This window comes from Sorangium sp. So ce406 (assembly GCF_051474675.1).
GTDB lineage: Bacteria > Myxococcota_A > Polyangia > Polyangiales > Polyangiaceae > Sorangium > Sorangium cellulosum_G.
This window is the reverse complement of the sequence record NZ_CP150340.1, coordinates 6,838,181-7,299,553: the sequence shown is the minus strand read 5'-3', so window position 1 is coordinate 7,299,553 and position 461,373 is coordinate 6,838,181. Positions and strand designations below refer to the sequence as shown.

General features: G+C 71.0%; 345 protein-coding genes, 1 tRNA gene and 4 pseudogenes (1 of these 350 running past the window's edge). 201 read left to right on the top strand and 149 right to left on the bottom strand.

The window, feature by feature from the left end; translation table 11 throughout:
- Window positions 1–123: 123 nt before the first annotated feature.
- Together WME96_RS27010 and WME96_RS27005 are read left to right on the top strand one after the other, a co-directional pair.
- A complete protein-coding gene (locus WME96_RS27010; protein WP_437284469.1) occupies window positions 124–3,006 on the top strand; it encodes a TonB-dependent receptor domain-containing protein in 2,883 nt (960 codons plus the stop codon).
- A gap of 82 nt (window positions 3,007–3,088) precedes the next feature.
- Window positions 3,089–4,510 carry a hypothetical protein gene (locus WME96_RS27005; RefSeq protein WP_437284468.1) on the top strand — a complete coding sequence of 474 codons (1,422 nt, stop codon included), beginning with the start codon at window positions 3,089–3,091 and terminating at the stop codon, window positions 4,508–4,510.
- A gap of 141 nt (window positions 4,511–4,651) precedes the next feature.
- Here WME96_RS27005 and WME96_RS27000 read toward each other — a convergent pair whose 3' ends face one another.
- On the bottom strand, window positions 4,652–5,467 hold the full coding sequence (locus WME96_RS27000; RefSeq protein ID WP_437284467.1) for a hypothetical protein: 816 nt from the start codon (window positions 5,465–5,467) through the stop codon (window positions 4,652–4,654).
- Between the two features lie 38 nt (window positions 5,468–5,505).
- Between WME96_RS27000 and WME96_RS26995 the strand changes: the two genes are divergently transcribed.
- Together WME96_RS26995 and WME96_RS26990 are read left to right on the top strand one after the other, a co-directional pair.
- A complete protein-coding gene (locus WME96_RS26995) occupies window positions 5,506–6,900 on the top strand; it encodes a sigma 54-interacting transcriptional regulator (protein WP_437284466.1) in 1,395 nt (464 codons plus the stop codon).
- Window positions 6,901–7,932: 1,032 nt separating this feature from the next.
- A complete protein-coding gene (locus tag WME96_RS26990; RefSeq protein ID WP_437284465.1) occupies window positions 7,933–9,249 on the top strand; it encodes a GRAS family protein in 1,317 nt (438 codons plus the stop codon).
- A 46-nt stretch (window positions 9,250–9,295) separates the two neighbouring features.
- Here the strand turns inward: WME96_RS26990 and WME96_RS26985 are convergent, their stop codons facing one another.
- From WME96_RS26985 to gltB, 4 genes are all read right to left on the bottom strand, one after another.
- Window positions 9,296–9,706: a hypothetical protein gene (locus tag WME96_RS26985; RefSeq protein WP_437284464.1), complete on the bottom strand. Its 411-nt coding sequence runs from the start codon at window positions 9,704–9,706 to the stop codon at window positions 9,296–9,298.
- A 583-nt stretch (window positions 9,707–10,289) separates the two neighbouring features.
- The gene (locus tag WME96_RS26980; protein ID WP_437284463.1) at window positions 10,290–11,285 is read right to left on the bottom strand and encodes an MDR/zinc-dependent alcohol dehydrogenase-like family protein; all 996 of its coding nucleotides are present in this window, start codon (window positions 11,283–11,285) and stop codon (window positions 10,290–10,292) included.
- A 9-nt stretch (window positions 11,286–11,294) separates the two neighbouring features.
- Window positions 11,295–12,734: a glutamate synthase subunit beta gene (locus tag WME96_RS26975; RefSeq protein WP_437284462.1), complete on the bottom strand. Its 1,440-nt coding sequence runs from the start codon at window positions 12,732–12,734 to the stop codon at window positions 11,295–11,297.
- Complete coding sequence (gltB, locus tag WME96_RS26970; RefSeq protein ID WP_437284461.1) at window positions 12,727–17,331, bottom strand: glutamate synthase large subunit; 4,605 nt, start codon at window positions 17,329–17,331, stop codon at window positions 12,727–12,729. The genes WME96_RS26975 and gltB overlap by 8 nt, the downstream gene beginning before the upstream one ends.
- 254 nt (window positions 17,332–17,585) lie before the next feature.
- Between gltB and WME96_RS26965 the strand changes: the two genes are divergently transcribed.
- Window positions 17,586–18,425, top strand: a complete 840-nt coding sequence (locus WME96_RS26965) for a metallophosphoesterase family protein (RefSeq protein ID WP_437284460.1) — start codon at window positions 17,586–17,588, stop codon at window positions 18,423–18,425.
- Window positions 18,426–19,166, top strand: a complete 741-nt coding sequence (locus WME96_RS26960) for a 4'-phosphopantetheinyl transferase family protein (RefSeq protein WP_437284459.1) — start codon at window positions 18,426–18,428, stop codon at window positions 19,164–19,166. It abuts the gene before it with no gap.
- Window positions 19,167–19,243: 77 nt separating this feature from the next.
- Here the strand turns inward: WME96_RS26960 and WME96_RS26955 are convergent, their stop codons facing one another.
- Window positions 19,244–20,860 carry a metallophosphoesterase gene (locus WME96_RS26955; protein WP_437284458.1) on the bottom strand — a complete coding sequence of 539 codons (1,617 nt, stop codon included), beginning with the start codon at window positions 20,858–20,860 and terminating at the stop codon, window positions 19,244–19,246.
- 278 nt (window positions 20,861–21,138) lie between these two features.
- On the opposite strand from WME96_RS26955, the gene WME96_RS26950 reads away from it, so the two are divergent.
- The 5 genes from WME96_RS26950 to WME96_RS26930 all read left to right on the top strand — a co-directional run bounded on the left by WME96_RS26950 (window position 21,139) and on the right by WME96_RS26930 (window position 27,286).
- A complete protein-coding gene (locus WME96_RS26950) occupies window positions 21,139–22,374 on the top strand; it encodes a YncE family protein (protein ID WP_437284457.1) in 1,236 nt (411 codons plus the stop codon).
- The gene (locus WME96_RS26945; protein WP_437284456.1) at window positions 22,371–23,126 is read left to right on the top strand and encodes a c-type cytochrome; all 756 of its coding nucleotides are present in this window, start codon (window positions 22,371–22,373) and stop codon (window positions 23,124–23,126) included. Before WME96_RS26950 ends, WME96_RS26945 begins: the two co-directional genes overlap by 4 nt.
- A 6-nt stretch (window positions 23,127–23,132) precedes the next feature.
- The gene (gene nth, locus WME96_RS26940; protein ID WP_437284455.1) at window positions 23,133–23,762 is read left to right on the top strand and encodes an endonuclease III; all 630 of its coding nucleotides are present in this window, start codon (window positions 23,133–23,135) and stop codon (window positions 23,760–23,762) included.
- A gap of 264 nt (window positions 23,763–24,026) precedes the next feature.
- Window positions 24,027–25,079, top strand: coding sequence for a 3-oxoacyl-ACP synthase III family protein (locus WME96_RS26935; protein WP_437292363.1), 1,053 nt, complete (start codon window positions 24,027–24,029; stop codon window positions 25,077–25,079).
- A 518-nt stretch (window positions 25,080–25,597) separates the two neighbouring features.
- Window positions 25,598–27,286: a protein kinase domain-containing protein gene (locus tag WME96_RS26930; protein WP_437284454.1), complete on the top strand. Its 1,689-nt coding sequence runs from the start codon at window positions 25,598–25,600 to the stop codon at window positions 27,284–27,286.
- Window positions 27,287–27,325: 39 nt separating this feature from the next.
- On the opposite strand, the gene WME96_RS26925 is transcribed toward WME96_RS26930, so the two are convergent.
- Window positions 27,326–28,306 (bottom strand): BON domain-containing protein, encoded by a 981-nt coding sequence (locus WME96_RS26925; protein WP_437284453.1) that lies wholly within the window; start codon window positions 28,304–28,306, stop codon window positions 27,326–27,328.
- A 205-nt stretch (window positions 28,307–28,511) separates the two neighbouring features.
- Here WME96_RS26925 and WME96_RS26920 point away from each other — a divergent pair, with 205 nt between their 5' ends.
- Window positions 28,512–30,209 (top strand): MutS-related protein, encoded by a 1,698-nt coding sequence (locus WME96_RS26920; RefSeq protein WP_437284452.1) that lies wholly within the window; start codon window positions 28,512–28,514, stop codon window positions 30,207–30,209.
- A gap of 54 nt (window positions 30,210–30,263) precedes the next feature.
- The gene (locus tag WME96_RS26915; protein ID WP_437284451.1) at window positions 30,264–31,247 is read left to right on the top strand and encodes an aldo/keto reductase; all 984 of its coding nucleotides are present in this window, start codon (window positions 30,264–30,266) and stop codon (window positions 31,245–31,247) included.
- A gap of 277 nt (window positions 31,248–31,524) precedes the next feature.
- Here the strand turns inward: WME96_RS26915 and WME96_RS26910 are convergent, their stop codons facing one another.
- Together WME96_RS26910 and argG are read right to left on the bottom strand one after the other, a co-directional pair.
- Window positions 31,525–31,884 carry a phage holin family protein gene (locus tag WME96_RS26910; protein WP_437284450.1) on the bottom strand — a complete coding sequence of 120 codons (360 nt, stop codon included), beginning with the start codon at window positions 31,882–31,884 and terminating at the stop codon, window positions 31,525–31,527.
- A 133-nt stretch (window positions 31,885–32,017) separates the two neighbouring features.
- The gene (gene argG, locus WME96_RS26905) at window positions 32,018–33,370 is read right to left on the bottom strand and encodes an argininosuccinate synthase (RefSeq protein ID WP_437284449.1); all 1,353 of its coding nucleotides are present in this window, start codon (window positions 33,368–33,370) and stop codon (window positions 32,018–32,020) included.
- 196 nt (window positions 33,371–33,566) lie between these two features.
- On the opposite strand from argG, the gene WME96_RS26900 reads away from it, so the two are divergent.
- Entirely contained in the window at window positions 33,567–34,394 is an 828-nt protein-coding gene (locus WME96_RS26900) for a GNAT family N-acetyltransferase (protein ID WP_437284448.1), read from the top strand.
- A 357-nt stretch (window positions 34,395–34,751) separates the two neighbouring features.
- Here the strand turns inward: WME96_RS26900 and WME96_RS26895 are convergent, their stop codons facing one another.
- The 3 genes from WME96_RS26895 to WME96_RS26885 form a co-directional block, all read right to left on the bottom strand.
- Window positions 34,752–36,905 (bottom strand): anthranilate synthase component I, encoded by a 2,154-nt coding sequence (locus tag WME96_RS26895; protein WP_437284447.1) that lies wholly within the window; start codon window positions 36,903–36,905, stop codon window positions 34,752–34,754.
- Window positions 36,906–36,996: 91 nt separating this feature from the next.
- On the bottom strand, window positions 36,997–39,150 hold the full coding sequence (pabB, locus tag WME96_RS26890) for an aminodeoxychorismate synthase component I (RefSeq protein ID WP_437284446.1): 2,154 nt from the start codon (window positions 39,148–39,150) through the stop codon (window positions 36,997–36,999).
- A gap of 97 nt (window positions 39,151–39,247) precedes the next feature.
- On the bottom strand, window positions 39,248–40,528 hold the full coding sequence (locus WME96_RS26885) for an isochorismate synthase (protein ID WP_437284445.1): 1,281 nt from the start codon (window positions 40,526–40,528) through the stop codon (window positions 39,248–39,250).
- Between the two features lie 738 nt (window positions 40,529–41,266).
- Between WME96_RS26885 and WME96_RS26880 the strand changes: the two genes are divergently transcribed.
- The 3 genes from WME96_RS26880 (at window position 41,267) to WME96_RS26870 (ending at window position 44,595) form a co-directional block, all read left to right on the top strand.
- A complete protein-coding gene (locus tag WME96_RS26880; protein ID WP_437284444.1) occupies window positions 41,267–42,673 on the top strand; it encodes an ABC transporter substrate-binding protein in 1,407 nt (468 codons plus the stop codon).
- A 103-nt stretch (window positions 42,674–42,776) separates the two neighbouring features.
- Window positions 42,777–43,709 carry a carbohydrate ABC transporter permease gene (locus WME96_RS26875; RefSeq protein WP_437284443.1) on the top strand — a complete coding sequence of 311 codons (933 nt, stop codon included), beginning with the start codon at window positions 42,777–42,779 and terminating at the stop codon, window positions 43,707–43,709.
- Window position 43,710: 1 nt separating this feature from the next.
- Window positions 43,711–44,595 carry a carbohydrate ABC transporter permease gene (locus tag WME96_RS26870; protein ID WP_437284442.1) on the top strand — a complete coding sequence of 295 codons (885 nt, stop codon included), beginning with the start codon at window positions 43,711–43,713 and terminating at the stop codon, window positions 44,593–44,595.
- 106 nt (window positions 44,596–44,701) lie between these two features.
- On the opposite strand, the gene WME96_RS26865 is transcribed toward WME96_RS26870, so the two are convergent.
- The 3 genes from WME96_RS26865 to WME96_RS26855 all read right to left on the bottom strand — a co-directional run bounded on the left by WME96_RS26865 (window position 44,702) and on the right by WME96_RS26855 (window position 46,363).
- The gene (locus WME96_RS26865; protein ID WP_437284441.1) at window positions 44,702–45,238 is read right to left on the bottom strand and encodes a hypothetical protein; all 537 of its coding nucleotides are present in this window, start codon (window positions 45,236–45,238) and stop codon (window positions 44,702–44,704) included.
- Window positions 45,235–45,894, bottom strand: a complete 660-nt coding sequence (locus WME96_RS26860) for a DUF4166 domain-containing protein (RefSeq protein ID WP_437284440.1) — start codon at window positions 45,892–45,894, stop codon at window positions 45,235–45,237. The genes WME96_RS26865 and WME96_RS26860 overlap by 4 nt, the downstream gene beginning before the upstream one ends.
- Before the next feature lie 91 nt (window positions 45,895–45,985).
- On the bottom strand, window positions 45,986–46,363 hold the full coding sequence (locus tag WME96_RS26855) for a hypothetical protein (protein WP_437284439.1): 378 nt from the start codon (window positions 46,361–46,363) through the stop codon (window positions 45,986–45,988).
- Between the two features lie 207 nt (window positions 46,364–46,570).
- On the opposite strand from WME96_RS26855, the gene WME96_RS26850 reads away from it, so the two are divergent.
- The 7 genes from WME96_RS26850 (at window position 46,571) to WME96_RS26820 (ending at window position 57,589) form a co-directional block, all read left to right on the top strand.
- Window positions 46,571–47,728 (top strand): hypothetical protein, encoded by a 1,158-nt coding sequence (locus WME96_RS26850; RefSeq protein ID WP_437284438.1) that lies wholly within the window; start codon window positions 46,571–46,573, stop codon window positions 47,726–47,728.
- 80 nt (window positions 47,729–47,808) lie between these two features.
- The gene (locus tag WME96_RS26845) at window positions 47,809–48,492 is read left to right on the top strand and encodes an RNA polymerase sigma factor (RefSeq protein ID WP_437284437.1); all 684 of its coding nucleotides are present in this window, start codon (window positions 47,809–47,811) and stop codon (window positions 48,490–48,492) included.
- The gene (locus WME96_RS26840; protein ID WP_437284436.1) at window positions 48,489–49,703 is read left to right on the top strand and encodes a hypothetical protein; all 1,215 of its coding nucleotides are present in this window, start codon (window positions 48,489–48,491) and stop codon (window positions 49,701–49,703) included. Before WME96_RS26845 ends, WME96_RS26840 begins: the two co-directional genes overlap by 4 nt.
- Before the next feature lie 310 nt (window positions 49,704–50,013).
- Complete coding sequence (locus WME96_RS26835; RefSeq protein ID WP_437284435.1) at window positions 50,014–51,960, top strand: hypothetical protein; 1,947 nt, start codon at window positions 50,014–50,016, stop codon at window positions 51,958–51,960.
- Window positions 51,961–52,129: 169 nt separating this feature from the next.
- Entirely contained in the window at window positions 52,130–54,103 is a 1,974-nt protein-coding gene (locus WME96_RS26830; RefSeq protein ID WP_437284434.1) for a hypothetical protein, read from the top strand.
- Between the two features lie 179 nt (window positions 54,104–54,282).
- Window positions 54,283–56,376, top strand: coding sequence for a hypothetical protein (locus WME96_RS26825; RefSeq protein WP_437284433.1), 2,094 nt, complete (start codon window positions 54,283–54,285; stop codon window positions 56,374–56,376).
- A 454-nt stretch (window positions 56,377–56,830) separates the two neighbouring features.
- The gene (locus WME96_RS26820) at window positions 56,831–57,589 is read left to right on the top strand and encodes a hypothetical protein (protein ID WP_437284432.1); all 759 of its coding nucleotides are present in this window, start codon (window positions 56,831–56,833) and stop codon (window positions 57,587–57,589) included.
- 85 nt (window positions 57,590–57,674) lie between these two features.
- On the opposite strand, the gene WME96_RS26815 is transcribed toward WME96_RS26820, so the two are convergent.
- From WME96_RS26815 to WME96_RS26805, 3 genes are all read right to left on the bottom strand, one after another.
- Window positions 57,675–62,618 (bottom strand): translocation/assembly module TamB domain-containing protein, encoded by a 4,944-nt coding sequence (locus WME96_RS26815; RefSeq protein WP_437284431.1) that lies wholly within the window; start codon window positions 62,616–62,618, stop codon window positions 57,675–57,677.
- A 237-nt stretch (window positions 62,619–62,855) separates the two neighbouring features.
- Complete coding sequence (locus tag WME96_RS26810) at window positions 62,856–63,131, bottom strand: hypothetical protein (protein ID WP_437284430.1); 276 nt, start codon at window positions 63,129–63,131, stop codon at window positions 62,856–62,858.
- A 33-nt stretch (window positions 63,132–63,164) separates the two neighbouring features.
- A complete protein-coding gene (locus WME96_RS26805; RefSeq protein WP_081426868.1) occupies window positions 63,165–63,329 on the bottom strand; it encodes a DUF1328 family protein in 165 nt (54 codons plus the stop codon).
- A 373-nt stretch (window positions 63,330–63,702) separates the two neighbouring features.
- Here WME96_RS26805 and WME96_RS26800 point away from each other — a divergent pair, with 373 nt between their 5' ends.
- Both WME96_RS26800 and WME96_RS26795 read left to right on the top strand, forming a co-directional pair.
- Window positions 63,703–65,010, top strand: a complete 1,308-nt coding sequence (locus tag WME96_RS26800; RefSeq protein ID WP_437284429.1) for a DUF362 domain-containing protein — start codon at window positions 63,703–63,705, stop codon at window positions 65,008–65,010.
- A 422-nt stretch (window positions 65,011–65,432) separates the two neighbouring features.
- A complete protein-coding gene (locus tag WME96_RS26795; protein ID WP_437284428.1) occupies window positions 65,433–65,795 on the top strand; it encodes a VOC family protein in 363 nt (120 codons plus the stop codon).
- A gap of 63 nt (window positions 65,796–65,858) precedes the next feature.
- On the opposite strand, the gene WME96_RS26790 is transcribed toward WME96_RS26795, so the two are convergent.
- Window positions 65,859–66,443: a Uma2 family endonuclease gene (locus tag WME96_RS26790; RefSeq protein WP_437284427.1), complete on the bottom strand. Its 585-nt coding sequence runs from the start codon at window positions 66,441–66,443 to the stop codon at window positions 65,859–65,861.
- Between the two features lie 175 nt (window positions 66,444–66,618).
- Window positions 66,619–68,670: a B12-binding domain-containing radical SAM protein gene (locus WME96_RS26785; protein WP_437284426.1), complete on the bottom strand. Its 2,052-nt coding sequence runs from the start codon at window positions 68,668–68,670 to the stop codon at window positions 66,619–66,621.
- 109 nt (window positions 68,671–68,779) lie between these two features.
- On the opposite strand from WME96_RS26785, the gene WME96_RS26780 reads away from it, so the two are divergent.
- A complete protein-coding gene (locus WME96_RS26780) occupies window positions 68,780–69,811 on the top strand; it encodes a synaptic vesicle VAT-1 family membrane protein (protein WP_437284425.1) in 1,032 nt (343 codons plus the stop codon).
- A 616-nt stretch (window positions 69,812–70,427) separates the two neighbouring features.
- On the top strand, window positions 70,428–71,369 hold the full coding sequence (locus WME96_RS26775) for a hypothetical protein (RefSeq protein ID WP_437284424.1): 942 nt from the start codon (window positions 70,428–70,430) through the stop codon (window positions 71,367–71,369).
- A gap of 59 nt (window positions 71,370–71,428) precedes the next feature.
- On the opposite strand, the gene WME96_RS26770 is transcribed toward WME96_RS26775, so the two are convergent.
- The 3 genes from WME96_RS26770 to WME96_RS26760 form a co-directional block, all read right to left on the bottom strand.
- Window positions 71,429–71,917, bottom strand: coding sequence for a DUF6036 family nucleotidyltransferase (locus WME96_RS26770; RefSeq protein ID WP_437284423.1), 489 nt, complete (start codon window positions 71,915–71,917; stop codon window positions 71,429–71,431).
- A gap of 228 nt (window positions 71,918–72,145) precedes the next feature.
- Complete coding sequence (locus WME96_RS26765) at window positions 72,146–72,880, bottom strand: sigma-70 family RNA polymerase sigma factor (RefSeq protein WP_437284422.1); 735 nt, start codon at window positions 72,878–72,880, stop codon at window positions 72,146–72,148.
- A complete protein-coding gene (locus WME96_RS26760) occupies window positions 72,877–73,185 on the bottom strand; it encodes a hypothetical protein (RefSeq protein ID WP_437284421.1) in 309 nt (102 codons plus the stop codon). Before WME96_RS26760 ends, WME96_RS26765 begins: the two co-directional genes overlap by 4 nt.
- A gap of 156 nt (window positions 73,186–73,341) precedes the next feature.
- Here WME96_RS26760 and WME96_RS26755 point away from each other — a divergent pair, with 156 nt between their 5' ends.
- Window positions 73,342–74,691, top strand: a complete 1,350-nt coding sequence (locus tag WME96_RS26755) for a serine/threonine-protein kinase (RefSeq protein WP_437284420.1) — start codon at window positions 73,342–73,344, stop codon at window positions 74,689–74,691.
- Here the strand turns inward: WME96_RS26755 and WME96_RS26750 are convergent.
- From WME96_RS26750 to WME96_RS26735, 4 genes are all read right to left on the bottom strand, one after another.
- Window positions 74,592–75,254: a hypothetical protein gene (locus WME96_RS26750; RefSeq protein WP_437284419.1), complete on the bottom strand. Its 663-nt coding sequence runs from the start codon at window positions 75,252–75,254 to the stop codon at window positions 74,592–74,594. The two genes, WME96_RS26755 and WME96_RS26750, sit on opposite strands and share 100 nt — an antisense overlap.
- A gap of 417 nt (window positions 75,255–75,671) precedes the next feature.
- Window positions 75,672–75,746: transfer RNA gene (locus tag WME96_RS26745), tRNA-Thr, on the bottom strand.
- Window positions 75,747–75,804: 58 nt separating this feature from the next.
- Window positions 75,805–76,770, bottom strand: coding sequence for an alpha/beta fold hydrolase (locus WME96_RS26740; protein ID WP_437284418.1), 966 nt, complete (start codon window positions 76,768–76,770; stop codon window positions 75,805–75,807).
- Between the two features lie 133 nt (window positions 76,771–76,903).
- Window positions 76,904–77,662 (bottom strand): peroxiredoxin, encoded by a 759-nt coding sequence (locus WME96_RS26735; RefSeq protein WP_437284417.1) that lies wholly within the window; start codon window positions 77,660–77,662, stop codon window positions 76,904–76,906.
- 78 nt (window positions 77,663–77,740) lie between these two features.
- Here WME96_RS26735 and deoC point away from each other — a divergent pair, with 78 nt between their 5' ends.
- From deoC to WME96_RS26720, 3 genes are all read left to right on the top strand, one after another.
- Window positions 77,741–78,694, top strand: a complete 954-nt coding sequence (gene deoC, locus WME96_RS26730; protein WP_437284416.1) for a deoxyribose-phosphate aldolase — start codon at window positions 77,741–77,743, stop codon at window positions 78,692–78,694.
- Window positions 78,695–78,787: 93 nt separating this feature from the next.
- The gene (locus tag WME96_RS26725; protein ID WP_437284415.1) at window positions 78,788–80,344 is read left to right on the top strand and encodes an aldehyde dehydrogenase family protein; all 1,557 of its coding nucleotides are present in this window, start codon (window positions 78,788–78,790) and stop codon (window positions 80,342–80,344) included.
- A 125-nt stretch (window positions 80,345–80,469) separates the two neighbouring features.
- Window positions 80,470–81,309, top strand: coding sequence for an aldehyde dehydrogenase family protein (locus tag WME96_RS26720; RefSeq protein WP_437292362.1), 840 nt, complete (start codon window positions 80,470–80,472; stop codon window positions 81,307–81,309).
- 34 nt (window positions 81,310–81,343) lie between these two features.
- Here WME96_RS26720 and fmt read toward each other — a convergent pair whose 3' ends face one another.
- Both fmt and WME96_RS26710 read right to left on the bottom strand, forming a co-directional pair.
- Entirely contained in the window at window positions 81,344–82,279 is a 936-nt protein-coding gene (fmt, locus tag WME96_RS26715; protein ID WP_437284414.1) for a methionyl-tRNA formyltransferase, read from the bottom strand.
- 73 nt (window positions 82,280–82,352) lie between these two features.
- Entirely contained in the window at window positions 82,353–83,186 is an 834-nt protein-coding gene (locus tag WME96_RS26710; RefSeq protein WP_437284413.1) for a formylglycine-generating enzyme family protein, read from the bottom strand.
- A gap of 341 nt (window positions 83,187–83,527) precedes the next feature.
- Between WME96_RS26710 and lon the strand changes: the two genes are divergently transcribed.
- Both lon and WME96_RS26700 read left to right on the top strand, forming a co-directional pair.
- Window positions 83,528–85,981, top strand: a complete 2,454-nt coding sequence (gene lon, locus WME96_RS26705; RefSeq protein ID WP_437284412.1) for an endopeptidase La — start codon at window positions 83,528–83,530, stop codon at window positions 85,979–85,981.
- 773 nt (window positions 85,982–86,754) lie between these two features.
- The gene (locus WME96_RS26700) at window positions 86,755–87,462 is read left to right on the top strand and encodes an FHA domain-containing protein (protein ID WP_437284411.1); all 708 of its coding nucleotides are present in this window, start codon (window positions 86,755–86,757) and stop codon (window positions 87,460–87,462) included.
- A 199-nt stretch (window positions 87,463–87,661) separates the two neighbouring features.
- Here the strand turns inward: WME96_RS26700 and WME96_RS26695 are convergent, their stop codons facing one another.
- Window positions 87,662–88,726: a hypothetical protein gene (locus WME96_RS26695; protein ID WP_437284410.1), complete on the bottom strand. Its 1,065-nt coding sequence runs from the start codon at window positions 88,724–88,726 to the stop codon at window positions 87,662–87,664.
- A 101-nt stretch (window positions 88,727–88,827) separates the two neighbouring features.
- Window positions 88,828–89,535, bottom strand: a complete 708-nt coding sequence (locus WME96_RS26690; protein WP_437284409.1) for a hypothetical protein — start codon at window positions 89,533–89,535, stop codon at window positions 88,828–88,830.
- A gap of 147 nt (window positions 89,536–89,682) precedes the next feature.
- On the opposite strand from WME96_RS26690, the gene WME96_RS26685 reads away from it, so the two are divergent.
- Window positions 89,683–90,390 (top strand): hypothetical protein, encoded by a 708-nt coding sequence (locus WME96_RS26685; protein ID WP_437284408.1) that lies wholly within the window; start codon window positions 89,683–89,685, stop codon window positions 90,388–90,390.
- A 131-nt stretch (window positions 90,391–90,521) separates the two neighbouring features.
- On the opposite strand, the gene tssG is transcribed toward WME96_RS26685, so the two are convergent.
- The 5 genes from tssG to WME96_RS26660 all read right to left on the bottom strand — a co-directional run bounded on the left by tssG (window position 90,522) and on the right by WME96_RS26660 (window position 95,057).
- On the bottom strand, window positions 90,522–91,655 hold the full coding sequence (gene tssG / locus WME96_RS26680) for a type VI secretion system baseplate subunit TssG (RefSeq protein WP_437284407.1): 1,134 nt from the start codon (window positions 91,653–91,655) through the stop codon (window positions 90,522–90,524).
- Window positions 91,619–93,388, bottom strand: coding sequence for a type VI secretion system baseplate subunit TssF (gene tssF, locus WME96_RS26675; RefSeq protein WP_437284406.1), 1,770 nt, complete (start codon window positions 93,386–93,388; stop codon window positions 91,619–91,621). The genes tssG and tssF overlap by 37 nt, the downstream gene beginning before the upstream one ends.
- A 73-nt stretch (window positions 93,389–93,461) precedes the next feature.
- Entirely contained in the window at window positions 93,462–93,881 is a 420-nt protein-coding gene (gene tssE, locus WME96_RS26670) for a type VI secretion system baseplate subunit TssE (RefSeq protein WP_437284405.1), read from the bottom strand.
- A gap of 46 nt (window positions 93,882–93,927) precedes the next feature.
- Window positions 93,928–94,413, bottom strand: a complete 486-nt coding sequence (gene tssD, locus WME96_RS26665; RefSeq protein ID WP_437284404.1) for a type VI secretion system tube protein TssD — start codon at window positions 94,411–94,413, stop codon at window positions 93,928–93,930.
- Between the two features lie 134 nt (window positions 94,414–94,547).
- Window positions 94,548–95,057 (bottom strand): Hcp family type VI secretion system effector, encoded by a 510-nt coding sequence (locus tag WME96_RS26660; RefSeq protein ID WP_437284403.1) that lies wholly within the window; start codon window positions 95,055–95,057, stop codon window positions 94,548–94,550.
- A 589-nt stretch (window positions 95,058–95,646) separates the two neighbouring features.
- On the opposite strand from WME96_RS26660, the gene WME96_RS26655 reads away from it, so the two are divergent.
- Window positions 95,647–96,564, top strand: coding sequence for a hypothetical protein (locus tag WME96_RS26655; RefSeq protein WP_437284402.1), 918 nt, complete (start codon window positions 95,647–95,649; stop codon window positions 96,562–96,564).
- Between the two features lie 307 nt (window positions 96,565–96,871).
- On the opposite strand, the gene WME96_RS26650 is transcribed toward WME96_RS26655, so the two are convergent.
- Complete coding sequence (locus WME96_RS26650) at window positions 96,872–97,615, bottom strand: hypothetical protein (protein WP_433926675.1); 744 nt, start codon at window positions 97,613–97,615, stop codon at window positions 96,872–96,874.
- A 39-nt stretch (window positions 97,616–97,654) separates the two neighbouring features.
- Window positions 97,655–98,953, bottom strand: a complete 1,299-nt coding sequence (locus WME96_RS26645) for a type VI secretion system-associated FHA domain protein (protein WP_433926674.1) — start codon at window positions 98,951–98,953, stop codon at window positions 97,655–97,657.
- A 189-nt stretch (window positions 98,954–99,142) separates the two neighbouring features.
- Between WME96_RS26645 and WME96_RS26640 the strand changes: the two genes are divergently transcribed.
- The 18 genes from WME96_RS26640 to WME96_RS26555 all read left to right on the top strand — a co-directional run bounded on the left by WME96_RS26640 (window position 99,143) and on the right by WME96_RS26555 (window position 126,062).
- Window positions 99,143–100,981: a transglycosylase SLT domain-containing protein gene (locus WME96_RS26640; RefSeq protein ID WP_437284401.1), complete on the top strand. Its 1,839-nt coding sequence runs from the start codon at window positions 99,143–99,145 to the stop codon at window positions 100,979–100,981.
- A 37-nt stretch (window positions 100,982–101,018) separates the two neighbouring features.
- Complete coding sequence (gene tssH, locus WME96_RS26635; RefSeq protein WP_437284400.1) at window positions 101,019–103,724, top strand: type VI secretion system ATPase TssH; 2,706 nt, start codon at window positions 101,019–101,021, stop codon at window positions 103,722–103,724.
- 240 nt (window positions 103,725–103,964) lie between these two features.
- On the top strand, window positions 103,965–104,585 hold the full coding sequence (gene tssJ, locus WME96_RS26630; protein WP_437284399.1) for a type VI secretion system lipoprotein TssJ: 621 nt from the start codon (window positions 103,965–103,967) through the stop codon (window positions 104,583–104,585).
- Between the two features lie 144 nt (window positions 104,586–104,729).
- A complete protein-coding gene (gene tssK / locus WME96_RS26625) occupies window positions 104,730–106,091 on the top strand; it encodes a type VI secretion system baseplate subunit TssK (protein WP_437284398.1) in 1,362 nt (453 codons plus the stop codon).
- 34 nt (window positions 106,092–106,125) lie between these two features.
- Entirely contained in the window at window positions 106,126–106,803 is a 678-nt protein-coding gene (locus tag WME96_RS26620) for a DotU family type IV/VI secretion system protein (protein WP_061619824.1), read from the top strand.
- A 42-nt stretch (window positions 106,804–106,845) separates the two neighbouring features.
- Entirely contained in the window at window positions 106,846–110,562 is a 3,717-nt protein-coding gene (tssM, locus tag WME96_RS26615; RefSeq protein ID WP_437284397.1) for a type VI secretion system membrane subunit TssM, read from the top strand.
- Between the two features lie 631 nt (window positions 110,563–111,193).
- The gene (gene tagF / locus WME96_RS26610) at window positions 111,194–112,189 is read left to right on the top strand and encodes a type VI secretion system-associated protein TagF (RefSeq protein WP_437284396.1); all 996 of its coding nucleotides are present in this window, start codon (window positions 111,194–111,196) and stop codon (window positions 112,187–112,189) included.
- Window positions 112,190–112,336: 147 nt separating this feature from the next.
- Complete coding sequence (gene tssA / locus WME96_RS26605) at window positions 112,337–114,019, top strand: type VI secretion system protein TssA (RefSeq protein ID WP_437284395.1); 1,683 nt, start codon at window positions 112,337–112,339, stop codon at window positions 114,017–114,019.
- A 124-nt stretch (window positions 114,020–114,143) separates the two neighbouring features.
- A complete protein-coding gene (tssB, locus tag WME96_RS26600; protein WP_012237614.1) occupies window positions 114,144–114,635 on the top strand; it encodes a type VI secretion system contractile sheath small subunit in 492 nt (163 codons plus the stop codon).
- A 3-nt stretch (window positions 114,636–114,638) separates the two neighbouring features.
- On the top strand, window positions 114,639–116,123 hold the full coding sequence (tssC, locus tag WME96_RS26595; RefSeq protein ID WP_433926666.1) for a type VI secretion system contractile sheath large subunit: 1,485 nt from the start codon (window positions 114,639–114,641) through the stop codon (window positions 116,121–116,123).
- 172 nt (window positions 116,124–116,295) lie between these two features.
- Entirely contained in the window at window positions 116,296–116,886 is a 591-nt protein-coding gene (locus tag WME96_RS26590) for a TIGR00730 family Rossman fold protein (RefSeq protein WP_437284394.1), read from the top strand.
- Between the two features lie 159 nt (window positions 116,887–117,045).
- On the top strand, window positions 117,046–117,243 hold the full coding sequence (locus tag WME96_RS26585; protein ID WP_437284393.1) for a hypothetical protein: 198 nt from the start codon (window positions 117,046–117,048) through the stop codon (window positions 117,241–117,243).
- Window positions 117,244–117,315: 72 nt separating this feature from the next.
- A complete protein-coding gene (locus WME96_RS26580) occupies window positions 117,316–118,470 on the top strand; it encodes a glycosyltransferase family 1 protein (protein ID WP_437284392.1) in 1,155 nt (384 codons plus the stop codon).
- Window positions 118,455–119,579 (top strand): UDP-galactopyranose mutase, encoded by a 1,125-nt coding sequence (glf, locus tag WME96_RS26575; RefSeq protein WP_437284391.1) that lies wholly within the window; start codon window positions 118,455–118,457, stop codon window positions 119,577–119,579. The genes WME96_RS26580 and glf overlap by 16 nt, the downstream gene beginning before the upstream one ends.
- 7 nt (window positions 119,580–119,586) lie before the next feature.
- Window positions 119,587–121,536, top strand: a complete 1,950-nt coding sequence (locus WME96_RS26570) for a glycoside hydrolase family 2 protein (protein ID WP_437284390.1) — start codon at window positions 119,587–119,589, stop codon at window positions 121,534–121,536.
- Window positions 121,533–122,663: a galactokinase gene (galK, locus tag WME96_RS26565; RefSeq protein WP_437284389.1), complete on the top strand. Its 1,131-nt coding sequence runs from the start codon at window positions 121,533–121,535 to the stop codon at window positions 122,661–122,663. The genes WME96_RS26570 and galK overlap by 4 nt, the downstream gene beginning before the upstream one ends.
- Window positions 122,660–124,840 (top strand): family 1 glycosylhydrolase, encoded by a 2,181-nt coding sequence (locus WME96_RS26560; protein WP_437284388.1) that lies wholly within the window; start codon window positions 122,660–122,662, stop codon window positions 124,838–124,840. Before galK ends, WME96_RS26560 begins: the two co-directional genes overlap by 4 nt.
- Window positions 124,841–125,087: 247 nt before the next feature.
- On the top strand, window positions 125,088–126,062 hold the full coding sequence (locus WME96_RS26555; RefSeq protein WP_437284387.1) for a hypothetical protein: 975 nt from the start codon (window positions 125,088–125,090) through the stop codon (window positions 126,060–126,062).
- A 70-nt stretch (window positions 126,063–126,132) separates the two neighbouring features.
- Here the strand turns inward: WME96_RS26555 and WME96_RS26550 are convergent, their stop codons facing one another.
- Window positions 126,133–126,693: a helix-turn-helix domain-containing protein gene (locus WME96_RS26550; RefSeq protein WP_437284386.1), complete on the bottom strand. Its 561-nt coding sequence runs from the start codon at window positions 126,691–126,693 to the stop codon at window positions 126,133–126,135.
- A 90-nt stretch (window positions 126,694–126,783) separates the two neighbouring features.
- On the opposite strand from WME96_RS26550, the gene WME96_RS26545 reads away from it, so the two are divergent.
- On the top strand, window positions 126,784–127,596 hold the full coding sequence (locus WME96_RS26545) for an SDR family NAD(P)-dependent oxidoreductase (protein ID WP_437284385.1): 813 nt from the start codon (window positions 126,784–126,786) through the stop codon (window positions 127,594–127,596).
- A gap of 54 nt (window positions 127,597–127,650) precedes the next feature.
- Here the strand turns inward: WME96_RS26545 and WME96_RS26540 are convergent, their stop codons facing one another.
- Window positions 127,651–128,547 (bottom strand): hypothetical protein, encoded by an 897-nt coding sequence (locus WME96_RS26540; RefSeq protein ID WP_437284384.1) that lies wholly within the window; start codon window positions 128,545–128,547, stop codon window positions 127,651–127,653.
- 122 nt (window positions 128,548–128,669) lie between these two features.
- Window positions 128,670–129,866 carry a trypsin-like serine peptidase gene (locus WME96_RS26535; RefSeq protein WP_437284383.1) on the bottom strand — a complete coding sequence of 399 codons (1,197 nt, stop codon included), beginning with the start codon at window positions 129,864–129,866 and terminating at the stop codon, window positions 128,670–128,672.
- A gap of 399 nt (window positions 129,867–130,265) precedes the next feature.
- On the opposite strand from WME96_RS26535, the gene WME96_RS26530 reads away from it, so the two are divergent.
- Window positions 130,266–131,291, top strand: a complete 1,026-nt coding sequence (locus WME96_RS26530) for an S-adenosylmethionine:tRNA ribosyltransferase-isomerase (RefSeq protein WP_437292361.1) — start codon at window positions 130,266–130,268, stop codon at window positions 131,289–131,291.
- Between the two features lie 51 nt (window positions 131,292–131,342).
- Here WME96_RS26530 and WME96_RS26525 read toward each other — a convergent pair whose 3' ends face one another.
- Both WME96_RS26525 and WME96_RS26520 read right to left on the bottom strand, forming a co-directional pair.
- Window positions 131,343–132,026 carry an O-methyltransferase gene (locus WME96_RS26525; RefSeq protein WP_437284382.1) on the bottom strand — a complete coding sequence of 228 codons (684 nt, stop codon included), beginning with the start codon at window positions 132,024–132,026 and terminating at the stop codon, window positions 131,343–131,345.
- A gap of 93 nt (window positions 132,027–132,119) precedes the next feature.
- Window positions 132,120–132,365 carry a hypothetical protein gene (locus WME96_RS26520; protein ID WP_437284381.1) on the bottom strand — a complete coding sequence of 82 codons (246 nt, stop codon included), beginning with the start codon at window positions 132,363–132,365 and terminating at the stop codon, window positions 132,120–132,122.
- Window positions 132,366–132,643: 278 nt separating this feature from the next.
- Between WME96_RS26520 and WME96_RS26515 the strand changes: the two genes are divergently transcribed.
- From WME96_RS26515 to WME96_RS26500, 4 genes are read left to right on the top strand one after another with little or no spacing between them, the layout of a single operon-like run.
- Window positions 132,644–133,300 carry a thermostable hemolysin gene (locus WME96_RS26515; protein ID WP_437284380.1) on the top strand — a complete coding sequence of 219 codons (657 nt, stop codon included), beginning with the start codon at window positions 132,644–132,646 and terminating at the stop codon, window positions 133,298–133,300.
- Complete coding sequence (locus WME96_RS26510) at window positions 133,287–134,861, top strand: AMP-binding protein (protein ID WP_437284379.1); 1,575 nt, start codon at window positions 133,287–133,289, stop codon at window positions 134,859–134,861. The genes WME96_RS26515 and WME96_RS26510 overlap by 14 nt, the downstream gene beginning before the upstream one ends.
- Window positions 134,849–135,766: a TauD/TfdA family dioxygenase gene (locus WME96_RS26505; protein ID WP_437284378.1), complete on the top strand. Its 918-nt coding sequence runs from the start codon at window positions 134,849–134,851 to the stop codon at window positions 135,764–135,766. The genes WME96_RS26510 and WME96_RS26505 overlap by 13 nt, the downstream gene beginning before the upstream one ends.
- A gap of 5 nt (window positions 135,767–135,771) precedes the next feature.
- Window positions 135,772–136,668, top strand: coding sequence for a diiron oxygenase (locus WME96_RS26500; protein ID WP_437284377.1), 897 nt, complete (start codon window positions 135,772–135,774; stop codon window positions 136,666–136,668).
- A gap of 31 nt (window positions 136,669–136,699) precedes the next feature.
- Here the strand turns inward: WME96_RS26500 and WME96_RS26495 are convergent, their stop codons facing one another.
- Entirely contained in the window at window positions 136,700–137,338 is a 639-nt protein-coding gene (locus WME96_RS26495; RefSeq protein ID WP_437292360.1) for an NADPH-dependent F420 reductase, read from the bottom strand.
- 29 nt (window positions 137,339–137,367) lie between these two features.
- The gene (locus tag WME96_RS26490; protein WP_437284376.1) at window positions 137,368–138,222 is read right to left on the bottom strand and encodes an inositol monophosphatase family protein; all 855 of its coding nucleotides are present in this window, start codon (window positions 138,220–138,222) and stop codon (window positions 137,368–137,370) included.
- Window positions 138,223–138,336: 114 nt separating this feature from the next.
- On the opposite strand from WME96_RS26490, the gene WME96_RS26485 reads away from it, so the two are divergent.
- Both WME96_RS26485 and WME96_RS26480 read left to right on the top strand, forming a co-directional pair.
- Window positions 138,337–139,239, top strand: a complete 903-nt coding sequence (locus WME96_RS26485; RefSeq protein ID WP_437284375.1) for a LysR family transcriptional regulator — start codon at window positions 138,337–138,339, stop codon at window positions 139,237–139,239.
- 161 nt (window positions 139,240–139,400) lie between these two features.
- A complete protein-coding gene (locus tag WME96_RS26480) occupies window positions 139,401–140,021 on the top strand; it encodes a glutathione S-transferase family protein (RefSeq protein WP_437284374.1) in 621 nt (206 codons plus the stop codon).
- On the opposite strand, the gene WME96_RS26475 is transcribed toward WME96_RS26480, so the two are convergent.
- Entirely contained in the window at window positions 140,011–140,949 is a 939-nt protein-coding gene (locus WME96_RS26475) for an NAD-dependent epimerase/dehydratase family protein (RefSeq protein ID WP_437284373.1), read from the bottom strand. The genes WME96_RS26480 and WME96_RS26475 overlap by 11 nt on opposite strands.
- A 94-nt stretch (window positions 140,950–141,043) precedes the next feature.
- Between WME96_RS26475 and WME96_RS26470 the strand changes: the two genes are divergently transcribed.
- Window positions 141,044–141,976, top strand: a complete 933-nt coding sequence (locus WME96_RS26470; RefSeq protein WP_437284372.1) for an AraC family transcriptional regulator — start codon at window positions 141,044–141,046, stop codon at window positions 141,974–141,976.
- A 30-nt stretch (window positions 141,977–142,006) separates the two neighbouring features.
- Here WME96_RS26470 and WME96_RS26465 read toward each other — a convergent pair whose 3' ends face one another.
- Window positions 142,007–142,984 carry a DUF4423 domain-containing protein gene (locus tag WME96_RS26465; protein WP_437284371.1) on the bottom strand — a complete coding sequence of 326 codons (978 nt, stop codon included), beginning with the start codon at window positions 142,982–142,984 and terminating at the stop codon, window positions 142,007–142,009.
- Window positions 142,985–143,091: 107 nt separating this feature from the next.
- Here WME96_RS26465 and WME96_RS26460 point away from each other — a divergent pair, with 107 nt between their 5' ends.
- Window positions 143,092–143,718: a hypothetical protein gene (locus WME96_RS26460; RefSeq protein WP_437284370.1), complete on the top strand. Its 627-nt coding sequence runs from the start codon at window positions 143,092–143,094 to the stop codon at window positions 143,716–143,718.
- A 44-nt stretch (window positions 143,719–143,762) separates the two neighbouring features.
- Here WME96_RS26460 and WME96_RS26455 read toward each other — a convergent pair whose 3' ends face one another.
- Window positions 143,763–145,115 carry a hypothetical protein gene (locus WME96_RS26455; RefSeq protein WP_437284369.1) on the bottom strand — a complete coding sequence of 451 codons (1,353 nt, stop codon included), beginning with the start codon at window positions 145,113–145,115 and terminating at the stop codon, window positions 143,763–143,765.
- 89 nt (window positions 145,116–145,204) lie between these two features.
- Between WME96_RS26455 and WME96_RS26450 the strand changes: the two genes are divergently transcribed.
- A complete protein-coding gene (locus tag WME96_RS26450) occupies window positions 145,205–146,200 on the top strand; it encodes a TetR/AcrR family transcriptional regulator (protein ID WP_437284368.1) in 996 nt (331 codons plus the stop codon).
- A gap of 64 nt (window positions 146,201–146,264) precedes the next feature.
- Here WME96_RS26450 and WME96_RS26445 read toward each other — a convergent pair whose 3' ends face one another.
- On the bottom strand, window positions 146,265–147,227 hold the full coding sequence (locus tag WME96_RS26445; protein WP_437284367.1) for a PAS domain S-box protein: 963 nt from the start codon (window positions 147,225–147,227) through the stop codon (window positions 146,265–146,267).
- A 499-nt stretch (window positions 147,228–147,726) separates the two neighbouring features.
- Between WME96_RS26445 and WME96_RS26440 the strand changes: the two genes are divergently transcribed.
- Genes WME96_RS26440 through WME96_RS26430 form a run of 3 tightly spaced genes read left to right on the top strand, consistent with a single transcriptional unit; the run spans window position 147,727 to window position 149,461 of the window.
- Window positions 147,727–148,425 (top strand): hypothetical protein, encoded by a 699-nt coding sequence (locus WME96_RS26440; protein ID WP_437284366.1) that lies wholly within the window; start codon window positions 147,727–147,729, stop codon window positions 148,423–148,425.
- An 18-nt stretch (window positions 148,426–148,443) separates the two neighbouring features.
- On the top strand, window positions 148,444–148,959 hold the full coding sequence (locus WME96_RS26435; RefSeq protein WP_437284365.1) for a hypothetical protein: 516 nt from the start codon (window positions 148,444–148,446) through the stop codon (window positions 148,957–148,959).
- Window positions 148,960–148,990: 31 nt separating this feature from the next.
- Window positions 148,991–149,461 carry a hypothetical protein gene (locus WME96_RS26430; RefSeq protein WP_437284364.1) on the top strand — a complete coding sequence of 157 codons (471 nt, stop codon included), beginning with the start codon at window positions 148,991–148,993 and terminating at the stop codon, window positions 149,459–149,461.
- Between the two features lie 148 nt (window positions 149,462–149,609).
- On the opposite strand, the gene WME96_RS26425 is transcribed toward WME96_RS26430, so the two are convergent.
- The gene (locus WME96_RS26425) at window positions 149,610–150,764 is read right to left on the bottom strand and encodes a hypothetical protein (RefSeq protein WP_437284363.1); all 1,155 of its coding nucleotides are present in this window, start codon (window positions 150,762–150,764) and stop codon (window positions 149,610–149,612) included.
- Window positions 150,765–150,961: 197 nt separating this feature from the next.
- Between WME96_RS26425 and WME96_RS26420 the strand changes: the two genes are divergently transcribed.
- Window positions 150,962–151,087, top strand: a complete 126-nt coding sequence (locus WME96_RS26420) for a hypothetical protein (protein WP_437284362.1) — start codon at window positions 150,962–150,964, stop codon at window positions 151,085–151,087.
- A complete protein-coding gene (locus WME96_RS26415) occupies window positions 151,081–151,641 on the top strand; it encodes a hypothetical protein (protein ID WP_437284361.1) in 561 nt (186 codons plus the stop codon). The genes WME96_RS26420 and WME96_RS26415 overlap by 7 nt, the downstream gene beginning before the upstream one ends.
- A 65-nt stretch (window positions 151,642–151,706) precedes the next feature.
- Here WME96_RS26415 and WME96_RS26410 read toward each other — a convergent pair whose 3' ends face one another.
- From WME96_RS26410 to WME96_RS26395, 4 genes are all read right to left on the bottom strand, one after another.
- A complete protein-coding gene (locus WME96_RS26410) occupies window positions 151,707–152,471 on the bottom strand; it encodes a CAP domain-containing protein (RefSeq protein WP_437284360.1) in 765 nt (254 codons plus the stop codon).
- Between the two features lie 731 nt (window positions 152,472–153,202).
- Window positions 153,203–153,838 carry a hypothetical protein gene (locus tag WME96_RS26405; RefSeq protein WP_437284359.1) on the bottom strand — a complete coding sequence of 212 codons (636 nt, stop codon included), beginning with the start codon at window positions 153,836–153,838 and terminating at the stop codon, window positions 153,203–153,205.
- The gene (locus WME96_RS26400; RefSeq protein ID WP_437284358.1) at window positions 153,835–156,258 is read right to left on the bottom strand and encodes a hypothetical protein; all 2,424 of its coding nucleotides are present in this window, start codon (window positions 156,256–156,258) and stop codon (window positions 153,835–153,837) included. Before WME96_RS26400 ends, WME96_RS26405 begins: the two co-directional genes overlap by 4 nt.
- A 134-nt stretch (window positions 156,259–156,392) precedes the next feature.
- Window positions 156,393–157,247, bottom strand: coding sequence for an AraC family transcriptional regulator (locus tag WME96_RS26395; RefSeq protein WP_437284357.1), 855 nt, complete (start codon window positions 157,245–157,247; stop codon window positions 156,393–156,395).
- A 162-nt stretch (window positions 157,248–157,409) separates the two neighbouring features.
- On the opposite strand from WME96_RS26395, the gene WME96_RS26390 reads away from it, so the two are divergent.
- Window positions 157,410–157,907: a hypothetical protein gene (locus WME96_RS26390; protein WP_437284356.1), complete on the top strand. Its 498-nt coding sequence runs from the start codon at window positions 157,410–157,412 to the stop codon at window positions 157,905–157,907.
- A gap of 50 nt (window positions 157,908–157,957) precedes the next feature.
- Here the strand turns inward: WME96_RS26390 and WME96_RS26385 are convergent, their stop codons facing one another.
- On the bottom strand, window positions 157,958–159,073 hold the full coding sequence (locus WME96_RS26385) for a glucuronyl esterase domain-containing protein (protein ID WP_437284355.1): 1,116 nt from the start codon (window positions 159,071–159,073) through the stop codon (window positions 157,958–157,960).
- A 1,203-nt stretch (window positions 159,074–160,276) separates the two neighbouring features.
- On the opposite strand from WME96_RS26385, the gene WME96_RS26380 reads away from it, so the two are divergent.
- Window positions 160,277–161,167 (top strand): hypothetical protein, encoded by an 891-nt coding sequence (locus WME96_RS26380; RefSeq protein ID WP_437284354.1) that lies wholly within the window; start codon window positions 160,277–160,279, stop codon window positions 161,165–161,167.
- A 20-nt stretch (window positions 161,168–161,187) separates the two neighbouring features.
- Here WME96_RS26380 and WME96_RS26375 read toward each other — a convergent pair whose 3' ends face one another.
- Window positions 161,188–161,811: a hypothetical protein gene (locus tag WME96_RS26375; RefSeq protein ID WP_437284353.1), complete on the bottom strand. Its 624-nt coding sequence runs from the start codon at window positions 161,809–161,811 to the stop codon at window positions 161,188–161,190.
- A 92-nt stretch (window positions 161,812–161,903) separates the two neighbouring features.
- On the opposite strand from WME96_RS26375, the gene WME96_RS26370 reads away from it, so the two are divergent.
- The 4 genes from WME96_RS26370 (at window position 161,904) to WME96_RS26355 (ending at window position 166,651) form a co-directional block, all read left to right on the top strand.
- On the top strand, window positions 161,904–162,731 hold the full coding sequence (locus WME96_RS26370; protein WP_437284352.1) for a class I SAM-dependent methyltransferase: 828 nt from the start codon (window positions 161,904–161,906) through the stop codon (window positions 162,729–162,731).
- 332 nt (window positions 162,732–163,063) lie between these two features.
- Window positions 163,064–164,527, top strand: a complete 1,464-nt coding sequence (locus WME96_RS26365) for an FAD-dependent monooxygenase (RefSeq protein ID WP_437284351.1) — start codon at window positions 163,064–163,066, stop codon at window positions 164,525–164,527.
- A gap of 520 nt (window positions 164,528–165,047) precedes the next feature.
- Window positions 165,048–166,046: a fatty acid desaturase family protein gene (locus tag WME96_RS26360; RefSeq protein WP_437284350.1), complete on the top strand. Its 999-nt coding sequence runs from the start codon at window positions 165,048–165,050 to the stop codon at window positions 166,044–166,046.
- Window positions 166,019–166,651, top strand: a complete 633-nt coding sequence (locus WME96_RS26355) for a LysE/ArgO family amino acid transporter (protein WP_437284349.1) — start codon at window positions 166,019–166,021, stop codon at window positions 166,649–166,651. Before WME96_RS26360 ends, WME96_RS26355 begins: the two co-directional genes overlap by 28 nt.
- Before the next feature lie 144 nt (window positions 166,652–166,795).
- Here the strand turns inward: WME96_RS26355 and WME96_RS26350 are convergent, their stop codons facing one another.
- Window positions 166,796–167,797, bottom strand: coding sequence for a hypothetical protein (locus tag WME96_RS26350; RefSeq protein WP_437284348.1), 1,002 nt, complete (start codon window positions 167,795–167,797; stop codon window positions 166,796–166,798).
- Window positions 167,798–167,843: 46 nt separating this feature from the next.
- On the opposite strand from WME96_RS26350, the gene WME96_RS26345 reads away from it, so the two are divergent.
- The 4 genes from WME96_RS26345 to WME96_RS26330 all read left to right on the top strand — a co-directional run bounded on the left by WME96_RS26345 (window position 167,844) and on the right by WME96_RS26330 (window position 169,299).
- The gene (locus WME96_RS26345; protein WP_437284347.1) at window positions 167,844–168,419 is read left to right on the top strand and encodes an exonuclease domain-containing protein; all 576 of its coding nucleotides are present in this window, start codon (window positions 167,844–167,846) and stop codon (window positions 168,417–168,419) included.
- Window positions 168,420–168,466: 47 nt separating this feature from the next.
- Window positions 168,467–168,709, top strand: coding sequence for an addiction module protein (locus WME96_RS26340; RefSeq protein ID WP_061607704.1), 243 nt, complete (start codon window positions 168,467–168,469; stop codon window positions 168,707–168,709).
- Between the two features lie 126 nt (window positions 168,710–168,835).
- Window positions 168,836–169,048: a hypothetical protein gene (locus tag WME96_RS26335; RefSeq protein WP_437284346.1), complete on the top strand. Its 213-nt coding sequence runs from the start codon at window positions 168,836–168,838 to the stop codon at window positions 169,046–169,048.
- Entirely contained in the window at window positions 169,045–169,299 is a 255-nt protein-coding gene (locus tag WME96_RS26330) for a hypothetical protein (protein ID WP_437284345.1), read from the top strand. Before WME96_RS26335 ends, WME96_RS26330 begins: the two co-directional genes overlap by 4 nt.
- Window positions 169,300–169,391: 92 nt before the next feature.
- Here the strand turns inward: WME96_RS26330 and WME96_RS26325 are convergent, their stop codons facing one another.
- The 4 genes from WME96_RS26325 to WME96_RS26310 all read right to left on the bottom strand — a co-directional run bounded on the left by WME96_RS26325 (window position 169,392) and on the right by WME96_RS26310 (window position 171,862).
- Window positions 169,392–169,814 (bottom strand): HNH endonuclease, encoded by a 423-nt coding sequence (locus WME96_RS26325; RefSeq protein ID WP_437284344.1) that lies wholly within the window; start codon window positions 169,812–169,814, stop codon window positions 169,392–169,394.
- 32 nt (window positions 169,815–169,846) lie between these two features.
- Window positions 169,847–170,251, bottom strand: a complete 405-nt coding sequence (locus WME96_RS26320) for a hypothetical protein (protein WP_437284343.1) — start codon at window positions 170,249–170,251, stop codon at window positions 169,847–169,849.
- A 187-nt stretch (window positions 170,252–170,438) separates the two neighbouring features.
- Entirely contained in the window at window positions 170,439–171,065 is a 627-nt protein-coding gene (locus WME96_RS26315; protein ID WP_437292359.1) for a JAB domain-containing protein, read from the bottom strand.
- Between the two features lie 374 nt (window positions 171,066–171,439).
- Window positions 171,440–171,862: an HNH endonuclease gene (locus WME96_RS26310; RefSeq protein ID WP_437284342.1), complete on the bottom strand. Its 423-nt coding sequence runs from the start codon at window positions 171,860–171,862 to the stop codon at window positions 171,440–171,442.
- A gap of 516 nt (window positions 171,863–172,378) precedes the next feature.
- Here WME96_RS26310 and WME96_RS26305 point away from each other — a divergent pair.
- Window positions 172,379–173,458 (top strand): WYL domain-containing protein, encoded by a 1,080-nt coding sequence (locus tag WME96_RS26305; protein ID WP_437292358.1) that lies wholly within the window; start codon window positions 172,379–172,381, stop codon window positions 173,456–173,458.
- Between the two features lie 307 nt (window positions 173,459–173,765).
- On the opposite strand, the gene WME96_RS26300 is transcribed toward WME96_RS26305, so the two are convergent.
- Window positions 173,766–174,392 carry a JAB domain-containing protein gene (locus WME96_RS26300; protein WP_437292357.1) on the bottom strand — a complete coding sequence of 209 codons (627 nt, stop codon included), beginning with the start codon at window positions 174,390–174,392 and terminating at the stop codon, window positions 173,766–173,768.
- On the bottom strand, window positions 174,389–175,051 hold the full coding sequence (locus tag WME96_RS26295) for an RNA polymerase sigma factor (protein ID WP_437284341.1): 663 nt from the start codon (window positions 175,049–175,051) through the stop codon (window positions 174,389–174,391). The genes WME96_RS26300 and WME96_RS26295 overlap by 4 nt, the downstream gene beginning before the upstream one ends.
- 161 nt (window positions 175,052–175,212) lie before the next feature.
- Between WME96_RS26295 and WME96_RS26290 the strand changes: the two genes are divergently transcribed.
- A complete protein-coding gene (locus tag WME96_RS26290) occupies window positions 175,213–175,491 on the top strand; it encodes a helix-turn-helix domain-containing protein (RefSeq protein WP_020464947.1) in 279 nt (92 codons plus the stop codon).
- A 365-nt stretch (window positions 175,492–175,856) separates the two neighbouring features.
- Here WME96_RS26290 and WME96_RS26285 read toward each other — a convergent pair whose 3' ends face one another.
- Entirely contained in the window at window positions 175,857–176,807 is a 951-nt protein-coding gene (locus WME96_RS26285) for an integron integrase (protein ID WP_437284340.1), read from the bottom strand.
- Between the two features lie 517 nt (window positions 176,808–177,324).
- Between WME96_RS26285 and WME96_RS26280 the strand changes: the two genes are divergently transcribed.
- The 3 genes from WME96_RS26280 to WME96_RS26270 all read left to right on the top strand — a co-directional run bounded on the left by WME96_RS26280 (window position 177,325) and on the right by WME96_RS26270 (window position 182,265).
- Window positions 177,325–178,773 carry a hypothetical protein gene (locus WME96_RS26280; protein ID WP_437284339.1) on the top strand — a complete coding sequence of 483 codons (1,449 nt, stop codon included), beginning with the start codon at window positions 177,325–177,327 and terminating at the stop codon, window positions 178,771–178,773.
- Window positions 178,774–179,078: 305 nt separating this feature from the next.
- Window positions 179,079–180,869 carry an AAA family ATPase gene (locus WME96_RS26275; RefSeq protein ID WP_437284338.1) on the top strand — a complete coding sequence of 597 codons (1,791 nt, stop codon included), beginning with the start codon at window positions 179,079–179,081 and terminating at the stop codon, window positions 180,867–180,869.
- A gap of 187 nt (window positions 180,870–181,056) precedes the next feature.
- Window positions 181,057–182,265: a phospholipase D family protein gene (locus WME96_RS26270; RefSeq protein WP_437284337.1), complete on the top strand. Its 1,209-nt coding sequence runs from the start codon at window positions 181,057–181,059 to the stop codon at window positions 182,263–182,265.
- A 186-nt stretch (window positions 182,266–182,451) separates the two neighbouring features.
- Here WME96_RS26270 and WME96_RS26265 read toward each other — a convergent pair whose 3' ends face one another.
- Window positions 182,452–182,823, bottom strand: a complete 372-nt coding sequence (locus tag WME96_RS26265) for a hypothetical protein (protein ID WP_437284336.1) — start codon at window positions 182,821–182,823, stop codon at window positions 182,452–182,454.
- A 94-nt stretch (window positions 182,824–182,917) separates the two neighbouring features.
- On the opposite strand from WME96_RS26265, the gene WME96_RS26260 reads away from it, so the two are divergent.
- The 5 genes from WME96_RS26260 to WME96_RS26240 all read left to right on the top strand — a co-directional run bounded on the left by WME96_RS26260 (window position 182,918) and on the right by WME96_RS26240 (window position 186,706).
- Window positions 182,918–183,865, top strand: coding sequence for an AraC family transcriptional regulator (locus tag WME96_RS26260; protein ID WP_437284335.1), 948 nt, complete (start codon window positions 182,918–182,920; stop codon window positions 183,863–183,865).
- A gap of 149 nt (window positions 183,866–184,014) precedes the next feature.
- Window positions 184,015–184,446, top strand: a complete 432-nt coding sequence (locus tag WME96_RS26255; protein ID WP_437284334.1) for a hypothetical protein — start codon at window positions 184,015–184,017, stop codon at window positions 184,444–184,446.
- Between the two features lie 18 nt (window positions 184,447–184,464).
- On the top strand, window positions 184,465–185,262 hold the full coding sequence (locus WME96_RS26250; RefSeq protein WP_437284333.1) for a hypothetical protein: 798 nt from the start codon (window positions 184,465–184,467) through the stop codon (window positions 185,260–185,262).
- 28 nt (window positions 185,263–185,290) lie between these two features.
- Window positions 185,291–185,497 carry a hypothetical protein gene (locus WME96_RS26245; RefSeq protein ID WP_437284332.1) on the top strand — a complete coding sequence of 69 codons (207 nt, stop codon included), beginning with the start codon at window positions 185,291–185,293 and terminating at the stop codon, window positions 185,495–185,497.
- Window positions 185,498–185,947: 450 nt separating this feature from the next.
- Window positions 185,948–186,706 (top strand): DUF5131 family protein, encoded by a 759-nt coding sequence (locus tag WME96_RS26240; RefSeq protein WP_437284331.1) that lies wholly within the window; start codon window positions 185,948–185,950, stop codon window positions 186,704–186,706.
- On the opposite strand, the gene WME96_RS26235 is transcribed toward WME96_RS26240, so the two are convergent.
- Window positions 186,693–187,865: a three-Cys-motif partner protein TcmP gene (locus WME96_RS26235; RefSeq protein ID WP_437284330.1), complete on the bottom strand. Its 1,173-nt coding sequence runs from the start codon at window positions 187,863–187,865 to the stop codon at window positions 186,693–186,695. The two genes, WME96_RS26240 and WME96_RS26235, sit on opposite strands and share 14 nt — an antisense overlap.
- A gap of 585 nt (window positions 187,866–188,450) precedes the next feature.
- The gene (locus tag WME96_RS26230; RefSeq protein WP_437284329.1) at window positions 188,451–189,704 is read right to left on the bottom strand and encodes a hypothetical protein; all 1,254 of its coding nucleotides are present in this window, start codon (window positions 189,702–189,704) and stop codon (window positions 188,451–188,453) included.
- A 593-nt stretch (window positions 189,705–190,297) separates the two neighbouring features.
- On the opposite strand from WME96_RS26230, the gene WME96_RS26225 reads away from it, so the two are divergent.
- Together WME96_RS26225 and WME96_RS26220 are read left to right on the top strand one after the other, a co-directional pair.
- Window positions 190,298–191,227 (top strand): hypothetical protein, encoded by a 930-nt coding sequence (locus tag WME96_RS26225; RefSeq protein WP_437284328.1) that lies wholly within the window; start codon window positions 190,298–190,300, stop codon window positions 191,225–191,227.
- A pseudogene (locus WME96_RS26220) lies at window positions 191,149–191,361 on the top strand (addiction module protein); the annotation flags it as partial. The gene WME96_RS26225 and the pseudogene WME96_RS26220, both read left to right, overlap by 79 nt.
- 152 nt (window positions 191,362–191,513) lie before the next feature.
- Here WME96_RS26220 and WME96_RS26215 read toward each other — a convergent pair.
- Window positions 191,514–191,786, bottom strand: coding sequence for a hypothetical protein (locus WME96_RS26215; protein ID WP_437292356.1), 273 nt, complete (start codon window positions 191,784–191,786; stop codon window positions 191,514–191,516).
- On the opposite strand from WME96_RS26215, the gene WME96_RS26210 reads away from it, so the two are divergent.
- Window positions 191,785–194,271 carry a hypothetical protein gene (locus WME96_RS26210; protein WP_437292441.1) on the top strand — a complete coding sequence of 829 codons (2,487 nt, stop codon included), beginning with the start codon at window positions 191,785–191,787 and terminating at the stop codon, window positions 194,269–194,271. The genes WME96_RS26215 and WME96_RS26210 overlap by 2 nt on opposite strands.
- Window positions 194,272–194,775: 504 nt before the next feature.
- On the opposite strand, the gene WME96_RS26205 is transcribed toward WME96_RS26210, so the two are convergent.
- The 3 genes from WME96_RS26205 to WME96_RS26195 form a co-directional block, all read right to left on the bottom strand.
- The gene (locus tag WME96_RS26205) at window positions 194,776–197,295 is read right to left on the bottom strand and encodes an AAA family ATPase (RefSeq protein ID WP_437284327.1); all 2,520 of its coding nucleotides are present in this window, start codon (window positions 197,293–197,295) and stop codon (window positions 194,776–194,778) included.
- A 35-nt stretch (window positions 197,296–197,330) separates the two neighbouring features.
- Entirely contained in the window at window positions 197,331–201,179 is a 3,849-nt protein-coding gene (locus WME96_RS26200) for an RHS repeat-associated core domain-containing protein (RefSeq protein WP_437284326.1), read from the bottom strand.
- A gap of 255 nt (window positions 201,180–201,434) precedes the next feature.
- On the bottom strand, window positions 201,435–201,848 hold the full coding sequence (locus WME96_RS26195) for an LIC_13387 family protein (RefSeq protein ID WP_437284325.1): 414 nt from the start codon (window positions 201,846–201,848) through the stop codon (window positions 201,435–201,437).
- 1,146 nt (window positions 201,849–202,994) lie between these two features.
- Between WME96_RS26195 and WME96_RS26190 the strand changes: the two genes are divergently transcribed.
- On the top strand, window positions 202,995–203,207 hold the full coding sequence (locus WME96_RS26190; RefSeq protein ID WP_437284324.1) for a hypothetical protein: 213 nt from the start codon (window positions 202,995–202,997) through the stop codon (window positions 203,205–203,207).
- Entirely contained in the window at window positions 203,204–204,028 is an 825-nt protein-coding gene (locus tag WME96_RS26185) for a hypothetical protein (RefSeq protein WP_437284323.1), read from the top strand. The genes WME96_RS26190 and WME96_RS26185 overlap by 4 nt, the downstream gene beginning before the upstream one ends.
- A gap of 160 nt (window positions 204,029–204,188) precedes the next feature.
- Here the strand turns inward: WME96_RS26185 and WME96_RS26180 are convergent, their stop codons facing one another.
- Window positions 204,189–205,016, bottom strand: a complete 828-nt coding sequence (locus WME96_RS26180) for an NAD-dependent epimerase/dehydratase family protein (RefSeq protein WP_437284322.1) — start codon at window positions 205,014–205,016, stop codon at window positions 204,189–204,191.
- A gap of 50 nt (window positions 205,017–205,066) precedes the next feature.
- On the opposite strand from WME96_RS26180, the gene WME96_RS26175 reads away from it, so the two are divergent.
- The 7 genes from WME96_RS26175 to WME96_RS26145 all read left to right on the top strand — a co-directional run bounded on the left by WME96_RS26175 (window position 205,067) and on the right by WME96_RS26145 (window position 209,417).
- A complete protein-coding gene (locus WME96_RS26175; RefSeq protein WP_437284321.1) occupies window positions 205,067–205,258 on the top strand; it encodes a DUF433 domain-containing protein in 192 nt (63 codons plus the stop codon).
- 136 nt (window positions 205,259–205,394) lie between these two features.
- Window positions 205,395–205,865, top strand: coding sequence for a type II toxin-antitoxin system VapC family toxin (locus tag WME96_RS26170; protein WP_437292355.1), 471 nt, complete (start codon window positions 205,395–205,397; stop codon window positions 205,863–205,865).
- 4 nt (window positions 205,866–205,869) lie between these two features.
- The gene (locus tag WME96_RS26165; RefSeq protein ID WP_437284320.1) at window positions 205,870–206,049 is read left to right on the top strand and encodes a hypothetical protein; all 180 of its coding nucleotides are present in this window, start codon (window positions 205,870–205,872) and stop codon (window positions 206,047–206,049) included.
- A 251-nt stretch (window positions 206,050–206,300) separates the two neighbouring features.
- Entirely contained in the window at window positions 206,301–206,756 is a 456-nt protein-coding gene (locus WME96_RS26160) for a hypothetical protein (RefSeq protein ID WP_437284319.1), read from the top strand.
- Window positions 206,757–207,067: 311 nt separating this feature from the next.
- Window positions 207,068–207,307: a hypothetical protein gene (locus WME96_RS26155; RefSeq protein ID WP_437284318.1), complete on the top strand. Its 240-nt coding sequence runs from the start codon at window positions 207,068–207,070 to the stop codon at window positions 207,305–207,307.
- On the top strand, window positions 207,304–207,525 hold the full coding sequence (locus tag WME96_RS26150) for a hypothetical protein (RefSeq protein ID WP_437284317.1): 222 nt from the start codon (window positions 207,304–207,306) through the stop codon (window positions 207,523–207,525). Before WME96_RS26155 ends, WME96_RS26150 begins: the two co-directional genes overlap by 4 nt.
- A 305-nt stretch (window positions 207,526–207,830) precedes the next feature.
- Window positions 207,831–209,417, top strand: coding sequence for an SNF2-related protein (locus WME96_RS26145; RefSeq protein ID WP_437284316.1), 1,587 nt, complete (start codon window positions 207,831–207,833; stop codon window positions 209,415–209,417).
- 329 nt (window positions 209,418–209,746) lie between these two features.
- On the opposite strand, the gene WME96_RS26140 is transcribed toward WME96_RS26145, so the two are convergent.
- On the bottom strand, window positions 209,747–211,798 hold the full coding sequence (locus WME96_RS26140; RefSeq protein ID WP_437284315.1) for a serine hydrolase domain-containing protein: 2,052 nt from the start codon (window positions 211,796–211,798) through the stop codon (window positions 209,747–209,749).
- 160 nt (window positions 211,799–211,958) lie between these two features.
- Entirely contained in the window at window positions 211,959–213,698 is a 1,740-nt protein-coding gene (locus WME96_RS26135) for a glycosyl hydrolase family 28-related protein (RefSeq protein ID WP_437284314.1), read from the bottom strand.
- A gap of 457 nt (window positions 213,699–214,155) precedes the next feature.
- On the opposite strand from WME96_RS26135, the gene WME96_RS26130 reads away from it, so the two are divergent.
- Window positions 214,156–215,466, top strand: a complete 1,311-nt coding sequence (locus tag WME96_RS26130; RefSeq protein ID WP_437284313.1) for a cytochrome P450 — start codon at window positions 214,156–214,158, stop codon at window positions 215,464–215,466.
- Window positions 215,467–215,572: 106 nt separating this feature from the next.
- Here the strand turns inward: WME96_RS26130 and WME96_RS26125 are convergent, their stop codons facing one another.
- Both WME96_RS26125 and WME96_RS26120 read right to left on the bottom strand, forming a co-directional pair.
- The gene (locus WME96_RS26125; RefSeq protein ID WP_437284312.1) at window positions 215,573–216,748 is read right to left on the bottom strand and encodes a WD40/YVTN/BNR-like repeat-containing protein; all 1,176 of its coding nucleotides are present in this window, start codon (window positions 216,746–216,748) and stop codon (window positions 215,573–215,575) included.
- 1 nt (window position 216,749) lies between these two features.
- The gene (locus tag WME96_RS26120; RefSeq protein ID WP_433926580.1) at window positions 216,750–217,028 is read right to left on the bottom strand and encodes a MoaD/ThiS family protein; all 279 of its coding nucleotides are present in this window, start codon (window positions 217,026–217,028) and stop codon (window positions 216,750–216,752) included.
- A 275-nt stretch (window positions 217,029–217,303) separates the two neighbouring features.
- Between WME96_RS26120 and WME96_RS26115 the strand changes: the two are divergent.
- From WME96_RS26115 to WME96_RS26105, 3 genes and pseudogenes are all read left to right on the top strand, one after another.
- A pseudogene (locus WME96_RS26115) lies at window positions 217,304–217,804 on the top strand (DUF1587 domain-containing protein); the annotation flags it as partial.
- An 85-nt stretch (window positions 217,805–217,889) separates the two neighbouring features.
- Window positions 217,890–219,236: a DUF1552 domain-containing protein gene (locus WME96_RS26110; RefSeq protein ID WP_437284311.1), complete on the top strand. Its 1,347-nt coding sequence runs from the start codon at window positions 217,890–217,892 to the stop codon at window positions 219,234–219,236.
- Window positions 219,237–219,458: 222 nt separating this feature from the next.
- Window positions 219,459–220,484: an aldo/keto reductase gene (locus WME96_RS26105; RefSeq protein WP_437284310.1), complete on the top strand. Its 1,026-nt coding sequence runs from the start codon at window positions 219,459–219,461 to the stop codon at window positions 220,482–220,484.
- Window positions 220,485–220,573: 89 nt separating this feature from the next.
- On the opposite strand, the gene gstA is transcribed toward WME96_RS26105, so the two are convergent.
- Complete coding sequence (gstA, locus tag WME96_RS26100) at window positions 220,574–221,194, bottom strand: glutathione transferase GstA (protein WP_437284309.1); 621 nt, start codon at window positions 221,192–221,194, stop codon at window positions 220,574–220,576.
- A 281-nt stretch (window positions 221,195–221,475) separates the two neighbouring features.
- Between gstA and WME96_RS26095 the strand changes: the two genes are divergently transcribed.
- The gene (locus WME96_RS26095) at window positions 221,476–221,889 is read left to right on the top strand and encodes a winged helix-turn-helix transcriptional regulator (RefSeq protein WP_437284308.1); all 414 of its coding nucleotides are present in this window, start codon (window positions 221,476–221,478) and stop codon (window positions 221,887–221,889) included.
- A gap of 815 nt (window positions 221,890–222,704) precedes the next feature.
- Window positions 222,705–222,911, top strand: coding sequence for a hypothetical protein (locus WME96_RS26090; protein ID WP_437284307.1), 207 nt, complete (start codon window positions 222,705–222,707; stop codon window positions 222,909–222,911).
- A 344-nt stretch (window positions 222,912–223,255) separates the two neighbouring features.
- Here WME96_RS26090 and WME96_RS26085 read toward each other — a convergent pair whose 3' ends face one another.
- A complete protein-coding gene (locus WME96_RS26085; RefSeq protein ID WP_437284306.1) occupies window positions 223,256–225,154 on the bottom strand; it encodes a TonB-dependent receptor domain-containing protein in 1,899 nt (632 codons plus the stop codon).
- 444 nt (window positions 225,155–225,598) lie between these two features.
- Between WME96_RS26085 and WME96_RS26080 the strand changes: the two genes are divergently transcribed.
- Window positions 225,599–228,238 carry a hypothetical protein gene (locus tag WME96_RS26080; RefSeq protein WP_437284305.1) on the top strand — a complete coding sequence of 880 codons (2,640 nt, stop codon included), beginning with the start codon at window positions 225,599–225,601 and terminating at the stop codon, window positions 228,236–228,238.
- On the opposite strand, the gene WME96_RS26075 is transcribed toward WME96_RS26080, so the two are convergent.
- From WME96_RS26075 to WME96_RS26065, 3 genes are all read right to left on the bottom strand, one after another.
- Complete coding sequence (locus WME96_RS26075; RefSeq protein WP_437284304.1) at window positions 228,226–228,807, bottom strand: hypothetical protein; 582 nt, start codon at window positions 228,805–228,807, stop codon at window positions 228,226–228,228. The genes WME96_RS26080 and WME96_RS26075 overlap by 13 nt on opposite strands.
- A 367-nt stretch (window positions 228,808–229,174) precedes the next feature.
- Window positions 229,175–229,963 (bottom strand): formylglycine-generating enzyme family protein, encoded by a 789-nt coding sequence (locus tag WME96_RS26070; protein WP_437292354.1) that lies wholly within the window; start codon window positions 229,961–229,963, stop codon window positions 229,175–229,177.
- A 362-nt stretch (window positions 229,964–230,325) separates the two neighbouring features.
- On the bottom strand, window positions 230,326–230,853 hold the full coding sequence (locus tag WME96_RS26065; RefSeq protein ID WP_437284303.1) for a hypothetical protein: 528 nt from the start codon (window positions 230,851–230,853) through the stop codon (window positions 230,326–230,328).
- Between the two features lie 872 nt (window positions 230,854–231,725).
- Between WME96_RS26065 and WME96_RS26060 the strand changes: the two genes are divergently transcribed.
- The 4 genes from WME96_RS26060 (at window position 231,726) to WME96_RS26045 (ending at window position 236,248) form a co-directional block, all read left to right on the top strand.
- Window positions 231,726–232,724 carry a hypothetical protein gene (locus WME96_RS26060; protein ID WP_437284302.1) on the top strand — a complete coding sequence of 333 codons (999 nt, stop codon included), beginning with the start codon at window positions 231,726–231,728 and terminating at the stop codon, window positions 232,722–232,724.
- 1 nt (window position 232,725) lies between these two features.
- Window positions 232,726–233,898, top strand: coding sequence for an alpha/beta hydrolase family esterase (locus tag WME96_RS26055; protein ID WP_437284301.1), 1,173 nt, complete (start codon window positions 232,726–232,728; stop codon window positions 233,896–233,898).
- Window positions 233,899–234,034: 136 nt separating this feature from the next.
- Window positions 234,035–234,838, top strand: a complete 804-nt coding sequence (locus WME96_RS26050; RefSeq protein ID WP_437284300.1) for an SDR family NAD(P)-dependent oxidoreductase — start codon at window positions 234,035–234,037, stop codon at window positions 234,836–234,838.
- A 480-nt stretch (window positions 234,839–235,318) separates the two neighbouring features.
- Entirely contained in the window at window positions 235,319–236,248 is a 930-nt protein-coding gene (locus WME96_RS26045) for a hypothetical protein (protein ID WP_437284299.1), read from the top strand.
- An 81-nt stretch (window positions 236,249–236,329) separates the two neighbouring features.
- Here WME96_RS26045 and WME96_RS26040 read toward each other — a convergent pair whose 3' ends face one another.
- Window positions 236,330–237,163, bottom strand: a complete 834-nt coding sequence (locus tag WME96_RS26040; protein WP_437284298.1) for an alpha/beta hydrolase family esterase — start codon at window positions 237,161–237,163, stop codon at window positions 236,330–236,332.
- 632 nt (window positions 237,164–237,795) lie between these two features.
- The gene (locus WME96_RS26035; RefSeq protein WP_437284297.1) at window positions 237,796–243,498 is read right to left on the bottom strand and encodes an nSTAND1 domain-containing NTPase; all 5,703 of its coding nucleotides are present in this window, start codon (window positions 243,496–243,498) and stop codon (window positions 237,796–237,798) included.
- 697 nt (window positions 243,499–244,195) lie between these two features.
- On the opposite strand from WME96_RS26035, the gene WME96_RS26030 reads away from it, so the two are divergent.
- The 5 genes from WME96_RS26030 to WME96_RS26010 all read left to right on the top strand — a co-directional run bounded on the left by WME96_RS26030 (window position 244,196) and on the right by WME96_RS26010 (window position 250,465).
- Window positions 244,196–244,894, top strand: a complete 699-nt coding sequence (locus WME96_RS26030) for a sensor histidine kinase (protein ID WP_437284296.1) — start codon at window positions 244,196–244,198, stop codon at window positions 244,892–244,894.
- 147 nt (window positions 244,895–245,041) lie between these two features.
- The gene (locus WME96_RS26025) at window positions 245,042–246,916 is read left to right on the top strand and encodes a sigma 54-interacting transcriptional regulator (RefSeq protein ID WP_437284295.1); all 1,875 of its coding nucleotides are present in this window, start codon (window positions 245,042–245,044) and stop codon (window positions 246,914–246,916) included.
- Between the two features lie 381 nt (window positions 246,917–247,297).
- On the top strand, window positions 247,298–247,699 hold the full coding sequence (locus WME96_RS26020) for a group II truncated hemoglobin (RefSeq protein WP_437284294.1): 402 nt from the start codon (window positions 247,298–247,300) through the stop codon (window positions 247,697–247,699).
- A gap of 447 nt (window positions 247,700–248,146) precedes the next feature.
- Complete coding sequence (locus tag WME96_RS26015) at window positions 248,147–250,165, top strand: hypothetical protein (protein WP_437284293.1); 2,019 nt, start codon at window positions 248,147–248,149, stop codon at window positions 250,163–250,165.
- Window positions 250,166–250,234: 69 nt separating this feature from the next.
- Complete coding sequence (locus WME96_RS26010; protein ID WP_437284292.1) at window positions 250,235–250,465, top strand: hypothetical protein; 231 nt, start codon at window positions 250,235–250,237, stop codon at window positions 250,463–250,465.
- Window positions 250,466–250,471: 6 nt separating this feature from the next.
- Here the strand turns inward: WME96_RS26010 and WME96_RS26005 are convergent, their stop codons facing one another.
- Together WME96_RS26005 and WME96_RS26000 are read right to left on the bottom strand one after the other, a co-directional pair.
- Window positions 250,472–251,737: a dicarboxylate/amino acid:cation symporter gene (locus WME96_RS26005; protein ID WP_437284291.1), complete on the bottom strand. Its 1,266-nt coding sequence runs from the start codon at window positions 251,735–251,737 to the stop codon at window positions 250,472–250,474.
- 136 nt (window positions 251,738–251,873) lie between these two features.
- On the bottom strand, window positions 251,874–253,037 hold the full coding sequence (locus WME96_RS26000; protein WP_437284290.1) for a M20 metallopeptidase family protein: 1,164 nt from the start codon (window positions 253,035–253,037) through the stop codon (window positions 251,874–251,876).
- Window positions 253,038–253,337: 300 nt separating this feature from the next.
- On the opposite strand from WME96_RS26000, the gene WME96_RS25995 reads away from it, so the two are divergent.
- The 4 genes from WME96_RS25995 (at window position 253,338) to argC (ending at window position 256,824) form a co-directional block, all read left to right on the top strand.
- A complete protein-coding gene (locus WME96_RS25995; RefSeq protein ID WP_437284289.1) occupies window positions 253,338–253,937 on the top strand; it encodes an RNA polymerase sigma factor in 600 nt (199 codons plus the stop codon).
- A 5-nt stretch (window positions 253,938–253,942) separates the two neighbouring features.
- Window positions 253,943–254,224: a hypothetical protein gene (locus WME96_RS25990; RefSeq protein WP_437284288.1), complete on the top strand. Its 282-nt coding sequence runs from the start codon at window positions 253,943–253,945 to the stop codon at window positions 254,222–254,224.
- Window positions 254,225–254,254: 30 nt separating this feature from the next.
- Window positions 254,255–255,799, top strand: a complete 1,545-nt coding sequence (locus WME96_RS25985; protein ID WP_437284287.1) for an IMP dehydrogenase — start codon at window positions 254,255–254,257, stop codon at window positions 255,797–255,799.
- 71 nt (window positions 255,800–255,870) lie between these two features.
- A complete protein-coding gene (gene argC, locus WME96_RS25980) occupies window positions 255,871–256,824 on the top strand; it encodes an N-acetyl-gamma-glutamyl-phosphate reductase (protein WP_437292353.1) in 954 nt (317 codons plus the stop codon).
- A 54-nt stretch (window positions 256,825–256,878) separates the two neighbouring features.
- On the opposite strand, the gene WME96_RS25975 is transcribed toward argC, so the two are convergent.
- Both WME96_RS25975 and WME96_RS25970 read right to left on the bottom strand, forming a co-directional pair.
- Window positions 256,879–258,957: a sulfatase-like hydrolase/transferase gene (locus tag WME96_RS25975; protein WP_437284286.1), complete on the bottom strand. Its 2,079-nt coding sequence runs from the start codon at window positions 258,955–258,957 to the stop codon at window positions 256,879–256,881.
- Between the two features lie 260 nt (window positions 258,958–259,217).
- Window positions 259,218–260,378, bottom strand: a complete 1,161-nt coding sequence (locus WME96_RS25970) for a CehA/McbA family metallohydrolase (protein ID WP_437284285.1) — start codon at window positions 260,376–260,378, stop codon at window positions 259,218–259,220.
- A 329-nt stretch (window positions 260,379–260,707) separates the two neighbouring features.
- Between WME96_RS25970 and WME96_RS25965 the strand changes: the two genes are divergently transcribed.
- Both WME96_RS25965 and WME96_RS25960 read left to right on the top strand, forming a co-directional pair.
- Window positions 260,708–261,139 carry a CBS domain-containing protein gene (locus WME96_RS25965; RefSeq protein WP_437284284.1) on the top strand — a complete coding sequence of 144 codons (432 nt, stop codon included), beginning with the start codon at window positions 260,708–260,710 and terminating at the stop codon, window positions 261,137–261,139.
- Window positions 261,140–261,253: 114 nt separating this feature from the next.
- The gene (locus WME96_RS25960; protein WP_437284283.1) at window positions 261,254–262,195 is read left to right on the top strand and encodes a LysR family transcriptional regulator; all 942 of its coding nucleotides are present in this window, start codon (window positions 261,254–261,256) and stop codon (window positions 262,193–262,195) included.
- Here the strand turns inward: WME96_RS25960 and WME96_RS25955 are convergent.
- Both WME96_RS25955 and WME96_RS25950 read right to left on the bottom strand, forming a co-directional pair.
- Window positions 262,153–263,358: an L-dopachrome tautomerase-related protein gene (locus WME96_RS25955; protein ID WP_437284282.1), complete on the bottom strand. Its 1,206-nt coding sequence runs from the start codon at window positions 263,356–263,358 to the stop codon at window positions 262,153–262,155. The genes WME96_RS25960 and WME96_RS25955 overlap by 43 nt on opposite strands.
- A 144-nt stretch (window positions 263,359–263,502) precedes the next feature.
- Window positions 263,503–265,008 carry a carboxypeptidase-like regulatory domain-containing protein gene (locus WME96_RS25950; protein WP_437284281.1) on the bottom strand — a complete coding sequence of 502 codons (1,506 nt, stop codon included), beginning with the start codon at window positions 265,006–265,008 and terminating at the stop codon, window positions 263,503–263,505.
- Window positions 265,009–265,226: 218 nt separating this feature from the next.
- Between WME96_RS25950 and WME96_RS25945 the strand changes: the two genes are divergently transcribed.
- On the top strand, window positions 265,227–266,057 hold the full coding sequence (locus WME96_RS25945) for an EI24 domain-containing protein (protein ID WP_437284280.1): 831 nt from the start codon (window positions 265,227–265,229) through the stop codon (window positions 266,055–266,057).
- 50 nt (window positions 266,058–266,107) lie between these two features.
- On the opposite strand, the gene WME96_RS25940 is transcribed toward WME96_RS25945, so the two are convergent.
- Both WME96_RS25940 and WME96_RS25935 read right to left on the bottom strand, forming a co-directional pair.
- Window positions 266,108–266,536 (bottom strand): YciI family protein, encoded by a 429-nt coding sequence (locus WME96_RS25940; RefSeq protein WP_437284279.1) that lies wholly within the window; start codon window positions 266,534–266,536, stop codon window positions 266,108–266,110.
- Between the two features lie 165 nt (window positions 266,537–266,701).
- Window positions 266,702–267,670, bottom strand: a complete 969-nt coding sequence (locus WME96_RS25935; RefSeq protein ID WP_437284278.1) for a LysR family transcriptional regulator — start codon at window positions 267,668–267,670, stop codon at window positions 266,702–266,704.
- Window positions 267,671–267,749: 79 nt separating this feature from the next.
- On the opposite strand from WME96_RS25935, the gene WME96_RS25930 reads away from it, so the two are divergent.
- Together WME96_RS25930 and WME96_RS25925 are read left to right on the top strand one after the other, a co-directional pair.
- Window positions 267,750–268,421, top strand: a complete 672-nt coding sequence (locus WME96_RS25930) for a glutathione binding-like protein (protein WP_437284277.1) — start codon at window positions 267,750–267,752, stop codon at window positions 268,419–268,421.
- Between the two features lie 191 nt (window positions 268,422–268,612).
- Window positions 268,613–269,737, top strand: coding sequence for a hypothetical protein (locus WME96_RS25925; protein ID WP_437284276.1), 1,125 nt, complete (start codon window positions 268,613–268,615; stop codon window positions 269,735–269,737).
- A 69-nt stretch (window positions 269,738–269,806) separates the two neighbouring features.
- On the opposite strand, the gene WME96_RS25920 is transcribed toward WME96_RS25925, so the two are convergent.
- Window positions 269,807–270,604, bottom strand: coding sequence for a hypothetical protein (locus tag WME96_RS25920; protein WP_437284275.1), 798 nt, complete (start codon window positions 270,602–270,604; stop codon window positions 269,807–269,809).
- A gap of 141 nt (window positions 270,605–270,745) precedes the next feature.
- Window positions 270,746–271,495 (bottom strand): transcriptional regulator, encoded by a 750-nt coding sequence (locus WME96_RS25915; protein WP_437284274.1) that lies wholly within the window; start codon window positions 271,493–271,495, stop codon window positions 270,746–270,748.
- Window positions 271,496–271,836: 341 nt separating this feature from the next.
- On the opposite strand from WME96_RS25915, the gene WME96_RS25910 reads away from it, so the two are divergent.
- The 3 genes from WME96_RS25910 to WME96_RS25900 are packed head-to-tail and all read left to right on the top strand — an operon-like array spanning window position 271,837 to window position 274,420.
- Window positions 271,837–272,364: a hypothetical protein gene (locus WME96_RS25910; RefSeq protein ID WP_437284273.1), complete on the top strand. Its 528-nt coding sequence runs from the start codon at window positions 271,837–271,839 to the stop codon at window positions 272,362–272,364.
- Window positions 272,364–273,086, top strand: a complete 723-nt coding sequence (locus tag WME96_RS25905; RefSeq protein WP_437284272.1) for a hypothetical protein — start codon at window positions 272,364–272,366, stop codon at window positions 273,084–273,086. Before WME96_RS25910 ends, WME96_RS25905 begins: the two co-directional genes overlap by 1 nt.
- Entirely contained in the window at window positions 273,083–274,420 is a 1,338-nt protein-coding gene (locus tag WME96_RS25900; protein ID WP_437284271.1) for an SLC13 family permease, read from the top strand. Before WME96_RS25905 ends, WME96_RS25900 begins: the two co-directional genes overlap by 4 nt.
- Window positions 274,421–274,429: 9 nt before the next feature.
- Here WME96_RS25900 and WME96_RS25895 read toward each other — a convergent pair whose 3' ends face one another.
- The 3 genes from WME96_RS25895 to WME96_RS25885 all read right to left on the bottom strand — a co-directional run bounded on the left by WME96_RS25895 (window position 274,430) and on the right by WME96_RS25885 (window position 276,788).
- Complete coding sequence (locus WME96_RS25895; protein WP_437284270.1) at window positions 274,430–275,284, bottom strand: hypothetical protein; 855 nt, start codon at window positions 275,282–275,284, stop codon at window positions 274,430–274,432.
- Between the two features lie 175 nt (window positions 275,285–275,459).
- A complete protein-coding gene (locus WME96_RS25890; RefSeq protein ID WP_437284269.1) occupies window positions 275,460–275,852 on the bottom strand; it encodes a hypothetical protein in 393 nt (130 codons plus the stop codon).
- 138 nt (window positions 275,853–275,990) lie between these two features.
- Window positions 275,991–276,788, bottom strand: coding sequence for a phosphotransferase enzyme family protein (locus WME96_RS25885; protein WP_437284268.1), 798 nt, complete (start codon window positions 276,786–276,788; stop codon window positions 275,991–275,993).
- Window positions 276,789–276,964: 176 nt separating this feature from the next.
- Here WME96_RS25885 and WME96_RS25880 point away from each other — a divergent pair, with 176 nt between their 5' ends.
- A complete protein-coding gene (locus tag WME96_RS25880; protein WP_437284267.1) occupies window positions 276,965–277,696 on the top strand; it encodes a class I SAM-dependent methyltransferase in 732 nt (243 codons plus the stop codon).
- 214 nt (window positions 277,697–277,910) lie between these two features.
- Here the strand turns inward: WME96_RS25880 and WME96_RS25875 are convergent, their stop codons facing one another.
- Window positions 277,911–283,475, bottom strand: a complete 5,565-nt coding sequence (locus WME96_RS25875; RefSeq protein ID WP_437284266.1) for a DUF4215 domain-containing protein — start codon at window positions 283,473–283,475, stop codon at window positions 277,911–277,913.
- A 590-nt stretch (window positions 283,476–284,065) separates the two neighbouring features.
- Window positions 284,066–284,878, bottom strand: a complete 813-nt coding sequence (locus WME96_RS25870) for a CAP domain-containing protein (RefSeq protein WP_437284265.1) — start codon at window positions 284,876–284,878, stop codon at window positions 284,066–284,068.
- A 501-nt stretch (window positions 284,879–285,379) separates the two neighbouring features.
- Between WME96_RS25870 and WME96_RS25865 the strand changes: the two genes are divergently transcribed.
- The 4 genes from WME96_RS25865 (at window position 285,380) to WME96_RS25850 (ending at window position 291,543) form a co-directional block, all read left to right on the top strand.
- The gene (locus WME96_RS25865) at window positions 285,380–286,573 is read left to right on the top strand and encodes an alpha/beta hydrolase (protein ID WP_437284264.1); all 1,194 of its coding nucleotides are present in this window, start codon (window positions 285,380–285,382) and stop codon (window positions 286,571–286,573) included.
- Between the two features lie 417 nt (window positions 286,574–286,990).
- Complete coding sequence (locus WME96_RS25860; protein WP_437284263.1) at window positions 286,991–288,646, top strand: DUF1592 domain-containing protein; 1,656 nt, start codon at window positions 286,991–286,993, stop codon at window positions 288,644–288,646.
- Window positions 288,647–288,655: 9 nt separating this feature from the next.
- Complete coding sequence (locus tag WME96_RS25855; RefSeq protein WP_437284262.1) at window positions 288,656–289,960, top strand: DUF1552 domain-containing protein; 1,305 nt, start codon at window positions 288,656–288,658, stop codon at window positions 289,958–289,960.
- Window positions 289,961–290,568: 608 nt separating this feature from the next.
- Window positions 290,569–291,543, top strand: coding sequence for an SGNH/GDSL hydrolase family protein (locus WME96_RS25850; RefSeq protein WP_437284261.1), 975 nt, complete (start codon window positions 290,569–290,571; stop codon window positions 291,541–291,543).
- A 229-nt stretch (window positions 291,544–291,772) separates the two neighbouring features.
- Here the strand turns inward: WME96_RS25850 and WME96_RS25845 are convergent.
- Window positions 291,773–291,978: pseudogene (locus WME96_RS25845) on the bottom strand (transposase domain-containing protein); the annotation flags it as partial.
- Window positions 291,979–292,240: 262 nt separating this feature from the next.
- Here WME96_RS25845 and WME96_RS25840 point away from each other — a divergent pair.
- A complete protein-coding gene (locus tag WME96_RS25840; RefSeq protein ID WP_437284260.1) occupies window positions 292,241–292,723 on the top strand; it encodes a hypothetical protein in 483 nt (160 codons plus the stop codon).
- 404 nt (window positions 292,724–293,127) lie between these two features.
- Here WME96_RS25840 and WME96_RS25835 read toward each other — a convergent pair whose 3' ends face one another.
- The gene (locus WME96_RS25835; RefSeq protein WP_437284259.1) at window positions 293,128–294,462 is read right to left on the bottom strand and encodes a cellulose binding domain-containing protein; all 1,335 of its coding nucleotides are present in this window, start codon (window positions 294,460–294,462) and stop codon (window positions 293,128–293,130) included.
- A gap of 498 nt (window positions 294,463–294,960) precedes the next feature.
- On the opposite strand from WME96_RS25835, the gene WME96_RS25830 reads away from it, so the two are divergent.
- The gene (locus WME96_RS25830; RefSeq protein ID WP_437284258.1) at window positions 294,961–296,073 is read left to right on the top strand and encodes an ABC transporter substrate-binding protein; all 1,113 of its coding nucleotides are present in this window, start codon (window positions 294,961–294,963) and stop codon (window positions 296,071–296,073) included.
- Between the two features lie 112 nt (window positions 296,074–296,185).
- Here the strand turns inward: WME96_RS25830 and WME96_RS25825 are convergent, their stop codons facing one another.
- Window positions 296,186–296,800, bottom strand: coding sequence for a TetR/AcrR family transcriptional regulator (locus tag WME96_RS25825; RefSeq protein WP_437284257.1), 615 nt, complete (start codon window positions 296,798–296,800; stop codon window positions 296,186–296,188).
- A 68-nt stretch (window positions 296,801–296,868) separates the two neighbouring features.
- Here WME96_RS25825 and WME96_RS25820 point away from each other — a divergent pair, with 68 nt between their 5' ends.
- Window positions 296,869–298,305, top strand: a complete 1,437-nt coding sequence (locus WME96_RS25820; RefSeq protein WP_437284256.1) for an FAD-dependent monooxygenase — start codon at window positions 296,869–296,871, stop codon at window positions 298,303–298,305.
- Between the two features lie 28 nt (window positions 298,306–298,333).
- Here WME96_RS25820 and WME96_RS25815 read toward each other — a convergent pair whose 3' ends face one another.
- Window positions 298,334–298,861 carry a TetR-like C-terminal domain-containing protein gene (locus tag WME96_RS25815; RefSeq protein WP_437292352.1) on the bottom strand — a complete coding sequence of 176 codons (528 nt, stop codon included), beginning with the start codon at window positions 298,859–298,861 and terminating at the stop codon, window positions 298,334–298,336.
- Between the two features lie 204 nt (window positions 298,862–299,065).
- On the opposite strand from WME96_RS25815, the gene WME96_RS25810 reads away from it, so the two are divergent.
- The 3 genes from WME96_RS25810 (at window position 299,066) to WME96_RS25800 (ending at window position 301,548) form a co-directional block, all read left to right on the top strand.
- Window positions 299,066–300,574: an FAD-dependent oxidoreductase gene (locus tag WME96_RS25810; RefSeq protein ID WP_437292351.1), complete on the top strand. Its 1,509-nt coding sequence runs from the start codon at window positions 299,066–299,068 to the stop codon at window positions 300,572–300,574.
- A gap of 106 nt (window positions 300,575–300,680) precedes the next feature.
- Entirely contained in the window at window positions 300,681–301,037 is a 357-nt protein-coding gene (locus tag WME96_RS25805; RefSeq protein WP_437284255.1) for an ArsR/SmtB family transcription factor, read from the top strand.
- The gene (locus WME96_RS25800) at window positions 301,024–301,548 is read left to right on the top strand and encodes an SRPBCC family protein (protein ID WP_437284254.1); all 525 of its coding nucleotides are present in this window, start codon (window positions 301,024–301,026) and stop codon (window positions 301,546–301,548) included. The genes WME96_RS25805 and WME96_RS25800 overlap by 14 nt, the downstream gene beginning before the upstream one ends.
- A gap of 203 nt (window positions 301,549–301,751) precedes the next feature.
- On the opposite strand, the gene WME96_RS25795 is transcribed toward WME96_RS25800, so the two are convergent.
- Together WME96_RS25795 and WME96_RS25790 are read right to left on the bottom strand one after the other, a co-directional pair.
- Complete coding sequence (locus tag WME96_RS25795; RefSeq protein ID WP_437284253.1) at window positions 301,752–302,750, bottom strand: VOC family protein; 999 nt, start codon at window positions 302,748–302,750, stop codon at window positions 301,752–301,754.
- Window positions 302,751–302,756: 6 nt separating this feature from the next.
- Window positions 302,757–303,344, bottom strand: coding sequence for a pyridoxamine 5'-phosphate oxidase family protein (locus tag WME96_RS25790; RefSeq protein ID WP_437284252.1), 588 nt, complete (start codon window positions 303,342–303,344; stop codon window positions 302,757–302,759).
- A gap of 773 nt (window positions 303,345–304,117) precedes the next feature.
- Between WME96_RS25790 and WME96_RS25785 the strand changes: the two genes are divergently transcribed.
- From WME96_RS25785 to WME96_RS25770, 4 genes are all read left to right on the top strand, one after another.
- Window positions 304,118–305,320 (top strand): glucuronyl esterase domain-containing protein, encoded by a 1,203-nt coding sequence (locus tag WME96_RS25785; RefSeq protein WP_437284251.1) that lies wholly within the window; start codon window positions 304,118–304,120, stop codon window positions 305,318–305,320.
- 202 nt (window positions 305,321–305,522) lie between these two features.
- A complete protein-coding gene (locus WME96_RS25780; protein ID WP_437284250.1) occupies window positions 305,523–305,975 on the top strand; it encodes a DUF3565 domain-containing protein in 453 nt (150 codons plus the stop codon).
- A 554-nt stretch (window positions 305,976–306,529) separates the two neighbouring features.
- A complete protein-coding gene (locus tag WME96_RS25775; RefSeq protein ID WP_437284249.1) occupies window positions 306,530–308,314 on the top strand; it encodes a glucuronyl esterase domain-containing protein in 1,785 nt (594 codons plus the stop codon).
- A 290-nt stretch (window positions 308,315–308,604) separates the two neighbouring features.
- Entirely contained in the window at window positions 308,605–309,264 is a 660-nt protein-coding gene (locus tag WME96_RS25770; protein ID WP_437284248.1) for a hypothetical protein, read from the top strand.
- Window positions 309,265–309,447: 183 nt separating this feature from the next.
- On the opposite strand, the gene WME96_RS25765 is transcribed toward WME96_RS25770, so the two are convergent.
- Window positions 309,448–309,603 carry a hypothetical protein gene (locus WME96_RS25765; RefSeq protein ID WP_437284247.1) on the bottom strand — a complete coding sequence of 52 codons (156 nt, stop codon included), beginning with the start codon at window positions 309,601–309,603 and terminating at the stop codon, window positions 309,448–309,450.
- 697 nt (window positions 309,604–310,300) lie between these two features.
- Here WME96_RS25765 and WME96_RS25760 point away from each other — a divergent pair.
- Window positions 310,301–312,199, top strand: coding sequence for a CotH kinase family protein (locus WME96_RS25760; protein ID WP_437284246.1), 1,899 nt, complete (start codon window positions 310,301–310,303; stop codon window positions 312,197–312,199).
- A 97-nt stretch (window positions 312,200–312,296) separates the two neighbouring features.
- Here the strand turns inward: WME96_RS25760 and lspA are convergent, their stop codons facing one another.
- Window positions 312,297–312,773: a signal peptidase II gene (gene lspA, locus WME96_RS25755; RefSeq protein WP_437284245.1), complete on the bottom strand. Its 477-nt coding sequence runs from the start codon at window positions 312,771–312,773 to the stop codon at window positions 312,297–312,299.
- 86 nt (window positions 312,774–312,859) lie between these two features.
- The gene (locus WME96_RS25750) at window positions 312,860–313,351 is read right to left on the bottom strand and encodes a hypothetical protein (protein ID WP_437284244.1); all 492 of its coding nucleotides are present in this window, start codon (window positions 313,349–313,351) and stop codon (window positions 312,860–312,862) included.
- Window positions 313,352–313,459: 108 nt separating this feature from the next.
- Here WME96_RS25750 and WME96_RS25745 point away from each other — a divergent pair, with 108 nt between their 5' ends.
- Entirely contained in the window at window positions 313,460–314,539 is a 1,080-nt protein-coding gene (locus WME96_RS25745) for a matrixin family metalloprotease (protein ID WP_437284243.1), read from the top strand.
- A 63-nt stretch (window positions 314,540–314,602) separates the two neighbouring features.
- Here the strand turns inward: WME96_RS25745 and WME96_RS25740 are convergent, their stop codons facing one another.
- Window positions 314,603–315,700 carry an SDR family oxidoreductase gene (locus WME96_RS25740; protein ID WP_437284242.1) on the bottom strand — a complete coding sequence of 366 codons (1,098 nt, stop codon included), beginning with the start codon at window positions 315,698–315,700 and terminating at the stop codon, window positions 314,603–314,605.
- Between the two features lie 57 nt (window positions 315,701–315,757).
- On the opposite strand from WME96_RS25740, the gene WME96_RS25735 reads away from it, so the two are divergent.
- Window positions 315,758–316,711 (top strand): LysR family transcriptional regulator, encoded by a 954-nt coding sequence (locus WME96_RS25735; protein WP_437284241.1) that lies wholly within the window; start codon window positions 315,758–315,760, stop codon window positions 316,709–316,711.
- A gap of 419 nt (window positions 316,712–317,130) precedes the next feature.
- Entirely contained in the window at window positions 317,131–323,445 is a 6,315-nt protein-coding gene (locus WME96_RS25730) for a pentapeptide repeat-containing protein (protein ID WP_437284240.1), read from the top strand.
- Between the two features lie 30 nt (window positions 323,446–323,475).
- On the opposite strand, the gene WME96_RS25725 is transcribed toward WME96_RS25730, so the two are convergent.
- Window positions 323,476–324,471: a saccharopine dehydrogenase NADP-binding domain-containing protein gene (locus WME96_RS25725; RefSeq protein WP_437284239.1), complete on the bottom strand. Its 996-nt coding sequence runs from the start codon at window positions 324,469–324,471 to the stop codon at window positions 323,476–323,478.
- A gap of 175 nt (window positions 324,472–324,646) precedes the next feature.
- On the opposite strand from WME96_RS25725, the gene WME96_RS25720 reads away from it, so the two are divergent.
- Both WME96_RS25720 and asnB read left to right on the top strand, forming a co-directional pair.
- The gene (locus tag WME96_RS25720; protein ID WP_437284238.1) at window positions 324,647–325,237 is read left to right on the top strand and encodes a TetR/AcrR family transcriptional regulator; all 591 of its coding nucleotides are present in this window, start codon (window positions 324,647–324,649) and stop codon (window positions 325,235–325,237) included.
- A gap of 198 nt (window positions 325,238–325,435) precedes the next feature.
- On the top strand, window positions 325,436–327,286 hold the full coding sequence (gene asnB, locus WME96_RS25715) for an asparagine synthase (glutamine-hydrolyzing) (RefSeq protein ID WP_437284237.1): 1,851 nt from the start codon (window positions 325,436–325,438) through the stop codon (window positions 327,284–327,286).
- 76 nt (window positions 327,287–327,362) lie between these two features.
- Here asnB and WME96_RS25710 read toward each other — a convergent pair whose 3' ends face one another.
- Window positions 327,363–327,788 (bottom strand): VOC family protein, encoded by a 426-nt coding sequence (locus tag WME96_RS25710; RefSeq protein ID WP_437284236.1) that lies wholly within the window; start codon window positions 327,786–327,788, stop codon window positions 327,363–327,365.
- A gap of 116 nt (window positions 327,789–327,904) precedes the next feature.
- Window positions 327,905–328,981, bottom strand: a complete 1,077-nt coding sequence (locus tag WME96_RS25705) for a sigma-70 family RNA polymerase sigma factor (protein WP_437284235.1) — start codon at window positions 328,979–328,981, stop codon at window positions 327,905–327,907.
- A 174-nt stretch (window positions 328,982–329,155) separates the two neighbouring features.
- On the opposite strand from WME96_RS25705, the pseudogene WME96_RS25700 reads away from it, so the two are divergent.
- Window positions 329,156–329,512 (top strand): annotated as a pseudogene (locus tag WME96_RS25700) (pectate lyase); the annotation flags it as partial.
- A 48-nt stretch (window positions 329,513–329,560) separates the two neighbouring features.
- Here the strand turns inward: WME96_RS25700 and WME96_RS25695 are convergent.
- On the bottom strand, window positions 329,561–330,997 hold the full coding sequence (locus tag WME96_RS25695) for an amidase (RefSeq protein ID WP_437284234.1): 1,437 nt from the start codon (window positions 330,995–330,997) through the stop codon (window positions 329,561–329,563).
- A 579-nt stretch (window positions 330,998–331,576) separates the two neighbouring features.
- Here WME96_RS25695 and WME96_RS25690 point away from each other — a divergent pair.
- The 5 genes from WME96_RS25690 (at window position 331,577) to WME96_RS25670 (ending at window position 339,769) form a co-directional block, all read left to right on the top strand.
- Window positions 331,577–332,653 carry a hypothetical protein gene (locus WME96_RS25690; protein WP_437284233.1) on the top strand — a complete coding sequence of 359 codons (1,077 nt, stop codon included), beginning with the start codon at window positions 331,577–331,579 and terminating at the stop codon, window positions 332,651–332,653.
- Window positions 332,654–332,660: 7 nt separating this feature from the next.
- The gene (locus WME96_RS25685) at window positions 332,661–334,097 is read left to right on the top strand and encodes a hypothetical protein (RefSeq protein ID WP_437284232.1); all 1,437 of its coding nucleotides are present in this window, start codon (window positions 332,661–332,663) and stop codon (window positions 334,095–334,097) included.
- A gap of 10 nt (window positions 334,098–334,107) precedes the next feature.
- Window positions 334,108–335,604 carry a hypothetical protein gene (locus tag WME96_RS25680; protein WP_437284231.1) on the top strand — a complete coding sequence of 499 codons (1,497 nt, stop codon included), beginning with the start codon at window positions 334,108–334,110 and terminating at the stop codon, window positions 335,602–335,604.
- The gene (locus tag WME96_RS25675; protein WP_437284230.1) at window positions 335,601–336,203 is read left to right on the top strand and encodes a glutathione S-transferase N-terminal domain-containing protein; all 603 of its coding nucleotides are present in this window, start codon (window positions 335,601–335,603) and stop codon (window positions 336,201–336,203) included. Before WME96_RS25680 ends, WME96_RS25675 begins: the two co-directional genes overlap by 4 nt.
- Window positions 336,204–336,505: 302 nt before the next feature.
- Window positions 336,506–339,769: a hypothetical protein gene (locus tag WME96_RS25670; protein ID WP_437284229.1), complete on the top strand. Its 3,264-nt coding sequence runs from the start codon at window positions 336,506–336,508 to the stop codon at window positions 339,767–339,769.
- Here WME96_RS25670 and WME96_RS25665 read toward each other — a convergent pair.
- Window positions 339,726–341,330 (bottom strand): CotH kinase family protein, encoded by a 1,605-nt coding sequence (locus WME96_RS25665; protein ID WP_437284228.1) that lies wholly within the window; start codon window positions 341,328–341,330, stop codon window positions 339,726–339,728. The genes WME96_RS25670 and WME96_RS25665 overlap by 44 nt on opposite strands.
- A gap of 708 nt (window positions 341,331–342,038) precedes the next feature.
- Entirely contained in the window at window positions 342,039–342,275 is a 237-nt protein-coding gene (locus WME96_RS25660) for a hypothetical protein (protein ID WP_437284227.1), read from the bottom strand.
- Window positions 342,276–343,367: 1,092 nt separating this feature from the next.
- Here WME96_RS25660 and WME96_RS25655 point away from each other — a divergent pair.
- From WME96_RS25655 to WME96_RS25645, 3 genes are read left to right on the top strand one after another with little or no spacing between them, the layout of a single operon-like run.
- Window positions 343,368–344,252, top strand: a complete 885-nt coding sequence (locus tag WME96_RS25655) for a hypothetical protein (protein WP_437284226.1) — start codon at window positions 343,368–343,370, stop codon at window positions 344,250–344,252.
- A gap of 8 nt (window positions 344,253–344,260) precedes the next feature.
- Window positions 344,261–348,316, top strand: a complete 4,056-nt coding sequence (locus WME96_RS25650) for a protein kinase domain-containing protein (RefSeq protein WP_437284225.1) — start codon at window positions 344,261–344,263, stop codon at window positions 348,314–348,316.
- Window positions 348,313–348,816 (top strand): DUF1801 domain-containing protein, encoded by a 504-nt coding sequence (locus WME96_RS25645; protein WP_437284224.1) that lies wholly within the window; start codon window positions 348,313–348,315, stop codon window positions 348,814–348,816. The genes WME96_RS25650 and WME96_RS25645 overlap by 4 nt, the downstream gene beginning before the upstream one ends.
- Window positions 348,817–348,949: 133 nt before the next feature.
- Here the strand turns inward: WME96_RS25645 and WME96_RS25640 are convergent, their stop codons facing one another.
- The 8 genes from WME96_RS25640 to WME96_RS25605 all read right to left on the bottom strand — a co-directional run bounded on the left by WME96_RS25640 (window position 348,950) and on the right by WME96_RS25605 (window position 362,845).
- A complete protein-coding gene (locus WME96_RS25640; protein WP_437284223.1) occupies window positions 348,950–349,351 on the bottom strand; it encodes a YciI family protein in 402 nt (133 codons plus the stop codon).
- A gap of 197 nt (window positions 349,352–349,548) precedes the next feature.
- Entirely contained in the window at window positions 349,549–353,508 is a 3,960-nt protein-coding gene (locus WME96_RS25635; RefSeq protein ID WP_437284222.1) for a protein kinase domain-containing protein, read from the bottom strand.
- 182 nt (window positions 353,509–353,690) lie between these two features.
- The gene (locus WME96_RS25630; protein ID WP_437284221.1) at window positions 353,691–354,893 is read right to left on the bottom strand and encodes a cytochrome P450 family protein; all 1,203 of its coding nucleotides are present in this window, start codon (window positions 354,891–354,893) and stop codon (window positions 353,691–353,693) included.
- A gap of 267 nt (window positions 354,894–355,160) precedes the next feature.
- Complete coding sequence (locus tag WME96_RS25625) at window positions 355,161–355,811, bottom strand: response regulator (protein WP_437284220.1); 651 nt, start codon at window positions 355,809–355,811, stop codon at window positions 355,161–355,163.
- 174 nt (window positions 355,812–355,985) lie between these two features.
- Window positions 355,986–357,599 carry an amino acid permease gene (locus tag WME96_RS25620; protein WP_437284219.1) on the bottom strand — a complete coding sequence of 538 codons (1,614 nt, stop codon included), beginning with the start codon at window positions 357,597–357,599 and terminating at the stop codon, window positions 355,986–355,988.
- The gene (gene uca, locus WME96_RS25615; protein ID WP_437284218.1) at window positions 357,592–361,320 is read right to left on the bottom strand and encodes an urea carboxylase; all 3,729 of its coding nucleotides are present in this window, start codon (window positions 361,318–361,320) and stop codon (window positions 357,592–357,594) included. Before uca ends, WME96_RS25620 begins: the two co-directional genes overlap by 8 nt.
- Window positions 361,317–362,000 (bottom strand): urea amidolyase associated protein UAAP2, encoded by a 684-nt coding sequence (locus WME96_RS25610; RefSeq protein ID WP_437284217.1) that lies wholly within the window; start codon window positions 361,998–362,000, stop codon window positions 361,317–361,319. The genes uca and WME96_RS25610 overlap by 4 nt, the downstream gene beginning before the upstream one ends.
- Window positions 361,997–362,845, bottom strand: a complete 849-nt coding sequence (locus WME96_RS25605; RefSeq protein WP_437284216.1) for an urea amidolyase associated protein UAAP1 — start codon at window positions 362,843–362,845, stop codon at window positions 361,997–361,999. Before WME96_RS25605 ends, WME96_RS25610 begins: the two co-directional genes overlap by 4 nt.
- Before the next feature lie 358 nt (window positions 362,846–363,203).
- On the opposite strand from WME96_RS25605, the gene WME96_RS25600 reads away from it, so the two are divergent.
- From WME96_RS25600 to WME96_RS25580, 5 genes are all read left to right on the top strand, one after another.
- On the top strand, window positions 363,204–364,019 hold the full coding sequence (locus WME96_RS25600) for a TetR/AcrR family transcriptional regulator (protein ID WP_437284215.1): 816 nt from the start codon (window positions 363,204–363,206) through the stop codon (window positions 364,017–364,019).
- A gap of 256 nt (window positions 364,020–364,275) precedes the next feature.
- Window positions 364,276–364,521: a hypothetical protein gene (locus tag WME96_RS25595; RefSeq protein WP_437284214.1), complete on the top strand. Its 246-nt coding sequence runs from the start codon at window positions 364,276–364,278 to the stop codon at window positions 364,519–364,521.
- Window positions 364,518–364,919 carry a PIN domain-containing protein gene (locus tag WME96_RS25590; protein WP_437284213.1) on the top strand — a complete coding sequence of 134 codons (402 nt, stop codon included), beginning with the start codon at window positions 364,518–364,520 and terminating at the stop codon, window positions 364,917–364,919. Before WME96_RS25595 ends, WME96_RS25590 begins: the two co-directional genes overlap by 4 nt.
- 419 nt (window positions 364,920–365,338) lie before the next feature.
- Entirely contained in the window at window positions 365,339–366,418 is a 1,080-nt protein-coding gene (locus WME96_RS25585; protein WP_437284212.1) for a glycosyl hydrolase 53 family protein, read from the top strand.
- A 307-nt stretch (window positions 366,419–366,725) separates the two neighbouring features.
- Window positions 366,726–369,884, top strand: coding sequence for a hybrid sensor histidine kinase/response regulator (locus WME96_RS25580; RefSeq protein WP_437284211.1), 3,159 nt, complete (start codon window positions 366,726–366,728; stop codon window positions 369,882–369,884).
- Between the two features lie 24 nt (window positions 369,885–369,908).
- Here the strand turns inward: WME96_RS25580 and WME96_RS25575 are convergent, their stop codons facing one another.
- Window positions 369,909–372,035, bottom strand: a complete 2,127-nt coding sequence (locus tag WME96_RS25575) for a cytochrome-c peroxidase (protein WP_437284210.1) — start codon at window positions 372,033–372,035, stop codon at window positions 369,909–369,911.
- Between the two features lie 679 nt (window positions 372,036–372,714).
- Window positions 372,715–373,326 (bottom strand): peroxiredoxin-like family protein, encoded by a 612-nt coding sequence (locus WME96_RS25570; protein WP_437284209.1) that lies wholly within the window; start codon window positions 373,324–373,326, stop codon window positions 372,715–372,717.
- Between the two features lie 56 nt (window positions 373,327–373,382).
- Between WME96_RS25570 and WME96_RS25565 the strand changes: the two genes are divergently transcribed.
- Window positions 373,383–374,033, top strand: coding sequence for a TetR/AcrR family transcriptional regulator (locus tag WME96_RS25565; RefSeq protein WP_437284208.1), 651 nt, complete (start codon window positions 373,383–373,385; stop codon window positions 374,031–374,033).
- Between the two features lie 63 nt (window positions 374,034–374,096).
- Here the strand turns inward: WME96_RS25565 and WME96_RS25560 are convergent, their stop codons facing one another.
- Window positions 374,097–375,398 (bottom strand): cation:proton antiporter, encoded by a 1,302-nt coding sequence (locus tag WME96_RS25560; RefSeq protein WP_437284207.1) that lies wholly within the window; start codon window positions 375,396–375,398, stop codon window positions 374,097–374,099.
- Between the two features lie 351 nt (window positions 375,399–375,749).
- Between WME96_RS25560 and WME96_RS25555 the strand changes: the two genes are divergently transcribed.
- A complete protein-coding gene (locus WME96_RS25555; protein WP_437284206.1) occupies window positions 375,750–376,184 on the top strand; it encodes a YciI family protein in 435 nt (144 codons plus the stop codon).
- A 30-nt stretch (window positions 376,185–376,214) separates the two neighbouring features.
- Here the strand turns inward: WME96_RS25555 and WME96_RS25550 are convergent, their stop codons facing one another.
- From WME96_RS25550 to WME96_RS25540, 3 genes are all read right to left on the bottom strand, one after another.
- Window positions 376,215–378,833, bottom strand: coding sequence for an ADYC domain-containing protein (locus tag WME96_RS25550; RefSeq protein ID WP_437284205.1), 2,619 nt, complete (start codon window positions 378,831–378,833; stop codon window positions 376,215–376,217).
- 350 nt (window positions 378,834–379,183) lie between these two features.
- Complete coding sequence (locus WME96_RS25545; RefSeq protein WP_437284204.1) at window positions 379,184–383,422, bottom strand: nSTAND1 domain-containing NTPase; 4,239 nt, start codon at window positions 383,420–383,422, stop codon at window positions 379,184–379,186.
- Window positions 383,419–385,278, bottom strand: coding sequence for a sigma 54-interacting transcriptional regulator (locus WME96_RS25540; RefSeq protein WP_437284203.1), 1,860 nt, complete (start codon window positions 385,276–385,278; stop codon window positions 383,419–383,421). Before WME96_RS25540 ends, WME96_RS25545 begins: the two co-directional genes overlap by 4 nt.
- A 343-nt stretch (window positions 385,279–385,621) precedes the next feature.
- Here WME96_RS25540 and WME96_RS25535 point away from each other — a divergent pair, with 343 nt between their 5' ends.
- A complete protein-coding gene (locus WME96_RS25535) occupies window positions 385,622–388,438 on the top strand; it encodes a hypothetical protein (protein WP_437284202.1) in 2,817 nt (938 codons plus the stop codon).
- Window positions 388,439–388,449: 11 nt separating this feature from the next.
- Here WME96_RS25535 and WME96_RS25530 read toward each other — a convergent pair whose 3' ends face one another.
- Entirely contained in the window at window positions 388,450–389,313 is an 864-nt protein-coding gene (locus WME96_RS25530; RefSeq protein WP_437284201.1) for a DUF6209 family protein, read from the bottom strand.
- A gap of 255 nt (window positions 389,314–389,568) precedes the next feature.
- Here WME96_RS25530 and WME96_RS25525 point away from each other — a divergent pair, with 255 nt between their 5' ends.
- Window positions 389,569–390,630, top strand: coding sequence for an acyltransferase family protein (locus tag WME96_RS25525; protein ID WP_437284200.1), 1,062 nt, complete (start codon window positions 389,569–389,571; stop codon window positions 390,628–390,630).
- Window positions 390,631–390,652: 22 nt separating this feature from the next.
- On the opposite strand, the gene WME96_RS25520 is transcribed toward WME96_RS25525, so the two are convergent.
- Both WME96_RS25520 and WME96_RS25515 read right to left on the bottom strand, forming a co-directional pair.
- Window positions 390,653–390,853, bottom strand: coding sequence for a hypothetical protein (locus WME96_RS25520; protein WP_433926458.1), 201 nt, complete (start codon window positions 390,851–390,853; stop codon window positions 390,653–390,655).
- Window positions 390,850–391,824 carry a GAF domain-containing protein gene (locus WME96_RS25515; RefSeq protein ID WP_437284199.1) on the bottom strand — a complete coding sequence of 325 codons (975 nt, stop codon included), beginning with the start codon at window positions 391,822–391,824 and terminating at the stop codon, window positions 390,850–390,852. The genes WME96_RS25520 and WME96_RS25515 overlap by 4 nt, the downstream gene beginning before the upstream one ends.
- 266 nt (window positions 391,825–392,090) lie before the next feature.
- Here WME96_RS25515 and WME96_RS25510 point away from each other — a divergent pair, with 266 nt between their 5' ends.
- Complete coding sequence (locus WME96_RS25510) at window positions 392,091–392,618, top strand: methanogen output domain 1-containing protein (RefSeq protein WP_437284198.1); 528 nt, start codon at window positions 392,091–392,093, stop codon at window positions 392,616–392,618.
- 9 nt (window positions 392,619–392,627) lie between these two features.
- On the top strand, window positions 392,628–394,586 hold the full coding sequence (locus tag WME96_RS25505; protein WP_437284197.1) for an ATP-binding protein: 1,959 nt from the start codon (window positions 392,628–392,630) through the stop codon (window positions 394,584–394,586).
- Between the two features lie 362 nt (window positions 394,587–394,948).
- On the opposite strand, the gene WME96_RS25500 is transcribed toward WME96_RS25505, so the two are convergent.
- Together WME96_RS25500 and WME96_RS25495 are read right to left on the bottom strand one after the other, a co-directional pair.
- Entirely contained in the window at window positions 394,949–395,884 is a 936-nt protein-coding gene (locus WME96_RS25500) for a phosphotransferase (protein ID WP_437284196.1), read from the bottom strand.
- The gene (locus WME96_RS25495; RefSeq protein WP_437284195.1) at window positions 395,881–396,423 is read right to left on the bottom strand and encodes a hypothetical protein; all 543 of its coding nucleotides are present in this window, start codon (window positions 396,421–396,423) and stop codon (window positions 395,881–395,883) included. Before WME96_RS25495 ends, WME96_RS25500 begins: the two co-directional genes overlap by 4 nt.
- Window positions 396,424–397,366: 943 nt before the next feature.
- Here WME96_RS25495 and WME96_RS25490 point away from each other — a divergent pair.
- The 6 genes from WME96_RS25490 to WME96_RS25465 all read left to right on the top strand — a co-directional run bounded on the left by WME96_RS25490 (window position 397,367) and on the right by WME96_RS25465 (window position 402,732).
- The gene (locus WME96_RS25490; RefSeq protein WP_437284194.1) at window positions 397,367–398,437 is read left to right on the top strand and encodes a hypothetical protein; all 1,071 of its coding nucleotides are present in this window, start codon (window positions 397,367–397,369) and stop codon (window positions 398,435–398,437) included.
- A gap of 358 nt (window positions 398,438–398,795) precedes the next feature.
- On the top strand, window positions 398,796–398,939 hold the full coding sequence (locus WME96_RS25485) for a hypothetical protein (RefSeq protein ID WP_437284193.1): 144 nt from the start codon (window positions 398,796–398,798) through the stop codon (window positions 398,937–398,939).
- 275 nt (window positions 398,940–399,214) lie between these two features.
- Window positions 399,215–400,474, top strand: a complete 1,260-nt coding sequence (locus WME96_RS25480; RefSeq protein ID WP_437284192.1) for a DUF2169 family type VI secretion system accessory protein — start codon at window positions 399,215–399,217, stop codon at window positions 400,472–400,474.
- 20 nt (window positions 400,475–400,494) lie between these two features.
- Window positions 400,495–400,848, top strand: a complete 354-nt coding sequence (locus WME96_RS25475; RefSeq protein ID WP_437284191.1) for a DUF4150 domain-containing protein — start codon at window positions 400,495–400,497, stop codon at window positions 400,846–400,848.
- 4 nt (window positions 400,849–400,852) lie between these two features.
- Window positions 400,853–401,710: a hypothetical protein gene (locus WME96_RS25470; protein WP_437284190.1), complete on the top strand. Its 858-nt coding sequence runs from the start codon at window positions 400,853–400,855 to the stop codon at window positions 401,708–401,710.
- 26 nt (window positions 401,711–401,736) lie between these two features.
- On the top strand, window positions 401,737–402,732 hold the full coding sequence (locus tag WME96_RS25465) for a hypothetical protein (protein ID WP_437284189.1): 996 nt from the start codon (window positions 401,737–401,739) through the stop codon (window positions 402,730–402,732).
- A 158-nt stretch (window positions 402,733–402,890) separates the two neighbouring features.
- On the opposite strand, the gene WME96_RS25460 is transcribed toward WME96_RS25465, so the two are convergent.
- Together WME96_RS25460 and WME96_RS25455 are read right to left on the bottom strand one after the other, a co-directional pair.
- Window positions 402,891–403,406, bottom strand: coding sequence for a hypothetical protein (locus WME96_RS25460; RefSeq protein WP_437284188.1), 516 nt, complete (start codon window positions 403,404–403,406; stop codon window positions 402,891–402,893).
- A 278-nt stretch (window positions 403,407–403,684) separates the two neighbouring features.
- Window positions 403,685–404,458 carry a glutathione S-transferase family protein gene (locus tag WME96_RS25455; RefSeq protein ID WP_437284187.1) on the bottom strand — a complete coding sequence of 258 codons (774 nt, stop codon included), beginning with the start codon at window positions 404,456–404,458 and terminating at the stop codon, window positions 403,685–403,687.
- Window positions 404,459–405,505: 1,047 nt separating this feature from the next.
- Between WME96_RS25455 and WME96_RS25450 the strand changes: the two genes are divergently transcribed.
- Window positions 405,506–406,705: a glycoside hydrolase family 11 protein gene (locus WME96_RS25450; RefSeq protein ID WP_437284186.1), complete on the top strand. Its 1,200-nt coding sequence runs from the start codon at window positions 405,506–405,508 to the stop codon at window positions 406,703–406,705.
- A gap of 473 nt (window positions 406,706–407,178) precedes the next feature.
- Here WME96_RS25450 and WME96_RS25445 read toward each other — a convergent pair whose 3' ends face one another.
- The gene (locus WME96_RS25445; RefSeq protein WP_437284185.1) at window positions 407,179–408,690 is read right to left on the bottom strand and encodes a hypothetical protein; all 1,512 of its coding nucleotides are present in this window, start codon (window positions 408,688–408,690) and stop codon (window positions 407,179–407,181) included.
- Between the two features lie 431 nt (window positions 408,691–409,121).
- Window positions 409,122–410,042 (bottom strand): glycoside hydrolase family 11 protein, encoded by a 921-nt coding sequence (locus WME96_RS25440; protein ID WP_437284184.1) that lies wholly within the window; start codon window positions 410,040–410,042, stop codon window positions 409,122–409,124.
- A gap of 303 nt (window positions 410,043–410,345) precedes the next feature.
- On the opposite strand from WME96_RS25440, the gene WME96_RS25435 reads away from it, so the two are divergent.
- The 4 genes from WME96_RS25435 (at window position 410,346) to smpB (ending at window position 413,175) form a co-directional block, all read left to right on the top strand.
- Complete coding sequence (locus WME96_RS25435) at window positions 410,346–410,804, top strand: hypothetical protein (protein ID WP_437292440.1); 459 nt, start codon at window positions 410,346–410,348, stop codon at window positions 410,802–410,804.
- Window positions 410,737–410,991: a glucuronyl esterase domain-containing protein gene (locus WME96_RS25430; RefSeq protein ID WP_437284183.1), complete on the top strand. Its 255-nt coding sequence runs from the start codon at window positions 410,737–410,739 to the stop codon at window positions 410,989–410,991. Before WME96_RS25435 ends, WME96_RS25430 begins: the two co-directional genes overlap by 68 nt.
- Before the next feature lie 773 nt (window positions 410,992–411,764).
- The gene (locus WME96_RS25425) at window positions 411,765–412,529 is read left to right on the top strand and encodes a hypothetical protein (protein WP_437284182.1); all 765 of its coding nucleotides are present in this window, start codon (window positions 411,765–411,767) and stop codon (window positions 412,527–412,529) included.
- Window positions 412,530–412,686: 157 nt separating this feature from the next.
- Complete coding sequence (smpB, locus tag WME96_RS25420) at window positions 412,687–413,175, top strand: SsrA-binding protein SmpB (protein ID WP_437284181.1); 489 nt, start codon at window positions 412,687–412,689, stop codon at window positions 413,173–413,175.
- Window positions 413,176–413,265: 90 nt separating this feature from the next.
- Here the strand turns inward: smpB and WME96_RS25415 are convergent, their stop codons facing one another.
- Window positions 413,266–414,273: an SGNH/GDSL hydrolase family protein gene (locus tag WME96_RS25415; protein ID WP_437284180.1), complete on the bottom strand. Its 1,008-nt coding sequence runs from the start codon at window positions 414,271–414,273 to the stop codon at window positions 413,266–413,268.
- A gap of 314 nt (window positions 414,274–414,587) precedes the next feature.
- Between WME96_RS25415 and WME96_RS25410 the strand changes: the two genes are divergently transcribed.
- From WME96_RS25410 to WME96_RS25390, 5 genes are all read left to right on the top strand, one after another.
- Window positions 414,588–415,463, top strand: a complete 876-nt coding sequence (locus WME96_RS25410) for a helix-turn-helix domain-containing protein (RefSeq protein ID WP_437284179.1) — start codon at window positions 414,588–414,590, stop codon at window positions 415,461–415,463.
- Window positions 415,464–415,793: 330 nt separating this feature from the next.
- On the top strand, window positions 415,794–417,617 hold the full coding sequence (locus WME96_RS25405) for a hypothetical protein (RefSeq protein WP_437284178.1): 1,824 nt from the start codon (window positions 415,794–415,796) through the stop codon (window positions 417,615–417,617).
- A 26-nt stretch (window positions 417,618–417,643) separates the two neighbouring features.
- Window positions 417,644–418,774, top strand: coding sequence for a hypothetical protein (locus tag WME96_RS25400; RefSeq protein ID WP_437284177.1), 1,131 nt, complete (start codon window positions 417,644–417,646; stop codon window positions 418,772–418,774).
- 29 nt (window positions 418,775–418,803) lie between these two features.
- The gene (locus tag WME96_RS25395; protein WP_437284176.1) at window positions 418,804–419,889 is read left to right on the top strand and encodes a catalase family protein; all 1,086 of its coding nucleotides are present in this window, start codon (window positions 418,804–418,806) and stop codon (window positions 419,887–419,889) included.
- Between the two features lie 241 nt (window positions 419,890–420,130).
- Entirely contained in the window at window positions 420,131–421,651 is a 1,521-nt protein-coding gene (locus WME96_RS25390) for a sigma 54-interacting transcriptional regulator (protein WP_437284175.1), read from the top strand.
- A 15-nt stretch (window positions 421,652–421,666) separates the two neighbouring features.
- Here WME96_RS25390 and WME96_RS25385 read toward each other — a convergent pair whose 3' ends face one another.
- Window positions 421,667–422,101, bottom strand: coding sequence for a globin domain-containing protein (locus WME96_RS25385; RefSeq protein WP_437284174.1), 435 nt, complete (start codon window positions 422,099–422,101; stop codon window positions 421,667–421,669).
- Between the two features lie 335 nt (window positions 422,102–422,436).
- Here WME96_RS25385 and WME96_RS25380 point away from each other — a divergent pair, with 335 nt between their 5' ends.
- From WME96_RS25380 to WME96_RS25370, 3 genes are read left to right on the top strand one after another with little or no spacing between them, the layout of a single operon-like run.
- Window positions 422,437–426,429, top strand: coding sequence for a serine/threonine-protein kinase (locus tag WME96_RS25380; protein ID WP_437284173.1), 3,993 nt, complete (start codon window positions 422,437–422,439; stop codon window positions 426,427–426,429).
- A gap of 54 nt (window positions 426,430–426,483) precedes the next feature.
- On the top strand, window positions 426,484–427,203 hold the full coding sequence (locus WME96_RS25375; protein ID WP_437284172.1) for a response regulator transcription factor: 720 nt from the start codon (window positions 426,484–426,486) through the stop codon (window positions 427,201–427,203).
- 3 nt (window positions 427,204–427,206) lie between these two features.
- Window positions 427,207–428,559, top strand: coding sequence for a HAMP domain-containing sensor histidine kinase (locus WME96_RS25370; RefSeq protein ID WP_437284171.1), 1,353 nt, complete (start codon window positions 427,207–427,209; stop codon window positions 428,557–428,559).
- A 39-nt stretch (window positions 428,560–428,598) separates the two neighbouring features.
- Here the strand turns inward: WME96_RS25370 and WME96_RS25365 are convergent, their stop codons facing one another.
- The 7 genes from WME96_RS25365 to WME96_RS25335 all read right to left on the bottom strand — a co-directional run bounded on the left by WME96_RS25365 (window position 428,599) and on the right by WME96_RS25335 (window position 439,363).
- Window positions 428,599–429,606, bottom strand: a complete 1,008-nt coding sequence (locus WME96_RS25365) for an anion permease (protein ID WP_437284170.1) — start codon at window positions 429,604–429,606, stop codon at window positions 428,599–428,601.
- Complete coding sequence (locus tag WME96_RS25360; RefSeq protein WP_061615518.1) at window positions 429,603–430,220, bottom strand: DUF47 domain-containing protein; 618 nt, start codon at window positions 430,218–430,220, stop codon at window positions 429,603–429,605. The genes WME96_RS25365 and WME96_RS25360 overlap by 4 nt, the downstream gene beginning before the upstream one ends.
- A gap of 347 nt (window positions 430,221–430,567) precedes the next feature.
- Window positions 430,568–432,664 (bottom strand): HlyD family secretion protein, encoded by a 2,097-nt coding sequence (locus tag WME96_RS25355; RefSeq protein ID WP_437284169.1) that lies wholly within the window; start codon window positions 432,662–432,664, stop codon window positions 430,568–430,570.
- Window positions 432,665–432,926: 262 nt separating this feature from the next.
- Window positions 432,927–433,610: a DUF4956 domain-containing protein gene (locus WME96_RS25350; RefSeq protein ID WP_437284168.1), complete on the bottom strand. Its 684-nt coding sequence runs from the start codon at window positions 433,608–433,610 to the stop codon at window positions 432,927–432,929.
- A gap of 44 nt (window positions 433,611–433,654) precedes the next feature.
- On the bottom strand, window positions 433,655–435,286 hold the full coding sequence (locus tag WME96_RS25345; RefSeq protein ID WP_437284167.1) for a CotH kinase family protein: 1,632 nt from the start codon (window positions 435,284–435,286) through the stop codon (window positions 433,655–433,657).
- A 959-nt stretch (window positions 435,287–436,245) separates the two neighbouring features.
- Window positions 436,246–438,612, bottom strand: a complete 2,367-nt coding sequence (locus WME96_RS25340; protein ID WP_437284166.1) for a trypsin-like serine peptidase — start codon at window positions 438,610–438,612, stop codon at window positions 436,246–436,248.
- A 322-nt stretch (window positions 438,613–438,934) separates the two neighbouring features.
- Complete coding sequence (locus WME96_RS25335; protein ID WP_437284165.1) at window positions 438,935–439,363, bottom strand: hypothetical protein; 429 nt, start codon at window positions 439,361–439,363, stop codon at window positions 438,935–438,937.
- Between the two features lie 651 nt (window positions 439,364–440,014).
- On the opposite strand from WME96_RS25335, the gene WME96_RS25330 reads away from it, so the two are divergent.
- From WME96_RS25330 to WME96_RS25320, 3 genes are read left to right on the top strand one after another with little or no spacing between them, the layout of a single operon-like run.
- Complete coding sequence (locus tag WME96_RS25330; protein WP_437284164.1) at window positions 440,015–443,863, top strand: C-type lectin domain-containing protein; 3,849 nt, start codon at window positions 440,015–440,017, stop codon at window positions 443,861–443,863.
- On the top strand, window positions 443,809–445,773 hold the full coding sequence (locus WME96_RS25325) for a HEAT repeat domain-containing protein (protein WP_437284163.1): 1,965 nt from the start codon (window positions 443,809–443,811) through the stop codon (window positions 445,771–445,773). Before WME96_RS25330 ends, WME96_RS25325 begins: the two co-directional genes overlap by 55 nt.
- Window positions 445,774–445,786: 13 nt before the next feature.
- Window positions 445,787–446,254, top strand: coding sequence for a hypothetical protein (locus WME96_RS25320; protein WP_437284162.1), 468 nt, complete (start codon window positions 445,787–445,789; stop codon window positions 446,252–446,254).
- Between the two features lie 30 nt (window positions 446,255–446,284).
- Here WME96_RS25320 and WME96_RS25315 read toward each other — a convergent pair whose 3' ends face one another.
- Window positions 446,285–447,436 carry a hypothetical protein gene (locus WME96_RS25315; RefSeq protein WP_437284161.1) on the bottom strand — a complete coding sequence of 384 codons (1,152 nt, stop codon included), beginning with the start codon at window positions 447,434–447,436 and terminating at the stop codon, window positions 446,285–446,287.
- A 187-nt stretch (window positions 447,437–447,623) separates the two neighbouring features.
- Between WME96_RS25315 and WME96_RS25310 the strand changes: the two genes are divergently transcribed.
- The 7 genes from WME96_RS25310 to WME96_RS25280 all read left to right on the top strand — a co-directional run bounded on the left by WME96_RS25310 (window position 447,624) and on the right by WME96_RS25280 (window position 457,052).
- On the top strand, window positions 447,624–448,421 hold the full coding sequence (locus tag WME96_RS25310; protein ID WP_437284160.1) for an N-formylglutamate amidohydrolase: 798 nt from the start codon (window positions 447,624–447,626) through the stop codon (window positions 448,419–448,421).
- Between the two features lie 196 nt (window positions 448,422–448,617).
- Window positions 448,618–451,056, top strand: a complete 2,439-nt coding sequence (locus WME96_RS25305) for a type VI secretion system Vgr family protein (RefSeq protein WP_437284159.1) — start codon at window positions 448,618–448,620, stop codon at window positions 451,054–451,056.
- A gap of 6 nt (window positions 451,057–451,062) precedes the next feature.
- Entirely contained in the window at window positions 451,063–453,732 is a 2,670-nt protein-coding gene (locus tag WME96_RS25300) for a DUF2169 family type VI secretion system accessory protein (RefSeq protein WP_437284158.1), read from the top strand.
- Window positions 453,729–454,802: a pentapeptide repeat-containing protein gene (locus WME96_RS25295; protein ID WP_437284157.1), complete on the top strand. Its 1,074-nt coding sequence runs from the start codon at window positions 453,729–453,731 to the stop codon at window positions 454,800–454,802. The genes WME96_RS25300 and WME96_RS25295 overlap by 4 nt, the downstream gene beginning before the upstream one ends.
- A gap of 87 nt (window positions 454,803–454,889) precedes the next feature.
- Entirely contained in the window at window positions 454,890–455,609 is a 720-nt protein-coding gene (locus WME96_RS25290; RefSeq protein ID WP_437284156.1) for a DUF3540 domain-containing protein, read from the top strand.
- Between the two features lie 52 nt (window positions 455,610–455,661).
- Window positions 455,662–456,054, top strand: a complete 393-nt coding sequence (locus WME96_RS25285) for a DUF4150 domain-containing protein (protein ID WP_437284155.1) — start codon at window positions 455,662–455,664, stop codon at window positions 456,052–456,054.
- Entirely contained in the window at window positions 456,051–457,052 is a 1,002-nt protein-coding gene (locus WME96_RS25280; RefSeq protein WP_437284154.1) for a hypothetical protein, read from the top strand. The genes WME96_RS25285 and WME96_RS25280 overlap by 4 nt, the downstream gene beginning before the upstream one ends.
- A gap of 79 nt (window positions 457,053–457,131) precedes the next feature.
- On the opposite strand, the gene WME96_RS25275 is transcribed toward WME96_RS25280, so the two are convergent.
- Together WME96_RS25275 and WME96_RS25270 are read right to left on the bottom strand one after the other, a co-directional pair.
- Window positions 457,132–457,719, bottom strand: coding sequence for a superoxide dismutase (locus WME96_RS25275; RefSeq protein WP_437284153.1), 588 nt, complete (start codon window positions 457,717–457,719; stop codon window positions 457,132–457,134).
- A 199-nt stretch (window positions 457,720–457,918) separates the two neighbouring features.
- Window positions 457,919–458,488 (bottom strand): MarR family winged helix-turn-helix transcriptional regulator, encoded by a 570-nt coding sequence (locus WME96_RS25270; protein WP_437284152.1) that lies wholly within the window; start codon window positions 458,486–458,488, stop codon window positions 457,919–457,921.
- A 423-nt stretch (window positions 458,489–458,911) separates the two neighbouring features.
- Between WME96_RS25270 and WME96_RS25265 the strand changes: the two genes are divergently transcribed.
- Window positions 458,912–461,373 carry the start of an SDR family NAD(P)-dependent oxidoreductase gene (locus WME96_RS25265; RefSeq protein WP_437284151.1) on the top strand. It continues 4,354 nt past the right edge of the window, so only the first 2,462 of its 6,816 coding nucleotides appear in the window; its start codon is at window positions 458,912–458,914; its stop codon lies off the right edge, out of view.

The window sequence follows — 461,373 nt, the reverse complement described above, 5'->3', positions numbered from 1 at the left end:
CGCTCTCCTCATCGAAGGGCGCAGGTGCGCCCAACCATCGGATCGACAGGCGCGCCCGATCTCGGGGCGTGAAGGGACAGGTGCATGATTCGCAGAAGGATCTCGGGGGTAGTCGCAGCGCTCGTGGCACCGCTGTGCTGGGGGGCCACGGCCCTCGCCCAGGGCGAGCCCGGCGCGGCCGCGCCGCCGCCTGGAGGCGCGGGGACCCCGGCCGACGCCTCGGCGGCAGAGAACGCCGCCGGGCTCGACGAGCCGAGCCCGTCGCGCCCTCCCTCCGCCGGGAAAGGCGTCGTGTGGGGCGTCGCCACGGACTCCGCCACGAAGGAGCCCGTCTTCGACGCCCAGGTGTCCGTCATCGGGACGAAGCTCAAGGTCATCGCGGATCTCGACGGACGGTATCGCCTGGAGCTCCCGCCAGGGAGCTACCAGCTGCGGGTCTGGTACGAGGCGTACAAGCCCCAGCGCGTGCAGGACGTGCGGGTGACCGCCGGGCAGGTGGTCCAGGTCGACGTCGGCCTCGATCCGGATCAGCAGGTCGAGGAGGTCGTCGAGGTCGAGTTCGAGCCGGAGCGGGCGAGCGTCGCGGCGCAGCTGCTCCTCCGGAAGAACGCGCCCCACGTCGGCGACGCGGTCGGCGCGAAGGAGATCGCGAAGACCCCCGACCGCAACGCCGCGGAGGCCGCGAAGCGCATCGTCGGCGCGACCGTGGTCGACGGCAAGTACGTCTACGTGCGCGGCCTCGGCGACCGCTACACGAACGCGCTCCTGAACGGCGCCCCGTTGCCGAGCCCCGAGCCCGACCGGCAGGCCGTCCCGCTCGACCTGTTCCCGTCGCTGGTGCTCAGCGACATCACCGTCGTCAAGACGTTCACGCCGGACATCCCCGGCGATTTTGCCGGCGGCTCGGTTCAGATCAACACGCGCGAGCTCCCCACGAGCTTCCTCTTCCAGGCGTCGGTGTCGCTCGCGGCGAACACCCAGAGCACGTTCCGAGATCGCCTGACCTACGACGGATCGAGCACGGACTGGCTCGGGATCGACGACGGCACGCGGGCGTTGCCCAGGGAGATCCCCGAGCACAAGGTGGCCCGCGGGATCCGCCGGCCGGACGGCACGCTGATCACGAGGGACGACATCGCGGCCTACGGGAGGGCGATCAACTCGTCGATGGCGACCCGCCGGTCGTTCACCCCGCCGAACGGGAGCGGCAGCGTCGTGGTCGGCGACACCCTGAAGCTCCGCGGCGAGCAGCGCCTCGGCTACCTCGCCACGCTGAGCTATGGTCGGAAGTTCTCCCCGCGCGCCGACGAGATCAGCCGGAGCTTCGCGTTCGACGCCACGCGCGAGAGCGGCCTGAGGCAGACCAGCGAATCCACGGTGGATAGCATCCGCGATCAGGTGTCCTGGGGGAGCTTCGCCAGCGTCACCTACACGCCCGATCGGGATCACAAGGTGATGCTCACCGGGCTCCACAGCCGCTCATCGGACGACGTGGCGCTCCAGTCGAGGGAGGTCGGCGAGGAGAGCGGGGCGGTGTACCGCGACACGCTGCAGCGCTTCGTCTCGCGGGCGCTCACCCTCGGCCAGCTCTCGGGGGAGCATCGCATCGCGGCGCTCGGGAACGGCACGCTCGACTGGAAGGCGTCCATCTCCCGCGCGACGTCGGACGAGCCCGACGCGAGGGAGAACGTCTATGCCAGGGACGACACGAGCGGCGCCTGGTCGTGGGACGACGGCACGCTGAGCGGCTCGCATGTCTTCCTCGATCTGGCGGACACGAACTACGGCGGGCAGCTCTCTTACGCGCTGCCGCTCGTCCGTGGAGACGCCCCGACCCGCCTGAAGCTGGGCGGCCTGGTGAACTTCCGGACGCGTGAGTTCGACGCGCGCCGCTTCCGGTTCAAGGCGCTCCGGCGCGACGACACGACCGTGCTGCGGCAGGAGCCCGGCCCGCTGTTCTCGGACGAGAACATCGGCACCATCTTCGAGCTGGAGGAGACCACGCGCAACACGGACGACTACACGGCCGGCACCGATCTCTACGCAGGCTACGTGATGACCGACACCCACATCACGCGGTGGCTCCGGGCGATCCTCGGCGCCCGGGTCGAGGCCTCCATGCTGTCGATGGATGTCCCGAAGGATCCCGAGAAGAACGTCGAGAACGACGATGTGGATCTCTTGCCCGCGGCCAGCCTCGTGCTCAAGACGAGCCCGAAGTCGAACCTCAGGTTCAGCGTGACCAGGACGCTCGCGCGACCCCAGCTCATCGAGCTCAGCCCGGCGCTGTCCCAGCCGGGGTACAGCGCGCGGGAGGTGGAAGGCAACCCAGAGCTCGAAAGGACGAGCGTGGTGAACGGCGATCTCCGGTTCGAGCTCTTCCCGACGACCGGCGAGGTGATGGCGGCCAGCGTCTTCTACAAGCGCTTCGAGGATCCGATCGAGGAGATCATCAAGCCGAGCAGCGGCAAGGGGAGGCTGAGCTGGACGAACGGGGACAGCGGCTATGTCGCGGGCGTCGAGCTCGAGATGAGGAAGAGCCTGGGCCTCATCAGCCCGCTCCTGCGGGAGATCACCGTGCTTGGCAACGTCACGCTCGCGACCTCGGAGGTCCGGATCAACCCCGAGCCGAAGGAGGGAGGGGTCGCGATCCAGAGCACCGCGACTCACCCGCTCCAGGGGCAATCCCCCTTCGTCGTCAACCTGGGGCTCGACTACAGCGGCGAGTCGACCGGCACGAGCGCCCGGCTCCTCTACAACGTGTTCGGCGCCAGGCTCAGGACGGTGGGGAAGAACATGCCGGACGAGTACGAGCAGCCGCGGCACCAGATCGATCTCACGGTCGCGCAGCGACTCGGCGAGCACGTCGAGCTGAAGCTGGCCGGCGAGAACCTCATCGACGCTCCCGTCCTCGTCACGCAGGGTAGAGAGAGCACAGAAGAGAACATCGCGCTTAAGTACCACGTTGGTACGACCGTGACATTGAGCGCGGCGCTGACCTATTGACGGTATTGCCATTGAATCGTCACATGGCGATATTCGCGATGTCGCCAGTGCGGACTACTTTCGCCCTGGAGGTAAGAAGACCATGAGGATATCGAGAACTGCCTTGGTTTGCTCGTCGGCGCTCGCCGTCGCGATGGTTGCCGCTTGCGGCGGTGACGAGAGCGGGCCGAGCCCGGTCAGCACGTCGTCGACGACCAGCGGCGGCGGCGACGGCGGTGGCGGCGACGGCGGCAATGGCGGTGGCGGCGACGGCGGCAACGGCGGTGGCGGCGCTGGCCCTGACTGCGCCAAGCCGGTGGAGGTGACCGAGGCGATCGAGGCGAACACGACGTGGAGCGCCGATGGCTGCTACCTCATGAAGGGCACCATCTTCGTCGAGGAAGGCGCCACCCTCACCATCGAGCCCGGCACGACCATCATGGGCGACAAGGAGAGCCTCGCGACGCTCGTCGTGAAGCCCGGCGCCAGGATCAACGCCAAGGGCACCGCCGACAAGCCCATCGTGTTCACGAGCCAGAGCCCGAAGGGCGAGCGCTCCGCGGGCGACTGGGGCGGCGTCATGCTGCTCGGCAACGCCCCCATCAACGTCCCTGGCGGCAAGGCGGAAGTCGAGGGCATCGTCGGCGTCGAGTACGGCGGTGATGTGGAGGACGACGACAGCGGTGTCCTCGAGTACGTCCGCATCGAGTACAGCGGGATCCTGCTCTCTCAGGACAACGAGGTGAACGGCCTCACGTTCGCCGGCGTGGGCTCCGGGACGACGGTCGACCACGTGATGGTGCATCACACGCTCGACGACTGCTTCGAGTTCTTCGGCGGCACCGTCAATGCGAAGCACCTCCTCTGCGCGCAGAACGGCGACGACGGCTTCGATTGGGACTTCGGCTACACCGGGAAGCTCCAGTTCCTCGCCCTCCAGCAGGACGCCACGGTCGCCGACGAGACGAACGGCTTCGAGGGCGACAACGACGGTGATGGGTCCGACAACACGCCCGTCAGCGAGCCGACAATCTACAACGTGACCCTGTGCGGCAAGAACAAGGACGTCGACAAGCAGCAGTACGGCATGCTGCTCCGCCGCGGGACCAAGGCCCATATCTTCAACACGATCGTGACCGGCTTCGAGGCGGGCCTGGATCTCAGGAACGAATCGACCGAAGTGGAGCTCGCCAGCTCGATCTTCTTCGGCAACCTCAAGGCGAACATCGCTTACGAGGAGGCCGACGTGAACAAGTCCACCGAGTCGACGCTCGACGACGATGACGACGGCGGCGTGGACGAGGTCGCGTGGTTCGAGGGCGAGGCGACCAACAGCGCCGAGGATCCGCAGCTCGCCGACTGCTTCGCGGCCACGCCGGACTTCCGCCCGGCGGCCACGCTCACCGAGGGCGCGGCGACCCCGCCCGACGACGGCTTCTTTGACGCCGACGCGGCCTATATCGGCGCCTTCAAGGCCGATGATAGCTGGGCGACCGGCGCCTGGGTCTCGTTCGACGTCGAGTGAGGCGACGTCGAGTGAGGCAGCGCCGTCCGCCCCGGCTCGCGGTCGCTCGGGGCGGACCGGATCTGCTTCACGCAAAATGAGGAAGGCCGGCTCTTCAGCCGGCCTTCGCCGTCTCCAGCATCGCGGCTCCGCCGCAAACGCTCAGCGCACCCGCGGCGTGAATCCGGACACGTGGCTCCGGTGCTCGCCGCACACGCCGCGCGCGTCCGGGCTGTCCTTGAATGACACCCTCCCGCACACCTCACAGATGCAGAGGTGTGCGCGATAGAACTCGCGATCGAGCAGGATGTCGGCAGCGAGCAAGCTGAGCACAATGTCACCGAGGAAGTCGATCTCGCGGGGCGAGGCGACCCAGACGGGACGGCCGCCCACCGCGGCCCGGCGGACCCTGCCGCCGTAGATCGCCGCGTTCAGGAACCGATCGTCGGCGACGGGCGCGATGAGCCCCCGCAGGGCCGTGATGACGCGGCCGCGTGCCTTGTAGATCAGCTCCTCGAGGTTGCTGCCGCCGTCGGCGCGCGGATCGAGCATGACGGGCGTCGCGCCGGGCTCGCGCACGATCTGCGGGCGCTTCATCAGGCCCGGGGTCACGAGATGGTCGACGAACCAGTCCTGAAGGTCCTTGATCGTCCACTCGGACGCCGGCCATTCCAGGAACTCGAGCGCGCCGCGCAGGCCGGTGATGCTCTGAAGGCCGGGGTGGGTGGGGAAGCTCGGCAGGGTGCGGGATGTGTGCAGGCGCCGGGGTGATCGGCGACCAGCCTCGTCGATGTTACGGCCGGAACCCATGTTCACCTCGAGGGCAGACCCCCGGTCCCGATGGATGCGAGCTCGTGCAGAGGCCACCATACCGAGGAAACAAGCACAACTTGTGCCGAAGCTGGCGAACGGGGCGAGCGGGATTTTCCGGGACTTGTACCCCCGGAAACCAGGGGCGTCGCGTAAGTGGCCGGCCACTGGCCGGCCAGGTTCTTGAACGGGTAAGATAGCTCCTGATGGACCACTCCACTGTCCGCGTCTCGGTTCCCCCCGAGCCCTCGGTTGCCGAGCCCGTTCCCGGCATCGTGCTGATTTTCTCGGGGAATCAGCCCCGATGCGCGCCGATCCCGCTGGACGGCGGCGCCGTCGTGCTCGGCCGCGGGGGCGTGGGCGGCGTGCCCCTCATGGACGACTCGCTCATGTCGCGGCGGCACGCCCGCATCGCGTACGACGGGGCCGCGTGGACCGTGGAGGACCTCGGCAGCACCAACGGCACCTCGGTCAACGGCGAGCCCATCCGCGGCGAGGTCCGGCGGGAGGCGATCCAGGTCGTCGGCGCGGGGACGTCGGTGTTCCTCGCGCTGCCGGACATCCGGTGCTTCGCGCGCGGGGGTGTGCGCATCGAGAAGGAGAGCGTCCTCGGGCCCAGGCTACAGCAGACCTACGACACCATCACGCGCGCGGCGGCCGCGGGGGACAGCCTCCTCGTGACGGGCGAGAGCGGCACGGGCAAGGAGCTCGCGGCGCGCGCCTACCACGAGGCGGGGCCGCAGGCGCGCGGCCCGTTCGTGGCCGTCAACTGCGCGGCCATCCCGGAGGGGCTGGCCGAGCGGCTCCTGTTCGGCGCCCGCCGCGGCGCCTACTCCGGCGCGACGCACGACACCGAGGGCTACGTGCAGGCCGCCCACGGAGGCACGCTCTTCCTCGACGAGGTGGCCGAGCTCGACGCGGCGGTCCAGGCGAAGCTGCTGCGCACGATCGACACGCGGCAGGTGCTCGAGCTCGGCGCGGTCGCGCCTCACCCGGTGCAGATCCGGATCTGCGCAGCGACGCACGACCTGCGCGCCCGCGTCGCCCAGGGCCGCTTCCGTGACGACCTCTACTACCGCATTGGTCGTCCCGAGGTCCGGCTCCCGCCGCTCCGCGAGCGGATCGAGGAGATCCCCTGGCTGCTCGCGCAATGCGCGAAGGCGGTCGGAGCGACGTTGCACGGATCGCCGCCGACGATTCACCATTCGCTGATCATCGCGTGCGCGCTGCGCCGCTGGCCAGGGAATCTGCGCGAGTTCGTGGGCGAGGCGCGGCGCGCGGTGACGCGCGCGCTCGACGAGGGGCGCCACGCGGTCGAGGCCAAGGATCTCGACCCGCTCGCGGGCGTCGGGCTGGGCCCGGAGGCGCTCGACGCGCACGCCCGGCAGACAGCGAGCGATCTTCGACCGGCGCCGGCGCGCGCGAGCCAGGCGCCGCCTGAAGATGAGATCGCCGAGGCGCTTCGCCTCGAGCGAGGCAATGTGTCTCGCGCGGCCAGCAGGCTCGGCGTGCACAGGAATCGAATTCGTCGCTGGCTGGAGAAGAATGGCGTGGATCGCTCGCATTTCGCCGAAGGAGGCGAGCTGCCCGATAACGACTGAGCCCCGCCCGGCGACGTATGCACAGGCACAGGAGCGGGTCAATGTCGGCGTCGCCTCGCGGACAGCGGTTGTCCGCCTCGCTGCGGTCCGATGACGACGTCACGCCAGGCGTAGGCGGCTGAGCCCGACAGGGCGGCCGTTCCATACATTGCCTCCAGCGAGCGCTGAGTCCCTCCACGGCATTGGCGCTCGACGTGACGGCGCGCTCTCTCGGCGATGACGAGCCCGGTCGTCGCAGGGTTGCCTCCATCCGGCGACGCGGCGCCGGCCCGATTCGACCGTACGGCCATGTACAGGGTCTTTACAGACCCCGTTATGCAGGATGTAATATGGTGTGTAAGCCCCGTCCCCGGCGACGGTGCTGTCACGACGACGGTCAAGTCAACACGTCCGGCGCGCGCGGCGCGCCAGGTCGAAGCGCGCGGTGCGCCATCGCGACGCGCCATCAAGAGAGCTGCGGTGATGTGCCCGGTATGCTGCGCCTCGCGCTCGGTCCGTGTGTTCGAGTCCACGCGCGCGTCGCGCGGCCGGTGCGTTCGAGTCGGCGCGCGCGACACGCGCGGCCTGCGTGCTCGAGACCGCGCGTGTCGCGCGGCGGGGGATATCCACCTGCCGCGGGGCCGCGGCGCCCTCGTCGGACGCCCACGAGCGCCTACGTCTGCCGCCAGGAGGCTCGCCTGGCGCGAGGGACACGAGGAAGGCAGCGCCACGCAACATGACCATCTTGGGCTTGACCAAGCGGGCGGCTTCATCGATGAACAGGTACAGGGAGTTGCTTGTCGGGCCCTCGTGCGAGCTTCATCCGATCGCGTCATGGGCGGGCGCCGCGCCTCGCGGCCTCGCCGCGTGCGCTCTGCAGCGGAGCGCCTGCTCCCCTGCTCGCCGTCGGGCTCTCCCGCAGCGACGTCAGCGAACATTGAAACCCCCGGCTCCTGCGAGGTGGTCGACCTCATGCGTTCGCGCTTGAAATCGGCAGATCGCGGAGAGCCCAGCCAGGACGGTGGGCCTCCTGGCTGAACAGCCCTGGACACCATGACCGCGATCCGTAGATACGCATCGTCCGAAGAGGCGCCTGTCGGCCTGGGAGCGCACATCGAGGGGCCCGCGAGCGGCGCCGCCTCGGGACCTGGGGCAGGGCAGCAGCCGAGCTCGGGAACCCGGCAGACGCACTCCCGACGTCGGCCGTTCCTGAGCCGCCTCCTGGCGGCGGGTGAGGCGATCGACGCGGGAGATCGCGAGCGCGCGCGGGCCCTCGTGGAGGGCATCCTGCGGGCAGAGCCCGATACGGGGGATGCCTCGGAGCGCATCTCGGGTGTGTTCGGCCGGGCGCTGCTCGCCCGCCTGGACGGAGATCGCTCCGGCGATGGCAACCTGTACCTTCGCAGCGCCGGTCCGCGGGACATGCTCGCGGCGTTTCAGCTCCTCGTGCACGCGACGCCGCTCATCCGGTTCGGCTACCTCAGCGCCAACGCGGCCATCGTCGAGGCGTTCCAGGGGGAGGATGAGGTCCATGTCATCGACATCGGCGTCGGTGGCGGGACGCAGTGGCCATTCCTGCTACATCGGCTGGCTTCGCGGCCTGGCGGCCCGCCGCGGGTCCGCCTCACCGGGATCGACCTGCCGTGCCGGGGCCCTGATCCCGAGCAGCGGCTGCGCTGGGCGGGGGCGTTCATCGGGGGCTGGGCGGAGCGGCTGAACGTCCCCTTCGAGTTCCACGGCGTCGCTTCCTCGGTGGAGCGCGTCGACTGGGCCCGTATCGCGGCGCGCTCCGCGGCGCCGATCGCCGTGAATGCCGCCTTCGCATTGCACCACGTGCCCGACGCGTCGGTGCACCCCACCGCGAACCGCGACACCATTCTCACCAGGATCCGCGCGCTGTCGCCGCGCGTGCTGACGCTGGTCGAGCCGGACGTGGAGCACAACGCGCTCCAGTTCCTCCCGCGGCTGTCCGAGGCGATCGGCCATTACTATGCGGTATTCCAGGCGCTCGAGGCGCTGCTCCCGCCGCATATCGCCGCGCGCGAGACCATCGAGCAGGTCTTCTTCGGGCAGGAGGTGATGAACGTGGTGGTGGGGGAGGGGGGGGCGCGGGTCGAGCGGCACGAGCGCCGGGGCGCCTGGCAGCGCCGCCTCCGCATGAACGGCTTCGAGCCGCTGCGCGTCTCGCCGCACGAGCCGCTGGTGCGCGGAGGGCTCCGCCTGAACCAGGGGTTCGATGTCCGGGCGGACGAGCCGGCGATCCTGCTCATGCGCAACGGGGTGTCCATCGTGGCCGCGTCGGCGTGGCGGCCGCGGCAGGTCCCGCCGCCTTCGCGGTTCATCTCCGGGCTGTTCCGCCGGGCCGGCTGAGCGCTCCCCTGCCGGGAAACGCGGGCGACGCGTGCGGCGCTGGCCCTCAAGGCCTCAGGATTGCGAGCGCCGCCCAGAGCATCAGCGCGCCGATCGCGACGGCCGCAAGGACGAGCCACGAGGCGCGGCGCCTGCGCGAGAGCATGGCGCCTGCGCCCGGCAGGAGCTCCGGCGTGCGACCGACGAGGCCCTCGGGCTCGACGTCGCGCGGAGGGAGCGGGCTCAGGCCATGAAGCCTGACCATATCGAAGAGCACAGAGCCGCGCGCCTGCGCTCGCGCGAGCCGCTCCAGCATCTCACGACGGCAATGGAGACAGAACATCGACGCATCGCCCTCGCCGTCATCGAGGCCGAACTCCCGTAGCTTCTGCTGCTCCCAGCTCTCCCTTGCTTGCCGGGCCTCGCGCAGATCGTCCGCTCGACGGCCGTGGTGGTGTGGGCTGTCCTTGGCGCTCATCGCTGCTCCTGATCCCTGCCGCAACGTGCGACTCCTACCAGGATCTATTCCTGTTGGCTGCGTGAAATTCTCCTGCGGCGCGCGCCGGGGGGCCTCCCGCATCCGGCGCGCAGAGCCGAGCAGGCGCCTTGCGGGAGAGGCCTGCGGCTCCTCACGGCTGCTCGGGGCGGCTCACAGGACTTACGGCTGCCGGAGAATTTCGTCACGAAAGACACGGAGGTTCTCTGCGTCTGGTTCGATTGTTTCATGTCGCGACGTCGCAGCCAGCGATCTGTGGCGGCGTCCGTTCCCCTGGGCGCTGGGCAACTCCGTCGTTGTGCGGACGCACGTCGTGGATGCATGGCGTGCATGAGAGGGCGCTGCCGTGCTGCACGGAACTCATGCGTGGTGGCGCCAGAGCGAGCGGGCGAGCACATGAGGCGGGTGCTCCTACGGGAGGATAGAAATGAAGAAGATGTGGCGGTCGATGAGGTGAAGAACACGGGGGGCGACGTCGAGCGACAGCCGACCTCGCCCAGGGCGAAGGACGCGCCGCGCTGGCCGCCCTGCCCAGGTTTAGGTTGCCGGAGAGCGCGGCCCGAGCTCAGCGCGTGACGAGCACCTTGAGGGCGCCTGGCGCCGCCGCGGCCTGCAGCGCCTCCGCGGCGCGTTCGAGCGGGAGCCGGGCAGACACAAGGGAGCGGACGTCGATGCTGCGGTCCTCGAGGGCGCGCAGCGCCGGCTCGAACAGCCCGCAGCGAGACCCGACGACCGTGATCTCATGCACGACGAGCTCGGCGAGGTGGACGCTGGAGAGCCCGGCCACCGTGCTCTTCAGCACGAGCGTGCCGCGCGGCCGGGTCGCGCGGACCGCCCTCGCGAACCCCTCGGCCGTGCCCGTGGCCTCGACCACGAGCTCGGCCGGCTCGCCTGCCCACGCGCCCTGGCGAGACGCGGCGCCGGCGTCTGCCTCGCCCGTGGCCTCGGGGCGAAGGATCTCGGTCGCGACGCCCCGCGCGCGCAGCAAGGCGAGCTTCTCCTCATGCTTGCCGACCGCGAGGACGCGGGCGCCCGCTTGCTGCAGCACCTGCGCGATCAGCAGGCCGAGCTTGCCGTCGCCGAACACGAGCGCCGACGTGCCCGGCGCCACGCGCACCTGCTCCAGGATCGCGAACGCCGCCGCGAGCGGCTCCGTGAACACCGCCTCCTCGTCGTCCACGCGGTCGTCGACCGCGTGGAGGTTCGCGACGGGCACCGCGACGCGCTCCGCCAGCGCGCCGTCCGCGCCGACGATGCCCATCACCGTGCGCGCCGGGCAGTGCCGCCCCAGCCCGCGCGCGCAGGTGCCGCAGCGGCCGCAGGCGAAGTTGATCTCCCCCACCACGCGGCGACCCCGCCACGCGGCAGGCCCGTCCACGACGTCGCCGACGAACTCGTGCCCGAGCGTGCCCCGGAAGCCCATGTACCCCCGGACAATCTCGAGATCCGTGTTGCAGATGCCCGCGCACCGCACCTCGACCACGGCCATGCCGGCCGTGGTCGAGGGGGGCTCGCGGTCGACGACGCGCGCGATCGTGCCGTCCCAGACCAGCGCGCGCACGGGCGGGCTCTAGCTCGCCGCCAGCGCCAGCCGGCGCCTCGCCGGTTGCATCAGGTACGCGTCGACCGCCTCCGCGGCCTTGCGCCCCTCCGCGATCGCCCAGACGACGAGGCTCTGGCCGCGCGACATGTCGCCCGCGGCGAAGATGCCCTCCACGCTCGTGCGCCCGCCCGGGGCCTTCACGTTGCCGCGCTGGTCCATCTCCACGCCGAGCTGCTCGATCAGGCCCTCCCGCTCGGAGCCGACGAAGCCCATCGCGAGCAGGACGAGCTCGCACGGGATCTCGAAGTCGCTCCCCGGGACGGGCACGAACCTCCCGCCCTCCAGGCTCACCCGCGTCGCCTTGAGCGCGCGGACGTGCCCGCGCTCGTCCCCGAGGAACGCCGTCGTCGACACCGACCAGTCCCGCTCGCCGCCCTCCTCGTGCGAGGACGACGTGCGGAGGATGAGCGGCCATGCCGGCCACGGGTTCGTCAGGGAGCGCTGCTCCGGCGGGCGCGGCAGGAGCTCGAGCTGCGTGACGTGCGCGGCGCGGTGGCGGTGGCTCGTGCCGAGGCAGTCCGAGCCGGTGTCGCCGCCGCCGATGACGACCACGCGCTTGCCCGTCGCGAGGATCGCCTCGCTGTCGGGGATCACGTCGCCGGCGACCCGCTTGTTCTGCTGGGTCAGGAAATCCATCGCGAAATGGACGCCCTTCAGCTCCCGGCCCGGCACCGGCAGGTCGCGCGGCCGGCGCGCCCCGCCGCAGAGCACGATGGCCTCGTACTGCTCGCGCAGCGCGTCGCCGGTGATGTCGACCCCGCAGTTCACGCCTGTGCGGAAGGTCACCCCCTCGGCCTGCATCTGCTCCATGCGCCGGTCGATGAGGTGCTTCTCCATCTTGAAGTCGGGGATGCCGTACCGGAGCAGGCCGCCGATGCGGTCGTCGCGCTCGAACAGGGTCACGTCGTGCCCCTTGCGCGCGAGCTGCTGCGCGGCCGCGAGGCCGGCGGGCCCCGACCCGATCACCGCGACCTTCTTGCCCGTGCGCTGCTTCGCGACGACCGGCACGATCAGGTTCCGCTCGAACGCGCGATCGGCGACGCCGCGCTCGACGTTCTTGATCGTGACCGGCGTGCCCTCGATGTTCAGCACGCACGCCGCCTCGCACGGCGCCGGGCACACGCGCCCGGTGAACTCGGGGAAGTTGTTCGTCGCGTCGAGCGCCGCGATCGCCTCGGGGAGGCGCTCGCGGAACATGTGATCGTTCCAGTCGGGGATCAGGTTCCCGAGCGGGCAGCCGTCGTGACAGAACGGGATGCCGCAGTCCATGCACCGCGCTGCCTGATCGCGCAGCTCGGTGTCAGGGATCGGGAGCTCGAACTCCTGCCAGTCGTTCAAACGCTCGGAGACGGGCCGCTTCTTGATGTCGACCCGCTGGATCTCGAGGAAGCCTCGTACCTTACCCATGGGCGGCCGACCTCTCTCCCGTGCTCGCGGGACCCGCGTTGGCGGGGATGTAACGTCCAGTGGAAACGTAGGGGGTGGAGGGTGAAAGGAGCGACACGATCCCGCTGGTCGCGTCCGCCCCGTTGGTCGCGGGCGCGGAAGCGGCCTCGAGGGCGCGCCGGTACTCGCTCGGGACGACCTTCACGAACTTCGGCAGGACGGCCTGCCAGGAGTCGAGCAGCTCGGTCGCCTTGCGGCTGCCCGTCCGCCGCACGTGCTCCTCGAGCAGCGCCCGCACCGACTCGGCGTCGGCCGCGGTCATCGTCTCGAGCGCCACCATCTCCTTGTTGCAGCGCGCCTCGAACAGCGCGTCCTCGTCGAAGACGTAGGCGAGCCCGCCGCTCATGCCGGCGCCGAAGTTGCGGCCGGTGGTGCCGAGGATGATCACGGTGCCGCCCGTCATGTACTCGCAGCCGTGGTCGCCCACGCCCTCGACGACGGTGGTGGCCCCGCTGTTCCGGACCGCGAAGCGCTCGCCGGCGCGGCCGTTGAAGAACGCGCGGCCGCCCGTCGCGCCGTAGAGCACGACGTTGCCGACGATGACCTGATCGTCCGCCTTGAACGGCGCCTCGCGCGGCGGGCGCACCGCCACCACGCCGCCCGAGAGGCCCTTGCCGACGTAGTCGTTCGCGTCGCCCTCGAGCTCGATCGTCATGCCGCGCGAGGCGAAGGCGCCGAAGCTCTGGCCGGCGCTGCCGGCGCACTTCACGACGATGCTGTCCTCGGGCAGCCCGGCGCCGCCGTGGCGGCGCGCGATCTCGCCGCTCAGCATGGCGCCGAGCGTCCGATCCGAGTTCCGCACGCGGGTCTCGATGACGACCGGCGGGCCGCCGTCGATGGTCGCGCGCGCCTGCTCGATCAGCTTGAGATCGAGCACCCGATCGATCTTGTGATCCTGCAGCTCGACGCAGTGGGTCGGGCTCGTGAGCGCCTCCTTCGGGCGGTAGAGCACCTCGGAGCAGTCGATCTTCCTCGCCTTCGCGTGGAGCCCGGTGCGCCGCTGCACGATGCAGTCGGAGCGCCCGACCATCTCGGTCAGCGTGCGGAAGCCCAGGCTCGCCATGATCTGCCGGAGCTCCTCCGCCACGTAGAAGAAGAAGTTGATGACGTGCTCCGGCGCACCCGTGAACTTCTTGCGGAGCTCCGGGTCCTGCGTGGCGATGCCGACCGGGCAGGTGTTGAGGTGGCACTTGCGCATCATGATGCAGCCCGCCGCGACGAGCGGCGCCGTGGAGAAGCCGAACTCCTCGGCGCCGAGCAGGGCGGCGAACGCCACGTCCCGGCCGGTCATCAGCTTGCCGTCGGTCTGCACGATGGCGCGGCCGCGGAGCCCGTTCATCACGAGCACCTGGTGCGCCTCGGCCAGCCCGAGCTCCCACGGCACGCCCGCGTGGTGGATCGACGTGAGCGGGGAGGCGCCGGTGCCGCCCGAGTCGCCGCTGATCAGCACGACGTCGGCGTGCGCCTTGACGACGCCCGCGGCGATGGTGCCGACGCCGGCCTCGGCGACGAGCTTCACGCTGATGCGCGCCTTCGAGTTGATGTTCTTCAGGTCGAAGATGAGCTGCGCGAGGTCCTCGATCGAGTAGATGTCGTGGTGCGGCGGCGGCGAGATCAGCGTCACGCCGGGCGTGGAGTGGCGCACCTTCGCGATCACCGCGTCGACCTTGTGGCCGGGGAGCTGGCCGCCCTCGCCGGGCTTGGCCCCCTGCGCCATCTTGATCTGCAGCTCGTCGGCGTTGACGAGGTACTCGGCGGTGACGCCGAACCGCCCCGAGGCGACCTGCTTCACCGAGCTCCGCTTGGAGTCGCCGTTCGAGAGCCGGATGAAGCGCGACGGGTCCTCGCCGCCCTCGCCCGTGTTCGACCGCGCGCCGATGCGGTTCATCGCGACGGCGAGCGTCTCGTGCGCCTCCGCCGAGATGCTCCCGAAGGACATCGCGCCGGTGGCGAAGCGCTTGACCAGCGAGGCGGCGGGCTCGACCTCCTCGATCGGCACCGGCGGGCCCGCGGGCCTGAAGTCCCACAGGCCGCGGAGCGACATCGGGTGCTCCTGCTGCTCGTTGATGACCGCCGCGTACTCGCCGTAGCTCTTCGCGTCGTTGAGGCGGACCGCCCGCTGGAGCGTCGAGATCGACTGCGGCGTCCAGAGGTGCCGCTCGCCGAACACGCGGAAGTGGTGGTGGCCGCCGACGTCGAGGTGCGCGCGCGCCCGCTCGCCGTACGCCGCCTGGTGGCGCGCGAGGGTCTCCTCGGCGATCTCGCGCAGCCCGACGCCGCGGACGCGCGACGCCGTGCCGGTGAAGTACGCGTCGATGACGAGCTGATCGATGCCGATCGCCTCGAAGATCTGCGCGCCCTGGTAGCTGGAGAGCGCGCTGATCCCCATCTTCGACATGATCTTGAGGATGCCCTTCTTGAGCGCCTTCACGTACCGCGAGCTCGCCGCGGACGGCGAGAGGTCGCCGAGGGTCTTGTCGCGGCACATCGCCGCGATCGACTCGAACGCCATGTACGGGTTCACCGCGCCCGCGCCGTAGCCGATGAGCAGCGCCATGTGACCGACCTCGCGCGCCTCGCCGGTCTCCACGATGATGCCGGCGCGCGTGCGCGTCCCCTCGTTGATGAGGTGGTGGTGCACGGCGCCCATCGCGAGCAGGCTCGGGATCGGGGCGAGCGTCTCGTCGATGCCGCGGTCGCTGAGGATGAGGATGCTCGCGCCGTCGGCGATCGCGCGGCTCGCGTCCTTGCACAGCTTCGCGAGCGCGGTGCGCAGGTTGTCCTCCGGGTCACCGTCGACCGGGAAGTACATCGGCAGGGTCGCCGCCCGGAAGTCGGGGAAGACGTTCTTGCGCAGCTTGGACAGATCGTCCTGGGTGAGGATCGGGTGCGGCAGCTCGAGCATCCGGCACTGGCGGGGCGTCTCCTCGAGGAGGTTGCCCTCGCCGCCGACGCAGCTCACGAGCGACATCACGATCTCCTCGCGGAGCGGGTCGACCGGCGGGTTCGTGACCTGGGCGAAGAGCTGCTTGAAGTAGCGGAAGAGGAGCTGGGGCTTCTCGGAGAGGACGGCGAGCGGGATGTCGATGCCCATCGACCCCACCGGCTCCTCGCCGAGCGTGGCCATGGACGCGAGGATCATCCGCAGGTCCTCCTCGGTGTAGCCGAAGGCCTGCTGCAGGGTCCGGAGCTCCGCGTGCGGGACGGTGTAGAGGCTCGGCACGTCCTCGAGGGCGCGCAGGTCGATCTTGTTCTCGGCGACCCACGCCGCGTACGGCTTCTGCGTCGCGACGCGGCGCTTGATCTCGTCGTCGCTGACGACGCGGCCCTCGCTCGTGTCGACGAGGAACATCTTGCCCGGCTGGAGGCGCCCCTTCTGGATGACGCGCGCCGGCTCGATGTCGAGCACGCCGAACTCGCTCGCGAGCACGACGAGCCCGTCGCTCGTCACGACGTACTTCGCGGGGCGCAGCCCGTTGCGGTCGAGCGTCGCGCCGATCAGCCGCCCGTCGGTGAAGCACAGCGCCGCGGGGCCGTCCCAGGGCTCGATCAGGCAGCCGTGGTACTCGTAGAAGGCCTTCTTCTCGGCCGACATGTCCGGGTCGAGCGCCCAGGCCTCGGGCACGAGCATCATCATCACGTGCGGGAGCGACCGGCCGCTCGCGAGCAGGAAGTCGACGACGTTGTCGAGCGCGGCCGAGTCGGACCCGCCGGGGCGGATGATCGGCTTGAAGTCCTCGATCGCGTTCGCGAACACATCGCTCTTGAGCAGCGCCTCGCGGGCGCTCATCCACGCGGTGTTGCCGCGGACGGTGTTGATCTCGCCGTTGTGCGCGATGACCCGGTACGGGTGCGCGCGCTCCCACGTGGGGAAGGTGTTCGTGGAGAAGCGCGAGTGCACCATCGCGAGCCGCGACACGGTGCGCTTGTCGGAGAGGTCGGGGTAGAACGCCGAGACCTGCTCCGCGAGCATCAGGCCCTTGTAGACGACCGTGCGCGACGAGCAGGAGGCGATGTAGAAGTCGTCGGCGTGCGCCGTGCGGCCCGCGCGCTTGCGGATCGCATAGAGGACCTGCTCGAAGGACTGGCGAGGCGCGACCCTGCCGATGAAGAGCTGGCGGATCGCGGGGCGCGAGTCGCGCGCGACCGGGCCGATCGCCGCGTCGTCGATGGGGACATCGCGCCAGCCGAGGACGCGCTGGCCGTGGTGCACGACGGCGGCCTCGAGGATCGCCTCGCACTGGCGGCGGCGGGCCGGGCTCTGCGAGAAGAACACCGTCGCGACCGCGTAGTCGCCGGGTGCAGGCAGCGCGATGCCCAGGGCCGCGAGAGACGCGGCGAACAGCTCGTGCGGGATCTGGAGGAGGACGCCCGCGCCGTCGCCGGTGCAGGGGTCGCAGCCAGCGGCGCCGCGATGGGTTAGATTTTCGAGGATCTCGAGCGCTTGGCGAACGACCTCGTGCGTCGCTTCACGGCGGAGCGTGGCGACGAATCCGAGACCGCATGCGTCGTGTTCGAAAGCCGGATCGTAAAGACCTTGTCGTTGGGGCAGAGGCATGGTGCTGACTTCACACGCGCGTAGCACAGGTGGCACAAGGATTGGAGCCCTAGTTAATGCGCCGCGCCAGCTCCGGAGGAATCAGGCGTAAATCGGGCGTAAAATTGAGCGTGGCTCGGGGGGCGCGGTCCGCCTCTCCGGGGCCGGATGGGGGGAGGGCGGCGGCGCTCGGCAGTGGACGCCCGTCGTCGCCCGTGGTCTGTGGGTGGGGCTGGCCGGCCTGCTGGCCCGGCCGCCGGCGACGTGTCATTAGGATGAAGCTCTTCGCACTCAGTGATCTCCACGTCGGCTATGCGGAGAACCGGTGGGCCATCGAGCGCGTCACGCCGCGGCCGAACGACTGGCTCATCCTCGCTGGGGACCTCGGGGAGACGGAGCAGCACCTGCTCTACGTGCTCGACACGCTGGGCCCGCGGTTCAAGCAGCTCGTGTGGACGCCGGGCAACCACGAGCTCTATACGATGCCGAGTGAGCGCGGCGGGCCGCGCGGGCAGGCTCGGTACGATCGGCTGGTCGAGCTGTGCCGGAGCCGCGGCGTGATTACGCCGGAGGACCCCTACGTGGTTTGGGACGGCGAGGGCGGGCCGCACGTCCTCGCGCCGATGTTCCTGCTCTATGACTACAGCTTCCGGCCGGCCGACGTGCCCGAGCGCGACGCGGTGGCGTGGGCGGTGGAGAGCGGCATCCTCTGCAGGGACGAGGAGCTGCTCGACCCGGCCCCGTACGAGAGCCGGCCGGCGTGGTGCCGGGCACGCCTCGCGCAGACGGAGGCTCGACTCGCCGCGATCGGAGGGCGCCCCACGGTGCTCATCAACCACTTCCCGCTGCGGGAGGAGCTCGTGCGCTTGCGGCACATCCCGCGCTTCTCGATCTGGTGCGGGACGCGGCGCACGCACGATTGGCACACGAGGTTCCGCGCGCGCGTGGTCGTGTCGGGCCACCTCCACATCCCGCGCACCGACTGGATCGATGGTGTTCGTTTCGAGGAGGTATCGTTTGGTTATCCGCGCCAGCGCCCCATCGACCGCACCGCCGACAGTTGCCTGAGGGAGATCCTGCCGGGGCCGGCGGCCGCGGCGCAGCCGGGGGCGTAGATGCTCGAGATCGGTCCTGGCGTCGCGCACCTCTGGTACGTCTTCTCCGACGCGGTCCGCGACGAGGCCCTGCTCGCGGCGTACCACCGGCTGATGGCGCCGGACGAGGCGACCCAGCAGGCGCGCTTCCTGTTCGCCGACAACCGGCACGAGTACCTGCTGACGCGGGCGCTCGTGCGCACGGTCCTCTCGAAGTACGCGGACGTCGCGCCCGAGGCGTGGACGTTCGTCCGGAACGAATTTGGCCGGCCCGCGATCGCGGGCCCGCCGGGCGTGCCGCCGCTCCGGTTCAACCTGTCGAACACGCAGGGGCTCATCGCCTGCCTGGTGGCGCTGGACCGTGACGTGGGGGTCGACGTCGAGGACACCGAGCGCGCGAGCAGCGCGACGGAGATCGCCGACCGGTTCTTCTCGCCCGCCGAGGTGCGCGCGCTGCGCGCGCAGCCGCCGGAGCGGCAGCGGGCGCGCTTCTTCGAGTACTGGACGCTCAAGGAGTCGTACATCAAGGCGCGCGGGATGGGGCTCGCGATCCCGCTCGACCGCTTCTCGTTCCACCTGGACGACGGCCCGACGATCGGCATCTCGTTCGATCCGCGGCTCGACGACGACCGCGCGGCCTGGCAGTTCGCGCTCTACCGGCCGTCGGCGCGCCACACGATGGCCGTCGCCCTCCGCCGGGGAAGCGACCCGCCGCTGTCGATCGAGCTGAAGGAGACGGTGCCGCTGCGCGACCGGGGATGAGCCGCGGCGGGCGTCGCCCAGCGTGAGGCGCGCGGCCTCGACGTGCGCTCGCTGTCAGCGCCGCGCGCGGCTCGCCGTCAGTCCGGCCGCTCGATCGAGAGCTCGACGTTGCGCCATGAGGGATCGCCGCTGCCGTCGCGGCCGAAGCCGGAGGTTACGTCCACGACGGCGCGACGGCGTCCCTCGGCGGCGACAGGGTCGTCGTCGACGGCGTAGTCGAGGGCGACGCCGCGGATGGCGAGGAAGCCGTTGTCCTCGTCCCAGATCTCGATCACGCGGACCTGGTGCGGGTAGTCGGAGAGCGCGGAGGTCTCGACCTCCCAGTAGGCGTGCCCGCCGCCCGGCCTCACCTCCGTGACGCGGTGCACGTGCGTGTGGCCGGCGAGGTGGAGCAGCACGTTGTCGTAGCCGCCCACGAACGCCTGCCATGCGTCGGGGGTGAGCGCGCCAGGCACGGTGGGCGCGCCTGTGCCCGCGAACGAGCCGTCGCCGAGCAGGCGCGACGCATGGTGGGAGGCGAGGATGACCCACCTGCCGTCGTGCTGCGCTCGGTCGAGCGCCGGTCGGATGAACCGATCGACGTCGTCCTGGACGATCACGCCGCCCGGCCCGCCGGTCTCGGCGGCCGTGTCGAGCACGACGACGCGCAGGGGGGTGTCCTCCACGTCGAACTCGTAGAACGCCTTGCCGTACGCGCGCGTGTCCGGCCCGATCCCGTGCCCGTCGCCGGACGCCGCGAGCCGATCGAGCAGGGCGGGCCGGCTCAGGAAGGCCCTCTGCGGGTCGGGGATGACCTCGCCGGTGACCACCGGGCCGCCGGGGAGCGACCAGTCGCGCGTCCCGCCGTCCGACGTGCTCCCGATCGCGAGCTCGGCGCGGGTGTCCACCGGGAAGTTCCCCTGGTGCAGGATGTCGTGGTTGCCGGTCACCCAGCGCCACGGCACGAGCAGCCCCTCGGCGAAGAACGGGTCCTTGGGATCGTTGTCCGGGCCCTGCACCGGATCGTCGTCGGCGCCCGAGTCGCACTCGACGCGCTCGGCGCCGTCGAGGATGGCCGTGAACCACGAGATCTCGTTCGTCTGCGCGCTGTCGGCGTTGTCGCCGCCGAGCAGGACGAAGTCGATCGGCGTGCTCCGGTGGAGCGCGTTGATCGTGCGGACGGCGGCGTTGAGGATCCGGCACTCGTGCCCTTCCTGCGGGCGGAACGCCGACGCGAAGGGGCCGGGCCCGTCGAAGATCGCGAGCCGGGCGGGCGACTCGTCGTCGGCGAGCTGGGTGTCGGCGAGGTGGACGAAGCGCGTGAGGAGCTTCGGCCGCGGGCCCTGCGGCGGCGGCACGGCGTCGTCGAGCGTGGCCGGCGCGAGCGGCTGCCCCGGCCCGACCTCGACCTCGCCGTAGCCCTCCGCGAGCAGCGCCTCGATCACCGCCGGCACCGCGGGGTTCCTCTCCGGCGGATCGAGCACCGCGGCGCGCGGCATCAAGGTGCGATCGGTCGTCAGCGGCGGCGCGCCGCGGAGCGCCGGCAGCGGCTCCGGCGCAGGGAGGGGCACGGGCGCGACGGACTCCTCCGACGCGCAGGCCGCGAGCGCGAGCGCAAGGAAGAAGAACACCGCGGGGCGGCCCCGGCGCGCGCGCGGGGCGAGCGGCCTGCCGTGCTCTGCCGCGCCGGTGCCCACAGCTCGTGTCTGGCTCATCGCTTCCTTACATGACAACACGACAGCGCCCGATCAACCTGATCGAGAAATGTTCATCCTGGCGGTAAGAGCGTTGTCGACAGCGGGCGTCGATCGAGGGCACGAGGCGTGTCCCGATCGGGCGTGGTGCATCTCACGTCATGCGGCAGGACGTCGCAGGGCGTCATGCGGATGCGCACGAGCGAGCTGAGCCATGGTAGGGCGATGTCGCGGCCCTCGCGCCGGCGGCTGCTAGGATGCGGCGCGTCGGGGCTCCGGGCTCCCTCTCGAGGTCATCCATGGTCCTTTCGCGATTCCTGGGCTGCGCGCTCGCGGCGGCGACGCTGGCGAGCTGCGGCGAGCCCGATCCCATCATCGAGACCCATTATGATGCGTACGAGGGGGACGCCTATCCGAACCGGCGCCCCAGGATCGAGGTCCCCGAGGGGGGAATGGGGGTGGTGAGCGATAGCCTCTCTGACACGATCTCCCTCGTCTCGCTCGCGACGGGAGAGCGGTTCGGCGTTCACCCCGTGGGCCGCGATCCCGTGACGATCGACGGGCCGCATCACGTTGCCGTGGACCCTTCGGGGGACGCCGTCTATGTCGCGCTCTCGTATCCTTCCCTCGCGGGCACGATCGGCCCCCACGCGACCCACGGCGGGAGCGTGATGTCAGGCTATGTCCAGAAGCTCGCGCTCGACGACATGCGCGTCCTCGGGCAGGTGCGCGTCGAGGCCAACCCGGGTGATCTCGTGATCTCCGAGGACGGCAGCCGCCTCGTCGTCTCTCATTTCGATCTCAAGCGCGTGCTCGACAACCCCGGCGACATCGAGGCGCAGCGCTCGTCTCTCGCGGTGATCGATCCCCAGAAGATCCTCCTCTCGGGGTCTGCCGAGCCGGTGCTCATCCCTGTCTGCAGGGCCGCCCACGGGATCGTCCTCTCGCGCCCTGACGCCGCGCGCGCCTACGTCGCTTGCTATAGCGAGGACGTCCTCGCGATCGTCGACCTGACGGACCCCACCGCCGAGGTGAAGCGCGTGCCCGTGGGGCCGAGCCCGTCCCGCAGCCCCGACCCGTCCTACGGGCCTTACGCCGCCGCGATGTCGCCCGATCAGAAGACCATCGCCGTGAGCAACACGAAGAGCAGGGACGTGCGCTTCTTCGATGTCGCGTCGGAGACGTTCGACGATTCCCTGACGATGCCCTTCTTCGGCGCGCCCTACTTCGTCGCGTGGACCCCCGACGGGAGCCGCATCTACGTGCCGACGCAGGTGCCCGACGCGATCTCGCTGGTCGGCGTGGACCCGGAGCACAGCGACGCCATCTCCCGGCAGCTCTCCGGGGAATGCTTCAGGCCGCACCTCGCGGACCTCGACGAGGAGAACGGGCTCTTCGTCGTCTGCGAGGGAGATCAGACCACCACCCCCGGCCGGGTGCTCCGGCTCGACCCGGAGACGCTGGAGACGCGCAGCGACACCCAGGTGGGCCTCTATCCCGACGCGTTCGCGCGCGTCGCGGCGGAGGCGCCGTGAGGGCGCCCGGAGGCCTCGCGGCCGCGCTCGCCTGCGCGGCGCTCGTCGGCGGCGTCTGCGGATGTCCGGGCGATCCCGAGACGAAGATCGTCGACGCGACCGCCGTCGAGCACGGCGCGGCGCTCTTCCGCGACCCGTCCATCGCGGAGACGAGCTTCAACCGCTATTCCTGCGCGACCTGTCATGAAGCCATCCCCGGCGACGCGGGGGACGCCATGCTCCCCGGCGCCCCGCTCGCCGGCGCGGTGAATCGCCCGCATTACTGGGGCGGGCAGGAGGTCGATCTCCTCGCCGCGATCAACCATTGCCTCTATTACTTCATGACGAAGGACCTGCCCTGGACGGCCGACGACGAGGCCGCCCAGGCCATGTACGCCTACCTGGAGTCGCTGCCCGGCGACGGCGCGGCGGCCGAGGCCGCCCCCTTCACGCCGGTCTTCGCGCTGGGCCAGCCGCCGCCCGGGGACCCGAAGAAGGGCGCGCTCATCCACGAGCGCGCCTGCGCCTCGTGTCACGGCCGCGCTCACTCGGGGGAGGGGAGGCTCGTCGAGCGCGCTCCGGCGCTGCCAGACCAGACGCTCGACGAGCACCCGCTCGGCGAGTACACGGAGGCCGACCGGCTGCTGGTCTTCGTCGAGAAGGTCCGGCACGGCGGGTTCCTCGGGTACGGCGGGCAGATGCCGCCTTTCTCTCTCGAGGTCCTCTCCGACGAGGAGTTCGGTGATCTCCTCTCGTTCTACGAGCTGCCCTGACACGCCGTGAAGCGCGCCGACAAAGCCGCGAGGATCGGCGAGGTCCTCGATCGATTGTACCCGCAGCCCGCCATTCCGCTCGTCCACGAGGATCCGTATTCGCTGCTCGTCGCGGTGATGCTCAGCGCCCAGACGACGGACAAGATGGTCAACGCGGTGACGCCGGCGCTCCTCGCGCGCGCCCGGACGCCCGCGGAGATGGCGGAGGTGCCCGTCGAGGAGATCGCCCGGCTCATCCGGACGGTCGGGCTCGCGCCCACCAAGGCGAAGAACCTGAAGGCGCTGAGCGAGCGGATCGCGCGCGAGCACGGCGGCGTGGTCCCCGCCTCGTTCGAGGCCCTGGAGGCTCTGCCGGGGGTCGGCCACAAGACGGCCTCGGTGGTCATGGCCCAGGCCTTCGGCCACCCCGCCTTCCCTGTCGACACCCACATTCACCGGCTCGCGTTCCGCTGGGGGCTGTCGTCCGGAAAGAACGTGGTCGAGACGGAGCGCGACCTCAAGCGCACGTTCCCCCCGGAGCAGTGGAACAAGCTCCACCTGCAGCTCATCTACTTCGGTCGCGAGCACTGCCCGGCGCTGCGCCACGACCTGGCGAGTTGCCCCATCTGTAGCTGGGCCGCGCGCCGACGGCGCTGAGCGCGGCGCCTCGGCGGCCCAGCGGGCAGCCGGCGTACGCCGCGGCTGGCACACGCACCCCGCCGCCGAGAAGGGCGCCAGGCTACCCGGAGCGCCGGCGGCCGTCAAGCAGGCCGCACCGCGCCGGCGAGGTCAGGAACGCGGGCGCGAGCGCGTTCCGCCGGCCGTTCGCCGCGCCGCGGCGTCGCCCGTTTCGCGCGTGCTCCGGTGCGGATCCCCGTCGCCGCGGGCGTGCGCTTCGAGTAAGGCATCCCGGTGGCAAAGATGGGATTTGAGATCATCGGGACGGGGCACTACGTGCCCGGCGAACCTGTCACCAACGACGACCTCGCGCGGGTAATCACCACCTCCGACGAGTGGATCTACCAGCGCTCCGGCATCCGCCAGCGGCATTACGCGCCGGACGGTGTGGGGGTGAGCGACCTGGCGTGCGAGGCGGCGAAGCGCGCCATCGAGTCCGCCCGCATTTCACCGTCGGAGATCGACTACATCCTCTTTGCCACGATGACGCCGGACTACATCTTCCCCGGCTCGGGGGCGCTGCTCGGCGCCAAGCTGGGGATTCCCGGCGTTCCGGCGCTCGACATCCGGCAGCAGTGCGCCGCCATGCTGTTCGGCCTCCAGACGGTCGACGGGCTCATCCAGACCGGGGCCGCGAAGACCGTCCTGTTCGTGGGCGCGGAGGCGCACGCCGGCTTCATGCCCTGGGAGGACTGGGGAGCGCTCGATCCGAAGAACGGCAGGTCCGCGACGCCGGAAGCGCGGGAGCGCGCCGACCGCCACCGGAACCTCGCGGTCCTGTTCGGGGACGGGTCCGGCGCGCTCGTGCTCCGCGCGACCGACCGGGACGCGGGGCTTCGCGCCAACAAGATCTGCTCCGACGGGCGTTTCGCGGAGCTCCTCTTCGTTCCGGGCGGCGGCTTCCGCTCGCGCCCCTACTGGAAGCAGGGATCGTTCGAGGACGACGCGCACATCCCCCGCATGGACGGCCGCGAGCTCTTCAAGTTCGCGGTGACCAAGCTCCCGGCGACCGCGCGGGAGCTCTGTGCCTCCCAGGGCGTCACGATCGACGACATCGACGTGTTCCTGGCGCACCAGGCGAACGGCCGCATCAACGAGCACATCCGCAAGGATCTCGGCGTGCCCGTCGAGAAGCTCCCGAGCAACATCGACCGGTTCGGCAACACGAGCGGCGCCACGGTGCCCATCCTCCTCGACGAGGAGATGCGCGCTGGCCGGGTGAAGAAGGGGCAGCTCGCCATGGTGCTCGCGCTCGGCACCGGCGTGCACTGGGGCTGCGCGCTCTGGAAGCTGTGAGCGGCTGAGCTTCCGCAGGCGCGCCGCCCGCCTGACCCTGCTGCTGAGTCCGGCGCCGAACGCGCTCTGCCACCGGACCGAGCCAGAAGTAGAAGCCGTGGAAGCCGTGGAACGTGCAAGGCCGCACGATTTTCCATGGGAACCGCCGGTGGCGGATTGCACGCGGCGTAGCCTTTGTTACCTTTCATTCACCGCCCGCAGCGAACCCGCGTCCGCAGCGCCGTCGACCTGACGCCGGCCTGCGCGGCGCCTCTCCGGCAGATCCGGCCACACGCGCAGCGGTGACACGAGCAGCGGTGGTATGAGCGCGCGCCCGCGCCGCCCAGCACGCGGCGCTGCGCAGTCAACCGCCGAACACCGCGTGAGCGGCTGTGCTCGGATGTCGTTTCATCTCGTTCCTGTGCGCACGATTTCCGGCCCTTCATGCCAGTGGGGCATGTTGCCTCAGCGACAACAACCGAAACTCTTCGTATTGAGTATTGACTTGGACGCGCAATTATTGAATTTTGCATACTGAGGTGGGTGTGACCGGAGAACACGGAGCGTCGATCTTGAGGGACACGCCGACTCAGCTTGGGCTCGGCCGATATCGCCCCATTGCGAAGCTCGGCCGCGGCGGAATGGCCGACGTCTTCCTCGCGATGGCGCACGGGCCGGCTTCCGTGAACAAGCTGGTCGTCGTCAAGCGGCTTCGCAGCTTCGCCGACGAAGAGGATCGACACGTCCTCATGTTCATGGACGAGGCGAAGCTCTCGGCGCGCATGAACCACCCGAACGTCGTCCAGACCTACGAGGTCGGCAGCGATCAGGACGGGTACTTCATCGTCATGGAGTACCTCGATGGGCAGCCGCTCAAGCGCGTCATGAAATCGGCCGCCGACCGGGAGCCGGGCACGGGCGGGCTGGTGCGCGCCACATGGCTCCGGATCGTCGCCGAGGTGCTGCGCGGGCTGCATTACGCGCACGAGCTCTGCGATTTCGACGGCAAGCCGCTCGGCATCGTCCATCGCGACGTCTCCCCGCACAACATCTTCGTCACGTACGACGGCGCGGTGAAGCTCGTCGATTTCGGCGTGGCCAAGGCGGCGGTCAACTCCTCCCGCACCGAGAGCGGGACCTTCAAGGGCAAGCTGACCTATATGGCGCCCGAGCAGGTCACGGCGGGCAAGTCGGTGGATCGCCGGGCGGACATCTTCGCGGTGGGCGTCGTGCTGTGGGAGCTCCTCGCCGGGCGACGCCTGTTCGAGGGCGACCAGATCAGCGTGATGCACCAGCTCCTCCTGGGGAAGCTGCCGCGGCTGTCGACCGTGGTCCCGGGGATCCCGATCGCGCTCGACCAGATCGCCGCGAAGGCCCTCGAGCGCGAGCCGTCGAAGCGCTTCTCGACCGCGCAGGAGATGTGCGACGTGATCGAGAGCTACCTGCAATGGTCGGGCGAGGACGTCCGCGGCGAGTTCCTCGGCGCGTGCATGCGGGGGATCTACGCGGAGAGCAGGGCGACGATTCGCCACCAGATCAAGGCGCAGATCGAGCGGGTGGCCAAGGCGTCGGGCCTGAGCGAGCCCTCCAGCCCGGTGACGCTCAGCGGCATCGGCCTCGCGATGGGGCCGTCGAGCTCGCGCTCGGGGTCGGGCTCGGCGAGCAAGCTCCCCTATCTCGGCGAGCCGAGCCACCCGGGCATCGAGCCCTATTCGGGCGTCGAGCGGTATTCCGGCCTCTCGCGCCATTCGGGCGTCGAGCGGCCGAGGACGCCCGTGAGCGATTCGGTGAGCCTGCGCGCGACCGCGATGCCGGCGCCCCCCTCGCGGCGCGGCTTCCTGGTCGGAGCGTCCGGCCTGGTCGCGCTGGCCGCGGTGGCCGGGGGCGCGCTCTATGCCGCGAGCCAGCGCGCGCCCATCGCCGCGCCCGCCGCGGCCGCCGCGGCCGCCGCGGCGTCCCAGGCGGCGGCCGTGGAGGTTGTCGAGAAGAAGCCCGAGGAAGCTCCCAAGGCGAGCGTGGCGATCGCGAGCGACCCGCCGGACGCGATCGTGAGCTGGAAGGGCAAGACGCTCGGCAAGACGCCGCTCAAGACCGAGCTGCCCGTGGGGACACAGGTCGTGGTCGTGTCGAGGTCGGACTGCTTCGATGAGACGATCATGCTGACGCTCGCGCCCGCGGAGACCGTCGAGCGCTCCGTCAAGCTGCGGCCCACGAACTACGCGAAGTAGCCCTGTACGGGCGAACGCCGCCTCGACCGCCGGCGGTCATCAGTCGTGGCGGATATAGGAGATCACCTTGGTGACGCCGTCGGCGTCCATGGCCTCCTTCACCGCCTCGGTCGCCTCCTTCATGCTGGCGACGCTGCCCTGCAGCGTGACGACCCCGTTGTGCACGGTCACGCTGAGCTTCTTCACCGCCTCGTGATCGCTGCTCGCGAGCTTGCCGCCCACGGTGTTGCGGAGCGCCTCGTCGGGCGGCCGCTTGTCAGAGCCCTTGGCCTCCTTGGTGGCGACGACGGAGCCGTCGCGGTTGAAGCTGACCTGATAGTCGTCGTCCTTCGCCGCCTGCGTCCAGGCGTCGCGCTCACTCGCCGCGGCGTTCCCGGGCTGCCCCTTGTCCCTGGCGCCGCCGGCCTGACCGTGCTGCGCCTCCTTTCCTTGCTGGCCACCTTGCTGCGGCGTGGCCTGCTCCCTGGGCGCCGCGGGCTGCCCGGCCTGCGCGCGCCCGGCCTGGCCGTGGTCGTCCTTGAGCGCGCCGGTCTGCGCGCGCCCGGCCTGGCCGTGGTCGTCCTTGAGCGTGCCGGTCTGCTCGCGCCCACCCTGGGCACGGTCGTTCTTGAGCGCGCCGGTCTGCTCGTGCCCGCCCTGGGCACGCTCGTTCTTGAGCGCGCCGGTCTGCTCGCCGACGCGGTTCATCTGGTTGCTGACCTCGCTGCCCACCTCGCGCCCTCGCTCGGCGAGCTGCTCGGCCTTCTCACCCACCTTGTCCGCTTGCTCGCGCGCCTCCTTGCCGAGCTCCTGGCCCTCCCGGGCGAGCTGCTCGGCCTTGTCGCCCAGCCGCTCGGCCTGATCGCGCCCGTCTTTTCCGGGCGACTGGCGCTGGTGATCGGGCGGTGCGGCCCTGTCGCCGGTCTGGTCCGCTGGCTCGCGGACCGCTCCTTCGGCTCTCTCGCTCTCGCTCCTGCAGGCGGTGCCGACGAGGGCGAGCGCGAGGAGGGTGGGGCCGGAGAACCAGCGTATTCTGCTCATCGTGCAGCGGTAACTCATGGTGCCTCTCCGGCCGTCCACCCAGGCAGACGTCGTGCCATGAACGCGGTCGCCCTCGGCCGTTCGGGAACAACCGCGCGGCGCGCGTGTCGGCACGGCCATGCCGAGAACTCCCCTGGCCACCGCGCGGCGGCGGCAACGGACACCGGACGAGCGCTCCGGCCCGACGCATCGTAGGCTCGAGGCCGTGAGCGCGGCGTCGCCGGAACCCGTCCTGCTCGACGCCCTGCCCGGGCAGCGCGCGGCGCCGGATCTGCTCTCGCACCGGCCCGCGCTCCGGGTCGACGCGCGCGCGGTCAAGGAGTCGCTGACGTTCGCGTTCGCGGGCGGCGCCCCCGCGGGCGCGTTCGACCGGCACATCGAGTCGGCGTCGCTGCCCGCGTCGACGTGGGACCCGGCGCGCTTCGCGCAGCACGTCTTCCTGCAAGAGCTCATCGTGGGCTGCCTTCACTTCACGAGCGACGGGCGCACGTACATCCCGAGCCCAGCGCTGCTCGGCCGCGCGCTCTCCCGGCCGCCGAGCGACCGCGACACCGTCGAGCTCCGGCGCGACATCTTCCGGGAGCTCGCCGGGTCGGAGGCGCTGCGCCGCGATCTCGGCCGCGCGTACGCGGCGCTCCGCCGCTGGGTGGGCCAGCTCGAGACGATCTCGATCTCCCGCCGGGAGGGCAGCCGGCGCCGGCTGGACATCCTCGTGGCCGCGAAGGAGGCGCTCGACGCGCTCGCGGACGGGTTCGCGGGCGCCCGATCCGGCCTCGCGCGGCTCCCCGCGTTCGGCGCCGCGGTGCGCGAGACGGAGGCGTACCGCCGCCTCGCGGACCTGCTCGCGTACGACGAGGAGCTCGCGACGCTGGACGTCCGGATCCGCGTCGGCTCCGACGGCCACGTGCGCGATCTCCGCGCGCTGTCGATCCGCGAGAACGACGGGAACCGCTTCTACCAGTCGCCGATCGGGCGCGTCGTCACGAAGCTCGTGATGCTGTGGCGAGGGTACCGGTTCAGCGACGACGAGCTGCTCACCCGCTACGTCAACAGCGTGTTCGAGGGCGTCGAGGACGAGCTCGTCGCGCTCGTCCAGCTCCTCGGAGATCTCGAGTTCTACCTCGCGGGCCTCGCGCTGCGCGATCGCGCCCGCGCGGCCGGGCTCTCCGTCTGCCTGCCCGAGCTCGCCTGGCCAGGCGGCGCGCGCGGCGAGGCCCCGGCGCGCGAGCTCAGGGGGCTGTTCAACCCGCTCCTCCTCGCGAGCGCGGCGAGCATCGTGCCGTGCGACCTCGCGACCGAGCGCCACGACGCGACGGTGATCGTGACCGGGCCGAACTCCGGGGGGAAGACGCGGCTGCTCGAGGCGCTGTCGCTCGCGCAGATGCTGGGGCAGGCGGGCTTCTTCGTGCCGGCCGCGGAGGCCCGCCTCTCGCCGTGTCACGGGCTGTTCGTGTCGCTGATCGAGCAGGCACAGGCCGACCAGAGCGAGGGGCGGCTCGGGATGGAGCTCCTGCGCATCCGCTCGCTGTTCGAGGCGATGCAGGTCGGCGACATGGTGGTGCTCGACGAGCTCTGCTCCGGCACGAACCCGTCCGAGGGGGAGGAGATCTTCCAGCTCGTGATCTCGCTGCTCGGGGAGCTCCGCCCTCAGGCGTTCATCACGACGCATTTCCTGGAGCTCGCGGCGCGGCTCGAGCGGGAGCGGCCGGTCGATGGGCTCGTGTTCCTGCAGGTCGAGCTCGACGCGCAGCAGTGGCCGACGTACCAGTTCGTCCGCGGGGTGGCGCGGACCTCGCTCGCGCAGCGGACCGCGGCGCGGCTCGGGGTCACGCGCGAGGAGCTCGTCGCGCTGGTCGAGCGCAGCAAGCGAGCGCACCGCCGCCGCGAGGTCGAGCCCGACTGATCGCCGGCACGGCGCGCTCGCCGTGAGCGGAAAAATCTGGTTGTATGCGCCGCCATGGAATATCGACCTCTTGGCAGAACGGGCTTCCGCGTCTCCACGGTGAGCTTCGGCGCCTGGGCGATCGGCGGCACCTGGGGCGACGTCGACGACAAGGAGTCGCTCGCCGCGCTGCACCGGGCCATCGAGCGCGGCGTGAACTTCTTCGACACCGCGGACGTGTACGGCGACGGCCGGAGCGAGCGGCTGCTCGCGCGGCTCCGGAGGGAGCGGCGCGAGGAGATCGTCATCGCGACGAAGGCGGGCCGGCGGCTGAGCCCCCACAACGCGGCCAGCTACACCGCGGAGAACCTCACGGCCTTCGTCGAGCGCAGCCTGAAGAACCTCGAGACGGAGGCGCTCGACCTGATGCAGCTGCACTGTCCGCCGACGGACGTCTATTATCGGCCCGAGGTGTTCGATGCCCTCGATCGGCTGGTGAAGGCGGGCAAGATCCGTTTTTACGGCGTCAGCGTCGAGCGGGTGGAAGAGGCGCTGAAGGCGATCGAGTACCCGGGCGTGCAGTCGGTGCAGATCATCTACAACGTGCTCCGGCAGCGCCCGGCCGAGCTGTTCTTCCCGGAGGCGAAGCGCCGGCAGGTCGGGATCCTGGCGCGACTGCCGCTCTCCTCGGGGCTGCTCACCGGGAAGATGAGCGCCGCGACGACGTTCGCCGCCGACGATCACCGCAACTTCAACCGCGAGGGCGCCGCGTTCGACAAGGGCGAGACGTTCTCGGGGGTCGACTACAATCTGGGCCTCGAGGTCGTCGAGGAGCTCCGCCCGCTCGTGCCCCCCGGCGTGAGCATGGGGGCGTGGACGATGCGGTGGATCCTCATGCAGGACGCGGTGACGTGCGTCATCCCCGGCGCGAAGCGGCCTGAACAGGTGGACCAGAACGCGAGCGCCGCGGACCTGCCCGCGCTGCCGCAGGAGACGATGGCGAAGATCCGGGAGATCTACGACCGCCGGCTCCGGCCGGCGATTCACCAGCGCTGGTAGGGTTCGACGAGGGCGCGCCGCGGCCGGCCGGGGCCGCGGCGCGTCCCCGCGCGCGTGGCGCCGAGCGCGCGCCGCGCGATCAGAAGGCGCCCAACCACCGTGATGCCCTCGCCTGACACCCTGACTGACCACGATGTCCGTGGAGGCTGAGCAGCGCACGAGCGACGTCGGCAGGTGCGCTGTGACAGGACGGACGAGGTGAGAAGTCCGCCGTGGTCGGCGTGGTGAGGATGGGCGCCTGAGCGCTCTACTCCCGGCCGGCGGAGCTCCGTGGAGCTCAGAGGATGCGCGGCAGGAGCCACCCGGCGAAGGAGATGAGGGCGGCCGTGCCGAAGAGCGAGCCGAACCCGCGGATCTCGAAATCGTCGATCAGCTTGTCCGTCGCCCAGAGCAGCACGGAGTTCACGAGGAGGCCGAAGAAGAGGTAGGCCAGGCCGAGCGTGACGACGGCGGCGGGCAGGAGCGCCACGGCGACCAGGAACTTCACGAGCCATCCGAGCAGGAGGTTGAGGAGCGTGAACACCGCGGCGACGACGAGCGTCGTCCCTGTCCTGCGGATGCGCACGCCGGGCATGAGCTTCGTTCCGACGAGGACCGCGAGGCCCGCGGCGAGTGCCTGGATGATGAGCGTCTTCATGACCACCTCCCTGGGCCGGCACCGCAGGGGCGGGCCGGAGTTCGCCCGTTCTTGGTGACCCAGGCGCGGGCCGGGCGCAACCTCGCCGGTCAGGGAGGGGCTCGCCCCGGACGCTCCTCTGCAGGTTGCAGGTTCAGCTCTTCGGCTTGTCGCCGCCGAGCAGCTCGCCGATGGCGGGGGCGCCGCCCGGGCCGAGGGCCTGCGTGCTCTCGATGAGGTGGATCAGGAACTGGCGGTTGTCCGTCACCGAGAGGTTCTGGAGCTCGAGCGCGCCGATGCGGTCCTCGGGGGTGAAGTAGGCCTCCTCGACCTTCTCCATCGAGAGCTTGTCCGGCGCATAGGCCATGTAGTCGGCGCGCGTGTTGGTGATGCTGTAATCGTCGCCGCGGCGCAGCTCGAGCGTCACCTCGCCGGTCACGCCGGGCGCGATCCAGCGCGAGAGCGCGTCCTTCAGCATCATGGCCTCGGGGTCGTACCACTTGCCCTCGTAGAGCAGGCGCCCGAGGCGACGGCCCTGGGTGAAGTACACGTCGAGGGTGTTCTCGTTGTGGATCGCGGACAGGAGCCGCTCGTACACGGCGTGGAGGAGGGCCATGCCGGGCGCCTCGTAGATGCCGCGGCTCTTCGCGTCGATGACCCGGTTCTCGATCTGGTCGCTCATGCCGAGCCCGTGGCGCCCGCCGATCCGGTTGCACTCGACGAACAGCTCGAACAGCGAGCCGAAGCGCTTGCCGTTGATGGTGGTCGGGACGCCGCGCTCGAACCCGAGGGTCACCGTCTCGGCCTCGATGGCGACCTCCGGCCGGAAGGACGCGACGCCCATGATCGGGTGGACGATCTTGATCCCGGTGTCCAGGCGCTCGAGGTCCTTTGCCTCGTGCGTCGCGCCGAGCACGTTGGCGTCGGTGCTGTAGGCCTTCTCCGTCCCCATGCGGTAGGGCAGCCCGTGACGCACGAGGTACTCGCTCATCTCCTTGCGCCCGCCGAGCTCACCCACGAATTTCGGGTCGAGCCAGGGCTTGTAGATCTGGAGCGAGGGGTCGACGAAGATGCCATAGCGATAGAACCGCTGGATGTCGTTGCCCTTGTGCGTGCTGCCGTCGCCGAAGACGTGGACGTCGTCGTCGCGCATCGCGCGCACGATCGCGGTCGTGGTCACCGCGCGGCCGAGCGGCGTGGTGTTGAAGTACTTCTTGCCACCCGTCGAGAGGTGGAAGGCGCCGCACTGGATGGCGAGGATGCCCTCGCGGACGAGCGCCTCGCGGCAGTCCACCAGCTTCGCGGAGACCGCGCCGTGCTGCAGGGCGATCGGCGGGATGTCGCCGGGGGAGTCCTCGTCCGGCTGCGCCAGATCGGCGGTGTACGCATGCACCTTGAGCCCGTTGCGCGTCAGCCACGCCACCGCGCAGCGCGTGTCGAGCCCGCCCGAGAACGCGATGCCGAGATGGGTGCCGGCCGGGGGAAGGGAACGGAAGATCCTGCTCATGGCGGCGCAGCATAGTCACATCGCCCGCGCACACGCGAGCGTAGATCGCGCGGCGCGGGGGCCCCGGACGGCGGCCGCGGAGCGCGTCGCCCGGTCGCCGCCGGCGCGCGCGTGCTCGCACGCACGGAGCGGGGCGCGTCGGACTAGGATGGAGGGCGCCTTCTCACGCAACCCTGCCCGCCGACGAGGTGCACCCATGCCGAAGCTGTCGTACGCCGAGATTGCCCGGATCGAGGAGCGCCGGCTGGCGCTCGGCACCGCCGCCGTGGTCGCCTGCGCGGAGCCCATCGCGGGCGGGTGGATGGCCTTTGATGGCGAGGGCTCCTGGGGCAACTTCGCTGTGGGGCTCGGGCTCGACGGGCCCGTCTCCAGCGAGGAGCTCGATCGGCTCGTCGCGTTCTACACGACGCGCGGCGCGGAGCCGCAGATCCAGGTCTGTCCCTTCGCGCACGAGTCGCTGGTGCGCGGCCTCGCCGAGCGGGGGTTCGTGCTGCGCGAGTTCGAGAACGTGCTGGCGCGCGAGATCGCGCCGGACGAGGACCTCCGCGCGCTGCTGACGCACGGCGGCCCCGACGGGCTCGAGATCGTGCGCGTCGACCCCGCGGACGAAGCGCAGGTCCGGGTGTTCATCGAGGTCTCGACGAGCGGCTTCCGCCCCGAGGGCGAGCCGATCACGCCGGCGCTCTTCGACGTCACCCGCCGCCTGGTCGCGCACCCCGGGTGCGACTCGTACCTGGCGCTTGTCCACGGCGAGCCCGCCGGCGGCGGCTGCGTGGAGGTCTCCGGCGAGGGCGCCGCGCTCTTCGGCGCCTCGGTGCTCCCCCGCTTCCGCGAGCGCGGCATCCAGCTGGCGCTCATCGTCCGCCGGCTGGAGCGGGTGCGCGAGCGGGGTTGTCCCCTGGCGTGTATCAGCGCGAGCCCTGGCATTCCCACGGAACGCAACGCCATGCGGCTCGGGTTCTTCATGGCGTACAGCAAGGGTGTCTTCATGCGGCGGAGCGAGAATTCGCAGGAGTCCACCTGAGCGCTCCCCGGGCGTCGCGGATCCGCGCACTTGCAGGAGTGCAGCTCCGTCCTTGCAGAAGCGAAACAATCGCCCCGGACATCCATGCGAAATGCCCGGCAATGACAGAGACGTGCCGTGGCATGTCCGGTGCTTAAGACCAATGCAGCGTCGCTGGCGCGGCCTCTCCCCCCCCCCGAGGCCCCGGCGGCGCTTTTTCATTTTGTGGCCTGAGCCGGTCGCGCGCTTCCGTGTTGAGCTACGCGCTCCCCGTGTTGAGCGCGTGATCAAAGCTCCACGGTAGGCTCCGAGAGAGGGAGTCCGGCGCGCGGCGGACTCCCTCTCTCGGAGCCGGGCGACTCGGATCCCCCTCGCGCGTCACCCCCCGCCAGCCCGCCGCAGCTCGGTCACCGCGTTCCGCACGAGCCGGAGCCCCACGTTGTCGTCCTGCGACAGGATCGACTCCGGGTGGAACTGCACCGCCGCGATCGGCAGCTCCGCATGCTCGATCGCCATCACGACCCCGTCCTCGGTCTCCGCCGTGATCTTCAGAGAGGGCGGCAGCGCGTCCCGCAGCGCGTAGAGCGAGTGGTAGCGCCCCGCGTGGAACTCGCGCGGCAGCCCCTCGAAGAGCCGCCCGCCGAGCACGCGCACCTTCGAGGCCTTGCCGTGCATCGGGTAGTCGAGGATGCCCAGCTTGCCGCCGAAATGCTCGACCATCCCCTGCAGGCCGAGGCACACCCCGAAGACGGGCAGCCGCCGCTCTAGCAGCGCCGACAGCGTCCCCGAGAGATCGAAATCGCTCGGCGACCCCGGCCCGGGAGAGAGCACCACGAGGTCCGGCGCATAGCTGTCGAGCTCGCCGTGAGGGAAGCCGGCGCGGAGCGTCACCACCTCGGCGCCCGTCTGCCGGAAGTAGTTCGCCAGCGTGTGCACGAACGAGTCCTGATGATCGACGAGCAGCACCTTGAGGCCGGCCCCCGGCGCCGTGCCGGCCGTCGCCGGCGCCTGCGCGGGGACGCCGCGAGGCCGCCGGATCGCGTCGAGCAGCGCCGACGCCTTCACGTGCGTCTCGCGCTCCTCCTCGTCGGGATCGGAGTCGTAGAGCAGCGTCGCGCCCACCCGGACCTGCGCCACGCCGTCCTTGACCCGGATCGTGCGCAGCGTGAGCCCCGTGTTCATGCTGCCGTCGAAGCCGACGATCCCGACCGCAGCCCCGTACCAGGCGCGCGGCGAGCGCTCGTGATCCTCGATGAACTGCATGGCCCAGGCCTTCGGCGCCCCGGTGACCGTGACCGCCCAGGTGTGCGCCAGGAACGCGTCGAGCGCGTCGAACCCCTCGCGCAGGCGGCCCTCGATGTGATCGACCGTGTGGATCAGCCGCGAGTACATCTCGATCTGCCGGCGCCCGATCACGCGGACGCTCCCCGGCACGCAGATGCGGGACTTGTCGTTGCGATCGACGTCCGTGCACATCGTCAGCTCCGACTCGTCCTTCGCGGACGCGAGCAGGCGCGCGATCTGCGCCGCGTCGGCGATCGGGTCGCTGCCGCGCGGGATCGTGCCCGAGATCGGGCACGTCTCGACGCGATCGCCCTCGACCCGCACGTACATCTCCGGCGAGGCGCCGACGAGGTACTCGGACTCGCCGAGGTTCATCAGGAAGCCGTAGGGCGCCGGGTTGCGCTCGCGCAGCCGGTAGAAGAGCTCGGTGGGAGGCACCGGGCAGGGCTCGAAGAGCGTCTGGCCCGGGACGACCTCGAAGAGATCGCCCCGCTTGAACGACTCGCGCGCGACCCGGACGAGGTCGGCGTACTCGCCCGGCGCGTACTCGTTCTGCGGCGCGCGATCGGCGCCGACGTAGGCGCGCGCCGCGCCCTCGCGCGGCAGCCCCTCGGTCGAGCGATCGCCGCACGTGAGCTCGTAGCGCGTGCGCGTCGCGCGCTCGCGGCGGTGATCGACGGCGACGATCTCGTCGGGCAGGTAGAGCACGAGATCCCGCTGATCCGCCGGGCGCTCGAGGCGGAGCCGGATCGGCTCGAACTGGAAGGCGAGATCGTACGCGAACGCGCCGTACAGCCCGAAGAGCGGATCGCCCGGGGTGCTGAACAGCTCGATGAGCCGCCGCAGCACCGAGAAGATGGACGGCTGGCGGCTGCGCAGCTCCTCGGGCACCCGCTCGCCCGGCGGCCGGACCGCGCCGACCACCTCGTCCCCGCGGCGCTCGACGGCCGCGACCGCATCGAGATCCCGGAGCGCCTCGTCGATGGCCGGGAGGATCACGCGACCGCGCTCGTTCAGCGCGGTGAACCGGAAGTCGCGGCCCCGGGAGACGAGCACGAGCGGCGGATCGATGAAGCCGATGTCCCATCGCGTGTACCGGCCGGGAACCTCGTAGCTGGACGCCAGGACCACGCCGAGGTGGCTGTCGAGCGCCTCCACGATGGGCTGGATCGCGCCGTCGACGGCGAGCTCCTCGACCACCCGCCGCACCGCGACTCCCTTCCGCGTAACGTTGCTCTCTCGTTTCAAGACCGCGTCTCCTCCTGCGCGGCGAGTATATGCGGTGCGGCATGCGCTCGGCACCGGCTTCTTCGCCGCGGGCACGTGTTCGTCGGGCACGTCATCTGCGCGACGCCCTCGGCGGACGCGGGCGATGCGCGCCGCGCGCGGGCGCTCGATCGGCGTCCGCGGCGCGCTCGGCGAGGTAGACGGCGCGGAGCAGCGGGAAGCTTTTGACGAGGACCTCCTCGTACTCGGCCTCGGGGCTCGACTCCGCGACGACCGCGCCGCCGCTGCCGAAGCTGACCCCCTCGGCGTCGGCGACGAGGGTCCGGATGGCGATGTTCATGTCCATGGGGCCCTCGAAGGCGAGGTACCCGATGGCGCCCGTGTACACGCCGCGCGTGCGCCGCTCGAGCGCGTCGATGATCGAGGTGGTCCGGTGCTTCGGCGCCCCCGTGATCGAGCCGCCGGGGAAGCACGCCTCGAGCGCGTCGAGCGCGGCGCGCCCCTCGCGCAGCGCGCCCGTGATCACCGAGGAGAGCTGGAGCAGGGTCGCGTGCTCGGTGATCCGCATCAGCTCCTCGACCTCGATCGAGCCCATCGCGCACACCCGGCTGAGGTCGTTGCGGACCAGGTCGATGATCATGAGCAGCTCGGAGCGGTCCTTGTCGCTCGTCGCGAGATCGCGGCGCTGGGCCTGCGTCTCTTCGTCGGTGGCGCCCCTCGGCCGCGTCCCCTTGATCGGCTCGCTGCGCACGCGCCGCGCCCGATCGACCGAGAGGAACCGCTCCGGCGACGACGACAGCACCGCGCCTCCCGGCAGCCTGAGGTAGGCCGAGAACGGCGCGGGGTTCGTGCGGCGCAGGACGCGGTAGAGGGCGAACGGGTCGAGCGAGGTCCGCACGTGGAACTCGTTGGTGAGGCACACCTCGTACGTCTCGCCCTCGTGGATCTCGGCGAGGATCGACCGGACGGCGTCGAGGTGCTCCCTGCGCGAGAGGCGCTGCGACAGCGCGAGGCCGTCGGCGAAGCCCTCCGGGACGGGCGGGAGCGCCGGCTCGGCGAGATCCGGGAGGCCCTGGAGCCGCGCCGCGACTTCGTCGAGCCACGCGTCGCACGGGGGCGGCGGCGCGGCGATCGGCGGCGGCTCGCCCGCGTCGATCGCGCACGCGTACACGGCGCGCTCGACGTGGTCGAAGGCCAGGAGCCGCCGCGCGATCATCATCGCGCTGTCCGGGAGCGCGCGGCGCGGGTGGGCGGACGCGCCGAAGCCGAGGTGCTCCTTGAGCTCGTAGCCGAGATAGCCGACGAGCCCGCCCGTGAAATGGAACGGAAGGCCGCTCGGCTCGAGCGACACGGACGCGAGCTCCCGCCGGAACGCCGCGAACGGGCTCCCCTCGGACAGGGCCGGGGTGAGCAGGCCCCCCGGGCCGCCGGCGGTCCAGCGCGTCACGGCGGCGCCGTGGCTCTCGATCGCCTCGGTCGCGCTCCCCATGAACGAGAAGCGGCCGTCGCTCCCGGTCGCGCTCGAGTCGAGCCAGAACGCGTACGGCGCCGCGGCGAACAGCCGGGCGAACGCCCGCTCGGGATCGACCCAGGGGAGCCGGACGTGACGCACGCGGCCGCGCCCCCCCGCGCGCGCCAGACCGGCAGCCGCGGCCCCAGGCGCCGCCGCTGCTCCCCTTGCGCGCGCGGTGATCTCACGGAAATTGCTGATGATTTTTCTGCCGTGCTCGGTGCCGATCGACTCGGGGTGGAACTGCACGCCGTAGAACGGCCGGTCCTTGATCTTGAGGGCCATGATGAGCCCGTCGCCGCGCGTCCGCGCGGTCACCTCAATGTCGGCCGGGAGGTCGTCGTCGCCGACGATCAGCGAGTGGTAGCGCACCACCTTGAACGGGCTGGGCACGCCCTCGAACAGCCCGGCGCCGTCGTGCTCGACCTCCGCGACCTTGCCGTGCATCACCCGCGGCGCGTGCCGGACGCGCCCGCCGAAGCGCGCCGCGAGCCCCTGGTGGCCGAGGCAGACGCCGAGGATCGGCGTGCCGGAGAGCGCCTCGATCACGTCCGCGCAGACGCCGAAATCGGCCCGGCGCTCCGGGCGGCCGGGGCCGGGGGAGATGACGATGTTGTCGACCTCGAGGTCCCTGATCTCGGCGAGCGAGAGGCTGTCGTTCCTGACGATGATCGGCTTCTCGCCGTTCACCTCCCAGAGGTACTGCCCGAGGATGTGGGTGTACGAGTCGTAGTTGTCGATGAGGAGTGTCTTCACGGCGAAGCTCCCCTGGGGGCCCTCGCGGGGGCCGTCAACGCGGGCGCGCCGGCGCGGGGACCGGCGTGGAGGAGGCGCCAGGGCGGCGGCCCCGGCATCAGGGGCGGATGAGGGCCGCGAGCATGGCCTGCAGCTTGAGCTGCGTCTCCACGAGCTCGGCCTCCGGGCTCGAGCCCGCGACGACCCCGACGCCAGCGACCATCCGCGCGCGGGCGCCGTCGACGGTGGCGCTGCGGATGCCGATGAACCAGTCGCCGTCGCCGCGCGCGTCGACCCAGCCCACGATCCCGGCGTAGAGCCCGCGCCGGATGCCCTCGTGCGCGCCGAGCCACGCCTCCGCCGCGTCGCGCGGCGTGCCGCACACGGCCGGCGTCGGGTGCAGCCGCGCGGCGAGCGTGAGCGCGTCCGGCGCCGCCTCCTTGAGCTCGCCGTGGATCGACGTGCCGAGGTGCATCACGTTGCGGAGGCTCAGGATCGACGGCTCGCTGGGCACGTCGAGCGACGCGCACTCCGGCCGGAGCGCGGCTGCCACGGCCTCGACCACGAAGCGGTGCTCGCGCTGGTCCTTGGCCGACCTCCGGAGGACCTCGGAGAACCGGCGGTCGGCGTCGACGTCGGCGGAGACCGCGTAGGTGCCGGCGAGCGGGTGCGACGAGACGGCGCGCGCGCGGCGCGAGAGCAGGAGCTCCGGGCTCGCGCCGAGGAAGCCGTCGACGTGGAAGATCGCGCACGAGGGGTACAGCGCGGTCAGGCGGCGCAAGACCTCCTCGACGACGATGGGCCGGTTCGCCTCGACGTCGACCGCGCGCGCGACGACGACCTTGGACAGGTCCCCGCGCTGGATGTCGGCCACGGCGTGCGCGATGCGCCCGCACCACTCGTCGTGCGGGACCGCGGACTTCAGCGTGAAGCTGTCGGGCGAGCGCCGGTGGCCCTCGGCCCGCTCGAGGTGCGGCGCGGGCGCGGCGCCCTCGCCGATGGTGGTGACCCACGCGGTCCCGTCGGGGGCCGCGCCGACGAGCTGGGCGGGGATGACGAGCGCGGCCGGCTCCGTCCGGCCGAAGGGCAGGGCTCCGAGCGCCACCGGGCCGCTGCCCGGGCGGCCCACGGCGTCGGCCGTGCCGATCGACGAGAGCACCTCCTGGATCCACGCGACGCCGCCCTCGATGCCGTGCGGCAGCTCCAGGCGGGCGGCGACCCCGTGCGCGATGAGCTGCGCGCTGGGGTGCATCCAGACGCGCGCGCTGTCCCCGGCGAGCGCGGAGATGCCGCCGGGCATCCTCGCGAGCGTGTCAGCGTCGAGCCGGACGGTGCGGGCGACCAGCCGTGCCGCCTGGCGGGGGGCATCGGCCGAAGAGGAGAGCGTCAGGGGGGTCATGCACAGCCTGCGCAGGCCGGTTCGGGCTCGTCCTGCTCGGCAGGAGCAGTCAGGCGCCAGCGGGCCGTGCGCCCGCGGCACCATGCCGGATCGCGAGCGCCGGCCGCACAGCGTCGGCTCTACCGCCTCCGGATGGGCTCCGCAAGCGCAAAGCAGCCCGCGCCCCGTGCGCGTGAGACGGCGATTCACCGCGAAAATTGCGCGATCCGGCGCGCATCCGCCGTTCGCGCAACGCGTGCGCGCGCTGGTGTGCGATGCGCGACGTGCGATGCGCGACGTGCGCGCGTCGTACCTCGCGCGACCGGCTCACTTCGTCGTCGCGCAACGCGCGTGCGCACCGCCTTCGTGCAACCCCGCTCGCGCTCCGTTGCGAGTCCGCCACGCGCGCGCAACGCACACGCGGTTCGCCTCCGCCTCGTGCATGCGCGTCCGCGTCGCGCATGCGCGTCCGCGTCGCGCATGCGCAGCGCGCCTCGTCGTGCGTCTCGTGCCCGCTTCGCTGCGGCGTGGCGCGTCGAGCAGAGCCGTAGGCTTCATCCCTAGCTGTGTTCAGGTACCTCCCGACCGTAAATCCGCCGCGGACAGGCGGCGCGATCGCTTGCCCCGGAGCGCGTATCTGTTCGATGCTGCCGCGGGGCCTCATCCTTCGCGGCGCTCGTGAGCGGCGCGTCTCGACAGCACCGAGGGGCCCTCGGAACCGTGAAACTCCCTGGCACTGAGCTCAGAAAGGATCCTGCGATGGACCTCACTCGGCAGCATGACCTCCGCGCATGGCGCCCCACGGCGCTGCTCCTCCTCGTCGTCGGTCTGGGCGCCTGCCGCGGCGGCGACAAGAGCCCGCCTGCCGGCGAGAGCCGCCCTGGCGCCGCCGCCACGACCGCGGCCGCGGTCGCGGAGGCGCCGGGCGAGAAGGCGATCAAGGCGCAGCCGCCCGCGGTGCCGAACGCCGCCGAGGCGAAGAAATACGCGGGGGCCAAGCTCAAGTATTACGGCGAGTCCGTGGGCGTCGGCGCCGAGCTCGACAAGACGATGATCCAGCAGTTCCAGCAGGACACCGGCATCCAGGTGACCATCATCCCCCGGCCGAAGGGCGCGACCGAGACCTACTCCGTCTACCAGCGCCTGTTCCAGGCGCAGTCGGGCGACGTCGACGTGATGATGCTGGACGTCATCTGGCCCGGCGCCTTCGCGCAGAACCTCGCCGATCTGACCGGGAAGCTCGGTGAAGCAGCGAAGCAGCATGTCGAGAGCATCGTCCAGAACAACACGGTCGACGGCAAGCTCGTGGCGATGCCGTGGTTCACCGACTTCGGGCTGCTCTACTACCGCACCGACCTGCTGACGAAGCACGGCTACTCGAAGCCGCCGGAGACGTGGGACGAACTCGAGCAGATGGCGAAGAAGATCCAGGAAGGGGAGCGGGCGCAGAACCCGAACTTCCTCGGCTACGTGTGGCAGGGCAAGGCGTACGAGGGGCTGACCTGCAATGCGCTGGAGTGGATCGCCTCGCACGGCGGCGGCGCCATCATCGAGAACGGCAAGATCACGGTGAACAACCCGAACGCGCAGAAGGCGCTCGCGCGCGCCAGGGGCTGGGTGGGCTCGATCTCGTCCGCCGGCGTGACGAGCTACGAGGAGGAGGACGCCCGGAACACGTTCCAGAGCGGGAACGCCGCGTTCATGCGCAACTGGCCCTACGCGTACGCCGCGGGCAACGCCGAGAAGTCGCCGATCAAGGGCAAGTTCGCGGTGGCCCCGCTGCCGCACGAGCCCGGCCAGAAGAGCGCCGCCGCCGTCGGCGGCTGGCAGCTCGCCGTCTCGAAGTTCTCGCAGCAGCAGGACGCGGCGATCGAGCTCGTTCGCTACCTGGCGAGCCCGGAAGGGCAGAAGTTCCGCGCGCTCGCGGCCTCGCTCATCCCGACGGTCCGATCGGCGCTCGAGGATCCGGAGGTGGTGAAGGCGATGCCCTTCCTGGAGAGCGCCAAGGACCTCTGGCTGGTGCCGCGCCCCTCGAACAGCACCGGCCCGCGCTACAACGAGGCGTCGATCGCCTTCTTCCAGGGGGTGAGCGAGGTCCTGCAGGGCAAGGATCCAAAGGCGGTGCTCGGCCAGGTGGAGCAGCGCCTCACGCGCACGCTCAGGTAACCGCCGCGGAGGTCGCGCCTCCGGCGGCCGCGCGCTCCCCCGCCGCCGCGGCGCCGCTGGCGCGACCTTCCGGCCACACCGCCTCTCGAGAACGGAGCTTCGCATGAGCACGCCGGCTGACCCGAAGGCCACGATCGAGGCGACCCCCGCGCGCGGCGCGTCGCTCGAGAGGCGGCGGACCACGATCGCCTGGCTCTTTCTCCTGCCGACGCTGGTGGTCGTCGGCTTCATCGCCCTCTACCCGCTCGTCCAGACGTTCTACCTGAGCTTCACGAACACGCGGCTCGGCACCGGGGCGCCGGCGGCGTTCGTCGGGGCGCAGAACTACGTCGATCTCGCGCAGGACAGCTACTTTCACGACGCGGTCCTGCTCACGGTCCTCTTCACGGTCGTCACCGTGCTGAGCGAGCTCGCCCTCGGCCTCGCCATCGCGCTCATCGTCAACTCGCAGTTCAAGGGGCGCTCCACGGTGCGCGCGGCCATGCTCATCCCCTGGGCGATACCGACCGTCATCTCGGCGCAGATGTGGAAGTGGATGTACAGCGACGTCTACGGCGTCTTCAACGACATCCTCGTGAACCGCCTGCACATCGTGGATCGGAACATCGCGTTCCTCGCCGATCCGGACGTGTCGTTCTGGGCGGTGGCGCTCATCGATATCTGGAAGACGACGCCGTTCATGGCGCTCCTCCTGCTCGCCGGGCTGCAGCTCGTGCCCGGCGACCTCTACGAGGCCGCCCGGGTGGACGGCGCGACGGCGCTCCAGCAGTTCACCCGCATCACCCTGCCGCTCCTCAAGCCGTCGCTCCTCGTGGCGCTCATCTTCCGCACGCTCGACGCGCTCCGGGTCTTCGACGTCTTCTACGTCATGTTCGGCAACCGGCCGGACATGCAGACGATGGCCACGTATGCCCAGCAGACGCTGGTCAGCATCTCCGACATCGGGTACGGCTCGGCCATCTCCGTCGCGCTGTTCCTGGTCATCGCCGTGTTCATCATGATCTATCTCGCGGTGTTCCGCGCGGAGGAGGCTTGAGATGGATGGCTCTCCCGGAGCTCCGGGCGGCGGGCACCGTCGGCGCGGCGGGCAGGTCGCCCTGCGCGTCCTGTTCTACCTGCTCGTCGCCGCGGTCGTCGTGTTCACCGTCTTCCCGTTCGTCTGGGCGTTCGTCTCCTCGATCAAGCCGGACAGCGAGCTGTTCACGACCCCGGTCCGCTACTGGCCCGATCGCGTCACGCTCGACAACTACCGCGCCGTGCTGGAGGACGGCCAGTTCCAGACGGCGCTCCTGAACAGCGTGATCGTCGCCGTCTCGGTCACGGCGCTCTCGCTCGCGGTCGGCTCGCTCGCCGCCTACTCCCTCGGCAGGTTCCGGTTCCGCGGGCGCAGCGTCGTGCTCTACGCGGTCCTGGCGATGACCATCTTCCCGCAGATCGCCGTGCTCGGCGCCCTGTTCGAGATGATCAACTTCCTCAAGCTCTACAACCAGCTCCCCGCGCTGATCCTGACATACCTCATCTTCACGCTCCCGTTCACGGTCTGGGTGCTCACCGGCTTCCTGAAGGCGATCCCGCGCGAGGTCGAGGAGGCGGCGTACGTCGACGGCGCGACGCCCTGGCAGGTGTTCACGAAGATCATGCTGCCGCTCGCGGTCCCGGGGATGGCGACGACCGGCATCCTCGCGTTCATCGCCGCCTGGAACGAGTTCCTGTTCGCGCTCTCGTTCACCCAGACGCCGGACAAGCGCACGGTGACGTACGCGATCCAGGCGTTCTCGACCGCCACCAGCGGGCTCTATGAGATCCCCTGGGGGCAGACCATGGCGGCCTCCGTCGTGGTGACCGTGCCGCTGGTGGTGCTGACGCTGGTCTTCCAGCGGCGCATCCTCGCGGGGCTCACGGCGGGCGCGGTGAAGGGCTAGCGCGCGCTCGCTGCAGGCGGCCAGGGGCCGTCACGCGTCCCGTCTCGCGCGAGCTCTCCCCGCCTTCACGGCCGACGCCGCGCCGGGCTGACGCGCGAGGTAGCCGTCACGCGCGCCCCCAGGGGAAGCGGAGCCAGCGAGGGCCGTAGACGGCGCCGAGATCGCGCAGCCCCGAGAGCAGCACGCCCGCGGCCATCGCCGGCAGGAGCACGCGGAGGGCGAGGGGCGCTTCCCAGCGGGAGAAGCCGGTGGGGGCGAGCGCCCAGCGCCAGAGCTCGGGGAGGAGGTGCGCGAGGGCGGCGCCGTAGATGATGCCCATCACGGCGTGCATCACCCGCTCTCCCGGGTAGACGCCGCCGAGCGGCCGCCGGACCGTGTCCTCGACGACGAAATCGCGGAGCGTGATCGCGATCTCTGCGAGCAGGAGCGCCGCGAGCGCCCACGCGGCGAGCCCCTCCCAGCGCACGAACGGCAGCGTGGCGAAGAGCACCGCGTACACGAGGTCGCGGACGGCGTGCAGGACGAGCTCGGGCGCGGTGCCGGGCACGCCGCCGGGCAGGCGCGCGCGCCACTCGTGGTAGTAGAGCGTGTCGAACGCGCCGAGCGCGCCCTGAACGGCGAACAGGACGAGCGCGGTGATCACGCGCTCGACCCGCGCGCCGGCGCGCCGGCGCTCGCGGAGGCGGCCTCGCCGGCGCTCACGGAGGCGGCCTCGCCGGCGCGCGCGGAGGTTGGCTCGCGGGCGGGCGCCGAGGCCGCCTCGTCCTCTCCGCCGCGCGTCACGCGCCCCTCGTACGCGACGAGCAGCCCGGCGACGGGCGCGAAGATCCGCACGTCGACCTGGACCTCGTCGCGCAGCGCCTCGGCGCGGCCCTCGACCCGCGGGGCGAGCCACCTGGGCAGCGGCAGCCCGAAGCTGCGCAGCCCGATCGTCGACCGCACCTGCTCGAACACGAGCGCGCCGCCCTCAGCGCGTAGCCGGAACCAGCACTGGACGAGGCCGAGCGCCTCCACCAGCAGATCGCCCGAGCGCCACTGCGTCGAGCGGAGCAGGCGAGTTCCGAAGGTGCGGATCCACCGCTCGCCGTCGGCCCGCGGCTCGACCGCGAGCGTGACGGCGACGTCCTCCGCTGCCTCCGGCATGCGCAGCAGGGCGGCGATCAGGCGCGCCGCGAGCGCGCGGCCGCGGCGCACGCGGAAGCGACCGCGAGCGCGCGCGCCGCCCGCGTGGAGGCGCTGGACCGGCGGCGCGAGCGCAGACCACGCGGCGCCGAGGAGGGAAGGGTAGAGGGAGGGCATCGGAGCAGCGCGCGTCGCGCCCGCTTCCACGTGCGCCGCGGCCGCGCGGGCGCGGCTCGCGCGCACGCGCGGCGCGTCGGCGGGGCCGGCGTCAGCCGTCCTCCGGGAGCATCTCGCGCGGCAGCGCGGGGCTCCTCGCGGCGACGGCCGCGTCGGCGAGGTCCCGGATCTTGACGAGGATCGGCTGCTCCGCGTCGCTCTCCGCCTCCTCGCAGAGCGACCGGATCTGCCAGAGCAGCTTGCGCGTGCGCCGCAGCTCGAAGACGAGCCACCGGCTCTCCGGCCGCGCCTGCAGCGGGTGGCGCTCCAGCTCGACCTCGATCTCGCGGATGCGCTCCTCGATCTGCTCGCCGGTCGGAAAGATGCGGCCGTTCCCGTTACAGTCCTTGCACAGGTAGGGTCCGGAGTCCGTGTTGATCTCGCCTTCGCCGTAGCAGCTCGCGCACGTGATCAGATCGTAGGAGTTCATGCTGGGCACTCTATCCGATCCTGCGGCGCACCGGAGAGCGCGGTGCGGCCCGGCGGCGCAGCAGCATCCCGACCTCGCGGGCCCGCCGGGGGCGGAGCGGTCGGCCGCGCCGGCCCCGCGATCGCCGCGCGGCGGCCCAAGCTGGCCGGCATCCGCGCGTCCTAACTTCGCTTGCCCCGCTCCTTGCGATAATTGGGAGGCCTCCCCGTGACCTGCCCTCGTTCCTCGCTTCGGGGCGCGCTCTGCGTCCTCGCCCTGTGCGTCCTTTCTCTCGGCTCGCTGCGCGTCGCCGCGGCGGCCCCGCAGCGCCCGCGGCTCGCCGTTCACCGGGCGCCGTCGGCGGCTGACTGCCCCGACGCGCCGTCGCTGGCCGCAGCGGTCGAGCGCGTGATGAAGCAGCCCGCCCTCGACCCGGTCAGCACACCGGCGGCCGCGGACGGCGCCCCGGCGGCCGCCGCTCCCGCGCCGTCGCTCGCCGGGGATGCCCCGTCGACCGCCGGGGCCGCTGCTCCGGGCGCCGGCACCCCGCCGGGCGCCGGCGACGTGCCCGAGTACGAGGTCCACTTTCTCCGGACCGAGACCACCTACACCGCCGTCCTCCAGGCCGGAGGCCGCGCCCGGCAGCTCTCGTCCGAGGCGGGGGCGACCTGCGGCGAGCTCGTCGAGGCGCTGGCCCTGACCATCGCCATCCTGCTCGACAGCGAGCCAGCGCCCGCGCCGCCCCCTCCGGTCGCGCCCGCGCCGCCCCCTGCCGCGCCCGCGCCGGTCGTGCCCGCGCGCAGGCCCGCGCCGCCGCCCTCTGCGCGTCAGCCGCCGTCCTGGGACGTCTCGGCGGAGCTCGGCGCCGCGGGGACCGTGGGCATGCTCGACCCGTTCCGGGCGGCCGCCACGGGCGGCGTCTCGCTGCGGCGCCGCGCGTGGTCGGCCGGGCTCGGCGCGGTGTGGCTGCCGCGCCAGGACATCGACATCGAGCCGGGCGTCGCCTCCATCGGGCTCGTCGCGGCGACGGCGCGCGGCTGCGCCACGATCGCCGGCGAGCTCGACGAGGTCCGGCTCTCGGCCTGCGCGGCGTCGATGCTCGGCGCCGTCCACGGCGCGGGCAGGGGGTTCAGCCCGAACCGCGAGGACTCCGCGCTCTGGTTCGCCGTGGGCGGCTCGGCCATCGCCGAGGGGCCGCTGTTCGGTACCCGCGCGCTGGGCTGGTCCGCGCGCGCGACGCTCCTCGCGCCGGTCGCGCGGGCGCGCTTCACGGTCGACCGCCGCGCGGGCAGCGACGCCGGCGCGCCGGTCACGACGGACGCCGTGCTCGACCCCTCCCCGGTGGGGTTGCTCGTGGGGCTGGGGGCCCGCGTGTCGATTTTCTGATCCGACGTGTCGATTCCCTGATGGCGGACCAGGCGACCTTCCACTGAGGGGGCGAGCATGACCAGAAGCGGCAGGCCACGATGACCTTCGGAGAGGTCTATGCGCAGCATTTTCGGTTCGTGTGGCGTTCGCTGCGCCGGCTCGGCGTGCCCGAGAGCGACGCCGCCGATGCGGTCCAGGACGTGTTCCTGGTCGTCCACCGCCGGCTTCCCGAGTTCGAGGGTCGGTCAAAGATCACGACCTGGCTGTACAGCATCTGCTTTCACGTCGCCCGCGACCGGCGCAAGCTCGCGCACATGAGACGGCGCGCCCACGACGACGAGCCGCTGCTCGACTGCGCCGACGACCGCGCCGACGTCGGCGCGCAGGCGGAGCGACGGCAGGCGATCGAGCTGCTCGAGGCCATCCTCGACGAGCTGCCCCTCGAGCAGCGCGCCGTGTTCACGCTGTTCGAGCTCGACGGCATGGGCGGCGAGGAGGTCGCGGAGCTGCTCGACGTCCCGCTGGGGACGGTCTACTCGCGCCTCCGCCTCGCGCGCGACGCGTTCCGCCGCGCGGTGGCGCGCCTGAACGCGCGCGACCAGTTCCGCGTGGGCGGGCCGACGGTCACGAAGTCGCAGCCCGTGCTGAAGGCAGCGGCCGTCGACGCCGGGATCTCGGCCGCGGAGCGCTCGCCGGCCGCGCGGGCACCGGCGTCGAACGTTCTTCCCTTGCCGGGGGTCGAGCGGCAACCCGTCTGGAAGCACGCGGGAGGGGAGCGATGAGCGATCCGATGCGCTGGATCGACGCCGACGGGAGCGCGCTCGAGGTGGAGCGCGAGCTCCTCCGCGCGGCGCCGCCGGTGGACCCGCCCGACGGGGAGCAAGAGCGGGTGTGGGCCGCGATGGCCGCGCAGCTCGGCCTCGCCGCCGGGGCCGCCACGCTCGGCGGGGCTCAGGGCGCCGGGGGAGGCGCGCTCTCGGCCCAGGCGGGCAGCGCGGCGAGCGCGGGCAGCCTTGGGACAGGCGGCGCGGGCCAGGCCGCCGCCGCCGCGTCGGCGGGCAAGGTCGCGGTCGCCGCGCCTGCGGCCAAGGTCGCGGTCGCCGCGTCGGCGGCGGGCAAGGTGGCGGCTGCGGCCGCGGGCGGCGGCGGTCTCGCCGGCGCTGCCGGCGCGGCGGGCGCCGCCGGTGCGGCGGCCGTGGCGGGCACCGCGGGCATCGTGAAGTCGATGCTGCTCGGCGCCGCCTGCGGGGGCCTGTTCCTCGCAGGCTATGCGGTCGCGGTCCCGACGGCCGTCGCGCCGCGGGCGCAGGTCGTCGAGGTCGCGCCGGCCGTCGCGCCGCGGGCCGCCGCGCCGGCGGCGCTGCCGGCGAGCCGGAGGCCGGCGGCGCCCGCCGAGGCGGCGGAGGCCGAGGCGGCGGAGGCCGAGGCGGCAGAGGCCGAGGCGGCGGCGCGGGTCGCGACGCCTGCGCGGGTCGCGACGCCTGCGCGGGTCGCGACGCCTGCGCGGGTCGCGACGCCTGCGCGCGCCGAGGCGGCGGCGCCGGCCGCCATCCCGACCGCGCCCCGCGCGGCCGCGGCGCCTCCGAAGCCGGCAGCACCGCGGCCCGAGCCCGCCGCGAGCCAGCCGCCCGCAATCGAGGCAGAAGTCACAAGGGCCGCACCCGCGCCGGACGCCGCAGACGCCGTCCTCGGCGCGGACGGCGCGTCCACCCCGGCGGCGCTGCGGGAGAGCCGGCTGCGCGAGGAGCTGACGCTCCTCGGCGACGCGCGCGCGGCGCTCCGGCGCGGCGACGCCGCCGGCGCGCTGGTGATCGTCGAGCAAGCGCGGCTCCGCTTCCCTGGCGGCGCGCTCGCGCAGGAGCGTGAGGCGCTCACCATCGAGGCGCTCTGGGACAGCGGCCAGCGCGCCGCAGCCGCGCAGCGCGCATCGGCATTCCTCCTCGCCTACCCCTCGAGCCCCCACGTCTCTCGCCTCCAAGCCTTCACCCGCTAGAGCGGGGCGCTCCCGCTTCGGATACGGGCCCATCTCGGCGTTTTCGGTGCTCGGCGTACTGGAGTACGCCTCCGCGCCGAAAACGCCGATCTGGGCCCGTCTCCTGTGCGGGAGCGCCCCGCTCTGAGGCCGCAGAGGAGGATCCGTGAAGGGGGGGAGCGGGGGAGAGAGAGCGCTGTGTCGACTCGGGGAGCACGGATTTGTTGGGCGGAGGTGCTTTTTGAAATGGGGGGCGGGGGGAGCGCCCCTTCATGCTCGTCAGTGCCGGTGGTCGGCGGGGCCGCTCGGCTCCGCTCAAGGAGAAGCCATCATGCCGAAACTCTCACGGTCCTTGTCGTCCTGTGTCGTCCTGGGCGCCATCGCACTCGCAGGATGTCAGGTGGAGGTGTCGCTCGGCGGGATAGACGCCAGCGCGAGCTCGGGGGGAGGTGGCAGCGGCACCACCACGGGCACGGGCACGGGCACGGGCACGGGCGCAGGAGGCTGGGACGCGCCGCAGTTCACGCCGGACAAGGTCGATCTGCTGTTCGTGGTCGACAACTCCGGGTCGATGTCGGACAAGCAAGAAGTGCTGCGCCTGGCGCTCGCCGACGTCGTCAGCGGCATGACCAACCCGCCTTGCCTCGAGCCGAGCGGACGTCCAGCGAGCGCGCAGCCCGCGAGCGGGTTGAGCCCGTGCCCGATAGGCACCTCGCGCGCGCGCACGCCCGTGAACGACATGCACATCGGCGTCATCAGCAGCAGCCTCGGCGGACATGGGTCGGGCGCCTGCCCTCAGCTGACGTCCGTTTCCAACGACGACAGGGCCCACCTCCTCGCGCGCTCGCATCCGCAGTCGGTGGAGAACGATCTGCCAACCTACCTCGACAGAGGCTTTCTCGTGTGGGACCCGGCCGGGAACCACGGCCCCGCAGGAGACTCCGATCCGGTCGAGCTCGCCACCAAGCTCGGCGCTATCGTGGAAGGGGTCGGGCAGGAGGGGTGCGGCTTCGAGGCGCCGCTGGAGAGCTTCTATCGCTTCCTCGTCGACCCCGAGCCGTACGTCACACTAGAGCTCCAGGGAGATGTCGCCGTGCCCACGGGGATCGACCAGACCGTGCTGCAGCAGCGCAGGGACTTCCTCCGGCCAGACTCGCTGCTGCTCATCGTGATGCTGTCCGACGAGAACGACTGCTCGATCAGGGACGAAGGCAGGAACTACCTCGTCGCCGAGACGAGGAATGGCTTCAGATTGTGGCGGCCGCGGAGCGAGTGCGCCTCCAACCCGAACGACCCGTGCTGCAAGTCCTGCAGCCAGGCCGCGGACGGCTGCCCCGCGGACCCGACCTGCGTGGGCGATGATGGTTTCCCCGCCAGGCTCTCTGCAGCGGAAGATCCGGTGAACCTGCGGTGCTGGGACCACAAGCGCCGCTTCGGATTCGATTTCCTCTATCCGATCGATCGCTATATCGAGGCGCTCACGTCGCCCACCGTGCCGGCGCGGAACGGAGACCTCGTGCCGAACCCGATCTTCGCGGATCTGGACCCCGAGGACGGCAACACGCGGACCCGCGGGCCGCAGCACATCGTCTTCACGGGCATCGTCGGGGTGCCGTGGCAGGACCTCGCGCGCCAGAACGCGGACGGGATCCCCGATCTCATGCACGGCCTCGACGCGGAAGGCAACCCGGTCGGCGGGCTCAAGGACGCCGCCGAGCTCGACGCCCCGGTGCCCGGCGGCTTCAGCAGCACGTGGCAGATCGTCCTCGGCGATCCGGCGAACCACGTGCCGCCCGCGGACCCGTTCATGATCGAGTCGCAGGCCCCCCGCTCGGGCACAAACCCGCTCACCCTCGATCAGCTCGTCCACCCGGACGCCACGGGGTGGAACGCGATCAACGGCCGGGAGTACACGATCCCGCCGGGGGGCACGGGAGACCTCCAGTACGCCTGCATCTTCAACCTCCTCACCGAGCGCTCCTGCGATGGGAGCTCCCAGAGCTGCGACTGCCGCGAGAGCGTGAGCGGGGCGAACGACAGCCCGCTGTGCAAGCCGGAAGGCACCAACGGCCTGGAAGATCCCGGCAACCGGGAGACGACGCAGGAGCGGGCCAAGGCGTATCCGGGCCTCCGCGAGCTGCAGCTCCTCCAGCGCCTCGGGGAGCAGGGCGTCGCGGGATCCATCTGCCCGGCGCAGCTCTCGGACGCCTCGTCGCCCGACTACGGCTACCGGCCGATCATGAACGCGGTGCTCGACCGGCTCTCCTCCGCGCTCTGACCACGGCGAAAGGACGACGCCGCCCGGCCGCAGAGGGCGGCGCGCCGGTCCTCCGGACCTTCGTCGAACGAAGATGATTTTTTGAAATGGAAAGCCGCGCGTGCCTCCCTTCACGCTCTGCCACAGCGAATCTTCCGCGGCGCCTCCCGGCGCCGCTCAAGGAGAGATCATGTCATCGAAGCTCTCGCGACGCCTGCCACCCTGCCTTGTCCTGGGCGCCATCGCGCTCGCAGCATGTCAGGTGGATCTGTCGCTCGGCGGGGCAGACGCGAGCTCGGGCGTCGGGGGCGAAGGCGGGGGCAGCGGCGGGACGGGCGGCCTCGACAGCCCCGTCTCCAGCACCAGCGTCAGCACCACCACGGGCACAGGGGGCTGGGATCCCCCGGAGTTCACGCCGGACAAGGTCGATGTCCTGTTCGTGGTCGACAACTCCGGCTCGATGGCAGACAAGCAAGCGGTCCTGCGCCTCGCCCTCGCCGACTTCGTCTCCGGCATCACCAACCCACCCTGCGTGGACCCGGACGGCTCGGTGCGCGCTCAACCCGGGAGCGGGCTGAGCGCGTGCCCGGAAGGCTCAGCGCGCGTGCATACACCCGTGTACGACATGCACATCGGCGTCATCAGCAGCAGCCTCGGCGGCCACGGGGCGAGCGTGTGCTCGAGGAGCATTTCCCCCTCCAACGCCGACATGGCTCACCTCCTCGCCCGCTCCGATCCGAGCGTGACGGGGAACGATCTGCCGACCTACCAGGACAGGGGATTCCTCGTGTGGGACGCGAACGGGAGCCATGACCCCGTAGGGGACTCCGACCCGATCACGCTCACCACCAAGCTCGGCAACATGGTGCAGGGGGTCGGAGAGGCGGGGTGCGGCTTCGAGGCGCCGCTGGAGAGCTTCTACCGGTTCCTCGTCGACCCCGAGCCGTACCAGACGATGGCCATCGAGACCGAGACCGCGGTGCCGGCAGGGATCGACCATACGGTGCTGCAGCAGCGCAAGGAATTCCTCCGGCCGGACTCGCTCCTGCTCATCGTGATGCTGTCCGACGAGAACGACTGCTCGATCAAGGACGGAGGCAGGAACTACCTCGTCGCCGAGACGAGGAATAACTTCAGGGTGTGGCGGCCGCGGAGCGAGTGCGCCACCAACCCGAACGACCCGTGCTGCAGATCGTGCTCCCAGAATCAGGACGGCTGCCCCGCGGACCCGACCTGCGCGGGCCCGGACGGCAATCCTGCCAGGCTCTCTGCGGACGAAGACCCGGTGAACCTGCGGTGCTGGGACCAGAAGCGCCGCTTCGGGTTCGACTTCCTCTACCCGGTCGAGCGGTACACCGAGGCGCTCACGTCACCCACCGTGCCGGCGCGGAACGGCGACCTCGTGCCGAACCCGATCTTCTCGGATCTGGATCCCGAGGACGACAACACGCGAACTCGAGGGCCGCAGCACGTCCTGTTCACGGGCATCGTCGGGGTGCCGTGGCAGGACCTCGCGCGCCGGAACGCGAACGGGGTCCCCGATCTCGTGGACGGCCGCGACGCGGACGGCAACCCGGTCGGCGGGCTCAAGGACGCCGGCGAGCTCGGCGCCCCGGTGGACGGCGGCTTCAGCAGCACCTGGGAGATCATCCTCGGCGATCCGGCGAACCACGTCGCGCCCAAGGATCCGTTCATGATCGAGTCGCGGGCGCCCCGCGCGGGCACAAACCCGATCACCGGCGATCAGCTCGTCCACCCGGACGCCACGGGGTGGAACGCGATCAACGGTCGCGAGTACACGGTCTCGCCGGGGAGCACGGGAGACCTCCAGTACGCCTGCATGTTCGACCTCCCCAACGAGCGCTCCTGCGAGGGGAACGTCCCGAGCTGCGACTGCCGCGAGAGCGTGACCGGGGTGAACGACAGCCCGTTGTGCAAGCCGGAAGGCACCAACGGCCTGGAAGATCCCGGCGACCGGGATTCGATACAGCAGCGGGCCAAGGCGTACCCGGGCCTCCGTGAGCTGCAGCTCCTCCGGAGCCTCGGGGATCAGGGCGTCGCGGGATCCATCTGCCCGGCGCAGCTCTCGGACGCCTCGCGGCCCGACTACGGCTATCAGCCGGTCATGAGGGCGGTGCTCGACCGGCTCTCCTCGGCGCTCTGACCCCTGCGATCACGGGGACCCTCCGGCGCAGCGAGGCCTCACGCCGTCGCGCCGGTCCTCCGGAACCTCGTCAAACCAACAAGCTCTCTTTTTGAAATGGGAAGCCGCCCGTGCGTCCCTTCATGCCCTGTCACGATCGGTCTTCGGCGGCGCCTCCGGGCCCCGCACAAGGAGGAACCATGTCATTGAAGATGTCACGAACCGTGTTGCCCTTTCTCGTCCTGGGCGCCGCCTCGGTCGCCGGATGTCAGCTCGAGGTCTCGCTCGACGGACTCGACCCCACCACCACCGTCTCGAGCTCGGTCGTCGGCAGCAGCTCCAGCGTCGGCAGCGGCGGCAGCGTCACCAGCGTCGGCAGCGGCGTCTTCGTCGGCAGCAGCACCAGCGTCGGCAGCGTCACCAGCGTCGGGAGCGGCGTCTTCGGCGAGGGCGGCGGCGGCTTCGGCGGTGATGGCGGCAGTGGCGGCCTCGGTGGTGATGGCGGCAGCGGTGGCGGCTGGGATCCGCCGCAGTTCACGCCGGACAAGGTCGATCTCCTGTTCGTGGTCGACAACTCCGGATCGATGGCGGACAAGCAGCAGATGTTGCGGTCGGCGGCCGCCGACCTCGTGTTCGACATCGCCAACCCGCGTTGCGTGGACGGCGCGGGCCACCCGGTGGCGGCGACGGAGCAGCCCGCGAGCGGGCTCGAGCCATGCCCGGAAGGCACCTCGCGCGCCCGCACGCCCGTGAACGACATGCACATCGGCGTGATCAGCACCAGCCTCGGCGGCCACGGGGCGAGCACCTGCGCTCCGACGACGTCCGCTTCCAACACGGACATGGCCCACCTCCTCGCGCGCTCCGATCCGGGGGTGGTGGGGAACGACCTCCCCACCTACCTGGACAAGGGCTTTCTCGTGTGGGACGCGGCCGGGAGCCGCACCCCCGCGGGGGACTCCGACCCGGCCGCGCTCGCCGGCAAGCTCGGCAACATCATTCAAGGGGTCGGGCAGGCGGGGTGCGGCTTCGAGGCGCCGCTGGAGAGCTTCTACCGCTTCCTCGTCGATCCGGAGCCGTACCAGACGATCACCCTGGATGACGACTCCGCCGTGCCCGCCGGGATCGACGTCACGGTTCTGCAGCAACGGAAGGACTTCCTCCGGTCGGACTCGCTCCTGGTCATCGTGATGCTGTCCGACGAGAACGACTGCTCGATCAGGGACGGTGGCAGGAACTACCTGGTCGCCGAGACGAGGAACAACTTCAGGTTGTGGCGGCCGCGGAGCGAGTGCGCCACCAACCCGAACGACCCGTGCTGCAGGTCGTGCGCGCAGAGTCAGGACGGCTGCCCCGCGGACCCGACCTGCACGGGCCCGGACGGCAATCCTGCCAGGCTCTCTGCGGCGGAAGACCCGGTGAACCTGCGGTGCTGGGACCAGAAGCGCCGCTTCGGGTACGACTTCCTCTACCCGATCGAGCGGTACACCGAGGCGCTCACGTCGCCCACCGTGTGGACGCGGAACGGAGACGTCGTGCCGAACCCGATCTTCTCGGATCTGGATCCCGAGGACGGCAACACGCGGACCCGCGGGCCGCAGCACGTCGTGTTCACGGGCATCGTCGGGGTGCCGTGGCAGGACCTCGCGCGCCAGAACGCGAACGGCGTCCCCGATCTCGTGGGCGGCCTCGATGGGGAAGGCAACCCGATCGGCGGGCTCAAGGACGCCGGCGAGCTCGGCGGTCCGGTGTCCGGCGGCTTCGACAGCACCTGGGAGGTCGTCCTCGGCGATCCGGCGAACCACGTCGCGCCCGCGGACCCGTTCATGATCGAGTCGAGGGCGCCCCGAGCGGGTGCGAACCCGATCACCGGTGATGGAATCGTTCAGCCTCATCAGACGGGGTGGAACGCGATCAACGGTCGCGAGTACACGATCCCGTCGGGGAGCAGTGGCGATCTCCAGTACGCCTGCATCTTCGATGTCGAGGAGCGCTCCTGCGAGGGAACCACCGCGAGCTGCGAATGCAGGATGTTTGCAGGCAATGTCATCGACAACCCGGTGTGCATGCCCGAGGGCACGAACGACCCGGCGGAGCCCCTCCCGCGCACGACGACGCAGTACAAGGGCAAGGCGTACCCGGGCCTCCGCGAGCTGCAGCTCCTCCAGAGCCTCGGGACGCAAGCGGTCGCGGGCTCGATCTGCCCGGCGCAGACGGCGGACACCTCATCGCCTGACTACGGCTACTTGCCGGTCATGCGGGCGGTGCTCGACCGGCTCGACGCGGCGCTCTGACGCAGGCGGCGGTCGATCGTCGCGACCTCGTGCGCAGGCGGCGCGCGGAGCGCATGTGCCGCCCCGTCGCACAAGGGGAGAGGTCCTCCGCCCGGGGGGCTGGCTCACCCTGCGGCCAGGCCGTTGGCACAGATGAGACACTGCTGAGACACAGCGAGACATCTCGATCGCGCGGTGAGCGCCTCGGATAGGGCGAATCTCCGCGCGAAATGCGGCGCGTTCCAGCGGCACCGAAGCTGCTGGAAGTGGCACCGAAGCTGCTTGAAGCGGACGCCAGGATGGGAAGTCGTCCCGGAGGACGCCCTGCGGGCGAGCGCAGACCACAGCATTCCTGCTGGCGGTCTGGCGGTCGCCGGGGGCGTTCTCCGCGGCGGCGCCCGCACGCCAGGGTTGTCGCGCGGTCATCGTCTGGAGGCCGCAGCGGGGTTCGGACAGGCACAACGCGGAGGTTCTGATGCGCCACAAGGGACTGGCTTTCTTGCTCATCGTGATCGGACTCGTGGGCTGCGCGAAGGAGGACGACGGCGATACAGGTGAAACGCAGGATCCGCAGGAAACGGAGTCGTGCGGAGGGTTCCTTGGGACGAGCTGTCCAGAGGGCCTGGCGTGCGTGGACGACCCGAGCGACGACTGCGACCCGGCGCACGGCGGGGCCGACTGCCCAGGCGTGTGCGTCGACGAGCCGGCGCCGCAGGTGTGCGGGGGCTTCGCGGGGCTGCCGTGCCCCGACGGGCTGGAGTGCGTGGACGACCCGAGCGACGACTGCGACCCGGCGCACGGCGGCGCGGACTGCATCGGCGTCTGTGTCGAGCCGAAGCCCACCGCGACGATGTGCGGAGGCTTCGCGGGGTTGCCGTGCCCCGACGGTCTGGAGTGCGTGGACGACCCGAGCGACGACTGCGACCCGGAGCACGGCGGCGCGGACTGCGGCGGGATCTGCGTCGAGCCGAAGCCCACGATGTGCGGCGGGATCGCTGGGTTCCCGTGCCCCGAGGGGCTGGAGTGCGTGGACGACCCGGGCGACGACTGCGATCCGAGGCACGGCGGCGCGGACTGCGCCGGCATCTGCGTGGTGGCCGAGCCCGCGCCGACCATGTGCGGCGGCATCGCGTCGATCCCGTGCCCCGAGGGGCTCGTGTGCGTCGACGATCCGCGCGACGACTGCAGCCCGCCGATCGGCGCGGACTGCGGCGGCATCTGCGTGAAGGGCTGAGCCGGCGCCGCTCAGGAGGCGCGCCGTCCCGAGGGACGAGGGCGCGCCCTGCGCGGCGGGCGCTCGAGCCCTGCGCGGCGGGCGCTCAGTACCGGTGCTTCCAGAGCAGATCCAGGGTCGTCCCCGGGTTCTCGCCCGTGGCCATCCCGGCCCGCACCGACCAGTCGCGGCGGAAGCGCCACTCGAGGCTCACCTCGGTGCGGGCCTGAGCGCTGTTGGCGGTGCCGCCGCGCGCCGTCCCCGTCCCCGTTCCTTGCCCCGTCGAGCCTGCCTCGTAGCTCGCGCTCGCGGTCACCCGCTGCCCGAGCTGGTAGCCCACGGTCGTCTTCAGCGCGCCCTGGTCGGTCGTGTCGAGCTGCGTCTCGAAGTTCTGGAGCGGCCCGATGCTCTGGAGGATCATGTTGATCTGCGCGGACGCGAGCCCGGTGCCCACGCCGGCCGCGACCCCGCCGGCGGCGCTGCTGCCGCCGCCGGAGCCGGGCTCCTCGGTGGACGTGCCGCCCGCCAGCGTCCCCTCCGCGTACTGCTTGCCGAGCAGGAGCTCCGCGATGACCTCGTTCTCCGGGCGCGGGGGCTCCGAGCGGAAGGTGATCTTCTCCTCGGTGATCGGGTTCAGCTCGCCCACGTAGTCGATGTAGATGCGGGTCCCCTCCGGCGTGTCGTGGAACGCCTTCACGTTCAGGTACGGGTTCGAGGGATCCCCCTGCAGCGCGACGACGCCCGGCTCGATCTCGAACTCCTTGCCGATCACCTCGAGCTTCCCCGAGACGATGTTCACGTTGCCCTCGATCTTCGTCTCCCCCCCGACCGTGATGCGGAGCGGGTGCGCGCGATCGCCGGCCAGCGAGGCCTGCACCATGTCGCCCTCGATGCCGATCCCGCCCAGGTGGACCTCCATGACGAGCGGCGTGCCGCCCGCGTCCTGCTTCGGCGCGCCGTCCGGCGGCTCGGCCGGCGCGCGCCGCGCCTCGTACTCCGCCTGGCTGAGCGGCGCCGAGGTGACGATGTCCTCGTTCTCGTCGAGCGGCTGGACGCTCCGCCCGATCGTCGGCGGCAGCGTCAGGTTGAGCGTGGGCACGTCGACGCGGACGGCGATCTGATCGTCCCGCTGCTGCGCCGCGAGCACCACCTTGCCGCGCACGTCGCCCATCGGGACGCCCTCCAGCGCGATCGGGAGGTCCCGGCCCTCCGGGATCTCGAGCTCGGCGCGGGCGCTCTTGAAGGCGAACCCTTGCATCTGGAGCGTCGCTCCGCCGCGGACCAGGCCGCTGCCGGCCTCGGCGCGGATGTCCTCGATGCGCAGCTCGCCCGAGGGGCTCGCGGTGACGCGGAACGAGGCGTTCTCGAACGGCTGGCCGATCGTGGCCACGTGGACGAGGCCCTTGGTCAGGCGCATCTGGCCGGTGAAGCCCGCGTGCTCGCCGAGCCCGAGCCGCACGTCGCCGTCGAGGGTGCCGTCGAGCCGGTTCACCGAGCCCTGAACGAACGGCTCCACCGCCGCGAGCCGGAAGCGGTCGACCGACAGCGACACCTCGGCGTTCTGATCGTCCGTGAGCGTCGGGATCGCGTTCGCCTCCCACATCACGGGCGCCTCCGCCTTCGCCTCGAGCCGGCCGCCGTCGCGCGCGACGAGCCGCACGTCGGCCACGGCCGCGGTGCGCCCGCCGTCGCCCGGCGGCGGGATGTCGAGCGACACCTCGGCGGTCTCGTACTGCGCGTCGGGGCCGAGCTTGAGGCCCGGGAACTGGAGGCGCGCCGCGACCTCGGGAGCCGCCCCGAAGAGGCCGCGCACCGTGACCTCGCCGCGCGCCTGGCCGCTGACCTGCATGTCCGCGAGGACAGGGATCTCGGCGAGCGGCAGGTCCGCGATCTTCGCCTCGAGGTTGCCGTCGCTGAAGAGCGGGGCGCCCGGGGCGCCGCCCATGAGGGCGGCGGCGTTCGCGCCGAGCTTCGCCTTCGCGGTCATGTACGTGCGCGGGCCGCGGAACGCGTACGCGTCGAGCGCGGCGTCGCGCCCGTCATAGACGAGCAGCGTGTCGAGCCGGAGCTTGCCGAGCGGCGAGGGGCCGCCCATGCCGCCCACGTTCGCCGCCGTCGCGCGGGCCACGAGCCTGGGCTCGGCGATCGTCCCCGCGAAGTACACGTCGACCCCCGCGGCGCCCGACAGCACCGGGGTCCGCTTCCCGAAGGCGGCCAGCTCGGCGAGATCGTTGAGCTTTCGGCGCGGCACCTGGAAGTGCGCCGCGATCGGCATCCGCGGGAGCGCCGCCGCCGGATCGGCCAGGAGCGCCGGGAGGTCGGCGTCGAACGCGGCCGAGAGCTCCGCCACGAGCCGGTGATCGAACACCGAGAGCGTGACGTGCGCGTCGCCCGACTTCGCGTCGAGGTCGCCGGCGAGCCGCGCGTCGAGCTTCCTCGACACCCACGCAGGCACGCCCGTCTTCTCGTCGAGGGGCCCGGCCGCGCGCAGGCCCTCGGTGCGGATCAAGAGGCTCCGCACCGACGGGAGCCGCTCTCCGGCCTCGCGCACCACCGCGAGGCGCGCGGTGAGCCGGCCCGCGAGCTCGCTCAGGGCGACCGGGACCGGCGACGCCTGGGCCAGGCAACCGAGCTGCCACGCGTCGGCTTCCATCCGCGCTGAGCCCGTGACCGTCTGCCAGGTGCGCTCCGACAGGAGCGAGCCGCGCAGGTTCGCCGCGCTCCCGTCGACGAGGACGCGCGCGATCGCGCCGCGGCACACCGGCGGCGGCGGCGCCTTCGGGCGCTCCGCGAGGTCGCCGAGCGTGGCCGACGGCTTGCCGGGCGTCGCGCCCTGCCGGTGGGCCTCCCGGGACTGCGCGGGCGGGGGCTCGGGCGGGGCAATCAGGCGGACCAGGCCGTCCGCCTTCAGCGCCTCGCCCTCGATGCGCGCGGTCATGTTCATCGAGAGCCGCGGCGCCACGCCCGGCACCGATCCGTCCTCGAGCTCGACCAGCACGTGCCCGGCGCGGCGCTTCCCGCGGCCGCGCATCGACACGTCGAGGTTGGCGAGGCCGCCGACCCCGAGCGGCACGCCGGCGACGTCCGCGATGCGCTGGAGGTCGATCGCCGTGCCGCGGAGCTCGCCCTCGAGCTCGTCCCCGACGAGCGACAGGCTGCCCTGGAGATCTCCCACGCCGTCGCCGCGCAGGGCGAGGTCGCGGACGGCGATCCCGCGGTCCCACGCGACGCGGGCCGCCTGCGCGACCATCTCGTCCTCGCCGCGCGCCACCTCGACGCGGATCCGCCGCGCCTGGCTGCCCGGGATGTCGAGGTCGGCGGAGGCGGCGATGCGGCGCTCCGCGCTGGCCAGCGACACCCGCACGCGCGGCGCGGTGACCGGGCCCGCGGCGCTCGCGGCGACGCTGTCGAACGCGTACTGCTGCGCGCGGAGGTCCGCCCCCCGGAACGCGCCGTCGATCGTGAGCTTGTCGAGGGGACCGGCGGCCTTGGCCCTGATCTCGCCGCGCCCGAGCTGCAGATCGGACCCGACGCGGAGCCCGGCGACGCGCACGGTCGCCCTGGCGTCGAGCGCGTCGTTCTTGAGCGCGCCCTCGACGTGCAGCGCGGCGCTGCCGTGGATGCCGCTCGGGACGTGCTGCACCGCGCTGAGCGACGGGATCTCGCTCCGCGCCTCGAACTGGATCTCGCCCTCCTTCGAGAGGGCGACGCTCGCCTCGATGGGCGCGCCGGGCTCGTGGATCGTCGCGTCCGCCCGCAGCGCGCCGCGCTCGAAGGTCGCGCGCGCCTCGGTCGCCGGCACGCGCTGCCCCACGACGAGGAACGGCTCCGTCTTCGCCTCGGCGACGATGCGCGGCCCGCCCTCCTCGTCGAGGGTGATGTCGCCGCGCGCCTCCGCGCTCACCCGCGCGGCCGGCGCCGCCGCCCCGACGAAGGCGCGAGGGTCGAGCTCGGTGATCCGGACCTCGGCCGTGATGCGCTTCGGATCGAGCGCGTCGAGGCGCGCGCGGGCGGTGATCTCGCCGGTCACGGCGTCGTCGGTGACCAGCGGATCGAGGACCGCGACGCGCGCGGTGACCGAGAGATCCGAGAGCTCCCCGTCGGCGGTGACAAGGACCGAGAGCGGCCGCGCGAGCGGCACGCTGGGGTCGATCGCGAGCGCCGCCTCGGGCGTCACGCGCGCCGACGAGACCCGCGCCGAGAGGCGCTCGTCCTTCAGCGTCCCCTCGGCCGTGATCGGGATCGCGCCGACGCTCCCCTCGACCCGCGCGGTGAGCTCCATCGGCGCGTCCGCGGGGACGCTCACGTTCCCGGCGATGCTGGTCGCCTCGACCGGCACCGGCAGGAGGCGCCGCTCGGTGATGCGCACGCGCTCGATCGCGTACCGGCTCTGGTCCGCGACGACGATCGCGCCGGCGAGGTTCTCGATGGTCGCGTCGATGGGGCTCTCGGGGGCGACCGTGCCGTGGACCGCGGCGTGGTCGAGGATGACGCGCGAGAGCTCGAGGCGGAGCGGCCGCCCGTCCTCGGCGGGCGGCTCCTCCGACGGCTTCGGCGTGAACGCCTGCGCGAGGGTGAGCGCGCCCTGCTCGTCCTGCTCGAGCAGGGCGTCCACGTCGCCGACCCGGACGAGCGGGATGGTGATGGCGAGGTCCCCGTCGCCGAGGAGGAGCTCCTTCACGATCGCGAGCGCGTTGAAGTCGGCGTGGACGCCGCTGACGCGCAGGAGCTCCGTCCCGCTGGGGTGGCGCACGGTGACCGTGGAGACGTCGGCGGTGAAGAGGCCGAGACGGTCGATGTGCGCGATCTCGATCTGCCCCTCCAGGCTGGATCGCAGGATGTCGTTGACGAGCTGCCTTGTGAGGTTGCGCGTCGAGGCGACGTTCAGGTGAACGACCGCGCCCACGGCCGTGGCCGCGACGAACACGCCTCCCAGGCCGATCACGCTGGCCGACACGGCGGCCGCGCGGGCGAGCGCCCGGCGGAAGCGGCCCTGCCGGTGCGGGACGGCTGCGCTGGACACGGGAGGGAGGGTGGGATCTTCGGGCATGGTGATCAGCTAGGGATAGAGGTCAGCATCGCAGCTCCGCGAGACCAGCCAACCAACAAATCCGGGGAGACCCGACGGCCTCTTGCAGATCTCCCTGAGGGCCCGGCAGGCGGCCGCGCGCCGTCCGACGCGAAGCTGGAGCCCACGGCACGAGCGCGCCCGCCGTTCTGCTGGACGGCGGGCGCGGTCGATGTCGTGCCCCGGGTGCGGCGCTCCGGTCGCTCGCCTTCCGTGGGGTCACGCGCGCGGGAAGTCGTGGCGCGGGACCTCGTACGGCGACGGATCGGGGATCTCGTGCGTGTGCGCCGGCGCCGGCACCTCCGGTTGGTGCTTCTCCGGAGCCCCTCCGGGCGTGGGCTGCTCCGTCGTGCCCGGGAGATGGATCTCGCGGTCCGGCGACGTGCGCCCGGGCGAGCCTGGGGTCTCCGGCTGTTCGCCGGGGGGGCTCATGATCGGCTGCGGCACGCCGGGCCGCCAGGGCTCTCCGTTCGGCGGTTGGGTTGCGTTGCTCATGGCTTCACCCAGTCCTTTTGCGCGTGCCGTGCGTCACGAAGGGACGCGGCGCCCGAGCGCGAGCGAGATCACGGCGAGCACCAGGAAGGCGACGAACAGGATCTTCGCGATGCCCGCGGCGCTCGCGGCGATACCGCCGAAACCGAAGATGGCGGCGATGATTGCGATGATGAAGAAGGTGACAGTCCAACCGAGCATGATGTCCTCCAAGTGGTCTCAGGGCGTCGATCCGTTGTCTTCGTGAAGACGACCTCAACGCGAGTTCTGAGTGCCGGATTGCACCCCCCGTGCCGAAGCGTGGCAGAGGCTGGCGGCCGCCGCGGGCCGCGGCCTTCCGGGCCGGACGCGGCCGCAGGGCGACGAGCTCGGCGCCGCCGCTTCCGTCCGGGCACGCGAGCGGCGCCCTTTTTGTGGGGCATGATGCCCCGATCGTGACAGGGTGGACCTGTGCGGGCGCCGGGCGCGGCCGCGCGGCGCTGCGCGGTGTGGGCCCCGCTGCACGAAGGCTGCACGCGGACGCCCCACAACTTCCCGGATCGGGCGACTCCGGACGGGCTATAAGGTCCTGGCCATGCCGAAATCGAAGGTTGCTGTCATCCGCACGTCCCCCGCGACGGTGCTCTCGGACTACCACCGGCTGATGAACCTGGCCGGCTACCAGGATGTGGTCGCCAAGGACGCCGACACGGCGCTCAAGGTGAACATCTCCTGGCACTTCTTCTACCCGAGCTCATCCACGACGCCCTGGCAGCTGGAGGGTGTCATCCGGGCGATGACGCAGGACGGGTACTCGAAGGACCTGATCCACGCGTGCCACAACCGCACGGTCGTCATCGACGCCCACCTGGGTGAGCGCGAGAACAAGCAGGTCGACGTCGTGCAGGCGCACGGCCTGCGCAACGTGCACCTCTACGAGGGGGAGGAGTGGATCCCGATCGGCGATGCGGTCGGCGATCTGCGGAAGAAGTTCCTCTGTCTGAACGAGGTGTACCCGAAGGGGTTCTCGATCCCGAAGCGCTTCATCGGCGAGAACATCATCCACCTGCCGACGGTGAAGACGCACATCTTCACGACGACGACGGGCGCGATGAAGAACGCCTTCGGCGGCCTGCTCAACGAGCACCGGCACTGGACGCACCCGGTCATCCACGAGACGCTCGTGGATCTCCTGATGATCCAGAAGAAGATCCACCGCGGGGTGTTCGCGGTGATGGACGGCACCTTCGCGGGCGACGGCCCGGGGCCGCGGTGCATGGTGCCGCACGTGAAGAACGTCCTGCTCGCGTCGGCGGACCAGGTGGCGATCGACGCGGTGGCGGCGAAGCTGATGGGGTTCGACCCGATGCGCGACTGCAAGTTCGTGCGCCTCGCGCACGACCTCGGCCTCGGGACGGGCGACGTGCGCGACATCGAGCTCGTGGGCGACGTGGACGCCGCGAACGAGAACTGGAACTTCGAAGGGCCGTTCAAGGAGATGACGTTCGCCTCGCGCAACCAGCACCGCATCTACTGGGGTCCGCTCAAGAAGCCGGTCGAGTGGTCGCTCAAGACCTGGCTTGCGCCCTGGGCCTACGTGGCGTCGGTCACGTACCACGACATGTTCTGGTACCCGCGCTACGCGAAGGAGAAGATGGCGCCCGTGCTCGAGAGCCCGTGGGGCCGGCTGTTCGCGAACTGGGGCAAGGTGCAGCCCGACGCCGAGGGGCGAGGGTACCCCGACGTGGGGACGGCGAGCCCGGATCTGGTCCGCACCGGGGTAAGGCACTTCCTGGAGGGCATGCGCCTCGTCGGGATGGCCGTCGCGGAGTCGCCGGAGATCCAGGTCCGCAAGCGGGCGCGCGCGCAGGCGGCCGGCGGGAGCGGGGCGCCGGCGGTGTAGCCGTTGCGGCGAGCCGGCTCCGGAGCGCGGTGCGCGCGGGGACGGTGCCGCTCCTCCACCAGTGAGGAGCCCAGGGCCCAGCGCCGGCAGACGCCGGTGCTGGGCTTTCGCGCATCATGGGCCGGAACCCGTGGGGGGCGCTGCTTGACGCGCCCGTCACCATGCGCTTTCATTGACGACACGTCGAAAAAGGCGGACCGGTTCGGTGAGCCCCGGTCACTTCCGCAAGGAAGCTCTGTCCGACGCACCAGCGCCAGGACCCACGACGAGCAGGGCGCAGTCTGTGCTGCGCCTTGGTCGGGCGGTCCATGGGCGAGCACATCCATCACCAGCATCGTGCGAGAGCGCGCGCCGGCACACGTCGGCACCGGAGCGTTCGCGCATGGCGGGCCCGACCTTTCATCCACCTGAAAGGACCCGACATGCACCTCAATCATCTCGATCTCTGCGTATCCAACGTCCGGGAGACCAGCGAGTTCTTCGAGCGGTTCTTCGGCTTTCGCTGCCAGCGGGAGAAGGGGCGCGACGCCCTCGCCATCCTGCAGGACGAGGCCGGCTTCACGCTCGTCATCAGCCGGCTGCGCGCCGACGATCCGATCAGCTACCCGGCCCAGTTCCACGTGGGCTTCCTGCTCGAGAGCGAGGCCGCGGTCCACGAGGCCCATGAGCGGATGACGGCGGCCAGCGCCGGCATCGTCTCCCCGCTGCGGGACGTCCGCGGCGGGCCGGCCTTCTACACGCGCGCTCCCGGCGGCGTGCTCGTCGAGGTCAGCCACCGTCGCTGACAGCGCCGGGGCGGCGCGTAGACCGCGAGCGCCTCGCCAGGCAGGCGCGTCGCGCGGCGTCGCTCAGGCGTCCGCGGGCCGGGCGAAGACCTTGAGATAGAGCTCGTCGACCGCCAGATCGCATCCGATGGAGGCGAGCTGAAGCTGCTCGCCCGGGCCGAGCACCCGGAGGAGCCAGGTCCCGTCCGGCTGACGGCAGAAATGCTCGATCTCCACATGCAACTGGGAGAGAAGGACGTAATCGGTGATCGAAGGGATTCCCCGATACAGGGCGAACTTGTCGCCGCGGTCGTAGCGCTCCGAAGACTCGGAGAGGACCTCGAAGACGGCCGTGGGGTTGAGGAGCGTGTCGCGGCGTTCGTCCTCGAACAGGGGTTGACCGCAGACGACCGACGCGTCCGGGTAGACGTAGCGGTTGGCCGTCACGCTCTTGATCCGCAGGTCGGACGCGTGCGCCTCGCACGGGTGCGCCCGCAGCGCGCTCCGGAGCTCACCCACCACGTTGGCCGCGATGAGGCTGTGCTCGCGCGTGCCGCCTGACATCGCGAACACCTCCCCGTCAGCGTACTCGTGCTTCAGCTCGGAGGAGCGCTCGATCGCCAGGTACTCCTCCGGGGAGAGCTTCGCTTCGGGTGCCTTCTGGGCCATGCGGCATCGTAGCATCCAGCCCCGAACACCGGCGCCGCGCTCCTTGATCTGCCCGCTCAGCAGGATGGCGCGGCGGGAACCTGGGAAGGAGGCCGCCTGGTGCCGACGCTGGACGGCGCGCTGCCGACCGAGACCGCCCGTGCCGACAGCTCCTCCGGCGGCGCTCGTCGCGTGCTCAGCGCGCCGCGCTCGTGGCGTGCGACGGCCGTCGCCCCGACGTCACCGTCGGCGCGGCGCCCGCGACGAACCTGACGCGCACCGGCCTCGGTCGGAGCGGCGGCAACGACCGCGCGAGCGCCTCGTAGGCGTCGCGCCCCACGCGCCGCGCCTCGTGCACGAGCGTCGCCCAGATCTCGGCCTCGCGCGCCTCGGCGTGCTCGGCCGCGCGCGGATCGAAGCGCAGCCCGCGCTCGATGGCCTCTGAGCCGGGCACGCCCTCGGCGGGACGTTGCGCCGCGCGGTCGCGGAAGACGCCGGGCCCGAAGCGGTCGTACTGGAGGATCGTGTGCGCGGTCGACACGGCGCCGGCCCAGGGATAGGTGCGCAGGGTCCAGCCGCGGGACAGGTCGGCGAGCCGCTCGTCGACGTCGGCGCGCTCGGCGTCGGTCTTCCACGGCTCGCGCGGGACGAAGAACAGGCCCAGCCCGAGCTCGTCGCCCTCGAGCTCGAACACCTCGTCGATCCCGAACCGCTCCGGCGTCTGCGCGACGAGCGACCCGTGCGTGAGCCCGAACTCGCCGACGATGTACACAGCGAGCGCCTCGCGCCGCGCGCGCAGGAAGTCGAGCGTCGCGACGGCCTCGGCGTGCGTCTCGGTGGGGAAGTCCGTGAAGCACATCGCCTCGGCGGCCACGCCCGCGGACGCGAGGTGGTCGATCACGTCGGCGACGACCTCGACGGGCGCGCCCTTGTCGATGAGGCCGAGGACGCGCGGCGACGCGGACTCGACGCCGAGCGCGCACGCGACGGCGCCCGCGCGGCGCAGCACGTCCGCGCGCTCCTGCGTGAGGTACTTCTCCGGCTTGAGGTCGGTCGCCCACCGGACGTCGAGGCCGGCGTCGAGGATCGCCTGCGACATCTTCACGAGCGTCTTCGGCGCGACCGAGTCCTGCGACAGGTAGAAGTGGCGCGTGCCGTGCCGCGCCGCGAGCGCCCCGAGGTGCGCGACGATGGTCTCGACCGCGCGCTCGCGGTACGCCGCGGTGCCGACCTCGGCGAGGCCGTAGTGGCAGAAGGTGCACTTGCCCCAGTAGCAGCCCCGCGTCGGGTCGTACGGGAGCACGAGCGCCGGCGCGAGGTAGGCGTGGAGCGGGAGCCCGTCGAAGTCGGGCGCGGGGAGCGCCTTCAGGTCCTCCATGCCGTGCCCCGATAGCCACCGCGCGCCCAGCAGGCGGTCGCGCACGACGACGTTCGGCACGTCGCGCAGCGGCCGCCCTTCATCGAGCGCGCGGGCGAGCGCGAGGAGGGTGTGCTCGCCCTCGAAGAGGCACGCCGAGTCGAACGGGCCGAGCGCGCGCGCGAGCCGCTCGCCCGACAGCCGGAGGAGCATCTGCGTGACGCCGGGGCCGCCGCACGTGACGTGCACGCCGGGCAGCGCCTGCTTGATCTTGTGGGCGAACGCGTACGCGGGCTGGAGCTGGCCCGGGAAGCAGACGGAGAGGCCCACGACGTCGGCGCGCGCGTCGCGGAGCCGGGGCACGAGCGTCTGCTGCACCCAGCCGTCGAACGGGTCGTGCTCCGGCCGGCTCGACCGGGCGATCTCGTCCATCGAGAGCAGGCCGAACGGGGTCCGGTACGCCGTGAAGTCGAGCTTGAGCGGGTGGTGCGTGGCGGAGACGACGCCGAGCGCCGCCTCGACCGTCGCGACCGCGCTGGCGTAGGCGTCGGGGTCGTAGAAGCCGTCGCCGGAGCGCAGCGTGGCCTTGGCGTGGTCGATCGCGGCGGGGACGGCGTGCGCGTCGCCGCGCGCGCGGGCGAGCGCGAGGTATTCGAGCTGATCGGCGTGCGGCAGCGCGGGGCGACGGTCGAGCTCGCCGAGGCGCGCCTCGAGGCGGTCGCAGAGGCCGGCCATGGGCTCGGGCGAGAGGAGCGCGTCGAAGGCCTCGACGTTCGCGTCGACGGGCAGCACCTCCACGCCGTTCGCGCGCAGGAAGCCGGTCAGCATCGGCACCGCGAGGTACGGCGCGGTGGGGTCACAGGTCGGCGGGTAGACGAGCGCGATGCGCATTCGGGCGGCGGTCTAGCACGGGGCGGGGTTAGCGTCCGGGCCGGTCGTGAAGCAGGGAATCTCCTTGTGCCGTTGCAGCGGTGAGCGACAGTCTCCAGGGGAGGTGACCATGCGCAAGATCGTCGTTCACGAGCCCGGCGGCCACGACAAGCTCCGCGTCGAGGAGCACCCCGACCCGAGCCCTGCGCGCGGCGAGGTGCTCGTCGACGTGCAGGCAGCGGGCGTCAACTACGCCGATTGCGTCGTTCGCATGGGCCTCTACGAGTCGGCGAAGAAGTACGTCGGCTGGCCGATCACGCCCGGTTTCGAGGTCGCCGGCACGGTCGCCGCGCTGGGCGAGGGCGCGTCCGATCTCGCGCCGGGGTCGCCGGTCTTCGCCGTGACCCGCTTCGGCGGCTACGCCTCGCGGGTCGCCGTCCCGCGCCACCAGGTCTACCCGCGGCCGGCGCGCCTCACGCCGGAGCAGGCGGCCGGCTTCCCGGCGGTCTTCATGACGGCGTACTACGCGCTGTACGAGCTCCTGCGGCTGCGGCCGGGCATGGTGGTGCTGGTGCACTCGGCCGCCGGCGGCGTGGGCGGCGCGCTCGTGCAGCTCGGCAAGATCGCCGGCTGCCGGGTGGTGGGCGTCGTGGGCGCCGCGCACAAGGTCGAGGCGGCGCAGCGCCTCGGCGCGGACGCGGTGATCGACAAGAGCCGCGAGCCGCTCTGGTCCGCGGCCGAGCGGCTCGCGCCCGAGGGCTACGACGTGGTCCTCGACGCGAACGGGGTCGAGACGCTGCGGCAGAGCTATCGGCACCTCGGGCCGGCGGGGAAGCTTGTCGTGTACGGCTTCCACACGATGCTGCCGCGGCAGGGCGGCCGCCCGAACTACGCGAAGCTCGCGCTCGATTTCGTGCGGATGCCGCGCTTCAACCCGCTCGACCTCTGCAACGACAACAAGAGCGTGCTGGCGTTCAACCTCTCGTACCTGTTCCACAAGACGGAGATCCTGCGCGAGGCCATGGAGCGACTCGTGGGCTGGCTGGAGGAGGGGCGCATCGCGGCGCCGCCGGTGACGACGTACCCGCTGGAGCGGGCAGGGGAGGCGCACCGGGCGCTGGAGTCGGGGACCACGGTGGGCAAGCTGGTGCTGACGATGTAGCGCGCCGGCGGGCCGCCTGAGCGCTGCTGGCGCGCGCGGCGTCGTGATGTTGCTCACGCCGGCGGGCCGCGCTCACCGGATAACAGACGCCGGACAGCACGAAATCGCCACGGCCGGCGTTCGTTCTTCCCCCTTGTTCCCCGGGGGGTCGAGAGGCTCCGGGGAGAATTGAAATTCAACCCGGAGGCTGTCGGGAGGCTCCGGGGAGAATTGAAATTCAACCCGGAGGCTGTCGGAAGCCACGGGGAGAATTGAAATTCAACCCGGAGGCTGTCGGAAGCCACGGGGAGAATTGAAATTCAGAGTGGAGGCTGTCGAGCGCCCCCCAGGACAGTTATTTCTCGTCCCGGCGGGATCGCCCGGCCGTGCAGGTCCGCGCAGAACAAGAAAACGACGGGGCGCCCGGTCGATTTTCGTGACCCGATCGGTGCCGCGCTCCCGATTTACCCCTGTGACGGGACAGAGCGACGTCGGGCGGTGATCCCCTTCGCGCGGCGCGCTCCGTCCCGCTGGCCCCGGTCCATCGTGCGCTCGCGCTGCCGCGCAGCGAGGCGATGGGCCGGGCCGTGCTGAAACCAACAGCCTCCCTGTTCGAGGAGACTTCAGGAGGAGAGACATGCCTGCTGTGAAGAAGACGAAGAAGCGCTCCCTGACCGCCACCTCCGGAGAGCCGTCGTATGCCCCGCCCATCTACGATCCCGCGGCCGGGAAGAAGGCCATCGAGGCGCTCGCCCCGCAGCTCGACGGCCTCTCCGACGCCGAGCTCGTCACCGTGAGGATGGACGTCGAGGCGGCCACGTACGCGGCGCTCGGCGTCGTCGGCTTCGTGTCATCGCCCGACGTGCGCGCGCGCTTCGCGCGGCTGCCTCGGGAGGAGTTCGACATCACCCACCTCGACGAGCTCGGGCTCGCGTGCTTCGCCACGCTCCACGCGCTCGCGGAGGCGCGGGCCGCCGGCGCGCTCGAGACGGACGCGCGGCTGCCGGAGGCGCTCGTCACCGAGGCGATGGAGGTCGAGGGGCGCATGCAGGCGCTCTGCGAGTACCAGCTCGCGGACGATCCCGCGATCAAGCCGGAGCTCGACCGGCTGCGGCCGGGCACCGGGCACCGCGACCTCGCGAACGACCTGCTCGGGTACGCGCGGATCTACGAGCTGCGCGTCGACGTGGTGAAGGCGGACCGGAAACACTACCGGGCCGGCGACGCTGCGCGGGCGCGGGAGCTGGCCGGGGCGATGATCCAGAAGCTCTCGGCGGCGCTGACGCCGAAGGCCCGGGAGGCCTACGACCGGTACGTGCGGGTCTGGACGCTGCTCTGCCAGCGCTATGACGAGGTGCGGGCGGCGGCGCTGTGGCTCTGGCGGAGGAACGCGCGCATGCAGGAGCGGTTCCCGTCGCTGTTCGCGGCGGGCCGGCCGAACGTGGGCCGCTCGAGGAAGGAGGCGCCGAAGGGGAGCGAGGGGCCCGGGAAGGGCGGCAGCGGCGGTGGCGGGACCGGCGGCGGGGAAGACCCGGAGCTGACGCCCGTCCCGGATCTCGTGACCGAGAGCCCCGGCTGAGCGAGGTGATGGTGCCGCCCTGCGCGCGCTGGTTCGGGCGCAGGGCGGCAGCGAAGCGCTCACTTCTCTGGCGTTTGCCCCCTGGCACGCTCGAGGGCAGCGATATCGGCGAGATCCTGGGGTCTCCCCGCTGCGCGCTTGTTTTGCAGCAGATCGGCGAGTCCGAGGAACGGGCAGAGGAGGTCCGGCGCGATGGCGACCTCGACGCGGTTGGGCCACGCCGCCTCGAAGCGGAGCCCGCTCGTCTGGGTCAGAATGTCGATGCGCTGGGGCGGAACGCCGATCTGCAGACCGAGCCCCGGCACTTCGAAGTCGCTCTCAACGAGACCTTGGAGTGGAGCTCCGAAGGCTCGGAGCGCCCTCATGACACGCGGGGCGTTCTCGCTGGTCGCATCGACCCAGACGTCGAGGTCCTTCGTCGCGCGCGGACGGCCGTGGAGTGCAACCGCGTAGCCACCCACGATGAGGAAGCGCGTCTCAGCCGCGGATAACTCGTACAACAGATCGCGAAAGTCCGGGCTCAGCGGCGGGAGCATCGGGGTGGGCAAGGGCGTGCATCTCCTGACTCAGCGCCCACGCGGCGAGGACGCGTTCGGCCGGCGACATACGCGCCCAGAAGCGCGCGTCCGCGTCTGCTTCGCCTTGCGGGTCGTCACGGAAGATCCGAGTTTCCCAGCTCGCCCGCGCCCTTCGCCGTGCCTGGGCGTCATCCATGGACCAAGCGTACCGTGCTCACGTTCAGCGTGCGAGCGATCGGCTCGCAGGTGGCCGCCGGCTCATCCGGACGTCGCGCCGGAGAGCCCCACCCGCTCCGGCGCGGACGTGCCCCCCTGCGCGCGCTCCCGGTCCGCGCGCAGCGCGGCGGCGAAGCGCTTCCGGGCCGCGGCGCCGCGCCGCTTGGCGGTGCTCTCCGAGCAGCCGAGCGCGTCGCCGATCGCCTGCCAGGTCCGCTCCTCGACGTGATGGAGCAGGAGGACGCGCCGCTCTTCCTCCGTGAGCCGCGCCAGCGCGTCCTCCGCCGCGCGGATCGCGCGGTCGTACGTGGCGCGGAGCCGCTCGCCCTCCTCGCCCGGCGCCGCGAGCGCGCGCCCCACGAGGCCGAGCACCGCCGCCGCGGCGACCTGGTCGCCCATCTCGTCGACGTGCGCGGTCGTCTCGGCGTCGCCGTCGGCGAGGAGGTCGCTCGCGTCGTCCACCGCCTCGGCGGCGTCGTAGCCGTCCTCGCGGGCGGCGCGCCAGTGCTTCGACTCCTGCCGCAGCGTGTCCGAGAGCGCGCCGTCGATGCGCCGCCACGCGTAGACCGCGAAGGGGACGCCGCGGGCGGGGTCGTATCCGAGCGCGGCCTCGTGGAGCGCCTGGAGCGCGGCGGAGCGGAGATCGTCGGCCACGTAGCGCGCGTGCGTGCGCCGGAGGAACTGGTCGCAGAGCTTCTCTGCGAGCGGCACGGCCTGCGCGACGAGCGCCTGCTGGTCGGGGCTCAGCGGCCTCTGCGCCCGGTCGCCCGGGCTCATCGGGGGCCCCCTCGGCCGCGTCCCTGGTTTGCGCTCGACCTGGCCGCGAGCCGCTGCGCCGCTTCGGCCAGCGCCGCCGGATCTCGCCGGTCGACCTCGCCGCTCGAGGTTGGCGGCGTGCGCGGGCGGAGCCGATCGACGAGCGGGGCGGCGACGGGGTGCGTCGCGAGGAAGCGCGCCGTCAGCGCGCGCAGCGCCTCGAGATCCTGCGCGGGCAGGAGATCGGCGTAGGGCGCGACGGCGTGGTCGACGCGCGCCTCGAGGGTCGGATCGACGTCGTCGGGTTCGGGGCGCTGGCTCGACATGGGGGCTCCGGGGGCGCGCTGCTCGCCGGCGCTGCGTGCGTGGAGCGCGCGATGGGCACCCGAAGCTACCTTTCCCCGGGAGGGTCAACAAGGGTAGAGAAGCGATGATGGCCAGGGTGTTGCGGCGTGGCGCGCTGCGAGGTTGGGGGTCGCGAGGTGACGAGCGTCGATGATCTGCCGGGCCCCGGAGCGCTGTTCCAGGGGCGCTTCCTGATCGACCGCCTCCTCGGGCGCGGCGGGATGGGCGAGGTCTGGGCTGCGTTCGACACGACGCTCGAGCGGCCGGTGGCGATCAAGAGCATCCACCGCGCGCTCGCGGGGGAGGCGCGCTACGCCGACCGCTTCCTCCGGGAGATGAAGCTCGTCGCGCGGGTCGCGCACCCGAGCATCGTGCGCCTGTACGACGCCGGCGCGACGGCGGACGGGCGGCTCTTCATGGTGATGGAGCGCGTCTTCGGCGTCTCGCTCCGGGAGATGATCGCCGGCGGCACGCGGCTCGACGTGGTGCGCGCGCTCCACTACGCGATCCAGATCGCGGACGCGCTTTCGACGGCTCACGCGGCCGGGCTGGTGCACCGAGACGTGAAGCCCGAGAACATCCTGGTGAGCAACGGCGTGCATGCGCGGCTGCTCGACTTCGGCGTGGCGAAGGACGCGCGCGGCCTCGGGCTGACGCGGCAGGGGAGCGTGATCGGGACGTCACGCTACATGGCGCCGGAGCAGGTCGCCGGGAGCGCCGTGGACGCGCGCGCGGATGTGTATGCGCTCGGCGTGGTCCTGTACGAGATGCTGGCGGGGGTGCACCCGTATGCGGTGCTTGACGAGGCCTCGGGCATCGGGGAGACCGAGATCCAGGCGGCGCACGTGCACCTGGAGGCGACGCCGCTGCCGGAGGTGCTGCCGGGATGCCCGGAGGCGCTGTGGCGGGCGGTGGCCACGTGCCTCGCGAAGAGACCGGAAGAGCGGTTCGAGCGGGCGGCGGAGCTCGTGGAGGCGCTGCGTGAGGTGGCGCGGACGGTGGTGCTGGCCGAGGTGGCGCCGGAGGACGCGAGCGCGCGGCAGCTCGTGAGCGAGGCGGCGGATGCGGCGCGGGAGAGGGCGATCCGGGGGCTCGCGGGCGCGCCGCGCGGGGAGGCGGCGAGGCCAGTGGAGGCGCTGCCAGTTGGGCGAGCGCCGAGCGTCGCGACGGCGCGGGACGTGCCAGCGCGCAGCGCGGTCGCGGGAGCTGCGGAGGGAAGGGCGGATGGGGCGGACACGCGGGGCAGGCTGGGAATGGCGCAGAGGTTCAAGGTGGATCCGGCCTACGGGCTGCGAGAGGTGGTAGCGCCGCCACCGGGAGATCGGTTGACGAAGACGGAATCTTGGGAGCCGACGAGGGCTGGCGCGGTGAGTACGGGCGCGGCGTCTCAGCGGTGGCGGTGGGGACTGGTCGTTCTCGGGACGCTGCTGCTGGGCTTGGCGGCGGCGCTTCTTGCTGCTGTGATGGTCGGGCTCACGCGGTGCTGAGGCACGATCGAGGTTCGGCGTGCGCCCTCCCGGAGAACCTTTGCCACCGCGGCCTCACCGAGGATTGTTCTGCTTCCAGCCAAGCCGTACCATGCCAGCGGTCCTCGCCGCACCTGTCCGGCGGCGCTCTGTTGCTCGGTGTCCCCCTGCACGGCCATGTCGGCGCGCAGGCGCTTGAAGATGCGGACCATGCGCTTGAACCGCCTGTTGGTCGCCTCGTTCTTCGCGATACCGCGGTCGTAGTGCTGTTCCGGCCAGTTGATGATGCGCTCCGCGGGCGCGTTGCGCGGTCGCAGCTCGACGCCATCGATGTACTCCCACGCCCCGGTCGCGGTCTTCTTGCCGGTATAGCGGCGGTGTTTCAGGAACACCGCCACTTCGGCGTCGAGCCGAGCACCGGACGCGCGGACGTCGAACGCCTTTCCCTTCTGCTCGAGCTTCGGCGCGCCGCGAATCGCCTGCTGGATCGCCTCGCGAGCGCTCCTGACCCGCTCCTCGTCGGTGGCGTTGATCGTCTCGCCCAGTCCTTGAGCGTCTGATCCCAGTTCCTCGACATGGTTCACCTCATCCCGGATGCGCGCGGGCCAGCATGCAGAGCGCCTGTCGCTTCGGCAGAGGTCCAGGCCCATCGCATCCGACCGGGCTCTTCAGCACCTGTCGTGCCGGCTCGATCAGGGGGTGAAATCCGAAGGAATACTCGTCCTGGAGGGGGCTGGAGGCTGATCGCGATCACGCGGCGAGCTGTCCGCGATCAGCCAGGCGCAGAGGGCGCGATGGCGACGCGGATACCCCTCGAGCCGTCGCGGAATCGAGGTGGAGCGTCCGGGGCCGCTCCGGCGATGACCTTGTGAGCTCCCCCTGCGCCGCGCATCAAGTCCCCAAGCTCCCCGGGAACCGAGCTCGCCGCGCGCTCTGCGCGAACCACCCACGTCAGCGGTCTCCTGCTCACCCGGCGGTGAGCGAACACGCTGACACTGTCCTGGAGCCACCTTCGGGACTTGAACCCGAGACCTACGGTTTACGAAACCGTTGCTCTACCACTGAGCTAAGGTGGCACGCCTCGCGTTGAGGAGGCGCGCAGATTACCCACTCGTCCTGCCAAGTCAAGCGCTTTTATTCTCGCCCCCGGGCAGCCCCACCTTCCCCGTCACGTTCCCCGGCTTTCCCCGGTGCGCGCTCCCGCGGCTCCGAGCCTGCGCCCGCGTCTGCGCTCCCTCTGCCGAAGAACTCCCCCAGCCGCTCCGCCAGCTCGCCCGCCGCCGACCAGTGCATCATGTGCCCGGCCTCGGGCAGCTCGACGTGCTCCGCGCGCGGGAGCCGCGCCGCCCGCTCCGCCTCGTCCGGCGGGTGCCACCCGTGCGGCCCGCCGCTCACGAGCAGCGTGGGGCACGCGATGCGCTCCAGGAACGCCTTGAACGCGTCCACCTGGAACATCAACGGCGATGTCGTCCGGTGCATCGGATCGTACGCCCACGCGAGCCCTCCGTCCGGCTCCTCGCGCGTGAGCAGCGGTGCGCGCGTCGCCAGCACCTCGCGCGGCACGCGCGGGTGGTTCGCCACGAGCCGCGCGATCGCGTCCTGCATCGACGAGAGCCGCCGCGGCGCCCGATCCATCCCCTTCATCTCGCGCAGCCACGTCTCCATCCGCGTGACCGCCAGCTCGGGCGCGTTCGCCGGCGGCCCCATGCCCTCGAGGAGCGCCAGGCGCTCGACGCGCTCGGGGCACGCGCCGGCGTAGTACACCGCGACCGCGCCGCCCATCGAATGACCCACGACGCCGAGCCGCGCCGGCGCGAGCGCGTCGACGAGCGCCGCGACGTCCGCGATGTAGTCGGGGAAGTAGTAGTAGCTGCCTGCGCCCACGCGCGCGCTCCGGCCGAAGCCGCGCAGGTCGGGCGCGACCACGTCGTGCCCTGACCGCGCGAGCGGCTCGGCCACGAGGTCCCACGTGCTCCCGGCGTCGAGGAAGCCGTGGAGCAGCAGCAACGTCAGGCCGGTCGGCTGCGCGCCCTCGTCGCGGAAGCGATGGACGCACAGCTCCAGCCCGTTGACCTTCCAGGTGTCCGACGACCTACGCACCACGCGCGTGCTCGCCCGTGCGGAGGCTCCCGTCAACCCCCCGCGCGCACCGCGCTCGCCGCCCGGTGCGCGCCCCTCTGCTCCGCGTCGCGCGGCGTCCATCCCGCGTCGCGTGCGCGCGGCGCGCGCGTCGTCACCGCTTCGCCGGCGTCGGCGCCGCAGGGGCCGCGGGGGGCAGTATGGCCCCGGTCGCCACCGGCACCGGTGTGCCCGTCGCCGCTCCCGCAGGCGCCGCGCTCGCAGCGCCCGGAGCCGCGCTCGCAGCGCCCGGCGCCGCGCCGTCCGACGCGGCCGGCGCGGCGCTGCCAGGGGCCGCGGGCGCCACCGGGAGCGCCGCGCCCGTGAGCTGCGCGGCGTCCTTCAGCACGTCCTCGGCGTGCACCCCCGGATCCACGTCCGGATACACCTTGGCGATCTTGCCGTCGGGATCGATCAGGAAGGTCACGCGCGCCATCGTCCCGAGCCGCAGGGGCACGCCGAACGCGGTGGCCCACGTGTGATCGGTGTCGACCAGGATCGGGAACGGCAGCCTGTGCTCGGTCGCGAACGCCTCGTGCGACTCGCGCGTGTCGGACGACACGCCGAAGACCTGGACGTTGGCCTGCTTGAAGCGATCCCACGCGTCGCGGAACGCGCACGCCTCCTCCGTGCAGCCCGGCGTCCCGTCCTTCGGATAGAAGTACACGACCACGGCCCGACCCCGCTGGTCCGACAGGCGCTGGATCGCACCGTGCTGATCGGCGGCGAACACGTCGGGCGCGGGCGCGCCGACCGGGAGCAGCCCTTGTCCACCATCGGGGCGCTCGGCCGCGCCGCACCCGAGCAGCGAGACAAAGGCAAAGACGACAGCAACAACGACGAAAACGAGGGCAGTCGGGAAGCGTCTCTTCATTAGAGCGCCACGTTAGCACGCACTCGGTAGGATCGATCCGACGCTTCTGATACGTTGCGCCGACAGGAGACGAGACCGATGGCGATCTTGGGGAGCGAGCGCGGCGCCACCGACGGTGCGGTGCGCCAGGGCAGGGGAATCACCTACCCCGATTTCTCTTCGCCCACCGTGGATAAGGTCATGGTCGAAGAGCGCGCAGGCGGGCTCGGCAAAAGGAGCATCAAGGGCCCGGCCAAGGTCGCCGGCCTCAAGCTCGCCATCTCCATGATGGACCTCACCACCCTCGAAGGGAAAGATTCGCCGGGAAAGGTCCAACAGCTCTGCCAGAAGGCGCTTCGGCCCCACGAGCGCGCGGACATCCCTTCCTGTGCGGCGGTGTGCGTTTATCCCAAGCTCGTGCCGGTCGCCAGGCGAGCGGTCGAGGGCTCGTCCGTCAAGGTGGCGAGTGTGGCGACCGCGTTCCCGAGCGGCCTGTCGACGCTCGAGGTCAAGCTCGCCGACGTGCGCCAGGCGGTCGAGCTCGGCGCGGACGAGATCGACATGGTGATCGACCGCGGCGCCATGCTCTCCGGCGAGTACGCCGCGGTGTACGACGAGATCGCCGCCACCAAGGAGGCGTGCGGGCACGCGCACCTCAAGGTGATCCTGGAGACAGGCGAGCTCGGGAGCTACGACCGCGTCCGCAAGGCGAGCCGCATCGCGATGCTCGCGGGCGCCGACTTCATCAAGACCTCGACCGGGAAGATCACCCCGGCGGCGACGCCCCCGGTGACGCTGGTGATGCTGGAGGCGATCCGCGATCACGCGCATGCGACCGGCCGGCGCGTCGGGATGAAGCCGGCCGGCGGCATCCGCACGGCGAAGCAGGCGCTCCACTACCTCGTCATGGTCAAGGAGACCCTCGGCGACGCCTGGCTCACCAGCGACCTGTTCCGCTTCGGCGCGTCGACGCTCCTCAACGACGTGCTCATGCAGCTCGAGAAGGAGCGGACGGGCGCCTACCAGAGCGGCGACTATTTCAGCAAGGACTGACCCGGCGCGGCCGCCGCGCGCGATCCGGCCTGCCGCGCGCGGCCACGCCCGCTCCGATGTTCAACCAGCGGCCGCGGGCGTAGAGTGCGCGCCATGAGCGACAAGAGCACCGCCGCCGCAGGCGGCGACGGGGGCGCGCCCCGGGAGACGATCGCCGCTCGGGACGCGGGCCCCGCGCGCGACGCCGCCGCGGACGCGGCCATCGTGTTCGGCGACGCCTGGCGCTACGCGCCGGCGCCCGAGGGGCGCGACCATGTGAAGATCGCGCCGCGGTACGACCTCTTCATCGGCGGCGCGTGGCGCGCTCCGGAGTCGGGCCGCTACCTCGACAGCATCAACCCGTCGACCGAGGAGAAGCTCTGCGAGTTCGCCGAGGCCTCCGAGCGGGACGTCGACCTCGCCGTGCAGGCGGCCCGGGCCGCGTACGAGAAGCACTGGTCGCGCCTGCGCCCGCTCGATCGCGGCAAGTACATCTACCGCATCGCCCGCGCCCTCCAGGAGAAGGCGCGCGAGCTCGCGGTCGTCGAGTCGCTCGACGGCGGCAAGCCCATCAAGGAGTCCCGCGACGTCGATCTCCCGCTCGCGGCCGCGCACTTCTTCTACTACGCGGGCTGGGCCGACAAGCTCGACCACGCCTTCCCGGGGCGCGACCCGCGCCCGCTCGGCGTCGCAGGCCAGGTGATCCCGTGGAACTTCCCGCTCCTCATGGCGGCGTGGAAGCTCGCCCCGGCCCTCGCGGCGGGGAACACCTGCGTCCTCAAGCCCGCCGAGACGACGCCGCTCACCTCGCTCCTGCTCGCGAAGATCATCGAGGAGGCCGACCTCCCGCCCGGCGTCGTCAACGTGGTCACGGGCGCGGGCGCGACGGGCGCCGCGGTCGTCGGCCACCCCGGCGTCGACAAGGTCGCGTTCACCGGCTCGACCGAGGTCGGCAAGCGCATCCAGCGCGCGCTCGCCGGCACGGGCAAGAAGCTCACCCTCGAGCTCGGCGGCAAGGCCGCCAACATCGTCTTCGAGGACGCGCCGCTCGACCAGGCCGTCGAGGGGATCATCGGCGGCATCTTCTTCAACCAGGGGCACGTCTGCTGCGCGGGCTCGCGCCTCCTCGTCGAGGAGAGCATCCACGACGCGCTCCTCCTCAAGCTGCGCGAGCGCATGGCGACCCTGCGCGTGGGCGACCCGCTCGACAAGAACACGGACGTCGGCGCCATCAACTCGCGGGCGCAGCTCGAGAAGATCCAGGAGCTCGTGGCGGCGGGGGAGCGCGAGGGGGCAGCGCGCTTCTCGGTGAGCTGCGCGCTGCCGCAGCGGGGCTACTGGTTCGCGCCGACGCTCTTCACGGGCGTCGCGCAGTCGCACCGGATCGCGCGCGAGGAGATCTTCGGCCCGGTGCTCTCCATCCTGACCTTCCGCACGCCCGACGAGGCGATCGAGAAGGCGAACAACACGATGTACGGGCTGTCGGCCGGCGTCTGGACCGGCAAGGGATCGAAGAGCTTCTGGGTCGCGCAGCGCCTGCGCGCCGGCGTCGTCTGGGCGAACACCTTCAACAAGTTCGACCCGAGCTCCCCGTTCGGCGGCTACAAGGAGAGCGGCTTTGGCCGCGAGGGCGGGCGCCAGGGGCTGCTCGCCTACCTCGAGGTGGACTGATGGCGCTCGGCAACCAGGACAGCAGCGGCAACGAGGGACGCGCGTCGACGGGCGATGGCGCCGGCGCGGCCGACGCCACGACGGGCGAGGCGGGCGCGCGGGTCGGCGTGCGCAAGGCGTACAAGATGTTCGTGGGCGGGGCGTTCGTGCGCTCGGAATCCGGGAGGTACACGCAGGTGCGCGATCATGGCGGCGCGGGCGCGGTCGAGAACATCCCGCGCGCGTCCCGCAAGGACGGGCGCGACGCGGTGCTCGCGGCCGCCGGCGCGCTCGGCGGCTGGTCGTCGCGGTCGGCCTTCAACCGCGGGCAGATCCTCTACCGCCTCGCCGAGATGCTCGAGGCGCGGCGCGCGGAGCTCGCGGCCTCGCTCGAGCGCGGCGGGCTCGACGCCGGCGCTGCGCAGCGCGAGGTCCTGGCGACGATCGATCGCGCGGTCGCCTACGCGGGCTGGGCCGACAAGTACCAGAGCCTCTTCTCCAGCCTGAACCCGGTCGCCGGTCCGCACTTCACCTTCACGGTGCCCGAGCCGATGGGGGTCGTCGTCATCGCGGCGCCGCCGCGCCCGGCGCTCCTCGGCCTCGCGGGCGCTCTCTTGCCGGTGATCACCGCTGGCAACACCTGCGTCGTGCTCGCGAGCGAGGCGGATCCGCGCACGGCCCTCGTCTTCAGCGAGGCGCTCGCCACGAGCGATCTCCCGGCCGGCGTCGTCAACATCCTCACCGGCCAGCTCGCGGAGGTGCTGCCGCACCTCGCCGCGCACATGGAGGTCGCGGCGCTCGATCTGCACGGCGTGGACGCGGCCCTGCAAAGGCGCCTCGAGGACGCGGCCGCCGCCACGGTCAAGCGGGTGCGCGCCCGCGCGCTCGACGAGGCGGCGTGGTTCGACGACAGGGCGGCGACGTCGCCCCGGTGGATCGAGCGGTTCGTCGAGATGAAGACGATATGGCACCCGGCAGGGCCGTGACGCCGGAGCGCCGGAGGCGCGCCGCGCCCACGGCTCAGCGACCGAGCACCATCCCCGTCTGCAGCGTCCGCCCGGCCACGAGATCCGCTGCCGCGAGCGGCTTCCGTCCCTCGGCCTGCGCCCGCAGGATCTGGATCGCGCCCGATCCGCAGGCGACGATCACGACGCCGCGGGCGGCCATCACCACGGTCCCCGGCGGCGCCTCGCCGTGCGCCGCCTCGCTCTCGACGCGCGCCGCCAGCACCTTGAGCGCCTTGCCCTCGATCGTCGTGAAGGCGCCTGGCCACGAGGTCATCCCGCGGATGTGATCGTGGATCTGCCGTGCGCTCCGATCCCACCGGATGCGCCCGTCCTCCTTCTTCAGGAGCGGCGCGTGCGTCGCCGCCGCGTGGTCCTGCGGCGTCAGCGCGAGCTCCCCGTCGACCGCGCGGCGGAGGTCCTCGCGCACGACGCGCGCCGCGAGCGCGCCGAGCTCGGCCGCGAGCTCATCGGCGGTCGTATCCGGGCCGATCGGCGTGCGGTGCACCGCGTAGACCGGCCCCGTGTCCATGCCCTCGTCCATCTGCATCAGCGCGATGCCCGTCTCCGCCTCGCCTCCGACGATCGCCCACGTGATCGGCGCGGCGCCGCGGTAGCGCGGCAAGATCGACGCGTGCAGGTTCATGCAGCCGCGCCGCGGCGCCTCGAGCACCGCCCTCGGCAGGATGCGCCCGTAGGCGATCACCAGCGCGACGTCGGCCTCGGCGTCCCGCACCCACGCGGCGAACTCGGGCGTGCGGATCTTCTCGGGCTGCACCACCGGGATGCCGAGCTCCCCCGCCTTCACCTTGACCGGCGGTGCCTTCAGATCGAGCCCGCGCCCGGCCGGCCGATCCGGCTGGCAGACGACGGCGACGACGTCGGCGATCGACGCGAGCGCCTCGAGCGAGGGTACGGCGATGGCTGGGGTTCCGAAGAAGAGCGCGCGCACGCCGTAGCTCTAGCAGGAGCTGCGCGCTTTCTGGCCGTCTTCTTCGCGGTGCGCCGCCGCGCGCGGCGCGGCGTCAGGGCCGCGTCGCCGGAAGACCGTCGCGCTCGTCCTCGCCGCCGCGCCCCGCCGCGCTCGTCTTCGCCGCCGTCGGGCGCGGGTCCGCGCAGCACCGGAAGCCCGTCTCGTAGAACACGAACTTCGGGTCGTGCGCGTCGTTCGTACCGCGGCACCCCGTCCACGGCTTGGCCCAGAAGCCGCCCATGAGCGCGCCCGGCCACCGGCGCCCGCGGCGCGACGCGACCCACTCCTCGACGTTGCCCATCATGTCGAAGATGCCGAAGGCCGACGCGCACCCCGGGTAGGAGCCGCTCGGGGCGCCCTGCCAGAGCCGCTCCACCTCGCGCTGCGCGACCTCGCCGGAGGCGCCGAGCTTCCGCTCGTCGACCTGCCGCCAGGCCTTGCCGCTGTTGCAGACCGCCCTGTCGACGCGCCAGCCATAGACGAGCGGACGCCGCTCGGGGCCCTCGCACGCGAGCTCCCACTCCTGCTCGGCGCACACGCGCTTGCCGCGCGCCGCGCACCAGGCGGTCGCCATCTCGAACGACTGCATCACGAGCGGCTTCGCGCCCCGCTGGTTCGGCGCCTCGAACTGGTCCATGCACACCGAGATCTCGGTCGTCGGCCCCTCCTCGGCGGTGATGCCTTCCCAGTAGGCGAAGCAGTGGGTCGCCTTGCCGCTCTTGACCGGCTCGACGCAGACATGCTGCACGTCGTCGTGGTGCGTCCCGGTGACGAGCCGCATGTCCGCCGGGCACGCCGCGCTGGGCCCGGGATCGAGGGAGGGCGCCGCTGGCAGGCTGAGCATCGCGAGCGCGAGCGCGCCGAGGCCGAGCAGGGGATCGATCATCGTTCAGCGAGGGCTCCGGCGATCGGTCCTCTCCGCTGCGGATCCGCCGTGGAGGATCCTGCGCCGCGTCGACCAACGGGCGAGCGCTGCAGGTCGGAGCTGACCGCAGCGTATCCTCATTCAAAAAAATGGCCAGGGCTGTGGCACGCGGCATGCGCCGTGTCTATGGTGAGCTCCCGTAGCCTCGCGGGCTGTCTTCACGCCAGCAGGCTCCGCGTCGCACGATTCTCATCCGTCTGGATGCAAGCCAAGATGACCGGGGCGCGCGTCGACCGCGCGGCCCGGCCGCAGGTTCATGAAGGGGTTTACCTCCCCCGGTCGGGTGCCTAGAGGAGATCGCCATGTCCGAGAAAAAGAACCCGCCGATGCCGCCGCGCTCCGAAGAAGAGGTCGTCTTCGGCGACGAGCTGCCGGTCCTGCCGATTCGCAATGCGGTCCTGTTCCCGGGCGCCGTTGCGCCCTTCGATGTCGGCCGCGAGAAGTCGGTCGCGCTCGTCGAGGATGTCGACAACCTCCCCGGCCCGGTCATCGCGATCTTTGCCCAGCGCGATCCGTCGACCGACGATCCCGGGGCTGAAGACCTGTACCCCATGGGCTGCGCCGCCCGCGTGCTGAAGGCGCTCAAGCACAGCTCCGGCAACTACTCGCTGATCCTGCAGGGCCTCACGCGGATCCGGCTCGACAGCGTCACCGCGCACACGCCGTACCTGCGCGCGAAGATCCGCCGCATGGACGAGCCGGCGACGGAGGACGTCGAGGCCGAGGCGCTCGCGATGAGCCTGCGCGACATCGCGAAGCAGGTCATCCAGCTCATGCCCGAGCTGCCGCGCGAGGCGGGCTCGCTCATCGACTCCATCCAGGCGCCCGGCGCGCTCGCCGATCTCGTCGCGGCCAACCTGGACGCCCCGGTCGAGGAAAAGGCGCAGCTCATCGAGACGATCGACGTCAAGGAGCGCATCCGCAAGGTGCTCCGGCTGCTCACGCGGCAGCTCGAGATCCTGAAGATGCGCGAGCGCATCAACTCCCAGATCAAGGAGGAGATGGGCAAGAACCAGCGCGAGTACGTCCTGCGCCAGCAGCTCAAGGCGATCAAGGAGGAGCTGGGCGAGGACGACGGCGATCAGGGTGATCTCGACGGCCTCGAGGATCGCATCGCGAAGGCGAACCTGCCGACCGAGGCGGAGACGGTCGCGAAGAAGCAGCTCAAGCGGCTGCGCACGATGCAGGTCGGCTCGGCCGAGTACACCGTGGTGCGGACGTACCTCGACTGGATCCTCGACGTGCCCTGGACGCAGTCGACGCAGGACAACCTCGACATCGGCAGTGTCCGCAAGGTGCTCGACGAGGATCACTACGGCCTCGAGAAGGTCAAGAAGCGCATCCTCGAGTACCTCGCGGTCCGCAAGCTGAAGCAGGACAAGAAGGGTCCCATCCTCTGCCTGCTCGGGCCGCCCGGCGTCGGCAAGACCTCGCTCGGCCGGAGCATCGCGCGCGCCCTCGGCCGCAAGTTCCACCGCGTCTCGCTCGGCGGCGTGCACGACGAGGCGGCGATCCGCGGCCACCGGCGCACCTACGTCGGCGCGCTCCCTGGTCAGATCATCCAGGGCATGAAGAAGTCGGGGACGATCAACCCGGTCTTCATGATGGATGAGGTCGACAAGATCGGGCACGACTTCCGTGGCGACCCCTCGGCGGCGCTCCTCGAGGTGCTCGACCCGGAGCAGAACAACACGTTCGCGGATCACTACCTGGAGATCCCGTACGACCTGTCGCACGTGATGTTCGTCGCGACCGCGAACGTGGCCGACCCGATCCCGCCGCCCCTCCGCGACCGCATGGAGATCCTGGAGATCCCCGGCTACACGCGGAAGGAGAAGCTCGCGATCGCGCGCCAGCACCTGCTGCCGAAGCAGCTCTCCGAGCACGGGCTCACGACCGAGCAGCTCGAGGTCACGGACAAGGCGCTGGAGGAGATCATCGATCACTACACGCGCGAGGCCGGTGTCCGCTCGCTCGAGCGGCAGATCGCGGGCGTCATCCGCGGCGTGGCGGTGAAGGTGGCGGAGGGCGACGCGCAGAAGCGGCGCGTCGACAACGAGGACGACCTGCACGAGTTCCTCGGCCCGGCGAAGTACACGAGCGAGGTCGCCGAGCGCACCGCCGAGACCGGCGTCGCGACGGGCCTCGCGTGGACGAGCGTCGGCGGGGAGATCCTCTTCATCGAGGCGACGAGGATGTACGGCACGGGCAAGCTCCAGCTGACCGGCCAGCTCGGCGACGTGATGAAGGAGTCGGCGCAGGCGGCGCTGTCCTTCGTGCGCAGCAACGCGGCGAGGTACGGCATCGCGAAGGACTTCCTCGAGAAGAGCGATCTGCACATCCACATCCCTGCCGGCGCGATGCCCAAGGACGGGCCGAGCGCGGGTGTGACGATGTTCACGGCGCTCGTCTCGCTCCTCACCGGGATCAAGGTCCGTCACGACGTCGCGATGACGGGTGAGATCACGCTCCGCGGTAGGGTGCTCCCGATCGGCGGTCTGAAGGAGAAGGTGCTGGCGGCGCACCGCGCCGGCATCAAGCGGATCATCGTCCCCGAGCGCAACCGGGCGGACCTCGAGGAGGTCCCGAAGGAGGTCGTGGACGAGCTGCAGTTCTTCTTTGTCAGCCGGATGGAGCAGGTCCTCGAGGCCGCGCTCGAGCGGCTGCCCGAGCCCGCGCCCGTGACCGAGGAGTCGAAGGACGGCGAGAAGAAGGATCTCGAGAAGTCGGAGAAGAGCTCGATCGCCAGCAACTGATCCCTGATCGCTGAGCGACCTGTCTCCGTGGGCGCCGCGCGGCTTGAACGCGCGGCGCCTTTTTCGTCAAGAGGGGCGTGGGCGCGATGGCGCCCGCTGTGCGCGCGGCGTCTGAACCGCTGTGCGCGCGGTGCCTTGGCTTCGCGTCACGCCTCCGCTTCACCGAACAACACGTGCATCGCATCGCGTCGCGGCACCCGCGCATCGCAGCACGCGCGCGACGCATGCGCGCACTCCTTCCGTCGGCCTTTCGTCTCGACGGATGTCAAGCGAATCGGTAGCCTCATCGACGCATGAGGCCGTGCCCGAACTGCGCGTGGATGCTCAAGGAGACAGACACTGCCTGCTCGATGTGTGGGGCGAGCGTGGCCGGCGCAGCTCCCGGAGCCTCTGTCCCGGTCGCGCCGCCGCCGGTGCAGGCGGGGGGCGCCTACGCTCAGCCCGGCCCTCCGGGCTACCCGGCGCAGCCGGGTGTCTCCGGCTATGGCGCCGCGGTGCCGCAGCCAGTGTCTCCGGGCTACGGCGCGATGGGGGGCGGGCAGGGCGCCTATCCGCCTCCGCCTCAGCCGGTTGGGCTCGGGGGCAGCCTTGCGGCGCCTGCCTCGCCTGGCGGCGCCACCCCGTTCTCGACGGGCGCGGACGCTCCCTTCCCGGTCTCTCCGTGGGCGCGCGCGGCGCCTTCGGCGGGGCTCACGTCGCAGCCGTCGTCACCTCAGCTGAACACGCCCGGGATCACGCCTGCCCAGCCGCCGCTTGCGTCGCCGATCCCGGGCATGGTGCCCGGCGCGGGCCTCGGCGGCGCGATGGCGCAGCAGCCCGTCCCGCAGGCGCCGGTGTTCGGCGCGCCCCCGCAGATGGTCGCGCCCCCGCCAATGGTCACGCCGGGGCTGGTGGCGCCGCCGCCGCTGGTGCAGGGAGGCGCGGTCGCGCCGCCGCCGCTGGTGCAGGGCGGGGTGCCCGCGGCGGTACCGACGGGGACGCCGGGGCTGGTGGCGCCGCCGCCGCTGGTGCAGGGAGGCGCGGTCGCGCCGCCGCCGCTGGTGCAGGGCGGGGTGCCCGCGGCGGGGCAGGTCAGGGCGCCGGCGATCGTCGCGCCGCCGGTGGTTCAGGGCGCGGTCCCGGGCGTCGCACCGGCGGTATCGGCGCAGCCGTCGCGCGTCCTCGTCGGCTTCATCGTGACGTTCCAGAACGATCCTGGCGGCAGCTTCTGGCCGATCTACAGCGGCCGCACCCAGGTCGGGCGCGCCGGGGCGGACCCGGGGACGGGGATCGGGCTCGCCGACGCGAGCGCCTCCTCGCGCCATGCGTCGCTCCATGCGGACCCGACGACGGGCCAGGTCTTCATCGAGGACGACGGCTCGCGGAACGGCACCTTCGTCAACGAGCAGCGCCTCGCGCAGGGCGAGCGCCGACAGCTCCGCGACAACGACCGATTACGGCTCGGAAGCACGACGTTCGTGGTGAAGGTGCTGGTGGCGTGAGCTGAAGCGTCCCGCCTGGCGCCGATGAACGGCGCTGCGCCTGCAGCGGAACAGAGGGGCGCCTCGGCGAGCGAGCTGTCGTGCTTCCAGCGCAGAGATCGAGGTGGCCAGCCCGGAGCGATCCTGCCGCTGAGCGCTGCTGTCGGTGCAGCCGAGAAGGGGGTAGCGCCCGAGATCTCGGCCTGACAGCAACCGATGGCTACTCTCCGCCTGCGCCCCCCGAGCCGCCCGCGCCCGCGCCGCCTCCCGTCGTCGTGCTTGCGCTGCTGCTGTCATCAGGCGCCTGGCATTTGAGGAATCCGCTGTTGTCGAGCGCACACGGCATTCCTGCGCAATCTTCATTCACAGCACAGGACTGACCATCGCCGCACCGCTTGTCGCAAAGCGTGCCTCCGCAGTCGACGTCGGTCTCCAGCCCGTCCTTCTGACCGTTCGCGCAGATCGGCGCAGGAGGCGGGATACGGCAATTGAAGTATTCGATGACCTCAGGGTCTTTGAGGACCTGCTTCACCTTTTTACCGTTCTCCTCCACCTCCTCTGTCGCCTCGCTCTGCGGGTAGCGAATGCTGAGCTTGATAAACCCACCATAGGTCTCCGTCGTTTCCGGAATCGTCGGGTCCGCATCCGGCGGAGGCTGGTTGCCAGGGTTCGCCTCCAGCACGGCTCGAGGTTGCAGCTTGGCTTGTCCTCTGACCGCGCACTCCTGGATGTCGACGCGATTAAAGTGGTGAGATGTTCCGTCTGCACAACTCACGTCGAGGACGTCCCTGGCCTCTGGAGTCGCCAGTGTGATCGTCCTGCCGATTTGGCCGGTGCTGTCGGTGCCGGGATCCGCGCACTCTTCTGCGCCAGCGTCGACATCCTCAGGGGTGCAGGGGACCTGAACGGTCACCGAGTAGCTGAATTCTCCTGAGAGCATGACAGCGCCGCACTCTGCTGCCTGGGTATCGAGGCGCTTGAACGCGATGCTCGTCGGCGGAAACGCCGCGATGTCAAGGGGGGGATCGAAGACGATTTGCCCGCCACCTTCGAGGAAGCAGACGTCCAGCTTCTCTCGGCTTGCAAAGGTACCGACTGGTGAGCTCTCGCCGGACGGCCAGCAGTGGGTCGAGGTTTCGGTCCGGAATTTGTGATAGCAGCTGCTCGAGTCGTCGAGGAAGACGCAGATGTTCTCGAACTCCTCGCCACAACCGGGCACAGAGACGGCCGCGGTCACGGCGAGGATCGGGGCGACGGCGGCGGCGAGCAAGACGTAACGGCGCATGGGCGCAGTCTACGCGGTCTCCGTGCGGGTAGGCCAGACTCGCAGAGGTCGCCCGCAGCGGCACCGGCGTGCGCCTCCGCCCCCCGCGCCGGCGGCTCGGCTCACAGCTCGGCGTAGGGCCCGGGGACGACGTACGCGTCGTCGTGGCCCGCGTACGTGAACACCCCCCAGCAGACGAGCTTGTACTTGATGGCGAACGCCATCGCCTCCCTCAGGCTCGCCTTCGGCGCGAGCACGGCGAGGTTCGAGCGGCGGACGCCCCACCAGCCCGGACCGTGCTGCAGCACCGCATCGTGGAGATCCTGCGTGGCGTGCTTCGGGTCCTCGAGCACCGCGAGGCGCAGCCGGACGAACGACTTGTCGCTCGACGGGAAGTCGAACCAGTACAGGTTCGACCGCGCCTGCTTCGGGGCGATGCTCCCGGCGCCCTGCGCCGCGAGGAATCGGGTGAGATCGTCCGGCGAGAGCTTCTGGGTGACCGGGTGCGTGTCGACGCCCTGGCACGTCTCGGGGCCGACCTTGAACTCGCCCAGCGTGAGCGACGGATCCGCGCCGTTCTCGGGTGTCAAGAGGTACCGGTCGATGTCGGGCAGGTCGCTCGGGTACTCGACGCCGGCGTCGATGCCGCTGCACGCCGGGACGCCCAGCGCAAGCGCGAGGGCCGCTGCCAGCGCAGGGCGTCGGGGCGCGCGGCGGCTCGGCGCCGGACGCTCGCGATCGTGGCTCATGCTGCGGGGGGGGCTCGGCGCGCTCGCCGCCGGTGCTCCGGCGGGCGCGCCCTTGCGGCTCGGTTTGCTTTCGTTCGACATGGCTCTCTCGCGGCACCTGGAGCGCCGCCTCGATCGGCGGGCGCAGCGCTGCCCGGGCCGGGCAATCATTCAATGCCGGACGCCTCGAGGGCAAACTCCTCTGCGAACATTTGGCTGGCGCGCCCCCGCTGGCCTAGAGTTCGGCCGATGAGGCACCTCGGAATGCCGATGCTCGCGCACGCCCCCGCCCTCCGCGCCAGGCGTCCGCTCGCAGCCACCCCACGGCGCGCTGGAGCGTCCTGCGCGGCCGTCGCCGCGATCGCGCTGCTCGCAGGCTGCGGCGGATCGCCCACCGCCCCCAGGCAGGACGACGTCTTCTACCTGCACGGCGCCGCCGGCCTCCTGAGCAAGGACTCCAGCTTCGAGGTGTACTTCCCGCCGCTCGACGCCCCGGCAACGGAGCGGGTGCCCCGCAGGATCGGCGTGGGCCTCATGAACGGCGACGTCCGCATGAGCCGCCCGATGGACTGGAACGTCGGCGGCGCCGACTACACGGCCGAGCGCCGGTTCATCACGTACCAGTCCCCGCGCCAGTTCCTGTTCTCGATCTACGAGCGCATCGACAGCCCCGAGGATCCGTGGCCCGACGTACTCAAGCGCTACGAGGCCGACCTCGAGGAGCAGGGCGCCGAGATCCTCTCCGGCCGCGCGCCGGTGGCGACCGCGAACACGCAGGGGCGCAGCTACGTCGTCAAGGCGAAGATCCCCTCGAAGCCCATCTCCGAGGCGTTCGCCCACGAGATCCTCATCCGGAGCCCTCGCCGCATCCTGCTCGTGCAGATCGTGCACCACGAGAACATCGACGCGAACGCCGACGAGATCACGGCGGCGCTGCAGAGCCTCACCGTCTACTGACGGTCGGGAGCCGCGTCCGCGCTCGCTGACGCCGGGCGCGGTCGCGGTCATCTGGCGCGCCGCGACCTCGCTCGCCGGCGCCGCGCGTCGCGACCGCGGCGCGCTGCTCCGGCGGCTCCGCTCGATCTGGCTCACATCGGCGGGGGCTCGCCCCGATCCTCGTCGTCCGCATCGTCGCTGCCCGCGAGGTGCTTGTCGTCGAGCGGGATCGTGATCACGAGCCGCTCCGCCGCGGAACCGCCGATCCACGCGGTGCGCTTGAGCGTCGCGGCGCGCGGCGAGCCGAGCTGGAACCGCGGCGCCTCCTCCGTGTCCACGTGGATCTCGAGCATCACGTCGTGGATGCCCGGCGTGAACGTCTCGATGATGCCGCGCACGAGCTCCTGACGGTGGCCCCCGGGCAAGAAGGAGAGGTACTCGTCGTAGCCGACGGGGCCGAGCACGACCTTGTAGCGGCCCGAGCCGTCGAACACGTAGCGCCCCAGGGTCAGGCTCTCGCCGAGCTGGTGGTTCATCACGCCGAGCTTGTTCCTGAACGGCTTCTCGATCTTCGTCCAGTGACCGACGAACTGCTCGATGCGCACGTCGATGTTCCCGAGCATCTCCGACAGCACGGTCTCGAGGCTCCGCGCCGAGCGCGACTTCGCGGCGAGGATGGGCGCGTAGCGGAGGAAGAAGAAGCGATCGAGCGGCGTCTCGTAGTCGCGGAACCCGTCGAGCCCGACCGCGCAGAGCATGCGGCGCGAGAACGGATCGGCGCCCTGCTTGCGGTAGGTGACGGGCAGCCGGTACTTGGTCCACGCGCGGTAGAGCAGCGACAGGAGCCGGTGATGGAAGACGTCGAGGAGCTCGCGGATGGGCTGCGGCCCGCCCTGGTAGTCGGCCAGCGCGATCTGCTCGATGAAGTACGCCGGCAGCGGCGACACCGAGCCGTACAGGCCGAGGAACGTCGTCGAGACGCGCGCGCGCTGCACCGCGTCCGGCGACTTGACCACCGCGAGCTCGCTCACGTCGCTCGACGCGAAGATGAGCGATGGGTCGCCGCGCAGCCGGATGCGCTCGTCCTGCACGGGCCCGAGCTGGCCCACCGGCGGCGCGGCGGGGAAGAGCCGCTCGAGCAGGTAAATGAGGCGGTAGTACGAGAAGCGCGGCGCGGTCGCCTCGAAGCGCCGGAGCGTCTCCAGCGCGGCGGGGTCGGCGCTCGCGGCGCCTCTCGGCGCAGCGGCCTTCAGATCAGGGTCAGGCTGCCGCTCTTCGGCTCCCATTTGTGCACCACGCGTGTGTTCGTGCCGGTGACCGTCAGCTGCGTGAACGAGTTCAACGAGACGTAAGACCCGAGCATCTCGTTCAGGATGCTCGCGAACAGGTACATCTCCCCCTCGCCGACGAACCCGCCCTCATCGAGCTCGATGTCGACCGCGACGCCGCGCACCGGCGCTCCGCGGTACAGCCGATCCGTCGGCCGCACCCGGATCGACTTGATCGCGGCCAGGCGGAGCTGGTTGGCGCGCGCCGCCTGGCGGTCGACGATCGCCTGGAAATTGTAGAGATCGACCGTCGCCCGGAGCACCTCGAGCTCGGTGATCGATCGGTAGCTCATCGCCATGTGCGCCAGCACGCGCCACTGCAGCTCGCGCCCGATCGGCGGCGGGAGCGGCGCGGTGACGCCGGTGAGGTTGGTGAAGCTCGCCACCGCGGGAGAGGTCGCCGTCGGCACCCGGAGATCGCCGACCCTGAGCTGCGCCGGCAGGCGGCGGTTCGTGCTCGTCGCCTCGATGCTGATCACGTCGAACTCGGGCAAGGCCCCCGCGTCCTGCGGCGAGCCGAACGACAGGTACATGTCGATCCCGTCGCCGATCGCGGCAGGGCGGAGGTGCGCCTGATAGAAGATGGTCCGCGCGGCGGCCTCGGGATCGAGCTCGTGCTGGAAGCTGAAGAACGAGGGGATCTCGACGCGCTGGCTCGTGCGCCGGGCGATCCCGACGACCTTGTCGATGCTGTGGATCTCGAAGGCGGCGGGCGCCGCGCCCGCCGGGCGGCAGAGGTACTCGTGCTTGGTGGCCTCGGGCTTGATCGGATCGCTCGTGTGCTCGAACAGGTTGACGACCGGCGAGCAGAACAGCCGGAGGTTCTCCTTGCCGACCCGCGTCCCCGGCGGGAGCCCGTCCTTGAACTGCAGCAGGATCGCGAACCGATCGGAGATCCGCTCCGTCGAGAGCGCCTGGAGGCCCGTCACCTCGAAGAACGCGAACTTCTGCGGCAGCGTGAAGAACTCCTGGAGCAGCCGGAAGCCGGGGTAGACGGTCTTCGGGTACGGGATCAGCGCCTCCTCGTCGGTGAAGCCCGTGAGCCGCACGGCGCGCGCGGGGAGCGACGCGATCGTCGTGTCGCGACCCGCGGCGTCGACCGCGGCGAGCGCGACGGTATCGACGTGCGCGCCGACCCAGAGGCGGAGATCGTCCTGGAGCCGGCGCTCGCCGTGGATGTAGAAGCGCAGCGACGAGAGCGACAGGCTCGACAGCGCGGCTCCCCCCGTCAGGCGGAGCTCGATGCGGAGCGTCTGCGCGAGCTGCGCGCCCGTGTCGACGCGCACGTCCTCGACCGCGAGCGGGACCAGCTCGACGTCCTGCGTCGTGCGGAACCGGCACGAGATGCCGTCGACCGGCACCGACCCGACCTCCGCGTGCCGGGCCACGACGAGCTTCTCGCGCACGACGTTCGGCAGCGGCGTGAACTCGATGATCGACGTCGCCGGGATCTGACGGAGGTAGTGCGGGAAGAGCAGCGACGCGACCGAGTGGATCACCTCGGGGAGCTCGTCGTCGAGCTTCTGGCGGATCTTGCCGGTCAGGAAGGCGACGCCCTCGAGCAGCCGCTCGACGTCGGGGTCGCCGCCGCGCTCCGCGAGCATGGGCGCGATCCCGGGATAGGCGGCGGCGAACTCCCGCCCCAGATCGCGCAGGTAGGTGAGCTCGTCCTGGTAGTACTTGTTGAACATCCTCTCGTCACCGCCAGTCGACCGCCGGGGCCGAAGCGTGTCAACCGCCGAGCGCCCCGGCGGCCCATCGACGCTACGTCATCCGGACGTTGCCGCTCTGGTCCACCGCGGCGCCGAGCCGGAGCGCCTGGCGCCGGCCGTCCGAGAACTGGATCTGCGCGGTGATCTCGAACTCGAGGACCATGGCCTGGATCGCGTCGCTGCGCAGGTGCCGGACCTGGACGTTCTTCAGCCGTGGCTCGTAGGTCTGGATGCAGTTCTTGATCGAGCGCTGCACCAGGCCGATCGCCTCGGGGAACTCGTGCAGCACCTCGGACACCTCCATGAGGCCGTAGTCCGGGCAGGTCAGCGAGCTGCCCTGGCGGGTGTTCAGCATGTGCGCGAGGTGCGTCAGGATCGCCGACTCCAGGTCGTGATCCCGGTACGTGTGCCGCTCCGTCGAGTGCGGGTCGGCAGCGTGCACGATGCGGGTAAGGAGCGATGCGCCGGCCACGGCGCAATCGTAGACCAGCTCGCGCCTCGAGCGGAAGCCCGCTCGTTCAGCGCGGGGTCAGCCAGTCGTCCTCGGCGGAGAGGCCCCCATCGTTCCAGGTCCAGACGACCTTCTGGTACGTGAACGCGACCTCCTCCTGCTCGGGCACGCGCGCCAGCACCGGGTTCCTCACGTTGAAGACGTGGAACTGGATGCTCGAGATGTTCGCGTTCGTGAGCTGGACCGTGAAGATCGGCCGCTCGACGCCGATCGCGACCGACCGGTAGAACTGGAGCTCCCAGTGCGGGATGTTCTCGTTGTGGCTGAGGATGTCGAGGAGGTGCGGGGTGGACCGATCGAGGTCCTTCGTGACGATGAACGGCTTGTGCATCCGCTTGCCCGTCGGACGCCCGGTCACCGGGTCGCGCGGACCGACCAGCGAGTGGAATACCTCAGTCACCAGGATGCTACCTTCACGCCCCTTCTGCGTGACGGAGCCCCTGATTTCCCCTTGTCTTGCGCCGACGAGTCTGAGGTAGGCGTGGAGGGGCATGCCAACATTCTGATCCTGCTGCGCGTGATGGCCATGCCTGATTTGAGGCCCCCTGGCACCCCCAGATCAGGACGACAAACGCAGCCGGGCGACCCGAAGGCCGCCCGGTGCGACGAGACCTCAGCCGCTAGGCGCTACTGGTTCGGCGACTCCCAGTCGTCGTCCGCCTGGCGGGCGCCGTCGCCGTCATCGTACGACCACTCGATCTTCTGGTACGTGAAGGCGATCTTCTCGTACTCGGGGATCTCCCGGGCGTCGGGCCGGCGGGTGTTCTCCATGTAGAAGTCGATGCTCGCGACGGTCGCGTTCGTGAGCTTGACCGTGTAGTGGTTCTGCTCCTTGCCGATGTTCTTCGCCGCCTGGGTACCCGGCGTGTAGAACTTGAGCTCCCACTCCGAGATGCTCTCGTTGTTGACCAAGGCGTTGTAGAGGAGGGGGGTGGCCTTGTCGAGCTCCTTCGTGATCACGAAGGGCTTGTGCTGCCGCTTCCCGCTCGGCATCCCGGTCGCCGGATCACGCGGGCTCACGATCTGATGCTGCACCGCGATGATGGCGATCGACTTCTCGCGGCCCTTCTGGGTGACCGAACCGTCGATCGGACCCTGCGTGACACCCTTCAGCTTAAGATGAGCTTGCAACGCCATGATCAAATGCCTCTTCCTTCGAGGTCTCGCCGCCTGGGCTCAGTCTACGCCCCATTGCGCGCTGGCAGACGGTTCGTCCCGTCGGGAGTAGGAGTCTGGATATCTAGAGATAAGACTCTCATCGTATCTCTATCCCTGCTCATCGCAGGGAGTCCAGAAGGTAACTCCCTATATGGGAGCGTCAAGACTTTTGTGTCCCAGAACAGCGGGTGGCCGCCGTTCGCCTACGTTCGCCGCTGTTCGCCGCTGTTCGCCGCTGTTCGCCGCTGTTCCCCGCCGTTCCCGATGGCCGAAATATTCCGTCGGCGTGACACCGCTTCGATAAGGAGGCATGGGCGTGTCCAGCGCGTTGCGAAGCTGCGGACGCTGTGGGCGACGTGACGATGAGCGATGCGGCGGCTCGATCCTGGGGTGGGCGCGACAGCCGACATGGAGAACAAGGTGGCCTGGCCGGCCAACGCGGCTGGCCGGCCAATGTGTGGCCGGCCAGCGTGTGGCCGGCCAACGGGGCAGGCAGGCCACGCGCTGGCCGGCCAGGTGTTCGGTCGCGAACTCGCCTCGGCGATGCCTTGCATGATACGAAGGGCGCGTGAGCATCGTTCGTTTCGGCTCCGTCGTCGGCCTGGGGCTCGCCGCCGCCCTCACGGGCTGCGGATCGTACCCCGAGCAGCCTCACGGCGAGCTGCAGACACGCAAGCAGAACCCGATCCCGGTGTGCACCGCCCAGCTTCCGCCCGCGCGGCGCGCGGCGGGGGACAAGGCCGCCGTCCGCACCCTCGACGCCGACCAGTGGCTGGGGATCGTCGTCCCCAGCTACAGCGAGCAGCGCGGGATCGGGGCGACCGACGTCGACTGCACCGGCCACTACGTGTTCGCCAACGAGACGCTGCGCGGCGGCGTCTCGAAAACTGGCTGGCCGCGCAAGATCGACCCCGACGAGGTCGAGATCCGCTCGGGGCCGGAGGGGCTGCGCGCGATCTGGGTGCGCGTCCTCAAGTTCGAGAACGGCGACGAGGGCGGCCTCGTCGCGCTCGTGCGCGCGGCCGGCGATCGCGCGGACGTCTACGGCGTCGGCAGCTTCCGCGCGCCAGGGAAGGGGACCAAGCTGTCGCCGGTGCGCCTCGGCAACGACAACCTCGTCGTGGCCGAGACGAAGAGCTGCCCCGATCCCGACGACTGCAGGCAACGAGCCCACTTCTACCTCGCGCGGAGGGGGCGGCTGATCGAGGCCGCCTCCGTCGACCTGGAGCGGACCGCGGTGGTCCCCTCGGTCACCGAGCGCGGGCTCTACGCCCGCTACGTGCTGCGCACCGACGTCTCGTACAAACCGAACGGGATCCAGCTCCTCGAGCAGGTGCGGGTGAAGATCGTGAAGTACGAGGACGGCAGCCGCGACAGCGACCGCGAGCTCCGCCGCGTCGAGTTCCAGCGCTTCCTCCGGGTGGAGCGGGATACGCTCTTCTCGTCGAACGATCCGCTCTGGGAGCGCGTCGTCGGACAGGACTAGAGCGGCAGCAGCGGCCCGGGGGCGGGAGGGGAGAGCGCGGGGGGGGCGGGTGGGGCCCGCCGAACTCGCAGGACGCGCGGCTCTCCCGCGCGGGGCGCGGACGAGCCGCGCGTGGATCTGCTCGGCCATCGGCCCGTCCCCGCCCGCCCTCCCGGCGCTCCCCCTCCCGCCCCCCCAGCCTCTCTACCGGGGGAAGAGGGGGCGCCGTCGCGAGGCGTGATGTTGGGCCGAAGCTTGAGAAGGGTGTCCGACGATGGCGCGGCGGTTTCGCCGGCGAGGTCACAGCCTCGCCGGCGAGGCGAGACGGTTACCAGCAGAACAGGGCGTTGCCGTAACCGCAGTTCGGGCGCTGGAACATCGCGTAGGCAGTGCCGACAGCGAGGCCGCTCAGGAAGCCGGTGACGCCGCCGATCGCGATCTGACCGGCGTGCTCGTGCGGCCGATTGTCCCCGGGGGCGACGCCGCGGGCGATCGAGGTGACCACCGAGGCGGTGAGGGGGAAAGCCACGTTGCCGATGAAACCACCGGCGTTGAAGCGGCCAGAGGAGTAACGGAAGGTGTCGACGAGGAAGATGCCCGTGCCCGCGCCCGTCGCGCCCCACGAGGCGAACGCGTGCGTGGAAGGGCCGCCGAAGGACTCGCAGTTCGAGTCGGACACGGCCGTCTTCGTCTGGTCAATCCCACAACCCCGGCGCGGCGACTCGATCGCGTCCTTGATCGGCAGGTCCACGAGCAGCGTCAGCGCCGTCATGGTCATGGCAGGCGCCAGGACCGAGAAATGCCAGCGCCCCTTCCAGCCGACCGTGGCCTCGGGATCGCTGTAGTAGACGCGCGGCATCAGGAAGACGACCGATGTCCCCAGCACGAGGCTCACATCCGAGACGGTGGCCCAGCTCTCATCGCGGCGTACCGTCGTCTGCGCAGCCGCCTCGCCGGGGGCGAGGAGGCACGCGGCGACGGCCAGACAACCTGCTGCTACGACTTTCTCCCTGATTCGCATGAACGGCGCCTCGCGTTCGGCTGCGCCACCGGCGAAGATCGGCGAGCCCAAGGCGCGGCTCGCCGCGTGAAGCCCCGCCGTTGAGGGGCGCTACCGTTTGTTCGGATTCCCAGAGACGGGGAAGCGGACGATGCTCCGGCCTCCCGACTCGCCGGATGACACGTAGTCCTCTGCGGCGGTCGCAGCGTACGCCCGGTAGAACTGCTCGCCAAATATTTCCCGAAACGTCTCCTTGTCCTCGCCCGAGTAGTCGCCGTGGCGGCGCTCGTACAGCCGCCAGAGCTCCTCGTACTTGTTCGAGAACAGCCCGCCTTTCTTGCCCTCGCGCTCGAGCTTCTCCTCGAGCGTCTTCGGCGCGAGCTTCACGAGCAGCGACCGGACACCCCCCATCACGCCGCTCAGGAGCGCCATCTGGTGGCTCATCACGTCGGCGAAGATCTCCTGCAACTGACGCGCGGCGTCCGCGCCCCCCTCGGGCGTGAGCAGCACCGAGCCGAGCGCCTTCGCGTCCTTCACGGTCGCGACCTTGTCGGTCTCCGCGGAACGATCGCGCGCGAGCACCTCGGCCTCGAACGTCTGGTAGCCGTCGCGCAAGCTCACGAAGCACTTCAGGAAGACCTCCATCGTGTCGCGGAGCCGCCGCGCGAAGTTGACGATTCCCGCGACGTCGTCCGGGGGCTTCGTGCCGGGCGCGAGGGCGCTCGCGAGCTCCGAGAGCGCCGCGAACGCCGCGTTCGCAGGGGCCAGCTCGCCGAGCGTGCGGTAGTCGACGCCGTAGTACTGAGAGATCTTCTGGAAGTCGCGCTCCGCGAGGACGCTCGGGTGCTCCTCGCCCAGCCGCCGCAGGTAGCTCTGGCGCGCGTCGGGCGGGAGCCGCGCGAGGTGATCCCAGATCATCCGGTAGACCGCGGCCCACGCGGTCCGGTACGCCTCCAGGTACGGGACCACCTGGCGCAGGTACGGGTCCTCGCCGCCCGGCGCGGCGCGCTTCTGCGGCGTGAGCAGCGCGGAGAGGTGCTCGCCGCTCGTGCCGAGCAGCGTGCCGTCGTTCGGGCTCTCGGCCTTCAGCGGCGCCTCGATGATGGCGAGCCGGATCTGGATCGGGCCGATCGTGATCTCCGGCTGGCTGCTCACGTCCACCGACGTGTCGCGCGCCAGCCGGTGCCCGGCGAACATCGTCCCGTTCGTGGAGCCGAGGTCCCGGACGAGGATCCGGCGATCGCGGACGTCCACGTCCACCGCCGCATGGAACTGGGAGATGTACGGCCGGTCGATGTGAAGATCGTTCAGCTGGTTCCTGCCGATCCGGACAGGGAAGCGCTCGAACGAAGCGTCGAAGCTTTGGTTGGCCTGGGTGTCGGACACGCGGGCCGAGAGCGCCGCCGGCATGGGTGCAGACTAGCAGACCCGCTCCGCCGCACGGGAGTGCCTGACGTCGCTCCCCACCACGCGGTCCTCCGACGCGCACCCCGGCCGCCGACCCGCGGCGCTCCCGCGCGCCCGACGGGTTTCTTGACCAGTTTGCCTACATGGTGCGACCTTAAACCACACATGAGCCTCGTCCATAAGATCCCTCCCATGGTCTCGGCCCTGGCGTTTGGCTACGGGGTCGGGATGGCGGCGCCGCAGTCGGCGATCTCGTCGGTCCAGTCGGCGGTGTCGACCTACCAGGTGGGCGGAGCGCGGACCACGGCGCCCATCACGGCCGCGGCGCTCGCCGCCGCGCCGCCAACGTACGCGCCGCCAGCGCGCGGCCCCGGCGCCACGGCGGCGCCGCCGGGGAGCGAGTCACGGGAGCTGTCGCGGCTGCGCGACGTGGCGGGGCGCGACGCGCGGGAGGGCGCCTCCTGCGAGCTGGATCGGCCGAGCTACTCGCGGCCGCCGCGCGCGTTCTCCGCCGAGGGCAGCTACGCCGACGACGTGGACGACCTCGACGCGGCCGGCGCCGAGGCGCTCTCGAGGTTGCAGCTGCCGGACCTCCGGCTCGCCGTGTCGCGCCGCACCCTCAAGTATGTCCGCTTCTTCACGCGCACCGACCGCGGGCGGCAGATGTTCGAGACATGGCTGAAGCGCAGCGGGCGCTACCAGGAGATGATCCAGGCCGAGCTCAGGGACCGGCGGCTGCCGGAAGATCTCATCTGGGTCTCCATGATCGAGAGCGGCTTCGACCCGACGGCGAAGTCGCCGGCCGGCGCCGTCGGGCTCTGGCAGTTCATGCCCGCCACCGGGGCCGTCTACGGGCTCCAGCAGAGCCGGCACCTCGACCAGCGGAAGAACCCGCGCCTCGCCACGCAGGCGGCCGCCCACCACCTGCGCGATCTCTACATGCGCTTCGGGAGCTGGGATCTCGCGCTCGCGGCCTACAACATGGGCTACGAGCAGCTCCTCGACCGGATCGACCGGTACGGCACGTCCGACTTCAACGAGCTGGCGCGCCAGGAGGCGATCCCGTCGGAGACCGCGGCCTACGTGCCGAAGATCGGGGCGGTGGCGATCGTGGCGAACAACCTGGAGCGGTTCGGCTTCGATCAGGTCGAGGTGAGCCGGCCGGTCGACGCCGCCGAGATCGCGGCGCCGCCGGGGACGCCGCTCAAGACGCTGGCCAAGGCGGCGGGCGTCGCGACCTCGACGCTGCGGAAGCTGAACCCCGACATCCTGGGAGACCGCGTGCCGCCCGGCCGCGGGGACTTCCTCGTGATGCTCCCGTCGGACACGCTGGCCCGGGCGCAGGCGGCGCTGCCCGCGATGCTCTCCACGGAGCTGCTCGCCACCGACGACTCGTCGATCCTCGATCCCGTCGACCTGCTCGGCGGGCGCGACTTCGCGCCGCGCAAGGGGTATCGCGACGACGAGAGCTTGCTCTCGCTCCTCCCGAAGCCGCGGAAGCGGACGGTCGACCCGATAGATTCGGCCGACGACGATCGCGCCGCGAGCCGCAAGCGGCGCTCGATGCGCGATCCGGTGGTCGCAGCGTCGCTCGACGACGGCGCGGACGGCCCGCCGGACGAGGACGACGGGGGTCGCGCCCCGCTGCGGTCGAGGCCCGCGCGTGGGCAGGCGAAGCGCGAGGTGATGCTCTACCGCGTCGGGCCCGGCGACACGCTGATCGGCGTGGCGCGGCAGTTCGTCATAGACGTCGAGGACGTCGCGCGCGATAACGGCATTGACCCGGATCAGAAGCTCCGCGTCGGGGCCCTGCTGAAGCTGCGGATACGGCCCGACATGGTGGACCGCGTCTCCGCCGGCGAGGCGCACGCCGCGCAGGCGAAGGACGACAAGCGCCCAGACGACGCGGCGCCGCCCAGCGAGGTGACCCGCGGCGGTGCCAAGCCGCCCGCGCGCGAGCGCGGCGAGGCCGGCGGGGCCGAGGGCAGCGCCCCGGAGGCCGCGGAGAAGAAGCGCAAAGGGCGAGGCTGACGACGGCGCTTTCGGACGAGGGCGCGCCTCGGTTAGCATGCCGCGCATGCAGCTCGTCGACACCAAGGCCATCGTCAAGCGACTCACCAAGAACTGCACTTCAGCCCTCGAGGCGGCGATTGGCCAGTGTGTCAACGCGCGCCACTACGAGGTCACCCTCGAGCACCTGCTCCTCGCGTTGCTCGACGACGCGAACTCGGACATCGCGTTTCTGGTCTCCCACTATGATCTCGATCCGTCGCACCTCCGCGCGGCGCTCCAGCGCAGCCTGGAAGAGCTGAGGAAGGGCAACGCCGGGAGGCCCGTGCTCTCGCCGACGATGCTCGAGTGGATGCAGGACGCCTATCTGGTCGGATCCATGGAGTACGGCTACCAGCGGGTGCGGAGCGGGGTGCTCTTCCAGCGCCTCGTCCAGCAGCCGACCCGCTACTCGGTGAGCAGCATCGGCGCTTACCTCGAGGGGATCTCGAAAGACGATCTCAAGAACAACCTCCCCAAGATCGTCTCCGGCTCGAAGGAGGAGGCCGAGGCCGCCGCGGCGTCCGCGGGCGCAGGCGCGCCCGGGGCGGGGAAACTACCGGCTGGGATGGCGAGCGCCGGGCCCGACTCGGCCCTCGCGAAGTTCTGCGTCGACTACACGGGCAAGGCGCGTGCGGGGCAGATCGACCCGATCTTCGGCCGCGAGCGGGAGATCCGGCAGGTCATCGACATCCTCGCGCGCCGGCGCAAGAACAACCCGATCATCGTCGGCGACGCGGGCGTCGGGAAGACGGCGCTCGTCGAGGGGCTCGCGCTGCTCATCGTCGAGAGCACGCCGGAGAACCCGAAGGTGCCGCCGCTGCTCCAGGGGGTCGACATCCTCGGGCTCGACATGGGGCTCCTCCAGGCAGGGGCCGGCGTGAAGGGCGAGTTCGAGAACCGGATGAAGCAGGTGATCGCCGAGGTGAAGGGGTCGCCGAAGCCGATCATCCTCTTCATCGACGAGGCGCACACGCTGATCGGCGCGGGCGGGCAGCAGGGCGGCGGCGACGCGGCCAACCTGCTCAAGCCGGCGCTCGCCCGCGGCGAGCTCCGGACGATCGCGGCGACGACGTGGAGCGAGTACAAGAAGTACATCGAGAAGGATGCGGCGCTCGAGCGGCGCTTCCAGCCGGTCAAGGTCGACGAGCCGAGCGAGCCGGCGGCCGTCGTCATGCTCCGCGGGCTGCGGCCGAAGTTCGAGCAGGCCCACAACGTCATCATCCAGGACGAGGCGGTGACCGCGGCCGTGCGGCTGTCGGCGCGCTACCTCACCGGCAGGCAGCTCCCGGACAAGGCGGTCGACCTGCTCGACACCTGCGCGGCCCGCGTGAAGGTCGCGCTGCAGCAGCGCCCCGCCGCGGTCGAGGACGCGGAGATCCTCATCGTGAACACCGAGACCGAGCTCAAGGCGCTCGAGCGGGATCGCGACAGGGGCGTGCACATCGATCAGGAGCGGGTCGGCGCGCTGACGGACAGGCTCGCGAAGGCGAAGACCGAGCTCGAGACGGTGCGCGCCGCGTACGCGAAGGAGACGGCGGGCACGCAGCGGGTCATCGACGCCCGCAAGAAGATGGACGAGGCCAAGACGAACGAGGAGCGCGACGCCGCGCGCCGCGAGGTGGTCAAGGCCCTCGACGAGCTCAAGCAGAGCCAGGGCGAGGTGCCGCTGGTCCGGCCGGACGTCGACGAGGCGATGGTCGCGAGCGTCGTCGCGGCATGGACGGGCATCCCCGTCGGCAAGATGGTCCAGGACGACGTGAAGGCGCTCCTCGAGATGGAGGACCGGCTGACCCGGCGGATCAAGGGGCAGACGCACGGCATCGTGAGCATCTCCAAGGAGCTGCGGAGCGCGCGCGCGGGCCTGAAGCCGCTGAGCACGCCGCAGGGCGTGTTCCTGCTCGTCGGGCCGAGCGGCGTCGGCAAGACGGAGACCGCGCTCGGGATCGCCGACCTCATGTTCGGCGGCGAGCGGATGATGACGGTCATCAACATGTCCGAGTTCCAGGAGAAGCACACGGTCTCCCGGCTCATCGGCTCGCCCCCCGGCTACGTCGGCTACGGCGAGGGCGGCATGCTCACCGAGGCCGTGCGCCAGCGGCCCTACACGGTGGTGCTCCTCGACGAGGTCGAGAAGGCCGACCCCGACGTGATGAACCTGTTCTACCAGGTGTTCGACAAGGGCATGCTGAGCGACGGCGAGGGGCGGCTCGTCGACTTCAAGAACACGGTCATCATCCTCACGAGCAACCTCGCGACCGACAAGATCACGAACATGACGGTCGCCGCGCGGGAAGAAGACCCGGCGCGGCGGCTCGACGCGGACGGGGAGTTCATCAAGGAGGTCGTCGAGGCGATCAAGCCGACGCTCTCGGCGCACTTCAAGCCGGCGCTCCTCGCCCGCATGACCACGGTGCCGTACCTGCCGATCTCGCCGGACGCGCTCGGCGAGATCACGCGGCTCAAGCTCGACGCGCTCGTCGACCGCCTGCGCAAGAGCCAGCGGATCGAGGCGTCGTACTCGGACGCGCTCGTCGACACGATCGCGGCGCGCTGCACCGAGGTCGACACGGGCGCGCGCAACATCGACCACATCCTCCGGGCGTCGCTCCTGCCGCAGCTCTCGGTCGCCGTCCTCGAGAAGATGGCGGAGGGGTCGCTCCCGAAGCGGCTCCAGATCGGGGTCGACGCCGAGAAGAACTTCACGATCGCGTTCTCGGACTGATCGACGCCGCCCGGCGCACCGAAAGTTGTACGGGCCGAGGGACTCCGCATAAATTGGTGGAGCATGGTCGCGTTCGCCAAGCTCCGACAGCGTTCGATGTGGATCGGGGCGCCGCGCTCGCCCTCGCCGGAACCGGGAGGGGAGGGCGCGGCGCGCCGGCCGCGGTCCCGACGATGGCCGGCGTCGCTCCCCCGCGGGGCGACCCTGGCGAAGGTCGCCGCCGCCCTCGCCGCATCGACCTTGGCCGTCTTCCTGGGCGCGGCTCTGCCCGTCGCGATCGCGGGCTGCACGTCCGCCGCGCCGCCGCCCGCGGCGCCAGAGCCGTGCGACGTCCAGATCGTGACGCTCTCGATCTACGCGTCCGACAACATCAACCCCAACGAGAACGGCAACCCGCGGCCCGTCGTCGTGCGGCTCTACCAGCTCAAGAGCAGCGCGCGCATGGAGAACGCGACGTACGATCAGATCCTGCTCCGCGACAAGGAGACGCTCGCGGACGACCTCGCCAAGGTCGACGAGGTCGAGGTCTTCCCGAACGACCTCGTCGAGGTGAAGTTCGAGCGCCTGCCGGACGCGAGCCACCTCGTCGGCGCCGCCCTGTTCCACAGCCCGAAGGGCAATAGCTGGAAGACGTTCTACGAGTTCCCGCTCCCGCCCGGAGAGGCGCAGTGCGGCGGGCGCGAGTCCGACGCGGGGCCGCCCGTCGCAGACCCGCGGGTCGCGTTCTTCATCGACTCGACCAAGATCGACAACGGGGTCGAGTTCGACGAGTCGATGTTCCCCAACGCGAGCGCCGTGCGCCGGCTCAGCCTGCCGAAGAAGGTGGCCGCGCCGGAGGCGCCCGCCTCGACGGGGAAGTAGGGCCATGGATCGCCCCGGTCGTCCTCGGCGCGGTCGTCGCGGCGGCGCTCGAACGACGCGCGCGCCGCGGCGTCGCGGCGCCCCGCGCTCGGCCAGCTTTCGCGCCGCGGCGCACGGCACATCTGATAAGACTGGACGGGCGACATGATCCACCCGCGTAAGCCTGTCTGGACCGAGGGGCTCTTCATGACCCCTCAGCATCTTCAGCAGTCGGACCTGTACCACGAGACGCTGGTCCACGCGCGCCTCCACGCCGTCGTGGGCTACGACTGGGGCATCACCTCCGCGCAGTTCGATGAGCGCGCGCTCTCGGCCGGGCAGTTCAAGGTGGTCAAATGTCACGGCGTCTTCCCCGACGGGACGCCGTTCTTCATCGGCGACCGCGGCGAGGACCAGGTCGAGGCGCGGCCGATCGAGGGCGTCTTCCCGGCCGCGCTGGAGTCGCTCGACGTGTTCCTCGGGATCCCGAACCTGCGCGAGACCGCCGCGAACATCAGCCTGGATCCGGCGAAGGCAGGGCCGGCCCAGCGGTTCGTGGCGTCGCAGACGACGGTCGCCGACGTGAACTCCGGGCGCAACGACACGTCGGTCACCTGGGCCCGCGCCAACCTGCGGCTCATCTTCGGCACCGAGCCGCGCGACGCCTACCAGACGGTGCGGATCGCGCAGCTCGTCCGCGACCGCGCCGGCGCGATCGTCCTCCGGAAGAGCTTCATCCCTTCGGTCCTCCGCATCAACACGTCGGACCACATCATGTCCGGCCTGCGGCGGGTGCTCTCGGCGCTCGTCGGCAAGCAGAAGTCGCTCGTCGAGGGGCGGCGCATGCGCACCGCGGCCTCGGTCGACTTCCAGGCCTCCGACATCACGAAGTTCTGGCTGCTCCACACCGTGAACTCGTACATCCCGATCGTGTCGCACCTCGTCGACCACGGCGCCGCGCACCCGGAGCAGTGTTACGTCGTCCTCGGCTCGCTCATCGGCGAGCTCTGCACCTTCTCGGCGGCGGACAGCGACCCGACGACGATCCCCAAGTTCAACTACCTGGAGCTCGAGGGCGTCTTCGATCCGATGTTCGACCGCGCCGTCACGCTCATCAGCGGGCTCGTCACGGATCAGTTCGTCATCGTGCCCCTTGAGAAGCGCGAGGACGGCATGTACCTCGGCAGGTTCGAGGACCCGAAGCTGCCGCGCAACCACGAGATGTTCCTGGAAGCGAAGGGGGCGGACGAGGGCACGCTGCGCGAGCGGCTCCCTCGCCTGCTCAAGATCGGATCGTGGACCCAGATCGGGCACATCCTGCACTCCGCGACGCCCGGCGTGCGCGTCGCGATCGAGTACCGGCCGCCGGGCGCCATCCCCGTCAAGCCGGGGCTCGTCTACCTGCGCGTCGACCAGGCCGGCGATTACTGGAACGACATCCTCGGCTCTGGCACGATCGCCATCTACCAGCCCATCGAACCGCAGAAGGTCGACCTCCGGTTGATCGCGGTCCCGGCAGGGAAGTGATCGTGCCCGGCCGTCCCTCCCGGGTGAGGAGCCCATGAGCCTCTCGCAGACGATGTACTTTGTTTGCTCCGACGTGCTCTCGCTGATCCTGCAGCTCAGGAACTCGCGCGATCTGCCGGCGCCGGACATCCTCCAGCGGCGTGTCCTCGGCCTGTTCGACACGATGATGCAGAACGGGCGAGAGGCCCGCATCCCCGAGCAGGACATGATCGACGCGAAGTTCGCGCTCGCGGCCTTCGCCGACGAGGTGATCTTCAACTCGAACTGGCCGGGCAGGACGCAGTGGCTCCAGAACCCGCTGCAGTTCCAGTTCTTCCAGCTCAACACGGCCGGCGACGGGTTCTTCACGAACCTCGACAACCTCTACGGCCAGCGCGGCAGAAACCACGTCGCGCAAATCTACTTCCTGTGCTTGGCCCTCGGCTTCCAGGGGAAATATCGTCTGCGCCAGCAGGAGGGCCTCGGCGCTGTCATCGAGGGGGTGGGCAACTACGTCGCGGTCAGCGAAGGAGGCGGGGAAGTCCTCGCGCCGAACGCGGAGCGCAAGGACGGCGGCGCCGGCGCGGTTCGCCGCGAGCTGCCCTATCTGGCGATCGCGCTCGGCTTGCTCGTGCTCGCCGTCCTCGTGGTCATCGTGCTCCGGCTCGTCGTGGCCTCGGACGCGGAGAACGTCGCCGACCAGATCAAGAAGCTCATCAGCACAGGTACCTAGGCGGCTCCGCCCGTCCTCTGCTGTTCCCGAGGGAGACTTCCGATGTGGCTGTGGATCCTGAGCGCCCTGTTCCTCACCGCCGTGTGGGGAGTGTGGTTCATGCTGCGACCCGGGGCAGGGGAGGGGACCGAGGCGTTCCCGATCGAGATCCCGCTCGCGGCGACGGCGGCCATCGTGGCGCTGCTCGTCGGGCTCGCGGTCTACCGGCGCATCCGCGCGGCGCGCGCCGCGCGGGCGCTCGAGAAGGCGATCGCGCAGCAGGCGCAGGAGCAGGTGATCAACGCGAAGCCGGAGCGGCGCGCGGAGATCCAGGAGCTCAACCGGCAGATGCAGGAGGGCATCGCCGCGCTCAAGGCGTCGAAGCTCGGCGGGGGCAAGCGCGGCGCTGACGCGCTCTACGTCCTGCCCTGGTACGTGATGGTCGGCCCGCCCGGCGCCGGCAAGACGACCGCGCTGCGTCACTCGGGGCTCGTGTTCCCGTACATCGATCCCGAGCGCACCGGCGTGCGCGGCGTCGGCGGCACCAGGAACTGCGAGTGGTGGTTCACGAACGAGGCGATCCTCCTCGACACCGCCGGCCGGTACACGACCGAGAGCGACGACCACGACGAGTGGATGGCGTTCCTCGAGCTGCTGCTCCAGTACCGCGAGCACAAGCCGCTGAACGGCATCATCGTCGCGGTGAGCCTGAGCGAGCTGCTCGACGCGAGCGACGACCAGATCGACCAGACCGCCAAGAAGGTCCGCGCGCGCATCGACGAGATGCAGCAGACGCTGCACATGGTGCTGCCGGTCTACGTGCTCTTCACGAAGAGCGACCTCGTGGCGGGGTTCACCGAGTACTTCGGCGACCTGAAGAAGAGCGAGCGCGCCCAGCCCTGGGGCGCCACCATCCGGCTCGACGAGAACAAGGACGAGCCCGGCAAGATCTTCGACCGCGAGTTCGACGTCCTGGTCGAGAAGCTCCACGCGCGGCTGACGAAGCGGCTCATCGGCGAGCGCAACCGCGACGTGAAGGAGAAGAGCTACCAGTTCCCGCTCGAGTTCGCGGCGGTGAAGCGCAACCTCGCGGACTTCATCGCGTCGGCGTTCGCGCCCGGGGCCGGCGCGGCGCCCGCGCCGATCCTGCGCGGGTTCTACTTCACGAGCGGCGTCCAGGAGGGGCGCCCGCTCGACCGCGTGGTCGGGGCGATGGGGCGGGCGTTCGGGCTGCGCGCGGCGCTCGGCGAGGGCGAGGAGGACGCCGCGATCCCGAAGGAGTCGAAGAGCTTCTTCCTGCACGACGTCTTCACGAACGTCGTCTTCCCCGATCAGGACCTCGCGGCGCGCACCGAGGCCGAGCTCCGGCGGCGGCGGCTCCAGCGGATCCTCGTGGCGGCGGCGGCGGCGATCGTGGCGATCCTGTTCCTGCTGCCGGCGGTCATCTCGTACTTCAACAACAAGGCGCTCGTCGCCGAGACGCGGCGCATCTCGGACGAGATCGCGTTCGTGGACTGGTCGGGGCGGAGCGGCACCCCGCCGAACGTGCCCGCGAACATCGACAAGCTCGACAAGCTGCAGGGGCACGTGGGGCTGCTCGACCGCTACGTCGAGAACACGCCGATCGATCACAGCTGGTTCATGTTCCAGGGGGACAAGCTCTTTCCCCCGACGCTGGGGCAGTACATCAAGAGCCTGAAGCAGGGGTTCGTCGGCCCGGCGAAGGCGCAGCTCGAGGCGAAGCTCGAGCGGGTGCGCGAGGGGGAGTTCCTCGACGGCTACAACGCCCTGCGCAGCTACCTCCTGCTCGGCAAAGAGCACCAGGGGTACATGGATGACCAGGTGGCGCGGTGGCAGACCGCGCGGCTGGTCCAGGTCTGGGCCGAGGTCCTGAAGCCCTGGACCGACCTGCCCGAGAGCGACCTCAAGGAGCGGCTCACGCCGCACGTCGCCTATTACATCGACCTCGTGCGGCGCAAGAAGCTGGAAGCCGAGGATCTGAACACGACCCTGATCGACAGGGCGCGCGCCGATCTCCTGCGGGTCGATCCGACGAAGCGCTACTACGACCAGTTCGTCACGAAGCTGATCGACGAGAAGTACGACGAGTCGGGGCCGAACACGCCGGAGAACCTGAAGTACCCGCCGGTGTCCCTCAACGAGATGTTCGCGGACCGGCCCGAGGTGCTGACCGTCATCCACAGCGCGCAGAAGAACCGGGCCGGGACGTGGTTCGAGGTGCAGGGGCCCTACACGGCCAAGGGGCACGCGCAGGTGATCGAGTCGCTCAAGGAGGGGAAGAAGGAGCTCGAGCGCGAGCTCTGGGTGCTCCCGCTGTCGAGCGACGAGAAGCGGACGGGCGACCAGATCCAGAAGGAGCTCGATCGCGTCCGGCAGGACTACGACAACGCGTACATCGCGCAGTGGGAGGCGTTCTTCCGCGACATCCAGGTCGACGTCCCGAAGACGAACCGGGATGCGATCCACGAGTTCAGGGTCCTCTCCACGCCCGACTGGCCCTACCGGCGGCTGCTCCAGCGGCTCTCGGACGAGACGCAGTTCGCGAAGGACGAGAAGCCGAGCGTGCTGACCGCGGACGGCGGGCTCATCGACAAGGCGAAGGACATGATCGTGCAGAAGGTCGACCGGCGGACGGGCGCGCGGATCGACACGCTCCTCCCGGGCGGCAACCGGCGCGAGCACTACGACCCGGTGCCCGACAAGTTCGAGTCGATGGCCAGCTTCGCGGTGCCGGGGCCGGCGGCCGAGGGGCAGCCGCCGCCGCCGCCGCCCAAGCTCAACCAGTACGTGGGCCACCTCGAGCGGCTCGCGGGCGAGATGAGCGTCGTCGAGGACGGGCCGCCGGACGCGGACACCTCGAGGGCCACGGAGGCGTTCCAGGACGCGGTGAAGGAGACCCAGGGGCTGCTCCTCTCGATGGACCAGACCGGGCAGCGCCTGATGGAGCCGCTGCTCATGAACCCCCTCCGGCAGGCGTACAAGGCGGTCGTGCGGCGCGCCGGCGGCGCGGCGAGCGGGATCTGGGAGGTCGAGGTCTGGCCGCACTACCGCGACAAGATCAAGGACCGCTACCCGTTCAACCTCGCCTCGTCGCGCGACGCCTCGCTCGAGGACGCGATGGCGTTCTTCAAGCCGAAGGACGGGGTGCTCTGGGGCTTCTACGAGACGTACCTCAAGGGCTTCCACTACCAGGTCGGGCACGAGTACTTCCCGAAGTCGCACCTGTCGGGGCAGCCGCAGGCGGCGAAGCCGTTCACGCCGTTCAGCGCGAACCTCTACAACTGCCTGAGGCGCTCGAACGAGATCACCGACGCGCTGTTCGGCAGCAGCGGCGGCGCGGAGCCCAAGGTCGTCTTCCACATCAACATGAAGACGGTCAGCCCCATCGTGAGCGAGGTGATCTTCGAGGTCGACGGCCAGAAGAGGCTCTATCGCAACGAGAAGGAGTTCTGGCACACCTTCAACTGGCCCGGCGACGGACCGAAGGGCGCGAGGATCCAGGTGCGCGGCGCGGGCGGGCTCGACGAAGAGCTCGTGCGCGAAGGGCCGTGGGGGATCTTCCGGCTCTTCGAGGCCGGGACCACGACCGCCCAGAGAGACAACGACGAGCTCTTCACGGTGACCTGGCAGATGACGGCGCCGCCGGTCACCGTGACCATGGAGATCCGGCCGACCCGCGGGAACCATCCGTTCCCGACGAGCTTCTTCCGGGCGACCAACTGCCCTCCCAGCATCGGCGATCGCTTCGGCAAGGGGTGATCCGAACAGCAACGGAGCCGGCGGGGGAGGGGGTGTCGTGCGGGGGGCTGGCGGGGGCCCCTCCCGCGAACTCGCGCCTCTTGGTGGCTGTTGCCATGGGAACGGAGAGACTCGGGCTACGAGGCGGGCGCTGCGATGCGGGCCGGCGCTCGGATTCGCGGGGCCCTACCCCGCCAGCCCCCCGCACGACACCCCCTCCCCCGCCGGCTCTTTGTGCCGGAATGAAGAGGGAGGGGGCGGTGGATCCGGCCTGCAGTCGCGCCAGCCTGCAGTCGCGCCGGCCTGCTGCTCCGGCCTGCAGTCGCGCCGGGCCTGCTGCTCCGGTCTGCCGATCCGGCTTGCCGATCTGGCCGGCGGTGGATCCGGCCTGCGAAAGATCCGGGTTGCGATCTTTAGGACCCCTTCTTTCAAAGGAGCCGGGTGGGGAGGGGGGTGCGCGGGCGGGGGGCGGCGGGGTAGGGCCCCGCGAATCCGAGCGCCGGCCTGCAGCGAAGCGAGTCGCTCCTGGTCTTGGCTGGTCCGCGTGTGAGGCAATTGCCACCAAAAGGCGCGAGTTCGCGGGAGGGGCCCCCGCCGCCCCCCGCCCGCGCACCCCCCTCCCCACCCGGCCCTAGCGCTCGGCATAGACTTCGTGGTTCACTCTCGGGCCGTCATGTTCTGGCGCCGCAAGAAGGGCCCTGCCGCTCCGCCGCAGATCGGCTGCTTCGGCAAGCTGCCCGCAACGGGCGATTTCATCCGGTTGAACGCAGGCGGAGAAGAGCTCGCCGCCTTCGACCGCTGGCTGGGCGCGGCCATCGACTTCGCCCGACGCGCGATGGGGCCCCATTTCGACGGGTACTACCAGACCGCGCTGGGGCTCTTCGTCTTCCACGGCGACCCGAAGGGCGACGAGCCGCCCGCACGCGGGCTCGTGGGCGCATGGGCCGCCAGCGGCGACAACGCAGGCCGGCTCTACCCGATCGTCGTGTTCGGCTCGTACGATTACGACCAGCTCGTCTCGGCTGGCCCGTCGCTCCCCATCACCCTGTTCCCCCTCCTCGCCGCCGCGCACGACGTCGCCACCAGCGGCCGCAACATGCCCGTCGACGCGTTCCTCCACCGCGTCTCGCAGATCGCTCCGCCGTCGCTCGACGACGCCGACGCGTCGTACGCCAACTACCGCGCATGGCTGAAAACCCAGCCGATGAAGGCGCTCTGGGACGCAGGGTTCGGCACCGACGCGAGCCGCTTCTGGGTGCTGCAGAACATCCTCGAGTCGGTGACGCCGTTCCGCGGACAGGAGCTCCCGAGGACTGGGCTCGCGCTCCGGCTGCCGCTCGGCGCAGGCGACGCCTACGCCGCCGCCGTGTGGATGGACATCACCCTCCGCCTGTCGAAATGGGGACGCACGCTGATGAACGCGTTCTGGACGCCGCAGCGCACCCTGCTCCTCCACCTCGGAGCGCCCCACGTCGGCTCGTTCCGCGAGATGATCGCGCCCACCACACAGGCCGAACACATCGCCGACCTCTGCGGTCCCCCGCCGGTCGAGGAGCACGTCTCCCGACACGCCCTCGGTCCGGAGCTCGACGCGCTCGTCGCACGGACCGACCTGTCGCTCGATAGCTTCCTCGAGGCCCTCGGCTGACCGATGCCCGCGCGCCGACCCCCGAACCGCCGCGTCCGGCGCATGGGTCGTCGCATCGGTCATCACATCCGTCCTCGTGTCCGTCATCGTACGGTTGCCTCGAATTCGCCGTCCACGCTCGGGACGTCTTGATATCCTGCGCGACCCATGGCCGCTGAAGACGCGATCAACCAATCCAAGGCGCGCATCGAGGCGCTGTTCGCGCCCATCAACGGGGGCGTCGGCGTCGACGTCACGTACGACGAAGGGTTCGAGGCCCTCAAGAACGAGGTCGATAAGATGCAGTCGCTCGCGGGCGGCAAGGTCGACTGGGGGCGCGTCGCGAGCGGCGCCGACGAGATCCTGAGCGAGAAGTCCAAGGACTTCCGCGTCGCCCTGTACTACGGGGCGGCGAAGGCGCAGCTCGACAAGCTCCCCGGCCTGCTCGACGGGCTGGTGCTCGTGCAGGAGCTGAACGGCGCGTTCTGGGACACCATGTACCCGGCGCTCAAGCGGCCCAAGGCGCGCGGCAACCTGTGCGCCTGGTACGGCGACATCGCGGCCGCGACGCTCGGCGGCCTCACGCCCACCGCGGCGGACCGCGACGTGGTGAACGCCCTCGAGCAGGTGTGCCGCACGGTGGACACCGACCTCAGCGACAAGCTCGGCGAGGCCTACGGCGGGATGGGCCCGCTCCGGAACGCGATCCGGAGCCTCGTCGCGAGCCTGCCCGCGGAGGCGCCGCCGCCTCCTCCGCCGCCGCCCCCGCCGCCGCCGAAGGCGGAGCCGCCCAGGGCCGCCGAGGCGGCGATCGTCCAGGCGCCGGCGGTCACGGCCGTGGTCGTCACCCCGCCGCCGACGCCGCCGGCCGTCGTCGGCACGGCGGACCCGGCCCTCAGCATCGAGGCCATCGTCGACGAGGACTCCGCGCTCACCGCCCTCGGGCGCTGCGCGCCGCTCATCGCGCGCGCGGGCGACGCGCTCCGTGCCGCGGATCCGAAGCGCGCGGCCGCGTACCGCGTCCTGCGGGTCGGGCTCTGGGTCGACCTCCTCGACGACCCGGGCGCCGCATCGCCGAACGGCAAGACGGCGATCCCGCCGCCGCCCGAGCACGTGCTGCAGACGCTCCCGGCGCTCACGAGCCAGGGCGCGTTCGCCGACCTGCTGCCGGTCGCCGACGAGTACGCGCAGAACTACCCCCTGTGGCTCGATCCGCACCGGTACGCGGCGAACGCGCTCGAGCAGCTCGGCGAGGACTACGCCGAGGCCCGGCGGGCCGTGCTCGTCGAGGTGGGCACCCTGGTGCTCCGCGCGCCGCTCTTGCCCAACCTCAAGTTCAGGGACGGGACGCCGTTCGCCGACAGCGAGACGCAGGCCTGGCTCTCGAGCGAGGTGGCGGCCGTCCTCGGCGGCGGGGGGAACGGCGCCCCGGCCGCCGCTCGCCCGCGGAGCTACCTCGACAAGCCGCTGTCCGATGCGCGCGGGCTCGTCGCGAACCAGCAGCCCGTCGACGCGATGGCGCTCCTCGAGAAGGCCGCGGCCGCCGCTCCGTCGGCGCTGGACCGCTTCCGCGTGCGGCTCGCCATGGCGCAGATCAACATCGAGCTGTCCCAGTTCCTCGTGGCGCGCGCGCAGCTCGAGGCGCTGGAGCAGATCGTCGAGCACCACCGACTCACCACGTGGCAGCCGGATCTCTGCGCGGAGCTCTACGCCGCGCTCCACACATGCTACCGGGTGCTGAACCAGGGCTACGAGGCGACGCCGGAAGCCAAGGCGAAGGAGGCGCTCTGCTTCGAGCGCGTCTGCCAGCTCGACGCTGCGCTCGCCCTGAAACTTTCGCTGGAGGCCTGAGGAGGCCCATGCGAGGCCCGATGCGCGTCGCGCCGAGAAGCTTCCCCGATGGGCGGGGGTTTTGGTCTATGCTCGTGTGGCCTGCGGGCGCTCCGCCCGCTGCCGACGGGGAAAGGAGCCTGCGATGAAAGAGGGATCGGTCGCGCCGAAGGAGCGCGTGAACATCACGTACAAGCCGGCCACGGGGAACGCGAAGGAAGACGTCGAGCTGCCGCTGAAGCTCCTGATGCTCGGCGACTACACGCAGCGGCCGGATCCGCGGCCCCTCGAGGACCGCAAGCCGATCAACGTGGACAAGGACAACTTCCAGAAGGTCATGAGCGAGCAGAAGCTCGCGCTCACCTTCAACGTCAAGGACGTCCTGTCCGAGCAGGAGAACAGCGAGCTCACGGTCAACCTCAAGTTCCGCCGGCTGAGCGACATGGAGCCCGAGGCGATCGCGAACCAGGTGCCGGAGCTCAAGAAGCTGCTCGACCTGCGCGCCGCGCTGACGGCCCTGAAGGGCCCGCTCGGGAACGAGAAGGCGTTCCGCAACAAGATCCAGCAGATCCTGAGCGACCCGGCCCAGCGCAACAAGATCGTGAGCGAGCTCGGGCTCGACAAGGAAGGGGAGTGAGCGATGGCGACAGAGACACAGGTCGCGGGGAGCGCAGGCGTCCAGACCCTCGAGGGAGGGTCCCTGCTCGACGAGATCCTCGCCGAGACGAAGATGACGCCCGGCGACGAGGGGTACGAGATCGCCAAGAAGGGCGTGCAGGCCTTCATCTCGGAGCTCGTCGCCCCGCGGCGCGAGGGCGAGAAGGTCGACAAGGCCTTCGTCGACGCGCTGATCGCGGAGATCGACGTCAAGCTCTCGCGGCAGATCGACGAGATCCTCCACCACCCCAGCTTCCAGAAGCTCGAGTCCGCCTGGCGCGGCCTCAAGTTCGTGATCGACCGCTGCGATTTTCGCGAGAACATCAAGGTCGAGATGCTCAACTGCTCCAAGGACGACCTCCTCGCCGATTTCGAGGACGCGCCCGAGGTGCCGAAGAGCGGCCTGTACAAGCTCGTCTACTCGGCGGAGTTCGGCCAGTTCGGCGGCAAGCCGGTCGGCGCGATCATCGCGAACTACGAGTTCGGGCCGGGACCTCAGGACATCGCGCTGCTCCAGAAGTGCGCCGCCGTGGCGACGATGTCGCACGCGCCGTTCATCGCGGCGGCCGGCCCGCAGTTCTTCGGCCTCAAGGACTTCATGGGGCTGCCCAACCTGAAGGACCTGAAGGCGATCTTCGAGGGGCCGCAGTACACGAAGTGGAACGCGTTCCGCGAGACCGAGGACTCGCGCTACGTCGGGCTCGTGATGCCGCGCTTCCTGCTCCGCCTCCCGTTCGGCGCCAACACCGTCCCGGTGAAGGCGTTCAACTACGAAGAGGACGTGGTCGGCAAGCACGACGCGTACTGCTGGGGCAACGCGACGTACGCCTTCGCGACCCGGCTCGCCGACAGCTTCGCCAAGTACCGCTGGTGTCCGAACATCATCGGCCCTCAGGCGGGCGGCTCGGTCGAGAACCTGCCGCTCCACCAGTACGAGGCGATGGGCGAGATCCAGACCAAGGTGCCGACCGAGATCATGCTCACCGAGCGGCGCGAGTTCGAGCTCTCCGAGGAGGGGTTCATCGGGCTCACGTTCCGCAAGGACTCGGACAACGCCTGCTTCTTCTCGGCCAACTCCGCGCAGAAGCCCAAGTTCTACGGGCAGAGCGAGGAGGGCCGGGCGGCCGAGATGAACTACCGCCTCGGGACGCAGCTCCCGTACATGTTCATCATGTGCCGCATCGCGCACTACCTGAAGGTGCTGCAGCGCGAGCAGATCGGGACCTGGAAGGAGCGCGCCGACCTCGAGAAGGAGCTGAACGACTGGATCGGCCAGTACGTGGCCGATCAGGACGTGGTCTCCGCGGCGACGCGCGGGCGTAGGCCGCTCCGCAAGGCGAAGATCATCGTCACCGAGGTGCCGGGGAACGCCGGCTGGTACAAGGTCGACATGCAGGTGCGCCCGCACTTCAAGTACATGGGCGCGTTCTTCACGCTCAGCCTCGTCGGCAAGCTCGACAAGGAGTGAGCGGCCCGCCACGGCGCCGCGCCGCCCTCGCGCGCGGCGCGGCCCCGCGAGGCGCCGCGCCGCCCCGAGCGGGCTAACGCCACCACGCTTCGCCAGAGACACGCGTCGACAGGCACTGACCTCCGGGGGATCGCCGCTGGAACGAGCGCGCCTGGCGGCGTAGGCTCGGGCCATGAGGAAACTCTCGAGGATCTGCGTTTATTGCGGGTCGAACCCCGGCGCGTCGCCGGCCTACCGCGAGGCGGCCGTGCGGCTCGGGGAGCTCCTGGCGGCGCGAGGGATAGAGCTTGTGTACGGGGGAGGCCGCGTGGGGCTCATGGGCGCGATCGCCGACGCGGTGCTCGCGCGCGGCGGGCAGGTGACCGGCGTGATCCCCCACTTCCTCAACCAGCGAGAGATCGAGCATCGGGGGCTGACGGAGCTCCACGTCGTCGAGACGATGCACGAGCGCAAGGCGAAGATGGCGGCGCTGTCGGACGCCTTCATCGCCCTGCCGGGAGGCATCGGGACGCTGGAAGAGCTGTTCGAGGTGTGGACATGGACGCAGCTCGGCTCTCAGGAGAAGCCGGTCGGGCTGCTCGACGTCCAGGGGTACTACCGCCCGCTGATCGCCTTTCTGGATCACGTCGTGTCCGAGCAGTTCATGAAGCCGGGCCACCGCGCCGTGCTGCAGGTGGCCGACGACGCGGAGGAGCTGCTCACGCTGCTCGCCGCGTGGCGCCCCAGCGCCGAGTACAAGTGGATGATGCCAGGAGAGCGGTAGGCCCGGCGCGCGCTCCTCGCCAGCCTGGCGCGAGCGTGAACAGCCAGGCACGAAACACGCGAGGAGCGCTCCTGCAACCGCCAGGAGAGCGGGGGGCGAGCTCCGGCGAGGCGCCCATTCCGGGAACGCCTCCCCGGTTGCATCAACCTTGCATCCTTTGTGAAGGACCAGCAGGAAACGCCCGATCTGCGGCGCATTTTGCCCCATCTGTGGCAGGTTCGTCCGTCGCGGCGTCCCGCGAGCACAGCGCGCGCGGATCGCGTGCTGTTCAGTGTTTTGCGCAGCTCATGTAGCGGATTGCCGCGCTTCCAGGCGGAGCGTTCACGCCACGATCGCGGCATCTCCGTCGATGGCTGAGTCGCGTCGTCGGCCTGCAACTTGCTAAACCCCCGGCGCGCATACGTTCTTTTTCCCACAATTGGAGACAAGATGAAGCAGGCCGGGCCCGATCTCATCTGTTTATCGCACCTGCGCTGGAACTTCGTCTTCCAGCGACCAAACCACCTGATGAGCCGCTTCGCGCAGGAGAAGCGGGTGTACTTCGTCGAAGAGCCTGTGTTCCAGGACGGACCCCCAAGGCTCGAGGCGAGACACATCGAGGCCAATCTCACCGTCGTCGTGCCGCACCTGCCCCACGGCACCGAGCAGGAGGAGGGCCTCGCCCAGCAGCGCCGCCTGCTCAACTCGCTCGTGAAGGAGCAGGACATCCGGCAGCCGATCCTGTGGTTCTACACGCCGATGTCGCTGCCGATCGCCGCCGACGTGGAGCCGTCGCTGGTCGTGTACGACTGCATGGATGAGCTCTCCGCCTTCCGCGGCGCGCCGCCGATGCTCCGCGAGCGCGAGCGCGAGCTCTTCGCGCGCGCCGACCTCGTGTTCACGGGAGGCCAGAGCATCTACGAGGCGAAGCGCGCCCACCACCCGTCCGTGCACGCCTTCCCGAGCAGCGTCGACGCGGCCCACTTCGCGGCGGCGCGCAGGGCGTCGACGGATCCGGAAGATCAGCGCGACATCCCCAGGCCCCGCCTCGGGTTCTTCGGCGTGATCGATGAGCGGCTCGACGTGGACCTCGTCGCCCGCGTGGCCGAGGAGCAGCCGGACTTCCAGATCGTGATGCTCGGGCCGGTCGTCAAGATCGACCCCGCCTCGCTGCCCCGGCGGCCGAACATCCACTGGCTCGGTCAGAAGTCATATCAGGATCTTCCGGCCTACCTCGGCGGCTGGGACGTTGCTATCATGCCGTTCGCGCTCAACGAGGCGACCCGGTTCATCAGCCCGACGAAGACGCTCGAGTACCTCGCGGCGGGCAAGCCGGTCGTCTCCACCGCCATTCGCGACGTGGTCACGCCCTACGGGGACAGGAAGGCGGTCCACATCGCCGATGCCTCCTCGTTCGTGGCGGCCGTCGACGCGGCGCTCGCGCAGCCCACCGAGGCGCGCCTCGCGATCGCGGACGAGATGGTGAGCGCGACGTCCTGGGACAAGACGTGGCGGTCGATGTCCAGGCTCATGACAGACGCACTCCAAGCCAAGCGTTCGGCGGCGGTCCGGACGGAAGGGAACGTACCGTGTTCGACTATCTGATCGTCGGTGCTGGGTTTGCTGGCAGCGTGCTCGCAGAGCGCCTCGCCTCGCAGATGAACAAATCGGTCCTCCTCTGCGACAAGCGTCCTCACATCGGCGGCAACGCGTACGACTGCTACGATGATGCCGGGGTGCTCATCCACAAATACGGTCCCCACATCTTTCACACGGCGTCGCCCCGCATCTTCCGCTACCTGTCGCAGTTCACGGAGTGGCGCCCGTACGAGCACCGCGTGCTCGCGCACGTGGACGACAAGCTCGTGCCGTTCCCGATCAACGTCGACACGGTGAACGCGCTCTACGGGACCAGCTACTCACCCGCCGAGGTCGAGGCGTTCTTCACGCGCGTCGCCGAGCCGATCAAGCACTGCCGCACCTCCGAGGACGCGGTCGTCAGCAAGGTGGGCCGGGAGCTCTACGAGAAGTTCTTCCGCAACTACACCCGCAAGCAGTGGGGGCTCGACCCGTCCGAGCTCGACGCCGCCGTGGCGTCGCGCGTGCCGGCGCGCACGAACTACGACTCTCGGTACTTCACGGACGAGTTCCAGGCGATGCCGCTCCGCGGCTACACGCGGATGTTCGAGAACATGCTGGATCACAAGAAGATCCGCATCGTGCTGAACACCGACTACCGCGACATCATGAACGAGGTGAACTTCAGGGAGATGATCTACACCGGGCCGGTGGACGCCTTCTTCGACCACCGCTACGGGAAGCTTCCCTATCGGTCCCTCGATTTCAAGTTCGAGACGCACGACAAGGAGGTCTTCCAGCCGGGCGCGGTCATCAACTACCCGAACGAGCACGCATACACCCGCATCACGGAGTTCAAGTACCTCACCGGACAGCAGCACCCGAAGACGAGCGTCGTCTACGAATTCCCGACCTCCGAGGGCGATCCCTACTACCCGGTGCCGCGGCCCGAGAACGCGGAGATCTACCGGAAGTACAAGGCGCTTGCCGACGCGACGCCGAACGTGCATTTCGTCGGGAGGCTCGCGACGTACCGGTACTACAACATGGACCAGGTGGTGGGTCAGGCCCTCGCCACCTTCGACCACCTCCGCGACGCCAAGCTCGACGGAGCAGCAGTCACCGTCGCCGCCTGATAAATCCATGCCTCGACAGCACCTTGCACAGATCGGCATCCCAGGTTCGGTGCCGCCGCCGGCCGACAACACGGACATCGGCGGCGGCGCCCGCGGCTACCCTCGACCCCTGCTCAGGCGAGGAGACTGGATCTCGCTGAACGGGACGTGGGAGTTCGCCCTCGATCCCCGGGCGGACTGGTGTTCCCCGGCCGACGCGCGCTTCGACAGGGCGATCGAGGTGCCGTTCGCCCCGGAGACGCCGCGGAGCGGGGTCGGGGAGACCGGCTTCTACAAGGCCTGCTGGTACAGGAGGCAGGTCGACGTGCCGGAGCTCGAGCAGTCCGAGCGGCTGGTCCTGCACTTCGGGGCCGTGGATTACGTGGCCAGGGTGTGGGTCGACGGCAGCTTCGCCGGGGAGCATGAGGGCGGCTACACGCCCTTCAGCCTCGACATCACCGAGCTCGCGCGGGGGCGCAAGAGCGTCTCGATCGTGGTGCAGGCCCACGACGACCCGAGCGACCTCGCGAAGCCGCGCGGCAAGCAGGACTGGAAGCTCGAGCCGCACTCCATCTGGTACCCGCGCACGACGGGGATCTGGCAGACGGTGTGGCTCGAGCGCGTGCCGAAGATGCACATCGAGTACCTGCGCTGGACCCCGAACCTCGAGCGCTGGGAGATCGCGGTCGAGGTCCGGGTCGCGAACGCGCCCGTGGAGGGCGCGCGCGTCGGGGTGCGGCTGCGCGTCGGCGACGTGACGATCGCGAACGACCAGTACACGGTGGTGGCCGGCGAGGTCCACCGGCGCATCACCCTCTCCGATCCGGGCATCGACGACTTCCGCAACGAGCTCTTGTGGTGCCCCGAGCGCCCGACGCTGATCGACGCCGACATCGTCCTCTACGACCAGTCGGGGACGACGATCGACCGGGTGAAGAGCTACACGGCGCTGCGATCGGTGGCCGTCCGCGGGGACCGCTTCCTCCTGAACGGGCGGGCGTACGTGCTCCGGATGGTGCTCGACCAGGGCTACTGGAACGAGACCGGGATCACCGCCCCGGACGACGAGGCCCTCCGCCGCGACGTCGAGCTCACGAAGCAGATGGGCTTCAACGGCGCCCGAAAGCACCAGAAGATCGAGGACCCGCGGTACCTGTACTGGGCGGACAAGCTCGGGCTGCTCGTCTGGGAGGAGATGCCGAGCGCCTACCGTCACACGCGCAAGTCGATCGATCGGCTCGCGCGGCAGTGGCTCGAGGCGATCCGGCGCGACATCAGCCACCCGTGCATCATCGCGTGGGTGCCGTTCAACGAGTCGTGGGGCGTCCCGAACCTGCCGGACAACCCGAACGAGCGGCACTACGTGCAGGCGCTCTACCACCTCACCAGGTCGATGGACTACACGAGGCCGGTCATCGGCAACGACGGGTGGGAGAGCGTGGCGACCGACATCATCGGGATCCACGACTACGATCCGTCGCCCGAGCGCATCGCCCGCCGCTACTTCGCGCACGACGTCGTCCCGAAGCTGCTGAAGCGGGAGCGGCCCGGGGGCCGCGCGCTCGTGCTCGACCCATCGGTCAACCACGAGACCGCCATCGTGCTGTCGGAGTTCGGCGGGATCGCGGTCGCGCCGACCAGCAGCGGCGACAACGGCGGCACGTGGGGGTACTCGGCGTGCAGGACCTCGGATGAGTTCGCCGAGCGCTATACTAAGCTGATGAAGGTGATCAACTCCCTCGAGCTGCTGGCCGGCTTCTGTTACACGCAGTTCGCCGACACGTACCAGGAGGCGAACGGGCTGCTCTACGCCGACCGCACGCCGAAGTTCCCGCTGCACCAGATGGCGGCCGCGACGCAGGGCATGCCGTTCGTCGGTCCCAATGAGACGCCCTCGACGCTGAGCGACGGCGGGATGGCGGACATGCCGGCGCTGGCGGACATGCCCGGGCTGGTGGACATGGGGGCGCCGCGATGACGGCGCAGGGGCGGGGGTTCGAGGCGCTCTTCGGTCGCCCGGCGAAGCTGAGGGCCGAGGCGCCGGGGCGCGTGAACCTGATCGGCGAGCACACCGACTACAGCGGCGGGTACGTGCTGCCGACGGCGATCCCGCAGAAGACGCGGATCGAGATCGCGCCGCGGGACGACGGGCTCGTCCGGGTCGCGACGCTCAACGTGGACGGCGTGGACGGCGGGGCCCAGCTCTCGTTCCGCGTCGGGGAAGAGTCGCGCCGCGGCACCTGGCTCGACTACGTGCAGGGGATCACCGCGGTCCTGCGCGGGCGGGGCGCCTCGATCCCCGGCTTCGACGCGCGCATCGCGTCGTCGGTGCCGCTCGGCAGCGGCCTGTCGTCGAGCGCGTCGCTGCTCGTGGCGCTCGCGCGCGCCCTGCGCGCGATGCTCGATCTGTCGATCGACGACGTGGAGATCGCGCGGATCGCGCACGTCGCCGAGCACGACTTCGTGGGCGCGCCCGTCGGGACGATGGACCAGATGGCCGCGAGCCTCGCCGACGAGAGCACGGCGCTCTTCATCGACACGAGGACGCTCGCGTTCGAGCGCGTCCCGCTGCCGGCCGAGGCCGAGCTGCTCGTCGTGAACTCCGGGGTGGCGCACCAGCACGCGAGCGGCGACTACAAGACGCGGCGCGCGGAGTGCGAGCGCGCGGCCGCTGCGCTCGGCGTGCCGCAGCTCAGGGACGTCGACGCCGCCGCGGAGCAGCGGATCGCGTCGCTCCCGGCGCCGCTCGACCGCCGCGCGCGCCACGTCGTGACCGAGAACGCCCGGGTGCTCGCCGCCGTCGCCGCGCTCCGCGCCCGGGACCTCGTCCGCCTGGGCCAGCTCTTCGACGCGTCGCACCGGTCGATGCGCGACGACTTCGAGGTGTCGGTGCCCGAGATCGACGCCCTGGTCGAGAGCGCGCGGGCGCAGCCGGACGTCTTCGGCGCGCGGCTGACCGGCGGCGGCTTCGGCGGATCGATCGTCGCCCTCGTGAAGCGCGGGAGCGCGGCGAAGGTGGGGCGCGCCGTCGTGGACGCCTACGCGCGCACGCCGAACGCGCTGGGCCGACGCGCGACGGTGCTGGTAGGAGGGCCCGTCGCATGAGGGAACGGTCCGGGATCGCGCTCTGGGCTGGCGTCGAGTGCACGGTCAACCGCGTCGGCGACCAGTACTTCAACCAGCTCGAGCGGACCGGACACCACGATCGCACCACGGATCTGGACCTGCTCGCGGAGCTCGGGGTGAAGGCCGTCCGGTACCCGGTGCTGTGGGAGCGCACGGCCCCGAACGGCGTCCGGAGCGCTGATTTCTCGTGGGCCGACGAGCGGCTCCACCGGCTGAAGGAGCTCGGCATCGACGTGATCGTCGGGCTGGTGCACCACGGGAGCGGGCCGCCGTGGACCAGCCTGACGGAAGACAGCTTCGTGGCCGGCCTCGAGGAGTTCGCGGGCGCGGTGGCGGAGCGGTACCCCTGGGTGCGCGACTACACGCCGGTCAACGAGCCGCTCACGACCGCGCGCTTCAGCGCGCTCTACGGGCACTGGTACCCGCACCGCCGGGACTCGGCCTCGCTCCTGCGCGCGCTGCTCGTGGAGACGCGCGCCACCGCGGCCGCGATGCGCGCGATCCGGCGGGCGCGCCCGGACGCGCGCCTCGTGCAGACCGAGGACTTCGGCGCGGTCGCCAGCACGCCCAGGCTCGCCTACCAGGCCGCGTTCGAGAACCACCGGCGCTGGTTGAGCCTCGATCTGCTGTACGGGCGCGTGGACGCCGCGCACCCGCTCCACCGGCACCTCCGCGACTGCGGCGTCGCCGACGAGGATCTCGCGCGCCTCGTGGCGGCGCCGTGCCCGCCGGACGTGATCGGCGTGAACTACTACCTGACGAGCGACAGGTTCCTCGATCACCGGCTCGACAGGTACCCCTCCTGGACGCACGGCGGGAACGGTCGCGAGGCGTACGCCGACGTGGAGGCGGTGCGGGTCCGGGAGGAAGGGATCTTCGGCCACCACCGCGTGCTGCGCGAGGTGTGGCAGCGCTACGAGACGCCGATCGCGATCACCGAGGTCCACCTCGGGTGCACGCCGGAGGAGCAGATCCGCTGGCTGGTCGAGGCGTGGGAGGGCGCGCACGCGGCGCGCGCGGAGGGCGCCGACGTGCTGGCGGTGACGCTGTGGTCCGCGTTCGGGGCGTACGACTGGGACAGCCTCGTCACGCAGGCGCGCGGCCACTACGAGCCGGGGGTCTTCGACGTGCGCGGGCCCGCGCCGCGGCCCACGGCGCTCGCGGCCGTCGCGAAGGAGCTCGCGAAGACCGGCTGGTCCGAGCACCCGCTCGCCGAGGTCCCGGGGTGGTGGCGCCGCGACGAGCGGCTGCTCTACGGGGCGCCGCGCTCGACGACGCGGACCATCTGCCGGCCGCGGGAGCGGCCGATCCTGATCACCGGCGCGGGCGGGTCGCTCGGCGCGGCGCTGACGCGCGCGTGCGAGGAGCGCGGCATCCATGTCCGGGCCATGACGCGCAGCGAGCTCGACATCGCCGACGCGGCGGCCCTGGAGCGGGCGATCGCGGAGGTCCGCCCGTGGCTCGTGATCAACGCGGCGGGCTACACGCGCGTGCACGAGGCCGAGGACGAGGTCGAGGCGTGCCGCCGCGCCAACGTGGTCGGCCCGACCCTGCTGGCGGAGGCGTGCCGACGCCACGGCTCGAAGCTGCTGATGTTCTCGTCGTCGTTCGTGTTCGACGGGAGCAAGCCCGCCCCGTACGTCGAGGATGATCCGGTCGCGCCAATCAGCGCGTTCGGCGAGGCGCAGGCGCAGGGCGAGCGGGGCGTCCTCGAGGCCCTGCCGAGCGCGCTGGTGGTCCGCACGGGCAGCCTGTTCGGGCCGTTCGAGGCGCGCAGCTTCGCCGCGCTCGCGCTCTCGGTCATCCGGCGCGGTGAGCCGTTCCGCGCGGCGGACGATCTCTTCGTGTCCCCCACCTACCTGCCGCACCTGGCGCACACGTGCCTGGACCTCGCGATCGATCAGGCCGAGGGGGTGTGGCACCTCGCGAACGACGGTGTCCTCAGCTTCGCCTCGTGGGCGAAGATGATGTGCGACGCGTTCGGCCTGCCCTCGCGGGCCGTCCACCCCTGTCCCGCGCACACGCTCGGGCTCCGGGCGAACCTGCCCCGCCAGGGAGGGCTCCACAGCAGCCGCCGCGCGACGCTGCCGACGCTGCCCGAGGCCGTCGAGCATTACGTCAAGCACCGGGCGGACGCCGTGCTGGCGGCCGTGTAGCGCGGCGCGCACGCGGAGGATCGAGCCACCAGGGCGTCAGGGAGGCCAGGAGAAGGAAGAGTTGGTTCTCCTGGCGTCCTTGACGTCCTGGCGCTTTTTGTGATCTGCGCGCGACCTTGATAGGCTCACGTCCATGACGAATTATCTTTCATGGACTTCCGGGATCATCGCGGCGCTGCTCTGCACCGCAGCGATGGAATCGAGCGCTGCTGCGTGCAGCCCTCCGCTGCCGGGACTTACGGGCACATTGCCGGAGAGCGGCGGGTCGCTCCCGGGGAACGCCGCGATCTTCTTCGACGGGTTCTCGATCGCGCTGGACGCGGTGTCGGTGACCGTCGACGGCGATCCGGCGAGCCTCGTGGCGGTGACGGATCTGCCGTCTCTCGGGTACAGCCTCGTCGCGCGGATCGATCCGCCGCCCGGCGAGGGGCAGGCGATCGTGATCGAGGGCGACTTCTGCGGTGCGGCGGAGCCGTGCGGGCAGACCCGGATCGAGCTCACCGCCGGCGCCGCGGACGCGGACGCTCCTGCGGGGCCGAGCGGGCTGTCGTTCGATGTTCACGATCACGCCGATTTCAAGTCGAGCGGCGGGGACTGCCAGGTGGACAGCGATCTCTCCTGGTGGGTCACGGTCGAGGGGGAGAGCGCCGGGAGCGGCGAGGCCCCCGTGATCACCACGATCGAGGCGTTCCGGGACGACACGTTCACCGATCCCGTGATGTCGCAGAGCAGGTTCATGAACGCCACGCCGGTGACCGTGGCCCTGAGCCGGACAGCCGACGTGCTCGACGGCGCCGCTGCCCCGGAGGCGTTCTGCTTCCGGGCCACGGTGACGGACACGGCCGGGAACGCCGCGGGCGAGTCCGTGCACGCCTGCAAGCCTTGTTATTACCGGAAGGACCCGGCGACGGCGCAACCGGGCCTCGGCGCGCCGCCCGAGCCGGCGTGGACCGAGGGGGACATCTATCCCGGGGGGACGTGCGATTCCGGAATGGGGCCGGGCAGCGGCACGGGCACTGGCGCAGGCGGTGGCGACGCGAGCACAGGCGCGGGCGGCGGCGGTGGTGACGGCACGGGCGGGAGCGACGGAGACGGTGAGGCGGCGGAGAGCGGGTGTAGCTTCCGCGTTGCCGGCGGATCGGGCGGCGCGGGCACCCCCGGGATCGCGGCGCTGGCCCTGCTCGCGTGCGCGGCGATCGCCGCCGGGCGAAGGAAGCGTTGAGTCGCGACGCTGAACGTGAAGGGCTGCGCGCTCTCCGCCGGCACCGCGGCGGGAGCGCGCCCGTCATGCCTCAGAGCACCCTCGCCAGGACGACGACCGAGTAGCCGACAGCGGGCTGCTTGCCGGGGTTGTTGTACGAGTGCCGCTGATCGCCGCGGAACACCGCGACGTCGCCCGAGCCGAGCGTGAACCGCTCGCCGCTCACCACGAGCAGCATCTCCCCCGACTCGCACGTCAGGTACTCGCGCGTCCCCGGGGTGTGCGGGACGCCCGTCATCCGCCCGCCCGGCGGGATCTCGATGCGATCCATCTCCATGCCCGGGATCGGATCCGGCAGGAGCTTGCGGACGAGCGCCTGCCCGGGCGAGCGCGTGGGCAGCGTGTCGCGCGCGTAGAGCTGGCATGTCGCGCGGGGGGCGGAGAGCATCTCCTCGATCGAGACCTGGAGCGCGGCGGCGGCGCGGTGCAGGACGCCGAGCGTCGGGTTCGCGGCGCCGGACTCGAGGTGCGCCCAGGTCGCCCGCGGCACGCCGGCGAGCTTCGCGAGCTGCTGCTGCGTCAGCCCGCGGGCCTCCCGTAGCTGCTTGATGTTCTTCGCGAGCCTCCCCGCGAGCTCCGCGTCCTGGTCCATGCCCGGACATTAGCACGTCTCCAAGACATTGGAGCTACCTCCAACACGCGAGCCAGCGCGAATTAGCCTGTGGTCGAGGAGGAATCCACGATGAACGACGAATCGATCGGAAGCGAGGCGCTCATCCAGGCCGAGGCAAGCTCCCAGCCGTCGCTCCCCCGCGCCGCCGTGCCCGGGCCGTTCGCGCCGCGCGCCGCGCTGGTGACAGGGGCGAGCCGCGGGCTCGGCGCCGCGCTCGCGCGGGAACTCGCCCGGCGGGGGGCGAAGGTGGTGCTGGTCGCGCGCGAGCGCGCGCCGCTCGAGGCGGTCGCGGCCGAGATCACCGCGCACGGCGGGGTCGCGCACGCGCTCGCGGCGGACATCGGCGACAAGGGGCAGACCTACGCGATCGCGGGCGCGGCGGCGGCCCTGGTCGGGCCGATCGACCTGCTCATCCACAACGCGAGCGCGCTCGGCAAGACGCCGCTGCCGATCCTTCTCGACACCGAGTGCGAGGACCTCGGCCGCGTGCTCGAGGTCAACGTGGTTGGCCCCTTCCGCCTCACGAAGGTGATCGCCGGCTCGATGGCGCTCCGGCGGCGCGGGGTCGTCGTCCACATCAGCTCGGACGCCGCCGTGAACGCCTATCCGCGGTGGGGCGCTTACGGCGTCTCCAAGGCGGCGCTCGACCACCTCTCGCGCACCTGGGCCGCGGAGCTCGAGGGCACGGGCGTCTCGTTCTATGCGGTGGATCCCGGCGAGATGGACACGCGGATGCACGCGGAAGCCATCCCCGACGCCGACCCGAGCACGCTGGCCAAGCCCGCGGACGTGGCGCGCCGGATCGTCGATCTGGTCACCCGCGCGGGCGAGGTGCCGAGCGGCGCTCGCGTCGAGGCGGCGAGCCTTCCGGACGCGCCATGAGCCCCGGACGCGGAGAGGTCGGCCTTTACCGCACGCGCGCCCGGGCGCCGGGGCTCACTTCGCGCATGTATACATGGCAGCCTTGCCGTTCGAGACGGTGATCGTCCAGTTTCCGTCGATCGTGGAGGGGGGGTTGATGATCACGCCGTCGGTCCAGCTATCGTTGTTGAAGGCGCCGGTGACGTGGGTGAGACCGCACCCCTTGATGCCCGCGCCCGAGGTGATGACCTTGGTCTTCGTCTGTCCAGGGAGGGCGGACGCCGACCCCGTGATGAACTCTGTCCCCTCCGGAAAAGTCACGCATACCGTGTCGACGACCGCGTTGGGCGTGGGGGTGTGGTGCATGCTTTCGACCCACCAACCGAACGACGTCGGGTACACGCGCGCAAAGTCGTCCGCATGATTCCACGCTCCATCGATGCCATGCAACGCAGAGAGGAAGCATCGCCGTCGGTCGTTCCAGGGCGTCAGGTCCATGAAGTGGGCGCCATCGGCAGACCGGACCGTGTAGTTCCGGTTCTGCGTGGTGAAAAAGCACGTCGCAGTCGCAAGGACAGGGTTGTTGTGCCAGATCTTCTGCCCCGCGCCGCCCTCGTGTGCACCTCCATGCCCCTTGAGTGTGTAACGTTGATCGTCGCTCTCGCGTACCTCGGCCCTCGCCGGCTCGCCGGCTCCATCCCAGCTACCCTGGCTGAGATTCCCCGCAACGCCGCTGAGGACGCAGGTGCGGTCGTTCATCGATCCCATGTCGACGGGGGTCGTATCGGTCGTGGTCCCCTTGCTATGGTAAGTCCAGCCGGTCAGTCTCTCCGCGGATTCGCCCAGCTCCTCTTCCGTATCGACCTCCAGATCGGCGACGCAGCCGACAGACAGCCCACCCGTGATCAGCGCCGAACTGACGTAGGTGAGGTAACGAAATGCCAATGCGGTCATGACAGGCTTGGTGTTCATCGGGTGCCCTTTCGTGAGTTCGAGCCCTGAGGCATGGTCTCGTCTCTTGAAGCCATGTCCACTCGTCCAGGTGCGCGCCCGCCGTCCCGGCCGGAGTTGGCCCGAGACGCCAGCCGGCGGCGCTACAGCGCCGAGTTGTACTCGATCCAGGTGTGCACATCGCTGGTCATCCTGCGGCCATAGTTCACGGTGTTTCCGTTGATCGACCCTCTGTTGATCCCCACGACGTAGCGATCACCTGCGCTGTCGAACTTGTAGATGGCTGAGCCGCTCTGCCCCATCGACGTGTCGATCTCGTACTGGATCGCGACGCCCTCGCCGGAGAGCGGGCCGTGGGAGCCCCAGAGCTGGGGCCAGTTCGCCTTGTCGGCGGGATAGCCGTAGATGTACCCCGATCCGCCCTCCAGGGCGGCGTCGCTCGCGACCCACAGGCCGAGCCACCCGGTATCGTTGCCCGGATCCAGCCCGCAGCTCTCCGGGTACATGGAGCTCAGCTCCATGAGCGCGACGTCATAATAGACGGCGATGTCGCCGTTACTCCATGCGCTCGGGACGATGGGCGTGTAGCAACCGAACATCGGCACGTCGCCGGCGGGATCCGGGTAGAGAGAGCCACCCTGGTACGGGAACGGGTTCGTATCCTGGCTGTCCACGCCCGGGCTCCAGGATCGCGTCCCGAACCAGCCGCTGCCATTATGAAGGCAGCTCGCCGCGGTGAGGATCGTCGTCGGGCCGATCATCTGTCCGGTGCACCCGGACGTCATCGACGGGTTCGTGATGAGCACACGGGTGTTGCTCGGGAACACCGTGTTGTCCCGCGCGATCTGACGCGAGTCGGTGCCGATGACCCCCTGCGGCTGGGTGAGCCCGGGCGTGAGGTCGACCTCCTCCGCGACGCGGGCGCGGCCCTCGCTGCCCTTCGTCTTCAGCTCCTTTCCTCGCGCCGCGATGATCGCATCGGCGAGGTCGTAGGCAGGCCCGTCGAGGGTGTACTCGTGGTCCTTGTACAGCATCACCGGGCGGAGCGCGTGGGCGAGCTCCTCGCGCGTCATCTGATCCTCGGACCGCGTGTCGCGCGTGTCCGAGCCTTTGACGGGCGAGACCGCCTCCGCCTCCCCGACCGGGTCAGGGACGAACTTTGCTGGCCCGCTCAGCACGAAGCGTTGCCCTTTACCGCTGATGAACTCCTTCGGGATCTCCTCCGTTCCGACCATCTTGAACTCTCGATGACTCTCGACCTGCTTGAGTTCTCCCGTGCTGCACCCGACGAGGAGCATCGCAGCCGGTGTGAACACAGCGAGCAGACGTGTGGCGCGCATCATTCTCCACCTTCCTGTCCGCGGTGGATGAATCACCGCGGTGCGTGCCCTGATGGCAAACCTCGGACCAGGCGCTCGGAGCGCGCACCATGGCTCTTCTGTCGTGCAGGAGGCGCCTGCCACACGGGAAGCACGCTGGCACGCTGGCACCCTGGCACCCTGGCACGCTGGCACGCTGGCAATCAGCGCGTACGGCGAGGCGCAGGCGCCCGCGAGCTCCGCGTCGGGGGCCATGACCGGAGATTGGCGCGTATCCAACCTGTTGGAGCCATCTCCAACCTTTGGTTCAGCGCGGATTAGCCTGTGGTCGAGGAGGAACCCACGATGAACAACGAACCGACCGGAAGCAACGCGCTCATCCAGGCCGAAGCAAGCTCCCTGCCGCCGTCGCCCCGCGCCATGAGCCCCGCGGCCTGGCCTCGCGAAAGCCCCCTGGAGGAGCGGCTCCTCCACGTGGACCCGCGCCTCGGGCGTCTGCGCGACGCGCGCATCGCGGACCTGCCCGCGCTCCTCGCGCCGGGCGATCTCCTGGTCGTCAACGACGGCGCCACGCTGCCGGCGTCGCTGCACGGCGCGACCGAGCGCGGTGAGGAAGTGGAAGTGCGGCTCATCGGCGAGCTGTCCGAGGGGCGCTACTCGGCGCTCCTGTTCGGCGCCGGCGACTGGCGCACGCGCACCGAGGATCGCCCGGCGCCGCCCGCGCTCGGCCCGGGCGACGCCGTGACGTTCGGCGACGACCTCTCGGCCGTTGTCGAGCGCGCCTCCGCGGCCTCCGCGCGCCTCGTCGACATCGCCTTTCGCGAGCAGGGGGCCGCGCTCTGGTCAGCGCTCTACCGGCGGGGCCGCCCGATCCAGTATGCGTACCTCGAGGGCCCGATCGAGCTCTGGCACGCGCAGACGCGGTATGCGAGCCGGCCGCTCTGCGCCGAGCTCCCCTCGGCCGGGCGGCCGCTCGTATGGGGTCTCCTGCTCGAGCTCATCCGCCGCGGCGTCCAGATCGCGTGGGTCACCCACGCGGCCGGGATCTCGTCGACGGGCGACGAGGCGCTCGACGCCCTGCTCCCGCTCCCGGAGCGCTTCGAGATCCCCGAGGAGACGGTGGCCGCGGTGCGCGAGGCCAGGGCGAGCGGGCGCCGGGTCGTCGCGGTGGGGACGACGGTGACGCGCGCCCTCGAGGGCTGCGCTGCCCAGCACGGGGGGGAGCTCCGGGCCGGCCCGGGCGTCACCGATCTCGTCCTTCACCACGGCTTCCGGCCGAGGATCGTCGATGGGCTGCTCACCGGCGTGCACGACCCCACGGAGAGCCATTTCCGGCTCCTCGAGGCGTTCGCGCCGGCCCCGCTGCTCCACCGCGCTCACGCCCACGCCGCGCAGGCAGGTTACCTCTGCCACGAGTTCGGCGACTCGTACCTCGTCCTGAGCTGAGCCATCGCGGGCGGCGCCGGCGGCGGAGGCGCGCGATCAGCAGACCTTGCCCTACTGGACGCGCCGGGCGCTCGTGCAGAACGAGAGCTCCAGCCCGTCGTCGAGCGGCACGGCGACGGAGAGATAGCCGTTGCCCTCCTTCCGGACGTACTCGAGATAAGGCGTCACGGACTCCGGGTACACCGTCGTGTCATCCGCGATGACGAGCGCTCCAGGGTTCAGGTGCGGCTCGAGGAGCTGGAGCACGGAGAGATAGATCTCCTTCCATCCGTCGAGCAGGACCATGTCGATCCCCCCGTCGAACCCCTGGGTCAGCGTCTGAAGCGCGTCGCCCTCACGGAGATCGACCCGATCGGCGAGGCCCGTGGAGCGCAGGTTCTCGCGGGCCCTGGCGGCCTTGATCGGGTTGAGCTCGGTGGCGATCAGCCGCCCCGCGCCGTTGTCGCGGAGCGCGGAGGCGAGGTGAATGGCCGAGATGCCGAACGAGGTGCCGAACTCGACGACGAGCCGCGGCCGGCGTGTCCTCGTCAGGATGTACAGGAGGCGACCGACCTCCGGCGCGACCGGCATGTACGCTTTGTCGAGCTCCTTCGCCCAGTACTGGGCGCTCTTCGGCCCACCGGTCCTCTCGATCTCGGCGATGATGTGGTCGAAGACGGCCGGATCGGTGCTGTCCGCCTCGCGGTAGATCCGGGCGAGGACGCGGGAAACTTCGGGGGTGCTCAATGAATCCATGGAGTTCTCCTGTCGTGCGTGGTTCGGGTGTGGTCGACGAGAAGCGAGGGCCGGGCCGCGTCCGAGGACGCTCTGGCCACGATGGATCTCGCTTCATGAGGCCATCGCCACGAGGCCATCGCCTCGCGGTACGTCGCCGTCGCACGTGGTCTGAGCAACGCCCGTGCCCGGGTCGCGCGGCGCCAGCGCCCGCTCGGCGTCGCGCGGGGTGAGCTCGAGCAGCGCTGCAGTCGAGCCCTGCGGGACTTCCGCCGTCATGGCGCCGGCGTCGATGACCTGCTGAGCGGGAATGCGCGGTGCGGCGGCCGAGAATCCGGCCGGATCGCGCCGGCCCGACACCTGGGCTCCGTCGGCCGACCGGCGCCCGGACGGGCCATCTCGTCAGCGGACCCGCCGCCCGGGCCTTGCTCACCCGCGTTGCGCACTCGCGCAAGCGTCGGTCGGAGAGGCGTTGTTGGCCTCGCCCGACGCCCGCGCCACGCGAGCGAGAGGCGCGCGCCGGCGCCTGGGTGAAAGCGCGGATGGAGACGGGCGATGGCCAGATGGACCGTGCGTTGCACTCGGCCGCGGCGAGCGCGTGACCACGTAGGTCCGTCGCAATCGAAAGGATGTTCTGCATGCAGATCAATGTCTCGTTCGAGCCTGGCGACGCCTTTCGACAGGCCGTCGACCTGGTTCGCCAGAAGTACCGTCGCTCCTTCGGCGCCGACGTGCAGCCCAACCCGGATTGCTTCATCGTCTGCTCCACGGATCACGGCCTCGGCGCCGGCGCGTCGAAGGTGGTCGCCTGCGCCGGGATCACCTTCAGCTCGGATGCCCGTCTTTTTTCGGAGCAGTACATCGACGAGCCGATCGAGCAGGTCCTCTCCACGGCGGAGCGGCGGCCGGTGAGCCGCGACGCGATCGTGGAGGTCGGTTCGCTCGCGTCCGTCGAGCACCGCGCCGGGACAGAGCTCATCCGCGTCGTGCCGATCCTCGCCTGGTGTCTTGGCAAGAGGTACATCCTCTGCACGATCACAGCGAACCTGAAGCTCATCTTCGACGCCGTGGGCCTCAACTTCCAGCCCATCCGGGTCGCGGACGTCGACCGGCTCGGCGCCGGAGCGCAGGAGAAGTGGGGCAGCTATTACGAGCAGAGGCCGCAGACCGGCTTCATCAGGCTCGAGGCGATCGCGGAGATGTTCTCGCGCAACACGGGCCGCTACCGGTTCGCGGCCCTCGACCTCCGGCTGCAAGAGCACAGGAGGGCGGAGCGCTACCATGAGGCTCATTGACGACATCGTCGCCCTGGGCGAGGCGCGGCCGGATGCCGTCATGGTCGAGGTGCTGGACGCCGCGCCCGGCGCGCGGCGCAGCCACCGGTGGCGCGAGATGCTCGACGCGATCTCCGCGCTGCGAGCCCTGTTGATCGACCAGCAGGGCGCGGCCGGCGGCGGCCTGCGGGTCGGGCTGGTCATGGCCAATTCGCCGGAGTGGGTCGCGGCCGATCTGGCGCTCTGGCTCAGCGGGTCCGTCGAGGTGCCGATCCCGCTCGCGTTCTCGGCGGCGCAGGCCAGGAACCTGCTGGAGCACGTCGATCTCTGTCTCGTCGACGGGCCTGGGCAGGCCAGGCTGCGCGCGTGGGCTGAGGCCGGCGTCGCGACCCCGAGGTGCGTCCCCGTGGACGTCGACGCGCTGAGCCGGCGCGGCGGGCCGAGGGACCTCACGCCCCGTCAGCGTCAGGACTTCGTCTGCAAGATCGTCCACACCTCGGGCACCACCAGCGCGCCGAAGGGCGTGAAGATCCGGGCTTTCGGCGTGAACGATCTCGTCGAGGCGCTGCGCCGCGAGGTGCGGCCGGGCACGTACGCGCGGTATCTGTCGATGGTGCCCCTGAGCCTGCTCATCGAGCAGGTCACGGGCATCTACATGACGCTGACCGACGGCGGCACGCTGGTGCTCCTCTCGCCGCCGTCGCTGCTGCTCGGGACCCCGGGGACGACCGCGAAGGCCATCTTGCCGTACCTCCGGATCGCGCGCCCCTCGGCCATGACGCTCCCGCCGGCCATGGTGGAGGCGATCGACCGCTCCTGCCAGGCGACCGACAAGCGCGGCGAGGCCCTGTTCCAGCAGCTCTTCGGCCGCGACGACCCCGCGTTCATCGGCTGCGGCGGCGCCCCGATCGCGCCGGACGTGCTCTCCCGTCTCGCCGGGCGCGGAGTCCCCGTCTATGAGGGCTACGGGCTCAGCGAGAACTCCTCCGTCGCGACGTGGAACGTCCCCGGGAACGCCAGGATCGGCACGGTAGGGAGGCCGCTCGACCACGTGGAGGTCAAGCTCGGGGCAGACGGCGAGCTCTTGATCAGGAGCTCCTCCCTGTTCGCCGGCTACACCTCGGCCGACCCGTCGAGCTGCGTCGTCGACCCGGAGGGCTGGCTGCACACCGGTGATATCGCCGAGATCGACGGCGACGGCTTCGTCCGCATCACCGGCCGGAAGAAGAACCTGATCATCACGGCCAGCGGGAGGAACGTCTCACCCGCGTGGGTCGAGTCGCGGTACAAGTCGCTCGATTTCGTGGAAGAGGCGGTCATCTTCGGCGACCGCCTCGAGAAGATACACGGCCTCTTCATCGTGGAGGATCGCGTCGATCCCGACGCGGCCCGGGCCGCGATCGACGACTTCGGCCGCCGGCACCTCTCCGAGGTGGAGCGGGCCGCCGAGATCGTCGTCCTGAAGAGCAACCCTGAGCTTTACCGACGTTATTTCACCATCACCGGCCGCCCCATCCGCGCCGAGCTCTGGAAGCGCATGACGCTGGAGCTCGGCCCCGAGGAGATCTCATGTCCTGCGTGACGACGAAGACCAGCCATGCTCACGGCGACGGCGCGCTCATCACCGCGGAGCCGGGGGCGTCGCTCGATGTCCTCGACAGGTCCATCGCCATGGAGATGCTGGCGGACGCCGGCTTCCTCCTGATGCGCGGCTTCGACGCCAGCCTGCGCGAGTTCTCGCGGCTCGTGCGGCGCATGAGCGAGCGGATCACGCTCGACCCGGCCCGGTCGCTCCACGGCGGGGTGGCGCAGAAGGTCGACGCCGGCCTCGATGCCGTCGGGCTCCACTGCGAGAACGGCAACAGCCCGTTCATGCCGCACCTCTGCTGGTTCTTCTGCGAGAAGGCGGCCTCGATCGGCTCGGAGACGACGGTGTGCGACGGCTACAGGGCGTGGGACGCGCTCACGCCGGCGGCGCAGCGGGCGTTCCTCGACAGGGACATCGTGTACAGCCGCCGCGTCGAGGCCGCGAAGTGGAAGAGCTTCGTCTACCACTCGCTGCAAGGAAAGAAGGCGATCGAGGACATCACCCTCGACGACCTGCTCTCGCTCGCCGAGGGCCGGCGCGGCACGGTGATCCGGCCCTGCGGGGACGGGGCGATCTACTACGAGTTCCAGGTGCCGGCCGCCCGGGAGACGCTGTTCTCCGACCGCATCGCCTTCGCCAACAGCATCCTGGGCCCGTCCTACAACTACGAGAAGCCGAGGATCACGTTCGCCGATCGCGAGGCGATCCCGCCGTCGCTCCTCGGCGAGGTGGTCCGGGTGACGGAGGCGGTGACCGTGGACATCGCCTGGCAGGACGGCGACGTGCTGCTGGTCGACAACACCCGGGTGATGCACGGTCGCCGCGCGATCCTCGATCCGTGCCGCACCATCTACAACGCCCTGAGCTTCATCGGGCGTGAACCTGAAGGGGAGGGGTGACCGACATGCGCTCCGAGCTGCACGACATCAATCGTCACGCGCACCTGCGGACGATGCACCCGAGCGGCCTCGCCTGGCCCGAGCAGATCCGCCCGGAGGAGCTCGACTTCATCTCGGGCGTGGCGTTCGGCGCGCCGGGGCACCGCGCGGCGGCGACCGCCTACCTGGCCAAGGAGCTCGCGCAGCTCGCCGAGATCGAGCGCCACGTCTCGGCGGTGATGACCTACGTCATGGCGGAGGTCCAGTCGGACGCGACGCCACTCGGCGAGGGGTTCGAGCTTCACCACGCGCTGTCCTGCTTCGCCGCGGAGGAGCTCCAGCACGCCAACATGTTCTACCGCTACGTCCGGCTGCTGTCGGGGCGCGACTTCAAGTGTCGCGACAACCGCTTCAGCGAGCGGGTCGCCCTGTACCACGGCGACGACTCGCCGTACGTGAAGCTCTCGGCGCTCTGCTGCTCCGCGTACATCGGCGAGTCGATCATCACCGTGTTCGAGCGCCGCCTCGGGGCGCTCGACCCGGAGCGGACGTTCTTCTTCACCCAGGTCCTGCACGCCCACGGCCTCGACGAGGCGCGCCACGTCCAGTTCGATCACTTCCTGTTCGACCACGTGATCCCGGCCCTGAGCCGGCAGGAGCGGCGCCGGATGCGCGAGATCCTGGGGCGCACCGAGGCGCTCAACGGCGAGCTGGCGAGGCGCTTCGAGGACCACGCCAGGGCGACGTTCGGCCTCGACTACACGGCGCGGAACGTCGCGCACGAGACGCAGCTCAAGCTCGCGCGATCGTTCCGCGGCCTCATGCTCGACGGGGAGATCGCCCGCAAGGTGGATGAGGGCATGAGCGACGCGGATCGCCGCCTGGTGAGGGAGTTCTGCGGCGCGGAGACGATCCACGGTTGAAGCGGGATTCGCGTATCCGGCAGAGGGCCGCTCACCGGGCGAGCGCGAAGGCGAACGGCGCGAGCCCGCGCTTTCGCACGACGGAGGGGACGAGCAAGGCGACCGCCTCGGGGCCGCGCGCCGTCGTGATGTCCCCGAGATCCTCGATCCAGTCCGCCGGCCACCCCAGATCGCCGAGCAGCCTCCTGACGACCGCCTTCGCGTTCTCGTCGTTGCCGGAGAGGAACGCGGTCGGGGGGACGCGCAGGCTCGTCGGATCGGCCATGACGGTGAACAGCATGGTGTTCAGCGTCTTGACCACGGCCGTCTCCGGCAGCGCCTCCTGGAGGCGCTCGGCGACGCTGCCGTTCGGGTAGAGAAGGCCGCTGGGCAGGCCGTCCTGGCCGCGCACCGTCGCGTTGGAGACGTCGATCAGGATCTTCCCCTTCAGCTCATCGCGGAGGGCGCCGAGCCGCTCGACGCTCGTGTCTCCGGCGGTCGCGTTGATGACGATCGCGGCCCGGCGCGCGGCCTCCGCGTGGTCCCTGAGCTCGACCTGCGCCCCCGACCCTCGCGCGGCGGCGCGCGCGGGGTCTCTGGTGCCGATCGTGATGGCGTGGCCGGCGCCTGCGAGCTTCTTGGCCAGGACGGTGGCGACCCGGCCGGAGCCGAGGATTCCAATGTTCTCCAGGGTGCGATCCATGGTTCGATTCCCTCTCTTCAGCGAACGGTGGACAGGACGCCGACGGCGCCCGCGTGGAGCTGCGGCGCCGCAGCCAGGAAGTCCTCGCTGGCCAGGGTCCAGCGGTCCCCTCGTGTGTCCGTGACCGCGCCCCCGGCCTCGGCGACGAGCAGCGCGCCCGCGACGAGCCCGGAGCGGATCTTGCTGTATTGCCAGAAGACGTCCATCCGGCCGGCCGCGACCTGGATGAGCTGGAGGGTGGCCGGGACCGACACGCGCAGCACGAGCGCGCTTCCCAGCATCGCGGTGACGGACTCGCCGATCCGCCGGTGCGTCTCCCTGTCCTCGTCGGGCCTCGCCTGGCCGGTCCCGACGAACGCAGCGTCGAGCTTCGTCTTCGCCGACGCGCGAAGCCTCCTCGTCCCCAGATAGGCGCCGGCGCCCTTCCGGGCGGTGTACGTGTCGCCGCTGAGGGGCAGGTGCACCGCGGTCAGGACCGGCTCGTCGTCGCGGACGAGGGTCGCCGTGACGCACCAGTCCGTCATCCCGTGAACGTGGTTGATGTTCCCCTCGACGGTGTCGGTGACCCACCACTCCCCTGGCGGGAGGGGCCCGCACCCGAGCTCGTCCTCGACCCACCCGGCGCCCGGGCGAGCGCGCGAGAGCGGCTCACGGATCGCTTCGAGGGAGACCGCATCGCTCGCGGCGAGCGCGGCGAAGACCTCCTCCCGGCTCCCGAGGCGCGGCTCTGTCGAGAAGCGACCGACGAGCCGCTCGCCCGCCGCGGTGAGCGCCGCGACGACGAGGGGCAGCAGGGACTCGTCCTCCGCGCGGGCAGCGCTCTTGTCCCGCCGCGCTGCGTGGTCGGTCATCGGCTCGATGCGTGTCGACATGATTCCTCCTGAGGCGAGCGGCTCACGCGTCCTCGCGGGCCATCTCTCGGCGTGAGTAAACCCTCGACATGGTATGTCGTCCAATGCATAGTTGGTATGCGAAGGATTACCGCCATGCATGTGGATCTGAACCTGTTGACGGCCCTGGACGCGCTGATCGAGGAGCGGAGCGTCAGCGCTGCCGCGGCCCGCTTGCACCTCTCCCAGCCCGCGATGAGCCGGACGCTGGGCCGCATCCGCGACGCCACCGGGGACCCGATCCTCGTGCGCACCGGCCGGACGATGACGTTGACGCCGCGCGCGCTGGCCTTGCGGCAGGAGGTGCAGGCGCTCGTCCAGCGGGCGCAAGCGGTGTTCACGCCCGAGCGGGAGCTCGACCTGGCGAAGCTCGAGCGGACGTTCACCGTCCGCTGCCATGACGCGCTCATGACGGCGCTCGGCGCGCGGCTCTTGCGCGCGGCGCAGGAGCAGGCGCCCCTCGTGAAGCTCCGGCTCCTGGCCGAGTCGGCTGGCGACGACGATGACCTGCGCCACGGCCGCGTGGATCTCGAGATCGGCTCGGCGGAGCCCGCCTTCCCGGAGATCTGCGGGGAGCTGATCGGCCAGGATCGCCTCGTCGTCGCCCTCCGCCGCGACCACCCGCTCGCGCGGGGCCGGCTCACCGCCAGGCGCTATGCCGAGGCGCTCCACGTCCTCGTGTCGCGCCGCGGTCGCCTGCGCGATCCCATCGACGACGCGCTCGATGCGCTCGGGCTGCGGCGGCGCGTCGTCGCCGCGGCGCCCACGACCGCGGCTGCCATGCATTTCGTTCGCGAGAGCGATCTCGTCGTCGCCCTGCCGGCGCGGGTCTGCGGTCCGGCCCTGCAGGCGCTCGGCCTCGGCGCCCTGCCGCTGCCGGTCGACGTGCCGGAGCTCCGGATCGTCCAGCTCTGGCACCGACGCTACGAGAACCACAAGGCGCACGCGTGGCTGCGCGGGCGCACGCGCGAGATCGTTCAGGACATCGATCCTCGGTAAAGCACGTCTCGTCGCTCGATCCCTCGCCGGAGCTCGCCGTCACCGCGCGATCCCCGCACCCTTCGCTTGATCTTCGCGGGGCGCCCGGGGACCATGCGCCGCAGCTACCCGGACGGGTGCCGGGAGAGCCGGCGCGCGGCGCGGGGACGAGGGAGAGCCAGATGATCGACCTGTACACGTGGACCACGCCGAACGGCTACAAGCCCGTCATTCTCCTCGAGGAGCTCGAGCTCGCCTATGCGATCAAGCCCATCGACATCGGGTCCGGCGCGCAGCACCAGCCGGATTACCTGCGCATCAACCCGAACGGGAAGATCCCCGCGCTGGTGGACCACGACCACCCGAACGGGCCGATCACCGTCTTCGAGTCGGGGGCGATCCTCATCTACCTCGCCGAGAAGACGGGCAAGCTGCTGCCCGCGAGCGAGCCGGGCCGTTCGCGCGTCATCGAGTGGCTGATGTTCCAGATGGGCGGGGTGGGCCCGATGCTCGGTCAGCTCGGGCATTTCCGCAACGCCGCGCCCGAGAAGATCCCCTACGCCATCGAGCGTTATCAGAAGGAGCAGGACCGCATCTACAAGGTGCTCGACGGCCGCCTCGCCGCGTCCGAGCACCTCGCCGACGCGTACTCGATCGCGGACATCGCGACCTTTCCGTGGATCTCCATGGCAGCGCGCATGGGGGTGAGCCTGGAGCCGTATCCGAACCTCGCGCGCTGGGAGCAGGCGATCAAGGCGAGGCCGGCCGTGACGCGAGCGTTCGCGGCGAAGATCAAGCCCTGAGAGCGCGATCACCCGGCCTGTCGACAGGGCGGCCCGGGTCGGGTCGGCCCAGATCGGTATAGCCCTGGGCAGGGTCGCGCAGGGCGCCGCAGATCCCCCCGAGCGCCTCTCCGACCCTCGGTGACCAGCCGAGGCCGCGTAGCCTTGTCGCGTCGAGGGCCGCGTCGATCGCCAGGAATCCGGCCATGAGCCCGTGGGCAGCCTGGGCTTCCGCGAGGCTCCACGAGCGCACCGGCACCCCGGCGGCGTCGCCGATCGCCGAGAAGAGGGCCGCCATCGGCTCGGGCGACGCCTCCGCGACGTGGAAGACGCCTGTCGCCTGCGACTCCAGCAGCATCGCGTAGGCCACCGCCAGATCCTGCACGTGGACGGTGGACCAGCGGTTTGCGCCGTCGTCGATGTAACGCGCCACCCCCGCGGCGCGCGCGCCCTTCACCAGGGTCGCCACCGGACCTGCGCCCTCGCCGTAGACGATCGGCGGCCGCACGACCAGGCCACGGACGTTCGCCGCGTCGAGCACGCGCGCCTCGGCCGCCGCCAGCCAGTCGAGCGGCCCACCGGGGCTCGCCGTGTCGTCCTCCGGCACGGGCACGCGCGAGGAGCGCGCCCGCGGCGCCCCGGTGGTCGTGACGAAGACGCCGCCGCTCATCGCCGAGAGCATCGCGGTGACCGCCGCCGCGTCCGTGGCCGCGCGATCCTCTCCCGTCGTCGCCGCGGTGTGCACCACGCCGTCGCCGGCCGCCGCCTCGCGCGCGAGCACGTCGAGCGCATGGAGACTGCCCCGTACCGGGTCTGCTCCGCAGGCGCGCACCTTCGCTTCCGACGCGTCGCTGCGGGCGAGCCCGCGCACGCGGTGCCCGCGAGCCGTCAGGGCGCGGGCCACCGCAGAGCCGATGTACCCGCTCGCGCCGGTGATGAAAATGTCCATGTGTCTGTCTCCTTGTCTGTCGCTGTCCGGATCCTGGCGGACGCCCGGCGGGCTCACCATGTGATAGAGTCCATGTGCCTTTTGTGATCGTCCAATGACGGATGTCCTCACCGCGCTGCTCCGCCACGTGCGCATCGAGACCAGCCTCTTCGGCCGTATCGAGCTCGGCGCCCCGTGGGGGGCCCGCCTCGGCCGGCGAGACGCCGTGCTGCTCCACCACGTCCTCGAGGGCGAGATGTGGCTGGAGCTGGACGGCCGAGAGCGCCACGTGGACCGGGGCGACCTGCTGCTGTTGCCGCACGGCGCCCCCCACTGCCTCCGGCACCGACCTGGGGCTCCGGTCGCCGACGAGGAGCGCTGGATGGCGCCTCCTCGGCCGGGCGCGCAGTCGGTGCGGCGTCGGCTCGGGGGCGACGGCGCGATGACGGTGGTGCTGTGCGCCGCCATGAGCCTCACCGGCGCCGGGCGGTCGCTGCTCCTCCGCGCGCTCCCCTCGGTGGTGCTCATCGACGGCGGCGCCGGTGAGCCGGTGCCCGGCCTCGGCCGGCTGCTGGACGGCATCCGCGACGAGGTGCGCGGCCGGCGCCCGGGCGCGCCGGTCATGGCCGCTCGCTTCGCGGAGCTGCTCCTGCTGCAGGCGATCCGGGCGGAGCTCGAGCGCCCCGCGCCTCCTGGCTCGTGGCGCGCCGCGCTCGCGGACGCGCGCGTCGCCCGCGCCCTGGACGCGCTCTACCAGGCCCCGGAGCGCGCGTGGACCGTGGCCTCCCTCGCGCGGGAGGCGGGCATGAGCCGTTCGGGCTTCGCGCGCGCGTTCCGCGAGCACGTGGGGGAGGGCCCGCTCCGGCACCTGACGCGCTGGCGCATGGATCTGGCGAAGGAGACGCTGAGAGACCGTCCCGAGCTCGCCCTCGCCGAGGTGGCGTCGTCCGTGGGTTACCGGGACGAGGCCGCCTTCAACGTCGCGTTTCGCCGGGAGATCGGCGTCCCTCCGGGCGCCTACCGCGCCGGGCGCGCAGCGCGGCCCTGAGCTCCAGCGAGCACCTCATCGGCCCGGGGTTCACGCGCCGAGCTCGAAGAGCTGCATCGCCACGAGCGCGACGCAGTCGGGCTCGCGCGAGTCCGACACGATCTGGCGGAGCTCGTGGAAATACCGCACGTGCAAGGCGCGCAGCCGCTCGAGGTCACGGCGCGCGACGCTGACCAGGTTGTAGGAGTACAGGCCCGGATCGCCGCGACCCTGCCGGCGCGCGGCGACGTCGAGCCAGTGCGATTTCAATCGCTGTCGCGGCTCGGCGGCGCCTCGGGTCATGTCGACCGTCTCGGCCGTGGCGGCGTACCGCCCGCCGCGCCATCGGACCAGGCCCGCCCGCGACAGGGCTTCCAGGCACGCGCGCACCTCGTCCTCCGGGAGCCCGAGGCGCGCGGCGACCCAGGCGTCGTCGTGGCAGGGGAGGGCCGCGTAGGTCGCGAGCTCGAGGACGCGCAGGACGGCGTGAGACCAGGGCAGCTCCGTCGCTATCCGGCGGCGCTCCTCGAGCGCGCGGAAGTCGCGCGCCACCGAGGGCAGCTCGCCCGGGTGGACGAAGAGGGCGAGGAAGTCGAGCAGCCGGTCGGTCGTCGCGTCGACGATGGCCAGCACGTCGGGGAGCCGGGGCTGGGACGTGCCCGCCATGAAGCGCGACACCTGGGACGCGCTGCGCCCGATGCGGGCGCCGATCTCGGCGTTGCTCAGGCCCCCCTTCACGACCTGAAAGAGCGTGGCCGTGAGGGCCGGGTCCGAGACGGCGACGCGCGCGCCGAAGGCCGACTCCTGGCGCACGAAATCCGAGAGCGCGCGATGGACGTCGACGCCGTTGTACGCCGCGACGCGCAGCAGGGTCGGGAGCGTGGGAAAGCGCCGCCCGGACTCCCACCCGAAGGCGACGTTCGTGCCGAACCCGAGCCGGACGCTCAGCTGCCGCTGCGAGCGCCGGCCGCGGAGAACGCGGCAGAAATCCTTCGCGATCTCATCGTACTGCGCCCTCTTGTATCTCATAGTTGCATCGATGATAGCATATCGGCGCGATAGATAATGCGTATCTGCGCTACACGGCGCTTGCGCTGGCTCCTGCGCTGCGGCAAGTGTTGGCGAAGGAGGCTTCGATGAACGTACGACTTGCTTGCTGGCTCGTGGTGGGGCTGCTCATGGGGTGCACGAGCGCCGGGGGACAGACGGGGGAGATCGCCGCCGATCCCTGCGATTCCTTCCCGGAGGTGGCGGGCCAGTTCGTGGAGTATGGCCTCACCGACCCGACGCCCCTCGGCGTGAGCGGCCAGGAGGCCATCGACGCGACGGGCGGGTCAGGGAGCTTCGACGTGGCGTGGGCCAACGGAACGAAGAGCGCCGTGAGCTGGTCCCTCGCCGCCGACACCGAGAGCTCGCCGGTGGTGGCCCACGTCGACCGCCGCAGCGCGTGTGCCGACGAGTACCTGCAGGTCCTCGTGATCGGCCACATGTCGAGCGCCGACGGCGTCCTCGATCACGAGCAGCGGGGAGCGCTCCATCGGGGCGAGGATGGCGCCGCGCAACTCCGCCTGTTCTTCTCGTTCGACGAGAACCCGTTCCCGGACGTGCACGCCGGCGGCGGATCGGGGGATAGCTGCGCGGGGTGCGGCGGCAACTTCGAGCTCTCCGTCGAATCGCGCTGGGAGGCGGGCGAGTCGACCCCTCATGGCCATGTGTACCTGACCGAGGGCGGGACGCTGCTCGGCGAAGTCGGCTCCTTTTGAGGCCGATCACGGCGGAGGCCGCGGGCGGGGCGGCGGCCGCGATGTCACGGCGTCATCGGTAGCGCGACCAGGATGTTCGCGTTGCACATCTCGTTCTGCGTGCCCCACCCGGGCAGCACCGGCTCGCTGGCGTCGCGCGTGTCGAAGGTGCATGTCACCTCGAGCGAGGAGCCCGGGTCGAGCAGCGGCGGCGTGCGGTACCAGTACACGCCTTGCCAGTGGACGTCCCAGTCCTCCACGCGCGCGATGCAGCTCTCCTGCGCCCCCGACGCCACGCGGATGTCGAAGGTGCGCCCGCGCTCGTGCATGTGCGGCATCACGCCGAGCACCTCGATCGGGGGCAGCGCCGGGTCGATCGCGAGCTCCGCCCGCGTCCTGCTCCACGTCGTGGCGGCGTCCTGCTGGCCGGGCGGCAGCGTGTCCGGGCCGTCCGGCTCGAAGAGGCTCGTGAGGAAGCCGTCGTCCCCGATGAACACGGCGCGCCGCTCCACGGTGTCCTCGTAGCGAAGCCGGAGGCGCGTCGAGTCCTCGGCGGAAGCGCCCGCGTGGTCATGGAGGTTGTAATGCACCTGGACCACGAAATGGTCGTTCGAGGAGATCGGCGCCCCGGTGCCGACGGGGAACTCGACCACGTTCTGCCCGGGCGCCCAGGCGAACAGCGGCTGGAACGGCATCGCGTCGGACGGGCCGCCGAAGCACTCCCAGCCGGGCCGGTCCGGCGAGGCGTCGTCGAGCTCCGTCATCACGTCCTGGTTCGTCTTGCCCTCCGCGAGCGATGGATCCGAGGGGGTCACCCGGTAGACCGTGACGTGATGAACGATGGACCGGACCCCTGGCGTCACCTGATACCCGGTGATGAAGCGGTCCGCCTCGATGCCCGGGTCCACCTGGAAGCACCGCCACTCGTCGTGCGCCGCGAGCGGATTGGCGGGGTCGACCACGGGCGTGATCGGCGGTGTCATGTAGTCGACGCCGCCCTCGAGCGTGGGCACGGGCGGGGTGGGCGGCGCGCTCGCGCGATCGCCCTCGGCGCGCGCCCCGGTCGCCCAGCGATGGATGATGTCGAGCTCCGCGGCGGTGAGCGTCGCCTCGTCCTTGAAGTCGCCGCACGAGCCGTCGTGCGTCACGAGAAATGGAGGCATATGGCCGCCCTGCACGGCGTCGTCGATCGCGCCGGCGCGCGCCTTCGCCGAGACGTAGTCGTCGAGGCGGAAGGGCCCGAGCCCACCCTCCTGATGGCACGAGCTGCACCTGGACATCGTTATCGGCGCGACGTCCTGCCAGAACGTCGGCTCCGGCGTCGGCTCCTGCTCCTGCGCCGCGCATCCGAGCGAGAGCGCGACCGGCACGACGGCCGAGAGGCCGCGCGCGCGGAGGGGCATGGTCATCGTTCGCATCGATCGCCTCGGGTCGTGCTGCTTCAAGCGGACCTCCGTGAAATGTGTATGCCGTACACGTTTGTGTGTGTGGTATACGCAGTCGAGGGATGGCTGTCAAACCAACGAGGCGTCGGAAAACGGCGACGGAGTACAGCGGCGGCGGCGACGCCGTCCGCAGCCTGGAGCTCCTCTGGGGGGCCAGGAAGCGGCCGAGCCGGGGGCCCAGGCCTGGCCTGAGCGTCGATCAGATCGTGCGGGCCGCCATCGAGCTCGCCGACGGCGAGGGGCTCTCGGCGCTGTCGATGCAGCGGGTCGCCGGGAAGCTCGGGTTCACCACGATGTCGCTCTACCGGTACGTTCCGAGCAAGGCCGAGCTCCTGGATCTCATGCTGGACACCGTCGCGGGGGAGCTGCCCCTGGTCGACGACGTCCCCGGGGGGTGGCGGGCCAAGCTCGAGGCGGCGGCGCTCGCGGACTGGGCGCTCTACCACCGCCACCCGTGGTTCTTGCACGTGACGCCGGTGCGCCCCGTGATGGGGCCGAACGGGATGGCGGCGTACGACGCGGAGCTCCGCGCGGCGTGCGGGATCGGCCTCACCGACCGCGAGGTGATCGCCGCCGTCCACCTCGTCGACGGGTACGTCCGCGGCGCGGCGAGGCTCTCGGTGGACGTGGCCGAGGCCGAGCGGGAGACAGGCGTCACCGACGCGCAGTGGTGGTCCGAGCGCGCGTACTTCTGGGACAAGCTCTTCGACCCGGAGCGCCTCCCGACGATGGCGAAGCTGATGCGCTCGGGCGCCTTCGGCGAGCACCCCTTCACGGAGGAGGTGTTCCTGTTCGGCCTGCAGCGCGTGCTCGAGGGCATCGAGGCGCTCGTCCGGGCGCGCTCCGGCCACCGTGACGAAACTCGTGATGAAACGGGGGGCCTGGCGCGTGGGTGTGATGAAACTCCCGGCGACGCCCCTCGGCGTGAGGAGCCGCCGACGTGCGCGCAGTGCGGCGGCGAGATCGCCCAGCCCGCCACGGGGCGGCCGCGGGCTTACTGCTCAAGGGCCTGTCAGCAGCGCGCGTACCGGGCGCGCAACGCGGCCGACGGACGGTGATCGCCGCCTGTCCGCGCCCGGCGTCCGAGCGCTCGCTGGCCTGTCGGGGACGGCGGAGAGAGGCTCAGGCGGAGAGCGGGCGCGCCTTGCGCGCCAGCGCGTAGGCGATGCCGCTTTGCAGGGTGCCGCAGGTGACGAGCCCTCTCAGCTCGGTCCCCAGGTCGACCAGCGCCTGCGCGACGACGGGGCGGATGCCCGAGAGCACCACCTCGGCGCCGAGCAGCCTCGCGGCCTGCGCGACGCGGACCAGCGCGGCGGCGACGTCGCCGTCCACGTGCTTCACGCCGGTGATGTCGAGGATCGCGACCGTCGCTTGCCTCTCGCCGAGCGCGTTCAGGAGGGTCTCCAGGATCTGCTGCGCGCGCTCGCCGTCGATCGTCCCGATGAGCGGCATGGCGATCACCCCGTCGGCGATCGGGATGAGCGGCGTGCCGAGCTCCCGGAGCGCCGCCTGCTGCACCTGGATCACCTGCATCTGCGCGAGCATCTCCTGCTCGTACCGGAGCTGCTCGGTGATGTCCCTGAAGAAGGCCGCGAAGCCCGTCGGCTCGCCTGTCGGGCCCACGAGCGCGAAGGCGCTGAGCTGCCCCATCCACGTGCTCCCGTCCGGTCGCAGGATCCTGAGGACGCCGCGCCAGGCGCCCTCGGTCGCGAGGGCCGGCATGACCACGCCGGAGAGCTGGGCGAACTCCTCGGGTGAATAGAAGACCGACAGCGGTTGACCGACGCCCCCGTCGGCGAAGCCGCTCATCGACTTGAAGGCCAGGTTTGCGTACGTGACCACGCCGTTCAGGGTCGTCATCGTGATGCCGTCGAGGGCATGGTCGACCAGACGCTTCGAGACCGCGGCGTCCTCGGCCTGGCGGCGCAGATCGGCCTCTCTCTCCATCTGGGCGGTGGTGTCCTGAGCCACGCGACGCAGCTCGGCTCGCAGATCGCGCTCTGTTTGCTCGAGCTCGGACAGGCGAGCGCGGAGCGCGGCGAGCTCGAGCTCCTGCGCGCGGTGAACCGAATCGTGAGAATCCATGGACATTCCTGAGTGAAGTCAGACGGTGCCGACTCGGCATCTCGCCCGGGCCGCGAGGCTACTACCAACGGACCGTCGCTGGGAAGAGCGCGTCGCGGCCTCAGCGGACGTGCCACCGCGAGTGCGGCTGCTGCGCTCCTGCGTCGAGCGCCCACTCGCGCGCACCTGACCCGGCACCGGGGGCGCGCAGCATGCCTGTTGAACTCCCGCGTACAGCGCGTCGCGCCGGCGCCGATCGATGACGGCGGATGGCCACGCACCACCGCCACGCGATGTGCCGGTCGCCACGTCGGTGGGGTCCCACCGCCAGGGCCTGCAAGGTCGTCGGGAGGGTAGCGCGCCCAGGTGGGCTGATGTAGGATGCTCGCGGCAAGGTTCTTCCGGGCTCCGCATCGCGGATTTATCGATGACGCGACGCGGTATCCCGCTGTCTGGCGGCTCGCCGGGCTCGGCGCCCGCTTGACGGAATCACCGTGAAGCTCCAGAAAGATCGCTCTACATGCAAACGAAGACCATCCTGCCTGTCGTGGTGTTGACGGCCTTCGCCGTGGCGGCCTCCGGTTGCGGCAACGGCGAGCGTTCCAACGAGCGGTGGGCGACCACCGAGAACACCACCGTCGAGCTCGACTTCGACAAGATCAACGAAGCCTTCAAGGCGGCGGAGGGGCCCGAGGACTTCGAGCGGCGCGTCAACGAGATCTACCAGGGGAGCGAGGTCATCAGCGTCGCCGTCCAGGACCTCGACGCCAAGACGCAGGTGGTCACCGGGTTCTTCGACAAGAACACCGACGGCGCCGTGCAGGACCCGGAGAAGGTGTTCACGATCCGCCGTGACGTGACGGGCGAGGGCGCCGCGCAGATGCAGACGTCGGGGTACGGCGCCTTCGGCTACTACCACTCGCCGTTGATGGGCATCGCCTCCGGCATGCTCCTCGGCTCGATGCTGTCGTCGGCGTTCCGCCCGAACTATGTGCCGGTCTACACGCAGCCGTACACCACGCCGCCGAGCCGCGCGTCCGCCCTGCAGTCCCACCGCGACACGGTCCGCTCCTCGAGCCCGTCCGGCGCCGACAGGAGCAAGGCGTCGCAGACCGGGCGGCGTTACAACAGCGTCGGCGGCGGCCGGTCCGGCGGCGGCTCGCGGTTCGGCGTTCACCGGAAGGATCGCAGCCGCAGGCCCGAGCGCCTCATCGCATAGCGCGCGCCTCCCGCCGCGATGCAGCCCCTCCGAAGCATCTCGGAGCTCCCTTTCCACGGCCGTCCGGCGCTGGAGCTCCTCAACCTCGAACAGCACCGAGACGCGCCGGACCTGGAGTCCACGCAGTTCGGCTGGTGCCGGGTGGACGAGCTCTGGCTCGACGGCCGCGCGGATCGCGCGCCGTTGCGGGTGACGGACGCGCTCGTCGTGGCGGTGCACGCCGCGGACGAGCCGGAGGTGCTGTCGGACGACGTGGAGCTCGAGTTCTTCGTCGAGGAGGTCGCGAAGGACTACTCGGTGACCGTGCTCCTGTCGACGTTCCTCGATCGCTGGCTGCCCGCCGCGTCCGGCGGTGAGCGGGCGATCGTGCTCGCCATGTGCAACCCCCACGCCGCGCGTGTCCGGCAGCCGAAGGCGGCCGGGCGCACGCCGGTGTATTACGCCGACGGTGACGTGGATTCTTGGCTCGACACCGACGGAGACGGTCGCCAGCGCATCCGCCTCGAGGCGGAGGCCTGGCACATCGCGGAGTGAGTCGATGGGCTTTGGACGAAGAGATGCTGTGGTGTCGCGCGAGCAGAAGCTGGTCTTTGCTGGCATCTACGTGCTGAAGAAGATGGACCTGAAGCCCGCCGAGGGCGGCATCGAGATGCCCCTCGTGCTGCCGTCCGATCTGACCCCGTTGCAGGATGTCCTGCAGGAGCTCGTGAACGCGGACCTGGTCGAGGTCAACCGCCGCAAGGCGCGGTTCGAGATCACCAAGAAGGGGCTGGCCTACCTCTCCGAGATCATCGACGAGGCGGAGGCGCTGGTCGACGAGTTCGACGACGAGTCGCTCGAGGACGCGGTGACCGAGCTCCGCGCGCGAAACGTGGACGTGCTGCGGGCCCGCTTCCTGTGGGGCTGGTACGACGGCGAGCTCGACGACCTCGTGCTCTTCCAGCAGCGCCGGGGCGCGGAGCCGGTCGAGTCGTGGTGGGCGGATTACCTCCTGAGCGACGCGTTCTACGAAGCGCTGAGAAGCGACTACGAGTGAGCGTCTCCGGCGGCGGGAACACGCCCCACGTGTCGGGCATGTCGCCGTGGACCAGCAGGCGGGTAGCGAGCGGCGTCGCCACCAGGGCGAGCAGGCCGCGGGCGAGCGGGAGCTCGCGGACTGCGCGCGAGCGGCCGAGGTGCGTGCTTCAGCGGCGGCAGCCGATGCGTTCGGTCGCGACGATGACGTCGTCGTAGAGAATGGTGTGCGCGTCGGCGACGGTCATGCCGCGCTCTTCCATCTCCGCCCGTCGGCGAGCGTCGGAGTCGCGCTCGTAGTAGGCGTCGAGCATGAAGCTCTTGAACCGCACGTCATCGCTCGACCGGAAGTCGAAGCCCCCGAACGGCTCGGGCGGCGTGCACGCGCTGAAGTCGCACCCTCCCGTGTGGAACTGGTCGCGGAGCCAGGTGCCGTCGGGGTGACCGGGGCGGTAGTCGCCGATCGCCACGCCGTCGATCCAGAACGCGAGCGCGCCGTCGCTCTGGCCGACCGTGTTCGCGCGCGCGTGCATCTCGACGCAGAACCAGCGGTCCCGCGGGAACGGCGCTTGTCCCGGCGGCTGGAACCCGTTGCCGTAGTGGTAGGTCGTGCCTTGATCTCCCGCGCAGCCAGGCGTGGCGGTCCCGTCATTGCAGCGGCCGGAGCGCATCTTGTACCAGTAGGCGTAGAAGTTGAAGACGTCGTCGGTGTTCGTGTCGAAGTCGAACCAGAAGCCCTCGTCTCCCGGCGGCACCGTGTTCGCCAGGCCGCTGCTGTCCCAGCCCTCGGTGCCCGCCGCCATGCGCACCCAGTGGTGCGGGTTCGGCGCGAGCTCGGGGAAGCGCACGTGGAAGCGCCAGTAGGCCGCGTCGACGCGCGCGTGGGTGACCCATGTGGACGACGAGACGTACGTCTCCTCCGCCAGATCGGCGGTCGTCACGGTCGAGCGGAGGTAGCCCTGTCCGGCATGGGCGGTCGCCGGGTCGGTCTCGATGTGGAGGTAGCGCGTGTCGGCGGTTGGCCCGTCCCAGCGACCCCAGCCTTGCTCGAAGTCGTCGTGAAAGAGCACGGCCGGGTCACCGGCGATCCCGACGTCGTCCGGGTAGCGCTCGCTCAGCGTGCCGGGGGGCGGCGGTGTGTCGCCGTTACCCCCGCCGCCGGCGCTCGCTCCGCTGCCCCCGCCGCCGGCGCTCGCTCCGCCGCCGTCGGGGTGCGGCGAGGGCATGTCCGGCCCTGAGCCACCGTCGCCGCCGGAGCCCGGCGTGGAGTCGCAGGCGGCGAGGAGCAGCGTGATCACCAGGGGAAATGGCAGATGGTTCTTCATCCTTCCACGCTATCCGCTGCTCCGCGCCTGCGCGAGCGCGCGAGGAAAAATGCGGGAGCCCCGGTGGTGGGCGGTGTAGTCCGGCCGGGGATCGGCATCAGGAGAATGGGTTGAAGCCGCGGCGTGCTCCACCGGCAAGAGGGGCAGGAGGTGAAACCCATGGACGAATGGTGCGAGGACCGGCACGATGCCTCGCCATGGAACGAAAGAAGCCGCACGCTGCGGCGATCCTCTCGCTCGTCGCGGCGCCCGCCCTGCCGCTCGCCGCGGGGGTGATGGTCCGTCTCGGCGTATGGGCGCGGAGGTGCGAGGTCCGATGCTGAAATGGCTGCTCGTCGGGCTCGTGGTGTTCCTGGTCTACCGGTTCGCGATGAAGCGGCCGCGTCACGATCGGCTGTTCTCGCCGGACCACCTGATCGAGCTCTCGCGCGGGCTCGGCCGCGCCAAGAGCACCGCGCTCGGGCGCGTCGGGGGGGGCCCGCCCGCGGACCCGTTCACCGAGGGCAATGCGTTCATCACCTCCGCCGACATCGCCGTGGCGTATACCGTTGCCCAGGCCGGCCAGGACGGACACGAGCACCACGTCTCGCTCTCGTGTCGCCGCGGCGCGTTCGCTCGTGCTGCCGCGGGATTCCTTGCCGCGGCGATCTGTCGATTGCTCGACCTCGGGGAGACGCAGCGCGTGCTCGCTGTCTCGAGCAGCGGCGTCTATCACCTGATCTTCCAGGTGCCCGCCGCGGACGAGGCGCGGTTCGCAGCGCGAGCCGTCCCGAAGCTCGACGATGCGGCTGCACGGAGGCTCGTCGGCGTGGCCATGGAGGATCGGGGCCCGCTGCTCGCGCGCCTCGGCAAGCTCGACGTCAAGGTCCCGAGATGATGTTCTTGCTTGTCGACCTCCCCACCGCGCCCTGACGTCCCGAGCTGAAGGGGAACGAGAATCCTCTACTCGCAGTCGACGAACACGACGTCGTAGGCGATGGTCGCCGAGATTCCCGAGACGCTCACGGAGTAAGTCTGGCCGGCCTCGGGGTCCCAACCGTTCGGCACGATGCGGATGGCGTTCGTGGAGCCGTAGCGCCCCTCGAGCGGCTCCACGTCGACGGCCAGAGGGGCTCCGCCGCTCGTGATCGTGACCTCGGCGTCCTCGAGCTCGATGTCCTCGCTCTGGATCGACCAGCCGGTGTCGCTGAGGGAGCTCCAGCGGTCGCCATACGCCTGCATCGGGAACACCCCTGGCGGAGGCCAGGCCGTCCACTCCTTCCCGGCGCGCCCCGTCCCTCCGATGTTCTGCATGCAGGAGGCGCCGTTCTTCCCGGTGGAGCCGAGGCCGATCGGACCGAGATCGTTCGAAAGGATGATGCGCCGGTGGCCGAAGGTCGACTCGTTCCCGGGGTCGATCAGATAGCCGAGGACGCTCGCGACGCCCGGGCCGCTCGAGATGTTGCTTGTCCTCGCGCCGTCCGCGCCTGTCTTCGAGTAGCACTTCCAGCTCTCCGGCGGCTCGTGCGAGAGCGCGTTGTTCGCGTCCATCATGAGCGCGCAGGCCTGGGCCTGAACGTCGCGGGTGGGCTCGGTCGCGACCGGGGGCAAGTCCGCCAGCCAGCGGTACAGGTTGAAGAGCCGGAGCGCATTCGCTCGACCGTCGGCAGAGATGTCTCCCGGGTCGCACGCGGGATCCAGCGAGCCGCTCCACGTGCCTTCGCTCATGTCGGCTGTGTCGGCGTTGAAGCGCGCGCAGGTGCCTTCCGGCGAGCGATCGCCCGTCTCGGGCTCCGCCCCTCCCGAGCCCCCCGATGCCGTGCCCGCCGATCCACCGCCGCCTGCTCCTGTGCTGGCGGCCGACGTACCCCCCGTGGAAACGCCGCCACCTCCTCCGGCGCTCGAGGCGCCCGAGCCTGAATCCGCACCGCCGCTGCTCGCGGCCGCGCCCCCCGTCCCTCCCGAACCGCCGGCTGGCGGCGAGCCACCCGACGAACCTGGCGTGCCAGGATCGGCATCTTCGCTGCTGCAGGCCGCGGCGGTCGCGACGAGGAGCGCCGTCGATGCGACGAGTCGAAAGCGAGGGAAAGCCGTCTTCATGGTGGAGATAAGGAGATCCAAACGTCTCGGAGACGTCAAGCCCCAAGTGGCGCGGCGACCTGGTGGTGGCCATGCGGAGCAGCAGCAGGGGGCCCACGCTCACCTCATGGCGTGTTGGCGCCCCGAGGAGGCAACTCCCACTCACGCGGTAAATCGGCGACGGTGGCGGATCAGCGCGCCGAGCCCTGTGACGAGCAATCCGACGGGCGCGCCGCGAGGCAACTGACCACTGGAGCCCAGGTTGGTGGGTAGGGGGTCAAACGCTTTGTGGGTGGGGGGTCCAAACGCCTTTGCGAAAGCAAGTGCCCACCGACCCCAACGTTCGGTTGACATGATCGCACAACCACGACGTGGGAGTGCTAGCCAGGGGCCGGACCTTCGGAAGGTCCGGCTTCGCCCCCGCAGTAGAGGCACCGACCAGGGCGCGGAGGCGCCGGCCGCGTGCACGAGAGGCACGCCCACGCCTGGCCCGACCCGTCCCGCAGCCGTGGCATCGGCTTCCCCAGGCCCACGCCGATGAACTCCTGGAGGAGCGCCACGAACCGCCGCGACGCGTCCTCCTGGCCGCCCTCCAGGTCGACGACCGCGTCCCCGAGGAACACGCCGAGGTAGCCCGTCGAGACAGAGCCCTCGCCGCGGAACCGGAAGAGGCGCACCGGCTCCTCCTCGCCCTTGAGCACCAGATCGACCGAGAAGCTCTCCACCTGATCGGTCGGCCGGCCGCCGAGGCCCCGCTCCGTCGTGAGGCTCGAGAAGCGGTAGGCGATATGCTCCACCTGCCTGAAGGGAATGGCGCGGCTCCGCCGGAGAAACCACAGAGTCCGCCGCTCGATGAAGACGTAGCGAGCGCGCCGGTCGACGTGGAGCGTCATCGCGTACGAGAAGAGCGAGAGGGCGCGCACGCCGAGCGAGGTCCTCGCGTGGAGGTGGTCGCCGTCGACCCACACCCGCGGGACGGAGCTCAACAGCGACGAGCGCGCGACGACGAGGCTCACCGAGGCGGCCCCTCGACGGCGCAGAACCCGTTGATGCAGAGGTTCGCCGGATCGCAGCAGTCGGCGGCCGAATCGCACCGCTCCTGGGGCTGCGAGCAGTGCGCATCAGGCGGGGTGTTCGAGCAGGTGAGCTCGCCGTCGGCCCCGGGCTGGCAATACCCGCCACAGCACTGGTCGCCCGTCTCGCACGCGGCGCCCTCCTGCCGGCAGGGGTCGAGCACCCAGAACCCGCGCGCATTGCCGGCGAGCAGCTCCTGCGCGGGCAGGTAGAAGGCAGGGTGGCTCGGGTCGGCGCCGGGCGGCGCGTTCAGGTCGATGGCCGCGACCCAGAGCTTCTTCGTCGTGATGTTCTGGACCAGGTCCACGCCGCGCGGATCGCTGCAGAACGGGGGGATCGTCGCCTCGTTGCCGTACATGCGGCGGCTCGTGAACACGACCCACGCGTACCCGCCCGACGCGACCGGGTTGACCGTCGGCTCGTAGTTGAGGTTCACGTCGTCCCCGTGGTCGGCGTCGATGCCGCCCACCGACGAGCCATCGGCGCTGCAGGTCATCGCCACCGGCGCCGTCAGCCTGGGCAGGTACACCTCGCCCGAGGCGCCCTTGCCGTTGAGCTGATCGAGGGGAACGACCTCGCCCGAGCCGTCGGCGCTCACCCAGGCGATGTGGGCCTTGGCGCCCCGGCGCGTCTTGAGATCTCCGTCGACGTCGCCCTCGCCGCTGGCCCTGGTCTGGTGGTGGAACACGACCGCCTTGCTGTCGGGCAGGAACGCCGGCCACCCGGGGCGCGTGCCTGTCGGCGCTGCGCCGTCGTCGACGACGACGACGGGATCGCTGAAGGCGCCGCTCGTCACGTCGAACTTCATCACGAAGAGCTTCTTGCGGATGTTCTCGCCGGGGCCCGACGTCGCGTTGAACACGACGAGCTTGCCGTCGGGCGAGAACGCCGGCGTCCCGAGCGTGGAGGCGACGTCGCGGAGCCCGGTGGCCGGTCGAGGTGCGCTGTCGTCCGGCAGCGGGAGGAGCTGCCCCGACGGGGAGAGCGCGAGCGAGCCGTCCGGATAGATCGCGGGGAAATTCGCCCCGATGTCGAGGACATGCTCGGTGGCGCCCGCCGGGGTCAGGTTGTAAGCCGAGCTCGCGTCATAGTCGTCCCCATGCTGGACCACCAGCCGCGATCCGTCGGCCGCGACCGAGTGACAGACACGGCACTGGCTGTCGTTGCCGTTGCCCCCGGCGACGAGGCCAGGCGCGGTGTCACCCGCGTGGATCGACAGCACGGCGCCCCCGAACCTGCCGTTGCCGCCCACCGCGCCGCTGTAGTTCTCCGCCAGGCGGGTGCCGTACGAGTTGTAATAGATGATGCCCGACAGCCGGGCAGGGGCCACGGTCCACGTCTGCGTGATCGGCCCGTACGCCTCGCCGTCCCGCGCGACGGTGAGGCTCACCGTGAGCCTGTCCGGCGAGCCGTCGGGCGTCGGCCCGCCGGCGCTGCTCGTGGCCGCGGCCCAGACGTCCTGGGGGATGGGGTGCCGGATGAACGGCCCCTCGGTGGTGGCCAGGATCTCCGGCCGCGCGAACGTGCCTTTCCACGCGTACGAGCCGCTCGTGGTCCTGAGATCGATCTGGATCGCGTCGGCGTCGCCCTGATCCCAGCGCCACATGAGGAGCGGCGCGAGGAGGCCGCGGGGCCACACGGTGCCGTCGTAGGGATAGAGGAGCGTGAGCCCCTCCGCGCTACCGTCGCTCATCGGGTGCGCCAGCGCGTCGAGGAGGGCCGTGTCCGTGACCGCCGCGCCGAGGCCCTCGCCGCCGACTCCGCCGATGCCGCCGCCGGCCGTGAGCAGCGTCGGGTCCGTGGCAATCTGGGACTGCTGGGCTGGACTGGCCGCGTCGGCGCCGTTCTGCTCACCGGTGATCTGGATCAGGACCTGGCGCTGGACCGTCACCCCGTTCAGCCCGGCGCGCACGGTGACCAGGCCGCCGGTGGTCCCCTTGGGCGTGAATGTGGCCATGTTCGAGGGCCCCGCGCCGACGGTCCCGAGCTCGCCGCGGTCGACCGTCCACCCCACGTTGATGGGCGCGCCCATCAATGTCGCGGTGTAGGTCACCACCGGAGATGTCTGCCCCGCAGCGACCGTGATCGTCTGGAGGTCGCGCGGCTCGACCTCGAACTCCTGCTGGACGCCGCCGCCCCCGGATCCGGCGTCGGCGGTGGTGATGAACTCGCCGGTCGAGTCGGTCGTGCTGCCGGTGCCGGTGCCGGTTCCAGTGCCGGTGTCAGCGCCGCCCTCGCCACCGCCTCCCGAGGTCTGTCCCGTGGTGTTCGATTGCTGCGCGCTGCTGCACGCAGCAAGGGTGGCCCCCAGTCCGAGCGCCACCACGAGCGCCCCGCTCCAGGCCGAGAAACGTGCCATCATGCATCGCAGAGTACAGGAGCGTCGCGACGGACATCAATCGGGATGGATCGCTGTTCAGCGGCGCCCGGCGTATCGCTCGACCGCCGCGAGGCGGCGTCTGGCCTATCGCTCGATCTCCGCGAGCGGCGCGTGGCCTATCGCTCGACCGCCTCGAGCGGCGCGTGGCCACGGCGGGCGACGCGGGCGAAGGCGCCGGGCGTGATCCCGAAGGCGCGCCGGAAATGGCCGTGCAGCTGGCTCTGATCGCAGAAGCCGAGCGCGCTCGCCACCTCGCTCACCGGCCTGCCCGCCGCCAGCCACGCATACGCGCGCGCGATGCGCATGCGCAGCACGTAGGTGTACGGCGGGATCCCGTGCTCGGCGCGAAACGCACGGCACAGCTGGAAGCGATCGAGCCCGGCCGCCGCCGCCAGCTCGTCGAGCGAGAGGGCCTCGCCGAGGCGCGCGTGAATGAGCTCGACGGCGCGCCCGAGGCGGCCGCGCGCCACGCCGGCGTGCGGCCACGCATCGGCGCCGTCGAGCTGGCGCACCAGCGCGTCGAGCGCCTCGGCCACGACGACCTGTCGCGTGAGCGGATCGGGCCGCCCGCGGTACGCACGGTGGAGGGCGAGCAACGGCCGGCGATCGGGATGGCGCCGCTCGAGCCGCGGCACCCGCATCGCCAGGCTCGGCCGCAGGCCGCGGCGCTCGGCCTGCTCGCGCACCAGCGCCGCGTCGAAATTCACGATCTGGAAGCGCGCCGGCCCGTCGCGCCGCAGATCTCTGTGCACGCTCGTCGGCGCGTCGAGGTGCAGGTCGCCCGGCGCGCTGGGCACGCCGCCGCGGCGCGACCAGAACTCGGCGCGCCCGCGGTGGATCAGCGCCACCGCGTACGTCTCCTTGACCGCGCACCACAGCCGCTCGTCCGCGTCGACGAGCAGCGAGCGCACCCCGGGCACGTCGGCGTAGGCGCGCAGCTCGGTGCGCACGGGCGCGGCGTCTTTCGGCATCCACCGAGAGTAAACCGGCGCCCGCGGTCGCGCTCGCCGAGTTTGCGCGCGAACGCTCGAGAGCGACGCTGGCCGCCGCGCGCGCCGACGTTGGCGCAAGGAAGCCCAAGACGACGTGGCGGTCGCGCCGCATGCTCGCCCTCGATAGCGAGGAGCCCACGCATGAACGAATCGTCCGCCGCCCCCTGCTCGCCGCGCGTCGCCGCCAGCGCCGCGTTCCTGTGCTTCGCCCCCGTCATCGTCAGCTTCGCCGTCGCCCCCGGCGCGCGGTGGCCCGAGTACCCGGGGATCGCCTTCCACCTCGCGGTCTTCGCGCTGGTCCCGAGCCTGCGCGCGCCGGAGTGGGCGCGGATGGCCGGCTACGGCTGGCTGTTCCTCGACGTGACCACCGGCGTGATGGCGATCAACCACGTGCCCCACGCCGTCGCCGATCCGGTGCGGCTCGGCGCCCACATCTTCGCCGGCATCTGGATCGTGACGGCGTCGCGCGCCGCCTCGCTGCCGGTGAAGCTCGTCGGCGTCCCCGCCGGCGCCTTGCTCTTCGCCTACAGCTTCGTCTCGCCCTTCTTGCCCACGACGGTGCTGGCGCCGGCGTCGATCTTGATGATGGTCTGGTTCGCGCTCATCGCCTGGCAGAACGGCAGCCAGCGGCGCGCGTGACGCAGCCGGGGGGCAAGGCCATGATGGCTTCATGCCCCCCGAGGGCATCGCTACCGCAGCACCGTATCCATGTCCCAGTCAACCCACATGTCTTTCCATTCGCTGACCGGCTGCTGGACGCCGTTGTCCAGGATGTTCAGCACGTCCGTGTTTGCGCTGGTGTTGCCTTCGAACGCGCGCTTGAACATCTCGCCTGCAAGGGCGGTCTGAGAGCCCGATGCGCCGCAGTGGTTCGCGCTATACATCTGAAAGCCCATGCGCTCTGGAACGCCGAGCGCTTTCCATACCGGTTTTGCTGCCCATGCGGAGAGCGCTTCGCAGGTCCCGCCCAGGTGACACCATGAATTCGGGCCGTTGGCATTGGTGAAGTGCACCAGGTGCCGTGGCGCGATGGTCGCCAGGATCATATGCGTATCGAAGGGAAGGTTGTATACCTTCGAGGGGTCGTTCCGGAGCCAGCGGGCCGCGCTGGTCACCCAGGGGCCGCAGATGCCGCTGTCCTCGAGGTTGTCGATGCTCTGAGGCTTGGCGTCCGAACACTGCCAGGTAGAGCTACCTTCGCCGTGCCTGAACCACTCTGCCTGACGCAGGTTGGCCACGCCGCCACCGCCCGACTCCACGATGACAACCACCGGTGCACGGCTGAAGACACCCGCCAGGTAAGCACCTTTCCCGCATCCGGAGCATCCCGATACCATCACCTTGGTGGGATCGTGTCCGCTGCCCGGGTTCTGCTCCAGCACGTCCATCACCCGGTCGATCATCCATCCGTTGGCGATGTTGGTGTTGACCTCGGACAGGCCGAAGAGATTTCTTATCTTGCCTTCGAAGCCGCTCCCAAACGAGAGCGTCTTGCTGCCTGACGGAAAAATCCCGCCCGACAGCTTGAGGGCGATCACGTCGCCGGAGCCGCTGATGCTCGCCGAGAAGTTCTCGGTTTTGGCACCCACCTTGGCAGTGATCGAGACGGTGCCCCCGGATACGGTCCCGGTCACTTCGTCCGGCTCGGAGGGGACTGGGCCGTAAAGGTACTTGGCTGCCATCGCCAGGATTTCCTTGCGGCGGCACTCCCACTGCTCTTTGGTGGTGACCTTCGTTCCGTCAAAGAACGTGAACGGATCCGGGAGTTTCTCGTTTACCTCGGTCAGGCCGCTCGGTTCAGGCAAAGTGGGCAGGGTACACGTGAAGTCGCCGCCGCCGGTCCCGCCAGTCCCGCTAGTCCCGCCAGTCGGAGAGCCGCCCGTGCCGGTCCCACCCGTCGGAGCAGCGCCGCCCGTACCGGCGACTCCGCTGGTCGCGGAAGATCCGCTGGTCGGGGAGCCTCCACCCGTGGTGACTCCACCGCTCCCGCTCGGTGTCCCGCCGCCTGTGCCCGTGGCGTCTCCCCCGGTACCGCCGGATCCTATTTCTGAAGAGCAGCCAGGGAAGCTGAAGAGGGCGAGGGCGGGAATCGCGAGAGCGGCTAACTTGCGCGAGGCACGAGAACGGACAGACATGAAGGCCTCCATGTTTCGAGTGCAGTGGCGGAATGCGACGCGCGGCGCACGACACGTAGTTCGTGACACGCGGGAAAACCGCCGTGCTTATAGCAGACGGTAGGGAAGTTTATGCGTTTTTCGCGTTGATGACGCTGCTTTTGTCACACGTGCGAATTTGTGATGTGACCATGCCAATGGCACGTGAACGAGAAGATTCAGGGCACAGTGCGATTCGTCCGCCGCCAAGCCGAGGACCCGTGAGCGGAGCCCTGAGAGCGGCGCTCCCGGGGCCTGTGGGAGCAAGTCCCGGATCGGAGGATGCTCTCCGCTCGAGCGCGGGATCATGCAGCTTGTCATACACCTTCAGCTCGCTGAAGGCCGGCATGTTGGGCACGGGACAGTCCGCGCCGGGGGTCTCGACCGCGACCAGCGTCGTGTCCCCGCCGCCCGTCGGGAGGAGGGCGGTCAGGGGGAGAGGTCTGGAGAAGGTTGGCCGGAACGAGACCATCAGATGCCCATTCCCAGCGGAGGGCGGTTCGATCACGCTTATCGCTAGGAATCGTACGACCATGGCGGGCAGCGTTTGGTCAAGATGTAAATATTGAACAGGTCTGTGCGATGTGATCCCTCCGGGGCGTCTCCGGGAGCACCTCGCGAAAGCTCGCACCTGCGGGACATCTGAGGAAGCGACACTGCCCCGCGCCTCGCCCGGGCCGACCGGGACCTCGCGGCCGGCGAAGCGGCGACGGTTTCGAGGTAAGTTTCCGCGGTCGGCAGCGTAGTCACGAGCAGACGCTTTCTTCCTCGCTGAACCTCATGAACACCACGCCTTCTTCTCGTCGGCGCCTCCGAGCCAGGCTCTTCTCTGCCGCTGCCCTGGCAGCGCTCTTCGTGGCTGCCCCCGAGGCGAGCGCGCAGCTCTGCTGGGGCACCAACTGCCCTCCACCCGGGCCCGCGCAGGGCAGCGCCGGGGGCAACGCGGGTGGCAACGCCGGCGCCGGCGCTCAGGGCGGCACGCGGGGCACGGTGGTGTGGGACCCCTGGACGGGCAAATGGATCCCCCAGGTGGTCATCCAGGGGCAGGGCCAGGCCGGCGCCGGCGCCCAGGGCCAGGCGAGCGGCCAGGCCCAGGGCCACATCCCGCCGCCGCCGCAGCCGCCGTCGCAGCCGTCCCCCCCGCCGCCGCCTCCTATCCAGCCCGCGCCGACCCCGGCCCCGCCCCCGCACTACTCCGGCGGCCGCAGCGGAGGCTGGACTTACCGGTTCCGCCCGTACCTCGGCGTGGGCGGGTGCATTGGCTTCCAGCTGGGCATTGCCGATGAAGAGGTCCGCTTCCTCCAGTGCGCGCGCGTGCGCCTCCAGCCCTGGGCCCACGTCGGCTTCGGCGTGGATGGCACCTATACCCTCGGCGCCGACGACGAGATGAGCTCCGGGCAGCCGTTACCGCCGGAGCTCGAGGCGTACCGCCACGAGGTTTACGCGTGGCCCTACCTCTCGATCCACCCGTTCGACTCGCAGATGTCGCCGTACCTGCGCCTCGGCGCGAACATCGGCACCGCCATCATGCTCGGCGAGGGCTGGAGCGAAGACCGGTCGTACCTCGGCGGCCACGCGGGGCTCGGCTTCGACGCGAACATGACGAAGCACGGGATCGTCACCATGGACATCCTGGGTTTCCGCGTGGCGCGCCTCGACGACCTGCCCCGCCCGGACGGCCGCCAGGGCCGCGGGGGCTGGGGGATGCAGATGCGCCTGACGGTGAGCTACGCGTTGCTGCTGTGATCGGCGCTCCCGGGCCGCTGCTACCGCCGCCGAAACAGCGTCCACCAGCTTCGCCTGGGCTCTTCGGCGGCGCGTGAAGCGCCGCCATCACCACCGCTCCCGGCGCTCTTCCCGTGGAGCGAATTGCCCCGCTCCACGATGGCGCCGCTCACCATCGTCGTGAAGAGCATCCGCAGGGACTCCTCCTGTTCGAGCGGCGCGACGAAGCCGAAACCGAACAGAAGCAGGTCGCCGTGGGCCTCGCAGAGGAACAGCTCGTACACCGCCCCGGGGGCGAGCTTCGTGCACTCCTCCAATCGGTGCTTCTCGAACGCCATGCCCTGCCAGCTCGTGCTCTCGCGGAGGTGACGCAGCGGTGCCTTACCCTTCACGAACCCGTCGACGTGCCGCCGTCGTTCCTCCTCGTCCCGCCCCCGCCCGACGATGACGTAGAAGTCGAAGCTCACCCCCGCGACGGCGACGGCGTTGTACCCGAAGAAGCCGGGCTTCTCGCGGACGTCGCCCTCCTCGTACCAGAACTCGGGCAGCCGAAGGGGGTAGGGGCCAACGTGAACGATCTTCGGCTCGGTCATGGTCATGCGCTCCAGGCGGAGCTCGACCGATACCACGGCGGCCGAGCAGGTCACGACGAAGGGTGATTTCAAGGTCGTGGCGGGCCAGAATACCGACGTCACCCTTGTGGCTAAGCCGGGCGAAACCGGCGCCAGCCCGGTTCTTCAGGACGGAGAAGGTCCACATGCCAGCACGCCTGATCCGCGACGTCTCCGACACCGCCCGCTGGGCCGCCTGGTGCCGCGGGACGGAGGGAGATCGCGCCGACGCGCTCTTCCACGACCCGCTGGCGCGGGTCCTGGCGGGCGAGCGCGGCGCCGCCATCGAAGCCACCATGGGCGGCTCCACCGTGGCCTCGCTGGTGACACGCACGGTCTGCTTCGACCGGCTGCTGCTGGAGCGCCTCGCGGCAGGAGGCATCGACACGATCCTGAACCTCGCCGCGGGCCTCGACACCCGCCCTTACCGCCTGGGCCTTCCCGCGGCCCTGCGCTGGATCGAGGCCGACCTGCCGGGGCTGGTCGCCTACAAGGAGGAGGTCCTCGCGAGCGAACGGCCGAGGTGCCACGTCGAGCGCCACCCCGTCGATCTCTCCCGGCCCGACGCGCGCCGGGTCCTGCTGGCCGGCGTCGGCAAGGCCTCGAAGGGCGTCCTGGTGCTGACGGAGGCCCTGCTGCTGTACCTGGAGGCCGACGTCGTCGCGGAGCTGGCCCGCGACCTGGCCGCCGTCCCGGCGATCCGCACCTGGCTCACGGACTTGCTGCATCCTGCGCTGCTGCCGATCGTGCTGCAGCGCTGGCAGGGGCTGGGGGCGGACGCCGAGAGCCGACCCCGCTTCGCGCCGGAAGGGGGGCCGGCCTGGTTCGCGCCGATGGGCTGGGCCCTGCGCCAGCAGCTCTCCGCGCGGGAGGAAGGCGAGCGCCTGAACCGGCCGATCGGGCCGCCGCTGCCGGAAGCCCAGCGTGAGGCGGCCCGTTGGATGAACACCTACGTCCGTTTGGACCGGACCTAGGGGAACTGCTCCTTCTCCGTGGGCCCGCCAGGGCGCCCGTGGAGCACTCACCGTCGGTGATCGACCGGCCCGACGCGCCCAGACGACCGGTGACTGGGCGGCCGAAGGGGCATTCGACGTCCTGGCCTCGAGGGCGCAGCGAGGATCCGTGACGCGGAGCTTCGCTGCGCCTTTTTCGCTCGGGCCGTGCCGAATTTGCGCGCCGTGGTTCGCGGGGGGGAGCACGCACGGAGCGCGCGGGGGAAGGCCACGTTTTCCCCTTCCCGCTGCAAGCGTATACCAGACATGGGGGCTTGCTGGAAGCCCCGGATCATGCCGCACACTCCCTGGCCATGACGAAACACGCAGTGGTCATCGCTGGTGGGGGTCCGACGGGGCTGATGTTGGCGGGGGAGCTCGCGCTGGCGCGGGTGGACGTCGCCATCGTCGAGCGGCGCGAGAGCCAGGAGCTCGCGGGGTCGCGCGCAGGAGGGCTGCACGCACGCACGATCGAGGTGCTCGATCAGCGCGGGATCGCGGATCGATTCCTCGCGGAAGGGAAGATCGCCCAGACCGCGTCGTTCGCGACGACGCCCCTCGATCTCAGCGACTTTCCGACGCGCCACAACTACGGGCTCGCGCTGTGGCAGAAGCACTTCGAGCGCATCCTCGCCGCGTGGGTCGAGGAGCTCCGGGTGCCGATCTACCGCGGGTGTGAGGTGACGGGGTTCGCCCAGGAGGACGCCGGCGTCGATGTCGCGCTGTCCGATGGGCGGTCGTTGCGGGCGGCGTACCTCGTCGGATGCGACGGTGGGCGCAGCCTGATCCGCAAGAAGGCCGGGATCGGTTTCCCGGGGTGGGAGCCGTCGGTCAGCTACCTGGTGGCCGAGGGCGAGATGGTCGAGCCGGCGCTCGGCATCCGCCAGGGAGACAAGGGGGTCTATGGCATCGGGCCGCTCGAGGACGGCAAGCGGGTGCGGGCGGTGCTGTGCGAGAGGGAGATCCGGCAAGACGAGGAGCCGACCCTGGACGACCTGCGCGAGGCGCTCGTCGCCTCGTACGGGACCGACTTCGGGGTGCACGGCGTCACGTGGCTCTCGCGGTTCAGCGATGCGACCCGGCAGGCGGCGTCGTACCGGGAGCGGCGGGTGCTGCTGGCCGGCGACGCGGCGCACGTGCACTCCCCGGCGAACGGGCAAGGGCTCAACCTCGGGGTGCAGGACGCGGTGAACCTGGGGTGGAAGCTGGCGCAGGTGGTCCACGGGACGTCGCCGGAGAGCCTGCTCGACACCTACCAGGCCGAGCGGCACCCGGTCGGGGCGCGGGTGCTCAAGCACACCATGGCGGCGACGGCGGTCCATCGGGGCGACGAGCGGACGAAGGCCCTGCGCGAGACCATGGCCGAGCTGTTGGCGCTGGAGGAGGCGCGCAAGCAGTACGCCGGGCTGGTCTCGGGTCTGGGCATCCGCTACGACCTCGGCGCGGGACACCCGCTGCTCGGGCGCCGCATGCCCGATCTGGACGTGGAGACCGAGGGCGGGCCACGGCGGGTGTTCACGCTGCTGCACGAGGCCCGGCCGGTGCTGCTCGACCTCGGTGAGCCCGGGGCCGTCGACCTGGGTCCGTGGGCGGATCGGGTGAAGCGGGTCGACGCGCGGTACGCCGGGGCGTGGGTGCTCCCGGTGCTCGGCGCGGTCGCGGCGCCCAGGGCCGTGTTGATCCGGCCCGATGGATACGTCGCGTGGGTGGGAGACGGCACGGACCAGGGCCTCCGTGAGGCCCTGGCCACGTGGTTCGGGCCGCCCACGGGGGCGTAGCTCGCTCGGCCGCCCGCGTCACCCCCGGTCGCCCGGCGATGCGCCCGGGCTCGCGATGTCGATAAGGAGATCGGAAAGGAGCGGACCATCCTGCGCTCCACCCACAACCTCTCCGAGGTCGAGGCCGCCGGCGACCGCGCCATCATCGTCTCCAAGGGGCGCCGTGAATGCGCGGCCCGGCCGTGCGCCGGACGCCACGAGATTGCGACGTGGCGCCGTGCCTCTTGCGTGATCACGCAATCGCTCCCGGGCTCGCACAGTCCGGGGCTCGAGGCCGGGCTCCTCCGCCTGCGCTCTGGCGCCCGGTTCCGACGCGATTTTCGAGGAGCGCCGCCGCCGACCTGCCTCCTGGCACAACGCATGCTCCAGGCAGCCGGCGACGGAGGGCGGCGACCGTGACCCGAACGGGCACGCCGGGCGCCGTGCGGGCACGATCGCACGTGGCAGTCCAGGCGACCCACGGAGCCGTGGCGCGACACACCTCCGATACGAACTCAGACCGTTCGCAGGACATCAGCTCATGATGAATCCGGAGGCCCAGGTGTCATCGACGGCCGGCATGGCAGAGCGCGCGGTGTCGCTTCACGGCCTGAAGAGCCGCTCCAGCGAGGTGACGTTCGCGCTCAAGCTCTCGATCTACCTCATCCTGCTCGCGCACGGCGCCCAGCTCGCATTATCAAGCCTGCTCGTGTTCAAGATCTTCGGGGTCGTCGTCCTGGGGTTGATGTTCGCGCACGGCGTCGAGCTACAGCATCAGGTGCTGCACAGACAGGGGTTCAGGAACAAGCAGCTGAACGAGCTCGCCGGCGTCCTCCTCGGCCTGCCCATGCTGGTCTCGTTCGCGGGCTACCAGGCGAGCCACCTGCGCCACCACAAGCACCTGGGGACCCCGGAGAACAAGGAGTTTTTTGACTACGGGGACCAGTACGGCAGCTCCCGGGTCGCATCGCTGCGGCTATGGTTCAATCGCCTCATGATGCCGAGCCATTACGCGAGCTTCGCGAAGAACCTGTGGCTCTCGCTCGTCGGGCGGCGGTTCTCTGCGGAGCGGCCCGACGTCTCGGCCCGGATGTGCCGAGACTACGTCGTGATGCTGCTCGCCATCGTCGCGCTGGGCGCGGCGTCCTGCGCGACGCACGCCTCGCTGATCCTCCTGGTCTGGCTGCTGCCGCTCGTCCTGATCGCGACGCCCGTGCACGCGCTGATCGAGATGCCGGAGCACTACCGGTGCGACGTCTCCAGCACGGACGTCTTCCGCAATACGCGCACGATCAGGACGAACGCGCTCATGACCTGGTACACGAACGGCAACAACTACCATGTCGAGCACCACCTGATGCCCAGCCTGCCGATCGACCGGCTCCACGACCTCCACGGAGCGATCCACCAGAACATCGAGTTCTTCCACCCGGGCTACCGGGACTTCTACGTCGCGCTGCTCCGCGGTCGGCTCGCACGTCCGGCGAGCGCCCCTGAGCGGCGAGGAGCCGCATGGAATCGCGAGCAGCCGTCGCCTTGATCGAGGGGCTCGCCCTCGGCGCGAGCCTCATCATCGCCATCGGCCCGCAGAACGCCTTCGTGCTGCGCCAGGGGCTCGCGCGGCGGCACGTGGGCCCGATCGTCGCCATCTGCGCCTTCAGCGATGCGGCCCTGATCCTGGCCGGCGCGGCGGGCGTCGGCTCGCTCGTCAACGCCTCGTCGGGCCTCTTCACCGCGCTCGCCCTCGGCGGAGCGGCCTTCCTCGGGTGGTACGGGCTCTCGGCGGTGCGCCGGGCGCTCTCGCCGTCGAGCCTCGGAGCGGACGGCGGCGCGGGCGGCTCGCTGCGCCAGGCGCTCACGACGGTCCTGGCGCTCACGTGGCTCAACCCCCATGTCTACCTCGACACGGTGGTCCTGCTCGGCGGCATCTCCGGCCGTTACCCGCTCGAGACCCGCGCCTTCTTCGCCGGCGGCGCGATGCTCGCGTCCCTCGTCTGGTTCACGGCGCTGGGGTACGGCGCGCGGCTGCTCTCGCCCGTCTTCCGGCGGCCGCTCGCCTGGAGGGTCCTCGACAGCGGGATCGCCCTCGTCATGTTCGCCATCGCCGCTCGCCTGCTCGTCGAGGGCGTCACCGCGCTCGGCTGAGCCCCTGAAGCCGCTCGTGAGGCTCAGCGGAGCCGCCACGTACGCTGGCGACCACGAGGCCTTCAAGCACCTGGGGCCTCCGGGGAGGCCGCCGGCCACCTCACGGCTGGACCGGGAGCGAGGCCAGCGGACCCCCTGTACACCTCAGCCCTTGTTTCCCGCTCGCCGCTCGAACCGCAGCCTGAGCACCTCGTCCTCGAGCTCGTTCGCGATCGCCATCGCCCGCCGCCTCGCCGCCGCGCCCTCCTCGCCGCCCGCGATTCGCGCCAGCATGTTCAGCGCCATCGCGCGCATCCGCAGGTGCCCGCCGTCCCCCGCGTGCCGGCACGCATCCCGCGCGAGCGCCGCGCCTTCCTCGGGGAAACCCTGCTTCCACCGCGCATACGCCAGCCCGTTCGCCCGCCGCGCGCGCGCGAAGGCCGGACCGTCCTCCGGGATGCGCCGGTAAAGCGCCTCCGCAGCCGCCGGATCCGGCGGCTTGCCGCCCCAGGAGCGGTTCCGCTCGAAGGCGCGTTGATCGATCCACCGGGCGAACAGGCAGGCTCGGTCGTGGGCGGGCATCGGCAGCTCGAAGAGCGGCTCGATCTCGTCGAGCAGGCCGGCCACGCGCGCGACGTCATCACGGCTCGCCAGGAAGGCCTCCGTGAGCAGAGCCTCCACCCGCGCCTCGGGCGGGGCCTTTCCGAGCAGCGGCCGGATGCGGGCGAGGTGCGTCTTTCCGGCCTCGCGGTCGTCGCCGCGCAGCGCGCAGGTGGCGTGGGCGAGGGCGAGGAAGACGTGGGAGGTCGGATCCTCGCTCACCGGCGGTCGATCCCAGAGGCGCAAGAGGTCCTGGGCGAGGGGCAGGGGCAGGTCGGTGAAGCGCGAGTGATAGGCGCCCATCCAGCGGGCGCGCTCGGTGAGCGCGTCCGGCAAGCCGAAGGCCGCGAGCGCGCGCGTCCCCCAGGTCCCGCCGTCCCGCTGGCCACGCGTCCGCAGCCGGCGCCGGGCGCGCTCGATCGAGGCGACGTCGTCCTCGTAGCCCCGCAGGGAGGAGAGCCGCTCGGCGACCGCGGTCAAGGAGCCGTGCTGCGCGACGAGCCAGGCGACGTAATCCTCCCAGGAAAAGCCTGCGGGAGCGGCCTGTCCGGTTTCGTGTCCGGGCATGTTCTTCGCGCGGATCGTATCAAGGTCAGCAGAAAGGAGGACGGACATGGGAAAGGAACCTGCATTTTTCCTGGTGATCGATCTGGAGGCGACGTGCGATGAGGAGGGCCGCATCCCCGAGCGCATCATGGAGATCATCGAGATCGGCGCGGTCCTCGTGGACGGCGCGACGCTCGAGCCCGTGAGCGAGCTCGCCACCTTCGTGCGCCCGGTCATCCGGCCGAAGCTCACGGAGTTCTGCACGAAGCTCACCACGATCACGCAAGCAGACGTCGACGCCGCGCCCACGTTCCCCGAAGCCATCGCGGCGCTCGGGCGCTTCGTCGGCCAGCGGGAGGCGCTCTTCTGCTCGTGGGGCGATTACGACCGCAAGCAGTTCGAGATCGACGCGGCCCGCTGGGGCGTGCCCCTGTCGCTGCAAGGGCACATGAACATCAAGAAGCGCTTCTCCGCGACGCTCGGGGTGACCCAGCGCTACGGCATGGCGAGCGCGCTCGAGCGGCTCGGACTCCCGCTCCACGGGACACACCACCGCGGGATCGACGATGCGCGCAACATCGCGCGAATCCTGCCTTACGCGATCGGCCGCGTGGCGGTCCCGGATGCAGGGCCCGCGGGGTGAGCGACTCGCTCGGGCTTCGCTCCAGACCTCGTGGTATCTTGTGGCTCATGCAACGAGCCATCCAGGGCCCGCCGCCCGGCTTCGACGACCTCACCGTGCACGAGCAGATCGAGTACGTCCAGGCGCTCTGGGAGCGGATCGCGGCGAGAGAGGATGAGGTGCCGGTACCCGAGTGGCACAAGGCCGAGCTCGATCGCCGGCTCGCCGAGGTCGAGGCCGCACCGGATGCCGGCCGCTCCTGGGAACAGGTCGAGGCCGACCTCCGTACGCACCTCGCGACGCGTCGATGAGCCGGCTCCTCGTTCTCCCGTCTGCCGAGCTGGACATCCGGGAGGCAGCGGAACGACGAAGAAGCGCTCAAGTCCCCTACGAGGTCGAGCAGCACCAGGCCGGCCAGGCCGCCGATCCCCCGCGAGGTGGCCGACATGCTGGGCGTGATGCTCTCGCCGCTCAAGCCCGAGCAGATGGCGCGGCTGCACAGGGAGTTGCCCGTTGATGCGGAGATCCTGGACGACGTGCCGGCGCTGCTCGCCGAGGATGCGGCCGCGCTCGTTCCGCCTGTTCAATGCATCAGCAACCGATCCTCGCCTTCCTTCCTCGCTGCGGGGATGGCATCCTGCCGGGCATGACCGTCGGGTCCGACCGTCGCCGCCACCGCGCCCTCCCTGTAACCGACCGGCTTCGCGTGATCGAGCTGGTCGCGCATGAGGCCGCCAGCGACCTCCCTGCTGCAGATCATCCGGCGCGACGTGAGGGCGTCACCTTGACCGAGCGGCATGGCCTCCTGCTTGTCGACGCTGACGCCACCATGCCGGCCGAAGTGTTCGACCATCGCCCCGATCGCGATGCACGAGCGGACCGGATCCAGGGAGAGTCGTGAAGCTCGCCTTCGACACGAGCGTGCTCGTCGCCGGACTGCACCGGGCGCATCCGCACCACGGTCGCGCCGTCGATGGAGAGGGGTAGCCAGCGCTACGCGGGCGGGTGCCAGCCCACCTCGGCCCAGCGCCGACGTGCAGCGAAGATCGTCGCGCGGTTCATCCGGAGCGCGATGAACGTTGCTCTACCCGAGGGAGTCACGCCCTCTACCCTGGTTGCGTCGACGCTCCACGTGAAGTGATCGCTCCAGCGATGGAGGCGCGGGTTGAAGAGCGGCACGACCTCTCCTGTCAGCGGGTCGGCCGACTCCGTGGCGCCTGCCTTGAACTCGTTACAAGGGCGGCATGCGAGGCATACGTTCTCGAACGAGGTCGGCCCGCCCTTCGAGACCGGCGTGATGTGATCGCAGGTCAGGGGAATTCCGCTATTGGCCTCGCTCGTCAGGCAGGTTTGACAGCGGCGCCGATCGGCCTCCTCGATACGAGAACGGAGCAGCTCGGAGACGTAGGTTGACACCGCAGTCCGTCTTCCAGCGGGTGGAGGGCGCGCTACGGAGAAGCGACGGCGTGCCCGCGCCATCGCAGGAGCGCCGCAGCGTGCGCCTTGCGGAGCATGAACAGGTCGCTCTCGTGGCGAAGACGCTCGAGCTCGATGCGCTCCGCCGGCGTGAGGAGCCCCTGGGTGTTCCGGTCGAGCAGCTCGTCGTAGCGCGCGAGCTCTGCTTCGGACCTGTGGCTCTTTGCGATCTCCCAGAGCGCCTGGTCGTCCATCCTGTCCAGGCAGGCGAGGTCGACCTGGAACTCCGGGGGCGCGTCGTCCCAGGCGGGAGGGCTGCCGAGGCTCAGCGCCCGCAGCATCACGGCTTCGAGCGGCTGTCGGGTCGCGAGCGCAGTCCCCCGGAGGCGCTGGTAGAGCGCTTCGGGGAGAGCGAGGGTGACGGTGGCGGTCGACATCGCGCTGGGGTGGACGCGGGAGGCAAGCCCGCTTCGCCGTCGAGCCTAACACGCGGAGCACCCCGGCTCCTCTCCTCCCCGGCCAGCCGCGATGACGAGAGCGAACGCGCGGCGGGGCTGCCGGCTGGGGCGGTGCGCGGGAGGCTTTCGGCTGGATGCGCAGGGGCGCTGCGCCCCGCGAGGAGACCTACTCGTGGACGGCGGCGTAGCGGCCGCTGGGGGTGACGATGACGTGGGCCTTGAGCGGGACGTGCAGTTCCTCGGAGAGGTGGCGCAGCTCCAGGGTCATGTCTTCGTCCTCGTGGGTCGGCGTCGGGTCGCCGCTGGGGTGGTTGTGGGCGAGGACGAAGCTGTGGGCGGCCATGTCCAGCGCCGTGCGCAGGACGGTGGAGCGGCCGACGTAGAGGGCGTCGTCGGAGCCGCGGGCGAGCAGGCGCGTCTCGCGGACGCGGCCGTGGGTGTCGAGCGCGGCGATCCAGAGCTCCTCGTGGACGAGGGAAGCGAGCCTCGGGCCGAAGTACCGCGCCACGCGGGCGGCGTCGGTGAGGAGCGCGCCCCTGCGCGCGCGGGCGGCGTGGTAGCGGCGGCCGAGCTCGAAGGCGGCGGCGAGCCGGGTCGCGTCGAAGAGGGCGATCTGGGTGCGCTCGGCGAGCGCCGCGGGAGAGAGGCGGCCGAGCGAGGGGAGAGCGGCCGTGCCGAGGATGCGCGGGCCGACGCCGGGCAGGCCGAGCACCATCTCGAGGAGGGCGGCCTCGGTCGCGGTCGGGAGATCGGCCGCCGTCTCGGCGGGGGCGTCGACGGGGGCGCCGCTCATCGGGCTCATCGGGGCCACCTCCGAGAGCGGGTGAGGGCGCGGGCGAAGAGGCGGCGCGCGAGGCGGAGGCGGGTGGCGACCGTGGGGCGAGGGAGCGAGAGGGAGGCGGCGAGCTCGAGCGAGGAAAGGCCGGTGGCGGCGAGCGCCAGGATCTCGCGCAGCTCGGGGCGGAGACGGTGGAAGGCGCGGGGCGGGCCACCGTGGCTGAGGGCAGCACGGTTCTCGAAAGATGCATGCCGGCTCGGTGAGCACGCTGGGCCTCGTGTGGCTGCGAGGGCGCGGCCGGCGCCGGCTCACGCAGTGCCTCCTTGACCGGCCGTCCTGGGCCCGCAGTCGTAGCGGCAGCGCCAATCAAACTGGAACACCGTCCCGGCCTACTTAGGCACCCTCACGGAATGACCGAAAATGCCACCGACAACAGCCCCAACGAGGACACCGGCCGGCCCCGCTACCAGACCTCCAGCGAGAGCACCGGCCGTGAGCCCCTGGACGGTGTTGTGGCCACGAAGCTGAGCTTTCTTCTCACGCGAGTACGGAGCCCGCGTTTTCCCGTGGAAGGCTCGCGCCTGCCACGTTGAGCCGTCGCGCTTCCGCCGATTACACGAGACGTGGGCCGGGAGGAGGTTGTTCAGGCGATCCGTTCCACCCCGGGCTCTTGGCACCGAATGCTCAACCTCCCAGCCGCCGCGTGCATATGGCCGCCCGTAGTTATGGAAGGTGAGTACACCGTGGCAGATGTGGCAGTTCCCGTCAGTTTTGATAAAGATCTCTAGCAGCCGTTCGGTGCTGTAGGCCATGGTAACTCCGTCAGGTTCGAGTCGGACACCGCGATACCGCCGCCGATGAGGGGAGCATTCGCGGAAGGCTTCACCATCGTCGCAGCTTATTTCTTGGGTGCCCGGGGGGGCGACGGCGGCGATCGTTTATGTGGGTCTACAGGGACGGTTTTCGGTCCGGGCTTAGGGTAGTGCCGTTCGCCGGGCGGATTCGGGACGGGGGACGGTGGCGATCGTTTGTGCGGATTCACGGGCACGGTCTTGGGTCCGGTCATGTCGGGCTCCTCCTTCGAGCGCACATCGTCGATCACTCGTCCTCGACACGCCCCGTGGCGGGTCACATGATCCGCTGGAGCGAGGCGCTCGGGTCGTGTCGTCGCGCCCTCGAAGAGAACCGTAAGCTCGGGAGCCTGGGCATGCTACACGATTTCCCGATGTGATCGCTAGACGATCACATGATCGCGAGGTGATCGTGGCGGAGCGCGCGATCATTTTTCTGTTGTGATCGCCATGTGAACACACGATCATCTCGTGATCATGACGGCGCGTGACGACGAAGAAGGCCGTACGGGCACGCTCGAGCGTGTGCTCGCCGTGCTGGACGAGCTTCTTCAGGGCAAGGAACACGATCGACGGTCCATCGCGGAGCTCGGCAAGGTGGAACCGTCGACGGCGGATCGTGATATCCGCCTGCTCACGAAGGTGCGAGGCGTCAGCGCAGTCAAAGAGGGTAAACGCAAGGTGCTGCGCTTCGACCAGCAGAAACTCCTCTCGGGGTCGCCTGCTCCGAAGGATGCCGCGGTCATTGCTGCTTGCCTCGGCACAAGCCTCGCGAGCATCTTCGATGGCACGAGCTACGAGTGCGGAATGCGCGACGCACTCGCGTTCATCCTGAATCGCGCCAAGAGGGGTAAGAAATTTCAAGATATAGATCGTAAGTTCATCTTTGTGCGCCGAGGCGGTGAGGCCGCGCTCTCCGAGAAGGCCGGCGAACTCGACGACGTCATCGATGCGCTCCTGCGTTCCCGGTACGCGACAATCGACTACTGCCACTTCAGCGGCAAGCGCGAAACCATCCGGATCAAGCCGCTCTCTCTCGCAATCTACGACCACCAGCTCTACGTTATCGGACGGTCTGACACAAAGCCACCCTACCCGTACCGCTTCTCGCGCATCGTGGGCGTCGATGTCGACCAGACCGTCTTCTCGTACCCACCACGCCTGGACTATGATCCCGACCAGGTCTTCCAGCACAGCTTCGGCATCTTCATCGGTGCCGAAGCCGACGCTGCCGACGTCGAAGTGCTGCTGGCGCCACGATGGAGCACGTACGCAGCGGCGCACCGCTGGCACCTCACACAGAAGATCGAAGTTCGTGATGACGGCGTTCTCGTCCGCCTGCACGTAAAACCATGCCCCGAGCTCGAGAGCTGGATTCTCGGCTTCGGCGAGGAGGCTCGCGTCTTGAAGCCGGCATCGCTCGCGAAAAAGATCGCCGGACGCGTCGCTGCGATGGCAGCCAAGCATGGGCTTGTCTCCCGGGCGGCCCCCCCGGCTGGGACGTCGCCTTCCACTCGGAGGCGCTCGCGCCCGCAGAAACCGCGAACGCGACGGTAAGCGTGAGGCGGGTTCATCCGCGCGCCAGGACGATGCGCTCTGCGGTGAGGCGTCGTCAGAGCAGACAGCAGCGGGGATCGCCCGCTGATGCCGCCGGCGTGCAGGCGGTCTACGGAGGCGGCACGTGGGTGCGGGTCGACCTCAATGCGGTAGCCTGCGTCGGTCCCGCGGTGGATCGTGCTTCAGCGTCTTGTGCAGCCGCCGGAGGTCTGCGGAGTTCCCGACCGGGGCGGTGAGCGGGAAGCTTTCGGCTGGATGCGCAGGGGCGGGACGCCCGCCGCAGGGGCGCTGCGCCCCGCGAGGAGACCTACTCGTGGACGGCGGCGTAGCGGCCGCTGGGGGTGACGATGACGTGGGCCTTGAGCGGGACGTGCAGTTCCTCGGAGAGGTGGCGCAGCTCCAGGGTCATGTCTTCGTCCTCGTGGGTCGGCGTCGGGTCGCCGCTGGGGTGGTTATGGGCCAGGACGAAGCTGTGGGCGGCCATGTCCAGCGCGGTGCGCAGGACGGTGGAGCGGCCGACGTAGAGGGCATCGTCGGAACCGCGGGCGAGCAGGCGCGTCTCGCGGACGCGGCCGTGGGTGTCGAGGGCGGCGATCCAGAGCTCCTCGTGGACCAGGGAGGCGAGCCTCGGACCGAAGTACCGCGCCACGCGGGCGGCGTCGGTGAGGAGCGCGCCCCGGCGGGCGCGGGCGGCGTGGTAGCGGCGGCCGAGCTCGAAGGCGGCGGCGAGCCGGGTCGCGTCGAAGAGGGCGATCTGGGTGCGCTCGGCGAGCGCCGCGGGAGAGAGGCGGCCGAGGGACGGGAGAGCGGCCGTGCCGAGGATGCGCGGGCCGACGCCGGGCAGGCCGAGCACCATCTCGAGGAGGGCGGCCTCGGTCGCGGTCGGGAGATCGGCCGCCGTCTCGGCGGGGGCGTCGACGGGGGCGCGGGTCATCGGGCGCATCGGGGCCACCTCCGAGAGCGGGTGAGGGCGCGGGCGAAGAGGCGGCGCGCGAGGCGGAGGCGGGTGGCCACCGTGGGGCGAGGGAGCGAGAGGGAGGCGGCGAGCTCGAGCGAGGAAAGGCCGGTGGCGGCGAGCGACAGGATCTCGCGCAGCTCGGGGCGGAGACGGTGGAAGGCGCGGAGGAGGCCGCGGGCGACGAGGCGGGCCTCGGGAGAGGGGGCGGCGAAGGCGGAGAGGCGGTCAGGGTCGACCGCGGGGAGCTCGTGGCGGCGGTGGGCCTTGTCGCGGTAGTGCGAGGCCTGCCGCGCGGCGACGCCGGCGAGCCAGCGGCGGAGGGCGTCGGCGGGAGGAAGAGCGGGGGACGGGCGGAAGCGGCCGGCGCGCAGGCTGCGCCAGGCGCCGAGGAGGGTGTCCTGGGTGAGGTCGTCGAGATCGGCGGGGAGAACGCCGCGGGCGCGGAGGGTGCTGCGGATGAGCGGGCGCTGTTCGAAGAGCGCGGTGGGGTCGAGGTAGACGGCAGGGGGAGAGGGCTGGTGATGAACGGGTTTGGGCGGGCGGGCGAGCCGGCTGAGAGCAGCGGGATGGGGACGGCGGCGGGAGGGCGGATCGATCTCTTGGCCCTGGTCAGGGCGTAGACGTACGGTTTCCATGTCGGACCTCGTGCAAGCGGGGTTCGGCCACGCCTCCGGACGGTGCCAGCCGTCGCGGGGGCACTTTGTGTTTTGTTCAGGGTACGTGCGAGGCACGATCCGAGTCAAGTAAAGTCACAATCCACGACTACTTTTGGCCCTCCCAGGTTCAGCCCGTGGCGATGGAACCCATCGAGACTGATACGGTTTTTCGGTACATCGCGGCGAACGTGCAGCGGCTTCGGGTCAGGCGAGGGCTGACCCAGGACGAGCTGGCGGCAGCGGCGGACGTGAGCCCTGGCCTGCTCCATCGCCTCGAGCGCGCGAAGACCAACGTCAGCGTCGCGGCGCTTGTGGCGATCGCCAACGCCCTCGGCGTGACACCAGCAGCACTGTTCCGGCCAGCCGAGATGCCGGAGACGACGCGCGGGAGGCCGCGCAAGCGTCTCGCCGGCCCTTGACGGCCATCCCTCGCTGCCCGCAGTCGACTGCCTACGGCTATCGCCGGTGCTCCTCACCGTGACGCAGAACTGGCGCATGCTTTGCGCAGACGCTGCACCGCGCCGCGGCGAACTCTACAGGCCGTAGCAGCTTGAGGGCCCCAGCCGATGACTGGCCGGGCCATTGCAGGGCCACTTCTTCGCTTCGGAGGGGTAGGGCATCGAGGAACCGCTCGCGCCTTCGTCCGTTGGAGAGCCCGCTCGGTCCTGCGCTGGCCTCCTTGACAAGGTGGGCCAACCGTCGGCTAGGCTACCTTTCCACGATGCACGGGGGCGGCACGAGGGGGTGGGGGCGGAGTTCAACGCGCTCCACGCGGAAGCGGCGGTCAGCGGTCGAGAGGACTGATTACGCCGAGAGGGCCGCGGTCGACGATGTGGGTGTAGATCATCGTGGTCCGCACGTCCTTGTGGCCGAGCAATGTCTGGATCGTCCGGATGTCGGTGCCCGCCTCGAGCAGGTGGGTCGCGAAGCTGTGGCGGAGGGTATGGCATGTCGCGCGCTTGGTGAGCCCCGACGCCCGTCCGGCATTGTTCACGGCCCTTTGCACCGCCGATTCGTGCAGGTGGTAGAGGACCTGTCGACCCGTCGCTGGATCGGTGCAAGGGCGAGAGGCGGGGAAGAGGTACTGCCAGGGGAGGCTCGTGGCTGCTCCTGGCATCTTCGCTCGCAGAGCGTGGGGCAGGTCGACCTCGCCGCGGCCAGCCGCGAGTTCCTTCTTGTGCCGTTGCGCCACGGCGTCGAGCTGGGCCTGCAGCTCGTCGCGCGCCCGAGCGGGGAGCAAGGCCGGCCGGTCGTGCTGTCCTTTCCCGCGGCGCACCATGATTTGCCGTCGATCAAGGTCGACGTCTTTGACGCGAATCGAAAGCGCTTCGAGGAGGCGGAGGCCGCTTCCGTAGAGGAGCTCGCCGATGAGTCGAAAAGGTGGAATCAGGTGCTCGAGCAAGGTGAGAGCGTCCTTTCGCGAGAGGACCGTGGGGAGGTGCTCCGGCCGGCGGGCACGCTCGAGCGCTTCGAGCCGGGGTATCTGCAGGTCGAGGACCCGCTTGTAAAGGAAGAGGAGCGCGCACAGCGCTTGGTTCTGCGTGGACGCCGCGCTGCGGCGCGCGACCGCAACATCGTTGAGGAAGGCCGTGACCTCTTCCGCGCCCATCTGCCGCGGGTGCTTGCCGTGATGAAAGCGAATAAATGCCCGGATCCAGTGGACATACGCCTCTTCGGTACGCGGCGAGTAATGCAGGCGCCGGACGGTGGCGCGCACGGCTTCGATGAGGGTCATGGGGGTGGTTCCGATTGGTTGGGGCCGGTTCGTCGGACCCGCAGTGACCCTTATCGGCGCAGGGCGGGCGCGAGTTGCGGCGGCCAGCGGATATTTGGGCCGCACATCAGTCGCCCGAGGCAATCAATCACAGGCACGCATCTTGCCTCTCGGCACACAGTCGCCGTCCGAAGCCCATCAACGGCGATACGTAGTTGCGTAGCGGCGGCCTATCTCCGGAGATGCGCAGATAGCCTGCGGAAGATCGCGACCTATCCGCGGGGATATCTAGATATGCTGCGGGGTGCCGCGACTCATCCACGAGAACACGGTGATCGGGCACCGCGGTTCGCAGTCTACATGCAAAAATGCGAAGATATGTCGCGCGGCACAGATGATTGCGACGTTAGCCGGAGAGGCCGATGTTTACAGACCCACTCGTCTTCATGCTATCGAAGCCGAGGCCTCGGTGACTCTACGCGGAGCCACTCAGACCGGTGGACGCACTTTCGGCTGAACCGGCTATGCGATGACAACCATGGACTTTCTCGTGATCTTTGCATGCTTGACCTGCGCGGCAGCGTGCATCCTGTTCTACTCGTACCACCGGCAAGCCAGCCGAAAGGTGCACATGCCTACGAACCCATCTCGACTAATGTACACGTCGCATCCTGACGCCAACGCGATTCGTGTCGCAATGCCTATGGAGTACGCGACGGCGGCGTCGAACGCGCTGGAGATCGCTTACAATCAAGTTCGAGAAATGCGAGCGACCGTCTGGCAGCTTGCGGACGAGGTCGAGCACCTTCAGCCGAATCTCGTACTGTTCTTCGCGACAGGTGGAATTCCCTATGTCCTACCGCTTCTACATTGTCTCGCCCATCGCGGACGCCTCAACTTCCTGGACGGGAAGACATTCCATATGTTTCCCGGGCTCGTGTGGGAAGGGAAGATTGAAGGCGGCTCATCCGAGGACTACTTCTGCCGTGCGTTTGCGGGACTGTTGCAGCTTGAGAAATGCGAGCGACTCAGTGTTCTTGTGATTGATACGACCAACACTGGGAATGCCGTCAACAGCGCAGTCAAGGCGCTAGACAAGGCACTCAGCAGTCGATTGGAATCCAGGCCCGACCGCGTTGAAGTTCGCGTGGTGGGAATAGTGAACGGCTCCCACCCCGTAAAGGAGCGTGATCGCCGCCAACGCGCACAAATTGCCACGCCACAGGGGACCGCGTGGGTGAAGTTGCCGGACGGATATTCCAACGTATCGCCCCTTGACGCGCGAGCCTGGGTCGCGTTCACTCGCGACGCGGGTCCAGGGTCTTTTCAACTATACATTTCATATTGGGTAGAGAGCGCGTTGCCGACAGAGGACGAGGCGGAACTACTTGGGGCCAAGAGCGATCATGCGACGCTTGCGGTCGAATCAACTGAAGAAGCAGGCCGGCTGGTGATTCTGCATGCGAATGGCTGTAGGTCGCCGATAGCACTCGGCCGCACGCCCGGTTCGACGCTAAGCAAGCTTGTGGCCTCAGCCGATACGACGACGCCTTGGCAAACGCTCATGAGAACGGATTCGTTTACCGAGGCAGAATGTGCAAGCCTTGATGGGGCGGCGGAAGTCACCGAGGACTATCTGCGGCTGATGGAGTTGGATAATGCCGACACGGAAACAACAATCGCAGCGCTAGCGGTTGCTGACTACGCGCTTAGGCAGGTGGACGTCTATTGGCTATCCAAGCAACACCGGAATGTCATTCTGCCGCACGAGTTGCAGCTTGTGGGGAAGACCCGTTCCCTTTTGGCGACGGATGAGTGTCGCGACGAGACAGTCGAAGCCGCGATTGCTCTGCTCGCGAACGTCTACCCGGACCTTGCCGCAGATGCTCCCCATGGCACGGACCAGCAGGCGTTGCGTTGGTGGCTGGAGCATATAGGGGATAGGCTTGCAGACACTCGCACAGCAGCACGACGGCGAGGTCCCTGATTGCGGTGAACTGCATGCCGAAGCTACGGAGCTACCGCCATGTCCATCGAGGAGCAAGCCGCGTCGAAAACAGCTTCAGCCGCGCCGACCAGGCAGCCCCGGCTAACCAGGGCTTGCAGGCGACGACGCTGCGCGCCGCGCCTGAAGCCCAAGCCGTTAGACCAGGGCCTCCTGCCGTAAACCCTGAGCTACAGTGCGAAGATGCTCCAGACGCTGACCTGCTTGCACGATTGACGCTCGACACTAGGTGTGGTCCCGTTACCCGGAGGTTCACCGTGCGCACTCGTCGTCCCGCCCCGCCCCCCATGAAGAAGATCCGGTCGCTCCGGTTGCAACGCTTTCGACAATTCGCGGACACAATCGTTGAGGTTCGAGACTTCAACGTTCTGGTGGGTCCGAACAACTGTGGCAAGACGACAATTCTGCACGCAATCCGCGCGTTCTTCTTGCTCATGCATGGGCATGTCCGATTTGAAGGGAACTCGCCCGATGCCGTGTATCACAAACGATATCTAACCGGCGCAGAGGAGGTCGCTCCGACGCCAGATATCAAGGAACTCTGGCACCAACAACGTGCCGGCAAGCCACTTACGATTTCACTAACGTTCGACGACGACACGACCTTTGGGGTGTCCCTGCGCCAGCAATTTGGGCAGATTCATGTCTCTGCCGAAAATCTGCCCGAAGGCCTCACTGCCGCCAGCGTTGCATCGTACTTGGCGACAGAGGTTGCGTTTATTCCTGGCCTGGTCGGCGTGCTCGTTTCCGAGCCCTACGCGACTGCGGCAAGGCGCAACGCACTTGCAACGCAAGGGCGATACTCGGAGATTTTCAGAAGCAGCTTGCATCAGCTAAACTCCAAAGACCCCACGCTGTTGGAACAAATCAATACATGGCTAACCGGTCTATTTGGGGTATCGGTCAGCGCGGTCGAGTTCGATGGCGATTCCGACGAGTATGTGACGGTCAAGTACAAGCAAGGTAGCAGCGATTTTGACGTGGTTTCGTCGGGTGCTGGGTTGCAACAGGTAATCCAGATGCTCACTTATCTATATCTTAAGAAACCGCGAATTTTGCTAATTGATGAGCCCGATGCCCACCTGCACAGCAAACTTCAAGCGCGGCTGGGCGACCTATTTCGTCGTATTGCGACTGATCTGGATGCACAGGTATTTCTAAGCACGCATTCGCTCGATTTGATTGACACATTCTCTACGAACGACGTAACCGTAGTCGATTCGAGCAAGAAGAAACTCTCGCCGATCGGCAAGAACGCGGATCTCGTAAGCGTACTCGTCGACGCCGATGTCGTGGACGTCTCTGCGCTTTCGCGTTTGTTGTCTTCGCGCCGCTTGGTGGTTGTTGAGGACAAAGATCAGACCATTCTCAAGTCGCTCGACAAGGCCTGTGGTAGCCCGCTGTACTCGTCCAAAAGTAGTTCTTATGTCTTGTCTGCTCGAGGTGTGAGCAATTTTCGCGCGGTTGCGGAACTGGGGAAGGTCCTCGCAGGACTGACGGGTACAAAATTCGACATCACGTTCGTTCAGGATCGCGACGGCATGCCTGATTTTATTGTTCCTGCATTCCTTGCCTCACAGCAGGAAGAGGGGGTTGTGCCGCACCTCTTGGAGCGCCACGAGATCGAGAATTATCTCTTGGAGCCGGAGTTGCTTGTCGCTGCCGCAGCGCTCGTCGGAACCACCATCACTGCCGCCGACGCGACGATCGCGATCCTTGCCGCGGCCCAAGAACTTAAAGCAGAAGCTCGTCGTGCTAGCTTGGAGTGCGCACGAGGCGTGAACCGCTTCTTGAGGGAGCGTCGCAAGGAAGACGAGTTGGATGTCCTTGTGTTCAAATGGTTCGATGAGCTAAAGCTAGACGACTTGAATACTGTGCAGCGCGTCTTCCCCGGGAAGGAACTCTTGCCCAAAGTCCTTCAGAAGATCTCGGGAGGCGGAAAAACTATCACGAAGGGCCACTGTGTCGCTGTGATCACGAAGGAGTTGATCTCCGCTGACATGACTGCGTTCATCGAGAAGGCCGCCGAGAATATCGAGAAGACGCCGTCGAAAAGTGCTCCCGCGCAAAGTGCCTAACTCGCCGCTGCTGCTGACGCTGCGGCGAGTCTCGCTTCGCTCGGCACGCCGCAGCGCAGCAGAGCGTCAGACGTTCGGCAGGGTGGGCGCTGTGCCAAGACCGGCCAGACCGGAGAGGATTGGAGGGCGCCACGTCCCCTGTACCCAAAGGCCGTCATGGTCGCTCGCCGACGCAGAGAGGTATCGCATGATTTTCCGGCTCGTGGACCACGCGTGGGACAAGGAGATCGATAGCGGGCTCGCTGCGGACCACTCGGCGGTCCGGATCGTATGCCCGTTCATCAAGCGACGCACCGCCGCGCGCCTACTCGCGCACGGCCGGCCCGAGACCCTCCAGGTCATCACCCGCTTCGACCTCGACGACTTCAGCGCCGGCGTCAGCGATATATTGGCCCTCCGCAGCCTTCTGGAGCACGGCGGGCGGATCCGCGGCCTGCGAAACCTCCACGCCAAGCTCTACGTGTTCGGCCAGAGCCGCGCGATCGTCACCTCCGCGAACTTGACCGAAGCAGCGATGGCGCACAACCACGAGCTCGGGGTGGTGGCCGAGGGGAAAGACCTGGTCGATCCCTGCCTCTCATATTTTGACCGCTTGTGGGGCCGCTCCGGGGAGGACCTCAACCTCGCTCGTTTAGAGAGTTGGGAGGCGAAGGTCACGAAACACCAGGCCGAGGGGGCGCGGGCCGATCCCGCTTCGCGCCTGGGCGACGAGGGTGCCGACGGCGGCCTGCTGGCGGTAGCTCCGCGTGGCGAGCCCTGGTCGGGCGACGCGGAGCAGAGCTTCGTGAAGCTCTTCGGTGAGGGAGACAACCGCGCGTTCTGGACAATGCCGGTCTTCACGGAGGTGGACCGCTCGGGGAGCCACCGGGCCTGCACGTACCCGAAGGGCAAGCGCCCACGGAAAGCGCAGGACGGCGCGATCATGTTCATGGGCCGCATGGTCCAGGAGCCCAACGACATCCTGATCTACGGCCGCGCGATCGCGCTGGCGCACATGCCCCAGCGCGACGACGCCACGCCGGCCGACATCGCGAGGCGGTCCTGGAAGAAGGACTGGCCCCACTACGTGCGTGTCCATCATGCGGAGTTTGTCGACGGCACGCTCGCGAACGGTGTCTCCCTCAACGCCCTAATGGAAGCCCTGGAGTCCGACGCGTTCAGGGTGACGCAGGAGCATGCGCGGAGGGGCGAAGGAAACACCAACCCGCGGCACGCCTACCGCCAGCAGCCGCAGGTGGAGCTGTCCCGCGAGGGCTTCGCCTGGATGAGTGCCGCGCTCGATCGGGCCTTCGCCGAGCACGGTAAATTGTCCCCCGAGATCCTCGCCAAGCTCGATTGGCCCTCCCTGGCTTCGGAGCACCCAGCATCTTCCTCCGCCGGGACGCCCGGAGGGTAGGAAATGCCAAGCCCTTTGCTGATGTCACCCAGGTGGGAGGCGCCGAACAAGCCGCTGGATCCGACCGCGCCTGCGGCGCGGCGGCTCATCGGCAGTCGTTCGGCGGGCAAGGTTCGCGCCTGGGGGTCGCATCGATGACGCTCGACATCGGAGAGCGTTTGCACCCCTTGTCCGCATCCGCTGCGGTCATCGTCCGCTCCACCAGACCCAGACGAAGCCTGCCGCGAGCACCGCCTCTGCGACGACCGAGCGGAAGATGCCAGCGCTGACTCGTTGGCTCATGAACTCGAAGAACCCGAGGCACGCGAGCAGCGCGCTCGCTCCCCCCGTGACCAGACACACCGCCGAGCGGAGCTCCGAGGGGGCAGCCGCTCTTCCGAGGAAGAACATCAGGGCGAGGCCGAGATAGATCGCGCCGATCCGGCGAGCCACGATCAGCGAGCCAGCGGTCACCTCGATGCCCCACTCCTGGAGCACGGAACCCCCGGCGAAGAGGAAGCGGAGGCCGAGAAGGCCGCCGGCAAAGGTCATCACGAACGCCATCACCTTGAACGTCATGTCGGTCTCCTCGGAACAGGCGCTTACCTGTACCGCGACGCCATCACGCTTACCATGATGGATCGGCCTCATTTTTTGATGTATCGTCCAGACCGTGACCTCGGACGTTCGCGATCCGCTCGCAGACATGCTCGCGCTCTTGCGGCCCGAGGCAGTACTCGCCGCGGAGCTGCGCGCCCATGGTCGGTGGAGCCTCGCGTTCGACGGCTATCCTGGGGTGAAGTTCGGTGTCGTCGTCGAGGGAGAGTGCCTGATCGCCATTCGCGGACGCTCGGCCAAGAGGCTTCGCGCGGGCGACGTCTTCCTGCTTGGCGGCCCGCCGCCGTACATGATTGCCAGCGACATGGAGACTCCGAGCCGAAGCGCGAACGAGCTCTTTCGCAGCACCCAGAAGCGCGTCGTCCGACTCGGCGGCGGGCGAACGAAGCCGGTCGTGCATTTAGTCGGTGGGCGCTTCGCGCTGGACCCCGCGAACGCCCACCTGCTGGTCGAGGCGCTGCCAGCGTTGGCGCGCATCCCGGCGGACGAGGCGAGCTCGTTGCGCGGTGTGACGCGGCTGCTCATCGACGAGGTGCGCGCCGCGGAGCACGGTCGGGTGCGCGCGCTCGACCAGCTCGCGCAGCTGGTGCTGATCTACGCGCTGCGCTGGCTCGATTCCGAGGGCAACAGCCCCGCTCGCGTAGGTTGGCTCCGTGCGCTCGCCGATCCGCGCATCGGCGCCGCGCTGCGCCATATCCACACCAGCGTGGCGACGGGGACGCCGCTGGCCGATCTCGCGCGCGTGGCGGGCATGTCGCGCACAGCGTTCGCTGCGCGCTTCAAAGTGCTCGTCGGGCAGCCACCACTCGCTTACGCCATCCAGTGGAGGATGTCGCTCGCGAAAGACGCGTTACGGACGACCAATCGCGCCATCGGAGAGCTGGCATTTGAGCTGGGGTATGCGTCAGAGAGCGCGTTCAGTATGGCGTTTCGGCGCGAGGTCGGCTGCTCGCCGCGCGCCTATCGCGATGCAAGTCGTCAATCGAAGAACATCGAGACATGAGCGCCTATGGGCGTCGATTCCGCGGCCGCCGAACGAGGGTTTGCAGCTGAGCGGCTTCGCCGCCAGCTGAAACCCAACGCGTTAGACCGAGGCCAGACAGGACGCCCAAACTTGAGCAGCAGCGCTCTGGCTCGTGATAGGATCCGAGCATGGCACCGTCCGCCTCCCCGCCCGTCGTAAACATCTTCGATGCAACCGATCCGGTGTCTGAAGATGACGTGCGGGAACTCAAAGAGTTCCTTCACGGGAGCCTCACCGGCGATGAAGCCGCGCTACACAGACTGCTTGAGCGGCATCCGGCGCTTGTCGGGGTGCTCGGATTCAGCGAATTCGCGTCCGAGCAGCCCCTATACAAGCTGAACGAGAGCTACGAAACCATTCTAACGGATGCGCGGCAACGTGATCGCGCCGATTTGATCGCCGCCAAAAAGAGCATCATTCAACCGCCCTCTGGCGGCGGAGTCTATAAGTCCGCACACATCATCGAACTCAAGAGCGCCGCCATAAAAATATCCGAACGCGGCTACGGCTTGCGCTTATCGCCAGAAGCAAGACATGCCGTGGAGCAACTACGCGAGTAGAAGCACTGGCTTACGCGCGTGCCTGAAAACCGCGACCTGTTCCGTACACTGGGCTGGGACATCAGGGTGCCGCAGCAGTACTTGGTCATGGGCACCAGCGCCGAATTCGCTTCGAACCCGGGACACTTCGATGAGATCAAGGCGCGCCTGCAAGAGGACGGCGTTTGGCTCACAACGGTGGACGAGTTGCTGGGCATCGCGGACAGTCATGTGCGGACGCGGCGTCGCGTCCCTGATGTCACCGGCTGGGCAATCTCACCTCACGTGGTGCAAGGAAACGGATCGCTTAAGGTTCTCGTGCAGGTTGAGGACTTCGCCCTTCTTTATCCTACTTCTGTAGAGTTTGTTCGCTCGGCAGGACCAGGGCTTCCGAGCGATGTCGACTATTTTAGCTACGATCGCGGCATGAGACGAGCGGTGCTGGCGCACCTGCGCCGGGATTTTATGGGTCTATGTGCGTACTGCCGTACCCCAGATCGGCTCGCCGGTGGCATCGATGCGTTTAGCATCGAGACGTTTCGTCCGCGGGCGTTGTTCCCACAGCTCGCGTGGTCATACCAAAACCTGCTTTACGCATGTCGATCATGTAACGCGGCCAAGGCTGCCGGCTGGCCGGCACCGCGGGAAGAGCAAGCCGGCTATCGCTTCGTAGACCCTGTTGAACGGTTCCACGACCACTTCGAGGAAACAGACGAAGGTGTGTGGAGGCCCAGGACGCGAGCTGCGGAGTACACCATTGCCAATTTGAAGTTGAATCGAGAATCGCTCATGAAGACCAGGCGCCTCCTCCGTCAGTTGCAGGGCACCGGAGAGTAGCTTGGTAAACCAGCGGTCTAACAAGCCCATGCTGCTGGCCGCACTTCGTGCGGCAGCAGATGGGCAGATCGTTGGGCAGGCGGGGTTGTACAATGATTGGCTCCTCATAGAGGAGGCGGTCTGGCGCGAGAGCATCATCAAGGACATCGCCGTGCGCTCCAAGCTCCTCGATGGTCTCCGCGCCCGAGAGGCGAGCGGGGACGCGCCGCCGGCTTCGATGTACTGGAAGAGCTGAAGAAGCAGCATTCGACGCACCGCGTCGTCCTGATGTGCGGGTGCCCGAGCCGCGTTGGCTCGAAGGACCCCCGTCGTTCTTTACAACGACGGCCTGCGACGCGTGAGGGGGCCGGCTTAGCCTAAATTTCGCGCTGCGTCGGGCCGATCAGGCGCTGATTTGCCTTGTTCCGAAGGCTCTCGCGTGCATGAGCCCGCCATCTCTTCGTTCCTCACTCAACGGGTGAACTTGCGAAGCGAGCTCTTCCGTTCCGGACCCGCCGGGAAACGCCGCGCAGATGCGCGGTCGGCAGCGTCAGGCAACGCGAAACCTAGGCCTAGGGGAATGTCCGGGGCGCTCAAGCGATGCCTGATTGACCCGTGAGCTGAGCATGTGTACAGTCTCAGGAGTGACGCGGAAGACGACGAAACCAGCTCGACCGGATACAATCGACGGGCGCAAGGAACGGCTATGAGCACCATGTCTTCCATAGAGTGGACGGAGGCGACCTGGAATCCTGTTCGCGGCTGCTCGCGCCTCTCCCCTGGCTGCGAGCGCTGCTACGCGGAGCGGATGGCCCACCGCTTCAGCGGACCGGGCGCCGCGTACGAAGGACTGACGACGCTTACCAGGAAGGGCCCTCGGTGGACGGGCAAGCTCAAGCTCGTGCACGAAGCGGTCGAGGAACCGCTGTCGTGGCGCCGACCGCGGCTCGTCTTCGTGAACTCGATGAGCGACCTCTTCCACGAGGATGTGCCGATGGATTTCATCTCGTCCGTCTTCGAGACGATGAAGCTCGCGCATTGGCATACGTTCCAGGTTCTGACGAAACGCGCCGATCGTCTTGCGCGTATCGCGAACTATCTGCACTGGCCGGAGAACGTCTGGATGGGCGTGAGTGTCGAGTCGCGGAAGTACATGCCACGAATTGACCTACTGCGTACCATTCCGGCGCACGTTCGATTCCTCTCGCTGGAACCTCTGCTCGAAAGTCTTCCTGATCTCGACCTCCGAGGGATGAGCTGGGTCATCGTCGGTGGAGAGTCTGGACCTGGTGCACGCCCGATCGAACAAGAATGGGTGCGCGCGATCCGCGGCCAGTGCCAAGACGCCCGCGTCCCGTTCTTCTTCAAGCAGTGGGGTGGTGTAAAGAAGAAGGAAGCGGGTCGGTTACTCGATGGCAAGACCTATGACGAGATGCCGCCTCTTCGGAGCTCTACGGCAGCTTGAGGTAGTACTCGTCCGCGAGCGTCATCACGCCATTCTTCATCGGACGCTTACTAGCGACACCGACTCCATTCTTATTGATGACCACGATCTTCCCTTCTTTCTCCAGCTCTAACAGCGCGGCCTTGTACGCCTTCGAGCAGAGGCGGTTGTCCGATCGCTGCACTAATTCAACCGCGAAGTAGCTGACACGCTTCATGCCTGACTTGAGCTCGGCAAGGATCGACTGTCGGATGGACTCCCACTCCGGCGTGAAGAGCATCTTCATCGGCACCGAGCTGGCTTGCTCAAGCGCCAAGCCGCCTTTGCCTTCAGCGGTCTTGCCGACTCCCCACATCACGTCCTTCATGATGGCGAAGCCGAGGGGATGCTGCGCCGCGTGGATAAGGTAATGGCTCGTGACCCTGCGGTCCTCCTTCTCTACCCGGAAGGAGACCACGTACTTCGCTGGGGTCTGCGTTCGAAGTAGATCCTCGTAGAACATCATGATCGCCTGTTCGCGCTCGTCCGGGCTTGAGCAGGCCTCGACGCGGGCCAGGAGCTCCTTCGCGCGTGCCTCGCTACCGAGCAGTTTCGCAAGCGTCGGTCCCATCTTGTCCTTCAAGCCTAGGATCCGTCGGACGCCTTCGATGTTGAAGAACAGGAATACCTCGGCCTTTGCTTGGCTCTTAAGAACCCGAGCGATCACGTTGAAATCAACGCCGTCGACACCGCACGGGTCCACGAACACAAAGGCGGGGGCGATGCGGGCGTCAGCCTTCTCCAGCGAGTCGAGTTGCTGCGTCATCACTTCAGAGAATTCGCCGTTGCCCCATTGCGGCTCTCGAATTTCAGGGTGCTTGCTGTGGAAGTCCTTGAGGCTTCTCACAAGCTGATCGTAGAGCTTCTTGTCCTTCTCGATGAAGATCGTGGTCACCTTCTTGGCCAGCCCTGGGTGCGAGGCGATCTTTTCCAGTGCACGTAGTGGCGAACCAGAAACTGGGCCATTGGGGCCGTCATACGTCCCGCGCCCAGCGAACCCGTCGATGTAGACGAGGTTGTCGCCGCCCTGCCCCTTAAGGATGTTGAAGTACGCGTAAATGTACTTCTCGATAATCGTGTGCTTCGCGAGAGTCTGCGCGCGGTATTCTTCGAAGTGCTCACGATCACTCTTGCTGCTCATGCCGTTCCCTTATACAACGCCCGAACCGTTCGCGTGGGATGATCGCACGAACCCAAGCATTTCACCAGCGCGGATCGCGCGGGGCGTCCTTCGGCCTCCGTGTCCGTAGCAATGCGGCAGTCCGCGCTTCTGCGACCACGACTGCTCCCGAGTGCCGCATGGTGCTGCCCAACCAGGGCTTGCAGCCGGCGGCACTACGCGCCGCGGCTGAAGCCCAGGGCGTTCGGCGGGCAGGCGTGAGCCGAAGCAGTTATGGCTCCAGCGGAATACAGCCTCCCAGGCGTCTGCCCCTGGAAGGCTAAGGGAGAGTCGTTCTGCTGCCGCGAGGACGGGTGCCGGTGACGGCGCACGCCGCCCTCTGTCGTCTTCCTGGGCTGGCGCGTCTACCTCGGAGCGGTCGTCATCATCGCAAGCGCGCTCGCGCTGTTGCAGCGTAAGCTCCCGGTCCGTCCGGATGCAACCCAGGCTTCCGGTCTGAACTGTTACCCAGGCCACCGGTCCGTACCGACGGCGCTGGGGCTTATCCAGGAGGGCCAATGGGCTGCGCAGGACGGCCCAGGGGTATCGCAGCGTGTGCGCACGCGGTCACCCCACGCGGTGCAACCACCTTCCGGCGAGCGCCACCTCCTCTGCGGCCGCAAGCACGGTCTCCTCCCCTCCGGCGCGACGGAAGAGGCCGGCGAGCTGCGCCATGCTCGCCCATCCCTGGAAGACACCGGCCAGCGACGGAGTCCCCGAGGCGTCCAGCAGGCTCGCCGAAAGCAGCCGCGCCGCATCGGCGGGGCTTATCCAGGGGGCGGCCCCGCAGAGATCGCCGAGCGCGTCGGCGTCGTGGCCTCCTGCCTCGAAGGCAAGCACCGCACGCCGTGCCGCCTCGGCGCGCATCGATTCAGGGAGCGCCCCTGCAAGCCGCGCCAGCGCGCCAGTCCGCGCATAGCTCCCGGAGGGCTCGACGCAGCCCTCCGCGATTCGTAAAGCCGCTTCGTCCCCCAGGAGCGCGACCGAAGCGGAAGGGTGCTCCTTGACCCGATGGCACCGCTCCTCCGGGGCGAGCTCCTCGAAGAGTGCCCGCACCTCCTCCACCGGCCGCCGGCCCGGAGGGAGCGCCTCACCAAGGCGAAGCAACGCGTCCGCCCGGTAGCCTGCGCTGCTCCCCGCCCACCGCAGCACGAGCGCGCGCGCCTCGTCCTCTCGCCCGACCGAGACCAGGCGTGCACCGAGAGCATGCACCGGCCAGACCGGGACCTCCTCGAGCGCCCTCTCCAGGAGAGGCTCGGACAGGTAAGGCGTGACGGCCTCGGCTTCCTCCCTGGTCTCGAAGCACCAGGGCGCCCAGCGTCGTTCGATCTCCTGGACAGCACGAACTCTCGCCTCTGCCGGCAGCGCCGAGAGCAACCGGGCGAGGACGCGGATCCGCTGGGGCGCAGGCAGGGAACGCGAAGCCCGCTCCAGCGCGACGGCGGAAGCTTCGCTCACCCTCGGCCCAGGCACGAGCGTGGGCGGCGCCCCTCCCGCGCGCGCGATGGCCTCTGCCGCGACCTCCTGGGCTTCCTCTTCGGGGAGCAGGCCCGCCGCCGCGACGAGCCCCCAGACCGCATCCCCCTCATCCGACCGGCGCGCAGCTGCCAGCGCGAAACGCGCAACCCGGATGCGCCTCTCGCCCTCCGCCGCCTCCGCCACGGCGACCAGCGCCGAGGGGCTTGACCACCCCGCGCTCGTGTTCTCGGCGATCTCGAACGCTCGCTCGAGGACCCCGGCTCGGGCGGACGGCGAGACCTCCGCAGAGAGGGCGAGCAAGGACAGCGCGCGCGCCGCGTCGGCCTCAAGCCATGGAGTCACGAGGTCTGCGTCCGGGATCGCCCAGGGCTCCGCGTCTCCGATCAGCCGCCCCTGCTCGTCGTAGAGGAGGCGGGTGGAGCCCTTGGTCTCCAGCCGGCCCCCTTTCCCATAGCTGCGCTCCTCCGCCCCTTCGCCTCGCTCGTGAAGGTTTCCGGCGGAATCATAGCGGAAGAGCTCGATAGCAGAGGGCCGCTGATCCGAGCCGGCGGGTACTCAAGGCCTATGTCGAGTGCCTCTTCCGGACAGAGGACGTCGAGCGCTGGGCCGGGTGCTTCGTGGTTGCAGCGGACAACAAGATTCGCGTTCGGCGGCTCGGACCGAGCCGTTGATCTGACGCTCTTGGTCCAGCAGGCCAATGCTGCTGACGTGCGCCCTTCCTCGCTTCGGCCAGTTGCCCGCAGCAGATTGGCAAATCGTCAGGCACAGACAATGCTTTGCGAGGTTTCTTCGCCTGCCGCACAGGGGGTCCGCCTCCCAGCCGGCGTCGCTGGCCGCCCCCGTCCGCCATGGCGCCGCCACCCCCTGCGCTGGAGCTCTGCTCGCATTTCCCCGGCATTTCGTGCCGGCACGGGGCGTGCTCGAGACCGGGCGTCATGCCGACGCTCGAGCACAACGCCCTCGTCGAGATGTTCCGCGAGCACCCGGAGCTCGCGCCCCGCTTGCTCGCGACGCTCCTCCACGTCGAGGTGCCGCCGCACGCCTCGGTCGCGGTTGTCGAGTCGTCGCTCGACCAGCTCATTCCGGTGGAGTACCGCGCCGATCTGGTGCTGGAGCTTCGCGACGAGCGCGACGCGCTCGTGCTGGCGATCGTCCTCGAGGTGCAGCGCGACGTGGACCCGGACAAGAAGTACTCATGGCCGGCGTACGTCGCGGTCGTGCGCGCCAGGAAGCGCGTTGGCACGATCGTCGTCGTTGTCGCGCCGGACGCCGGCGTGGCTGCCTGGGCGGCGGAGACCATCGATCTCGGCCTGGGCCGCGGCCACGTCGCGCCGCTGGTGCTCGGTCCGGCGGTGGTCCCCGAGATCACCGACCCGGCCGACGCGGAGAAGGAGACGGAGCTCGCCGTGCTGTCGGCGGTGGCGCACGGCAACGGGCCAAGCGGGCTGACCGTGGTGAAGGCGGCGCTCGCGGGCCTCGGCCGGCTCGACCAGGCGCACGCGATGGTCTATTTTCAGGTCATCTGGAACGGGTTGCGTGAGCCGATGAGGCAGGCTCTGGAGGCACTGGTCATGGAACGGCAGATCGAAGGCGAGGCGACCATTCCCCCGTCGTTGCAAAGGCTCATCGATCGCGGCATCCGCGAGGGCGAGCTCAAGGGCATGCGTGAGGGCAAGCTCGAGGGCATGCGTGAGGGCAAGCTCGAGGGCAAGAGGGACACGCTGCTGCGGCTGCTTGCGCGTGCAGGGATCGCGCTCACCGAGGACGAGAGCGCGCGAATCCAGGCATGCACGGACGTCGCGACCCTCGACCGCTGGATCGAGAACGTCCTCGGGGCGAAGTCGGCCGCCGAAGTGCTCTCCTGACGGCGGCCGTGGCGGCCGCGCTGATCCAGAGCCTCGACGAGCCCGAGCCGTCGACCGAGGAGGTCGAGGCTGCGTGGGCCGAGGAGATCCAGCAACGCCTCGCCGGCGTCGACGCCGGGGTCGTCACGCCGGTCCCCTGGCCGGAAGCCCGGCGCTGCATCCTGGCGGCTTCAAACGGCCGTCGTGAAGCTCGTTGGGGTCCTGCCAGCCGCGCTCGCGGAAGCCGAGGCGGCTGCGCGCCGGCTTCCTTCCACCGACGCGGTTCGCTGGCCAAGCTCCACTCCAGCTATCCAGGAAACCGGCGCACCTCCACGGCGACGCCGTCCTCGCCCGCGACCGTCTTGCCCTCCTGGTCCCAGCTCATGCCGCCCTTGCCCGGCGACCCCAGCGTGATTGAGGAGAGTTCGATGGAGGGACCGTTCTTTGGTGAAGGCCAGTCCAGGGCATTCGAGGCACTGCGATCCTGGCATGAAGCGGGGCGCCCGTCGGCGTGCGTCGTCCATGGCCCCTCCGGCGCAGGGAAGAGCACGGTCGTCGAACGCTTCTTCCGCTCGATCATGGGTCCTGACACCCTGAAGCTCCTCGTCCACGCCGGACGCAGTTTTTGCGCGGCCTTCGAGGAGGAAGTGCTCGCGCGGCTCTCGGCTGGCCCATGGCCCGAAGGCACGGGATTCGACGAGTTTCACTTCGGTGTCCGCACGAGCCTCGTGAACCGCATCGCGAACTGGGACGGCGAGGACGGCCAGCCGCAGCTCTTGATGGGCCTGCTCGCGCCTGATGCCTGCGTGGACTGGCCGGACGACCCTCGCCGCTCGGTGCTGGACGAGCCAGGCCCCGGCGCGCGTGTGCTGGTGACGGTCTCCGGCGCGCGCGACGTTGCCGAGCGGTGGGCAGAGCGGCTCGGTCTCCGCGCCGCGGACGTGACGTATGTCTCGGTCGACGGATTCCGCCTGGAGGACGTCGAGCCATCTCTCCGCGACCATCTCGCCTGGGCGGCGGTTGACGGTCCAGGTCCACGCGCCCATGTGGACGCGATCGCGAGATCGCTCCGCGATCGCGGCGCGGCTCCGCTCGAAGAGCTCCTGACGACCCTCGCGTGCGCCTTCGCGCCGCTCGACGTGACCGAGCTGGCGCCGCTCCTCGGCGCGCACGTCGCCGAGGTGATCGGCTCTCTCGACACGCACCGCGAGGCCGTGGAGCCGGTTCTCCAGTGGTGTGAAGAGGGTCGCCAGATTCGCTTTCGTCATGAAACGCTGCGCGCCGCCTGGGTGGCCGCGCACCCGGAGCACGTCGCGCTCGCTGAGCAGCGGTTCGCCGAGGCTGCCCGGGCGCTCGTTCGCACCTGGGAGAGCGTCGACACAGGCGAGAGGGGCGCGATCACCTACCTCCGCCGGTACGCCGGCGATCACCTCGTCTCCGCCGGCGCGCCGCGCGCCGATCTCCTTCCGCTCGGTGCACCGCGGTGGGCATGGCCGCGCTCGCGCGAGGATCTCGCTGCGCGCCGGGCGGAGCTGGGGCGCGTGCGACGCTCGATGTCGGCGCCTCTTGGCGCCTCCGACGCCAGGGAGATCCCATCCGACGCGCTGTCGAGCTTCGTGCGGATCGCGCTCGCGCAGGGCGCGCTCGCGACGCTGCACCGCGCGTGGCCTCCTGAAGCCAACCGGGCTGACGAGGAGGCGTGGAACGACACGGAGCGGGCGCTCGTCGTCTCACTCTTCGCTCTCGCGGCGCGCGCCTCTCCCTCGCTGCGCGCGGACATCGAGGCGCCCGCGCTCGACGTCGTGAGGCGGACAGGCGCGGCATGGCGCGGTGATGGCTGGGAAGATGCGCTCGCATTGCTCACCGCGGCGCGCGCTGCGTCGGCCGACGAGGCGTCGACGTTCGCTCGGTGGGCGGTATCGGCCACGTGGCGCGCGGAAGGAGGGCCCGACAGCACCTTGAGCGCGTGGCTCACGGCGGCCGACTTCCTGCCGCGCGCCGAGGCGGAAGCGCTTGTCCAGCAAGCCATCCGGCGCGCGCTGTCGAGCGCGAAGCCGGGGCAGGCGCTCGCGCGGCTCGCCACGGCGAAAGGGATGGGGCGGAACCAGGCGCTCGCCCTCCTCGGCGCGGCGGCCCCTCTTCCACCGACGTCCCGCGCCAACGCGCTGGCGCCCCTCTTGCCAGTGCTGCCCGATGCCGAGCGGACCCTCGCTGTCTCGATGTCCTTCGATGCGTTTTTTGCCGACCACGACGAGGGCGCCGAGAGGCACGACGTCGGCGCGTGCACCGCGGCCCTGCTTCCCTTCCTCGGGCTGGCCGAGCTCTCCAGGCTGCTGGACGAGGCCCTCCCGCCCCCTTCCGCGATGGCCGTCCGGTTCGCCGAGCTCGGCGATCCGGAACGCGCGCTCGGCATCGTCCGAGAGCTCTGTGGCAGCGGGATCTTCGCCGCTCGTCCGCTGCTCTGCGCCGCAGCGACCGAGGGAGGCCGCTCCCTCGTGCAAGCGGCGCGCGACGCGGTGGCCTCGCTGGAGCCCCCGTGGGTCGCCGCGGGGCTCGTGTGTGATCACGCGGCCGAAGCGATCCAGGTGCTCGGGCTCGAGGCGGCGGTGGCGATCGCCGAAGGTGGCGGCGGAGGTGGCTCGGAAGCCGCGCGCATCATGGCCCTCGCGGCGCTCTGTCTCGCCGCCCCCGAGCCGTCGCGCCCCACGCTCGCGGCGCGCGCCGTCACTGCTTACCACGACGACGGGGGCACCGAGGCTCTGGAGAGCGTGGTGCGCTGCGCTCCCTGGATGTCGCTCGCGACGGCGGCAAGGCTGTTCGTCGTGAGCCTCGGGGACGCGGCGGAGGACGCCTCGCTCGTCTCGACCCTGAGCCGCTGGGGCGGCGTGGAGCAGCTCGCGCCCCTCATCGCGCGTATCGGCGGAGATGAAGCGCTCGCTGCCGCCGCGAGCGTTCTCTCCGAGGCGCTCCGGTGGAAATTGCGGGCAAACGCCGGATCGAAGGAATGCTCGACGTCCGGGGTCGCGCCCGCGGGACTCGACGATGGACGTTCCACGATGGAATGATGGCCGATTCGTAATTCCCGAGCCGCAGCGCGGTGATCGCGAGGTGCAACCGAGTGATGCGCTCGCGCACCCACGAGCACCGTGACGAGGCACACCGAAGGCGACAGGGACCCGCTTGGGGGCCGCAAGGAATGGCCTGGCCGGTCGCTGCGAGCCGCGCCGCAGGGGTCTCACGCTGATCGAGGACATCCTCAGCGACCACCCGACCCTGACCGCGGACGACGTGCGCGGTACTCAAGGTGTATATCGAGTGTCTCTTCCGGACAGAGGACGTCGAGCGCGCGCGCTGCGCCTCGGGAGAGAACGTCTTGTCGGCGAGCATGCGCGCGAGCTCGGGCGAGAGCTCGCGGAGGCGGGCCGCGAGAGCACGAGTCGGTCGCGCCGCGCAGGAGGCGCTCGGGCCGGGGGCTGAGAGAGGCGGTGTGCCGCGCATCGAATCGAGGGGGGCGGCGTGCCCGGCGCCGCGAGCAGCGGGCCGCGACGGTGAAGCGTGTGCGCACGCGGTCACCCCACGCGGTGCAACCACCTTCCGGCGAGCGCCACCTCCTCTGCGGCCGCAAGCACGGTCTCCTCCCCTCCGGCTCGACGGAAGAGGCCGGCGAGCTGCGCCACGCTCGCCCATCCCTGGAAGACACCGGCCAGCGACGGAGTCCCCGAGGCGTCCAGCAGGCTCGCCGAAAGCAGCCGCGCCGCATCGGCGGGGCTCATCCAGGGGGCGGCCCCGCAGAGATCGCCGAGCGCGTCGGCGTCGTGGCCTCCTGCCTCGAAGGCAAGCACCGCACGCCGTGCCGCCTCGGCGCGCATCGATTCAGGGAGCGCCCCTGCAAGCCGCGCCAGCGCGCCAGTCCGCGCATAGCTCCCGGAGGGCTCGACGCAGCCCTCCGCGATTCGTAAAGCCGCTTCGTCCCCCAGGAGCGCGACCGAAGCGGAAGGGTGCTCCTTGACCCGATGGCACCGCTCCTCCGGGGCGAGCTCCTCGAAGAGTGCCCGCACCTCCTCCACCGGCCGCCGGCCCGGAGGGAGCGCCTCACCAAGGCGAAGCAACGCGTCCGCCCGGTAGCCTGCGCTGCTCCCCGCCCACCGCAGCACGAGCGCGCGCGCCTCGTCCTCTCGCCCGACCGAGACCAGGCGTGCACCGAGAGCATGCACCGGCCAGACCGGGACCTCCTCCAGCGCCCTCGCCAGGAGAGGCTCGGACAGGTAAGGCGTCACGGCCTCGGCTTCCTCCCTGGTCTCGAAGCACCAGGGCGCCCAGAGTCGTTCGATCTCCTGGACAGCACGAGCTCTCGCCTCTGCCGGCAGCGCGGAGAGCAACCGGGCGAGGACGCGGATCCGCTGGGGCGCAGGCAGGGAACGCGAAGCCCGCTCCAGCGCGACGGCGGAAGCTTCGCTCACCCTCGGCCCAGACACGAGCGCGGGCGGCGCCCCTCCCGCGCGCGCGATGGCCTCTGCCGCGACCTCCTGGGCTTCCTCTTCGGGGAGCAGGCCCGCCGCCGCGACGAGCCCCCAGACCGCATCCCCCTCATCCGACTGGCGCGCAGCTGCCAGCGCGAAGCGCGCAACCCGGATGCGCCTCTCGCCCTCCGCCGCCTCCGCCACGGCGACCAGCGCCGAGGGGCTTGACCACCCCGCGCCCGTGTTCTCGGCGATCTCGAACGCTCGCTCGAGGACCCCGGCTCGGGCGGACGGCGAGACCTCCGCAGAGAGGGCGAGCAAGGACAGCGCGCGCGCCGCGTCCGCCTCGAGCCATGGAGTCACGAGGTCTGCGTCCGGGGTCGCCCAGGGCTCCGCGTCTCCCAGCGTCGCCGCCGCGCCCTGCGCCGCCGCACAGCGGACGAGCGCTGCGGCGAGGGAGGGAGGCATGGAGCCGCAGCGCTCCACCTCCTCTCCGATACGATCGCGCAGGCGGCGGAGATCGAGGAGGGCATCGGCGAGCGCCTCGGCAGAGGCAGCCGCTACCCAGCCCGGCTCGGCAAAGGCGAGCATCGAGGCGACGGGAGCGCCGCCGAGCGCGAGGTGCGCGCTCGCATGACGGCGGAAGTAGGCCGGCCGGCGGCGGGAGGTCTCCGCGGTACATCGCGCGATCGCGCCCCGGAAGCGCGCCTCGATCGCCTCGTCGCGACCGGCGCTCCGCTGCGCCCACGCGACCCGCAGCGCCTCATGCTGGAACCTCAGCGCGCGCGCCGGCCCATCCCAGCGCAGGATCCGATCGAGGAACGGCACGTACACTTGCAGGAGACCGCGCGCGGTAAAGTCGTCAAGCTCCAGGAGCTCCGCGACATCCTCTGCATCGAGCGGCGAGAGCGCGCGCGCCAGCAGGGAGAGCACCTCCAGCGCGACCTCTCCTCCGTCGAGGCGCCGGAGCTCACGCTCGACCTCCGCGGCGAGCGCCTCCGGTCCGCCGTCTCCCCCTGCCGCCGCCCAGCTCGGAATGCCTCGGCTCTCCGCCGCCGCGGGGGAAGGTGGTGCAACCTCGACGAGGAGCGCATCCGCGTCCCCCCATCCGAGGCGCTCCCTCCAGGCGTGCGCTTCGCCCTCTCCGCCCGAGATGGAGACCAGACATCGGACCCGCTGTCCTAGCTCCCGGAGCGTCGAACCCCGAGCGTCGCGAGGCCAGTCGACGCACTCGTCGAGACCATCGAGCACGAGGAGCACCTCGGGCTCGTCCTCGTCCTGGCCATTGGCCAGCCTGTTCCGGAGCTCGGAGCGCAGCTTCAGGACGTCCCGCGGAGGGTGCAGCACGTCCTCGCCGAGCTGCTCCAGGAGCGACGCGAGGATCTCCTGCTCGAAGACGAAGGCGCTCGCCCGTCCTACCTGCACCGCGGCGACACAACCCCGCGTGCGCTCGACCGCCTCGTCAACGAGCCGGGTACACAGCGCCGTCTTGCCGGCTCCCGGAGGGCCGTGCAGCACGCACGCGGGGCCCGGAGCAGCGCGCCATCGCTCGAGCGCTTCACGGGCGCGCTCTTCCCCCTCGGTCCACGAGATGGGCGCGGGAGCTCTTTCCTTTTCCTTTTGATGCATGCGCACCTCGGCGTGGGGCGTTCGCCTCCGCTGTTCTAGGCCCTGTAAACGCCGTATTGGCCCTTCTTGCCCTTCGCCCCGATGACGTGCTCCTGAATGCCGAGCCTCTCGAACATCGCTCCGCATTTCTCGCACGGGTCGACCCGCTTCCGCATCTTCGCGCTGTCGTACGTCTCGATCGAGAGGCCTTCGTCCTGGAACTTCTTCTTGATGCGCCGGTTCACCTCGGCGTCGGTCTGCTCGGGGGTCATGCGATCCTGAACGCGCACCTTTTTCTGCTCTTTCATCACGTCTCTTCGGATGTTGTCCCCCATCACCGTCAAGACCTGCGCCTCCGCGCACGGCTTGTCGCTGATATGACCGGCGGGCGAGACCTTGCCTCCCTCGCTGGGGTTCCTTCCCGTGTACGGCTTCGTGCTGCCGTCTTCATCCACGTACGTGAGGACGTTGCCGTCCCTGTCGAGGATGCGGGAATAGATGAGCCCATCGGGATCGACGAGGGTCCACGGCTGGTTGCGCGCGTACCAGTAGGCGTTCATCTCGCCGTCGATCTCCGCGGGATCGGGCGAGATGTACCTCCCGAGATCGGGATCGTAGTAGCGGTGCCTGTTGTAGAAGAGCCCCGTCTCCACGTCCTCGTACTGCCCCAGGAAGCGCACCGGTGTCGACGCGCGGTCTCCGGCTTCGGACGTCACCTTCCCCCAGGCCGTGCGGAACAGCTCGCCCGCGACCTCACCTTGGCCATCCACGAGGCGCTCCGGAAAGCCCGTCATGGCTTCGTTCAAATAAAAGAGCCACGGCCCCACGACCGGCCCCTCCCCAGTGTGCCTCGTGTCGCGGTGAGCCCACGGAGCCCCGCTCTCATCGAAGCAGTAGGTGCGCTCCTCGGTCTTCCCCTCGGGGGTCGACGCGATCTCGTGCGCGAGGGTCATCGCGTCCCAGCAGAAGCGCGTCGTGCGCAGGAGGCGCACCTCACCGCCCTCTCCCCGCTGCCACACGGTCTTCTTCATCCTTCGCGCGAACGCATCGTACGTGAGCTCGACCGTCGTCCCGCCCGGCCCCTCGACCTTCGTGAGCATGCCGCTCGCCGACCAGGCATAACGCGTCACGTGCTCGTCCCCGGCAGCGCCTCGCGCCCTTTTCTCGATCAGCCGCCCCTGCTCGTCGTAGAGGAGGCGGGTGGAGCCCTTGGTCTCCAGCCGGCCCCCTTTCCCATAGCCGCGCTCCTCCGCCCCTTCGCCTCGCTCGTGAAGGTTTCCGGCGGAATCATAGCGGAAGAGCTCGACAGCAGAGGGCCGCCCGGCCGCGAGCCCATCGCGCGCCTCCTCAGGGATCACCGCCAGGAGCTGGCCGAGCGCATCGTGCTCGAAGCGCTTGTGTCCGAGATGCGCATCCCACACGGCCGCGAGGTGCCCTGCCGAGGTATACTGGAACGCCTGATCCACGGTCACGTTGGCCCTTTGGGGCCCGACCCACTCCGGCTCGCCTGGCCGCATCGCGACCGGGCTGGATGACGACGACACCCGCCGTGTAACGAGCCTGCCGAGCGCATCGTGCCTCGTGTCGATGCGGCCTCCATCGGGCAGGAGGGTCTCGACCGTGAGTCCCCGTTCGTCGTGGCACGAGAGTATCTCGTGCCTGCCGTCGAGCCGCGTGCGCGTGCGGCGCCCGGCCTCATCAAAGGCCCATTCCACCACGTGACCACGGGACGTCGCCCTCCGGAGCGCAGTCCCGACCCGATCGCAGGTCACCTCGATCTGGAACGCCTCGCCGTCCACGACCTGCTTCTCCCCGATCACCCATCCGACCGCGTTGCGTCGAAGCTCGACCGTGCACCCGCTCCCCTCCGCCAGGATCACCTCGCCACGGCCGTTGTAGATGAACCGCTCCTCGGCCCCGTCGTCGTAGATCTTCCTCACCACGCGCCCGGCGAGGTCGCGCTCGAGCGCGGTGGACTCGCTGCCACGGCGGATCAGGAGGACGCGCCCGAGGGCGTCGCGTTGATAGCGGATCTCCCGACCATCGAACGTCCTCTCCGCGATCGGGAGGCCGAGGGCGCCGACCTCGATCGAGTACACCTCCCCCTTCGCGTTGTGGATCTCGACGAGTCGCTCCTGCCGGTCGTACCGGAGCTGAACGACGCTCCCGTCCGGCAGGATGGCGTCCGCCAGCGAGCCGGTGCCTCCGCGCACGAGGCGGGTCGTTCGACCGTCAGCGTCCGTCACGCGGATGAGGTTCTCGTCACCATCGTAGTCGTAGCGCGTGACAGCGCCGTTCGGCTCGCGTACCGCGAGGAGCAGCCCCTTGTCGCTGTAGGAGAACTCGGTCACGCGCCCGCCCTCGTCGCGCTCCGCCGTGCGCCGCCCGAGCTCGTCGTACGCAGCCGTCCAGCGCGCGCCGGAGGCGCGGATCACCTCGACGAGATTGCCGTGATCATCGTGACGGTAACGTGTCTGATGCCCCGTCGGGGCCACAGTCGATTCCATGAGGCCGCGAGCATCGAAGCGGACCTCGAAGGTCGCGCCGATCGGATCGGTCCAGAAGATCGCTCGCTCGGCGTACGTCACCTCCGTCACGCCCCCTTCCGGATCGATGATCTTGCGGATATCCCCGTTCCGCAGCCGCTCGATCAAGGTCTCGTTCCCGAGCGGGTCCACGATTCGCGTCTCGTTGCCGAAGATATCGCGCGTCCAGCGGGTCGTCGCTCCGAGCGGATCGGTGAACGAGCTCAGGTGGCCCCGCTCGTCATACGTGCGCGTATACACGCTCCCGGCCGTGATGGCCTTGTCGACCTTCCCGTGCGCGTTACCGAAGTAACGGTGAAATGTGACTGCGTCTGTGGCCTCCGAGTAGCCATCGGGATAGAAGTCGAGCCGAACGTGGTGGATGCCCTTCGCCGGCGTCTTGCCGTCCGACAGAAACGCCGGGACTGAGGCGGCGAGGCACGGATCGACCGCGCCGGGGTAGTCTGCCCATGTCTCGACACATCGTCCGGCGGCGTCGTATCGATAGTGGAATGTGAGCCCAGTCGGCCTCTGCTGCCAGACGAGCCGGTGGTCGTCGTCGTAGCCGTACTTCGTGCTGTGTCCGTCCGCGTCGGTCACCGCCACGAGATCGCCGGCTTGATCGTGCTGGTAGCGCGCGAGGACGAGCGAACGCCCCCCGGACGCGCGGCTCACGAACTCGATCTGGCCGATACGTCCCGCGGACGCCGGTCGAAGCCGCAGGACGCGCCCCACGCTGTCGGTGACCTGGGCCAGGCGGCCTTCGACATAGGTGAGGGCGATTCGGTTGTTGAACGCATCGACCTGCGCAGCGAGGCGGAAGCGATGCTGCGTACCGGCGGCCGGATCCGGCTCGAACAGCAGGCGGTCCCCGTCCGGAAAATCGAGGGAGAAGCCGTCGCCCTCCCGATGGAGGATCCAGCCGTGCGGGCCGATCACGCCGGAGTCCCGCGGAACGAGCCCGAATTCCTCCTCGATCCCGTCCGCCGTGACGACGATGGTGGTCCGCCGGCGAAGTTCGATCGCCCATGCGAGGCTGTGGCTCCATCCGAAGCCGAGGCCGACGTCCCGCTCACGCGCCTGGCTCCCGTACGACCGGACGAACTGGAGGGGCAGGGGACCCGGGAGGTCGACGTCCGTCTCGGGGACCGTGAACACTCGGCCGGTGACCACATCGACCGGCTCGCCCTGAGCGATTCTTCCGCTACCGCTGCTTCCATGGTGGTTCGGGCAGCTGCCGCCGTCTTTACCGGCACCGCACGCGTTTTTCCCACCGCCCTTGGCCTTGTCGCCGCCGTTCTTGCCGCCGGCCCCCTGTCCTCGCCCCTTGCCGCGGCCCGAGACTCCGCCACGCCCGCCGGAAACAGCGCCTCCGCCCATGACCAACACACCTGGGTTCATGCCAGGAATTGCCGGGATGTTCGGGACAGGGGCGGTGCGAGCCATGACGGGAATGCTGCCAGAACTCGAATGTAACCGTCAATCTCGCCGCCCCGCCGCGTCGAACGCGACGGCTCCGCCGCGATTCGCGTGCCGCGCTCGCTCCAGCGCGTGCGCGGAATGTCTCCCGGCCCGGGCGCGAGCGTCCGCAGGGTCAGCTGGGTGCCTCGCGCGCCGTAGACGCGGCCCGCACGCTCAGCGCACCACGAGCGCCGCGCCGAAGGACGCCGTCGCGACCAGCATGGTCACGATCGGCAGAGGCGGAAACGCGCGGACGGCGATGGCCAGCAGCGCCAGCGACACCGCCGCGTTCAGCGCCACGACACCAGGGAGCGCGGCGAGGGCGGGCGCGGCGAGCACGCAGACGGCGCCGTGCAGCGCGAGCACCAGGCCCATGGCCACGCTGAACCCCCTGAAGAGGCCGAGCAGGTCGCGCGACAGCCCCATCATGGTCATCCGGTGCGCCCGCGTCGCGCCGAGGACCGCGGTCTCCGCGGCGGGCGTCGCGGGGCGACCGAGCAGCAGCGCGGTGATCGCGAGGTGCCCGATCCCGGTGACGACCCACGCCCACACGCCCACCTGAAACAGCACCTGTGCACGGCACCTCATGACAGCCCTCGCTTCTTTGCCGCCGGTCCCTGGCGGGTGCGCTCCACATGCTGCCGTGCGGACCTGGAGCACGGCCCTGGAGATTTCACTACTGCACCGAATGGTCTCACCGGCCGACCGCGCTGGGCCGCCGTCGCGCCCGTCCTCCGCGCCGCCGGGCAATCCGTCAGCCCCCTTGCCGCCGACGCTCGAGAGCCCGCCGTCCGCCTCGCTGGGGCTCGCCGCCGTCGCCGCCCTGGCCACCGTCGGACGTCTCGATCTCGCTGTCGCGCACGGTCACCCCGGCGTGTAGCGCGACGAGGCCGATGCTCGGGTAGCAGGACGACGGAACGGAAGATGGCGAGCCGGAAGGGAGAAAGGCACCCGAGACGGCGACGGGGCTGCGCAGGAGACCACCGGGGCTGCGCAGGAGACCATCGGGGCTGCGCAGGAGACCATCGGGGCTGCGCAGGAGACCACCGGGGCTGCGCAGGAGCCGGACGGTTGTAACAAAGGACACCAATCGAGGCGCCCAGGAGGGGCACGGGGCCGCGTAGGACGGCGGCGACTGTTGCATAGGACACCAACGGCGGTGCGCAGGAGGGCGCCGGGGCCGCACAGGAGGGCGCCGGGGGCCGCACAGGAGGGCGCCGGGGCCGCGCAGGAGGGTGCCGAGGCTTGCGCAGGACGGCCGACGGCGGTGCGCAGGACGGCCGACGCGGCCGCCCCGGGATCGAGCACGCCGTGGGACTCGCCCTGGACCGGCGTGCGCATGGCAAGCGTTGCCTTCATGGCAAGGTTTGCCAGCCCCCCGGGAGGCAAAAGCGGCAAGGACTGCCATCACGCGCCGATGCCCGCGCCCCGGCCGCGACGAGGCGACCGCTCCCGCGCTCCGCCGGGACGGGCGCCTCCTCGTCGCGCCGGAGCGTCACAGGCCAGATCTCCGTGGCACGCTCGTTGCGATGTCTCGTTGCGATGTTGCGATGTTGCGATGTTGCGATGTTGCGATGTTGCGATGTTGCGATGTCGATGGGTGTACGCCGAGCGAGGTGACGGCGCCGCTCCCATCACGGATCGGCTGCTCGTCTCGCATCCACATCCGACATGCTCCGCGTCGCGCAAGCGTCGCCGGAGCTGCGTCGCAGGCGGCGGGGGGCGGCACGCCCCATGGGACCGGGAAAGCTGCCCGGCCACTCGGCCCCCTCCGTCCAGGAGTACGAGAAAGCCGCGCGCTACATTGCCGTACTGAAGAACACTTGTGCGGACTTCTTCGATATCGACGCTCTGTTCGACTCGCACCCCGAGTGCTCCACGGTCTTCGTGGGCAAGGTGGCCGATGGCGACGAATGCACCGATGACAAGCCAAGGAGATTGCAATGAAATGTGACTTTCGCACCGGTTGGCTCGTGTCGATGATGGCCCTGTCCACGCTGGTGGTGGCGTGCAGTGACAGCGGCGGCGGGCCGAGCAGCAGCGGTGGCGGCAGCGGCGGCAGCGGCGGCAGCACCGGCACCACCATGGTCGGCGACGGCGGCAGCGGCGGCAGCGGCGGCAGCACCGGCACCACCATGGTCGGCGACGGCGGCAGCGGCGGCAGCACCGGCACCACCATGGTCGGCGACGGCGGCAGCGGCGGCAGCGGCGGCAGCACCGGGACCACCATGGTCGGCGACGGCGGCAGCGGCGGCAGCGGCGGCAGCGGCGGCGGCGAAGCGGAAGGCCCGAGCGCTATGCAGGCGTGCTTGGCTATCTGTGAGGCGCACAAGCTGTACGGCTGCGATCCGCCGGATCTTGACTGCGCCCAGAGCTGTGGCGTGGTGGTCGTCCCGCTGTCCCGCCCCGCGTGCGAGGACGAGCTCGTCGCGTACTATACGTGCTGGCTGCCTGAAGCCTCCACCTGCAAGGAGGGGTTGCCCGCCCACTGCCAGGACGAGAAGGACGCGTACGGCGCGTGCGTCGACACTCACGGTTGCTACGACCTGAAGTGCGAATACCCGCACGGCCTGGAGGGCAACGAGTGCGCGTGTTCGTCCACGTGCGTCACCAAGAAGCACGAGGTCAAGTGCGGGCCGTCCGAGGACGGCACGACGATGTGCTCGTGTCTCGTCGAGGGCGTCGAGGTCGGGACGTGTGAGGGCGCGCCCAGGGAGGTGTGTCACCTCACGCAGGGCTGTTGCCAGGAGTTCTTCAACATCCCCTGACCGCTCGTCTCCGCTCACCGCTCCTCCCCGCCGCACGCCTCCACGTCGTGCCGCGCCCCCGGCGTCCGGTCCCCGGCCACGGGGCGCTCGTTGACCGACTATGGTCGATGGCGCGCGTGTCGAGGCATGCGCGTCCGCCTACCTGGACGACTGGCGAACATCACGCGCCCGCCGCGATCGCATCCTGGAGGCGCGGGAACTCGGGCTTGAAGCCGAGATCTTCGCGGATGCGGCGGCCGTCCAGGAGTACCTCGAAGGCTCGGGCCGCTTCGCCGGCCGAGCCGTCGGGCGGTGGGGCGCCGACCGACGCGAAGAGGGTGGCGAGGTCGGGGGCTTCGTCGTCGACCACGTTGTAGATGCGGTGCGAAGGCGATGCGGCGTCGAGCACGCGCGCGACAGCCTGCGCGACGTCGGCGTGATGAATCACGGCCATGCGCTGCGACGGCGGCCAGCCGCGCATCATCGGGATCGCTTCCTCGATGTGCGGATCACCGTCGCCGTAGACGAAGGGGAGGCGGAGGACGCGCACATCGAGGCCCTCGAGGGCGAGGAGCGCGCGTTCGGCGGCGAGCTTGCTCGCGGGGTAGCCCGGTGGCGGCGCGCAGTCGTCGCCCTCGCGGGCGAGGCGGCCGCCGCTCGGTCCGTAGACCAACCCGGTGCTGGTGAAGACGAAGCGCTTCACGTTCGCGGCGCGGGCGGCGGCCGCGAGTCGTTGCGTGCCGAGGTCGTTGACGGTGTGCGCTTGTTCCGGGGTGGCGCCGCGGAAGAAGGCGGCGCAGTGGACGACAGCGTCGATGCCGCGCACCGCGGGCGCGAGCGAGGCTTCGTCGAGGAGATCGCCCTTCACGATCTCGACCTGGTGCTCGCGCAGCTCGGCGGCGCGGTTCGGATCGCGCACGAGGGCGCGGACATGATCGCCCCGGCGGGCGAGGCGCTTTGCGAGACGGCTTCCGACCTTTCCGGTCGCTCCGGTGACGAGGATCTTCATGACCGCGATGCTAGCGACGCGCGCGGGTCGGGAATTGGAAGAAGCGGACAATGTCGCGCGCGGGCATGCGCGATCGGCGCGCACGTTCGTCCTCCGGTCCTGCACGCGAGCACCCGCCGCCATCGCCTCGGGGCGCGCCGGTCATCCAGGGGACGCGGGTCACGCTCCGCACGCTGCTCGCCAGGCTGTCGGACGGCGACTCGATCGACGACATCCTCACCGCGGGCGAGGGCGGCGCCTGAACGCAATCTCATGATGCCGCTGTCCTCGCGGCGATGCAGACCGCCTGCTCGCTCGTCGGTTGGGGTGGCCGAACGAGCGTTGCCTGGTCTGCCGCGGGCCGGTACGATCCACGAGCTTCATCCCCGAGGCCTGTGCATGAAACCGAGCGTCTACGTGGAAACCAGCATCGTCAGCTACCTGACCGCCAGGCCGAGCCGCGATCTGGTGCGAGCGGCGCATCAAGAGGTGACCGGCGAGTGGTGGGCAGGGCGCGACGCCTACGACTTGTACGTCTCGCAGCTCGTGGTCGACGAAGCTTCGGCGGGCGACCCCGGCGCGGCAGCGCTGCGGCTCCAGGCGCTCGGCGACCTGCCGCTGCTGGAGCTCACGCCGGAGGCTGTCGGTCTCGCCCGGCAGCTCCTTCTCGCCGCCGCCCTCCCGTCCAAGGCAGCCGGCGATGCAGTTCATATCGCGCTCTCCGCGGCGCACGGCATGCGCTACCTGCTCACCTGGAACTGCGCGCACATCGCGAACGCCACGATGCGCCCCAAGATCGAGGAGATCTGCCGAGCTGGTGGCTTCGAGCCTCCGATTATCTGCACGCCTCTGGAGCTCGTGGAGGAGTAACATCATGCGCTATTCCGATTCCATCATCGACGAGGTCCGTGCTACCCGCGACGCCATCGCCAAGGAGCACGACTATGATGTTGATAAGCTCGCCGAGGCGCTCAAGGCGCGTGAGGCCAATAGCGGGCGGAAGATCGTACGCCTGCCACCGCGCGAGGTGACGGTCGTTCGCAAAGTCTCGTGACGAAGCGATGCCCGGCGCCCCCCTTGGACGCCGCGCCGCACACGCCGAGCCCGCCCCAGCGGCCGCCGCCTTCGCCGCCGCCCTGGCCCGGCGTGCCCCGGCCGCCGTCGCCGGCCCAGTCCGCTAACAGCACGACACGGCGCCTCGCAGCCCGCACGGCCTCGACGATCCTGCGGCCGAACAAGAGGTGATCCTCGCCCGAGATCCTCTTGCCCTGCTCGGGCCTGAGAACGGTGGGCGGAGGTGAATGCATGACTACCCGATGGGACATCGAAGGCACTCTGGCGCGTTGGTTCGCCGTCGACGCAGATTCCCAGCTTGGTGTCTTCACTGGACCGTACGCGGCGTGGCCTGCGTCGGTGTTCGATGACTACCAAGCGGTCGAGGCGGCCGACGAGTTCCTCGCATCCGCTCCCCTCACCACGGAGGCCGTCGTCAGTGCTCGGTTGCGCGCATCAGGGGCGTCTCCGACACTCCCGTCGCTCGAGGCTTCCTGTGGCCTCTACTCCTTTGATGCAGACCCCGGTTACGGGGGACAGACGGTCTACTACCTCGACGCCGCACCCGTACGCCCTCTGCTGGAGCCCGCGGCGCCCCCCGTCCTTCGTCGCGCTGCACGCCTTGTCTGCCTCTCAAGCATCCGATTTGCCACCGTCACGCAGATCGAGCTTTCCGGCCTCGTCCCGATCGTGGTCGACGGTGGTTGAGCCTGTGCCCATCCCGGCGGATCTCTCGCGGCACGGTGCGGCCCAACTCGGCGGCTGCTGCCGGCGGTGCACCAGCGCCGCGCTGCGCGCGGCCCAGGTGCCCCACGGCAGAACCGCAGTCGTTGGGCGGGTAAAGACCCGGGTAGGGTCTTTCAGGCGCAGGTTCCGGCACATCGCGCCGGGTCGATCCGGCGCCTGCCGGACGTGTTCGTCCGGGCCGCGCGCACCGGCCGGCCTCGGGCATCGCGCGTGACGCCGGGGAGCTCTGACGCTAGACTGAGATCGCCGGTAACGGAGCAGGAGGAAGCACCGTGCGAGCCGCCAAGATAGCCATCGTCATCCCCGCAGACCGTCGGGTAGAGCTGCAGGTACCCGCAGACCTTCCAGAAGGTCCAGCGGAGGTGATCGTTCTTATCACCTCCTCGCAGGCGGCCGCGCCACGCGACAAGCGGGCAGCGCTTGGCATGGATCGGGGCAAGGTTCAGATCTCCGATGACTTCGACGCGCCGCTGCCGGAGGACCTACAGCGTGCGTTCGACGGCGAAACATGAAGCTGGAAAGGCGAACCCTCGAGCAGCTTGAGGCGGCGCTCGATGCCGTCAGCAGAGACCTGGCCCCGCGCGTCGAGGAGCTCGCGCAGAAGAGCACCGAAGGCGCGCTCACCCCGGACGAGCAAAGGGAATACGCAGAGATCGTCCGCTTGAACGATAGGCTCAGCCTCCTCAAGCTCGAAGCCGAGGAGTTCTGGACGATACGCGCGGCTTCGTGAAGCTCTCGAATGATATGCGGGAGACGGTACAGCGGCGCGTCCAAGGCGCGTGTGAGTACTGCCGGCTTCCTCAAGAAGCTTCAAGCTCGTGGCCCTGAGCGGGGGCGTCGAGGTGCTCGAGCCCGACGAGAAGGAGGCCTCGCCGAGCCTTCGCGCCGATTCCTGCGCAACCGCGCGGCCGCGCTGGTATCAGGGCCGTCATGACGACGATGCGCGCCAAGCGAACGGTCTCGGCCCCTCGTAGAGCGCCCGGCGCGGCCGCTCCAGCGGTCGCTGCCCCGCGTGCGGCGCAGGAGCGAGCCCATGTGCTCGACGTCCCGTTCGCGATGCGCGCGGTCGCGTCCGCGAGCGGCGCGCGCTGGGACGCGGAGCACGGCGTGTTCGTCGCTCGCGCAGAGACGCTCCCGCCGGCCCTCGCGCCGTTCCGCGCCGCGCCGTACTCGTGGGAGCGACGCATCGAGCGCGAGCTCAACGACGACCCGGCGCCCGCGCCGGCCGCCCCCGCGGGGGCGATCGTCCTCCGCCCGCACCAGCTCGACGGCGTGCGGGCCATCGCGGCCGCGAAGGCCGAAAGGCGCGCCGGGTTCCTCCTCGCCGACGACGTCGGCCTCGGCAAGACGATCACCGCCTGGGACGCGGTCCTCCGGATGCCGGGCGTCGCGACGGTGCTGATCGTCTGCCCGCTCGCCGTCGTCGCGCACTGGCGCCGCACGGTTCAGGCGATGGGCGACGCAGGCAAAGAGATCGTGATCATCAATTATGATCGGCTCGGCAAGCTCTTCGAGGTGACCCCGGAGGCGCGGCGGAGGATCCGATCGAAGAAGGGCCTCGCGCGCGCCGGCAGCGCCGCGGAGTTCGACGTGGTGATCTGGGACGAGAGCCACCGCTGCAAGAACCCGGCGGCGGCGCGCTCCAAGCTCGCGGTGAAGCTCAACGCACGCGCAGGGTTCGTGCTGTGGCTCTCGGCCACCGCGGGGCAGAACCCGCTGGAGCTATCGTATCTCGCGCCGCTCCTGGCGAGCGCGACAGGGAGCCGCTCCGCGGATCTCAAGGACTTCGAGCAGTGGTGCGAAGGCCAGGGGCTCGGGGTCACGCGCGGCGCGTTCGGCAGGTGGGACTGGCGCGGCGATCCGGCGGACTGCGAGAAGGTGCGCGCGCTCCTGTTCGACGGCCGCCCCGCGGTGGGGATGCGGCGCCGCCCGGAGGACGTGGCCGGCTGGCCCGAGATCAACCGCATCCTCACGCCCATCGAGCTCGACGCCTCCGCGCGCGAGCTCTACGCGCAGGCGTGGACCGCGTTCCGCCGGGAGATGGAGCTCGTGCCGAAGGGCGCGAACCCGAGGTCGGCGCTCGCCGCGACGCTGCGCCTGCGGCAGAAGAGCTCGCTCATCCGCGTGGCGGGCACCGTGGAGCTCGTGCAGGAGCTGCTCGACAACGGGCATCAGGTCGCGGTCTCCGTCGCCTTCCTGGAGACGCTCGAGGCCGTGCAGGCCGCGCTGGCCCGCGAGCGCGTCGCGTGCGCGCTGATCCACGGCGCGATGCCGGCCGGCGAGAAGGAGGCCGAGCGCCTCCGCTTCCAGCGCGGCGAGCCGCGCGTCGTGCTCTTCACCGTGGAAGAAGGGATCTCGCTCCACCAGGGCGAGCACAACGAGGTTCCGCGCTCGGAGGTGATCCACGATCTGCGGTGGTCGGCGATCCAGATGGCGCAGATCGAGGGCCGCTGTCACCGCGATGGACGTTTTGCGCAGGTCTACTGGGCCTACGCCGACGGTACCGTCGAAGAGAAGATCGCCGCGATCGTGTGCCGCAGGATCCAGTCGATGAAGGCGATGGTCGGCGATGACGTCGAGACGATGCACGAGATCGAGCGGCTGCTCGCCGGAGCCGATTGAGGCGCGTCACGCGCTGAAGCCGTGGTCGTCCCCGTTCCCGTTCCATCGAGCCGCCGGGCGCGGGGGCGAGCGCCGCGGCGCCGCCCGAGGCGATCGGGCCGTCCGAGGCGATGGGGCGACGGCCGCGCCGCTCGACGCAGCGGCCGGAGCCGCGGCGCCGGCGAGCGCCGAGGCGAGCGCCTCGGGCGCCGGCTGGAGCGCGGCCGAGGGATCCGGCGCGCAGTCGCGGCACCCGGACGCGGCGAGGACCAGAACGAGCGGCAGTGAACGACACACACGCATCGGTCGCGCAAGATAAAGATAACCGGAGACCGCACGCCAGGGCCCGGTCAGCGCTCCTCGAACACGTACTCGTGCTGTGCGTCGCGGAGCACGAGCGTGCGCTTCGGCCCGGCGCCGACCACGAACTCGAGCCCGACAAGGCCGGGGACGATCGTCAGGAACGAGATCGAGCCGTCGGGGTTCTTGCGCGATCCGACCTCGCTCTTCCAGTCGCCGAAATCGAACACCGTCGCGGCGCCGGCCCGCGTGACCGCGACCTCGCCGAGCGCCGCGTTCGCGTAGCGCGGCGCGAGCTTTCCGGTGTGCGCAGGGTCGGCCGGCACCGTGAGCAGCTTGCGCTCGGCCGCGAGATCGTCGAAGAATTTCTTGCCCTCCGCCGCGATCTGCGCGTCCGCCTCCGGCTCGCCGTCGAACAGCGCCTCGAGCAGCTTGCGGCGAAACACCGTGCGGATCAGCCAGCCCGGATCGCCGTTGGTCAAGATGACCGCGCCGACGCCGTGCTCGGGCAGCCACAGCATGTCGCTGTGGTAACCGATCATGTCGCCGCCGTGGTGCACGACGGGCACGCCGTAGGTGCGGTCGACCGTCAGCCCCATCCCGTACGTCGCGTCGTTGCCGATCGCGATCTGCGGCGCCCGCCGCGCGAGCAGCGCGTCCTTGGAGATGTACTGCGCGCCGCTCGGGAGCTTGCCCTCGGCGAGCTCCATCATCACGTACTTGAGCATGTCATTGACCGTGCTCCACCCGCCGCCCGCCGGGCGCACCGGGATGATCGAGTCGTTGATGGTGTTGATCGCGAGCGCCGGCTTGCCGTCGATGTCGGGCGCGTGCGCGACCGCGGAGTTGCCCTGCTGGGCGCGGGCGAAGTCGAACGTGGTCGCCTTCATCCCGAGCGGATCGAACACCAGCGCCTGCATCGCGCGGTCGTACGCGGCGCCGAGATCGAGCTTCGGGTATGCGACGTGGCCGCCGATGAACCCGGCCGCCGCCGCGAGCAGGTTGGAGTACTGGAACAGCTCGCCGAACTGGCTCGTCGGCTGCATCGTCCCGAGGACCGCCATCGCGCCTTCAGGCTTGATCTCCTTGAACTGCAAGAGCCACTCCAGATCCTGCCGCGGCATGCCCGTGCACGCGCAGATGAGGTGCTTGACCTGCACGCGCCTCGTCGTGTCCGCGTCACCGAGCTTGAAGCTCGGGAGCGCGTTCGTCGCCGGCGTCTCCCACGTGAGCTTCTTCTCGTCGACGAGCTTGGCGAGCATCAAGGTCGTCAGCGCCTTGGTGTTCGACGCGATGATGTAGCGCGTGTCGGCGTCCACAGGCGCCTTCTTGCCAAGCTCGCGCACGCCGAAGCCGCCGGCGAACACGACCTTGCCGTCCTGGATGAGGCCGACCGAGACGCCGGGCACGCCGAGCTGCTTCTGCGCGGCCTCGACGAACGCGCCGAGCGCGGCGATCCGCGCTTGATCGAGCTTGTTGGCCGCCTTGCCCGCGAACGACTCACGCTTGCGGCCCTTCGGCAGCAGCCGATCGAAGATCGCCGTGACCTGGCCGCCCCGCTTCTCGCCGACAGGCTGGGTCATGTCGTGGATCACCACCGTCCACGTGCCGCCGGCGAGCATGGTGCTGGCGAAGACATCGCGGCGCTCGTTCGGCGACGTCTGGTAGACGTACGTGCGCCGCTTCGACCAGCCGTCCTTATCGGGCATGTCGTTGGCGACCTTGAGAGGCCACCTCGCGTCGGGCCGGTACGCCTTCCACGCCGCCGCGACGGCCGCGTCGGCGTCGCTCGCCTTCACGTCGACGATCGCGATATGCGAGTCGCCCTCCGGCGGCTCGAGGATCGTCGCCGGCTCGCGGACGGTGATGCCCCACCCGGCGGGCGCGATGAACGTGTTCCCGGCGACGGTCGTCTTCGGCGTGTCGGCGGCGAGCCGCTCCAGGGTCGGGCCCGGGGTGACCGGCGCCGCGCTCGGGGCGAGCGGCGCCGCCGCGCTGGAGACGACCGTCGCGGGCATGGGCGCAGGCGTGACCGCGGCTGGCTCGCTCGAGCCACAGGCGGCGAGGAGAGACGAGGCGAAGAGGCAGGTGAGAGCTCGCATGGCGAGCACCGTACCATCGCCATTTCACGGCGAGGTGCGGGTTGCGTGGACCCTGGCCCCGAGCCGCGCGGACATCCCTAGAGCGACAAACGCGCGCGCGATGCTCTTGCAGCGCGGCGGCTGGGGGCTCGCCGGGGACGCGCGGGCCGACAGGCGTCGATCATTCATGGGGGCATACCATCGTCTCCGGCGCGCTCGTATCGTCGTGCAAGACGATGTCCGAGAAGACATTGTTCTCCGGATAGAAGAGCACCTCCTCGCCTTCCAGGCCCGACATCCAGCATTGCTGCTGGATGGACTTCAATTGCCTCCCGCGCGATCCGGTGCACCGAGCGAACTCGCCTCCGTTGATCGTGACGTCGCTGGCCTGAACGATGATCCCGGGGTAGGCGCCCGATGTGCGACGTAGATAATTATCGAAGATGATCGGGTCATCCAGCGTCACGGTGCCGACCCGGAGCGCGCTCGCGGGCAGCGACACCTTCGACTGCAGGTACACGCCGGAGTACCCGTTGCCCCAGGACCAGAGGTCCTGGAGCTCCAGATCGGTCCCCGCCTGGATATGCACACCATGGTTCCCGTTGTAAGCGGTCCTGACGCCCTCGAGGTAGATCCGCTCAGGACGTTTGTCCGGAATGGGGCTCGCCATCACGACCCCAGAACCGCCGTTGTGGTGAAAGTAGCTGTCCTGGACCAAGACATCGATAGGCTTGGTGCTAGGATTCGAGTCCTGTGCGGCAATCCACAGCCCGTGCCCACCATACGCTGCACCACCATTGCGAGGATGAATCAGGCTATGGTGAACCTCGCAGTTCCGCACGGTCACGTTGGAGGTGATGATCTTGATCCCGGATGCCCCGACGGGGCCGTTGATGTTTCTGATCTCGCAGTTCTCCACGTCGGTGTGGGGCATGGGCTGGTCGCCGGTGACCGTGGACAGGTAGATGCCGCCCTTCGGTACGCCGTCCACGATCACGTTCCGGATCGCGCCCCAGGACCCCAGGCCGAAGGTGATGCCATCCAGGTTGGGTGGCTTGCACTGAGGCAGCTGAGCGGGGGAGGGAGCGTACCGCATGATGATGTTCTCCACCTCGCAATTCGAGCAGCTGTTGACCCGGATGCCGCTGTTGGCCTGGATCCAGGGGCCATCCGTGAGCGCGATCTGGAAATTGCGGATCCAGATCCCCGAGACACCCAGTTTGTTGATCTGGATCGCCCCGGGAAACTGCTCCGGATTGCAGGGGACGGCCACCAGGGTCGCGGTCCCGGGATCGCCAGGGACGGCGTCCGGAGACAGCTCCGGCCCCTCCAGGGTCATATTGCTGTGCTCAGGTCTCAGCGGCGTGCGCAGCACGTAACGCCCGGCAGGAAAGTACACGGTGCGCCTGGTCGTCGGCTGCGACGCTGCGCATTCGATCGCCTTCGAGATGGCCGGGCTGTCATCGACGTCGTCGCGTTGATCAACGGCGGGATTGGCGGAGAAGTCCGCTCCTACCGGTCGCGTCAGGTAGGGCAGGACATCGACCACGCCATCCACGACGGACCCTGGTAGACAGCAGCCTCCATTCGTGCACCCGTTCGAAGTCTCATGCAGCTCTTCGTTTCCCAAGCAGACATTGCCGGGGAGGCAAAAAGGTCCCTTGCAGAGCGGCGGCGGATTCGGGGCAGCCGTGGGGCAGGGATCGTTGCTGTCATCGTCTATCGTGAACGGTTGCACGTCGTACGGTGCATCGAGGCCGCAGAAAGACGGGTCCTCGGTGCTCTCGACCGCCGAAGGGTGATAGCCCCAGACAGCGCTGGAGCCGGAGCTGCCCGTGGACGCTGCCGCCCCGGCTGGGGCGGAGACGAGCGCGAACAGGCCATAAAGAAAGGTCTTCGTGATCCGCTGCATGGACAGCATACGTTTCCTGTCGTTGGGTGAGCGTCGGCGCTCGGTTTTCCGGGCCTCTTGCGGGGCAAGAACCGCACCACCCGGCCGGCCTGATGCACCGGGCGGCCGACGAAGCGCCGACGCCCCGATGAGGCTGCGGGAGGGCATAGGGGCTCGTCGTCGAGCGCAGCTGCCCCTCGAACCATGTGAGCGCCAGGCGGAACGACGAGGAGCAGGCGGGCCGCTCCTCTGCCGGTGCCAGCGTGCCAGCGTGCCAGCGTGCCAGCGTGCCAGCGCAGCGGGACCCGACCCAGCCGTTGCCCGCATGGCTCTCCGGCCTCGGATCGGATGGAATCGATCACGTCAGCTCGAAGGGGACAAGCCGTAAATCCTTGACATCTGCGAAGCAGTATGGCTGTCCTATCCCCCTGCAACGATGCCAATTTATAGATCCTGAGCTGGCAATACAATCGAAGGGACGAGATCCATGACCACTTTGCCCAGAGGCCCCACCAACAACATCCTGGTGAACATTCAGGGGATGCTCGACCCGATCGGCTACACGCTGCGCATGCGGGAGCGCTACGGCGATCCGATGTCGTGCCCGAAGATGAACGGCAAACCGGTGCTGGCCACCGGCAGCGTGGAGGGGCTACGCTCCGTGTTCGCGGTGCCGCCGGAAAACCTCGACCAGATGCTGGGCGAGAGCTTCACCGCGGCGATGGGAGAGTCGTCGCTGTTCGCGCTCTCGGGCGCGCGGCACACGGCCATGCGCAAGCTGCTCATGCCGCCGTTTCACGGGCAGCGCATGCGCCTGTATGGGAAGCAGATCTGCGACCTGGCCCTGCAGCACTCCCGGGACCTCAAGCCGGGCCAGCAGCTGGTGGCGCAGGATCTCATGCACGCGATCTCGCTGCAGACGATCGTCCACCTCGTGTTCGGAGTCACTGCACCGGCGGAAGCGGCGCGCCTCGAGAAGCTGCTCGAGGAGCTGCGCAAGAGCTTCTCCTTCGGCCTGACCATCACCCTCGTGATTCCCTGGCTGCGCCGGGAGTTCCGGGGCATCGGCCCGTGGGCGCGCAGGCAGCGCGCGACCCGCGACCTGCGCAGCTTCCTCGATCCGGAGCTCGCCCGCCGCCGCGCCGACCCCGCCGAGCGCACCGATATCCTGAGTCTGCTCCTGGAAGCCCGCCAGGAAGACGGGACGGCGCTCAACGACCAGCAGATCTTCGAGCAGCTGCACACGCTGCTCTTCGCGGGGCACAGCACGACCGCGGGCGCGCTCACCTGGGTGCTCTATTTTCTCGGACACGCGCCCGCCGTGTTGCGCCGGCTGCAGGACGAGCTGACGGCGCTGGGCGCGGATCCGGAGCCCGAGGCGCTGGCCAAGGCGCCGTATCTGGAAGCGGTGTGTAACGAAACGCTGCGCCTGCGCCCGCCCAGCCCGGGGGTGGGACGCAAGCTGAATGCGCCGATGCAGATCGCGGGCTACGAGTTGCCGGCCGGAGCAGGCGTGTTCGCGCAGATCATCTGGGCCCACCACAATCCCGCGGTATTTCCGGAGCCGGAGGTGTTTCGTCCCGAGCGATTCCTGGAGCGAACCTATTCCCCCTTCGAATTCCTGCCGTTTGGCGGCGGGAATCGGCGCTGCATCGGGGCCGCCTTTGCGCTGTACGAGATGAAGCTGGTCCTGGGCACGCTGCTGCGGCGCTACAGCTTCGAGCTCGTGTCCAGGAAGCCGGTGCGGGTGGGGCTGCAGGGTATGCCCGGCTCTCCCGTGCGCGTGATCGTCCGTTGAACCCTGCCGCAGCGAACTCTACCGAGTTGCGCCGACGTCCCTTTCCCGGCGGGGAGAGGCCAGGTGAGGGGCGATTGCGTACCGCTTCGCCCGAGCCATCAACCTGTCAAGCGAAGCGTACTGAGTAGATGGGCGGCAGGTTGTTGGCGACGGCCGTCCACCCCTCTCCGCCGTCATCGCTCACGTAGAGGTTGCCCGTGGTGGTCCCGAACGCCACAGCGCCCTCTTTGTTGGCGAGCGCGTGGCGGTAGATGACGTCGTAGGCTTGCTCCTGGGGCAAACCGCGGCGGAGCTGCTGCCAGGTCTCACCGCCGTCCGTCGTGCGAGCCACGAAGAGCGCGCCGTCGACGGTCATCCGCTGCATGTCCGACTTGCCGGGCACGACCCACGCCGTGCGCCCGTCCTTCGCGTCCGCGGTGATGGGGAAGCCGAAATGCACGCCTTGTTCCGGGCGGCTCACCTTGCGCCAGCTCCTTGCGCCGTCGCTGCTGTAGTAGATACCGACGTGGTTCTGCTGCCAGATATGGTCGGGATCGCCCTCGCATTGCTCGATGTAATGCGTGTCGTGGCCCCACTCGGCGTCTGGCTCGGGCGTGTGATCGAGCCGCATGCCCTTGTTGCGCGGTCGCCAGGTCTCTCCGCCGTCCTCTGTCTCGATGACGCCGGCCGTGGACACGGCCACGAGCATGCGCTTCGGGTTGCGCGGGTCCACCACGATGGAGTGGATGCCCGGGGCGAACTCGCCCCCCTCGGAGGCCGGCGTGCCGAACCATTTCGTCTCGCCCTTGCCCTCGCCGGTGAAGAGGTCGCCGCCGCGTGATTCGTGGTTCCAGAGCGGCCGGTTGAGCTCGAAGGAGCCGCCGCCGTCGCGGCTGACGAACAAGCCACCAGGGATGGTGCCCACGTAGACCGCGCCGCCGGGGCCGAAGCCGATGATCCAGAGCTTCTGCACCGTGGCCGGGCGCGTGACGATCTTGATGCCGACGCCGAAGTCGCTGCCTGCGTCTTCGTACATGTCCTGGCCGATGTAGCGAGCGCCCTCGGGATACTTGATCTGGGTGGGGTTGTCAGTCCAGGTCACGCCATCGTCCGTGGAGACGGACAGCTTGGCTCCCCAGTGGCCGAAGCCGAGCAGCGCCCAGAGCTTGCCCGTGTAGGGATCCCGCGCGACATAGTTGACGCCACCGCCGGCATGGCCGGCGAGGCGCGGCTTCCATGAGCCGTTCTGTTTCTCGACGACAAACGTGCCTTTGCGCGTGCCCAGCAGGATACGGCTTGCCATTTCAACCTCCGCTCAACGCTTGCAGGATGTGGACCTCGTCGTCGGCAGCGACCGCGTCTGTGAGCCCCTTACGGTCGCGGATCATCTGCTTGCCGACGAAGATGTTGACGTGCGTCCGCAAGCGGCCGCGCTCGTCGCAGATGTAGAAGCCGATGCCGGGCGCGAGCCTCTCCAGGGCCGCTACGACCTCACCTGCTGTCGACGCCTCGACGACGATGGTTTGACCTTCGAGGTGCGGAAAGAAGGTGAAGAGGTGGCGCGTCAGGTGGACAGACGGCATGATGGGCTTGCGGTACTCCCGACGTCGCCGCGTGTCAATCGGTTTTGCAGGGCGGAGGTGACATCTGGTGTGGTAGAGACAACCCGCCTGTCTACCTCGAGGAGGTGTTGTCCTGCCCGCGTGGCGGCCGGCGTAGGCTCGTGGCCGACATCTCCGAGCGCGAGGTCATCGTCGCCATGCTCGAGCATCTCGAGCTCCCTGGCGAGGCGCCCCGACGACCGGCGACTGGGCGCTAGAAGGGTCACTCGACGTCCTCACCTCTGATCCGCAAAATTATGTCCCGGTCACCCCCGCCGCTCGTCGGCGTCGACGCGCAGCGAGCGCGCCCCGGGCACGTCGCCGCGGCATGTCAGCGCACCCGCGGCTGCGCCGCCGATTCACAGGGTCACGCTGCGACAGAAAAACTTCGCTTCGGCAATATCTGCTCTCGCGGTGAGCCGATCCGATGGCGATCTGCTACTGCCACCGGTGAAACCGTTGATTCGCCAGAACGATGCTGGAGCTCTCTGCTCTGCCGGATCGCGCTCGTCCTGGCGAGCGCATGCAAGGCGGACGGTGGGCGATGGTGGCGCCGGGGAGGAGGACCCAAGCAAGACCTCGGGCGACTCGCTCGTCTGCGAGGGCGGCGCGGTGCACAGGGGAGAGCGCCGCTGCGGCGGCTGACGCGATTCGAGTACAACGACACCGTGCGGGACCTCCGCGGCGACACGGCGGAGCCAGCCTCCTCGCTGCCGAGCGAGGACGTCGGAAATGGCTCTGGCCACGACGCGGACACGCTGCCGGTCAGACGGACGGTTTCCTCACCATGGCTGCCTGACAGGAGAGAGGGGTATGTCGAAATTCCGCTTGAGCCGACGTGCCATGCTGCGAGGCGCCGGCGCCATCGCCGTCGCGCTGCCGTGGCTGGAGATCATGGGAACCGAGCGCCTGGCGCGCGCGCAACCCGCCCCCGCCCGGCGCTTCCTCGCCGTCTACACGCCCGGCGGGACCCTGATCGACCGCTGGCGTCCGACCGGCACCGAGACGAGCTTCACCCTCGGCCCCATCCTGGCGCCGCTCGCGCCGGTGCAGGACCGGCTGCTCGTCGTGGACGGCCTCGACATGTTGAGCGCGCGCGGTGAGCAGCACCAGAGCGGGATCATCGCCTGGCTCACGGGCACGGCTCAGGAGGGCTCCTCGAACGGCGGCTACGGGAGCGGGCCGTCCGTCGATCAGGTGATCGCCTCCCGGCTCTCCGCCGGTCGGACGGCGAAGGCGAGCCTGCAGCTCGCGGTGCGCTGGGCAACAGGCAAGTCCCACGGCCTGATGTCGCCGATGAACATCGCCAACTTCGAGGACACCGCGCCGTACAGGCCCATCCCGCCGCGCATTGATCCGGTGGAGATCTTCACCGATCTCTTCGGCACGCTGGACCCCGGCGCCAGCAACGACGCCGCCCGTCGCCTCGCGCGGAAGCAATCGATCCTCGACTTCCTCGACCGGCGCTACGTCGACCTCTCCGCGCGGCTCGGCGCGGCCGACAAGCAGAAGATCGACCAGCACCTCACGAAGATCCGTGAGATCGAGCGGAGCCTCAGCAGCACGCCGGCTGCGACGAGCGCTTGTCGGGTCCCGACGAGGGTCGACACGTCCGACTACAACCCGAGCGCGGGGCTCAACTCGGACGACGTCGGCTCGATCAAGGACACCTCGACCGACGCGGCGATCCCCAAGGTGGGCAAGCTGATGACGGACATGCTGGTGATGGCGCTCGCCTGCGACATCACCGCGGTCGGCACCCTGCAGTGGAGCGACACCGAGGCGAAGTACTCGTTGCCGTGGCTGAACCTGACCGAGAACCACCATTTCTACCAGGAAATGGGCGGCTTCAGGCCGGCCGAGTGCGAGCTCATCTACACCTGGTACTCGGAGCAGCACCTCTATCTCTTGCAGGAGATGGAGAAGGTCGACATGGGCGGGCACTCGCTGCTCGACGAGAGCGTCGTCTTCTTCGGCTCCGAGATCTCGGATCCGCCGACCCACATGAAGAAGAACATGCCGTTCCTGCTGGCGGGCGGCGGCGGGGGCCTGCGGACCGGGCGCTGGGTCCGGTACCCGAACCTCCCGCACAACAACCTGCTCGTCTCGATCTTGAACCTGTTCGGCGACACCCGGACCAGGTTCGGCGGGCCGGCGTACTGCACCGGGCCGCTCACGAACCTCACGTAGGCATCTCCCGCGGCGCCTGGCTGAAGGCGCGCTTCGCCGCCGGCGCGAGGCGAACGCGGCGAGCGCAAGCCGTCCTCTGGACGCGGTCGCTCGCCTCCTCCTCGGCTCGGCGGTGTACCCGCGGTCTCGCGGGCACAGAGGCCGGGCGCATCGACGCGTGCGTCGACGTCGTGTGTCCCTGCGCTATACTCGCCCGCCAACCACCAGAGGAGACTGCTCATCATGGAGTATCGGTCGCTAGGAACCAGCGGGCTCAAGGTCCCCGTGCTCTGCCTCGGCGCGATGACCTTCGGGGAAGCGAACGAAAAATCGTTCATGCACAACGTCGGCTGTGATGAGAAAACGTCGTTTGCGATCATGAGCCGGGCGCTCGAGCGGGGCGTCGGCTTCATCGACACCGCCGACGTCTACGGCCAGGACGGGCTGTCCGAGCGCGTCGTGGGCGCGTGGATGGCAGAGACCAAGAGCCGCGACAGCGTGGTGCTCGCCACCAAGTTCCGTTTCCGCATGGGCGAAGGACCGAACTCCACCGGCGCGTCCCGCTATCGCATCGTCCGGACGGTGGAAGACAGCCTGCGGCGCCTCAGGACGGATCGCATCGATCTCTATCAGATCCACATGCAAGACATCGACACGCCGGAGGAGGAGACCCTGCGCGCGCTCGACGATCTCGTGAGAGCGGGCAAGGTCCTCTACCTGGGCGCGAGCAACTACGCGGCGTACCGCCTCACCGACAGCCAGTGGATCTCGAGGTCCGAGCACCTCCATCGGTTCGTCGCGCTGCAGATGCAATACAGCTTGCTCGTGCGCGACCTCGAGCGCGAGCACATCCCGGTGTGCAAGCAATTCGGCATCGGCGTCCTCCCGTGGTCGCCGCTCGCCTCCGGCTTCCTGTCCGGGAAATACGTGAAGAACCAGCCGCCGCCTCCAGGCGTGCGCCTCGAAAAATGGAAGCAGAGCTTCGCCGACTTCGACAACGACCGCGGCTGGCGGACGCTCGACGCGGTGAACGCGATCGCGAAGGAGAAGCAGACCACGCCCGCGGCCGTCGCCCTCGCCTGGCTGCTCGCCAAACCGACGGTCACGTCGGTCATCTTCGGCGCGCGCTCCCTCGAGCAGCTCGACGACAACCTCAAGGCCGCCGACGTGAAGCTCTCGGCCGAAGAGGTGCAGCGGCTCGACGACGCGAGCGCGTTCGAGCTCGGATATCCCTACAAGTTCATCGCGAACGTCCAGAAGCGCTGGTGAGCCCGGGCCTGGCCGGGGCTGCGGCCCCCCTTGTGCGTGGAGCGCGACGGCGCGCGCCCGCCGCCGGGGGCCGCCCGCGCGGCGCCCCCTTACTGGCCGCCCTCGACCGGAAGCCCCTCGGCCCGCATCGCGCCCTGCACCGCGGGGCGCGCGGCCACCCGCCGCTGGTAAGCGAGCAAATTGGGGAAGGCCGACAGGTCGAGCTTGACGAAATTCGACCAGTTGGTGACCGTGAAAAGGTAGGCGTCGGCCACGGTGAACTGCTCGCCGAACAGGTAGGGCCCCTTCGCGAGCGCCGCCTCGATCACGCCGTAGCGCTTGCGCAGGTACTCTTCGCGCTCTTGCCGCTGCTCGGGCGCGGTCTTCGGGTTGAAGAGCGCGCTATAGCTCTTGTGCAGCTCGGAGTTGATGTACCCGAGCATCTCTTGCACGCGGTAGCGAGCCATCGTGCCCGGCGGCGGCATGAGCTTCGCTTCGGACTTCTGGTCGGCCAGGTACTGAACGATGGCCGTCCCCTCGGTCAAGACCTCGCCGCCGTCGAGCTCGAGCGCGGGGATGTACCCCTTCGGGTTGATGGCCAGAAAGTCGCGGCCCGACGACGTCTTCTTGGACGCGAGGTCGACCTTGTCGAGCGTCAGCTCGATGCCGAGCTCGCGGGCGACGACGTGCGGAGACAGAGAGCAGGCACCGGGAGAGAAATACAATTTCATGGAAGCATCCCTCGAATGATGTGATGTTGGTGCGATACGAACGACCCCGCCCCGGCGACGTCCCCGGGCGTTCGGCGCGGCGGGGGGCGGACGGGCGCGGGGGGTCGGCGAAGGCCCCCGCGCGCCCCGGCGAAGCCCGTCGCTGCGGCGAGGGCCGCGGCGCGCCAGCCCCGATCGTTCGGGGCCGGGGCCATCGACACCAGCAAGCTAGCGCGCGAAGTTACTCCTGGATACTAGCTGGGTGCCAGATACCTGAAAAACGGGTATCTTCGGGGTTACCCATGGCACTGCCGGTGCGAAAAAATCGCGTCCCCCCGCCGCCCCTCTGCCCGCTGACGCTGTGCATGGCGCTCTTGCGCGGGGCCTGGGCGCCGAACGTCATCTGGTCGCTCAGCGGGCAGCCGCGCCGGTTCGGCGAGCTGCGTGTCGACATCCCGCAGATCTCGGCGCGGGTGCTGAGCGCGCGCCTGCGCGAGCTCGAGGCCAAGGGCGTGGTCAGCCGCCGCGTCATGCCCACCTCGCCGCCCTCGGTCGAGTACGAGCTCACCCCGCTCGGCCAGGAGCTGGTGCCCGCGCTCCGTGCCATCGTCGACGTCGGCAGAAAGCTCAACGTCCGAGAGCCTCACACCGTACCGGGGCCCGGGGCACGCTCGCGCAGGCGCGCGGCCGCCCCGGCGCGGAGCCTCACCGCCTGAGAGCGGGGCCGGCCCCCTGCGCCGTCGCTGCCGAGCGGGCTGATGCTTGTCTTGTTGCCGCCGTAGGAGGCGCCGAAGAGGTGGCGCCCGCTGCGATGGACGAATCGCGCGAGGACCGGCACGATGCCTCGCCATGGGACGAGAGAAGGCGCACGCTGCGGCGATCCTCTCGCTCGTCGCGGCAGATCGGCGACGGCGGCCAGCGCGCCGAGCCCCGCCACGAGCGATCCGACGAGCGCGCCGCGAGGCAGCTACCTCCTCGGATCGGGTCGGCCAACAGGCTGGCAGCCATCCTCGCCGCTCCTCAGCCCGCCGACTCAGCCCCGACGCTGTCCACCGGATCTGGCCGGCCACCCCCGAAGTTGCTGGTCTCCCCACCAACCACGCTGGCACGCGGGGCGGCCTATTCTTCCGCACCACGCCGTCACGACGGCGGCTTGGTTTCGGCTGGTGAAGAGCGCTGGGGGTTGAGCCCCACCGCGTGAATGTGGGGCTCGACGGTGAGCGTCTATCACCCAACGCGAAGTGCATGCCTTGCTCACGCAGGCGGCACAAACAGTGCATCGTAATCACTATCATCCGGCTTGAACGTACGTGAATTCGCGTAATCGCCGATGGAGATCACTGTGGCTCAGGGGGAATTTATGCAAAAATTCGTAATGTTGCTCATTTGTGGAGTTGCACCTCTCTCTATGTTGAGCGGCTGCGCCGCGAATGGAGGGCCGCGCTCGGACTCGAAACAAGAATCGCTCTTCGCCTCTGTTCCAAAGGACAAGGGCACCCAGAGCAGACGGGCCCAGAGCCACGGTGAGAGCATGGAAAGGACGGCCTATGTGTTCGCAGCGTGGAGGAAGTGCGCGGACGAGCATCAGCGATGCCAGTTCATCGGAACGCATACGGTGGCATACGGCGCGGGCGACCAGTGGTTCTATCGAACCGCGACCAATGGCATCGACTGTAATAACGAAACCTTCGGCGATCCTGCCTTTGGCATTTTCAAGGCCTGCTACCTGACGGACTGAGAACACGGCGTAGCTCCATCTCGTGCCCTGGGCCAGAGCGCCGACCGGTAGGGGTCTGCGGTGGGGTCGGGTCTGGAAGTAAGTCTGAGTCCCGGGACTGCGATGTTCGTCTGGGTTACATGGCTTGTAACGCCTCGTGGGAAGAACCCAGGTAACCGGCCGCCACGCGCCGGAGATTCCGGACGCGAGCTGGTCTCCGTGAGTACGAGTCCGCGGGCTTCCACGAACGGCAGCAGCCTGTCCCGTCGTGCCGTTCGCGGCGATCGAGTGGGTAGGGGGTCCAGACGCCTTTCTACCAGCGGGCCCGCAGCAGGACACCCCTGCGCCGGACCGGGCGCATCTCGTCAGAACCCGCCCTCCAGCCCGACGCTCGGGATCGTGATCGGGCCCATCCACTGGACCTCGCAGCCGAGCGGCGAGCTGCAGTCATAGGCGACCGCCTCTCTGCTCAGCGTCGGATTGAGCACCTCGATCACCGCCGAGAGCCAGCCCGTGCGGCCGATCGACCAGCGCTTCTCGGCGCGGACGTCGATCCGGAAGAACGAAGAATACCTGCCTATCTCGTGCATCGGGACGCCCGGAATCCGAGGGACGCCGTTCGGCACCAGCTGGCTCGGTGTCCCGGTGAAGGTCGGTGTCCCCGTGTAAAAGACGAGGCGGCTGCCCGCCCTGTAACCGCGGCCGAGATCGTGGCTGACCGCGAGGTTCAGCACGTGCGTGCGATCGGAGGTGGAGGGGATCTCGTACCTGTCGAAGGCGCGGGTGGACCGGGACAGCGTGTACGCCAGGAAGCCTCCGAGGCGGCGCGTCAGCCGGCGGCGCAACGAGAGCTCGAGCCCGGTGCTGGCTCCCAGCGATCGGCGCGCGAGCGAGACCGGGATGTTGTTGTCCCTGTCCGACGTCCCGAGCGTGTCCGTCATGTTGAAGAAGGCGTTACGAAAGAGCGTGAGCTTGGCCTCCACGTCCTCGGGCAAGTCGACCTCGATCCCGCCGCTCGACTGCAGGCTCCACTGGAGACCCTGGTCGATGGAGGGCTGGAGGCCGGGCAACGTCGCGATGAAGCTGGGTGGCTGTGATGCGAGGCCGTGCGCGTGGACGAAGCGGACGCCGGGGGTGACCGTGAGTCGGGCCGCGATGCGCGGCTCGATCGAGACCCAGGTCGCGCCCTCGGAGCGCACGACGTCGAGGCGGAGACCGGGCGAGAGCTGGAGGCGCGGGGTGACCTCGAGGTCCGCGTCGAGGAACCCGCCGGCCGTGATGTCGAGCCGCGGCGAGAGAATCTCGTCGATCGTGGCGTCGACATCGGTCCTGCGGAGGTTCACGTCGGTGTCCTCGAGCGTGACGCCGGCGCCGGCCCGGAAGCGCGCGCCCGGGCCCTCGCCGTGCGCCTCGGGCAGCGGCGGCCTCGTCTCGCCGGCGACGATGCCGCCGGTGTGACGGCCGTAGCGCGCCGGATAGCCGCCCGGGTAGAGGTCGACGCGCTGGACGAGCGCGGGGTTCACGACCGAGGGGCCGAAGCCGATGTGGTAGAGGAGCGGGACGCGGACGCCGTCGAGGAAGTAGCCCACGTTGCCGGGCGGCGCGCCGCGAACATAGAAGTACGGCGCGCCCGAGAAGACCGGCGTGACCCCCGGGAGCGCCTCCACCGCGCGGAACGGGTCGCCGAACGCGCCGGGGATGAGCCGGACCTCCGCGCGGCTGAAGCCGGTGACGGGCGGCGCCTTCGCCTCGCCGCGCACCGTGACCTCGAGCGGCGCGACCGTCGTGGGCCGCTCGGGCGCGGGCCGGGGCGCCGCGCCGGGAGCGACCTGGGGCGGGGGAGGCTCGGCGGCGCCCGGCGCGGGCGCCGGAGGCAGGGATGCGGGCGCGGTGAAGCGGATCTCGAGCCGGATCTTGCTCGCGATCGGCGCGCCGTCGCGCGTCGCCGGCGCGAAGCGGAAGGCCGATGCGGCGGCGATCGCGGCCGAGGCGAACGGCTCTGGGCCCTCGCTGGCGCTCGCCGAGCGGACCGTGCCGTCCGCGCTCACCGTGATGACGAGGAGGACCACGGCGTCGCCACGGGCACCCTCCGGGTAACCCACGTCGGGCGGGGCGAGCGGACGCGGAGGCGTCACCGCGGGCGCGGCGGCCAGGACGGGACGCTGCGCCTCTTCGGCCCAGGCCACGCGTGCCCCGGTGAGGAGCAGCGCGGCGCCCAGGATGGACAGGACAGGATGTGTTCGACGGAGCAGGTTCTGTCGCAAAGGAGCCCTCGCGGGCGCGCCTGGCGACCGGCGCGTGCGTCCGGGCGCCGAGCTTCGTGATCGCTGGCCGCCTGCGCAACGCTCGACCGAGCCGGCGCGTCCGCTGGATCCGTGCTCGTCGCGGAGCCTCTCGCCGCGCGGCCCCGTGAGGATGGGCTGGCTTTAGCGGGCAAGCGTGTCCCGTTGGGCTCAGCGGTTACCTCTCCACTGTACGCCCGTTTCTCCGCGTCTCGGCGGTCACCGTCTGTTCGCGCGGCATGACTCCCGCTACTTCAGAGGTTCGTGCGGCCCCTCCGCACCTACCGAGGTCTCCTGCTCAACTGGCTCCGCGCTCGTCGAGCGCAGCCGTGAAATCCTGCTCCGCTGCGGTGTCCGTCCGCCGCTTGATGAGAAGATGGGCTCCACGACCGGCGCAACGTGCTTGCGCCCCCTGCACGGAGACCCATGCTGAATACCCTCCTTGTTCGACATGCGCTGTCGTCGCGCACGCGCGCGGTCCCGCGGTGGACGCGGGCTGGCCTGACCGAGCGCCGCCCGCGGCGCGGCGCAGCGCAGGACGCCGCGAGGCGCTGCGCCGCGGGCGCGCTGCTCCTCCTGGGCCTGGTCCTGGCTCCGCGCTCAGCCGCCGCGACCGAGGTCTCGGACGAGCTCCAGCTCGGGCAGCCGACGCCTGTCGCCTCGCCCGGCGTCCAGACCGCGCCGGCGGCGGCGTGCGGCGCGGGCGGGTGCCTCGCGCTCTGGGAAGAGACGAACGTCTTCCCCCAGAACGTGCTCGGGCGCCGCATCCTCGACGGTGCGCTGGTCGACCCATGGCCGTTCGAGGTGACGCCGCGGTCCGTGCCCCAGGCCAGACCTGCCGTCGCGGCCGGCGGCCCTGGGTACCTCGTGAGCTGGGTCGAGGCCGCCGACGGCGGCGACAACCGCGTGCTGGCCTTGCGGCTCGACAACGACGGCGCCGCGCTCGACGCGGAGCCCCTCCTCGTCGCCGAGGGAGACCGGCTCGACAGCGCCGCCGTGGGCTCCGACGGCGCCACGTTCCTCGTCGTGTGGAACACGCCGAACGGCCGGTGGGCCCGGCGCGTCGGCGGAGACGGCGCGCTCCTCGACGAGGCCCCGATCGACGTCGCGGAGACCACGCACGGCGGGACACCGCCGGCCGTCGCGTACGACGGGACCAACTACCTCGTCGTCTGGAGCGACTCCCCTGGAGCGGAAAACGCCCGCGTCCTCGGCGCGCGCGTGACGCCGACGGGCGTGGCCCTCGATCCCGAGAGCTTCGCCATCTCCCCCTCCTCCTCGCCCTCCCCCCGCGATCGCCCGGCGGTCGCGTGCCGCCCCGGCGAGTGCCTCGTCGCGTGGCTCGATGCCAGCGAAGGCACCCCGGGCGTGGTCGCGGCGCGCGTCACGTCGGAGGGTACGGTGCTCGACGCCGCGGGGACTTCCCTCGTGCCGGGCAAGGACTGGCGTGGGCCGTTCGCTGTCGCGGCGGACAGCTCCGGCTACCTCGTGGTCGTGGGGTACTCGCACCACGACGACGCCACGGGCGTGGGGGAGCACCGGGTGTCGGCGAAGCGCGTGGACCGCGATACCGGGCTGCCCGACGCCGCGCTGACGCTCCTGTCGACGACCCCGGAGCCCGACGCGGAGGTCGCGGCGGTCTTCGACGGCGCGGCCTACCTCGTCGCGTGGGCCGACGCGCAGGGCGCCTCCTTGCACAGGAACCCGGACATCCATGCTGCGCGCCTGTCGCCCGGGGGCGCGCGCCTCGAAGGCAACGTCCTGCTCTCGGATGTGCCGAGCGATCAGCACAGCGTCGCCGCGGCGCCCTCCGGCGACGGCTTCCTCGCGGCGTGGAGCGAAGGGCGCACGGACGGAGAGCTGGGATGGGAGCTCCGCGTCGCCTGGACCGCGCCTGACGGCGTCGTCCTGGGCGCGCCCTCGGTGCTCGCGACCGCGGCCAACGTCGGGGAGCCGGCGGTCGCGTTCGACGGCGCGCAGCACGCCGTCGTGTACATCCAGGACCAGACGCTCGAAGGGGCGCTCCTCGACCCCACGGGTCAGGCCCGCGCGATCGACCTCTCCGCGTGGAACGAAACGACGCCGGAATCTCCGCGCCTCGCCTTGGACGGCAACGATATCGTGGTGGCGAGCCGCTTCCGCGGGCCCTCCGACGCCGGCGGCGTGCAGATCGGGCGGATCCGCGCCAACGGCAAGGTGACCGGACCGATCGAGCTCGACGTGGAGCTGGAGCCCTCTGCGCCGGACATCGCCTGCGACAGCGGCGTCTGTATGGTCGTCTGGACGGCGTCCAACAGCGGGGGGCTCGAGGCGCGCTTTCTGCGCTGGCACACGGCGACCCGGCTGCCTGCATTGTCCTCCTTCAACGCCGGGCCGAACACGCGGCCGCGCGTCGCGCAGGGCGGCGGCCGGTTCCTGATCGTGTGGGGCGGACCGCGCGCGGACTCGGCGGTCCACGCCGCGCTCGTCGGGCGGGACGGGGAGCTCCTTGCGCAGGCCGATATCCCGACGACCGACAGCGACGCGGTGGTGCACGAGCCGGCGGTCGCGTTCGACGGGGAGCGGTTCGTCGTGGCCTGGATCGAGCAGCGGTACCGGGAGGACGCGGAGCTGGAAGCGTGCGACGTCTTCGCCGTGCGGCTCTCGACGACCGGCGAGGTCTCGACGCCGTTCGCGGTGACCGACACGCCGTCGGTGGTGGAGGAGAAGCTGCAGGTCGCCTCGAACGGGGCCGGGCGAACGCTCGTCGCCCATGACGTCTACGAGAGCATCTGGGGAGACTCGAAAGGTCGTCGCGTCGCGGCGCACGTCCTCAGCGATGACGTGGCGCCCGACGGCGGCGCTGGCGGCGCTGGCGGCGCTGGCGGCGACGGCCCGGGCGGTGGTGAAGGCGAAGGCAGCGGCGGGGACGCTGCTGCGCACGACGAGGGGTGCGGGTGCCGGGTGGCCGGCGCGGCGGCGGGAGACAGCCCGGTGGCCGCGATCGCGGGGCTCGTGCTCTGCCTGGCGGCGGCCGCCCGGAAGGGCTCACGGAGCCGGGCAACCCGGCGAGATCAGCCGTCTTGACGCCCGCCGACCGCGGGCGCCGGGGCCGCCGCCGCCTCGGGCGCTGTCGAGCGCTTGTAGCGGCGGATCGCTGATTCCCCGATCGCCCGGGTCGCGGCGGTCGCGGCGAGCGCCCCTGTCGCCACGGCGAAGACCGGGTTCATCGTCGCCGCGAGGACAGCCGCCGGAGCGGCGGCGCTGGCAGCGCAGGTCGCCACCACGGCCGCGATCTCCTTCACGCGGTCGGATTCGTCGATGTCCTTCCCGAAGAGCAGCGCTATCTCGAGGATCAGGTAAAGGTGCATCCTGGTGAGGATGGATGTGCCGGCGACGAACCCCAGGCCTTCGTACATGACGCCGAACCCGGGGATGATGGCGGGCGTATGGACGACGCCGCCCGCGGCGAACGCGATCGCCGCGGTCGATCGGACCAGGTGCCGCGCCTGCTGCTCGGGTGACTCGTCCGGGTACATGCGCCGCACGCGGTCCGCCACCTGGCGGATACGGGACTTTCGGAGCCTCAGGACGAAGTAGAGAAAATCATCGGTGAGCAGGCTCTGCTGACCCGCATGCTGCTGCGCGACTGCCATGGGTTGCTCCTTCACAGGCCGCTACAGGGACGCCTCGAACGGATTGTGTCCTGACCAGGAGAACGTCGGCGCAACGCCGTTCCTCTGCACGCCAGCGGCGATCGCTGCCGCAGGGCGCCGCCGCAGCTTCCGCGCTGGCCCTTGCGGAAAGAGGATCGGCGCCACGGCAGGCGGCGTTGCGTTCACAGGTGATGGCCAGGACACCGAACAGGTTGAAACCCGGCTACTTCTCTCTCATGCTCGGCCGCCGTGCGAGAGCTGTACCGGTTCTCGTCCACCGCTGCGCCGCACGTTCGCGATCGATGTGCTCGCGTGCCCGACCTGTAACGGCAGGATGAAGCTCGTCGCCATGAGCACCGAGCCGTAACTAAGGGGTTCTGGCGCAACGCGCCCCGATGTTGCCTCGGTGCTCGGGGTAGTAGACGTGGCGGGTGGCTGACCGCAGGGTCGGGGCGAGCTCGTCGTTGCTGCCGCTCCGGAAAGCCCGGTAGGAGCCAGCTACCACAGCGGCACAGTCATGGCATGGCATCGGGTACTGGACCGGGTCCCAGTCCAGCGTCCATTCCCACGCGTTCCCGCCCAGGTCGGCTTGCCCCCACTTCCCGTCGCCTTTCGGCGACTTCGATCCGACGTCCTGCAGGCTGCACGTGCCGCCGCAGTAGACCGCGTAACTGTCATCGATCGTCGTGGAGGTCGCTGGCTCCGACCACGGGTAGTACCTGTGCTCGCTGCCCCCGGAGGCGGCGTAGTTCCACTCCGCTTCGGTCGCCAGCCGACCCCCGTCCCATGCACAGAAAGCGAACGCCGTGTACCAGTCCAGGCAGTTGATAGCCTTGTTTTCGTTGCTACCCGCCGTGTTCGTCCAGCTCCGATGGGCAAAGCATTCCAGGGCGTTCTTCAGGGCAGCCGTGTCCGGGGGCAACCTGGTGTCCCACGCGGAGCTCCAGCCAGAGCCTGGGATCTTCGGATGTGCGCCCGTACCATCCCGGGGCGGGCTGGCCTGCGTGCCCATGCCTGCGTTCACGAACGCACGGAACCGACCCACCGTGATCTCGTATTTGTCGAGGTAGAAGTCGCTCACCGTCGCCGGGTAGTTCCGGTCCAGGTAGTCCACGCCGTCGTAGCTTCGAGCGAAGGTTCCGCCGGGGACCGGCAAGCTCTTGCAGCAGCCCTCGTCCCCCGATGGCCCGCAGGTCGCCGGCAGCCCGGTGCAACTTGGCGCCGCTCCAGCCCAGGCGTCCGCGTGGCCGTTGCTTCGGTCCTTCGCGATCGTCTCGCCCGCGGTACAACCTGCCGAGATCAGCAGCCCGAGAAGTGCGATGCCGGCGGTGTGGCAAGGACCGGTAAGCGAAAACATCGTTCATCCACCATGGTCAGCTCCTGCTCCCTCCCGGGAGCAGGGCTCACCGCTACGCTGCACACGGATCTGTCCGGACATGCCGTCGTCGAACGACGCTTTCCAGGTCGGTCAGGACGCCGACGAGCGTCGCAGCTGGGTTCGTCTGGACTGCGCTCCGATCAGCCCCCGAAGAAGGCCTTTGCCTGCTCTCCCAGCACGTTCTCGCCCTTCGGGCTGCTGGCGTGGCAGCCGTCGCTGACCTCGCCCGCGTCATTGTCGAGGATGAACTTCCCGAGGTAGCTCATGTTTTCGTTGATGGTCGGGTCGTTGGCCAGCTCTTGCGCCTTCATGTCGGTCCAATCGGCACCTCCGGCTCCCGCGATGAAGCAATCGTGCCCTTCATTGTAGACCGGCTGACCCACGATGTAGATGTGCGTTCCCGGGTTGACGTGCTGGCGCGCCGCGTTGACCATGTCACGGAGCTCTTGATCGGTCGCCCTCTGGGACAGGATGCAGATCTGGACCATGATGGCTTTGACGACGTCTATCCCTCCGATCGACTCCATCTTCCGGTCGAAGAGCTGCCAGGAAGAGCTGCTGGGGCTCGTCCAGTTCTGGACCACCATGGCGCCGGTTTGATAATTGTCCGCGTTCCACATGATCCTTCCGCCAACGCGCTTGTAGCCAGTGCCAATGTTGTTGGCCATCGAGCAGCCAGTGTACGCGACAGAGTTGTCTCCTGTCGGAGGCAGGCCGTCATCCCCGCCGGCCGTTCCGGCACCTCCGCCGGTGCCCGCAGCGCTCGCCGACGCTGATCCGCCCGCGCCTGCGCCGCCGGTGCCACCTCCGCCGGTGCCTGTAGCGCTGCCGGTCGTACTGCCGGTAGTGCCGCTCGTGCTGGCGCCTCCAGCGCCTGTCCCACCGCTGGCCGAACCTCCGGTCGCGGGGCCGCCGGTGCCGGTCGTCCCTCCGACCGCGGCGCCTCCCGACCCGGAACCGTCGACCGGGGCACTTTCTGAACCGCAAGCGCCGAGGCAGAGCGCGGCTATCGCAAGAGCGCAGCGGGCCACCAACCGGCAGGAAAGAACAGGAGAATTCATCGTCGTCACCTTCTGTTAGGGGGCTTTGGGTCGGGACCTGCGGCGACTCTCGGCTCGCGTCCGACCGTCCGCGTTCTATTGCCGCTGCGACCGGCGTGAATAGACGGCCAGATCGTCGTCGCCCCCCTTGGACAAACCTGTCATCCCCCCTCGTCGACCTCGAGAGGTGCCCGCGCTGCTGGTGACGGCGTCCCCTCCCGTCGCGCTTCCACGGGTGACACGTCCGCCGACTCCGGTGCTTGTCGAACATCCGCCCACCGCGACTGCGCTGGCGGTGGCTCCGCCGACTGCGGCGCCGCCGGTCACCGATCCGCCACGTAGGGAAGCGGCTTCCTTCACGCCACAACCACCGTGCGGGTCCCGCACGGCCCTGCCGATCGTCGACCCCTCACGCCCGAGGGGTGTCGGGTTTGTCACTCCCCCCCTGACCTGTGCCGCGCTAGTCTGCGGCGGTCTACGAGGATCTCTCGTCGAACCCCATGACAGTCGAGCTGATTCACGCCATCGTTCGCCAGACCACGGTCCTCATCGCCCAGCTGGCGACCTCGGGGGGCTGGCGTGCCCCCCTGGCCCAGCTCGCGGACCAGGTGTTCCAGGACCTCGTGACCGAGCTCGAGCGGCAGGGAGTCAGCCGCAAGGTGGGCGCCGACATGTTTGGCATGGGGCTCCGGAGCTACCAGCGCCGGGTGCGGCGAATCACGGAGAGCTCGGTAGAGCGAGGCCGCTCGCTCTGGGAGGCCGTGCTGGACCACATCCGCCGCCGGGGGATCACGCCGCGCGCCGAGATCCTGAGGGCGTTCGCCGCCGAGGACGATGTCCTGCTCCGCGGGGTGCTCTTCGACCTCTGCGAGAGCCGCCTGATCTTCCAGGCGGGGCAGGGGGCTCAGGTGGTGTATCGCGCGGTGTCCGACGACGAGCTGGGCGCGCTCCGCGCGCTTCGCTCCGGCGAGGGCGTGGACGAGCTGGTCTGGGCGATCATCTATCGAGAAGGCCCGCTCACGCGCGACGAGCTGCTCCCGCGGACGCACCTCGAGCGCTCGGAGCTCGATTGCGCCCTGAGGCGCCTCGTGGAATCGGGGCGAGTCGAGCGGACCGGGGAGGACGCCGGAGCGACGTACAGCGCCGCGAGCCTCTACGTGCTGCTGGGCTCGCCGGTGGGGTGGGAGGCGGCGATCTTCGATCACTTCCAGGCGATGGTGAAGACCATCCTGTGCAGGTTGCGCGAGGATCGCTCGGCGCCCGGCCTCGCCGACCGCGTCGGGGGCAGCACCTATACCCTCGACGTGTGGCCCGGCCATCCGTACGAGCAGCGGGCCTACGAGACGCTGGGGCGCCTGCGCGCCCAGCTGGTCGAGCTGCGCGAGCAGGTCGAAGCGTTCAACGCGGCGCACGAGACGCCGGACAGGTACACGCAGGTGGTTCTGTACGTTGGACAGTGCTTGATCCAGCAGGACGTCGGAGGCGGCGATGAGGACTAGTGTGGTTACGACGGCGTGCCTCATCGCGAGCGTGGCGGGCGCGGTGCTCCTGTCCTCGGCCTGCAGGGGCTTGACCCCTCAAACCGGGAGCGAGACCAATTTCCTCACGAGCTGCGACGCCGGCTGCGAGGAAGGTCTCGCCTGCCTCTGCGGCGTGTGCACGCGCGCCTGTTCGGCCGCCGACGAATGCACGGCGCTCGCCTCGGGCGCGGCGTGCGTGGCCGTGGCGGAGCGGCCTGCCGAGGCGGCCTGCGCCGCGGCCGAGAGCGCTGCGTTCTGCGATCTGTCCTGCAGCGGCGACGCAGACTGCGAGCCGCTCGGCGCGCCGTTCCGCTGTCAGGGCGGCTTCTGCCGGGCGCCCGGCGAGGGCGAGACGGCGACCGCCTGCCCGGCCACCACCCTGTCGATCGGCGACAACGACCGCACGGTGACGGTCGGGGACACGACCCGCAGCTACGTCGTCCGCCTCCCTGCGAGCTACACGGGGGGGAGCCCCATGCCCCTGGTGCTCGATTTCCATACGCTCGGCGGGACGCCGGCGGCGGAGGCCGACGCCTCGGGGTACCGCGAGCTCGCCGAGCAGGAAGGGTTCATCGTCGCGTGGCCGCAGGGCATCGACGGCGCGTGGAACATCGGGCCGTGCTGCACGACGTCGCGCGACGTCGACGACGTGGGGTTCGCGCGTGCCCTGGTCCAGCAGGTCCAGGCGGAGGCGTGCGTCGACGTCAAGCGAGTCTACGCTGTGGGCGTCGCCAACGGCGGCGGGATGGCGTACCACCTGGCCTGCAACGCGGCAGACGTCTTTGCCGGAGTCGCTCCCAGCGCCTTCGACCTGCTGGCGGCGTCGGAGCAGCCCTGCGAGCCGGTGAGGCCGGTGACCGAGATCTCGTTCCGGGGTACCGCGGACGTGCTCGTTCCCTATGAGGGGGGGCCTCAGCAGGCGCCGAACGGCGCGAGCATCACCCTGCTGGGCGCGGTCGGCACCTTCGCGCGGTGGGCCGAGCTGAACCAGTGCGCGGGAGCCCCGAGCGCGGAGGACAGCAACGGTTGCTCGACCTACTCGAGCTGCGCGGACGGCGCGGAGGTGACGCTGTGCACCGCGCAGGGCGGCGGCATGGCCTGGGGAAGCCCCGCGGTCGGGTGGGCCGCGCTGAAGCGGCATTCGCTGCCGTGAGCGCGTGACGAGCACATCGCGCCGCCCGCGCTCGATCTGCTCGGCGAGCGCCACGAGATCGCGCTTTGCATTCGTGGAAACCGGCTTACCGCCGATGCCCATTGTCGAGAAGCGCGCCCGAAACCATCCTTCCGCCATGACTCCTTTCGATTTCAAGGGAAAGACGGCGCTCGTCACGGGCGCCTCGATGGGCATCGGCGAGGCGTTCGCCCGCGAGCTGTCGCGGCGCGGGGCGACGCTGATCCTGGTCGCGCGCAGCGAGGCGAAGCTCGCCGCGCTCGCCTCCGAGCTCGGCGAGGCGCACGTCATCGCCGCAGATCTCGCCGCCCCGGGCGCCGCGCGGCGCCTCCTCGACGCGGTGACCGCGAGGGGGCTCGAGGTCGACGTCCTCGTCAACAACGCTGGCTTCGGCGTGTATGGCGCCTTCGACGAGCTCTCCCTGGCGACGCAGCGCGAGCAGATCGATCTCAACGTCGGCGCGCTCGTCGAGCTCACGCACGGGTTCATGCCGATGATCGAGCGTCGAAAGGGGGGCGTCATCCAGGTGGCGTCGATGGCGGCCTTCCAGCCGATCCCGTACTTCGCGGTCTACGCGGCGACGAAGGCGTTCGTCGTCTCCTTCAGCGCGGCGCTCTGGGGCGAGTACCGCCCGCGCGGCGTGCGCGTCCTCGCCCTGTGCCCCGGCGCGACCGATACGCCGTTCTTCCAGCGCTCGGGCGACGTCCCGGGGGCCAGCAGGAGGGCGCGGCCGGAGGACGTGGTGAGCGCCGGGCTCGCGGCCTTCGTGGCCGGCCGCGCGACGGTCGCCCACGGCGCCGCGAACAAGGCCGCCGCGTTCCTCTCCCGCTTCCTCGGCCGGGAGTTCGCCGCGAAGGCGATGGCGCGCTTCGGGAAGCCGAAGGCGCCCGCGCTCCCGAGCGCCGCTGGCCGCGCGGCGTGACCTCGACGCGCCCCGCGGAGCAGGGGTCCTTGTCGGCTTGAGCGCTGTCGCCGGCCGCGAGAGGTGGTATAGGTGAATCTCTCGCCGCGCCCGGCGTGACGTGAGCACGCGGGCGCGACGTCGCTCAGAGACTGTCGCCCTCGCGTCGACAGTGTCCGCGCACCTTTTTTCTACACGCGTCGCGAGAGACCTCGACCTTGCGCGCCGCGCGGCGCTCGGAGACGTCCGAGCGCCCGGCGGCGCGCCCGGAGCGGGCCTCTCGCGTCCCCCGGAGCGAGAATGATGAAATATCGAGTACTTTCGTCACTGGCCTGCATCGGCTGCGCGCTGTCGCTCGTCGCTTGCGGGAGCGATGACGTCGACAAGGGCGCCACCTCCACCGGTCAGGGTGGCGGCGGAACCAGCACGGCGAGCGCCGATCCTGGCGCCTCGTCCGCTGGGGGCGCCTCGTCCAGCGCGGGAGGCCAGGGAGGCGGCGCCATGGGCAGCGGGGGTGGGACGCCCAGCGGCGGAACGACGGCGGCCGGCGGCGGGGCCGGCGCTGGAGGCTCGACGGGGACTGGCGGCCAGGACGAATTCGCGCCGGTGGCCATCTCGTTCGGGACCGAGCTCGATCCGCGCGCCGTGGTGCTCGAGGCGCGAGAGCTCGCCACGTCCGTCGCCGATCCCAGCTCGCCAGCGTGGCGCGCCAGAGGTGACCAGCGCAGGACCTATCGCTTTCCAGCCGCCGGCGCCGACGTTCCTTACCGCGTCTGCGTCCCGGAGCGCTGGGACGGCACGTCGGAGCTACCCCTCGTGATGTTCTTGCACGGCGCCGGGAACGACGAGAGCTCGTACCTGGATCAGAACAACAAGCAGATGGTGACGCTGGCCGACCAGCACGGCGTGCTGCTGGTCTCGCCGCTCGGCCTCAACGGCGCGTATGGCACCTACCTGCGGCTGCCGGCCGTGTTCGGGCAACCGGAGGAGGCCGAGAAGCTCCTGGCCATGCGCACGCCCGAGCGCGAACGCGATCAGGAGCTCAGCGAGAAGGACGTCATCAACGTCCTGGAGCTGGTGCTGAACGAGTACCCGGTCGATCGCAGCGCGATGTTCCTCACCGGACACTCGATGGGGAGCGCCGGCACCTGGTACATCGGCGCCAAGTACTCCGACTACTGGGAGGCTCTGGCCCCCATGTCCGGCCCCTTCGTCCAGGAGTCGGTTTATCCCTGGGACCGGCTGCGCGACATGCCCATCTTCGTGACGGAGGGGACCGTCGGCACGCCTTCCCTGACGGGCAGCCGGGCGCTGCGCGACTGGATGATGGCTGGCGGTTACGCGATCACCTACAAGGAAGTCGATGCGGACCATGCAGGGATGGTTCCGCTCGTGCTGCCCGACGTCTTCGACTTCTTCGACCGCCCGTAGCCCCCGCGCCGGTCGCCCCGCCATGCGCCCCCGGCGGCCGACGCAGGCATGCGTCGGCCGCCGCCGGGGCCGTCACGATCCTCAGTAGGTCGAGAACAGGCTCCAGAGGAACTTGGGCGCGAACCCGGGCCAGCCGTGGTTCGTGTTGCTGTAGTTCGGGTCTCCGTGCTCGCACCAGTAGACCGGATAGCCCTCGTCACAGCCCTCGTACATGACGCAGTTCGAGAGGTTGTCCGTGTAGCCTTCGACCGGCGTCGTGCTCGTCCCGCAGTGGTTCAGCGCGGTATAGAAGTCGCGCGTCTTCGGGCCGTTCTCCGTCCCGACCACCGAGTCGCGCTCTCCGTGAATGACGACCGACGTGACCTGTCCGGTACAGTCCCGGGTGCCGGCGTTGAGCGGATACTGGGACACGTTCTTGGTGGCGCACGGGCCCACCGCGCGCAGCTTGTCCGCGTGCTCGCAGCCGAGGATGCTGGAGAAGTCGCCGCCCGAGCTCTCGCCCGCCGCGAACACGCGCGCCTTGTCGATGCAGAAGTTGTTCGTGATCTGGTCGTAGAACGGCTGGAAGAACGAGACGTCGTTCGCCCCCCAGCCAGAGTTGGAGTTGGCCGGGTGAGGGTAGACGCGGATCCAGGCCTCCTTGGGCCCGGTCGCCTCGAAGCCCGCGTTCTGCTCTGCCCAGCTGATCGGGTTCCCCGTCGGGTTGAACATGATCATCACCGGGTACGGCTTGCTGGCATCGTAGCCGGTCGGCAGCTTCACGTAGTACTGGTGACCCGATACGGTGAGCGGGCTCTGCGCGCTGCCCGTCTGCGGATTGGCCTTGTTGCACCCCGCGCTCGGCTCCGGGGGGACCTTGCCGTCCGTCGATCCGCCCTCACCGCCGGTCCCTGGCGAACCACCGCTGCCGCTCATTCCGCCCTCACCGCCGGCTCCACTCGTGGACGCGCTGCCTTCGCCCGTCGTGGTGCTGCCGCCCGTCGTGATGCCACCGCCGCTGCTGGAGACGGACGCCCCGCTCGTCGCGGCTTGAGGGTCGCCCGACGCGCCCGTGCCGTTACCATCGTCATCACTGCACCCCAAGAGGGCGTGAGAGGCGACCAGCGCCGCGAAAAATGTGATTCGAGCGGAAGCAGGTTTGTTGATCATGTGAATTTCCAGGCGCGTTTTTGCGCTCGCCGATGTCTCAGGAGGGCATGTATTGTGAGCGCTCACATTTTTGATGTCAACTCTTGTCGGCGGGACCCGGGGTATCCTCGGGCCTGAGGGAAGACAGGTCTGGGGTGGCTCCTCCGGAGCGCCGCGTCAGGCGAGGCGGGCGCCGGGCCGTGGTGCGGCATGTGTGCGCTCACATCCGTTATAAAGGACTCGTGCAGACGAAGAGCAGGTCGTCAGCACGGCGATCGTGCGCTCGCTGGAGCGCCGATCGGCTTGAAACACCCAGGAATGAAGAGATTTGAACCACAGAGGCACAGAGGGCACAGAGGAACAACAAAAAACTCTGTGCCCTCTGTGCCTCTGTGGTTCGTCTTCTCGGGCGTCCAACCTCAGGGCCTGGCGGCCGCCTCGCGCGCCGCCTCGACGTGGCGCAGGCAGGCCTCCCGGCTGGCCCTGGCGGCGGCCTCGGGCACGCGCAGGAGCTCCATCCGCCGCTCGACGGGCATGCAGTAGGTGGTCGCCGCCCACAGCTTCGGGTCGTCGACGCCGCGGAGCTCCTCGAGATCGGTCCACACCCGCACCGCCTTGTCGTCGGCCGCGGTGACGATGCGGTGGCCATCGGGGCTGAACGCCACCGCGTTGACCGGCGAATCCGAGGCGCGGAGGACCAGCGGCTCGCCCGTGCCGTCGGCGTTCCACACCCGCACCGTCTTGTCCTGCGATCCGGTGGCGATGCGCTTGCCGTCGGGGCTGAACGCCACGCCCAGCACCCAGTGCTCGTGACCGCGAAAGACGAAGGGCTCGCCCGTGCCGTCGGCGTTCCACACCCGCGCGGTCCGGTCCCAGGACGCGGTGACGATGCGGCGGCCATCGGGGCTGAACGCCACCGCGTTGATCGCGCCGTCGTGACCACGAAAGACGGTCGGCTTGCCCGCGCCGTCGGCGCGCCACATGCGGGCGGTGCTGTCCGATGACCCGGAGAGGATGCGCTTGCCGTCGGGGCTGAACGCCACGGAGTAGACCCGATCCTCGTGACCGCGGAGGACCAGGGGCGCGCCGGTGCCGTCGGCGTTCCACACCCGCACTGTCCTGTCCCACGACGCGACCGCGATGCGCTGGCCATCAGGGCTGAACACCGCAGAGTAGACCTGATCCTCGCTGCCGCGGAGGACCAGGGGCTCGCCGGTGCCGTCGGCGTTCCACACGCGGACGGTCTTGTCGGCCGACCCGCTGGCGATGCGCTTGCCATCGGGGCTGAAGGCGACCGAGTTGACCTCGTCCTCGTGACCGCGAAGGACGATGGGCTCGCCGGTGCCGTCGGCGTTCCACACGCGCACGGTCCGGTCCAGCGACGCCGAGGCGACGCGCCGGCCGTCGGGGCTGAACGCCACCCCGTAGATGCGATCGTTGTGACCGCGAAGCACGATGGGCTCGCCCGCGTCGTCGGCGTTCCACACCCGCGCGGCCCTGTCGTGCGACGCGGTGACGACGTGGTGGCCGTCAGGGCTGAACGCCACGGAATAGACCTGATCGTCGTGACCGCGGAGGACGACGGGCTCACCCGAGCCGTCGGCGTTCCACAGCCGCACCGTCTCGTCCTGCGACCCGGTGGCGATGCGCTCGTTGTCGGGGCTGAACGCGGCGGAGAAGACCCGATCGTCGTGGCCGCGGAGGACCAGGGGCTCGCCGGTGCCGTCGGCGTTCCACACCCGGACGGTCCTGTCCCAGGACGCGGTGACGATGCGCTGGCCATCGGGGCTGAACGCCGCGGAATAGACGCGATCGTCGTGGCCGCGGAGGACCAGGGGCTCGCCGGTGCCGTCGGCGTTCCACACCCGCGCGGTCCGGTCCCAGGACGCGGTGACGATGCGCTTGCCGTCGGGGCTGAACGCCGCATCGTAGATCTGATCCGTGTGACCGCGGAGGACGATGGGCTCGCCGGCGCCGTCGGCGCTCCACACGCGCGCGGTCCTGTCGGCCGACGCGGTGACGATGCGCTGGCCATCGGGGCTGAACGCCGCCGCGTAGACCCAGTCCTCGTGACCGCGGAGGACGAGGGGCTCGCCGGCGCCGTCGGCGCTCCACACGCGCGCGGTCCTGTCCCAGGACGCGGTGACGACGCGCTGGCCGTCGGGGCTGAACGCCGCCGACTGGACCCGATCCTCGTGACCGCGAAGGACGAGCGGCTCACCGATGCCGTCGGCGCTCCACACGCGCGCGGTCTTGTCCCACGACGCGGTGACGATGCGCCTGCCGTCAGGGCTGTAGTCCGCGTCCATCACGCCGTCCGGGTGGACGAGCACCGCGCGCGAGATCCTGCTGTACAGCGCCCACCGCGCGAGGACGGCCCACCCGCGCGGCACGTCGCTCGGCTCGACCTCGCGCAGGATCGCGAGCACGCTCGTGGGGTCGGCCTGCAGCTCGCGCGCCGCCGCCACGCGGGTGGCGTTGCGCGCGCGCAGGGCCTCGGTTTGCGCCCGCCCCGCCTCCCGATCGGCGCGCGTGGCCTGCTGGTCGGCGCGGACCGCCAGGTACGAGACCGTGACCGCGATCGCGGCGAGCGCGGCGATCACCCCGGTGGTGAGCCGGCGGCGCAGGCGGCGCGCCCGCTCGCAGTGGTCCACGACGGCCAGGAGGTAGTCCTCCTCGCGGCTGCCGAGCCCGGCGCGCCACTCGGCGCCCTGCTCCTCGCGGCGGCGCCTGTACCAGGTGCGGGCGTCCTCCGCGGCGCGGTCGCGCCAGAGCAGCCCCTCGGCGCGGCCGCTCGCCTCCCACTGCTGGGCCGCGGCGCGCAGCCGGGCCAGGAGCTCCGCGTCCTGCTCGCTCTCGGCGAGCCACTGGCCGAGCTTCGTCCACCGGCTGATCAGCGACTCGTGGACGAGCTCCACGGTCGCGCCCTCGCGCTCGTCGCCCGTCTCGATGAGCAGCAGCCGCGCGCCGGCGAGGTGCTGGACCACCAGCGCGATCGCCTGCGAGGCCTCGCCCTGGCCGTCCCGCGCGAGGTCGCGGAGCTCCTCCATGCGCACGACCGCGCGCGTGCGCTCGGGCGTCACCAGGCGCAGGAGCACGGCCCTGGCCAGCCGCTGCTCGCCGAGCGGCAGCGCGGAGAGCACCGCGTCCGCGTGGGCGGACAGGGCGCCGGCCACGCCGCCGAGCTGCTCGTAGCTGTCCCGCGTCAGCACCCGGCGCTCGCGATCCCGCGCCTCCCACAGCTTCGCGGCCGTGAACTGCAGGAGCGGCAGCGGGCTCCGCGTGCCCTCGAGCGTGTCCAGCATGTGATCGATCATCGCCTCGGTCTCGAACCTGTGGCCGGCCGCCTCGATCGGCCTCGTCAGCGCCTCGCGCAGGCCGTCGCGCCCCATCGGCGGCAGGAACGTGAGCCCGCGGGTCACCTCCGTCACGAAGTGGTGGTCGTCGGCGATGCGATCGAGGAAGTCCGAGCGGATGGCGAGCACGGCGCGCAGGGTCGACGAGGCGTCGTCGGCGGCGCCTTGCAGGCAGGCGACGAACGCCGCCCGGTCCTCCGGCGCGGCGCCGAGCGTGTAGAGCTCCTCGAACTGGTCGACGAAGAGCAGGATGCGGTGCCGCTTCCCCTCGCGGCGGCAGCGCGCCCGCAGCCGGGCGCCCAGGTAGCCCGGCTGGGCGCGCAGCGTGGCGACGAGCTCGTCGTGATCGCGGATCTCGGGCGAGCCCGTCGCGCCGGCGGGCTCCGCCTCGGCGACCTGCACCAGCACGTCGACGATCGCGGAGAGCGGGCGGGGCCCGGGGCGCAGGATGAACGCCTCCCAGCGGTTGCCCGAGCGCTTGAGCGCCGGGATCACGCCCGCGCGCACGAACGACGACTTGCCCGCCCCCGAGGGCCCGGCGACGGCCACGAGCTGCTGGTTGCGCAGCCGCGTCACCAGCGCGGCGGCCTCGCGATCGCGGCCGAAGAATCGCGGGGCGTCCGCCTCCTGGAACGCGGAGAGCCCGGCGAAGGGGCTCTCGTCCTCGCCCAGATCGAGCGCCTTGCGGCCGGGCAGGAGCGCCTCGAGCGCGGCGAGCAGCTCCCGGGCCGAGCCGATGCGCTCGGCGTTGCGCTTCTTCAGGCAGCGGTCGATGAGGGCGTCGAGCGCGCCCACGTCCGCGCGCCGCTCGCTGGCGGAGGGCATGGGGACGTCGAGGTTCATGATCTCGACGAGCCGGCCTGCCGAGAACGGGTCCAGCGGGTGCGCCCCCGTGACGAGCTCGTGGAGCACGATGCCCACGGCCCAGAGATCGGTGCGCGCGTCGATGTCCCAGCCCCGGAGCTGCTCGGGCGACATGTACCGGGGCGTGCCGAGGATCGCGCTCTGCCCGCTCTGGTAGGCGCCCCCGGCGAGCGCCATCCGCACGCCCGTGAACATCGAGACAACGTCGGCCTCGACCTGCTTGGCGATGCCGAAGTCGAGCACCTTGATGCACCCGGCGTCGTCGAGGAGGATGTTCTCCGGCTTGAGATCGCGGTGCACGATCCCGAGATCGTGCGCGCAGATCAGCGCGCGGACGACGGGGATCATGAGCTCGACGGCGAGGCTGGGCGCGACCGGGCCGGGCGGGGTGTGCACGGGCGGCAGGCCGGGCGCGCTGGGGTGCTCGCGCTGGGCCATCCATTCGCGCAGCGTGCGGCCCTTGACGTACTCGAGCACGAGGTAGGGGTGCCCGTGGATCTGGTCCACCTCGTGGATGACCACGATGTTCTCGTGCCTGCAGCGCGCCGTGGCCCGGGCCTCGGCCAGGAAGCGCCCGATCCCTTGCCCGCTGTGCTCGCGCAGGAGCTTGATGGCGACGAGGCGGCCGAGCCTCGTGTCGCGGGCCAGGAACACGATGCCCATGCCCCCCTGGCCCAGCTTGCGGATGATCTCGTACTGCTTGATGGTGTCGCCGACGTCCGGGGGCGTGTAGACCGCGACGGGCTCCGCCGGCGTCGTCGGCGCCTCCTCCGGGGCGGGCGGGGGCGCTCGCATCTCCGGCGCCCCTCGTATCTGCGGCGTCTCCACGTCCTCGGGGCGCGCGCCCTCCAGGGACGGCTCCGGCTGCGGCCGCGCCGGAGCCCCGGCGCTCCGGATCTCGCCCCGCTGGGCGCCGATCCCCGCGCTCACGTCGGCGTCGAGTCCGGCGTTGATCCCCGCGCTCCTCTCGGCGCCCCTCTCCAGGGCGCTCGGCGCGCCGAGCTCGATGAGGTCTGCCCGGCGGATCCCGCCCGGCTCGCTGGCGTCGAGCTCGCGCAGCAGGTCGTCGGCCGTCGCGATCCGCGCGTCGACGTCCTCGATGGTCGCCTGCCGCAAGATCGCGCCGAGCGGGTGCCCGAGGAGCGCGCGGGGGATCCGGACCACCGGCCCGCGGCTCTCCCGCTGGAGGGGCGCGCCGTCGAGCGGGCTCTCCCGGCCCGCGCGCCTGCCCGTGAGGCACTCGAGGTACACGAGCCCCCAGGCGTACAGATCCGAGCGCGCCGTCGGCGGGAGCCCTCGGAGCTGCTCCGGCGCCGCGTAGAGCAGGCCCAGGGCCTCGGTGCCCGAGGCGGCCGCGCCGGCGCTGCCGCCGCGCGCGCCCGAGGCGAGGCCGAGGTCGAGCACCCGCGCGTCGCGGCGCGCCTCCGAGGGCACGACGATCACGTGGCTCGGCCGGAGCGCCCCGTGGACGATGCCCTGCCGGTGCGCGCAGGCGAGCGCGTCGAGGACCTGCCGCATGAGGTGCCGCGCCTCCTGCGGGGCGAGCGCGCCTTGCTGCGAGAGCACCTCGGCCAGGCTCTGCCCTGGCACGAGCTCGGAGACGGCGTAGAGCGCTCCCTCGTCCGTCTGCCCCCAGTCGACGAGCCGCGCGATGTTGGGATGATGGAGCCGCGCGCAACAGCGCATCTCCTCCTGGAAGCGGAGAAAGCGGGCGCGGCCGGCCCCGGCCGGGTCCGCGGGATCTCCGTCCCGAGCGAGGCGGAAGATCTTGAGGACGATCGGCCGCCCGGTGGCGATGTGCCGCCCCGCGTAGACGACGCCGAGGCTGCTCTCTCGGAGCAGAGAGAGGAGCTCGTAGCGGCTCTGGAATACCATCCCTGGAGCGAGAGTCTCCCGGTTCATCGCAGCCCCTCCCGTCGCGGCCGCCTCCCCGCGGGCGCTCCGGGCGAAAGGCCCAATCGAGAGCATCGCGACGACGGCGGCTGTCGAGCTCGTCCAGCGCCCGTGCCTGGACAGCTCGACCCCATGGCCGGTCGGATGCTCCGGCCGCCGATCTCGCTGCCCCTCACTTCATAAAGTGGCCCCTGCTCATCGTCCTGCGGAGGCGAGCCGCCAGCGCACGTCGGCGGCCGCCCGGATCTTCGCGGCGGGGCGGCCCCGCATCGGCGTGCGCCCGGGCGAGGCTGTGTCGCGCACGGACGCCGGATCGCGATCCTTGCGTACCTGAGCAAACGATCGTCGCGCGCTGCGGCACACCCGCCCTCGTCAGCCCGGATCCGGCGCGGGATCCAGCGTGAAGGGCGCCGCGGCGCCAGCGCGGGAGCGTGGCACCGCCGATGCTTCGGGCGAGCGCGAACGCGAACGCAAACGCAAACGCAAACGCAAACGCAAACCCGAACGACCATCCATTCTCCAGGGGATTCCGGACATGCCCGCCTTGAACGCTCAGCTCGCTGGAACGCTCGACGAACGACGGCCTTCTCGCGCCCCCGAGCACGACGGAGGGGACGGTCTCCGGGACGAATTCCTCACGCTCGCGTCGCACGAGCTCTTGACGCCGCTGACCTCGCTCCGGCTGCAGGTGCAGAGGATGCAAAGAATGCAAAGAATGCAGACGACGCAGGCGACGCAAAGAACGCAGACGACGCAGCCGATGCAGGAGATGGAGAGGACGAGCGAGCCGCATGCGGAGGAGTCGCCGGCGTGGGGCGCCTCTCTGGATATCGTCGGCCGGCAGGTCAACCGGCTCACCCGGCTCTGCGATGACATGCTCCAGGCGATCAGGCTCCGGTCGGGCCAGCTCGCGCCCGAGCGCCGGAGCGTCGATCTCGGGGCGCTCGTCTGGGAGGTGGTCGCCGGGCTCGCGGTGGAGATCTGCGCCCCGTCCTCCGCCATCCTTGTCGACGCGCCGGAGGGCGTTGTCGGCCGCTGGGATCGCGAGCAGATCGGCCGCCTCGTGTTCCACCTCGTCAAGAACGCCGTCGTCTTCGGCGAGGGCCGGCAGATCGTCCTCCAGGTGAAGGCCTGCCCCGGCGGAGCGCGGCTCGTCGTCCGCGATCACGGCAAGGGCATCGCGGAGGAGGATCAGGAGCGCATCTTCGCGTGCTTCGAGCGCATCGGCGACGTGGAGCACTACGGCGGACTCGGGCTCGGCCTCTATCTCGCGCGCGAGATCGCGCGCGCGCACGGCGGCTCCCTCGGCGTGGAGAGCTCGCCGGGCTGCGGCGCGACGTTCACCGTCGAGCTCCCGCTCGATCCGGAGCATGCCAGTCAGGCGAGCCCGGCGCGCGCCGCCTGATGCGGCCTGAGATGCGGCCTGATGCGACCGATGCGACCTGACGCGAGCGAGTCGGCCAGCCCGTCCTTCATGGCTTCTGCGGCGCCCTCCCGGACGTGCCTTGGAGCGTGGCCTCCCGTGTGGCACGATCCTCCCGGGGGAGGGAACATGGATTTGCCTCGTGACGGCAACACCGACACGACCATCGCGCTCCAGGGCGACAGCTGCATCGACGCGATCTGGCGGCCTCAGCCGGCAGGGGGCCAGGTCACACTCCTGATCTACCACCGCGAGGGCGTGGAGCGCGTGCTGCTGAGCCCCGGAGTCCCTGTCGTGGTCGGCCGCGCGCCCCCCTCGCAGGTGCGCATCCAGGACAGCAGCCTGTCGCGCGAGCACGCCCGCTTCACGCTGTCGAACGGGCTGCTCACGGTCGAAGACCTGCAGTCCACCAACGGCACCTGGGTGAGCGGATCGCGGGTCGCCCGCGCGGAGGTGAGGCCGGGAGACGACGTCATGCTGGGCAACCTGCTCGTCTCCGTCCGCGCGTGCTCGTCGGAGGAGGGCGTTCAGACCGTCCTCCTGAGCCACGAGCGGTTCCGCGTCGTCCTCGAGGACGAGGTGGTGCGCGCCCGGCATTTCGGCCGCACCTTCGCCGTCGTGATGGTCCGCGCCGAGCGGACCGCCGGGGCGCACGTGAGCCGGTTCTACCCCCGCGTCAGGGCGCTGCTCCGGCCGGTGGACCGGATCGGGCTCTACAGCCCGGACACGCTCGCGATCTTGCTGCCCGAGGCGCGCCCCGAGGCCGCGCTGGCGCTCGCCCGCGCGCTCACGGCGCCCTCCGCGACGGGAGAGCCCGCCTTGCTCGCCGGCATCGCCTCCTTCCCCGACGCGGCGACGTCGGCGGAGAAGCTGCTCGAGCTCTGCTTCCGGGCGACGCGCGGCCTGACGTGCGATCAGCCGGTGCAGGTGGCGCAGGCCGGGGCCTGCCAGTGCAGCGGCGCTGCCGGCAGCGGCGAGCCGGGGGACGAGTACGTCGCCGAGAGCCCCGCGATGCGCCGCATCTTCGAGGTCGTGGCGCGGATCTCTCGATCGCCCGTCCCGGTCCTCCTGCTGGGCGAGACGGGGACGGGGAAGGAGGTCGTCGCGCGGGCGATCCACAAGCAGGGCCCGCGCAGCGCGCGAAAGATGGTGACCGTCAACTGCGGGGCCATCCCCGAGCAGCTCGTCGAGAGCACGCTCTTCGGGCATGAGCGCGGCGCGTTCACCGGCGCGAGCCAGCAGCAGCGGGGCGTGTTCGAGGAGGCCGACGGAGGGACGGTGTTCCTCGACGAGGTCGGCGAGCTGCCGCCCGCGGCGCAGGCGGCGCTCCTGCGCGCGCTGGAGACGCGGCGGGTGACGCGGGTGGGGTCGGTCCGGGAGATCGAGGTCGACGTGCGCGTGATCGCGGCGACCCACCGCGATCTCGAGGGGATGTGCGCGAGCGGCGGCTTTCGCCTCGATCTGCTCTACCGGCTGAACACGATCACGCTGACGCTCCCGCCGCTCCGGGCGCGCCCCGAGGAGGTCGAGGCGTTCGCGCTCCGGTTCCTGCGTCAGGCGAACGACGCGAACGCCACGGCGATCCGCGGCATCGCGCCCGGGGCGCTCGCGCTGCTCAAGAGCTACACGTGGCCCGGGAACGCGCGGGAGCTGCGCAACGCGATCGAGCGCGCCGTCGTCATCGCCGAGGGCGAGTGGATCTCCGAGCACGACCTGCCCGAGCGCGTGCGCGCGGCGCAGATCGCCCCGGCGCCGCCCGCAGACGAGCCCGCGCGCGAGGGCGAGGAGGTTGGCGCCGAGATGTCCGAGGGCGCGGACGGCCTCAAGGCGCGCCTCCTGCGCCACGAGGCCGAGGTCATCGTCGCGGCGCTGCGCAAGGCGGGCTGGAACCAGACGGAGGCGGCGCGGGCGCTGGGGATCCCGCTGCGGACCCTGGTGCACAAGCTGAAGGCGCTCGGGATCAAGAAGCTCGGGTATGCGCCCGCGGGGGAGAGCCCGCACTGATCAACGCATTGGGGGAACGGTCGACCCTTTCTCGTTGCGATGGTGTCTGACGGAAATCTCCGACCCCCCTCCAGCGCATCCCCGCCCGCTCCCCCGAGGACCAGCGGCCGCTCACCTGCGAGGAGATCCACGGGCTCAATCCTGCCAGGGCTCTGCCTCGCGAGCGGAGATCAGCTTCAACGCAAAGGCGCCAAGGCGCAAAGACGCAAAAATGCATGAATTTGAGCTTTCTTGCGCCTTCGCGCCTTGGCGCCTTTGCGTTGAAACCGATCTCCCATGACGCAGACGATGGCGGATGGCAATTCTCGTGTGGGACCGGCCGCCCGCCGCGTCCCGGGCCCGCGTTGACGGCGCCGCGGCGGCTCGCTAGACCGCCTGCCGATGGCCGACACGCCCGAGACCCCGTTCGACCTGCTGGGCGGCGAGCCCGCCGTCCGCCGGCTGGTGGAGCGCTTCTACGACCTCATGGCCCGCGACGAGCCCGCGCTCGCGCGGCTCCACGTCTGCGACGAGGCCGGCCAGGTGTGCCGGGAGAGCCGCGATCGGTTCGCGCTCTTCCTGATCGGCTGGCTCGGCGGCCCGCAGCACTACATCGCCGCGCACGGCCACCCGCGGCTGCGGATGCGCCACATGCGCGTCCCGGTCGACGTGGCCATGCGCGACGCCTGGATGCGCTGCATGCGCGCGGCGATGACGGAGCTCGGCGTGCCGGCGCCGCTGTACGGCTTCCTCGACCAGCGCTTCGGCGAGGTGGCGGACTTCATGCGCAATCGGCCCGGCTGAGCCCCCGTCGAGCAACGCCTACCCCCGCCGTCGACGCGCCCGCGGGGCAGCTCGCGCTCGATCGGGTCCTCGGACGCGTCCACCTCGGCATTCAACTTTGCAAGGTCGAGGTGCTCGCCGGCGCCACCTGGAAGAGCCTCTGTGAGAAAGGCCATCCAGGACCTCTCCCGCGTCGAGACGCCATCACAAGGGCATCTCGATGCGCGGTTGGCGGAGTGCCTGCATCACCATAAATTCCTGGGTACGCTTGACAGAGCGCACGCTGACGACATAATCGACGCGCCGTCAACGCTGGCGAACATACGTCGCCTGTTGATGTCTGTTTTTGTGAATTTCTTCCGATAGTTCCACGCGATCGAGCGGGAATTCACGACAGGGCGATGTGACGTTGCTTGCGGCGTCGTGCTCGCGCAACTCATTCTTGTTTGTCCAGAAGGATCTTTGCGCATGAGATTGAAGCATCTTCCATTCTCCTCGACGGCGATCGCGTCGCTTCTGTTGATCGGCGCGTCGGGCTCGGCTCAAGCGGCTGTTTATCCTGCGAGCTCGTCCAGCGGCGGGCCCGGCGTGAGCGGGTGCACGGGCAGCGCGAACTGCACGAATGAAAGCTGGGGCGTCGACCTCAACGACAATACCGGCTTTTCCTGGAGCGTGGCCGGCGGCGCGGGCGGCGGCGCGGACCTCTATGTGAAGGTCGCCGTGCTGTCGCAGACCAGAGCGATGAGCCTCTGGTTGAACGGCAGCCAGATCTCCGTCATCACCACCACCGCCACAGAGAGCCCGCGCCCGACAGGGAAAGAGTTCGGCCCGTTCCCGGTGACGCTGCTGGCCGGTACCAACACGGTGGAGCTGCGGGATACGCAGGGAACTACGGAGTTCGATGTGCATAGCCTGCGCGTCGAACCGACGAGCGCCGGCGACGATGAGTTCGAGATCGGGCTCTGGCGACTGATGTCCCGCGCCGACCGGGGCACGTTGACCCGCGACGACTTCACCGGGCAGCTGGTCGGCGCCGATTACTCGGGCGCCGACCATCAGCACTGGCGCCTTGTCGGCGTCGGTACGAACAAGTATCGGTTTGTGCACGAGGACACCGGCCAGTGCCTGGTCGCGTCGAGCAGCACGGCGGTGCTCGGCAGCTGCAGCGGCACCGCGGCGGAGTGGACCGTGGACACCCTGCGCGCCCGCGCGGTGGACCGCCCCGCCGTGTATCGCTTGCGCTCGAACGTGAACAACTGCGCTGTCCCGAACGGCAGCGCGCAGCCCACCCTGGGGACCTGCAACGACAGCGCACGCTGGTACCTGGAGCCTGTCGGCTTCGGTGAGCGATTCGCGAGCGTGGAGTTCGATTATCATGGGCTTCTCCTCGTCAAGCCCAACACCAACGTCCCTGGCGTCACCCAGGGCTCGCTGCCGAGCAGCGTCGTCAACGCGGTGCAGGTCGCCTTCGAAGATCGGGTGGCTTACTGGCTGGATCTGATCACCGACGGCCGGGTCGCATGGCACGGCTCCAGCGTCGTATCCAGCGATCCCATCACGTCGCTGACGATCGCGGGGGGTAATCACTTGCCGGCGGCCATCAACCTTCAGGCAGACGTGCAGAGCTTCGTGCCTCGAGGCGATTACGACACCGTGCAGGTGTTCTTCACGCCCGGTAACAGCGTGACGGGGGGCTGGGGGTGGGGCCCGGGGAGCACCTACACCTCGAACTACACCATGTGGACGACGGTGAACGGGAAGAACACGGTCGACTCGCAATGGCTGTCCACCGTCAACAGCGAGCCCATGGAAGTGTTCATCCATGAACCCATGCACGGCCTCGATGGGTTCTACGAGGAGCAGGGGATCCCGCTTCCCGACAGTCCCGACGGGCCGCTGCATGGATCCGAATGGAATCGCTACAAAAAATCCGGCACTCCCGGCCGTTCGTACTTGCACTGGTACCGCGACTACTGGCTCGGGACCGTCATCGCCTCCGATGACACCTACCGCGGCTACGGTCCACGCGCGTTCGCCAAGATCACGCCGAGAGACTACGCGTTGAGCTCCGCGGTGGAGGAGTACAAGATCGTGCAGCACACCAGCGGCAAATGCTTCGCCCCGGAAGGCGGTGCCCTGAACCCGGCCGACAACACGCCGCTGGTGCTGTCGAGCAGCTGCAGCACGCTTGCCTCTTCGTTCAGGGTTCTGGACAGCGGCTTGCTCAAGCATGTTCCGAGCGGCCGGTGTGTTCACCCGGATCAAGGCACCGCCTACAACAACGTTGGCCTGATCCTCAACGGATACTGCGGTCCCGAGGCACGCCTCTCCTTCGACGTGACGTCCGGTGGGAGCCTGCAGAACGCCGAGACCGGCCGCTGCGTTCACCCGCAAGGCGGATCGGCGACCCCCGCCGAAGGAACCGACCTGATCTTCTACGACGGTTGTGATGAAGCGCGCCTGCGCTTCGACTTCGTGTTGCAGTGAAATAGCCGCGGGCGCCCGCTCCGGCGGCCAGCCGTCGCTGCTGGTACGAGGCTTGCTCCGAAGCGCGTCATGAAGAAGCAGCAGAAGAAGCAGCCGACACAAGCGACGAGCCCGCAGGAGCAGGCGGATCCGGCCGAGAAGGAAACGAGGGAGTCGTCGAAGGAGGGCGACGTCGCCGGAGGCGGCGCCAGGGGTGCCGCCATCGGGGGCCTCCTGGGCGGCGCCGGCGGCGCGGCGATCGGCGGCGCGGCCGGCCTGATCGGCGGCGCGCTCGGCGAGGACGAGGGGTCCGGCTGGTGACCGGCGTCAGCCGCCCGCGTCGGTCGCGGGCGGCGAGCCGTGCGCCATTTCGCCCCACCCCGGGCCGTCGATGAGGCGCGCCACCACCATGCAGCTCACGTTGTCGCCGACGGCGTTGACCAGCGTGGCGGGCGGGTCCACGAGGGCGCCGACGGTGGAGATGATCGGCAGCGCCTCCATCGGGAAGCCGAACAGCGACACGATCACCAGCTCTCCGATGAAGCCCCCGCCGGGGATCCCGCTCATCACGGTGCCGCTCAGGATCGCCACCCCCAGCACGGCCAGGTAGGTCTCCGCCCCGCCGAGCTCGCGGCCGAAGAGCCCGAACAGGAGCGCCGTCTTGAGCACCGCCGACAGGCACGAGCCCTCCATGTGGATCGTCGCGCCGATCGGGACGATCACCTCGGCGATGTCGTCGGGCACCCCGGCGCGCCGCGCCGCCTCGAGGTTCGACGGGATCGCCGCCATGCTGCTCGACGTCGCGAGCGCGGTGAGCGCCGGCGCCGGGATGTTCCTCCAGAACGCCCTCACCCCGCGTCCCCGGCCGGCGAGCCACGCGTACAGCGTGAAGGCGACGAAGAAGTACGCGATCGCGATGGGGTAGAAGAGCCCGAGCGCGCGCACGTACGACGTCAGCAGCGCCGGGCCGAAGCTCCCGACCAGGTGGGCGAAGTAGGCGCCGAGGCCGATCGGCGCATAGAGCATCACGAGGTCGACCACCTTGAGCATCACCTCGTTGGCCGAGGCGAGCAGCCGCGCGAACGGCTGGCCGCGCTCGCCGGCCGCCGTGGTCCCGAGGCCGACGAGGAACGCCATGACGATGAGCGGCAGCACGTTCTTGCGCGAGAGCAGCTCGCCGAAGTCGGGGACGCTGAGCGCGCCGACGAGCTGGTCGCCCAGGCTGACCGGCGCGACCTCCGGCGCGCCGGGCAGCGTGGCCGCGAGCCCCTCCGCGGGCGGATAGAGCTTCACCGCGACGAGCATCAGCGACGACGCGACGAGGCCCGTCGCGACGAAGACGCCCAGCATCGCGGTCACGATGCGCCCGAGGCGCCGCAGGCTGCCCATGCCCGCCACGGCCGACGAGATGGAGAAGAAGATCAGCGGCACAACGAGGGTGAACAGCAGGTTGAGGAAGAGATCGCCGAGCGGCTTGATCACCGCCGCGCGCTCGCCCAGCGCGAGGCCGAGCCCCGCGCCGGCGGCGATCGACGCGAGCAGGATCAACGTGAAGCGGTACGTCGTGAGCAGGGTCCGGAGCGTCCTCGCCATCGCGCCGGCAGCATGCCGCGACAGGCCCGCGGCTGTCGCTGCCCGACGCGAGCCCCGCGGCGCGGCGAGGGCCGAGATCACCCCGACGCCGTGCGCGACGACACTCCGGTCGAGCCGAGCCGCCCCGCCGGCCGCGTCACTCGGGCCGCAGGGCGGAGAGCGTGGCGCGCGTGAAGATCTCCGCGATGAGCCCGATCGCGCGCTCGTCGAGGTCGAAGGCGTGGTGGTGGTGCGGCGCCGCGGTCGGCCCGCCCGCGCCCACCGTGAAGAGGCAGCCCGGGACGCGGTCGGTGAACTCCGAGAAATCCTCGCTGACCGTCAGCGGGCCCGGATCCATGACGTCGGCGCGCCCCGTCGCGCGGGCGGCGGCCGTGATCAGATCCACGGGCGCGGCGGCGTTCGCCGTCACGGGCGAGGCCGACACCACCTTGAACTCGCACCCGGCGCGCAGGGCGGAGCACACGCCCGAGGCGATCGCCTGGACGCGCTCGAGCGCGTGCTCGCGGCTCTCGCGCGAGAACCAGCGCACGGCGCCCTGGAGCGTCACGCGCTCCACGACGACGTTGGCCGCGTTGCCGCCGGAGATGGCCGAGATGCTCACGACGAGCGGCTCGCCCGGCTTCACCTCGCGCGCGACGATCGACTGGAGCGCGGTGACGACCTGCGCGGCGGCGTAGATGGGGTCGACCGACATGTGCGGCAGCCCGCCGTGCCCCGCCTTGCCGACGACCGCGATCTCGAAGGCGTCGTACCCCGCGAAGAACGGCCCGGTCCGCGTCGCCACCACGCCGAAGGGGAGGGGCGATATCACGTGCGCGCCGAGCGCCTGGTCGACGCCGTCGAGCGCGCCTGCCTCGATCATCCCCAGCGCGCCGCCGGAGAGCTCCTCCGCGGGCTGGAAGACGAAGCGGACCCTGCCGGCGAGGCGGCCCCTGCGCGCCGACAGCAGCGTGGCCGCGCCGAGGAGCGCGCTCACGTGGGCGTCGTGGCCGCACGCGTGCATCACCCCCCGCGTCTCGGACGGGAAATCATGGCCCGACTGCTCCACGACGGGGAGCGCATCCATGTCGGCGCGCAGCAGCACGGTGCGGCCGGGGCGCTCGCCCTCGAGATCGGCGATGACGCCTGTCCCTGCCACGCCCGTGCGCACCGAGAGGCCAAGCGCGCGCAGGCGCTCCGCGACGAGCTGCGACGTGCGCAGCTCCTCGTAGCCGAGCTCGGGGTGGCGGTGCAGGTCGCGCCGCACGGCGACGAGATCGCGGTCGAGGAGCTGCACGTCTCTGCTGAGATCATCGGCCATGCGGCGATGCTAGCACCCGGCGTCGCGCCCCGGCGCGTGAAGGCCGGAGCCGCTCTGGACTCGACATGTCCGGGCGAAGATCGATGTTCGCGGGGTCGGGTCGATCGACCGCCGGTGGTCGTGAAGCAGGATGTTCGATCCGGTGCAAGAGAGCCGATGGGGGAAGCATGAGAGTCGATTCTGCGTCGAGGCGGCCCCGCCGCCCCCGGCGGCGATCTCGCGCCGGTGACGATTTCCTGAATCCTCCGCCCCCCGCCGGGGCTTCTCCGCGTGAATGATGCGTCAACGATGGAGGACCCCATGACCCCCGACGACACCGTCCTCACGGCGGCGGCGCGCGGCGACGACGGCGCGCTCGAGCTGCTCGTCCGCGCCTACCACGACCGCGTCTACCGCTTCGGCCTGCGCGCGTGCCGCGACGCCTTCGACGCGGACGACGCCGTCCAGGAGGCCTTCACGAAGCTCGCGCGCCGCCCGGAGGTGGCGCGCGACCCGGGCGTCCTCTCGTGGCTCATGACGGTGGTGCGGAACGCGTGCCTGCGCATGCTGCGCCCGTTCGCGCGGGAGCGCGCGCGCCTCGGGGCGCGGCTCGACGACGCCGACGCGGCGCCCTCGGCCGAGCTCGACCCGCACGCGGCGCTCGAGCGCTGGCGGCTCGTGCGCGCCGTCCACGAGGCGATCGCCGCGCTGGAGCGGCCCTACCGGGAGGTGCTCGTGCTGCGCGACGTCGAGGGGATGACGGGCGAGGAGGTGTGCCAGGCGCTCGGGCTCGGCGAGGCGGCCATGAAGAGCCGGCTCCACCGGGCGCGGCAGCTCGTGCGCGGGGAGATCCTCCGGCGCGAGGGCGCGGCCCTGGCGCGATCAGCGCGGCGGGCGCCGTCTGCGCGGGAAGGGGGCTGAGCGCCATGTTCGCGAGCAAGAGCCGCCTCGAGCACGTCGCCCGCGGGATCGTCGGCCTCGTGGCCCTCGTTGCCGCGGCGCTCCTCGCGCCGGCGCACCCCTGGGCGGCGCTCGCGCTGCTGCCCGTCGCGCTCGTGGCGCTGCGCGGCTGCCCCATGTGCTGGACGCTGGGGCTGATCCAGACCGTCAGGGCAAGGGCGGCCCGGGCGCGCGGGGAGGAGCCCCCCGAGGGGTCGTGTCGGTCGTGCGAGCCCGGCTGCGCCGCGCCGGCCGCCCGGTCGCGTTGACAGCCCGGGGAGCCCGCACTAGTAGCCGACATGGCATTCATCTACGATGAGCCGAGCAGGACGTTTGGCGAGTACCTGCTCGTCCCGAACCTGACGACCAAGGACTGCGTCCCTGCGAACGTCGACCTCACCGCCCCCGTGGTCCGCTTCAAGGCGGATCCGGGCGTGAGCCCGCCGGACCCGAAGCAGGCGCCGCTCACGATCAGCGTCCCCGTCACCAGCGCGATGATGCAGTCGGTGTCGGGCGCCGACCTCGCGATCGCGCTCGCGCGCTGCGGCGGCCTGTCGTTCGTGTACGGCTCGCAGGGCATCGAAGAGGAAGCCGCCATGGTGCGGCGCGTGAAGAACTACAAGGCCGGGTTCGTCGTGAGCGACTCGAACCTGCGCCCCGACGCGACCCTGGGCGACGTGCTCGAGCTGACCGATCGCACGGGCCACTCCACGATCGCGATCACCGAGGACGGCACGCCCACGGGCCGGTTCGTCGGCATCATCACGAGCCGCGACTACCGGATCGGCAAGACGCCGCTCAGCACGCCGGTGCGCGAGATCATGACGCCGTTCAAGTCGATCCACTGCGGCAAGGTCGGCCTGGACCTCCAGGAGGCCAACGAGCTCATCTGGCGTTACAAGCTCAACACCCTGCCGGTGATCGACGAGCGGCAGCACCTGCAATACCTGGTCTTCCGCAAGGACTACGAGTCGCACCAGGCGCACCCGCTCGAGAACGTGGATCGCGAGAAGCGGCTGATCGTCGGGGCGGGCATCAACTCGCGCGATCACCGCGAGCGCGTGCCGGCGCTGATGGAGGCGGGCGCCGACGTGCTCTGCATCGACTCGTCGGACGGCTACTCGGAGTGGCAGCGCGAGACCATCGCGTTCGTGAAGTCGAACTACAAGCACGGCTACATCGGCGCCGGCAACGTGGTCGATCGCGAGGGGTTCCTCTACCTGGTCGAGTCAGGCGCCGACTTCGTGAAGGTCGGCATCGGCGGCGGCTCGATCTGCATCACGCGCGAGCAGAAGGGCATCGGCCGCGGCCAGGCGTCGGCGGTGATCGAGGTGGCCAAGGCGCGCGACGAGTACTTCCAGAAGACCGGCATCTACGTGCCGATCTGCTCCGACGGCGGTATCAGCCAGGACTACCACATCACGATCGCGCTCGCGATGGGCGCCGACTTCGTGATGATGGGCCGTTACTTCGCGCGCTTCGACGAGTCGCCCGGGCGCAAGGTCCGCGTGAACAACCAGTTCATGAAGGAGTACTGGGGCGAGGGGAGCAACCGCGCGCGCAACTGGCAGCGCTACGACCACGGCGACTCCAGCAAGAAGAAGGATCAGCTCGAGTTCGAGGAGGGGGTCGACAGCTACGTGCCGTACGCCGGCAAGCTGAAGGACACCCTCGACGTCACGCTCGCCAAGGTGCGCTCGACGATGTGCAACTGCGGCGCCCTCTCGCTGCGCGACCTGTACATGCGCGCGCGCCTGACGGTCGCCTCCGCGGTCAGCATCCACGAGGGCGGCGTCCACGACGTGATGCTGAAGGACACGCGCAGCAGCCCGCGCGAGGCCTGATCGCCGGGGCGCGCCGCCGGGGGCGCGCGAGGCGCTGGTCCCGGCGGCGCGCCCGGCGTATGGACACGGCCATCATGCATCGGGTGTTCATCGACGGGCAGGAAGGGACCACGGGGCTCCAGATCTGCGAGCGGCTGCAAGGCCGCCGCGACCTCCAGGTGCTCGAGATCGACCCGGAGCGCCGCAAGGACCCGGCGGCCCGCCGCGCGCTCATCAACGAGGCGGATGTCCTCATCACGTGCCTTCCCGACGACGCCGCGCGGGAGTCCATCGGGATGATCGAGAACCCGAGGACGCGCGTCGTCGATCCGAGCACCGCGCACCGTACGGCCGACGGATGGGCGTACGGCTTCCCGGAGCTGCGCCCCGGGCAGCGCGAGGCGATCCGCGGCTCGCGGCGCGTCGCCGTGCCCGGGTGCCACGCGACCGGGTTCCTCGCGCTCGTGGTGCCGCTCGTCGCGCAGGGCCTCCTGCCGAGGGACGCCCGCGTGGTCGCGCACTCGCTCACCGGCTACAGCGGCGCCGGCCGCAAGATGATCCAGGCCTACGAGCAGGCCGACGAGGCCCGCCGCCGGCAGATGAGCGGCCCGCGCCCGTACGCGCTCACCCTCCAGCACAAGCACCTGCCGGAGATGCGCGCCCTCGCCGGGCTCGACAGGGCGCCGTTCTTCGAGCCGGTCATCGGCGACTTCTACAAGGGCATGCTCGTCTCGGTGCCCCTGTTCGCCGACGCGCTGAGCCGCCCGGCGACCCCTGCGGCGGTGCACGAGCTCTACGCGTCGTATTACGCCGGCGAGCGGTTCATCCGGGTGATGCCGCTCGGCGGCGACGGGGCCCTCGACGGGGGCTACCTGAGCGCGATCGAGTGCAACGACACGAACCGCCTCGACGTGTTCGTGTTCGGCAACGCGGACCAGATCCTTGTCGTGGCGCGCCTCGACAACCTGGGCAAGGGCGCCTCCGGCGCGGCGGTGCAGAACATGAACCTGATGCTGGGCGCACCGGAGAACACCGGCCTGGACTGACCGGCGCGCGCGCCCTGACCGCAGGCGCCGCCCCGACGGGAGGCGCCGCGGCGCTCACCTCCTCGCGCGCTCCAGCTCGGCCTCTGCGGCCAGGAACACGGGGGATCGCAGGAGCGCGCCCATCAGCCGCAGCGTTTCGCGGGCGTGAGCCGCGGAGACGTCCACCTCGTCCGGATCCGGCGCGGCCAGATCGTACAGCTCGGGGGCGCCCCACTCGAGCGGCAAGACGAGCTTGTAGCCCCCATCGAGGATGCCCACGCGCGCGATCTGCTGCTCCGAGACCGCCGCCGCGAGCAAGGGCAGCCGGCGCGGGGGAGGCTCGGGATCGAGGAAGCCGAGCAGATCCTCGCCGTGGTAGCCGTTCATGGGCGGATCGGGGGTGAGCAGGCGGGCCATCGTCGGCGCCACGTCGATGAGCGAGACGACCTCCTCGACGGCCATGGGCGGGACGCCGGGGACGCGCAGGACGAGCGGCACCCGCAGGAGCGACTCCCACAGGAACGTCGAGTGCGGCCAGAACCCGCGGTAGCCGAGCGCCTCGCCGTGATCCGACACGAAGAGCACGACGGTGCGGTCGGCGAGATCGAGCTCCTCCAGGCCGCGGAGCAGCCGCCCGAAGTGCTCGTCCAGGCTCCGCGCGACCACCCGGTAGCGCCAGTTCCAGCGGCCCTCGTCGGGCACGTGGTAGCGCTCGGCGGCGCCGTCGACGTACGCGCCGTCGAGCTCGTGCCAGTTGTGGACATCGAAGTTGAAGACCCACGCGAAGAACCGCTGCGAGCCGCGCTGGGCAAGCCAGGACAGGACCTGGTCCACCATCGGCCCCGCCGTCGGCCGATCGGCGCCGTAGCCCCAGACGCCCCCGCGGGCGTGGTCGGGCACGCGATACGTCTCGTCGAACGCGAACGCCGGCAGGAGCAGCGAGATGAAGTCCGCCGCCGAGGCGGGGATGAACAGGCTGCTGGGGACCTCCACGCGCCTGGCCACGTCCAGCAGGCTGCCCGGGCTGCGCGCCAGGCCGTCGTAGCTGCCGCCGAGCAGCCCGGGCAACGCGCGCAGCGTGTCGGAGCCCGTCGAGTACGCGCGCTCGAACCGCACCGCCTGGCGCGACAGCGCGGCGGCGTTCGGCATCACCTCCGCGTCGTAGGCGACGTCGCTGCGGAGGCTGTCCACGTAGTAGATGAGGACGTTGAAGTCGGCCGCGAGCGCGCGCCCCCCCGCGCCGGCGGCGCCCGCGCCAGGCCGAGCGGGCCAGGCCGCGTCCCAGCGGGGGTCGCGCGTCGGCTGGTCGACGTCGTACCGCTCGCGCAGCTCGTCCAGGCGGCTGGCGTGCATCTCGGCGCGGTCCTCGCCGCGCAGGAGGGCCTGCGCCAGCTCGAGGCGGCGCAGCATCCGCCCGACGTAGACGGGGTCCCGGCCCGTGTGCGCCAGCGCCTCGACATGCCAGCCTCGCAGCCAGGGCGACGACGCGAGGGAGAGCGCCCACACCGCGGCGGCCACGGCGGCCGCCCGGATCACGGCCCGCGCCCGCGCGCGCCGCGCGAGGCGCGTGAGCCCGGAGAAGCAGGCGCACCCGAGCAGCGCCGCCCCGCAGAGCTCCAGGGCCGTGTGCAGGCGCCTGTAGATGGCCACGAGCACGGTGAGGTCCACGATCACGAGCGCCGCCCCGAGGATCGCGAGCGCCGCCGCCGTCGCCGTCGCCGCCGCGGTGCCGCCCGCGCGCCCTGGGTCCGCCGCGCGCAGGGAGCGGCCGTGGACGAGCGCGACCGTGGACGCGGCCAGGCCGACGGCGGCCAGCGTGAGGTAGGGGCCGAGGGCGCCCAGCGCGCCGGCGTGCGCGACGCGCCCGGAGAACGCCCAGAAGGCGGTGCTCGAGAGCGCCGCGACAGCGAGCGACCCGTGGGCCGCCGCCCGCGCGACCTCGGCGGCCCGCGGCGCCCGGCGCTCGAGCGGCGTCGCGAGCAGGCGCACGAGGGTGGCGAGCGCCCACGCGGCCAGCCCGGCGCCCGCGCCCACGGCGACGTAGAGGCCCACGGCGGCCCTGAGGTGCCCGGCCAGGGCGACGCCGGCCGCGCCGTGGCGCACGGCGGTGTCGGCCGCCACGGCGCCGAGCCCGACCGCGACGCCCGACGACACGCACCGGGCGAGCGCGTCGCCCGATCGCCTGCACCTCGCGGGGAGACGGGCGAGCCGCGGGGCCCGGTGCCGAGCGGCGTGGAGTGATGTCCGAGGCACGCCGCCGCGAGGGTAGAAAACGGCGCCGGCTTCATCAAGCGGCGTCGCCTCCCGGGCCGCGCGCTCTCTCCCAGCTTTCCACGGTGCCGTGCATCACCCGCCGGTCGCGCGCGCGCCGCGCCGCGCTGTGCGGCGTGCCCCCTGGCCGCCGCGCGTCGAGGTCAGCGCGCGACCCAGTAAGCCTGCGTCCAGGCGCGGGACCCGTCCGGCGCCGTCACGCGCGCGCGCACGTACTGCTCGGGGCCGCGGAGCCGGTAGCTCGCGCGGTGGGCCGCGCCCGACATCTCGGCCTCGGCCGTCGCCGGCGCGGCCTCGAGCAGCGCGCCCCACCGATCGATGAACTCGACCATCACGTCGGGAGGATCGACCCAGAGCGTCATCGTGTCCGACGTGACGGCGAGGCGCGTGAGCCTGGGCCCCGACGAGGCGTAGAGCCGACCCGCGCTCAGGGCAGCGCAGACCGCCTCCTGCGACGCCTCCTCGGCGAACACCTCGACCCACCCGGTGCCCGGGGGCACCTGAGGCACGTGCTTGTTCGCGCCGGTGAGCGAGTGCATGTCATCGACGGCGACCGCGGCGATGGGCTGGCCCGACGACAGCGCCTGCTCCCACTTCTCTTCCGCGGAAGCGTGGGTGGCGTCGCCGTCGCTCCGCACGTGCGGATGACCGCTGAAGATCTCGACGAGCTGCGCGCCCTCGGCGTACGCGATGTCCTCGGCCTCGAGGGCCCAGTGGAAGTTCGGGTGGTTCACGAGCGCCACGCCCCCCTGCGCCAGGATCTCCGACGTCGCCCAGGCGATCGCGGCCCGCGCGGTGCGGAAGGTCCCGCCGCCGATCCGCCGCTTCGTGCAGAGCGCGTTGACGTGCACCGGCTGCCCGGCGGCGGCCATCGTCACCTCCTCGCCGGGGATGACCAGGAGATCCTGCACCTGCGAGGCAGGAGGGCGCGTCACGTCGAGGTAGTTGTTGTGATCCGTCAGCGCGAGGAACTGGTAGCCGTGGTCTCGATACCAGGCGAACACGAGCTGCGCCGGGCTGTCACCGTCGGAACGGGCGGAGTGCGCGTGGAGGTTGCCGCGCTGGAACACGCTGACGTCCAGCCGCTGGACGAAGCTCGGCGACCGCGCCGGCAGGGGATCCCGCGAGATGTCGGGCGCTTTTGCCGGAGCGGCGTCCTGGCTCGTCCCCGCGCGCCAGAGGAGCACCGCCGCGAGCGCGGCCGCGACCGTCGCCGCCGCGGCCCATCGCGCGCGTCGCCGGGCCGTCGCGGGTTTCACCCCCGGGTCGGCCATCCTCGGCGTCGGGTCGGAGCCGCGCGACATTGGGACTCGGTATAGCACGGGGCGGTGACTTCCTCGAATGGCCGTCACCGCAGCCGCCACCGCCTGGCTGGCGCTGAAGCGCTGACGGAGCGCTCCTGGCGTAGGGCGCAGCGCGCAGCGCGCGGGGCGCAGCGATTTCACCGCGTCTGCAGGCCTTGCGCGGGCGACGCCGGCGTCGCGTCCGTTCGGGGGCGCGTCCGGGGCGCGTCCGGGGTGCGGGAGCGCGCTGGTCGGCCTTTTGCATGCCTCCTGGAGCGGGCGCAAGGGAGCGGAGCTCGCAGCGACGGCAGGCATGCTCATGCGCGCCGAGGGCGCAAGGAGTCTGTTCGATGAAGCTCAAGAAGAATCGCACCGTCGAGGATTACATGAGCACCGCGGTCATCTCGCTGAAGGAGGCGGACACGATCAGCGCCGCCAATCTCGAGATGAAGCTCGCGGAGATCCGGCATATCCCCGTCGTCGACGCGAAGGGGCGCGTCGTCGGGATCGTCTCCGATCGCGACATGCTCCGCCACGCGAGCAGCCTCGACGGCGAGCCTATCCCCATCGCGTCGATCATGACCCGGCGCGTCCGCACCGTGCGACCGGCGACCCCGGCCGCCGACGCAGCCCAGCTGCTGCTCGATCACAAGATCGGCTGTCTGCCCGTGGTCGGCGACGAGGAGCAGCTCGTCGGGATCATCACCGAGACCGATTTCCTCAGCATCGCCCAGCAGGCGCTCCGAGGCGTCGACGTGACCCAAGGCGCCGTGGAACGCTGAGTCGCGTCCCCGGAGGGGGCGCGCTGCGATCCGCGGGAGCAGCTCCGCCTGCAGGGGCGTCCTCGCCGTCGCTCCGCGATCGCGCTCGCGCGCTCCCCGGGCGAGACTGGCCACGTGAGCATCGAGAACATCGACGATCTGCGCGTGCTGGTGGAGACGGCCCGCCGCGGGACGCTGACGGCGGCGGCGCGGGCCCTGGGCGTCACGCCGGCCGCGGCCAGCGCCATGCTCAAGCGGCTGGAGGCGCGGCTGGGCGAGCGGCTGTTCGAGCGGTCCACGCGCGCGCTGCGCCTGACGCCGGAGGGCCAGATCCTCCTGGACTACGCCGCCCGCGCGCTCGAGCTCCTGCAAGAAGGCGAGGCGCAGCTCGCGTCGCAGCGCCGCTCGCTCGTGGGCACGGTGCGCGTGGCGGCCCCGTCGGATCTCGCGCGCAGCGTGCTCCTGCCCTGGCTCGACGAGTTCGTTGCGGCCCATCCGGGCGTGCGCCTGGCCCTGTCCGTGACCGATCGCGTGCAGGACGTGATGCGCGACGTCGTGGACCTGGCCTTGCGTTACGGCGAGCTCAGCGATTCCCGGCTGGTGGCCCGGGCGCTCTCCACGACCCGCCGCGTGCTCTGCGCTTCCCCCGCGTACCTCGCGCGGCGCGCGCCGCCGCGCTCTCCCGAGGACCTGGCCCAGCACAACTGCCTGACCTTCCACGTCAACCACAAGCGGCACGTGGCCTGGCGCTTCGAGAAGGACGGCGCATGGACCGAGGTGCGCGTCGACGGCGACCGCGACACGGACGACGCCGCCATCGCCCACCAGTGGGCCCTCGACGGCGCCGGCCTGCTCTACAAATCCGAGCTGGATCTCGTGCACGACCTGCGCGAGGGCCGCCTGGTTCGCCTGCTGCACGGCTGGCAGGGGGAGCACTATCCGCTGAACGCCCTCCTGCCGAGCCATCGCTTCGTGCCGGCGCGGGTGCGCGCCCTCGTCGATTTCCTCGCGGCGAAGCTCCGCGAGCTCTCGCCTCAGAAGCCCGGCGCGCCCGGCGCCAGGGGCTTGAAGCGATAGACGAGGTAGGGCGCCTTGTTCCTGGCCACCCCGTCGGCCTGGAGCGCGCTGGTCAGGGACAGCTGCGCCGCGCCGGTGTACATCGTGCCATCGCTGTTGAAGGTGACGCCGTCCGGCCAGACCATGTCCGGGGCGCTGACGAGGCGCTCGTATCGGCGGGTGTCGGACGGGATGACGCCCACGGCGCGCTCGCCGACCTCGGTGAGGTACAGGTTGTCGTCCTCGTCGATGGACAGGCCGCCGTTGAACGGCTTGTCCGCGTAGGTCTCCACCTTCGCGCCGAGCTGCGCGGCGGTGAGCGACGTGTCCAGGAGGTCGCTCATCCGGATCCGGTACATCTCGTAAGCGTTGAGCGGGGCGAAGTAGAGCCACTCGCGCTTCTTGTCGAGGGCGATGCCGTCGACGCCCACGTACAGGTCGACGGCGCCGCTCGTGGGTTGACCCACGTCCCAGCGGATCGGCTCTTTCACGGGCATCACGCTGTGATGGCCTTGCAAGAGGCGCCGGCTCTCGCCGGTGGCGAGGTCCACCACCACGAGCGCCGCCTTGTCGCCGACGCCGCCCGAGCCTTCGCCGATGGCCTCATCGGCGATCACGATCACGCCGTGCTTCAGGTCCACGACGAAGTCGTTGTGCTGCGACTCGGTGAGCGTCGCTTCCGGCGAGATGGGTAGGACGCGCTCGAGCTCGTTCTTGTGGGTGTTCCACCCGACGAGCTTGGGCACGAGGCCAGCGGGGCGCCCCGCCGCCTTGTCCGTGGATCTGGCCGAGTCCAGCAGCCACAGGACGCCGTGCGGATCCGTGTGCAGGCCGAGCACCCAGTCCAGGCAGGCGTTGAAGTCGGATTTCCAGCTGCCGTCGGCGTTCTTGCAGCTTTGCCACTCCATGCTCGGGTACGGTGTCGTGGACTTCCGGTCCGGGTTGAGCAGCGCCACCTGCACCTCGGGATTGTAGAACGGGTGAAAGCCGATGATGACCCGGCCGTCGGGCATCTGGGTGATGCCGCCGACGCCGGTCGCGTCGAGCCGGGCATGGACCTCGAGCGTGGCCTGCGGCGACCGCGCCGGGCCTGTGCTGTCGCTGCAGGCCGCCGCGCCCGCGGTGAGGGCCGCGCCCGCGGCCAGGCTCGCGAGCTTGAGATTGAGATGGGCAAACCGATGCATTCTCGTCTCCTCGTCGTGGTGGTCCTCCATGCTTGAGGAGCGCGCCCTCACGGACAAGCGACGACACGTGGAAACAGTTTCAGCATTTCGTTGAAGATGGCTCGACCCGGGCTCCCATCTCCTCCCCGAGGGCGACAGCGCCGATCACGGGGCGCCCGACTCGGACCCTGGCGAGCAGTCCCCCGCGAGCGAGCTGCAGGTGAGCCGGTTCTGCATGAAGCTCACCCGCCGCGGGATCTCGACCTGCTTGACGAAGCTCGAGAGGACCCCGGTACCGTCGGGGCCGGGCGTCGCAAACGGCGCCACGTGATAGAAGGTGGCGAGCTGCTCGGTCTCGGCGTTGTGGCACCCATTGCAGGTCTGGCCGGCGAACGCGTGGCGCAGCGGCTCGTCCGTGTTCGAGAAGACCCACTTCGTGGCGGAGGGGACGATGTTGCCCTCCGCCTCGCCCCCGAGGAACTGAGGGTCGAGCGGCGTGACGCCGGCGATGATCCCGGTGCGGTTCGCGAGCAGGAAGGCCTCGAGGCCCGGGTCGCCGTTGAGCTGCTGGTCCGGCGTCTGCGCGGCCTCGACGAGCCGCAGGAACGCGCGGTAGCCGGTCGGCTCCGGCACGAGGTGGAACTCCCGCCACGACCAGGGGGCGCCCATCAGGTCCTCGCTCGTGCGGAGCTGGCCGAGCGCGCTCGCGTTGGGGTTGCCCGGCGTGCTGCGCGCGGCGCCGCGCTGCGTGAACAGGTCGGTGATCTCGTGGAGCTCCTCGTTGTACTGGGGGCCGAAGGCGTACTGCCCCAGCGCGTGGAACCGGGTGATCCAGTTATGCCGGTCCGTCACGAGCGAGTTGTTCGGCAGGCGGTACTCGAAGATCACCGTCATCCCGCCGATGAAGTGGTTTGGCGGGATGATGCCGAACACGAACCGCGCCTCGCCGCTGCCGTCCGCGTGCAGGTCGGTCCGGTTGAAGATGCCGCGGAGCTGAAACGGCGCCTGCGCGAGGTCGAGCTTGCCATCCGGCCGCGTCGGCCAGAGGTTCAGCAGCGACGTCGTAGCCCGGGTCGACGTGGGATAACCGTTGACCGTCAGCGGCTGGAGCCCCTCGAGCCACTCCGCGACGAAGTCCGCGGGATCGACGCCGGAGGGGGTCATCTGCTCGATCAGGTACCGGAAGCTCCACGGCCCGCCCGTCGCGTTCGAGGCGCGCGCGTCCTGGGTGACCGAGGGGTCGACGATCGCGATCTCCTTGTAGGGGTCGACCGCGGGTCCCGCGCCGCAGGCGCCGGCACAGGTGAAGTTCTGGATCTGGTCGGCCGAGACGTTGTCCAGGTCGACCGAGCTCGGCGTGATCGTCGCGCTCGGCTTGGAGGGGGTGAGCGTATAGGACCCCACGGGCAAGCTGGTGAAGATGAAGTTGCCGTGGCTGTCGGTGACGGTCGACACGATCACAGGACCGGTGAGCTGCACGGTGACGCCGCTCATGCCCGCGTTCGACGCGTCGTTGCCGACGTGCCCTGCGATCGCGACCGAGCCGCCCAGCGCCGCCTCGTCGCTGTCGAACGAACGTTGCTCCGCCGGCGGCTCGGCTCCGCAGGACGTGGCGGTGAGGGCGGCGAACGCAAGCAGGCGTGCGGTGAGGCGGCGAGACCTGGTTTCCATCGACAAGGATCCTTTCACGACAGGAGAAGACGCGCGCGGCTGCGCGCGCCCGATTCTGCGCCGCGAAGGAGGCTTGGCGCCGGATCGTTGAAACGATTTCACATTACTTCACGGATACATCACGAGGAGGTATGCAGTGTGCCGTTGCGGCTGCCGGGATCCACGAGCGCGCGGAAGGCGTTGACTGGACGCCCGACCGCTGAGACGTTCGTGGCCGAATGATCACCCCCGATGCTCCCCCCGGCTCTCCCACCGCGCCCGCGCAGCTCCGGCCCGGGGGGCTCGTGCCGCTCGAACGCCCCGGCTTCGGCGCGGGCCTCAAGGCCATGCTGGGCGGCTACGGGTACCTCTTCCGCACGCCGGACCTCTGGCCGCTCGCGCTCGTCCCCACGGGCCTCGCGCTCGTGCTCACGGTCGCGCTCGCCGTCGCCGGCGTGAAGCTCGCGCCGTCGCTCGTCGAGCTGATCGTGAAGGAGCCGGGGGCGGGGGCGCTCTGGACCGCGCTCATGGTCGTGTTGAGGATCCTCTCGCTCGCGGTGGTGCTCGTGGCCGCCCTCGCCATCTCGTTCGCGCTCGCGAAGCCGCTCTCGGGGCCCGCGCTGGAGCGGATGGTGCGCAGGGCCGAGGCCGACCTCGGGGCGCCCGCGTGGCCGGAGGTCGCCTTCTTCGCGGACATGTGGCGCGCGCTGCAGTCGTCGCTCGTGGCGCTCGCCTTCACGCTCCCGATCCTCATCGTCCTCGGCGTCGTGGGTCTCCTCTTCGCGCCGGCGAGCGTCGTCATCGTCCCGCTTCAGCTCGCGGTGACGGCGCTCGCGGGGGCCTGGGACCTCTGCGATTGCCCGCTGTCGATCCGCGGCGTGCCCGTGGCGGCGCGGGTCGCCTTCGTGCGCCGGAACTTCGCCGCGGTGATGGGCTTCGGCTTCGGCCTCGCGCTGCTCTCGTTCTTGCCTTGCTCGCTGCTCATCGTGCTCCCGGCCGGCATCCTCGGGGCGGCTCGGCTCGTCGTCACGCTGGAGCGGTGGGAGGCCACGCAGCGAGCGCCGCGCTGAGGCTCGGGCGGGCGGCGGTCGGCGGGAGAAGGTCAGACTTCTCGCGGAGGCTACGACGCTTCGGTCCGCGCGGCCTGCCGCTGCATCTCGGCGAACCCGGCCGCGGCCTCCTGGACGTCGGCGGGGAAGTCCGAGAACTCCTGCACCTGGCGGATCTCGATCACGCCGTCGTCCGAGCAGGGGCAGCGCGACGCCCACGCGATCGCCTCTTCCTTCGACTTCACGTCGATCATCCAGTAGCCGCCGAGCACCTCCTTCGCCTCGGCGAACGGCCCGTCGGTCACCTGGGGTTTCCCCCCGGGGAACGCGATGCGCGCGCCCATCGAGGGCGGGTGGAGGCCGTCGAGGGCGAGCAGCACGCCGGCCTTCTGGAGGGATTCATTGTATTTCGTCATCGCGGCGACGGCCTTCGCGTCCGGCATGGTGCCCGGCGCTGCGCTCTCGTACCCCCTCGGGATCATCAGCATCATGAACCGCATGGTCGTGTCTCCTTCTCTCGCTGGAAGCTCGGCTTCGGGGCGGTCTCGGCGGGGGTGAGCCCCCGCCTCGATGGGACGACGAACGGGGGCCCGCGCGATCGACACGCCACGCGACTTTTTTTTCGGGAAGCGTCGACGCGCCCCGAGGCCGCGCCCCGGCGCCCCTCACCCGGCGCGCCGGTGGAGCCGGGGCGCCGAGCCCTCGAGCGCGGTCACCAGGCGCTCCGCGGCGTCGGCCGACGCACGCCGGTACGCGATCCGCCAGGGACGGCGCAGCGGGCCGGACGACAGCCGCTTCACCGCGAGGTCGCCGCCGTCGAGGTACCCGTCCGCCATCCACTCCGAGAGGACCGCGATCCCCATGCCGGCGCGCGCCGCGTCGATCACGGCCTCGGTGAGCGGAAAGCGCAGGAACTCGAGCCTGGGCTTCTGGCGGCCGAAGACGGTCGTCATGAACCAGCGCGCCTCGGCCGGCGGCGTGTTCGACGTGATCAGCGGGCTCTGCCGCAGGTGGTCGCGCGTGATCGACGCCCGCGCGGCGAGCGGGTGCGCGGTCGCCACCACGAAGACGACCTCGTCCGAGAAGAGCGGCCGCTCCACGAGCGCGGCGCGCGCCTCGCGGGCGACCGGCAGCGCCGCGGTGGTGAGCAGCGCCACGTCGATGTCGCCCCGGGCGAGCGCGCCGACCGGATCCTGGGTGTGCTCCACGGCGAGCTCCACCTCGAGGCGGGGCAGCCTGCGCCGGAGGTTCGCCATCGCCGAGGGCAGCCAGCGGTAGGCCGTGTAGCACTCGCACACGAGGCGGACGCGCGTCGTCGCGGCGGGTGGCGCCGCGACCTCCCGCTCGAGCTCCCGGAGCTGCGCGAGCACGAGCCCGGCGCCCGCGATGAGCCGCTCTCCCGCTGCCGTCGGCGTGACCCCGCGCGCGGTGCGCTCGAACAGGCGCGCGCCGAGCCGCTCCTCGGCCAGGGCGAGCGCCCGGCTCACGGCGGACTGCGTGATGTGCATCGCCGACGCGGCGCCCGCCGTGGTGCCGGCGGCCGCGAGCGCGAGGGCGAGCTCCAGATCGCGGACCTCGAGCTGGGGCCGCGGCGCGAGCGATGAGGGCGCAGGCAGATCGGTTATGCGTGACACGCATCGACCCTATCACGACGATGCGTTGGACGCACAGGCCCGGGAGAGGCACGTTCGTCGTCGTCAGGAGGTGCTGCTCATGAAGCTCTATTTCTCCCCGCTCGCATGCTCTCTCGCCTCGCGCATCGCCCTCTACGAGGCGGGCGCCGAGGCCTCGTTCGTCGAGGTGGACCCGAAGACGAAGCGAACCGAGGACGGCGCCGATTACCGCGCGATCCACCCGCTCGGCCTCGTGCCCGCGCTCGAGGTCGAGGGCGGCGAGCTCGTCACCGAGAACGCGGCGATCTTGCAGCTCATCGCGGACCGGTACCCGGAGGCCGAGCTCGCGCCGCCCGATCCGCTCGGCAGGGCGCGGCTCCGGCAATGGCTCTCGTTCGTCGGGACCGAGCTCCACAAGGCGCTTTACGTGCCGCTCCTGGACAGGGCGGCGCCGGCCGAGGCGAAGGCCTATGCGCTCTCGAAGGCCGACGCGCGCCTCGGCTGGGTGGCCGGGCGGCTCGCTGGGCGGGAGTTCCTGCTCGACCGCTTCTCGGTGGCGGACGCCTACCTCTTCACGGTGCTCAACTGGTCCCAGGTCACGCCCGTCGACCTGAAGACCTGGCCGTCGCTGCCCGCGTACCACGCGCGCCTCCTGCAGCGCCCGAGCGTCGCGCGCGCCTTCGCCGAGGAGCGCGCGCGCTATGCCCGGGAGATCGAGCGGCACGCGAAGGCCGCTCCTGCGCGCGCGGAGCCTGCCGTGGACGATCGGTGAGGGCGGGGGCGCGGCCGGCGCGCGTCGTGCGCGAGGTGCGTCGAAGCGCCCGTGTTCGTGACACGCGCCGACATGCGCCGGCGCTGCAGCGGGAGAGACGCGGTAATGCGCGCGGGAAAAGACGCGCGCCGAGTTCGTGCCTTTCAATGCCGCCGCTTCCCGTGCGCGAGCGTCTTTGATACGCAGCCATCATGAGAACCTTGCGACAGCTCTTCATGGGTTCGGTGCTGGCGTTCGCTGCGGTGCCGGTCGGCTGTGGACCGGAGGCGCCGGGCGACGCCGAGCAGGCGTCCGATGTCGGCTCGATCAGCCTCGCGCTCCTCGGGAACGGGAGCTCTGGCGCGCTATACCGCCTGTCGAACGCGTGGTTCGATCTGAGCGGCCCGACGGACAGGCGGGTCGGCGGGGACGGCGACGCGGCGGTGGTCACCGAGGTGCTGCCGGTGGGCCGCTATGAGGTGAGGCTCGATCCCGGCTGGATCATCGAGCGATGGACCGGCTCCGGCTACGAGCCTGTCGAGGCGGGCCTGACGTCGCCGAACCCGCTCTCGGTCAACGTCCGCGAAGCCTCGGTGTCGACGGCCGTATTCACGTTTCGGGTGACCGGTGATTCCGTCTCCTTCGACCAGGGGACGCTCGATATCAACATCGCCGTCGACGACATCACGCCGGCGCGAGAGGACACCGCGACCGCGTGCAGCGACCGCGGCGACGACGACATGGACGGGCTCGTGGATTGCGCGGATCCGGACTGCCAGGCGCAGCCCTTCTGCGCGCCGACGGGTTCTGTGATCGAGGACTTCGAGGACGGCGATTTCGTCGACGCCCAGCCGCGCGCGAACCGTTTCCTGCCGTTCCTCGGGCCGTGGGCGACGTACAGCGACGGGACCGTCCCGTGGGTCGAGCTGTTCCCCGTGGCGGGGCCCGCGAGCCCGACGGCGCTCGGGATCTCCTCCCCGGCGGTCCCGACCGGGGCGGGCGCCGGCGTCGCGCTCGCGTTCGACGTCTGGCCCGTCAACGTGTCGGCGTTCGAGGGCATCCGCTTCAAGATCCGCTCCCAGGCTTCCACGGTCCGCTTCGAGGCCGGTGCGACCAGCGTCGTGGGCAACGGGTGCTGGCCCTGCGACAGACACGGCGTCGACCTCTCGCCAGGACCGGAGTGGGCCACCGTCGAGCTGCGCTGGTCGGAGCTGGCGCTGCCGGGCTGGAGCGCCGAGCAGTGGCCAGTCGAGACGTGGTCGATCGTGGACCTGCGCTGGCGCACGCCCGCGGGGCAGCCGGTGAGCCTCGAGATCGACGACATCGAGCTGTTCTGAGCCCGCGCGTCCCGAGGCGATCGCGCGTCGATCCAGCAACTCAGCAGCCCCGGCGCGGGATACGGTGGCTCAGCCGCCGGCGCCCTGGGTCGGGAGGCCGAGCAGGTAGAGCTTCCTGGCCTTCCCGCGGATCACGCCCTTCTCCCACCGGTAGCCCTCGTCGTCGAGCCCTTGCAGCAGCTCGTCCAGGTCGCCGAGCGTGTAGGTCCTCGCGTTCGAGACCGCGCCGTCCCAGGCGAAGCACAGGGGGATGATCGGGACGAGGTAGGTGAAGACGAGCTGCCGCGCGGTCATGGGCCTCGCCAGGGGCGTGATGAGCAGGCACATCACGAAGCTGACCGGCAGCGCCGTCCACCAGAGGAAGCGCGGGAAGCTGTTGTCGCTGATCTCGAAGATGCAGATGGGCTGCCTGCTCTGCTGGGCCGACTCCAGGATCTTCCTTGCGACGTCCGGCTTCATGTGATGGAAGCTGCTGACCATCGTCCGGAGCCCCGCCGTCTCGCCGTCCACCTTCGTGGCGTCCAGCGGGTCGAGCCGGTACGAGACGTTGCTCCCTTCCTGGCCGTTGATGCGCTGAGCGGCTTCCGTGTTGGGGTACAGATCGGTCAGCGTCAGCGTGACCCGCTCGAGCCCAGGCTTCGTGTTCAGGGTCCGCAGTACGTCGGGCATCGGCCCGCCGCTCCCGGAGCACAGGTCGATGATGCGCGACGCGCCCGACGCCGTGAGCGCCCTGGCGATCAGCTCGGCCAGCTCCTCGCTCGAGCCCAGCGCCCTGTGCATGGTCACGATCAGGCGCGTCATGCAGGTCCGCAGCCAGCCCGGGAACCAGGGGAAGTCTTCCAGCTCGAACAGGTGAATGCGCTTCATCTCGTCTCCTGGACCCGTGTGCGCCGGCTCCGGGGCACAGCGTAAGCGCTCTCGGTGCGGCGAGGCGAGGCGCTTCACGCGATCACGCGGGGCCGCACCAGCACGCGCCCGCGGCGGTACCGCTCCGGCAGCCGCGTCGCGTCACCGGGCCGCGCAGGTCCTGCGGAGGGCGCGCGCCTTCTCGATGCACCCGGCGAGGGCGTCCTCGGCCGGCTCGTCCGGGCACGCGATCTCGAAGTCGCGGAGGGCGTCGCGGAGCCCCCGCGCGCCGGGGCCACCCAGGTTGAGGTCGAGCTTGCGCTTGCGTTGCTCGTCCTCGTTGTCGTCACCGCCGGCGAGCAGCAGCGTCCCGACCACCGCGCCCACGACGACGACGCCGGTGAGGACACCCGCCACGATGACCCCTGTCTTGCCCTCGATGTCCGGCGGCTCGGCGTCCGGGAGCGACGGCGTGCCAGGCGCAGGCAGCGGCGGCGCCTCGAGGCCCGCGGCGAGCACCGTGGTCGTGATCCCGCCCGCGAGCCCGAGGCCGCCGATGACGAGGCTCGACACGGTGAGCGCGCTCGGCCCGGACCCCACGTCGGCGCGCGCGCTCGCGTTCACGTTCACGCTGGCGGCGAGGCGCGCCTGCGCCGCGCTGCACGCGGCGTGGGCGTCGAGGCGGTGGATCTCGAACGACGCGCGCGGCGCTGTCTCGGCCGGCAGCCTCGCCGCGAGGATGATGTCGTCCGCCGATCGCCGGATCGTCAGCGACGCGGCCGCGGCGTCCGACGCGGCCGCGGGCTCCGGCGCGGCCGCAGGGCGCGTGGAGGCCTTGCCGCAGCCGGCCAGTCCACACGCGATGATCAGGAGCGTTGTGCAGGAGAGGGCGTGATCGCGTCGCAGGGGCATGACACAACGCTACGCCGAAAGGCCGCAGGTTCGTCGAGCGAAATCGATGTCGTCGCGGGGCCTGTCCATCGCGGGCAAGCGGGCTGAGCGTGGGATGACGAAGCGGCGTGTATGGCGCGCGGAGGAGCTCAAGGAGCGATGTAGGTCGGCCCTGCGACGGTGTTGAGCGTGAGCTTCACCGCACTTCCGATGGCGTCGCTCGTGAGCGCGACGAGCGCGGGTGTGCGGTCGAATGCGGTGCTTGTACGACCGGCATGCGCATGGCGGTGCTGTGCGCGGCATGACCCGGCGCACTCCGCCTGGATCGGCGCCGCGCCGGGGAGCTACGCTGAGCCTGTCTCATGCCGTCTCATCGACCTCCTCGGCCTCACGGCCCGCACCACGGCCCGCGCCACGCGCCGCTGCCCTCGTCGGTCGTGTCGGGGCTCATCCGGCCCGACAGGCTCGACGCGCTGCTCGCCCCCTGGATGCCCGACGCGGAGGAGCGCGCGTTCGTCGTCCGGTGCATCGTCGGAGAGGGCCCCGTCCACCACCGCGGCGCGAGCTACACGCTGGTCTGCCTCCTCGGCCTGCTGCTCGAGGAGCTCGGGCCAGGGGAGGGCGGCGCGCCCGCGGGCGAGTCGCTGCCCGTCCCGATCCGCCTGCCGCCGCACCTCGCGCGCGGCGACGATCACGACTACCCGCTGACCATCCCGCTCGCCCCGCTCGCGCGCCTCGCCCCGAGGGGCTCGCCGGAGCTCGCCGCGCTCGTCGACTGCCTCACCGACGGCCCGCCGCACCACGCGCTCGCCAACGCCGCGATGGTCTGCCTGCTCGACGCCCTCTTCGCGCGCGCCGCGCGCGCCCGCGCCGGCGCGGAGACCGCCTGATGGCGCTGCCGCCCGCGCTCGGACAGGCGTTCCGGATGGTGGCCGCGGAGCTGGGCATGCGCTCGGCGGCGCGCCTGTTCGTCCGCGAGCTGATGGAGGCCGGCGGCGCCCCGCTCGTGAGCGAGGCCCGCGACCAGCTCGGGCGCGAGTTCCCCGTCCTCGACTTCATCGCCGAGCAGCGGCTCTCCGGCGGCGCGGAGGCCTCGCTCGACCCCGCGGGCGTCCTCGACGCGCTCCGCGGCGTGACCCGGCTGCTCGTGGTCGGGCTGGAGGCCGACTGCCTCGACGCCCTCGTGCCGCGGCTCTCCGGCGTCCAGGTGGGCCTCGTCACCGACGCGGGCGGGCTCGATCCGGACTTCCGCCGGGTGCTCGCGAACTACGACGGGCTCATGGAGCCGGTGGGGCTGTCGGAGCTCCAGCGCTGGGCCGGGCGGAGGAGCGCGCTGCTCACCTTCGTCTACGGCACCGACGGGCACGCGGCGCACGTGAGCCCCTCGTGGCTGCGCGTCTCGGGCCCCGACGTGCGGACCCAGTTCCGATCGCTGATCGGCTGGGACATCCTCGGCCAGCCCATGACGGTGTACCCGCGCTGGATGGTCGAGACGAGCCCGGGCGATTTCTCGCGCCTCGTGCGGCCGCCCTCGGGCGCGGCCGCGCCCGAGATCGAGAGGGGCGGCGCGGGCCACCCGCGCGCGCTCACGCCCGCGCGCGAGGCGACGTGACGGCGACCCAGGCCGCCCTCTTCACCATCCTGCTCGGCGCGCTGCTGCTCCAGGCCCTCGTGCCGTCGCGCCGCGTGCTCATCGTCACGGGCGGCGCGGCCCTCGCCTGCCTCGCGTCGACGCTGCTCGGGGTCGCGACCACGCAGCGCCTGCTCGCCGAGGTGCCGTGGGACGTGCTCGTCATCCTCGTGACGCTGGGGCTGCTCTCCCAGCTCTTCGCGGCCTCGCGGCTCTTCGATCGGCTCGCCGTCGTGGCGACGCGGCTGAGCGGCGCCGATCCGTTCCGCGTCCTGCTCGTGTTCTCGATCGCGATGTACGTCGTGAGCAGCGTCGTCAACAACCTCACGGCGCTCGTGCTCGTGCTGCCGGTGCTTCACGCGCTGCTCAAGCTCATGGGCACGCGGCAGCGGTACGTCTCCTGGCTCCTCGGCCTCCTGCTCGTCGCCTGCAACCTCGGCGGGGCCGCCACCCCGATCGGCGATTTCCCGGCCATCCTGCTGCTCGGCCGGGGGAGCATGACGTTCGGGGGCTACCTCGCGCGCGCCGCCCCGGCGACGCTCTGCGCGCTCGCCGCGCTGCTGCTCGTCGTGCGCTTCGCGGTGCGCCCGGCCGCGGGCGTGCCGCGCGACCCGGTCTCGGCGCGGCTCACGCGCGCCGCGATGGAGGCGCTGCACCGGCGGGTCCGCGTCGACCGGCGCCTCCTCGCGCCGGCGGCCGCCTCGCTCTGCGCGATGGTGGCCGCGTGGCTGTTCTTGCCCGCCGAGCTCGGCGTCGGCCCGGAGCTCGTGTGCTGGCTGGGCACCGGCGCGGCGCTGCTCATGGCGCGCAGGCTCGGCGAGAAGCTCGCGAGGACGGGGCTCGACATCGAGGCGGTGCTCTTCCTGTTCTCGCTCTTCGTGATGGTCGCGGCGGTGCGGCGCACCGGCCTCTTCGAGGAGGTCTCGCGCTCGCTGGAGCGGCTGCCGGTCGCGCCGTCGGTCCAGCTCGTCGTGTTCCTGGTGCTGGCCGGCGTGATCACGGGGCTGTTCTCGGCGGGCCCGAGCATGGCGGCGCTGCTCGAGGTCGCCGAGTCGCTGGCCGCGCGGCTCCCGGGCCCCGCGGTCTATGTCGGCCTCGCCCTGTCGGTCTGCGCGGGCAGCTCGCTCTTCCTGACCGCCGCCACGTCGGGCCCGCTCGCGCAGGCGCTCACCGAGCGCGCCGACCTGCGGGACGCCGACGGCGAGCCCATCCGGTTCGGCTTCTTCGACTTCCTGCCGGCCGGCCTCCTGAGCTTCTCGGTCATCCAGGCCGTGGCGATCGCGTACGCGCTCCTCGCCCTCTGGGCGGCGCGATGACGCGACCGCTCATCCGAGCTTCAGGGTGGCGCTCTCGAAGGAGATCTCGACGGTCGCGCTCGCCGTGCTCCCGGTCGAGACCTTGACGACGCCGAGGCGCCTCAGCTCGAGCGAGAGCAGCTCGTTCCCCGCAGGGTCGAGGTAGGCGAGGCGGCCCTGCTTGTTGCGGCACCCGTCGCCGTCGGCGCAGGTGCCTTTCTCGCTGCAGGCCAAGAACTCCTCGTGCCAGGCCCTGAACGCCCCGAGATCCGCTGCGTCCGCGGAGACCCGGAGGTGGGGGAGCTCGAGCTTGGTGGATCCGGCGGGCTGCTCGCTGCCTTCGCCCACCGTATCGACGACGGTCTTCTGCTCGAACGTGAGCGAATCGACCTTCGAGATCCTGGAGCACTCCTTCTCCAGGCCGTCGATGGCGAGCTTGAAGCGCGACGGGTAAAGCGGCCTCAGCTTCTTCTGCTGCGGCGCCGCAAGGACGCCGCCGTCGCCCTTCTGCTCGCGCACGACCGAGGGCGAGATCGTCACGACCAGGAGCGCGGTGCGCTGCCCGGCCGCGGTGTCACAGGCCGGGAGCGTGATCCCGGTGATCGTCGCGTCCTCGAACGCGCGAGTCACCGGGGCTGCGCGCCTGTCGTCCGCGATCTCGAGCGAGCCGCTCCTGCGCATCGGCTGCCCGCCGAGCGCCGATTGGATCCAGTCCATCATGGGGGCGCCCATCCCCATGCCGATGTGCAGCGTGACGGGCTCGTGGGGCACCGAAGCGATCTTGCTCCGGGCACCGCCGCTCCCCTCGAGCTTCTGGATCGGGCCGCAGTCGACGCCATCCAGGACGAGCTGCGCGAAGGCGTGAACATCGGTTGTGTCGCTCATCGAAGCACGTATCTCCCCGGCGTGAGTCCGCCACGAGGGCTGCCGGCCGGAGGCCGAGCGAGCCGTGGTCCAGGGCCCGCGCCGGTCGCCAGCGAGGCAGACGAGCGGGGCCGTGGTATTCGGCCCTCGTGGTGGGGCGCAGTCAACCGCTGGGGCCCGCCGCTTCCGTGCCCGGTTACCGATCGGTGCCGGTGCGCTTCGCGCCGTGCAGGCCGCGGAGCCGGTTCCAGAGCTCGTAGTCCGTGTGCTTCTTGGCCACGATCAGGTCGTCGGGTCTGGTCACCTTCTCGCCGGTGACGGTGAACTCGCCGCGCTCGCGGTCGTTCAGGTCGATGTACGTCGCGTTCTGCTCCAGGCGCCGGCCCGGCCGGATGATCCGCAGAGCCCGCAGCTCATCCTTGTTGAGCTCGGGGAGCAGGACGTGGGTTTCCTTGAGGTCGACGGCAGGCATGGTGTCGTCCGCCGGCGAGGGCGCGCCGATGTTCTGGCCCGCCATGGCGTTGGGGTTCAGGTCGCTCTCGTACTCCGCCGGGTGCTTGTCCGGCGTCTCGGCTTGGTGTCTTGTCATGGTCGTTCCCTCGCCGGCCGTGTGGTGCCCGCAGGGGTCGACCGCAAGCGCCGCCGTCACCGGGCTGGCAACGTCCCTGGCCTCCTTGTCCGGCGCGCGGCGGTGACGGACATGCGCCGTGAGGCGCCCGCGCCGGGCTCAGCCCGGGTCGACCGGGGGAGCGGCGAAGACCCGCAGCAGGAGGTCGCGCTGGGCCCGCAGGTAGCGGATGTCCTCTTCGTAGAGCGCGGGGTGGCCCGCGGCGATGTGCGCCAGCGACGCGGCCTCGCCGGCCTCGGCCCGCGCGCGCATGGAGGCGAGGAGCGCCGCGAGCCGGTCGGTGACGGCGTCGAGCAGCGAGGCCCCGGGCTCGAGGCCGTAGGCGCGGCAGAAATGGGCCACCCGCCGCGCCTGCTCCTCCGGGCTGCCGGCGCTGTCCGGGTTGGTCGGCGCGTGGAGCGGGGCGAACCGGTAGACCGCGTACGCCACATCCCACAGCCGCGGGCCCGGGTGAGCGACGTCGAAGTCGAAGAAGCCCACCACCCGGCCGTCGCGGACGACGCTGTTGTAGGGCGCGATGTCGCCGTGGCAGATCACCTCGGCCGGCGACCGGGCCGGCAGCTGCCAACGATCGTCCGGCCCGGGCACGAACGTCGCGCTCGCGTCGTGGAAGCGGCGCAGCAACGTGGCGGCGGAGGCCAGGAGATCGGGAGTCCGCAGCCCGGCCGGAAGGGGGTTGTGCACGTCGCCCTCGAGGAACGAGAGCACCTCGTTGCCGTCGTCGTCGTACCCGAGCGGCTCCGGCGCCCCGTCGAAGCCCGCTGCCCGCAGGTGCCGCAGCAGCCGGTGGATCGCCGGCGCCGCCGCGCTCGCGGGCCGGTGGACCCTGTCGCCGCGCCGGCGCACGGTGTTGATCCCGCCCTGGAACACCGCCTCTTCTTCCACCTTCGCGGCCATGCCGCGCCATCCTCTCACGCGCGGGCGGGCCGGTCGAGAGACGGTGTCGAGGTCACACCGCGCCTGGCGCCGATCAACGGCCACCCTGGCGCGGACCCGCGCTGCGCCTCGGCCTGCTCGGGGCATGGTACCGTCCCCGATCCACCCGCCGCGAGGCGAGAGCCGAGGAGCCGACCATGAGCAGCCAGTACGACGCGCTCGTACACATGATCAACATCACCGCCGAGAACCCCGTGCGCAAGTTCTATGAAGAGCCCATGTTCTTCGAGGCGCTCGGCGACGTCGCCGGGCGCTCCGTGCTCGACGTCGCCTGCGGCACGGGCCTCTACAGCCGTCGACTCAAGCAGCGCGCCGCGGGGCGCGTCGTGGGCATCGACAACTCCGAGGGGGTGATCGCCTACGCGCGCCAGCTCGAGGCGGAGCAGCCGCTCGGCATCGAGTACCATGTGATGGACGCCGTGAACGCCCGCGACCTCGGCGCGTTCGACGTGGTCACCGCGACCTACCTCCTGCACTACGCGCCGTCGCTGGCGATCGTGCGCGAGATGTGCGCGAGCCTGCACGCGGCGGTCTCGCCGGGCGGACGGCTGGTGTCCATCTGCATGAGCCCCGATATCGAGCTCGCCGATCCAGGGTATTACCGGAGATACGGCTTCGAGCTGTTCTCGCGCGGCAGGGAAGGGGACAAGGTGACGCTGAAGGCCGCCTGGCCGGGCGTGGAGCTCTCGATCGACGCTTACCACTGGACGCGGCCCAGCTACGAGGCTGCCCTGCGAGACGCCGGCTTCCGCGACATCGTCTGGCACGCGCCGCGGATCTCGCCCGAGGGCATCGCCTCGCTCGGCGCCGACCACTGGGCGGACTACCTCCGCCGCCCACACGCGGAGATCGTCTCCTGCGCGAGGTGACGGAGCGGTCCACCGCGAGGCCCCCGCCGCGATCGCCGCGTGAGGGCTCGTTGTAGCCAGCGCTCCAGGGCGGCCCGGTCCCGGGCGACCGCGAGCGGCGGCGTCTTCGAGGTCGTGGCAGGGAGGTCGGAGGGGGGAGGCAGAGGCGGGGAGGCGATGTCGCGGGGGCAGGCCTCGGTCGAGGCTTGCTCCCCGCGCGCCCGCTGCCGACAGGTCAGTTGGGGATGCTGTCGAACTGGCAGGTCAGGCTGCAGCCGTCGCCGCCCTTGCGGTTGCCGTCGTCGCACTCCTCGTAGAGGCTCTGCAGCCTGCCGTCACCGCAGTACGGGCCGTAGACGCACCCCGGCGCGCACTTGCCGTAGCCGCCGGTGTTGTTGCCGTCGCCGTCGTCGCACTGCTCGGTGCCGTTGCGGATGCCGTCGCCGCAGCGCGGGCCGAGCTGGCAGCGCGGGCCGCACTCGCCGTAGCCGCCGTCGTTCACGCCGTCGTCGCACTGCTCGCCGGCCTGGACGACGCCATCGCCGCACTGCGCGCCGAGGCGGCAGTTGTTGCTGCAGCCCGTCGCCGCGTTCGGCGGATCGCACTGCTCGCCCCACGTGTCGTCGACGCGGTTGTCACCGCAGCGCGCCGCCGGGGTGCAGTTGGGCAGGCAGCTCCCGTAGAAGCCGTCGTTCACGCCGTCGTCGCACGTCTCGGCGCCGCTGATCACGCCGTCGCCGCAGTACGGACCGTACTTGCATTCCACGGTGCAACCGCCGTAGACGCCGCTGTTCATCTCGCCGAGGTCGCAGTCCTCGTCCTCGGGCTGCACGATGGCGTCGCCGCAGCGCGGGCCGAGCAGGCAGCTCGGGCCGCACTGGCCGTACCCGCCGTCGTTGATGCCGTCATCGCACTCCTCACCGAACTGCGACTGGATCACCCCGTCGCCGCAGTGCGAGGCGAACCGGCAGCTCGCGCAGGTCGGGTCGGCCGCGTTGTCGCACTCCTCGCCCCAGTCCGCGTCGACGCGGTTGTCGCCGCACCGCGGCGCCGGCGTGCAGCCCGGGGCGCAGGTGCCGTACGTGCCGTCGTTCACGCCGTCGTCGCACGCCTCGGAGCCGTTCTTGACGCCATCGCCGCAGTACGGCGCGTACCTGCAGGTGGGCGTGCAACCGCCGTAGGCGCCGGTGTTGCGGCCCTCGCCGAGATCGCATTGCTCCTCGCCGGGCTGCACGATGCCGTCGCCGCAGCGGGGCCCGTACACGCACGACGGGCCGCACTGGCCGTAGCCGCCGTCGTTCACGCCGTCATCGCACTCCTCGCCTTCACCCGGCTGCACGACGCCGTTGCCGCATTGCGGGGCGAGCTGGCAGTTGATGCAGTTCGGGTCGGCCGCGCTGTCGCACGCCTCGCCCCAGTCCACGTCGACGCGGTTGTCACCGCACCGCGGCGCCGGCGTGCAGCTCGGGTTGCAGGTGCCGTAGGCGCCGTCGTTCACGCCGTCGTCGCACCCCTCGGTGCCGTTCCTGATGCCATCGCCGCAGTACGGACCGTAGCCGCAGGAGCGCGTGCACCCGCCGTAAGCGCCGGTGTTGCGCCCATCGCCGAGATCGCAGCTCTCCTCCTCGGGCTGGACGATGCCGTCGCCGCAACGAGGCCCGTTGACGCACGAGGGGCCGCACTGGCCGTACCCGCCGTCGTTGACGCCGTCGTCGCACTCCTCGTCGAACTCCGCCTGCACGATGCCGTTGCCGCACTGCTCGGGGATCCGGCAGTTGACGCAGTTCGGGTCGGTCGCGCTGTCGCACTCCTCGCCCCACGCCTCGTCGACCCGGCCGTCGCCGCACCGCGGGGCGCGCGTGCAGTTCGGGTTGCAGGTGTCGTACGCGCCGTCGTTGATGCCGTCGTCGCACTGCTCCGAGCCGTTCACCGTGCCGTCACCGCACGACGGCCCGATCTCGCACGACGTCGTGCAGCCGCCGTAGCCGCTGGCCGTGTTGCCGGCGCCGAGGTCGCACGCCTCGTACGGGGCGTTGACCGCGCCGTCGCCGCAGCGGGGCGGGGCCACGCACCCCGGCGCGCAGGCGCCGGACGCGTTGGCGTACGTGCTGTTGTTGACGCCGTTGTCGCACGCCTCGGGGCCGTTCCGGATGCCGTCGCCGCAGTACGGCCCGAGCTGGCAGTTGTTGCACTTGCCGTATCCGGTCCCGTTCGCGCGGCCGTCGTCGCACTCCTCCCCGGGCGTCACGACCGGCGGGTCGACCCCGCACTGGGGCTCGCAGACCGACCTGCCGGCGCTGAAGCCCGCCAGCGTGAGCTGGTAGTTCGACCCGGTGACGTGGCGCTCGGCCTGGAACACCGCGATCTCGTAGACCTTGCCGTCCTCGAGGTTCAGGTCGACGACGTAGGGCGCGCGGTCCACGCAGTTGTCCTCGTCGCAGGGGGTCACCCGCGCGTCGCCGTTGTCGAGGATGGTCACGCTCTCCTGGTTGCGCTGGTGGATGCCGCCGATGTCCGCGGTCAGCGTGTTCTTGATGAACACCCAGACGTCGTCGTCACCGAAGAACGTGAGCACAGGGTCGGGCGCCGTCGGGTCCGAGTTGAACTGGAACCAGTAGCGGACCTCGCTCGTGAAGTAGAAGTTGTGCCGCTGGCCTGCGTCGCCGTTCTGCGCGACCTCCAGGCCGCTGGCGACCAGGCTCTCGAGCACGGGATCACCGCCGGGCGGGTTGATGTCCAGCGGCCAGAACGGCTCCCGCTCGTACACGAAGGTGCCGGGGCCCCTCTCGAGCAGGTCGATCGTGGTGATGAACGTCCTGTTGAAGTTGGGGTTGTCCCGGTACCACCAGTGGAAGTTGGTCTGCCCCGTGGTCCAGCCGTTCCCGCTTCCCGGCACGAGCGGGCCGGCCCCGCGGACGTTGAACGGCTTGCCGTCCTCGTCGAGCGTCGTCCGGACGGTGCCGTCGATCTGCGCGCCGTCGGGGCTGATCTCGAAGTCGAGGTGCCCGCGGAGCGCGTCGCTCTGGTTGGCGTCGCAGGCGGCGTTGGCCGTGGCGCTGAAGGTGTTGCTCGTCGGGCAGTAGCCGATGAAGTCGCGAAGGACCATCGGCAGCCGCATCTCGGTGGTCTCCACCGTGCAGGTGTAGCCGGCCTCGATCTCGCACTCGGCGGAGCAGCCGTCGCCGCTGTCGTTGTTGCCGTCGTCGCACTGCTCGGTCGGGTCGCCCGGCAGGAGGATGCCGTCGCCGCACTCCGAGATGCACGCGCCGGCCGGGCAGGTCGGCTCGCGCTTGCAGTCCGGCGTGCAGCCGTCTCGCCAGGTGTTGTTGCCGTCGTCGCAGACCTCGGTGCCCTCGGGGATACCGTCGCCGCAGTCCGAGAAGCCCAGGCAATTCTGGGGCTCGCCGTCGTCGCACACCCGGCCCGGCTCGATCTTGCAGGTCTCGTCGCAGCCGTCGCCGGGGAAGAGATCGCCGTCGTCGCACTGCTCGGCGCCCATCCGGATGCCGTCGCCGCAGATGGTCTTGCAGGGGAAGCCGACGCGCGAGCAATCCCACCCATCCTCGATGAGCTGGCAGTCGGCGCTGCAGCCGTCGCCGTCGGCCGGGGGCTCCTGGCCGTCGTCGCACGACTCGGTGCCGCCGATCACGCCGTCGCCGCACACGGGCGGCGCGGGCGGGGTGCAGCGGCCGCCGGTCGGCGGGCACGTCCAGCCGAGCTCGAGCTTGCACTGCGCGGTGCAGCCGTCGCCGCCGACGGGGCTCGTGTTGCCGCCGTCGTCACACTGCTCGCCCGCCTGGACCACGCCGTCGCCGCAGAACGTCCGCCGCGTGCAGGGCTGGCCAGGCCGGCAGATCCAGCCGTCCTCGAGCCGGCAATCCGCCGAGCAGCCGTCGCCGGACGCCGGCGGATCGTCGCCGTCGTCGCACTGCTCGGCGCCGTTCACGCGGCCGTCGCCGCACCGGTGGAGGAGGACGCAGGCCTCACCCGGCCGGGGGCACGCATAGGACGCCTCGATCGCCTTGCAGTCCGCGCTGCAGCCGTCGCCGTTCGCGGTGTTGCCGTCGTCGCAGATCTCGCCCGGGTTCACGACGCCGTCGCCGCACCGGAGCGTCAGCAGGCAGGGCTGCCCGGGGGTCGTGCAGGTGTAGAACGCCTCTTGCCGGCACAGGCTCGAGCAGCCGTCGCCGCCGGCGGTGTTGCCGTCGTCGCACTGCTCGCCCGTCTCCCTGGCGCCGTTGCCGCAGACCGGGAGCCGGGTGCACGGATGGCCCGGCCGGCTGCACTGATACCCTTCCTCGCGCGTGCACGTCGCGCTGCAGCCGTCGCCGGACGCGGGCGGGTCGTCGCCGTCCTCGCACTCCTCGCCGTTGTTCACGCGGCCATCGCCGCACCGGAAGGGGAGGGTGCAGGGCTGGCCAGGCCGGGCGCACACGTAGGGCGCCTCGATCGCGCCGCAATCGGCGCTGCAGCCGTCGCCGCTCGCGGTGTTGCCGTCGTCGCAGATCTCGCCCGGGTTCACGACGCCGTCGCCGCACCGGATCGTCCGCTCGCAGGGCTGTCCCGGCCTCGGGCAGGTGTAGAACGACTCCTGCCGGCACAGGCTCGAGCAGCCGTCGCCGCTCGCGACATTGCCGTCGTCGCACTGCTCGCCGCTCTCGAGGAGCCCGTTGCCGCAGACCGGCAGGAGCTCGCACGGCTGCCCCGGCCTCGGGCACACGTAGCCCGTCTCGCGCATGCACGTCGCGCTGCAGCCGTCGCCGGACGCGGGCGGGTCGTCGCCGTCCTCGCACTGCTCGCCGTTGTTCACGCGGCCATCGCCGCAGCGGTAGAGGCGGATGCAGGGCTCACCCGGGTCGGGGCACACGAAGAGCGGATCCAGCACCCGGCAATCGGCGCTACAGCCGTCGCCGTCCGTCGTGTTGCCGTCGTCGCAGAGCTCGCCGGGGTCGACCGCGCCGTCGCCGCACCGGATCTGCAGCTCGCAGGGCTCGCCCGGGGTGGGGCACGTGTAGAACGACTCCTGCCGGCAGAGGCTCGAGCAGCCGTCGCCGCCCGCGGTGTTGCCGTCATCGCACTGCTCGCCGCTCTCCTTCACGCCGTTGCCGCAGACCGGCTGGCGCTCGCAGGGCTGCCCGGGCCGCGAGCACACGAAGCCCGGCTCGCGCGTGCACGTCGCGCTGCACCCGTCGCCGGAGGTCTTGTTGCGGTCGTCGCACTGCTCCGAGCCGTTCACGCGGCCATCGCCGCAGTCGTAGAGCAGCGTGCACAGCTCGCCCGGCTTCGGACAGACGTACGAGGGGTCGACGAAGTAGCAGTCGGCGCTGCACCCGTCGCCGTCGACGGTGTTGCCGTCGTCGCAGAACTCGCCCGGATCGACGGCGCCGTCGCCGCACGCGATCGTCAGCACGCACGGCGCGCCGGGCGTCGGACACTCGCAGTAGGGCTCGATCTCGCACAGACCGGAACAGCAGTCGCCGGGCAGGCTGTTGCCGTCGTCGCATGCCTCGCTGGCCTGGTTGATCTCGCCGTCGCCGCAGGCTGGCTCCTGCGGCAAGTTGCACTCGTCGGGCGGGTTCTCGCCCTCGCAGGGGTCGGGCCTGTCGCCCCCGGTGCCGCTGCCGGAGCCGACGCCGACACCGAAGTCGTCCCCGCCGGTGCCGGTGTCGCCGGTGCCGCTGGAGACCGCGCCGCTCCCCGCGCCGCCCACGCCGCCTGTGGAGGGCGCATCCCCTCCGCAGGCGGCAGTTACTTGAAGTAAGCCCACCGCCAAAGCCAGATAAGACGTTCTCAAACTCACGACACACCTCGACGAACACGAGCGAATGCGCTCGGGCAGGAAGTCGACGACCCTCGGCCAGGGTAGCTCGGGCGCGCCTCGCACCTCTAGCCGAAAATCACTCCATCCTGCGCCACTCGGCGCATCCCCACGACGTCTCTCCACGGCGTCTCTCCACGGTGGATTCCACCGCGCACCGCGGACGAATGACGCGCGTTGCGCGACGCGGCGAGGCCGGACTCGGCAGCTTCCTCTCCTCTTGGGAGGTCACCTGAGGGGGATCCGAGGTCACAACCCGGTTCGGGCTTGACAGCCAGGCGTCCGCCGGACGTCGAGAAATAGTTTGTGTTCAAATTATTTCGCGGCCGACAAAGGGCACGCGGAGGCGCGTCCGCCGAGGGGCCGCGGCGCCGAGCGGGCCGAGCGCGCGGCTCACGGGCGGCCGCGCGATGCGCCGGCTGCGCCCCGGCGCGCGGGAGCGCCCGGCGCACGCGTCAGCAGTCCCGGGTCACCCGGGCGTCGGCGTACCTCGGCGCTTGCCCTTGTCGCCGCCCGCCCTGGAGCCACCGCCGCTGCTCCCACGCGACGTTGCCCTCGTCGTGCTCCTGCTCTCAGCGCGTGAAGTTTTGGACGGCCCAGACTTTGCCGCTGCTCGTCGTGTAGAAGCCGCAGGCGACCTGGGTTACGGAGTCGTCGGTCATGTTGATGAAGTGGCCGTACCTTTCGTAGCAGTCGCCGGTGCAGTCTGCGGTGGGTGGCGGGCCTTCGTCCCACATCTGTTGCATGCACAGGCCGATGACTTGCTTGTTGGAGGAGTAGCCAGGGCAGGAGTTTTGCGAGCCGCCGGGCTCACAGATTTTTGCTTGGATGCCGGCGTGAGCCATGTTGTGTTCGGCGTCGTATTTCGCCATCTCGTTGGCGCAGGCTTCGCCGTCTTCGCGGCGCTTGAGCGCCGGCAGGCAAGCGCACTGCGTGAGGAACTGGTTGATGCGATCGACGCAGTCTTGCGCGAGGTCGCCGGTGCTCGGCGGTGGGTCCAGCTTGCAGGCGAGGTTCTTGACGCAGGCACCGCCGCCGCCGGTCCCGCCGCTCGCTCCGCCGGCCCCGCCAGCTCCGCCATTCGCTCCGCCAGCTCCTGCCGACGCTCCGCCGCTCGCTGTGCCCGCGCTTTCCGAGGAGCCGCCGGCTGGCTCGCCGCCCGTCGACGCTCCGCCCGTCGCGGCTCCTCCTGTCGTTGCGCCGCCATTCGTCGCATTACCGCCGGGGCTCGTCGCGCCTCCGTTTGGTTGGGTGACGCCGCCAGTGCCGCTCGTGCCCGGGGCGCCCGCTTCGGCGCCCCCTGCGCCTCCCGAGCCGCCGGGCTCGTCTGGCGAGCTGGAGCAGGCGAATGCGAACGCGAGCACGCTGAAGGAAGCGATACGCATACCTGCAACTGTGGAGCTGCTGCGACTGACCGATCAAGTAAAAAGAAGGATGACGTGAGGCGTTCGAAAATTCCGCTGCGTTGGGACGAGGTTCGCTTCCAACCGCTCGCTTCGTTACGGACAGCTCTTGATGTCGACGGACGCCGCGTGGATTTCTTTAGCAGCTCCCGCCCCCCGCCAGCAGCGCGCGAGAGTTCGTGAGCGGACCGTCGGTCCTTTATCTCGAGCGGCAGTTCCGGCTCCGCTTGCTCCCCGAGCAGGCCCCGCGCCCGCTGGCTCGGTAACAAGGGTGGCGGCCGCCACCCCGTCGGGCCGCAGCCGCGGAGATCGCCGCAGAAGGATACCGCCTGCTGGCAGGCATGCCGCGTCGCGGCTGGGAGGCATGCCGCGTCGCGGCGAGCAGCAGGCTCACGCTGCGACAGAAAAACTTCGCTCCGGCACGATTCGCTCTCGTGGTGAGCCGGTCCGAGGGCGATCCGCTACTGAATCCCAAGAGGTTCCATGACCCGCTCGATCACATGCAGTATCTCGCTCCTTGTCGCGCTTTCAATCGCTGCTTGCGGGTCCGACAACGACGCCGCCGACGGCTCGGGCGGCAGCGGAGGAAAAGGAAACAGCAGCTCTTCGAGCAGCAGCAGCTCTTCGAGCAGCAGCGGCTCTTCGACCAGCAGCGGCAGCACCTCGGGCACGGGCGGCACGGACGACCCGGGCCCGAGCGGCGGGGGAGGACAGGGCGGGACGATCGATCCGGTCGGCACCGAAGGCGACGGCGATTTCGAGATCGGGCCTGACTACCAGGACGCCCCGGAGATCAAGAGGATCGACGGCGTTCCCCAGGGGCGGACGTTCACGTTTTCCCTGTCGTCCCGGGAGAGCGAAATCTTCACCGGCCACGATCCAACCTTGAACGACAACGCCAAAGGAGATTTCAACCGCCGCGTGGAGGTCGCGATCCCCGCGACGTACGTCGACGGCGAGGAGGCGCCGTTCATGGTCGTCCAGGACGCGCGCGACAGGAACGAGATCATCAACACGATCAACAACTTCGTCGCGGACCCGAACAACCGCTTCCCGAGCGTCATCGCCATCTTCGCCGCGAGCGGAGGGGGCGACTCGTACGGCAGCGAGCGGGGGCTCGAATACGACACCATGTCGGACGCCTATCAGAGGTTCGTCGATACGGAGCTCCTCGAGGCGGTCAAGAACGACCAGGCCGTCCACGCCGCGTACCCCAACCTGAAGTTCACCAGCGATCCGGACGGCCGCGCCACGTACGGATGCAGCTCGGGCGGGGCGGCGGCGCTGACCATGGGCTGGTTCGGCCACGACACCTACCGCAAGATCGTCACCTACTCCGGCACGTTCGTCGACCAGCAGAACCCCCGCGCGCCCACCGAGGCCGAGTATCCCGACGGCGCCTGGGAGTACACGGAGGGGCTCATCCGGGACAGCCCGCGCAAGCCGCTGCGCGTCTTCCTGCAGGTCGGCGACAACGACCTCGGCAGTACCAGAGATGAAGCCAGCCACCACAACTGGGTGATGGCGAACCAGCGCGTGGCGGCGATCCTCAAGGAGAAGGGGTATCATTACCGCTTCGTCTACTCGAAGGGCGCCAGCCACTGCGACGGGAAGGTGATCAGACAGACACTCCCCGACACGCTGCGCTGGATGTGGCGGGGCTATCCGGTCGATTGACGCATGGTGGTCCAGCCCATGCTGGGCCCAGCAGGCTGCGGGGGGAAGGAAAAGCATCCGGTGAGCTGACCGGTCGAGCCCGCCGCATCCACCCCCGGCGCAGAACACTTCAACAAGCGGTCTTCACGGCCTCTCGACAGATCTCGAGCAGATCGTGATTGACCTCGGACGCTCGCGTCCACCTCGGGGCAAGACGCGCTCGCACGGCGGTCCGGCTACCCGCGCCGAACCCCTGGAGCGCTACCGATTTCGACACGGATGCCGTCACTCGCGGCAACAAACGGAGACGCCACCACGCGAAGCTCGACGTTTGGATCGCGTCGAAATTTCCAGCCTCACCCAGCTTCGTCCAAAATTTCACCCCAGCAAGAGCGTTCCATGCCTATCGTAAAACGAACCGGTTTACTGCGTTCACTCATGAGCCGCTCGTTTCGCCTTGCGCCGCTCGCGGTCGCCGTGGCCACCGGGTGCACGGGCGTCCTGGGACCCGATGGCGGGGGACCCGAGGGCGAGGCGGCGCCGGCGGCCGAGTGTGGCGCCACCCCTGCGCTGGCCAAACCGCGCATCTGGCGCTTGACCAACACCCAGCTTGCCAACACCTTGCGCGACGAGTTCGACATCCAGCCGGCAGCGCTGTCGAGCTTGCCGAACGAGGCCAGGCTCGACGGCTTCGCCAACCAGGCCTCGAACCTGCGCGTCGCGCCGCTCCTCGCGGAGGTATATTTCGCGCTCGGCGAAGAGCTCGGGGCGCACGCGCTGCAGAACCCCGACAAGTTCGGGATCGCTTGCGACGTCGCCAGCTTGGCGCCTGGCAGTTGCCTGGACGGCTTCGTCGCCCAAACGGGGCGAAAGCTCTGGCGCCGCCCGCTCTCGGCGGCTGAAATCACCTCCTTCAGCGCGCTCTTCGCCAAGACCGCCGCGCAGGGCGAAGGTCCTGCCGGCGGCGTCAAGAGCGTCGTGCAGGCGCTGCTCATGTCGCCGAGCAGCCTGCACCGCACCGAGCTCGGCACGGTGAAGGATACCGGAGCGGTGACTCCGCTGACGGATCACGAGATCGCTTCGGCGCTCTCGTACATGCTCTGGGACAGCGCGCCGGACGCTGAGCTCACCGCGCTCGCAGATCAAGGCAAGCTGCGCGACCGTACGGTGATCTTGGCCCAGGCCCAGCGCCTGTTCGAGGCGCGCGACAAGGCGGCGCCGGCCATGAACCACTTCTTCGAGCAGTGGCTGGAGCTCGAGAATCTCTCGAAGTCGGTGAAAGACGCCAGCCTCTTCCCGATGGCAACGCCCGAGCTCGCCGCCGATTTGCAAGAAGAGTTGCGCCTGTTCACGAACAGCGTGCTGTTCGACGCGGGAGCGGATCGTCGCTTCGACTCGCTGTTCTCGGGCACGTACGCGTTCGTGAACGAGCGCACCGCCCCGCTCTACGGTTTGAGCGGGGTGACCGGCAACGCCATGGTGCGTCGCGAGCTCAATCCGACGGAGCGCCGAGGCATTTTCACCTCGGTACCGTTTCTCTGGGGCCACGCGCACAGCCAAGATACGAGCCTCGTCGGGCGCGGCGCCTACGTCCGCGCAGAGGTCCTGTGCCACCGCGTGCCGCTGCCGCCCGCCGGTGTCCCGAACGCTGGCCAATTTGCCGAGCCGGGTGCCACGGGTCGGCAGAGACTCGGCATTCATGCGAGCCCGGGCTGCGCCGTCTGTCACAAACTGTTCGATGGCATCGGGTTTGCGCTCGAGAGCTACGATGCTATCGGTCGCTACAGAACGATGGATCAGGGGCAGGTGATCGATGCGAGCGGCAGTCTGCCGCTGCCGAGCGAGGAGAACGCGCTCCCCGGAATCGTGTTTTCCAACTTCGTGGAGCTGGTGGACGAGCTGGCGCAAAAGCCGGATGTCTACGGCTGCTTCGTCCAGCAGTTCGCCGCCTACGCTTCAGGGTACGACTTGACGGAGCTCGACGCCTGCGAGAAGGAGCGCCTCGTGGACGAATTTGCGCGCTCACAGCACGCGGTCGATCAGCTGGTGCTGAGCGTGATCGAGTCACCGAGCTTCATCGACCGGAGAAACTAGGAGTTAGCCATGCGCAACGTGAAATTTTCCCGGCGTGCGATGCTTCGTGGCCTCGGCTACGGAACGATCTTCTGTTCTGGGCTCATCGACAACCTCTACGCCCAAACCGTTCCGCGAATCACGCGTGTCGCCATGTTCGGCTACGCGAATGGCTCTCAGTATCAATCGGAGCCGACCGGAGGCGAGAGGAACTTCGTGCTCAAGCCGCACATGGCGCCACTCGAGGCGGTGCGCGACGACATCCTGGTGTTCAAGAACCTGACGCTCGCACGCGACCCAGGTAACGCGCACCGCTCGGCGTCGTTTTCGGTGTTCGGCCTCGGCGCGCCGACCAGCATCGATCAGGAGTTCGCCAGGTTCCTCAAGGGCACGGCGCCGCTGGCATCGCTGGAGATCGCGGTCGGGCAGACATCCGGCGACGGCGGCGTCATCCCCGGGCTGTCTCAGGTCGATGGCAGGTTCATCCCCAGCGTGACAAACCCGCTGGCTGCGTATCAGCGCATCGCGGACCGCATCAGCGGGGGCGGCACGTCCATGAACACGCCGAGCTCCGCCGAGCAGGCGCTGCTCCGCCGTCAGAGCGTGCTCGACTTCATCAAGGACGACGTCCGGTCCTTTCGCGGGCGGCTCGGGCCGGAGGAAGCCGTCAAGATGGACTTCTACCTCGAGTCGCTGCGCACGCTCGAACGCGATGTCGGCGGCAGCATCCCGAGAGAGAGCTCGTGCAAGGAGATCGCGTCGCCGCTGCTCAGCAAGAACACCATGATGAACGACATGCCGGAGCACAGCCGGCTGTATCTCGACATCATGGCGATGGCCTTCGCCTGCAACATCACTCGCGTGGCATCCATGATGTGGGGCGGCGGCGAGAACAACGAAGCCATCAAGTTCGGCGACATCGATATCTCAGCCTGGCACTCCGTCTCACACGGCGATCCGGACGGCGCTCCGGGACGACAGATCACCCGGCTCCAGGCCTATTTCGCGGGAGAGTTCCGCTATTTCGTCGAGAAGCTGAAGAGCCTCTCCGACGGCGAGTTCTCGCTGCTCGACAACACCGCAGCGGTTCTTTGCACCCAGAACGGCAGCAGCCAGCTGGGCTCAGCCCAGAACTTCGCCGAGACCGACCACCCGCCCCAACACGCACCTTTCGTCGTTGCCGGCAGCTGCGGAGGTGCCTGGAAGACCGGGCGCCTGCTCGACGCCGGCGGGCGCAATCACAACGACGTTTATGCCAGCATTGCCCGGGCGATCGGCATGGACGTGACGTCTGTCGGCCGCGCTGCCTGGTGTCGAGGTCCGCTCATCACATAGCTGGGGGCCAATCGCGGCGCGGCAACGGCAGTGCCGTGCTACGACACCCGGGGGGCGCTCCGGCTCACCGCGCAGCTCGCGCGCTCCGCCTGTCATGCCTGCGGCGACGGCGGGTGGAGCTCCTGCCGCTCGTGGTGCGGCACGCGTCGAGGCGCGGGAGGATCTCCAGGTCAACCGGCGCGTCGACACGGGGAGACTGGTCCGCCTTCGCGCTCGATGTGCTCGCTCCCGTGGCCGAGAGGTACGCGGGCTATGGCGCGATGCTCCGCGGAGGCGAAGGCGGCGAGATGATCGTGCCCGAGGAGCGTCGACTTGGCTGCGGGATGCACATCCGCGCCAGGTTCGAGAAGGCGGCCGAGTCGTGGGCCGACGCCGCCCCGCGCCCAACATCGTGGACCCCGGCGAGCGCCGCAAGGGGCCGTGCCCATGGCGATGGTCGGGGGGTTACGGTGTAACCGCCGTTCGCGCTCGGGCGCCGCGTGGCCGCGAAGAGCGCCGCCGTCCAGACGCACTTCCACTCGCGATGAAATCGTTCAACGACGACGGCGACTTCGATGAGCTGCGCCTCACAATCGCGCTGGAGCACGCGATCGTGCTATGCGTAGCACATGCACGTACACCGACTGAAATTCTCTTCTTCCGCCGTCCTCGCGTGTGTGGTGCTGCTCGTCGCAGCGTGCAGTGAGGGCGCCGACTCGCCGGGCACGACGACGGGCGGAACCGCGAGCACGTCCAGCTCCGGCTCGAGCGCGACCAGCGGGGGCGCGGAGAACCCCGGTGCAGGAGGCACGGCCGGCGGCGGCACCGGGGGCGCCGGCGGAGCGGGCTCGGGTGGCATGGGCGGCGTATCCGACGGTGGCGGAGGTACCGCGGGCGACGGAGGCGCAGGGGGCAGCGCTGGCGCGGGCGGCGGCCCGGCATTCCAGCCCTGCCCGGCGAGCGGCCCGTGTAAGATCATGCCCTTCGGCGATTCAATCACGCAGGGTTTCAACGTCGCCGGCGGCTACCGCGCCCCGCTGTTCCACCTCGCGCTCGAAGCGAACCGCGACATCACCTTCGTCGGTTCCGCCAATGATTACAGCGTGCCCATGGTGGACGGAGTGACCTTCCCGAGGAACCACGAGGGTCACGGCGGCTGGACGATCGAGGGCAACAACGGCATCGCGCAGCTCGTGGGCACCAGCATTCCGAATTACCAGCCCAACATCATTACGTTGATGATCGGAACGAACGACATCAACGGTAACATCAACCTTGCGGACGCACCGAATCGCCTGGGCAAGCTGCTCGACTCGATTTTCATGCGTGATCCGAACATCCTCGTGGTGCTCGCGCAGATCGTGCCGACGAGAACGGACGCCACGAACAACGCCATCATGGCCTACAACGCGGCCATGCCCGACCTGGTTTCGACGCGCGTCAGCAAGGGGCAGCACATCGTGCTGGTGGACATGTATACAGCGTTCACCAGCGACACGAACTACAGGCAGACCCTCCTCGGCGACAATCTCCACCCGAACCAGGCAGGGTATAACCGCATGGCCGAGGTTTGGTTCGAGGCGTTGAGTCCGTACCTCCCCTGAAATCGAAAGGCGAACGCCACCAACGCTCGAGCAGATTCGCGGCGCACGCCGTTCGAGCCGAAATTGAGGAGCTCGCGGCGTAACCCCGGCTATTGGTTCGCCCCGGCGCAATCACCTCGCCTGGTATCGAAAACGAATGGCACCACGACGCGGCGTAAGCGCCCGGCCATCGCCATGGGCACGGCCCCTTGCGGCGCTCGCCCGCGTCGCCGGCCGAAGCTCGCGTTGTTCAGGTCGCGTCGGCGTCGCCGGCGCTCGGAGCAGGACGCGACGATCTCGCCCGTGTGTCGGGCAGCAACTCGTCCAGCCGGTCGCGCGGCCAGCCCGCCTGCAGCTTGCCGATGACGTCTGTCGCTCACGCGAGCGGGTTGACTCCGTGCATCCGACACGAGCCGAAGACGTATAGCCCACGGCCAGGCGCTGAGCACCACTATTCTAGCGCGCCGGCAGGACGGCGACGGCGCGGACGCCGTCGCCGCGGAGCCTACCCCGGTGCTGCGTGACGTGAAGGCGATGTCCGGGGGCGGTGGCCACACGTGCGCGCTGACGGCTCGACGTGGTGCTGGCGCTGGAACCCGTACGGGCAGGTCGGTGACGGGACACGCGAGGACCGGCTCGCGGCCGTCGAGACCCTGGTGGAGTGGGATCGGGCCTTCCTGTTGTTCGCTCCGCGGGAAATCGCCCGTAGCCTGTCGGCATGAACTGTCTCACGTGCGGCCGCTCGAATCCGGAGGCCTATGTCATCTGCCTGGACTGCGGCGCCCGGCTCCCCCGCGCCGCGAGCGCGCCCGTCGCGGATCCCGTCACCGATCCCCACGCCGCGAGCGCGCCGGCGGAGCGCTCCCTGGAGGAGCGGGTGGCGCGGCTCGAGCGCGAGGTCCAGGCGCTGCTCGAGCGGCGATCCGCGTCGATGCGCGACGAGCTCCGCTGCCCCGCATGCGGCGCGAGGAAGATCCTCCACGCGCCCAAGGTCCTCGACGCGGACGCCGACGGGCGGAGCGAGCTCGCCATCGCGAAGCCGAGCGTCTGGAGCAGCCGGAGGGTCGGCAAGCTCGAAGCCTACATCTGCGCGGGCTGCATGCTGGTCGAGTGGCACGTGAAGGAGCTCGAGGGGCTCGACGAGCATGTGGACGTGTCGGTGCTCGATGGTGAGGCGCCGCGCCAGGGACCGTATCGTTGATCGATCGCGTCCGCCCGCGTTGTGAACCCATGCAAGGTCGCCCGTGATGGGCGCCTGGACCGCCTGCTTCGCCGACGTGATGAGCCAGCGTGGCGAGCGTCGTGATGGCTCGGTCCTGGGTCGAAAGAGCGCGGTCCGGGCGGCGCCGAGCGCGCTGCGGGGCGCACCGGGGTGCCGTGGGCACACGTGTCCGTCCGGGTGTTGGTCTGGCCCGGGGGCGCGTCGCGAGACGCTATGCGGCGTCAGCGAGCGCCTCGCGGCGCACAACGGCGCTTTTCCAGTGTCGATGATCTCGCGTCCCGGCTCCGGGCCGGCAAACACGCCGCCGGAGGCTGCGCCGGTCCGTGCCGGGACGAGTGATCATCGAGCATTCCGCTGCGCCGAGCGGAGATGCTTCACGACGCTCAGGGCGTGGTGGCGGTCGCCGTGTAGTTTGTGCCGGTCTTGTTCGCGCAGAAGCCGAACGAGGTCGTGGCTCCGGGCGCGAGGTTCGCATTCCAGCTCAGCGGAGTGATCTGATACTGACCGGCGGAAGCCGCCTGAAAGTTCGCGCTGTGGCTGCTCGTCAGCGTGGATTGATTCATCGCGAGCGACACGGACCACGTGGAGATCGCAGTCGTGCCGCCGTTGTGAACCGCGACATTCGCGCAGTAGCCCGTGTTCCAGTTGCTGGTCACGGTGAGCGTCGCGGTCCACGGCGTCGTGCTCGCGCCGCACGGGATCTGGCTCGTCGACCAGGACGTGTTCGGATCGATGAAGCACAGGTTCCAGGTCGAAGGCGGGCCGTTGAAGTCCGTCTCGCTCGGCGGCAAAAGGCTCGTCACGCCGTCGTGAACGAGGCTCGTGTCGATGAAGCCGAGCTGCGGGAACGGCTGATCCTCGAGCGGAGAAAAGTTTTCGACGATCGGGCCCCACCAGCCGCAACCGGTCACACTGCAGTCTTGTTGCGGACCCGTGAACGCGTGCACGTACTCGAGATCCCACTGACTCGTGCAATAATTCCAGAACAAAACGCGGTTCTCCCAGCCGCTCGCGGTGGAGACGGTGGCATTGGCGTAGTACAACGTCTCGTGGTCCACGCCGGCGCCGTCCGCCATTTGCGTGAGCTGGCAGGTGTTGTCGCTGAATGGTCGCGTCCAGATCCAGGAGGGCACGGTCTGACCGCCCGCGCACGGATCGGTCGCCGAGCACGACCAGTCGAAAATGCCGATGTGATGCACGCTGGCCTCGCGGTACCAGCCGACGACCTCGACGGTTTTTTCCGTGCGATTCGTGGCCGTCGTGAACAAGTCCGCCGGTACGTCGAAGCCGAGCCCCTCCGGATACACGATCATGTGTGTGTAGAGCGTCGATGATTCGGTCACGGGCAGCGCGCCGCTCTTGTAAGTCACGCCCGCGCCGAGCCCGCCCGGCACGTGGTCGGGGACGCTCACGTGCGAGCGCGCCGCGCCGCCCGCCGTACCGCGCAACGCCTCGAGATTCGGCGGCAGCCGCTCCGGCCTGCGCGCGGCGGCACGCTGCGCTTCAGCGCGGCGATCGGCGATCGGCGCGCACTGCCGCGTCTCCGGATTCTGCAGCAAACCGGCGGCGCAATGCCCGCCGCCTGCGAGCGCATGCGCCTCCGAGACGACGCCCTCCTCGCCGGATGCGTCCGCGCCGCACGCGAGGAGAACCAGCGGTGCCGCGAGGTACAATGAAGAAGAAAAGGCCGACATCATCGAAACCGTGACTCGTTGCATCGTCGCTCCTACTTCGGTCGACACACACTTTTGGTGAGCTCACGCGCAGTGAGCAGGTGACCGAACCCGGGTTGTTCGTTTCAGACTCTCAGCGCCATTGGAGTCTCGTCGCGTAGGCAAACCAGGCCGGATCGCCGACGCGTAGGCAAAGCAAGCCGGAACGCAGCGCGAGGAAGTGTAGCGCAGCAAGCCGAAAGGGTTGGACCGCGAGCGGCTCGTAGGCTGCACTTTCATGGCTCACCGGAGGGCGTGATTCCAATGCATTGGCATCATAAACGCCATGCAATCGATTCATCTCGCCATGAGCGACCCGGAACGTGCCGCGGCGGCGCGCCCTCGGCGCGCCCGAGGAGCCGCGTGCCTCCCGATCCCCTCGCCGACCACCGCGGCTGCGGGCATACTACGATCGCGCCCGGGCGCGCCCGGCCTGGCAGCGGGCGCTCGAGCGCTACGCCGAGCGGCTCGGCGTGACAACCGTCACATGGGAGACGCCAACGCATGAATACACCACCGTCACCACCTGGAGCGGAGCGGACTGACGGATCCTCCGTCCAGATCGGCGCTCTCGTTCCGCTGACTCGGCCCGGCTGGGTCGAGGCAGGCCGGCACTTGCTCGCTGGACTCGAGCTGGCCGTTCGCGAAGTCAATGACGCCGGCGGGATCGTCGGAAGACCACTCGAGCTGGTGGTCCGAGACACCGCGGCTGATCCACAGAGGGCCGTGGCGGCCGTCGATGAGCTGGCTCGCCTGGGTGTGGCTGCCTTGGCGGGGGAGTACCACAGCGTCGTCGCTCGCGCCGCTGCCGCAAGGGCCGACGCCCTCGGCCTGCCGTTCCTCTGCTCGTCAGCGGTCCTCGACGCGCTCACCGAACAGCCAACGGAATGGGTCGCGCGCCTCGCCCCGGCGCAGTCCCACGGCTGGCGGATCTACGCGAGCTTCCTCCTCGGCGCGGGCCACAGGCGCATCGCCGTAGCAGCCGATTCGAGCGTCTACTGGGCGTCTGGGGCCCGCGTTCTGCGGGACTACCTCGCTCCACGCGGCGGCACCGTCATCGAGCTCGACATGCGCGCGCTCGCCCCCGCGGCCGTGTGCGACGAGCTCGTCGACGATCGCGCGACAGCCCTCCTTCTTCTGGTCGGCTACCCGGAGCCGGCGGTGTCGATCGTCAAGTCTGTCCGCCGCGACCAGCGCCTCCGCGAGATCATGATTGGTGCTCCGGCCGGGCAACCGGAGTTCGCCGAATGGGCGACGCTGCTGGGCGGCGACAGCGCCGCGATCCCGTTCTTGCGCTACCTGCCCGAGCGCCTCAGCCCGCTCGGTGCCCGAGTCGAGGCCGCCCTGCGCGAGCGGCTGGCCGAAGCGCCCTCCTTCGTCGCCTTCGAGGGCTACGACACGGTCGCCGTCCTCTCCGATGTGCTGCGTTCTCACGGCGCAGACCGGGCGCGCACCGCCGAATCCTGGGCGCGCGTCGCAGTCGAAGGCACCCGCGGGCAGATCCAGTTCTCTCGCACCCCAGGTATCAGCGTCTGGCAATGGGCTTGGCCGCCAGTCCAGGTCGTTGATCGAGATCCGGCGGAGCCCGATCGCTTTCGGGTCCTTCACGCCGGCTGAGAGAGCACAGAGGTCCGACTGCCCGGATCAGGCGGTTGCCCACGACGTTCGGGTGGATGGGTGTTGAACATGAACATCACCTCGCGGGCCGCGCTCGCGCGGAGCGCGGGCATCACCGCGGCGAGGCTGCCGCCATTCCGTGAATGGCCGCAAAACCGCGGTCGATCAACGCGATGAACGCAGCGTTCGCCTTCTTCGCCGAGCCTCCGCGCTCGAACACGCGGATGGCTTCGCCGTACGCCGTGCGCCACGTCAGCACGACCATGCCGGCGACGAGCCGCGCGACGCCATCGGGCTTCGGACCAGCGAGCTCGACCGCGAGCGCCTCGACCGTCTCATCCCCGATTTCGCGGAGGCGCGCCCTGAGCGACGGGCTCGCCGCGACGACGCGCCACCAGCCGACCGTCTGGCTGTCGATGCGAGCGAACGGATGTTTCTGCTCGCACAGCCTGTCGACGAGGCGGCGGAGCGCGTCGATCGGCGACTGCCCTTGCGCCCTCTCGCCGATGGCCTCGCGTAAGAGCCGCTTCACCTCGTCCTCGCGATCCAGGAGGAGGTCCTCCTTGCGCGCGAAGTAGTTGAACACCGTCATCTTGGAGACACGGGCGGCGGCGGCGATCTCCTCGACCGTCACCGCGTCGAAGCCGCGCGCGAAGAACATCGCCGTCGCGACGTCGGAGATCCGCTGCCTGGTCTCGCGCTTCTTGCTTTCCCGGAGCTCGCCCATGGATCGAATCTTATACCAAGACAAATATTTGGCTTGCACAAATGTTTACCGAGTCTAAGATTTGGGTCATGACTCACGACGTGGTCATCGTAGGCGCCGGCCCGGTCGGGCTTTTCCTCTCGATCGAGCTCGCGATCGCGGGCGTGAAGCCGCTCGTGCTGGAGCGGCTCGTGGAGCCCGACCGCACGATCAAGGCCGCCGGGGTCGGCGCGGTGGCAGCCGAGGCGCTGGAGCGACGCGGGCTCGCGGGTGCGCTCGACGACGAGCGCCGTGCCACCATGGCGCGGATGATGCCGGCGCTGAAGGCGCGCTTCGGATCTGGAACGATAAAGAGGCCAGGAGGCCATTTTTCTGGGATGTTCTTGGTTGACCAAGACCTCCAGCGCGACCCGGAGCGCCACATGCGTCTCGTGCCGCAAGAGGCGCTCGAGAGGATCCTGAGCGCGCGCGCGACCGAGCTCGGGATCGAAATCCGTCGCGGCATCACGGTGGAAGGCTTCGAGCAGGACGACGACGGCGTGACCGCGCAGACGAGCGCGGGCCCGCGGAGCGCGAGGTACCTCGTCGGCTGCGACGGCGGCCGGAGCCGCGTCCGCAAGCTCGCCGGCTTCGAGTTCCCCGGCACGGATCCGACCATCACCGGCTATCAGGCTGTCGTCGAGCTCGATGCGCCCGAGAAGCTCGCGATGGGTTGGCATCGAACGCCGCGCGGCCTCGTCGCGTCCGGACCGATGCCGGGGCGCGTCTTCACGGCCGAGTTCAACGGGCCGCCGCCCCATCGGGATGCGCCGATCACGCAAGCCGAGGTCGAAGCGGCGATTCAGCGCGTGAGCGGCACCGACGTCAAGATCCTCTCGATGACGATGGCGACGCGCTGGACCGATCACGCGCGGCAAGCGACGAGCTACCGAGCTGGCCGCGTCTTTCTCGCCGGCGACGCCGCGCACGTCCACTCGCCCTTTGGCGGCCAAGGCTTGAACCTCGGCCTCGTCGACGCCGCGAACCTCGGTTGGAAGCTCGCCGCGGCGGTGAAGGGGCGCGAGCATCTCCTCGACTCGTACACCGCCGAGCGCCATCCCGTCGCCGCGCGCGTCCTCGAAAATACCCGCGCGCAAGTAGCGCTCATGCGACCTGACCCGCTGACGAGCGCGCTCCGCACCATCGTGAGCGACCTGATGAAGCTGCCCGAAGGCAACCGCTACTTCGGCGAGATGCTCTCGGGCGTCGGCGTTCGTTACGACCTCGGGGACGACGACCCGCTCGTCGGCACGCTCGCGAAGGACCAGCTCCTCACGCTCGAAGGCGGCAGCGAAGAGCGGCTCTACGTGCTGATGGAGAAGGGCGGCGGCCTCTTCATCTCGCCCTCGGAACGGTCACTCCCGCGCAACGTGCACGTCGCGCGCACCAACGACGGCCCGTCGATGCTCGTCCGTCCCGACGGCTGCATCGCGTGGACAGCCGCGTCGTCGACGTCGCTCGACGACGCGCTCGCGCGCTGGTTCTGAATCAGAGCGACGCGCCGTCGCCGGTACGTCATCGACGCCGAACGCGACGTGCTGCATTGCCTTCGCGCGCTCCAGAGCTCTGTACGAGGGGCAGGAAGAGCTCGTCCACGATGGACTGGATGCGTGCGGGCTTCAGCGGCTTGAGATCCATGAGCAGGTCGTGTCGCACGAGGTCGTACGGCATGGCGAGCACGGCGGAGGGAATGCGCTCGAGGTTGACCTCACCGCGGTCGTGGGCGCGTTGGTAGAGGATGCGGACACGCGGCTTCTGGGTGTCCATGACCTTGTCGCGCATCTGCGAGGGGGTCAGGCCGGTGCTGGCCAGCAACCCCGAGAAGGCGGCGGCTGCGGCGATGGCGAAGAAGCCGGCGAGGGCGTCGCTCAGGGCCGTCAGGTGGGCGAGCAGGTCGCTGCGCAGGGCGCCGGTGTCGGGGACCGCGACCGGGCTCCCGTCTCGGCGGTGCTGGATGGCGGCGAACACCAGCTCGTCCTTGTTCGCCCAGCGACGGTACAGGACCGCGATCCCCGTGCGAGCGCGCGCGGCGACCGATTCCATGGTCAGGTTCGCGAAGCCGACCTGGACCAGCTCCTCCCAGGTCGCGTCGAGCAGATCGGCCTCGAGCTGCTGGCCGCGCCGTCTGCGGCGGACTTGCCGTTGCGTTCCTGTCGTCATGGGCCTGACCCTTTAGAGAATTTTTCATTTCTTATCAACGCCGCGGATGATAAGAGATCCATCGCTCTCTTCAACCGGAGACGGACGATGACGGATCCCGAGATGTGCGCAGCGCTGATCGTCGGCGCCGGCCCGACCGGGCTGACGCTGGCCTGCGAGCTCGCCCGCAGCGGCGTGCCCTTCCGCCTGATCGAGGCCGCCCCCGGCCCGCGGCCCGGCTCGCGCGGCAAGGGCATCCAGCCGCGCACGCTCGAGGTCTTCGACGATCTCGGCATCGTCGATCGCGTGATCGCCCACGGCCGGATGGCGATGCCGATCCTTTCCACGGCTCCCGACGGCCGGGTGACGCTGGGCGGCGCCATCCCCGAGACGCTGAAGGGTCGCGCCGACATCCCCTATCCGGCGAGCCTGATCACGCCCCAATGGCGCACCGAGGAAGCGCTGCGGCTGCGGCTGGCGGAGCTCGGCGGCGCGGTCGAGTTCGGTGCAGCGCTCGCGAGCTTCGAGCAGTCCGACGAAGGCGTGTCGGCGGTCGTTGTCAAAGGCGGTGCGACGGAGACGGTCGCCGCGCGCTGGCTGGTCGGCTGCGACGGCGGCCACAGCATCGTCCGCAAGCTGGCCGGCATCGCGTTCGAGGGCGAGACCCGCGAGGAGGTGCGGATGATCGTCGCCGACGTCGACGTCGACGGCCTCGACCGCGACGCCTGGCGCATCTGGTGGCATGAGGAGGGCGCCCTCAGCCTCTGCCCGCTGCCCTCGACCGACGTCTTCCAGTTGGGGGCCGTCGTCGCGCCGCGACAGGACCCCGAGCTCAGCCTCGCCAGCATGCGGGCGATCCTCGAGCGGCGGAGCGGCCGCACCGACCTCCGGCTCCACGAGCCGACGTGGTCGTCGCTGTGGCGCGCGAACATCCGCCTCGCCGACAGATATCGCGAGGGTCGCGTGTTCCTCGCCGGCGACGCGGCGCACATCCACTCGCCCGCCGGCGGCCAGGGAATGAACACAGGCATCCAGGACGCGCACAACCTCGGCTGGAAGCTGGCGGCGGTCGCGAAGGGCGCCTCGCCGGCGTTGCTCGACAGCTACGAGGCCGAGCGGCGACCGATCGCAGCCGGCGTGCTCGCGCTCTCGAACACGCGCCTCCAGCAGGCGCTCGAGCGGAACGACGTCGCCACCCGCCGCGATGCGAGCACCACCCAGCTCGACATCCACTACCGCGGCTCTTCCCTGGTGCGCGACGACCGCGACGGGACGGCCCAGCTCCGCGCCGGCGACCGCGCTCCCGACGCGACGAAGCTGACCACGGTGGAAGGTGAACGCCGGCTGTTCGAGCTGACGCGCGGCGGGCGCTTCACGTTGCTGAGCTTCGGGCCCGCGCCTGCGATCGGCGCCTCAGCCTCCGACCTGAGGACGCTCCAGGTCGTCGGACAGCCGGCGGGCCCCGACGACGTCGTCGACACCGCTGGCCATCTCGCCCACGCCTACGGCGCGACGGAGCGCACCCTCGTGCTCATCCGCCCCGACGGCTACGTCGCCCTGATCTCCGACGCCGGCGACGCCTCGGCAGTCTCGGACCATCTCGCCGCGTTCAGCTGAGCGTTGCGACGGCGGGTCTGCGACGGGTGCGACAGAGACGCGCGACGGAGCACGCGCTCGATCTCCTCTTGCACGACGCCGACGCGTGCGTTAAATACTGAACCACATGGTTCAGTTTTCGAGTGCCCGCCTCGACGCGTCCTTCGCCGCGCTTTCCGACGCGACCCGGCGCGGCGTTCTGGAGCAGCTCGGACGAGCCGACGCTTCGATCACGGACCTCGCCGAGAAGTTTCACATGACCCTCACGGGCATGAAGAAGCACGTCGGCGTCCTCGAGCGGGCCGGGCTCGTCACCACCGAGAAGGTCGGCCGCGTGCGTACCTGCAAGCTCGGCCCGCGCCAGCTCGACGAAGAGACGGCGTGGATCGAGAGCTACCGCCAGCTCTGGGCCGCACGGTTCGACGAGCTGGACAAGGTCATCGAGGAGCTGAAACGAAAGGAGAACGTCGATGGACGCAAGTAAAGAGAGTGAGCCCAGATTGACGAGCAATCGCACGACGGTGGAACCGAAGTCCGATCGCGAGATCGTCGTCACACGGACCTTCGATGCCCCGGCGCGCATCGTGTTCCAGGCGTGGACCACGCCGGAGCTGTTCAGGCGGTGGTGGATACCGAAGTCGATGCCCGTGCCTCTACTTTCCTACGAAGCGGATATTCGCACCGGCGGCAGCTACCGCCTGGTCTTCGGTCACGATGCCGCGCAGCCGATGGCGTTCTTCGGCACGTACCTCGAAGTGACACCGCATTCGCGCATCGTGTGGACGAACGACGAAGCGGGCGACGATGGCGCCGTCACGACCGTGACCCTCGAGGAGAAAGGCGGCAAGACGCTGCAGGTGCTGCACGAGCTCTATCGATCGAAGCAAGCGCGCGACGCCGCCCTGGCCTCGGGCGCGTACAGCGGGATGGACGAGACGTTCGAGCAGCTCGCCGAGCTTCTCGTCACGCTTGGTACGACGGCGCGATCGTCCTGAAGCCATCGCGCGGGAGGGGCGCCGGGGAGCGCGACGAGCGCGGTCTTCCTTCTCGGCGCTGCGCATTCACGCGGGCGGCGCGAGGCGCACGAGGGTCGCCGCCTCGGCACGCGCGCGACGAGGGCGCGGAGCTCGGGCGGGAGGGGCGATGATGGTGCCGGCACAGCCGAGAAAGCCCGCTGATTCGGTCGATGTCGCCCGGCTCATCCCGACGGGCGGCGCGCGCTCTCCCGGAAGAGGATCGCGGCGCCGAGCGCCGCGGCGGCGGGGACGAAGAGGTCGCCGGAGGCCGACCGCTTCAGCGGGAACCCGTTCTCCTCCAGCAGCTGCCGCGCGACGCCGATGTCGCGCACCGCGACCGCGTAGGCGACGAACGCCGGCAGCGCGGGCGCCCGCTCGCCCGGCAGGATCGCCTCCAGGTCGGCGTCGGCGACGAGGGTGACCCGGGAACCATCGAGCTCGAAGACGCGCGCCGGTCCGTCGGCGCGCGCGGGGCGGCCGAGGTACTTCTCGTAGCGGCGCTCGACCTCGGGCAAGGCGGATTGGGCGACGCAAAGCACCGACTCGACCAGATCCACCGCGCCGTTCGGATGATCGATGTCGGGCTGCGCCTTGAGCAGCGCCGCCGCCGGGTTCTCCGCGATCGCGATCCTCCCTTCGGCGACGCTGCCTGTCTCCTCCGGGGCAGGGCTGTCGAGCTCGAGGAGCCGGATCGGCTCCATCCGTGTCCCGTTCGCGGTGTCCACCGGGCGTCGAACGGTGATGACGCCCCCGTGATGGATGCCCTCCGCGCTCAGCCGGCCGGCGGCGGCGTCGGCGTCGGGGGTCTCGAACACGAGGATGTGCAAGCCCTGGAATCGAGCGAGGCACGCGGCGAGCCTGGCGACGGTGCTGCGGATGGACTCGGTGATCCGCGCCAGGTGCTCCGGGGGAGCCTGGAGGGGGATGCGCTTTGCGTCGCTCGGGAGCCGGTCGGGATCGTCGTTGTCGATGCAGCTCACGAGCTCGACGAAGCTGCGCGGGAAGTTGGCGTGGGTGTTCGTCGCGCCGAACGGACGCGGAGGCTCGCCCTCCCTGGGAGACAGCATGGGGTAGGCGGGCGGCGACAGGCGGAAGCCGAGCCGCCGGTAGAGCGCGAGGCCTTCCTCCATGTCGCGCACGATATGACCGACGTGGTGCAGGTGATCGATGTCATGACGCATGGCGGGTCACCTCCGGTTCCGGGCGCTCGGGACGCTGCCACCGTCGTCGGAGAGGGGCAAGCCCGGCAGTCCGTCGATGCTCGTCGTGTTCTTCTCGAGGCGGTAGCGCGAGAGGCCCTCTGGCCCCTTGCGCTCTGCCCATTTCGACAGCGTGTCCCGCTCGCCCTCGTACGCCATGTGCGGCACGGCGTAGCCGCACGACGTGGCGATTCGCTCGAGGGCGACGCGGATCACCGACCGGACGCCTTGAAACGGCGGGAACAGGCCCGCCAGCGCGTCGAAGCGCGGGTCGCCGGGGAAGACCGGCTCTCCGCGGCCCTGGAGGCGCAGGATGCGCGGCGGGCCGGCGAACGCGCAGAACATCAGGGTGATGCGGCCGTTGTCGCGCAGGTGCGCGATGGTCTCGACGCCGCTGCCGGTCAGGTCGAGGTACGCCACGGTCCGCGGGTCGAGGACGCGGAAGGTGTCGTGCCCCTTCGGCGACACGTTGACGTGCCCGCCGTCGCCCGAGGGCGCGGAGGCGACGAAGAAGAGGCGCTGCTCGGCGAGGAAGCCGGTGATGTCGTCGTCCAGCTCGGAGAAGGTTCGTCCCATGAGTCCTCGTGTGGTCCAAGGGGGCGCCGGGGCGCTCGCGGCGCCTGTCGACGGACGATGCAGCAGCGGCCATGGCTTGCGGCCGCGTCACGCGGTGCTGTAGGGCGCGCGCGGCGCCGAGGGGAGGGGTAGGCGGGGGGACCCTCCTCACGGAGGGCTGCGTGGCAGCATGCGGCGGGCGGCGGCTGATGAACCGTTCCAGCGTGACCCGATCGCGGCGCTGGTCAGACGTCTGGCCACGGAGAGCCAGACGTCTGGCCATGGAGAGCCAGACGTCTGGCCACGGAGCGCCAGATCATCCATCTACGCCACACAGCCCACGCCACACAGCACGTCGAAGCCCGGTCGTGGGGAGTGAGGCGTTCGTGTGAATGAGCATACGACGGAGGCGCCTCCTGGGGCGGCGCCGAGGTGGGCATAAGGGCGAGAACCAACGAGGATCGCTGCTCTCGCGACAGGACGCGAGCAGTGAACAGGCATGGATTTTTCTTGACCGGGGTCAGCGCCATGACCGTTAGAATGCGGTCTGGAGCTGCAAGAAGCGTGTTCGAAGCGCGGTCCGGTGTTTCCGGTGGGGGGAGACGCGGCACGACCGTTCGAGCACGCCCATGCCGAGCCCTGTCGACCCAGCGAGGCCAGCGATGCCCTTTCGATCGATCACGTTCAAGCTTCTCACCGGAACCGCCTTGCTACCGCTGCTCGTGGCGTGCGGGTCAGGCACCTCCGCCGGATCGTCGGACGCGGGCACGGGCGGTGATGAAGGAAGCGCGGGCGTGGGTGGACGTGGATCCGGCGGCGCCGACGGGCTCGGCACCGTCGAGGACAGCGGCGCGCGCTGCGCAAGGCCGACGTTGCCTGCCGCGTCGTCTCTCCCGGCGTACGAGACCCATCACGACCCGTTCCTGATGCTGGACGGCTCACGCATCACGAAGAGGTCGGAGTGGGCGTGTCGACGCGCGGAGATCAAGGCGCAGGTCGAGGAGTATGAGTCCGGGCCGAAGCCCGCGGTCGCCAGGGAGAACGTCACGGGCGCGTTCTCGGGCAAGACGCTGACGATCGACGTCAAGGAGGGCGCGAAGAGCGTCTCCTTCTCGATCGACATCAACGCGCCTGCCGGGGCGCCTTCCGGCCCGATCCCGCTCCTCATCAGCCTCGCGGGCTTTGGCTTCATCACCCTGGACACGAGCGTGTTCAGCTCGAACGGCGTCGCGACGGCGGTCTTCAACAACAACGAGATCGGCGCCCAGAGCGGCGGCGGCTCGCGGGGGACGGGCAAGTTCTATGACCTGTATGGCAAGGATCACCCGGCCAGCTCGATGATCGCGTGGGCCTGGGGTATCAGCCGGATCATCGACGCGCTGGAGAAGACCCCGGCAGCCAACATCGACCCGCGGCGCATCGCCGTGACGGGGTGCTCGCGGGATGGAAAAGGCGCGCTCACGGCGGGCGCGTTCGACGAGCGCGTCGCGCTGACCATCCCCCAGGAGTCGGGCGCCGGAGGCTCCGCGAGCTGGCGCGCCTCGCAGGCAGCGAGCAACGCCGGGGAGAACGTGCAGACCCTGTCCCATGCGGCCGGTGAGCAGCCCTGGTTCCGCGCGGACTTCGGGTCGAACTTCGGCAGCAGGGTGAACAATCTCCCCTTCGACCATCACATGGTCATGGGGCTCGTCGCGCCGCGCGCGCTGCTCGTCCTCGACAACAAGATCGATTGGCTCGGCATCGACAGCACCTTCACGGCCGGGTCCATCGCCCACGCGATCTGGGAGGGGCTCGGCGTGCCCGACAGGATGGGCTACTGGCAGCTCGGGGGCCACCAGCACTGCCAGTTCCCCTCCGCGCAGCGGGCGATGCTCGAGGCGTACGTGAAGAAGTTCCTCGTCGGGGGCGGCACCGACGACACCAGCGTGCTCGAGAGCGACGGGGCGACGGCCGATCTGGCCCGGTGGATGGCGTGGACGCCGCCGAGCCTCGAGTGATCGCCCTGCACGCTCTTGCGCCGTGGACGCGGCGCCCGAGCTCGCCCAGCTCGGCCCGGGTCTGCCCCAGGTCGGCCTCCAGGGGGAGCGCGTGCCCGCGCCAGCCACACGCGCGGAGGCGCGCGCGCACGTTCTGCGCGCCGACGGAAGCTGGCGTGACGCCCGGCCTCGGACCGGGTAGACCGACGGGATGCGCCGAGCGGTGACAGGCTTCCATCAGGACGACGCGAGCGACTGGGTCGCCGAGCTGAGCTGTGGCCATGGCCAGCACGTCCGGCACAACCCGCCGTTCTTCCTGCGCCCCTGGGTGCTCACGCCCGAGGGCCGCGCGTCCATGCTCGGAACCGAGCTCGACTGCGTGCGCTGCGATCGGCTGGAGATGCCCGACGGGATGGTGGCGTACAAACGAACGGCAGAGTTCGACGAGGGCACGATCCCGGGCGGCCTGAGAAAGAACCACGCGACCAAGACCGGTGTGTGGGGCGTTATCCACGTCGTCTCGGGGCGGCTCCGTTATCACATCGACGGCCTCGGCGGTCGAGAGATGCGGCTGGACGCGGGATCCCCCGGGATCGTCGTGCCCGAGGTGCTGCACCACGTCGACCCCGACGGTCCAGTGCGGTTCTTCGTGGAGTTTCACCGCAAGGGAGGGTGACCCGCTCGGCCGGGGTCCGGCGGAGCGCTCGGGCCCGCCCTGCGCCGCGGACGCGGGGAGGACCGCGCAGCGTCGCGCTGGACGAGCTCCAGGGGGTGTGGCCCGAAGCGGGCCCCGTCGATGCCCTCGTCGCGCATGCACCGATTATCGGTACATCGTTGTTTTTCCAGGAGAGTGAACGAGCCTCACACGCTTCTACTCCCGGGCCAATGCGCGCAACGTGACTGTACGCAGCTGCCGCGATGACCTGCTTTTTGCGGCTGCGCATCCAGGTTCCGCTTACTTTCTCTGGCGTAGGCCACTGCCCCGCTGGGTCCCCGCATGTGAGTCTATCTCCGACAGTCGTCGTGGTCGCCGGGCATCGGGTCGGCGCAGGCCCGCGAATGCAGCCGTGATCAAAAGCGCGGTTGCCGGGAATCTTGGACTCTAACCATGGCTCGGTGGAGCTCGCAGGCGCCCTCGCTTGTTGATAGCTCCGTTTTGAGTAGAAGCCTGCGGCTCGACCGACCTTATCCTGGAGAATCTTAATGCGCGTCACTCGCCTGCTTGGCTACATGTCTGCTTCGTTGGCCTTCGGTATGCTCGCCTGCACCGTCGAGCCCATCGAGGACGAGGAATTCGACGGGCTGGACTCCGCCGTGCTCAGCGCGGACGGCTCGGTGAATGCGGACCTCGCGATTCAGTCGGATTGGGGAAGCGGCTACTGCGCGAACGTGAAGGTCACGGGCCGCAGGGCCGTCACCGGCTGGAGCGTGGTCGTGGCGCTCAACGGCTCGACGAACAGCACGCCGTGGAACGTGAACGTCACGCCGGGGAGCGGGCAGTTCACTGCCAGAAACGTGGCCCACAACGGAACGCTGGCTGCGGGCCAGACGGCGGAGTGGGGGTTCTGCGGCAGCGGCTCAGGGCGACCTTCGATTGCATCGGTCAGCGGCACCGGCGGCACGGGCGCCTCCTCCTCGTCGAGCAGCAGCTCGAGCGCGTCGTCGAGCAGCAGCTCGAGCGCGTCGTCGAGCAGCAGCTCGAGCGCGTCGTCGAGCAGCAGCTCGGGGACGGGCGGCGCCGGCGGAGCGGGCGGGGCCGGCGGCAGCGGCGGGGCGGGCGGCTCCGGCGGGGCGGGCGGCAGCGGCGGCGCAGGCGGAGGAGGCGGAGGCGGCGCGGGAGGCGGAGGCGGCGGCTCAGGCGCCGTCGAGGACAGCGGCGCGAGCTGCCCCAGGCCGACGCTGCCTGCGGCGTCGTCCCTCCCGGCCTTCGAGACCCATCAGGATCCGTTCCTCAACCTGAGCGGTTCGCGGATCACGAGGAAATCGGAGTGGGCATGCCGACGCGCAGAGATCAAGGCGCAGGTCGAGGAGTATGAGTCCGGACCGAAGCCCATGACGTCCAAGGACAAGGTCACGGGTACGTTCTCGGGGAGGAGGCTGACGGTCAACGTCAGCGAGGCATCGAAGAGCATCTCCTTCGGCGTCGACATCAACCGGCCTGCCGGCGCGCCCTCGGGCCCGATTCCGCTCGTCATCGGCATCGGCGGCAACAACCTGGACACGAGCGTGTTCACCTCGAACGGCGTCGCGACGGCCGACTTCAACAACAACGAGATGGGCGCCCAGAGCGGCGGCGGCTCGCGCGGGACGGGCAAGTTCTATGACCTGTACGGCAGCAGCCACGCGGCCAGCTCGATGATCGCGTGGGCCTGGGGTATCAGCCGGATCATCGACGCGCTGGAGAAGACCCCGGGAGCCAACATCGACCCGAAGCGCATCGCCGTGACGGGTTGCTCGCGGAACGGCAAGGGCGCGCTCACGGCGGGCGCGTTCGACGAGCGCATCGCGCTGACGATCCCCCAGGAGTCGGGCGCCGGAGGCTCGGCGAGCTGGCGCGTCTCGCAGGCCGGAAAGAACGCCGGGGAGAACGTGCAGACCCTGTCCAGCGCGGCCGGTGAGCAGCCCTGGTTCCGCGCCAACTTCGGGTCGAACTTCGGCAGCAGGGTGAACAATCTCCCCTTCGACCATCACATGGTCATGGGTCTCGTCGCGCCGCGCGCGCTGCTCGTCCTCGACAACAAGATCGATTGGCTCGGCATCGACAGCACCTTCACGGCCGGGTCCATCGCCCACGCGATCTGGGAGGGGCTCGGCGTGCCCGACAGGATGGGCTACTGGCAGCTCGGGGGCCACCAGCACTGCCAGTTCCCCTCCGCGCAGCGGGCGATGCTCGAGGCGTACGTGAAGAAGTTCCTCGTCGGAGGCGGCACCGGCGACACCAACGTGCTGAAGAGCGACGGGGCGCGGGCCGACCTGGCCCGGTGGATGAGGTGGACGGCGCCGCGCCTCGAGTAACGCTCCTGCCGAAGGGGCGCCTGGCCACGCAGGCGACTGGACGATAGGACCGGCGGCCGCGGCGGCCAGCGCCCCTCGACCGCTGGTCGCCGGCGTGCGCTGGCGCCCCGCCCGCGCGCGCACCGCAGCGGCGCGCACCCGAGGGGCGCCAGCGGCACAGTCGGCTGGCCGGCGCCGGCGCGCCGAGGCGCACGCTGGCACATCCATGGCACACACACCCGCTCCGCGACGCCGTTTGCCGCGGTTTTCCCTGCTTCCAGGTTGGCGCTGGTCCTGCATTGGCGGGCACCATGACCAGATTCATCTCGACGCTTGGTGTCCTGGTGCCCCTCCTGCTGACTGCCTGCGATGTGACCTTCATCGATGGCGGCACGAACGAGGGCGGCGCGACCGATCCCGTCGACCCGTCCGGCGAGGACGGCTCGGCGGGACACGCGGGCTGCGGCGGCTCGGATGGCGGCGCTGTGCCGGGCGATCCGCTGCCGGCCATCGCGCTGACGCGCGCGCAGCAGGACGTGCTCTGGGACGAGTACTGGGCGAGCCAGGATGACGTCGGGACGAGCTCGAGCGCCGGGGGCGGCGAAGCGGCGCTCGATCCCGACGACCTCTTTCTGCGTGTGTCGGATCTCGGCGAGTCGTGCGGCTCGCCGATGGCGCACCTGACCTGCGGCGGGCACTGGGAGCTGCGCATCGTGCTGCCGAGCGCCTACCAGCATGTCGGGGTCTATGACCTGGAGGATCCCGGGCTCATGTACTACAGCGGTATGAGCATGACAGGCGAGCCCCACGCTCCGGGATCGGACGAATGCGGAGGGGGAGGTGGGTCGCTCGGACCGGGCACGCTCGAGATCCTCGCCATCGACGAGGCCGAGGTGCGGTTCCGGATCACCGTGAACGGGTTCTGGGACGTCGATGCGAGCGGCGAGTACACCGCTCCGCGCTGTCCGTGAGGCGCGGCGGTCGGGGCCACGACGAGGCGCATCCGACCGCTGGACGCCGGCGGTCCTGGAGGGGGAGGCGGGGAGGAAAGTCTTCCATTACTCCCCGCCTCCCCGCCTCCCCGCCTCCCTGTTCAACTTCTCCGCTGAAAACGGCTGCACAATGAGGGGATTGCTCAGGTCGGGGAGGCAACCCTACTCGTCTTGCCAGACGGGCGGCAACGACTGGCCGTCGCGCGCCAGGTAGGCCACGGTCACCACACGGCCCTCCTCGTCGGGATCGGGGAGCACGGTCGCGAAGCTGCCACCATGCCAGAGCTTTGTCGCGGGATCGTGGAATGCGCCGTACACGAACCGATTGTAGGAATCGGGATCCTGATGGGCCGATTCGACCCGGCACAGGGAGGAGCGGCACTCGATCGATCGCAGCCGTGACGTCTCGTGAGGCGGTGAATCGCCCCCGAGGAGCGCCTTCCGCCAGTACACGGCTCGTGCCAGTCCCGGACGCACGCGGCCGCAGCTCATTTCACCAGCGGTTCGATGGGCCGCGCGGTTCCGCGCGTTTCGCCTGCTGCACCCGTGTTGCGCCTGCGCAGACCTGTGTTGCGCTCGCCCGACGCCGGCGTCGCGGGCGAGCGTCGCGCGTGCAACGACGTTGCGCTCGTTGCACCGAGCGTCGTCCATCAGGCCGATCCCCGGACGCACCCTCGTCCAGCCGCCAGCGCGAGGCCCCTCCGCCCGCGCTGGGCGACGGCAGGGGGTTCTCCGTCCTCCTGGGAAAGCGACGCTGTATCAATAACTCCTGAAGGAGCCGCACCCCGCGCCGGGCGAGAAACGGGTAGCGCTGGCGCCCTGTGTGTCAGTAGGATGACGAGATATTGAACTTTGGATGAGGATAACTGTGGAAAATACCATCTTGGGCAAACACACACGCTTTGCCGGCCTTCACGGATCCATCTCGGTCGCGATCCTCGCGCTGGGCGTTGCCTGTGCCCCAGCACCGGAGGCCCAGCCTGCGGCACCGCAGGACGGCGCCGGAGGCGCGACGGTGGCGAGCTCATCGAGCGCCTCGGGCGCGGTGGGTGGCGGCTCCGCGTCGGCTGGCGGCTCGGGCGGCGGGGGCGCGGCGGGGACCGGCGAGACGACCGGGACCGGCGGCTCGGGCGGCGAGACGGCCGGGACCGGCGGCTCGGGTGGCTCGGGAGGTGCGACGGCCGGGACCGGCGGCTCCGGCGGCTCGGGAGGTGCGACGGCCGGGACCGGCGGCTCCGGTGGCGAGACGACCGGGACCGGCGGCTCGGGAGGTGCGACGGCCGGGACCGGCAGCTCCGGCAGCGAGACGACCGGGACCGGCGGCTCGGGTGGCGATGATACCCCGTCAGAGACTGAGCCCTTGATCGGGGATGTCGCGTTTTCCACGCCGAGCCAGACATTCAGGGACCAGATCCAGGTCGGGATGACCACGACCATCGAGGGGGCCGAGATCCGCTACACGGTGGACGGGCAGCTGCCGACCGCGGACTCCACGCTGTACACGGGCGAGCCGGTGATCCTCACGGCCACCACGCAGGTTCGCGCGCAGCCGTTCGTGGGGGGCGCCGCGACAGGCTCGGTGAGCACGGGCCTCTACATCGCGCGCACCATCGACGCGACGTCCGACATTCCCATCATGATCGTGGACGGTTACGGCAAGGGCAAGCCGACCGATAAAGAAGTCTACTTCGACGCGGCGGTGATGATCTGGGAGCCGGTCGACGGCGTCGCCTCGATGGCCTCGCTGCCCACGATGGCGATGCGCGCGGGCTACCACGTGCGTGGCCAGTCGTCGCGGTCCTTTCCGCAGACGCCGTACAAGCTCGAGCTGTGGGACAACCGCAACAAGGACCTCGACTACGAGGTGCTGGGCATGCCCGCCGACTCGGACTGGGCGCTGATCCCGCCCTACTACGACCGCACGTTGATCCGCAATCCGTTCACCTACGCGCTCGGCCGGGAGATGGGCCTCCAGGCGCCGCGCAACGAGTTCGCCGAGGTCTACCTGAACTACGAGGCGCACGCGATCGGCGAAGCGGATTACCAGGGCATCTACTGGATCTCGGAGACGATCAAGAACAACAAGGTCCGCACCGATCTCAAGCAGCTCGAGGAGGAGGACCGGGAGCTGCCCGACATCAGCGGCGGCTACATCTTCAAGTTCGACCAGGCGGCCGCCGAGGAGCCGAAGCTCGCGTGCACGGGCTCGGATCCCCTCCCGGGGTTCGGCTTCGGCGGCGGCGGTCGTCCGGTAGGCACGTGCTGGGTCGATCTCGAGGTCGTGGATCCCGATCCCCTGAACGCCGAGCAGGCGACCTGGTTGACGCAGTACATCCAGCAGTTCCACGACGGCCTGCACCAGACGCCCATCGGCGATTACGCGTCGTACATCGACGTGCCGTCGTTCATCGATTACCTGATCATCAACGAGCTGACGCTCAACGTGGACGCGTACGTGCGGAGCGCCTATTACCACAAGGATCGCGACGAGAAGCTCAAGGCCGGCCCGCTGTGGGACTACAACTTCGCGCTCGGCGGCGTGGGCGCCCAGAGCGCGACGCCGCAGTCGGCGAGCGACACCGGCTGGCGCTTCAGCGGCCAGAGGAACGTCAACAACTGGTATCAGAAGCTCACCGGAGACCCGGCGTTCATGGCGCAGGTGCGGACGCGCTACGCGGAGCTCCGCGAGACGCTCCTGTCCGAGGCCGCGATCGAGGAGCGCATGGATACCCTGAGCGCGCCGCTCGGGCGGGCCGTGGTCCGCGATTTCGCCAGATGGCCGGTGTCGAGCATCATCAGGTCGAGCACCGGCTTCCTCGGCGGCCCCACCGCGCCCACGTGGGAGGGGCAGCTCCAGGTGATGCACGACTTCCTCCTGGCCCGACTCGCCTGGATGGACGCCAACTTGCCGTGACACGGCGCGGGCCGACCGGGGCGTCAGCGATCACGAAAAGGGGATTGCGGCGAGCGCTGTACGGGTTTGCGTGACGCCGGGCGGCCAGCGGAGAGGCTCAGGACGCCTCGCGCGGCTCCCGGCGCGCACGCTGGAACATCACGATGCCGAGCAGGATCCCGCCCGCCACGATGGCGATGTCGGCGACGTTGAACACCGGCCAGCGATGCAGGTGGATGAAGTCGATGACGTACCCACGGACGGCGCGATCGATCGCGTTGCCGATCGCGCCGGCGACGATGAGCGCGTACCCGGCCTGCTCGGCGACCGAGGCGTGGCGGCTGCGCCACCAGCCCAGGATCACCACGCCGAGGGCGATCATCGACCACACGAAGAGGAACGCCACCTTGGCCGGCGACTGGATGCCCCGGAGCAGGCTGAACGCCATGTCGCGGTTCTCGGCGTAGCGGAGATCGAGCACCCCCGGCACGATCGACAGGGGCGCTCGCCGCTCGAGCGCGGCCTGCGCGACCGCCTTGGTCGCGTGATCGCACCCCACGAGGGCCACCGTGAACAGGATCAGGACCCAGCTCATCACGCGTCGCGCCATGGCCGCCGGAACGCACGGCCGCGGCTGTTGATTCCCGCTCTCACCAGAGAGGACGGCGTGGGATGAGGTCGTCATCGCGTGTCCGCAGACCTCACCAGGAAGACGCCGACGAGGACGCCGAGGTAAGCGCCGGCGTGGAGCCCCCAGCAGACGAGATACCGCGTGGCGGCGCCTGGGGGCCACGCGCCGAGGCTCGCCTCGCGCACGCCGAACGGATCGAGCGCCGCCATGACGGCCGGGCAGACCGCGAGCGCCGCGGCGAGCGCCGCCACGATCCTCGCCAGCCAGGCGCGCCACGAGAACCGGTCGCTGCGCGCGGCGCGGACGAGGCCAACGCCGGCGACGAGGGCGCCGAGCGGCAGACCTCCGCGGAACCCCGTCCACGCGACAGCGATCCGGAACGGCAAGCTCGACGCGGCGAGGCCCTTTCCGTCGAGGAAATACTCCGGAGAGATCGTGGCAGTGACCTGATCGAAGAGCGCTCCGCCGGCGCCCGCGGCCAGGGCGCCAGCGAGGATGGCGAGGTACTCGCGAGGACGGGAGGCGGGGGGGCGAGGCCGCACGGCGCCCACGATACGACGGGCGGGGCGATCGCGGCAGCCTTGCCGCCGGCAACTGGCCGAGCGCTTGCGCCGGAGGCCGCACCGGGCTTTCCTCTCCGCATGTTCCGCATGGGCTCGCCTGCACTGGACCGATTCACGGTCGCCGCGCTCGCGGCCGCCGGCATCGCCGCGTGGCCATCGAGCGCGCGCGCCTACTGTGTGACGGAGACGTGCGTCTCCTCCGAGTGCACGGACGAGGAGATCGCGCAGAAGAAGCCGGACTGCGTCACCTCGTATTACCGGTGCGATCCGATCGAGACCTGCCCGAGCACGTGCCAGTGGGGCCAGACCTGCTCGACGCCGCCCAACGACAAGCCGTGCACCAGCCCGCCGGAGGCGAAGTGGACGTGCTCGACCATCCGGTGGAATCGCACGTGCATGGGGTACGCCATCGACGACGACGGCTCGAAGTATTTCGATCTCGAGACGATCCGGAGGACGGTGGACGAGGCGTTCGCCACCTGGGCGAACGCAGAGTGCCCGGGCGGGGGAAAGCCCGGCTTCGCCGTGCAGTACATGGGCGATGTCTCGTGCGGCGATGTCGAGTACAACGTCCGGGCGGGCAACGCGAACGTGTTCACGTTCCGCGATACGCGCTGGCCGCGGAGCCCGGAGCAGATCGCGCTGACGACGCAGATCTTCAGCACCGTGGACGGGGAGGTCTACAACGCGGACGTCGAGATGAACACGGCGTGCTACCAGCTCAACCCGGACATCGCGTTCGATCGGGAGAGCGGCGGCAAGGACGACGGGTGCGGTGCCTCCAAGGGATCGAGCCACGATTTGCTGGCGGTCGTGACCCACGAGATGGGGCACTTTCTCGGGCTCTCCCACACTCAGCACGAAGGGGCGACGATGGTCACCTCCTTTGGCGGCGTCGACGAGGTCGCGTTCCGCTCGATCGAGCAGGACGACATCAACGGGATCTGCGCCCTGTTCCCGCCTGCAGAGATCGACCCGGTGGCGTGCAACCCGATCCCGAGGCACGGGTTCTCGCCCGAGTGCGGCGCGGAGCAGGTCACGGGGTGCAGCCTCGGGGCGATGCCCCGCGGCGCAGGCGGCCGCGCCGGCTGGCTCGGTGGGCTGAGCGCTGCGGCGATCGCGATGGCCGCGCGGCGCCGGGGACGCGGGCGAGCGACGGAGCGTTGACCCACGTCGCCCCGTTCCGCGCGGCGCGCCCCCGCATCCTCGACGGCGCCGTGGCGGACGGACTCAGCCCCCCGACGCCGAGGAGGCCGTCGAGCGGCTCCGCGCGGCCTCGGGGGCGGCGCCGAAGCGCGTCGCTACCAGGTGATCGCACCATCGCTCCACGCTGGTCTGGATCGGCGGCATCACCAGCCCCATCGCGCGGGCGTGGGCGTCGGCCGCGCGGGTGTCATAGGCGTCCTCGGCGAGGAACGACAGGCTCTCTCGCGGCACGCCGGTGAGCGCCTCCGGCAGCAGACGTACCAGGCCGACGGGCAGCACCCACCGCGGGGGGCGGCGCTTCAGGTGGGCGGCGATGCCGCGGACCAGCGCGGGCAGCCGCGGCGTCGCCTGATCGAGCACGCAGAGGTCCTGTTCCGCAGTCTCGGGGCGCTCGGGCACGCTCGCCAGGAAGCGCGCCAGGTAGTCGACGGTCACCAGCGGCAAGAAGGTGCGCTCGCTGCCGACAAGGGCCGGCAAGCGGCCCTTCCAGAGCCGCTCGACCGTCTCGCCGAGGCCCGTGAGCTGCGTTGTCTCGCCGGTGCGCGAGTCGCCGATGACGCTGCTCGGATGTACGGCCGTCCAGCGCAGCCCGCGCTCGGCCGCGAGGCGGCGCACCGCGAGGTACGACTCGTGCTTCGACGCCTCGTAGGCGCCGAGTCGGCGATAGAGCCGGACCCGCGCGCGCTCGGTCAGCGCGCTCTCGGCGCCCGGCCGGGTGCTCGCGTGCAGCATGCGGTAGCCGCCGAGATAGACGAAGCGCCGCAGGCGGGGCCGCGCGAGCGCCCACGTGGCCGCGTGCAGCGAGCCCTCGACATTGCAGCGCCGCGCCTCCTGCACGCCGAGCCCGAAGGCGAAGCGCGCCGCCAGGTGATAGACATCGCGCACCTGCTCGAAGCGGTCGGCCAGGCCGAGCGACGCCTCTTCCACGTCGCCCTCGACCACCAGGAGCCGCCGCGAATCGCCGCCGTGCGCGTCGACGAACGCGGAGAGCGCCGCGGCCCGCTGCCGCGCGCCGCGCACCGGCGCCGCCACGACCTTCGTCCGGGTCAGCTCGGCCAGCAGCCAGCGCCCGATGAACCCCGTACCCCCCGTCACCAGAACCTCGACGTCGCTCACGTTCATGGGCCCAGCATGCGTCGCTGGACCCATGACGAAAATCGAATGTATCTCATACCAGGTATGAGCGAGATCGATGTCCGCAGCATCAACTTGAACCTCCTCCCCGCCCTCGAGGCGCTGCTCATCGAGGGCAGCGTCAGCGCTGCGGCGCGCCGCGCCCACGTCAGCCAGTCGGCGATGAGCCACTCCCTCGCGCGCCTGCGCGAGCTCTTCGGTGATCCCCTCCTCACCCCCCTCGGCCGCGGCCTCGCCCCCACGCCGCGCGCCCTCCAGCTCCGCGCCGCCCTGCCCGCCGCCTTCGAGCACCTCCGCCGCGCCCTCGCTTCCCCGGAGCCCTTCGAGCCGCGCACCTCGGCGCGCACCTTCCGGGTCGCCACCGTCGACCAGTTCGAGCTCACGACCCTCCCCGACGTGCTCGACCACCTCCGCAAACACGCCCCCTTCGTGCGCCTGGAGATCGAGCGCTTCTCCCCCGACGCCGTCCCCGCGCTGGTCCTCGGCGACATCGATCTGGCCCTGATCGGCGCCTCCCAGCCCGTGCCCGCCGCCGGCCTCCGCCGCGCGCCGCTCTACGAGGAGCCCTTCGCCGTCATGGCCCGCAAGGGCCACCCGGCGATCAAGCGCCGCCTCGACCTCGAGACCTACGTCTCGCTCGACCACGTCCTCGTCACCGTCGAAGGCCGCCGCGACGGCGCCGTCGACCGCGCCCTGGCCCGCCTCGGCAAGAGCAGGCGTGTCGCCCTGCGCCTGCCTCATTTCATGGCCGCGCCCCTCGCCGTGCGCAGCTCCGACTTCCTCTGCACGATCGCGAGCAGCGTCGCCCAGCGGGCCCGCGAGCTCTTCGGGCTACGGGTCTTCCCACCCCCCTTCGAGCTGCCCGCCGCGCGGGTCGTCGCCCTGTGGTCGCAGCGCCACGACGACGATCCGGCGCAGCGCTGGTTCCGGGACCTCTTCTTCTCGGGCCGCGCCCTCTCGCCGCACCTGCGGGCCCTGGTCCGCCGGGGCGCGGGGTGATCCGCAGTCCCGCGAGAGCGGCTCACCGGTGTCGAAAGGGGGCTGCACCCGCGCCTGGCCAACATGGGCTCGCCGGACGGCGACGCCACGCCCCGACCGGGACGAACATTGGCCCACGTTGTCGCCGTTCCGCGCCGCCAACGCGCCTGTGCCGCACCCGGGCCGGCGCCGTCGAGAGCCTATTGCGGGCCACCTCGCTTTGGCCGCACCATGCCTCGTGCGCCGTGGGCACAGGGGCCGGCGGGTCCAGGCCCGGCGTCGCGGGGGGGGGAAGGCATCTTGTTGATCTCGCCGACGAAGAGGATCGCTTCGAGGAGCTCCGCGATCACGTCGCGCCTCGACGCCGCCGCGGCGCGTCGCGCCGTTCGCGCTCTCTCTCCCCGCGCGCCCGAGCTGGCCGATCCCCCCGCCGCCGCATCATGACCGCCTCCACCCCCCCGCTCCCCGCCTCGATGTCGCCGTTCCTCGGGAGCTTCCGCGAGGTGCTCCGGATCCTCGAGCGCATCCCCGGCTTCGCCCTCCTGCCCGTCGAGATCCCCGGCCCCGACGTCGCCCGCGCGCTCGGCGACTTCCTGACCCGCGAGGGGCGCCGGGCGCTCGTGATCGCGCCGCGAGACCGCGACGCCGCCTGGGAGGACCTCGTCGCCGCGCTCTACCGCGCCGAGCCCGAGCCGCGGGGCGTCGTCCTCCTCGTCGGCTCCGACCCCCCGCCCGCGGCCGCGCGCGAGGGCCTCCGGCGCCTCAACCAGCACCAGCGGCGCGACACGTTGTCGAGCCGCCTCGGGTGCCCGCTGCTCTGGTGCGGGCCGCCGGGCTTCCTCGGCCTCTGCCGGGAAGAGGCGCCCGACCTCTGGGCCATCCGCGCCGCCGAGCTCCGCCTCGTCGAGGAGCCCGCCCCGGACGCGCTCCGCGCCGTCGCCGAGCCGCTCGACCCCGCCCACGGCGGTGCGGCGGAGCCCCCGGCGGATCAGCTCCTGCGCCAGGCCGTGACCGAGCGGCGCCGGGGCCACGCCGTCGCCGCGGCGGCGACCCTGGGCGCCCTGCTCGCGCGGCCAGCGGCCCCGCCCGCGGTGCGCGTGCGCGCCGAGCTCGAGATGGCCGGCCTGCTCGAGGACGGCGGCGACCTCGCGCGCGCCGAGGCGAGCTACCGCGAGGCGCTCGCGCTGGCGCGGCAGATCGTCGACCCGGAGCCCGAGGCGCGGGCGATCATCGGCGCCTTCGCGATCGCGGCGCGCACGGGCCGGGCCGCCGAGGCCGAGGGGCCGCTCGCCGAGGCGCGCGCCATCGCCGAGCGGCTCGGCGACCGCGCCCTCGAGGCCTCGGCCGCGGCGGCCCAGGCGCTCGCCGCGATCGGGCGGCACGACGCCCAGAAGGGCCGCGAGCGGATCTCTGAGGCCAAGGCGCTCCACGCCGCGAACGCGCGGCGAGACGCGGCCGCGGACGTGGACGCGGGCCCGGAGCGCGAGCTCGGACCCGTGGACGTGCTCGTCGTCACGGCGCACAAGGACGAGCTCGACGCCGTGCTCGCGCAGGGCGAGGGCGGCGAGAAGGGGTGGCGCGAGCTGCGCGATCTCGGCGGCCTGCGCTACCACCGGCGCACGCTCCCGAGCGCGCGCGGCGGCTCGCTCGTGGTCACCGCCGCGTGGATCGGCGAGGCAGGGCTGCGCACCGCCGCGATCCGGGGGCAGCACCTCGTCGCCGAGCTCGACCCGACGTGCCTCGCGATGTGCGGCGTCTGCGCCGGCGATCCGAGGAAGGTCGCGCCGGGCGACGTGATCGTCGCCGACCAGCTCTACAGCTTCGAGCCGCGCCGGCGCGCCGCGCAGCCGGCGCCGTCGCCGGCGGGCCCCGCGCCTGCGGGCCCCGCGCAGCCAGGCGACGAGGCCGAGCTCTTCCACGACCTCCGCACCTTCAACCTGCAGGCCGCGTGGAAGATGGACGCCGGCTACCTCGCGCGCGAGCTCGACCTCTCCGCGCTCTCCCGCGCGCGCCCGCCCTCCCGGGCGGCCGAGCGGCGGTGGCTCCTGCACGCGCTCCACGCGCACGAGGTCGACGGGGCGCCGAGCCCCGTGGCGCACCCGGAGCGGCGGCGCGCCTGCCCGGGGTGGACGGCGCGGGTCCAGGAGGCGCTCCACGAGGGCCTCGTCGCGATGAAGGGCGGCGCGCTCTGCCTCACCGAGGCGGGGCGCGAGAAGGTGCTGGAAGAGCGGCTCCTCTACCCGGACGCGCTGCCGGCCGATCCGCCGCTGCGCGTGCACGTCGGCGCGATCGCCAGCTTCACGGCGGCCGCGCGCGACCCGGGCGTCTGGGACCGCCTGCAGCGCGTCGTGCCGGGCACCCTCGGCCTGGAGGCGGAGGGCGCCGCGATCGGCGACCTCGCGGCGCGCTTCCAGAGGCGCTCGATCCTGATGCGCGCCGTCGGCGACCATGGCGGCGGCGGCGACGACGGCCTGCGCGCGTTCGCCTGCCGCGCCTCGGCGGCGGCGCTGCTCGCGTTCCTGCAGCAGCACCTCGCGCCCGAGCCGCGGATCGAGCGCCCCTCGGTGCCCGATCTGCGCGAGCTCGGGCCGGCGCCGGCGGACGACGGCGAGCGCCACCCGAGCGGGCGGGACCTCGTCTCCGACGACCGGCACGACCGGCGCGACACCTTCCTCGACCGCGTCGAGCGCGTGGCGCTCCTCCGCGACCCCGGGGCGACCGTGACGAAGCACCGCGCGCCCCCGCCGTTCGCGGGCGCGCTCGAGGTCGCCGTGCAGGACGGCCGGCGCGTCGACGTCCGCGTGATCGGCGTGCTGGACCGGTCGATCTCCGAGGAGCTCGTCACGCGGTACGTGACCGAGGTCGAGCACCGCTTCCGCCAGCAGGACCCGTACCTGCGCTCCACCCTGATCCACACCGACCCGCCCGCGCCGCCCGAGCTCGTCCGGAGCGCGGCGCGCCGCGGGGTCGTGCTGAAGAGCTTCTCCGAGGCGCAGGGGCTCATCGATTTCGGCCGGTACCTCGCGTGGCAGACCGATCGCATCGAGTCCGACCCGTCGTACCCGCCGTGGCTCTACGTCGAGCAGCCGGCGGTCGTGAGCCTCGGCGACCGCGAGAAGAGCGCGACCGAGAGCGCGCTCGACGCCCTCTTCCGGCTGCTCGACGCGCCCCACCGGCGCTTCGCGCTGGTGCTCGGCGACTTCGGCGCCGGCAAGACGTTCCTGCTGCGCGAGCTCGCCCGGCGGATGGCGCGGGAGCGGCACCCGCTCGTGCCGGTGCTCATCGAGCTCGGCCGCATCGAGAAGCAGCGCTCGCTCGACTCGCTCCTCGCGCAGCACTTCGCGCTCGCGAACGAGCCCGTCGACCTGCGGGCCTTCCGCTACATGCTCGCCGAGGGGCGCGTCGCGCTGCTCTTCGACGGCTTCGACGAGCTCGCCCTGCGGCTGACCTACGATCGCGCGCTCGAGCACTTCGACACGGTGGTCCAGGCGGCGGAGGGGATCGCGAAGGTCGTGGTGACCAGCCGCACGCAGCACTTCCTCACCGATCCGCCGATCAAGCGCGAGCTCGCCCGGCGGGCCGAGCTGCTGCAGGGCTACCGGCTGGTGCAGCTCCAGGGGTTCGGGGAGAAGCAGATCCGGCGCTTCCTCGGCAACCTGAGCCCGGAGCCCGCGGAGGCCGAGGCGCGCTACCGGCTGCTCCACGAGGTCAAGGACCTGCTCGGGCTCTCGGAGAACCCGCGGATGCTCGGGTTCATCGCGAAGATCGAGCCGGACAAGCTCCGGCAGGCCAAGGCGCGGACCGGGACGATCACCGCGGCGAAGCTGTACGAGGTGCTCGTCGAGCAGTGGCTCGACCACGAGCACGCGCGCGCGAACCCGCGGGGCGCGCCGCGCGGGATCCCCCGCGAGGCGCTGCGGGCCGCGATGACCGGGCTGGCGCGGCTGCTCTGGGACCGGAGCGCGCGCGCGGTCGGGCTCGGCGAGCTGCCGGAGGGCCTGATCCGGGGCGCGCAGCCGCCCGACGCGCCGCCGATCGACCGCGCGATCATCGAGCACCTGATCGGCTCGGGCTCGCTGCTCGTGCGCGACGCCGAGGGGGCGTTCTCGTTCGTCCACCGGTCGGCGCTGGAGTGGCTCGTCGCCGACGCGGCCGCGCGCGAGGTGAAGGAGACGGGCGACAGCGCGGCGCTCGGCGCCGACGAGATGAGCGAGCTCATGGTCGACTTCTTCGTCTCGCTCGCGGGGCGCGGGGCGGCGGCGGCGTGGGCGCAGCGCGTGCTCCGCGGGGCGGCAGAGGGGAACGCGAAGGACAACGCCCTGCGCGTCGTGCGCTGGCTGGCCAGGGACGAGGAGGACACGGACACGGAGGAGGGGAGGGTCGCCCTCCTGGAGGACCTCGACGCGGCCGGCGTCAACCTGGCCGGGCAGGACCTGAGCGGGTGCAACCTCGCGTGCGCCGACCTGCGGCGGGCCGATCTCACGCAGGCCAACCTCTGGGGCGCCACGCTCGTCGAGGCCCGGCTGGCCGGCGCGTCGCTCGGCGCGGCGCAGCTCGCGCGGGCGGACCTCACCGGCGCCGACCTCGAGGGCGCGGATCTCCGGGGCGCGGATCTCTCGTTCGCCCGCCTGGTGGGCGCGGATCTGACCCGCGCCAACCTCGCGGGCGCGCAGCTCCGCGGCGCCAGGCTCGTCGGCGCCCGGGGGGCGCCTGTCGCGTCGCTGGCCGCGGACGGCGCGGCGCCGCCGCGGCCGCGCGACGCCGCGCCGATGTGGGCGCCGGTCTCGCCGTGCAACGCCGTGGCGTGGAGCCCGCTGGGCGACCTCCTGGCGGCGAGCCACGAGGACGGCTCGGTCCGGATCTGGGACGCTGTCACCGGGCAGGCGATCCGGGCGATGCACGGGCACCTCGGCGCGGCGATGAGCGTGGCGTTCAGCCCGGATGGCCTCCTGCTCGCCTCGGGGTCATCGGACAGGACGGTGCGCCTCTGGGAGGTCAGGACGGGCCGCGCGCTGCGTACGTTCGAGGGGCACACCCACGGCGTCCGCAGCGTGGCGTGGAGCCCGGACGGCCAGGCGCTCGCCTCGGGGTCGTCGGACAAGACGGTGCGCGTCTGGGAGGTCGGCACGGGGCGCGCGCTGCGCACGTTCAAGGGCCACACGCTCGGGGTCCGCAGCGTGGCGTGGAGCCCGGACGGCCAGGCGCTCGCCTCGGGGTCGTCGGACAAGACGGTGCGCCTCTGGAGGGTCCGGAGCGGCCACGCGCTGCGCTGCCTCGAGGGGCACACCGACTGGGTCCTCGGCGTGGCGTGGAGCCCGGACGGGCAGGCGCTCGCCTCGGCGTCATCGGATAAAACGGTGCGCCTGTGGGACGCCGGGAGCGGCCGCGCGCTGCGCGCGTTCGAGGGCCACACCGACTGGGTCTTCGGGGTCGCCTGGAGCGCCGACGGCCTCACGCTCGCGTCGGGGTCGCTGGACCGCTCGGTGCGGCTCTGGGAGGTCAGGACGGGCCGCGCGCTGCGCGCGTTCGAGGGGCACACCCACGGGGTGTGCAGCGTGGCGTTCAGCCCGGGCGGGCAGACGCTCGCGTCGGGGTCGCGGGACAAGACCATCCGCCTCTGGGAGGTCGCGCGCGGGCACGCGCTGCGCAGCTTCGAGGGGCACACCGACTGGGTCCTCGGCGCGGCGTTCAGCCCGGACGGCCACACGCTCGCGTCGGGCTCGGACGACCGGTCGGTGCGCCTCTGGGACGTGGGGAGCGGCCGCGCGATCCGGGCGTTCAAGGGCCACACGCTCGGGATCCGCAGCGTGGCCTTCAGCCCGGGGGGCGAGGTGCTCGCGTCGGGCTCGGACGACAAGACCATCCGGCTCTGGGAGGTCGCGCGCGGGCGGCTCCTGCGCTCGATCGAGGGCCACGCGCACGCGATCCGCGGCGTGGCGTTCAGCCCCGAGGGCGAGACGCTCGCGTCGGCCTCGGACGACAGGACGGTGCGCCTCTGGGAGGTGGAGAGCGGCCGCGCGCTGCGCACGTTCGAGGGGCACACGCACCGGGTGTGCACCGTCGCGTGGAGCCCTGTCGGGCTGACGCTCGCGTCGGGGTCGGACGACAGGACCATGCGCCTGTGGGAGGTCGCCCGGGGCCGCGTGATCCGCACGTTCGAGGGGCACTCCGACGGGATCCGCGGCGTCGCGTTCAGCCCCGACGGCCTGCTGCTCGCGTCGGGGTCGGACGACAGGGCGGTGCGCCTCTGGGAGGTCGGGAGCGGTCGCCTCCTGTGCTGCCTCGAGGGGCACACGCGCGGGGTCCGCGGCGTGGCGTTCAGCCCGGGAAGCCAGGTGCTCGCGTCGGGCGCCTCGGACAAGACGGTGCGCCTCTGGGACGTGGCCCGGGGCCGCGCCCTCCGCACCCTGGAGGGCCACAACGCCTCCGTGCAGGGCGTCGCCTTCAGCCCCGACGGCCTCCTCCTCGCCTCGGCCTCCGCGGACGGCACCCTCCGCCTCTGGGACGTTGCGCAGGGGAGCTGCCTTGCCATCCTCCTGCCCTGCCCCGAGGGGTGGGCCGCCTTCAGCCCCGACGGCCGTTACAAGCTCGGCGGCGACATCGGCGGCTCGTTCTGGCACGTGATCGGCCTCTGCCGCTTCGAGCCCGGCGAGCTCGATCCGTACCTGCCGAACCCCCTGCGCATCCCCGGCGACGAGCCCCTGGTCGTGCGCCATCGCGGCGGGGAGCTGCCCGCGAGCGGCGCGATCCGGTAGGGCAGGGGGCGACCTGCGGGCGCGCCGGCGTCACGCGCTGCGGATCCGCGTGCCGAACGCGGCGAGGCGGTCGAGCATGTGCTCGGGGTCGATCAGCGTGTCCGGATGGTAGAGGCCGGGGGTCACGCGCTCGCCGCCGGTGAGCCCGAGCAGCCGCTCCACCGCCACGGCGACGCCGACGGCGGTCATCGGCGCCTGCCCCTCCGGGTGCACGAGCTCGTGGCGCGAGCGCCCTCGCGCGCCGTCCTTCTTCACCCCCTCGAGCTCGATCACGATCTCCGTCGAGAACGGCTCGCCCCGCCGGCGCGTCGCCGTCTCCCCGAGGACGAGATCGAACCGGATCGAATGCGCGTCCGTCGCCGCGGCGATGCTCATGGGATCGAGCACCGCGTAGGCCTGGCCCTTCACCTCGGTGCCGTCGACGGTCACGAACGACCGTGAGCCCTCCTCTCCGCCCACCCAGATCCACCGGCCGTCCTTCAGGAGCTGCGCTTTCAGCCCGGCCCTGGTCTGGCGCTCGAAGTCGGCGTACGCGGCGGGGCCGCCCACGTCCTGCTCGTCGAGGACCGCGCCGATCGCGACGCTCTCGAGGCGCGCGTAGGCCTTCGCGAAGTGGAGCGCTGGCAGCGTGGCCGAGCCGACGAGCCAGTGGCACGCGAGCAGGACGGGCGCGCTCCTCGGGCGCCGCGCGTGGAGCGCGACCTCGGGCGCGATCTCGAACGCCGCCGTCGAGATGTCGACGTAGGCGGCGCCGGTCTCCTGCGCGAAGCGGAGCGCGTTCAGCCGTTCATCCTTCACGAACATGACCACCGCGCCGTACGCCTCGCCCGCCGGCTGCCCGAGATCGGGCCGCTCGAGATCGACGCGGACGGGGCGCGCGCGGCCGACCTGCTCCGCGACCGCCGCGGCCTTCGCGAGGTCTCTCCCGCCGATCGCGATCGGCAGGTCGGGGTACAGCGCGCGCAGCGTCTTCGCTGTCAGAGAGCCGACGACGCCGGACCCTCCGACGATGAGAACAGAGTGCATCGTGCCCTTCGTCATGATGGATGAGCTCCTCTCCGCCCGGCCCCGCCAGGCGTCACAAATTACCCTTAGTAAGTTACCAAAGGTAATGTCCACGAGGGCCCGCCCTGTCAAGCGTGGCCGCGGATCTTCGTCGGTATGGGCGCGCCGGGGGCGCTGGTCCTAAGATGAGGGCTGCATGAGCGAGGTACCCAGAGGGCGGCTCTCCAAGGCCGAGCGGCGCGAGCAGCTCCTCGAGACGGCGCTCGAGATCGTCCGGGAGGAGGGGACCGACGCCCTGACGCTCGGGCGCGTGGCGGAGCGCGCCGGCGTCACGAAGCCGATCGCCTACGAGCACTTCGGGACCCGCTCGGGGCTCCTCATCGCGCTGTGCGAGCGCATCGACGTGCGGCAGCGCGCGCTGCTGTTCGAGGCGCTCGAGCGCGCGCCCGCGCGGCTCGCGGACCTCGCGCGCGTCGCGAGCCGCGCGTACATGCACTGTTACACCACGGTCGGCCCCGAGTGGTACGCGATCACGGCGGCGCTGAAGGGCGACGAGGAGATGGAGGCGTTCCGGCAGCGCCTGCTCGACGAGTACGTCGCGATCTACCGGGACACGTTCGCCCCGCACGCGAAGCTGCCGAGGCGCGAGCTCCACCTTCGCTGCGTCGGGATCGTCGGCGCCGCCGAGTCGATCGCGGGCGAGATGCTCCGCGAGCGAACGAGCGAGTCCGCCGCCGCCGAGGCGCTCGCGGGCCTCATCGTCGCGTGGCTCCCGGCGAAGGGGTGATCGCGCCGCCGCGGAAGGCGCGGTGATCTCCGCGAGATCCGGCAGATCTGCCGAATGCCGCGCCGGCCAGGCTGGTTGCGCGACGCCGCTTTGCTTTCTACGCTCGCGCACAACCACGAGCGGCTGCGAGCGCCGCGGCGAGGCGATCGCGCCCGCCGCCGGGTGACGGCAGCGCTGTTGCCAGGAGGTGATCGTCCCATGTGCGGCATTGCTGGATGGGTGGACTATGCGCGCGATCTGACGCGGGAGCGTCACGTGGCGCAGCAGATGACGGACACGATGAAGTACCGTGGGCCCGACGACGAGGGAATATGGCTCTCCCCGCGCGCGGCCCTCGGGCACCGCCGACTCGCCATCATCGATCTCGAGGGGGGCCGACAGCCGATGATCGCCGACGAGGACGGCGAGCCGGTGGCCGTGCTCATCTACACCGGCGAGGTCTACAACTTCCGTGAGCTGCGCCGAGAGCTGGAGTCCCGCGGCCACCAGTTCAGGACGCACAGCGACACCGAGGTCGTCCTCCGCGCCTACCTGGAGTGGGGCGCGGAGTTCCCCGCGCGCCTCAACGGCATGTATGCCTTCGCCCTCTGGGACGTCCGCGCGGAGGAGCTCCTGCTCGTCCGGGACCGGATGGGCATCAAGCCGCTGTATTACCAGCCGACCGGATCGGGCGCGCTCTTCGGCTCGGAGCCCAAGGCCATCCTCGCGAACCCGCTCGCCCGTCCTGTCGTCGACGACGGCGGCCTGCGCGAGCTCCTCGCCTTCACGAAGACGCCGGGGCACGCCGTGCTCCGCGACATGCGCGAGGTCCGCCCCGGCCACGTCGTCCACGTGCGCAGGGAGGGTATCACCGAGCGCCGCTACTGGGCCCTCGAGTCGAGGCCCCACACCGACGATCTCCAGACGACGATCGGCGCCGTCCGCGGGCTGCTCGAGGACATCGTCGCTCGACAGCTCATCTCCGACGTGCCGCTCTGCACCCTCCTGTCCGGAGGGCTGGACTCCAGCCTCGTGACCGCGCTCGCGCAGCGGGCGCTCGCGGGCGCGGGCGCGGGGCCGGTGCGCTCGTTCTCGGTCGATTTCGCCGGTCAGGCCGAGAACTTCAAGGCGGACGAGCTGCGGAGCACGCCGGACGCGCCGTACGTCGTCGACGTCCAGCGGTACGTCGGGTCCGACCACGCGAACATCGTGCTCTCCGCGGCCCAGCTCGCCGATCCCGCCCTCCGCGAGGTCGTGCTGCGCGCCCGGGATCTCCCCCTCAGCTTCGGGGACATGGATGCTTCGCTGCACCTGCTCTTCCGCGCCATCCGGGAGCGCTCCACGGTGGCGCTGTCCGGCGAGTCGGCCGACGAGGTCTTCGGCGGATACCTCTGGTTCCACGACCCCGAGGCGGTGGCGGCCGACACGTTCCCGTGGACGACCCTGCGCACGCGTCTGCGGGGATCGAGCTCCGTCTCGACCCTGCTCGCCCCCGCGCTCCTCGGGCGGCTCGATCTCCAGGGCTACGTCGCCGAGCGCTACCGGGAGGCGATCGCCGAGGTCCCGCGCCTGCCGGGCGAGACAGGGAAAGAGCGGCGCATGCGGGAGATCAGCTACCTGCACCTGACGCGCTTCCTGCAGCTGCTGCTCGACCGCAAGGATCGCATGAGCATGGCGACCGGGCTCGAGGTCCGGGTCCCGTTCTGCGATCACCGGCTCGTGGAGTACGTGTTCAACGCGCCGTGGTCGATGAAGACCTTCGACGGGCGCGAGAAGAGCCTCCTGCGCGCCGCGGCCGGCGATCTCCTGCCGCGATCGGTGCTCGAGCGGCGCAAGAGCCCGTATCCCGCGACGCAGGACCCCGCCTACGCGCGGGCGCTGCGCGCGCAGCTCGCGACGCTGCTCGCGCGCAAGGACGCGCCGGTGCTGCCGCTCGTCGACGTGGCCCGCGCGCGCGCCGTCGCCGCGGACACCGACGGTCCGGCCGACGAGGTCTCCCGGTCGAGCGTGGAGCAGGTCCTCGTGCTCAACGACTGGCTCGCTCGCTACGAGGTCGAGCTGGCGCTCTGATCGGCGCGCTGCGGGCGTTGGTTGAATGCGCGCCAGGGCCGCCGCGGCGGGCGGGCGCCCGCCGCGGGCCCGCCGCTCACTGCTGCGGATGCGGAATGGCGCTTGGATCCATGTAGAAGACCTCCCAGTGGTGGCCGTCGAGGTCGTAGAAGCTCCAGTTGTACATGAAGCCGTGATCCAGCGGGTCCTGCGCGTGAGTCCCGCCGGCGGCGATCGCGGCCTTCACCAGCTCGTCGACCTCGGCCCGGCTGCTGGCCGACACCGTGAAGATGCCCTCGATGGACGTGCTGGTGTCACAGAGGCGCTTCTTGGTGAAATCCTTGAAGCGATCTTCCTCGAGGAGCATCACGTACCCTTCCTCGCTGAGGACCATGCAGGCCGACCTGTCGTCGGAGAACTGCGGGTTGAACGAGAAGCCGAGCTTCGTGAAGAACTCGATCGACCGCTTCACGTTCTTGACGGGGAGGTTGAGGAAGAGCTTGCGGGAACGGTTCGTGGTCATGTGCGCCTCCAGCGTGGGGTGAATTCGAACCTACTGACGCCCGCGGGGCGTCGGATTCATCGGTCCCTCGAAAAAAAATCGATCGGCTCGTCGGGGCCGCGCCGCGGTGGCGTCCGTCAGCCGCCCTGCGGCTGCGATGGGCCGCCGTGCGGGGCCTGCGAGCCGCCCTGCGCCTGCGCGCCGCCCTGCGGCTCCGTCGGGAGCTCCGGGGGCAAGCCGAAGCGCGGGAAGAGCGTCTCCGTGTCGAGGAAGTAGTTCATCGCGACGATGTGCGTGTCCGAGAGCTCGAGCACGATGAGCGCCCACGGCTTGTAGCTCTCCCCGGGGCCGCCGGGCTTGTATTGCCCGAACGCGGGCGAGCCGCAGGCGGCCGTCGGCACCAGCCGGGACCCGCGGCAGGCCGCGCCGGGGCCCAGGAGCCAGTAGCAAATCGGCTTGTGACCGCGCAGCCACAGCGCGTACGGCGGCATCGACATCGTCGCGTCCTCGTGGAGGATCTTGGTGAGCGCGCTCACGTCGTACCGCTCGAACGCCTCGACGTAGCGGTCGACCAGCACCGACTGCGCGTCGGACAGCGGGGCGTGGGCGTCCGAGAGGTCGCGGGTCGCGAGCGTCGCCCGGGCGCGCTGGAGGGCGCTGTTGACCGAGGCGACCGAGGTGTCGAGCGTCTCGGCGACCTCGGCGGCCGGCCAGCCGAGGACTTCCATCAGCAGCAGCACCGCGCGCTGGCGCGGCGGCAGGTGCTGGAGCGCGGTCACGAAGGCGAGCCGGATGCTCTGGCGCAGGGCCACGAGCTCGGCGGGGTCGGCGTCGGCGGGCAGGGCCCGCACGTCGGGGATGGGCTCGACCCACCGGTAGGAAGGCAGCGTGGTGAGCGGCCCGTCGATCCCGTTGGGAGGGCCGAGCTCCATCGGGCGCGCGCGGCGGGTGCGCTCGCTCAGCGCGTCGAGGCACACGTGGGTGGCGATGCGGTACAGCCAGGTGCGCAGGGCCGCGCGCCCCTCGAACTGGTCGAGGCTGCGCCAGGCGCGCAGCATCGTCTCCTGCACGGCGTCGTCGGCCTCGGCGGCCGACCCGAGCATGCGGTAGCAGTGGCCGGTCAGCGCGGCGCGGTGCTCGTCGAGGTGGCGGACGGTCGCGTTCGCGACGTCGTCGCTGGCGGCGTGCTTCCTCGGGGGCGGGAGGTCAGCCATCGCAGCCCTGTTTAACAGATCCGCTGCCCGCGAAAAAGGCAGGATCTGCTGCCGCTGGCGTGCAGCTCACCCTCACCGAGGTTGCGCCGGCGAGCCGCGCGCCTGACGTCGATTTGCCCCGCTCGGGCTGGCAATCTGAACCGTGACTCCGGAATGACTGCTCCGCCGCTGCGGATATGGGAGGACGCGTTGACGGTCAAGAAGTCCGGCACCGTGGTCCTGAACGGCGGCTCCGCGAAGAACGGCGACGACAAGGTGTTCCAGATCAACGCGGCCAGCACGTTCAAGGTCTCGAACTTCAAGGCGGAGAACGCCGGCAAGTTCATCCGGCAGAACGGCGGCACCGACTTCAAGGTCGATGTCGTCATCGACCGGTGCGACATCTCGAAGATGAAGGAATCCATCTTCAGGACGGACAGCAGCTCCAGCACCGTGAAGATGACGAACACCCGCTACAGCAACATCGGCAAAGAGCTCTTCATGGGCGTGAGCTCGTCGAACATCACCACGTCGGGCAACAGCGCGTACTGACCGGCCGGCGCGGCCGCGCTGCCGGCGCGGCGCGCGCCGGACCGCGGCTCACACGGCGCAGACGCGCGGCCGGCGCCGGTCCCACGGCGCCGCCTGCTCGAGCTGGCCCGCGAGCCGCAGCAGCGTGGCGTCGTCCGCGTAGCGGCCCGCGAACTGCACGCCCACCGGCAGGCCGTCGGCGCTCATGTGGAGCGGCACCGACATGGCCGGGCTCCCGGTCACGTTGAACAGGGGCGTGAACGCCGCGAAGGCGAAGATCTGATCGAGCCAGCCCTCGGCGCTCGTGGTGGGGTCGTCCGCGTCGAGCGTGCCCGGCGGGATCGGGAGCGTGGTCAAGGTCGGCGTCAGCAGGGCGTCGAACTGCGTGAAGAACTGCCCCACCTGCCGCGCGATCTGGTCGCGCGCCACGAGCACGTCGTGCAGGTCCACGGCGCTCATCCGCCGGCCGGCCTCGGCCATGGTCAGCGTGGTCGCCTCCAGCGTGTCGCGCCCCGGCGCGAGGCCGTACAGCGGGCAGACGCGATCGAACATGTGGGCGTGGTACGAGAGCAGCATCCGGAACGCGATGCGGACGCGCTCCCAGTCGATCTCCGGCCGCGCCGGCACGACCTCGTGCCCGAGCTCCTCGCACAGCGCCGCGGCCCGGCGCACCGCCTGCTTGCACTCGGGGTGCACCTGCACCCCGCTCCAGGCCGTGTCGGTGAACGCGATCCGGAGCCGCCCCGGCGGCGTGCGCGCCTCCTCCAGGAACGGCCGCGCGGCCGGCGGCGCGAAGTACGGCGTACCCGGGTCGGGCCCGGCGATGGCGTCGAGCAGCGCGGCGCAGTCGCGCACCGATCGGGTGAGCGCGTGATCGGTGGCGAAGCCCATCAGGACCTCTCCCTCGACCGGCCCGGTCGGGATGCGGCCGCGGGTGGGCTTCAGCCCGAAGAGGTTGCAGCACGACGACGGGATGCGGATCGACCCGGCGACGTCGTTGCCGTGGGCCATGGGCACCATCCGCGCCGCCACCGCCGCGGCGGCGCCGCCGCTCGAGCCGCCGGGGGTGCGATCGAGCCGCCACGGGTTGCGCGTCGGCCCGTGCGCGACCGGCTCCGTGACCACGTTGAGGCCGAGCTCCGGGGTGTTCGTCTTGCCGATCGCCACGAGCCCCGCGCGCCGGAAGCGCGTCATCAGCTCGTCGTCCGCGGGCGAGACGAGCCCCTGGAAGAGCCGAGAGCCCATGCCGGTCGGCGTGCCCGCGACAAGGATGCCGAGGTCCTTCACCAGGTACGGCACGCCCGTGAACGGCCCCGCCGGCAGCCCCGCGCGCAGCGCCCGCTCGGCGTCGTCGCGCAGCGAGCCGATCACCGCGTTGAGCGCAGGGTTGACCTGCTCGATGGCGGCCGAGGCCGTGTCCAGCAGCTCGGCGGGGGTGACCTCGCGTCGGCGGACCAGCTCCGCGAGGCCCATGGCATCGAACGCGGTGTACTCGGAGATCTTCATGGTGCAGGTCCCTTATACGAGCCCGCCGCGCGCCGCGGGGCGAAGAAAGGACCCACGCCGCGCGGGTCCTGGAGGGGCGGCGACGAGCGGCGCCGCGCCGGGCCGGAGCAGGGGCATTCTCATGGCGCGACGTTACCCCGATGTGGGTGCGATCGCGAGCGCGCGGTGCGCGGCATCTGGAGGGGCCGTGCTCCTCGTCTGCCTGCCCGCGCGGCGGCGCTCTTCGAGGCGCGGTGCGCTGTGACAGGGGCGGCGCGGTTCAGGCCGTGGCGCGGAGGACCTCATGAACACGATTGATCGACGCGCCCCTGGGCCCCTGTCGTTGGGCGCTCCGATGACGCCCGAGCGCGAGGGCGCGATGGAGCTCTATGGCAGTCTCTGATGGCCTGTTGACCGAGCCAGGGTGGGTGAGCTGACGACGGCGACTGACGGACACGGACGCCGAGCTAACCGCGGCGCGCGGCGATGGACGGGTCGACTCGGCCGGAGACCCCGGCGCCGGCAGGGGGCCTTGCTGGCCTGATCCCCGGCGTGTACCCTGTTCAGGATCCGTCGCGCTCGCGCGCGCCGGCCAGGGGCATGACCACGCTGCCACACACCATCTCCGCGGGGCGCGGCTGGATCCACGGCGCCGCGCTGGACCTCGGGATCCTCCTTGGGCCGTGGCTCCTCGTGGCCGCGCTCTGGGCGGCGCGAGGCGGCGACGGCGCGTCGACCGCGCTCTGGTGGTCGCAGTTCGTACTCGGGAACACGACGCACGTCGTCCTCACGTTCCTGCTGCTGGCGGCCCGCGCGGACGTGCTGCGCGCGACCCCCTCGCAGGCGAGGATCGTGGTCGCTGGCTCGCTGCTCACGTTCGCGCTCTCGTGGGCGCTCTTCCGCGGCGTCAAGGCGGCGATCCCCGACTGGACCGACTTCGCCCTCGCCGTGGCCGCGATCTTCGGGACGCACCACCGGCTGTCGCAGGCGAAGGGGATCTGGTCGCTCTACAACCTGCGCGGCGCGCAGCTCTCGCGCCCGGCGCCCTCGGGGCGGGAGCGCGCGCTCCAGCAGCACTGGGTCTCGGTCGGCCTGGTCGTCGTGATGGTGGCCTGGCTGTTCGTGCCCTCCGGGCCGGGCCGCATGTTCCCGCTCCTCCAGGCGATCCCGCGCGAGCCGGCGATGCTGCCGCACGCGGCCGCGTACCTGCTCGCCGCGGCGTGGCTCGCGTTCGTGGCCGCGCTGCTCGTCGAGCTCGGCCGGGCGAGCCCGCGCAGCGCGCCGAAGATGCTGCACGTCGGCGCGCACGGCGCCGCGGTGACGCTCGCCATCGTCGCGCCGCTGTGGGGGAGCATCGTGTGGGGCGCGATCCACGGGCTCGAGTACTATTTTCTCTGCGCGAGGATGATGCGCCCCCGGGAGGGCGACGCCGCGCCGGGCCCGTCCGCGCGCTGGGTGTGGCCGCTCATGCTGCTGTCGATGACGCCGCTGTTCCTCGTCGGGCTCGCGCTCTCGCCGTTCGCGGCGCGCTCGGTGTTCCCGTCGGGCTGGACCGAGGAGGCGCTGATCGTCGTCAACGCGCTCGTCATGGCGCATTACTTCGCCGACGCGTTCATCTACCGCTTCCGCATCCCCGAGGTGCGCCGGGTGGCGCTCCGCCGCCTCGGCTTCGCCTGACGGCGCGATGCGGCGCCTGATCGCGTGGCTCGACGGCGCCCGGGCGCGCGCCGCCCCGGCGCTGCGCTCGCCCCGCGCGCTGCCCGCGCTCGGCGCGCTGGTCGGGCTCGTCGCGCTCGTGCCCCGCTGGGGCTTCGCGGTCGAGGAGCACCCGCCGCGGCTCTATGTCTTCGGCGACATGGCGCTGTACCTGGAGCGGGGCGTCGCGCTCGCCCAGCGCGCGCGCACGGCGTGGGACACGTTCACGCCCCCCGGCTATCCCGCGCTCCTCGCCCTGCTGCACGCCGCGGCGCCCGGGGATCTCGCGCTCGTGGGCGCGTGCCAGGCGGCGCTGGGCGCGCTCACGGCGGCGCTCACCGCGCTGTTCGCGTACCGCCTCGATCGCTCGCTCGGCGTCGCGGCGCTCGCGGGGCTCGCGACGGCGCTGTACTTCCCGCTCGTCTTCTACGCGGGCTTCGTCCTCACCGAGACGACCTTCGCCTTCCTGCTGCTGCTGTTCGCGTGGCTCGAGCTCCGCGCGCTCGAGCGCGGGCGCGCGGCGCTCGGGCTCGCCGCGGGCGGGGTCCTCGGGCTCGCCGTGCTCGTCCGCCCGAGCCTGCTCGCGTTCCTGCCGTGGGTCGCGTTCCGCGCGGCGACGGGCGCGGGCCCCGATCGCCGCGTCGCGCGCGCCACGTTGCTCGCGTGCGCGCTCGTGATCGCGCCCGTGTCGGCGCACACGAGCTGGCTCCTCGGGCGCCCGGCGCTGGTGGCCACGAACGGCGGCGTGAACTTCTACCTCGCGCACTCGGCGTGCCGCTCCGTGCGATCGGCCGCCGGCGGCGAGGTCGTCGAGGTGAGCACCCATTACAACCGGACCCATTTCGAGCGCCGGTGCGAGCTCCCGCGGCCGTTCCTCGACGAGGGCGCCTATTACCGGGCGGGGCTCGCGGAGATCGCCGAGCACCCGGGGCGGCTGCTGCGCGCGTGGACGGGCGTGGCCGAGGGCCTCGGCCTGGCGCCGCGCCGCGCGTGGCCGAACCAGCCGTTCTGGCCGGGCTCGGTGGAGCACGAGGCGGTGCTCGACGCGTCCTCGCGGCTGTTCGTGCCGGTGGTGCTGCTGCCGGCGGTGGTCCATGCGATCGCGCGGGCGTGGGGCGCGCGGCGCGGGCGGGGCGGCGGAAGCGGGGAGGGCGGCGTGGCGCGCGAGGAAGGCCCGGGCGCTGACGCCGGGGCTCGCGCGCGCGGGATCGCCTGGGCGATCCTCGCGAGCGTGGGTGTCGTGCTCTACCTGTATAACGGTAACCCGCGCGTCCGCGTCTCGAGCGATCCGCTCGCCCTCGCCCTCGCGGCGAGCGCCTGGGCGGCGGCGGCGCGGCGGCTCGGCGCGCGATTTCGCGCCGGCGTCCGCTCCTGGGCCCTCACCGATCGTCCCCTGCGCATCGTGCCGCGCGATCCACCGCATTGACGAGGATTCTTTGAACCAAGCTCTCCTGCGCCGCGCACCTCTCCTCGCCCTCGCGGCCATCGCCGCCTGCGGCGGGCCCACGCCGCCGCCGCAGCCCGCGAGGCCGTCTCCCGCGGCGACGGCGCCCACCGTCGTGGTCTCCCGGCTGCCGGCCGCGCCCGGGCCGTCGCCGCTCGTGAGCATCACGGCGCCGGCCAGGATGCCCGACACGATCGCGATCGACGGCGACATCTCGGAATGGGGCTCGCTCGTACCGCCGCCGCCACCGGCGCCCCGTTCCTCCGCGCGGTCGACGCGGGCCGCGCCCCCGCCGGATCCGAACCCGCGCGACGCCCCCTCGCGTATCTCGGTCGCGCTCACCCGGGACGGCGCCTACATCGCGGCAGACCTCGCGGAGGCCTCCAGCGAGGGGATCTGGCTCGGCCTCCTCGCCCCCGCGCCCGAGCTCCCGCCCATCGGCCACATGACGACCGGCGGCGGGATGGATCGGCTCGGCTGCGAGCAGGGCTTCGACGGCGGAGGGGCGATGACGCCGCAGGAGCTGAAGGCGTGCCAGGAGATCGTGGGCCGGTACGAGGCGTTCGCCGCGGCGCATGAGGCGCGCTTCCGGCGCTTTTTCAGGATCGATCGGGACGGGATCAAGGCCGTCGGGGAGGGCTCCGCGCTGGCGCCGATCGCCGGCGCGCGGGCGGCGTTCAAGGCGACCTCGCGGGGGATGACGGTGGAAGCCCTCGTGCCGCCGAGCGGGCTGCCGCGCGTGGCCGAGGCGCCCCTCGGGGGGATGGGCGTCCACGCGATCGCCGCGACGAGCCCCGCGCCGCCCGCGCCGGCGGAGGAGCAATGGGTGCGCATCTCGGCACCCGAGCCCGTGGCCTTCGAGCCGCACGCCGATCTTCGCAAGGCGGCCTGCGAGACCGCCGACAGGGCCTTCAAGCCCATCGCGTTCTCGTATCACCCCGGCTCGCCGCACGAGTTCGAGGTCGTCGGGTACGGCGCCTCGGGCAGCCTGTCGGTCGAGCCGAGGACAGAGCTCGTATACCGGCCGCAGATCGAGTCAGGCAAGGTCCAGGTGAGCTATCTCTTCACGGCCGGCGTGTGGGCCGCCATCCTCGAGGAAGGAAAGCTCATCGACACGGTGCTGCTCTCGGGCACCCCGATGGGCTCTGTCGTGCGCGGCAAGGAGATCTTCCTGTTCAGCTACCACGAAAGCTCTCGGGAGGACGTCCCTGTCGGGACGATGGCCGAATGGCAGGTGCTGAGCATCGGACCGGATGGGAGCTACCGGGAGGGGGTCAGCCACGAGTTCCGCATGTCGAGCGCGTGGCACTCGGTCGCCGAGCTCCACACGCCGAGCTTCGATACCATCGGGATGCGCGGCGTGCCCGTGCACCTCGGCCTCGAGGAGAACACCTCCGGGAAGGCGGTCGAGGTGAGGTGGCGATTCGACAAGCGCCAGGGCGTGTACGTGCCCACGAACAAGGCGCTCGTGGCTCCGACGGGACCATGAAGCTCTACTACGCTCCCACTTCCCCCTTTGCCCGCAAGGTGCGCGTCGCCGCCCACGAGCTGCAGCTCGGCGACCGGATCGACCTCGTGCTGGTCAATCCCTGGTCGGACGCGGAGCTGCGTTCCCTGAACCCGCTGGCCAAGGTCCCGACGCTGGTCCGGGACGATGGACAGGTGCTCTTCGAGTCCGCGCTCCTCTGCGAGTACCTGGACCACCTCGCGGCCGGGGGGCTCTATCCGGCGCCGGGAGAGGCGCGGTGGAGCGCCTTGCTCCGGCAGGGCATCGCGGACGGCATCAATGCTGCTGCCGGACGGCTCTTTGCCGATGAACATCGCCCATCCAACGAACGATCGAGCAGCGTCATGCAGCGCCAGGCGGACGCCATCGAGGCCGGCCTCGACAGGCTGGAGCGTGACGCCGGAACGCTGTCGAGCGGACTCGCGGACATCGGCGCGATCTCGGCCGCCTGCGCGCTCGGTTACCTCGACTTCCGCTGGCCGGATCGAGACTGGCGAGGCGCCCGGAGCGGCCTCGCGCGCTGGTTCGACGTCGTCGGCCAACGGCCATCGATGATCGCCACGCAGCATCGCTTGCCGTGATGGGCCGCATCGCCCTCCCGGGCGTGCGCGGCCGGATGTCGTCTGGTGCTGCCCCTGTCAAGCGCGCAGCACCCTTCGGCGCTCGCTGACGCCACGATCTGCGCCGGTCACGACGCCGGGGACATCGCATGTTTTCATCGTGTCTCGCGGTCGACATGAGCGGACGCGCGCTGTTACCGTCCCCGCGGCTCAGCCAACAGAGCGCGGCGCTTGGCGCGTCCGCTGCCATGGCTGTCGGGAGGTGCTTCGTGACGTCGTCGTCGAGTCGAGCGTTGTTGTTGCTGTTGTTGTCGGGGGGCGCCTTGGCGTGCAGCCCCCCCGGATCGCAGGCGGTCGGGAGAGGTCCGACCGAGCCTCTCGCGGAGAGCGCGCTCCGGCCGAGCGGCGCGGCGCCGATCGAGCTCGATCAGATCGTGAGCCGGGCGCGGGCGCGCTTTCGATCCACGCCGCGAGGGATCTCCGCCGAGGGCGTCGCCCATCGGATCGACCTCGAGGGCGGCGCGGCGCGGATCCGCGCGAGGTCCTCGGCGGCGGCCGCGCGCAAGGAGCGAGAGCGGCAGATCCAGGCGCTCCTCGACGCGCGCTCCGCCGCCGACTTCGAGGCGCGACGCCGCGTGCTCCGCGGGTCCCTCCTCGGGGGCGCGCCCGGCGAGCCCCCGCCGGGGGGCGCGCTCACGCTGACGACGCTGTCGATCGCCCGAGCCGGCTACGAGTGCGTGAACGGCGATGGCCGCGTGCGCATCGCCGAGGACGGCGGCGCGGAGCGCGCGTTCGAGACGTGCAGCGAGCTGTGGAAGAACCACGAGGCGAACGCCGAGCAGGCGTTCCGGTTCCCCGAGCGACCGGGCGGGCGCGGCGACCTCGTCGTGCGCGTGAGCGCCCGGCTCGGCGCCGCGGACGCCGCGGCCTCGATCCCGAGCGTCGCGAGCGACGCGCGCGGCCTCGTCCTCGGCGCGGCGCCCGGGCAGCGGTTCGTGTACGGCCACGGCACGTGGATCGACGCGTCGGGCCGCCGCGTGCCGGTGCCGGCCCGGTGGGCCGACGGCCACATCGAGCTACGCGTGCCCGCCGCCGTCGTCGAGGAGAGCGGCTATCCGGCGCTGCTCGATCCGGAGGTGGGCCCCGAGATCGAACCGGAGCCGCCCGTGCCCGTCCAGATGGACGTCGGCTTCGATCCGGAGATCGCCACCGACGGGGCCGGTCATGTCGTCGCCTTCGAGGAGTTCTCGCACATCCGCGCGGTGCGCGTCGACGCGCGCGGGAACGTGCTCGACCTCGACTGGCTGGATCTGGGCGAGGACGGCGGCGCGCAGTTCCTGCCCAGCGTGGCCTACGGCGGCGGCCGTTACCTCTTCACGTGGTGCCGCTATGACGGCGACCGGTTCACCATCCACGGCCGCATGATGCGGCCCGACGGCACGCTCGAAGGGTCGGCGAGCTTCGCGATCCCGTCGTCCGGCGAGGGCCTGTCCCCCTCGGTCGAGTGGAACGGCGAGCGCTTCGTTGCCTCCTGGCTCAGCGTCGCCGGCGACGGCGCCGAGGACGTCCACGTGACGCTCATCGACCCGAGCGGCACCGTCGTTCCCGGCGCCGAGCGCGCCGTCTCCACGAGCGGCGAGGCGGCGCGCCCGGTCATCATCTCCGGGGCGGGCGTCTCCGTGGTGGCCTGGGACGACGCGAACGGCGCAGAGCGCGCCGTCCGCGCCGCGCGGGTGGCCGGCGATGGGACGGTGCTCGACGTCGGCGGCCTCCCGATCTCGGAGGGCCCGGTCAACGCGCGGCAGCCGGCGCTCGCGTCCAGCGGGGCGAGCTTCCTGGTGGCGTGGGTCCAGGACAGCTGGCCGAGCGTGATCCGGGGCGCGGTGCTGAGCGCGGACGGCACGCTCACCGCGCGGGACCTCCCCATCTCCCGGTCGAGCCCGGCCACCCAGGCCCCCGCCGCGGCGTTCGACGGCGCGAGCTACCTCGTGGCGTGGGCCGACGAGCGGGACGGTCGCTCGATGGTCGGGGCCCGCGTCTCGGTCGATGGCGTCGTGCAGGGGACCGACGACGTCCGGCTCGCGGACGGAACGCCGCGCTCCGTCGTGGATTCCGATCGGAGCTCGCTCGTGTGGAACGGCTCGCACTTCCTGCTCGCGTTCCACGGCCAGGGCATCGAGGGCAGCCTGATTCGCCCGGATCTCGGGCTGACCGCGGGCCGGATCGTGCTCAGCCCCATGCCGAACAGGCAATGGAACGCGGCCGTTGTCTGGACCGGCGAGAGCTACCTCGTGGCCTGGAGCGACGAGCGGGACCCGGACTGGGATCGGGCGCAGGTGTTCGTGCGCGCGGTGCGCGTGAGCGCCGCGGGCGAGGTCATCGACCCGGTCGGGATCGATCTCCAGAGCCGCGCGCTCGCGCTCGATCTCGCCTCGAACGGCGAGGGCACCTCCGTGCTCACCTGGAGCGAGCTGCGCGACATGCAGTATCTGCGGCCGATCGCGAGCGACGGCACGCCCGGGGAGAGGGTGGCTCTCTCGCCGCGCTACCTGACGTCGGGGCCATCGATCGCGAGCGACGGCGACGGTTATCTGGTGACGTTCGTGGAGAGGAGCTGGGAGGAACCCTACCCGTACACCGCGTGGGGCCGCCTGCTCGACGCTTCGGGGAGCGCTGGCCCGGCGTTCCCGATCCTGCCTGCTACCGAGTCGACGTTGTACGCGTACCCGTTCCCTGCCGGGCAGGACTACCTGGTGGTCTACTCGAACGAGGGCGCGGGCGTGCGTCTCGTGCCCGTGAGCCGCACGGGAGAGGTCGGGGAGAGCGTCCTGCTGGACCCGCTGGCCTCCGTCACCGGGGCGACGGACGGCACGCAGACGCTCGTGGTCTGGACGAGGGGTGCGGAATGGCCGGAGCCTACCGATGGGCTGATCCGCGGTCGAATCTACGCGGATGGCGGCTGGCAGGGCGAGGCGTTCGAGATCGCGCCGACGAGCGCAGGGAATACGCCGGCCGTGGCCTGGGACGGCGCGGCCTACCAGGTGGTGTGGGAAGAGGCGGAGACCCAGCGGCTCCGAGGCCGCGCCGTGGCGCCCGACGGGACGCTGGGCACGGAGGCGTTGCTCGTCGATGAAGAATGCACTTCGCCGGGGCTGGCCAGCAGCGAGGACGGCCGGCTCCTCCTGACCTATGAAAAGCCCCGCCTCGCCGGGACCATGCGGCGCATCGCGTTGCGTCTACTCACCCCGGATTCCTCGCCCGGGACCGGTGCTGGCGGCAGCGGCGGCGCCGAGGCGGGCGCGGGCGGAACCGGCGGCGCGGGTGGCAGCGGCGGCGCGGAGCCAGGCGCGGGCGGCAGCGGCGGCGTGGAGCCGGGCGCGGGCGGCAGCTCCTCCAGCGTCTCTGCCACCGGCGGCGGCCATGACGGGACCGACGGCGCCGGCGACGGCAAGCGATGCAGCTTCCGCGGCGGTGCAAGCCGGTCCGGGCATCTCGGGCTCGCCGTGTCGCTGTTCGGCCTCGCCCTCGTCGCGCGGCGCCGCGTCAGGGCAGGTTGGCGTCCATCCAGGCGAGTCGGGCGCGAATGAAGTCGCGCATGACCTGGAGCTGGCCCTCCCACGTCGGCACGGTGGGGCCGCCGACGAAGCCGGTGCTCGACTCGATGACGCTCGGCACGGGCCACCTGGCGTAGTCGCGGACCACGGCCTGCGCCAGCGGCGCGCTCAGGCTGCTCATGCGCTGCTCGATCGCGGCCTCGGACAGGAGCGTCTGGCGGAGCGCCGTGTAGCGCGTCCTCACCTGCGCCATGAACGCCGGGTCCCCGGTGAGCTTCTGGTACCAGTTGTTGACGTTCCTCTGGCCGCTGAAGCGCCAGCCGGTGTCGCTCGCCGATTGTGGCGTCGCGTTCTGGGCGCCCACGCCGCCGAGCGCGAAGTTGTAGTCCCACAGCGGGCCGGCCTTGAGCTTCTGATCGCGATCCTTGTGGTAATAGGCGCTCCGCACGTACGCGTCCACGTTGAGCGTCAGCTCGCTGATGATCAGGTAATCGATGAACGACGGCACATCGATGTACGCCGCGTAGTCGCCGATGGGCGTCTGGTGGAGGCTGTCGTGGAACTGCTGGATATACTGCGTCAGCCAGGTCGCCTGCTCGTCGTTCAGCGGATCGGGATCCACCACCTCGAGATCGATCCAGCACGTGCCGCTCTCGTCGTTTCCGCCGGGCCCGCCGGGCCCGCCGCCGGGCCACCCGCCGCCGCCGAAGCCTCCGAACCCCGGGAGGGGCTCCGAGCCCGTGCACGTGAGCTGTGGCTCCTCGGCGGCCGCCTGGTCGAACTTGAAGATGTAACCGCCGCTGATGTCGGGCAGCGCCCGGTCCTCCTCCTCGAGCTGCGCGAGATCGGTGCGAACCTTGTTGTTCTTGATCGTCTCCGAGACCCAGTAGATGCCCTGATAGTCCGCTTCACCGATGGCGTGCGGCTCGTAGTTCAGATAGACCTCCGCGAACTCGGTGCGCGGCACCTGGAGGCCCATCTCCCGGCCGAGCGCGTAGGTGAACGGATTGCGGATCAACGTCCGGTCGTAGTAGGGCGGGATCAGCGCCCAGTCCGAGTCGGCGGGCATGCCCAGCACGCTGTAATCGAGGTCCTTGCCCTCGTTGTCCCACAGCTCGACCTTGTACGGCGTCTGCGGGAAGTTCGCCGACGACTGGCCGCGGACGTGATAGCCCGCGCGCATCGCCATCGTGGGCAGCGAGGCGATCGAGGCCACACCGTTGACCGGCTCCCAGATCATCACCGCCGCGTCGAAGTAGACTTCCTTGTCGCCCGGCTTGCCCTTGCCATAGCCGTCCACGATCATGATGGGAATGTCGGACGTCGCGTCGATGGTGCGCGCGATGTAGAGGCCCGTGCTCACCGCGCCTGTCGCAGCGCCCCCCGCGAACGCCTGCGCGCGAACCTGCGTCGTGGCCGTGAGGGTCAGGGGCTCGCCCGTGTACAGCGTGGAGGCCGCGGTCGGCGGCTGCCCATCCACCGTGTACCGGATCTCGGCCCCATCGACGGTCGTGGTCATCCCGACCTGGATCTGATCCCTGAATGTCTGGCTCGGTGTGGAGAACGCGACGTCCCCGAGCAAGGACGGATTCACCGGCGCGGTGTCACCGCCTGACGCGTTCTGGCCGTCAGGCGCCTGACCACAGGCAACGCACAGCGCGAGGAGGGCGAGCGAAATGGAACCGCGAAGCCTGGCAAAGCGCCTGCGTTTGCCCGTGTTGGTATTTTTCACTGTCAACCTCATTGAGAACGCAAGAAATCGTCATTGTACGGACACACGGGGCTGCCGCGCTACCCGTTTCTCGCGAGGCAGAGGCGCGCCTTCAACGCGCCTTGGCCATCCGGCGACGCGCGCCGGCCATCCGGCGACGCGCCCTGGCCAGCCGGCGACGCGCCCTGGCCAGCCGGCTCGGGCTGCTGGGCATGCGGGAGCGGGCGGCCTGGTCGGCGGCGAGCTGGACGCCGCGCCAGCCCCGGCGGGGGCACGACGGTCGTGCACCGCATCCCGGTCCGGGACGGGGACGTCCTGATGCGGCGCGAAGCGCCTCGTCTCCCGCTCGCCGTGGGAGCAGCCCAGGGACAGGCGAAGGCGCTCCGGGACGTCCCTGGCGCCTTACGTCTTGTCCCTGGCGGCTGGCTCCGTGTCCCTGGCGGGTTACCTCTCGTCCCTGGTGGTGATTTCCGTGTCCCTGGCGCCGACCGCCGGTCGCCCTCGGGCCTGCCCCGTTGTCCCTGTCGCTCGTTTCCGCGTCCCTGGCGGCTATTCACGTGACCCGGGCGCCGGTTTGCGTGTCCCTGGCGGCTATCCACGTGACCCGGGCGTCGGTTTGCGTGTCCCTGGCGGCGATCGGCCCGACCCTGGCGGCGTGCCGCCGGTCCCGAAGTCGTCGAGCGCGATCGGGCCGGTGCCACCGATGTAGATGGGATCCTTCTCATCGACCTCATCGTCGCCGCAGCCGAGGAGCGCGCCGCCGAGCAAGGCGGCGGCGCCGCAAGCCCTGTGCAAGGAGCTGTGCCGGAACATCGTGAATGCCGTCATGGAACGTTGCCTCGCCGTCTGCCGCCGCCGAGGCGCCCCCGCCTCGCGGCCAGCGGCTCGCGCACGGGCGCATCGGCGGCGGTGGAGTCTGAGCGCGTGAAGCTGCTTGTCGTGTGAAGCAGAGGAGACAGAGATATTGAAGAGGCGGAGTGTGATGTCGATGCGAGCGCGACAGGGGAGTCCGGGATCGGCGTTTCACGGTGAGCGTGATCCGGGGCGGGGTGGCCGCCATGGAGCGCCCCGCCGCGCAGCGCGGGCCGCTCCTGGCGCCGCTCCGTGAAGCGGGGCCGCGCGGGCCGTCCCCGGCCGGGTCGCGCTCGCGGCGGCGCTCGCCGACTGCTGCTGCGGCCGCGTCGGGAAGGGGCCTGCGATGGGCGCCGAGGCGGCGGCGCTGGCGCCGGCGAAGGTGACCCTCCACGTGACGGCGTCGATCCAGGGGACGAGGGCGCCGCCTCCTTGTCACCTGCACCGACGGCACGACGTGGTCTCGTCGGGGCAGGCGGGTTGTCGCCCTGCGGGCCGCCGGCACCCGGCTGCCAGAGGCACGCCGCGAATGGCATCGTCCAGGGCATACACTCCAGAGGAACACCCGCGCTGAAGCTTTCTCGGAGCCGGCGGCTCCGCTGCATCGAGCGCGTGCAGCGCCCCGGTGCGCGGCTGACCCGAGCCGATGGAAATGGCGCTGGCTTCAGCATCTGGGCGGCCGATCCCGGCTGTGTGCGCCGAGGCGAGCGCCGCGCACACGGGACCCATCCGCTCCAGCGTCTCGCCGGGTGTGAGACCGTTTTCACCCGATGCTCGCGCCGAGTGTCTAGCCATCCGGGCGCACCTTCGTGTAAGAAGGCATGATGGTGCTCATCTCACTTACTTCGCAGATTTCTAAGATCCTGGGGTGCGATACCAGGAACCCGCGGCACCAGGAGCGAGACGCCGAGCGGGGCCGCCCGCGAGCGCTCTCCCAATCCCACGATAGTTTTTCAGGCGAGCAGTAGTCCTCATAAAGCCGTATACAAGAGCGTTTCGACATGTTATCTTAAACTTTGCCACTACTCGACCTTGAGGCTGGGACCCAGCACCGAAAGGGGGACCATCATGGTGTTTTCCTGTGCACGAACCGTTGCGCTTCTCGCACTCCCTCTGATGACCGTTGCCTGCGTTGGCGCAGAGATCGACGAAGAATCGGAAGAGCTGGTCGGGGAGGACCAGAGCGCGATCATGAGCGAGAACGGCAACCTGCCGAACGCGCTGCCTGGGAACGGGCTGAACCTGAACGGGCTGAACCTGAACGGGCTGAATCTGAATGCGCTCAACCCGGCCTCGCTCAGCACGAACGCGCTCTCGGCCATCAAGAATCCGGGGGCGAACGGCGCCCTGTCGAGAGATCTCATGCGCTACCTCGTGAGCTGTGCGCTGCGTCCGGACCAGACGTTCTCGTTCTCCTGGACCGACAGCGCCGGGGTCGTCCGCTCGGAGGTGTACCGGGGCGAGCTCGGGATGGCGCACTGGTGGGCGACCGGTGCCATCACGAACGATACCTATGTACAGCGTCAGATCACCGCCTGCCTCGCCGCGCGGACGAACTGGTACGGCACTCATGTGACGATCTCCCTGCGCAACGCGGAGTCATCGATGTCCTCGTCGATCTCGGAGCGCCAGACCTATACGGTGAGAGAAGGGGCGTTCTGGGGAAACCTGTTCGCTTCGACGCCCTACGTGCGGGCCTGCTACACGCCATCAGGCGTGGCGCGCGCGCGCCAGCTGCAGCGCGACTGTGCGGCCGGCCACCTCACCGTCGACCCCGCGACCGGGGCCACGACCGTTCAGCAGTGCGGTCCCATGACGATCGTGGGCTCATGCGATGCGGTGTGCAACAGGGTGGACACCGAGGCCGGCTTCTATGCCGGCTGTCTCGAGAACCCCGCCACCTCGGCGTGGATACGCACGGACGTGGTGGTCACGTCGTTCTTGACCCCGTAGGGTAATGAATGCGCTGGGAAGCCCTGCCAGGCGACGAGCCGGAACGCGCGGCCTTGAAGGTCGGGCGCTGCCCGGCCTGCGGACGGCGGAACCAGGGATCGTGCCCCGAGTGCGCGCCGTCTGAGCGGCGGCTGACCGGCGAGTCGAGCCCTCCGGACATCACCGCGGTCGTCCCGGTGTCGCTGCCACGGTTCGCCGGCTACTGGACCCGCAGGGTGCTGGGGCAGGGCGGCTTCGGGTTCGTCTTCGAGGCCGAGCCCGAGAACGGCGGGCCGCCCGTGGCCATCAAGCTCGCGCGCGCCGACCGCCGCGGCGCAGGCGCGCAGCTCCAGCGCGAGATCGAGGCGCTCTCGGCCGTGGGCGCCCCCCACGCCCCGGCCGTGCACGCCTCGGGCACGCTGGACGACGGCTCGCCGTATGCGGTCCTCGAGCGCATCGCGGCGCCCACGCTCGCCGCGCGGCTCGCGTCGCGCCCTGCTCCGCGGTTGGAGGAGGCCGCGCGGCTCGGGCTCGCGACGCTCGCGGCCCTGGAGGCGGTGCACGCGCGGGGCTACGTGCACTGCGACCTGAAGCCCGAGAACCTCTTCGTCGATGGCGCGGGGCAGGCGACGATCATCGACTTCGGCATCGCCCGGGTGGTGGGTCGCCTCGGCGATGCGCCGGACGACGACGTCGGGATCGGGACGGCGGAGTACATGGCGCCCGAGCAGTCGGCGGGACGGGCAGACCTGGACGCGCGCGCGGACATCTACGCGATGGGCGTGATCCTGTACGAGCTGTTCGCGGGGCGGCCGCCGTTCTGGGGGCCTCGCGCGGCGGTGCTGGAGGATCACAAGAGCCGCAGGCCCCCGCGCCTGTCGTCGCGCGTGGCCGTGCCCCACGCGGTCGAGGAGGTGGTGCACCGCTGCCTGGCCAAGGAGCGCGGCGAGCGGTTCGCGAGCGCGACCGAGCTCCGCGCCGCGCTGGAGCGCGCGCTCGGGGACGAGCACGCGCCGGGCGAGCGCGAGGGGCCGCGCTCCGAGGCAGGCGCCGAGCGGCGCGCGGTGGGGCTCCTGTTCTTCGAGGGCGCGGCGGACCGGATGGCCGTGCAGCGCCGGATCCGCGCCCTCGGCGGCGAGCTCGCGCACGCCTCGGGCTCGCGCTACGTGGCCGTCTTCGGGCACGAGGGCGCGGCGAGCCCCGCGCGTCACGCGCAGCGCGCGGCCGACGAGCTGCTGCGAGGGGGGCTGTGCGCGCGGGTGATGATCGACCTGTCGCCCGTGTCGGTGCAGATCCGGCCGGGCGGGGCGAGGCGCTTCCTGAGCCCGCTCTTCTCGCGCGCCGACCGGTGGCCGCCCGCCTCCGGCCCGCTGGGCGCGTTCCTCACGCCCGCGGCCGTCGCCGCGCTCCCCGAGGCGCACCTCGCGGCGGGGGACCAGCGCGGGCCAGGGCGCCGGCCCGACGAGCCAGCGCGCGGCGAGGACGCGCGGGAGACGACGAGCCCCGACGCGTTCATCGGCCGCCGTGACGTCCTCGAACAGCTCCTGCGCAGCGCCGAGGACGCGCTGCGCCTCCGGCAGCCCACGGTGGTGTCCGTGGTCAGCGAGCCTGGCTATGGCAAGAGCCGCCTGTTCGTCGAGCTCGGCAAGCAGCTCCGGGCGCGCCTGCCGCACGCGCAGCTCATCGATCTGCGCGGGCAGGAGCCGACGAGCGGCGTGTCGGACGCGACGCTCCACGAGCTCGTGCGGGAGGCGCTCGACGTGGGCGAGGCACCCCCGGAGAGCGGCGTCCGGGCGGCGCTCGCGGAGCGGCTCGGTCCGGCGCTCGGCGACGAGCTCGGCTCGGGGCTGGCGATGGCGCTCGGCTGGGTGGATGAGCGGACCGGCGGCGAGCTCTACCCCGAGCTCAAGGCGCTCCAGGCCGCGCCCGGCGCGCTGCGCTCGGCGCGCGTGCGGGCGGCGGGCGAGTGCCTGCGCCGGCGCGCGGCCGCCGCGCCGCTCGTCGTCATCCTCGACGACGCGCACTTCGCCCAGGACGCGACGCTCGCGGCGCTGGAGTACGCGGCGCTCGCGGACGCGTCCGCGCCGCTGTGGATCTGCGCGATGGGGCGCCCCGCCTTCGCGGAGGCGCACCCGTCCTGGGGCGAGCGGGCCGCGCGGCGCGAGCGCTTGCGGCTCGAGCCGCTCGATCCGGAGAGCGCGCGGGCGCTGTGCCGGCGGCTGCTCCTGCCCGCGCGCGACGTGCCAGAATCGGCGATCGAGCGGCTGCTGGAACGCTCGCAGGGGGTGCCCCTGCTGCTCGTCGAGCTCGTGCACGGGCTCAAGCGAGAGGGGATCCTGCGGCGGCACCCGCGGGGCGACGCGTGGTACCTGGCGACCGATGAGCTCGATCGATTGCCCGTGCTGCCGCTCATCGACCCGCTCGCGCACGGCGAGATCGCGGCGCTCGGGGAGGCGCTCGGGGCGCACGCGCGGCTCCTCTCGCTGCTCGGCGCCGAGGTGGTGCTCGACGAGATCGCGGGCGTGCTGCGCCTCCTGGATCGGCGCGGCGAGGGCGACGCCTTCCCGCTCGACGCGCGCGTCGGGACCGAGCGCCTGCTGGCGGCCGGCGTGCTGGCCACCGATCGGAAGGGCCGACTCGGCTTCCGCCACGCCCTCGTGCGGGAGGCGATCGCGCGCGGCGTCGACGACGCCGAGCGGCGGCGGATCCACCTGGCCGCGTACGAGTACCACCGCGACGCGGCCCACGAGAGCCCGGAGCAGCGGCGGTTCAAGATCGCGTCGCACGCCGCCGAAGCGGGCCTCGCGGAGGTCGCGGAGGAGGCCTACGTGGAGCTCGCCGAGCGGGCGCGGGCGCGACACGCCTACGTCGAGGCGGAGCTGCACTACAGCCGGGCGCTCGCGCAGCCGATCGAGGACCGCGGCGCGCGGCGCAGGGCAGCGTACCGGGGCCGGGGGCTGATGCGCTACCGGCTGGGGCGCTACCACGACGCGCTCGGCGATCTCGGGCGCGCGCGCGCGATGGCGGTCGAGGAGGGCGACGTGACCGAGCAGATCGAGATCCTGCTCGACGAGGCCACGGTGCTCGACTGGATGGGCGACTACGGGCAATTGACGGAGCGGATTGTGGCGGCGAAGGCGCTCGTCATCGGCGAGCTCCCCCCCGCGCTCGCGGCGCGCCTCACCATGGGGGCGGCGCTCGCGCTGCACCGGGAGAGCCACGAGGAGGAATCCGCGCAGGAGTTCGAGGTGGCCGCGGCGCAGGCCGAAGCCCTGAGCGACGAGGGCTACGAGACGCTGGTCGTGTCGCTGATCGTCCTCGGCTTCATCTACCAGGGGTTGGGCAAGCTGAACGAGGCAGGGTCGGCGCTGGATCGGGCGATACAGATGTGCCAGGCCCGTGGCGATGTCCTGCACCTCGGACCGGCGATCAGCAACCGGGCACTCCTGCGCGCATGCCTGGGGGACAGCGAGGGGATGATCCTGGATCTCTGTCGCCTGCTCTCCATGTCGCGTGAGCTCGGCCTCGGGACGATGGAGCTCGTGGGGGAGTACAACCTGGGCGAGTACCTTTACCTGATGGGCAACCTGGAGACGGCGATGCCGCACGCGGAGCGGGCCGTCGCGCTGGAGCGTCACCTGCGAGGGGACGAGGCGCGGCCGGTCGTGGAGCTCCTCCTGGCGCGGCTGCTCCTCTACAAGGGCGACGAGCGCAGGGCGCGGGAGGTCATCGAGGCGATCCAGATCCAGCAGGCGAAGGCCGTCGCGGAGGGGCGCGTGGGCATGGGGATGGTCCCCTCGGAAGAGGTGCAGTGGTCGATGATCGACCTGGCGACGCGGGAGGCGAGCGCGGAGGCGTGGGACGAGCTCGAGGAGCGGTCGGCGCGCTTCTCCGTGGGGCAGGAGCAGATCGAGCTGATCGAGGCGAGGGCGCGCGCCCTCTCCCGGCGCGGCCGCCACGCCGAGGCGCGCGCGGCGCTCGAGCGGGCGATCGAGGTGGCCGCGAGGATCCCCAACGTGATGCGGGAGCGGCTCGAGCGGCAGCGGGGAGAGCCGCGGACCGGCGAGGCGAGCACATCCTCATGAGACGCACCGGCGAGAAGCCGAGCAAGCCGGGCGCGAAGACCCGGAAGGGCCCGGCCGCCGCGGGGACGCCTCAGGAGGCGCCCGGGAAGCCCGCCGCGCCTCTCGATCCGGGCAGCTCGCAGACGCACCCGGCCGTCATCGCGTTCCTGCGCGAGCTGGAGCATCCGCTGAAGCAGGAGATCGAGGCCCTCCGGCAGATCATCCTCGGCGTGAGCCCCGAGATCCGCGAGGAGATCAAATGGAACGCGCCGAGCTTCCGCACGACGGAGCACTTCGCGACGTTCAACCTGCGCGCGAAGGACCGCATCCGGCTCATCCTGCACATGGGAGCCAAGGTGAAGGGCACCGCGAAGGAGGGCGTCGAGATCGCGGACCCGGCGGGTCTGCTGGAGTGGGTCGCCAAGGACCGCTGCCTCGTGACGTTCAGCGACGGACAGGAGCTCCAGGAAAAGCGGGTGGCATTGGAGACCGTCTTGCGCGCGTGGATCCGCTTGATGTAGCTCCGGCGCGGAAGCTACCGGGTTGCCCGCGCAGGTCGTGGGGCGACGCTGGGCGCAGACGCTGACGGGCGGAGTCCTCGCTCGACGGCGAGGATGACGGGGCTCGTCTTCGATAACGGGCCTCGATATCGCGTCATGCTCCCCTGGCGGGGGGATGCGCTCGCCGCTCGGTGGCGTGGGGGACGTCGTGCGGGGCATCGAACACCTCGCGGACCTCCGCGGCCGTGCCGTCGCCGGCCACGCGGAGGAAGCGTTCGCCCAGCTCCATCGCCGCCTGCCTGGACGCCACGTCGACCAGCACGAATCCGGCGACGAGCTCCTTGGCCTCGGCAAAGGGGCCATCCGTCACGCTGACCTTGCCCCCGGAATACCGGAGGCGCGCGCCGGACGAGCTCGGTTTGAGACCTTCGGTCGCGATCAGCACGCCGTCGTTCTTGAGCTCTTCGATGAGCTGCCCCATCTCGGGTATCGCCATGCACGCGGGAGCGGCAGCCTCGGTGTCCGCATCGGCCTTGAACATGATCATGAAGCGCATGGTCCGTGTCTCCTGGATGAAGTGCGCGACCCGACCCAGGCTAACATGCCCGAGCCGACCCTGGTTGGCAGCGCGGACCGACCCGACCGCCCCCACCCAGCTTGGCGGCAGCCGGGCAAGCGACCGGGGTGGGGTGGGTAGGGGACCCGAACCGATCCAGGTACGCGGCGGTGGCCATCAGATATCGAACCGGGGAGTCACCTGTCCGCCACGCCCCACGCCTCCGCGAGCGCGCGGATGCGCGCATGCTCCGGCACGCCTTCGAGGAAGCTGCGCCGCAGAGGGGGTGACTCGATGGCGTCCGCCTCGGCGTGCAGCTGATTGAAGGCCGTGGCGAGCGCTGCCCTGGCCGCGACCTCATCGCCGCAGGCGTCGAGCGCCTCGGCCCAGGCGAGGTGCACGAGCGCTTCATCCTCATCGAGGCCTCCGACGCGCGTCACGATCTCGATCGCTGCACGCGCCGCCGCGAGCGCCTCGAGGGCGCGCCCTTCTCGGAGCAGCGCGTGGGCGAGGGTGGCTTGCGCGATGGACTGCGTTGCGGGGTACGCCCGCGTCTCATCGATCGCTGTGGTTGCCTGCGCGCACGCCTGTGCGAGGTCCCCAAGGTCGAGCAGCGCTTGCGCGAGCAGCACTCGAGCTTGGCCCAGTTGCCGGCGATTGCCGACCGCTCGCGCATCCTCGATGACCCGGGCTGCCATCGTCCTGGTCGCGGCGCTCTGCCCCCGCGCCACGTCGAGCTGCCCTAGATAGATGGTGGCCGCATTGGCCACATAGGGAAGGTCGAGCTGGATCGCGACGCGCTTCGCCTCTTTGAGCGTCGACTCTGCCGGTTCGTAAGCACCGAGTCGCCTCTGCGCCACGCCGAGCAACAAGCGCGTCAGGCATGCGTCTCGCAGCGCGCCATCGCGCTCGTAGGCCTCCCATGCAGCCTCGGAGAAGCGCAGGACAAGTTCGAGTTGGCGGGGCGGAAAGCACGCTGCAGCGCCCTTCGTCAGGTAGATGTGCCCCGCCAGGCCGGGCTCCAGATGCTCGGGCTGCACCCCATCCATGACGCGCTCGAGGATCATGGCCGCGGCGTGGCGCCCGAGATCGCGCAGCCATGTGGCGGCGCTGTACCACGCCAGGAGGAAATCCCGGTCGAGCGCCGCGTCCTTCCGGTCGAGCGGCAGCGACGACGCCACCGCCTCGAGCTGCTCCACCTTCCCGAGCGCTCCGCTCGCCCAGGCGAGCATCGCCAGCGCGGCGTAGGGAGCCTTGCCCTCGGCGGGCGCCAGGGCCACCGCCGCCTTCGCCGCGCGCTCCGCCTCGGCGAACGTACCCCGCCAGTTGTGCACGGTCGCCGCGAGCGCGTGGAGCCGCCCCGCGGCCTCGTCTTCCGGCGCGCAGGCGAACGCCCGTTCCACCCGGGCGAGCGCGCCCTCGAGATCGCTCGCCTCGAGCGCCTGCTCTGCCGCGCGCTCGTAGCACCGCGCTGCCGCCGCGCGCGCCTCGCCGTGCTCGAAATGCTCGGCCAGCACCAGCGCGTCGCGCTCGCCGGCCTCCTCCAGCCATGCGCCGGCGAGCCGGTGGCCGAGCCGCCGATCGACCTCGGTCAGCATGCTGTAGGCCGCCTCGCGCACGAGCCCATGCCCGAAGGCGAACTCCTCCTCGCCGACGAACCGTGGTTCGGGACGCCGCACGATCCATTCGCGTCGCTCCAGCTCCGCGAGGCGCGCGCCGAGCGCCGCGCCTTCCGCCTGTCCGAGCCCCAGCAGGCGCGCCGCCGCGCCCTGCCAGAACACCTCGCCGAGCACGCTGCCAGCGCGCAGCAGCCGCCGCTCCTCGGCGTCGAGATCCTTGAACCTCGCCTGCACCATCGCCAGCACCGTCTCCGGCGCCTCGCGCGCGTCTCGCCCCTCGACGGTCGCGCGCACGAGCTCCTCGACGAAGAACGGATTGCCCGCCGCGCGCTGGACGATCGCCGTCACGTGATCGTCGTCGGGACGATCGCCCAATGCCGCCCTCACCATTCGCTCGCAGGCACGGCGAGGCAGCTCGGGCAGCCCGATCTCCATCGCGCCCCGATCGGCCCAGAGGGCGGGGAAGGTCACCCGGATCTCCGGCCGCGCCAGGGCGAGCACCATCAGCGCCCGCTCCCCGAGCAGGCGCAGCGCCGCGTCGACGCATTGCACGGTCGGGAGGTCCCCCCAGTGCAGGTCTTCCAGCACGAGCACCACCGGGCCTGCTCGGCACTCGGCGTCGATGAAGTCCACCCACGCCCGGCGGACCTGGTCGCCCATGAGCAGCGGATCGCGCCGCGCCGCGCGGAGCTGCACGCGCGCCTCGTCCGGGAAGGGTGTGCCGACCATTTCGCCCAGGAACTCGGTCACCCGCTCGCGGAGGGCCGGCTCCACATGCCGGGCCACGCGCGCCGCGAGCTGCTCGCGGCGGCGCTCGAGGGGCTCGCCGTCGACGAGGTGCGCTGCGCGGCGCACAACCTGTCCGAGCAAGTCGAGGGGGGCTCCCACGCGCGCCGGATCCGCCTGCGCGACCCAGATCGTGACCGGCTCGGCGCGCGCCCTGAGGCGCCGCACGAGCTCCAGGCGCAGGCGCGACTTGCCCATCCCCGCTGCCCCCATGACGACCGCCGCCCGCGCGCAGGGCTCGCCGGCGCATTCGTCGAACAGGTCCTCCAGGGCGCGCAGCTCCCGGTCGCGCCCCACGAACGGGGTGGGCTTACCGAGCAGCGTGCGCGCCTCATCGAACGGGTCACGCTCACCGAGGACCGCGTGCGCCCGAGGCCCCCGCGCGATCTCGAATCCCGGCCCGAGGAGGTCGGCCGTGACAGCATCCACGAGCACCGGGGCCTGCGCTTCCGTCGCGGTGTTGCCATCGCCGGGCGGACCAGCGTCGATATCGACGAGCAGCGCGGACGCGCGGTCGATGATCGGGCCGACAGGCTGCCCACCTTCCAGCGAATCCCAGCCGGTCGCGACAGCCAGGCGGGCGCCAGGCAACAGCTTCTGCAGCGCGAGACCACAGCGTACGGCACGCGCGGCGAGATCGGTCGGCGGTACCGCGTCGATGAGGATCGCGGCGAACCCGCCGTCCTGCAGCGGCTCGAGGCGAGCGCCGTGCTCTGCCGCCGCGCGGCGCAGGTCGGGCACGAGCGGCGTCGGCCCTGTCGGCATCACAGCCCTCCGGCTCACGTCGAGCGTGGCGATCTCGGCGCACCCCGCGGAGGTCGTGGCGGGCACGGTCCGGTCCTCCCCCCTCGCCAGGACCACGCTGACGAGCCCTCGCTCGCGGCGCGTCAGCGCGGGTGCAGGCAGCGCGGCGACCGCCGGATCGGGCGAGCGCACGGCGAGCGCGCTCGCCGCCACGGCCGCGTTCTCCGGCCGGCCTTCGCGATCCTTGGTCATCAGCCACGCCGTGAGCAGGTCGGCGGTCTCGGGCACCTCGGCGCGCAGCGCGCTCGGCCGGGGCGCGTCCTCGAAGAGCACCTTCACGAGCACGGCGAACGTGTGCTCGGCCCAGAAGGGTTGCTGGCCGGTGAGGCACTCGAACAGGATGCACCCGAGCGCGTACACGTCTGCGCGCGCGTCGATGTCCAGCTCGCCGCGAACCTGCTCGGGTGCCATGTAGGCCGGCGTGCCGAGGGCCACGCCGGGCTCGGTGAGCCCGCCGGTCACCGCCGCGTCGCGCGCAATCCCGAAATCGAGGATCTTCACCTGGTCGAGCCGGCCGCCTTGCAGGAACAGGTTCGCCGGCTTCAGATCGCGGTGGATCACGCCGCGCGCATGCACGAGCGACAGCGCCTCGGCCACGCGGTGGACGAGCGTGAGCCCCTCCTCGACGCCGAGCGGCCCGCGGGCGAGCCTCGCGGCAAGGTCCTCGCCCTCGAGCCACTCCATGGCGAGGTAGTGCTGCCCCTGGTCCGAGGTGCCGTGGGCGACGAGGCGCGGGATCGCCGGGTGCTGCAGCTCGGCCAGGAGCCGTGCCTCCCGCTGAAAGCGCGCGACGAGCTGCGCGTCCGAGCTCCTCAGGAGCTTGAGCGCGACCAGCGCACCGTCCTGGCGATCCCGCGCTCGGTAGACATCGCCCATGCCCCCGCTGCCGGCGATTCGCTCGGGCTCGAACCGGCCGCCGACGAGTTTCTGCGGACCCGCGCTGTGCACACCGGGATAGTAACGCTGCCGCCGTCCGGCACACATGGTGAGATTTGAGGCACGTGGCGACGACGCGGCGCCTCATCGTCTTGAACGAGCCGAGCGGGCTCATGGCACGAACGCGCGATGACCACCGCGTTTTCGCTCGAGGGCCTCGACCCTCTGACTGCCGGAGTCTCGCGACGTGGACTTCAGAATGATACCGGCAGCGCGGCAGGCCCGCGCACGATGAGGCTCGGCCTTATCTGGATCGCCTCCGGCGCCACCTTGAGCGCCAGGTTCGGCATCCGGCGCAGGATCGTCCCGATGGCGATCTGCCCCTCGAGCCGCGCGAGCGGCGCGCCCAGGCAGTAATGGACACCCAGGCCGAACGCGATATGCCGGTTCGGCTCGCGCGCGAGGTCGAGCGTTTCCGGCGACGGCGTGAGCTCCGGGTCGCGGTTCGCCGACCCGAGCACGACGACGACCACGTCCCCCTTCGGGATCACCGCGCCCCCGAGCTCCACGTCCTCCCTCGCGAACCGGAACGTCGCCGTCTCGACCGGGCTATCGTAGCGCAGCAGCTCCTCGATCGCCGACCTCATGAGCGACGGATCCGCCCGCAGCTTCTCTCGCTCGGCCGGGTGCGTGAGCAGCGCGAGGATGCCGTTCGCGATGAGGTTCACCGTCGTCTCGTGCCCCGCGACGAGCAGCAGGAACACCATCGAGAGCAGCTCCTTCTCGTCGAGCTTGCCGGCGCCCTCCTCCTCCACATGAACGAGCGCGCTCAGCAGATCTTCCCTCGGGGCCCTGCGGCGCTCTTCCACCATGGCGAGGAGGTAATCCTTGAACTCCTTGATCATCCCCCCCATGCGCTCGACCCTCTCCCGGGTCGGCACCCCGCCGACGATCGCGTCCGACCACGCCCGGATCCGGTGCCTGTCCTCGACGGGGACGCCCAGCATCTCGGCGATGACGATGATGGGCAGCGGGAACGCGTAGTCGGCGACGGCATCCATCTCCCCTCGCTCCTGCACGTCGTCCAGGAGGCTGTCGGCGATGGCCTGGATACGGCCTCGCAGCCCCTCGACAAGCCGCGGCGTGAACGCCTTGTTCACGATCGCCCGGAGCCGCGTGTGGTCCGGCGGATCCATGTTGAGCATGTGCCGCTCGAGCAGCATGCGCTCCTTGTCCATGCCGAACAGGTCCACCCCGATGGCTCTCCAGTCCTTCACGAGGCGCTCGTCCTTCAGCGCGGCCACGCAGTCCTCGTAGCGGGTGACGAGCCAGAGGACCCGCCCGTCCGGCAGCGTCGTGCGGTGCACGGGCTCCTCCGCTCGGAGGCGGGCGTAGATGGAGTACGCATTCGACTTGAACTCAGGGCTCGCGAGGTTCACCGGCTCTATCGTGGGCATGGTCCCTTTCCTTTCTGGTTCTCGGCGGTCGACAGGAACAAAGGATATGTCGCCGGCCCCCGCCTTTATTCCTTGGTCGGTCGGGCTCGTGCTTCGGCCGACGGGCTCGTGACTGGCCAGGAAGCCGCCGCGCGGCGCACCTGCGCCCTGGTAAGATCATGGCTCGCCGGCGCGAGCGCGGACATGCCCCGAGCGGACCGCCGTCTACCCTGGAGACGGCCCCTGGGACGCTCAGTCGGCCTGCGCCGGCGCGCCGGCGCGCGAGCGCTATTCGCTCCTGAGCCAGCCCTGCTGCAGCGCGTAGCGGACGGTGTCCGCGCGGCTCTTCAGGCCGAGCTTCTCCATCGCCCGCACCTTGTAGGTCTCGACCGTGCGCGCGCTCAGGTCGAGGCGGGCGGCGATCTCCTTGATGGCGTGCCCCTCGGCGACCATCCGGATCACCTCGGCCTCACGCTCGCTCAGATCGGAGCCCGCGCCGGCGTCCCCTGTCGTCCGGCCGGCGACGGTCGACAGGACGTGCGCCGCCATCGCCGGGTCGAGGTACACGCCCCCCTCGGCCACGGCGTGGATGGCGCGGACAAGGTCCGCGGCCCTCGCCATCTTGATCACGTACCCCGAGGCCCCGGCCTGCAGGATCGGCTGCACGTTCGTCTTGTCCTCGTAGCCCGTCAGGGCCACCACCTGGACCGCCGGGCGCGCCTTCTTGATGCGCGCGGTCGCCTCCGCCCCGCCGAGCTTCGGCATGGAGATGTCCATCAACACGATGTCCGGCTCTAGCTGCGTGACGGCCTCGACCGCCGAGAGCCCGTCCGCCGCCTCGCCGACGACGGTCATGTCAGGTTGCGCGTCGATCAACGCCTTCAGCCCGTCGCGCACGATCGGGTGATCGTCGACCACGAAGATGCGGAGCTTGGTCATGCGCTGCCTCCATCCGGACCGACCGCTCGCCGGCACGCGAGCCCCTGGAGCGGAGTGTGGGATGCGCGTGTCGGGCCAGCCTCCGGGATCACGGGCGCCACCCTAGCATGGTCTCGCCGGGGCCCGCGCAGGGCGGAGCCCTGGGCACGGGCTCCCCTGCCCGTGGACCACGCATTACGTCAGGAGGTCGATCTGTGCCGGTCGCGCCTCACGCTCCGCGAGGACGCCCTGGTCTCCGCGCGGCGCCTGCGCCACGCCGCGCGGCCGCTGCATCGCGACGAACAGCCCGAGCCCGGCGACCGTCGCGCCGGCGACGCCGATCAGCGGGAAGTACTCCAGCCACGCCGGCCCGCCGCCGTCGTGCCGCGGCCACGCGATGTTGGCGATGAGCGCGACCCCCCACGCCACGGCGGCCATGTTCAGCGCGAGCCCGGCGCGCCCGAGCGAGAACACCCCGGCCGCGGCCCCGGAGCGGCCGGGCCACCCGCGCAGCCGGCGGGCGAGCATGCCCGCCGTCACGAGCAGGTACGACAGGTTCACGAGGAGCACGGCCGTCTCCGTGATGAGCACGAAGAGCTGCGCCTCGCCGTAGTTCACGACGAGCATGCCGCACGCGAGCGCGCCCACCACGATGGCCGGGGCGACGGGCGTCTTCGTGCGCGCCGACACGCGCGACAGGGCGGCCGCGCACGGGAGCGCGCCGTCCCGCGCCATCGAGAAGGCCAGGCGCGACGCGCCGGTCTGGATCGCCAGCGTGCAGACGCACACGGCCAGCGCCACGTCGACAAGGAACACCTTGCCCAGCGTCGGGCCGAGCGCGCTGACGACCACGTAGGCCAGGCCCTCGGTGGCGAGGCGCCCGTCCGTGAGGCTCGGCGCCGCCATGAGCGCCGCCAGGATGAGCAGCGCGCCGCCGATCCCGGACGCGACGATCGCCTTCAGGATCGCCCGCGGGATGATCCGCCGCGGGTTCTGGGTCTCCTCGGCCAGCGCCCCCGCCGAGTCGAAGCCGTACAGCACGTACGCCGGCATGAGCGCGGCCGCGAGCAGCCCGGCCGCCCCCGTCCCCAGCGACGACGGCGGCCCGTAGACGGGCTCGAGCACCACGCCCGGACCCCGCACCGCGTGCAGGAACAGCGCCGCGATCAGCAGGACGACGCCGCCGAGCTCCGCCATCACGCCGATGTCGTTGACGTAGGCCATGGCCTTCACGCCGGCCATGTTGATCGCCGTGGTCAGCACGATGAGCCCCGCGCCGAGCAGCACCGCGTTCGCGGCGCCGTCGCGCGACGTGAGCGACGGGTCGCCTCCAAGGAACTGGAACCCGCTCCAGACGCTCGGCAAGATCGCCTGGAGCGCGATGGCCGCCGCCGCGACGCTCACGACGTCGCCGAGGAGCTTCAGCCACCCCGCGAGCCACCCGGGGTAGCCGGCCGAGACGCGGCGGCCCCACTGGTACACCGAGCCGGCCACGGGGTAGTGCGAGCCCACCTCGGCGAGGTTGAGCGCGACCGCGAGCTGGCCGAGGAAGACCACCGGCCACGTCCAGAAGAACCGGGTGCCGCCGAAGGCGTACCCGATCACGAAGAGCTGGAAGACGGTCGTGAGGATCGAGACGTACGAGAAGCCCGCCGCGAAGGCCGACAGGCTGCCCAGGTCCCGCCGCAGCTCCTGGCGGTAGCCCAGCCGGGCGAGGTCCTCGGCGTCGCTGCCGCTCTCCTCCGTGACGCCCGCGAGGCCCGCGTCGCAGCCCCGTTGCGGGGCCCCTGTCGAGATCGCGTCACGCATCGGCCGACACCCCCACGAGCGCCTGGCCCGCGCTGACCATCTGGCCCGGGCGGCAGCCGATCCAGTCGACCGCGCCGGCCACGTCCGCCACCACGGCGAACTCCATCTTCATCGCCTCGAGCACGGCCACGCGCTGGCCCGCCTCGACGCGCTGCCCGGGCTCCACGTCGACCTTCCACACGCACGCGGTGAGCGGCGCCGCCACCGGCAGCATCCCGGCCGGCATCGCGTCCTCGGCGGCGGACGACGCGCCCTCGAGGCGCGCGCCCGCGCGGCGCACGCGGTCGAACTCGCCGTCCGCCTCCCAGCGCCCGCGCTCCGCGTCGAACGCCGCCCGCTGCCGCGCCTGGGCCGCGCGGATGCCCTCCGCGTTGTCGTCGAGGAAGCGGTGGTGCGCGCCCAGGTCGAACGTGGTCTCCTCGATGCGCACCTCGCCGCGCCCGGCCACCATGTCGGCCCGCAGCTCGAGCAGCTCCTCCGGCGACACGAGGTGGAAGCGGAGCTGGTCGAAGAACCGCAGGAGCCACGGCGCCTCGCGCGTCGTCTGCCGGAACGGCCGGTGGCGGCTCCAGACCGGCACGGTGCGGCCGAGGAACTGGTACCCGCCCGGCCCCTCCATCCCGTAGATGCACAGGTACGCCCCGCCGATGCCGACGGCGTTCTCGGGCGTCCACGTGCGCGCCGGGTTGTACTTGGTCGTGACCATCCGGTGGCGCGGGTCGATCGGCGTCGCGACCGGCGCGCCGAGGTACACGTCGCCGAGGCCGAGCACGAGGTAGCTCGCCGCGAGGAAGATCTCCTGGACGGCCGCGATGTCCGGCAGCCCGTTCACCCGGCGGATGAACTCCAGGTTGCTCGGGCACCAGGGCGCGTCGTCGCGGACGGCGCGCTCGTAGCGCGCGATCGCCTCGCGCGTGGCCGGGTCGTCCCAGCTCAGCGGCATGTGGACGACGCGGCTCGGGATGCGGACCTCCGTCGGGGCGGGCAGGTCGGCCTCGACCTCGCGGAGCAGGTCGAGCGCCCTCGGCACGGTGAGCTTCGCCCCGTCGACGTGCACCTGGAGCGAGCGGATCCCGGGGGTCAGGTCGACCACGCCGGGCACGCGCAGCTCCTCGAGCCGCGTCATGAGCAGGTGCGCGCGCACGCGCAGGTCGATGTCGAGCACCGGGGGGCCGAACTCGACGAGCACGTAGCGGTCGCCGCTCTGCCGGAAGACGACAGCGGGCCGGTCGTCGCGCGCCGGCACGCGCCCGAGCACCGGCTCGCCGCGCGGCCGCCGCGGCGCGCCCGCCGCCGCGGGCGGCGCGTGGTGCGCCGAGGAGCCGTTCGCGCCGCTCGCGGCGCCGTTCGTCCCGTTCGTCCCGTTCGCCTTGCCCGCGAGCCCGCGCCGCGCCACGAGCGCGTCGCTCCGCTGCGCCAGCGCGTCGGCCTCGGCGGCCACGATCGACCGGAACCGCACCTTGTCCCCGGCGCTGAGCTGGCCGAGCTTCCACCGCTCGGCCGCAGCGACCGTCAGCGGACAGACGAACCCGCCCAGGCTCGGGCCGTCCGGGCCGAGGATGACGGGCATGTCGCCGGTGAGGTCGACAGCGCCGATGCCGTACGCGTTGTCGTGCAGGTTCGACGGGTGCAGCCCCGCCTCGCCGCCGTCGGTGCGCGCCCACCGCGGCGCGGGCCCCACGAGCCGCACGCCCGTGCGCGCGGAGTGGTAGTGGACCTCCCACTCGGCCTCGTAGAGCTGCTCGATCCCCTCGCTCGTGAGGAAATCCGGCGCCCCGTGCGGCCCGTCGAGCACCGCGAGCTCCCACGACCTGCCGATCTCCGGCCGCGCCTCGGCCGGCAGCGGGCCCGGGTCGATCGCGGCGTCGACGTCCTCGCCGAGCCGCAGCACGTCGCCGGGGCGCAGCGGCCTCCCGGCGTGGCCGCCGAAGCCGCCGAGGGTGAACGTGGCGCGGCTGCCGAGGTGCGCCGGCACGTCGATGCCGCCGCGCAGCAGCAGGTACGCGCGCGCGCCCGGCCCCCGCACCGGCCCGCAGGCCACGGTGGAGCCCGGCGCGACCTCGACCGGCGTCCACGGCGCGACCTCGGCCCCGTCGACCAGCACGCGCATCGCGGCGCCCGCGACGCACAGCACCGCGCGCCGGTGGAACACCAGCGTGGGCCCGTGCACCTCGCACTCGAGCCCCGCCGCGCCCGCCGGGTTGCCCACGACGCGGTTGCCGAGGCGGAACGACAGGTCGTCCATGGGCCCGCTCGGCGGCACGCCCACCGACCACAGCCCGAGCCGCCCGGGCCAGTCCTGCACGGTCACCGCGCCCGGCGCCGCGGTCACCTCGACCGTCGGCGGCCGGAACGGCAGCGCCGCGAACGTGCCCGTGTGGTGCCGGACCCCGCGGAAGTCCGGGTGGTCGAGCGCGACGGCGACCCACTCCCGGTTCGTCTCGATCCCGCCGAGCCGCGTCTCCCCGACGGCCTCGCGCAGCGCCGCGACGGCCTCGGCCCGGTCCGCGCCGTGCACGAGCAGCTTGGCCAGCAGCGGGTCGTAGAGCGCGGACACCTCGGTGCCGGTCTCGACCCATCCGTCGACACGCACACGCCCGCGCCCGCCCCCGCCCTCGGGATACCGCACCTCGGTGAGCAGCCCCGCGCTCGGCAGGAACCCGCGCGCCGGGTCCTCGGCGTAGAGCCGGGCCTCGAGCGCGTGGCCGCGCAGCGCCGGGTCGCCGTCCGCGAAGAACGCCGTGTCGCCCGCGGCGATGCGCAGCATCCATTCCACGAGGTCGACGCCGGTGCAGAGCTCGGTGACGCCGTGCTCGACCTGGAGGCGCGTGTTGACCTCGAGGAAGTAGTGCTCCGCGCGCGCGGGATCGACCAGGAACTCGACCGTGCCCACGTTGCGGTAGGCGACCTTCGCCGCGAGCGCGCGGGCCGACTCCGTGAGCGCGGCGCGCAGCCTCGGCGGCAGGTCGGGCGCGGGCGCCTCCTCGATGACCTTCTGGTTGCGGCGCTGCACCGAGCAGTCGCGGTCGCCGAGGACGAGGACGTTCCCGCGGCCGTCGCCGGCGATCTGGACCTCCACGTGCCGGGGCGCCGCGAGGAAGCGCTCGAGGAAGACCTCGCCCGATCCGAAGTTCGCGCGGGCGAGGCGCTGGACGCGCTCGAACGCCGCCGGGAGCTCCGCCGGCCCGTCGCAGCGGGCCATGCCGATGCCGCCGCCGCCCGCGCTCGCCTTGAGCAGCACGGGGTAGCCGATGGCCGCGGCCTCGGCCGCCGCGTGGTCCGCGTCGCGCAGCACGCCGGTGCCCGGCAGGAGCGGCACGCCCGCCTCGACGGCGATCTGCCGTGCCCGGTGCTTGCTCCCGAACGCCTCCATCTGGGCCGGCGTCGGCCCGATGAACACGACGCCAGCGCCCTCCACCGCGCGGGCGAAGTCCTCGGATTCGCTCAGGAATCCGTAACCCGGGTGCACGGCGTCAGCGCCGGCGCGGCGGGCGGCGTCGACCACGGCGTCGATGCGCAGGTAGCTCTCGGCGGGCGTCTGTCCGCCGAGGCGGACGGCGTGGTCGGCGAGGCGCACGTGGAGCGCGGCGCGGTCGGCGTCGGAGAACACGGCGACCGACTCGATGCCGAGGCGCCGGAGGGTGCGGATGATCCGGCACGCGATCTCGCCGCGGTTCGCGACGAGGACGCGCCGGAACGGCGGGGCGGCGGCCGCGCTCATGGCCGCACCACCACCGCGCGGATCGGCGTCGGGTTGAAGGCGTTGCAGGGGTTGTTGATCTGCGGGCAGTTCGAGACGAGCAGCAGCAGATCGAGCTCGGCCCTGAGGTCGACGTGCTTCCCGGGCGCGGACAGGCCGTCGACGATGCCGAGGGTGCCGTCGGCCTCGACGGGCACGTTCATGAACCAGTTGATGTTGCCGACGAGGTCGCGCTTGCCGAGGCCGTACGGCGCCGCGGCCATGAGGAAGTTCTCGACGCAGGCGTGCTGGTGCTTGGTGTGGTGGCCGTAGCGGACGGTGTTCGACTCGCACGAGCAGGCGCCGCCCGAGGTGTCGTGGCGGCCGCAGGTGTCGCCGGTGATCGTCATCATCACGCGGCCACGGTTCGAGCGGAGCTGCGCGCCGGTGGTGAGGAAGATGTTGCGCTGCGCGACGATCGTGTCGGCGGCGCTGTAGCGCTCGGCGGTGTCGGCGAGCACGTAGGCGAGGAAGTCGACGGCCTGGTTGCCCTCGAGGTCGATGACGCGCAGGACCTCGCCGGCGCGGACGACCTTGGCCCACGGCGCGCGCGCCGGGACGACCTCGTCGGAGACGACGGAGCCGGGCAGTCCGGCGAGGGCGGGGTCGCGCAGGGCGGCGACCGGTTTGTTGTAGCTGGCGGTGGGGACGGCGGGGATCATCGGGCACCTCCGTTGCGGAGGCCGAGGGCGAGCTCCTCGGCGGTGTTCTCGAAGGCGCGGCGCGCCTCGGGCGTGGCGTTGCGCACGGGGTCGTCGGCGGCGGCGGGGCGGCCGCGCCAGGCGGTGAGGCGGACCTTGCCGGCGCGGTAGTCGGGGCGCGGGTCGAGCCGGTGGGGCGTGACGGCGACGCTGACGAGGACGTCCTGCTCGGCGCGGAGGAGCACGTGGGCGCCGGGCCGGGACGCGTCGGGCAGGAAGGTGATGGCGCCGTCGGCCTCGATGCGGACGCCCTTGAAGAGGTTGATGGGCGTGGGCAGGTCCCGCTCGGCGAGGCCGTGCTTGGCGAGGGCGAGCAGGAGCCGCTCGCGGCCGGCGCGGAGGGCGCCGCCGTGGGCGTCGCTGCCGTACCGGGCGGCGATCTCGCCGGGGAGCGAGGCGCCGCAGAAGGTGTCGTGTCGGCCGGCGGTGTCCTCGACGAGGGAGGCGAGGACGCGCCCCATGTCCGAGAGGAGCAGGTATCCGGGGCCGGGATAGGCCTGCCACTGGAGCTTCACGGTGTCGGCGAGACAGAGCCGCTCGATGGGGCGGTCGGCCCGGTGGAGCAGGAGGGCGACGCAGGTGTCGCCCTCGATATCGACGAGCCGGAGCCGGCTGCCGGCCGGGAGGGTGCGCGCGGCGTAGCCGCCGGCGCCGAGGGTCTCGTCCCAGAGGACGTCGCGCGCTTCCACGCCCGCGGGCGGGTCGCTGATCGACGTGCTGGGCACCGTCGGTTGCGTCTCGACGACGCTGCCTTCCTGAGCGCGCGCGTGCTCGCGCGCGGCGTACGTTGTAGCCGTTTCAGACATCGCCCGCCTCACTTTCGATAGAGAATCGAAACTGCTGGGCGAACTATCCGGGGACCGGGTTTCCGGTCTGTTTCCCGGGGGTAAAATGCAAGGCGCGCGCGTTTTTTCCCGGCCGCGCGGGCGCGGGGCTCGGCCACGTCGGAGGGGGGCGACCTGATCGAGAGAGTCGCCGGGACACCAGGGGAGCCAGGAGCAGAAGTTTCCTGTCTCCAGGTTCCCCTGGCGTCCTTGGCATCCTGACGGTTTGTACTATTCCCGTCCGAGCGCTGCGCTGGCGCGGATGGCGTGAGGTCGCGAGCGCGGCGCGGATCGACGAGCGCGACGGCGTGACTGCCAGCCTGGAAGACGATGAAGGACGATGAAGACCGAGAGGCCCCCTCAGAAGATCGCTGGACGGCGGAGCGCCGAAGAGGGGCAGAGCGCCGAAGAGGGGCAGAGCGCCGGGGAGGGGCAGAGCGCCGGGGGCGGGCCGCGCCGCATGGGCCGGCCGCGCAAGAAGCCGCAGCGGAGCGCGCTCGCGCCGCGCGAGCAGATCCTGGAGGTGGCGGGCCGGCTGTTCGCGGAGCGCGGGGTCGTCGAGGTGTCGATGCTCGAGATCGCCGAGACCGCCGGGCTGCGGCAGTCGTCGCTGTACTACTGGTTCCGGCGCAAGGAGCTGATCGTCGCGGAGATCTTGCAGCAGGTGAACCGGCTGCCGCTCTCGTATGCGGAGCGGCTCGAGGCTAGCGGCGAGGCGGCGGACGTGCAGCTCTGGCGGTTCGTGCGCTTCGACGTGCAGACGGTGTGCGGCTTCCCGCTGGAGATCACGGAGGTGCACCGCTTCAGCGAGCGGGATCCGGCGGCGTTCGCGACGTACTGGGCCGAGCGGCGCGCGCTGACCGAGGCCGTGGCGGCGATGGTCGGGCGCGGGGTGGGGGAGGGGACGTTCCGCGCGGTGGACGCCTACCTGTGCGCGCTGACGGTGCTGGCCCAGGACGAGAGCGTGCAGAACTGGTATCGCCCCGAGGGGGCAGGGCGCGTCCACCCGCTCGCCGCCAGCGATGGCGCCGCGCTCGGGTACCGGCCGGAGCAGATCGCGGAGCTCGTCGCGGACCAGACGGTCGGCGGCCTGCTGGCGCTGCCGTCGCGGCTCGCGGCGCTGCGGCAGATGGCGTCTGGAGAAGAGGGCTGTTGACCCGCTGAGGAGGTTCGGCTGGAAAGGTCGGGCCAGTTGGGCCGACGGCGAAGCCGCTGCGTGGACGGTGTCCGGCGGCGTCAGCGCCCACATCGTCGCGGGAGCGCGGCAAGCACGAGCGAGACCTCCACGGGAGTTGCAGAGCTGGCCATCACGTCGAGGGCCGCTCCGGGCAGCCACCCGAACGGGCGGGCGCGAGCCTGGCGTGGAACGCGGGGCTGGGCGAAGGCGGGGGAAGGGGGCATGATGAGGAACGATGAACGCCATCAAGGTCGAAACCACGATTGACGAAGCCGTGGCCCGCGCGATCCCGGCGCTGCGCCCGCTCCTCGGGAAGCACGTCGAGCTCATCGCGCTCGATGCAGCGTCCGCGCAGGCGCCGGAGCACAGGTTGACGGTCGACGAGCTCCTGGCCTCGCGCATCAAGCTGCCGCCGGGGGGTGGCCCCCTTTCCCAGGAGGACATCGAGCGGGCCATTGCTGAAGGAGCGCTCGGGCGATGAAGTCCTTTGACACGAACGTCGCCGTTCGCCTCCTTGTCGAGGACGATCCGGCACAGTGCGAGCGGGCCGTGCGCGCCTTCCGACAGGCTGTCGCGGACGGGGGCGTGTTCCTCTCGGCGACCGTCCTGGTCGAGGTTGCCTGGGTCCTTCGAGTCGCCTGCAAGCAAGATCGCGCCACCATCGCGGCAGCGCTTCGCAAGCTGGTTGGTACCGCAGGGGTGACGGTCGAACATGACGCGATCGTCCGTCGAGCGATTGCCGCCTTCGAGGCGGGACCAGCCGACTTTTCCGACTATTTCATCCGCGAGTCGTCCCGCGAAGCGAGCGCCCTCCCGGTGCTGACTTTCGATGAGCGCTTCGCACGTGGTGCGGATGTGGAGCTGGTGCCGGAGATGTGACGTCGCACGCTCGACCGAGGTAAAGCTGCGACGAGCTTGCTCGCAAGACGCGCCCACGCGCGGCAGAAGCCGTCGTTCGGCCGACACACCATCACGACCGTCGAGCGCCGCGCCGCGCCGTCGACGAGCGGGGCGATCGCCGCATGACGCTGGCGGTCGGGCTCGGGTATGATGGTGGCATGATGGCCACGATTCGCTCCACCGTATCCTCCTGCGCCGCGATTGGTGCGCTATGCATCCCACTTTTTCTCTGTCACTGCACCGGACCAAGCTCGGAGGCAGGTGATGCCACCAGCGCTGGTCAGGGGGGAGCCACCTCGGGGGGAGGCGGCGGCAGCGCGACGGCCGGGAGCGCGAGCGGGGGAAGCGTATCCGTCGCGACGAGCTCGTCCTCTTCGACTTCTTCCACGTCGGCGGGTATGGGCGGCTCCGGGACGGGCGGGATGGGCGGCATGCCGGTGTTCGAGCCCAGCTTCATCCTGGGCGCTGATATCTCCAGCGTCCAGGAGGCGGTCGATGACGGCGCGACGTACACGGACACGGACGGAAACGAAAAAGGGATGCTCGCGCTGCTGAAGAATCATGGATTCAACTACATCCGGCTCCGGACGTTCGTGGACCCAGGCGCTACCTACGGATATGCCTTCGGGACCGGCGGTGATTGCGCGAAGGATGAGACCTACTGCGACAAGGACCACACGATCGAGTTCGGCAAGCAGATCAAGGCCGCGGGCATGGGGTTCCTGCTCGACTTCCATTACAGCGACACCTGGGCCGATCCTGGCAAACAGATCATCCCCGAGGCCTGGCGGGATGCCCGATCGATCGACGAGCTGACGGGCCTCCTGAAGGCCTACACCAGGGACGTCGTCGGCGCGCTCGTCAGCGCGGGCGCGCGACCGGACATGGTGCAGATCGGCAACGAGATCACGCCGGGCATGCTCATCCACGTGCCGTCCGCGAGCACGGACTGCTGGGGCAACGATTCGGTCGTCAATCCGGGAGGCCTCACGGGGCGAGCGACGAACCAGAACTGGGACAACCTGGCCGCCCTGCTCAAGGCGGGCATCGACGGGGTCAAGGAGGTCGATGACACCATCAAGATCATGCTGCACGTCGAGAACACCGAGGACGTCAACGGCGTCACGTGGTGGGTCAACAGCGCAAGGACGCGAGGCGTCTCGTTCGATGTCCTCGGGCTCTCCTGCTATACGGCATTTCAGGGTGAGCCTGAAGTATGGGAGAACACGTTCAACACCCTGGCCGAGACCTTTCCGGATCTGTCGTTCGCGATCGCGGAGTACAACCCGGAGCGCACGAAGGCCAATCAGATCATGCGCGACCTGCCGGACGGCCGAGGGCTCGGGACGTTCTTCTGGGAGCCGACGCAGAGCGGTTCATGGGGCTCGTCCCTCTTCACGTCGCAGGGCGGCACGTACAGGGCCAACGGCGACGACTTCGCGGAGTTCGACGCGATCAAGGCGAGCTTCGGCCTGTAGCAGGGTGGTGACGCTCCGTCTGGCCACGGACAGCCAGACGTCTGGCCACGGACGGCCAGACGTCTGGCCGTACCAGGCGGGCGGAGACATGGCCGCGGTGCACGGCGCGCCTGTCTGCTCGGCTCGCTCCAGGCTGCCCGATCTCCATTTCACCAAGGCCGCTCAAGTTGCCTGTCATTCCGTGGACCTCATCCTGAGGAACACACGCCGCGGCGCTTGCAGCATGCGCTGAAGACCGACAGAAGATCCCGATGCCCATCGCCGATCCCTGGCCTGTCGGTCGAACCCGACGGCCCGAAGGAGAGACGTGCTGAAGGCGACGCCGCAGCGTCCTGGCAGCGGGCTCGCCCGCGGGGCGGCGAGCCCTCTCCTGCCCGAGACCTTCACGGCGGACGACTGCCGCGAGGGCGGGACGGTCGCGGGCGAGCTTCGGTTGAAGGCGGCCCTGCTGGATCAGGTCAGTGAGGTGGCCTTCGCCTGGGAGCTCGGCGGGACGGGCGGGATCGTGTACTTCGGCCCTGGAGCCGAGCGGCTCTACGGCTTCTCGGCGCGCGACGCCATCGGTCGGTCGAGCCACGAGCTCCTGTCCACCGTGTTCCCGGTGCCGCTCGCGTACATCGAAGGGGCGCTCGAGCGCGAAGGCTGCTGGGCGGGCGAGCTCCAGCACACGGCCCGCGACGGCCGGAAGATCCTGCTCGAGAGCCGGATGCGGCTCGTCGAGGGGATCGACCGTCGGCCGCTCGTCCTGGAGACGGGTCGCGACATCACCGTGCGCCGGCGCGCCCAGGAGGGTCTGCGCCAGGGCGAGGAGCGGCTGCGGCTGGCCCTCGCGGGCGGCCAGCTCGGCATCTGGGAGTGGGACGTGCCGAGCGGACACGTCTTCTGGTCGCGTGAGGCGTTCGAGCTCGTCGGCGTCAGCGAGGCGCAGCTCGGCAGCAGCGTGGACGGCTTCCTGCGGCTGCTGCACCCCGACGACAGGGACGCTGTCTGGGCCCAGGTCGAGAGCACGCTGCGCGGCGAGACGGACTACTCCTGCGAGTTCCGCATCCTCGACGCCAGCGGGCGCGAGCGCTGGGTCCACAGCCGCGGGCTGGTGCAGCGGGACCGCGACGGGCGGCCGCTCCGGATGACGGGCGTGCTCGGAGACATCACCTCCCGGAAGCGCGCGGAGCTGGCCTTGCGCGAGAGCGAGGCGCGCTTCCGCAACATGGCGGATCACTCTCCCGTCATGATCTGGGTCACGGGCTCCGACGGGGCCTGCACGTACACCAACCGGGCCTGGCTGGACTTCACGGGGCAGCCCGAGCCGGCCGCCCTCGGCCTTGGTTGGCTCGATGCGGTCCACCCCGAGGATCGGCCGGCGGCGGCGGAGGCCTTCGTGCACGCCAGCGCGCGGGGCGAGGCCTACAGGATGGATTTCCGCGTGCGGCGAGCCGACGGCGCCTACCGCTGGTGCGTCGACTCGGCCTCTCCGCGGCTCGGCCCGCGGGGCGAGTACCTCGGCTACATCGGCTCGATCATCGACTTCACCGAGCGAAAGAACGCGGAGCTCCTGCTGCAAGAGAGCGAGGAGCGGCTCCGACGCGCCGTGATGGCGGCCCCGTTCCCGATGATGATCCACGCCGAGGACGGGCAGATCATCATCGTGAACCGCGCGTGGCTCGACCTCAGCGGGTACACCCGCGAGCAGATCCCCACCATCAACGCGTGGACCGCGAGGGCCCACGGCTCGCGGCAGGGCGCCGCCCTCACCGCGATCGATGCCGTCTATGGCCTGGAGGGCAAGCCGGTCGAGAACGAGTTCAACGTCACCACGGCGAGCGGCGCTCAGCGCACGTGGGTGTTCAGCGGCGCGCCGCTGGGGAGGGACGCGGCGGGCAGGCGGCTCGTCATCAGCGCTGCCCACGACATCACGGAGAGGAAGCGGAGCGACGACGCGCTCCGCGAGAGCGAGGCGCGGTTCCGGGAGCTCGCCGACGCGATGCCGCAGATCGTGTGGACGGCCGGCCCCGACGGCAGCATGGATTACGGGAACCGCCAGTGGCGCGAGCGCACCGGAACGAAGGAGGGCGAAGCCCTCGGTGAGGGCTGGCTCTCTTTCCTCCACGAGGACGATCGCCAGAGGTCCCTGGCCGCGTGGCACCGAGCGGTCGTGACCGGCGAGCCCTACGAGGTCGAATACCGCTTCGGGGACGCCGCCGGCCGCGAGCACCGCTGGTACCTGGTCCGCGCCGCGCCCGTCCGCGGGCCGGAGGGCGACATCCTGCGGTGGTATGGCACCTGCACGGATATCCACGATCAGAAATGCGCGGAGGCGTCGCTGAAGGAGGCAGACCAGCGCAAGGACGAGTTCCTGGCGATGCTCGCGCACGAGCTGCGCAATCCGCTCGGGCCCATCCGCAATGCGGTCGAGATCCTGCGGCGCGTCGCCGGGCAGCTACCGCCGCTCACGCGGGCGTGCGGCGTGATCGATCGGCAGGTGTCGCACATGGCGCGGCTCGTGGACGACCTGCTCGACGTCTCGCGCGTGGCGCGCGGGAGGATCCCGCTGCGCAAGGAGCGCTGCGACCTGGCGAGGCTGCTCCGGCAGACCGCCGAGGACTACCGCAGCACGCTCGAGGCGAGCGGCCTGTCGCTCGATCTGGAGCTGCCGGACGGGCCGGTCTGGGTCTCCGGCGATCCCACCCGGCTCTCGCAGGCGGTCAGCAACGTGCTGCACAACGCCAACAAGTTCACCGACGCCGGCGGCCGGGTGACGGTCACGCTCTCGACGACGGCGGAGGGCGCCGCGGCCATCCGTATCCGCGACACAGGCATCGGCATGGATCCGGCGATGCTGGCGCGCATGTTCGAGCCGTTCAGCCAGGCCGACCGGAGCCTGGACCGCAGCCAGGGCGGGCTAGGTCTGGGGCTGGCGCTCGTCCAGGGCCTGGTCGAGCTCCACGGCGGCGCAGTCTCGGCCGAGAGCGCCGGCATCGGTCGAGGGACGGAGATCGTCCTCCGTCTTCCGCTCTCGCGTGGGCCGGAGTCGCCCCCGGAGCGCGCCGCGCCGCCGCCGGGCGTCGACCCGAGGTCGCTGCGCGTCCTGATCATCGAGGACAACGAGGACGCCGCCGAGACGTTGCAGGCGCTGCTCACCATGGACGGCTATCGGGTCGAGGTCGCCCTGTCCGGCCGCGCCGGTGTGGAAGCGGCCCGCGCGTTCCGGCCGGAGGTCGTCCTGTGTGACATCGGTCTGCCCGGCGGCATGGATGGATACGGTGTGGCGCGGGCCTTGAAAGAGCTGAGAGAGAGCGCGAAGGAGAGCGCGGGCGTCTCGCCCTCGCTGATGATCGCGATGACCGGCTATGGCCAGGAGGCGGATCGGCGGCGGGCGCGGGAGGCTGGCTTCGACATGCACCTGATCAAGCCGATCGAGCCGAGCTCTCTGCAGGAGATCCTGGCCACGTTCACGATGCACGCGTGAGGCGGCCGGCGGCGCGCGCGACGCTCAGAGCGGGTTGAACGGCTCGAGCGGGGGGAGGTCCTTCGCGCTGCGCCCCGCGGCGCCGACCGCCGGGATCTCCTTGATCTTCTCGCGCGCGCGGCCGGTGCCGTCGTCGACGATGGTCCACTCGTTCCAGAAGTGGCCGTCGGCCACGAAGAGCTGTGGGTGATCGAACGGCGCCTGCTCGAACCGGACCCGCTCGTCCGTGAGCGTCTCAAGGAACGCCACGAGCGCCTTCGCCTCGCCGTCCGTCAACCCGAGCGGCGCGATGTCCGGATCGAGGTTCGTCGGGTTGGGATCGAGCCCGGTGGTGTCGCCGCCCTCCCGGTCGCGCCGGTTGCCGCCTCGGTTGTAGAACTCGACGACCTGCTCGAGCGTCAGCGCGCTGCCGTTGTGGAAATAGGGGCCTGTCAGCGCGACGTTCCGGAGCGTCGGGACCTTGAAGGCGCCGTCGACCGCGTCGCGCTCGCGCGGGTCGATCGGCGAGCCTGGATCGATCTCGAACGACGCCGGGTCGACGCGGAAGGGATCCGGCACGTCGTGGCCCGCGGCGAGGAGCTTCCCTTGCCGCGTGAACGAGAGCGGAGCGCCGGACGGGTCCACGCCCCCGAGGCCCACGTCCTCCTCGGTCGGCCGGACGCCGATGTTGTAAAAGCCGCTGTCGTAGAGCGCGGGGCGGCCGTCCGCCATCAGCATGCGCTCGACCAACCCGCCCTCCTCGGCCTCGTCCCGCAGGTGGGTGGCGGCTCCGGTGAGCTCGGGGCCATGATGGCAGTTGATGCATTTGCCCTTGCCCTGGAAGATCGCGAGCCCCGCGCGCTCCTCGTCGCTCAGGGCGGCGCTGTCCCCTTCGGCGAAGCGATCGAACCGGGTGTCGTCGGACACGAGCGTGGCCTCGTAGAGCTGGATGGCGACACCCCAGAACAGCGAGAAGTTCGCTTCCACGAGGGGCCGGTCGTCGACGCGGTGGTCCGGGGACCAGTACGCGTCCTCGAAGGCCGCTTCGATGAGCTCACGATACGACGGCGCGAGCCCCTGTCCGCTCGGGTGACGGAGCGCGCCGAGGACGCTGTCCGTGGGATCCACGCCCTGGCCGGCGAGCGGCCTGAGTCGCAGGAGCTTCTTGCCGATGTCCGGGAACGTCCTCCCCTCGCACGACATCTCGAAGGGGCTGAGCGGCGGGCCGACCGCCTGCGAGGCGAGGCTCGCGCTGTCCAGGTCGACCCTCTCGCGGACCAGGACGCCGTCGCGCGCGGCGTGGACGGCGGCGTCCGGGTCTCGCCTGCCGAAGGAGTTCACCCCGTTGAAATGGTTGTTCGCGCGTCCGTCCCAGAAATTGCGGAAGTTGAACGCCGCATTGATGACCGTGGGCGTGTGCCGCGGCTCGACGCGGCGCACGTTCGCGCCCTGCACCTGGAAGACGTCCGGCAGCAGCGTGCAGTCGTCCTTGTCGCTCCCGGGTACGATGGCGTTGAAGCGGGCGCTGAACACCCCCTGCGAAGACACGATGTCGTCGGTCTCGAAGAGGATGTCCGACCCGCGGTCCCCCGGGTCGGCGAGGCGGAAGAGCGGCCAGTCGCTCGCCTGGAGGGCGAAGTTCGGTCCACCCCGCGCGCCCGACGCCAGGGCGTCGAACCGCTCGCGCCGCTCGGGGTCCAGGTGGAGGAGCCCGGGGCTGAGCTGGTTTCTCTTGCGGTGATCGGCGCCGGCGTGGAAGTGGCATGTCGCGCACGCCACACCGTCGCTGCCCGCCTGCATATCCCAGAAGAACGCTTTCCCGAGCGCGACGGCCCTCTCCCTGCTCTTGACGTACCGAGACAGCTCGCGCGGCTCCGGGACGCGGACGCCTCGGAGCGAGCCGATGGTCGGCGGCGGGTCATCCGGCGCGGGCGCGGCGCCGTCGCCCGGCGAATACGACGGCGGCGGCTCGCCGGGCCCGGGCGCGACGGGCGGTGACGGTTCGACGGGGTCGAGCGGCGACCTCGGTCCGGGATCCGCGCCTCCTGTGCCCGCGGGCGCGAAGGCCCCGTCCGAGCAGCCGGCGGTCGCCGACAGCCCCATCACGGCGCCGACGAACAGCGCCCCGAGCCCGCCTGTGCGCGGGTCGCCAGAACAAGCCGTAGCGATCACGAGGAAACCTCCTTCGTTGCTGCGCGAGTCGATGATGGGCGACGCGAACCGGCGCCCTCGCGCGGAGCGCGGGCCGCGGGCCTGTTCGCCCGTCCTCGGACGGGTGGATCCCGCGAGCCTCGACGCTCCACGGCGCTCCGCCCGTCGTCGTTCGAGTTCCTTCAGTCCATTCGAGCCTCGGAAAGACGGCGCGTGTCCAGGGCGCGCCGACGCCTCGTCGGATCTCCTGTCGTCCCGCCTCGACCCGGCGTGTCCTCGCGTCGCGAGCGCATCGGCCCGCGCGATGGATCCGGGGACAGGACGGCCTCTATCGAGGGCAGGACGAAGAGGGATGAGCGGACAGGACGTATCCTCTCGTCGTGCCGGCGGCGCCGCGCCGAGCAGGGCCGGCCATGCGCGCCGCCGAAACCCTGACCCATCCGCCGACTCGCGGCAATGTCGTCGAAGCCGCAGCGCGGGCAGGAGCGATTCGAGCGCGGATCACCTGGCGATCGAGGTCATGGCGAGATGGCGAGACTACCCCCTTCGAGGAGGCGCTGAAGGATCGGGAGGGACGCCGCAGGAGCGCTGTTGTCCGCGTCCGCGACGGCGGCGCCGCGCGACCGGCGCAGATCGGAGCGCCGCCGTCCGCGACGGCGGCATGGTCCCGCGGCCGAGAAGGACCTGGCGCTGTCCGCGCTCACGCAGCGATCGAGGCCGCGCTCCTCGCCGTCGTCGAGCTCGCCGTCGCTGTCGCGTGTCGCGCCAGGGTCACCAGATCGTCCACTGACCACTGGTCGTCGACGTGCTCGCCATACTTCACGGCCAGCACCCCACCGTCGCTCGCGATCAGCAGATCGGCCGGCAGCCCGAGCCGGCCGCCGTGCGGATCGCGCGAGGGGAGTCGCTGCCGCCGCGCGATGACCGCCGGCAGGCTGAGCGCGATCGCCCTGACGATCGGCCACCACGCCCGCGGGTCGAGCAGCGCGCGGGGCGCGGACTCGACACCGAACTCGCTGTAAAGCTGCCTGTCCGGATCCGCCACGACGGCGAACGGCAGGCCGGCCACGTGCTCGCGGAGCTCGTCGGCGGGCGAATGGAACAGCACCACCTCGCGAACGCCTGCGGCGCTGATCTCGTCGTGTCGGTGGACGAAGGAGCGCAGGTGCACGTTGCAGACCGGGCAGCCGGCGAAGCGCCGGAACTGCAGATGCGTCAGGAACGCCGGGTCCGGGACGCGCAGCGGAACGCCGGTGACGCTCACGAGCTCGCGTCCGGTCACGACGGCCCCGGGCTTCACCTGTCTGGACATCAGCTCTCCTCCTTTTTTAGGCGTACGTCGTACACCTACCAAAGTATGAGCGTGCGATGTACGCTGTCAAGGCCATGCCGCGCCCGCGCTCTCTTTCCCATCCAGGCATCGCTGCCGCAGCGCTCGCCGTCATCGACCGTGAGGGGCTCGCGGCGCTCTCGATGCGCGCGGTCGCCGGCGAGCTGGGGATGAGCACGATGGCGCTCTACCGGTACGTGAACGATCGCGAGCAGATCGAGCGGCTGGTGGTCGACCTGGTGCTCGGCGCGGTCGACCTGGAGGTGCCGTCGCGCGGCGCATGGAGCGAGCGGGTGACGATCCTCGTCGGACGGGTGCGTGACGCCATCCGCGCGCACCCGTCCGTGGTGCCGCTGACGCTGGCCCATCGGCACAGCTCCGAGGGGGTGCGCCGGTTCGGAGAGGCGCTGCTCGCGGTGCTCACCGAGGCCGGGTTCGCCGGAGCGCGGCGGGTCATCGCGTTTCGCTGCCTGAACAGCTATGTGATCGGCGCGCTGCAGGCCGAGCACCTCGGACCGCTGTCGGGGCCCGGGACCACGCAGCTCGCTGCGCTGTCCGAGGCGGCGTACCCGTTTCTCTCTTCGACGGCTCGTGACGCGCGGCGCGTGCCGCCGGACCAGGAGTTCTTCGGCGGGCTGGCGATCGTGCTGCGCGGCCTCCATGCGGACGAGCAACACGCCGGTTGTTGATGACAGGCAAGCACCGGTGGCCTCAGAGATCACTGGAGGCCGGCGCGCCGTCGTCGCGCCCGATCAGGCGGCTGCCACGGGGAGCCGGTCCTCCGGCTCAGGGGCGGCAGCGGCGGCGATCGTCCGGCGCAGCAAGGGGCCGATCGTCAGGCCCTGCACCACGATGGAGGTGACCACCACGACATAGGTGATCGACAGCACGATCTCGCGCTCGTGGACGAGCGAGCCGTCCGCGAGCTTCGCCGGGATGGAGAGCGCGAGGGCCACCGAGACGCCGCCGCGCAGACCGCCCCACGTCAGGATGCGGATCGCGCCCGGGGTGAAGGGCCGGCGCCTCTTCATGAGGCTCACCGGGAGCGCGACCGCGATGAACCGCGCCAGCAGGACGACCGGAAACGCGAGCAACCCCGCGAGCACGGACTGACCGTTGAAGGCGATGATCAAGAGCTCGAGGCCGATCAGGACGAACAGCACCGCGTTCAGGATCTCGTCCATCAACTCCCAGAAGTCGTCCAGGTGTTCGCGGGTCTTCTCGCTCATCGCGCCGGCGCGCGCTTCGTTCCCGATGAAGAGCCCCGCCACCACCATGGCGATCGGACCGGAGACGTGAAGCGCGTACGCGAGGGCGTACCCGCCCGCCGCGGTCGCCAGCGAGATCAGGACCTCGACCTTGTAGTCGTCGACCTGTCGCAGCATGGCGAGCGCCGCGAAGCCGAGCGCGAGACCGTACAGCACGCCGCCGATCGCCTCCTGGGCGAACAGGAGCGAGAGCCTCTGCAGGTCGAAGCCCGACGTCCCCGACGCGATCTCCAGGAGCCCGATGAACGCCACCACGGCCACGCCGTCGTTGAAGAGCGACTCCCCGGCGATCTTCATCTCGAGCTCCTTGGGCGCCCCCACGTGCTTGAGGACGCCGAGCACCGCGATGGGATCGGTGGGGGAGATCAGCGCGCCGAAGAGCAAGCAGTAGAGCGGCTGGATCTCCACGCCCATCAGCGTCATGAGGCCGTAGGTCATGCCGCCCACCAGCGCCGTGGACATGAGCACACCCCCGGTCGCCAGGACGCCGATGACGAGCCGCTGCTTCTTCAGATCCGCGAGGTTGACGTGCAATGCCGCGGCGAAGAGCAGGAAGCCGAGCATCCCTTGCATCAACGTCTTGTTGAAGTCGATGCCCGAGAGGTGCTCCCGCGCCGACGCCTCCACGGCCGGGAACATCACGCCGATGGCCACCATGGCGATGGATGTGGTCATCGCGATCAGCATCAAGCCGATCGTGGTCGGCAACCTGAGGAACCGATGGTTGAGATAGCTGAAGATCGCAGCGAGCGAGAGCAGGGCCGCTGAGACTTGGAAGAGATCCATGCTCCCACACCTACGGTGCGGCGCGCATCGGCTCGAGCGCGATGCGGCGCCGTCCTGATCGAAGGTTTGACGTCAAAGGTTTATCGGAAGAAGATTCAACCCGTGTCGAAATGTCAAGCGCCAACTGCCTGCGCCGCGACCTGACCCGGGTTGCGGCCGCGGCGGCGCGGTCCACCCCAGGTGGGTCGGGGTCGCTTCCGCCGCCGCCCCGCCCACGTTGCCCGCGCCCAGAAAAAACTCCCCGGGCGTGTCGATCGCGCGCCCCCTCGTTCGTCGTGACGGTGGAGCCAGGGCCCAGCCGGCCGGGACGACCGTCCGGCGCCCCTCACGACACCAGAAGGAGACACGACGATGCGCTTCATCATCACCGCAGCACCCGGGACCGACCAGGCGAAGTCAGAGGCGGAGGGGGCCCCGGACGAGGAGCTCTTCGCGGCCTACATGAAATACAACGAGGAGATGGCGAAGGCCGGCGTGCTGATCGCGTCCGAGGGGCTCAACCCGGCCGGGGCCCGCGCGCGCGTCGGGATCTCCGGGGGAAAGCGCGCCGTGCTCGACGGGCCCTTCGTCGAGACGAAGGAGCTGGTCGGCGGCTTCTACCTGATCGAGGTGAGCTCGAAGGAGGAGGCGATCGCATGGGCGCTGCGCTGCCCCGTCGGGTTCGGCGCCGCCGAGGTGCTCACGATCCAGCAGATGACGGAGCTCTCGGACATCCCGCCGCGCTTCAGGGACATCCTCCTGGACGTGGCGCCGACGTGGGGGGCGTCGTTCTCGAAGGGGCGGTGATCGACCCGCGGTCGACGGGGAGCGTCGCGCTCAGTTGCGCGCGCGGACGAACGGCGTCGCGTCGTAGAGCACGATCGGCGCGTCCGCCGTGGTCCCCTTGCGCAAGGTGAGGCGGTTCGTGGCGATCAGCGGCGTCGAGGGGATGAGCGTCATCCACCCGAGCGAGCGGAGATTGGCCGCATCGGTGTGCGGTAGCGCGTGCCAGTCCAGATCGCTCGCGGCGTCCCACGAGCCCTTCGCGGGGATCGTCGGCGTGAGCTCGCCGAGAGGGCTCCCGTCCGTCGTCCAGACCTGCACCCTCATCGTCACGGACTGCTCGCCCGGGTTGTTGACGACCGGCGCGCTCCACTGCGTCAGCCCCTCGCCGCCGGGCCAGTTCTTGATGTAAGGCCAGCTGATCAGGGTGTCGGAGGAGGCAGCGACGAGCGGCTCGTCGTTGAACAGGACGACCGGCGAGCTCAGGGTGGCTCCGTCGCGCAGGATCACCCGGTTGATACCGAAGACAGGAAGGTCGGCGCTGATCTCGACCCAGCCCTCGGAGCGCCCGCCGCTGCCGGTGGCCGGGACGCTCGTCCAGTCCGGGTCGCCGTAGGCGTTCCAGGCGCCGAACGGCGGGATGACCTTCGTGAAGCTCCTGAGCGCCCCGCCTCCGTCGTTGCGGCGCACCGTGACCGTGATGGCCACCTGCGCCGGATGGGGGTTGTTGACGACCAGGCTCGACCACTGGGTCATCGTGCCCGTCGCGGGGACGTTCCGCAGGAAGGAGCTCGCGGCGAGCTTCTTCGCCGCCGACGTCGCCGCCGCGAAGCTCACGTCGTCGAGGAGCGCCACGGGCGCGTCGTACGTCGAGCCGTCGCGGTGAACGATGCGGTTCGTCGCGACGACAGGCTCGTCCGACCTGATCTCGACCCACCCGAGCGCGCCGGTCCTCGTGGGGGTGTTGGGCACGGCCAGCCAGTCGCTGTCGCCATACGAGTTCCACACCCCCCTGGCGGGGAGGGCGCGGTCGAACTCGTGGAGGCTGCCGTCGACTCCATGGATCCGCACCGTGATGGATACCTGCTTTGTCGCCGGGTTGTTCACCACGACGTTCGACCACTGGGTCCGGCCGCCGGCTTCGGGCCAGCCCTTCAGGTAATAGCTCGAGAAGAGCCGCCTGGAGGGCGACGTCAGGAAAGGCTCGTCCTCGACGAGCCGGGCGGGCGCGTTCCAGGTGCTCCCGGCGCGGAGCGAGGTGCGGTGGGTCGCCACGACGGGCTTGTCGGACGCGAGCGCGATCCACCCTGCCGCGCGATCGCTCAGGAGATCGCCGTCGTCGATCGCGTCCCAGCGCGGATCGCCGTACGAGCTGTAGGCTTCAAATGCCTTGAGCGTGATCTGCACGGCGCCGAGCGGCGCCCCCCCGCCGGTCGGGAAGACGGTCAGCTTCACGGTGGCCTCCGTGGCGTTCGGGTTGACCACCGTGACGTTCGACCACTGCGTGAGGCCCCCCCGCGCGGGCCAGTTCCTGAGGAACACCGAGGAGTACTGGCGCTCGCACAGCGCGCCTGGATCGCAAGACCAGCTCCGGATCAGGTGGGGGCGAGAGGGGTCCAGCGCCGTGTCCTCGGCCGAGCACGTCGTCGGCGGGCCCCCGTGATTGTCGGGATGGCCGGCGACGCGCCAGTGATTCCGGCAAATCGCGCCGTCGGGGCTCCAGACGGCCTCCAGGGGGAGCTCGGGGACGTGGTCCCCCTGCTCACGGATCTGGATCCCCCTGTTGTCCTCGGCGTCGATCAGGGTCCCTTCCGCCGTGGCGGATCGGTCTTTGCCGGAGAAGTCGGCCCGCACCATGCGGGTGCACGTCTGCCGGAGGCGCTGCGCGTCGTCGTTGTTCGGTACGTCGTTGTAACCCATCCTGTCGCACTTGATGATGGCCGACGTCGCGCAGGCGAACGTGAAGTAACCCGTCGAGGCGGTCCGGGTCCCGCGCTCGTCCCAGACCTCGGCGAAGGGAGTCGCCCAGCTCGCCTCGGGCATCTCCAGCGTCGCGCGACATGCCGGTCTCCACGAGGCTTCGCCCTGCTCCGCCCTGTCCGGGTCCTGGATCTCGACATCGTAGCCATGGCCGGTCGCGCTCACGCCGTGGATGCGCGCGGGGAACGTCTGCCAATCGCCGTCGACGCAGAGAAGATCGACCTTCAGCTCTGCGCCGGCCCAGTCCGCGTCGACGAGACGAGCGCCGTTGTCGAAGCTGCCTGTCAGCTTGCCTTGCTCGACGCGGGCGCCGACGCGCCTGCCGTCCTTCGTGATCTCCGCCAGGCGGAAACGCCTGGGCACCTCGGACGGCTCGAGCTCGCCATACGACGCGCCGGGATCCCAGCGCCCGTGCAGCTCGATCCCGTTACGGGACCGGTGGAGGGGCGACTGGATGAGCGGGTCGGCGCCGGACGGGTCGGGTGAAGGATCGCCCGGCTTCGCGCGCGGCCGCGTGCACGTCGCGAGCGATGTTCCGGACGACGGAGCGGTCGGTATCGCGATCGGCGGAGACACCACGATCCCCTCGATGGGCGCGCTCTTCGCGACGAGCTCGCTCTCGCCCGCGAGCGTCTCCTCCACGTCCACCGCGGTGCACGCGGCGCCCGAGGCGATGACGGCGCAAAAGCTCAATCCGACAGCGGTGCGGCGGGCGCCGCCGCGCCGCCGGGTCGAACCGCCAAGCCAAGGAGTCCCACGCCTCTCGGAACCGTGCATATCGAGGTCTCTTCGCCTTTCCGTGCTCTGCGCGCGCACGAGCGTGCGACCGCGCGAGCGACTTGCCGGCGCGCGCGATGCCACGCCTGCGCGCGCCCGTGCCCGCAAGTCCTCGCAAGCGACGTACCACCTGGTCCTCGCGCCGCGCGGCGTGTGCTGCTGCACCGATCCAGCGCCCGCCGGTCGCGCTCGCCCTGCGCCGATTGCGTGCATGTACGGCGGAAAATTTCTTTCACGCTGTTCGCCGTCGCGATCCCGGGCGCGGCTCAGTCGCGGTGGGGCCGGGGCGTCGCGCAGATCCGCGCCCCGACGAGCGCGTCGCGCAGGGTCGGCTCCGAGGGCTCGCGGTTGCTGCTTACGCTGGTGAGCGCGTTCTCGTACCAGCTTCCGCCGCGCAGCACGGGCTCGGCGGAGCCGTCGGCCGACACGGTCCACTCGAAGACGTTGCCGGCCAGGTCGTGGACCCCGAACGGGCTCGCGGAGGCGGGGTGCGCGCCGACCTCGTCCGGGCCGAAGCCGAGCGGATCGCGGCCGTACGTGGCGTCGTGGTTGGCGTCGTCGGGCTCGAGCCGGTCGCCGCCCGGGAAGACGCGATCGTCGGCGCCCCGCGCGGCGCGCTCCCACTCCGGCTCGGTGCAGAGCCGCGCGCCGGGCACGCGCCCGGTCCGGTCGAGCCAGGCCGCGTACGCGCTCGCGTCGTCGAACGAGATCGCCGAGACCGGGAAGCGGCGCCAGTCCTGCGCCGCGCGCCGGGCGCGCCCCGGGTAGCGGAGCAGCTCGCCCTCGCGCGCGCGGTACGCCTCGACCGTCGGCTTCAGCAGGAGCTCGAACGCGCCGCCCGAGGGCTGCGCGAGCTCCAGCACGTGCCAGTCCTTGTGGGCCGCCGGCGTCCGCCGCGCGCGCTCGTCCGCGGGCAGGGCGCGCAGGTACTCCATCCAGTCGGCGAACGTGACCTCGTGCCGCGCGATGAGGTAGGCGCCCGTCTCGGCGGCGTGGAGCGGCTGCGCCTTGAGCATCCCCCGGAGCTGGCCCTCCTCGCCCATGCCGTACAGGAAGCGCCCCGGCGGCACGTACACGAACCCCTCGGGCACGTCGCCCGCCGGCGGGAGCGCGAGGTCGAGGCGCACGCGCTCGCCCCGCGCGATCACCACCGGGAGCCGCACCTCCGCGCGCCCCGCCGCGGTCAGGGTGAGCAGGAGCGAGCCCTGCTCGACGTCGCGCTCGTCGAGCGGCGTCCGGCCGAGCGCGCGCGGCGCCGAGAGGGCGCGGCGGCCGCCCTCGGGCACGAACCGCTGGAGCGACACCTCGGCGCCCGGCGGGGAGGTGACCACGGCGACGCGGCCCGGCGCGTCCCAGAGGCGGCGGCGCTCGCCGCCGTCGTCGTGCGCGGCGAGCCGCGCGATCAGCTCGTCGCGCTGGGCGAACCGCCGCTCGCGCTCGGCCAGCGCGGCGCGCTCGACCAGCGCGTCGCCGAGCAGGGCGCGCGCTTCCGCCCGGTCGCCGCCGAGGCGCAGCGCGGCCTCGAGCTCCTGGGACGCGCGCGCGTAGGCGCGATCGGCGCCGGCCGAGATCGAGAGCGCGCGCTGCCACGCGGCCTCGCCGGCGTCGGCGTCGCCGGCCCCGAAGCGGCCGGAGGCGCCCTGCTTCAGCGCCTCGGCCTCCGCGCCGGCCGCCCGCGCCTCCGCGAGCGCGGCCTGCGCGGAGGCCGCGTGCGCGGCGACGCTCCGGTCGACCGCGCGCGCGGCGGCCGCGCGCGTCAGCGCGACGCCGAGGCCGGCGACCAGCGGGATCGCCAGCGCCGCCGCCCACCGGCCGAGCCGCCGCCGGAGCGCGGCGCGGCGCGACGCCGAGAGGAAGGCGGCGTCCCGGGGGCCGAGCGCCGCCGGGTCGACGGCGCGCGCCTCGACGAGCTGCCGCTCGGTCCAGAGCGCCTCGGGGGCGCGGCCGAGGCGCTCCCACTCGGCGGCCGCGCGCTCCAGCCGGTGCGCCACGGCGCGGCGCTCGGCGTCGCCGCTGAGCCAGCCGCGCAGCGTGTCCCAGCCGTGGAGGAGCGCCTCGTGCGCGAGCTCGTAGGCGCTCTGCTCGCCCGCCTCGGCCTCGAGGGCGACGAGCAGCCGGCCGCGCACGAGGGCGTCGAGCGCGGCGCGGCGCGCGGCGCGCGCGCCTGGCGGACCGACGCCGCCCCCCGCATCGGAGAGCGGCCCGCCGGCGAGGAGCTCGCCGTCGGTCCGCCGCGCGCGCGTGCCGTCGGGGCTCACGAGCGCGGCGAGCAGCCGCCGCGCCTCGTCGCGCTGCGCGGGCGAGAGCGCGGCGAGCACGGCGTCGGCGTGGCGCGCGAGCGCGCCGGAGACGCCGCCGATCGCGTCGAGCGCCGAGGCGGGGATCTCGCGGCGCGCCTCGTCGCGGGCGTCCCAGAGCTCGGCGAGCGTGAACTGCAGCAGCGCGAGGCCGCCCTGGGGCCGCGCCGCCTCGCGGACCAGCGCCTCGACGGTCGCCTCGGAGGCGAACCGGAAGCCCTTGGCGGCGGCGGGGCCGGTGACGACGTCGCGCAGCCGCTCCGGGGAGAGCGGGCGCAGGAGGTAGAGGGCGAGCGGGACCTCGTCGCCGAGGCCGGGCAGCGCGCCGAGCCGGGCGAGGAAGTCGCTGCGCGCTGTCGCGAGCAGGCGCACGCCGCCGCCCGGGCCGATGAGGGCCGCGAGGGCGTCGGCCGCGAGGGCGGCCTCGGCGGGGTCGGCGAGGGTGCAGAGCTCCTCGAGCTGATCGACGAAGAGGAGCACGCGCCGGCCGTGCCTCGAGAGCTCGCGCCCGAGGGCGGCCGGCTCGGCGCGGAGCCGCTCGACGAGGGCGGGCTCGCCACCGTCGGCGAGGCCGCCCGGGAGGCCCGAGAGGGCGGCGAGCGCCGACGCGAGGGCGGCGAGGGGGCGCCGCCCGAGCCGGGCCGAGACGACGGTCCACGCGCCGCCGTCCGGGCGCTCGGCGGTCCACGCGCCGCCTGGGCGCAGGGCGATCGATCCGACGCCGCTCGGGCGACCGGCGGCGCCCGCGCCGGCGCCCGTGTCGAGCGCGCCCTCGGCCACGGCGGGGAGCACGCCGGCGCGGCAGAGCGAGGACTTGCCGGCCCCGGAGTCGCCCGCCACGAGCACGAACGGCTGCGCCCGGAGCCGGTCGAGGACGGCGCGGGCGTCGGCGTCGCGGCCGAAGAAGAGCCCGCGGTGCTCCGCGTCGAACGGCAGGAGCCCGCGGTACGGGTTGCCCTCGGGGACCGCGGCGTCGGCGCGGCGGGCGAGGAGCCGCTCGAGCGCCTCGCGGAGCTCGTCGCCGGACGCGAAGCGCCGCGCGGGGTCGCGGTCCACGCAGCGGTCGATCGCCGCCGCGAAGCGCGGATCGATGCCGGGCGCGAGGGCCGCGACGGGCGCCGGATCGGTCTCCTGGACGACGCGCGGGAGCTCGGCGAACGGCACCCCGTGGTGCGGCGCTCGCCCGGCGCAGAGCTCGTAGAGGAGCACGCCGAGCGCGTAGACGTCCGCGCGCGGGCTCGACGGCTCGCCGCGCCAGACCTCGGGCGCCATGTAGAGCGGCGTCCCGACGACGCTCTCGGGGTGGCGAGGCGCGCCCTCCAGGCGAGGGGCGCCGCGGGCGAGGGTGGCGTCGCCGGTGGGGAGCACGTCGGCCGTACGGGGGGCGCCGGCGGGCGGCGCGCCGCCGGTGGCGTCGCTGCCGGAGCGCGCGCCGCCGCCGGAGCGCGCGCCGCCGCCGGAGCGCGCGCCGCCGTCGCGCCGCGCCGCGGGCCGCGCGAGCGGCGCCCCGGCAGGGCCCGACGCGAACGACGCCGTCGCGCCGCCGTCCTCTGGAAGGGCGCCCCTGGCCGGCGGCGCCGGGGGCTCGCCCGGCTTCACGGACATCGTCGCGCCCTCGTCGGGCGCGCCCGCCGCGCCGCCCTCCGCCGTGGCGGGCGGTCGGTGCGCCGCGCCGCCCTCCGGCCGGTGGCCCGCGCCGCCCTCCGGCCCGGGCAGGAGCTTCGCCAGGCCGAAATCGAGCAGCTTGACCTCGCCCTCGTGGGAGAGGACCGCGTTCGCGGGCTTGATGTCGCGGTGGAGCACGCCGCGCCGGTGCGCCGCCGCGAGCCCGCGCGAAAGGCCGACGCCGATGGAGAGCGCCTCGGCCCAGGGGAGGGGCCGGTCGAGCCGGTCGAGGCCCGTGCCGCGCACGTACTCGGAGACCAGGAACGGCCGCCGCCGCACCTCGCCGAAGCGGTGGACCGCGACCACGTTGGGGTGCGAGAGCCGCGCCACCGCCCGCGCCTCGGCGAAGAAGCGCTGGCGCGCCGCCTCCGACGGCGACTCCGCGGCGATGAACTTCACCGCGACAAGCCGGTCGAGCAGCCGGTCCTCGGCCAGGTACACCTGCCCCATGGCACCCCGTCCGAGGGGGCGCAGGACGCGGTACTCCTCGAACTCGTCCGGGGGGCTCCACGCCGGATCCGCGCGCTCCGCCGCGACGCTCACGGCCGGCGCTTCGTCTCCCGCTGCGACAGGCCGTACTGCTTGATCTTCAGCACGAAGGTGCGGACCGGCATGCCGATGAGCTCCGCGGCGCGCGTCTGCACGCCGCCCGTCACCGCCAGCGCCTCCTCCATCCGACGGCGCTCGAGCTGCCGCACTTCCTCCGCGATCGGCATGAAGCGGCGCGGCGCGCCCGGCGCCGCGGCGAGGGCCTCCGGAGCCGCGGCGAGGGCCCCAGGAGCCGCGGCGAGGGCCCCAGGAGCCGCGGCGAGGGCCCCGGGAGCCTCCGCCGGCTCCTCGGCTGCGCGGCCGGCCACGCGCGGCGGGAGATCCCACACCTCGACCGCGTCGCCCTGGAGCGTCGCGGCGGCGAACTCCATCGCGTGCTTCAGCTCGCGCACGTTGCCGGGCCACGGGTGCGCCGCGAGCGCCCGCAGGGCGGCGTCGGACAGCTCGACCTCGGGCAGGCCGAGCCGCGCGCGCGCCCGGGAGAGGAACGCGCTCGCCAGGATCGGGATCTCGCGCGGCCGCTGGCGCAGCGGCGGCAGGTCGACCGCGGCGGCGCCGAGCCGGAACAGCAGATCCTGCCGGAAGCGCCCGGCCTTGCACTCGGCCTCGAGATCCCGGTTCGTGGCGGCCACGATGCGCACGTCGACCTCGCGGTCGCGCACGTCGCCGAGGCGCTGGATCCGCTTCACCTCGAGCGCGCGCAGCAGCTTCGCCTGGGCGCCGAGCGGCAGCTCGCCCACCTCGTCGAGGAAGATCGTGCCGCCGCTGGCGCGCTCGAGGAGGCCGGGCTTCGCGGCCGCGGCGCCGGAGAAGGCGCCCCGCTCGTGGCCGAACAGCTCGCTCTCGACGAGCGTCTCGGGCAGCGTCGCGCAGTTGAGCGCCACGAACGGCCCGGCCGCGCGCCGCGACCAGCGGTGCACGGCGGCCGCCGCGTTCTCCTTGCCGGCGCCGGTCTCGCCGAGCACGAGCACCGGCAGATCGCTCTGCGAGAGCCGCCGGATGAGGTCGAAGAGCCGGATCATGGCCGGGTCGGCGAGGAGCACCGCCTCGTCCCCGAGGACGTGGCGCACGGTGGCCTCGGCGGCCGCGGCGACGCCGCCCGGGGCCGCGACGTCGGCGGCCGCGCGGGCCGCGCAGAGGAGCGTGTCGGCGTCGCAGCCGTCGGCCGGCAGGCACGCGAAGCCGCCGCGCGCGGCGGGCGCGACCGGGGCGAGCGCCTCCACGAGCTCCGCGGCGGCCGACCGCGCGGCCTCGCCGGCGAGCTCGGGGAAGACGACGACGAGCTGCGCGTCCCCGCCCCAGGCGACGATGTCCATGCGCCGCACCGCGGCCGCCGCGCTCTGGCCCGCGGCGCGGAGCGTCGCCCCGTCGCCGAGCAGGAGCGCGAGCACCGCGAGCGGGCGGCCGTAATCGGCGGCGCGCTCGACCTCCTCCTCGAGCCGCTGGCGGAGCTGCCCCGCGTCGACGGCGCTCCGGCTGCGCGCCGGCGGCTCGCACCGGAGGATGAGCGCGACGTCGCCGAGGGCGACCACGTCGCCGGGGCGGAGCGTCCGCGCCCCCGTGATCCGCTCGCCGTTGACGCAGACGCCGTTGTGGCTGTCGAGATCGGCCACGCTGACCTCGCCGTCGGCGACGACGAACCGCGCGTGGCGCCGCGAGATGGCGCTGCTGTCGATGCGGAGATCGGCCTCCGCCGCGCGCCCGACGAGCAGCGCCCCGCCGGACGGCAGCCAGACGCGCGACGACGAGCCCCCCTGGATCACGAGCAGGTGGGGTCGCACGCCGGTCGGCGCGGCGGACGTGCTGGCGAGCGTCTGCGTCTCGAGGTTCGGATCCGGCCGCGGACACATTGGCCCGGAGTATCGCTCAGGGGGGCGACCCTCACAACCGGCGGCCAGCCCGCGGCCAGCCCGCGGCCAGGGCGCGGCCAGCCCGGCCAGCGCGCCGGCGAGGCTCGGCAACGTTTGCCGACTCAGCAAGCGTTGCGCGCGGCGGGCTCCCGTCGCCGCGCAGCCGTTGCCGACCGCCCCCTCCGCGCGGCGCGGCGGAGGGCGGTACATCGGTTGCTATCCGGGACCTCAGGAACAGCGGCAGGGCAGGAGAGGGCGCCCGAGGTCCTCCGCGGCGCGGAGCGCCGGCGCCGTTCCTCCCTGGAGAGGTCATTGAGGGGCAAAGCCCCCAAGGAGCATGCTCGTGCACACGAAACGGATGATGCTGTCGCTCGCAGTCCCGATGATCCTCGGCGGATGCGGCGTGAGCGCGGCGGACAGCGACGCAGAGGCGATCGAGGGCGAAGAGGCGATTCAGGAGCAGGTGGCGAGCGCCGCCGACGCCCTCGCCAGGGCCGCGACAGGCACCGTGACGCGCCAGTACGCGTCCCTTTACGTCAAGAACTGGCCCGACTCGGGCAGCCGGAGGCAGTGGACCGACATCACGGTGAACAACCCGAACCCGGTCCCCGCGCAGGTCACGATCACGATTCACCGGACCGGCGGGGGATACCCGCTCGAGGTCATCACGAAGACCATCCCGGCGCGCGGCGCGTACAGCTCGTTCGGCGACGCGGCCTGGCTGGCCATCGACGACAGCGACCCGGCGAACCAGCGCTCGATCGGGTGGATCGAGCTCGCCTCCGACGTCCCTGTCGCGGCCACGAGCCGGGTGACGCTGCGGGACGGGAGCACGTTCGACGCGCCCGTCGCCCTCCTCGACGACGAGGCGTTCGTGAAAGCGCCCTCCACGCGGCTCTTCTCGAGCCTTTTCCTGAAGAACTGGCCCGCCGGCGGCGGCGCCGCCACGCAATGGACGAACCTGATCGTCAACAACCCCGGTGACCAGGCCGCGACAATCACCGTGCGCGTGCACCGGACCGACGGCGGCGGCGTCCTGTCGTCGCTCAGCCGCACCATCCCGGCGAAGGGCGTGTGGAACTCCTACGGAGACGCGGACTGGCAGGGTGTCGCGAACACCGACGCCGCGAACGGGCGCTCGATCGGGTGGGTCGAGGTGGTCTCGACCGCCCCCGTCGTCGCGATGAACCGGCTCACCCTCCGGAGCGGCACCACGTACAACGCGCCGGCCGTCCACGTCGAGGACGACGCGCTCACGTCGGAGACGTCGCAGACCCTCCGCGCCAACCTGTTCATCAAGAACTGGCCCACGAACAGCGGGCTCTCGCAGTGGTCCAGCGTCGTCGTCAACAACCCGGGCGCGACGGCCGCGTCCATCCGGGTCGTGGTGCGGGGCAAGGACGGCGCGATCCTCGGTGATTTCACGAAGACCGTCCCCGCCATGGGCTACTGGAACTCGAGCGGCGACGCGAGCTGGGCCGGCGTCCAGAACAGCGATGTCGCGAACAACCGCTCCGTGGGCTGGGTCGAGATCACGTCGAGCCAGCCTGTCTTCGGGATGAACCGGGTGACGTTCCGCGACGGCAATGCGGCGTCCGCGCCCCTCAGGGACATCGACGACGGCCCGCTCCAGACGGCCACGTCGCGGAAGCTCTTCGCCCCGTATTACCTCAACAACTGGCCCACGACGAGCGGGCACACGCAGTGGAGCAACGTCATCGTCAACAACCCGAACGACTACCCCACGACCATCACCGTCCGGATCCAGCGAAAGGACGGCACGGGCGACGTGACGTTCTTCACGCGGCAGATCCCCGCGCGCGGCCTCTACAACGCGTACGGCGATCCGAGCTGGGTCAACGCGCCGTTCACGGACGCCGCCAACAGGCGCTCTGCTGGGTGGGTCGAGATCACCGCGTCGGCGCCGGTCATCGCCATGGACCGCGTGGTGCACCGGGACGGGAGCGCGTTCGACTCGCCCGACGTGCTCTTCGACGACAACGCGCTCGACGGCGGCGTCCTGTCGGCGTGCGACCCGCTCGGGCCGGGGGAGTTCTGCCCGCGGAGCGCCGAGGAGGAGGTGGCGCCGTTCAAGGAGCTCATGATCGTCGACCCCGCGATCGTCGGCGGCGAGCGCGCCTCGAGCGCGGCGGGCGGCCACTTCAGCTTCCGCTGGCTGATGGAGCAGCTCGCGTCGCCCGGCGCCGATCCCTCGGCGTTCGTCGAGCGGTGGCTGTCGACGGGGTTCTCGGCCGGCTCCGTCAACGGCTTCCCCGTCGAGGACCGCCCGGCCGTGCGCGCCCTTGTCACTTCGTGGCCGAAGATCCCCGGCACGAGCCGGCTCGATCTCTCCCGGTCGCCCTTCGAGCTGCTCGCCATCGTGAACCGGGTCGATCTCTCGTCGGGCGGCAATGCCGGTGAAGGCCGCTTCGTCTTCGGGCTGAAGCAGGGGAGCTCCGGCGCGCCGATGACCGTCATCTTCGAGTACAAGCTCCCGGCGAGCGCGTCGCGCGAGCTGTGGGCGCAGCGCTTCCACGCGCTCGGCGCTGTCGCCATGGGCCCCGAGCTCGGCGCGCGACTCCAGATGATCACCGACGAGTTCACGGCGCGCGGCGCGAGCCCGTCCGGCGTGAACGGGAGCGCGCTCGGGCAGCTCCGCACGAACGAGAAGCTCGACTTCAGGCCGTGGCAGCTCCGGGAGTTCAACCTGGTCGCCGGCAGCCCCGCGCGGCTGCAGATCACGACAACGAAGCAGAACCCGGACGAGAGCCTCGACGGCTCACGCGCGCTGGCCGACTTCATCAACGCGAACGCGAGCGGCATCCTCGCCGGGACGGCGCTCTTTCCGCCGGCGATGCTGGGCGGCGAGTCCAACGCCGAAGTCTTCCGCTGGACGGTGCCCGGCGTCAGCGAGGCGCTGCGCCACGCGTTCGCCACGCAGACCTGCAACGGCTGCCATGAGTCAGAGCAGCCGAGCCTCGATGGCTTCTATCACGTGTCGCCCGTGAGCTCCGGCGGCGCGGACGGCACGGGGCGGCTCTCCACGTTCCTCCGCGCAACGGACCTCCCCGCCCGCGAGCGCTCGCTGCAACAGACGCTCTGCAACGGCAGGTGCCCCGGCGCGGCGCCCGCCCCGGTGGCGCCGGCGCGCGTCCACTGACGACCGGCAGCTCAAATCAGCGCGTCTTCCGGAACCTCCGCCTGGTGCAGGATCCCATCCGTGAACACCTGGCCGTCGATCTCGTAATATAACCGATATTGCACCTTGCGCGCGTCCGGCCGTGGCGACACCGAGCCCGGCGTCGCCGTGGGGCCCTGGAAGATCTTGCCGTCGAAGCCGTACTGCTGGACCGGGCCCCACCCGGTATACGCCAGCGTGATCGTCTCGGCGTGCACGAGCGAGTCGCTGCCGTCGAACACATGGACGTCGATCCAGGCGTTCGCGCCCCACGCCGAGCGGCTGACCCACGCAACGAGATCGAGGTGGACCTGGATGTCCTTGCCGATGCTCGGCCCGTTCGCGGGCCTCGGAAACGTGTTTTCCTTCGAGATCCGGGCGGAGCGCACGTTGACGATGTCGGGGCGCCTCTGCGCCCCGGCGCGGTACACGACCGGCTGCGCCGGGGCCCGCGGCGGCGGGCCGCCCACGTCGAACCAGTAGTTGTCGCCGAAGCGGCTGTCCCACGCGTCGCACCGCGCGCTGGTCTGAGAGAAGTTGTGGAACCACATCTCCACGCGCGTCGCGTCGTCCGGCACGGAGATCTCCAGCGGCGCGGGCGTGTGCGCGACGACGGCCCCGGGCGGGTCCCCCGGAGTCCGCTGCTCCTCGACGACGCTCCCCTGCACGATCTCGCCGCGCGGGTGGAAGCGCACGACCGCGGTGATGTCGCCGATCTCGGCGCCGCGCCACGTCGTGAAGCACCGCGACAGGCGGGGAGGGGCGTATTCGATCCTGAGCGTCCCCCCGCGCTCGATCTCGCCCTGCTGCGCGTGCAGCCACTCGGGGAAGAACTGCAGAACAGCGACCGTCGCCATGGGACCCTCCTCTGAGCAGGCACCGAGGAGCGGGCCAGATCGCGCTGCTCGGCGTCGCGGCCACGGTCGCACGCTTCGCGCGTGCGTTCAAGCCCGCCCCGGGCATCGCGCCAGTCGACCGCACGGGCGCGCGGGACAGACGCGTGTGTCGCGGCCGGGCGTGCGGCTCTCCAGCGACTTCGATCGCGCTGGCCTGCTGCCTTTGCCGATCTCATCATGGGATTCCAGGCGGGCGGCGCGCCGGGGGGAAATACCATGGATCGAAGCGGGCGAATCCGGTCGCTCGACGGCCTTCGTGCCGTCTCGGTGACCATGGTCGTGATCGCGCACCTCGCGAGGCACACGGGCGTCTTCGCGCGCTTCGATCTCGGCAACCTCGGCGTGCGCGTCTTCTTCGTCCTGTCCGGATTCCTCATCACCACGCTGCTCGCGCGCGAGCACGCGGCGACCGGACGAATCTCCCTCTCGGCGTTCTACCTGCGGCGCACGCTGCGTATCTTCCCGCCGTTCTACGCCCTCGTGCTCGCCGTCGCGGCGGCGCGCGCCGCGGGCGTCGTCGCGCTGCCCTGGTCCGACGTCGCCCACGCGGCCACGTACACCATGAATTACAACACGGCAGATCGCGGCTGGATCCTCGGCCACACCTGGTCGCTCGCCGTCGAGGAGCAGTTCTATCTGCTCTGGCCCGCGGCCCTCGCCCTCGCCGGATTCCGCCGCGGCCTCGCCGTCGCCGCGCTCGCCATGCTCGCCGCGCCGCTCGTGCGCGTGGCGACCTACCTGGCCTTCCCCGCGGCCCGCGCCGGCATCGGCGAGACCTTCCCCACCGTGGCCGACGCGCTCGCCGTCGGCTGCGCGCTCGCCCTCGCGCGCGACGCCCTCTGGCGGTGGGCGCTTTACCGCCGCTTCCTCGGCTCACCCGCCTTCATCGCCGTGCCGCTCGTCGCGCTCGTGGCCCACGCGGGCGGCAAGCACCCTCTCTTCTCCTTCTTCGTCGGCACGAGCCTCGTGAACGCCGCCGTCGCGCTCGTCGTCGACCGCGTCGTGCGCTTCCCCGACGGCCCGATCGGCCGCTTCCTCGATCGCCGCCCCGTCGCTCGCGTCGGCGTCGCCAGCTATTCGATCTACCTCTGGCAACAGCCCTTCCTCGACGCCCGCTCGAACGCCTGGTGGACTGCTTTTCCGCAGAACCTGATCCTGGTCGGGCTCTGCGCCGCCGTGTCCTATCACCTCATCGAGCGCCCGATCCTCCGACTCCGCCTCTCCCTCGACTCCCCCCGCGCGCCGCAGAAGGCCCCGCCGGCGCGGCAGGCCGCGTAGCGCCGCGCCGCGGGCGTGACGCCTACCCGCGGCGCGAAACGATCTCCTGCAGCGCGCTCTCCAGGCGCCGCTCGACCTCGGGGTCGTCGAGCGTGGGCGTGATCTCGCCGGGCACGACGCGCGCGCGCATGATGACCCGCGCGTAGATGAAGGCGCTGCGCGCGCTCGGCGGGTCCTGGTTGCCGAGGCAGGAGCGGAGGAGCTCGTACGCTCGGCCCTTCATGACGCCTCCGCGGCCCGCAGGCGCGCGACGGTGGTGATGATCCGGCGCACGGCGGCGGAGGCCGTCTCGTGCGCGGCGAACGCGTCCCGCACGACGTGGGCCGCCCTCGCGGCGGCGCCCTGGTCGAGCGTGCCTTGCAGCACGCCCTCGGCCAGGCGGACGAGCGGACCTATCTCGACCATGTCCGTCGCGAGCGAGCGCGTCGCCTGGGCGATCTCGGCCGCCGCCTCGGCCGGGGCGGAGCGCGCGAGGGCCATGGCGTCGTCGGCCAGCTCCTCCGCGATCGCGAACATGTCGCGGTAGCAGTCGACCGCCGCGCTCAGGTCGTCCGCGCTCAGCGCGGCCGGGGGCGCGTCCCCCATCGCCGCCGCCGCGCTGTGCGCCGCGGCGATCGCGGGCGCGATCGCCGCGAGCGCGTGGTCCAGCGTGCGCGCGGTCAGCTCGAGCCGGGCGAGGCGCTCGACCGTGGCGCTGCTCCGCGGCGGCGCGTCGGCCACCAGCGCCTCGAGCCGCGCCCCGACCTCGTCGCCGAGCTGCGCGAGCTCCTCGACCACGCGCGGCCCGAAGCTGCGGGGCACGCCGTCGAGCACGCACAGCGAGCCGACCACGTGACCGTGCACCCGCAGGGGCACCCCGGCGTAGGCGCGGATGCCGTAGCGCTCGACGAGCTCCCTCGGCACCCGCGGGTCGGTCTCCGCGTCCTCGACGACGAGCGGCGCCTCGTGGCGCACCACGAGCTGGCAGAACGAGTTGCTCCGCGACGTCGCGCAGCTCACGCACAGCTCGGGCGGCAGCCCGTGGTGCGCGCGAAAGAGCTGGATGTGCCGGACCACCAGGCTCACGAGCGCCATGGGCGCCCCTGCGAGCTGAGCCGCACGCGCGACGCACGTGTCGAGGAGGACGTCCGCGTCGGCGTGCATCAGCACGTGATGCAGCTCGGCGAGGCGCGCAGGGTCGTTCAGATCGGCCATGAGGGGTGCTCTTGCGGGCGAGGATGGGCGCCGGCTCCAGGCAGCGCCAGGACGCGACGCGCCTGGAGCGGAACATTACCGCAACGGCGCGGCGCCGGCCGCTCGCCCCGCACGACCGGAGCTCAAATGATCCGATGCTCCAGGCAGCGCCGGATCTCCGGCTTCCTGCGGCGCGCGGCTGACGAGAGCGAGGGACCCGGGGGTTCGGTTGGCGGGGTCCGTGCATGGTTAAGACGAACGCGCTCCAACCGACGGGAGGCTCCGCGATGAGCAACGCTGCAGAGGCCGTACGGCAGCTACCGGTACAGCTCGACCGAGACCGTTTCCTGCGGCAGCTCCTGCGTGAGCTCGCCGGGACGTTACAGGAGGTCGTCGGCCTCGAGCAGGCGTCGGGCTTCGTGAGCGTCGTCGGCCAGAAGATCGGCGACAGCCTCAATGACGAATATCGATCGAGGCTCCAGGTCCGAGCGCTCACGCGCGAGCAGGTGATCCAGGTGCTGGTGGACCTGAAGCGGCGGATCCAGGGCGATTTCTACGTCATCGAGGAGAGCGACGAGAAGATCGTGCTCGGCAACCACGCGTGCCCGTTCGGCGACATGGTGAGGGGCCGTCAGGCGCTGTGCATGATGACCTCCAACGTCTTCGGCGTCATCACCGCGGAGAACCTCGGCTATGCGCGCGTCGTCATCGAGGAGGCGATCGCGCAGGGGCACGCCGGCTGCCGCGTCGTCGTGTACCTGAAGCCGCCGCCGGACGAGGGCGCGCCAGCAGGTCAGGAGTACTTCAAGGGATAGGCGCGAGGCATGCTCATGGTCAGCTTCGGCCAGCTCGCGGACGTGCTGCCCGAGCCCGTGCTGCTCGTGGCGAGCGACGGGCTCGTGGTCGCCGCGAACCAGCGCGCCCGCAAGGCGCTCGGCGGGACAGGCGCGGGCCGGTCCCTGTTCGCGCTCTGCTCCGACGAGCGGGCGCAGGTGGCGGGGCTGCTGAAGCGCAGCGCGCGCGTGCGCCAGCCGACGCTCGGCACGCTCACGCTCATGGACGGGCGCCGCCATCGCGTCGAGGGCGCGGTCGTGCACCCCTCGTCGGACGGCGCTCCGGCGGTCGTCCTGCTCCGCCTCGTGCACGAGCAGGCCGCGCTGTCCGCGTTCGTGGAGCTCAACCGCGCGCTCGATCACCTGCGGCGGGAGATCGTGGCCCAGCGGCGGGCGAGCCAGGCGCTGGACCGGCAGCGCGAGTGGCTGCGGGTGACCCTCGTCAGCATCGGAGATGCGGTCATCGCGACCGACGTCGAGGGTCGCGTCGTCTTCATGAACCCGGTGGCCGAGCAGCTCACCGGCTGGACCGAGGGCGATGCGATCGGGAGGCCGGTGGCCGAGGTGTTCTGCGCCGTCAGCGAGGCGACGCGAGAGCCCGTCGAGAACCCCACGGTCAGGGTGCTCCGCGAGGGGGTCGTCGTGGGCCTCGCCAACCACACCGTCCTCGTGACCCGGGGCGGCGGCGAGACGCCCATCGACGACAGCGCGGCGGCGATCCGGGGCGCGGGCGGCGAGGTGATCGGCGCCGTGCTCGTCTTCCGCGCGATCGCGGAGCGCCGCGCGCTCGAGCGGCTGGCCGAGCAGCGCCTCGCGGAGCTCGTCCTGGCCGACCGGCGGAAGAACGAGTTCCTCGCCATGCTCGCGCACGAGCTGCGCAACCCCATGGCCGCGATCCTCACGGCCACGACCGTCCTGCGCGCGCACGACGAGGATCCGGAGGCGGCGGCGTACGCTGCTGCGGTCGTGGAGCGCCAGGTGCGCCACATGGCGCGGCTCGTCGACGACCTGCTCGACGTCGCGCGCATCAGCCAGGGCAAGATCGGGCTGCGCGCGGAGATCGTCGACGTCTCGCGCGTGCTCCAGCAAGCCGTCGAGACCAGCCGATGGCTGATCGAGGCTGGCCGGCACGAGCTCCACCTCGACCTCGCGGCGGGCTTGCCGCCCGTGGTGGGCGACGCGACGCGCCTCGAGCAGGTCTTCTGCAACCTGCTGAACAACGCGACCAAGTACACGCCGCCAGGCGGCCACATCTGGCTGTCGGCGCGAGGCGACGGCGACGAGGTGATCGTCCGGGTGCGCGACACCGGCGTGGGCATCCCTCCCGAGCTCCTGCCGAATGTCTTCGACGTCTTCGTGCAAGGCGACCAGTCGCTGCACCGCTCCCGGGGCGGGCTCGGCGTCGGCCTCGCGCTGGTCAAGTGCCTGGTCGAGCTGCACGGGGGGTCGTGCTCGTGCGCGAGCGCGGGCGACGGCCAGGGCGCCGAGTTCGTCGTGCGCCTCCCGGCGCTGCGCGGCGAGGCCGCCGCGGCGGGCGCCGACGAGCGCGAGCTGGCGTCGCCGGGGCAGCGGCTGCGCGTCGCCGTGGTGGACGACAACCACGACGCGGCCGACATGCTCGCCGTGGTCCTGAGGCGGTGGGGGCATGACGTCGTGGTCGCGCACGACGGGCTCGAGGCGCTGGAGCTGGTGCGGTCGTACGGCCCGGATGTCGCGGTGCTGGACATCGGCCTGCCGGGGATCGACGGCCACGAGCTCGCGCGCCGGCTGCGGCGCGAGCCGGCGCTCGGCGGGTGCACGCTCATCGCGCTGTCCGGCTACGGTCGGGAGGTCGACCGGCAGCGCGCCCGCGACGCGGGGTTCGACCACCACCTGCTGAAGCCGGTGGAGCCGGCGGCGCTCGTGAAGCTGCTCGCGCGGGTGACGTCGTCCGGCGGCGCGGCGCGGTAGAGCGCCTGGAGGCGCCGCGCACGGTGCGCGGCGAGGATCGAGCGCTGTTCACGCTGCGGCGAGGGTCACCGGACCGGGCTCGGCGCGACCATGGGGCTCATGGGCCCGGGGGGGGTAGACTGGGCGCGGCGGCGGCAGCAGATAACGCTCCTCCGGGTGCTGCCTCGCCGCTCTCGTTTCAGGGCGATCCTTGGTGTCTGTCGCGCGCTCGTCCTGTGGCGACATAGACGGTGGCGGCACAGAGGGCCTGTCGCTGGCGAACCTGGAGCCTTGTCGGACTTGAGCGATCCCGCGACGCGGGGCGTTGCTCGCGGGGGCACCTCTTCAAGCGCGGCGCTTTCCGGAGAGTCTCGCGCGTGGGCTCAGTGGCGCATCTCGTCACGCATCTCGTGAAGGAGCGCGGCGGCGACGGTGCCGGGATGGATGCGCTCCGGCGCGGCGCGGAGCGCGGCGAGGACCTCCAGGAGCGGCGTGGGCTCGCCCTCGGCGGGGGGTGGCCCGCCGAGGCGCGCTCCCGCGAAGAAGAAGCTCGCGGCGTAGAAGGCGAGGGCGATGCGGCGCGCGAGGTGCGCCCGCGAGCGCTCGTCGTCGCTCGCCGGCCGCCCGAGGTACGCCTGGAGCAGGGCCTCGCGCTGCTCGGGCCGCGGGAACGCGAAGACGCCGAGCTGCGCGAGATCGACGAACGGATCGCCCGCGCCCGCGGTGGTCCAGTCGACGAAGACCACGCTGTCGGCCGTCACGAGCACGTTGTTCGGGTTGAGGTCGCGGTGGCACGGGGCCTCGTGCGCGTGGGGCGCGCTTGCGCGCTCGAGCTCCTCGACCGCGCGGACGAGCTCCGCGGGGAGGCGCGCGCCCGCGAGCGCGGCGCACTGCGCGTCGAGGAAGCGCAGGAAGTCGATGCGCGCCGGGCCGCGCGGGAACGGCGGGCCGTCGTGGAGCCGCCGCAGCGCCGTCGCGACCCGCTCGAGCAGCCTCGGGTCCCCGGTCGGGCGGAGCGGCGTCCCGGCGATGCGGTCCATGATCGTGACGCCCGTCCGGCCGTCCGCGTGGCGCAGGCGCGGGGCGACGCCGCGCTCGGACGCGACGCGCATGCACGCGATCTCGCGCGCGGCGCGCTCCGGGTCGGCCGGATCGGGCGCGCAGCGCTTCGCGACGTACGGCGCGCCGTCGACGGCGAACGCGATCAGCGTGGCGCCGGAGAGCCCGCCGGCGAGCGGGGCCGCGTCGTGGACCGGTCGCCCGGGGAACGCGGCCGCGATCGCGGCGGCGAGCTCGGGGTGCATCTCCGCGGCGCTCATGCCTTCCCCCGCATCGCGGCGAGCCGCTTCGCGTAGAGGCGGCCCCGCGCGGCAGGGTCGGCGGGCCGCGCCCAGTCCCACCCGATCGCCTGCCAGTCCGGGTCGTCGGGGTCGAGCCCGAGCGACGCGACGAACGCCCGACCGGCGACGAAGACGTGGTGCTTGTACGCGAGGAGGTAGCTGCGCGGCGCCTCCGGCAGCGCCTCGATGTGGGCGCGCGCCTCGTCGTGGGTCGCGAACCAGTGGTGCAGCGCGCTGGCGTCCCGGCCGTAGAGCAGCGTCCCGAGCTCGGGCGCGCCGGGCTCTCCCTCGAGGGCGCGCCGCGCGCGCTCCCAGCTCGTGAAGCCGCACTCGCGCGCGACCACCGCGAGGCAGTGCTTCCGGCGGATGCCGGGCGCGGCCGCGGCGAGCGCGGCCTCGTCGGCGCGCCGCAGCTCGGGGAGCGCGCGCAGGCGCGCGAGCGCCTCGGCGTCTCTCGACGCGACGCGGGTCTGCAAGAGCTCGGCGCGGATCTTCAGCTCGCGAACGGGATCCATCATGAACGTCTCCTCTCGAAGTCGGCCGTTACCCGCTCCCTCGGCCCGAGGAACTCGACGTGGCATGACGCTGCGAGGTGACCCGCGATCGTCGCGTGCAGGGTGAAAGGCTTCTTTCCGGCGGGAAGGGCGCCCCTGCGCACCCGTGCGAGCCAACGTACCGCTCCGCGGCCGGGCGCGCCAGTCATTTGAATCGACACTGAGGTGGTTCGATGTCTCTCCATCGCGTGCCCGGCGTGCGTGAAGCGACGCTGAGGGCCAAGCCGGCCGTCATGCCCTGATCCGCTTCACGGTTGCCCTGATCCGCTTCACGGTTGCCCTGATCCGCTTCACGGTTGCCCTGATCCGCTTCACGGTTGCCCTGATCCGCTTCACGGTTGCCCTTTTCGCCTCGGACCCCCCGTGGCCCCCGGGTCTGGTGCCCTTTTCGCCTCGGACCCCCGGTGGCCCCCCAGGATCTTGAGCGTCGTTCTTGTCACCACCGAGGTGAACACGATGCCCCCCTGGAGAAGGACGGAGAGGCCGATACAGGGGGGCATTCAAGACGCCGAGCAGCTCATCGAAGACAGCCCGACCGAGCATGAGCTCTGGACTGCGATGTGCAAGAGGCACGAAATGAACATCGCCAGAGCAGGGCTGCTCTAGAGCGACAAACGGGTTGAAATCCCGAGAAAACGAACCACAGAGGCACAGAGGGCACAGAGGAAGAGAAAAGAAAGATTGTTTATCTTCGATTCTTCCTCTGTGTCCTCTGTGCCTCTGTGGTTCAAATCTCTTCATTCCTGGGTGTTTCAAGCTGATCGGCGCTCTAGCCTGCGGCGAGGGGGCGAGGTCCCGGCCGTCGAGGGCGCCTCAGCTCCGCGCGGCAACCTCTCTTGCGGGGTGGGATTGGCCCCGACATGCACGATAACGGACGCCTTCGCCCTGGATCGTGTACGATGCAAGCGTGGCGGACCTCGACGCGATCTCGGATCGAACCCACGTGGCCGCGGGGGCAGACTTCGCGTTCGTGATCACCCGGCGAGGGCGGCTCGTCACCCGCCGAGCGCCGGGCGACATGCCCGAGGAGGGCCGCAGCCGGATCGTCGAGGCCGCGCTGCGCCTCGGGGATCGCGGCCGGCTCGGGCATGTGGAGCTGCCGCGCGAGGAGCTGGTCCCGTACGGGGGCGCGGCGCCCATCGACGTGTACTTCGGTGTGGCCGCCGAGGCGATCCTCTGCGTGGTCATGCCCACGTGGGCGGACCGGCAGGGCGTGCTGCCCGCGCTCGAGCGCGGCCTGCGCTCCATCGAGGAGGGCGCCCCGGCGGAGCCGCGACCGGCCCGCGCGGGGCACCGGCGCACCCGCTCGCGCCCGCGCGGGGAGGCGGCGGCTTCCCAGGCGCGCCGCCCGGGCGCCGAGGTCCGCGAGCCGCCGCCGTCGACCTGCGCTGTCGCGGCCGGCTGCGAGCCGCCCCCCTCCGGGCGCGCCGCGCCGCCGTCGCCGCCGGCCCACAGGCGCAGCGCCGTCGCGGGCCTGATCCTCCTCGCCAACGGCGGGCCGCCCCGCTCGCTGGCGCGCCCGGTGCTGCTCCGCGACGCGCCCCCGCCGCCCGCGGGCGCACCACGGGAGCTCGGCGACGCGCCGCCGTCGCTGCCCGAGATCCGGCTCGGCGCGGCCCCGGTGGGCCACGAGAGCCTGGCGGCGATCGAGGCCGAGCTGCCGCAGCCGGCGCGCCCCGGATCGATGCCCGAGGCGCTGCGCTTCGATCTGGTGAGCATCAGCCGCGAGAGCCTGCTGGAGATCGCGGCCGAGGAGGCGCGCCAGGCGACCGCGGGGCCGCGACCGTCCATGCCGCTGGTGCGCCCCGAGCGCTTCACCCGCCCCTGGGTGGAGGCGCCCGAGGACGGGAGGCGCATGGCCGACGCCGAGAAGGGCGCCCGCAAGACCGCGCCCCCGGCGCTCGACGTCGAGGTCGTCGAGCCCGAACACGAGCTCACCGACGCGGCGCCCGCGGATCGGCGCACCTGCTCGGGGTGAGCCTCGCGCTCATCGCAGGTCGGCGTCAGGAGGCCACGCTCTCCGCGGGAGGGATCACGGAGCCACCGTCTCGGCCGACCCGCGCGACGGACGCGCCTCCTGCGCGCGCCGGAGCAGCGGATCCCCATGGCGTGCTGCTGGAGCAGCAGCGCGACAGCAGCGCTCCGGTCCCGTCTCGGCCCGGCGCCGCCTGAGCGCCGCCGCGCGAACGCGGCGAGCCGCCACACAGGCTCCGGACCGGGCTGCGGTACGGGAGTTGCTCCTCGCCCCGCGCTCGCAATCCGCCGTTCATGGCGTCGCGCCTGCCGCGGCTCCCACCCCGCACGTACCCGCGAGCTCGATGGACAAGGAGTCTCCCGTGACCGCCTCACGCCGACCCGGCAAGCTGCACCTCGATGCCTTCCTGATGACGATAGGACACCACGAGTCGGCGTGGCGGTTCCCGGAGAGCAACCTGACCGGCACGTGGGACGTGGCGCACTACAGGCACCTCGGCACGTAGGACGTGGCGCACTACAGGCACCTCGGACGCCCTGCGGCGGCGCGGCCTGTTCCGCGCCGAATACGAGGGCACGACGCTGCGGGACCACTACGGGCTCCCCCGGCCGGAGAACCGGTTCGCGCTGCGCCGGGCGGCCGGCGGGCAGGCCGCCGCCGCGCAGGCGCGCTGAGCGCAGGAAGGTAGAGAGACCGCAGCGGCGGGGCCGCTGCCGGAGGGGAAAGCGGGCGAGCGGCTTGCTCCGCTCCGAAGCCGCCGGGTATCCTGCCGCGGCCGCGATGGAACTCGAGAACCGCACTCCGTTTCCTGCGCTGGAGTACGCCATCGTCGACTCCTGGGGCGACGAGTCGCACGTCGTCGTCGCGCGGGGCAGCTACGAGCTGCGCGCCGCGCCGGAGGCGGGCGAGAGCGACGGCGCGAGGATCACCCACGTCGCCGCCATCACCGAGGGTGAGCTCGTGTTCTCGGACGTGTATCACGGCGAGATCAACGGCAGCAGCGTCAAGTTCGAGAGCGATCTCGCGCAGAGCAAGCCGAGGTGCGACGTCATCGTGATCGGCTCGGCGCACGCTCCGGCCGGCGAGGCCGTGGCGCGCGTGGACGTGCGCGTCCGCGTCCGGCGCCTGGCCGAGATACCCAACCTGGCGGGAGCCGGCACGCTGCTGGATCATCACCTCGCCGTCCGCGGGGCGCGCGCGTTCGAGCGCAAGGACGATGGATGGGCGCTGACGGATCCGGAGCCCTTCGAGGCCCTGCCGCTGCGCTACGAGCACGCCTTCGGCGGCCAGCTCAAGGTGTACGCCGACGACGACGCCGCGAAGCGGGTCGGCGACGCGCACCGGCTGAGCGAGGAGGCGCGCCGGGCGCACCCGGAGGCGGGCGCGGCCCCGGTGGCGCACGCGACCTGCGCGCACAATCCGTTCGGCGTCGGCTTCCTCGAGGGCTGGTACGCCGACGCGGCCGAGGTGAAGCGCTGGCCGGCCCCGCAGATCGAGGCGCCCGGCGCCGGGATCACGGCGGAGATCTTCGCGCGGATGGTGGCGGGCGAGGTGCGCGCCGGCGAGGTGCCGGAGCTGTCGCCGCGCGGGGTAGGCGTCATCGCCAGGCCGTGGCAGCCGCGGTTGAAGCTGGCCGGCACCTTCGATGATCGCTGGCTCGCCGAGCGCTGGCCGTACATGCCGCCCGACTTCGACATGGCCTACTGGAACGGCGCGCACCCCGACATGCAGTGCGACTACCTGTTCGGCGGCGAGCTCGCGGAGCTGTGGAATCTGCTGCCGCGGAGCGCGCCGGGCGTGGCGCCCGAGACCGCGGGCACGGCCTGCCGCTTTCACGTGCCCGAGGCCGCCGTGGTCGTCCGGCTCACCGGCAAGGACGACGCGGTGAGCTTCGCCGCCGTGCCCATCGACACGGTCATCGTCGACCTCGAGCAGATGCGCCTGTCGCTCGTGTGGCGCGCGCGCATCCCGGCGTCGCTCGAGGTCGAGGGCACGAGCCTCCTGGCGCTCGGGTACATGAAACAGGCGGGCGCGGCCTAGCCGAGGCACGGAGAGAGAACATGCCTATCGGAGCTCGAAAGGACAGCAGCTTCTACGCGGTCACCATGGCCCCGGACGTGTGCTTGACGCCGGTGGGCGGCGCGATGGTGCCGGTCCCGTACATGCTCTACGCCAGCTTCGACGGCAGCATGAAGTGCATCGAGAACGTGAACCTCAACGGAAAGCCCGGCTACGTCTACGATCACAGCCTGGCGCCGACGGTCCAGGGCGACGAGCCCGGCACCGGCGGCGGCGTGAAGTCGGGCGTGAACAAGGGCAAGGTGTGGGCGCACGAGGCGTCGACGAACGTCCGCGCCGACGGCCGGCGCATCGTGCGCAGGGGCGATCGCTGCTGGATGAACGTGAAGGCCTGACGCAGTGGCCCTCCCTCCCAGCGCGCAGATCGACGCCGCCGTTCGAGGCGAGACCCCTGGTGACGGCAACCCACCCGCCAACGCGCTCGGGCGCGTCTACACGACGCAGAGAGAGGGCACGCAGGTGGCCCTGCTCGACGAGGAGCTCGCCCGGCAGCTCGCGGCGGAGGCCGCCAGGAAGGCGGCGGAGGAGGCCGCCAAGAGGGCAGCGCCGGGCGCCCTGTCCACCCTCGGCCCGGCGGCCGGCGGAGCGGCCGCCGGGGCGGGGGTGTGGGGCTTGCTCGCCGGCGCGATCGGCCTTGTCGGCATCTCGCGGACCCAGGCCCTCACCGAGGACGCGCTCACCGATCCGTACCAGCGGCCGATGCGCACGCCCTTCCTGGGCCTGGACATGGGCCTCAACCTCCGCGCGACCCCGAGGCTCGACAGCAACGTCCAGGTCAGGCGCCCCCCGTGCCTCGTGGGGCGGCACGGCGATCTCAAGAGGATCTGCAAGCTGCTGCCGGGCGAGGGCTCCCAGTCGCACCACATCGTCCCCGACGAGTTCGTGCGATCGGGCACGCGCAACGGCTCCGCGTACCGGATCATCTCCGAGGACGACGGCGCCGCCATCTGCATCCCCGGGAACGCCTTCATCAAGGGCACGTTGCACAACGCCATCCACGCGGACCTGAACAACATCCTCAACACCAAGGTCGCCGCCGGCGAGTCGACCGACGGCACCCTCCCGCTCTCCGAGGTGATCGGATCGTCGCTCCGCGTGACCGTCGCGTACAAGCCGGAGTGTACTGCCCAGATCATCCGCGAGGTGGGCAGGGCGTTCCAGGGGATCGACACCACCCAGCGAGTCAAGATCCGATGAACCCGAGCGGCGCGGATCCCCGAGCCATGCCGGACGAGCCCGGCGGCACCCCGATGACGATCACGGGCGCGATCGCCCTGAGCGCCTCCAGCCTCTATCTCTCGGCGACCTTCGCCACGCCGGGGGATTATACCCCGCATACAAGGCTCTTCCTGTACGACGAGGGCGGCGCCCCGCCGTGGACGGCGCACGACGCCGGCTTCTTCACGGTCGGGCTGGCGAAGCACGCGGCGCCGGGGGAAGAGAGCACGCTGCTCGCGCTCTCCCTGGACGGCGAGGTCGAGCTCTGGTCCGCGCGGGGCGTGATGATCGAGCAGATCCCGGAGGCCGGGCTCTACCGGCCCACGTCGAAGGGATACGGATTCCTCACCGCGCTGCGCCGCGTCGGCGACCGCCTGTTCGCCTGCGGGAGCGCGGGGCAGGTGTACCGGAGGCTCGGTCCCGGCCGGTGGGCGCACGCGGATGCGGGCCTCCTCCAGGCTCCCGGCGTGGACTTCAAGGACCTCGTGAGGCCCATCGACCTCCAGGGGGCGGCGGAGGACGACATCTACCTGGCTGCCCAGCAGCTCGGCCCGCTCGGGCTCGAAGGGAGCCTGTATCACCTGGGCGGCCCGCGGTGGCGCCGCCTCGAGGTGCCTCCGATCGGCGGGCTCAACGCGGTTCACGTCGAGAGCGCGCAGCGCGTCTGGGTGTGTGGGCACGAGGGCGCGCTGCTCGTCGGCAATCACCGCGACGGCTTCCGGAGCGTGTCGAAGGAGAGGAGCCCGCACCTCTTCCACGCCGTCGCCATGTACCAGGAGACCCTCTATCTCGGGTCGAACTTCGGCCTCTTCCGCTACGACCTCGAGCGCCGGCGCGCCGCGCGGGTGCGCACGCGCCTCGAGCCGGAGCTGCGCTATATCCACACGATCGAACAGGCCGGCGGCGTCCTCTGGTGCGTCGGCCCCACGGACATCGCGCGCTTCGACGGCGAGACGTGGACCCGCGTCGATGCCCCGGAGGCGCCGAAGAGCGCGGGCTGACGGGGCCGCACGAGGCCCGAGGGGTCTCGTTCACCACGCCGCCGGGAGCACAGGCCGGCGCCCGGGAGGGGACTCCCGACCGGCGGCGGCCTCACCGATCGCCTTCTTCGGGGGACGGCTCGCCGAGCGCGACGGCGTGGGCGACGGCGCGGGTCAACCTACGGCGCTGCGACCGCGTGGGCGTGCTCCCGCGCCGCTCGCCGGAACAGTCGGGCCGACGTGAGCCACAGCGCGACGAAGAACCCTGTCAGTATCAAGGCGTTGCCCGATCCGGCGATCAGGGCGATCGCGGCGACCAGCGCCTGAGCGAGCGCCGTCACGACCAGCGCGCGTTCCATCCCTTGTGGCTGGAAACGCGCGATGAAGGCCCCGATGATCCCGACGGCGAGCACTCCGCCAAACATCAAGTTGGCGGGGTTCTCCTCACTCCCGAGGATGCCGACGGCGAGGTTCATCCAGACGAGGAGGAACGCTGTCGCGACCGCAACGCCGACGGCGGCCCGGTACGCCTTGTTGCCCGTCGCCCTGGCCGCCAGCTCGTAGGTGCCGCAAGCGCCGGCCAGCATCGCGCCGAAGATGGCGAAATCCGCCGGGCCCCAGGCCACCTCTTCGGTGAACTGCATCGCGACCAAGGGCAGCAGCAGGACGAGCGCTGCAGCGCCCCAGAGCGCCATCCGCCGAGGGCTTCCGCGCCGTCCGCCTCCGTTGTCCGTCGTTCCCGCCATGACCTCGCCTCCGTGCATGGGTGAGGCCTTCAACCTAGCTCACACGACGGGTGACCGGCATGAGCCGCTCGTGGAGCTTGGTGGAGCCGCGCGTGGAGTTTTTGTGCAGGGTGGCGCACGCGTGAGGCGGCCGCGCTCGCCGCGCCGGGATCACGGCCTGGCGGACTTCCCCCTGAACGTTGCTCCTGCACTGCATCCTGCTGCGCCCGGGCTCGTCAGACTCGCCATCAGATCTCGATCGGCCAGCCGAGGTGGCGCTCGTACATCCGGCTCCGGTGCTCGACGAGCGCGCGCGGCACCGCGTCGCCGATCGCCTCGCGCGCGGCCCCGAAGGCCTGGCGGAGCAACGGCGGCAGGCGGGGACAGTCGCTCTCCGGGATCGGGCAGAGCGGGGTCAGGAAGGTGGCGGCGTAGACGTCGAGCGCGTTCGGTCGGTCGCCGTCGAGGTAGTCGCGGCCCCCGTCGAGGCGGGTGGCCAGGGCGGAGAGCGTGGTCACGACGCGGGCGCGCACGCGGTCGAGGTCGATCGCGGGAGAGTAGCCGTAGCGCGCCGCGAGGTAGCGCGCGACGGGCAGCGGAAAGCCGCGCTCGCCCCCGCTCGTGAGGGACGCGTGCACCATGAACAGGCGCGCGTTCCAGCCGAGGCCCTCCTCGCCCGCGATCTCGTGGAGCAGGCCGACGGTGCGGACGCGGTGATCGAGGTCGTCGGGCAGCAGGGCGCCCGGCGGGCCGAGGCGGGCGGCGAGGGTCGTGATCGCGGCCCAGTGGGCGCGCGGGGGCTCGTCGTCGTGGAAGACGACGGGCACGTTGTCGGCGCGCATCCACGCCGCGAGCTCCGCGTCGTCCCGCGAGAACCGCACCACACGCACCGGCACGCCCTGAAGCCGGAACATCCCCTTCGCGGCCTCCGACCACGGGCTCGGAACCACCCCCGACGCGACCATGCGGACGCCGCGGGCCGCCTTCGCGGTCGCGACATCGACGAACTCGACAGGATCCATGTGCCCGATGCTGCCCCCAGGCGGCCTCGCCTTTCAAGTCGCAACGGCCGGTTCCACGTCGATGGCGGCCGCGAGCCCCGCTGCGTGTCCTCCCACCAGCACGCCTATCCGGCGCCCGACGGGCTGGTCGCATGAGGCGAACGGTAGAGTTCGACGGGGGCTCGATCCCGAGCGGCCTGCGATGAGCGACCCCACCAGCCCCGGTGTGTGGCGCGTGAACCACATTGTCTCCGAGCGGCTCCGCCATCGCATCGACGAGCTCGACGGTCGAGAGGTGCTGCTCGATCCGGAGCGGCCCGGGGTCGTCGCGCCGAGGCGCTGCATCAGGTCAACCCCGACGGTCCGGTGCGGTTCTGCGTGGAGTTTCACCGCAAGACCGGATGACCTCGATCGGCAAGAGGCCGGGCGATGTGCGGAAGACCGCCCCGTACCGAGGAGGCGACGTCGCGTCGAACGCGACGAGCGCTCGCGGGAGCGGCCTGAAGAGGGCCCTGACGATCCCCTCGTCGGTGCCTGAACGGATTATCGAGACATCGTTGCTTTTCCAGGAGAGTGAACGAATCTCACAAGGTTCCATGTCCGAGCCAACGCGCGCAACGTGACTGCACGGCGAAACGATCTGGAGTTAGAAAAGAGTCTTGACTTTCGTCTGGCATTTGTATGAATACTCTATCCCCCTCGGCGGTCCGGAGTATCTTCGCCCGGTCGCCGGAGTCGGTCGATGGACGCACAACGACCGACATTGCCGGGAGGAATGTTCCTGATAACTTGCTTCTCGCGGCTGCGCGTCCAGATTGCGCTTACTTTCTCTGATGTAGGCCCCCGTCGCACGGGTGTCCACATGTGAGTATTCTTCCGAACATCGTGGTGTACGCCAGGCATATGGTCGGCAAACGCCCGTGGATACAGCCGTGACGAAGAGCACGGTTGTCGGGAATCTTGAACTCTAACCATGGATCGGTGGAGCTCGCAGGGTGCCTCGCTTGTTTGCAACGCTGTATCGAGAATCTGCCTGCGGTTCGACTGACCCTATCCTGGAGAATCTTAATGAGCTTCAATCGCCTGCTTGGCTACATGTCGGCTTCGGTCGCGATCGGTGTGCTCGCGTGCAACGTCATGCCCATCGAGGATGCGCCCATCGAGGATGACGAATTCGGTGATCTCAGCGCCGGCGTGGCTAGCGCGGACGGCTCGGTGGACGCGGCGCTCGCAATCCAGTCGGATTGGGGAAGCGGCTACTGCGCGAGCGTGAAGGTCAAGGGCCTCAGGGCCGTCACCGGCTGGAGCGTGACCGTCGCGCTCAACGGCTCGACGAACAGCACGCCGTGGAACGTGAACGTCACGCCGGGGAGCGGGCAGTTCACTGCCAGAAACGTGGCCTTCAACGGAACGCTGGCTGCGGGTCAGACGACGGAGTGGGGCTTCTGCGGCAGCGGCTCCGGGCGGCCTTCGATCGCGTCGGTCAGCGGCACCGGCGCCTCGGGCTCCTCCTCCTCCTCCTCGAGCAGCACCTCGAGCAGCAGCTCGAGCGTGTCGTCGAGCAGCAGCTCGAGCGTGTCGTCGAGCAGCAGCTCGGGGACGGGCGGCGGCGCGGGCGGCGCGGGCGGCGGCGGCGGGGCTGGCGGCGGCGGCGGGGCTGGCGGCGGCGGTAGCACGTGCACGGCTGCCGATCAGAGGGTCTGCGCCAACCAGACGGGTACCCACTGCGGCCTGACCTTCGAATACTGGAAGGACTCCGGGACCGGCTGCCAGACCAACACGGCCGACGGCTTCAACGTCGAGTGGAACAACATCAACAACCTGCTGGGTCGCAAGGGCGTGAGGCCCGGGTCGAAGAACTCGATCGTGACCTACGATGCCGACTACCGGCCGAACGGCAATTCGTACCTGGGTGTCTACGGGTGGACAAGGAGCCCGCTCGTGGAGTACTACATCATCGATAGCTGGGGCAACTGGCGTCCGCCGGGCGGTGAGGGTCGCATGGGCTCCGTCACCAGTGATGGAGGCACCTACGACATCTACCGGACCCAGCGCGTCAACCAGCCTTCCATCGATGGCAACGCGACGTTCTATCAGTACTGGAGCGTCCGTACGTCGAAGCGCACGAGCGGAACCATCACCGTCGGCAACCACTTCGATGCGTGGGCGCGCGCGGGGATGAACCTGGGGAACCTGTACGAGGTCTCGATGGTCGTGGAAGGGTACCAGAGCAGCGGGTCTGCTGATGTGAACGTGTCCATCAGGTGAGTCCTGGGTCTTGAGCCTCGTCGGTGGGCAGGAGATCCTGCCCCACCGACGGACGGCCTGCTTCCCCCCCGGGCCGATGCTGGCGATCAGGAGCGCCTCCTGACCCAGATCATCCACGTCGGCCGAGCTTCCCCGATACACCAGCCTGAACACGGCGCCCGTCCCCTCGACCCGAAGGGTCCTGGGGGCGGACGCGCCGGGGTTGTCCAGCGACCGAGCTCCCGCTCGTTCAGCTCCACGCCTCACTCGATCTGCGTCAGCATCCTGCCCGACTCCGTGCCAGGGAAGGGACGGGTCGAAGACCCACGTCACTGCAGACGGATCTCACATGGACGATCGAGCAAGCGGGCGCCGCGTTGCAGAGATGGTCGATCGCATCGCGGCGTGATCGATCTGGGTTGCGCGAGGCGCTCGCCACGCGCCGCTCGCGAGCAGGGGCGAGCGGGCCGTGGGCGAGGCGGATCAGGGCGAGTCTACGGCGTCGGCGCGGGCGCGCCGTCCTGGATCCACTGGCGGAGGGCCGCGAGCTCAGCGTTCGTCAGCGTCGGCTTGCCGTCCGCGGACTGCGGCATGACGCCCGTGTTGCAGCTGGCGCTGGCGGAGGGCCTGCATCCCGCGGCCGCTGCCGTCCCTGCGGCCTTGCGGTAGAGCCAGCTCTGCTCCGGATCTCCCGGCACCACGAGCTTGAACTGACCACCGCCCCTGGACGGCTTGTTGACGAGGCCCGCGACGATGTCCGCCGAGCTGATCTCGCCGCCGAGCGACAGACCTGCCTGCGGACCGGTCGACGGCGCAGCGTGGCAACCGCTGCACTTGTGGATCGCGCTCTCGAAGATCGGACGGACCGTGGTGTGGAACACGCCGGACTCGGTGGGGAGCGGATCCACCGGATCCGGAGTCAACTCAGGATTGATCACCCGAGCGATCGCGTCCATCTCGTAGCACTGGGCCGCCACGGCGTCCTTCAGCTCCTGGTCGGTGGGCGACAAGCCCTTGGCGACGCGGTACTTCTCCCAGACGTTGTCGATCCAGCCGTGCAGCTTCCAGAACATGTAGTTGTCGATGTTCGTGAACTGGTTGCCGAGGCCGTGGTCGGTGTTGTTGGAGCGCACCCATTTGAAATGGAGATCCCCGTGCAGGCCGCTGGCCGTCAACGATGAACCGGGGATGGCCTGGCCGGCGAAGCACTGAAGCCACATACCCAGCGCGCCTTCGTCCGGGAAGCGGCTCAGGTTCTCCGGCTTGTCGATCTCGTCGGCGATCTTGGCGTTGGCGAGCGTCGTGGCGCTCCAGGGCCGGAAGTCCGCCCTCCACTGCTGGGGCAGCTCCTCCGCCGTCGTGGGGAACTTCTTGAAACCGTCGAACTGCTCCGCGTGATTCGGCCAGAGCTGCTTCAGCGACTGGATCATGTGCCGGTGCATGGCGAGGAACTGGAAGCCGTCGCCCGTGGTCTTACACTCCTGGTCCGACGGGACCGGGACGGACGAGTTGCAGATGTTGACCCTGCTCATCCCGCCGAACCCGCCGCCACCGCAGCGCCGGATGCTGTGCCACTCGAAGTGGGCGGCTTGCCATTCGTTCTGTTCCATCCAGGCGATGACCTCCGGCTGAACGGTGAGATCGATCTGGCCGTTCTTGGCGAACTCCGCCGGACCGTCCTTCATCATCGCGTCGCTGGGGTGAGGATCGAAGCCGTCCACGCAATGATCTTTCGGGTGTACGTCGCCCGTTCCGCTCGACCCGCCGGTGCCGCCTGCGGCATTTCCGGTGGACGAGGAGCCCGTGGTCGCGGTGGAGGTGGACGGGGCGCCGCCGCTGGTGACGGAGGCGGTGGGGCCGGCTCCCCCTGATCCCGGGGTGCCCATGTCCGGAGTCCCGCCGGCGCCCCCGGCGTCAGGATCGCCGCCGCTGCAGGCTCCCAGCAGGAGGGCCGTGGCGCACGAGAGGAAGCCGAGCGTGCGTTGCGAGATCTTGCCGAATGACATGGTAGACAGGCGTGCCTGATCGTTGGTTCGCATGGTGCTCCTGGTGACCGCTGGATGCCGGGCGCATGCTCCCGCGCATTTGTTGGACGAGACCCCGACGGGGCGTCGGCCAACGGCTGGTCGCGCTGCATGGCAGGTGGCTTCCGAGCAGATAAGCGGGTCAAAAATTGTTGCGAGAAGATCGTGGCCGACTTCGGATGAGCCGAGGGGATTAAGGAGAAGCGTCGACTCCACGACCATCAGGTCGCCGGTGCCGCCGGTCGTGCCGCTGCTCGCTGCACGCCGACGGACACCGTGACCTGCCACCTGAACTTGCGGGAAGGCGCCGCTCGTGACCCCTGGGCGCCGGCGATTCAGAGCCCCTCCCAGCCCGCGAACGCTCACGTCTTGTCTTCTAGTCGCTGGACCAATCGATGCTCAAGGCCCAGCGCTCACTCGATCGAGACCTTCACGTCAGCGCTACCGCTGCTCTGGTATCCTTCCACGACCAGCGAGACCTCATAGAAGGTCCCCAGGGTCAGCCCCTGGCGCTCCCAGGCGTCGAAGTGGTTGGCGACGGTGATGGTTCCGCTCGTGCGCTTCTCCTTGCGGACGCTCCAGAACTGATAGAACGTCGCGGTGCCATCGATGGACGGCTGGTTGACGCGCTGGGTCTTGTAGATGTCATAGGTGCCTCCGTCGCTGTTGACGGTGCCCACGAACCCTTCGCCGCCCGGCGGACGCCAGTTGCCCCAGCTATCGATGATGTAGTACTCGATGAGCGGGCTCCTTGTCCACCCGTAGACACCCAGGTACGAATTGCCGTTCGGGCGGTAGTCGGCCTCGTAGGTGACGATATGGTCCTTCCCGCCCGGCCTCACGCCTTTGCGGCCCAGCAGGTTGTTGATGTTGTTCCAGTTCACGCTGAAGCCGTCAGCCGTGTTGGTCAGGCATCCCTCCCCTCGGTCCTTCCAGTACTCGTAGGTGAGGCCGCAATGCATGCCAATACCATCGCTGCACACCTCCTTGTCGGGCTCGGTGCACGGGCCCGGCGTGCCGCCGGTCGAGGCCGAGGTCGTGGTCGTGGTCGTGGTCGTGGTCGTGGTCGTGGTCGTGGGTCCCTCCGAGCCTCCGGTTCCTCCCGAGCCCACGGTCGCGTCCGAGCCCCCGGTCCCGGTCGTCGCCGGTCCGCCCGAGCTCGTGCTGCCCGTTGTCACGCCGGTCGACCCGCTCGCGCCCCCAGCAGTGCCGGTGCTGCCACCCGTTGTCACGCCGCTCGTGGTCGTGCCGCCCGGCCCAGCCGAGCCGCCACCCGACCCGGCTTCCCCGGATAGATCATCCGACCCCGAGCAGCCCACCGCAACGAATCCCACGATGAGAGCGAAAGTTTGAAGTGAAGCTGAACGCACATCTCCTCCTTGGCTATCCGTTCTTATTCCCGGAAGTCGCCATAGTGATCACGGCTGGCAAAGACTTCGATAGGCAAAGCGGCCCTGGGGTGTTCCTGGTGCCGGTTCAGGGCCAGCCCTCAGGCTCGCTCCGGCCAGGCCGCAGACGCGTTCGCGCAACCGCCGCCGGTACGGTGAGCCTGCGAAAAGCTGCCAATACAAGATCGAGGGGAGCTTCGACGAGGCGGCGGCGCTGCACGCCGGGGCGGGCGGCTCGGACTTGCCTCCGTGGCAGACGAGCCCGACCGCGGCACTACTGAGCTCGGCGTCGGCCTGGCTGGAGGCGCTCCGGCACCGCAAGGCGACCGAGCGGGCGGAGGAGGCGGCGGCGCGGGCGAGACTCCGGGGGGCAGTGGCGGCGAGGGGAGCCCCGCCGCGGGTGGGCAGACGGGGAGTGGTGGCAGCGATGGCACCGGTGGCACCGATGACACCGCGGATGGCGTCTACAATGACGTTTTAGCGTTTCATGGCGAGGACTGTGATGTCGGTCAGCCCGAGGAGGTAAACAACGCCAAGCTGCCAGATCTGTTCGAGTCTCTCGATGGAGCACGTATGTCCAAGAAGTCGCAGTGGCGCTGCCGCAGGGCTGAGCTGAAGAAGGCCATCGAGAAGTACATCCATGGTGAGAAGCCCAGCAGGCCCGACCAGGTCACCGAGTCGGGAATGGTCCGGGACCGTTTTGGGTAGCTATCGAGATAAGGTGAATGTCGTCCAGGCAGACACGCACTCGCTGGTCGCCATGTACGCGCCGCGCGGGTTGCTCGTCCTGGACAATTCGCGTATCGGCGAGCTGGGGTCGGTCGCCCAACACGCGGCTACCGCGGCTGGTGGAGAGGTGTACAAGGCGCCCGGCGCGGAGGAGAATGTCGCTTAACACCGCGGCAGGCCCTCGGACCCGCAGACTCATCGCGGTTTCTATCCGGAGCAGGCGGAGCCGCTCAGAAGGGCCATTCGGGCCCACCTGACTCGGACGTCTGACCCTCCGCCGTCGCCTGGCGGCGGTGGCACCGTGCTCGCGCGCCTGCAGGGGCTCCGCCCCGCTGCGCAGGCGCCTCCGGCCCTGGACGCGCGCTGCGCGCGGTGATGAAACAGAGCGCGGACAAGGTGGCGTGCTCGGTAGCCTCTCTCACCGCTCTCCGAACCGAAGCTCGAAGAGACGGCAGCGGGAACGCAGCGCTTCTCTCGGGGAGAGGAGCGACCGCTCTCTCACCTCGGTCGCCCGAGGGTCGATACCTTAGGACCGTTCTAGTTACGAAAACCGAGCACTGTCGGCCCGCGGCGTCAGGTATGAACGCGCGTCGCTGGGTTGTCAAGCGCATGGCGCGCGACGTCGCCGACGCGCCATGTGCCCGAGGGCCAGGGGCTGACCTCGGCCAGCGCGGCGCGGGCAGCGCGGGTTCTCGGATCAGGTTCCTTCCGGCCACCCTCACAGGTATGGTCAACCACCGACCGCACCGAGACCTCGATCCCCGAAGCGGAGACCTCATGCCGCCGACCCGACCCACCATGATTGAATCCACCCCGCGCTTCCGACGCTCGGCCTCTTGCGGGGGCGCCGCCGCAGCGCTGCGGCACCTGGAAATGGGCCGCGCCAGCCCTCCAGGCGAGCTTTGGGCCCGGCCAGATCATCCGCCACGGAAGCTTCTAATGAGAGAGCACGCAGCAGTCCGGACGACAGAGACTCTCGCGACGGTGATGGCCGCGGCGCTCGCCCTCGTGTGCGGGAGCGCGGCATGCAACGCGATCTCGGGGGTCGACGAGCTCGACTTCTCGGGCACCGCCGGCACGACGGGCGGCGGCACAGCCGGCAGCGGCGGTGGTACCGCCGGCGGCGACGCGGGGAGCGGCGGCACGGGCGGTGCTGGCGGCACGGGCGGCGCTGACGGCACGGGCGGCGCTGGGGGCACGGACGGCGCTGGGGGCATGGGCGGCACGGGCGGCGCTGGGGGCATGGGCGGCGCGGGCGGCGCGGCCGTCGACATCTCTTACGAGGTCTCCTGTGGGGGCAGCAACGTGGCCGTCGGCGTCCACGGGCGGAGCGGCGGCTCGATCGACAGTATTGGCCTGATCTGCGCGCCCCTCGCCGGCGACGGTACCCTGGGCACCGCCTTCCAGACGGTGACCGCCGGCGGCAACGGCGGCTCGCCGGGCAGCGCGATCTGCCCTGCGAGCCAGGTCCTGGTCGGGATCAACATCTGGGTCGACACCCTGGTGTACCGGATCGAGCTGCTGTGTCAGACGATCGAAGCGTGGAAGATGGGCGACGGTACCACCAACACCGTCCCTGGCCTCGGCAACGCCCATAGCACAGCGTATACGGTCAAGTGCCCCGTGGGCGCCGCCGTCCTTCAGATCAGCGGCGACGCCGACCAGCTCGTGCGCTCCGTGAATCCACGGTGTCGCATGCTCTGACGGTGGATTGCGACACCGAGGAGCTCGGCACCCTCGAGACCAACAGCACCCTCGATCTCACGTGGGACAGGCGGGTCTTCGAGCGACGCGATCTGCCCGCCGAGCGCGCTCGATGCGGCCATGGCGCGCGCGCCTTCAGTGGTTTAAGATCCCCCTCGTGCCGAAGGAGAAGGCCAGGCCGGGCGAGACGCTCATCGCGCGCAACAAGCGCGCGAGCTTCAACTACGATCTCGGCGACCGGTTCGAGGCGGGGATCGTCCTCAAGGGCAGCGAGGTGAAGATGCTTCGCGCCGGCAAGGCCGACCTGACCGACTCGTTCTGCACGGTCTCTCGGGGCGAGGTGTTCTTGCAAGGCGTGAGCATCGCCGAGATGGCCGGTGCAGCCTTCGGCCACCTGCCGAAGGGCGCGCGCAAGCTCCTCCTTCACCGGCGCGAGATCCAGCGCATCGACCTGTCGATCGCCCGTGAGGGGATGACCGCCGTCGCTACCCGGCTCTACTTCAAGAGCGGTCTGGCCAAGGTCGAGATCGCGCTGGCGAGGGGGAAGAAGATCTACGACAAGCGCGAGGCCATCAGGGCGCAAGACGCCGAGCGCGAGGCGCGCGCCGTGGTGGTGCACGGACAGCGAGTGTACGGACGCCCGTGACGCGTCCGGCGAACCCGCAGATACCCGGCTCGGGCGTCGATCGCAGGCCGGAGCCCACCCCTGACGGTGGAGCTCCGGCCCCGGGCCGGCTCACCTCAGGTAGTCGGCGATCGCGTCGTACCAGACGCCCGCCATCCGGGCGTAACCCGCCTGATTGGGGTGGACCTGGTCGCCGAGCTCGGACGTGGGGAAACCCGTGAACTGATCGGCGAAGATGATGTGCGCGCCCGCGCTGGCCCGCTCCTCGACCAGCCCGGGGATGGTGGCGTTGTACGCGTCGACCGAGGCTGCGGCGAACGGCAGAGGGATGATGTTGCTCACCACGATCAGCGCGTCGGGCGCCTCGGCGATCAGCTCGTCCAGGAGAGCGCCCAGGCGGGTGTTGGCGCCGTTGGCCTCCCGCACCATGTCATTGGTGCCCGCATGGAGCAGCACGATGTGCGGCACGTCTCGGAGCGCCGGGGTCGGGACGCGATTGGCGATCTGCTGGATGGTCTCTCCGCTGATCCCCTCGTGATTGCGGGGGAACGGCGCGCCATCGACCATCGCGGGTCCGTTCATCGCCTGCGTGCCCGTGAAGGTGATCTCGTGGCCGTCTGCCCGGGCCAGGCGGAAGAGCTCGACCCGATAGCCGCCATCGAAGCCGAGACCAAAGGTTATCGAGTCCCCGAGGGGCAGGACCTTGCAGGGGCCCGTCTCGGGGCAAGGCTGGAACCCTGTCGCGGGAGAACCCCCGCTTCCGCCGGAGCTGCTGGACGTCGCGCTGCCGGAGGGGTCTCCACCGGCGCCCTCCCCGCCGGTGCCCGTCGCCCCGCTCCCCGTGGTGGCTCCCGTGGCCGCCTGCCCACCCGCGCCTACGGTTCCCGTCGTGCTGCCCGGTCCACCCGTGGTCGAGGCGCCTTCCGAGATCCCACTGCCGCTCGTCGGAGCGCCGCCGGAAGACGCCCCTCCGGACCCACCGGAGCCATCGGTCGAGCCATCAGGAGCGCTGGAGCAGGCCAGGGAACCACTCAAGAGAAGGCTCGCGAGGGGAATCCCGCGGGCGAAGGTGCCAGATGCAACACGGCGGACGAGGCGCCAAGAGGTCAAGGGCAACATGGGTGCAGAGCTCCCGGTCATGGCTGACCGATAGGGTGAACTTTTGTGTCTCGAACAGATGTCCGGCGGGCGCTCGGCTCCATGCCACGCAGCCCGCACGACCTCTGCGAGGAAGTGGGGGAACGGTACGCGGCGCCCGCGGATACGTCGTTCAAGTTCTCGACGTAGGTTTTCAGGATCCCGACGCGGAGCGTGAATGCGCGCGACGCAAGCGAGCAGAGGTGCGCGCTGGGCACGCCCGGTGCAAGATTCGTGCAAGAAAGGCTTGACCCGTTGTTCCTCGACGTCGACGATGGTGTGGGGCGACCCCGAGCATGACCGCGGAGTTTTCAGCGAAGTACGGGTTGGCTCTCACCGGATCGGACTGGGTGGGGCTGCCTCTCCGGATCGGGCACGTGCCCGAAAGCGGCCGGCTCGAGGCCCTCTCCAACGAGTCGGATGCGGTCCTGGTCTGGGCGGGAGGCCCCTCGCAGATCGACATTCGCTTCGTGGAGCCGACCTCAGGAGAGGTTCGGGAGCATTCGTTCGAGCGGCTCTCGGGGATGATGGACCTCTTGCCGCGGAAGACCAGGCTTCAACGCATCGATTGGCGGGGGCGGCCGTCGGTGTGTACGTCGGTGAACTTCCCCGAAGCATCCATGTTGGCCCTCTGTTCGTCCCCGTCCGCCGTTCTGGTCCCCGAGCGCGGCCCACAGTTTGGGCTGGTCGACGCCCACGTGGTCGACCTGGTTCATCGCCTGCAGGCGCAGGCCGTGGGGCAAGAGTACCTCGGTGCCGTCTACGTGCAGTCGCTCTCCCTGGCGCTGGCTTCCTACCTCACGGCTCGTTACGGAGCGGGGGCCAAGGCGGAGATCTCGCTGCGCAACGCGAGCCTCTCGGCCAGCCAGCGCACCCAGATCGAGAAGTTCGTGGACAGCGAGCTTTCCTCGAACTTCGGGCTCGTCGACCTGGCGGCGCTGGTCGGCTACTCGCCGGACCATTTCTCGCGCCTGTTCAAGCACGCCTTTCACCAGAGTCCTTATCAGTACGTGCTCTCACGCCGCATCGAAAGGGCGATGACCATGCTCCGAGACGAGCGGATGTCCATCGCCGAGATCGCCCTGGCCTGTGGCTTCTCCAACCAGGGGCATCTCACGACGGCGTTCAAGCGTCGTACGGGGACGACGCCCGGCGCGTATCGAAAGAGGTGAACGCCGGCCGGCCTCCGCCGGCGCAGGCCGTGAGCGCGGGCCGACGGAGGAGGGCGGTGCCGTCCGGCCATGGACCGGGCCTCCACAGAGCGTGCGGGCGCGTGCGTGCGTGCACGCACGCCCCGTGCGCTCGCACCGCCAGTTTTCCCCAGAAAACTCGGGCATTTCGCCCCGGCACACCGTGGCCCACCCCGTGCTTGGGGCGAGGTTGACCCGCGGCGTGGTGCAACCCGCTGCCCCCACGCCCCCTGCTGGCCGAGGCGTACCGGCCCGGCGCGGTCCCGCAGGACTGACGCCAGGCTCGCCCGCGCCGCCAAGGAGAGCTCCGCGATGCCCAACGACGACGATCGCATGGTTCCGAGCAGCATGTCTCCGCGGACCCTCCGGCACTACGACCGGGTGTCCCGCACCGTGATCGATACCGCGCCCCCGCAGCCGGGAGAGCTCGAGGTCGCCCCCCGGAGCTCCGGTAAGGGCGGCGCCTGGCTCCGGCGAATCACCCTCGGCGCCGCCGGCTGGCTCGGCACGAGCCACGCCGCCTTCGGCATCCCCCTCGTCACCTTTGTTGCGCTGCTCACCGTTCTTGTCTTCCGACCTCGCCATCTCGCATCGACCGTCACGGTCGATCTCCATCTCCCCTCGGAAGGAGCCATCCCCGCAGAGCGGCCCGTGCCCGGCAGGAAGCGCGACTGCAAGGAGGACCTCGCGTGGTGCTTCCGGTACGGCGCCACGGGCACCGAGTTCGGCGGGGGAGTCCCTTACTGGATCTTCCGCGTCATGCCGAAGATCTTCGCGGAGGAGTTCAAGGGCGGCGGCTACGAGCGCTTCGGCTTCGGCGACGACGACAGCACCTATTACACGTCGCGCCCGGTGGGCCGCGGGCTCTTCCTCGCCGACTCCACCCTGCACGTCCCGCTGCTGCGCACCAGCTTTGCGCTGAAGCGCGTGGCCATCAACTGCTCGGGGTGCCACCGCGGCGAGTACCTGAGAGCGGACGGCGAGGTCGCCTACGTCGACGGGATGCCGAACCACACCGCCGACCTCCAGGGATTCAAGCGCTTCTTCTCGCGCGCCTTCCTGGACGAGCGCATGACCGGCGAGCGGCTCATCGACGAGATCAACGCCGCGCTCGACGAGGAAGGCGCCCCCCCGCTCACCGTCCGCGAGCAGCTCGTCTACCGGGTCATCCTGGCCGAGCTGAAGCAGCGGGGGCGCGCGGCGGTCAGCGCCTGGATGGACCTCCGGGCCGACAACGGTCCGGGGCGAATCGACCCCTTCAACGCGGTCAAGTTCGAGGTCCTCGGCGCGCCCGACGACGGGACCGCAGCCCAGATCGACTTCCCCTCGCTGTGGAACCAGCGCGCGGAGGTTCGCCCCTGGCACCACGTCGACGGCAACACCATGAGCTCCATGGCCCGCAACCGCGGCTCGGCCATCGGCGTCGGCGCGGTCGCGCTGTCGCTCCACAAGGAGAACGTCGACGCGATCGGGCGCTGGCTCGAGCGGGACCTCCCGGCGCCGGAATACCCGTTCACGGCGCCCCCGCCCGAGCGGGTGGCGCGCGGCCGCGCGCTCTTCGTCGCGCACTGCGCCTCGTGCCACGGGCTCTACGACCGGCAGACGCGGACGGTCGCGCAGGTCGCGGGCAGCCGTTACATGGAGCGCGTCGACGTCGGGACCGACACGGAGCGCTCCAGAGCGTTCATGAAGCCGGCCGCCGACGCGCTCAACGCGTTCGGCGAGCGGCGGCACCTCTGGGAGAAGGACGCGTTCCGCCCGGTCAAGGCGGCGGGCGAGTACCTCGCCGGCCCGCTCGACGGGATCTGGGCGCGCGCTCCCTACCTCCACAACGGATCGGTGCCCACGCTGGGCGACCTGCTCAAGCCGCCCGCGTCGCCCGGCGAGCTCGATCCGGAGGAGGCGCAGGCGTTCCGGCCGAGGCAGTTCTACCGGGGCAGCCGGCGCTTCGACGAGCAGAACGTCGGCTGGCTGTCGACCGAGCCGATGGAGGGAGAGCGCGCGCTCTTCCTTTACCGCACCGTCGACGCCAACCACGAGCCTATCCCGGGCAACAGCAACGCGGGGCACACGTACGGCACCGGCCTCCCGCCGGGCGACCGTGAGGCCCTCGTCGACTACCTCAAGACCCTCTGAACGAACCGGACCAAAGGAGCACAGCCATGATCCCCCTCCTGGAAACCGCGCTCGCGTTCGCGCTGATCATGCTCACTGCGAGCCTGTTCGTGAGCGCGGTCGTGCAGGTGATCATCAACGTCGGGCGTTACCGGTCCTGCGTCCTCATTCACATGCTGCGATCGCTGATCCACGGGTTCCGCACGTTCCACAGGGACCCCGAGGTCGTCGACCCGGTGACCGGGCGCCCGGCGCCGGACGCGCTCTCCAGGGACGAGTCCTGCGAGATGCGCTTCGTGCACGAGGTGCTCGCGGATCCGGTCCTGCACGCGCGCAGCGCGAAGCTCGTGGCCGGATCGGACCCCGCGCGGCTCGCGCTGCTCGTCGAGTACATCGACGCCGACGACCTGATCACCATCGCCGCGGGCGCGTCGGTGGCCGTCGACGCGGAGGGGCGTGAACGCCTGCTGCCCGGCCGCTGGGTGAGCTGTGGCCAGGGCGGCGCCGTCGAGACGAAGCGCTACGCGACGCTCGATCAGTTCTCCGCCTACGTGCGCCGCTGGTTTCCCACCCTCGAAGGGACGGCGTCCCAGACGTTCAAGCAGCGCGCGCGGCAGCTCACCGTCCTCGTCTCGATGATGGTGGTCCTCCTCTTCAACTTCGACGGCTTCCGGGTGCTCGCCCGGCTCCACGAGAACGGCGCCTCGCGCGCGCAGGTCATCGCGCAGGCGGACCCCGTGATGGCCACCGCCGCCCGCCTGGGCGAGCGCCCGTCCGCGCAGCGCGCGCCGGACGAGCTCCGGGACGCCACGCTCGAGGATTTCCGGCTCGAGATGCAGAAGACGGCGACCATCCTCGACGAGGCGAACCTCGGCATCGGCTGGCAAGAGAGCTGGATCGTGGAGCGGTTCTGCGCGTACCGCGGCGACAGCCCCGCGGCCTCGCCGACGGCGCTCCAGCTCGTGCGCGACACGCTGTTCTGGCTGGCCGGGCTCGCGTTCTCGTGCGGGATGCTCTCCCTGGGCGCGCCTTTCTGGGTCACCACCTTCTCGCGGCTCATCCAGATGCGCAACGAGGTGCAGCACCGCAAGCGGCAGGAGAGCGCGTCCGGCGCGAAGCCCGCGAGCGGCGCCCTGGCGCTCCCCGCGCGCGAGCGCGCCCTCGCGAGGCCGTCCTGAGACTCCCAACGACAGAGAGGATCCTGGTCATGAACACGACGCTCGATCTCCACGAGGAGTGCCCGCCGCCCGGCGAGGAAGACTGCATTCGACGGCTCACCGAGGACATGAAGCGCAGCTACGAGCGAGCGTATCCGGCGGGCGCGTCGCCGGCGCTCCGCGGCGTGCACCCGAAGTCGAACGGCTGCGTGAGGGCCCATTTCATCATCGATGACGGCCTGCCCGACGAGCTCCGGCAAGGCGTCTTCCGGGAGCCGCGCGTCTACCCGGCGTGGGTCCGCTTCTCGTCGACCTCCTCGCGCGTCCAGTCGGACATGCAGCGCGACTCCCGCTGCATGGCGATCAAGCTGCTCGACGTCCCGGGCGAGAAGATCCTCGACGGCGAGAAGGACGCGACGACGCAGGATTTCCTGATGGCGAACACGGACGTGTTCTTCGCGCGGAACGTGGCGGACTACGCCGAGCTCATGTCCGCCACGAGGGCGGGCAAGCCCCTCTCGTTCTTCTTCTCGTGCAGCCCGCCCCGCCTCCGGCTGCGCGAGCTCATGAATTACCTCTGCGCCATGCGCAAGCCGGTGACGAACCCCTTGCACGCCCGCTACTGGAGCCAGACGCCGTTCCGGCTGGGGGAGCGGGCGATGAAGTTCTCCGTGGTCCCGCGGCCCTGCGGCGCGCCGCGGGTCGAGGTCGAGCCGGGCGACGACGCGCTCAAGCAGGCCGTGGCGCGGCAGCTCGAGCGGGGGGACTGGATGTTCGATTTCCTTGTGCAGCTCCAGGCGCACCCGACGCGGACGCCCATCGAGGACCCGACGATCCGCTGGAGCGAGGACGTGGCGCCGTTCCGCAAGGTCGCGACGATGGTGATCCCGGCGCAGCGCCTCGACCAGCCGGGACGGGCCGAGTTCGAGGAGAACCTCTCGTTCACGCCCTGGCACGCCCTGCCGGCGCACCGGCCGCTCGGCGGGCTGAACCGCGCCCGGCGCGCGGTCTACGAGGCGATATCGAAGCTCCGCCACGAGAGGAACGGCGTTCGCCGCGAGGAGCCGAGGGCGCTCCGCCCGTGGCGCGGGCGCGCGCCGACGAGCGAGCACCCGGCGCGGCCCGGGGGCGCGTGAGGAGCGCACGTCCGACACGGCCTCGACGCGCGTGAAGAGCGCGCGTCCGACGCGGCCTCGACGCGCGTGAGATCGTCATCCAGCATCCCAGCCTGCGCTCGCGGGCCCCGCAGGACCGGCGCGCAGCGGCTGTCGGCGTCACACGCCGCGTCGTACGGCGCGCGCTGACGCGACGCCCCAGAACGTTACCGATGTCGGTGCCACCCTGCCGTGATAAACTCACGTTCCGGAATTTTCATCCGTGACGTCCTCCACGACCTTGACCGAGCCCAGCGCCCTGTGGGGCCGGAACGACCTGGAGCCGCCCCCGGAGCTCTTTCATCTGGTCGTCGCCTGGTCGCGCGAGGAGCCGAGCCGCCTCGGGGAGGCGGCGCTCGTCGAGGGGCGGTGCGTCCTCGGCCGCGGCGGGCCGCAATCGCAGGACGGCGCGCCGCGCCTCACGTTCCACCGGCAGCGCCCGATGGGCTGGGCCGCGATGCCGCCGCTCGAGGGGCCGCGGATCTCGCGCCTCCAGCTCGAGCTCGAGCCCACCCAGGACGGGCTGCTCGCGGTCCGATCGGTCGGGCGCTGCCCCCTGCTCATCAACGGCCTGCCCGCGACGCAGGGCCTCCTGAAGCCCGGCGACACGCTCACGCTGCAGAACGCCCTGGTGCTGCTCGTCGTGCGGCGGCGGTGGAGCCTCGAGGTGATCCAGTCGCTCCGCGAGGCGCCGCGGTTCTCGTTCGGCGACGCCGACGCCCACGGGATCGTCGGAGAGAGCCCGGCCGTGTGGGCGCTGCGCGGCAGCCTCGCGTTCGCGGCGCAGTCCGGCAACCACGTGCTCGTGCGCGGCGAGAGCGGCGCCGGGAAGGAGCTCGCCGCCCGCGCCATCCACGCGCTCTCCCGCCGGCGCGCGGGCGTGTTCGTCGCGCGCAACGCCGCGACCTTCCCCGAGGGCCTGGTCGACGCCGAGCTGTTCGGGACGGCCAGGGGCTACCCCAACGCCGGCAGCCCCGAGCGTCCCGGGCTCATCGGCGAGGCGGACGGCGGCACCCTCTTCCTCGACGAGATCGGCGAGCTGCCGGCGCACCTGCAGGCCCACCTGCTGCGCGTGCTCGACCGGGACGGCGAGTACCAGCGGCTCGGCGAGCCGCGCGTGCGCCGCTCGGATCTGCGCGTCATCGCGGCGACGAACCGCCCGGCCGAGTCGCTGAAGCACGACTTCTCCGCCCGCTTCCTGATCAGCGTGAGCGTCCCCGGGCTCCCCGATCGCCGCGAGGACATCCCGCTGCTGCTGCGGCACCTGCTCGCCGCCGCCGCGCGCGAGAGCCCGGAGCTGACCGATCGCTTCTTCGAGCGCCGCGACGACCGGCTCGCCGAGCCGCGGATCGCGCCGGCGCTCGTCGAGGCGCTCCTCCGCCACGCCTACACGCACCACCTGCGCGAGCTGCAGCGGCTGATGTGGATCGCCCTCAAGTCGAGCCCGGACAGCTTCCTCGCCCTCACGCCCGAGGTCCGCGCGGCGCTCCGCCCGGAGGTGACCGACCCCAAGACGGATCCCCGGGCCGGCGCCAGGTCGGAGCCCGGCAAGTCCAACCCGCCTCAGGTGTCCGACTCCGGCCCCCCGCTCGGGCGCGCCGAGATCGAGGCCGCGCTCGTGGAGTCCCAGGGCAGCGTGACCAGCGCGGCGCGCTCGCTGGGGCTGAAGAACCGCTTCGCCCTCTACCGGCTCATGAAGCGCCACGGCATCGCCGGGCCGGACGAAGAGGTGAGCGAGGGCTGAGCCGGCGCGCGCGGCTCACGCGCCGCGCGCGGCCTGCGCCGGAGCGCGCTCGCCCGCGCGCATCCGGTCGACGATGACGCCGTACGCCCTGGTCCACGCGGCGCGGTGCGCCTCGGTCCAGTCGGCGGCGCTCACCTCGCGGAGCGCCGCGACGAGCGCCTCGCCGACCCAGTCGTACATCTCCGGCGTCACGCCGTAGGCCACGTGCTGCGCGCCGAGCGGCGCGAGCTTCTCCGAGAGCCAGGCGTCGTCCTCGTAGTGGTCGAGCACCGCCATGAGCGTCCGCTCGAACATCGTGCCCTGGGCCCCGGGGCTGTTGCGCGTGAAGAGCGGCCTCGCCTGCGGGTACCGCTCGAACAGGACCCGATAGAAGAGGCGAGGGAACTCGTGATCTCGCTGCACGACGAGCTCGAAGCTGTCGCGCAGCAACTCGGCATCCTGGGATGACATGAGAGACCGCTCCTCCGTCACGGTGTGAGCATCGCGTCCGAGGCCAGGCATCGTTCATGCCGCGCGCGGCGCCCGTCCCCGGGGCGCGCGCCGCGCCCCGCCATCCCCGCGGCGCACGCCGCGCCGTGCGCGCACGCCGGAGGACTGTGCGCGCACGCCTCCAGCAGCACACCTGAGCGCAGCGCTGTGCACCCGCGCGCCCATCGCCGCAGCGCGGCGCCGCGCGAGCAACAAAGCAAAAAGCGATCCGCTCGGCTGGCCAGTTGGTATCCTCGCTCGCGCACGGGGCGCTCATGCCGCACGCCCGGTGTGGCCGCTGGTGGAGGGCTGGATTCGTGTCGTTCCTCGAAGGTTCTCTGGTTGCGGGTCGGTTCCTGATCGAAGCGCTGGCCAGGAAGGGCGGCATGGGCGAGGTGTTTCGCGCCCGGGACATGACCACCGGCGCGCTGGTGGCCCTCAAGCTGCTGCACGCCGACGCCGAGCGCGCGGAGGAGACCGAGCGTTTCCTGCGGGAGGCGCGGTTCCTCTCCGACCTCAAGCACCCGGGCATCGTCGAGTACCTGGCGCACGGGAAGGCCCAGGACGGCCGGCCTTTCCTCGCGATGGAGTGGCTGTCGGGCAAGGACCTCGGCGAGCGCCTCGACCGCGGGCCGCTGCGCCTCTCCGAGTGCGTGACGCTGCTGACGAAGGTCGCGGACGCGCTCGCCGTCGCCCACGCGCGGGGCCTGGTCCACCGCGACATCAAGCCGGGCAACCTGTTCCTGCGCGACGAGCGCGTCGACGGCGTCACGCTGCTCGACTTCGGCATCGCGCGTTACGCGGTCGCCGGCATGACGCTCACGCGGACCGGGCGCTTCGTCGGGACCCCGGGCTACATGGCGCCGGAGCAGGCGCGCGGCGACCGCGACCTCACGCCCAGCACCGACATCTTCGCCCTCGGGTGCGTCGTCCACGAATGCCTGACCGGCAAGCACCTGTTCGGCGGCCGGGATCTGGTGGGCGTGCTCGCGAAGATCCTGTTCGACGACGTCCCCTCGGTCGCCCTGCTCCGCCCCGACACGCCGCCCGCGCTGGCCGACCTGCTCGCGCGGATGCTGGACAAGGACCCGCTCCGGCGCCCGCCCGACGCCGCGGCGCTCCGCGAGCAGCTCGCCGCCCTGACGCTGCCGGCCTGGGACGACGAGGCGCCGGCGCCCTCGCTCGCGCCGCCCCCCACCCCCCGGGCGATCACCGGCGAGGCGATGCAGCTCCTCAGCGTCGTCCTCGCGATGCGGTCCGCCGGCGACCCCCGCGAGACGCTGCCGCCCGCCTCGGCCCAGACGTGGGCCCGCCCGACGCGTGACGCCTTGCGGTTCCGGCTCGCGCGCATCGGCGGCCGCGCCGAGTGGCTGGCCGACGGCTCGCTGGTCGTGGCCGTGCCGCCGTCGAGCAGCGCGCTCGATCAGGTGTCGGCGGCCGCCCGCTGCGCCCTCGAGGTGCAGCAGATCTGGCCCGAGGCCCGCATCGCGCTGACCACCGGCCGCGGGCTGCTCCAGGGCGGGGTCCCCGCCGGTGAGGCCATCGATCGCGCGGTGGCGCTCCTGCGCGTCGGGGCGGAGCCGACGCTGACGGCCGACGCCGAGCCCTCCTACGCGGAGATCGCGCCGGGGATCTGGCTGGACGAGCTGAGCTCGCGGCTGCTCGAGTCGCGCTTCCTTGTCACGACGATGGGCGGGCAGCTCGTGCTGCGGGGCGAGCGCGCGAGCGTCGACGAGTCGCGCCCGCTGCTCGGCCGGCCGACGCCCTGCGTCGGCCGCGAGCAGGAGCTCTCGATGCTGCTCGGCGCGATCGAGGGGTGCATCGAGGAGGCGATGCCGGCCGGCGCGATCGTGATCGCGGCGCCCGGCATGGGCAAATCGCGCCTGCGGCACGAGCTGCTCCGGCGCCTCGGCGCCCGGGCGCCCGGCGTCGGGCTGCTGTGCGGGAGCGGCGCGCCGATGACCGCCGGCTCGCCCTACGGCCTGCTCGGCGAGGCGCTGCGCCGCCTCTGCGACGTCGAGGTCGGGGATCCTCCCGCGGCGCAGGAGGCCAAGCTCCGCCTGCGCGTCGGCCGGCACGTCGCGCCGGCCGACGCCGAGCGGGTGAGCGAGTTCATCGCGGCCCTGTGCGGCATCGCGGTCGAGCAGCCGAGCGCCTCGCTGCGCGCCGCGCGCGGCGACCCCAGGATCATGAGCGAGCAGATCCGCCGGGCCTTCCTGGATCTGCTGCGCGCGGAGACCGCGGCGCGGCCCTGCCTGCTGGTGCTGGAGGACCTGCACTGGGGCGACGCGGCCACGGTCAAGCTCGTGGACGCCGCCCTGCTCGAGCTGCGCGAGCGGCCCTTCTTCGTGCTGGCGTTCGCGCGCCGCGAGGTGCACGACGTCTTCCCGAAGCTGTGGGAGGGGCGGGTCGTGCAGCGGATCCCGCTCGCCGGGCTGACCCGTAAGGCGGCCGAGCGGCTGGTCACCGCGGTGCTCGGCGCCGGGGTCCCGGCCAGCCTGGTGGCGCGCATCGTCGAGCAGGCGGCCGGCAACGCGCTGTTCCTCGAGGAGCTGATCCGCGCGGTCGTCGAGGGCAAGACCGAGGGGCAGCCCGCGACGGTGCTGGCGATGCTCCAGGCGAGGCTGTCGTGCCTCGAGCCGCGGGCGCGCAAGGTGCTCTGCAGCGCGAGCGTGTTCGGGCAGACCTTCTGGCGCAGCGGCGTGCTCGCCCTGCTCGGCCAGGAGCGCGCGTCGACCGGCGGGGACGGCGCGGACCGCTGGATGGACGGCCTGGTCCGCTCCGAGATGGTCGAGGTGCAGTGGAGCAGCCGGTTCCCCGGAGACACCGAGTACCGGTTTCGCCACGCCCTCGTGCGCGACGCCGCGTACGGCCTGCTGGCGGTGGACGACCGCGTCGTCGGCCACCGCATCGCCGGGGCGCACCTCGAGCAGGCGGGGGAGGCGGATCCCATGGTGCTGGCCGAGCACGCGCACCTCGGCGGGGAGCTCGAGCGCGCCGCCCTCCACTACCTGCGCGCGGCCGAGCAGTCGTACCGGAGCAACGATTACGGCGGGATGCTCGCGCGCGTCGAGCGCGGCATGAGCTGCGGGCCGCGCGGCGACGTGCTGGGCCGGTTCCTCGGGATGAAGCTCGACGTCTGCTTCCTGCGCGAGGACTGGCAGGTCGGCCTGGAGATCGGCAAGGAGGCCCTGCCGCTGCTGCCGCGGGGCAGCGTGGCCTGGAGCAGGGCGGTGGGCCGGCTCGTCGTGATGACGGGCCACCTCGGCCTCGCGGGCGAGCTGGAGTCGCTCGTGAACGCGATCATGAGCAGCGAGCCCGAGCCCGGGGGCGAGGCGGCGTGCTGCATGCCCGTCTCGACGGCGATCACGGCGCTCAGCCACTGGGGCATGCGCGATCTCTCGCTGCGCCTCCTGGCGCGCCTGGAGCAGCTCGCGACGCGCGTCCCCGAGGGCGAGCAGCTCGCGCACGCGCAGCTCCGCTTCAGCCGCTCCACGTTCCTGCGGCTGCTCGGGGACGACCCCTGGCAGGCGTACGAGGACGCGCGGCGCGCGGAGGAGGTGTTCGCCCAGGTGAGCCCCTGGCGCTGGCGCGAGTTCGCGGCGAGCGCGACCGCGCTGGCCATGGCCGAGCTCGGGGAGTGCGCCGAGGCGGAGCGCAAGCTGCGCGAGTCGCTGGAGCGCACGCTGCGCATCAACGACGCCTTCGCGCTCTCCAGCGCCCGCGTCTGGCTGATGATCTTCCTCGCGGAGTGCTGCGCGCCGGAGCAGCTGGACGAGATCGCGGAGCTGGCGAACCAGCTCATCAAGATCGGCGCCATGGAAGCGACGATGGGGCCGGCGCACGGCGCGCTGGCGCGGGTCCTGATGGCGCGGGGCCGCCTCCCGGAGGCGCGTGAAGAGGCCGAGAGGGCGCTCGCGATCCTGCAGCGAGACCGGTTTTACCGGCCGCTCGTCTACCGGACGCTCATCGAGGTGCTGCTCCGGGAAGGGCGCGTGGAGGCCGCCCGGCGGGCCTCGGACGAGGGGCTCCGCTGCCTCGAGGCGCTCGGCGGCTCGCTCGGGTACAGCGAGATCCCGCTGCGCCTCGCGGTCAGCGAGGCGCACCTCGCCGCCGGGGACGCGGCGCGCGCGCGGGCCGCGATCGAGCAGGCGCTGCGCGCGGTCGAGGTGCGCGCCCGCAAGATCCCCGACGCGGCCGCGAGGCTCCGCTACGTCGAGCAGGTGCAGGGGAGCGTGCGGGTGCGAGAGCTGGCGCGCGCGTGGCTCGGGCGCGACGTCGAGCGGCCGCCGGGCGGCGAGGGATGTTAAGCAACCGTTAGCGGGCGCATCGGCGCGGCGCGCCGCTGCTACGCTGCCGCGACGATGGCAGCGGAGCGGAGCGCGGCGTCGATCGTGTACATCGAGGACGACGAGAAGCTCGCGCGGCTCACGGCGCGGTACCTCGAGTCGCACAACGTGCGCGTCACCGTCGCGACCGACGCCCGCGAGGGCATCGCGTGCGTCCTGCGCGAGCGGCCCGACGTCGTCCTCCTCGATCTCATGCTCCCCGAGATCGACGGCTACGAGGTCTGCCAGAAGCTCCGCGCCCGCGTCGACACGCCGATCATCATGGTCACGGCGCGCGGCGAGGAGGCCGACCGCGTGATGGGCCTCGAGGGGGGCGCGGACGACTACATCGCCAAGCCGTTCTCGGCGCGGGAGCTCCTCGCGCGCATCCGGGCGCAGGCGCGGCGCGCCCGCGGCCTCTCGGGCCCGGCGGCCGAGCGGCTGCTCGTCGTCGGCGCGCTCACCATCGCCCCGGCCGCGCGGCGGGCGACCTTCGACGGCGTCGAGCTGTCGCTCACGACCTACGAGTTCGACCTGCTCCACGCGCTGGCCGGGCGCGCGGGGCGCGTGCTCACGCGCGAGCAGCTCGTCGATCTCGTGCGGGGCAGCGCCGACGAGGCCTTCGATCGGTCGATCGACGTCCACATCTCCCACCTCCGCAAGAAGCTCGGCGACGATCCGAGGAGCCCCCGGATCATCAAGACCGTCCGCGGCATCGGGTACGTCTTCGCGGTCGACGCGACGGATCCGGCGTGACGCATGGCGATCCGGGACCTCTTGCGCGGGCGGCTGGCGCTCCGCATCTACCTCGTGGGGCTCGCGCAGATCGCGGTCATCGTGGCCGGCTTCATCGCCGTCATGGAGATGAACCGCCGGACGGGCGTGAACCCGGGCAAGCAGCAGCTCCGCTTCATCACCAGCGTGATCGCCCGCTCGCTCGACGATCCGCGCGCGCTCGAGGGCGCCCTCGCGATCGTGCGCGAGGACCTGAACGCCACGATCACCGTGATCGATCCGGACGGCGCGTTCCTCGCGACCAACGCCCCCGGGGGGCGTCCACCCTGCAACACGACGGCCCCGGCCTTCCCGCCGGACCCCGAGGCCCCGCGCTGCTACACGGCGCCGCTGCGCTTCCCTGACGGCCGGGAGGGGCGCGTCGAGGCGATCCCCCCGCCGCTGCCGCCGCCGTTCAGCGGGCTGCGCGTGATCGCCTTCGTCCTCGTCGTTGTCGGCGTCTCGTCGTGGCTCCTCGGGCGCACGCTCACGCGCCCGCTGCGCCAGCTCTCGTCGGCCGCGCGCGCCTTCGGCGGCGGCGATCTGAAGGCCCGCGCCGCCCTGCGGAACCGGGACGAGCTCGGCGAGGTCTCCCGCGCCTTCGACGAGATGGCCGAGCGCGTGGCCGAGCTGCTCAGGGCCGAGCGGGAGCTGCTCGCCAACGTCTCGCACGAGCTGCGCACGCCCCTGTCGCGCATCCGCGTGGCGCTCGCGCTGATCTCGGAGGCCGAGGGGGACGTGGCCGTCGCCCGGGAGCTGCTCGCCGACATCGACGGCGACCTCGACGAGCTCGAGCGGCTCATCAGCGACGTCCTCACCGCCGCCCGGCTCGACCTCGAGGACGCCGCCTCGCCGGGCGGCATCCCCCCGCTCCGGCGCGAGCGCGTGGACGTCCTCGATCTGCTCGCGCGCGCGGCGTCGCGCTTCCGCGCGGCGCACCCGAGGCGGGCGCTGCGGGTCGACGTGCCCGAGGAGCTGCCCCCGGTCGACGCCGACCCGGTGCTCTTGCGGCGCGCCATCGACAACCTGCTCGAGAACGCCCACAAGTACACGGAGCGGAACGCGGAGGCGATCGAGCTCGTCGCGCGCGGCGGCGAGGAGGTCGCGATCGACGTGATCGACCGGGGCGTCGGCATCGCCGCCGCCGACCTGCCGCGCGTGTTCCGGCCGTTCTTCCGCGCCGACAGGAGCCGCACCCGCGCGACCGGGGGCCTGGGGCTCGGCCTGGCGCTGGCGAAGCGCATCGTCGACGCCCACGGCGGCCGGATCGAGCTCGCGAGCGCCCCGAACGAGGGGACGCGCGCGCGCGTGCGGCTCCCGATCGCGCGCGATCCGTGAGGGGCAGGGCGCGGCCGGGAGCCGCACGCGCGCGCGGCGTCAGGGCGCGCCGGTCAGCGCGCGGGCGGCGGCGTAGATGAGGGCGGCGAGCAGCGCCGAGGCCGGGATGGTGAAGATCCAGGCCCAGATGATGCGGCCGGCCACCCCCCAGCGCACGGCCGACAGACGGCCGTCGACGGCGCCCACGCCGACGATCGCGCCGGTGATCGTGTGCGTGGTGCTCACCGGGACGCCGAGCGCGGTCGCGCCGAAGAGCGTGGCCGCGCCCGCGGTCTCCGCGGCGAAGCCGCCCACGGGCTTCAGCTTGGTGATCTTCATCCCCATCGTCTTCACGATCCGCCACCCGCCCGACAGCGTGCCCAGGGCCATGGCGGCCTGGCAGACCAGCACCACCCAGACCATCGGCTGCACGCTCGCGCCGCCCTCCTGGACGCCGGCCGAGATGAGCAGCGCCGTGATGATGCCCATGGTCTTCTGCGCGTCGTTGCCGCCGTGCCCGAGCGAGTAAGCCGCCGCCGAGAGGAGCTGCAGCCGCCGGAACCGGGTGTCCACCATCCCGGGCGTCCAGGACCGCCCGAGCCGCCGGATCGCCCGCATCAGCGCGAACCCGACCACGGAGCCGAGGAGCGGCGCGACCACGATGAACGCCGCGGTCATGCCGAAGATCTTCGTGTCGAGCACCGAGATGCGGCCGGCGCTGAGCACGGCCGCGCCCGCGAAGCCGCCCATGAGCGCGTGCGAGGACGACGAGGGCAGGCCCCACCACCAGGTGAGCAGGTTCCAGACGATCGCGCCGGAGAGGCCCCCGAGGATCACGTTGGGCGTGATGAACGCCGGCTCGACGCCCTTCGCGATGTTGCGGGCGACCGTCGGCTCGAACAGGGCGAAGGCGATGAAGTTGAAGACCGCGGCCCAGACCACCGCGGTGCGCGGGGAGAGCACCCGCGTCGAGACCACGGTGGCGATGGAGTTGGCGGCGTCGTGGAAGCCGTTGATGAAATCGAAGACCAGCGCCACGACGATGATGGCGATGACGTAGCTCGTCATGCGTGCTCGAGCACCACGCCCTCGATGATGTTGGCGACGTCCTCGCAGCGGTCGGTGGCGTTCTCGAGCTGATCGTAGATGTCGCGCCACTTCATGACGAGCAGCGGGTCGCTGCCCTGCTTGAAGAGCGCCGCCAGCGCCACGCGGTAGTGCGCGTCGGCGGCGTTCTCGTGGCGGTTGATCTCGACGCAGAGCTGGAGCAGCCGGTCGCGGTCCTTCATGTCGCGGAGCGAGCTGGTCGCAGCGCTCATGGTGACGCACGCGGTGACCACCGACTCCGCGAGCTGGCGCGCCTCCGGCAGCGCGGTCTGGATCTCGAAGAGGACGATGCGCTCGCTGGCGGCCTCGATGCAATCGAGCACGTCGTCGAGCCGGGTGATCAGCGCGTGGATCTCCTCCCGGTCGAGCGGGGTGATCCATGTCTTGTGCAGCGCGGCCAGGCAGCGGTGGGTGATCCGGTCCCCCTCGTGCTCGATCTCCTTGATCTTCTTGGCAATTTCCGGGGCGTCCTGGAGCCGTTCGAGCATGTCCAGGAGGAGCTCGCTCGCGGCGACGCTCTTCTGCGCGTGCTCGGCGAGGGCGTCAAAGAAGACAGCGTCGCGGGTCAATCCCATGGCCACGGCTTAACCCGCCGCCGCCGCGCGCGTCAACGCGCGCAAACATTCACAAACAACCAGTTGTGCAACGCAAACAATGGACGTCGGCTCAGCCACCTGGGAGGCCCACTGCCGGTGCAGCCGATCAAGTACGTTGAAGAGTTGCAACTCCGGTGTTCTTCGAGGACGAGCGGGGGGCGCACCGCCGCGCGCGCGCGTCGTGCGCGCGGCTGACGTTCGACCTGGACACCGGGACGTGCGGTGGCGTGACCGCAGCGCTGACGCTGCAGGGAGAGCGATCGCCGCGGATCGGCGGACGGGGCGGGGGAGGCGAGGCCGGGCGAGGCGAGGAGGGCGCTGGGCGGTCACCACGAGAGCTCCTGGAACGACGGGACGCCGCTGCCGGCGTCGAAGACGACCATCAGCTTGCCCGGGGACAGCGAGGGGGCGATGCCCTCGGGCTTCAGCCCCGGGAAGCGTTGCACGAGGCGCGGGGCGAGCGCGCCGGCCTGCGGGCCGTCGACGCGCCACAGCGCGCCCGCGTCGCCGTCCGCCGTGGAGGGCGTGGACGCGATCGCGAGCGAGCCGTCCGGCAGGAACAGCAGATCGGAGATGCCGCCCGGCGCGGCGCGGCCGGCGAGATCCACGTCGACGCGCGCGCGCGCCCAGGGCGAGAAGCCGGCGTCCTCGAGGGGCCTCGGGTCCACCGGGAGCTTGCTTCCCTCGCCCTTGCCGGCCTTGCCCGCCGCGGGTCGCCCCGCCGGGAAGAGCGCGCCCGGCGAGGCGATCCGCCAGATCATCGCGTTGCCCTGCGCGTCGAGCGGGGCCTTCAGCCCGAGGTAGAGCGCGCCCTTGTGGAAGGCCAGGCCCTCGATGTCGAGCTCCCGCGTCCCGTGGGGGAGGCCGAGCGCCGCGGCGCGCTCGGGGCTCGCGTCGAGCATCTCGGCGAGGTGGATCTCGCCGTCGACGCGGAAGCCCGGGCCGTCGCTGCGCAGGCGGAGGAGCGCCGTGCGGCCCGGCTTGCGCCGCCCCTTCCTGTTGTGGCTCTGCGATGAGAGCAGGTAGATCTCGCCCCCGTCGCCTGCGGCGATCCCCTCCACGTCGACGAGCTCGTCGACGCCCTCCACGGCGATCGGCTCCGGGTGGACGTCGCCGGTCGCGGACATCGCGAAGAGCCACGGCGCGCCCTGGCCGTCCTCGCCGTCGTGGCCGGTGTCGTCGCTGACGATCAGGTAACGCGCCTCGCCCGGGCGGGCGAGGATCCCCGAAGGCTCGAGCCGCGATCGCCGCGAGAGCGCCGGCGGCACCCTCATGGCGAGGGCGCGCGCGGTCGCGGCGGGCGGGGGCGCGGTCGCGGCCGATGAGGCGGCGGGTGGCGGCGGCGCGGGGGCCTGCGCGCCGCGGGCCGGCGTGAACACAACATCGAACGCCTGGCCGGCGAGGAGGTTCATGGGGTGGTCCAGCGCGACGGTGACCTCGCGCCCCCACATGGGCTGCCGCGGCGACGTCCAGCAGCGCAGGGGCAGCTCGGCCACGAGCGGGCCCAGCGCGACGATCGTGCCGGGGAGCGCCTCGCTGCGCTGGCCGCGGATCCAGAGCCGGGCGGCGTCCCCTTCGGCGAGGCCGAGCGCGAAGCGCTCCGGGACGCAGGCGACCACGTTGCCGCGCGGGCTGACCACGCGCACCACCGGCTCGCCGGGCGCGGCCACGTCGCCGACCTGCTTGTCGACGCCCGCGACGCGCCCGCCGTGGGTGGCGCGGAGCGCGTAGCCGGCCCGGCGCTGCTCGAGCAGCTCGACGTTGCGCCGGGCCACGAGCAGGTCGGCCTCCAGCTTGGCCGCGGTCGCCGACGGCTGTCCCTTCAGCGCTTGCAGGCGCCGCTCCGCGGCCTGGATCTGCCGCGACAGGAGGCCGATCGTGCGGGGCTTCTCGGCGGCGACGGCCGCGGCGGCGGCCTGCTGCACGCTGAGCTTGGACAGGTCGTCGAGGACGGCCATCCGGTCCTCGACGAGCCGCTTGACCCTGGAGACCTCGTCGTCGAGCACCCTGGCCTCGGCGCTGACCTGGCGCTGCTCCTCGCGCTGCCGCGCGAGCTCGCGCTGCAGCTCCTCGACGCTCATGTCGAGCTCCTGCGCGAGGAGGCTCTGCTCGGCCCGCCCCTCGGCCTCGAGCTGCGCCGCCTCCGCCTGGGCGACGGCGATCTCGGCGTCGATCGCGGAGGTGTCCAGCAGGGCCACGATCTGCCCCGGGGCCACCTCGTCGTCGAGGCTGACGTGGATCGCCGCCACCCGCGCGATCTCGGTCGGGGCGATCGCCTGGATCACCGGTTGCTGGAACCCGACGATGGGTCCGCGCTCGCCGTCGCCGAAGTGGAGGTACGCGGTGAGGCCGAGGGTGGCGACCAGGCAGATCCATGGGGCGGCGTCCTGGAGCGTCGCGCGGAGTCGGTGGGGGAACATCATCGGAGATCCTCGCGCGCTGGACAGCGCAGTGAATCAATGGAGCGCCACGGGCTGGTGCCGCGTCGCCACGCTCGTTCCTTGTGTCATGAGAGAAGGAACCACAGAGGCACAGAGGGCACAGAGGGGAGAGAGGGAGAGAGGAGATAAACAATCTTTTCTCTTCTCTGCTCTCTGCTCTGTGCCCTCTGTGCCTCTGTGGTTTTTATTCTCCCATCACGGAGCCAGGAGCACGCCTGACAGACAGGGGCCTGATGCCCCAGGATCAGAGATCCAGCGTCGGCTCCTGCAGCAACAGGGAGACGTCGCTCACCCCCGGGAGGGCCTGGAGGCTGGTGACGAGCGGCGTGCGAAGGTCGGCGGCGAGGACGCTGATCTGGTAGGCGTGCTCCATCACCGTCCCCTGCGCCGCCTCGCGCAGCGTCACCAGCGAGAAGGTGCGGCAGTGCGCGCGGAGGATCCTCGTGATGGCGTCCTCCAGCCCCGGTCCCGAGGGCGCGACGAAGCGCAGGAGTCCATCCGGCTGTCGGCGCGCGCCGTAGCCCGTGACGTGGAGGAGCACGGCCCCGCCCCCGAAGATCAACGTCCCCGCGATGGCGGTGCCGTAGGACTGGAGGCCGCACGCCATCCCCACGCCGAGCGCCGCGAACACGAAGATGATGTCGCGCGGGTCGCGCATCGTCGTGCGGAAGCGGACCACGCTCAGGCCGCCCGCGACGCCGATGCCCGCGGCGATGTTGGTGCCGACGGCGAGCATCAGCATGCACGTGATGACGCTGCCCATGGCCATCCCGTGCACGACCGTCCGCGCGTACGACAGGCCGCGGAAGGTGACCATGTACACGCCGGCGATGGTCTGGCCCAGCCCGAAGGCGAGCAGGAGGGCCACCACGGCCTTGCGCCACTCGAAGGCGCTCCCGGTGATGACAGGCTCGAACAGATCGAACATGGTGGCTCTCCGCGCGGCGCCCGCCGGTCAGCGATCCCTGTGCGTCACTGCCCGAGGAACGTGGTCACGTCCTGCTGGCGCGCGCTCGCGTGGGCGATCAGCGCGTCGAGGGCCTCGTTGAACGAGGCCTCCGATTCCACGAAGGTGTGCCCCTCGATCTCGCCCTCCGGGCCGACGACGTACGGCGCGATCAGCGCGTGCGCCTCGCGGAAGCGCTGCTCGGCGGCGGCCGGCTCGTACTCGACCTGCACGGTCCGGGCGAGGTAGCCCCGGTACGTCTCGGCGTAGACCGGATCGTCGAGGAGGCGGCGGATCAGCGGCCATTCCTCGGTGATCTCGTCCAGCGCGAGGGACATCCCCGGTCCGCCGAACCCGCCTGTCGAGAACGCGAAGCTGTGATCCCAGGGGATCCACCGGAGCTGGCCGTTGCTCTCGGCGTCCGCGTAAAGGTAGTAGTTGTGCGGCATCCGGCCGTACTGGTCCCAGTCCTGGATCACGGTGTTGACGGCGAGCCAGCGCAGGAAGCCGTCGACGTCGAAATGGGCCTCCAGCCCGGCGCGCCACGCCGCGGCGTCGGTGCGGTCCGCGTGGAGCGCGTCGAAGAGCGCCTGGGCGTCCGAGAAGTCGGCCTCGTCCTCGTTGTTCTCCTTGCCGAGGGTGTCCGACGCCCAGGTGGCCCAGGTGGCGCCGGCGCCGTCGGGCTTGTAGAGGTTGCCCTCGTCGTCGCCGAACTGGGTCCTCAGGAACACCTTGTCCGAGGGGAGCTCGACCCCGGTGTACAGCCCGAAGTAGGTGGGCCCGTCCCCGTGATCGACGAAGACGCGGTAGAAGGCGGTCGCGGGCACGGGGACGCCGGCCTTGCCGAAGATCTCGGTGGCGATCTTCTCGCGAAGGAGCGACTGGTCCGCCGTGCCGTTGGACAGGCTCAGGTTCTTGAAGCCGTGGAACCGCTGATCCTTGATCTCCGGATACTCGTCCTCGAACCTGTCGAACGAGAGGCGGAGCGGGAGCTTCGAGATGCCCTGCGACCAGGCCATGGCAAGGCTCGAGTTGCCCTTGAAGCGGATGCCGACGTGACGCCACGCCCCGCCCTCGGTCGCGACGTCGCACTCGACGTAAACGGGCGTGCCGTCGATCAGATCGACGTCGTCGCCGCCTGGCCCGCCCGGGCCGCCGCTCGGTATGCAGAACAGGCGGCCGTCGCTGAACTCGGCGCACGTCCCCGCGAGCTCGTCGCCGAAGAGCTGCGCGGTGCAGGCGTCGTCGACCGCGAGACCCTCGCACGCGGCGAAGAGCTCCTCCGGCGGGCCGGCGTCGGGTCCGCCCGGCTCGCCGGGACCGCCGGGGCCGCCGGGGCCGCCCTCGCCGAACGGGCCCACCAGCTCGGTCATGTCGTCGAGCAAGGCCTGCCAGTTCTCCGGCGTGATGGTGATGTCGAGGCGCGGCACGCGGTCCTGCGGGAACGCAGCGCCGTAGTCGGGCTCCTCCTTGGCGTCGTCGCCGCCGGTGCCGTCTCCCCCCGTGCCCTGTCCTCCCGTGCCTCCCCCGGGCGTGCCCGTGCCGGCGGTCGCGCCCGCGCTCGCGTCGTTGTCGGGGGCGGATTCACCGCAGCCCTGAAGCGCCGCGGTGGCCAGCACAAGGGCCGCCGCCGCGGTTGTAAGGAATCCAGTCTCCATGGAGTCACTCCCGTGCACGCGTGGTCCGCGGAGATGCTGCGGCGGAATCGTGTCACGCGGATGAAGGAATTGTTTCCATGTGTGAAGACGCCTCGACGGACCCGCCCGAGGCCGCCAGGGCGGGCCCGCCCATCTCCGCGCCGTCGTGCCCGACGTGCTTGACGCAGCCGAAGCTGCGCCGCTGGGCGGCTGGAAATGCTCCGCGACGATGTTGAAGAAGTTATCGAACAGTCCACGAGGACAAGATGCGACGATCCCGTCGGAGCGCTGGGTGGGGCCAAGCACCCGACGGCCGGTCGTCCCTCAGGGCGCGCAACGTATCTGAGGGGGCAGGCTCTTGAGCAGCAAGCACTCCCGACCTCCGCACTCGATGGCGCAAGCCGCCTCCATCGTGGTGCACACCGTGCCCCCGCAGCGCTTGAGCTCCCAGCATTCGCTCCCCGCGGGACAGAGGCCATGTTCACCACAGCGCGCGAGCGCACCACAGCGCGGCGCGGCCGCCTGCTGAACGCTGGCAGCCGGCGCGGCCGGGCTGTCCGCGGGCTGACGTTCGGTGCTCGGCGGCTGTGGATGGGGCTCTTGAGCTGGCGCGCCGGCGTCTTCCGCCGGAGCGCGGGTGTCTTCGGCCGGAGCGCTGGCCTGCGAGGCAAGCGGTGAGCTGCGCGGCTCCTCGCGTTCGGTCCCCGCCCCCCCGGCGCGGCTCGAGCTGGCGCACGCCGAGCCGGCGACCGTGACCCCGAGGAGAAACAGCAAGGCGGCCTGCCAGCGCGGGCCGCGGCGGTGACCTGCTGCGGAGCGCGCGCCGCGGGGCGCCCGCGGCTTCGGTCCATGCATCAGTGTTCGCATTGTCTGCATACCTGCGGTTACGCGGGCGCTCGCGCCGCCGTCGAGGCGGCGCGGGCGTCAGCACCTTTCGAAGCCAGCCTACCCGCGTCTCGGCGTGCTCGCCACAGCCTCGTTCACTGGTCGACGAGCCCTATCGTTGCGACGCAAGGGGTGTCGACGGCGCAGCCGCCGCGGAGCTCGTACGAGCCCTCGTGGCCGACCGGAACCGTGTACGTCAGGCTCGAGTACAGGGCGCCGCCGAGGGTTCCGCAGTTGTTGTCATTGCTGCTCACCTCCGCCGAGCTCGGTCCGAACAGGCGCACGTACGTATCTCCGAGCCCCGTGCCGCCGGGCACGCTCGGGCACGTGCCGAGCTGTACAGTCTGGCCCGCGCGCAGGAACAGGCGCTCGTTGACGGTGTTCTGCGTCGCGTTCGCCGTCGTCGATGCGATGTACGAGAACGTCCCGGCGCCCGTCCTCATCGCCGCCGCACGCATGACCTGGACCACCGGCGTCCCGGTGCACGAGCCGCTGCCGAAGCAGCCCGAGCGCAGCTGGTGCGTGCCGGCCGTCGTCGCTCGGTAAGTGAGCAGCGAGCCGCGGCCATTGCACGCGTCGTCGTTCGAGGCCACCTCGGTCGCCCCCGAGAACAGCCGGATGAACGTGTCTCCCGTGAACGAGGCCCCCATCATGCCGCAGGTGCCGACGGTGATCTGGTCCCCGACGCCGAGCTGCACGTCTTGATTCGCCGTATTGATGGTCGCCGTGCTCGTGTTCGTCGCCGAGTAGGCGGAGTTGACGCGGCCGACCGTGTACGACACGGTCCCGCTGCACGCGGTGTTCGAGGAGCAGCCGGCCCTCAGCGTGAGCGGCCCCGTGGCCGTGGCGGTGTACGTCAGCTGCGATCCGGTGCCGCCGCAGGCATCGTTGTTCGACGCGACGAGCGTGGCGCCCGAAAGGAGCCGCAGGTAGGTGTTCCCGGAGAAGCGGGCGCGCTCGAGCGGCGCCGGCGGGACCGGCGTGACGCTCGACGGCGAGCAGGTCCCCGCCGTGATGACGCTCCCCTGCTCCACGTTGATCACCACGTCCCGGGTGTTCACCGTCGCATTGTTCGTCGAGCTCGCGCTGTACGAGAACGAGCCCCCGCTCGGCCCGCTCACCGTATAAGCCACCGTCCCCGAGCACGCCCCGGTCGAGAAACAGCCGGCCTGGATCTCGTACATACCTGCAAAGAACGCCGGCGCGGTGAACGTCGCGTGGGACAGCCCTCCACAGGATCCGCCGCCGTCGTCGCTGGACGCGACCGTCGCTCCGGACGGCGAGACCAGGCGCAGGTAGGTATCACCGGTGCCGGAGCCGCCTGGCGTGCCGCAGGTGCCGAAATCGATGGTCGCCCCCGGCTCCAGGAACACGTAATGCTCGATCGTGTTCTGCGTGGCGCTGGCGGTGTTGCTGGCGGAGAAGGCGAACGTGTTCCGTTGCGCACCGCAGAGGCGGGCGTTCGTCGGGTTCGCGGCGCAGAACACGTCGAGCGCCGGACCGATGTAGGCTACGCTCTCAGCGTGAGGGGGCGATCCGGGGCCGCTGGCGCAGCCGCTCTCCGGACACACGCTTGCGACCTGGCAGCCGGCCGGGACGCTGCCCGCGGGCCCGGGGACCCAGTCTGTTTGACCGCCGCTGAGGACCCCTGAGAGCTGGTAAGTACCCACCTCATAGATACCCCCTCCGGAGTTGCCCCTGAAGGTGTCCAGGCTCCCGGTGAAGAACGCCGTGCCCGTGCTCGGATCGAGGACGTGGCCGCCCGAATCGATCTTGATCGGGATCCCGTAGGGTAGCCCGACCACGCCCAGGCGGACGCCGTGCGAGAGCGGTGCGCGGTTGACGCGTACGGGCGCCGGGGTGAAGCGCGGGGTGGCGGGCCGATCGAGGCGCACGATGGCGAAGTCGCGGGTCGCATTCTCGACGTCGTGCAGCACGCTGGCGCAGCTGAAGACGTCGTCGGTGGTGACGGTCCGCAGCGTGCCGTCCGGCTCCCGGAGGCGATTGAAGACGAATCGATGGTCGGCGCAGTCGGCCGCGCTGATGCAATGGCCAGCCGTGAGCACGAGATCATCATCGATCAGCGTGCCGGAGCACTTCCCAGGGGCCTGGTCCGTCAAGAATTTCTGGTTCTGGTTGGTGCAGAGGTTGAAAAGCGTCTGCAGGGTCGCCCCGTTGACGGTGACGTTGCTCGGATTGGACGTGTTGAGCGCGCTGGATAGCATCACGCTGACCGTCGACGCCTGCGCCAGGCGACGCAGCGCCGCGTCCGAGTGCTGCCCGACCTCCTTTCGATCGTCGATGCCGTAAACGACCGGCTGCTCGACCTCCGTCACGCTCTCGGTGGCCTCGGTGTCGTCGACGGTGTCCGCGGCGCAGCCTGCCGCAACGACGAGCGATGCCGCGCACAAGATACGTTGAGCCCTCGCAAGGTTCAGCTCGGACCAGTGGGATCTCTTCATCGCGCACTACCTCCTCGGAGCGAGCTTCGCGCCGCCATCTCGGAGGACGAGGATCCGGCAGGGGGCCTCGATATCCGGCGGCATGCTGGCGAGCTCTCGATGCTCGCGATGTCGAGTGGCAATCTTCGGGCCAGACGCTGGAGGGCGTGCTCGGAGGTTCATCGCACGATCGGGCAAGCGACGCAGCGTTCAGGCGCGGCGCCTCACTCCGCGCGCGCGGACCCGTCGAGCCGGGATCGTCACAAGCGGATGTTCAGCCGCGAATCCGTGGACTCGAGCAGCTCTGGCCGATCCGGGCACACCTACCCGTGGCGGAGTCCGATCAATCCGCTGGAACGCAGGAGAGCTCTTCCGTGTCGCAGCGGTACCCGTCCCGGCAGTTGGTATCGGTGAAGCAGAAGTTAAGACAGCGCGCGACGCCGTCCGCAACACCGCACGTGCTATCCGGAGGGCAGACCAGGTCGCCGTCACAATGGTCGGTGGCGCAGTAGCCCCCGGGCCAGGTCGTCAAGCAATACCCCTCCAGGTTGCCGAACGAGGGGCACTGCGCATGATCGGTGCACGGGTCTCCGACCCGTTTCCTCTCCGTACCGCCGCCACCGGCGTCGCCGCCGCCGCCCGAGCCAGCGCTGCCGGATCCGCCCGTGTTCTCGCCGCCCGTCGCCGACGAGCCCGACCCAGCCGTACCGCCCGCGCCGGCGCTCGTCTCATCGTCGCCGCCGCACGCCATCACCACAAGGAGTGAGCACAAGATCGACAAGGCAGAATATAAGTTGCGCATTTTCATCGAGCTCCGGCGCGGAGCCTAGCAGCGCGATATCGGGCCGGTCAAGCGTGCTCGTGCGCTCTTGGCTCGTGTTCCCAGGATGACGGTGTCACCACCGCCACGCCGCTTGGCGTGCCTTCGCATCCATAGGATATCGGCGACGCGTGCCAGGCACTCGTGCCAGGCACGCGTGCCAGCAACACGTGCCAGGCACGCGTGCCTGGCACACGGTGCCTATGTCCCCTCGGTGACACGCACGCATCGGGCCAGCGTCGCTTCCGCGCTCGCGCACGAAGCGCGCTTCAACGTAGGCGGGGCAATCACCGGGCGCAGCTTATCGTCGCTCGCGATCGCAGCCGCGCGGACCGGCATGGCCGTTGCCATCGCCTGCGACACCGTGGTTCGTCGGCGAACGGCGGTGGTGGTCAACCCGTGTCTCCACGAACGACGAGCGTCGTCGCGCGCTCCGCCGCTCGGCGCGCGACGCTCTTCAGGATGTCGGAGGTCCACTCGCAAGATAAAAATTCTCATCGACGGCATAACCAATCGAGCATGGCAGCAAACAGCGCCAACACAACAGAGGGATTCGACATGAATCGCTGGACACGTCGATTCTTATTTTTTAGCTCATTCACCATGGTGGCCTGCGGCTCCGCGGACCATCAGGATCTGCCGAGCACGGGCAGCGCCGAGCAGCCCCTGATCACGCAGTGGTCGGTCCTGACGCCCGTGGGATCGACGCCGCAGAGCACCGTGCTCTCGGCGACCGAGCGCCTGAAGGTGGACGCGCGCGTCCACATCGGCACGACGGGCGAGCTCGAGACCATCGCCAGCTTCGGCAACACGCTCACCGAGATCGGAGCGTCGGTGGTCGCCAACGCCAACCTGTTCAGCAAAGCTCCCCTGAACATCGCCGCTCAGGCCGACGTCGTGGGCTTCGCGCACTCTGCCGGCAGCATCCAGAAAGACGCGAGCGCCGACGTCATCGGCGGCGCCGTGGCCAACACGCCGATCCCGTCGGTCACGACCCGCTGGAGCGTCAACTTCCCTGACGCTCACGCGGGCAACCGCACCGTCAATCTGGACACGACGTTGTCGCTCGACCCTGGGGCTTACGGGAACGTGGACCTGCGCCCGCGCTCGAAGCTGCTATTGCGGACAGGCACCTATTTCTTCGAGTCGTTCACGTCGGAGCCCGACGCGCAGGTCTCGCTGGACGTGAGCGCCGGACCGGTGTTCGTGTACGTGCGCGCGGCGTTCACCCTCAAGGCGCCGTTCGTCGCGGTCGGTGGGGACGCGAGCAAGATCCTCGTGGGTACCCTGGGCAGCGGGACGGTCCTGGTCAATTCACCGCTGCTCGGCACGCTGGTGGCGCCGAACGCCGCCGTGGAGCTGAACCGACCGAGCAACAACCAACCGCATCGGGGCGCGGTGTTCGCGCGCCGCATCGAGGTGTTCTCCGACGTGCCGCTCTTGCACGTTCCATTCACCTGGCCGCAGATCTGCCCGCAGGGCGATTCGGATCTGGATGGCCTGAACGACTGCCAGGAGGCGTGCCCCGACGATCCGGCGAAGGTCTCGCCCGGGCTCTGCGGGTGCGGCAAGCCCGAGACGGACAGCGATGGGGACGGGGCGCCCGATTGCGTGGACGGGTGCGCCGCGGACCCGGTCAACGTGGACCCCGGCACGTGTGGTTGCGCGGGTGAAGCGCAGCCCGGGGCCGCCTGCTCGGATCGCATCTGCGGCGGTGAATTCACGTGCAACGCAGACGGCACGTGCGGCGATCCAGAGGTGTGCTCGCCCGATCCGGGCCACTGTGTCCCGCGCAAGGTCGGAGACACGGTGTACTGGCTGTGCGCCGGAGGTCCGGGGGGTGGCCCGAAGACCCGGGCACAGGCCGATGCCGCGTGCGCCTCGCTGCCGGGCCGCACGCTCGCGCGCATCGACAGCCGCGCCGAAAATGAGCTCGTGGCACGCCTGATCTCCAGCCCTTCCTGGACGGCCGCCAACGAGCTCGCCGTCGACGGCCAGTGGCGCTGGGGCACGGGCGACATGTTCTTCAGCAACGGCGCTGCGGTCGACGGTCGGTACGTCAACTGGCGCAGCGGTGACCCGGTCACCGGGGACGCGGCCCGTTGTGGCGCGATCCTGCCCGGCAGCGGCCAGTGGTTCGACGAGAACTGCAGCCAGCCCCTCGGCTACGTCTGCGAGAACCGAGAGGCAGGGGTCGACCCGGATGCAGGGCCGACCGCGCCGCCGATCACGTGTCAGTCCTACAACCCCAACGATCCCGAGTGCGAGCCCGATCCGGGGCCGCCGTCGGCCGAGTGCGTTCCGTCGAGCACGATGCTGCCGGCGGAGTTCGCCGAGTTTCAGGCCCAGGTCGAGGCGTGTCGGGAGATGTGCACGTCGGACGACGACCCGGACTGCCCCACGGCGTGCGTCGGCGCGGCCACCGTGCCGCCGCCGAGCTCGCGATGCGAGCCGATGGCGCTCGACCATTGTCAGCTCGTCGACATCACGAACGAATGTGTGTCCAACTCGGACTGCACCGACGGGCGGATCTGCGGAACCGCCTTCAGCTGCAACATCTGCGCGAGCCGGGACGCGAGCGGCAACTGCGTCAGCGATTGCGAGGAGGGACAGTCGCCCGTCGCGGAGCTCCGTTGCGGCCGGCCAGAGCCCGACTGCGATCTGACCCAGGATCCCGATGAGCGGTGCGAGCAGGTCGAGCTCTGCCCGGAGCCCGGGGCGATCGGCACGTCGAGCCCGTACGTCAGCCCCGCGACGGACCTGACGCTCGAGCCGTTCGACCCGTCCGTCTTCGGGACGCCACCCGCGCCGGCGACGGCGTACCCCGCGGACCCGGCGTGCGCTGCGCCGCCCTGCGCCGCCGGGCCGTCTCACCCCTGGTGCACGTACGAGGTCGCGGATACCACGCAGGAAAAGCTGCCCGACGCGCCCCCCAAGCACGGGCGCAGCGGCGAGGGCAGCATGGTCACCTTCGACTTCGACCCGAACCTCACCCTGCGCTTCGACGCGACGCCGCTCGCCCTCGGCGAGGCGCGCCTGGACCTGGAAGCGTCGGCAGCCTTCCGGGCCGCCGCCTCGTTCGACCTGCCGGGCATCCCGCACGGCACGCTCGAGCTCATCGACGCCCTGGCGTCGGCGAGGGCCGAGCGCTGCCGGATCTGGACGTCGGACAGCAAGCTCGAGGTCTTCGGCGTCGACTATCTGCCCTCGCTGGTCCCGGGCCTGCTGTACGACAGCGCGGTCGAGGAGCCGGATTTCTACAGTGAATGCACGGAGGCGCTGGATCTGTACGAAAAGACCGTCAGTCGCGCCAAGAAGGCGATGAAGGACGCGCAGGAGCTGGTGCGCCAGTACAACCAGCTCAAGGCCAACGGCTTCCGCTTCGACCCCGCGCTGTGCCAGCAGATCGCCTCGGATCCCCCCTTCGGCTTCCCTCCTGGCGACTGCTCTACCGACTCGGTCGAGGAGACGATCAACCGCTTCATCCGTTACTACTACGAGCGTGTTGACTCGCTGATCCAGGAGCAGCGAGCGCTCGCGACGAAGGTCCTGCACGGCGAGCACTCTCTCACGCTGAACGGCCCGCAGAGGACGCACAACGTGCAGCTCTTCACGGCCAACTTCGCCATCGGCCCCATCCCCATGAACCTCGAAGTCGATGCCACCGCCGGGTATGGCCTGACTGGCAACATCGATTTCGAGCTCAACCCGAGCACGTTCCTGGGGACAGGCAGCGAAGAGAAGATCGCGAACGTGAGGGCGAACGCAGAGCCCTACGCCTTCGCGGGCGTGGGTCTGTTCGTGGGCGTCGGCTTCGACGCGGGCCCGCTGGCGCTCAAGGCCGGCGTGCGGGGCGATCTCAAGCTCGGGCGCATCGACATACCGTTCAGGGCCGGCGCCGGCATCCGGGCGAAGATGGAGGACGACCCGCGGCCGCTGCCCGTGGACCTGCAGGAGATCTCCGGAGGTCTGCTGCGCGTTCAGCCGAAGCAATACAAGTTCAGCCTGGCCTACGAGTACGGAGCGGACGTCAGGCTGACCGAGATCCTGAAAGGGACGATCTACGGACAGGTCAAGGTGTCGTTCCTCTTCTTCAGCAAGGTGTGGAAGAAGACGCTGCTGCATTACCCCGGCTTCTCCGCGCAGAGCTTCCGCCTGTTCGGCGGTGAGGGGGAGGACGCCCTGGGCGCCTTGCCCTGGGCGACGGTCCAGATGCCGCTCCCGTTCGTGGACATCCAGCTTCTTCCGGACGCCCCCCCGGCCCCGAACGCGCCCGTGGCGCCGTTCGACGGCTCGCAGGTCGAGGAGCTATTCTACGACTCTCTCTGCACCTGCCGGGAGCAAGGCGAGCCCTGCTACCGCCCCGCCGACTGCTGCGTGACGGATCCCGGCTATACGTGCCTCATGGTCCCCGGCAACGATGTTGGTACCTGCGGGCCCATCATCAACTGACGTGTAACACCACGGAGTCTACAATGCGCCCTTCCGATTCCAAAGTCATGAGTCGGATCGGCCGCGCAACGAGGAGGGCGGCCCTCGCGGCCGCCCTCTCGGCGCCGGTCCTGATCTGCATCCCTGCCTGCTCCAAGGCGCCCATGGCGGAGAGCTCGAGCGGGCACGTTGGCTCCGCCGAGGTACGCTGGCGAGCCTCCTCGCGCTATCTCTACAAGCTGCACATGAGCAGCAACGCGACGCTGGCGCAGAACGCGCAGCCCGTGGACTTCGAGCTCGACGGGGTGCTCGAGGTCCAGGCTCGGCCCGGCGACGGCGCGACCTCGCTGCTCGTCAACCTGAGAGAGGTCACGTTGAAGGCGCAGAACCGGACGGCGGCTCCGGATCCTGGGGCCATGGCCCGTGGCCTGGAGGGCACATGGGGGTTCGAGCTGAAGAACGGTCGCGCGGAGCAGGTCCGAGCTCCCGCGGGGACCTCGGGGTTTCGCGCCAACGTGCTGCGCAGCATCGCGGCTGCGCTGCAGCACCCGACCGCCGAGCGCAGCGGCGTGGCGGTCGAGGAAGTCGACGCGACCGGCACGTACACGGCGCGGTACGATGAGATCGCGCCGGGCCGGTTCGTGAAGACCAAGCTCTCCTACGCCGCGGCGCGGTTGCCGCTCGGCGCGGTGTCCCCGACCCCGGTGGACCTGACGCCGACGATCAAGGCCTTCAATGGCGAGCTGCGCGTGGACGACGGCAGCCTGTCGTGGGTCGAGCTGGACGAGACGGTCGAGGTCACGCCAGCGCTGGCGACCGCGGTCCAGGGCCGGAATCGGCTCCTGCTCGAGCTCGTGCGGGTCGAGAGCGCTCCTGCTCCCGACTGGGAGGCGTTCCTTGCCAGCCATGCGGTGCTGCCTGCGGAGGGGCCGAAGCTGGCCAGGACGCCGCACAGCCCGTTCGACGCCGCGCGCGCCGGTGACGCGAGCTACGAAGCCCTGCTGGCTCGGCTCGAGCAGACCAGCGGAGCGTTGAAGGAGGCGAAGGAGCGCGACCCGGACGCCGCTCCGGACCACGAGCTGGTGAAGGCACAAACCGAGACGGTGCGCGCGCTCGGCGCGCGGCTCCGGCTCGAGCCAGGGCACATCGCGCACGCGACGAGCCTGGCCCGCAAGGGCGGCGCCGCTTCGGTCGGCTTGCTCGACGCGCTGGGCATCGCCGGGACGACCGAGGCGCAGGCGGCGCTCGTCGCCCTGGCGAACGACAAGCAGCTCGGCGAACGCCAGCGTTCGGCGGCTGCCTACAGCCTGATCGCCACGCAATGGCCTGACCCGGGGTCGGTCGACGCGCTGATCGGCTGGCTCGATCATGACACCCTGAGCGAGTACGCGCTCTACGGACTTGGCACGTTCTCGCGGCACCTGCGCGCGGCAGGGCAGCTCGAACCGGCGAAGCGCGCGGCCGAAGCGCTGCTCGCGGAGCTGCCGAGATCGCAGCACACCAGGCGCGTCCACGTGCTCCGCGGGATCGCCAACTCGGGTTACCCTGGCGCGTTCGAGGCCGTGCGGCCCCTGCTGAACGACAAGGACGAGTCGGTCCGAGCGGCTGCCATCGAGTCGATCCGACTGATGGACCGTCCCGAGGTGGACGGCATCCTGGTGGAGCAGATCGAGGCCGAGGGCTCGCTGAACCTGCGGCTCGCCGCGCTGAACGCCGCCTCGGTGCGCAGCCCGTCGGACGCCCTGGTCCGGGGGGTGTCGGAGCTCGCGACGGGCGCTCCCGAAGCGCAGAGCCGACTCAAGGCCGTCCAGCTCCTGGAGCGCTGGCTCCGCGCGCGTCCCGACGTGCGCCCCACGCTGCAACAGGTGGCGGACAACGAGAACGAACGCGAGGGCGTCCGGCGTGCGGCTCAGGCCGCGCTCGCGGGCTGACGGGAGATCGACCATGCAAGCTCAACTTCGTCTGCGCTACGCCCTGTTGCTCGCGGCCGCGGGATGCCAGCCCGAGGCACGCGCGGAGGTCACGGCGGCCCACGCGCCCGCGAGCGCGGAGCTCACCGCGGCCAGCCCAGGTCCCCGGCCGGCGGCCGCGCCCGGGCCGCCGGTGAGCCCGGCGGCCGCGGCGCCCGGCCCTGCCCGGCGCGCGAGCGCGACGGGCGCTGCCGGCGTCTGCGAGCGCCTGTGCGCCACATCGCAAGCGCTCGGGTGTTTGCACGCGGATCAGTGTCTTGCCGCCTGCGCGGCCATGCAGGCCCAGGCGCCTTGCAGCGCCGAAATGCAGGTCGCTCTGGCCTGCTTCGCGCGGCAGCCGGCGAGCGCCTGGGCGTGCGGTGAAGACGGGGTGCCCTCCGTGAAGGAGGGCATCTGCGACGCCGAACAGGAAGCTTACGTTCGGTGCGTGGAGCGCTCCTAGCGGCGCTCCCTCGACGCCTCGGGTCGGCGGTCATCCAGAAGCGGGCTTCTGACGGCGACCCTCCGGGCGCTTCGCGGCCCGGCGCGGGGCAGACGTGCTGCCCGGCAGCCTGCCGCTGCCCCGCTCGAACAGCTTCTTCTCGTACCAGGGCATCGTGGAGCGCGCGCGGACGGCGTAGGCGAGCGCGATGGCGCCGAGGAGCGGCAACGCGACGTAAGCGGCGGAGTGGGCGGTCACGTCGGGGCCGATTGCGCTGGAGGCGGTCCACGAGCGGACATAACGCGCCTTCAGCCGCTCGACCCCGCGGAGCCGGCCAAAGGTGGCATGGGGCACCTCGTCCGAGAAGAGGACGCCGTCGGCGGCCTGCATCGTGACCACGAATCGGGGGTTGTCGCTGTCGCGGTCTTCCTGCTCTCGCAGCTGCGTCACGCGGACATCCACCGTCTCACCGAGCCAGCGGCGCGCGTGGAAGCCCGCGAACACGGCGTTGAACGCGAGCGACGCGACCACGGCGGCGACGGCCCACCGCCGGTGGAACGCCGCCCTGCGCGCGAACCGCTGGTCGAGCGGCTCGGACGAGATGAGCATCGGCTGCCCGCGCCGGGGCACGAGCACGTGCCCCAGCGCCTCGTCGCGGTAGGCCTGGGCCGGCGCCTCGGGATCCGGCGCGCGCCGGAGCTCGCCGAGCGCGAAGACCTTCTCGCCGGGCATGATCTCGGCGACCCGGATGCGCCGGGTGAGATCGACCCGGATCATGCCGTCCAGCGCGTCGACGAGCATCACGTCCTCGCCCGGCTCCACACGGACGAGCGCGCCGGAGGCGTGGCGAAGATAGAAGGGGTGGACGCGGACCTTGCGGCCCGTCTCGACCCACTGGTGGCTCCAGACGCCGGAGCTCTCGGACTCGGTCCCTTCCTGCTCGACCTCGACGCGCACGGCGACGTCCGCCCCCTGCGCCCGCTCGACCGTGCCCACCACGACGGCCTCGCCGGGCGCGAGCGCGGCGTCGCCCTTGAGCGAGGCCTCGGCCCGCGCGGCGGCCCGGCGCTGCCGGCGCGACAGCCGGAGCGCGATCGCGGCGAGGACGAGCAGGCCGGCCGTCGCGACGGCATCCACCAGGACCGACGACATCCCGGGGTCCAGGTGATAGCGGCTCACGAGCAGCCACAGCCGGTGTCCCATGGCGCGCCATGAGAGCGCAATCCGCGGCGCCCGTGCGAAAAACCCGGCGCCGGCGCCGTCTCCTCGCCGGCATTGGGGCCTCGCCGGAGGGCGCCGCTGTCCGGCGATCCCGGCGGGGGGCGCCGGACCCTTGCCGTCCCGCGCGCCCCGCGCCTACACCCGGCCGCGCCCACCTCCCGGAGGAACGATGTCCGCGCCGCCGCCTCCCTTCCGCGTCCACGAGCCCGGAGCGCCCGGACCGATCGTCGTCGAGGTCCCGCACGCGGGGCTGCTCGTGGACGAGGCCGCGGCGCGCTTCACCCGCGTGCCGGAGCGCGCCCTCGCGGCGGACGCGGACATCGCGGCGGACGCCCTCTTCGGCGACGCCCCGCTCGAGGGGGCCGCGCTCATCGTCGCGACGCTGAGCCGCTACGTCATCGACCTCAACACAGCCCCGCGCGTCCCCACGCCGTACGAGGACAAGCTCCCCTACGGGCTGCGGGAGGTGCGACGGCGCTCCGCCAGCGGCGAGCAGTGGCTCGAGAGCCCGCCGCCGCGCGCCGAGGTCGAGCGCCGCGTGCGCGACGTGTTCGAGCCGTACCACGCCGAGGTCGGCGCGCGCCTCGCGGCCGCGCGCGCGCGCCGCGGCGTCGCGATCCTCGTCTCGGCGCACGCGTACCCCGACGTCCTGTTCCCTGGCGCGGCCGACGTCGTGCTCGGCACGCGGGGCGGCGCGTGCGCGGCCGGCTGGGCGCGCGACGCGGTCGTCGAGGTCGCGCGCGCGCACGGCCTGTCGCTCGCGCTGGACGACCCGTTCCCCGGCGGCCACGCCCTCGAGCGGCACGCGCGCCCAGGCGACGGGGTGCACGCGCTCCAGATCGAGATCTCCCGCCGGCTCTACTGCGACGCGCGCGACCTCGCCCCGCGCCCCGAGGACGTCGCGCGCCTCCGGCGCTTCACGCGCGGCGTCCTGGTCGCGCTCACGGCCGCGTCCGCCGCGCGGTGAGCCCCCCGCGCGCCCAGCGGCCGCGCGTGTCGTCGAACCGTCACCGTGCTGAGACATGCGGCGCAGGTGTGTGTTTATCCCATGCTGGATCCACCTCATCCGCCGCGCTGTCGGCGAACGTGCGCATGTTGACGCCGTGACGCGAAGCACGGACATTCCGCGCTCGGCACCAAGGCCAGGGACGGGGAGGCTCTCCATGCGCCACGACGGATTTTCGCTCACGTGTTCGGCGCTCGCCGGCGTCACGTTCATCGGTTTCCGGGGCACCGAGCACGTCTCGCAGCCGTACGAGTTCGAGCTCTTCTTCTCGGTCCCCGCGAACACCGACGTGCGCAAGGCGGTGGGCGAGCGGGCGACCGTGCGCGCGACCCGCGGCGACGGGAACGAGCCGTTCGTCCTGCATGGCGTCCTCGCGAGCGTGCGCCTGCTGCACCAGAACGCCGAGCGCGCGCTGTACCAGGCGCTGCTCGTGCCGAAGCTCTGGCTCCTGCGCCACTTCTGGCGCAGCCACGTCTTCACGAACCAGCCGGTCAAGGAGTTCCTCGCGGCCACGCTCCAGAGCGGCGGGCTCGCGGCCAGCGACTTCCGCTTCTTGATCGACGAGGGGGACTACCCGGTCGAGGAGTTCGTCGCGCAGTACCGGGAGACGCACCTCGCGTTCTTCCACCGGTGGCTCGAGCGCGAGGGCCTCTACTACTTCTTCGAGCACCCCGACGACGGATCGAGCGAGGTGCTCGTCGTCGTCGACGACCGCGGGCTGCACGACGATTTCCCGGGCGGCGGCGCGGTGCGCTACATCCCCCTCTTCGGCGACGACGTGACCGCGCCGCCGGGCCTGAACCACCTCGAGCAGGACGTCCAGTGGCTCCCGAAGACGGTCACCATCGCCGACTACAACTACGCGAACCCGTCCGCGTCGGTGAGGGGCGAGAGCAGCATCACCGCGAACGGGCTGGGCGCGATCCGCGAGCACGGCTACCGCGTCTTCGTGCAGAGCGACGCCGAGCGCCTCGCGCAGGTGCGCGCGCAGTCGATCGGCTGCCGCGAGGTGACCCTGCGCGGGAGCGGCGACGTGCTCGGCCCGCGCGCCGGGTACCGGTTCTCGCTGGAGGACCAGCCGGGCGACGTCGGCGAAGAGTGGCTCGCGCTGGAGGTGCACCACGCCGCGTCGATCGCCGCGATCACGCCGGAGATCGCGCGGCTGACGCGGCTCTCGGACAGGCAGACCTACGGCGTCAAGCTGCTCGCGATCCCGGCCGACGCGCAGTTCCGCGCGCCGCAGACGACGCCCTGGCCGCGCATCTACGGGTTCGAGAACGCCGTCGTCTGCGGCCCCGCCGACAGCCAGTACGCCCAGATCGACGCCGACGGCCGCTACCTCGTCCGCTTCGAGTTCGACACGAGCGGGCTGCCCGACGCGCGCGTCTCGACGCGCGTGCGCATGATGCAGCCCCACGGCGGGACCACGGAGGGCTTCCACTTCCCGCTGCGCAAGGGGACCGAGGTGATGATCGCCTTCCTCGGCGGCGACCCGGACCGGCCCTTCATCGCCGGCGTGGTGCCCAACGCGCACCGGCCGAGCGTGGTCGGGGAGCGCAACCACAGCCAGAACATCATCCGGACCGGGAGCGGCAACCAGCTCGTGCTCGAGGACGAGCAGGGCAAGGAGTTCATCTTCCTCCACACGCCGAACAACCGCACCGGCATCTACATGGGGACCCCGAGCGCCGGCCACGGCGCGGTCTACACGGGCGACGGCGAGACCCAGGTCGGGTCGTTCCTGTCCCCCGAGAACGCCGACCCGGCCATCGCGGGCAGCAGCCTCGTCAGCGTCGCGTTCAGCTACCTCGAGACGACGGCGGCGAACGGCGGATCCTGGATCGGCGGCGACTGCTGGGAGAACGTCGGCGGGAACAAGTCCAGCATGGTCGTGGGCAACCTCTGGGCGGGCGTCGGGGCGACCTACACGCTCCAGGTCACCGGCGCGGCGACGGAGACGTACTACGCGACGCGCACGACCACGATCAAGACGGGCCGCGTGGACACCGTGGAAGCCGGCGGCATGAAGCAGACGATCACCGGCGGGATGGAGCTGACCATCACGAGCGGCGGGATGAAGCACGACGTCCACGGCACGTACACGCAGACGATCGAGCCGGAGGGCTCGTCGACGGTGACCGGGCCGTGGAAGCACAAGGTCACGGCCGAGAACTTCGACGACTACAAGAGCTGGAAGACGGAGGTCGCCACCACCTGGGGCGGCCACTTCGGCGGGGACGTCGACCTGTCGAGCGACACGAACTTCGTGATCAAGGCGCCCAACGCGAAGATCACGGCCACCAACCTGAAGCTGGATGCGAAGGTGGCGACGTTCGACCTCACGCCGAACAAGCACGAGCTCTACGTGTACAAGGGCGCGAGCGGCCTCATCAAGACCGACCACGCTGCGCTGTACCAGACGCTGTACGGGGTCAAGCTCGAGCTCGTGGGGATCAAGCTCGACTACATCGGGATGGACAAGAAGGCCGCCGCCATGAAGCTGGTGGAGGCCGGGCTGATCCTCGCGCTCAGCGGCTCGGCGAACGTCAGCACCGCGCCGATCAAGGTCAGCTCCGCCTTCGTCACCAAGATCTGAGCGCCGATGCGAGTCGTCAAACCCCTCAAGGTGCCGGTGCTCACGCGGGTCGTCGAGATCGCGCGGCGGCTCAGGTTCCACGTGGGCGCCATGGTCGCGTTCCCCCTCGACGCGCCGCGCGCCCTGCTCGACGAGATGACCTTCTGGCAGGCGGCGACCGCGGCGCTCGGCGGCCTCCCGCTCGACGACGGCATCGCGAAGGCGCGCGGCGAGCTGCTCGTCGCGGGCCGGTGCCACGCCCCGGAGGGCGGGCGCGTCGCCGCGTCGTTCGTCCGCGCGCGGCTCGGCTCCATCGACAAGCGCCTGGCCGTGCTGGGCGACCGGCACTGGACCGGCCACGGCTTCACCGAGCCGGAGCCGTTCTCGGAGATGCCCATCGACTGGGCGCACGCGCTCGGCGGGCCGAAGGATCCGGCGAACCCTTACGGCAAGGGGATCGAGGAGGTCGAGCGGGGCGGGCAGCGCGTCCGCCCGCTCCCGAACGTCGAGCACTACGGCGCGCTGATCCGCTCGCCGTCGGACCGCCCGGGGCCGGCGTGCTTCCTCCCGATGGACGTGACGTTCGCCCAGCGCCGCGCCCGCGCGGGCACATACGGCGCGGACTACGCCGAGAGGTGGGCGCCCGGCCTGCCGCCGGACGTCGATCCCTCGTTCTTCAACGTCGCCTCGAGCGACCAGTGGAGCGCCGAGCCCTTCCGGGGCGACGAGGCGTTCCTCGTCGAGAACATGCACCCGGCGCGGCCGCGCATCGAGGGCGCGCTCCCCGGCCTCTCTGCGCGCGTGTTCGTCACCCGCCGCGACGCGGGCGGCGAGGTGTTCCAGGAGCTCCCTGTCCGCTGCGACACGGTGTGGCTCTTCCCCTCGGACAACCTCGGCGTCGTGATCTTCCACGGCGCGACGCCCGTGGCCGAGGACGACGCCGCGGAGATCGTCGACCTCGTCGTCGCCTGCGAGGAGATCGGCGGCCCCCGGCCGATCGAGCACTACCGCGCGGCGCTCGCCCGGCGGCTCGACAAGGACCGGGGCGCGATCGCGGGCCTCAGCGACAGCGATCTCATGCCGCCGCGCGAGTCCGGCGTGGCGGCGAACATCGCCGGGTTCGACATGATGCAGTGGATGAAGAGCGAGAACCTGGCCGCGCGGAACCAGCGGCGCGGCGCGGAGCGGGCGCGGGAGCGCCGCCGCCAGGACCTCCTCTCGGACGGCATCGACCCGGCGCGCTTCGGCCTCGACGCGCCGCTGCCGGAGGAGGAGCCGCCCCCGCCCGTCGACGACCTCAACGCGCTCGTCGTGTACCTGGACGCCGCGTCCCGCAAGCTGGAGGAAGAGGAGGCCAGGGCCGCCCGCGCGAAGGAGGAAGCCGAGGCGCGCGCGAAGGCGCAGGCCGCCGCGATGGGCATCTCCGAGGCGGAGCTCCGGCGCGGCGAGGCCGAGGAGGCCTCCGGCGGCCCGCCGGCGTTCTCGGCCCGGGCGCAGCTCGCGCAGTACGCCGAGCTGGCCGAGGCGGGGCGCCGCGGCGGCGTGCCCAACGTGGAGCTCGAGGCGATGCTCGCCGATCCGGCCTTCCACGAGCAGCTGCTCCGCCTGGAGCGGGCCGCGCGCGACGGCTACCGCGGCGGGGCGCACCTCCTGCCCGCGGCCCAGCCGATGACCGCGGAGGCCGCCCAGATGGCGCGCGTCGTCGTCGAGGCGGCGCGCGAGGCGGGCGAGCCCCTCGACGAGCGCGATCTCACCGGCGCGGATTTCCGCGGGCTCGACCTGCGGGGGGTGAGCTTCCAGCGCGCGCTCCTCGAGGGGGCCGACCTCAGGGGCTGCGACCTCTCCGGCGCCGCGCTCGAGGGCGCGGTGCTCGCCAAGGCCGACCTCACGGGCGCGAACCTGACGGGCGCGCGCCTCCGGGGCGCGAACCTCGGCAAGGCGAACCTCTCCGGCGCCGCGCTCGAGGGCGCCGACCTGACCGAGGCGATCCTGATGGGCGCGAAGCTCGCGGGGGCGCGGCTCGCGCGCGCGAGGCTCGAGCGCGCCGACGTCCTGCAGGTGGCGTGGGACGGCGTGGATCTCTCCGGCGCCGAGCTCGTCGCCTGCACGTTCCTCCAGGCGAGCTTCGCCGGCGCGAACCTCGCCGGGGCGAACCTCGAGCGGGCGATGCTGCTCGAGTGCGCGCTCGACGGCGCGGATCTCTCGGGCGCGCGGCTGCACAAGGCGACGCTGATGAGCTGCACGGGGGCGCGCGCGCGCTTCGCGGGGGCGCGCTTCTCCGAGGGGGTCGCCCTCCACAAGAGCGGCCTGCCGGAGGCCGACTTCCGCGACGCCGTGCTCGAGAAGACCTGCTTCCGGACGACGGATCTGCGCGGCGCGCGCTTCGACCGGGCCCAGATGACGATGACCGACCTCTCGGAGGCGGACGCGACGGGCGCGATCTTCGACCAGGCCGTCCTGAAGGGCGCGCTCCTCATCCGGACGAACCTCGAGCGCGCCTCGCTCCGCGGGTGCAACCTGACCGAGGCGATCCTCTCGAAATCGCGCCTGCCCGGCGCCGATTTCACGGGCGCCCAGCTCTGCCGCGCCGATCTCAGCCGCGCGCGCGGCGACGACCGGACGACGTTCGCCGAGGCGGCCGTCGAGTTCACCCGGTTCGACCGGCACGGGGCGCAGGCCGCGGGGGGCGCGACATGAACCGCGACGAGCTGCTCGACAAGATCCGCCACGGCGAGCCGATCCAGGCCGTGGACCTCTCCGGGCTCGATCTGGCGGGCGCGGATCTCTCGGGCGCGGTGTTCGACCGCGTCCGCCTGCCGCGCGCGCTGCGGGGCGCGCTCATCAAGGAGTCGACGTTCACGGAGTGCGACCTGTCGGGCGTGGACGCCGCGGGGGTCGATCTGCACCTGACGACGTTCTTCCAGAGCCGCCTCGACGGGGCGACGCTGACGGGGGCGAAGGTCATCGGCGCGAGCTTCGTCGAGTCGACGCTCGAGGGCGCGGGCCTCGCGGGCGCGGAGGCGCAGGTCGCGACGTGGACGAAGTGCTCGCTCGCGCGCGCCTCGTTCGAAGGGGCGAACCTCGACCGGGCGAACCTCATCGAGGTCGCGGCCGGCGGGGCGGATCTCTCCCGCGCGAACCTCGAGAAGGCGACGATGTACAAGCTCGACCTGCGCACGGCGCGGCTCGACGGCGCGAACCTGACGCTCACGACGCTGCTCGAGTCCGAGCTCGGCGCGCGGGCGTTCCAGGGGGTGAAGCTCTTCCGCACGCAGTTCATGCGCGGCAGCGTCGCGGGCTCGAGCTTCGCGGGCTGCGACGCGACGCAGTGCAACTTCACCGGGGCCGACGTCTCGGGCTGCGACTTCTCCGACGCGATCCTGACGCAGGCGCTCTTCGGCGAGGCGAACGCGGCGAGGGCGCGGTTCCCGCGGGCGATGCTCCGGAACGCGATCCTCGAGCGGGCCGCGCTCGCGGAGGCCGACCTCTCCGGCGCGGAGCTCGTCGAGGCGTACGCCGCCTTCGCCTCGTGCCCCGGCGCGCGCTTCGTCGGCGCGAAGCTCGCGTATGCGGATTTCTCGCACTGCGATCTCACCGGCGCGGATTTCTCGCAGGCATCGATGTTCCGCACGAAGCTGCACCGCGCCCGCCGCGACGGCGCGCGGGTGCCGGGCGGGGCCGGCTGGCTCGGCGACGACGACAAGCTCGCCGCGATCGAGGACTGGAAGCCGCGGCGCGGCGGTGAGCGCGATGCGCAGCGCCAGTGAGCCGTTGATGTTCCCCGTGAACGCCGCGAAACTGGCCAGGCGGCGCGCTTGCCGTCGAGGGGCGGAGCCAGGCCGAGGAGATCCGAGATGCAGAGCACGGCGTCCCGCGAGCCTGTGAAGGTGGCACACGACGACAGCGCCGAGGAGGACCTCCTCGCCGCGGTGGATCTGCCGGCGCCCGGCGCCTCGCCGCCGCGCGCGCCGTCGCTCGAGACGGGCGTCGTCCGGGGCGCGGCGTCGGGGCTCCTGGTCGAGCTCGGCGGCGGGCCGGTCCTCGCGCGGCGCGCGAAGAGCTGCCTCACGGCGCCCGACGCTGGCGATCGCGTGCTCTGCGCGCTGGACGGCGATCAGGTCTTCGTGCTGGCGGTGCTCGAGGGCGAGGCGGGCGCGACGACGCGGATCGTCGTCGAGGGCGACCTGAAGGTGCAAGCGACGGGGCGGCTCGGGCTCGGCGCGGGCGACCAGATCGAGATCGCCGCCGCGAAGGAGGTGGGCCTGTTCGCGAGCAAGCTCCAGGTCCGCGCGCAGGCGGCGGTGGCCGCGATCGAGGAGATCGGGCTCGTCGGCCGGTCGCTCGACGCGCACCTCCAGAAGGCGGTCGTCGTCGCCGAGCGCCTCGAGGCGCGCGCCGACCGCCTGGTCCAGCGCGCGAAGCAGGCGTTTCGCTTCATCGAGGCGCTCGAGCAGGTGCGCGCGGGCGTCTTCGACGTCCGCGCGGAGGGCCTCGCGGCCGTCCGTGGGGAGAACACGATCGTCGCGGCGCGGACGCTCGCGAAGCTCGACGGCGAGCAGGTCAAGATCGGCTGAGGCGGCGCGCCGCGCGGCGCCGCGGACGCCAGGGAAGACGAGGGGAGAAGCGATGCTCGCGAAGACGACCGCAGGGGGGATGTGCCTGGCGTTCCCCGACGTGTGCATGACGCCGACGCCGGCCCCGGTGCCGGTCCCGTACCCGAACATCTCGCTCCATCCGATGAGCGTGGCCTTCGTGCCGAACGTGCTCGTCACGTGCGCGCCGGCGCACAACATGCTGACGGTCGCGCCGCTCACGATGGGGGACAACCCGGGCGTCGCGCTCGGCGTCGCGTCCGGGATGGTGATGGGGCCGTCGCGCAACGTGACGGCGGCCTTCACGGTGATCGTCGGCTGCGCGCCGATGACGCGCCTGACGAGCCTCTCGCTGCAGAACAGCACGAATGCGCTGGGCATGGCCATCGTGCCGAGCGTCACGACCGTCCTCGTGCTCTCTCCGTGAGCGTCGCGCGCTCGACGCCCGAGGTGGACGTGGCAGCGCGCGAAGGGGGGCCGCTCGCCGAGGCGCTCGCGAAGCTCGACGAGGCGATGCGCCCGCCGCGGGCCAGTACGGTCGATCCGGAGCGGCGCCGCGTGGCGGTCCGGCTCGCGGACCTCGTGCGCTGCGAGGACGACGAGCTTCCGGCCTTCGCCCGGCGGCACCTGCCGGGCCGCACCGTGGAGGAGCCGGCGCTGCGCGACGCGCGCGAGCTGCTCCTGACGATCGGGCGCGTCCTCGGTCCGGAGGCCGAGAGCGCCGAGGCGCTGGGGGTGCTCCAGGACGTGCACCGCGCGCTGGAGGAGCGGCTGGAGCATGCGAGGCAAGCCGCGGCGCGGCGCGAGGCGGAGGCTGCCTCCGCGGCGGAAGCAGCCGCGGAGGAAGCTGCCGCGGCGGAGGCGAGCGCGCCGGCGCTGTTGGGGTCGCTCGCGGAGGCGAGCGCGCCGGCGCTGTTGGGGTCGCTCGCGGAGGCGAGCGCGCCGGCGCTGTTGGGGTCGCTCGCGGAGGCGAGCGCGCCGGCGCTGTTGGGGTCGCTCGCGGAGACGAGCGCGCCGGCGCTGGCGGGGTCGCTCGTGGAGACGAGCGTGCCGGCGCTGGCGGGGTCGCTCGCGCCGCTTTCTCGGCCGGGCGGGGTGCTGCCGTTCGTGTCCGTGCCGGCGTCGGCGCCCATGCCCGTGACCCCAGCAGCCTCAGGTGTGGCCGCGCCCGCATGCGGGGACCCCGTCAGCATGCGCTCGCCGCCTCCGCTCACGCTCAACCAGTACGCCGGCCTCGTCGTCGCGTGCGAGCTGTACCCCGCCTACGTGGAGAGCACGCACGCGCGTTACGGAGTCCCGACCCCCGCCGCGCGCGCCGCCCTCGACGCCTTCTGGGCCGCCCGCCTCGCCGCCGACCCGGCCCTCGCCCAGCGCTGGCCGGAGCTCTGCGAGGCCGCGCGCAGGTACTTCCTGCAATCGCGCTGAACGCGACCCTGGCCGCCGCCTCGCTTCCGGGCGGCCTCGCGGCGCGCGGCGAGGCGGAGCTCCCTTCCTCCGGCGCGAGCTACCGCGCCGCGCGGAGGTTCCTGGCGACGGCGTCCCAGCTCACGAGCCTGTCGAGGAACACCTCGAGGAAGCGCTGACGGTTGTTGCGGTGATCGAGGTAATAGGCGTGCTCCCACACATCGCACGTGAGGAGCGGGGCCGCGCCCGTCGTCAGCGGGGTCTCTGCGTTCGGCGTGTCGACGATCTTGCCCTTGCCGCCGTCGAGCACGAGCCACGCATATCCCGAGCCGAAGCGCGCGACGCCGGCCGCGATGAAATCGCCGCGGAACTTCTCCCAGCCGCCGAGCCCCGCGATGACGTCGCCCACGTCGCCGGAGGGCGGAGCGCCGCCGCCGCTCGGCCTCATGCCCTCCCAGAAGAAGGTGTGATTCCAGACCTGAGCTGCGTTGTTGAACACCGCGCCAGAGCTCGCGCGGATGACGTCGACAAGGCTCCCGCTCGCCTCGGGCTTGCCCTCGAGCAGGCTCTTGAGCTTGGCCATGTAGCCCTTGTGGTGCTTCTCGTAATGAAACTCGAGCGTCTCCCGGCTCATGGCCGGCTCCAGCGCTTCCTTGGGGTAGGGGAGCGGTGCCACCTCGAAATTCATCCTGTCCTCCTTGTCTCGTTGCTGCGCGCCGCGAGGAGGCCCGCGCCCGGCGACTCTCGAACCCGCGGCGCTGCCCGTCAATCCGCGCAGCCCTCCCCCACGGGCGCGCGCCGCGGCGCCGGAGGTGCCCGCACGCTCCGGCGCGGCGCGCGTCAGCCCGGGCGGCCGATCGACAGCGCCGCGGCGGCGCCGGCGCGCGTCAGGTCGCCTTGCGCTTGCCCGGCCGCGCAGGCTTCGCCGCTGGCTCGGCCTTCGCCGCCGGCGCAGGCTTCGCCGGCCGCGCAGGCTGCGCCGGTCGCTCCGACGCCCTCTCGGTCCGCGTGGCCATCTCGACGACGCGGCCGAGCTCCTCGCGGAGCGCGTCGGCCTGGACGGCGCCGAGCTGCTCGCGGACGTGCTTCTGGGTGCGCTCCCAGGCCGGGAACGCCGCCTCGATCGCGCGCTCTCCCTGGCGCGTCAGGAGGATCATGCGGACGCGCGCGTCGTCCGGCGCGCGCGCCACCCGGAGCAGGCCGGCCTTCTCCAGCGGCACGAGGTTCCTCGTGAGCGTCGTGCGATCCATGACCAGCCCGTCCGCGAGCGCGCTGAGCCTCACGCCCTGCTCGCCGCACGTCGCCACCGCGACGAGCATCGTGAGCTGCGTCGCCTGGAGCCCCAGGGGCCGCAGGCTGTCGTCGTAGAGCCGCGTCAGCGCGCGCGACGCGCGGCGCACGCGCACGAGCGCGCACTGGCTCGCGATGGTCCTGGCTGCGGACGCGAAATCAACCACAAAAGTGTATATACACTGTCGATCGCAAGTCCGTCAAATCGACCCGTTCCGGACTGCTTGACATCTGTACAGGTGCAGGTACACCTATCTCGTCAACGCGGCGCGGCTTCATCGGCCCGGCGCGCTGGCTGCGCGTCGCGCCCCGGAGGCCGCGGCGCGCGCTGACGACGCGCTCTGACGACGATCGAACGGTCTGCCGGCCTTCCCGGCCGCGGTGGCGCCGCTGCGCGCGCCCGCGGCCCCGGGGCGCGGCCGGCGGCCGTGCGCTCGTCGTCAGCGCGCGGTCGTTCACGTTGTTACGTGTAGGTACACCTATTTGACGGTCCGAACGGCGCAGCGGTGAGCGTCGCACGAGACGTCGCGCCCGCGCGCGGCGCCGGGCGTGCGCGACGCCGCGCGCGGCGGACCTCCAGGAGACGGTCCATGGAGGCGTTCTTCGTCGTTCCTTACTGCGTGAAGTTCGAGGACAGCATGGCGTACGGCAGCCATCACTACCTCACCAACTTCCGCTTCCAGTGCATCGCGCGCGAGACGCTCTACTTCGCCGAGGCCGCTGACGGCTCGCTCCCCCACGAGGACGATCGCGCCGCGATCCGGCTGCTCACCGCCGAGGGATACAGCCGGAACCTCGCGCCGGTCCGCGTGGGTGAGCGCGTCGCGATCTTCATGACCCTCGGCGCCGTCACGCGCTCGAGCGCGTACGGCTACTTCCGCACGGTCCGCTTCGACGGCGAGCCCGTGGCGTGCGGCTACCAGCGCATCGTCGCCGTCGCCGCGGCGAGCGACGAGCTCGCGCCGCTGCCCCGATCGGTGACGATGCACGCGGGGTCTCTCGACGAGCGCCTGCCGCACCCGCGCTTCGTCGAGCTCGCCCTGCGCGGCGGCTCCGCGCTGCGCGAGCTCTTCCCCGAGCGCCTCCTGCGGCACGCCGTCGAGGTCGCGCGCGGCCCGCTGCACGCGTCGCGCCCGCACCACAAGGCGTGGGGGGCGGCGGACGAGGCGGCGCCGGAGGGGGCGCGCGCGGGGGGAGGGGAGGCGGCGCGGGACGGCGAGGCGGCGCGGGGCGGCCGCGCGAAGGTCGCGCTGCTCCTGCCAGGCCAGGGCTCGTTCGATCTGCGGCTCCTGCGCGCGCTCCACGCGCGCTTCGCGGCCGCCCGCGAGGCCGTCGACGCGGCGGAGCCGGCGGCGCGCGCGCTGCTCGGCGCGTCGCTCGCGGCGCTCGTGGCCGGCGACGAGGCGGAGGCGCGGGCCGCGCTCGAGGCGTGCCCGGACCTCGATCAGCTCGGCATCCTCGTCCAGGACCACGTCGCCGTCGCGCTGCTCCGGTCCGCCGGGCTCGCCGCGGACGTCGTGGCGGGGCACAGCTTCGGCGAGATCGCCGCGCTCGCCGCGGGCGGCGCCTTCTCCCTCGCGACCGCCGCCGAGATCGTCGGCCAGCGGGTGCTCGCCCTCCGCGGCGCGCCGCCCGGCCGGATGCTCGCGGCCCACACCGGCGCCGATCGCCTGCGCGACGAGGTGAAGGCGCTGGGCCGGGACGACGTGTTCGTCGCCGTGGTCAACGCGGCCGACCAGGCGGTCGCCTCGGGGACGGTGGACGGCATCGCGGCGCTCGAGCAGCGGCTCGCGGCCGCCGGCGTCCGCGCGACCGTGCTCGCGAGCCGCCGCGCCTTCCACTCGCCCCTGCTCGCGCCGGCGGTCGGCCCGTTCGCGGGCGCCCTGGCGCGCGCCGGCGCGGCGCGGCCGGCGCTGGCCACGTACTCGCCGATCGACCGCGTCTACCACGGCGAGGGGCCGCTCGCGCCCGCGCGCCTGCTCCCCATGCACCTCGTCACGCCGCTCGACTTCGGCGCGGCGGTGCGCGACCTCCACGCGGCGGGCTGCCGCACGTTCGTCGAGTGCGGCGGCGGCAGCGCCCTGACCGCGCTCGTCCGGCGGAACGCGCCCGCGGAGCCCGGCCTGCGCGTGATCTCGACGTTCCGCGCCGGCGAGGACGTCGTGGCCGAGCACCGGCGCGTCGTCGAGGCGCTGCGGGCCGCGGGGCACGCGCTGACGGAGGTCGCGCCGCTCCCGGTCGACGCTCCCCGCGCGGGCGCTGGCGCGGCGGCGCCGAGCGCCGCCACGCCGGCGAGCGCCGCAGCACCGTCGGCCCCCGCCGCGAGCCCGCCGGGCGACGGCGCCGCCCCGGCAGCCGCCGCCCCCATCGCGATCGTCGGCATGGGCGCGGTGCTCCCGGGCGCCGGCGGCGTCGAGGCCTACCTCGCGCAGCTCCGCGCCGGCACCTGCGGGATCGTCGACAGCGGCGAGCGACACCCGGAGCTCGCGACCGACTTCCTGAGCCCCGGCGGCCGCGTCGCCGACAAGACCTACAGCCTGCTGACCGGCACCGTCGACGCGCTCGGGCCGTACGCCGCCGAGACCGGGTACGACGCCCGCGCCCTCGAGCGGCTCCCGAAGACGGCCCGCATGCTGGCCTGCGCGCTCGCCGAGGCCAGGTCGCGCGCGGCCGTGCTCCGCGACGGCGCGCCGCTGCGGATCGCGTGCCTGCTCGGGTCCACGGCCGACGGCTCGATCGAGCACGACGAGGCGACGCTGCTGCTCGGCGTCGAGCGGGCGCTCGCCGGCCTCGCCGCGGACGCGGCGGACCGCGCGGCCGTTGTCGACGCGCTCGCGGGCGAGCTCGGCCTCGACGCGGAGCGGCGCGCGGCGTGCCGCGGCCACCTCGAGCCGCTCGCGCGCGTCGTGCGCGACGTCGTGGGCGAGGGCGCGCGCACCGTGGTCGTCGACGCGGCCTGCGCGTCGTCGATGCACGCGGTGCACCTCGGGGCCGCGATGCTGCGCCGCGGCCTCGCCGACGTCGTGATCGCCGGCGGCGCCTACCAGCCCGG

What these genes read in the sequence shown, in the direction of transcription:
- WME96_RS27005 (WP_437284468.1), top strand. Translation starts at nt 3,089, where the DNA reads ATGAGGATATCGAGAACTGCCTTGGTTTGCTCGTCGGCGCTCGCCGTC.
- WME96_RS26995 (WP_437284466.1), top strand. Translation starts at nt 5,506, where the DNA reads ATGGACCACTCCACTGTCCGCGTCTCGGTTCCCCCCGAGCCCTCGGTT.
- WME96_RS26990 (WP_437284465.1), top strand. Translation starts at nt 7,933, where the DNA reads ATGACCGCGATCCGTAGATACGCATCGTCCGAAGAGGCGCCTGTCGGC.
- WME96_RS26985 (WP_437284464.1), bottom strand. Translation starts at nt 9,706, where the DNA reads ATGAGCGCCAAGGACAGCCCACACCACCACGGCCGTCGAGCGGACGAT.
- WME96_RS26975 (WP_437284462.1), bottom strand. Translation starts at nt 12,734, where the DNA reads ATGGGTAAGGTACGAGGCTTCCTCGAGATCCAGCGGGTCGACATCAAG.
- gltB (WP_437284461.1), bottom strand. Translation starts at nt 17,331, where the DNA reads ATGCCTCTGCCCCAACGACAAGGTCTTTACGATCCGGCTTTCGAACAC.
- WME96_RS26965 (WP_437284460.1), top strand. Translation starts at nt 17,586, where the DNA reads ATGAAGCTCTTCGCACTCAGTGATCTCCACGTCGGCTATGCGGAGAAC.
- WME96_RS26960 (WP_437284459.1), top strand. Translation starts at nt 18,426, where the DNA reads ATGCTCGAGATCGGTCCTGGCGTCGCGCACCTCTGGTACGTCTTCTCC.
- WME96_RS26955 (WP_437284458.1), bottom strand. Translation starts at nt 20,860, where the DNA reads ATGAGCCAGACACGAGCTGTGGGCACCGGCGCGGCAGAGCACGGCAGG.
- WME96_RS26950 (WP_437284457.1), top strand. Translation starts at nt 21,139, where the DNA reads ATGGTCCTTTCGCGATTCCTGGGCTGCGCGCTCGCGGCGGCGACGCTG.
- WME96_RS26935 (WP_437292363.1), top strand. Translation starts at nt 24,027, where the DNA reads ATGGGATTTGAGATCATCGGGACGGGGCACTACGTGCCCGGCGAACCT.
- WME96_RS26925 (WP_437284453.1), bottom strand. Translation starts at nt 28,306, where the DNA reads ATGAGCAGAATACGCTGGTTCTCCGGCCCCACCCTCCTCGCGCTCGCC.
- WME96_RS26915 (WP_437284451.1), top strand. Translation starts at nt 30,264, where the DNA reads ATGGAATATCGACCTCTTGGCAGAACGGGCTTCCGCGTCTCCACGGTG.
- WME96_RS26910 (WP_437284450.1), bottom strand. Translation starts at nt 31,884, where the DNA reads ATGAAGACGCTCATCATCCAGGCACTCGCCGCGGGCCTCGCGGTCCTC.
- argG (WP_437284449.1), bottom strand. Translation starts at nt 33,370, where the DNA reads ATGAGCAGGATCTTCCGTTCCCTTCCCCCGGCCGGCACCCATCTCGGC.
- WME96_RS26900 (WP_437284448.1), top strand. Translation starts at nt 33,567, where the DNA reads ATGCCGAAGCTGTCGTACGCCGAGATTGCCCGGATCGAGGAGCGCCGG.
- WME96_RS26885 (WP_437284445.1), bottom strand. Translation starts at nt 40,528, where the DNA reads ATGACCCCCCTGACGCTCTCCTCTTCGGCCGATGCCCCCCGCCAGGCG.
- WME96_RS26880 (WP_437284444.1), top strand. Translation starts at nt 41,267, where the DNA reads ATGGACCTCACTCGGCAGCATGACCTCCGCGCATGGCGCCCCACGGCG.
- WME96_RS26875 (WP_437284443.1), top strand. Translation starts at nt 42,777, where the DNA reads ATGAGCACGCCGGCTGACCCGAAGGCCACGATCGAGGCGACCCCCGCG.
- WME96_RS26870 (WP_437284442.1), top strand. Translation starts at nt 43,711, where the DNA reads ATGGATGGCTCTCCCGGAGCTCCGGGCGGCGGGCACCGTCGGCGCGGC.
- WME96_RS26860 (WP_437284440.1), bottom strand. Translation starts at nt 45,894, where the DNA reads ATGCCCTCCCTCTACCCTTCCCTCCTCGGCGCCGCGTGGTCTGCGCTC.
- WME96_RS26855 (WP_437284439.1), bottom strand. Translation starts at nt 46,363, where the DNA reads ATGAACTCCTACGATCTGATCACGTGCGCGAGCTGCTACGGCGAAGGC.
- WME96_RS26845 (WP_437284437.1), top strand. Translation starts at nt 47,809, where the DNA reads ATGACCTTCGGAGAGGTCTATGCGCAGCATTTTCGGTTCGTGTGGCGT.
- WME96_RS26840 (WP_437284436.1), top strand. Translation starts at nt 48,489, where the DNA reads ATGAGCGATCCGATGCGCTGGATCGACGCCGACGGGAGCGCGCTCGAG.
- WME96_RS26835 (WP_437284435.1), top strand. Translation starts at nt 50,014, where the DNA reads ATGCCGAAACTCTCACGGTCCTTGTCGTCCTGTGTCGTCCTGGGCGCC.
- WME96_RS26830 (WP_437284434.1), top strand. Translation starts at nt 52,130, where the DNA reads ATGTCATCGAAGCTCTCGCGACGCCTGCCACCCTGCCTTGTCCTGGGC.
- WME96_RS26825 (WP_437284433.1), top strand. Translation starts at nt 54,283, where the DNA reads ATGTCATTGAAGATGTCACGAACCGTGTTGCCCTTTCTCGTCCTGGGC.
- WME96_RS26820 (WP_437284432.1), top strand. Translation starts at nt 56,831, where the DNA reads ATGCGCCACAAGGGACTGGCTTTCTTGCTCATCGTGATCGGACTCGTG.
- WME96_RS26815 (WP_437284431.1), bottom strand. Translation starts at nt 62,618, where the DNA reads ATGCCCGAAGATCCCACCCTCCCTCCCGTGTCCAGCGCAGCCGTCCCG.
- WME96_RS26810 (WP_437284430.1), bottom strand. Translation starts at nt 63,131, where the DNA reads ATGAGCAACGCAACCCAACCGCCGAACGGAGAGCCCTGGCGGCCCGGC.
- WME96_RS26805 (WP_081426868.1), bottom strand. Translation starts at nt 63,329, where the DNA reads ATGCTCGGTTGGACTGTCACCTTCTTCATCATCGCAATCATCGCCGCC.
- WME96_RS26800 (WP_437284429.1), top strand. Translation starts at nt 63,703, where the DNA reads ATGCCGAAATCGAAGGTTGCTGTCATCCGCACGTCCCCCGCGACGGTG.
- WME96_RS26795 (WP_437284428.1), top strand. Translation starts at nt 65,433, where the DNA reads ATGCACCTCAATCATCTCGATCTCTGCGTATCCAACGTCCGGGAGACC.
- WME96_RS26790 (WP_437284427.1), bottom strand. Translation starts at nt 66,443, where the DNA reads ATGGCCCAGAAGGCACCCGAAGCGAAGCTCTCCCCGGAGGAGTACCTG.
- WME96_RS26785 (WP_437284426.1), bottom strand. Translation starts at nt 68,670, where the DNA reads ATGCGCATCGCGCTCGTCTACCCGCCGACCTGTGACCCCACCGCGCCG.
- WME96_RS26780 (WP_437284425.1), top strand. Translation starts at nt 68,780, where the DNA reads ATGCGCAAGATCGTCGTTCACGAGCCCGGCGGCCACGACAAGCTCCGC.
- WME96_RS26775 (WP_437284424.1), top strand. Translation starts at nt 70,428, where the DNA reads ATGCCTGCTGTGAAGAAGACGAAGAAGCGCTCCCTGACCGCCACCTCC.
- WME96_RS26765 (WP_437284422.1), bottom strand. Translation starts at nt 72,880, where the DNA reads ATGAGCCCGGGCGACCGGGCGCAGAGGCCGCTGAGCCCCGACCAGCAG.
- WME96_RS26760 (WP_437284421.1), bottom strand. Translation starts at nt 73,185, where the DNA reads ATGTCGAGCCAGCGCCCCGAACCCGACGACGTCGATCCGACCCTCGAG.
- WME96_RS26735 (WP_437284417.1), bottom strand. Translation starts at nt 77,662, where the DNA reads ATGAAGAGACGCTTCCCGACTGCCCTCGTTTTCGTCGTTGTTGCTGTC.
- deoC (WP_437284416.1), top strand. Translation starts at nt 77,741, where the DNA reads ATGGCGATCTTGGGGAGCGAGCGCGGCGCCACCGACGGTGCGGTGCGC.
- WME96_RS26725 (WP_437284415.1), top strand. Translation starts at nt 78,788, where the DNA reads ATGAGCGACAAGAGCACCGCCGCCGCAGGCGGCGACGGGGGCGCGCCC.
- WME96_RS26720 (WP_437292362.1), top strand. Translation starts at nt 80,470, where the DNA reads ATGTTCGTGGGCGGGGCGTTCGTGCGCTCGGAATCCGGGAGGTACACG.
- WME96_RS26710 (WP_437284413.1), bottom strand. Translation starts at nt 83,186, where the DNA reads ATGATCGATCCCCTGCTCGGCCTCGGCGCGCTCGCGCTCGCGATGCTC.
- lon (WP_437284412.1), top strand. Translation starts at nt 83,528, where the DNA reads ATGTCCGAGAAAAAGAACCCGCCGATGCCGCCGCGCTCCGAAGAAGAG.
- WME96_RS26700 (WP_437284411.1), top strand. Translation starts at nt 86,755, where the DNA reads ATGGTGCCCGGCGCGGGCCTCGGCGGCGCGATGGCGCAGCAGCCCGTC.
- WME96_RS26695 (WP_437284410.1), bottom strand. Translation starts at nt 88,726, where the DNA reads ATGCGCCGTTACGTCTTGCTCGCCGCCGCCGTCGCCCCGATCCTCGCC.
- WME96_RS26690 (WP_437284409.1), bottom strand. Translation starts at nt 89,535, where the DNA reads ATGTCGAACGAAAGCAAACCGAGCCGCAAGGGCGCGCCCGCCGGAGCA.
- WME96_RS26685 (WP_437284408.1), top strand. Translation starts at nt 89,683, where the DNA reads ATGAGGCACCTCGGAATGCCGATGCTCGCGCACGCCCCCGCCCTCCGC.
- tssG (WP_437284407.1), bottom strand. Translation starts at nt 91,655, where the DNA reads ATGGGAGCCGAAGAGCGGCAGCCTGACCCTGATCTGAAGGCCGCTGCG.
- tssF (WP_437284406.1), bottom strand. Translation starts at nt 93,388, where the DNA reads ATGTTCAACAAGTACTACCAGGACGAGCTCACCTACCTGCGCGATCTG.
- tssD (WP_437284404.1), bottom strand. Translation starts at nt 94,413, where the DNA reads ATGCCCCTCCACGCCTACCTCAGACTCGTCGGCGCAAGACAAGGGGAA.
- WME96_RS26660 (WP_437284403.1), bottom strand. Translation starts at nt 95,057, where the DNA reads ATGGCGTTGCAAGCTCATCTTAAGCTGAAGGGTGTCACGCAGGGTCCG.
- WME96_RS26645 (WP_433926674.1), bottom strand. Translation starts at nt 98,953, where the DNA reads ATGCCGGCGGCGCTCTCGGCCCGCGTGTCCGACACCCAGGCCAACCAA.
- WME96_RS26640 (WP_437284401.1), top strand. Translation starts at nt 99,143, where the DNA reads ATGGTCTCGGCCCTGGCGTTTGGCTACGGGGTCGGGATGGCGGCGCCG.
- tssH (WP_437284400.1), top strand. Translation starts at nt 101,019, where the DNA reads ATGCCGCGCATGCAGCTCGTCGACACCAAGGCCATCGTCAAGCGACTC.
- tssK (WP_437284398.1), top strand. Translation starts at nt 104,730, where the DNA reads ATGATCCACCCGCGTAAGCCTGTCTGGACCGAGGGGCTCTTCATGACC.
- WME96_RS26620 (WP_061619824.1), top strand. Translation starts at nt 106,126, where the DNA reads ATGAGCCTCTCGCAGACGATGTACTTTGTTTGCTCCGACGTGCTCTCG.
- tssM (WP_437284397.1), top strand. Translation starts at nt 106,846, where the DNA reads ATGTGGCTGTGGATCCTGAGCGCCCTGTTCCTCACCGCCGTGTGGGGA.
- tssA (WP_437284395.1), top strand. Translation starts at nt 112,337, where the DNA reads ATGGCCGCTGAAGACGCGATCAACCAATCCAAGGCGCGCATCGAGGCG.
- tssB (WP_012237614.1), top strand. Translation starts at nt 114,144, where the DNA reads ATGAAAGAGGGATCGGTCGCGCCGAAGGAGCGCGTGAACATCACGTAC.
- tssC (WP_433926666.1), top strand. Translation starts at nt 114,639, where the DNA reads ATGGCGACAGAGACACAGGTCGCGGGGAGCGCAGGCGTCCAGACCCTC.
- WME96_RS26590 (WP_437284394.1), top strand. Translation starts at nt 116,296, where the DNA reads ATGAGGAAACTCTCGAGGATCTGCGTTTATTGCGGGTCGAACCCCGGC.
- WME96_RS26580 (WP_437284392.1), top strand. Translation starts at nt 117,316, where the DNA reads ATGAAGCAGGCCGGGCCCGATCTCATCTGTTTATCGCACCTGCGCTGG.
- WME96_RS26570 (WP_437284390.1), top strand. Translation starts at nt 119,587, where the DNA reads ATGCCTCGACAGCACCTTGCACAGATCGGCATCCCAGGTTCGGTGCCG.
- galK (WP_437284389.1), top strand. Translation starts at nt 121,533, where the DNA reads ATGACGGCGCAGGGGCGGGGGTTCGAGGCGCTCTTCGGTCGCCCGGCG.
- WME96_RS26560 (WP_437284388.1), top strand. Translation starts at nt 122,660, where the DNA reads ATGAGGGAACGGTCCGGGATCGCGCTCTGGGCTGGCGTCGAGTGCACG.
- WME96_RS26550 (WP_437284386.1), bottom strand. Translation starts at nt 126,693, where the DNA reads ATGGACCAGGACGCGGAGCTCGCGGGGAGGCTCGCGAAGAACATCAAG.
- WME96_RS26545 (WP_437284385.1), top strand. Translation starts at nt 126,784, where the DNA reads ATGAACGACGAATCGATCGGAAGCGAGGCGCTCATCCAGGCCGAGGCA.
- WME96_RS26540 (WP_437284384.1), bottom strand. Translation starts at nt 128,547, where the DNA reads ATGAACACCAAGCCTGTCATGACCGCATTGGCATTTCGTTACCTCACC.
- WME96_RS26535 (WP_437284383.1), bottom strand. Translation starts at nt 129,866, where the DNA reads ATGCGCGCCACACGTCTGCTCGCTGTGTTCACACCGGCTGCGATGCTC.
- WME96_RS26530 (WP_437292361.1), top strand. Translation starts at nt 130,266, where the DNA reads ATGAGCCCCGCGGCCTGGCCTCGCGAAAGCCCCCTGGAGGAGCGGCTC.
- WME96_RS26525 (WP_437284382.1), bottom strand. Translation starts at nt 132,026, where the DNA reads ATGGATTCATTGAGCACCCCCGAAGTTTCCCGCGTCCTCGCCCGGATC.
- WME96_RS26515 (WP_437284380.1), top strand. Translation starts at nt 132,644, where the DNA reads ATGCAGATCAATGTCTCGTTCGAGCCTGGCGACGCCTTTCGACAGGCC.
- WME96_RS26510 (WP_437284379.1), top strand. Translation starts at nt 133,287, where the DNA reads ATGAGGCTCATTGACGACATCGTCGCCCTGGGCGAGGCGCGGCCGGAT.
- WME96_RS26505 (WP_437284378.1), top strand. Translation starts at nt 134,849, where the DNA reads ATGTCCTGCGTGACGACGAAGACCAGCCATGCTCACGGCGACGGCGCG.
- WME96_RS26500 (WP_437284377.1), top strand. Translation starts at nt 135,772, where the DNA reads ATGCGCTCCGAGCTGCACGACATCAATCGTCACGCGCACCTGCGGACG.
- WME96_RS26490 (WP_437284376.1), bottom strand. Translation starts at nt 138,222, where the DNA reads ATGTCGACACGCATCGAGCCGATGACCGACCACGCAGCGCGGCGGGAC.
- WME96_RS26485 (WP_437284375.1), top strand. Translation starts at nt 138,337, where the DNA reads ATGCATGTGGATCTGAACCTGTTGACGGCCCTGGACGCGCTGATCGAG.
- WME96_RS26480 (WP_437284374.1), top strand. Translation starts at nt 139,401, where the DNA reads ATGATCGACCTGTACACGTGGACCACGCCGAACGGCTACAAGCCCGTC.
- WME96_RS26475 (WP_437284373.1), bottom strand. Translation starts at nt 140,949, where the DNA reads ATGGACATTTTCATCACCGGCGCGAGCGGGTACATCGGCTCTGCGGTG.
- WME96_RS26470 (WP_437284372.1), top strand. Translation starts at nt 141,044, where the DNA reads ATGACGGATGTCCTCACCGCGCTGCTCCGCCACGTGCGCATCGAGACC.
- WME96_RS26465 (WP_437284371.1), bottom strand. Translation starts at nt 142,984, where the DNA reads ATGAGATACAAGAGGGCGCAGTACGATGAGATCGCGAAGGATTTCTGC.
- WME96_RS26460 (WP_437284370.1), top strand. Translation starts at nt 143,092, where the DNA reads ATGAACGTACGACTTGCTTGCTGGCTCGTGGTGGGGCTGCTCATGGGG.
- WME96_RS26455 (WP_437284369.1), bottom strand. Translation starts at nt 145,115, where the DNA reads ATGCGAACGATGACCATGCCCCTCCGCGCGCGCGGCCTCTCGGCCGTC.
- WME96_RS26450 (WP_437284368.1), top strand. Translation starts at nt 145,205, where the DNA reads ATGGCTGTCAAACCAACGAGGCGTCGGAAAACGGCGACGGAGTACAGC.
- WME96_RS26445 (WP_437284367.1), bottom strand. Translation starts at nt 147,227, where the DNA reads ATGGATTCTCACGATTCGGTTCACCGCGCGCAGGAGCTCGAGCTCGCC.
- WME96_RS26440 (WP_437284366.1), top strand. Translation starts at nt 147,727, where the DNA reads ATGCAAACGAAGACCATCCTGCCTGTCGTGGTGTTGACGGCCTTCGCC.
- WME96_RS26435 (WP_437284365.1), top strand. Translation starts at nt 148,444, where the DNA reads ATGCAGCCCCTCCGAAGCATCTCGGAGCTCCCTTTCCACGGCCGTCCG.
- WME96_RS26425 (WP_437284363.1), bottom strand. Translation starts at nt 150,764, where the DNA reads ATGAAGAACCATCTGCCATTTCCCCTGGTGATCACGCTGCTCCTCGCC.
- WME96_RS26420 (WP_437284362.1), top strand. Translation starts at nt 150,962, where the DNA reads ATGGAACGAAAGAAGCCGCACGCTGCGGCGATCCTCTCGCTCGTCGCG.
- WME96_RS26415 (WP_437284361.1), top strand. Translation starts at nt 151,081, where the DNA reads ATGCTGAAATGGCTGCTCGTCGGGCTCGTGGTGTTCCTGGTCTACCGG.
- WME96_RS26410 (WP_437284360.1), bottom strand. Translation starts at nt 152,471, where the DNA reads ATGAGCGAAGGCACGTGGAGCGGCTCGCTGGATCCCGCGTGCGACCCG.
- WME96_RS26400 (WP_437284358.1), bottom strand. Translation starts at nt 156,258, where the DNA reads ATGATGGCACGTTTCTCGGCCTGGAGCGGGGCGCTCGTGGTGGCGCTC.
- WME96_RS26395 (WP_437284357.1), bottom strand. Translation starts at nt 157,247, where the DNA reads ATGCCGAAAGACGCCGCGCCCGTGCGCACCGAGCTGCGCGCCTACGCC.
- WME96_RS26390 (WP_437284356.1), top strand. Translation starts at nt 157,410, where the DNA reads ATGAACGAATCGTCCGCCGCCCCCTGCTCGCCGCGCGTCGCCGCCAGC.
- WME96_RS26370 (WP_437284352.1), top strand. Translation starts at nt 161,904, where the DNA reads ATGCCAGCACGCCTGATCCGCGACGTCTCCGACACCGCCCGCTGGGCC.
- WME96_RS26365 (WP_437284351.1), top strand. Translation starts at nt 163,064, where the DNA reads ATGACGAAACACGCAGTGGTCATCGCTGGTGGGGGTCCGACGGGGCTG.
- WME96_RS26360 (WP_437284350.1), top strand. Translation starts at nt 165,048, where the DNA reads ATGATGAATCCGGAGGCCCAGGTGTCATCGACGGCCGGCATGGCAGAG.
- WME96_RS26355 (WP_437284349.1), top strand. Translation starts at nt 166,019, where the DNA reads ATGGAATCGCGAGCAGCCGTCGCCTTGATCGAGGGGCTCGCCCTCGGC.
- WME96_RS26350 (WP_437284348.1), bottom strand. Translation starts at nt 167,797, where the DNA reads ATGCCCGGACACGAAACCGGACAGGCCGCTCCCGCAGGCTTTTCCTGG.
- WME96_RS26345 (WP_437284347.1), top strand. Translation starts at nt 167,844, where the DNA reads ATGGGAAAGGAACCTGCATTTTTCCTGGTGATCGATCTGGAGGCGACG.
- WME96_RS26340 (WP_061607704.1), top strand. Translation starts at nt 168,467, where the DNA reads ATGCAACGAGCCATCCAGGGCCCGCCGCCCGGCTTCGACGACCTCACC.
- WME96_RS26330 (WP_437284345.1), top strand. Translation starts at nt 169,045, where the DNA reads ATGACCGTCGGGTCCGACCGTCGCCGCCACCGCGCCCTCCCTGTAACC.
- WME96_RS26320 (WP_437284343.1), bottom strand. Translation starts at nt 170,251, where the DNA reads ATGTCGACCGCCACCGTCACCCTCGCTCTCCCCGAAGCGCTCTACCAG.
- WME96_RS26315 (WP_437292359.1), bottom strand. Translation starts at nt 171,065, where the DNA reads ATGAGCGGCGCCCCCGTCGACGCCCCCGCCGAGACGGCGGCCGATCTC.
- WME96_RS26310 (WP_437284342.1), bottom strand. Translation starts at nt 171,862, where the DNA reads ATGGCCTACAGCACCGAACGGCTGCTAGAGATCTTTATCAAAACTGAC.
- WME96_RS26305 (WP_437292358.1), top strand. Translation starts at nt 172,379, where the DNA reads ATGACGGCGCGTGACGACGAAGAAGGCCGTACGGGCACGCTCGAGCGT.
- WME96_RS26300 (WP_437292357.1), bottom strand. Translation starts at nt 174,392, where the DNA reads ATGACCCGCGCCCCCGTCGACGCCCCCGCCGAGACGGCGGCCGATCTC.
- WME96_RS26295 (WP_437284341.1), bottom strand. Translation starts at nt 175,051, where the DNA reads ATGGAAACCGTACGTCTACGCCCTGACCAGGGCCAAGAGATCGATCCG.
- WME96_RS26290 (WP_020464947.1), top strand. Translation starts at nt 175,213, where the DNA reads ATGGAACCCATCGAGACTGATACGGTTTTTCGGTACATCGCGGCGAAC.
- WME96_RS26285 (WP_437284340.1), bottom strand. Translation starts at nt 176,807, where the DNA reads ATGACCCTCATCGAAGCCGTGCGCGCCACCGTCCGGCGCCTGCATTAC.
- WME96_RS26280 (WP_437284339.1), top strand. Translation starts at nt 177,325, where the DNA reads ATGGACTTTCTCGTGATCTTTGCATGCTTGACCTGCGCGGCAGCGTGC.
- WME96_RS26275 (WP_437284338.1), top strand. Translation starts at nt 179,079, where the DNA reads ATGAAGAAGATCCGGTCGCTCCGGTTGCAACGCTTTCGACAATTCGCG.
- WME96_RS26270 (WP_437284337.1), top strand. Translation starts at nt 181,057, where the DNA reads ATGATTTTCCGGCTCGTGGACCACGCGTGGGACAAGGAGATCGATAGC.
- WME96_RS26265 (WP_437284336.1), bottom strand. Translation starts at nt 182,823, where the DNA reads ATGACGTTCAAGGTGATGGCGTTCGTGATGACCTTTGCCGGCGGCCTT.
- WME96_RS26255 (WP_437284334.1), top strand. Translation starts at nt 184,015, where the DNA reads ATGGCACCGTCCGCCTCCCCGCCCGTCGTAAACATCTTCGATGCAACC.
- WME96_RS26245 (WP_437284332.1), top strand. Translation starts at nt 185,291, where the DNA reads ATGCTGCTGGCCGCACTTCGTGCGGCAGCAGATGGGCAGATCGTTGGG.
- WME96_RS26240 (WP_437284331.1), top strand. Translation starts at nt 185,948, where the DNA reads ATGAGCACCATGTCTTCCATAGAGTGGACGGAGGCGACCTGGAATCCT.
- WME96_RS26235 (WP_437284330.1), bottom strand. Translation starts at nt 187,865, where the DNA reads ATGAGCAGCAAGAGTGATCGTGAGCACTTCGAAGAATACCGCGCGCAG.
- WME96_RS26225 (WP_437284328.1), top strand. Translation starts at nt 190,298, where the DNA reads ATGCCGACGCTCGAGCACAACGCCCTCGTCGAGATGTTCCGCGAGCAC.
- WME96_RS26210 (WP_437292441.1), top strand. Translation starts at nt 191,785, where the DNA reads ATGGGTCCTGACACCCTGAAGCTCCTCGTCCACGCCGGACGCAGTTTT.
- WME96_RS26215 (WP_437292356.1), bottom strand. Translation starts at nt 191,786, where the DNA reads ATGATCGAGCGGAAGAAGCGTTCGACGACCGTGCTCTTCCCTGCGCCG.
- WME96_RS26205 (WP_437284327.1), bottom strand. Translation starts at nt 197,295, where the DNA reads ATGCATCAAAAGGAAAAGGAAAGAGCTCCCGCGCCCATCTCGTGGACC.
- WME96_RS26200 (WP_437284326.1), bottom strand. Translation starts at nt 201,179, where the DNA reads ATGGGCGGAGGCGCTGTTTCCGGCGGGCGTGGCGGAGTCTCGGGCCGC.
- WME96_RS26195 (WP_437284325.1), bottom strand. Translation starts at nt 201,848, where the DNA reads ATGAGGTGCCGTGCACAGGTGCTGTTTCAGGTGGGCGTGTGGGCGTGG.
- WME96_RS26190 (WP_437284324.1), top strand. Translation starts at nt 202,995, where the DNA reads ATGGGACCGGGAAAGCTGCCCGGCCACTCGGCCCCCTCCGTCCAGGAG.
- WME96_RS26185 (WP_437284323.1), top strand. Translation starts at nt 203,204, where the DNA reads ATGAAATGTGACTTTCGCACCGGTTGGCTCGTGTCGATGATGGCCCTG.
- WME96_RS26180 (WP_437284322.1), bottom strand. Translation starts at nt 205,016, where the DNA reads ATGAAGATCCTCGTCACCGGAGCGACCGGAAAGGTCGGAAGCCGTCTC.
- WME96_RS26175 (WP_437284321.1), top strand. Translation starts at nt 205,067, where the DNA reads ATGTCGCGCGCGGGCATGCGCGATCGGCGCGCACGTTCGTCCTCCGGT.
- WME96_RS26170 (WP_437292355.1), top strand. Translation starts at nt 205,395, where the DNA reads ATGAAACCGAGCGTCTACGTGGAAACCAGCATCGTCAGCTACCTGACC.
- WME96_RS26165 (WP_437284320.1), top strand. Translation starts at nt 205,870, where the DNA reads ATGCGCTATTCCGATTCCATCATCGACGAGGTCCGTGCTACCCGCGAC.
- WME96_RS26160 (WP_437284319.1), top strand. Translation starts at nt 206,301, where the DNA reads ATGACTACCCGATGGGACATCGAAGGCACTCTGGCGCGTTGGTTCGCC.
- WME96_RS26150 (WP_437284317.1), top strand. Translation starts at nt 207,304, where the DNA reads ATGAAGCTGGAAAGGCGAACCCTCGAGCAGCTTGAGGCGGCGCTCGAT.
- WME96_RS26140 (WP_437284315.1), bottom strand. Translation starts at nt 211,798, where the DNA reads ATGCGAGCTCTCACCTGCCTCTTCGCCTCGTCTCTCCTCGCCGCCTGT.
- WME96_RS26135 (WP_437284314.1), bottom strand. Translation starts at nt 213,698, where the DNA reads ATGCTGTCCATGCAGCGGATCACGAAGACCTTTCTTTATGGCCTGTTC.
- WME96_RS26130 (WP_437284313.1), top strand. Translation starts at nt 214,156, where the DNA reads ATGACCACTTTGCCCAGAGGCCCCACCAACAACATCCTGGTGAACATT.
- WME96_RS26125 (WP_437284312.1), bottom strand. Translation starts at nt 216,748, where the DNA reads ATGGCAAGCCGTATCCTGCTGGGCACGCGCAAAGGCACGTTTGTCGTC.
- WME96_RS26120 (WP_433926580.1), bottom strand. Translation starts at nt 217,028, where the DNA reads ATGCCGTCTGTCCACCTGACGCGCCACCTCTTCACCTTCTTTCCGCAC.
- WME96_RS26110 (WP_437284311.1), top strand. Translation starts at nt 217,890, where the DNA reads ATGCTGCGAGGCGCCGGCGCCATCGCCGTCGCGCTGCCGTGGCTGGAG.
- WME96_RS26105 (WP_437284310.1), top strand. Translation starts at nt 219,459, where the DNA reads ATGGAGTATCGGTCGCTAGGAACCAGCGGGCTCAAGGTCCCCGTGCTC.
- gstA (WP_437284309.1), bottom strand. Translation starts at nt 221,194, where the DNA reads ATGAAATTGTATTTCTCTCCCGGTGCCTGCTCTCTGTCTCCGCACGTC.
- WME96_RS26095 (WP_437284308.1), top strand. Translation starts at nt 221,476, where the DNA reads ATGGCACTGCCGGTGCGAAAAAATCGCGTCCCCCCGCCGCCCCTCTGC.
- WME96_RS26090 (WP_437284307.1), top strand. Translation starts at nt 222,705, where the DNA reads ATGGAAAGGACGGCCTATGTGTTCGCAGCGTGGAGGAAGTGCGCGGAC.
- WME96_RS26080 (WP_437284305.1), top strand. Translation starts at nt 225,599, where the DNA reads ATGCTGAATACCCTCCTTGTTCGACATGCGCTGTCGTCGCGCACGCGC.
- WME96_RS26075 (WP_437284304.1), bottom strand. Translation starts at nt 228,807, where the DNA reads ATGGCAGTCGCGCAGCAGCATGCGGGTCAGCAGAGCCTGCTCACCGAT.
- WME96_RS26065 (WP_437284303.1), bottom strand. Translation starts at nt 230,853, where the DNA reads ATGGCCAACAACATTGGCACTGGCTACAAGCGCGTTGGCGGAAGGATC.
- WME96_RS26060 (WP_437284302.1), top strand. Translation starts at nt 231,726, where the DNA reads ATGACAGTCGAGCTGATTCACGCCATCGTTCGCCAGACCACGGTCCTC.
- WME96_RS26050 (WP_437284300.1), top strand. Translation starts at nt 234,035, where the DNA reads ATGACTCCTTTCGATTTCAAGGGAAAGACGGCGCTCGTCACGGGCGCC.
- WME96_RS26045 (WP_437284299.1), top strand. Translation starts at nt 235,319, where the DNA reads ATGGGCAGCGGGGGTGGGACGCCCAGCGGCGGAACGACGGCGGCCGGC.
- WME96_RS26040 (WP_437284298.1), bottom strand. Translation starts at nt 237,163, where the DNA reads ATGAGCGGCAGCGGTGGTTCGCCAGGGACCGGCGGTGAGGGCGGATCG.
- WME96_RS26035 (WP_437284297.1), bottom strand. Translation starts at nt 243,498, where the DNA reads ATGAACCGGGAGACTCTCGCTCCAGGGATGGTATTCCAGAGCCGCTAC.
- WME96_RS26030 (WP_437284296.1), top strand. Translation starts at nt 244,196, where the DNA reads ATGCAAAGAATGCAGACGACGCAGGCGACGCAAAGAACGCAGACGACG.
- WME96_RS26025 (WP_437284295.1), top strand. Translation starts at nt 245,042, where the DNA reads ATGGATTTGCCTCGTGACGGCAACACCGACACGACCATCGCGCTCCAG.
- WME96_RS26020 (WP_437284294.1), top strand. Translation starts at nt 247,298, where the DNA reads ATGGCCGACACGCCCGAGACCCCGTTCGACCTGCTGGGCGGCGAGCCC.
- WME96_RS26015 (WP_437284293.1), top strand. Translation starts at nt 248,147, where the DNA reads ATGAGATTGAAGCATCTTCCATTCTCCTCGACGGCGATCGCGTCGCTT.
- WME96_RS26010 (WP_437284292.1), top strand. Translation starts at nt 250,235, where the DNA reads ATGAAGAAGCAGCAGAAGAAGCAGCCGACACAAGCGACGAGCCCGCAG.
- WME96_RS26005 (WP_437284291.1), bottom strand. Translation starts at nt 251,737, where the DNA reads ATGGCGAGGACGCTCCGGACCCTGCTCACGACGTACCGCTTCACGTTG.
- WME96_RS26000 (WP_437284290.1), bottom strand. Translation starts at nt 253,037, where the DNA reads ATGGCCGATGATCTCAGCAGAGACGTGCAGCTCCTCGACCGCGATCTC.
- WME96_RS25995 (WP_437284289.1), top strand. Translation starts at nt 253,338, where the DNA reads ATGACCCCCGACGACACCGTCCTCACGGCGGCGGCGCGCGGCGACGAC.
- WME96_RS25990 (WP_437284288.1), top strand. Translation starts at nt 253,943, where the DNA reads ATGTTCGCGAGCAAGAGCCGCCTCGAGCACGTCGCCCGCGGGATCGTC.
- WME96_RS25985 (WP_437284287.1), top strand. Translation starts at nt 254,255, where the DNA reads ATGGCATTCATCTACGATGAGCCGAGCAGGACGTTTGGCGAGTACCTG.
- WME96_RS25970 (WP_437284285.1), bottom strand. Translation starts at nt 260,378, where the DNA reads ATGTCGCGCGGCTCCGACCCGACGCCGAGGATGGCCGACCCGGGGGTG.
- WME96_RS25965 (WP_437284284.1), top strand. Translation starts at nt 260,708, where the DNA reads ATGAAGCTCAAGAAGAATCGCACCGTCGAGGATTACATGAGCACCGCG.
- WME96_RS25955 (WP_437284282.1), bottom strand. Translation starts at nt 263,358, where the DNA reads ATGCATCGGTTTGCCCATCTCAATCTCAAGCTCGCGAGCCTGGCCGCG.
- WME96_RS25950 (WP_437284281.1), bottom strand. Translation starts at nt 265,008, where the DNA reads ATGGAAACCAGGTCTCGCCGCCTCACCGCACGCCTGCTTGCGTTCGCC.
- WME96_RS25945 (WP_437284280.1), top strand. Translation starts at nt 265,227, where the DNA reads ATGATCACCCCCGATGCTCCCCCCGGCTCTCCCACCGCGCCCGCGCAG.
- WME96_RS25940 (WP_437284279.1), bottom strand. Translation starts at nt 266,536, where the DNA reads ATGCGGTTCATGATGCTGATGATCCCGAGGGGGTACGAGAGCGCAGCG.
- WME96_RS25930 (WP_437284277.1), top strand. Translation starts at nt 267,750, where the DNA reads ATGAAGCTCTATTTCTCCCCGCTCGCATGCTCTCTCGCCTCGCGCATC.
- WME96_RS25925 (WP_437284276.1), top strand. Translation starts at nt 268,613, where the DNA reads ATGAGAACCTTGCGACAGCTCTTCATGGGTTCGGTGCTGGCGTTCGCT.
- WME96_RS25920 (WP_437284275.1), bottom strand. Translation starts at nt 270,604, where the DNA reads ATGAAGCGCATTCACCTGTTCGAGCTGGAAGACTTCCCCTGGTTCCCG.
- WME96_RS25915 (WP_437284274.1), bottom strand. Translation starts at nt 271,495, where the DNA reads ATGCCCCTGCGACGCGATCACGCCCTCTCCTGCACAACGCTCCTGATC.
- WME96_RS25910 (WP_437284273.1), top strand. Translation starts at nt 271,837, where the DNA reads ATGCCGTCTCATCGACCTCCTCGGCCTCACGGCCCGCACCACGGCCCG.
- WME96_RS25905 (WP_437284272.1), top strand. Translation starts at nt 272,364, where the DNA reads ATGGCGCTGCCGCCCGCGCTCGGACAGGCGTTCCGGATGGTGGCCGCG.
- WME96_RS25895 (WP_437284270.1), bottom strand. Translation starts at nt 275,284, where the DNA reads ATGAGCGACACAACCGATGTTCACGCCTTCGCGCAGCTCGTCCTGGAT.
- WME96_RS25890 (WP_437284269.1), bottom strand. Translation starts at nt 275,852, where the DNA reads ATGACAAGACACCAAGCCGAGACGCCGGACAAGCACCCGGCGGAGTAC.
- WME96_RS25885 (WP_437284268.1), bottom strand. Translation starts at nt 276,788, where the DNA reads ATGGCCGCGAAGGTGGAAGAAGAGGCGGTGTTCCAGGGCGGGATCAAC.
- WME96_RS25880 (WP_437284267.1), top strand. Translation starts at nt 276,965, where the DNA reads ATGAGCAGCCAGTACGACGCGCTCGTACACATGATCAACATCACCGCC.
- WME96_RS25870 (WP_437284265.1), bottom strand. Translation starts at nt 284,878, where the DNA reads ATGCGTATCGCTTCCTTCAGCGTGCTCGCGTTCGCATTCGCCTGCTCC.
- WME96_RS25865 (WP_437284264.1), top strand. Translation starts at nt 285,380, where the DNA reads ATGACCCGCTCGATCACATGCAGTATCTCGCTCCTTGTCGCGCTTTCA.
- WME96_RS25860 (WP_437284263.1), top strand. Translation starts at nt 286,991, where the DNA reads ATGAGCCGCTCGTTTCGCCTTGCGCCGCTCGCGGTCGCCGTGGCCACC.
- WME96_RS25855 (WP_437284262.1), top strand. Translation starts at nt 288,656, where the DNA reads ATGCGCAACGTGAAATTTTCCCGGCGTGCGATGCTTCGTGGCCTCGGC.
- WME96_RS25850 (WP_437284261.1), top strand. Translation starts at nt 290,569, where the DNA reads ATGCACGTACACCGACTGAAATTCTCTTCTTCCGCCGTCCTCGCGTGT.
- WME96_RS25840 (WP_437284260.1), top strand. Translation starts at nt 292,241, where the DNA reads ATGAACTGTCTCACGTGCGGCCGCTCGAATCCGGAGGCCTATGTCATC.
- WME96_RS25835 (WP_437284259.1), bottom strand. Translation starts at nt 294,462, where the DNA reads ATGCAACGAGTCACGGTTTCGATGATGTCGGCCTTTTCTTCTTCATTG.
- WME96_RS25830 (WP_437284258.1), top strand. Translation starts at nt 294,961, where the DNA reads ATGAATACACCACCGTCACCACCTGGAGCGGAGCGGACTGACGGATCC.
- WME96_RS25825 (WP_437284257.1), bottom strand. Translation starts at nt 296,800, where the DNA reads ATGGGCGAGCTCCGGGAAAGCAAGAAGCGCGAGACCAGGCAGCGGATC.
- WME96_RS25820 (WP_437284256.1), top strand. Translation starts at nt 296,869, where the DNA reads ATGACTCACGACGTGGTCATCGTAGGCGCCGGCCCGGTCGGGCTTTTC.
- WME96_RS25815 (WP_437292352.1), bottom strand. Translation starts at nt 298,861, where the DNA reads ATGGAATCGGTCGCCGCGCGCGCTCGCACGGGGATCGCGGTCCTGTAC.
- WME96_RS25810 (WP_437292351.1), top strand. Translation starts at nt 299,066, where the DNA reads ATGACGGATCCCGAGATGTGCGCAGCGCTGATCGTCGGCGCCGGCCCG.
- WME96_RS25805 (WP_437284255.1), top strand. Translation starts at nt 300,681, where the DNA reads ATGGTTCAGTTTTCGAGTGCCCGCCTCGACGCGTCCTTCGCCGCGCTT.
- WME96_RS25800 (WP_437284254.1), top strand. Translation starts at nt 301,024, where the DNA reads ATGGACGCAAGTAAAGAGAGTGAGCCCAGATTGACGAGCAATCGCACG.
- WME96_RS25795 (WP_437284253.1), bottom strand. Translation starts at nt 302,750, where the DNA reads ATGCGTCATGACATCGATCACCTGCACCACGTCGGTCATATCGTGCGC.
- WME96_RS25790 (WP_437284252.1), bottom strand. Translation starts at nt 303,344, where the DNA reads ATGGGACGAACCTTCTCCGAGCTGGACGACGACATCACCGGCTTCCTC.
- WME96_RS25775 (WP_437284249.1), top strand. Translation starts at nt 306,530, where the DNA reads ATGTCTGCTTCGTTGGCCTTCGGTATGCTCGCCTGCACCGTCGAGCCC.
- WME96_RS25770 (WP_437284248.1), top strand. Translation starts at nt 308,605, where the DNA reads ATGACCAGATTCATCTCGACGCTTGGTGTCCTGGTGCCCCTCCTGCTG.
- lspA (WP_437284245.1), bottom strand. Translation starts at nt 312,773, where the DNA reads ATGAGCTGGGTCCTGATCCTGTTCACGGTGGCCCTCGTGGGGTGCGAT.
- WME96_RS25745 (WP_437284243.1), top strand. Translation starts at nt 313,460, where the DNA reads ATGGGCTCGCCTGCACTGGACCGATTCACGGTCGCCGCGCTCGCGGCC.
- WME96_RS25740 (WP_437284242.1), bottom strand. Translation starts at nt 315,700, where the DNA reads ATGAACGTGAGCGACGTCGAGGTTCTGGTGACGGGGGGTACGGGGTTC.
- WME96_RS25735 (WP_437284241.1), top strand. Translation starts at nt 315,758, where the DNA reads ATGAGCGAGATCGATGTCCGCAGCATCAACTTGAACCTCCTCCCCGCC.
- WME96_RS25730 (WP_437284240.1), top strand. Translation starts at nt 317,131, where the DNA reads ATGACCGCCTCCACCCCCCCGCTCCCCGCCTCGATGTCGCCGTTCCTC.
- WME96_RS25725 (WP_437284239.1), bottom strand. Translation starts at nt 324,471, where the DNA reads ATGCACTCTGTTCTCATCGTCGGAGGGTCCGGCGTCGTCGGCTCTCTG.
- WME96_RS25720 (WP_437284238.1), top strand. Translation starts at nt 324,647, where the DNA reads ATGAGCGAGGTACCCAGAGGGCGGCTCTCCAAGGCCGAGCGGCGCGAG.
- asnB (WP_437284237.1), top strand. Translation starts at nt 325,436, where the DNA reads ATGTGCGGCATTGCTGGATGGGTGGACTATGCGCGCGATCTGACGCGG.
- WME96_RS25710 (WP_437284236.1), bottom strand. Translation starts at nt 327,788, where the DNA reads ATGACCACGAACCGTTCCCGCAAGCTCTTCCTCAACCTCCCCGTCAAG.
- WME96_RS25705 (WP_437284235.1), bottom strand. Translation starts at nt 328,981, where the DNA reads ATGGCTGACCTCCCGCCCCCGAGGAAGCACGCCGCCAGCGACGACGTC.
- WME96_RS25695 (WP_437284234.1), bottom strand. Translation starts at nt 330,997, where the DNA reads ATGAAGATCTCCGAGTACACCGCGTTCGATGCCATGGGCCTCGCGGAG.
- WME96_RS25690 (WP_437284233.1), top strand. Translation starts at nt 331,577, where the DNA reads ATGACCACGCTGCCACACACCATCTCCGCGGGGCGCGGCTGGATCCAC.
- WME96_RS25685 (WP_437284232.1), top strand. Translation starts at nt 332,661, where the DNA reads ATGCGGCGCCTGATCGCGTGGCTCGACGGCGCCCGGGCGCGCGCCGCC.
- WME96_RS25675 (WP_437284230.1), top strand. Translation starts at nt 335,601, where the DNA reads ATGAAGCTCTACTACGCTCCCACTTCCCCCTTTGCCCGCAAGGTGCGC.
- WME96_RS25660 (WP_437284227.1), bottom strand. Translation starts at nt 342,275, where the DNA reads ATGACGGCATTCACGATGTTCCGGCACAGCTCCTTGCACAGGGCTTGC.
- WME96_RS25655 (WP_437284226.1), top strand. Translation starts at nt 343,368, where the DNA reads ATGGTGTTTTCCTGTGCACGAACCGTTGCGCTTCTCGCACTCCCTCTG.
- WME96_RS25650 (WP_437284225.1), top strand. Translation starts at nt 344,261, where the DNA reads ATGCGCTGGGAAGCCCTGCCAGGCGACGAGCCGGAACGCGCGGCCTTG.
- WME96_RS25645 (WP_437284224.1), top strand. Translation starts at nt 348,313, where the DNA reads ATGAGACGCACCGGCGAGAAGCCGAGCAAGCCGGGCGCGAAGACCCGG.
- WME96_RS25640 (WP_437284223.1), bottom strand. Translation starts at nt 349,351, where the DNA reads ATGCGCTTCATGATCATGTTCAAGGCCGATGCGGACACCGAGGCTGCC.
- WME96_RS25630 (WP_437284221.1), bottom strand. Translation starts at nt 354,893, where the DNA reads ATGCCCACGATAGAGCCGGTGAACCTCGCGAGCCCTGAGTTCAAGTCG.
- WME96_RS25625 (WP_437284220.1), bottom strand. Translation starts at nt 355,811, where the DNA reads ATGACCAAGCTCCGCATCTTCGTGGTCGACGATCACCCGATCGTGCGC.
- WME96_RS25620 (WP_437284219.1), bottom strand. Translation starts at nt 357,599, where the DNA reads ATGCGTGACGCGATCTCGACAGGGGCCCCGCAACGGGGCTGCGACGCG.
- uca (WP_437284218.1), bottom strand. Translation starts at nt 361,320, where the DNA reads ATGAGCGCGGCCGCCGCCCCGCCGTTCCGGCGCGTCCTCGTCGCGAAC.
- WME96_RS25610 (WP_437284217.1), bottom strand. Translation starts at nt 362,000, where the DNA reads ATGATCCCCGCCGTCCCCACCGCCAGCTACAACAAACCGGTCGCCGCC.
- WME96_RS25605 (WP_437284216.1), bottom strand. Translation starts at nt 362,845, where the DNA reads ATGTCTGAAACGGCTACAACGTACGCCGCGCGCGAGCACGCGCGCGCT.
- WME96_RS25600 (WP_437284215.1), top strand. Translation starts at nt 363,204, where the DNA reads ATGAAGACCGAGAGGCCCCCTCAGAAGATCGCTGGACGGCGGAGCGCC.
- WME96_RS25595 (WP_437284214.1), top strand. Translation starts at nt 364,276, where the DNA reads ATGAACGCCATCAAGGTCGAAACCACGATTGACGAAGCCGTGGCCCGC.
- WME96_RS25590 (WP_437284213.1), top strand. Translation starts at nt 364,518, where the DNA reads ATGAAGTCCTTTGACACGAACGTCGCCGTTCGCCTCCTTGTCGAGGAC.
- WME96_RS25585 (WP_437284212.1), top strand. Translation starts at nt 365,339, where the DNA reads ATGGGCGGCTCCGGGACGGGCGGGATGGGCGGCATGCCGGTGTTCGAG.
- WME96_RS25570 (WP_437284209.1), bottom strand. Translation starts at nt 373,326, where the DNA reads ATGTCCAGACAGGTGAAGCCCGGGGCCGTCGTGACCGGACGCGAGCTC.
- WME96_RS25565 (WP_437284208.1), top strand. Translation starts at nt 373,383, where the DNA reads ATGTACGCTGTCAAGGCCATGCCGCGCCCGCGCTCTCTTTCCCATCCA.
- WME96_RS25560 (WP_437284207.1), bottom strand. Translation starts at nt 375,398, where the DNA reads ATGGATCTCTTCCAAGTCTCAGCGGCCCTGCTCTCGCTCGCTGCGATC.
- WME96_RS25555 (WP_437284206.1), top strand. Translation starts at nt 375,750, where the DNA reads ATGCGCTTCATCATCACCGCAGCACCCGGGACCGACCAGGCGAAGTCA.
- WME96_RS25540 (WP_437284203.1), bottom strand. Translation starts at nt 385,278, where the DNA reads ATGTGTCCGCGGCCGGATCCGAACCTCGAGACGCAGACGCTCGCCAGC.
- WME96_RS25530 (WP_437284201.1), bottom strand. Translation starts at nt 389,313, where the DNA reads ATGGCGACGGTCGCTGTTCTGCAGTTCTTCCCCGAGTGGCTGCACGCG.
- WME96_RS25525 (WP_437284200.1), top strand. Translation starts at nt 389,569, where the DNA reads ATGGATCGAAGCGGGCGAATCCGGTCGCTCGACGGCCTTCGTGCCGTC.
- WME96_RS25520 (WP_433926458.1), bottom strand. Translation starts at nt 390,853, where the DNA reads ATGAAGGGCCGAGCGTACGAGCTCCTCCGCTCCTGCCTCGGCAACCAG.
- WME96_RS25515 (WP_437284199.1), bottom strand. Translation starts at nt 391,824, where the DNA reads ATGGCCGATCTGAACGACCCTGCGCGCCTCGCCGAGCTGCATCACGTG.
- WME96_RS25510 (WP_437284198.1), top strand. Translation starts at nt 392,091, where the DNA reads ATGAGCAACGCTGCAGAGGCCGTACGGCAGCTACCGGTACAGCTCGAC.
- WME96_RS25505 (WP_437284197.1), top strand. Translation starts at nt 392,628, where the DNA reads ATGCTCATGGTCAGCTTCGGCCAGCTCGCGGACGTGCTGCCCGAGCCC.
- WME96_RS25500 (WP_437284196.1), bottom strand. Translation starts at nt 395,884, where the DNA reads ATGAGCGCCGCGGAGATGCACCCCGAGCTCGCCGCCGCGATCGCGGCC.
- WME96_RS25495 (WP_437284195.1), bottom strand. Translation starts at nt 396,423, where the DNA reads ATGATGGATCCCGTTCGCGAGCTGAAGATCCGCGCCGAGCTCTTGCAG.
- WME96_RS25480 (WP_437284192.1), top strand. Translation starts at nt 399,215, where the DNA reads ATGGAACTCGAGAACCGCACTCCGTTTCCTGCGCTGGAGTACGCCATC.
- WME96_RS25475 (WP_437284191.1), top strand. Translation starts at nt 400,495, where the DNA reads ATGCCTATCGGAGCTCGAAAGGACAGCAGCTTCTACGCGGTCACCATG.
- WME96_RS25465 (WP_437284189.1), top strand. Translation starts at nt 401,737, where the DNA reads ATGCCGGACGAGCCCGGCGGCACCCCGATGACGATCACGGGCGCGATC.
- WME96_RS25460 (WP_437284188.1), bottom strand. Translation starts at nt 403,406, where the DNA reads ATGGCGCTCTGGGGCGCTGCAGCGCTCGTCCTGCTGCTGCCCTTGGTC.
- WME96_RS25455 (WP_437284187.1), bottom strand. Translation starts at nt 404,458, where the DNA reads ATGGATCCTGTCGAGTTCGTCGATGTCGCGACCGCGAAGGCGGCCCGC.
- WME96_RS25450 (WP_437284186.1), top strand. Translation starts at nt 405,506, where the DNA reads ATGAGCTTCAATCGCCTGCTTGGCTACATGTCGGCTTCGGTCGCGATC.
- WME96_RS25445 (WP_437284185.1), bottom strand. Translation starts at nt 408,690, where the DNA reads ATGTCATTCGGCAAGATCTCGCAACGCACGCTCGGCTTCCTCTCGTGC.
- WME96_RS25430 (WP_437284183.1), top strand. Translation starts at nt 410,737, where the DNA reads ATGGTGAGAAGCCCAGCAGGCCCGACCAGGTCACCGAGTCGGGAATGG.
- WME96_RS25425 (WP_437284182.1), top strand. Translation starts at nt 411,765, where the DNA reads ATGAGAGAGCACGCAGCAGTCCGGACGACAGAGACTCTCGCGACGGTG.
- WME96_RS25415 (WP_437284180.1), bottom strand. Translation starts at nt 414,273, where the DNA reads ATGTTGCCCTTGACCTCTTGGCGCCTCGTCCGCCGTGTTGCATCTGGC.
- WME96_RS25410 (WP_437284179.1), top strand. Translation starts at nt 414,588, where the DNA reads ATGACCGCGGAGTTTTCAGCGAAGTACGGGTTGGCTCTCACCGGATCG.
- WME96_RS25405 (WP_437284178.1), top strand. Translation starts at nt 415,794, where the DNA reads ATGCCCAACGACGACGATCGCATGGTTCCGAGCAGCATGTCTCCGCGG.
- WME96_RS25400 (WP_437284177.1), top strand. Translation starts at nt 417,644, where the DNA reads ATGATCCCCCTCCTGGAAACCGCGCTCGCGTTCGCGCTGATCATGCTC.
- WME96_RS25395 (WP_437284176.1), top strand. Translation starts at nt 418,804, where the DNA reads ATGAACACGACGCTCGATCTCCACGAGGAGTGCCCGCCGCCCGGCGAG.
- WME96_RS25385 (WP_437284174.1), bottom strand. Translation starts at nt 422,101, where the DNA reads ATGTCATCCCAGGATGCCGAGTTGCTGCGCGACAGCTTCGAGCTCGTC.
- WME96_RS25375 (WP_437284172.1), top strand. Translation starts at nt 426,484, where the DNA reads ATGGCAGCGGAGCGGAGCGCGGCGTCGATCGTGTACATCGAGGACGAC.
- WME96_RS25370 (WP_437284171.1), top strand. Translation starts at nt 427,207, where the DNA reads ATGGCGATCCGGGACCTCTTGCGCGGGCGGCTGGCGCTCCGCATCTAC.
- WME96_RS25365 (WP_437284170.1), bottom strand. Translation starts at nt 429,606, where the DNA reads ATGACGAGCTACGTCATCGCCATCATCGTCGTGGCGCTGGTCTTCGAT.
- WME96_RS25360 (WP_061615518.1), bottom strand. Translation starts at nt 430,220, where the DNA reads ATGGGATTGACCCGCGACGCTGTCTTCTTTGACGCCCTCGCCGAGCAC.
- WME96_RS25355 (WP_437284169.1), bottom strand. Translation starts at nt 432,664, where the DNA reads ATGATGTTCCCCCACCGACTCCGCGCGACGCTCCAGGACGCCGCCCCA.
- WME96_RS25350 (WP_437284168.1), bottom strand. Translation starts at nt 433,610, where the DNA reads ATGTTCGATCTGTTCGAGCCTGTCATCACCGGGAGCGCCTTCGAGTGG.
- WME96_RS25345 (WP_437284167.1), bottom strand. Translation starts at nt 435,286, where the DNA reads ATGGAGACTGGATTCCTTACAACCGCGGCGGCGGCCCTTGTGCTGGCC.
- WME96_RS25340 (WP_437284166.1), bottom strand. Translation starts at nt 438,612, where the DNA reads ATGAAGAGATCCCACTGGTCCGAGCTGAACCTTGCGAGGGCTCAACGT.
- WME96_RS25330 (WP_437284164.1), top strand. Translation starts at nt 440,015, where the DNA reads ATGGTGGCCTGCGGCTCCGCGGACCATCAGGATCTGCCGAGCACGGGC.
- WME96_RS25320 (WP_437284162.1), top strand. Translation starts at nt 445,787, where the DNA reads ATGCAAGCTCAACTTCGTCTGCGCTACGCCCTGTTGCTCGCGGCCGCG.
- WME96_RS25315 (WP_437284161.1), bottom strand. Translation starts at nt 447,436, where the DNA reads ATGGGACACCGGCTGTGGCTGCTCGTGAGCCGCTATCACCTGGACCCC.
- WME96_RS25310 (WP_437284160.1), top strand. Translation starts at nt 447,624, where the DNA reads ATGTCCGCGCCGCCGCCTCCCTTCCGCGTCCACGAGCCCGGAGCGCCC.
- WME96_RS25305 (WP_437284159.1), top strand. Translation starts at nt 448,618, where the DNA reads ATGCGCCACGACGGATTTTCGCTCACGTGTTCGGCGCTCGCCGGCGTC.
- WME96_RS25300 (WP_437284158.1), top strand. Translation starts at nt 451,063, where the DNA reads ATGCGAGTCGTCAAACCCCTCAAGGTGCCGGTGCTCACGCGGGTCGTC.
- WME96_RS25295 (WP_437284157.1), top strand. Translation starts at nt 453,729, where the DNA reads ATGAACCGCGACGAGCTGCTCGACAAGATCCGCCACGGCGAGCCGATC.
- WME96_RS25290 (WP_437284156.1), top strand. Translation starts at nt 454,890, where the DNA reads ATGCAGAGCACGGCGTCCCGCGAGCCTGTGAAGGTGGCACACGACGAC.
- WME96_RS25285 (WP_437284155.1), top strand. Translation starts at nt 455,662, where the DNA reads ATGCTCGCGAAGACGACCGCAGGGGGGATGTGCCTGGCGTTCCCCGAC.
- WME96_RS25275 (WP_437284153.1), bottom strand. Translation starts at nt 457,719, where the DNA reads ATGAATTTCGAGGTGGCACCGCTCCCCTACCCCAAGGAAGCGCTGGAG.